399 protein-coding genes, 3 tRNA genes, 1 pseudogene and 2 riboswitches (2 of these 405 running past the window's edge) are annotated in these 456,085 nt (G+C 64.4%); of the genes and pseudogenes, 210 read left to right on the forward strand and 193 right to left on the reverse strand.

Annotated features, from left to right (window positions below; translation table 11 throughout):
* From treY to M2342_RS03400, 6 genes are all read right to left on the reverse strand, one after another.
* Positions 1–702: the 5' end (the start) of a malto-oligosyltrehalose synthase gene (treY, locus tag M2342_RS03375; RefSeq protein ID WP_264578032.1), read on the reverse strand. 1,575 nt of this gene lie to the left of the window's left edge; only the first 702 of its 2,277 coding nucleotides appear in the window; its start codon is at positions 700–702; the stop codon falls past the left edge of the window.
* Between the two features lie 2 nt (positions 703–704).
* Positions 705–2,435, reverse strand: a complete 1,731-nt coding sequence (gene treZ, locus M2342_RS03380; RefSeq protein WP_264578033.1) for a malto-oligosyltrehalose trehalohydrolase — start codon at positions 2,433–2,435, stop codon at positions 705–707.
* The gene (glgX, locus tag M2342_RS03385) at positions 2,432–4,582 is read right to left on the reverse strand and encodes a glycogen debranching protein GlgX (protein WP_264578034.1); all 2,151 of its coding nucleotides are present in this window, start codon (positions 4,580–4,582) and stop codon (positions 2,432–2,434) included. The genes treZ and glgX overlap by 4 nt, the downstream gene beginning before the upstream one ends.
* Entirely contained in the window at positions 4,579–5,817 is a 1,239-nt protein-coding gene (locus M2342_RS03390) for a glucose-1-phosphate adenylyltransferase family protein (RefSeq protein WP_264578035.1), read from the reverse strand. The genes glgX and M2342_RS03390 overlap by 4 nt, the downstream gene beginning before the upstream one ends.
* Positions 5,818–6,053: 236 nt before the next feature.
* On the reverse strand, positions 6,054–7,067 hold the full coding sequence (locus M2342_RS03395; RefSeq protein ID WP_181560695.1) for an inorganic phosphate transporter: 1,014 nt from the start codon (positions 7,065–7,067) through the stop codon (positions 6,054–6,056).
* Positions 7,068–7,079: 12 nt separating this feature from the next.
* The gene (locus M2342_RS03400; protein WP_264572309.1) at positions 7,080–8,204 is read right to left on the reverse strand and encodes a DUF47 family protein; all 1,125 of its coding nucleotides are present in this window, start codon (positions 8,202–8,204) and stop codon (positions 7,080–7,082) included.
* A 270-nt stretch (positions 8,205–8,474) separates the two neighbouring features.
* Here M2342_RS03400 and M2342_RS03405 point away from each other — a divergent pair, with 270 nt between their 5' ends.
* The 3 genes from M2342_RS03405 (at position 8,475) to M2342_RS03415 (ending at position 14,125) form a co-directional block, all read left to right on the forward strand.
* A complete protein-coding gene (locus tag M2342_RS03405; RefSeq protein ID WP_264578036.1) occupies positions 8,475–10,010 on the forward strand; it encodes a right-handed parallel beta-helix repeat-containing protein in 1,536 nt (511 codons plus the stop codon).
* A gap of 195 nt (positions 10,011–10,205) precedes the next feature.
* Complete coding sequence (locus M2342_RS03410; RefSeq protein ID WP_264578037.1) at positions 10,206–11,699, forward strand: ATPase domain-containing protein; 1,494 nt, start codon at positions 10,206–10,208, stop codon at positions 11,697–11,699.
* Entirely contained in the window at positions 11,699–14,125 is a 2,427-nt protein-coding gene (locus M2342_RS03415; protein WP_264578038.1) for a PAS domain-containing sensor histidine kinase, read from the forward strand. The genes M2342_RS03410 and M2342_RS03415 overlap by 1 nt, the downstream gene beginning before the upstream one ends.
* A gap of 23 nt (positions 14,126–14,148) precedes the next feature.
* On the opposite strand, the gene M2342_RS03420 is transcribed toward M2342_RS03415, so the two are convergent.
* Positions 14,149–16,317, reverse strand: coding sequence for a family 1 glycosylhydrolase (locus M2342_RS03420; protein ID WP_264578039.1), 2,169 nt, complete (start codon positions 16,315–16,317; stop codon positions 14,149–14,151).
* A gap of 256 nt (positions 16,318–16,573) precedes the next feature.
* Between M2342_RS03420 and glf the strand changes: the two genes are divergently transcribed.
* Complete coding sequence (glf, locus tag M2342_RS03425) at positions 16,574–18,772, forward strand: UDP-galactopyranose mutase (protein WP_264578040.1); 2,199 nt, start codon at positions 16,574–16,576, stop codon at positions 18,770–18,772.
* A 163-nt stretch (positions 18,773–18,935) separates the two neighbouring features.
* On the opposite strand, the gene M2342_RS03430 is transcribed toward glf, so the two are convergent.
* Positions 18,936–19,559, reverse strand: coding sequence for a class I SAM-dependent methyltransferase (locus M2342_RS03430; protein WP_264578041.1), 624 nt, complete (start codon positions 19,557–19,559; stop codon positions 18,936–18,938).
* 170 nt (positions 19,560–19,729) lie between these two features.
* On the opposite strand from M2342_RS03430, the gene M2342_RS03435 reads away from it, so the two are divergent.
* A complete protein-coding gene (locus M2342_RS03435; protein ID WP_264578042.1) occupies positions 19,730–20,737 on the forward strand; it encodes an alcohol dehydrogenase catalytic domain-containing protein in 1,008 nt (335 codons plus the stop codon).
* A 22-nt stretch (positions 20,738–20,759) separates the two neighbouring features.
* Here the strand turns inward: M2342_RS03435 and M2342_RS03440 are convergent, their stop codons facing one another.
* Together M2342_RS03440 and M2342_RS03445 are read right to left on the reverse strand one after the other, a co-directional pair.
* Positions 20,760–20,993 (reverse strand): hypothetical protein, encoded by a 234-nt coding sequence (locus M2342_RS03440; protein ID WP_264578043.1) that lies wholly within the window; start codon positions 20,991–20,993, stop codon positions 20,760–20,762.
* Positions 20,994–21,138: 145 nt separating this feature from the next.
* Entirely contained in the window at positions 21,139–22,044 is a 906-nt protein-coding gene (locus M2342_RS03445) for a LysR family transcriptional regulator (RefSeq protein ID WP_264578044.1), read from the reverse strand.
* Between the two features lie 87 nt (positions 22,045–22,131).
* Between M2342_RS03445 and M2342_RS03450 the strand changes: the two genes are divergently transcribed.
* The 3 genes from M2342_RS03450 (at position 22,132) to M2342_RS03460 (ending at position 24,947) form a co-directional block, all read left to right on the forward strand.
* Positions 22,132–23,166 carry an aldo/keto reductase gene (locus tag M2342_RS03450; RefSeq protein WP_264578045.1) on the forward strand — a complete coding sequence of 345 codons (1,035 nt, stop codon included), beginning with the start codon at positions 22,132–22,134 and terminating at the stop codon, positions 23,164–23,166.
* A 14-nt stretch (positions 23,167–23,180) separates the two neighbouring features.
* Positions 23,181–24,362 (forward strand): MFS transporter, encoded by a 1,182-nt coding sequence (locus M2342_RS03455; protein WP_264578046.1) that lies wholly within the window; start codon positions 23,181–23,183, stop codon positions 24,360–24,362.
* A 114-nt stretch (positions 24,363–24,476) separates the two neighbouring features.
* Positions 24,477–24,947, forward strand: coding sequence for a DUF2200 domain-containing protein (locus M2342_RS03460; protein WP_264578047.1), 471 nt, complete (start codon positions 24,477–24,479; stop codon positions 24,945–24,947).
* 57 nt (positions 24,948–25,004) lie between these two features.
* On the opposite strand, the gene M2342_RS03465 is transcribed toward M2342_RS03460, so the two are convergent.
* Positions 25,005–27,569, reverse strand: a complete 2,565-nt coding sequence (locus tag M2342_RS03465) for an EAL domain-containing protein (protein ID WP_264578048.1) — start codon at positions 27,567–27,569, stop codon at positions 25,005–25,007.
* A gap of 184 nt (positions 27,570–27,753) precedes the next feature.
* Here M2342_RS03465 and M2342_RS03470 point away from each other — a divergent pair, with 184 nt between their 5' ends.
* Positions 27,754–27,963, forward strand: coding sequence for a hypothetical protein (locus tag M2342_RS03470; protein ID WP_181560682.1), 210 nt, complete (start codon positions 27,754–27,756; stop codon positions 27,961–27,963).
* Between the two features lies 1 nt (position 27,964).
* Here M2342_RS03470 and M2342_RS03475 read toward each other — a convergent pair whose 3' ends face one another.
* Entirely contained in the window at positions 27,965–28,150 is a 186-nt protein-coding gene (locus tag M2342_RS03475; RefSeq protein ID WP_264578049.1) for a YbdD/YjiX family protein, read from the reverse strand.
* On the reverse strand, positions 28,147–30,195 hold the full coding sequence (locus tag M2342_RS03480) for a carbon starvation CstA family protein (RefSeq protein ID WP_264578050.1): 2,049 nt from the start codon (positions 30,193–30,195) through the stop codon (positions 28,147–28,149). The genes M2342_RS03475 and M2342_RS03480 overlap by 4 nt, the downstream gene beginning before the upstream one ends.
* Before the next feature lie 271 nt (positions 30,196–30,466).
* Between M2342_RS03480 and M2342_RS03485 the strand changes: the two genes are divergently transcribed.
* The gene (locus tag M2342_RS03485; RefSeq protein ID WP_264579977.1) at positions 30,467–31,447 is read left to right on the forward strand and encodes an MBL fold metallo-hydrolase; all 981 of its coding nucleotides are present in this window, start codon (positions 30,467–30,469) and stop codon (positions 31,445–31,447) included.
* Between the two features lie 265 nt (positions 31,448–31,712).
* Here the strand turns inward: M2342_RS03485 and M2342_RS03490 are convergent, their stop codons facing one another.
* The 6 genes from M2342_RS03490 to alr all read right to left on the reverse strand — a co-directional run bounded on the left by M2342_RS03490 (position 31,713) and on the right by alr (position 38,929).
* Complete coding sequence (locus tag M2342_RS03490) at positions 31,713–33,209, reverse strand: PepSY-associated TM helix domain-containing protein (protein ID WP_264578051.1); 1,497 nt, start codon at positions 33,207–33,209, stop codon at positions 31,713–31,715.
* Complete coding sequence (locus M2342_RS03495; protein ID WP_264578052.1) at positions 33,206–33,784, reverse strand: hypothetical protein; 579 nt, start codon at positions 33,782–33,784, stop codon at positions 33,206–33,208. The genes M2342_RS03490 and M2342_RS03495 overlap by 4 nt, the downstream gene beginning before the upstream one ends.
* Positions 33,781–36,045 (reverse strand): TonB-dependent receptor, encoded by a 2,265-nt coding sequence (locus M2342_RS03500; RefSeq protein ID WP_264578053.1) that lies wholly within the window; start codon positions 36,043–36,045, stop codon positions 33,781–33,783. Before M2342_RS03500 ends, M2342_RS03495 begins: the two co-directional genes overlap by 4 nt.
* Positions 36,046–36,151: 106 nt before the next feature.
* The gene (locus M2342_RS03505) at positions 36,152–36,499 is read right to left on the reverse strand and encodes a RidA family protein (RefSeq protein ID WP_264578054.1); all 348 of its coding nucleotides are present in this window, start codon (positions 36,497–36,499) and stop codon (positions 36,152–36,154) included.
* A 37-nt stretch (positions 36,500–36,536) separates the two neighbouring features.
* A complete protein-coding gene (locus M2342_RS03510; RefSeq protein ID WP_264578055.1) occupies positions 36,537–37,793 on the reverse strand; it encodes a D-amino acid dehydrogenase in 1,257 nt (418 codons plus the stop codon).
* Positions 37,790–38,929: an alanine racemase gene (gene alr / locus M2342_RS03515; protein WP_264578056.1), complete on the reverse strand. Its 1,140-nt coding sequence runs from the start codon at positions 38,927–38,929 to the stop codon at positions 37,790–37,792. The genes M2342_RS03510 and alr overlap by 4 nt, the downstream gene beginning before the upstream one ends.
* Before the next feature lie 137 nt (positions 38,930–39,066).
* Between alr and M2342_RS03520 the strand changes: the two genes are divergently transcribed.
* The 3 genes from M2342_RS03520 to M2342_RS03530 all read left to right on the forward strand — a co-directional run bounded on the left by M2342_RS03520 (position 39,067) and on the right by M2342_RS03530 (position 40,551).
* Positions 39,067–39,534, forward strand: coding sequence for an Lrp/AsnC family transcriptional regulator (locus M2342_RS03520; RefSeq protein WP_264578057.1), 468 nt, complete (start codon positions 39,067–39,069; stop codon positions 39,532–39,534).
* A 124-nt stretch (positions 39,535–39,658) separates the two neighbouring features.
* Positions 39,659–40,174 carry a hypothetical protein gene (locus M2342_RS03525; protein ID WP_264578058.1) on the forward strand — a complete coding sequence of 172 codons (516 nt, stop codon included), beginning with the start codon at positions 39,659–39,661 and terminating at the stop codon, positions 40,172–40,174.
* An 11-nt stretch (positions 40,175–40,185) separates the two neighbouring features.
* A complete protein-coding gene (locus M2342_RS03530; protein WP_264570983.1) occupies positions 40,186–40,551 on the forward strand; it encodes a c-type cytochrome in 366 nt (121 codons plus the stop codon).
* A gap of 80 nt (positions 40,552–40,631) precedes the next feature.
* On the opposite strand, the gene M2342_RS03535 is transcribed toward M2342_RS03530, so the two are convergent.
* A complete protein-coding gene (locus M2342_RS03535) occupies positions 40,632–42,038 on the reverse strand; it encodes an amino acid permease (protein WP_264570982.1) in 1,407 nt (468 codons plus the stop codon).
* A 47-nt stretch (positions 42,039–42,085) separates the two neighbouring features.
* Positions 42,086–44,056, reverse strand: a complete 1,971-nt coding sequence (locus M2342_RS03540) for an NAD(P)-binding protein (RefSeq protein WP_264578059.1) — start codon at positions 44,054–44,056, stop codon at positions 42,086–42,088.
* 683 nt (positions 44,057–44,739) lie between these two features.
* Here M2342_RS03540 and M2342_RS03545 point away from each other — a divergent pair.
* A complete protein-coding gene (locus M2342_RS03545) occupies positions 44,740–47,343 on the forward strand; it encodes a TonB-dependent receptor plug domain-containing protein (RefSeq protein WP_264578060.1) in 2,604 nt (867 codons plus the stop codon).
* 158 nt (positions 47,344–47,501) lie between these two features.
* Here the strand turns inward: M2342_RS03545 and M2342_RS03550 are convergent, their stop codons facing one another.
* On the reverse strand, positions 47,502–47,846 hold the full coding sequence (locus M2342_RS03550; RefSeq protein ID WP_264570979.1) for a tRNA-binding protein: 345 nt from the start codon (positions 47,844–47,846) through the stop codon (positions 47,502–47,504).
* A gap of 175 nt (positions 47,847–48,021) precedes the next feature.
* Here M2342_RS03550 and M2342_RS03555 point away from each other — a divergent pair, with 175 nt between their 5' ends.
* Together M2342_RS03555 and M2342_RS03560 are read left to right on the forward strand one after the other, a co-directional pair.
* Positions 48,022–49,506: an NAD-dependent succinate-semialdehyde dehydrogenase gene (locus M2342_RS03555; protein WP_264578061.1), complete on the forward strand. Its 1,485-nt coding sequence runs from the start codon at positions 48,022–48,024 to the stop codon at positions 49,504–49,506.
* Positions 49,507–49,535: 29 nt separating this feature from the next.
* Positions 49,536–50,606 (forward strand): tartrate dehydrogenase, encoded by a 1,071-nt coding sequence (locus M2342_RS03560; protein ID WP_264578062.1) that lies wholly within the window; start codon positions 49,536–49,538, stop codon positions 50,604–50,606.
* 46 nt (positions 50,607–50,652) lie between these two features.
* On the opposite strand, the gene M2342_RS03565 is transcribed toward M2342_RS03560, so the two are convergent.
* From M2342_RS03565 to M2342_RS03585, 5 genes are all read right to left on the reverse strand, one after another.
* Positions 50,653–51,147 (reverse strand): Lrp/AsnC family transcriptional regulator, encoded by a 495-nt coding sequence (locus tag M2342_RS03565; protein WP_264570976.1) that lies wholly within the window; start codon positions 51,145–51,147, stop codon positions 50,653–50,655.
* A 29-nt stretch (positions 51,148–51,176) separates the two neighbouring features.
* On the reverse strand, positions 51,177–51,902 hold the full coding sequence (locus tag M2342_RS03570) for a haloacid dehalogenase type II (protein ID WP_264575445.1): 726 nt from the start codon (positions 51,900–51,902) through the stop codon (positions 51,177–51,179).
* Positions 51,889–53,265, reverse strand: a complete 1,377-nt coding sequence (locus M2342_RS03575; protein ID WP_264575446.1) for an aminotransferase class III-fold pyridoxal phosphate-dependent enzyme — start codon at positions 53,263–53,265, stop codon at positions 51,889–51,891. The genes M2342_RS03570 and M2342_RS03575 overlap by 14 nt, the downstream gene beginning before the upstream one ends.
* A gap of 240 nt (positions 53,266–53,505) precedes the next feature.
* On the reverse strand, positions 53,506–54,390 hold the full coding sequence (locus tag M2342_RS03580) for an FAD:protein FMN transferase (RefSeq protein ID WP_264579978.1): 885 nt from the start codon (positions 54,388–54,390) through the stop codon (positions 53,506–53,508).
* A 104-nt stretch (positions 54,391–54,494) separates the two neighbouring features.
* Complete coding sequence (locus tag M2342_RS03585) at positions 54,495–54,695, reverse strand: DUF4198 domain-containing protein (RefSeq protein ID WP_264578063.1); 201 nt, start codon at positions 54,693–54,695, stop codon at positions 54,495–54,497.
* Positions 54,696–55,157: 462 nt separating this feature from the next.
* On the opposite strand from M2342_RS03585, the gene M2342_RS03590 reads away from it, so the two are divergent.
* Positions 55,158–57,209, forward strand: coding sequence for a TonB-dependent siderophore receptor (locus M2342_RS03590; RefSeq protein ID WP_413715157.1), 2,052 nt, complete (start codon positions 55,158–55,160; stop codon positions 57,207–57,209).
* Between the two features lie 586 nt (positions 57,210–57,795).
* Here M2342_RS03590 and M2342_RS03595 read toward each other — a convergent pair.
* From M2342_RS03595 to M2342_RS03605, 3 genes are read right to left on the reverse strand one after another with little or no spacing between them, the layout of a single operon-like run.
* Positions 57,796–58,092 (reverse strand): DUF3325 domain-containing protein, encoded by a 297-nt coding sequence (locus M2342_RS03595; protein WP_264578065.1) that lies wholly within the window; start codon positions 58,090–58,092, stop codon positions 57,796–57,798.
* On the reverse strand, positions 58,085–59,773 hold the full coding sequence (locus tag M2342_RS03600) for a PepSY-associated TM helix domain-containing protein (RefSeq protein WP_264578066.1): 1,689 nt from the start codon (positions 59,771–59,773) through the stop codon (positions 58,085–58,087). Before M2342_RS03600 ends, M2342_RS03595 begins: the two co-directional genes overlap by 8 nt.
* Positions 59,774–59,790: 17 nt before the next feature.
* Positions 59,791–60,126: a hypothetical protein gene (locus M2342_RS03605; RefSeq protein WP_220128483.1), complete on the reverse strand. Its 336-nt coding sequence runs from the start codon at positions 60,124–60,126 to the stop codon at positions 59,791–59,793.
* A gap of 379 nt (positions 60,127–60,505) precedes the next feature.
* Here M2342_RS03605 and M2342_RS03610 point away from each other — a divergent pair, with 379 nt between their 5' ends.
* Positions 60,506–62,635 (forward strand): TonB-dependent siderophore receptor, encoded by a 2,130-nt coding sequence (locus M2342_RS03610; RefSeq protein WP_264578067.1) that lies wholly within the window; start codon positions 60,506–60,508, stop codon positions 62,633–62,635.
* A gap of 109 nt (positions 62,636–62,744) precedes the next feature.
* Here the strand turns inward: M2342_RS03610 and cobA (M2342_RS03615) are convergent, their stop codons facing one another.
* The 10 genes from cobA (M2342_RS03615) to M2342_RS03660 all read right to left on the reverse strand — a co-directional run bounded on the left by cobA (M2342_RS03615) (position 62,745) and on the right by M2342_RS03660 (position 80,928).
* Positions 62,745–63,536 carry a uroporphyrinogen-III C-methyltransferase gene (cobA, locus tag M2342_RS03615; protein WP_264578068.1) on the reverse strand — a complete coding sequence of 264 codons (792 nt, stop codon included), beginning with the start codon at positions 63,534–63,536 and terminating at the stop codon, positions 62,745–62,747.
* Positions 63,529–66,135: a nitrate reductase gene (locus M2342_RS03620; protein WP_264578069.1), complete on the reverse strand. Its 2,607-nt coding sequence runs from the start codon at positions 66,133–66,135 to the stop codon at positions 63,529–63,531. Before M2342_RS03620 ends, cobA (M2342_RS03615) begins: the two co-directional genes overlap by 8 nt.
* A gap of 136 nt (positions 66,136–66,271) precedes the next feature.
* The gene (gene nirD / locus M2342_RS03625; RefSeq protein WP_264574324.1) at positions 66,272–66,610 is read right to left on the reverse strand and encodes a nitrite reductase small subunit NirD; all 339 of its coding nucleotides are present in this window, start codon (positions 66,608–66,610) and stop codon (positions 66,272–66,274) included.
* Positions 66,607–69,141 carry a nitrite reductase large subunit NirB gene (gene nirB / locus M2342_RS03630; RefSeq protein WP_264578070.1) on the reverse strand — a complete coding sequence of 845 codons (2,535 nt, stop codon included), beginning with the start codon at positions 69,139–69,141 and terminating at the stop codon, positions 66,607–66,609. Before nirB ends, nirD begins: the two co-directional genes overlap by 4 nt.
* Positions 69,142–69,347: 206 nt before the next feature.
* On the reverse strand, positions 69,348–70,538 hold the full coding sequence (locus M2342_RS03635) for an alginate export family protein (protein ID WP_264578071.1): 1,191 nt from the start codon (positions 70,536–70,538) through the stop codon (positions 69,348–69,350).
* Between the two features lie 56 nt (positions 70,539–70,594).
* Positions 70,595–71,845, reverse strand: a complete 1,251-nt coding sequence (locus M2342_RS03640; protein WP_264578072.1) for a nitrate/nitrite transporter — start codon at positions 71,843–71,845, stop codon at positions 70,595–70,597.
* A gap of 383 nt (positions 71,846–72,228) precedes the next feature.
* Entirely contained in the window at positions 72,229–73,437 is a 1,209-nt protein-coding gene (locus tag M2342_RS03645) for a CmpA/NrtA family ABC transporter substrate-binding protein (RefSeq protein WP_264578073.1), read from the reverse strand.
* Positions 73,434–74,015, reverse strand: a complete 582-nt coding sequence (locus tag M2342_RS03650) for an ANTAR domain-containing response regulator (protein ID WP_264578074.1) — start codon at positions 74,013–74,015, stop codon at positions 73,434–73,436. The genes M2342_RS03645 and M2342_RS03650 overlap by 4 nt, the downstream gene beginning before the upstream one ends.
* A gap of 520 nt (positions 74,016–74,535) precedes the next feature.
* Positions 74,536–77,931 carry an acyl-[ACP]--phospholipid O-acyltransferase gene (locus M2342_RS03655; RefSeq protein WP_264578075.1) on the reverse strand — a complete coding sequence of 1,132 codons (3,396 nt, stop codon included), beginning with the start codon at positions 77,929–77,931 and terminating at the stop codon, positions 74,536–74,538.
* 51 nt (positions 77,932–77,982) lie between these two features.
* Positions 77,983–80,928, reverse strand: a complete 2,946-nt coding sequence (locus tag M2342_RS03660) for a DUF2339 domain-containing protein (RefSeq protein ID WP_264578076.1) — start codon at positions 80,926–80,928, stop codon at positions 77,983–77,985.
* 100 nt (positions 80,929–81,028) lie between these two features.
* Here M2342_RS03660 and M2342_RS03665 point away from each other — a divergent pair, with 100 nt between their 5' ends.
* Both M2342_RS03665 and M2342_RS03670 read left to right on the forward strand, forming a co-directional pair.
* Positions 81,029–81,631, forward strand: coding sequence for a TetR/AcrR family transcriptional regulator (locus M2342_RS03665; RefSeq protein ID WP_264578077.1), 603 nt, complete (start codon positions 81,029–81,031; stop codon positions 81,629–81,631).
* A 263-nt stretch (positions 81,632–81,894) separates the two neighbouring features.
* Positions 81,895–84,870: an amidohydrolase family protein gene (locus M2342_RS03670; protein ID WP_264578078.1), complete on the forward strand. Its 2,976-nt coding sequence runs from the start codon at positions 81,895–81,897 to the stop codon at positions 84,868–84,870.
* 76 nt (positions 84,871–84,946) lie between these two features.
* On the opposite strand, the gene M2342_RS03675 is transcribed toward M2342_RS03670, so the two are convergent.
* Entirely contained in the window at positions 84,947–86,797 is a 1,851-nt protein-coding gene (locus tag M2342_RS03675; protein WP_264578079.1) for a gamma-glutamyltransferase family protein, read from the reverse strand.
* Between the two features lie 147 nt (positions 86,798–86,944).
* Positions 86,945–90,064 (reverse strand): TonB-dependent receptor domain-containing protein, encoded by a 3,120-nt coding sequence (locus tag M2342_RS03680; RefSeq protein ID WP_264578080.1) that lies wholly within the window; start codon positions 90,062–90,064, stop codon positions 86,945–86,947.
* 389 nt (positions 90,065–90,453) lie between these two features.
* Between M2342_RS03680 and M2342_RS03685 the strand changes: the two genes are divergently transcribed.
* The 7 genes from M2342_RS03685 to M2342_RS03715 all read left to right on the forward strand — a co-directional run bounded on the left by M2342_RS03685 (position 90,454) and on the right by M2342_RS03715 (position 98,342).
* Entirely contained in the window at positions 90,454–92,364 is a 1,911-nt protein-coding gene (locus M2342_RS03685) for a gamma-glutamyltransferase family protein (RefSeq protein ID WP_264578081.1), read from the forward strand.
* Positions 92,365–92,395: 31 nt separating this feature from the next.
* The gene (locus M2342_RS03690) at positions 92,396–93,808 is read left to right on the forward strand and encodes a M20/M25/M40 family metallo-hydrolase (RefSeq protein WP_264578082.1); all 1,413 of its coding nucleotides are present in this window, start codon (positions 92,396–92,398) and stop codon (positions 93,806–93,808) included.
* 246 nt (positions 93,809–94,054) lie between these two features.
* A complete protein-coding gene (locus M2342_RS03695; protein ID WP_264578083.1) occupies positions 94,055–94,366 on the forward strand; it encodes a UrcA family protein in 312 nt (103 codons plus the stop codon).
* 206 nt (positions 94,367–94,572) lie between these two features.
* Positions 94,573–94,854, forward strand: coding sequence for a hypothetical protein (locus M2342_RS03700; RefSeq protein ID WP_264578084.1), 282 nt, complete (start codon positions 94,573–94,575; stop codon positions 94,852–94,854).
* 911 nt (positions 94,855–95,765) lie between these two features.
* The gene (locus M2342_RS03705) at positions 95,766–96,287 is read left to right on the forward strand and encodes a DUF3489 domain-containing protein (protein WP_264578085.1); all 522 of its coding nucleotides are present in this window, start codon (positions 95,766–95,768) and stop codon (positions 96,285–96,287) included.
* On the forward strand, positions 96,284–96,682 hold the full coding sequence (locus tag M2342_RS03710) for a DUF2924 domain-containing protein (protein ID WP_264578086.1): 399 nt from the start codon (positions 96,284–96,286) through the stop codon (positions 96,680–96,682). The genes M2342_RS03705 and M2342_RS03710 overlap by 4 nt, the downstream gene beginning before the upstream one ends.
* Positions 96,675–98,342 (forward strand): recombinase family protein, encoded by a 1,668-nt coding sequence (locus tag M2342_RS03715; protein WP_264578087.1) that lies wholly within the window; start codon positions 96,675–96,677, stop codon positions 98,340–98,342. The genes M2342_RS03710 and M2342_RS03715 overlap by 8 nt, the downstream gene beginning before the upstream one ends.
* A gap of 256 nt (positions 98,343–98,598) precedes the next feature.
* Here M2342_RS03715 and M2342_RS03720 read toward each other — a convergent pair.
* Together M2342_RS03720 and M2342_RS03725 are read right to left on the reverse strand one after the other, a co-directional pair.
* Positions 98,599–98,685, reverse strand: a tRNA-Leu gene (locus tag M2342_RS03720).
* A gap of 153 nt (positions 98,686–98,838) precedes the next feature.
* Entirely contained in the window at positions 98,839–100,593 is a 1,755-nt protein-coding gene (locus M2342_RS03725; protein ID WP_264578088.1) for a PAS domain-containing protein, read from the reverse strand.
* A gap of 213 nt (positions 100,594–100,806) precedes the next feature.
* Here M2342_RS03725 and M2342_RS03730 point away from each other — a divergent pair, with 213 nt between their 5' ends.
* The gene (locus M2342_RS03730; RefSeq protein WP_264574361.1) at positions 100,807–102,372 is read left to right on the forward strand and encodes a carbon-nitrogen hydrolase family protein; all 1,566 of its coding nucleotides are present in this window, start codon (positions 100,807–100,809) and stop codon (positions 102,370–102,372) included.
* A gap of 26 nt (positions 102,373–102,398) precedes the next feature.
* On the opposite strand, the gene M2342_RS03735 is transcribed toward M2342_RS03730, so the two are convergent.
* The 5 genes from M2342_RS03735 to M2342_RS03755 all read right to left on the reverse strand — a co-directional run bounded on the left by M2342_RS03735 (position 102,399) and on the right by M2342_RS03755 (position 108,028).
* Complete coding sequence (locus tag M2342_RS03735; RefSeq protein ID WP_264578089.1) at positions 102,399–104,000, reverse strand: GMC family oxidoreductase; 1,602 nt, start codon at positions 103,998–104,000, stop codon at positions 102,399–102,401.
* A gap of 28 nt (positions 104,001–104,028) precedes the next feature.
* Complete coding sequence (locus tag M2342_RS03740; protein ID WP_264578090.1) at positions 104,029–104,541, reverse strand: nuclear transport factor 2 family protein; 513 nt, start codon at positions 104,539–104,541, stop codon at positions 104,029–104,031.
* A 3-nt stretch (positions 104,542–104,544) separates the two neighbouring features.
* Positions 104,545–105,015 (reverse strand): DUF3237 family protein, encoded by a 471-nt coding sequence (locus tag M2342_RS03745; RefSeq protein WP_264578091.1) that lies wholly within the window; start codon positions 105,013–105,015, stop codon positions 104,545–104,547.
* A 114-nt stretch (positions 105,016–105,129) separates the two neighbouring features.
* Entirely contained in the window at positions 105,130–106,734 is a 1,605-nt protein-coding gene (locus M2342_RS03750) for a ShlB/FhaC/HecB family hemolysin secretion/activation protein (RefSeq protein WP_264578092.1), read from the reverse strand.
* A gap of 109 nt (positions 106,735–106,843) precedes the next feature.
* On the reverse strand, positions 106,844–108,028 hold the full coding sequence (locus M2342_RS03755) for a hypothetical protein (protein ID WP_264578093.1): 1,185 nt from the start codon (positions 108,026–108,028) through the stop codon (positions 106,844–106,846).
* A gap of 139 nt (positions 108,029–108,167) precedes the next feature.
* A riboswitch (cyclic di-GMP riboswitch) is annotated at positions 108,168–108,245 on the reverse strand.
* A 171-nt stretch (positions 108,246–108,416) separates the two neighbouring features.
* Between M2342_RS03755 and M2342_RS03760 the strand changes: the two genes are divergently transcribed.
* The 6 genes from M2342_RS03760 (at position 108,417) to M2342_RS03785 (ending at position 117,085) form a co-directional block, all read left to right on the forward strand.
* On the forward strand, positions 108,417–109,019 hold the full coding sequence (locus M2342_RS03760; RefSeq protein ID WP_264574370.1) for a TetR/AcrR family transcriptional regulator: 603 nt from the start codon (positions 108,417–108,419) through the stop codon (positions 109,017–109,019).
* A 325-nt stretch (positions 109,020–109,344) separates the two neighbouring features.
* Positions 109,345–109,749 carry a hypothetical protein gene (locus M2342_RS03765; protein WP_181558624.1) on the forward strand — a complete coding sequence of 135 codons (405 nt, stop codon included), beginning with the start codon at positions 109,345–109,347 and terminating at the stop codon, positions 109,747–109,749.
* The gene (locus M2342_RS03770; protein ID WP_264578094.1) at positions 109,746–111,005 is read left to right on the forward strand and encodes an efflux RND transporter periplasmic adaptor subunit; all 1,260 of its coding nucleotides are present in this window, start codon (positions 109,746–109,748) and stop codon (positions 111,003–111,005) included. The genes M2342_RS03765 and M2342_RS03770 overlap by 4 nt, the downstream gene beginning before the upstream one ends.
* A 125-nt stretch (positions 111,006–111,130) precedes the next feature.
* Positions 111,131–114,307 carry an efflux RND transporter permease subunit gene (locus M2342_RS03775; protein ID WP_264578095.1) on the forward strand — a complete coding sequence of 1,059 codons (3,177 nt, stop codon included), beginning with the start codon at positions 111,131–111,133 and terminating at the stop codon, positions 114,305–114,307.
* 17 nt (positions 114,308–114,324) lie between these two features.
* Positions 114,325–115,731 (forward strand): efflux transporter outer membrane subunit, encoded by a 1,407-nt coding sequence (locus M2342_RS03780; RefSeq protein WP_264578096.1) that lies wholly within the window; start codon positions 114,325–114,327, stop codon positions 115,729–115,731.
* A gap of 115 nt (positions 115,732–115,846) precedes the next feature.
* Entirely contained in the window at positions 115,847–117,085 is a 1,239-nt protein-coding gene (locus M2342_RS03785) for a GGDEF domain-containing protein (protein WP_264578097.1), read from the forward strand.
* Between the two features lie 58 nt (positions 117,086–117,143).
* Here the strand turns inward: M2342_RS03785 and M2342_RS03790 are convergent, their stop codons facing one another.
* The gene (locus tag M2342_RS03790; protein ID WP_264578098.1) at positions 117,144–119,381 is read right to left on the reverse strand and encodes a TonB-dependent receptor; all 2,238 of its coding nucleotides are present in this window, start codon (positions 119,379–119,381) and stop codon (positions 117,144–117,146) included.
* A gap of 418 nt (positions 119,382–119,799) precedes the next feature.
* Between M2342_RS03790 and M2342_RS03795 the strand changes: the two genes are divergently transcribed.
* Positions 119,800–121,578, forward strand: coding sequence for a tannase/feruloyl esterase family alpha/beta hydrolase (locus M2342_RS03795; RefSeq protein WP_264578099.1), 1,779 nt, complete (start codon positions 119,800–119,802; stop codon positions 121,576–121,578).
* Positions 121,579–122,476: 898 nt separating this feature from the next.
* Here M2342_RS03795 and M2342_RS03800 read toward each other — a convergent pair.
* The 5 genes from M2342_RS03800 to M2342_RS03820 form a co-directional block, all read right to left on the reverse strand.
* The gene (locus tag M2342_RS03800) at positions 122,477–122,665 is read right to left on the reverse strand and encodes a hypothetical protein (RefSeq protein WP_264578100.1); all 189 of its coding nucleotides are present in this window, start codon (positions 122,663–122,665) and stop codon (positions 122,477–122,479) included.
* Positions 122,666–122,783: 118 nt separating this feature from the next.
* The gene (locus tag M2342_RS03805; RefSeq protein WP_264578101.1) at positions 122,784–123,254 is read right to left on the reverse strand and encodes a DUF4126 domain-containing protein; all 471 of its coding nucleotides are present in this window, start codon (positions 123,252–123,254) and stop codon (positions 122,784–122,786) included.
* A 108-nt stretch (positions 123,255–123,362) separates the two neighbouring features.
* Positions 123,363–124,181 carry a hypothetical protein gene (locus M2342_RS03810; protein ID WP_264578102.1) on the reverse strand — a complete coding sequence of 273 codons (819 nt, stop codon included), beginning with the start codon at positions 124,179–124,181 and terminating at the stop codon, positions 123,363–123,365.
* A complete protein-coding gene (locus M2342_RS03815) occupies positions 124,181–126,796 on the reverse strand; it encodes a TonB-dependent receptor (protein ID WP_264578103.1) in 2,616 nt (871 codons plus the stop codon). Before M2342_RS03815 ends, M2342_RS03810 begins: the two co-directional genes overlap by 1 nt.
* 155 nt (positions 126,797–126,951) lie before the next feature.
* Entirely contained in the window at positions 126,952–127,419 is a 468-nt protein-coding gene (locus M2342_RS03820) for an SRPBCC family protein (RefSeq protein ID WP_264578104.1), read from the reverse strand.
* 70 nt (positions 127,420–127,489) lie between these two features.
* Here M2342_RS03820 and M2342_RS03825 point away from each other — a divergent pair, with 70 nt between their 5' ends.
* The 11 genes from M2342_RS03825 (at position 127,490) to M2342_RS03875 (ending at position 137,261) form a co-directional block, all read left to right on the forward strand.
* Complete coding sequence (locus M2342_RS03825) at positions 127,490–127,831, forward strand: ArsR/SmtB family transcription factor (protein WP_264578105.1); 342 nt, start codon at positions 127,490–127,492, stop codon at positions 127,829–127,831.
* Between the two features lie 280 nt (positions 127,832–128,111).
* On the forward strand, positions 128,112–130,112 hold the full coding sequence (gene thrS, locus M2342_RS03830; RefSeq protein WP_264578106.1) for a threonine--tRNA ligase: 2,001 nt from the start codon (positions 128,112–128,114) through the stop codon (positions 130,110–130,112).
* A 51-nt stretch (positions 130,113–130,163) separates the two neighbouring features.
* A complete protein-coding gene (locus M2342_RS03835) occupies positions 130,164–130,607 on the forward strand; it encodes an acetyltransferase (RefSeq protein WP_264578107.1) in 444 nt (147 codons plus the stop codon).
* A 223-nt stretch (positions 130,608–130,830) separates the two neighbouring features.
* Positions 130,831–131,367 carry a translation initiation factor IF-3 gene (gene infC / locus M2342_RS03840; RefSeq protein WP_181558636.1) on the forward strand — a complete coding sequence of 179 codons (537 nt, stop codon included), beginning with the start codon at positions 130,831–130,833 and terminating at the stop codon, positions 131,365–131,367.
* Positions 131,368–131,491: 124 nt separating this feature from the next.
* Positions 131,492–132,967 carry a cysteine--tRNA ligase gene (gene cysS, locus M2342_RS03845; protein ID WP_264578108.1) on the forward strand — a complete coding sequence of 492 codons (1,476 nt, stop codon included), beginning with the start codon at positions 131,492–131,494 and terminating at the stop codon, positions 132,965–132,967.
* Positions 132,957–133,922: an NAD(P)-dependent oxidoreductase gene (locus M2342_RS03850; protein WP_264578109.1), complete on the forward strand. Its 966-nt coding sequence runs from the start codon at positions 132,957–132,959 to the stop codon at positions 133,920–133,922. Before cysS ends, M2342_RS03850 begins: the two co-directional genes overlap by 11 nt.
* A gap of 9 nt (positions 133,923–133,931) precedes the next feature.
* On the forward strand, positions 133,932–134,570 hold the full coding sequence (locus tag M2342_RS03855; RefSeq protein ID WP_264578110.1) for a YoaK family protein: 639 nt from the start codon (positions 133,932–133,934) through the stop codon (positions 134,568–134,570).
* A gap of 110 nt (positions 134,571–134,680) precedes the next feature.
* Positions 134,681–136,054, forward strand: a complete 1,374-nt coding sequence (locus M2342_RS03860; RefSeq protein ID WP_181558640.1) for a class II 3-deoxy-7-phosphoheptulonate synthase — start codon at positions 134,681–134,683, stop codon at positions 136,052–136,054.
* Between the two features lie 120 nt (positions 136,055–136,174).
* Positions 136,175–136,609 (forward strand): RrF2 family transcriptional regulator, encoded by a 435-nt coding sequence (locus M2342_RS03865; RefSeq protein ID WP_264578111.1) that lies wholly within the window; start codon positions 136,175–136,177, stop codon positions 136,607–136,609.
* Positions 136,610–136,641: 32 nt separating this feature from the next.
* Positions 136,642–136,992, forward strand: coding sequence for an arsenate reductase (locus M2342_RS03870; RefSeq protein ID WP_264578112.1), 351 nt, complete (start codon positions 136,642–136,644; stop codon positions 136,990–136,992).
* 80 nt (positions 136,993–137,072) lie between these two features.
* Entirely contained in the window at positions 137,073–137,261 is a 189-nt protein-coding gene (locus tag M2342_RS03875) for a YMGG-like glycine zipper-containing protein (protein WP_181558643.1), read from the forward strand.
* Positions 137,262–137,279: 18 nt separating this feature from the next.
* On the opposite strand, the gene M2342_RS03880 is transcribed toward M2342_RS03875, so the two are convergent.
* Positions 137,280–138,077: an inositol monophosphatase family protein gene (locus M2342_RS03880; protein ID WP_264578113.1), complete on the reverse strand. Its 798-nt coding sequence runs from the start codon at positions 138,075–138,077 to the stop codon at positions 137,280–137,282.
* Positions 138,078–138,191: 114 nt separating this feature from the next.
* On the opposite strand from M2342_RS03880, the gene M2342_RS03885 reads away from it, so the two are divergent.
* From M2342_RS03885 to M2342_RS03900, 4 genes are all read left to right on the forward strand, one after another.
* Positions 138,192–138,452, forward strand: a complete 261-nt coding sequence (locus M2342_RS03885) for a hypothetical protein (RefSeq protein ID WP_264576612.1) — start codon at positions 138,192–138,194, stop codon at positions 138,450–138,452.
* Positions 138,453–138,494: 42 nt separating this feature from the next.
* On the forward strand, positions 138,495–139,304 hold the full coding sequence (mutM, locus tag M2342_RS03890) for a bifunctional DNA-formamidopyrimidine glycosylase/DNA-(apurinic or apyrimidinic site) lyase (RefSeq protein WP_264578114.1): 810 nt from the start codon (positions 138,495–138,497) through the stop codon (positions 139,302–139,304).
* Positions 139,305–139,339: 35 nt separating this feature from the next.
* The gene (locus M2342_RS03895; protein ID WP_264578115.1) at positions 139,340–139,933 is read left to right on the forward strand and encodes a Pr6Pr family membrane protein; all 594 of its coding nucleotides are present in this window, start codon (positions 139,340–139,342) and stop codon (positions 139,931–139,933) included.
* Between the two features lie 197 nt (positions 139,934–140,130).
* Positions 140,131–141,636, forward strand: a complete 1,506-nt coding sequence (locus M2342_RS03900; RefSeq protein ID WP_264578116.1) for a PAS domain-containing protein — start codon at positions 140,131–140,133, stop codon at positions 141,634–141,636.
* 8 nt (positions 141,637–141,644) lie between these two features.
* Here the strand turns inward: M2342_RS03900 and M2342_RS03905 are convergent, their stop codons facing one another.
* Positions 141,645–143,435 carry an aminopeptidase P family protein gene (locus tag M2342_RS03905; protein WP_264578117.1) on the reverse strand — a complete coding sequence of 597 codons (1,791 nt, stop codon included), beginning with the start codon at positions 143,433–143,435 and terminating at the stop codon, positions 141,645–141,647.
* 168 nt (positions 143,436–143,603) lie between these two features.
* Here M2342_RS03905 and M2342_RS03910 point away from each other — a divergent pair, with 168 nt between their 5' ends.
* The 4 genes from M2342_RS03910 to M2342_RS03925 all read left to right on the forward strand — a co-directional run bounded on the left by M2342_RS03910 (position 143,604) and on the right by M2342_RS03925 (position 148,453).
* Positions 143,604–144,050, forward strand: coding sequence for a PAS domain-containing protein (locus M2342_RS03910; RefSeq protein ID WP_181558649.1), 447 nt, complete (start codon positions 143,604–143,606; stop codon positions 144,048–144,050).
* A gap of 90 nt (positions 144,051–144,140) precedes the next feature.
* Positions 144,141–145,913: an SLC13 family permease gene (locus tag M2342_RS03915; RefSeq protein WP_264578118.1), complete on the forward strand. Its 1,773-nt coding sequence runs from the start codon at positions 144,141–144,143 to the stop codon at positions 145,911–145,913.
* Positions 145,914–145,953: 40 nt separating this feature from the next.
* Positions 145,954–148,065 (forward strand): S9 family peptidase, encoded by a 2,112-nt coding sequence (locus tag M2342_RS03920; protein WP_264578119.1) that lies wholly within the window; start codon positions 145,954–145,956, stop codon positions 148,063–148,065.
* A complete protein-coding gene (locus M2342_RS03925) occupies positions 148,058–148,453 on the forward strand; it encodes an acyl-CoA thioesterase (RefSeq protein ID WP_264578120.1) in 396 nt (131 codons plus the stop codon). Before M2342_RS03920 ends, M2342_RS03925 begins: the two co-directional genes overlap by 8 nt.
* 15 nt (positions 148,454–148,468) lie before the next feature.
* Here the strand turns inward: M2342_RS03925 and M2342_RS03930 are convergent, their stop codons facing one another.
* From M2342_RS03930 to hemC, 3 genes are read right to left on the reverse strand one after another with little or no spacing between them, the layout of a single operon-like run.
* The gene (locus M2342_RS03930; protein ID WP_264578121.1) at positions 148,469–149,389 is read right to left on the reverse strand and encodes a hypothetical protein; all 921 of its coding nucleotides are present in this window, start codon (positions 149,387–149,389) and stop codon (positions 148,469–148,471) included.
* A gap of 17 nt (positions 149,390–149,406) precedes the next feature.
* Positions 149,407–150,090 (reverse strand): uroporphyrinogen-III synthase, encoded by a 684-nt coding sequence (locus M2342_RS03935; RefSeq protein WP_264578122.1) that lies wholly within the window; start codon positions 150,088–150,090, stop codon positions 149,407–149,409.
* Positions 150,087–151,025: a hydroxymethylbilane synthase gene (gene hemC / locus M2342_RS03940; protein ID WP_264579979.1), complete on the reverse strand. Its 939-nt coding sequence runs from the start codon at positions 151,023–151,025 to the stop codon at positions 150,087–150,089. Before hemC ends, M2342_RS03935 begins: the two co-directional genes overlap by 4 nt.
* Before the next feature lie 52 nt (positions 151,026–151,077).
* Between hemC and tsaD the strand changes: the two genes are divergently transcribed.
* The 3 genes from tsaD (at position 151,078) to M2342_RS03955 (ending at position 154,710) form a co-directional block, all read left to right on the forward strand.
* Entirely contained in the window at positions 151,078–152,115 is a 1,038-nt protein-coding gene (gene tsaD, locus M2342_RS03945; RefSeq protein WP_264578123.1) for a tRNA (adenosine(37)-N6)-threonylcarbamoyltransferase complex transferase subunit TsaD, read from the forward strand.
* The gene (locus M2342_RS03950; RefSeq protein ID WP_264576600.1) at positions 152,112–153,098 is read left to right on the forward strand and encodes an NAD(P)H-dependent glycerol-3-phosphate dehydrogenase; all 987 of its coding nucleotides are present in this window, start codon (positions 152,112–152,114) and stop codon (positions 153,096–153,098) included. The genes tsaD and M2342_RS03950 overlap by 4 nt, the downstream gene beginning before the upstream one ends.
* An 85-nt stretch (positions 153,099–153,183) precedes the next feature.
* On the forward strand, positions 153,184–154,710 hold the full coding sequence (locus tag M2342_RS03955) for a lipopolysaccharide biosynthesis protein (protein WP_264578124.1): 1,527 nt from the start codon (positions 153,184–153,186) through the stop codon (positions 154,708–154,710).
* Between the two features lie 67 nt (positions 154,711–154,777).
* On the opposite strand, the gene M2342_RS03960 is transcribed toward M2342_RS03955, so the two are convergent.
* The 4 genes from M2342_RS03960 to secB all read right to left on the reverse strand — a co-directional run bounded on the left by M2342_RS03960 (position 154,778) and on the right by secB (position 158,887).
* Positions 154,778–155,422, reverse strand: coding sequence for a DUF4136 domain-containing protein (locus M2342_RS03960; RefSeq protein ID WP_264578125.1), 645 nt, complete (start codon positions 155,420–155,422; stop codon positions 154,778–154,780).
* Positions 155,423–155,561: 139 nt separating this feature from the next.
* The gene (gene trpS / locus M2342_RS03965) at positions 155,562–156,566 is read right to left on the reverse strand and encodes a tryptophan--tRNA ligase (protein ID WP_264578126.1); all 1,005 of its coding nucleotides are present in this window, start codon (positions 156,564–156,566) and stop codon (positions 155,562–155,564) included.
* An 89-nt stretch (positions 156,567–156,655) separates the two neighbouring features.
* On the reverse strand, positions 156,656–158,236 hold the full coding sequence (murJ, locus tag M2342_RS03970; RefSeq protein WP_264578127.1) for a murein biosynthesis integral membrane protein MurJ: 1,581 nt from the start codon (positions 158,234–158,236) through the stop codon (positions 156,656–156,658).
* Between the two features lie 159 nt (positions 158,237–158,395).
* Positions 158,396–158,887, reverse strand: a complete 492-nt coding sequence (gene secB, locus M2342_RS03975; protein ID WP_181558661.1) for a protein-export chaperone SecB — start codon at positions 158,885–158,887, stop codon at positions 158,396–158,398.
* A gap of 355 nt (positions 158,888–159,242) precedes the next feature.
* Between secB and M2342_RS03980 the strand changes: the two genes are divergently transcribed.
* The 4 genes from M2342_RS03980 (at position 159,243) to M2342_RS03995 (ending at position 162,583) form a co-directional block, all read left to right on the forward strand.
* Entirely contained in the window at positions 159,243–159,893 is a 651-nt protein-coding gene (locus M2342_RS03980) for a Tim44/TimA family putative adaptor protein (protein ID WP_264574404.1), read from the forward strand.
* Between the two features lie 20 nt (positions 159,894–159,913).
* Entirely contained in the window at positions 159,914–161,173 is a 1,260-nt protein-coding gene (locus M2342_RS03985) for a murein transglycosylase A (protein ID WP_264578128.1), read from the forward strand.
* A 2-nt stretch (positions 161,174–161,175) separates the two neighbouring features.
* Positions 161,176–161,739, forward strand: coding sequence for a Smr/MutS family protein (locus M2342_RS03990; protein ID WP_264571981.1), 564 nt, complete (start codon positions 161,176–161,178; stop codon positions 161,737–161,739).
* Positions 161,740–161,944: 205 nt separating this feature from the next.
* Positions 161,945–162,583, forward strand: a complete 639-nt coding sequence (locus M2342_RS03995; protein ID WP_264571982.1) for a PEPxxWA-CTERM sorting domain-containing protein — start codon at positions 161,945–161,947, stop codon at positions 162,581–162,583.
* 133 nt (positions 162,584–162,716) lie between these two features.
* Here M2342_RS03995 and dapE read toward each other — a convergent pair whose 3' ends face one another.
* The gene (gene dapE / locus M2342_RS04000) at positions 162,717–163,871 is read right to left on the reverse strand and encodes a succinyl-diaminopimelate desuccinylase (protein WP_264578129.1); all 1,155 of its coding nucleotides are present in this window, start codon (positions 163,869–163,871) and stop codon (positions 162,717–162,719) included.
* Positions 163,872–163,990: 119 nt separating this feature from the next.
* On the opposite strand from dapE, the gene M2342_RS04005 reads away from it, so the two are divergent.
* Complete coding sequence (locus tag M2342_RS04005) at positions 163,991–164,455, forward strand: cupin domain-containing protein (RefSeq protein ID WP_264578130.1); 465 nt, start codon at positions 163,991–163,993, stop codon at positions 164,453–164,455.
* 124 nt (positions 164,456–164,579) lie between these two features.
* Here M2342_RS04005 and M2342_RS04010 read toward each other — a convergent pair whose 3' ends face one another.
* The 3 genes from M2342_RS04010 to M2342_RS04020 form a co-directional block, all read right to left on the reverse strand.
* Positions 164,580–164,969, reverse strand: coding sequence for a hypothetical protein (locus M2342_RS04010; RefSeq protein ID WP_264578131.1), 390 nt, complete (start codon positions 164,967–164,969; stop codon positions 164,580–164,582).
* Positions 164,970–165,112: 143 nt separating this feature from the next.
* Positions 165,113–165,781 (reverse strand): glutathione S-transferase family protein, encoded by a 669-nt coding sequence (locus M2342_RS04015; RefSeq protein WP_264579980.1) that lies wholly within the window; start codon positions 165,779–165,781, stop codon positions 165,113–165,115.
* Positions 165,782–165,800: 19 nt separating this feature from the next.
* Positions 165,801–167,033, reverse strand: a complete 1,233-nt coding sequence (locus M2342_RS04020; RefSeq protein WP_181558667.1) for a NupC/NupG family nucleoside CNT transporter — start codon at positions 167,031–167,033, stop codon at positions 165,801–165,803.
* A gap of 182 nt (positions 167,034–167,215) precedes the next feature.
* On the opposite strand from M2342_RS04020, the gene M2342_RS04025 reads away from it, so the two are divergent.
* From M2342_RS04025 to M2342_RS04055, 7 genes are all read left to right on the forward strand, one after another.
* Positions 167,216–167,899: a queuosine precursor transporter gene (locus M2342_RS04025; RefSeq protein ID WP_264578132.1), complete on the forward strand. Its 684-nt coding sequence runs from the start codon at positions 167,216–167,218 to the stop codon at positions 167,897–167,899.
* Between the two features lie 151 nt (positions 167,900–168,050).
* A complete protein-coding gene (gene argB / locus M2342_RS04030; protein ID WP_181558669.1) occupies positions 168,051–168,965 on the forward strand; it encodes an acetylglutamate kinase in 915 nt (304 codons plus the stop codon).
* 110 nt (positions 168,966–169,075) lie between these two features.
* On the forward strand, positions 169,076–169,369 hold the full coding sequence (locus tag M2342_RS04035) for a YggT family protein (RefSeq protein ID WP_181558670.1): 294 nt from the start codon (positions 169,076–169,078) through the stop codon (positions 169,367–169,369).
* 13 nt (positions 169,370–169,382) lie between these two features.
* Positions 169,383–169,706, forward strand: a complete 324-nt coding sequence (locus tag M2342_RS04040) for a DUF167 domain-containing protein (protein ID WP_264571987.1) — start codon at positions 169,383–169,385, stop codon at positions 169,704–169,706.
* Entirely contained in the window at positions 169,703–170,599 is an 897-nt protein-coding gene (folD, locus tag M2342_RS04045) for a bifunctional methylenetetrahydrofolate dehydrogenase/methenyltetrahydrofolate cyclohydrolase FolD (RefSeq protein WP_264578133.1), read from the forward strand. Before M2342_RS04040 ends, folD begins: the two co-directional genes overlap by 4 nt.
* The gene (locus tag M2342_RS04050) at positions 170,596–171,309 is read left to right on the forward strand and encodes a hypothetical protein (RefSeq protein WP_264578134.1); all 714 of its coding nucleotides are present in this window, start codon (positions 170,596–170,598) and stop codon (positions 171,307–171,309) included. The genes folD and M2342_RS04050 overlap by 4 nt, the downstream gene beginning before the upstream one ends.
* A complete protein-coding gene (locus M2342_RS04055) occupies positions 171,306–171,926 on the forward strand; it encodes a MarC family protein (protein WP_181558674.1) in 621 nt (206 codons plus the stop codon). The genes M2342_RS04050 and M2342_RS04055 overlap by 4 nt, the downstream gene beginning before the upstream one ends.
* Before the next feature lie 54 nt (positions 171,927–171,980).
* On the opposite strand, the gene M2342_RS04060 is transcribed toward M2342_RS04055, so the two are convergent.
* Positions 171,981–172,655 carry an OmpA family protein gene (locus tag M2342_RS04060; RefSeq protein ID WP_264578135.1) on the reverse strand — a complete coding sequence of 225 codons (675 nt, stop codon included), beginning with the start codon at positions 172,653–172,655 and terminating at the stop codon, positions 171,981–171,983.
* Positions 172,656–172,845: 190 nt separating this feature from the next.
* Between M2342_RS04060 and M2342_RS04065 the strand changes: the two genes are divergently transcribed.
* Positions 172,846–174,141: a hemolysin family protein gene (locus M2342_RS04065; RefSeq protein ID WP_181558676.1), complete on the forward strand. Its 1,296-nt coding sequence runs from the start codon at positions 172,846–172,848 to the stop codon at positions 174,139–174,141.
* Positions 174,142–174,164: 23 nt separating this feature from the next.
* On the opposite strand, the gene M2342_RS04070 is transcribed toward M2342_RS04065, so the two are convergent.
* Positions 174,165–174,782 (reverse strand): glutathione S-transferase family protein, encoded by a 618-nt coding sequence (locus M2342_RS04070; RefSeq protein ID WP_264578136.1) that lies wholly within the window; start codon positions 174,780–174,782, stop codon positions 174,165–174,167.
* An 89-nt stretch (positions 174,783–174,871) separates the two neighbouring features.
* Here M2342_RS04070 and M2342_RS04075 point away from each other — a divergent pair, with 89 nt between their 5' ends.
* A complete protein-coding gene (locus M2342_RS04075) occupies positions 174,872–175,408 on the forward strand; it encodes a TetR/AcrR family transcriptional regulator (protein WP_264578137.1) in 537 nt (178 codons plus the stop codon).
* Between the two features lie 10 nt (positions 175,409–175,418).
* On the opposite strand, the gene purD is transcribed toward M2342_RS04075, so the two are convergent.
* Entirely contained in the window at positions 175,419–176,702 is a 1,284-nt protein-coding gene (gene purD / locus M2342_RS04080) for a phosphoribosylamine--glycine ligase (protein ID WP_264578138.1), read from the reverse strand.
* Here purD and xseA point away from each other — a divergent pair.
* From xseA to M2342_RS04095, 3 genes are all read left to right on the forward strand, one after another.
* Positions 176,701–178,215, forward strand: coding sequence for an exodeoxyribonuclease VII large subunit (gene xseA / locus M2342_RS04085; protein WP_264578139.1), 1,515 nt, complete (start codon positions 176,701–176,703; stop codon positions 178,213–178,215). The genes purD and xseA overlap by 2 nt on opposite strands.
* A gap of 46 nt (positions 178,216–178,261) precedes the next feature.
* Complete coding sequence (locus tag M2342_RS04090) at positions 178,262–179,173, forward strand: M23 family metallopeptidase (RefSeq protein WP_264578140.1); 912 nt, start codon at positions 178,262–178,264, stop codon at positions 179,171–179,173.
* A 535-nt stretch (positions 179,174–179,708) separates the two neighbouring features.
* Positions 179,709–182,741: a TonB-dependent receptor plug domain-containing protein gene (locus M2342_RS04095; RefSeq protein WP_264578141.1), complete on the forward strand. Its 3,033-nt coding sequence runs from the start codon at positions 179,709–179,711 to the stop codon at positions 182,739–182,741.
* 81 nt (positions 182,742–182,822) lie between these two features.
* On the opposite strand, the gene clpB is transcribed toward M2342_RS04095, so the two are convergent.
* Positions 182,823–185,402: an ATP-dependent chaperone ClpB gene (gene clpB / locus M2342_RS04100; RefSeq protein ID WP_264578142.1), complete on the reverse strand. Its 2,580-nt coding sequence runs from the start codon at positions 185,400–185,402 to the stop codon at positions 182,823–182,825.
* Between the two features lie 276 nt (positions 185,403–185,678).
* On the opposite strand from clpB, the gene M2342_RS04105 reads away from it, so the two are divergent.
* Together M2342_RS04105 and M2342_RS04110 are read left to right on the forward strand one after the other, a co-directional pair.
* Positions 185,679–188,552 carry a M16 family metallopeptidase gene (locus M2342_RS04105; RefSeq protein WP_264578143.1) on the forward strand — a complete coding sequence of 958 codons (2,874 nt, stop codon included), beginning with the start codon at positions 185,679–185,681 and terminating at the stop codon, positions 188,550–188,552.
* A gap of 29 nt (positions 188,553–188,581) precedes the next feature.
* Positions 188,582–188,884, forward strand: a complete 303-nt coding sequence (locus M2342_RS04110; protein ID WP_181558682.1) for a hypothetical protein — start codon at positions 188,582–188,584, stop codon at positions 188,882–188,884.
* An 87-nt stretch (positions 188,885–188,971) separates the two neighbouring features.
* Here the strand turns inward: M2342_RS04110 and pal are convergent, their stop codons facing one another.
* The 9 genes from pal to ruvA all read right to left on the reverse strand — a co-directional run bounded on the left by pal (position 188,972) and on the right by ruvA (position 195,635).
* Positions 188,972–189,487, reverse strand: coding sequence for a peptidoglycan-associated lipoprotein Pal (gene pal / locus M2342_RS04115; RefSeq protein ID WP_181558683.1), 516 nt, complete (start codon positions 189,485–189,487; stop codon positions 188,972–188,974).
* 110 nt (positions 189,488–189,597) lie between these two features.
* Complete coding sequence (gene tolB, locus M2342_RS04120) at positions 189,598–190,941, reverse strand: Tol-Pal system beta propeller repeat protein TolB (RefSeq protein WP_181561302.1); 1,344 nt, start codon at positions 190,939–190,941, stop codon at positions 189,598–189,600.
* Between the two features lie 5 nt (positions 190,942–190,946).
* Positions 190,947–191,810 (reverse strand): TonB C-terminal domain-containing protein, encoded by an 864-nt coding sequence (locus M2342_RS04125; protein ID WP_264578144.1) that lies wholly within the window; start codon positions 191,808–191,810, stop codon positions 190,947–190,949.
* Between the two features lie 9 nt (positions 191,811–191,819).
* A complete protein-coding gene (locus M2342_RS04130) occupies positions 191,820–192,290 on the reverse strand; it encodes an ExbD/TolR family protein (protein ID WP_181558685.1) in 471 nt (156 codons plus the stop codon).
* Entirely contained in the window at positions 192,290–192,994 is a 705-nt protein-coding gene (gene tolQ / locus M2342_RS04135) for a protein TolQ (protein ID WP_264578145.1), read from the reverse strand. Before tolQ ends, M2342_RS04130 begins: the two co-directional genes overlap by 1 nt.
* A 20-nt stretch (positions 192,995–193,014) precedes the next feature.
* A complete protein-coding gene (gene ybgC / locus M2342_RS04140; protein ID WP_264578146.1) occupies positions 193,015–193,473 on the reverse strand; it encodes a tol-pal system-associated acyl-CoA thioesterase in 459 nt (152 codons plus the stop codon).
* Positions 193,474–193,589: 116 nt separating this feature from the next.
* The gene (gene ruvB, locus M2342_RS04145; RefSeq protein WP_264578147.1) at positions 193,590–194,612 is read right to left on the reverse strand and encodes a Holliday junction branch migration DNA helicase RuvB; all 1,023 of its coding nucleotides are present in this window, start codon (positions 194,610–194,612) and stop codon (positions 193,590–193,592) included.
* Positions 194,605–195,021 (reverse strand): NUDIX hydrolase, encoded by a 417-nt coding sequence (locus M2342_RS04150; protein WP_264578148.1) that lies wholly within the window; start codon positions 195,019–195,021, stop codon positions 194,605–194,607. The genes ruvB and M2342_RS04150 overlap by 8 nt, the downstream gene beginning before the upstream one ends.
* Positions 195,018–195,635 carry a Holliday junction branch migration protein RuvA gene (gene ruvA, locus M2342_RS04155; protein ID WP_264579981.1) on the reverse strand — a complete coding sequence of 206 codons (618 nt, stop codon included), beginning with the start codon at positions 195,633–195,635 and terminating at the stop codon, positions 195,018–195,020. The genes M2342_RS04150 and ruvA overlap by 4 nt, the downstream gene beginning before the upstream one ends.
* Positions 195,636–195,898: 263 nt before the next feature.
* Between ruvA and rpmH the strand changes: the two genes are divergently transcribed.
* The 7 genes from rpmH (at position 195,899) to M2342_RS04190 (ending at position 200,504) form a co-directional block, all read left to right on the forward strand.
* Positions 195,899–196,033, forward strand: a complete 135-nt coding sequence (rpmH, locus tag M2342_RS04160) for a 50S ribosomal protein L34 (RefSeq protein ID WP_014074358.1) — start codon at positions 195,899–195,901, stop codon at positions 196,031–196,033.
* 44 nt (positions 196,034–196,077) lie between these two features.
* Entirely contained in the window at positions 196,078–196,518 is a 441-nt protein-coding gene (gene rnpA, locus M2342_RS04165; protein ID WP_264579982.1) for a ribonuclease P protein component, read from the forward strand.
* A gap of 169 nt (positions 196,519–196,687) precedes the next feature.
* Positions 196,688–196,900 (forward strand): membrane protein insertion efficiency factor YidD, encoded by a 213-nt coding sequence (yidD, locus tag M2342_RS04170; RefSeq protein ID WP_264578149.1) that lies wholly within the window; start codon positions 196,688–196,690, stop codon positions 196,898–196,900.
* A 49-nt stretch (positions 196,901–196,949) separates the two neighbouring features.
* The gene (gene yidC, locus M2342_RS04175; protein WP_264578150.1) at positions 196,950–198,671 is read left to right on the forward strand and encodes a membrane protein insertase YidC; all 1,722 of its coding nucleotides are present in this window, start codon (positions 196,950–196,952) and stop codon (positions 198,669–198,671) included.
* Positions 198,672–198,725: 54 nt separating this feature from the next.
* Positions 198,726–199,379: a TrmH family RNA methyltransferase gene (locus M2342_RS04180; protein WP_264578151.1), complete on the forward strand. Its 654-nt coding sequence runs from the start codon at positions 198,726–198,728 to the stop codon at positions 199,377–199,379.
* 67 nt (positions 199,380–199,446) lie between these two features.
* Positions 199,447–200,109 (forward strand): ribosome biogenesis GTP-binding protein YihA/YsxC, encoded by a 663-nt coding sequence (yihA, locus tag M2342_RS04185; RefSeq protein ID WP_264578152.1) that lies wholly within the window; start codon positions 199,447–199,449, stop codon positions 200,107–200,109.
* Between the two features lie 32 nt (positions 200,110–200,141).
* Positions 200,142–200,504, forward strand: a complete 363-nt coding sequence (locus M2342_RS04190) for an energy transducer TonB (RefSeq protein WP_264578153.1) — start codon at positions 200,142–200,144, stop codon at positions 200,502–200,504.
* Here M2342_RS04190 and M2342_RS04195 read toward each other — a convergent pair.
* Both M2342_RS04195 and M2342_RS04200 read right to left on the reverse strand, forming a co-directional pair.
* Positions 200,501–200,917 carry a group II truncated hemoglobin gene (locus M2342_RS04195; protein WP_264578154.1) on the reverse strand — a complete coding sequence of 139 codons (417 nt, stop codon included), beginning with the start codon at positions 200,915–200,917 and terminating at the stop codon, positions 200,501–200,503. The genes M2342_RS04190 and M2342_RS04195 overlap by 4 nt on opposite strands.
* 78 nt (positions 200,918–200,995) lie before the next feature.
* Positions 200,996–201,454, reverse strand: coding sequence for a cupin domain-containing protein (locus tag M2342_RS04200; protein ID WP_264578155.1), 459 nt, complete (start codon positions 201,452–201,454; stop codon positions 200,996–200,998).
* A gap of 80 nt (positions 201,455–201,534) precedes the next feature.
* Between M2342_RS04200 and M2342_RS04205 the strand changes: the two genes are divergently transcribed.
* The 4 genes from M2342_RS04205 (at position 201,535) to M2342_RS04220 (ending at position 207,459) form a co-directional block, all read left to right on the forward strand.
* The gene (locus M2342_RS04205) at positions 201,535–202,140 is read left to right on the forward strand and encodes an SOS response-associated peptidase (protein ID WP_264578156.1); all 606 of its coding nucleotides are present in this window, start codon (positions 201,535–201,537) and stop codon (positions 202,138–202,140) included.
* Positions 202,141–202,370: 230 nt separating this feature from the next.
* Positions 202,371–203,627 carry a gallate dioxygenase gene (locus tag M2342_RS04210; RefSeq protein ID WP_264578157.1) on the forward strand — a complete coding sequence of 419 codons (1,257 nt, stop codon included), beginning with the start codon at positions 202,371–202,373 and terminating at the stop codon, positions 203,625–203,627.
* Positions 203,628–203,828: 201 nt separating this feature from the next.
* Positions 203,829–206,747, forward strand: a complete 2,919-nt coding sequence (locus M2342_RS04215) for a TonB-dependent receptor domain-containing protein (RefSeq protein WP_264578158.1) — start codon at positions 203,829–203,831, stop codon at positions 206,745–206,747.
* Positions 206,748–206,877: 130 nt separating this feature from the next.
* Entirely contained in the window at positions 206,878–207,459 is a 582-nt protein-coding gene (locus M2342_RS04220) for a MarR family winged helix-turn-helix transcriptional regulator (RefSeq protein ID WP_264576568.1), read from the forward strand.
* A gap of 19 nt (positions 207,460–207,478) precedes the next feature.
* On the opposite strand, the gene M2342_RS04225 is transcribed toward M2342_RS04220, so the two are convergent.
* On the reverse strand, positions 207,479–208,609 hold the full coding sequence (locus M2342_RS04225; protein ID WP_264578159.1) for a DUF1176 domain-containing protein: 1,131 nt from the start codon (positions 208,607–208,609) through the stop codon (positions 207,479–207,481).
* Between the two features lie 107 nt (positions 208,610–208,716).
* Between M2342_RS04225 and M2342_RS04230 the strand changes: the two genes are divergently transcribed.
* Entirely contained in the window at positions 208,717–209,586 is an 870-nt protein-coding gene (locus M2342_RS04230) for a 3-hydroxybutyryl-CoA dehydrogenase (protein WP_264578160.1), read from the forward strand.
* A gap of 90 nt (positions 209,587–209,676) precedes the next feature.
* Here M2342_RS04230 and M2342_RS04235 read toward each other — a convergent pair whose 3' ends face one another.
* Both M2342_RS04235 and M2342_RS04240 read right to left on the reverse strand, forming a co-directional pair.
* A complete protein-coding gene (locus M2342_RS04235; protein ID WP_264576565.1) occupies positions 209,677–210,369 on the reverse strand; it encodes a PEPxxWA-CTERM sorting domain-containing protein in 693 nt (230 codons plus the stop codon).
* A 425-nt stretch (positions 210,370–210,794) separates the two neighbouring features.
* The gene (locus tag M2342_RS04240) at positions 210,795–212,360 is read right to left on the reverse strand and encodes a hypothetical protein (protein WP_264578161.1); all 1,566 of its coding nucleotides are present in this window, start codon (positions 212,358–212,360) and stop codon (positions 210,795–210,797) included.
* A gap of 139 nt (positions 212,361–212,499) precedes the next feature.
* Here M2342_RS04240 and M2342_RS04245 point away from each other — a divergent pair, with 139 nt between their 5' ends.
* A complete protein-coding gene (locus M2342_RS04245) occupies positions 212,500–213,282 on the forward strand; it encodes a transglutaminase-like domain-containing protein (protein WP_264576563.1) in 783 nt (260 codons plus the stop codon).
* A gap of 15 nt (positions 213,283–213,297) precedes the next feature.
* Here M2342_RS04245 and M2342_RS04250 read toward each other — a convergent pair whose 3' ends face one another.
* Entirely contained in the window at positions 213,298–213,753 is a 456-nt protein-coding gene (locus M2342_RS04250) for a COG3650 family protein (protein WP_264572017.1), read from the reverse strand.
* Positions 213,754–213,912: 159 nt separating this feature from the next.
* On the opposite strand from M2342_RS04250, the gene M2342_RS04255 reads away from it, so the two are divergent.
* The 4 genes from M2342_RS04255 to M2342_RS04270 all read left to right on the forward strand — a co-directional run bounded on the left by M2342_RS04255 (position 213,913) and on the right by M2342_RS04270 (position 215,717).
* Entirely contained in the window at positions 213,913–214,653 is a 741-nt protein-coding gene (locus tag M2342_RS04255) for a DUF2726 domain-containing protein (RefSeq protein ID WP_264578162.1), read from the forward strand.
* 140 nt (positions 214,654–214,793) lie between these two features.
* On the forward strand, positions 214,794–215,048 hold the full coding sequence (locus M2342_RS04260; RefSeq protein ID WP_264578163.1) for a DUF2061 domain-containing protein: 255 nt from the start codon (positions 214,794–214,796) through the stop codon (positions 215,046–215,048).
* A gap of 104 nt (positions 215,049–215,152) precedes the next feature.
* Positions 215,153–215,287 (forward strand): hypothetical protein, encoded by a 135-nt coding sequence (locus M2342_RS04265; RefSeq protein WP_264572020.1) that lies wholly within the window; start codon positions 215,153–215,155, stop codon positions 215,285–215,287.
* Between the two features lie 13 nt (positions 215,288–215,300).
* A complete protein-coding gene (locus tag M2342_RS04270) occupies positions 215,301–215,717 on the forward strand; it encodes a DoxX family protein (RefSeq protein ID WP_264578164.1) in 417 nt (138 codons plus the stop codon).
* On the opposite strand, the gene M2342_RS04275 is transcribed toward M2342_RS04270, so the two are convergent.
* Together M2342_RS04275 and M2342_RS04280 are read right to left on the reverse strand one after the other, a co-directional pair.
* Positions 215,714–215,956: a hypothetical protein gene (locus M2342_RS04275; RefSeq protein ID WP_264578165.1), complete on the reverse strand. Its 243-nt coding sequence runs from the start codon at positions 215,954–215,956 to the stop codon at positions 215,714–215,716. The two genes, M2342_RS04270 and M2342_RS04275, sit on opposite strands and share 4 nt — an antisense overlap.
* Before the next feature lie 99 nt (positions 215,957–216,055).
* Positions 216,056–216,448, reverse strand: coding sequence for a nuclear transport factor 2 family protein (locus M2342_RS04280; RefSeq protein WP_264578166.1), 393 nt, complete (start codon positions 216,446–216,448; stop codon positions 216,056–216,058).
* A gap of 75 nt (positions 216,449–216,523) precedes the next feature.
* Here M2342_RS04280 and M2342_RS04285 point away from each other — a divergent pair, with 75 nt between their 5' ends.
* From M2342_RS04285 to M2342_RS04295, 3 genes are read left to right on the forward strand one after another with little or no spacing between them, the layout of a single operon-like run.
* On the forward strand, positions 216,524–216,742 hold the full coding sequence (locus M2342_RS04285; RefSeq protein WP_264578167.1) for a TraY domain-containing protein: 219 nt from the start codon (positions 216,524–216,526) through the stop codon (positions 216,740–216,742).
* Positions 216,726–216,992, forward strand: coding sequence for a type II toxin-antitoxin system RelE family toxin (locus M2342_RS04290; protein WP_264578168.1), 267 nt, complete (start codon positions 216,726–216,728; stop codon positions 216,990–216,992). Before M2342_RS04285 ends, M2342_RS04290 begins: the two co-directional genes overlap by 17 nt.
* Before the next feature lie 57 nt (positions 216,993–217,049).
* Positions 217,050–217,979, forward strand: coding sequence for a hypothetical protein (locus M2342_RS04295; RefSeq protein ID WP_264578169.1), 930 nt, complete (start codon positions 217,050–217,052; stop codon positions 217,977–217,979).
* A 15-nt stretch (positions 217,980–217,994) separates the two neighbouring features.
* Here the strand turns inward: M2342_RS04295 and M2342_RS04300 are convergent.
* The 5 genes from M2342_RS04300 to M2342_RS04320 form a co-directional block, all read right to left on the reverse strand.
* Positions 217,995–218,081 (reverse strand) — tRNA-Ile (locus M2342_RS04300).
* 83 nt (positions 218,082–218,164) lie between these two features.
* Positions 218,165–220,060, reverse strand: a complete 1,896-nt coding sequence (gene thiC, locus M2342_RS04305) for a phosphomethylpyrimidine synthase ThiC (RefSeq protein ID WP_264578170.1) — start codon at positions 220,058–220,060, stop codon at positions 218,165–218,167.
* 29 nt (positions 220,061–220,089) lie between these two features.
* Entirely contained in the window at positions 220,090–220,500 is a 411-nt protein-coding gene (locus M2342_RS04310; protein WP_264578171.1) for a DUF2065 domain-containing protein, read from the reverse strand.
* Between the two features lie 58 nt (positions 220,501–220,558).
* Positions 220,559–220,669, reverse strand: a riboswitch (TPP riboswitch).
* A 95-nt stretch (positions 220,670–220,764) separates the two neighbouring features.
* The gene (locus M2342_RS04315; RefSeq protein ID WP_264578172.1) at positions 220,765–221,595 is read right to left on the reverse strand and encodes a MipA/OmpV family protein; all 831 of its coding nucleotides are present in this window, start codon (positions 221,593–221,595) and stop codon (positions 220,765–220,767) included.
* A 199-nt stretch (positions 221,596–221,794) separates the two neighbouring features.
* The gene (locus tag M2342_RS04320; protein ID WP_264578173.1) at positions 221,795–222,187 is read right to left on the reverse strand and encodes a hypothetical protein; all 393 of its coding nucleotides are present in this window, start codon (positions 222,185–222,187) and stop codon (positions 221,795–221,797) included.
* Between the two features lie 1,016 nt (positions 222,188–223,203).
* Between M2342_RS04320 and tgt the strand changes: the two genes are divergently transcribed.
* From tgt to M2342_RS04360, 8 genes are all read left to right on the forward strand, one after another.
* A complete protein-coding gene (gene tgt / locus M2342_RS04325) occupies positions 223,204–224,391 on the forward strand; it encodes a tRNA guanosine(34) transglycosylase Tgt (RefSeq protein WP_264578174.1) in 1,188 nt (395 codons plus the stop codon).
* Positions 224,392–224,399: 8 nt separating this feature from the next.
* The gene (locus tag M2342_RS04330; protein ID WP_264578175.1) at positions 224,400–225,542 is read left to right on the forward strand and encodes a cupin domain-containing protein; all 1,143 of its coding nucleotides are present in this window, start codon (positions 224,400–224,402) and stop codon (positions 225,540–225,542) included.
* A gap of 7 nt (positions 225,543–225,549) precedes the next feature.
* The gene (locus M2342_RS04335; protein ID WP_264578176.1) at positions 225,550–226,104 is read left to right on the forward strand and encodes a pseudouridine synthase; all 555 of its coding nucleotides are present in this window, start codon (positions 225,550–225,552) and stop codon (positions 226,102–226,104) included.
* Positions 226,105–226,184: 80 nt separating this feature from the next.
* The gene (locus M2342_RS04340) at positions 226,185–226,454 is read left to right on the forward strand and encodes a type II toxin-antitoxin system ParD family antitoxin (RefSeq protein WP_264578177.1); all 270 of its coding nucleotides are present in this window, start codon (positions 226,185–226,187) and stop codon (positions 226,452–226,454) included.
* Between the two features lie 4 nt (positions 226,455–226,458).
* A complete protein-coding gene (locus M2342_RS04345; RefSeq protein WP_264578178.1) occupies positions 226,459–226,767 on the forward strand; it encodes a type II toxin-antitoxin system RelE/ParE family toxin in 309 nt (102 codons plus the stop codon).
* A 63-nt stretch (positions 226,768–226,830) separates the two neighbouring features.
* Positions 226,831–229,548, forward strand: coding sequence for a bifunctional [glutamine synthetase] adenylyltransferase/[glutamine synthetase]-adenylyl-L-tyrosine phosphorylase (locus M2342_RS04350; RefSeq protein ID WP_264578179.1), 2,718 nt, complete (start codon positions 226,831–226,833; stop codon positions 229,546–229,548).
* Positions 229,548–230,012, forward strand: a complete 465-nt coding sequence (gene bcp, locus M2342_RS04355) for a thioredoxin-dependent thiol peroxidase (RefSeq protein ID WP_264579983.1) — start codon at positions 229,548–229,550, stop codon at positions 230,010–230,012. The genes M2342_RS04350 and bcp overlap by 1 nt, the downstream gene beginning before the upstream one ends.
* Positions 230,013–230,742: 730 nt before the next feature.
* Positions 230,743–232,245 carry a replicative DNA helicase gene (locus tag M2342_RS04360; RefSeq protein WP_264576546.1) on the forward strand — a complete coding sequence of 501 codons (1,503 nt, stop codon included), beginning with the start codon at positions 230,743–230,745 and terminating at the stop codon, positions 232,243–232,245.
* Between the two features lie 235 nt (positions 232,246–232,480).
* Here the strand turns inward: M2342_RS04360 and M2342_RS04365 are convergent, their stop codons facing one another.
* The 6 genes from M2342_RS04365 to cobA (M2342_RS04390) all read right to left on the reverse strand — a co-directional run bounded on the left by M2342_RS04365 (position 232,481) and on the right by cobA (M2342_RS04390) (position 237,777).
* Complete coding sequence (locus M2342_RS04365) at positions 232,481–233,665, reverse strand: NAD(P)/FAD-dependent oxidoreductase (protein WP_264578180.1); 1,185 nt, start codon at positions 233,663–233,665, stop codon at positions 232,481–232,483.
* A 169-nt stretch (positions 233,666–233,834) separates the two neighbouring features.
* On the reverse strand, positions 233,835–234,614 hold the full coding sequence (locus M2342_RS04370; protein WP_264578181.1) for a phosphoadenylyl-sulfate reductase: 780 nt from the start codon (positions 234,612–234,614) through the stop codon (positions 233,835–233,837).
* Positions 234,607–235,047, reverse strand: a complete 441-nt coding sequence (locus M2342_RS04375; RefSeq protein ID WP_264572041.1) for a DUF934 domain-containing protein — start codon at positions 235,045–235,047, stop codon at positions 234,607–234,609. Before M2342_RS04375 ends, M2342_RS04370 begins: the two co-directional genes overlap by 8 nt.
* Positions 235,040–236,671, reverse strand: a complete 1,632-nt coding sequence (locus M2342_RS04380; RefSeq protein ID WP_264578182.1) for a nitrite/sulfite reductase — start codon at positions 236,669–236,671, stop codon at positions 235,040–235,042. The genes M2342_RS04375 and M2342_RS04380 overlap by 8 nt, the downstream gene beginning before the upstream one ends.
* 1 nt (position 236,672) lies before the next feature.
* Complete coding sequence (locus M2342_RS04385) at positions 236,673–236,972, reverse strand: DUF2849 domain-containing protein (RefSeq protein ID WP_181558725.1); 300 nt, start codon at positions 236,970–236,972, stop codon at positions 236,673–236,675.
* Between the two features lie 4 nt (positions 236,973–236,976).
* A complete protein-coding gene (cobA, locus tag M2342_RS04390; protein ID WP_264578183.1) occupies positions 236,977–237,777 on the reverse strand; it encodes a uroporphyrinogen-III C-methyltransferase in 801 nt (266 codons plus the stop codon).
* 523 nt (positions 237,778–238,300) lie between these two features.
* On the opposite strand from cobA (M2342_RS04390), the gene M2342_RS04395 reads away from it, so the two are divergent.
* The gene (locus M2342_RS04395; protein WP_264578184.1) at positions 238,301–238,708 is read left to right on the forward strand and encodes a DUF1489 family protein; all 408 of its coding nucleotides are present in this window, start codon (positions 238,301–238,303) and stop codon (positions 238,706–238,708) included.
* Positions 238,709–238,726: 18 nt separating this feature from the next.
* Here M2342_RS04395 and queA read toward each other — a convergent pair whose 3' ends face one another.
* The 5 genes from queA to M2342_RS04420 all read right to left on the reverse strand — a co-directional run bounded on the left by queA (position 238,727) and on the right by M2342_RS04420 (position 242,329).
* Positions 238,727–239,758: a tRNA preQ1(34) S-adenosylmethionine ribosyltransferase-isomerase QueA gene (gene queA, locus M2342_RS04400; protein WP_264578185.1), complete on the reverse strand. Its 1,032-nt coding sequence runs from the start codon at positions 239,756–239,758 to the stop codon at positions 238,727–238,729.
* A 92-nt stretch (positions 239,759–239,850) separates the two neighbouring features.
* Entirely contained in the window at positions 239,851–240,567 is a 717-nt protein-coding gene (locus tag M2342_RS04405; RefSeq protein ID WP_264578186.1) for a peptidylprolyl isomerase, read from the reverse strand.
* A 77-nt stretch (positions 240,568–240,644) separates the two neighbouring features.
* Complete coding sequence (coaD, locus tag M2342_RS04410) at positions 240,645–241,163, reverse strand: pantetheine-phosphate adenylyltransferase (RefSeq protein WP_264578187.1); 519 nt, start codon at positions 241,161–241,163, stop codon at positions 240,645–240,647.
* A gap of 10 nt (positions 241,164–241,173) precedes the next feature.
* Complete coding sequence (locus M2342_RS04415) at positions 241,174–242,076, reverse strand: polyprenyl synthetase family protein (RefSeq protein ID WP_264578188.1); 903 nt, start codon at positions 242,074–242,076, stop codon at positions 241,174–241,176.
* A gap of 7 nt (positions 242,077–242,083) precedes the next feature.
* Positions 242,084–242,329: an exodeoxyribonuclease VII small subunit gene (locus tag M2342_RS04420; RefSeq protein WP_264576537.1), complete on the reverse strand. Its 246-nt coding sequence runs from the start codon at positions 242,327–242,329 to the stop codon at positions 242,084–242,086.
* A 124-nt stretch (positions 242,330–242,453) separates the two neighbouring features.
* On the opposite strand from M2342_RS04420, the gene M2342_RS04425 reads away from it, so the two are divergent.
* Together M2342_RS04425 and purL are read left to right on the forward strand one after the other, a co-directional pair.
* On the forward strand, positions 242,454–242,831 hold the full coding sequence (locus tag M2342_RS04425) for a hypothetical protein (protein WP_264578189.1): 378 nt from the start codon (positions 242,454–242,456) through the stop codon (positions 242,829–242,831).
* A gap of 142 nt (positions 242,832–242,973) precedes the next feature.
* Positions 242,974–245,211 carry a phosphoribosylformylglycinamidine synthase subunit PurL gene (gene purL, locus M2342_RS04430; protein WP_264578190.1) on the forward strand — a complete coding sequence of 746 codons (2,238 nt, stop codon included), beginning with the start codon at positions 242,974–242,976 and terminating at the stop codon, positions 245,209–245,211.
* 42 nt (positions 245,212–245,253) lie between these two features.
* Here the strand turns inward: purL and M2342_RS04435 are convergent, their stop codons facing one another.
* The 3 genes from M2342_RS04435 to M2342_RS04445 form a co-directional block, all read right to left on the reverse strand.
* A complete protein-coding gene (locus M2342_RS04435; protein WP_264578191.1) occupies positions 245,254–246,297 on the reverse strand; it encodes a CAP domain-containing protein in 1,044 nt (347 codons plus the stop codon).
* A gap of 188 nt (positions 246,298–246,485) precedes the next feature.
* Positions 246,486–247,019 carry a GNAT family N-acetyltransferase gene (locus tag M2342_RS04440; RefSeq protein ID WP_264578192.1) on the reverse strand — a complete coding sequence of 178 codons (534 nt, stop codon included), beginning with the start codon at positions 247,017–247,019 and terminating at the stop codon, positions 246,486–246,488.
* Positions 247,012–247,818, reverse strand: coding sequence for a methyltransferase domain-containing protein (locus M2342_RS04445; protein WP_264578193.1), 807 nt, complete (start codon positions 247,816–247,818; stop codon positions 247,012–247,014). Before M2342_RS04445 ends, M2342_RS04440 begins: the two co-directional genes overlap by 8 nt.
* Before the next feature lie 84 nt (positions 247,819–247,902).
* Between M2342_RS04445 and M2342_RS04450 the strand changes: the two genes are divergently transcribed.
* From M2342_RS04450 to M2342_RS04475, 6 genes are all read left to right on the forward strand, one after another.
* Positions 247,903–249,126: a DUF418 domain-containing protein gene (locus tag M2342_RS04450; RefSeq protein WP_264578194.1), complete on the forward strand. Its 1,224-nt coding sequence runs from the start codon at positions 247,903–247,905 to the stop codon at positions 249,124–249,126.
* Positions 249,127–249,216: 90 nt separating this feature from the next.
* Positions 249,217–250,095 (forward strand): LysR substrate-binding domain-containing protein, encoded by an 879-nt coding sequence (locus M2342_RS04455; protein ID WP_181558738.1) that lies wholly within the window; start codon positions 249,217–249,219, stop codon positions 250,093–250,095.
* Positions 250,096–250,195: 100 nt separating this feature from the next.
* Positions 250,196–250,561: a response regulator gene (locus M2342_RS04460; protein ID WP_264578195.1), complete on the forward strand. Its 366-nt coding sequence runs from the start codon at positions 250,196–250,198 to the stop codon at positions 250,559–250,561.
* 127 nt (positions 250,562–250,688) lie between these two features.
* Positions 250,689–251,330, forward strand: coding sequence for a class I SAM-dependent methyltransferase (locus tag M2342_RS04465; RefSeq protein ID WP_264578196.1), 642 nt, complete (start codon positions 250,689–250,691; stop codon positions 251,328–251,330).
* A 90-nt stretch (positions 251,331–251,420) separates the two neighbouring features.
* Positions 251,421–252,626: an FAD-dependent monooxygenase gene (locus tag M2342_RS04470; RefSeq protein WP_264578197.1), complete on the forward strand. Its 1,206-nt coding sequence runs from the start codon at positions 251,421–251,423 to the stop codon at positions 252,624–252,626.
* A gap of 102 nt (positions 252,627–252,728) precedes the next feature.
* Entirely contained in the window at positions 252,729–253,886 is a 1,158-nt protein-coding gene (locus M2342_RS04475) for a sensor domain-containing diguanylate cyclase (protein WP_264578198.1), read from the forward strand.
* Between the two features lie 6 nt (positions 253,887–253,892).
* On the opposite strand, the gene M2342_RS04480 is transcribed toward M2342_RS04475, so the two are convergent.
* Positions 253,893–254,564, reverse strand: coding sequence for a glutathione S-transferase family protein (locus tag M2342_RS04480; protein ID WP_264578199.1), 672 nt, complete (start codon positions 254,562–254,564; stop codon positions 253,893–253,895).
* A gap of 143 nt (positions 254,565–254,707) precedes the next feature.
* Between M2342_RS04480 and M2342_RS04485 the strand changes: the two genes are divergently transcribed.
* Positions 254,708–255,184, forward strand: a complete 477-nt coding sequence (locus tag M2342_RS04485; protein WP_264578200.1) for a hypothetical protein — start codon at positions 254,708–254,710, stop codon at positions 255,182–255,184.
* Positions 255,185–255,273: 89 nt separating this feature from the next.
* On the opposite strand, the gene gltB is transcribed toward M2342_RS04485, so the two are convergent.
* The 5 genes from gltB to M2342_RS04510 form a co-directional block, all read right to left on the reverse strand.
* Positions 255,274–259,803: a glutamate synthase large subunit gene (gltB, locus tag M2342_RS04490; RefSeq protein ID WP_264578201.1), complete on the reverse strand. Its 4,530-nt coding sequence runs from the start codon at positions 259,801–259,803 to the stop codon at positions 255,274–255,276.
* Positions 259,804–259,823: 20 nt separating this feature from the next.
* On the reverse strand, positions 259,824–260,414 hold the full coding sequence (locus tag M2342_RS04495) for a DUF2059 domain-containing protein (RefSeq protein WP_264577538.1): 591 nt from the start codon (positions 260,412–260,414) through the stop codon (positions 259,824–259,826).
* The gene (locus tag M2342_RS04500) at positions 260,414–261,859 is read right to left on the reverse strand and encodes an NAD(P)-dependent oxidoreductase (RefSeq protein ID WP_264578202.1); all 1,446 of its coding nucleotides are present in this window, start codon (positions 261,857–261,859) and stop codon (positions 260,414–260,416) included. The genes M2342_RS04495 and M2342_RS04500 overlap by 1 nt, the downstream gene beginning before the upstream one ends.
* A gap of 161 nt (positions 261,860–262,020) precedes the next feature.
* Positions 262,021–262,824, reverse strand: coding sequence for an undecaprenyl-diphosphate phosphatase (locus tag M2342_RS04505; RefSeq protein ID WP_264578203.1), 804 nt, complete (start codon positions 262,822–262,824; stop codon positions 262,021–262,023).
* 87 nt (positions 262,825–262,911) lie between these two features.
* Positions 262,912–263,871: a complex I NDUFA9 subunit family protein gene (locus M2342_RS04510; RefSeq protein WP_264578204.1), complete on the reverse strand. Its 960-nt coding sequence runs from the start codon at positions 263,869–263,871 to the stop codon at positions 262,912–262,914.
* A 576-nt stretch (positions 263,872–264,447) separates the two neighbouring features.
* On the opposite strand from M2342_RS04510, the gene M2342_RS04515 reads away from it, so the two are divergent.
* Entirely contained in the window at positions 264,448–264,639 is a 192-nt protein-coding gene (locus M2342_RS04515) for a hypothetical protein (protein WP_264578205.1), read from the forward strand.
* 19 nt (positions 264,640–264,658) lie between these two features.
* The gene (locus tag M2342_RS04520; protein ID WP_264572066.1) at positions 264,659–264,967 is read left to right on the forward strand and encodes a UrcA family protein; all 309 of its coding nucleotides are present in this window, start codon (positions 264,659–264,661) and stop codon (positions 264,965–264,967) included.
* 111 nt (positions 264,968–265,078) lie between these two features.
* On the opposite strand, the gene M2342_RS04525 is transcribed toward M2342_RS04520, so the two are convergent.
* From M2342_RS04525 to M2342_RS04555, 7 genes are all read right to left on the reverse strand, one after another.
* Positions 265,079–268,201: an efflux RND transporter permease subunit gene (locus M2342_RS04525; protein WP_264578206.1), complete on the reverse strand. Its 3,123-nt coding sequence runs from the start codon at positions 268,199–268,201 to the stop codon at positions 265,079–265,081.
* Positions 268,198–269,265, reverse strand: coding sequence for an efflux RND transporter periplasmic adaptor subunit (locus M2342_RS04530; protein ID WP_264579984.1), 1,068 nt, complete (start codon positions 269,263–269,265; stop codon positions 268,198–268,200). Before M2342_RS04530 ends, M2342_RS04525 begins: the two co-directional genes overlap by 4 nt.
* A 116-nt stretch (positions 269,266–269,381) precedes the next feature.
* Positions 269,382–270,971, reverse strand: coding sequence for a flavin monoamine oxidase family protein (locus M2342_RS04535; protein ID WP_264576523.1), 1,590 nt, complete (start codon positions 270,969–270,971; stop codon positions 269,382–269,384).
* 38 nt (positions 270,972–271,009) lie between these two features.
* Complete coding sequence (locus tag M2342_RS04540; RefSeq protein ID WP_264572069.1) at positions 271,010–271,447, reverse strand: c-type cytochrome; 438 nt, start codon at positions 271,445–271,447, stop codon at positions 271,010–271,012.
* Between the two features lie 4 nt (positions 271,448–271,451).
* Positions 271,452–273,041 (reverse strand): flavin monoamine oxidase family protein, encoded by a 1,590-nt coding sequence (locus M2342_RS04545; protein WP_264578207.1) that lies wholly within the window; start codon positions 273,039–273,041, stop codon positions 271,452–271,454.
* A gap of 73 nt (positions 273,042–273,114) precedes the next feature.
* On the reverse strand, positions 273,115–273,615 hold the full coding sequence (locus tag M2342_RS04550) for a Rid family hydrolase (protein ID WP_264578208.1): 501 nt from the start codon (positions 273,613–273,615) through the stop codon (positions 273,115–273,117).
* Between the two features lie 47 nt (positions 273,616–273,662).
* Entirely contained in the window at positions 273,663–276,317 is a 2,655-nt protein-coding gene (locus tag M2342_RS04555) for a TonB-dependent receptor plug domain-containing protein (RefSeq protein WP_264574488.1), read from the reverse strand.
* A 242-nt stretch (positions 276,318–276,559) separates the two neighbouring features.
* Here M2342_RS04555 and M2342_RS04560 point away from each other — a divergent pair, with 242 nt between their 5' ends.
* Positions 276,560–277,183, forward strand: a complete 624-nt coding sequence (locus M2342_RS04560) for a RidA family protein (protein WP_264578209.1) — start codon at positions 276,560–276,562, stop codon at positions 277,181–277,183.
* On the opposite strand, the gene M2342_RS04565 is transcribed toward M2342_RS04560, so the two are convergent.
* The 8 genes from M2342_RS04565 to trpD form a co-directional block, all read right to left on the reverse strand.
* On the reverse strand, positions 277,142–278,071 hold the full coding sequence (locus tag M2342_RS04565) for a DNA-binding response regulator (RefSeq protein ID WP_181558759.1): 930 nt from the start codon (positions 278,069–278,071) through the stop codon (positions 277,142–277,144). The genes M2342_RS04560 and M2342_RS04565 overlap by 42 nt on opposite strands.
* Before the next feature lies 1 nt (position 278,072).
* Entirely contained in the window at positions 278,073–279,767 is a 1,695-nt protein-coding gene (locus M2342_RS04570; protein WP_264578210.1) for a hybrid sensor histidine kinase/response regulator, read from the reverse strand.
* A gap of 222 nt (positions 279,768–279,989) precedes the next feature.
* Positions 279,990–280,445: a c-type cytochrome gene (locus tag M2342_RS04575; RefSeq protein WP_264578211.1), complete on the reverse strand. Its 456-nt coding sequence runs from the start codon at positions 280,443–280,445 to the stop codon at positions 279,990–279,992.
* A gap of 3 nt (positions 280,446–280,448) precedes the next feature.
* Positions 280,449–281,714: an FAD-dependent oxidoreductase gene (locus tag M2342_RS04580; RefSeq protein WP_264578212.1), complete on the reverse strand. Its 1,266-nt coding sequence runs from the start codon at positions 281,712–281,714 to the stop codon at positions 280,449–280,451.
* An 85-nt stretch (positions 281,715–281,799) separates the two neighbouring features.
* On the reverse strand, positions 281,800–283,005 hold the full coding sequence (glp, locus tag M2342_RS04585) for a gephyrin-like molybdotransferase Glp (RefSeq protein WP_264578213.1): 1,206 nt from the start codon (positions 283,003–283,005) through the stop codon (positions 281,800–281,802).
* Between the two features lie 21 nt (positions 283,006–283,026).
* A complete protein-coding gene (gene moaC / locus M2342_RS04590; RefSeq protein ID WP_264578214.1) occupies positions 283,027–283,494 on the reverse strand; it encodes a cyclic pyranopterin monophosphate synthase MoaC in 468 nt (155 codons plus the stop codon).
* Positions 283,491–284,279: an indole-3-glycerol phosphate synthase TrpC gene (gene trpC / locus M2342_RS04595; RefSeq protein ID WP_264578215.1), complete on the reverse strand. Its 789-nt coding sequence runs from the start codon at positions 284,277–284,279 to the stop codon at positions 283,491–283,493. Before trpC ends, moaC begins: the two co-directional genes overlap by 4 nt.
* Entirely contained in the window at positions 284,276–285,268 is a 993-nt protein-coding gene (trpD, locus tag M2342_RS04600) for an anthranilate phosphoribosyltransferase (protein ID WP_264578216.1), read from the reverse strand. Before trpD ends, trpC begins: the two co-directional genes overlap by 4 nt.
* Positions 285,269–285,447: 179 nt before the next feature.
* On the opposite strand from trpD, the gene M2342_RS04605 reads away from it, so the two are divergent.
* The 6 genes from M2342_RS04605 to M2342_RS04630 all read left to right on the forward strand — a co-directional run bounded on the left by M2342_RS04605 (position 285,448) and on the right by M2342_RS04630 (position 291,130).
* A tRNA-Gly gene (locus M2342_RS04605) sits at positions 285,448–285,521 on the forward strand.
* 182 nt (positions 285,522–285,703) lie between these two features.
* Positions 285,704–287,758, forward strand: coding sequence for a BCCT family transporter (locus M2342_RS04610; RefSeq protein ID WP_264578217.1), 2,055 nt, complete (start codon positions 285,704–285,706; stop codon positions 287,756–287,758).
* A gap of 104 nt (positions 287,759–287,862) precedes the next feature.
* Positions 287,863–288,621 (forward strand): histidine phosphatase family protein, encoded by a 759-nt coding sequence (locus tag M2342_RS04615; protein WP_264578218.1) that lies wholly within the window; start codon positions 287,863–287,865, stop codon positions 288,619–288,621.
* Positions 288,618–289,511: an NAD(P)H-hydrate dehydratase gene (locus M2342_RS04620; protein WP_264578219.1), complete on the forward strand. Its 894-nt coding sequence runs from the start codon at positions 288,618–288,620 to the stop codon at positions 289,509–289,511. Before M2342_RS04615 ends, M2342_RS04620 begins: the two co-directional genes overlap by 4 nt.
* A 30-nt stretch (positions 289,512–289,541) precedes the next feature.
* A complete protein-coding gene (locus tag M2342_RS04625) occupies positions 289,542–290,186 on the forward strand; it encodes a hemerythrin domain-containing protein (RefSeq protein WP_264578220.1) in 645 nt (214 codons plus the stop codon).
* 2 nt (positions 290,187–290,188) lie between these two features.
* Entirely contained in the window at positions 290,189–291,130 is a 942-nt protein-coding gene (locus tag M2342_RS04630) for an NAD(P)/FAD-dependent oxidoreductase (RefSeq protein WP_264578221.1), read from the forward strand.
* Between the two features lie 24 nt (positions 291,131–291,154).
* Here M2342_RS04630 and M2342_RS04635 read toward each other — a convergent pair whose 3' ends face one another.
* Genes M2342_RS04635 through M2342_RS04655 form a run of 5 tightly spaced genes read right to left on the reverse strand, consistent with a single transcriptional unit; the run spans position 291,155 to position 297,366 of the window.
* The gene (locus tag M2342_RS04635; RefSeq protein ID WP_264578222.1) at positions 291,155–291,469 is read right to left on the reverse strand and encodes a cytochrome o ubiquinol/quinol oxidase subunit IV; all 315 of its coding nucleotides are present in this window, start codon (positions 291,467–291,469) and stop codon (positions 291,155–291,157) included.
* Entirely contained in the window at positions 291,466–292,092 is a 627-nt protein-coding gene (locus M2342_RS04640; RefSeq protein ID WP_264578223.1) for a cytochrome c oxidase subunit 3, read from the reverse strand. The genes M2342_RS04635 and M2342_RS04640 overlap by 4 nt, the downstream gene beginning before the upstream one ends.
* Entirely contained in the window at positions 292,089–294,158 is a 2,070-nt protein-coding gene (locus M2342_RS04645) for a cbb3-type cytochrome c oxidase subunit I (RefSeq protein ID WP_264579985.1), read from the reverse strand. The genes M2342_RS04640 and M2342_RS04645 overlap by 4 nt, the downstream gene beginning before the upstream one ends.
* Positions 294,159–294,169: 11 nt before the next feature.
* Positions 294,170–295,042, reverse strand: coding sequence for a cytochrome ubiquinol oxidase subunit II (locus tag M2342_RS04650; protein ID WP_264578224.1), 873 nt, complete (start codon positions 295,040–295,042; stop codon positions 294,170–294,172).
* Positions 295,039–297,366: an FdhF/YdeP family oxidoreductase gene (locus tag M2342_RS04655; RefSeq protein WP_264578225.1), complete on the reverse strand. Its 2,328-nt coding sequence runs from the start codon at positions 297,364–297,366 to the stop codon at positions 295,039–295,041. Before M2342_RS04655 ends, M2342_RS04650 begins: the two co-directional genes overlap by 4 nt.
* 243 nt (positions 297,367–297,609) lie before the next feature.
* Here M2342_RS04655 and M2342_RS04660 point away from each other — a divergent pair, with 243 nt between their 5' ends.
* The 3 genes from M2342_RS04660 (at position 297,610) to M2342_RS04670 (ending at position 301,115) form a co-directional block, all read left to right on the forward strand.
* Complete coding sequence (locus tag M2342_RS04660; RefSeq protein WP_264578226.1) at positions 297,610–298,686, forward strand: alpha/beta hydrolase; 1,077 nt, start codon at positions 297,610–297,612, stop codon at positions 298,684–298,686.
* Between the two features lie 90 nt (positions 298,687–298,776).
* Positions 298,777–300,126, forward strand: coding sequence for an MFS transporter (locus M2342_RS04665; protein WP_264578227.1), 1,350 nt, complete (start codon positions 298,777–298,779; stop codon positions 300,124–300,126).
* A gap of 128 nt (positions 300,127–300,254) precedes the next feature.
* On the forward strand, positions 300,255–301,115 hold the full coding sequence (locus M2342_RS04670) for an amidohydrolase family protein (protein ID WP_264578228.1): 861 nt from the start codon (positions 300,255–300,257) through the stop codon (positions 301,113–301,115).
* A 93-nt stretch (positions 301,116–301,208) separates the two neighbouring features.
* Here M2342_RS04670 and M2342_RS04675 read toward each other — a convergent pair whose 3' ends face one another.
* From M2342_RS04675 to M2342_RS04685, 3 genes are all read right to left on the reverse strand, one after another.
* On the reverse strand, positions 301,209–301,937 hold the full coding sequence (locus tag M2342_RS04675) for an SDR family oxidoreductase (protein ID WP_264578229.1): 729 nt from the start codon (positions 301,935–301,937) through the stop codon (positions 301,209–301,211).
* A gap of 28 nt (positions 301,938–301,965) precedes the next feature.
* The gene (locus tag M2342_RS04680) at positions 301,966–302,970 is read right to left on the reverse strand and encodes a Rieske 2Fe-2S domain-containing protein (protein WP_181558779.1); all 1,005 of its coding nucleotides are present in this window, start codon (positions 302,968–302,970) and stop codon (positions 301,966–301,968) included.
* A gap of 184 nt (positions 302,971–303,154) precedes the next feature.
* Positions 303,155–304,003 carry a TetR/AcrR family transcriptional regulator gene (locus M2342_RS04685; RefSeq protein ID WP_264578230.1) on the reverse strand — a complete coding sequence of 283 codons (849 nt, stop codon included), beginning with the start codon at positions 304,001–304,003 and terminating at the stop codon, positions 303,155–303,157.
* A gap of 164 nt (positions 304,004–304,167) precedes the next feature.
* Here M2342_RS04685 and M2342_RS04690 point away from each other — a divergent pair, with 164 nt between their 5' ends.
* The 3 genes from M2342_RS04690 to M2342_RS04700 are packed head-to-tail and all read left to right on the forward strand — an operon-like array spanning position 304,168 to position 307,007.
* Positions 304,168–305,826 (forward strand): CocE/NonD family hydrolase, encoded by a 1,659-nt coding sequence (locus M2342_RS04690; protein ID WP_264578231.1) that lies wholly within the window; start codon positions 304,168–304,170, stop codon positions 305,824–305,826.
* Positions 305,819–306,487, forward strand: a complete 669-nt coding sequence (gene ribB / locus M2342_RS04695) for a 3,4-dihydroxy-2-butanone-4-phosphate synthase (RefSeq protein ID WP_319801079.1) — start codon at positions 305,819–305,821, stop codon at positions 306,485–306,487. The genes M2342_RS04690 and ribB overlap by 8 nt, the downstream gene beginning before the upstream one ends.
* Positions 306,488–306,500: 13 nt before the next feature.
* Positions 306,501–307,007, forward strand: a complete 507-nt coding sequence (locus M2342_RS04700) for a flavin reductase family protein (RefSeq protein WP_264578232.1) — start codon at positions 306,501–306,503, stop codon at positions 307,005–307,007.
* A 177-nt stretch (positions 307,008–307,184) separates the two neighbouring features.
* On the opposite strand, the gene M2342_RS04705 is transcribed toward M2342_RS04700, so the two are convergent.
* Complete coding sequence (locus tag M2342_RS04705) at positions 307,185–309,968, reverse strand: TonB-dependent receptor domain-containing protein (RefSeq protein WP_264578233.1); 2,784 nt, start codon at positions 309,966–309,968, stop codon at positions 307,185–307,187.
* 481 nt (positions 309,969–310,449) lie between these two features.
* Here M2342_RS04705 and M2342_RS04710 point away from each other — a divergent pair, with 481 nt between their 5' ends.
* A complete protein-coding gene (locus M2342_RS04710; RefSeq protein ID WP_264578234.1) occupies positions 310,450–311,586 on the forward strand; it encodes an LLM class flavin-dependent oxidoreductase in 1,137 nt (378 codons plus the stop codon).
* 161 nt (positions 311,587–311,747) lie between these two features.
* Here the strand turns inward: M2342_RS04710 and M2342_RS04715 are convergent, their stop codons facing one another.
* Together M2342_RS04715 and M2342_RS04720 are read right to left on the reverse strand one after the other, a co-directional pair.
* Entirely contained in the window at positions 311,748–312,458 is a 711-nt protein-coding gene (locus tag M2342_RS04715; RefSeq protein WP_264578235.1) for an anti-sigma factor family protein, read from the reverse strand.
* A gap of 28 nt (positions 312,459–312,486) precedes the next feature.
* A complete protein-coding gene (locus M2342_RS04720) occupies positions 312,487–312,945 on the reverse strand; it encodes an RNA polymerase sigma factor (RefSeq protein WP_264579986.1) in 459 nt (152 codons plus the stop codon).
* Positions 312,946–313,060: 115 nt separating this feature from the next.
* Here M2342_RS04720 and M2342_RS04725 point away from each other — a divergent pair, with 115 nt between their 5' ends.
* A complete protein-coding gene (locus tag M2342_RS04725) occupies positions 313,061–314,365 on the forward strand; it encodes a S8 family serine peptidase (RefSeq protein WP_264578236.1) in 1,305 nt (434 codons plus the stop codon).
* Between the two features lie 96 nt (positions 314,366–314,461).
* On the forward strand, positions 314,462–315,163 hold the full coding sequence (locus M2342_RS04730; protein WP_264578237.1) for a hypothetical protein: 702 nt from the start codon (positions 314,462–314,464) through the stop codon (positions 315,161–315,163).
* Between the two features lie 108 nt (positions 315,164–315,271).
* On the opposite strand, the gene M2342_RS04735 is transcribed toward M2342_RS04730, so the two are convergent.
* From M2342_RS04735 to M2342_RS04755, 5 genes are all read right to left on the reverse strand, one after another.
* On the reverse strand, positions 315,272–316,504 hold the full coding sequence (locus tag M2342_RS04735) for a serine hydrolase domain-containing protein (RefSeq protein WP_264578238.1): 1,233 nt from the start codon (positions 316,502–316,504) through the stop codon (positions 315,272–315,274).
* Between the two features lie 140 nt (positions 316,505–316,644).
* Entirely contained in the window at positions 316,645–317,490 is an 846-nt protein-coding gene (locus M2342_RS04740; RefSeq protein ID WP_181558791.1) for a beta-etherase, read from the reverse strand.
* A 149-nt stretch (positions 317,491–317,639) separates the two neighbouring features.
* The gene (locus tag M2342_RS04745) at positions 317,640–318,449 is read right to left on the reverse strand and encodes a class I mannose-6-phosphate isomerase (protein ID WP_264578239.1); all 810 of its coding nucleotides are present in this window, start codon (positions 318,447–318,449) and stop codon (positions 317,640–317,642) included.
* A gap of 16 nt (positions 318,450–318,465) precedes the next feature.
* A complete protein-coding gene (locus M2342_RS04750; RefSeq protein ID WP_413715119.1) occupies positions 318,466–320,136 on the reverse strand; it encodes an amidohydrolase in 1,671 nt (556 codons plus the stop codon).
* A complete protein-coding gene (locus M2342_RS04755) occupies positions 320,133–321,002 on the reverse strand; it encodes an NAD(P)-dependent oxidoreductase (protein ID WP_264578240.1) in 870 nt (289 codons plus the stop codon). Before M2342_RS04755 ends, M2342_RS04750 begins: the two co-directional genes overlap by 4 nt.
* A 57-nt stretch (positions 321,003–321,059) precedes the next feature.
* Here M2342_RS04755 and M2342_RS04760 point away from each other — a divergent pair, with 57 nt between their 5' ends.
* Positions 321,060–322,319, forward strand: a complete 1,260-nt coding sequence (locus M2342_RS04760) for a threonine ammonia-lyase (RefSeq protein ID WP_181558795.1) — start codon at positions 321,060–321,062, stop codon at positions 322,317–322,319.
* Between the two features lie 35 nt (positions 322,320–322,354).
* On the opposite strand, the gene M2342_RS04765 is transcribed toward M2342_RS04760, so the two are convergent.
* From M2342_RS04765 to M2342_RS04775, 3 genes are all read right to left on the reverse strand, one after another.
* Positions 322,355–322,750, reverse strand: coding sequence for a response regulator (locus M2342_RS04765; RefSeq protein WP_181558796.1), 396 nt, complete (start codon positions 322,748–322,750; stop codon positions 322,355–322,357).
* Positions 322,747–324,243 carry a sensor histidine kinase gene (locus tag M2342_RS04770; protein ID WP_264578241.1) on the reverse strand — a complete coding sequence of 499 codons (1,497 nt, stop codon included), beginning with the start codon at positions 324,241–324,243 and terminating at the stop codon, positions 322,747–322,749. Before M2342_RS04770 ends, M2342_RS04765 begins: the two co-directional genes overlap by 4 nt.
* Positions 324,244–324,348: 105 nt before the next feature.
* Positions 324,349–324,738: a nuclear transport factor 2 family protein gene (locus tag M2342_RS04775; protein ID WP_264578242.1), complete on the reverse strand. Its 390-nt coding sequence runs from the start codon at positions 324,736–324,738 to the stop codon at positions 324,349–324,351.
* Between the two features lie 128 nt (positions 324,739–324,866).
* Between M2342_RS04775 and M2342_RS04780 the strand changes: the two genes are divergently transcribed.
* Both M2342_RS04780 and M2342_RS04785 read left to right on the forward strand, forming a co-directional pair.
* Entirely contained in the window at positions 324,867–326,492 is a 1,626-nt protein-coding gene (locus M2342_RS04780; protein WP_264578243.1) for a GMC family oxidoreductase, read from the forward strand.
* A gap of 64 nt (positions 326,493–326,556) precedes the next feature.
* A complete protein-coding gene (locus tag M2342_RS04785; RefSeq protein ID WP_264578244.1) occupies positions 326,557–327,858 on the forward strand; it encodes an MFS transporter in 1,302 nt (433 codons plus the stop codon).
* Here the strand turns inward: M2342_RS04785 and M2342_RS04790 are convergent.
* The 3 genes from M2342_RS04790 to otsB are packed head-to-tail and all read right to left on the reverse strand — an operon-like array spanning position 327,837 to position 331,764.
* Positions 327,837–329,297 carry an alpha,alpha-trehalose-phosphate synthase (UDP-forming) gene (locus tag M2342_RS04790; protein WP_264578245.1) on the reverse strand — a complete coding sequence of 487 codons (1,461 nt, stop codon included), beginning with the start codon at positions 329,295–329,297 and terminating at the stop codon, positions 327,837–327,839. The genes M2342_RS04785 and M2342_RS04790 overlap by 22 nt on opposite strands.
* Complete coding sequence (locus M2342_RS04795; RefSeq protein WP_264578246.1) at positions 329,294–331,090, reverse strand: glycoside hydrolase family 15 protein; 1,797 nt, start codon at positions 331,088–331,090, stop codon at positions 329,294–329,296. Before M2342_RS04795 ends, M2342_RS04790 begins: the two co-directional genes overlap by 4 nt.
* The gene (gene otsB, locus M2342_RS04800) at positions 331,090–331,764 is read right to left on the reverse strand and encodes a trehalose-phosphatase (protein ID WP_319801001.1); all 675 of its coding nucleotides are present in this window, start codon (positions 331,762–331,764) and stop codon (positions 331,090–331,092) included. The genes M2342_RS04795 and otsB overlap by 1 nt, the downstream gene beginning before the upstream one ends.
* Before the next feature lie 238 nt (positions 331,765–332,002).
* Here otsB and M2342_RS04805 point away from each other — a divergent pair, with 238 nt between their 5' ends.
* The gene (locus tag M2342_RS04805; protein ID WP_264578247.1) at positions 332,003–332,470 is read left to right on the forward strand and encodes a low molecular weight protein-tyrosine-phosphatase; all 468 of its coding nucleotides are present in this window, start codon (positions 332,003–332,005) and stop codon (positions 332,468–332,470) included.
* Here M2342_RS04805 and M2342_RS04810 read toward each other — a convergent pair.
* Positions 332,457–333,386: a 1-phosphofructokinase family hexose kinase gene (locus M2342_RS04810; RefSeq protein ID WP_264578248.1), complete on the reverse strand. Its 930-nt coding sequence runs from the start codon at positions 333,384–333,386 to the stop codon at positions 332,457–332,459. The genes M2342_RS04805 and M2342_RS04810 overlap by 14 nt on opposite strands.
* Positions 333,387–333,660: 274 nt before the next feature.
* Between M2342_RS04810 and M2342_RS04815 the strand changes: the two genes are divergently transcribed.
* From M2342_RS04815 to M2342_RS04830, 4 genes are all read left to right on the forward strand, one after another.
* On the forward strand, positions 333,661–335,631 hold the full coding sequence (locus M2342_RS04815) for an extracellular solute-binding protein (protein WP_264578249.1): 1,971 nt from the start codon (positions 333,661–333,663) through the stop codon (positions 335,629–335,631).
* Complete coding sequence (locus M2342_RS04820; protein WP_264578250.1) at positions 335,628–336,707, forward strand: microcin C ABC transporter permease YejB; 1,080 nt, start codon at positions 335,628–335,630, stop codon at positions 336,705–336,707. The genes M2342_RS04815 and M2342_RS04820 overlap by 4 nt, the downstream gene beginning before the upstream one ends.
* 65 nt (positions 336,708–336,772) lie before the next feature.
* Positions 336,773–337,792: an ABC transporter permease gene (locus M2342_RS04825; protein ID WP_413715158.1), complete on the forward strand. Its 1,020-nt coding sequence runs from the start codon at positions 336,773–336,775 to the stop codon at positions 337,790–337,792.
* Complete coding sequence (locus M2342_RS04830) at positions 337,789–339,414, forward strand: ABC transporter ATP-binding protein (RefSeq protein WP_264578252.1); 1,626 nt, start codon at positions 337,789–337,791, stop codon at positions 339,412–339,414. Before M2342_RS04825 ends, M2342_RS04830 begins: the two co-directional genes overlap by 4 nt.
* A 114-nt stretch (positions 339,415–339,528) precedes the next feature.
* Here the strand turns inward: M2342_RS04830 and M2342_RS04835 are convergent, their stop codons facing one another.
* Complete coding sequence (locus M2342_RS04835; protein ID WP_264578253.1) at positions 339,529–339,843, reverse strand: hypothetical protein; 315 nt, start codon at positions 339,841–339,843, stop codon at positions 339,529–339,531.
* 288 nt (positions 339,844–340,131) lie between these two features.
* On the opposite strand from M2342_RS04835, the gene M2342_RS04840 reads away from it, so the two are divergent.
* Positions 340,132–341,208, forward strand: coding sequence for an ABC transporter substrate-binding protein (locus tag M2342_RS04840; RefSeq protein WP_264578254.1), 1,077 nt, complete (start codon positions 340,132–340,134; stop codon positions 341,206–341,208).
* Positions 341,209–341,228: 20 nt separating this feature from the next.
* Here M2342_RS04840 and M2342_RS04845 read toward each other — a convergent pair whose 3' ends face one another.
* From M2342_RS04845 to gmk, 3 genes are all read right to left on the reverse strand, one after another.
* A complete protein-coding gene (locus M2342_RS04845; protein WP_264578255.1) occupies positions 341,229–341,681 on the reverse strand; it encodes a YaiI/YqxD family protein in 453 nt (150 codons plus the stop codon).
* The gene (locus tag M2342_RS04850) at positions 341,678–343,477 is read right to left on the reverse strand and encodes a DEAD/DEAH box helicase (RefSeq protein WP_264578256.1); all 1,800 of its coding nucleotides are present in this window, start codon (positions 343,475–343,477) and stop codon (positions 341,678–341,680) included. Before M2342_RS04850 ends, M2342_RS04845 begins: the two co-directional genes overlap by 4 nt.
* Positions 343,478–343,669: 192 nt before the next feature.
* Positions 343,670–344,350, reverse strand: coding sequence for a guanylate kinase (gene gmk / locus M2342_RS04855; protein WP_181558811.1), 681 nt, complete (start codon positions 344,348–344,350; stop codon positions 343,670–343,672).
* Between the two features lie 397 nt (positions 344,351–344,747).
* Between gmk and M2342_RS04860 the strand changes: the two genes are divergently transcribed.
* Both M2342_RS04860 and M2342_RS04865 read left to right on the forward strand, forming a co-directional pair.
* Complete coding sequence (locus M2342_RS04860; RefSeq protein WP_264578257.1) at positions 344,748–344,951, forward strand: Flp family type IVb pilin; 204 nt, start codon at positions 344,748–344,750, stop codon at positions 344,949–344,951.
* Between the two features lie 111 nt (positions 344,952–345,062).
* Positions 345,063–345,251, forward strand: coding sequence for a flagellar FlbD family protein (locus tag M2342_RS04865; RefSeq protein WP_181558812.1), 189 nt, complete (start codon positions 345,063–345,065; stop codon positions 345,249–345,251).
* Between the two features lie 19 nt (positions 345,252–345,270).
* Here the strand turns inward: M2342_RS04865 and M2342_RS04870 are convergent, their stop codons facing one another.
* The 4 genes from M2342_RS04870 to lepA form a co-directional block, all read right to left on the reverse strand.
* Positions 345,271–345,597, reverse strand: coding sequence for a hypothetical protein (locus tag M2342_RS04870; RefSeq protein WP_264578258.1), 327 nt, complete (start codon positions 345,595–345,597; stop codon positions 345,271–345,273).
* A gap of 190 nt (positions 345,598–345,787) precedes the next feature.
* Positions 345,788–345,982: a hypothetical protein gene (locus M2342_RS04875; protein ID WP_181558813.1), complete on the reverse strand. Its 195-nt coding sequence runs from the start codon at positions 345,980–345,982 to the stop codon at positions 345,788–345,790.
* A 40-nt stretch (positions 345,983–346,022) separates the two neighbouring features.
* Positions 346,023–346,337 carry an alkylphosphonate utilization protein gene (locus tag M2342_RS04880; RefSeq protein ID WP_181558814.1) on the reverse strand — a complete coding sequence of 105 codons (315 nt, stop codon included), beginning with the start codon at positions 346,335–346,337 and terminating at the stop codon, positions 346,023–346,025.
* A complete protein-coding gene (lepA, locus tag M2342_RS04885; RefSeq protein ID WP_264574541.1) occupies positions 346,334–348,154 on the reverse strand; it encodes a translation elongation factor 4 in 1,821 nt (606 codons plus the stop codon). The genes M2342_RS04880 and lepA overlap by 4 nt, the downstream gene beginning before the upstream one ends.
* Before the next feature lie 211 nt (positions 348,155–348,365).
* Here lepA and M2342_RS04890 point away from each other — a divergent pair, with 211 nt between their 5' ends.
* The gene (locus tag M2342_RS04890) at positions 348,366–349,127 is read left to right on the forward strand and encodes a CsgG/HfaB family protein (RefSeq protein WP_264574542.1); all 762 of its coding nucleotides are present in this window, start codon (positions 348,366–348,368) and stop codon (positions 349,125–349,127) included.
* A gap of 167 nt (positions 349,128–349,294) precedes the next feature.
* Complete coding sequence (locus tag M2342_RS04895; RefSeq protein ID WP_264578259.1) at positions 349,295–350,593, forward strand: FAD-dependent oxidoreductase; 1,299 nt, start codon at positions 349,295–349,297, stop codon at positions 350,591–350,593.
* 31 nt (positions 350,594–350,624) lie between these two features.
* Here the strand turns inward: M2342_RS04895 and dnaN are convergent, their stop codons facing one another.
* Complete coding sequence (gene dnaN / locus M2342_RS04900; protein ID WP_181558834.1) at positions 350,625–351,737, reverse strand: DNA polymerase III subunit beta; 1,113 nt, start codon at positions 351,735–351,737, stop codon at positions 350,625–350,627.
* A 172-nt stretch (positions 351,738–351,909) separates the two neighbouring features.
* On the opposite strand from dnaN, the gene M2342_RS04905 reads away from it, so the two are divergent.
* Complete coding sequence (locus M2342_RS04905; protein ID WP_264578260.1) at positions 351,910–352,425, forward strand: hypothetical protein; 516 nt, start codon at positions 351,910–351,912, stop codon at positions 352,423–352,425.
* A gap of 85 nt (positions 352,426–352,510) precedes the next feature.
* On the forward strand, positions 352,511–354,106 hold the full coding sequence (locus M2342_RS04910) for a M28 family metallopeptidase (RefSeq protein ID WP_264578261.1): 1,596 nt from the start codon (positions 352,511–352,513) through the stop codon (positions 354,104–354,106).
* 11 nt (positions 354,107–354,117) lie between these two features.
* Here the strand turns inward: M2342_RS04910 and M2342_RS04915 are convergent, their stop codons facing one another.
* The gene (locus M2342_RS04915) at positions 354,118–354,390 is read right to left on the reverse strand and encodes a PepSY domain-containing protein (RefSeq protein WP_264578262.1); all 273 of its coding nucleotides are present in this window, start codon (positions 354,388–354,390) and stop codon (positions 354,118–354,120) included.
* A 260-nt stretch (positions 354,391–354,650) separates the two neighbouring features.
* Here M2342_RS04915 and rlmN point away from each other — a divergent pair, with 260 nt between their 5' ends.
* Entirely contained in the window at positions 354,651–355,919 is a 1,269-nt protein-coding gene (gene rlmN, locus M2342_RS04920; RefSeq protein ID WP_264578263.1) for a 23S rRNA (adenine(2503)-C(2))-methyltransferase RlmN, read from the forward strand.
* Positions 355,920–355,928: 9 nt separating this feature from the next.
* On the opposite strand, the gene M2342_RS04925 is transcribed toward rlmN, so the two are convergent.
* Positions 355,929–356,552 (reverse strand): flavin reductase family protein, encoded by a 624-nt coding sequence (locus M2342_RS04925; protein ID WP_264578264.1) that lies wholly within the window; start codon positions 356,550–356,552, stop codon positions 355,929–355,931.
* A 118-nt stretch (positions 356,553–356,670) separates the two neighbouring features.
* On the opposite strand from M2342_RS04925, the gene M2342_RS04930 reads away from it, so the two are divergent.
* From M2342_RS04930 to M2342_RS04940, 3 genes are all read left to right on the forward strand, one after another.
* Complete coding sequence (locus M2342_RS04930; protein WP_264578265.1) at positions 356,671–357,906, forward strand: SAM-dependent methyltransferase; 1,236 nt, start codon at positions 356,671–356,673, stop codon at positions 357,904–357,906.
* 107 nt (positions 357,907–358,013) lie between these two features.
* Positions 358,014–360,245: a catalase/peroxidase HPI gene (gene katG / locus M2342_RS04935; RefSeq protein WP_264578266.1), complete on the forward strand. Its 2,232-nt coding sequence runs from the start codon at positions 358,014–358,016 to the stop codon at positions 360,243–360,245.
* Positions 360,246–360,655: 410 nt separating this feature from the next.
* Entirely contained in the window at positions 360,656–361,873 is a 1,218-nt protein-coding gene (locus tag M2342_RS04940; RefSeq protein ID WP_264578267.1) for an argininosuccinate synthase, read from the forward strand.
* A gap of 78 nt (positions 361,874–361,951) precedes the next feature.
* On the opposite strand, the gene M2342_RS04945 is transcribed toward M2342_RS04940, so the two are convergent.
* On the reverse strand, positions 361,952–362,095 hold the full coding sequence (locus M2342_RS04945) for a hypothetical protein (protein ID WP_181558843.1): 144 nt from the start codon (positions 362,093–362,095) through the stop codon (positions 361,952–361,954).
* A gap of 105 nt (positions 362,096–362,200) precedes the next feature.
* On the reverse strand, positions 362,201–363,688 hold the full coding sequence (amyA, locus tag M2342_RS04950; protein WP_264578268.1) for an alpha-amylase: 1,488 nt from the start codon (positions 363,686–363,688) through the stop codon (positions 362,201–362,203).
* Between the two features lie 229 nt (positions 363,689–363,917).
* Here amyA and M2342_RS17045 point away from each other — a divergent pair, with 229 nt between their 5' ends.
* Positions 363,918–364,280, forward strand: coding sequence for an RNA repair transcriptional activator RtcR family protein (locus M2342_RS17045; RefSeq protein WP_319801080.1), 363 nt, complete (start codon positions 363,918–363,920; stop codon positions 364,278–364,280).
* Between the two features lie 162 nt (positions 364,281–364,442).
* On the opposite strand, the gene M2342_RS04960 is transcribed toward M2342_RS17045, so the two are convergent.
* From M2342_RS04960 to M2342_RS04970, 3 genes are all read right to left on the reverse strand, one after another.
* Complete coding sequence (locus M2342_RS04960) at positions 364,443–364,586, reverse strand: hypothetical protein (protein WP_264578269.1); 144 nt, start codon at positions 364,584–364,586, stop codon at positions 364,443–364,445.
* Positions 364,587–364,727: 141 nt separating this feature from the next.
* Positions 364,728–365,702, reverse strand: coding sequence for a hypothetical protein (locus tag M2342_RS04965; RefSeq protein WP_264578270.1), 975 nt, complete (start codon positions 365,700–365,702; stop codon positions 364,728–364,730).
* Between the two features lie 96 nt (positions 365,703–365,798).
* On the reverse strand, positions 365,799–366,347 hold the full coding sequence (locus tag M2342_RS04970; RefSeq protein ID WP_264578271.1) for a TetR family transcriptional regulator: 549 nt from the start codon (positions 366,345–366,347) through the stop codon (positions 365,799–365,801).
* 181 nt (positions 366,348–366,528) lie between these two features.
* Between M2342_RS04970 and M2342_RS04975 the strand changes: the two genes are divergently transcribed.
* The 5 genes from M2342_RS04975 to M2342_RS04995 all read left to right on the forward strand — a co-directional run bounded on the left by M2342_RS04975 (position 366,529) and on the right by M2342_RS04995 (position 374,061).
* Complete coding sequence (locus M2342_RS04975) at positions 366,529–367,728, forward strand: hypothetical protein (RefSeq protein WP_264578272.1); 1,200 nt, start codon at positions 366,529–366,531, stop codon at positions 367,726–367,728.
* A 303-nt stretch (positions 367,729–368,031) separates the two neighbouring features.
* Positions 368,032–370,848: a TonB-dependent receptor plug domain-containing protein gene (locus M2342_RS04980; RefSeq protein WP_264579989.1), complete on the forward strand. Its 2,817-nt coding sequence runs from the start codon at positions 368,032–368,034 to the stop codon at positions 370,846–370,848.
* Positions 370,849–370,969: 121 nt separating this feature from the next.
* Entirely contained in the window at positions 370,970–371,824 is an 855-nt protein-coding gene (locus tag M2342_RS04985; protein WP_264578273.1) for a hypothetical protein, read from the forward strand.
* A 45-nt stretch (positions 371,825–371,869) separates the two neighbouring features.
* The gene (locus M2342_RS04990) at positions 371,870–373,600 is read left to right on the forward strand and encodes a MoaF N-terminal domain-containing protein (protein WP_264578274.1); all 1,731 of its coding nucleotides are present in this window, start codon (positions 371,870–371,872) and stop codon (positions 373,598–373,600) included.
* The gene (locus tag M2342_RS04995) at positions 373,597–374,061 is read left to right on the forward strand and encodes a hypothetical protein (protein ID WP_264578275.1); all 465 of its coding nucleotides are present in this window, start codon (positions 373,597–373,599) and stop codon (positions 374,059–374,061) included. The genes M2342_RS04990 and M2342_RS04995 overlap by 4 nt, the downstream gene beginning before the upstream one ends.
* A 61-nt stretch (positions 374,062–374,122) precedes the next feature.
* Here the strand turns inward: M2342_RS04995 and M2342_RS05000 are convergent, their stop codons facing one another.
* Entirely contained in the window at positions 374,123–374,998 is an 876-nt protein-coding gene (locus M2342_RS05000) for a hypothetical protein (protein WP_264578276.1), read from the reverse strand.
* A 103-nt stretch (positions 374,999–375,101) separates the two neighbouring features.
* Between M2342_RS05000 and M2342_RS05005 the strand changes: the two genes are divergently transcribed.
* From M2342_RS05005 to M2342_RS05040, 8 genes and pseudogenes are all read left to right on the forward strand, one after another.
* Positions 375,102–375,638 (forward strand): MarR family winged helix-turn-helix transcriptional regulator, encoded by a 537-nt coding sequence (locus M2342_RS05005; RefSeq protein ID WP_264578277.1) that lies wholly within the window; start codon positions 375,102–375,104, stop codon positions 375,636–375,638.
* Between the two features lie 55 nt (positions 375,639–375,693).
* Entirely contained in the window at positions 375,694–376,485 is a 792-nt protein-coding gene (locus M2342_RS05010; RefSeq protein ID WP_264578278.1) for a molybdenum cofactor biosynthesis F family protein, read from the forward strand.
* 584 nt (positions 376,486–377,069) lie between these two features.
* Positions 377,070–378,731, forward strand: coding sequence for a N,N-dimethylformamidase beta subunit family domain-containing protein (locus M2342_RS05015; RefSeq protein WP_264578279.1), 1,662 nt, complete (start codon positions 377,070–377,072; stop codon positions 378,729–378,731).
* 163 nt (positions 378,732–378,894) lie between these two features.
* Positions 378,895–379,503 (forward strand): nuclear transport factor 2 family protein, encoded by a 609-nt coding sequence (locus M2342_RS05020; protein ID WP_264578280.1) that lies wholly within the window; start codon positions 378,895–378,897, stop codon positions 379,501–379,503.
* Between the two features lie 24 nt (positions 379,504–379,527).
* A complete protein-coding gene (locus tag M2342_RS05025) occupies positions 379,528–380,637 on the forward strand; it encodes a hypothetical protein (RefSeq protein ID WP_264578281.1) in 1,110 nt (369 codons plus the stop codon).
* Positions 380,638–380,765: 128 nt separating this feature from the next.
* Positions 380,766–381,933: pseudogene (locus tag M2342_RS05030) on the forward strand (IS3 family transposase).
* Between the two features lie 101 nt (positions 381,934–382,034).
* Positions 382,035–382,343, forward strand: a complete 309-nt coding sequence (locus M2342_RS05035; RefSeq protein ID WP_264578282.1) for an SDR family NAD(P)-dependent oxidoreductase — start codon at positions 382,035–382,037, stop codon at positions 382,341–382,343.
* Between the two features lie 47 nt (positions 382,344–382,390).
* Positions 382,391–382,657, forward strand: a complete 267-nt coding sequence (locus M2342_RS05040) for a hypothetical protein (RefSeq protein ID WP_264578283.1) — start codon at positions 382,391–382,393, stop codon at positions 382,655–382,657.
* 262 nt (positions 382,658–382,919) lie between these two features.
* Here the strand turns inward: M2342_RS05040 and M2342_RS05045 are convergent, their stop codons facing one another.
* A complete protein-coding gene (locus M2342_RS05045; RefSeq protein ID WP_264578284.1) occupies positions 382,920–384,047 on the reverse strand; it encodes a pyridoxal phosphate-dependent aminotransferase in 1,128 nt (375 codons plus the stop codon).
* 410 nt (positions 384,048–384,457) lie between these two features.
* On the opposite strand from M2342_RS05045, the gene M2342_RS05050 reads away from it, so the two are divergent.
* On the forward strand, positions 384,458–385,624 hold the full coding sequence (locus M2342_RS05050; RefSeq protein ID WP_264578285.1) for a MalY/PatB family protein: 1,167 nt from the start codon (positions 384,458–384,460) through the stop codon (positions 385,622–385,624).
* Between the two features lie 28 nt (positions 385,625–385,652).
* Here M2342_RS05050 and M2342_RS05055 read toward each other — a convergent pair whose 3' ends face one another.
* Positions 385,653–386,585 (reverse strand): LysR family transcriptional regulator, encoded by a 933-nt coding sequence (locus M2342_RS05055; RefSeq protein ID WP_264578286.1) that lies wholly within the window; start codon positions 386,583–386,585, stop codon positions 385,653–385,655.
* 489 nt (positions 386,586–387,074) lie between these two features.
* Between M2342_RS05055 and M2342_RS05060 the strand changes: the two genes are divergently transcribed.
* Genes M2342_RS05060 through M2342_RS05070 form a run of 3 tightly spaced genes read left to right on the forward strand, consistent with a single transcriptional unit; the run spans position 387,075 to position 390,658 of the window.
* The gene (locus tag M2342_RS05060; RefSeq protein WP_264578287.1) at positions 387,075–388,325 is read left to right on the forward strand and encodes a spinster family MFS transporter; all 1,251 of its coding nucleotides are present in this window, start codon (positions 387,075–387,077) and stop codon (positions 388,323–388,325) included.
* Between the two features lie 10 nt (positions 388,326–388,335).
* Entirely contained in the window at positions 388,336–388,857 is a 522-nt protein-coding gene (locus tag M2342_RS05065) for a c-type cytochrome (RefSeq protein WP_264578288.1), read from the forward strand.
* A 37-nt stretch (positions 388,858–388,894) separates the two neighbouring features.
* Positions 388,895–390,658, forward strand: coding sequence for a pyrroloquinoline quinone-dependent dehydrogenase (locus tag M2342_RS05070; RefSeq protein WP_264578289.1), 1,764 nt, complete (start codon positions 388,895–388,897; stop codon positions 390,656–390,658).
* 18 nt (positions 390,659–390,676) lie between these two features.
* Here M2342_RS05070 and M2342_RS05075 read toward each other — a convergent pair whose 3' ends face one another.
* The 9 genes from M2342_RS05075 to ispH all read right to left on the reverse strand — a co-directional run bounded on the left by M2342_RS05075 (position 390,677) and on the right by ispH (position 400,197).
* Entirely contained in the window at positions 390,677–391,561 is an 885-nt protein-coding gene (locus M2342_RS05075) for an MBL fold metallo-hydrolase (protein WP_264578290.1), read from the reverse strand.
* Positions 391,562–391,624: 63 nt separating this feature from the next.
* Positions 391,625–392,374, reverse strand: coding sequence for a glutathione S-transferase family protein (locus M2342_RS05080; protein WP_264578291.1), 750 nt, complete (start codon positions 392,372–392,374; stop codon positions 391,625–391,627).
* Positions 392,375–392,441: 67 nt separating this feature from the next.
* Positions 392,442–393,299: a 3-mercaptopyruvate sulfurtransferase gene (gene sseA, locus M2342_RS05085; protein WP_264578292.1), complete on the reverse strand. Its 858-nt coding sequence runs from the start codon at positions 393,297–393,299 to the stop codon at positions 392,442–392,444.
* A gap of 117 nt (positions 393,300–393,416) precedes the next feature.
* Positions 393,417–395,738, reverse strand: a complete 2,322-nt coding sequence (locus M2342_RS05090) for a TonB-dependent receptor (protein ID WP_264578293.1) — start codon at positions 395,736–395,738, stop codon at positions 393,417–393,419.
* Between the two features lie 201 nt (positions 395,739–395,939).
* Entirely contained in the window at positions 395,940–396,830 is an 891-nt protein-coding gene (locus tag M2342_RS05095) for a TauD/TfdA dioxygenase family protein (protein ID WP_264578294.1), read from the reverse strand.
* 306 nt (positions 396,831–397,136) lie between these two features.
* Positions 397,137–397,598: a hypothetical protein gene (locus M2342_RS05100; RefSeq protein WP_264578295.1), complete on the reverse strand. Its 462-nt coding sequence runs from the start codon at positions 397,596–397,598 to the stop codon at positions 397,137–397,139.
* Positions 397,599–397,810: 212 nt separating this feature from the next.
* Positions 397,811–398,248 carry a ribonuclease HI gene (rnhA, locus tag M2342_RS05105; protein WP_181558845.1) on the reverse strand — a complete coding sequence of 146 codons (438 nt, stop codon included), beginning with the start codon at positions 398,246–398,248 and terminating at the stop codon, positions 397,811–397,813.
* Positions 398,245–399,228, reverse strand: a complete 984-nt coding sequence (thrB, locus tag M2342_RS05110; protein WP_264578296.1) for a homoserine kinase — start codon at positions 399,226–399,228, stop codon at positions 398,245–398,247. Before thrB ends, rnhA begins: the two co-directional genes overlap by 4 nt.
* 3 nt (positions 399,229–399,231) lie before the next feature.
* Positions 399,232–400,197, reverse strand: coding sequence for a 4-hydroxy-3-methylbut-2-enyl diphosphate reductase (gene ispH, locus M2342_RS05115; RefSeq protein ID WP_264578297.1), 966 nt, complete (start codon positions 400,195–400,197; stop codon positions 399,232–399,234).
* A 246-nt stretch (positions 400,198–400,443) separates the two neighbouring features.
* On the opposite strand from ispH, the gene M2342_RS05120 reads away from it, so the two are divergent.
* The 31 genes from M2342_RS05120 (at position 400,444) to M2342_RS05270 (ending at position 432,634) form a co-directional block, all read left to right on the forward strand.
* Complete coding sequence (locus M2342_RS05120; protein WP_413715120.1) at positions 400,444–401,097, forward strand: hypothetical protein; 654 nt, start codon at positions 400,444–400,446, stop codon at positions 401,095–401,097.
* Positions 401,098–401,168: 71 nt separating this feature from the next.
* Complete coding sequence (argS, locus tag M2342_RS05125) at positions 401,169–402,896, forward strand: arginine--tRNA ligase (protein ID WP_264578298.1); 1,728 nt, start codon at positions 401,169–401,171, stop codon at positions 402,894–402,896.
* Entirely contained in the window at positions 402,896–403,657 is a 762-nt protein-coding gene (locus M2342_RS05130) for an SPOR domain-containing protein (protein ID WP_264578299.1), read from the forward strand. Before argS ends, M2342_RS05130 begins: the two co-directional genes overlap by 1 nt.
* A 10-nt stretch (positions 403,658–403,667) precedes the next feature.
* Positions 403,668–404,684, forward strand: a complete 1,017-nt coding sequence (gene nagZ, locus M2342_RS05135; RefSeq protein ID WP_264578300.1) for a beta-N-acetylhexosaminidase — start codon at positions 403,668–403,670, stop codon at positions 404,682–404,684.
* Positions 404,685–404,746: 62 nt separating this feature from the next.
* Positions 404,747–405,502, forward strand: coding sequence for a segregation and condensation protein A (locus tag M2342_RS05140; protein WP_264572368.1), 756 nt, complete (start codon positions 404,747–404,749; stop codon positions 405,500–405,502).
* Complete coding sequence (scpB, locus tag M2342_RS05145) at positions 405,499–406,116, forward strand: SMC-Scp complex subunit ScpB (protein ID WP_264578301.1); 618 nt, start codon at positions 405,499–405,501, stop codon at positions 406,114–406,116. The genes M2342_RS05140 and scpB overlap by 4 nt, the downstream gene beginning before the upstream one ends.
* A 95-nt stretch (positions 406,117–406,211) precedes the next feature.
* Complete coding sequence (locus M2342_RS05150) at positions 406,212–406,454, forward strand: twin-arginine translocase TatA/TatE family subunit (protein WP_181558851.1); 243 nt, start codon at positions 406,212–406,214, stop codon at positions 406,452–406,454.
* Positions 406,455–406,483: 29 nt separating this feature from the next.
* Complete coding sequence (gene tatB / locus M2342_RS05155; protein WP_264578302.1) at positions 406,484–406,954, forward strand: Sec-independent protein translocase protein TatB; 471 nt, start codon at positions 406,484–406,486, stop codon at positions 406,952–406,954.
* Positions 406,951–407,739: a twin-arginine translocase subunit TatC gene (tatC, locus tag M2342_RS05160; protein WP_264578303.1), complete on the forward strand. Its 789-nt coding sequence runs from the start codon at positions 406,951–406,953 to the stop codon at positions 407,737–407,739. The genes tatB and tatC overlap by 4 nt, the downstream gene beginning before the upstream one ends.
* A gap of 95 nt (positions 407,740–407,834) precedes the next feature.
* On the forward strand, positions 407,835–408,821 hold the full coding sequence (locus M2342_RS05165) for a cysteine synthase A (RefSeq protein WP_264578304.1): 987 nt from the start codon (positions 407,835–407,837) through the stop codon (positions 408,819–408,821).
* Positions 408,822–408,832: 11 nt separating this feature from the next.
* Positions 408,833–409,261 carry a hypothetical protein gene (locus M2342_RS05170; RefSeq protein WP_264578305.1) on the forward strand — a complete coding sequence of 143 codons (429 nt, stop codon included), beginning with the start codon at positions 408,833–408,835 and terminating at the stop codon, positions 409,259–409,261.
* A 20-nt stretch (positions 409,262–409,281) separates the two neighbouring features.
* A complete protein-coding gene (locus tag M2342_RS05175; protein ID WP_264578306.1) occupies positions 409,282–410,673 on the forward strand; it encodes a GldG family protein in 1,392 nt (463 codons plus the stop codon).
* Positions 410,674–410,870: 197 nt separating this feature from the next.
* The gene (locus M2342_RS05180) at positions 410,871–411,350 is read left to right on the forward strand and encodes a division/cell wall cluster transcriptional repressor MraZ (RefSeq protein WP_220128503.1); all 480 of its coding nucleotides are present in this window, start codon (positions 410,871–410,873) and stop codon (positions 411,348–411,350) included.
* On the forward strand, positions 411,350–412,330 hold the full coding sequence (rsmH, locus tag M2342_RS05185; RefSeq protein WP_264572196.1) for a 16S rRNA (cytosine(1402)-N(4))-methyltransferase RsmH: 981 nt from the start codon (positions 411,350–411,352) through the stop codon (positions 412,328–412,330). The genes M2342_RS05180 and rsmH overlap by 1 nt, the downstream gene beginning before the upstream one ends.
* A complete protein-coding gene (locus M2342_RS05190; protein ID WP_264578307.1) occupies positions 412,327–412,956 on the forward strand; it encodes a colicin transporter in 630 nt (209 codons plus the stop codon). Before rsmH ends, M2342_RS05190 begins: the two co-directional genes overlap by 4 nt.
* Positions 412,956–414,710, forward strand: coding sequence for a peptidoglycan D,D-transpeptidase FtsI family protein (locus M2342_RS05195; RefSeq protein ID WP_264578308.1), 1,755 nt, complete (start codon positions 412,956–412,958; stop codon positions 414,708–414,710). The genes M2342_RS05190 and M2342_RS05195 overlap by 1 nt, the downstream gene beginning before the upstream one ends.
* Positions 414,710–416,137 carry a UDP-N-acetylmuramoyl-L-alanyl-D-glutamate--2,6-diaminopimelate ligase gene (locus M2342_RS05200; protein ID WP_264579991.1) on the forward strand — a complete coding sequence of 476 codons (1,428 nt, stop codon included), beginning with the start codon at positions 414,710–414,712 and terminating at the stop codon, positions 416,135–416,137. Before M2342_RS05195 ends, M2342_RS05200 begins: the two co-directional genes overlap by 1 nt.
* Positions 416,134–417,513 carry a UDP-N-acetylmuramoyl-tripeptide--D-alanyl-D-alanine ligase gene (locus tag M2342_RS05205; protein ID WP_264578309.1) on the forward strand — a complete coding sequence of 460 codons (1,380 nt, stop codon included), beginning with the start codon at positions 416,134–416,136 and terminating at the stop codon, positions 417,511–417,513. The genes M2342_RS05200 and M2342_RS05205 overlap by 4 nt, the downstream gene beginning before the upstream one ends.
* Positions 417,513–418,583: a phospho-N-acetylmuramoyl-pentapeptide-transferase gene (mraY, locus tag M2342_RS05210; protein WP_264576430.1), complete on the forward strand. Its 1,071-nt coding sequence runs from the start codon at positions 417,513–417,515 to the stop codon at positions 418,581–418,583. Before M2342_RS05205 ends, mraY begins: the two co-directional genes overlap by 1 nt.
* The gene (gene murD / locus M2342_RS05215; protein WP_264578310.1) at positions 418,580–419,914 is read left to right on the forward strand and encodes a UDP-N-acetylmuramoyl-L-alanine--D-glutamate ligase; all 1,335 of its coding nucleotides are present in this window, start codon (positions 418,580–418,582) and stop codon (positions 419,912–419,914) included. Before mraY ends, murD begins: the two co-directional genes overlap by 4 nt.
* A 113-nt stretch (positions 419,915–420,027) precedes the next feature.
* Complete coding sequence (gene ftsW / locus M2342_RS05220; protein ID WP_264572369.1) at positions 420,028–421,188, forward strand: putative lipid II flippase FtsW; 1,161 nt, start codon at positions 420,028–420,030, stop codon at positions 421,186–421,188.
* Positions 421,185–422,351, forward strand: coding sequence for an undecaprenyldiphospho-muramoylpentapeptide beta-N-acetylglucosaminyltransferase (murG, locus tag M2342_RS05225; protein ID WP_264578311.1), 1,167 nt, complete (start codon positions 421,185–421,187; stop codon positions 422,349–422,351). The genes ftsW and murG overlap by 4 nt, the downstream gene beginning before the upstream one ends.
* Complete coding sequence (gene murC, locus M2342_RS05230; protein WP_264578312.1) at positions 422,348–423,775, forward strand: UDP-N-acetylmuramate--L-alanine ligase; 1,428 nt, start codon at positions 422,348–422,350, stop codon at positions 423,773–423,775. The genes murG and murC overlap by 4 nt, the downstream gene beginning before the upstream one ends.
* Positions 423,775–424,008 (forward strand): hypothetical protein, encoded by a 234-nt coding sequence (locus M2342_RS05235; RefSeq protein ID WP_181558866.1) that lies wholly within the window; start codon positions 423,775–423,777, stop codon positions 424,006–424,008. Before murC ends, M2342_RS05235 begins: the two co-directional genes overlap by 1 nt.
* Positions 424,008–424,952, forward strand: a complete 945-nt coding sequence (gene murB / locus M2342_RS05240; protein WP_264578313.1) for a UDP-N-acetylmuramate dehydrogenase — start codon at positions 424,008–424,010, stop codon at positions 424,950–424,952. Before M2342_RS05235 ends, murB begins: the two co-directional genes overlap by 1 nt.
* Complete coding sequence (locus M2342_RS05245) at positions 424,949–425,911, forward strand: D-alanine--D-alanine ligase (RefSeq protein WP_264578314.1); 963 nt, start codon at positions 424,949–424,951, stop codon at positions 425,909–425,911. Before murB ends, M2342_RS05245 begins: the two co-directional genes overlap by 4 nt.
* Complete coding sequence (locus M2342_RS05250) at positions 425,908–426,870, forward strand: cell division protein FtsQ/DivIB (protein ID WP_264574587.1); 963 nt, start codon at positions 425,908–425,910, stop codon at positions 426,868–426,870. Before M2342_RS05245 ends, M2342_RS05250 begins: the two co-directional genes overlap by 4 nt.
* Before the next feature lie 2 nt (positions 426,871–426,872).
* Entirely contained in the window at positions 426,873–428,132 is a 1,260-nt protein-coding gene (gene ftsA, locus M2342_RS05255; protein WP_181558870.1) for a cell division protein FtsA, read from the forward strand.
* 116 nt (positions 428,133–428,248) lie between these two features.
* The gene (ftsZ, locus tag M2342_RS05260) at positions 428,249–429,751 is read left to right on the forward strand and encodes a cell division protein FtsZ (RefSeq protein WP_264576423.1); all 1,503 of its coding nucleotides are present in this window, start codon (positions 428,249–428,251) and stop codon (positions 429,749–429,751) included.
* Positions 429,752–429,803: 52 nt separating this feature from the next.
* On the forward strand, positions 429,804–431,483 hold the full coding sequence (locus M2342_RS05265) for an SPOR domain-containing protein (protein WP_264578315.1): 1,680 nt from the start codon (positions 429,804–429,806) through the stop codon (positions 431,481–431,483).
* A complete protein-coding gene (locus M2342_RS05270) occupies positions 431,480–432,634 on the forward strand; it encodes a deoxyguanosinetriphosphate triphosphohydrolase (RefSeq protein ID WP_264578316.1) in 1,155 nt (384 codons plus the stop codon). Before M2342_RS05265 ends, M2342_RS05270 begins: the two co-directional genes overlap by 4 nt.
* Positions 432,635–432,945: 311 nt before the next feature.
* On the opposite strand, the gene recF is transcribed toward M2342_RS05270, so the two are convergent.
* Positions 432,946–434,013, reverse strand: coding sequence for a DNA replication/repair protein RecF (gene recF, locus M2342_RS05275; protein ID WP_264578317.1), 1,068 nt, complete (start codon positions 434,011–434,013; stop codon positions 432,946–432,948).
* Between the two features lie 87 nt (positions 434,014–434,100).
* On the opposite strand from recF, the gene M2342_RS05280 reads away from it, so the two are divergent.
* The 3 genes from M2342_RS05280 (at position 434,101) to M2342_RS05290 (ending at position 436,255) form a co-directional block, all read left to right on the forward strand.
* Positions 434,101–434,664 carry a peroxiredoxin gene (locus M2342_RS05280; protein ID WP_264578318.1) on the forward strand — a complete coding sequence of 188 codons (564 nt, stop codon included), beginning with the start codon at positions 434,101–434,103 and terminating at the stop codon, positions 434,662–434,664.
* A 116-nt stretch (positions 434,665–434,780) separates the two neighbouring features.
* The gene (locus M2342_RS05285; RefSeq protein ID WP_264578319.1) at positions 434,781–435,245 is read left to right on the forward strand and encodes a thermonuclease family protein; all 465 of its coding nucleotides are present in this window, start codon (positions 434,781–434,783) and stop codon (positions 435,243–435,245) included.
* Between the two features lie 143 nt (positions 435,246–435,388).
* Positions 435,389–436,255 carry an SDR family NAD(P)-dependent oxidoreductase gene (locus tag M2342_RS05290; protein ID WP_264578320.1) on the forward strand — a complete coding sequence of 289 codons (867 nt, stop codon included), beginning with the start codon at positions 435,389–435,391 and terminating at the stop codon, positions 436,253–436,255.
* 61 nt (positions 436,256–436,316) lie between these two features.
* Here the strand turns inward: M2342_RS05290 and M2342_RS05295 are convergent, their stop codons facing one another.
* Both M2342_RS05295 and M2342_RS05300 read right to left on the reverse strand, forming a co-directional pair.
* On the reverse strand, positions 436,317–436,979 hold the full coding sequence (locus M2342_RS05295) for a hypothetical protein (RefSeq protein WP_264569603.1): 663 nt from the start codon (positions 436,977–436,979) through the stop codon (positions 436,317–436,319).
* A 185-nt stretch (positions 436,980–437,164) separates the two neighbouring features.
* On the reverse strand, positions 437,165–437,332 hold the full coding sequence (locus tag M2342_RS05300; RefSeq protein ID WP_264578321.1) for a hypothetical protein: 168 nt from the start codon (positions 437,330–437,332) through the stop codon (positions 437,165–437,167).
* 208 nt (positions 437,333–437,540) lie between these two features.
* On the opposite strand from M2342_RS05300, the gene M2342_RS05305 reads away from it, so the two are divergent.
* The gene (locus tag M2342_RS05305) at positions 437,541–437,675 is read left to right on the forward strand and encodes an entericidin A/B family lipoprotein (protein WP_264569605.1); all 135 of its coding nucleotides are present in this window, start codon (positions 437,541–437,543) and stop codon (positions 437,673–437,675) included.
* Between the two features lie 102 nt (positions 437,676–437,777).
* On the opposite strand, the gene M2342_RS05310 is transcribed toward M2342_RS05305, so the two are convergent.
* From M2342_RS05310 to M2342_RS05335, 6 genes are all read right to left on the reverse strand, one after another.
* Positions 437,778–438,350 (reverse strand): glycine zipper 2TM domain-containing protein, encoded by a 573-nt coding sequence (locus tag M2342_RS05310; protein ID WP_264578322.1) that lies wholly within the window; start codon positions 438,348–438,350, stop codon positions 437,778–437,780.
* Positions 438,351–438,463: 113 nt separating this feature from the next.
* Positions 438,464–439,414, reverse strand: coding sequence for a hypothetical protein (locus M2342_RS05315; protein WP_264578323.1), 951 nt, complete (start codon positions 439,412–439,414; stop codon positions 438,464–438,466).
* Between the two features lie 11 nt (positions 439,415–439,425).
* Complete coding sequence (locus tag M2342_RS05320) at positions 439,426–440,478, reverse strand: ribonucleotide-diphosphate reductase subunit beta (protein WP_181558882.1); 1,053 nt, start codon at positions 440,476–440,478, stop codon at positions 439,426–439,428.
* A gap of 164 nt (positions 440,479–440,642) precedes the next feature.
* Positions 440,643–440,831: a hypothetical protein gene (locus M2342_RS05325; protein WP_264578324.1), complete on the reverse strand. Its 189-nt coding sequence runs from the start codon at positions 440,829–440,831 to the stop codon at positions 440,643–440,645.
* Positions 440,828–441,268, reverse strand: coding sequence for a PepSY domain-containing protein (locus M2342_RS05330; protein ID WP_264578325.1), 441 nt, complete (start codon positions 441,266–441,268; stop codon positions 440,828–440,830). Before M2342_RS05330 ends, M2342_RS05325 begins: the two co-directional genes overlap by 4 nt.
* A gap of 56 nt (positions 441,269–441,324) precedes the next feature.
* Positions 441,325–441,651, reverse strand: coding sequence for a hypothetical protein (locus tag M2342_RS05335; protein WP_264579992.1), 327 nt, complete (start codon positions 441,649–441,651; stop codon positions 441,325–441,327).
* A 247-nt stretch (positions 441,652–441,898) separates the two neighbouring features.
* On the opposite strand from M2342_RS05335, the gene M2342_RS05340 reads away from it, so the two are divergent.
* Entirely contained in the window at positions 441,899–442,297 is a 399-nt protein-coding gene (locus tag M2342_RS05340) for a DUF2171 domain-containing protein (RefSeq protein ID WP_264578326.1), read from the forward strand.
* A 340-nt stretch (positions 442,298–442,637) separates the two neighbouring features.
* On the opposite strand, the gene M2342_RS05345 is transcribed toward M2342_RS05340, so the two are convergent.
* Positions 442,638–443,609 (reverse strand): alpha/beta fold hydrolase, encoded by a 972-nt coding sequence (locus M2342_RS05345; protein ID WP_264578327.1) that lies wholly within the window; start codon positions 443,607–443,609, stop codon positions 442,638–442,640.
* A gap of 475 nt (positions 443,610–444,084) precedes the next feature.
* Here M2342_RS05345 and M2342_RS05350 point away from each other — a divergent pair, with 475 nt between their 5' ends.
* Entirely contained in the window at positions 444,085–445,842 is a 1,758-nt protein-coding gene (locus M2342_RS05350; RefSeq protein ID WP_264578328.1) for an ATP-dependent nuclease, read from the forward strand.
* A gap of 4 nt (positions 445,843–445,846) precedes the next feature.
* Here M2342_RS05350 and uvrA read toward each other — a convergent pair whose 3' ends face one another.
* The gene (gene uvrA / locus M2342_RS05355; RefSeq protein WP_264578329.1) at positions 445,847–448,855 is read right to left on the reverse strand and encodes an excinuclease ABC subunit UvrA; all 3,009 of its coding nucleotides are present in this window, start codon (positions 448,853–448,855) and stop codon (positions 445,847–445,849) included.
* Positions 448,856–449,055: 200 nt separating this feature from the next.
* Between uvrA and M2342_RS05360 the strand changes: the two genes are divergently transcribed.
* Positions 449,056–449,418: a hypothetical protein gene (locus M2342_RS05360; protein WP_264569613.1), complete on the forward strand. Its 363-nt coding sequence runs from the start codon at positions 449,056–449,058 to the stop codon at positions 449,416–449,418.
* Positions 449,419–449,452: 34 nt separating this feature from the next.
* On the opposite strand, the gene M2342_RS05365 is transcribed toward M2342_RS05360, so the two are convergent.
* Positions 449,453–450,229, reverse strand: a complete 777-nt coding sequence (locus M2342_RS05365; protein ID WP_264578330.1) for a Crp/Fnr family transcriptional regulator — start codon at positions 450,227–450,229, stop codon at positions 449,453–449,455.
* A 153-nt stretch (positions 450,230–450,382) separates the two neighbouring features.
* Here M2342_RS05365 and M2342_RS05370 point away from each other — a divergent pair, with 153 nt between their 5' ends.
* The 3 genes from M2342_RS05370 (at position 450,383) to M2342_RS05380 (ending at position 452,727) form a co-directional block, all read left to right on the forward strand.
* On the forward strand, positions 450,383–450,757 hold the full coding sequence (locus M2342_RS05370) for a hypothetical protein (protein ID WP_264569615.1): 375 nt from the start codon (positions 450,383–450,385) through the stop codon (positions 450,755–450,757).
* A gap of 121 nt (positions 450,758–450,878) precedes the next feature.
* The gene (locus M2342_RS05375; protein ID WP_264578331.1) at positions 450,879–451,796 is read left to right on the forward strand and encodes a TauD/TfdA dioxygenase family protein; all 918 of its coding nucleotides are present in this window, start codon (positions 450,879–450,881) and stop codon (positions 451,794–451,796) included.
* A gap of 367 nt (positions 451,797–452,163) precedes the next feature.
* A complete protein-coding gene (locus tag M2342_RS05380) occupies positions 452,164–452,727 on the forward strand; it encodes a hypothetical protein (protein WP_413715159.1) in 564 nt (187 codons plus the stop codon).
* A gap of 220 nt (positions 452,728–452,947) precedes the next feature.
* Here M2342_RS05380 and smc read toward each other — a convergent pair whose 3' ends face one another.
* A protein-coding gene (gene smc / locus M2342_RS05385; RefSeq protein ID WP_264578332.1) for a chromosome segregation protein SMC crosses the window boundary here: on the reverse strand, positions 452,948–456,085 show its 3' portion. Its footprint extends 303 nt past the window's final position; the window shows 3,138 of its 3,441 coding nt (coding positions 304–3,441); the start codon falls outside the window, past its right edge; the stop codon is at positions 452,948–452,950.

Here is a 456,085-nt window from a genome sequence, read left to right on the forward strand (position 1 = left end):
CTCGAAGACCTCGGGGTCTTCCTGTCGCACCCCGATCAGATCGGTGACGTTGAAGAAGCGCCGGTGGACAATGTCGCCGCCATCATCCTGCCAATGGCCGATCTGCCAATGCTGTTCATCGAGCAGCTGCGCCAGCAGGCCTTCGTCCAAGCCTTCTCCGCCCGCCAGCCGCTCCGTCAGCGGTGTTGCGCGCAGGGGGTAATGCTTGTCGTAGACGCGCAGGGTCGGATCATTGCCGATGAGCGAGAAGGCCAGCTGCGCCGCGTCCAGAAGATCGGCCGGCGTCCCGTCCAGAACCGGGAATTGCAGCGGGCCACGGTCCCAGTCGATATCGAACAGGGGCGCAAAACGGCTCTCCTGCCCGTGCCGCATGATATCGGCGATGAAGGGATTTTCCGGCGTGAACGCCATATGGTTGGGCACGATGTCCAATATGATGCCGAGCCCGGCGGCCCGCGCCGCGTCGCTCAGCGCGCGAAAGGCCTCCTCACCGCCGAGCACCGGATCGACCCGATTGGGATCGGTCACGTCATAGCCATGGGTTGAGCCCGTCGCGGCGCTGAACAGCGGCGAGAGGTAGATATGGCTGATGCCCAGCGCCTGCAGCCAGGGAATGCGCGCGCGGACCGCCTCCAGATCGACGCCGTTCCGCAGCTGGATCCTGTACGTCGCGACGAGGCCGGGGGCGCTGGGATGGCGCATGGTCATTGGTCCTTTCGAACGGCGGCGGCGAAAGCGAAGCCGCTTCCTTGCGCAGCCTCCACGAAGAAGGGGTCGGTGGGCGTGGAAAAATCCTCGCCGCCAAGCAGCAAGCGGACGTGTAGGGCCGCCGTTTCAAACTCCCACCGCGCATCGAACGCCGTGCCCTCGCGCTGGACGATGGCCTTGGGCCGTTCCGTCTGCGCGAGGAGCGGCGTGATATGGAAGGCCCGCAGCGCAAGAAGATCGCGCACAAAGGCTTCATGCTCGCGCTGCGCATCGGTGCCCGCGTGCCCGATCATCGAGCGGGCGGCCGTCTGCGGGTCATTGGGGTCCGGCACCGTGCCGGCGAAGGATGTGAACTTCTCGAACTCCCGTGCCCGGCCGGTGCGCACCGCTTCAGCCAGATCGCCCGTGAAATCCGTGAAGAACAGGAACGGCGCTTCGGTCAGGAACTCATCCCCCATGAACAGCATCGGCGTGAAGGGCGTCAGCAGCGTCAGGGCCGTCACCACTCGCAGCGCGGCGCGATCCGCCACCAGATGGTGCAACCGCTCGCCCTGCGCGCGATTGCCGATCTGATCGTGATTGCCCAGAAAATTGATGAACGCCGTTCGGGGCAACAGGGCGGATGGCTCGCCGCGCAAATGCTCATGCGGGGGCCGTTTCTGCCCCTGCTCGACATATCCATCGCGCAGCGCCATCTCGATGTCCGCCAGCGGATCGACGGCGAAGGGGGCGTAATAGCTCTCGTCTTCCCCGGTCAGCAGGCAGTGGATCGCGTGGTGCCAGTCATCGTTCCAGCTGGCATTGAAGGGCGCGTCCGGCTCGAGATAGTCGACGAGGTTGCGCTCATCCTCGGTCACCAGGTGGATCGGGCGTCCCCAGTCTCTCGCGCGCACCGCCTTGCCCAGATCCGCCAGAAAGTCCTCGGTGGTCTGGTCGGCAATGGCGTGAACGGCGTCCAGGCGCAGCCCGTCCAGTTGATATTCCTCCAGCCAGAACATAGCATTGTCGAGGAAGAAGGCGCGAACGGCGGGCACGTCGAAGGCGATGCCGTCCCCCCAGGGCGTGCGGGCCGAGGCGTGGAAGAAGGACGGGCACCAGACGGGCAGATAATTCCCCGAGGGGCCGAAATGGTTGTAGACCACATCGAGCACCACCGCGATGCCGAGCTTATGCGCCGCATCCACGAACTGCTTGAGGCCGTCCGCACCGCCATAGCAAGGATGGGGCGCATAGAGCAGCACACCATCATATCCCCAGCCGCGCGCACCCTCGAACTGGGCGACCGGCATCAGCTCGACGACCGTCACGCCAAGGCTTTTCAGGCGCGGCAATGCCTTTTGCGCGGCGGCAAATGTGCCCTCGGGCGTGAACGTTCCGACATGAAGCTCATAGATGACCGCCTGATGCCAGGGGAGACCCGCCCAGTCGGCGGACCATTGGAAGGCGCGAGGGTCGACCAGGCGCGAGGGGCCGTGAACATCGCCCATCTGTGCCCGCGCTGCCGGATCGGGATAGAGCCTGTCCCCGATGCGAAAACCGTAGGAGGCGCCCGGTCGAGCCGCAGCGGTGCCGGAGAACCAGCCATCTTCGCCCTGCGCCAAGGCTGTCGATACGCCGTCGATCTCGACTGACACTGCTTCGCGATCCGGCGACCAGAGCGAGAAGCGCCATCGCCCGTCTTCTTCGGGCTCTGCGCCCCAGCCCTTGCGGAAATGGTGGCCGGTCATCGTGCGGTCGGCGCGTAGACGCACACGCTGTTGGCGGCGATAGCGAGGACATCGCCTTCGCACGGGTCTTCGCTGAAGGGGTCGGCGCTGGCGGTATCCAGGATGCGCGTCCAGTGCGCGATGCCGTTGGGGTGGGGCAGGGTGAAGTCGAGCGCGTCGCCTGCGTTCACGATGATGAAGAGCGCGCCGATATTCTCATCATCGAGGAAGGCCGCTCGCGCGGAATGGTCGATGAACAGACCGAGGACGCGCAACTCCGTTTCCGCCCACACCGCCTCGTCCATTTCGCGCCCGTCGGGCTGATACCAGGCGACTTCCGTCCGCCCGTCGTCCCCCGCATCGCCGAGCAGGAATGTCTCCTGCGCAAGGACCGGATGATCGAGGCGGAAGCGGACCATCCGCTGCACGAAATCGAGAAACGCATCGTCCCGCTCGGGCCATGAGATCCACGCGGTCTCATTGTCCTGACAATAGACGTTGTTATTGCCCTGCTGGCTGTTGCCGATTTCGTCCCCGCTCAGGATCATCGGCACGCCTTGGCTGAGCAGCATCGTTGCGATCATGTTCCGGCGGCGCTGGCTGCGCGCCGCGCAGATATGGGCGTCGTCGGTTGCGCCTTCGACGCCCATATTGGCGGACAGATTATGATCATGGCCGTCCGCGCCATTCTCGCCATTGGCCTCGTTATGTTTGTCGTTGAAGGACACGCAGTCCATCAGCGTGAAGCCATCATGAGCAGCGAGGAAATTCACCGAGGAGGTGGGGCTCCGGTCCGAATGGTTGAACTGTTCGGGTGAGCCCAGCAGGCTCCCCGCCAGATCGCCGACCAGCCCGCCATCCCCCCGCCAGAACCCGCGCACGGTATCGCGGAACTTGTCGTTCCATTCGCGGAACGGCGCAGGGAAGCCGCCGACCTGATAGCCGCCCTCGCCGACATCCCAGGGCTCGGCGATCAGCTTCACGCCCGCAAGGATGGGGTCCTGCCGGATCGCGCCGAAGAACGTCCCTTCCCGATCGAACCCGGCCGCCTGCCGTCCCAATGTCGAGGCGAGATCGAAGCGGAACCCGTCGACATGCATGACCTGCACCCAGTAGCGCAGTGAATCGAGCACCATTCGCAGCACCATGGGGTGCGCCACGGAGAGCGTGTTCCCCGTGCCGGTCTGGTCGAACGAGTAGCGCGGATGGTCCGGCGACAGGACATAATAAGCCGCATTGTCGAGGCCGCGGAAGCAGAGCGTCGGGCCGCGTTCCGATCCTTCGGCGGTGTGGTTGTAGACCACATCCATGATCACTTCGATGCCGACCCGGTGAAAGCGCTTCACCATCTCTTTGAACTGGCGAATGGCACCGGGGACGCCCTCGCCCTGCTGGAGGAAGCGAGTTTCCGGGGCGAAATAGCCGAGCGTCTGATAGCCCCAGTAATTGGAAAGCCCGCGCTCCAGCAGGCTGCGATCATCGAGGAAGAATTGGCAGGGCAGCAGCTCGATGGCGGAGACGCCGAGCTTGCGGAGATGGTCGAGGATCGGCTCGCACACCATGCCGGCGTACGTGCCGCGCAGTTCCTCCGGCACGTCGGGGTGCGTCATGGTGAGGCCGCGCACATGCGCTTCGTAGATGATCGTCTCGGTCCATGGGAGGCGCAGCGCCGCGTCTCCTTCCCAATCGAAATCGGGGTTCTGCACCACGCTCTTGACCATGAACGGAGCCGAATCCCGCGTGTCGAACGTCAGATCGTCGCCACTCAGGAGATCATAGCCCCACAGCGCATCATCCCATTTGAGCGTGCCGGACACCTCCCGCGCATAAGGGTCGAGCAGCAGCTTGTTGGGGTTGAAGCGATGGCCCTGCTCGGGCTCATAGGGGCCATGCGCGCGATAACCATAGAGTTGACCGGGCTTGAGGCCGGGGAGAAAGCCCGAATGGATCGAGCCTTCGCGTCGGGGTAGTTCGAGCCGCTGAACCTCGTCTTCCCCATCGTCCGAGAACAGCGACAGTTCAATGGCCTCGGCATTGTCGGAAAAGACCGCGAAATGAACGCCGTCGCCGGTATATTCGGCGCCCAGTTCATGGTGCAGCCTGTCCGGCTTTGCGAAGGCCAGAGGCCTCGCGTCTGGCTCCAGGCCGATATCGTCTGCCTGGGTCAAAGTCCGGGCGCCAGCATTCTCCGGCCGCTCTCATCTGACGAGGTATAAGCGGGATAGGGCTTGGCGGATCGCTTCGCGCCGGCGAGCCGGCTCATCGCCTGCGCGGACAGGAGGCGAATGCCGCCTTCCGAGACAAGGCAGCCGTCACCGCACTGCCTGAGCGCTTCGGAGAGATCGAAGCCGTCGGGAATGACGGCATCGCCGGTGACGATCGCATTGTCGATGCGCACATCCGAGCCGACGCGCGCGCCGGGCATCACCACGACGTTGCGAAGCTGGGCTCGCTCGCCGACGCTGGCACCCTGGCCGATCATATGGCCCGGCCAGGCCGGACGGTCGGAAACCGGGGCCGACCGCACCGGCAGGCCAATGGCGCGCCGCCCGGCAACCGGCCAAGAGGGATCGAGCGCGACCCGGCCGCTGGCGATATCGGCATGAATGCCATGATAGGCATCCACCGTGCCGAGATCGCGCCACAGGGGCGCGGCCTGCCCACGCCCGGGCAGCGCGTAGACATAGGCGCCTCGCTGGGCCACCAGCCGGGGCAGGACATGCTTGCCGAAATCCAGATCCTCATGGAGCGGGGCCAGTTCCGCCAGCACCTGCCGCAGCAGCTGCCAGGTGAAGACATAGATGCCCATCGATGCAAAGGCATGACCGGGACGGTCCGGCGCTTCCGCAGGCGAGGCCGGCTTCTCCGCGAAATCGGTGATCAGGCCATCCGCGCCAGCCGTCATGACGCCGAATTGGTCGGCGTCGGCCAGCGGGACGTGAACCGCGCCGACCGTCACTTTCGCGTTGCTCAGCATGTGGCGTTCGATGAACGGCCGGTAGTCCATCTGGTAAAGGTGATCGCCCGCGAGGACCACGACATGATCCGGCGCTTCCTGGTCGATCTGGTCGCTGATCTTGACGACCGCGTCCGCCGTTCCGTTGAAGGGGCCGCATTCATTGCCGTCGAGCACGTCTAGCTCGATGCCGCCAAAGCGCTGCCATGTCTGGTTCAAATGGCGATGCAGCGCGTCGGGCTCATATTGGGTGAGCACCAGTGCGCGGGGGATGCCGGAATTGGCGACGTTCGCCAGCGTGAAATCGATGAGCCTGCCCACATCGCCAACCGGCAGAGCAGGTTTGGCGAGCGCGCTGGTCAGATCATGAAGGCGACTGCCCCGACCGCCTGCCAGGACAAGAGCCAGCGCCGCAGAAGTCGCATGCCGGGCATTCGATTGGCTCATGTCTACCTCAGGTCAAAGGAAATCTTCGCCTGATTAACCAACGGCAACGCGCACTGTTCCCTGTCTTTACATATGTTAAGCGATTTTTGTTGCGCCCATCGGAGGGGCGCGCAGGGGCGCCGGAGCGTGCGGCGGACGAAGCCGCGCCGGTACCGGCAATAGAGGCGCCATCTCTGCCAGCCGCCAAGCCGGCCGCAGTGTCGGTGTTTGGCTAGCCCCTCACGAGGGCCGCAAGATCAGAACAGCCGGGCCAGAAAGTAAAAGGCTGCGCCGACGACCGCTGACGCCGGGATGGTGATGATCCAGGCGATCATGACGCTCTGCGCCACGCCCCAGCGCACCGCAGAGGCCCGTCGCGCGGTGCCTGCGCCGATTACGCAGCCGGTGATCGTGTGGGTGGTCGAAACGGGAATGCCCATCAGCGAGGCCGTGAACACCATGATTGAGCCGCCAAGCGAGGCGCTGAACCCCTGGTGCTGCGAGAGCTTGGTGATCCGCGAGCCCATCGTCTCGATGATCTTCCAGCCGCCCGTCAGCGTGCCCAGCGCAATCGCGATATAGCAGGCAATCGCGACCCAGTGCGGCACCGCGAATTCGCCGGTGAGATAGCCGGTCGAATAGAGCAGCACCGTGATGATGCCCATGGTCTTCTGCGCGTCATTGAGGCCGTGGCTGACCGAATAGGCGGCCGAGGACAACAGGTGCAGATATCGAAACGCATGCTCGGCGCCACGAGCGGTGGCCCGGCGGAACACCCAGCTCGTCGCCAGCATGATGAGCATGGAGAGCAGCATGCCCAGCGTGGGCGAGAGCACGATGGCGATCAGCGTCTTGTTGAGGCCGCTCCACTGGATGCCGGAGATGCCGGCATGGGCCATTCCCGCGCCAATGAGGCCGCCGATCAGGGCATGGCTGCTGGACGATGGAATGCCCTTGAGCCAAGTCACCACATTCCAGAACATGGCGCCGATCAGCGCGCCGAAGATGACGGCCGGCGTAATCAGATCCTGGCTGACGAGGCCGGCGCCGATCGTCTCGGCGACCTTGTGCAGGCTGGGGAAGGCCAGCATGAGAAAATAGGCCGCGAAATTGAAGAAGGCCGCGAAGACCACCGCCGCGACCGGGCCGAGCAGGCGCGTCGCCACCACGGTCGCAATCGAGTTGGCGGCATCGTGCAAGCCATTGAGATAATCGAATGCGAGCGCGATGACGATCAGGCCGACCAGCAGCGGAAAAGCGAGGTTGTGCATGACCCTGTGCGCTCAGCTATGGTCGATCACGATGCCGTCAATCGCATTCGCGACATCCTCGAGCGCGTCGACGATCCGCTCCAGATGCTTGTAGATCTCGCGCCGGACGATGAACGCCATGGGATCGGCCGTCCGGAACTTTCGATAGGCCTGCTTCAGCCCCTCGCTGTGGATGGCGTCGGCATGGCCTTCCATCCGCACCAGCCGCTCGGTCAGTTCATGCAGGCGCTTGCCGTTTTGTGCGACATTGCGCAGCAGCGGCATGGCTTCCGCCAGCACGCGCGTGCTGTCGACGATAATCGCCGCCATGTCCTTCATTTCCTGATCGAAGTCGTGCACGTCATAGATGTCGATGGCCGCCACTGCCGACTGCATCTCATCGATCGCATCGTCGGTCGAACTCACAAGGCTGATGATCGCGCTGCGGTCGAACGGCGTGAGGAACGTCTTGCGGACAAGGTGAAGCACCTCACGGATGATCTCGTCGGCATCGGTTTCCCGCTCGATCACCTCGCGAATATGGTCATCGCGGCTGTCCCCGTCATGCAGCAGCCGGGTCAGCGCGTCGGCGCCGGCGACCACGGTCTGGACATGCGCTTCGAACAGATCGAAGAAATTGCCCTGCTTGGGCAAAAGGCGCTGAAACCAACCAAACATCCTGCTTATCCCTGAAGTATGCGCAACGGTGTCCATCACCGATTGGCGCCGTGTCGCCGCCTTGAACTCGGATGCTGCGAAGGATCGGATCAGATCGCTCAGATCCGGCTCGTCGACGGCATCGGCTGCCTCGCTGAGGCTGAACCACCGCCGCTCGCGCTCGTGCTGCTCTTTCCAGTCTGTGAGTTCCCGATTGACCGCCAGCGGGAACACCTCGACGTCCACCATCAAGTTGGCGCCGTTACGCCGCCGTTTGCGGTAGCGATAGGTTCCCAATGGCGTCGGGCAAACGGCCCCGACGATGCCGGCTTCTTCCTCAGCCTCGGCAGCTGCTGCCTGGTGTGGGAGCTTGCCCGCCGATCCATTGCCCTTGGGAATCACCCAGCGCTTCGTCTCGCGCGAGGTGATGAGCAGAATCCGGATCGGTGCATCCAGCGCATCGCCTTCAGCCCGATAGGGTAGTGCCGCAATCTGTTTGATTGTTTGTCCCCTCAGCAGAGCGCGTCGCGCCCATTGTGACAGTTTTATGTCAGTTGCAACAGTCAACCGCGCGCGATGTCCCCTGAAGAGCACCGGGTCATTCGACATTCATGCCCTTGCCGCTAGAGCGAGGGCTGTTCGATCTTCAAGGCCCTCTGCCGCACTATGTTCAGCACGCTGCTTTCGACCCTCTACTCCGCCCACGTTCCCCGGCCTTCGCCAGACCTCAGCAATTCCGGCGCTGGCCTGCAAGGCCGGGCCCTGCGTTTCATGCGCCCGGGCAGAGGCCTCAAGCTCATCGCGGCGGCGCTCAGCCTCACCGCTGCCCATGCCAGAGCAGAGACCTATCATGTGAACGCGATCACGGGAGACGATCGTTTCGACGGGCGCGCTGCGACGCAGCCATTTCGCTCGCTGGCCCGCCTAGGCAGCGTGAAGCTCAAGCCGGGCGACAGGATTCTGCTCGCGGCGGGGTCGGTCTGGAAAGAACCGCTCACCATCACCCAATCGGGCAGCAGAGGGGCGCCCATTGTGGTCGGCCCAACCGGCTCGGGCGCGCGCCCCCGCATCGACGCGGGCGGCGTCTCGCCCCATGCGGTGGCGATCCTGAACGCAAGCTATGTGACGGTGAGCGGCCTTGAACTGACCAATGACGGCCCGCCTGCCGGCTCGCGCTATGGCGTGCTCGTGTCGGCCGAAAATGTGGGCGTCGTCCGCGGCATCCGCATCAGCGACATGTACATCCATGATGTGCGCGGCACGAATGATCGCAAGGACAATGGCGGCATCGTCTTTCAGGCGCTCGGCCCCCGCTTTCCAACCCGTTTCGATGACCTCGCGATCGAGCGCAACATCATCTGGCGGGTCGACCGCTCCGGCATTGCCGGGATCAGCGATCAGGTCACCGCCGCGCGCTGGTATCCAAGCTATGATATCGTGATCCGGGACAATTATCTGGAGGACATTGGCGGCGACGGCATCGTGCCGCGCGGCACCGACGGCGCGCTGATCGAGCACAATATCGTCCGCTATGCCGCCGGTCGAGCACCTGGATACAGCGCCGGGATCTGGCAGTGGAGCACGGATCACAGCCTCATCCAGCTCAATGAAGCTGCCTACACCCGCACGCGCTACGACGGTCAGGGCTTCGATTCCGACTTCAACTCGCGCCGGACCACCATCGCGTACAATTACAGTCACGATAATGCCGGGGGCTTCCTGCTGATCTGTTCGCCCAAGGCCAATGACAAGGACAATATCGGCAATCGTGGCACCGTGGTGCGTCACAATGTCAGCCAGAATGACGGGACGCGGATCTTCCAGTTGTCAGGCACGATTTCGGACGCCTTGATCGAGAAGAATGTGATCCACGTCGCCAAGGGCAAGGACGTCCAAATGGTGGTCGCCACCGAGTGGCAGGGCTGGGCGAGCGACGTGCGCTTCCGCAACAATCGCTTCGCGGTGGCGGGCACGGCGCGTTATGGCAGCGAGGTCGGCCGCCAGGGGCCGGATTATCTGATCTCGGCCGGCTTCTCGCCGGCTCAGTTCATTCGCTTCACGGGCAACGACTATCTCGGCGCTCATGTCGATCCGCCCCGCGACGAGGTCGGCCTGATGAAGGCTGACTATAAGGCTCCCTCGCTCGATTGGGCGGTGCCCACATTCGACCCGGCCAAGCCGGACGGCTTCGCGGATTATCTCGCGCGCCACCGCCAGTGGATGCTCGCCATGCTTGAGCGAGAACTGGGCGCGCCGGTAAAGCTGCTCACGCCCCGCCGCGCGTCGGTCTTCGAGGCGCGACGCTAGGGGTTCCAGCTTTCGGGTTCTTCGCGCATTCCCAGCGGGCAGGGCCAACATCGCAATTTCAAATTAAAGCGTTGCGCCCGCGCAATCCTGAGAGACGGAGGGATCGCAATCCTCTATCGTGGGTTTTCAGCTTGCTCTTTTCGGGAGCGGTGGACGTGCGGAGACGGTCCGGCGTTTGCGAAGGGAGATATGCGGATGGATCGGACGGCGAAGGCGTCGAGTGGGATTGAGGGGCTTGATGATGTAACGGCGGGCGGCTTTGCCTGCGGCAGGCTGTTCCTCGTCGAGGGCGATCCCGGTACCGGCAAGACGACCATCGCAAGCCAGTTTCTCATGAACGGCGCAGAGGCGGGGGAGCGGGGGCTGTATATCACCCTGTCCGAAACCGAGGAGGAACTGCGTGAGACCGCTGCCTCGCACGGCTGGGCGCTGAACGAGCATTTCCACATTTTCGAACTCGTACCGCCCGAGACGCTGCTGGACGAGAATCAGCAGCAGAGCCTGCTCTACTCCTCCGATCTCGAACTGGGCGAAACCACCAAGCGCATCCTGGAGGCAATCGAGCGGGTCAAGCCGCAGCGTGTGGTGATCGACAGTCTCTCGGAAATCCGGCTGCTCGCGCAAAGTTCGCTGCGCTACCGCCGCCAGATTCTGGCGCTGAAGCACTATTTCGCCAAGCATAATGCAACCGTGCTGATGCTCGACGATCTGACCTCCGACACCAATGACAAGACGGTGCACAGCGTCGCTCATGGCGTGCTGCGGCTTGAGGAGCTGGCACCGCTTTACGGTTCGGAACGCCGCCGGCTTCGGATGCTCAAATATCGCGGCCAGCGCTATCGCGGCGGCTATCATGATTTCGTGATCGATACCGGCGGTGTCCGGGTTTTTCCGCGACTGGTGTCGCTGGAGCACAAATCCGATTTCGTGCGGGCCACCGCGCCCACGGAAAGCGCTGAACTCAATGCCCTGCTCGGCGGGGGCTTTGACTCCGGCACCAGCACGCTGATCCTCGGCCCGACGGGAACGGGCAAATCCCTCCTGGCGCTCAATCTCGTGAAAGGGTGCATCGCGCGCGGAGAGACGGCGGCCATGTTCGTCTTCGATGAGGAACTCGGCCTGCTGGCCGATCGGGCCAAGGGGCTTGGCATCGATGTGTGGCGCCTCGTTTCAGACGGCAAGCTCATCATCGAGCAGGTCGATGCAGCCGAAATGTCGCCCGGCGAGTTTGCTCATCGGGTGCGCGCGACCGTCGAGGAGCATGGCATCCGCACCGTTGTGATCGACAGCCTCAATGGATATCGCGCGGCGATGCCCGAGGAGAGCGCGCTCGTCCTCCACATTCACGAGCTGCTGCAATATCTCAATCGGCGCGGCGCGAGCACGTTCCTCACCGTCACGCAGCATGGCGTGGTGGGAGACATGCAGGCGCCGGTGGACATCACCTATCTGGCCGATACGGTCGTGCTGCTGCGCTATTTCGAGGCGGTGGGCCATGTCCGGCGGGCCATCTCGATCGTCAAGAAGCGCTCGGGCACCCATGAGAATACGATCCGCGAATATCGTATCGACGCACAAGGCATCACCATCGGCGAGCCGCTGACGCATTTTCAGGGTGTGTTGCGTGGCATCCCCACGATGGTCGGTGCCGGCAATCTGATGGATCTCGGCCAGGACAAGCGCGGCTGATGAACCGCACTTTTTCGGAGCGTGCCGTCATCCTCGCCCCTCACGGTCGGGATGCAGAGATCGCCGCCGCCATCCTCAACCAGGCCGGCATCGAAACCGAGATTGTCCCGTCGCTCGATGCGCTGGTCGCGCGCCTCGCACAGGGTCTTGGGTTCGTGATGATGACCGATGAAGCGGTCAAGGCGGCCGATCTGAGGCCGCTGGTGGAGCTCATCGCCGCGCAGCAGGAATGGTCCGATCTGCCCTTCGTCCTGCTCACCCAGCGCGGCGGCGGCATCGAGCGCAATCCTGCCGCCGGCCGTCATCTCGAATTGCTCGGCAACGTGACCTTTCTCGAACGCCCCTTTCACCCGACCACATTGGTCAGCGTCGCGACGGCCGCCTTGCGGGCACGCCGACGGCAATATGAAGCGCGAACCCGGCTTGAGGATATTCGCGCAGTCGAGGAACGCTACCGCCTAGCGAGCAAGGCGACGAACGACGCCATCTGGGATTGGGATTTCGTCACTGACTATGTGACCTGGAACGACGCGCTCTCCATTGCTTATGGTCACCCGGCCGACCAGATCGAGAATAACGGGACATGGTGGATCGCGCAGATCCACCCGGACGACCGGGACGAGGTGGACAGGACCATCCACGCGGCGATCGACGGCTCGTCGGACAGCTGGAGCGGAGAATATCGGTTCAGGCGGGGCGACGGGAGCTACGCCCACGTCTTCGATCGCGGCCACATCATCCGGGATGCGCAGGGGCGGGCCCTGCGTATGATCGGGGCGATGCTCGATCTGTCCGAACGGATGCGCGTCCGGGCCGAGCTGGCGATCAGCGAGGAGCGGCTGCGGCTGGCGACGGATGCCGCCGAGGTCGGCTTCTGGGACGTCGACGTGGTCAACGATGTTCTGATCTGGCCACCCATCGTGAAAGGGGTGTTCGGCATCTCGCCCGATGTCGAAGTGTCGATGCAGGATTTTTACGAAGGCCTCCATCCCGACGATCGCGCGCATACCACCGAAGCCTATCTGGCGGCCGCAGACCCCAATGTCCGCGCGATCTATGATGTCGAATATCGGACGATCGGCAAGGAAGATGGACTGGTGCGCTGGGTGGCCGCCAAGGGACGCGGCGTCTTCGACGAGGCCGGGCGGTGTCTGCGCGTCGTTGGCACGGCGATTGACGTGACGGCGCGCAAGCGGGCCGAGGCGGAACTGCGGGAGCTCAACGAGCATCTCGAGCGTCGCGTGACCGAGGAGGTGGCCGTGCGCGAGCAAGCGCAGGCGGCCTTGCGTCAGGCACAGAAAATGGAAGCTGTCGGCCAGCTGACCGGCGGCATCGCGCATGATTTCAACAATATGCTGGCCGTGGTGATCGGCTCGCTCGACCTGTTGAGCCGGCGCGTCCTGCCGGATGACGAGCGCGCGAAACGCTATATCGATGCTGCGATCGACGGTGCGCAACGCGCTGCGACCCTGACCCATCGCCTCCTGGCATTTTCGCGCCAGCAGCCGCTCAATCCCGAGGTGCTCGATCCCAACAAGCTCGTCTCGGGCATGTCCGAGCTTCTGCTGCATTCGCTGGGCGGCGATGTCCGGCTGGAGACGGTTCTGGCGGCGGGGGTCTGGCGCACCCATGCCGACCGCAATCAGCTTGAAAACGCGATCGTCAATCTTGCGGTCAATGCCCGCGATGCCATGCCAGATGGCGGACACCTGACGATTGAAACGCAAAACACGCACGCCGATGATCGCTATGCCGCGGAGAATTTCGGTGTTCCGGCGGGCCAATATGTGATGATCGCCGTGACCGATACCGGCACGGGCATGCCGGACGACGTGATCGCCAAGGCGTTCGATCCCTTCTTCACCACCAAGGCCGTGGGCAAGGGCACCGGTCTGGGGCTGAGCCAGGTGTACGGATTTGTCCGGCAGTCGGGCGGGCATATCAAAATCTATTCCGAGCCGGGCGAAGGGACGACGATCAAGATCTACCTCCCGCGATTCTATGGCGAGGCCGCCGGAGAGATCGAACAGGTGCGGGCCGACCTGCCGAGGGGCGATGAGCAGGAGGTCATTCTGGTCGTCGAGGACGAGGCCGCCGTCCGCCGGTTCAGCGTCGATGCGCTGGTCGAACTGGGCTATCGCGTGCTGGAAGCGGATGGCGGACATGCGGCGCTCCGCGTGCTGGACGAGCATCCGGAGATCACGCTCTTGTTCACGGACATCATCATGCCGGACATCAACGGACGGAAACTCGCCGATGAAGCGTGCCGCCGCCGGCCGGACCTGAAGGTGCTCTATACCAGCGGCTATACGCGCAACGCCGTTGTCCACAACGGCGTTGTCGATCCCGGTGTGGAGCTTCTCGGCAAGCCCTTCACGGTCGAGCAGCTCGCGGCCAAGATCCGGGCGGTTCTCGAAAAGGCCTAGGCTGAGGCGACGAACCTGCGCCCTCAGCGGAGGTGCAGGGCAAAGCGGTCGATTGCCGAAGCCAGGCTGGGCATGATCAGGCCGCGCTCGCTGCTCATCGGCGCATGGCGGGGCCGCCGCGCCGGCCAGTTCATCGCGTCGATGGAGACCGTTTCGATCAGATCGGTCGGCAGCTCCATCCTTTCGCCCACGGCATGCGCAAACTGCGCCCAGGAGAAAGCGCCGTCGCTGGTGAGGTGCCAGATGCCGCACTCGTCGTCGATCACGAGGTCGAGCGTGGCGCGGACGAGATCGGGCACATAAGTGGGCGAGGTGATGCAGTCCCCCACGGCGTGAAATACGCGTTCGGTCCGCAGCGCCGCCACCAGATGCATGGCGAAATTGTGCGGATCATAGGGTGAGAAGAAGGATGCGGTCCTGATGACCAGCGCGCGCCCGCCAGCCGCCAGAACACCCGCCTCAGCGCGCGCCTTGCTCTCTCCGTAGACGTTGAGGGGCGCTGGCGCATCGCTCTCCACATAAGCGCGCCGGCCATGGCCATCGAAGACGAGGTCGCTGGAGAAGCAGCTATAATGGATGTCGCGTTGCGCGCAGGCGGCTGCAAGGGCAACGCAGCCTGTGAAATTGGTCGCAAGGCAGGCGGCGGCGCTGCCTTCGGCTTCGTCGACCCGCACCCAGCCCGCGCAGTTGATGACGGCCCAGGGCCGCAGCCGATCCAGCGAGTCGGCAATCGTGGCGGCATCGTGCAGGTCGATGACGTCTCGTCCGACCAGCCGATGATCAATATCACGGAGCGAACAGGCCCCCGCAAACGCCTGGCCCAAGGTGCCGGTCGCCCCGAGGATCAAGAGTGGGCGCGCCTCTGGAGCCGGCGGTATATCGATCGCGCGTGGCTCTGTCGCAGCCCCGGCGAGTCGTCCGGGTCGACGCCACCATCCCTGTCCATGGAGGACAGAGTGATCCGGCCTTGCGCCTCCTGCCAGTGCGCGCATCATCGGCGCCAAAGCGGTCTCTCGCGGTTCGGGGCCCCGCACGTCGAACACGCCGCTCTCATAATGGCCGGCCTTTTTGGTGAGCAGGCTGTCCCAGTCGAACGCGCCGAACAGGCTCCAGACTGTCACTGCCTCGATGCAGATGCCGTCCGCGCGGAGGGACGTGGCTGTCGTCCAGGCCTCATCGAGCCAGCGCATCTGCTCCTCGCGCGTGCAGCCATTGTGCACCTCGGTGAGCACGATGGGCACCTCATAGCGCTCCCAGGCAGCGCGAACGGCGCCTTCAAGGCCCGGCGGGTGAGCTATGGCTCTGACCGCTTCGACATCGGCAACCGGCCCGATGGCACAAGCGCCATGGCTGGCCGGGGGGTGGCGCTCCATTTGGTGGTCGAGGAAGCGGTCGCTGGTGAGGTAGTGATTGAGGCCGATGACGGCCGGCGGGCATGGCGCGGCGGCGATGTCGCGCAGACGATCCGACAGCCCCAGGCCGTCGAGATGATCCCAAAGCGCGTGCCCCGCTATCAGGCGGCCGGTCAGCAAGTCCCAGGTCGCCCAGCGGCGATGATTGTCGAAGCCTGCCTGAGCGGCCCGCTGCGGTGTCGCGTCCGTGTGCCCCAGATCCTCCGTTTGAACGAGGCGCGCCGCGGGAATGATCGTGCGGATCGCGTCCATCGCCCCGCGAATGGCATCAATCTGGTTGAGGAGGGCGGTCCAGAAAGCCGTCTCGTCGCGGCGATGGGGATACCAATGACCATAAAGGGCGGAAAAGCGCGCGGTGGTGAGAGGCTCGTTGACCGGCGTCCAATCCTGGACCCAGGGGAACCGCTCGGCCGCCTCCCGCGCGTGATCGGCAAGACCCGCCGCAAATGCCGGGTCCAGCAAGTGGGTGGGGGCGGGACCGCTGCCATGATGGATCAGGCCGACGATCGGGCGGATGCCAAGCGCGCGCAGGCGCCCCAGCCGGTCGGCGTGCCACGCCCAAAGCGCCTCGCGCTGGTCGCTTTGGGCAAAGCTCTCCCAAAGCAAAGGGTAACGCAGCGCCGTCACGCCCAGTCCGGCCAAGCGATCCAGATCTTCGGGTCGATCACTGTGCCCGCTCCGCGCCGACTGATCGAGATAATCATCCCCGACTCGATTGATCGTGCATTCGCACCCGCCCCACAGGGCGAGAGGGGCAAGCTGGGTCGGTACGGCGTCCAAGGGAACCTCATACGGCGATGGCCGTGCACCGAGCATATACCAACCCGGCCCCCCGTTCGCCTCCAATCAAAGTCGTGCTGGCACTATCGTATTGATATCGATCAATCGTGGTAAATAAGCGGGAGCAAGGACGCTGTGCGCGCATTGTTGCCCATACAGGTTCATTCCGCTCTAGCCTCGAAAGCCACCAATAATGACGCTGATGTGCTTCTCGCATCTGCGCTGGGACTTCGTGTTCCAGCGCCCGCAACATATTATGTCGCGTTTCGCATATCGTCAGCCGGTCACCTTCTGGGAGGAACCGCTCGTCAGCGGCGAGACCGCTGATGCCTGGCTGGAGCTGAGGACGCCCGCCCCGCACATCACGGTCGCGACACCGCACCTCCCGGAAGGCCTGACGGATGCGGAAAGCCAGGTCACCCTGCGGCACCTGCTCGACGCCCATCTGAGCGATCATGCCGAGCCGCTGGTGACATGGTACTATACGCCGATGATGCTGCCCTTCTCGCGGCATCTCCAAGCGGTCTGCACGATCTATGACTGTATGGATGAGCTGGCGAATTTCCGGTTTGCGCCCCCCCAGCTGGCGGAACTTGAAGCCGAGCTGTTCGAGAGAGCCGATCTGGTTTTCACTGGCGGCTACAGTCTCTACGAGGCGAAGCGCGCGCGCCACCCTGCGGTCCATGCTTTCCCTTCCAGCGTCGACGCCGCGCATTTTGCCGCGGCGCGCCTGCCGGGGGAGGATCCTTCCGACCAGGCCGCTCTCGCGCGGCCGCGGTTCGGCTTCTACGGCGTCATTGACGAACGGATGGACCTCGCCCTGCTCGCCGCCGTCGCCGATGCGCATCCCGATTGGTCGCTGGTGCTGGTTGGCCCCGTCGTCAAGATCGATCCCGCCGATCTGCCGCAGCGGCCCAACATCGCCTATCTGGGAAGCAAAGCCTATGGCGAGCTCCCGCACTATGCGCGGGGCTGGGACGTCGCGTTGATGCCCTTTGCCATCAATCCGTCCACGCAGTTCATTTCTCCCACCAAGACGCCGGAATATCTGGCAGCGGGCCTGCCGGTGGTCTCCACCCCGATCATCGATGTCGTGCGCCATTATGGCATGCTCGACGCGGTCGAGATCGCCGGCAATCCCGAGGCATTCGTGGCTGCGTGCGAGCGGGCGCTCTCTCGCGCCCGTGCGCCTGCCGATGCCCCGTGGCGGGCGAGCGCAGACGCGTGTCTCGCCGACCTCTCCTGGGACAAGGTGGTCGATGCCATGTCGACGCTCATCGAGGAGGTGATGACGCCGCGCCCCACCCGCCATTACGACTATCTGGTCGTCGGCGCGGGTTTTGCGGGCGCGGTGATGGCGGAACGCCTCGCGGCGGACGGCGGCAAGCGCGTCCTCGTCATCGATCGACGCGACCATATCGCCGGCAATGCCTATGACCATTATGACGAGGCCGGCATTCTGGTCCATCGCTACGGTCCCCATATTTTCCATACGAACAGTCAGGACATCGTCGACTATCTCTCACGCTTCACGCGCTGGCGCCCTTATGAGCATCGCGTTCTGGCGGACGTTGATGGGCAGCAGGTGCCGATGCCGATCAACCGCGACACATTGAACAGCCTCTACGGGCTGGCATTGGCGGACGAGGCAGAGGCGGAGGCCTTTCTTGAGAGCCAGGCGGAGCCGGTCGAGACGATCCGCACATCGGCCGACGTGGTCATCTCCAAGGTGGGGCGCCATCTCTATGAGACTTTCTTCCAAGGCTATACCCGCAAGCAATGGGGCATGGACCCGTCCGAACTCGACAAATCGGTGACGGCCCGCGTGCCGACGCGGACAAACACGGATGACCGCTATTTCACCGACAGCTTCCAGGCGATGCCGGCCGAGGGCTATACGGCGATGTTCGCGGCCATGCTCGACCATCCGCTGATTGACGTGGAGCTTGGCGTCACCTTCGAGGAGGTTGCTGCCCGCGTGCGGTATGACCGCCTCGTCTTTACCGGGCCGATCGATGAATATTTCGGCCATCGCTACGGAAAGCTGCCCTATCGCTCGCTTGAGTTTCGGCACGAGACCCGCGCCACCGAATGGCTGCAGCCGGTCGCCGTCATCAACTATCCGTCCGAAGCGGTGCCCTATACGCGGATTACCGAGTATAAGCATCTGACCGGCCAGAGTGCGGCCCGCACGAGCATCACTTACGAATATCCCAGTGCGGAGGGTGACCCCTATTACCCCATCCCGCGCCCGGAAAATGCCGCTCTGTTCAAACGCTATGAAGCGCTCGCTTTGGGCACGCCCGATGTCCTGTTCGTCGGACGGCTCGCCACCTACCGCTATTATAATATGGATCAGGTGGTCGGCCAGGCGCTCGCGACCTACCGGCGGCACATGATGCAACTGAGGACGGCAAAGCCGGCCCATGATATCGACGCGATCGCTGCTGAATAGGGCGTCCCGCGCAAGCGCGATCATGGAGTATCTGATGGCCCGCTGCGGGGCGATAGGACAGGGGACTTCAGTGAGACAGATGCTGCGGCCTTGGCCATTGCACAGCCAGACCCGAGCCTCTCACGCTGAGATCCAACAATTGTGGTGGGGAGCGACGCCCGGATCAGTCCACCCGGTTCGAAGGGCGAGATCGCTTCGGCTCTCGACACCAATAGAGATGATAAGGCGGCACGTTGAGCCAGCGCCGGCGCCGTTTCACTCGTGTGAAGACTTTGCGGAGTGAGGGTTCGATCGTCCGACGCACCTGATAAGCGAGGAACTCACCGTCATCGTTGAGAAGGCGCGCGGCATCGTCCACGATCCTCGCCCTGTCGGACTTCTCCAACGCGGAGAAGGGGAGGCCAGAGAGAATATAGTCTACCCGCGCGACCACGTCGTCCCCAAGGATGGCCCGAGCTTGGAGAGCCGATCCTGTATGGACGGTCAGACGAGGATCCTCGACGGTTTGGCGAAGATGGTCGGCAAGCCCGTCCTCGCTTTCGATCGCGATCAGCTGAGCGTCGCGTGGGAGGTGCGCAAGAATATAGCGGGTAAACTCACCTGTGCCGGGGCCATATTCGACGAACAGGCGCGTTTTGGCCCAGTCGACCCCTGCTAGCTGGCGCTCGATGGTGCCCGTCGAGGTTGCAATGGGCGATCCCACGGAAAGGGGCGCCTTGGCGAACTCCTTGAGGAATGTCGTCCAATGCGGTGAGCCATCATTCCCGCCCTGCGACGTGCTCGCCATGGCATATATCCTCCCGAGATCTTCAAGAACAATGTGATCAAGCGCTGTCCGTTCCGGGCTTAGCGTTTAATTGGATACGAGCAGTCGGTTAGGCCGTGTCAGCATTGAGGCGGATCAGGTAGAGATCTCCCTCGGGCACGGGCCTCGGCGAGAGACGAAAGGGCATATTTGTGAAAGCCGTTATTTTTCAGGCGCTCCACACGCCGCTGGCGTTCGAGGACATTCCTGATCCCACGCCGGGCGAGGGCGAACTGGTGGTCCAGGTCGGGCGCTGCGGGATTTGCGGCAGTGATCTGCATATGACCCAGGATGCCGCTTATGGATGCAAGCATGGCGACGTTCTGGGCCATGAGTTCGCCGGTGAAGTGGTGGCGCTGGGTCGGAACACGCAGGGGCGCAAGGTCGGCGAGCTCGTCTCGGTCATCCCGCTCAAAAGCTGCGGCGACTGCGAACATTGTCGCAAGGGCGAAGTGCAGTGGTGCGCGTCATTCGGTCTGCAGGGCGGCGGCTATGCCGATTATGCGGTCACCCGCCCCAACCAGTGCGTGCCCTTACCGGCGGGGCTGACGCTGGCGGACGGCGCCATTATCGAGCCGCTGGCCGTAGCCCTGCACGGCGTGAACCTGTCGGGCCTGAAAACTGGTGACAAAGTGCTGGTGTTGGGCGCAGGGCCGATCGGGCTTGCGGTGGCCTTCTGGGCCAAGCGGCTTGGGGCCGCCAGGGTGGCCGTGCAGGATATCTCCACCGCGCAGCAGCAGCGCGCGCACGATATGGGCGCGGACGTGTTCGTGGTGGACCCGCAGAACCCCGTTGAAAGTGCCGTGCAGGGTCTGGGCGGCATGGCCGACATCGTCTTCGAATGCGTCGGCGTGCCCGGCCTGATCGCGCAGGCCGTCGACCAAGTGCGCCCGCGCGGTACGATCTTGCTGCTGGGCCTGTGCACCAAGCCGGACACGTTCAACTCCTTCGCCATGCTGGGCAAGGAAGTGCGCCTCGTTACCTCAGCCTTCTTCACCGTGCAGGAATATGAGGCCGCCCTTGCTGCACTGGAACAGGGCGCCATCGCGCCCCGGCTGATGGTCACCAGCACCATTGCGCTCGCCGAGACGCCCACGGTCTTCGAGGCCCTCAAACAGCGCGGCGAGCAGTGCAAGGTGCTGATCGCGCCGGACGTCTAAGTCCTCCGCGCCCTACGCAGCGTCAACGGTCTGCCGTGATGATGGGGTGGTTCTGGCGCAGTTCATCGAGCAGGCTCTCGACCTTTGCGATATCGGAGGTCGAACCGGTCGCATCGACCATCCAGTTGCAATGGGGATGGGTCCGGAGATCGTAAATCCGGATCGGACCGACGACCTTGCGCCAGCGTTGGCGAGTGCCGCCATGGTCACGGACCAGTCGTGCAATAAGAATATCGGCCAGCTGAGATTGGGTCATGGCGCTGCCTATCTCTTGGGGCGCGGCCCGCGCAAGGGAGGAGTGAGCACCTGATCCGCAGCGCTGTCCCGCGTCATGGGCGTCATCGGCGACCAGCTTCCCCGGGCGGTGAGCGCGAGCCCAGCGGTCGTCTCGTCCACGACGGCTAACGCATGTGCTCGATCAGAAAGTCCACAAAGACCCGCACGCGGGCCGGAAGATTGGCGCCGCCGACGAACACCGCATTGATCTGCTCGACGTCACCGGGGTTATAATCCTCCAGCAGCGGCACAAGCGTGCCGTTGGCGATCTCCTGCGCGACGCTGAAGGCGCCAACCCGCGCGATGCCGACGCCCTGTGCGGCGAGTTGGCCGAGCGTTTCGCCATTATTCGCTTCAATGCTCCCCTTCATCGCCAGGGAGAACGCCTCCCCGTCGCGCATGAATGGCCAGACGGGCTCACTGCGGCGAAAGTTGAAGTTGAGGCAATTGTGCCCATGCAGATCCTCCGGCACGCGCGGGGTCCCGGCCCGCGCAAGATAGTCGGGTGAGGCGATGATAACGCGGCGGCTTTCGCCCAGTCTGCGCGCGGTCAGGGCGCTGTCGGCAAGCGGACCGAAACGGATCGCGACATCGGCCTGCCCCGCTGCGACATCGACCAGCGCATCGGTCAGCGCGATGTCGACCAGAATATGGGGATAAGCCTGCGCGAAGCGGCCGAGCAGCGGCACCACGCACAACCGCCCGTGCGACAGCGCTGCGCTGATCCGCAGGCGTCCGCGCGGCAGGCCCTGATCGGCGATCTGCTGCTCGCTATCGTCGAGATCGGCAAGGATGCGCCGTGCGGCCTGGAGATAGGCGAGGCCTTCCGCCGTCGGGGTCAGCGCCCGGGTCGAGCGGAGCAGGAGCCTGACGCCCAGTCGTGCTTCGATCCTGTCGACCGCGCGGCTCACCGCCGAGGGTGTCAAATCCACCGCGCGGCCGGCGGCGGAAAAACTGCCCCGATCGATCGCCGCGACGAATATCTCCATGGCGCGCGCGCGATCGCCACTCTCAATAACTTTTGCGTCCATAGCAAAGATCCTTGGCTCGAATGCGCACTACAACAGTGGGGCGCTGCGGTCCATTTATGACTGGAAATCGCAATCGAAGGATCGAGCATGGATTATCGGCAACTAGGGCGCTCGGGTTTGCGCGTGCCAGCTTTGAGCTTCGGCGCCGGGACGTTCGGCGGCAAGGGGCCGTTGTTCGGCGCCTGGGGACAGAGCGACGCTGCCGAAGCGCGGCGGCTGGTCGATATCTGTCTCGATGCGGGCGTGACCCTGTTCGACACCGCCGACGTCTATTCGAACGGCGCGTCGGAAGAGGTGCTGGGGTCCGCAATCAAGGGGCGGCGCGATGCCGTGATGATCTCCACCAAGACCGGCCTGCCGATGGGCGAAGGGCCGCAGGATTGGGGCGCTTCACGGGCAAGGCTGATCCGCGCGGTGGAGGATGCGTTGCGGCGCCTGGACACGGATTATATCGACTTCCTGCAACTCCATGCGCTCGATGCGTCCACCCCGGCGGAAGAGGTCATGGGCACGCTCGATATGCTGATTACGGCGGGCAAGCTGCGCTATGCCGGTGTCTCCAACTATCCTGGCTGGCAGGTGATGAAGGCGCAGGCCGCGGCGGACCGCCATAGCTGGCCGCGCCTTGTCGCCCATCAGGTCTATTATTCGCTGATCGGGCGCGCCTATGAGTGGGATCTGATGCCGCTCGCCGCCGACCAGGGCATCGGCGCGCTGGTGTGGAGCCCGCTCGGCTGGGGACGGCTGACCGGGAAGATCGGGCGCGGCCGACCGATCCCCCCGGGCAGTCGCCTGAATGAGACAGAGCAATTCGCGCCGCCGGTTGCGGAGGACCATCTCTATCGCGTGATCGACGCGCTGGAGGCGGTTGCAGCCGAAACCGGCAGATCCGTGCCGCAGGTCGCGATCAACTGGCTGCTGGGCCGACCGACCGTCTCCTCCGTCATCATCGGTGCCCGGAATGAGGCCCAGTTGCGTGAAAATCTGGGCGCGGTCGGCTGGGCTCTGACGCCCGAACAGATTGCCGCGCTGGATGCGGCCAGCACCGTCATGCCGCCCTATCCGCATACGCCCTACCGCCAGCAGGACGGCTTTGCCCTGCTCAATCCCCCCATGGTCTGAAGGGAGTGAACCCTTTGAAACTGAATCCCGGCATCATCGCACTGGCGATCGGCGCGTTCGGCATCGGTGTGACCGAGTTTGCACCCATGGGTCTGCTCCCGGTCATCGCCGGCGATCTTGGCGTGTCGATCCCGACCGCCGGCCTGCTCATCAGCGCCTATGCGTTCGGCGTGATGCTGGGCGCGCCATTGATGACCCTGACCACCGGCCGGGTACCGCGCCGCACGCTGCTCATTGCGCTGGCCGGCATCTTCACGCTCGGCAACCTGTTGGCTGCGATCTCGACCGGATACGGGATGCTGCTGGCGGCGCGGCTCGTCACCTCGCTCAACCACGGCGCGTTCTTCGGCGTCGGGGCGATCGTGGCCGCGAGCCTCGTGCCGCCCGAGCGCAAGGCTGGTGCGGTCGCGGCAATGTTCATGGGGCTGACCATCGCCAATGTCGTCGGCGTCCCGCTCGCGACCTGGGCGGGCGAGCATCTGGGTTGGCGGATGTCGTTCTGGGGGATCGCCGGACTGGGCGTTGCCACCATCGCCGCGCTGCGGCTGACCCTGCCGATTTTGCCTGCGCCCCAAGGCGGCAATGCCATTGCCGAGTTGCGGGTGCTGAAGCGCGGCCCGGTGCTCGCCGCCTTGGCGCTGACCGTGATCGGATCGAGCGCCATGTTCACCGTGTTCACCTATATCGCGCCCATCCTCCGTGCAGAAACGCATGCGTCGCTCGGCTTCGTGACGGCGATGCTGGTGACCTATGGCGTCGGACTCACGGTGGGCAACTGGCTGGGCGGCATCTTCGCGGATCGCTCGGTCGATCGCACATTGATGGTGACGCTCGCCGGGCTGGCGCTGGTGCTGGTTGCGTTCGCGGTCCTGATGCCCTTCGCTGCGCCAACCGCGATCCTGATCTGTCTTTGGGGCGTTGCAAGTTTCGCGCTCGTTCCGCCGCTTCAGGTCCGGGTGATGGCTGCCGCAGCGGATGCGCCCAATCTGGCGTCCGCTGTCAACATCGGCGCCTTCAACCTCGGCAACGCGATCGGTGCCGCCATCGGTGGCGCTGTCATCGCCGCGGGACTTGGCTATCGCGCTGTCGCCCTGGCAGGGGCCGGCGCCGCAGTCATCGGCCTGATCGCCGTCGTGGCCGCGGTGTGGACATCGCAGGCCTCTCAACGTCAGGAACCGAAAATTTGCGATGCTTGAACGGTGTTGAGACGCAACCACCTCTCTGCCGCGGAACGATCATTCCGGCAGAGCACTTGCTTATCGCCGGCCGTCTATTCATGCTTCGAGGACGATCATGTGATGGAGCGGCCGATGGCGGGGCATCGTATCTATTCAGTCAGCGTCGCGAGCGTCTACCCTCTTTATGTGGCCAAGGCAGCCAAGAAGGGGCGCACAAAGGAAGAGGTGGACGAGATCTTGCGCTGGCTGACGGGGCACAGCCAAGAGTCCCTAGATAGCGTGCTGGCCGCCGGCACCTCATTCGAGGACTTCTTTGCAACCGCCCCTTGCATGAACCCCGCGCGTTCCCTGATCACCGGCGTTGTCTGCGGAGTGCGCGTCGAGACGATCGAGGAGGGCACCATGCGCGAAATCCGCTATCTCGATAAACTGATCGACGAACTCGCAAAGGGCAGGGGGATGGAAAAAGATCCTGCGCGGATAGCACCTATTGCGACTGCGGCTGGGCCAGCAGTGCGCCGATATGGCCGCACTTCGCTTGGCCGACGCCAACCATCTCACAAGGCAAGCGCCCGTCCGAGCTGGATCGAGCGCCGGGCGTAAGAACTCTCGACACAATAGGTGGCCCGCGCCGACGCCGACCGCGATCGCAGAGAGAAGTTACGCCATTCTGAAAGCTTCGGTCTCGAAATCGGGACTGTGCGTCAGCATCTGGCGCAATGTGCGCGCACCGACTGGCTTGCTCAATAAATAGCCCTGCAGGTGCGTACAGCCGCTTTCAATCAGGAGACGCACTTGTTCTTCAGTCTCGATGCCCTCGGCCACGATGCCCATGTCCAGCGCACGGCCAAGGCCAACCACCGCCTGCACGATTGCCTTTGCCGCGCGGGACGTGGCGATCTCATCCACGAATGATTTATCGATCTTGACCTTGTCGAATGTGAAGCGCTGAAAGTAGCTGAGGGAAGAGTATCCCACTCCAAAATCGTCGATCAGGATTTGAATACCGAGTGCGCGCAGCTCCTCCAGCTGCTTGAAGGTTCGTTCAACGTCCCGGATGACGAGGCCTTCTGTGACTTCGAGCTGGACGCGGTCGGCACGAATGCGGGAATCTTCCATGGCGCGCCGCACTGTTTCGACAAGCCGCCCCGAAATAAACTGCATGGGGGAAAGGTTGATGGCGACACGCACATGTTCGGGCCAGTCTTGCGCGTCACGACAAGCGCGGCGCAGCAGTTGTTCGCCCAAGCGATCGATCAACCCACATTCCTCCGCGAGGGATATGAAGATGTCAGGGCGGATCGGCCCGCGCTCGGGATGTGTCCAGCGTGCCAGCGCTTCGGCACTGGTGATCTGGCCGGAGTTTGCGGAGAGGACGGGTTGATAGGCGAGTTCGATCCTGTCTTTCTCAATGGCTTCGCGTAATTCGGTCTCCAGCTTCCGGCGATCCTGCGCTGCGGCGTCCATCTCGGCATTGAAGAAGCAGGCTTTGCCCCTTCCCATCTGCTTCGCGCGGTAAAGCGCCAGATCGACATTCTCCCGAAGCTGCTCGGTTGTCAGACCATCTTCAGGCATGAGCACAATGCCGATGGAGGCGCCGACATGTGCGACCACACGATCGGTCAGGAACGGCTTGCAGATACTCATCAGAACAGCCGAAGCGACGTCGTCGGCACGTTCGCGCAATCGCGTGCCGGTAAGGACGGCGATGAATTCGTCTCCGCCGATACGCGCCACCCACCCTTGGGCGGGAACAGCGCTCCGCAGCCTGTCACCGACCTGTGAGAGAACCACGTCGCCTACCGGGTGCCCGAACTGGTCGTTGACCGCCTTGAACCGGTCAAGATCGATGCTGAGCATCGCAAAAGGCTCGCCTGCCCGGACGAGACGGTGAAGTTTGTCGGTGAAGCTCGCCCGATTGAGCAGTCCGGTGAGGGCGTCATAATGTGCCAGGCGGAGAACTTCCGCCTCCGCCAGTCGCGTTGCGGTCACGTCTTCAGATATACCAAGGAGATATTGCCCCGGCCGGTCCGGACCGTCGATCAGGGTGCGGGTCGTCCGCAAATGGACAGACTCGCCATCTTCGCGGACAAACTCGCTTTCGAAGATCGTGGCCGAAGGCGACGCGATCGACTCATTGTCGCGTCGCTCGTAATCTTCCCCATAATCGGGAAAAAGATCCTTGTCGGTTTGTCCGATGATGTCGCGGGCGGGACGACCGATAGCAACCTCACCGGCGCGATTGATCATCAGATATTGGCGCGTTTGCGTGTCCTTCACGAACAGCATCGCAGGCAGGTTCGTCACGACTGTATCCAGAAACGCCTGGGTCTGCTCGCGCTCCCGTTCCAAAACCTTGCGCGCGCTGATGTCTCGAATGATTGCCGCGAAGCCGCCCTCCGGCGGTCCTGCGCCCCAACGGGCTAAGGACAGTTCTACCGGGAACTCGCTGCCATCTGCCCGCCCGCCTACGAGCTCAACGAATGTTCCGACAATTCTGGTGGCACCGCCAGCGGCGGCCCGCGCGAAAATGTCCCGATGACCTTCTGCAAGGCGCTGCGGGATAATGATCTCGACATTCCTGCCGAGAGCCTCGTCGCGCGCATGACCAAACATGCGTTCGGCGGCCGGATTCCAGTAGACAATCGTTCCGTGGCGATCGGCCGCGAGCACCGCGTCCGAAGTCGCGTCAACCACCCTCGCGGCGATCTCTCCCATGTTCCGGAAGCGTCGGGATTCGATCAGGTCGGTCGCAAGCTTGGCTAAATCCCGGAGCACAGCTTCCTGCGGCGCGGTCAGCCCATCACGAGCGGTGGGATCGAACACACATAAAGTGCCGAGACAGTGCCCCGAATTCACAATCAGGGGGATGCCGGCATAAAAGCGTATTCCGCTCTCCTGCGTTACGAGCGGGTTAGAGCTGAACCGATCATCCTGCGTGGCATCTGGAACCACGAGGAGGCCGCGCGAAGCGACGGCGTGAGTGCAGAAAGCGATATTCCGGGGTGTTTCAGAAAATGGGATACCGTGCCGCGATTTGAACCATTGCCTCGCTTCGTCGATGAGGCTGATTGCGGAGCTCGCAACACCCAGCGCGGCGGCAGCCAGCCGGGTAATCTCGTCAAATTCGCGCTCGGGCGGGGTATCGAGAATCTCCAGTTTGTGGAGAGCAGACAGTCGGTCAACCTCGCTGAAAGCGGGAGGTGGCGTGTGGGAGCGGTCCATCGAACTGGTATGGCGAAATGGGTTTACAGAGTCGTAAATTACAGTTGTCGAGCCGACTGACGAAGGTGGCGGGCGTGATCGCAGCCAGTCACGGCAAGAGCGATGGAGAAAGCCGCACCGTTGAACACGTGCGCGGAACTGGCTCCTGCGGCCTCCGTTTCCAAAACAGAAACGGAGAAGACACATGGAAGAACCCAACCCTCGACAAAAGCCGGAACGGGATCGGTCTATGCCGGACGGCAGGCCCGAGCCGTCCAACCCCTCGGTCGTCCCGAACACCGATAAGCCACAAGGCCGCGAGCGCGATTATATTGAGGATGGCCAGCGAAAGGCCGAGCGCGACGAAAAGCAGATGCGGGATGCAGGTTTTGGCTCCGAGATAGGCGCCGAATAACCTAGCAGCACTTGCCTCCGCCAGCGCCTCCATAACGCGCCTGCTCACGGTTGCGGAAAAACTCGGTCCGCGTCATCGGTTTGGCCTGGGGATGGTGACGCGCCATATGGGCTATATAAGCCTCATAAGGCGGTTGCCCGACCATGAGGCGCGCGGTGGCGCGCAGCCGGTGCCACAGGCCGCTCATTCCGCGGGGACCATCTGGGCCGGGGCTTCATGCGCCGTCGGAGCGGGATTGCGCAGGCTCGCCAGGCATGTCCGGATGGTAAAGAAGAGCAGCGAGAGCACGACAGCGACGAACAGCGCGCAAAGGCCGGCATCGATCCGATCATTGAAGATAATCGCGTTCATCTCCGCCATGGATTTCGCCGGGGCCAGAACTTCGCCCCGCGCGGCGGCGTCCGAAAAGCGCCGGGCATGTGCGAGGAAGCCGACGGCCGGATCGCTCGACAGGAGCTTGAGCGCGCCGGCGCTCAGCGTGCAGACCAGCAGCCAGAGTGTGGGCACCACGGTCACCCAGGCGAACCGGTGCTGCTTCATCCGGAAGAGAACCACGGTAGAAAGCATCAGTGCGACGGCCGCGAGCATCTGGTTCGAGATGCCAAACACCGGCCAGAGCGTGTTCACGCCGCCAAGCGGATCGGTGACGCCTTGATAGAGGAAGAAGCCCCAGCTGGCCACGCACAGACCGGTCGCGATCACCCCCGGCAGCAGGGCGTTGCCCGCGCGGAATGAGGGGACGGCAAGGCCGATCAGATCCTGCAGCATGAAGCGGCCGGCGCGGGTTCCTGCATCGACGGCCGTCAGGATGAACAGCGCCTCGAACAGGATGGCGAAATGATACCAGAAGGCCTTCATCGCTGGCCCGCCGACGACATGGCTGAAAATCTCGGCCATGGCGACGGCGAGGGTCGGCGCGCCACCGGTTCGCGAGACGATGCTGTGCTCACCGACATCGCGGGCGGTCTGGGCCAATGTGTCGGCTGAGACCGGGAAGCCCATGGCGGTGACCGCGGCCGCTGCGCTCACGGGATCGCCGCCGGTGATCGCGGCCGGACTGTTCATCGCGAAATAGATGCCCGGATCGAGGATCGAGGCGCCGACCAGCGCCATGATCGCCACGAACGCTTCCATCAGCATCGCGCCATAGCCGATGAAAGGCGCATCGGTTTCTGCCGCGATGAGCTTGGGCGTCGTGCCGCTGGAGATGAGCGCATGGAAGCCCGAGACGGCGCCGCAGGCGATGGTGATGAACAGGAAGGGGAAGAGGCCACCCGACCAGACCGGACCGCCCCCGCCGACGAACTGGGTCAGCGCCGGCATCCGCAGCGGCGGGGCCATGACGACGATGCCGATCGCCAGCGCCGCGATCGCGCCGATCTTGAGAAAGGTCGACAGATAATCGCGCGGCGCCAGCAGCAGCCACACCGGCAGGATGGAGGCGACGGCGCCATAGCCGATGAGGATCCAGCAGAGCTGCGTGGGCGTGAAGGTGAAGATCGGCCCCCAGACGGGGGAAGCGGCGACCGATTGCCCGTACATGATGGCGAGCATCAGCCCCACGAAGCCAAGCAGCGAAACCTCGCCAATGCGGCCCGGGCGGATCCAGCGTGTGTAGATGCCCATCAAAAGGGCGAGGGGAATGGTGGCGGCGACGGTGAACATGCCCCAGGGGCTCTCAGCCAGTGCGCGCACGACGATGAGCGCGAGCACCGCGAGGATGATGACCATGATCAGGAAGGCGCCGGCGAGCGCGATCGTGCCGGCGACCGGCCCCATCTCCATGCGGACCAGTTCACCGAGCGATTTTCCGTCGCGCCGCATCGAGATGAACAGCACCATGAAATCCTGGACCGCGCCGGCCAGCACGACGCCGAAGATGATCCACAGCGTGCCGGGCAGATAGCCCATCTGCGCCGCGAGCACCGGGCCAACCAGCGGGCCGGCGCCGGCAATGGCCGCAAAATGATGGCCGAACAGGACGCGGCGATCGGTGGGCACATAATCCAGCCCGTCGCCCCGATACTGGGCCGGCGTGGCGCGAGCAGGATCGAGCCGCATGACGTGCCGGGCGATGTAGAGCGCATAATAACGATAGGCGACGAGGAAGATACTGACCGCGGCAATGACGATCCACAGCGCGTTGACCGCCTCGCCGCGTGCCGTGGCGACGATGCCGAGACAGACGGCGCCGATGATCGCGAGGATGATCCAGAAAATATGCTTCACCATGTCCGCCCCTAACATTCCATCCTGGATTCGCCGCAATGCCCAATGCGCGCATGAGCTGTCGTAGGCGTCACGTACACGCTTTCCAAGCCGGTCCCGCAAGCTTGCGCGAGGGTGACAGCGTAACAGCACCCATCAGGCAGGTGCCGTGCCGTCGCGTTCTCCGGAGGTTCCGAGTAAACGGCCTTCGGTGTGCCAGCCAGCCCAAGCCGGACTTGATCTGCCAGAGGCGAACGCCATTTGGGTGGCGCCGGATAGGGAGTCGGTGAACCACATGCCGAAGAACCGCTACTATAACGGCCCCGTCACCGATCATTTCGACGGTCTCCGCTTCCACAATTTGCGCGACGAACCAGAGACGGACCGTTCGCTGCGCGACGTCATGCGCTGGAAGCGCAACGTCCCCGACAATCCCTGGCCCAAGTCGGTCGCGGTGAAGCCTGTCGTGCCGGACGAAAGAGTTGATGGCCTACGTGTGACGATGGTTGGCCATGCCACCTTGTTGATCCAGATTGGTGGCTACAATCTCGTTACAGACCCCGTTTGGTCCGATCGCGCCAGCCCGCTCTCGTTCGCCGGGCCTCGACGCATCTGCGCGCCCGGCGTTGCGCTGGCGGACCTTCCACCACTCGACGCTGTGTTGCTCTCCCACAATCACTACGATCATCTCGACATCGGGACGCTCAAGGCGATCCACAATCGTCACCATCCGCTGATCGTCACGCCGCTGGGCAACGACCATATCGTCCGCAAGCACATTTCGGCTGCCCGCTTCGGCGTGGGAGATTGGGGCGACAGCATCGAGGTTGCGCCGGGCCTCAAGGTCCACATCGTGCCCGCACTCCACTGGTCGTCGCGCGGCTGGCGCGACCGGCGCATGGCCTTGTGGGCGGGCTTCGTGATCGAGGCGGCCGGCAGGCTCGTCTACTTCGCCGGCGATACCGGCTATGGCACCGGCGGCATCTTTCGGCGAATGCGCGACCGTTTCGGCCCTATGGACCTCGCGATCATTCCAATCGGCGCCTATGATCCGCGCTGGTTCATGGCTGCCCAGCACACCGATCCGGAGGAAGCGATCCAGATCATGCTGGACCTTGAGGCACGAGCCGCCATCGGCATGCACTGGGGTGCCTTCAAGCTCACCGACGAACCATGGGACGAACCCCGGACGCGCTTACAGGCCGGCCTGGTAGCGAGAGGGATCGATCCCGGCCGCTTTCCGGCGCTCTGGCCGGGAAATTCTCGGGACCTGTGACGGGGGCCTCTGCACCCTTTTGCTTGAAGTACCGATCGCGGGGCGTCGCTGCCAAAACGGACGTTCCGCAGCCCAAAGCTGAGCTTTGAAGCCGGCTCAGTCGTTAATGTGCATTTTCAGTTCGGCGCACGATGGCGCTACGACCATTGCCTCACCGGCGCCGCCACGAAGAACCGATAGGGTGTAATAAACTTCTTCACAATATTCCGGCCTCGGTAGGGTTCTATCCTGTGCAGTCGTTCTGATTGAGCCAGATGGTCCTCGGTCACGCTAGCGGCTTCACTGCCAGGGCGCCCCTGTGCCAATGGACTGATACCGCAAGCAACCCCAGCCCAATCAGGCCAAGGGTAGCATCGACAATCAGCGCCATGCTGTCATCGGTGCCGACCAGGACTGAGTGCCCCATTGCAAGACAGATCAGCAACGCGCCTGATCCTGCTTTGCCAATCCGCGACAGCTTGGGCGGCGAGAGGGTGGTTGCCGCGCCAAGCGCAGCGAGGCTGACCCCAGCCCAAGTCCAGATTGGCAGGGCGGCGGCTGCAGGAGTGAACAATGCTGTCGACGCCGCGCCGATCAGCGCCATTGGTTGTCCCCAGACGGTTGCAGCCCAGACACGCTCCCAGCCAGGCGCCGGTTTGCCCTTGTCGCGTCGTCGGGCGAGCCAGATGTTCACGCCACCGACTGCGAGATAGGTGAGGCCGAGCCCAAGCAACGCATAGGCAATCTTGACAATACCGCCGCCGAACCAGCCAAAATGCAGAGGACCAAGAGAACCTAGAATCTGCTGACCCACATTGTTCTGCGCTGCCCGCTGCACGTAGTAGAGCGCCCCGGCGCGATTAAATGCGTAAACATCGCCATTGGCGATGCGGGATGTGCCGCTCTCCACCTCGAACATGGCGGCGGCGCCCTGCTCGGTCGGGTGCTCGACAATTAGGTAGCTGATACGCGCGCCCGGCGCCTGTTGGTCCAATTTGGTGAACAGGGGGCGCAGGTCGATGGGCGGTGCAGGCCGGGTATCTTCGGCCGGTTGGGGGGGCGTGAAGATTGCATAGACCTTTGCGGTGTCGCCCTGAAACACCGCGAGACCGATTGCGCCGATGATGACGGTGCTGAGGCCAAGCAAGGCCCCGGTCAGTGAGACAGTGAGGTGGAAGGGCAGCGCCCACACGCCAATGCGGTTGTGTAGATCGGCCTCCTGCAGCCGCCGAGAGCCGCCAAGACGCAGATGGAAGGCGTCGCGAAAGATGCGCGGATGGGCGAGCAGTCCGGAGATCAGGGAGGAAAGCAGCGCCACGCCGCTCAGCCCGACAATGAAAATTCCCCAGCTTTGCGGTAGGTGCAGGTTGATGTGCAGGCGCGTCAGGAAATGCGTCCAGCTCTCGCGCAACTCGCCGGTGATGAGCCCTGCGCTGTCGGCGATCCAGGTTGTGCGGGTACCATCTTCGGCGTCGACCCGCAGCGTCGGCCATGGCCGGTCTTCGCTGGGCATCAGGATGAGAACGTGCTCGACAGCCCCCTTGGTGCGCGCCATTGCTTCGCGATAGGCTCGTTGAACGGCGTCGCCGGAAATGCTCTCCATGTGCTCGGCGCCTGGATTTTCCCAGCGATAGAACTCATTGGCAAAAACGGCGATCGCCCCAGTGAGACAGACCAGATAGAGCAGCCCCGCGAAGGCAAGGCCGAGGCCACTATGCCCCTTGAGCACGGCGCGCACGAGATCGGGCGACCAGAAGGCGGTCCGCTTGTTTGGCGTCGTCATGCCAGCCCCTTCAACGTGGCTGCGCCAAAGCCGACAATTGCCGTACCCACCAGCACGAAGGTAGCGCGCAGGATGCGGCTGTCGGCGAGGGTCCATGCCATCGCACTGCCCCAGGCCAGCGGCACGATCAGGCCACCGATCAGCAGCCGCGTCTGGATTTCCCCCGGGGCCCACACGGCATAGCTGATCCCCAGGCTCATCGCCGCGACCATGCCGATCGGGCCAGCGAGCGACCAGCGTAGCGTGGTGCGCCACGCGCTTGACGCGCGCTCTGCAGGCTCCGGGGCGAGTCCTTCCCGCGCGACGCGTCCAGCCTTGTGCGGACGAAACGTGTAGCTCGAAGCAACGACCCCGAGCGCAACGACCGACAGCAAGTTCACCGCCACGAACGGACCACGCGCTTCCCCAATGATCCACGCCGGCCACAGCAAGGTGACGCCAAGCAGGGCGAGTCCGATGCCGCGCCAGCTCGTCTTGCCTGCCTTGAGGCGCCATGCACGGCGCAAGGACCATGCGGCGGCAAAGCTGCCAGCGACGATGGCCGCGATGGCCGTCAGAAATCCCGCGTCACTCAAAAACCGGCCTCCAGCACCACGCCGACACTGCGTGGCGCGCCAATCACGACGAAATTGGTGAAGTCGTTGACATACTGGTCGTATTTCTCGTCGAGCAGATTGTTCGCAAAAAGCGACAGGCTCCAGTGATCGGTTTCGTATCCGAACCGCGCGTTTATAAGCGTGCGCGCGTCCACGCGGCCATCTGCCTGCGGGATCGATACGTCGGTCATCACCGCGCTGCGATAACTGGCGTTGAGATTGGCATTGAAGCCGCCAGCGAAGCGCAGATTCGCGCCGCCAGAGAGAGTCCATTTCGGCGCATAAGGGAACTCCAGGCCCGAAAGGTCGGTGATTGAGCCGACATCGGTCACGAACTTGTCGAATTTTGTGCGGGTATGCCCTATGCTCGCATACCAGTCGAAGGCCCAGGACACGCGATGCGCCACCTCGATCTCGAACCCATAGATATGCGACTTCCCGGCATTGACCGTGTGGGTGTCATAGGTTCCGTTGCCGAAATTGGCGGTGGTCTGCTGCTCGGTCCAGTCGATGTAGAAGGCATTGGCGTTCAGCGTCAGCCCCCCATCTAGCCAAGCCGAGCGCAAGGAGAGCTCATAGTTCCAGGTAAATTCCGGATCATAAGCGAACAGTTGGGATCGCGCTGTGTTGAAGCTGCTGCCGCCCGAGCGATAGCCGCGCTGCACGACGAAGGCCGTTGAAAGGTCGGTTGTCCAGGCCATCTCGACCCCGCCCTTGGGCAGGAACGCGTTGAATTTGCGGGTGCCGACCGGCGCAGCGCCATTGGCATCGTCGACCAGCCCCAACACAAAGCCGTTCAGGGCGGTGATCGCGCCACTGAGCGGCGCCGGGTAGAGCATTGCGTCCGGCAACGTCCCAACGAACGTCGCGATCGCCTCCCCGCCGATTCTGTTGCGCTCATGATCGTAGCGGAAGCCCCCAATCAGCGAGAGCCGGTCCGTCAGCCGATACCGCGCGTCGGCGAAGACAGCCATCGTTTCGACTTGCGTGGGAAAATCTGACGTATAATCCACGGGGATGTTGGGCAGCGCGGTGGTGTAGATTCCCGCAACCTGTTGCGCTGTCGCGGCGCCAAGGCTGGGCGTGAGCGCATTGATAATCGTGCTGGCGGGGGTAGGCACCAGGGTGACCTGATGTGACTGCCGATACTGATCGCGGTTATAGTAGAACAGACCGACAAGGCCGCTTAGTCGATCGCTCTCGTAGTTCAGCAGCAATTCCTGCGTGAAGGTTTCCGCACCGCCCGCAATATCACTGTAGGCGATGCTGGCGGCTGAGGAATCCCCGTCATATTTGCGAATAAAGTCGGTGTCGGTCCAGGTTCCCAGGGCGCTGAGAGACAGGCCGCCGCCAAGATCATAGCGTAAGTCCAGCGTCACCTGATCGTTATCCACGTCGCTGCTGTTGGGATAATCGGACGGGTTCGTTCGCGTGCTGAAATAGTCGCCGTTCGCGCGGTCGACATAGACAAACAGGTAGCCGCCCTGCGTCTCGAAATGATGGTAATTGAGCCGGGCTTCAAAGCCCGGGAGGGCCGATGGCATCCAGAACAGTTTGCCACGTATCGAAACCGAGTCTACCGGGTTTTCGGGGGCGTTGCGCGTTGGGTTATAAATATACCCATCGGAATCGCGCTTTTCGGCAGAGATCCGAAAGGCCAACTCGTTCGGCACCAGCGGTCCACCACCGGCGAGGGTGAACTGGGTCGTGTCGAAGGATGACACAAGCGCGCGGCCCTTCACGCTCCAGTCGAAGGTGGGGTCCTGGGTACGGATGTGCACGGCGCCAGCCAGCGCGTTCAGTCCCTGGATGGTCGATTGCGGGCCTCGGAATATCTCGACTTGCGCGACATCCCACATGTCGGTCGGGCCGTTGGAGAGGATATCCTGCTGAACGGGCGCGCTATCAACAAATACGGTGGCGGTCGCAGCATCGCCACCACCAGAAACACCGCGCTGGTCGATCCCGCGGATCGAGAAGCCGGAAGCGCCATAGGTCTCGGAGACGTTGGCGATACGCTGATAGATTTCCTGAATGGTGAGAACATTCTCGGCGGCAATGCGCGCAGCGGTCACGACGCCCACGGACGCCGTCGTTTCCTGCAAGCTGCGCGAGGCCTTTTCGCCCGTGACGATGATTTCGATCGGCTGATCGGCAGGCGCAACGTCCTGCGCGAGTACCTGCGTCGGAACAGCCAGCGCGACGAGCAGTGACGTGGACAGCAACCAATCCGTATTCATGCTTCCCCCTGTTTTCACAAGGGGGGTCTGTATTTTTCTCGCTAATGCGAGTCAAATGCAAAATTGGGCTGTCAGCCGGTCGCAAGCGATGGCCGAGGCGGCGCCTTCAGCCTCGGGCCGCGATGATAATGATCTCGACCTTGTAGTCGGGCGTGGCGAGTCTGGCTTCGCCGGTGGCGCGGGCTGGGGCGTCCCTGCCGCCGACCCAGCGATCCCAGACGGCATTCATCTCGGCGAAGTCGGCCATGTCGGCGAGCCAGATGGTGGCGCTCAGGATGCGCGACTTGTCGCTCCCAGCGCGGGCGAGCAGCGCCTCGATCTGCGCCAGCACGGCCTGCGTCTGCGCAGTGACACTCTCGCCCGGCGCACCGACCTGGCCGGCAAGGTAGATGGTGTCGCCATGGATGACGGCCTGGCTCATGCGTGGGCCCTGATCGAGACGTTCGATGCTCATGCTTACTCCTCGTCGATAAAAATGATCGCTTGCGGCGTCAGGCCGCATAGCGCGAAATGGCCAAGTCGACGGCCTCGATTTCCGTGGGTCGAGCCGAGATGATGTCCGCGACGACCTGCGCTGAGCCGCAGGCCATCGTCCAGCCCAGCGTGCCGTGCCCGGTATTGAGGAACAGATTATCGTAGCGCGTCTCGCCGATCACAGGCGTGCCGTCTGGCGTCATCGGGCGGAAGCCCGACCAGTAAGTTCCCGCGCCCATGTCCGCGACACCGGGGAACAGGGTGCCGACCGAGAGTTGGAGCGTCTCGCGCTGGGCGGGGCGCAGGCGGTTATCGAACCCGGCGATCTCCGCCATGCCGCCGACGCGGATGCGCGAACCCAGACGCGTGATCGCAATCTTGTAGGTCTCGTCGAGGATCGTCGAGACAGGCGCGCGGGCCTCGTCGACGATGGGCACCGTGATCGAATAGCCTTTCACCGGATACACCGGCAGGCGGATACCGAGCGGGCGCAGCAGGGCGGGCGAATAGCTGCCGAGGGCTACGACATAGGCATCGGCACGCATGAATCCCTTGCTGGTGCGCACGCCCGTCACCCTGTCCGCATCAACCTCGATCCCGTCGATTGCCGTGCCATAGTCGAAGTGCACGCCCAGCCTCTGCGCCAGCTCCGCAAGGGCGTTGGTGAACAGGAAGCAATCGCCGGTCTCGTCATTGGGCAGGCGCAGGCCGCCGACGAATGTTCCGCAAACATCGGCAAGCCCGGGCTCGGCGCGTATGCAGCCCTCCCGATCCAGCACCTCGAACGGTACGCCATCGGCCTGCAGCACAGCGACATCCTTGGCGATGCCGTCCATCTGCGCTTGCGTCCGGAAGAGCTGGAGCGTGCCCTGCATGCGCTCGTCATAGGCAAGGCCGGTGTCGGCCCGCAGGGCGATCAGCTTGTCACGGCTATATTCCGCGATCCGCACCATGCGCGCTTTGTTCATCGCATAGCGCGCGCCCGTGCAGTTGCGAAGCATCTGCGCCAGCCAGAGCAGTCGCGCCGGATCGAGACCGGGCCGCAGGATGAGCGGCGAATGCTTCGAGACCATCCATTTGAGCGCTTTGAAGGGAACGCCGGGCGCGGCCCAGGGCGAGGCGTAGCCGGGCGAGATTTCACCGGCATTGGCGAAGCTGGTTTCCAGCGCCGGGCCGGGCTGCCGGTCGACGACATGCACCTCGTGCCCGGCCTTGGCGAGATAATAAGCGGAGGTGACGCCAATCACGCCGCTGCCGAGGATCAGCACCTTCATGACATTGTCTCCAATATGGGGGTGGGGCAGGCGAGGGGGAGGACATGTCGGGCATAGCGGGCGCCGAGGTTCGTCAGGATCTCATAAGCGATGGTGCCGCCATCGCGCGCGACCTGTTCAAGGCGCTGGTGCGGGCCGATCAGCTCGACGAAATCGCCTTCCGTCAGCGCGCCGGGCGCGAGTGCCGTCACATCCACGGTCATGCTGTCCATCGACACGCGACCCGTGATCGGCAGGCGGACGCCGCCGGACCATGCCGCTCCGCGATTGGAGAGGGCGCGTGGCCAGCCATCGGCATAGCCTACCGATAACGTCGCAAGGCGCCGTTCCCCGCGCGCTTGCCAGTCGAGCCCATAGCCGACCCCAGCGCCGTCCGGCACAGTGCGGAGCTGGATCACTCTCGCATCGAGCCGCACCACGGGGGCGAAGGGCGCCTCCGCGCTATCGGTAGGGTCGGCCCCGTAAAGCGCGATGCCGGCGCGGGCGATGTCGCCATGAAACACGCTGTCGAGCAGGCAGCCGCCGGAATTGGCGAGTGATCGGGCGGCAGCGGGGAACAGCTCGGCCAGTTTCTCGAACTGCGTGCGCTGGCGATCGTTCGCAGCATTTTGCGGTTCGTCTGCACAGGCGAGATGGCTCATGATCGCGCGGAGCGGCACAGAGCGGCGGAACTGCGCGTCGCCGGCGAGTTGCCGGGCCTCCTCCGGGGAGAGGCCCAGGCGCGACATGCCGCTGTCGACTTGCAGAATGGCGGATAGTGGGCATTTGCGCTGGATGGCCAGATCGCGCCAGCGCCACGCCTGGCCCAGGCTGTTAAGCACCGGCACGATAGCATGGTCGGCGCATATCGCCTCGGCGCCGGGTGTCAGCCCGTTCAGCACATAGATGGTGCTGTTTGCCGACACGAGTGGGCGAATGGCGAGCGCCTCGGCCAGATGCGCGACGAAGAAATGGCTGCACCCGGCCGAGACGAGGGCGGGCACCACGATGCTCGCGCCCAAGCCATAGGCGTCCGCCTTCACCACGGCCGCCAGTTCGGCGGGTGCGACCCGGTTGCGCAGCCGGGCATAATTGGCGACCAGCGCGGACAGATCGATCGTCAGAATCGCGCCTTCGATACTGTCGGAATTGTCCATTGGTCACCCCGCGTCTGATGGGGGCAAGGGATATCAGCAGGCGCTTCGAATGTTCTGCCCAACAGATGCAGAAGTTGCCGTTTCAAGCAGGAATTCAGTAGAAAAGTGGCGCAGGTGCGCAATATGCTTCGACGATCATGGACAAGATCGACAGACATCTCATCCGGCTGCTGCGTACCGATGGCCGTATCTCCAACCAGAGCCTGGCGGAAGCGGTCGGCCTGTCTCCTTCCGCCTGCCTGCGCAGGGTTAGGATTCTCGAGAAATCAGGTGTGATCCGCGGCTATGTGGCCGTGGTGGGGCTGCCGGAAGAAGATGAGGCGACGGTGGCGATCGTGCGCATCACGCTGGAGAAACAGACCGAGGAATATCTCCGCCGGTTCGAGAGCGCGGTGCGGCGACATCCGGAGATACGGGAATGCTACCTCATGACGGGCGATGCGGACTATAGCATTCGCGTCGCGACGGGCAGCGCTGCGGCCTACGAGGACTTGCATACCAACGTCCTCTCGCGCCTGCCCGGCGTCGCCCGCATTCATTCGAGCATTGCCATGCGCAAGGTGCTGCCTGGCGGAGCGGTAACATCCCGCAATTCCACTCCCTGACGGGCTCCTCCCCGCAGAGACGCGCGCGCATCGCTGCGCAATCGGCAGAAAATGTCGCGGACCCCTGCGAATATTCCTTCCGATATTCTGCCGCCACTGAGCGGCCTTTAGCTGGAGGATTGGTATGAATTCCTGGATCAGAACCCTGCTCGCCGGAGCCATGATGGCAACCAGCCTCTCCGTATCGCCCGTTTCCGCGGCCGAACCCGGCCAGTCGCTCCGCGATGCGCGGGAGCAGGCGCCCGCGGGTATCATCGGCCTGTGGAAGGTCGATCTTGCTGCCTCCACCTACAAGGGCGCCAAGCCACAGGCCGCAATCCGCAGTTTCGCTTATACGGAGGATGGCAAGATCCTCGTATCATTCACGACGCTGACAGCGTCTGGCGCGCTTACCTCCGGCCATTGGGCGGCGCAGGTCGATGGCACGCCCGGCATCGAATATCACAGCACCGCCGGGGGCCTGGCCTATAATGTCGTCTCGCTGAGGAAAGTCGACGACGCGACGCTGAGCCTGACCGTGACCCGTCACGGAAAGGTCGACCTGCAGGCGACCTACAAGATTTCGCCGGACGGCAAGACGCTGACCTATAGCTACGATGGCAATATCCTGATCTATCGTCCCTGGAACCTGTTGAGTTGAGTGGAGACCAGATGCGTATCGCGACCTTTGTTCTGAGTGCAGTTCTCACCTTGTCATCCGCGCCCTTGCTCGCCCAGTCGGCGGACAAGGGCCGGGCGGCCTTTGCTCAATGCGCCGTGTGCCACGGCACGAAACCCGGCGAGAAGAAGCTGGCGCCGAGCCTTGCGGGCGTGGTCGGACGCAAGGCCGGCGTCGTGCCTGGCATGACCGCTCCCTCGCCGGCGCTCGCGAAGTGGGGCAGGACATGGTCGACCAAGGAACTCGATACATTCCTGACCGCGCCGGCCAAGCTTGTGCCCGGCACGCGGATGGCCATCAGCGTGCCGGACGATGGCAAACGCGCGGACATCATCGCCTATCTGAAAACGCTGAAATAGGCCGGTCCGCCTGAGCGGCGGCGAAATGCAAAAACCCGTGCTCCCGCGAAGGCAGGAGCACGGGTTTTTGGTCGTTGCCGTCAGGCGGCTGGCGCCTCGTCGGTGCGGCGGCCGATCCACTGATAGATCACCAGCCCGACGACGTTCCAGATGAGGAAGAAGAGTTTCGTCGTGCCGGGGAGGCTCCAGAACAGATAGAGGCAGCCAATGATCGCGAGCGGGCCGACCACCCAGGGCAGCGGCGTGGCGAAGATGCGCGCACGATCGGGTTCGCGGCGACGCATGATCAGCATGCAGGCGGCCACCGCGATGAAAGCCGCCAGCGTGCCGGCATTGGCCAGCGCTGCGATCGCATCGAGCGGAACGAGGCCGGCCAGCACCGACACGACTAGGGCGGTGACCATGGTCATGCGAATCGGCGTGCCGGTCCGGGCATTGACCCGGGCCAGTTTCGCCGGGAGCAGCCCGTCACGTGCCATGACGAAGAAGATGCGGCTCTGCCCGAAGAGGAATGCCAGGATCACGGTCGGCAGCGCGATGATCGCGGCCGCGCCGATGATCGCCGCGACTTTGCCCTGACCCAGCGAACGCAGGATAAGCGCCAGCGGCTCGGCGCTATTGGCATAGGTGGTGTAGGGCATGGAGCCGACCGCGACCGCCGCGACGCCCACATAAAGCGCTGTGCATATGAGCATGGAGCCGACGATGCCGATCGGTAGGTCGCGACCGGGGTTCTTGGTTTCCTCCGCAGCCGTCGAGATGGCATCGAACCCGTAGAAGGCGAAGAAGATGATCGCCGCTGCCGCCATCACGCCATGCTGCACGCCGTTCACGTCATGCGCGGCGAAGCCATAAGGCATGAAGGGGTGGAACTGGCCGGCGTCATAATGGGGCAGGGCCACGGCGATGAACAGGACCAGCGCCACGATCTTCACGACCACCAGGATGGCGTTGACGACCGCGCTCTCCCGCGTACCGAGCGCGAGCAGCCCGGCCACCGCGAAGACGATCAGCACCGCCGGCACATTCAGCAGGCCGCCCGCATGAGGGCCGGCGCTGATCGCCGCGGGCAAGGGGATGCCGAGCGAGGTGAGGAAACCGGCGGTATAACCCGACCAGCCGACCGCGACCGCGCTGACAACCAGCGAATATTCAAGGATGAGGCTCCAGCCTACGATCCAGGCGACAAGCTCGCCGATCACCGTATAGCTGTACGTATAGGCTGACCCCGATGCAGGGATCATCGTCGCCACTTCCGCATAGCAGAGCGCCGCGCAGGCACAGACCGCGCCCGCGATCGCGAAGGACAGGATGACTGCCGGACCGGCGAGGCCGGCACCGATGCCGACCAGCGTATAGATGCCTGTACCGACGATGGCACCAACGCCCAAGGCGATGAGGTGCCACCAACTCAGCGTCGGGCGCAGGCGATGCGCCGATGAAAGCGTGTCGAGCGCCATCGGCTTGCGGCGATTCCAGTTACGCATGTCTGCCCCTTTATCTGCCGGGCGATGTGTGATCGCCCGGCGTCGCGTCAAATCTGTTCGTAGAAGCCAATCTGGTTCTGCTCGAGTTCGCGCACGGCCCGGAACGCCTCGTCAATGGCGGTGCCGGCGGTGGAGACGCCACCCGCATCCGAATTGGCGATGGTGATCCGCCCGAACGGCGCACGCGCCGTCACGACAGGAGAGGTCTGGCCCAGCTTATCCGGCTCGAAGAGCGAATTGCGGCCGGTTGTGAAGCCATGCGCCCAGCGATTGACCGTGATAGCGAGGATGTCCCGCGCGGGATCGAAGCCGGTCCCGCTCAGCGCGGCGGCTGCCTGGCTCCGGATCGCGCGCTCGAAATGCTCGAACGGCGTCTGGAGCAGGCCCATCCGCGCCATGCGGAACTGGTCGTCGGCCGGTGTGCCGGGTTCGGGCGGCGATCCGCCCATGAGCTCGCCAAGCATGGTGCTGTTGGAGCAAATGCCCGAATTGGCACCGGTGCCGAAGCTCACGACAATGGGCTCAGACGGCGTGCGCGAAGGCACCAGGTCGCCCAAATAGCGCTGGGCGGCCAGGCTCATGCGCCCATAGAAGCTGTTCGGGAAGGTGACGGCGTTGGTCTTGAGCTTGGCGAAGGGCTCCCAATTACGGAACAACACGTTCGTTTCCTGGTTGACCGCGCGGACTGCTGCATGGAGCGCCGTCTTCTGCTCCTCCGGCAGCTCCGGCACCAGATAGGGCACGATATTGTTCATGCAGGCCAACACCACATTCGCGCCGCGAACCAGCTTCGCCTTGCCGCCGGACATATAGGTGATTTCGCATTCGCTGTTGTCCGGATCGAACAGGCGTCCGGCGGTGGCGGCATGCTTCACCCGGATGACCACGCTGGACAGGCGGATCCGTGTCGGTTGCTGTGCGCGGTCCAGTGCCGCATAGTTGACCCGCTTGGTTTCGACCGCCGCGAAATCGCCCGGGGCGAGGGCATCCGGAATGAGCGCGCGCACGATGAGGCGGGCAATGTCGCTGTTGCCGGCCGGCAGCGAAAAATCGTCCAGCCGATGCTCCTCGCTTTCGGGCGACAGCGCCGGCCGCTCAAGGCCGAGGCCCTGAAAGCCGGGCCGCATGCGGAAGAAGGCGAACCAGGCCGTGCCCATATCGGCACCCAGGCACCACATGCCCTGCATCAGCGGCACGACGTCGGGATGCACCTTCGCCACGTTCAGCAGATAGTCGCGATAGCTCATCGCCTGCAGCCGGGCGGTCTTCTCCGCTGGGGTAAGCCCACTCATATAGTCGATGCTGGCAGTGGTGATCCGCAGCAGATCGTCCTTCACCTGCTTGGGGAAGGGCGTCTGTGCCAGCCACTGCGCGGTCGGACTGGTGGGTGTGCCGCCGGGCACCAGCTTGTCCGCGCCATAGACCTGCTTGCGGAAGAAGGTGGCGGGCTGCATGCCGAGCGAGCGGTAGAGCTGGCCGTCCACCCGGTCGGTGGGGGTGCCCTTCTCGATGCCCAGCTCACGGATCAGCGAGATGGATTCATAGGTCCATTTGGATGGCGCCACCATATAGGACGAGCCGCCGTTCGCGATGAGCTGCTTGCTGTTGTACAGGAACTCGTTGCGCTTGGCGTGGCCGCCGAAATCGTCATGATTGTCGAGGATTAGGATGCGCGCATTGGGGCCGGCGCGCTTGCGGAAGAAATAGGCGGCTGCAAGGCCGCTCAGGCCGCCGCCGACCACCACCAGATCGTAGCTTTCCTTGGTATCCTCCGCGCCCGGAAAGCTCTCGCCGTCGCGCAGCGCATGCGCGCCCTCGAATGCGCCGGGATGCTGGCCGCGCATGCCGGTGCGCAGTGGCGGGTAGGTCTCCGGTGTGGCGGAGCCGTCAGCATTGGCGAAGGCGGCTGCGCGGGCTTTTGCGGCGATGGCCGGGCCGGCGCTGGCGGCCGCCATGGCGCCCCCCGCCGTGACCGCCACGCCTTGAATGAAATCGCGCCGCTGGATCGGGCGATCCATTCCAAGATTCTTGTCTCCAACGCTCATAGATGATTCCTTCGTGCAGCGGGAAGATAGCATCGCCTTCATGACGAACCCTTGTTCAGGATCGCCAGGCTGACCGCTGGTCCTTGCTGGATCCTGTGCGGAGCGCCCGATCCTCCCCCCGGGCCTGGAAAGCAAACGCTATCAGCGCGATTTTCGCGATGTTGCCGAAAGCGGGCCATGGCGAAGCATTTTATGCCGAAAAGGGACGTCTTCGTTCGCCGTTTCACGCAGAATCGCTCGTGGCGGGACCTTTGGCGCAAAGGTCTCCCGCCCGCCTGCGGGACAGGCGCGCAATCCTGCTCGCAGCCGGGCCACCGTCACCCCGCTTCCCTCGCGCGCGGGATTCTTTTGACTGGATGCAATATACCGAAACCCGCAGAAAATATCGGTTCTTGCGGATGTTCCAGAAGCGGGGTGGTGCTGCATCGTCCGACCATGCGGTCATATACGACGAAAGACGTATTTCAGATTGATCGCCCTGCTGCCGCTCGCTGCGATGGCATATTCTTCCAGCGATCCGTCAAAAAACGGCAACACTCGCTCATGGGCCCGACCTTACTATTCCCCTCATGGCGGCCGGCCTTTCGGGGCCTCATCCTCCACCGGACAACAGACGATCCGGGGCAAAGATAAGCAACGGTCAAAAAGGGGTTCTCATGAAGCATTTCGCGAAACGCTTGGGTCTCGCTTCCCCGTCTCTTCTAGCGCTCACGCTCGCAATGCCAGCGATCGCGCAGACCGAGACGGCTCCCGCAGACAATTCGGGAGAGGCGGACGTGGACATCGTCGTGACCGGCGTGCGCGGCACCCCGCGCACCGTTCAGGACTCGCCTGTTCCCATCGATCACTTCAACCAGGAGGATATCGAGAAGATCTCCAGCACCGACACCGTCGCGGTGATGCAGACGCTGGTTCCCTCCCTCAACGTTACGCGCCAGCCCAACTCCAGCACCGGCACCTTCGTCCGCCCGATCACGCTGCGCGGCCTGCCGGAAGACAAGACCCTGCTGCTGATGAACTCCAAGCGCCGCCATAAGTCGGCCAGCGTGGCCATTTCCGGCACCGGCGCGCAAGGAGCCGATTCTGCTGTCATCCCGTCGCTGGCGCTCAAATCGGTCGAGGTCCTCCGCGACGGCGCGGCCGCCCAATATGGGTCGGATGCGATTGCCGGGGTGATCAACTTCATGCTGAAGGACGACGATCATGGCGGTTCGCTGACCGCACAGGCCGGCCAATATTATGAGGGCGACGGCGACAGCCTGATGGTCGCGGGCAATGTCGGCATGAAGCTCACGGAAAACGGCTTCGTCAACGTCACGGCCCAATATAGCCGAGACGATTACACCACCCGGGCCAACCAATATACCAGCACCACCTTCGACGCTCGCGCTTATGCGGCAGCGAACCCGGCCTATGCCGCGCTGGTCGATCTGGACACCCCGCTGCAGAAATGGGGCCAGCCCAAGACCGAGGCGTTCCGCGCCGTCGTCAACTCGGGCATCGACATCAGTGACACTGCGCAGGTCTATGCCTTCGGCAACTTCTCGCGATCCAAGGGCTCGGCCTATGCCAATTATCGCTACCCGGCGAATAATCAGCCGGTGAACGGCGTGCCCGTCCGACTGCAGGACGGCAGCGTGTTTTCCTTCACAGACATCTTCCCCGCCGGCTTCAGCCCGGTCTTCTCCGGGGTTGTAACGGACTGGAGTGCGGTCGCCGGCATCAAGGGCACCACCGCCTCCGATGCGCTGAGCTATGACATCAGCGCGCGCTACGGTTGGGACAAGCTGGCCTATGAGATCGTTGACACGGTCAATGCCTCACTGGGCCCGAACTCGCCGCGCTCCTTCAAGCCCTCGACCTACATCGACAGCGAGCTCGCGCTGAACGCCGACCTTTCTTATTCGATCCCGGTCGCTGCGTTCGAGACGCCGCTCGTCGTCAGCTTCGGCGGTGAGTATCGCAACGAGGAATATACGATCCGGCCGGGCGAGCTCGACTCCTATCGCGGGGGACCGTTCGCGGCGACCGATCCGTTCGATTTCTGCAACGAGGCGACCCGGACATTGAACCCCGGCGCGCCAACCAACAAGGGCATCAACTGCGCCAATTACCAGGCCGGCACGGCCGATGGCTTTGCCGGCATTGACCCCGCCTATAATGTGTTGCCGGTGGGTTCGAACGGCGTGAACGGCGTGCCGCCCTCGGCCGCCGGTACTTGGGGTGTCAAAAGCGTCTCGGCCTATCTCGAACTGTCGACCGACCCCATCAAGGGGCTGTTCGTCGACCTTGCCGGCCGCTTTGAGCATTTCTCGAACTTCGGCAACACGGTGAACGGCAAGGCGGCCTTCCGCTACGAGCTCACGCCCGGCATCGCGATGCGCGGCTCGATCGGCACGGGCTTCCACGCGCCGTCCCCGGGCCTCATCAATACCACATCGGTTTCGATCCGAACGGTCAATGGCGTGTTTACGCAGGCCGGCCTCTTCCCGGCCACCAATCCCGTGTCCCAGTTCCTGGGCGCGAAGGAACTGGAGCCTGAGAAGTCCACCAACTACACGCTGGGCCTGACCCTGGCACCGATGCCGGGCCTCAGCCTCTCGCTCGACGGCTATATCATCAAGATCCGCGACGCCTTCTACTCCACGCGCAATGTCGCGGTGACGGACGCGCTCAAGGTGCAGATGATCGCGGCGGGCGTGGTCGGCGCGGATAGCATCGCCAGCGTCAACTTCTTCCAGAACGCCTTCGATTCCGACACGCGCGGTTTCGACGCGATCCTGACCTACGACCATCGTTGGGGCGGGGGCATGAAGACCAACTTCGCCGCCAGCTTCAACGCCAACTGGTACAAGATCGAGAGCCTCAAGATCCCGTCGCTGTTTACCGTCTATCAGGACTACAACTTCCGCAACGCGGCGCCACGCTGGCGCGGGACGCTGTCGGCGGTCCATAGCATGGGCGCGGTCTCGCTCATGGCGCGGGCCAACCTGTTCGGTCCCTATACGGCCATGGCCACGGCGCCGTCGGAGACGGTCGCCAATCCCACCCAGTCCTTCAAGACGCAGGCCCAGATCGATCTGGAGGCGAGCTACACGTTCGACGAGAGCTTCACCATCTCCGTCGGCGCGCGCAACATCCTCGATCACTATCCCGCGCCGGATCTGCTCCAGCCTACGGCTGGCCGGATCTACCGGACGGACTCGGTCGTCGATTGGCAGGGCGGCTTCTACTACGCTCGCCTCAACTTCAAATTCTGAGTTCGCCCCCCCGAGCGATGCGGGGCCCGGGAGACAACTCCCGGGCCCTTTGCGTTTGAGGAGGGGCCCCCGCACAATTGATCATCGTGCATTTAGCTCTTTACAACATCCGTTCGTGTGTCGACTTCGCTCGACCGAAAAGGGGCGCCAAGGCCCCTTTAAAACACCGTTTCCCCGATCGGCACGGCGCTGCGAGGCGTCAGCAAGATAACGTTGCCATCGGTGTCGCGCGCGCCGAGGATCAGGATCTCGGACTGGAAGCCGGCGATGTTGCGCGGGGCGAAGTTGACCACGCAGCAGACCTGCGTGCCGATCAGCGCTTCGGGTGCATAGCTGGTGATCTGCGCGCTCGACCAGCGCGTACCGAATGCGCCGAAGTCCACCTGGACCTTGTAGGAAGGATTGCGCGCCCGAGGAAAGGGCTGCACGTCGAGGATCGTCCCGACGCGGATGTCGAGCCGCTGCCAGTCGTCATAAGTCGCTTCATCCTTCGCTTCGGACATGATCTTCCTTTCCTGTGTCGTTCGTTCGGTCTGTGGCCTGTGTCACATCCGCCGCGCAATCTTGTTCCGAAGCAGACAGGATTTTCGGGCCGATCTGCCGCGTCCTGCGAGAATCGAACAGCCGGACCGTGCGCTGCCTCCCTAAAATCGGCCGACAGACAGGAGTTGTGTGCCGATGAATGCAGTTGTGGCCGGAAGGGGCATTGCGGGACTGGTCAGGACCGACTTGTTGATCGAGCGCGCGTTGATCGGCGGGGCGTGGATCGAGGCGGTGTCCGGTGGCCGGCTGAAGGTGACCGATCCCGTGGACGATGTGGCCATTGGCACGGTGCCGGCTTGCGACGACATTGATACGCATCGCGCCATCGAGGCGGCGGACGCGGCGCTGCCGGACTGGCGCGCGCGCACGGCCGGCGAGCGATGCGCGATCCTGGAGCGCTGGCACGCGCTGGTGATGGAGAATGTCGACGATCTGGCGCGCATCATGACCGCCGAGCAAGGCAAGCCACTGCCCGAGGCGGCGGGAGAAATCCGCTACGCCGCCACCTTCATCAAATGGTTCGCGGAGGAAGGCCGCCGCGTTTCGGGCCACGATGTGCCAGCCCCCACGCGCGACCGCCGCATCCTGGTGCGCAAGGAGCCGATCGGGGTCTGCACCGCGATCACGCCGTGGAACTTCCCCGCCGCGATGATCACCCGCAAGGTCGCCCCGGCGCTGGCCGCAGGCTGCACGATGATCGTGAAGCCCTCCGAGTTGACGCCGTTCACGGCTCTGGCAATCGCGGCGCTCGCGCAGGAGGCGGGGCTGCCGGCCGGGGTACTCAACGTCGTGACCGGCCTGCCCGAGAGCATTGGCGCAGCACTGACCGGTAGCCCGGTCGTGCGTAAATTGTCGTTCACCGGTTCGACCCGGGTGGGATCGCTGCTGATGCGGCAATGCGCCGACACAGTGAAGAAGCTGAGCCTCGAGCTGGGCGGCAATGCGCCGTTCATCGTGTTTGACGATGCCGATCTTGACCTAGCCGTCGAAGGTGCGATGGCGAGCAAGTTCCGCAATGCCGGCCAGACCTGCGTCTGCGCCAATCGCCTGCTCGTGCAATCGGGCATTCACGATGCCTTCGTCGCGCGGCTCGGGCAGGCCGTGGCGGCGTTGCGGGTCGGCTCCGGCACGGCAGAAGGCACCACCATTGGCCCGCTCATCAACGCCGCAGCCAAGGCGAAGGTCGCCGCGCACGTTGCGGACGCGCTTTCCCACGGCGCCAGCATTGCGGCGTCGGCCGAAGCTCCCGAAGGCTATACGCAACCGGTGGTTCTCACCGGTGCAACCGAGACGATGCTGCTCGCAAGCGAGGAGACGTTCGGTCCCGTCGCGCCCATCTTCCGCTTCGAGGATGAGGAGGAAGCGATCGCCTTGGCCAACGCCACGCCTTACGGTCTTGCGGCCTATTTCTACACCAATGATCTCCACCGCGCCTGGCGCGTGGGCGAGGCGCTCGATTTCGGTATGGTGGGCCTCAACACCGGCACGCTGGCGATGGAGATGGCGCCTTTTGGCGGGACCAAGCAATCCGGCCTCGGCCGCGAGGGCGGCGCGGAAGGCATTGAGGAATATCTCGAGATCAAGACGTTCCATTGGGCCGGCTTGAAACCGGCGGCTTGAAACCAGACCGAGAGGAGCAGCGCACGCACATGACGCGCCATTACAAGATCGCGGTGATTCCCGGGGACGGAATCGGCAAGGAAGTCGTGCCCGAGGGCATCCGGGTGCTGGAAGCCGCCGCCAAAGCCCATGGCTTCACCATCGAGCAGCAATGGCATGATTTCGCCTGTTGCGATTATTATGCCCAGCACGGCGCGATGATGCCGGACGACTGGAAGGCGCAGATCGGCGATGTCGACGCGATCTTTTTCGGGGCGGTCGGCTGGCCGGACACGGTGCCCGACCATGTCTCGCTCTGGGGCTCGCTCATCCAGTTCCGCCGGGAATATGACCAATATGTCAATCTGCGCCCAGTGCGGCTGATGCCCGGCGTGCCTTGCCCGTTGGCGGGTCGCGCGCCTGGCGACATCGACATGATGATCGTGCGCGAGAATACCGAAGGCGAATATAGCGCGATCGGCGGCATCTCCTTTCCCGGCACGGACCGTGAAGTCGTGATGCAGGAGACGGTGATGACCCGCTTCGGCACCGACCGCATCCTGCGCTATGCTTTCGACCTAGCGCTCAAGCGGCCTAAGCGGCATCTGACCTCGGCCACTAAATCCAATGGCATCGCCATCACCATGCCGTGGTGGGATGGTCGCGTCGAGGAGATGGCACGGGCCTTTCCAGAGGTGCGAACGGACAAATATCACATCGACATCCTGGCCGCGCAGTTCGTGATGAACCCGGATCGGTTTGACGTGGTGGTCGCCTCCAACTTGTTCGGCGATATCCTCTCGGACCTTGGCCCAGCCTGCACGGGCACGATCGGCATCGCGCCATGCGGCAACATCAATCCCGACCGCTCGGTGCCCTCGCTGTTCGAGCCGGTCCATGGCTCCGCGCCGGACATTGCGGGGCAGGGGATCGCCAATCCCATCGGCCAGATCTGGTGCGGCGCGCTGATGCTGGAGCATTTCGGCGAGCAGGCGGCTGCCGACGCAGTCCTGCGTGCCATCGAGGACGTGCTGGCGCAGGATGAATTGCGAACCCGCGACCTGGGCGGGAAGGCGGACACCGCCACATGCGGCAGGGCCGTAGCAGAGCGGTTGGCGTGAAAACCCCTCTCTTCGGAAGAGAGGCGATCAAGCTTTGCTGTCTCTGTCAGCGCATTGAAGGAACGTGCAGCTTGACCGGCGGCTGGCCGCGCACGACAGCGGACTTGATCACGATGTAGGAGAAATATTTGGAGACGCCGATATTGCTCTCCAATATCTCCTCCATCATCTCCTGATATTCCGCGATGCCACGCACGACGAATTTCAGCATATAGTCGAAGCCACCGCTCACGAGGTGGCACTCGACCAGTTCCTCGAACTGGGCGATCTTCTGCTCGAACTTGGCGAAGTCCGCGCGCCGATGATCGCCCAGCGTGACGGAGGTAAAAACGATCTGGCTGCCGCCGACCTTCGAGAGGTTGATGATCGCGCTGTAGCCGGAGATGTAGCCCGCCGTTTCCAGCCGCTTGACCCGCGAGAGGCAAGGGCTTGGTGACAGGCCCACCTTGTCGGCGAGCTGGGCGTTCGTGATCCGGCCGCTGCGTTGCAGCTCGGCCAGGATGTTGATGTCGATACGATCCAACTTCGGCGCGTTGATCATCGGCGTGAGCGACCTCCCTCGGGCGGGTGTTATCCGTTGCGGATTTCTTCCTGGTGAGCTTTCACCAAGTCGGCCATCGAATTGAAGCGGAAATCGATGTCGGGGGCCTTTTCCGGGGTCATGGTCGCCCCGAAACCTTCCTGCGCGTGGCGGCGGAAGATCCAGCAGCTCGCCAGGCCATGCCGATTGGCGGGGAGGTGATCGTGGAACAGGCTTTCCGCGGTGTGGAGCACATCGCCGGCCTCCAGCCCCAGATCGGCCAGATGCGCCTTCATATAGTCGAAGTTTGCGTCCGACGGCTTGTAAGCACCGACATCCTCGGCCGTATAAATGGCGTCGAAATCGACTTCGAGCCGGGCATTGCTGTAGCTGAAGGTGCGATTGTCCACGTTCGAGAGGATGATCAGCTTGTAATATTTCTTGAGATATTGAAGCGCGCCAGGGGAATCCACGAAAGCGGGCCAATCGCGCACCGACCGACCATATTCCTCGCACTCCTCGACCGTCACCGGCACGCCCCACTGCTCGGCGAGGCGCTTGTACACGATCGGCAGAAGATCGCGGTAGAGCTTGCCCGGCGTCTGGGCCTGCTGCTCGGACTCGTGGCGCGCGTGGGCCTGTAGGATCTCGTTGCGCGAGAGCTGCACGCCGGCGCGCGCGACGAGGCCGCTCAGCGCCTCGACCATGCCCGATTCCCAATCGATCAAGGTCCCGTAGCAATCGAAAGAAAGGGCCTTGAAATCAGTCAACCGCATCGCGGATCTCCTTGATGGTAAGCAGTTCGTCCAGGGTCTGGCGGAAGCGGTCAACCAGCAGGTCGACCTCGTCAACCGTGATGCAGATTGGCGGCGCGAACCCGATGATGCCATCGCCAAACGCCCGGAAAATCAGCCCGTTCTTATAGCCGATCCGCGCCATGCGATCGGGCAGGGCGAGTTCCTTGGCGGGGCGCGCCTTTGTCACCTTGTTGGTGACGAGCTCGACGCCGGCCAGCAGGCCGAGCGAACGCACGTCGCCCACCAGCGGATGATCGCGCAGTTCCTGAAGCCGTGTGCCGAAATGAGCGCCGGCCTTCTGGCCATTGGCGAGCAAGCCGCCTTCCTCGTACAGCCGCAGAACTTCAAGGCCGACCGCAGCGCTGACCGGGTGGCCGGAATAGGTCTGGCCATGGCCGATTGGGACGTCCGAGGGCGTGTTGTCGGCGATGGCTCGATAGATGCGATCGGACATGAACAGCGCCCCCATGGGCACGTAGCCGGCCGTCAGGCCCTTGGCGACTGTCATGAAGTCCGGCTCAACCCCCTCATGCTCGCAGGCGAACAGAGGGCCGGTGCGGCCGAATCCGGTGATCACTTCGTCGACAATGAACAGGATGTCGAGATCGCGGCAGGTCGCCTGCATGGCGGCGAGCCAGCCCCGCGGAGGTACGATGACACCGCCCGAACCGATCACCGGTTCGGCAAAGAAGGCAGCGACATTCTCCGCGCCCAGGGCCTCGACCTTCGCCCGCAGCTCCGCCACGCACAGCGCGATCAACTCGGCATCGTTCGCCGCATCCGACCGATACGCATAGGGTGGCGCGATATGATGCTGGGTCGGCCCCGGCACGTCGAAGTTGAGATGGAAGGAGGGCAGGCCGGTCAGGCCTGAGCCGGTGGTTGAGGAGCCATGATAGCCGCGGTCCAGCGCGATCATGTGCTTCTTCGACGGCCGGCCGGTCGCATTGTAATAATAGCGGATGAAGCGAATGACCCCGTCCACCGCGTCCGAACCGCCCAGCGTGAAATAGACGTGATCGAGATCGCCCGGCGCCCGTTCGGCGAGCTTCTGGGCAAGCAGGATGGCAGGCTCGCTGCCAAAGTGGAAATAGCCCGTCGCGTAGGGCAGGCGCCTCATCTGCTCGGTCGCGGCGGCAACGATGCTCTCCTGACCATAGCCGACATTGACGCACCAGAGCCCGGCGAACCCGTCGAGCAGCTCATGGCCTTCGATATCGGTCAGATAGGCGCCTTTGCCAGAGCGCAGGACCGTTACGCCGCGCTCCTCATGGTCACGCCATGGAGCGACAGGGTGTATCCAGTGCGCCCGATCTAACTCGATGAGCGAATTGAGGGACATTCACATCTCCTTTGAATGTCACCAACCTAATCTAACGACGCCCGGCCATATCCTGATTGCGTCGTGCCGTGCCGCCTAATCTTCCGTTTTTGCGGTTCGGCGGAGTGGAATCTGCTTCGTACTCATGAGAAGCCGCCAATCCACGTGGATTGGGGACACGGACCCGGCGCTCAAAAGTGCGGCGATGCTGAAGTTCGATCCCAATGAGATGGGGAAGTGAGCGCTAAATAGGGGGGCGGCTCAGTCGCCCAGCATCTCTGCCAGCGCAGGGCTGATCCACTCGCGGGTCGTCGCGCCGTCCTGGGCGAGCATGTGGACGGCCAGCCCTTCGCGGATCGCCAAGGCGGCGCCAGCGTGCAGTCCGAGCACGGTGAGCGCGCTGGCCCAGGCGTCGGCATTCATGGCACGGGCGTGGAGGACGCTGACCGAGGCCACGCCGTTCTCCACCCGCCGCCCGGTGCGCGGATCGAGCGTGTGGGCGCCGCGCACATAATTGCCGGATGTCGCCACGGCCAGTTGATGCAGGGCGATGCGGATCGGGCGGGCGCGCATGGACGGCGGAATTTCAAGGTCGACCCACCACGGGTCGCCATCCGGACGCATCCCGCGACCCACCAGTTCGCCGCCCACTTCAACGAGGCAATGCACCACGCCATGACCGGCCAGCAGGTCGGCCACCGCATCGACGGCATAGCCCTTGGCGATGCCGGAGAGGTCCAGCCACAGGCTGCCCGGCTGGCGCAGCCGCCGCGTCCCTGCCTCGAAAGCGAGGTGTCGCCAGCCCGATTGCGTCAGCGCCTGCGCAATCGCCTCGTCCGTCGGGTCGCTTTGCGCGGGGTTGGGACCAAGCCCGTAGAGGTCCGTCAATCGCCCGATGGCCGGATCGAACGCGCCGTCGGTGCGTTCCGCAAGAGCGAGGCCCGCCGCCATCACGGTGGCAAAATCGGCGGACAAGGTGGTCCACTGCCCAGCCGGCGCCGCGCCGAAGCGGCTGAGGGCGGAATCCGGCGCCCAATGGCTCATATCCGCCACGATGGCATCGAGCCGTGCCTGCACATCCTGCTTGAGCGCATCGGCATCCACGTTGCGCGGGGCGCAGAAGCGCGCCCGCCAGATGGTGCCCATGGTTTCACCGCCAATCTCCCGCACCGGCGCGCCCGGGTCGATCCCGGCGAGGGCGCCGGACTGGATCGGGGGCACGACGATGCGCGGGACGGCGCCGAACACGCTCAGGGTGCCATCACTTCCAGCGTGGCGGTGTAGCTCATCCGCCGCGCCGTGAAGCGCGGAGTAGCCGGCTTGTCGTCGCTCAGCGAGGCATTGAGCCAGATCATGCCCGCCATCGGCCAGTTCACCGTGGCCACGCCCTCGGCATCGGTTGTTGCCTCGAACACGCCTTCATTGTCGCGATAGCGCTTGCCGCCCGGCACCAGCCCACAAGGCAGGGAGACTATTGAATTTGTGGTCCCGGTCGAGTTCTTCCTGTCTCCCGGACTATCAACAGCCCCCGGCGCGCGGTAGAAATAAGGAAGAGCGAAGGCTCGCTGGCTGCGTACTTCTCGCGGCATCAAGAGATGCCGGAACTCACGCCGTGCCGCAGTCCGTCTCGACATCCGCTGCTTCGGCAGCCCGCATCGCCTGCTGGTGTGGTCAAACGAGGGACTTCAATGCCGACCCTCTTGATCCAAGAAGGGTCAAAGTGTGCCTCATGGGATCCGTAGCAGGTACAGTGTCGAGCGGCATTCATCCCGAGTTGCTGTTAAAACAGACGATATTCCCATCCATCACCCCTCGCTCCCGGATCAAAAACGCTATTGATAGGCAGTCGCATAAACTCTAGGGGCTTGCACGCAAGAAGCGCAGCGACAGTGAAGGGGCGTACAATGGCGAAGATGATTATGATGGTGGGACTGGCGGGCCTTTGCGCGAGCCAGGCGGCATGGGCCGACGAAGTCGCGCCAGCGGACGAGAATGGCGATGCGATTATCGTGACCGCCGCTAGAACCGGTACAAAGACCGATACAGCGCTCATCGAGCTGCCTCAGCCGATCAAGGTCATCACATCTGAGCAATATCTCGCGCAGGGCGCAATCAGCATCTCCGACACGGTAAAATATGCCGCAGGTGTCCTTGCCAATCCTTATGGCCGCGATACGCGCGTAGACGGCTTCAACGTGCGCGGGCTGGATGCGCTCCAGTTCCGCGACGGCATGCGCGACATCTTTTCTTATTATGCCAGCATCACCGCGGACCCGTACAACTTCTCCCGCGTGGAAATCGTCCGCGGCCCGGCGTCGGTGCTGTTTGGCCAGGGATCGATCGGCGGCCTGGTCAACCTCGTATCCAAGACGCCCGAGTTCCGGACGGGTGGCGAGTTGAGCCTCGTATATGGTAGCTACGACCGCAAGGAGGCGCTGGGCGATGTCAACATCGCGCTGGCCGACAATCTGGCGATCCGCGCCGTGGGCCGCGTCCGCGATGCCGACACCTATGTCGATCATGTTCCCGACGATCGCGTGATGTTCGCGCCTTCGATCCGCTGGCAGCCTACCCCTGACACGGATATCGTGCTGACAGGCCTCTATCAGGAGGACGATACCGGATCGACCTCCCAGTTTCTGCCGATCGTCGGCACGTTTCTGCCCAATGCTGCCAATCCCTCTGGCAAGCTGGATCGATATACATTTGTCGGTAAGGCCGGGTGGGACCGCTACGCCGGACGCTCCTTGCAAGGCGGCGGCTTCATCACGCACAACTTCTCTGACACTATCACGCTGAGCCTGAAGGCCCGCTATATCGATAGCAATCTTGAATATAAGACCCACTACGCCGACAGCTATAGCAATCCGACCGATCCATTCTCGGTCTACGGCACCGACGGGCGGACTATTGGACTCTATGCCGATGCCAGCGACGCGCGGATGAATGTCTTCTCCACCGACAATAACCTGCAATTCAACTTCAACACAGGCGCGAATATCGAGCATAAGCTGCTCGTTGGCATTGATTATAGCTGGAACGAGGTCGCCAAGCGCTATGCTGCCGGTGTGGAGGTCGTGGATCTCTACGACATCGACTATGATGCGCTCCTGACTTACGAGCCGTCCGGCCCGTTCACCGCGCAGTCGCAGAAGCAGCTGGGCATCTATGTCCAGGATCAGATCCGCTTTTATGATCGCGTCTCGGTTGTGCTGGGCGCTCGCCGTGACCGCGTCACGAACTCTGCGGGTCAGGAGGACAAGGCCACCACCTTCCGCGCTGGCATCATCGGCGAGATCGGCGCCGGCATCTCGCCCTTCTTCAGCTACACGGAAAGCTTCCTGCCTGTCGCGGGCTCCATCGACAATGGCGACGGCACGTTTGGCGCACCTTATCGCCCGCAGACCGGCACGCAATTTGAGGCCGGCGTGAAGTGGCAGCCGGCTCCCAGCACGCTGGTCACGGCCACGGTCTTCAAAATCAAGGAGCGCAACCGCGTTCTCTATCTCGCAGCAGGCGGCACGGCCCAGTCGGGTGAACTCAACACAGAGGGGTTCGAGATCGAGGCCAGCCACACCCTGCCCGGTAATTTCGAGCTGCTGGCCAATTATGGCTATTCCAAGCTCGAGTCCGAAACCAATACCGACCTCGACTATATGCCCCGTCATACCGCGTCACTGTGGTCCACCAAGACCTTCGGGCTAGCTGGTGAGGCGCAACTGCGCTTGGGTGGCGGCGTCGTCTATAGCGGCAAGAGTGTTTCAACCAGCACGGTCTGGTCGATCGTCACGCCGTCCCGGACCACCGTGGATGCGCTGGTGGAAATCAGCAAAAACAACTGGCGCATCGCCCTCAACGCGACCAACCTTCTCAACGAAAAATATTTCGCGTCCTGTCTGGCGCGCGGCGACTGCTTCGTCGGCGCACCGCGTAACGTCATGGCAACTCTGGGCGTGCGTTTCTGACAAGAGGGAGCGGCGCGGAGGCGCGTCGCTCATTGGAAAATCCGGGAAGGCTTTGGTCCTGTTGCGACGCTGCGTCGCTCCGACCCTGGCCTTCCCGGTCGTTTCATCCGTTGCGATGGCCGGCAAAGCGTCTCGTGCCACAGGATGTGACTGAAAAGCTCAGCGTGTGCGGGCCTTCGCTACCAAGCACTTGCCGGTCAGAGCGCGCTGCTCACGAGCAATGTTCCCCGTATTGAAGGCGGGAAAATAGTCTCTCAAACCATTCCCGGACTTGATCGGCGGTGCTGTCCGGCTCGGAGCGCGCCAGACGTGAACATGGGGCGTCCCTGACCTTGACCGTCGGGCAACTGAGCGGCTCATAGGGAGTCGCGAGGCGATGAGCGCAGGCTGCCTAGAGCGGCTTTGCGAATGCGGCGATCTTCCAGACCCACCCCCGATGCAACGCTCCGCAACTTCCACCGCTGCCAAACTGGCGGTGCTAAACAGCCTTGGGCGGCGCAAACCGAACGGGTGATGGCCGCGCCGTTGAACGACGGGCCAATGTCACCCGATGCCCGGAAGCGACCGGCCCGAAGCCGCTCTTCTTCTATCCGCGCTGAGAGCGCCCTTTGAACGTCAGGTACGCCGCAACGATGGCGGCGGCCACGCCGAGCAGCATCGGCCAGACCAGAAACGCCATCGAGATAGGGTCGGCCATTGCGCAAAACGCAAAGGAAATGCCGAGCAGCATCGTACCAGAAGCTTGGCAAAATGCGCGCGCGCCGGCTGACTGCGGGCGTTCGCGGAACAATTGTCGCCAGTGCGTGTCGTTCGCGGCCGCAAAGCCAGCCATGCCGATGATGGCAGCGAGCAGCGCGAGAGTGAGCAGAACGGCGTCAGACATGGGCTGGCTTCCCGATCGCCGATGGCATCCGCGCAAGCCGTTCAGCACGGGCGCTCAGGCGAACTGCCGTGTAGGCAGCGACACCTGCTGTCGCGAGAAGGACGAGGTCGACGCCCGCCACTGGCCAATATCCATTTGCGATCGTCGCGATAAGATGATCGCCGGTCGTCGCCCAGTTGGCAATGGCTGCACCCACAGCCAGCAGAGCCACCAGCCAGCATTGTTCGGCCCATGCTGGCGAGACGCCGATATGGGCCGACGCGCGGGACCGCAGAGCGGCATGGCCCAGCGTCGCGAGCCACGTCAGCCAGAAAATGCCCTCCTGCCAGGCGCCATGCCCCGGCAGGCTTGTGGGGAGCAATCGGTTCGCCACCATCATCGTGCCGGTCGCGATCAGCATGCCGGTCACGCTGGCGACGGCGAAGGCCTCCGCGATGCGCGCACCGGGAGCGCCGGTGGCCGCATGCTTCTTCTTGCGCTTCTCGACGAAGAACAAAAAGCCGGTCGCAATGCAGGCACAGCCTGCCAGACCGCCCGCGAATAACAGCCAGCGCAGCGGCCAGTGGCGGAACTGCTGGAAGTGCAGCCCGTAGAGGAATCCTTCCGTCGTGCGGATGCCGCTCGCTGGCGGATCCTCGTAAAGCAGCGCCCCGGTGCTTCCCTTGAAGTGAAGGGTCTCGCTCGTCGCAACACGATCGACATTGTCACGCGCGATCGAGACATAAGCATCGGCATCGCCATAATGGACGATCACCACCGATCCGACTTCGCCGGGCACACCCTTGGCCGTCCAGCGCGCCTTTGCAGCGTCCATCATCGCATCGACGGATGCGAGTTCACCGGGCCGGCCTGACGGGTCGACGGGCAGTCCGGTTCCGGACGCTTCCACCAGTTCCTGAGCCTTCGCCAGCGGGCGCATGAGGCTCGTGGGAGATGGCAGATACATATAGGCAAAGATGAGCAGGCCCGACAGCGTGATGACGAAGAGGAATGGCAACGCCAGAACGCCCGTCATGTTGTGAAGATCGAGCATCGAGCGCAGTCGCGCCTTTTCCGGGCGGAAGGTGAACAACTCGCGAAAGATCTTGCGATGCATCACCACGCCGGAGACGAGCAATGCCATCATGACCATGCCCGCCAGACCGACAATCCAGTAGCCGATCTCCATCCAGTCAAGGTGGAGCATATAATGCATGGGGAAGAAGAAGCCGGTGCCAAGATTGAGCCGATCCTGAACATCGGCAGGCAGACGTTCGCCTGTCTGTGGATCGACGGCCGCAAAGCCATACACATGGACATGATCCAGGTTGGCGTCGCGCGGCTTGTTGGGCACATCAAAGGCCACGTACATCCGCAAAATGGGATCGCGGTGATTGGTATAAACACCGACATCGCCGACCTTCATCGCATCGGCCGGAGGCAAGGCGCCGATGACCTCTGCGGCCGTGTGCTCGATGCTCTCGGCATCGGGCTTCACCGATGCGATGACGGGCAGCACGGACCGATCAAACGAGGGAAAGGGCGCTGCCTGTGCGCGCGTCTCCGGGACGCTCCACCGGTCGATCTCGCGGTCGAACACGGAAAGCGACCCAAAGAAGAAGACGGCCATCAGTACGAAGCCAACCACAAGGCCGAGCCAAGTGTGCAGATAGGCCATCGATAGCCGGAATGTCTCACGCATCGATTGTTCCTTCCCGCTCAGACTGTCAGACGCGAAAGCGCCCAGGCGGCCGATCCCATTGCTGCACCGCCACCTGCAAGGACGGCCCAGGCCGTTGCTGCGGTGCGCGGCACGAAACCCCACAGCATCGCACCCAGATAGACTAAGGCTCCAAGCATCCATGCGAGCACCTGTGCCTCCGAAAACGGGAGGCCCAGGCCAAAGCCAATGAACGTCGCCAGCGCAGTGAAACCATAAGCAAACAGATAGCCACCAAGGATTGCGGCTGCGAAACGGTTAGCTGTTCTAACCGCTTGGGCCCATGAGACCGAAGCCTTTGCTCCACCATTTCTCGCCATGACATTAGCACTCACGATCTAAGAATCCTGCTGTTTTGAGCCTCTCCGTCGGAGTAGCCGCGATCCCGCCTGCATCCTATCGCTTAATCGATAATGAGTTGCAATAGTTTGCAATTAGCAGGAACCGTTGGAATTGAGACTGGATGGGAGGTGATACTCCATGGCGGGGGCGCAGCACGCGCTGCACGTTGTCACTGACCGGGTTTTGTCCCGCCAGGGCGGTCATGTTCTGCCAGCAAGTAGGGGATCGTATAAGACGGCCGGTCGCAGGCCTGGTTGTACAGACATCCAATCCCGAAGGAGAGGAGAGAACCATCAGTATCACGCTTCGAAATAATGATATTGACTCGCAATATACATAATATTACGGCGCCTGCATCTGTAGGGGGTTCTAATGCCAAAGTTTATTGCGCCGATTTTCTCTCTGTCGCTGGTGCTGGTTTCTGTAATCGCGCCGCGCGCGCATGCCGCCGAGGCTGCGGCGCCGGATGAAGAAGCGGCGGAGGACGCGAGAAGAACGATATTCGTTACCGGTCATCGCTCTGACGAAGACCAGACTCGATCGGCCAGCAATGGCGCCTTGGGCGCGAAAACGCTGCTCGACACGCCTTATTCCATAACCCTTGTCGATCAGTCGGATATCGCCCGCCGTCAGGTCACGAGCATCGGGCAAGTCTTCCAGAACGATCCGTCGGTTTATTCCTCTGCGCCATCGGGAGCGGTCAACTGGTGGGGGACGCAAATCAGAGGATTAGGCGTTCGTAACTATTATATCGATGATGTTCCCCTCCTGCTCTACTGGGGCGGGGACTTTCCGCTGGAACCGATCGAAAGCGTCTCCGCGCTCAAGGGCCTCACCGGCTTCATGTACGGCATCGGCGCGCCAGGTGGCGTCATCGCCTATCGCACCAAGCGCCCTACGGCCGAAGCGATGCTGACCACGGAAGTCGGCTACCGCACCAATAGTGTCTTTTACGCAAAAGCCGATGCGGGTGGGCGGCTTACACAAGACGGCCGCCTTGGCTATCGCGTCAATCTGGCCGGAGAAAAGGGCACGGCCTACAATAAGGCAGGGGTCAATCGCTTTGTCGCATCTCTGGCGCTCGATTATGCGTTCAGCCCCGATCTCAAATGGTACGCCAGCGCCACCTATGAAGACAGCAATCTAGAGCACGAGCCATTCCAGTTTTACTGGGACGAGTATGTCGGGAACAAGCTCCCCCGGCCTACCTACGATTATGATAACTTGAATGTCGCCAACAGCTTCTACAAGGCGCGGACACTTGCGACGGCTACGGGTCTTGATTGGTCTTTCGCTCCCGGCTGGTCTGCGCGACTGACCTATGGATATACGAGCAAGCGGCATCATTCGAACAAGATGTTCGTGTACATGCAGAACGCGGACGGTGACTATAACGGCTACGCCTACAACTTCGCCGAGCTGGACAGGAATCACTTTGCCCAGTTTCTCGCGCAGGGCGATATTACGACAGGATCGATCCGCCACGAGATCGTCGCTGGGGCATCCTATCTCGCGACCGACAGCCTGTTCGGGTTCAACGACCGAAATTATTACTGGGGCAATGACTTCAACGGATCGGTCTACCAGGATCAGCCGTTTCTGGTAACGCGCGCTTTGTACTTTGATACCGAGGGTTGGCCTACGAAGGACCGTCAGCGCGGTCTGTTTCTCAGTGACACTGTGCATTTCGGCGAGCAGGTGCAGGCTGTAATCGGCGCGCGCTATACCCGGTACAAGCTGCTTGATGTGGATGGAAATCCGTCAGTGGATTCATCCTATCGCACGTCTGCAGTGACCCCCACTTTCGCGCTCATCTACAAGCCAGCACCTTATGTGTCGATCTACGGCAGCTACGCCGAGGCGATGGAGCCGGGCAGTCGTGTCGGCGGCGAATACGCCAACGCCGGCGAGGTGCTGAAGCCAACCCGCAGCCGCCAATATGAGCTCGGCGCGAAATATGAGCATGAAGGTCTGAGCATGTCGCTCGCAGGCTTCCGCATCGAACGGGCTGCCACCATCGACCAGATCCTTGACGGTGCTCGCCGCCTGACACAGGACGGCCTGACGCTCTACAAGGGCATTGAAGCTGTCGCGAACTATCGGTTCATGCCTAACCTTAAGCTGGGTCTCGGCGTTCTTCGGCTCGATCCGTCCATCCGCGATGTATCGGCGGGAAATGAAACGCTGCTGGGCAATACACCCGGCGGCGCGTCTAAATGGCAGGTAACTGGCAACGCGCAATATGATGTTCCCGGGGTTCCAGGCCTCAGCTTGCACGGCAATGTGCGGTACATTGGCAAGGCTCCGACAAACGACGCTAACAGTCTCGTCATTCCGTCTTACACTGTGGCCAATGCTGGGTTTCAGTATGAGACGCTGGTCGGTCGCCGCAAGGTGACGTTCCTGGGCAACGTCAACAACCTGTTCAATGAAAAATACTGGACCCAGACCAACATCGGCGAAGGCATCAATGGTGCGTTTGGTGTGCGGATTGGTTGGTGATGTTGACGATCGATCGCCAAAATGATCTGGGAATGCACTGCGCGTGAATTAATCGTGGGCTTTCGGTAAAATTCGAGTCGGCGTGAAGGGCGGCTATCTCAGCGATAGATCAATCCAGCGCAGCATACTCCCCGATCTGCGCCGGCGCCCCGGCCCGCTTGCGCTCACTCCCGGGGCAAAACAGCGCATCGCCAATCAGCAGCAGGGTGGGATCGTCGCGCCCGATGGTGCGCACGAGAAAGGCCAGCGCATCGAGCCGGCCGCGCAGCAGGCGCTCATCCGGGCGGGAGACATTGACGGCGACCATGACCGGTGTCTCCGGGGGCAGTCCGGCGGCAATCAGGTTGCGGGCAATTTCCGGCGCGGCGTCGCGGCCCATATAGATGGCGAGCGTCGCTTCGCCGGCAGCGAGGCGTGACCAATCCACATTGAGCGGCTCAGCTCCCCGCGCATGGGCGGTGAGGAAGGTGAGTTGCCGTGCCGCCCCGCGCAGCGTAAGCGAGACGAGGCCGCTGGCGGCCGCGGCGCTGGCCGCCGTGATGCCGGGGCAGATGTAGACAGGGATGCCATGCGCGGCACAGGCCGTCAGCTCCTCGGTCGAGCGGCCGAAGATCGAGGGATCGCCACCCTTCAGGCGCACCACTCGCCGTCCGGCCAGCGCTGCCGCGACGATCAGCTGGTCGATCGTCGCCTGATCCTTGCTGTGGCGGCCCGAGCGCTTGCCGACGCTGACATGCTCGGCCTGCGGGGCAAGATCGAGAATGTCTCGCCCGGCCAGCGCATCGTAGAACACCACATCGGCCTGTTCGAGCAGGCGCAGGGCCTTGCGGGTAAGCAGATCGGGATCGCCCGGCCCGGCACCGACGAGCCAGATAGTGCCGGGTGCAAATGCTTCAGCCATGAACGGCCTCCTTCGTTTCGGCAGCGATGAGCTGCGCAATGGCGGGGCGGCAGGAGCCGCAATTGGTGCCGGCGCCGAGCGCCGCGCCAATGGCGGCGACATCGACGCGATCCTGCGCGCGAATGGCCGCGACGATGGCGTGGAGACCCACGCCGAAGCAGGCGCAGATGATCGGGCCAACATCGACCTGCGCGCCCGGTGCGCGACCAGCGAGCACCTGCGGCCCCTGCGGCTGGGCAAGCTGGCCGATGAGCCAGTCGCGCGCCGGCAGGTCGCCGTCGCGGGTGACGAACAGCACGGCAGCGAGGCGCCCGTCCTGCAGGATCGCGGTGCGCCGCGTGCCGCGTGAGGAATCGCTCGCCTCGATGCGCTGACCGCGCGGCAGGGCTGCATCCAGCACGGCGGGATCGCCCTCCCCGGCCAGCTCATAGAGCGCGCCATTGGGCACGGCGATGCGCGTCGCCCAGAGGCAATCCGGTGCCTTGGGGGCGCCCAGTGCCGAGCCGTGGAGGATGAGGAAGCCTCGCCAGTCGACCGCGACCGGCTCGATGCGAGCGGGCGTCATCTTGAAGCCGGGCTGACCACTGTGCGGATCGACCAGCGGACGCGCAAGGAAGCCGGTGCGCCCGCCGGTGGACTGGCAATCGGTCCAGTGGATCGGCGTGAACACCTCGCCCCGGCGCTGGCCAGGCATATGTGCGACGCGGAACAGGCTCTCTCCCTGCGGCGTGATGACGCGGGCCAGCGCGCGATCCTCTAGCCCCAACCGCGCGGCATCGGCGGGATGCACCTCAACTTGCGGCTCCTCGCGATGGCGGGCGAGTTTGGGGCTGAGGCCCGTGCGCGTCATCGTGTGCCACTGGTCCCTATAGCGCCCGGTATTGAGCGTCATCGGCCAGTCGCGCAACTGCGCCTCGGCCTCGCGCTGGACGACCGGCACCAGCCGCGCCTTGCCGTCCGGCGTGGAGAAGCGCCCATCGGCAAAGGGCGTGCCGCCCCACTGGAAAGGCTCGAGCGCGTCGTAATCCGCATTGCCCAGCGCCACCTTGTCCCGCAGATCGAGCAGGCGGCCGCCCTCATTGCAATAGGTGGTCAAGCGGGCATGCTCGCGCCAGATTTCCGCCGGATGCGCATAGCCAAAGGCCGTGCGCCAGCCCATGCGGCGGCCGACTTCCTTGATGATCCACCAGTCCGGCTTCGCCTCGCCGGGCAGCGGCAGCACGGCGCGCTGGCGGCTGACGCGGCGCTCGCTGTTGGTGACGGTGCCATCCTTCTCGCCCCAGGCGGCGGCCGGCAGGCGGACATGGGCAAAGCGGGCGGTGTCGGTATCGGCCATCACGTCCGAGACGACGACGAACGGGCAAGTCTCCAGCGCCTCGCGCACGCGGGCGGCATCCGGCAGCGAGACGGCGGGATTGGTCGCCATCACCCACAGTGCCTTGATGCGCCCTTCCGCAATGGCGCGGAACATGTCCACTGCCTTGAGGCCCGGCTTGGTCGCCATGCGCTCGGCGGCCCAGAAGCGCCCCACCTCCGCCACGTCCTCCTCGCCAAAACCGCGATGCGCGGCCAGCGTCGTCGCCAGCCCGCCGACCTCGCGGCCGCCCATGGCATTGGGCTGACCGGTGATCGAGAAGGGCGCTGCGCCCGGCTTGCCGATGCGGCCGGTGGCGAGATGGACATTGAGGATCGCGTTGACCTGATCAGTGCCGCGGATCGACTGGTTGATGCCCTGGCTGAACAGGGTGACCGTGCGTGGGGTCGCGGCGAACAGATCGTAGAAGCGCTGGAGATCGGCTGGGGGCAGATCGCAGGTCTTCGCGATGCTCCACAGATCATGGTCGCGCTCAAGCGCTTCCCAGAAAGCCTCCGGCGCGGCGACGTGATCGGCGAGAAACGTTGCATCCACCAGCCCTTCGCGACGGCAGTGCGCGAGCAGCCCGTTCATCAGCGCCACATCCGTGCCGGGCTTGAGCGCAAGATGCAGGTCGGCATCCTCACACGTCTCGGTGCGGCGCGGATCGATGACGATGATTTTCGTGCCGCGCTCGGCCCTCGCAGCCATGATCCGCTGATAGACGATGGGGTGGCACCATGCGGTGTTCGAGCCGATGAGGACGATCAGGTCGGCCGCGTCGAGATCGTCATAGCTGGCGGGGACGATATCCTCGCCGAACGCGCGCTGATGGCCGGCAACCGCGCTGGACATGCACAGGCGCGAATTGGTGTCGATGTTCGCCGAGCCAATGAACCCTTTCATCAGTTTGTTGGCGACGTAATAATCCTCGGTCAGTAACTGGCCCGATACGTAGAAGGCGACGCTGTCCGGCCCGTGGCGCGCTATCGTTTCGCGGAGGCGGCGGGCCACGAGATCGAGCGCTTTGTCCCAGCCGGCCCGCTTGGCGCCGATCATCGGGTGGAGCAGACGGCCCTCCAGCCCGACCGTCTCGCCCAGATGCGTGCCCTTGGAGCACAGCCGCCCGCGATTGGCCGGGTGATCGGGATCGCCCTTGATCGCCATGCTGCGCGGGCCGGTGGGCATCGCGAGAATGCCGCAGCCGACGCCGCAATAAGCGCAGGTGGTGCGGATTGCAGTCATCTCCCCTCCTCTTCAGAGGAGGGGCAGGGGGTGGTGCTGGACAGTTCCGATGATGCGCTGAGCGCGCGATGCTGAAGCATCGCCACCACCCCAACCCCTCCTCTGAAGAGGAAGGGCTTCTGCTTGTGAGCCCCCATCACGCCGCCGCCTGCAGCGTGCCGGTGCGGCAGATCAGCACCCGACCGCCATCGACCTTCACGGGAATCGTCGGCGTGCAGCCCTTGTCCTCACCCTGCGCCTCTCCGGTCGCCAGCGCGATGTTCCAGTTGTGCAGCGGGCAGGCGACACTGTGGCCATGGACGATGCCCTGGCTCAGCGGGCCGCCCTTGTGCGGGCAGCGGTTGCGCAGGGCAAAGACCTTGTCGTCCCCGGTGCGGAACACGGCGATCTCCCCGGCGCCATCCACGGTGACGGTGCGGCTGCCGCGCACGGGAATCTCGTTCACCCAGCCGATGTCGAGCCAATCGCCGATCATGCCATTTCCTCCGCTTTGACGGGTTTGAACTGCGCCATATGTGCGTGCTGCTCGCGCTCTCCGCCTTCCGCGCGCGACGCCCAGGGGTCGTCCTGACTGAAGCTCTGCGAATAAAGGAAGCGGGCGCACAGGGCCTCGCGCCCCACTTCATCCTCGACGATGCGCTGCTTCACATAATCGATGCCGACCCGCTCGACCCAGGGGGCGGTGCGCTCCAGATAGCGGGCTTCTTCGCGGTAGAGCTGGATGTAAGCCGCGCAATAATCGAGCACCTGCTGCTCGGTGGAGACGCGGCAGAGGAGGTCCGTGGCGCGCACATGGATTCCGCCATTGCCCGCCACATGCAGCTCATAGCCCGAGTCCACGCAGACCACGCCGAAATCCTTGATCGTCGCTTCCGCGCAATTGCGGGGGCAGCCGGAGACAGCGATCTTGAACTTGTGGGGCATCCACGAGCCCCAGCTCATCTTCTCCAGCCGCACGCCAAGCCCGGTGGAATCCTGCGTGCCGAAGCGGCACCAATCGCTGCCCACGCAGGTCTTCACCGTGCGCAGCGCCTTGCCATAGGCATGGCCCGAGACCATGCCGGCGGCATTGAGATCCGCCCAGACGGCGGGCAGATCCTCCTTCTTGATGCCGAAGATGTCGAGCCGCTGGCCGCCGGTGACCTTGACCATCGGCGCCTCATATTTCTCGACCACATCGGCGATGGCGCGCAGCTCGCGCGGATTGGTGAGGCCGCCCCACATGCGCGGCACGACCGAATAAGTGCCGTCCTTCTGGATGTTGGCATGGAGGCGTTCGTTCACGAAGCGGCTCTGCTGGTCGTCCACATAGTCACCCGGCAGGGCGCAGAGCAGATAATAATTGAGCGCGGGACGGCAGGAGGCGCAGCCATCCGGCGTGGTCCAGTGCAGCTTCTGCATCACCTCGGGGATCGACCGCATGCCTTGCGCGAGGATCTCGCGGCGCACATCGTCATGGGTGAAGCTGGTGCATTTGCACATCGTCTTTGGGCCGGACTGGACATCATCGCCCAGCGTGATCGCCAGCAATGTCTCGACGAGGCCCGTGCAGGAGCCGCAGCTGGCCGAGGCTTTGCAGGTCGCGCGCACTGCATCCAGGCTGTGCGCGCCCTTGGCGATGCAGGAGACGACCTGCCCCTTGGAGACGCCGTTGCAGCCGCAAATCTCGGCATCGTCCGAGAGCGCCGCAACGGCCGCCTTAGGGTCCGCCTGCCCACCCCCCGAGGCGAAGGCCTGTCCGAAGATCAGCAGATCGCGCAGGTCCGCGATGCTCTCCCCCTTCTTGAGAAGATCGAAATACCAGCTGCCATCCGCCGTATCGCCATAAAGCACCGCGCCGACGATACGGTCATCCTGCAGCACGAGGCGCTTGTAGACGCCCCGGCTGGCATCGCGCAGCACGATGTCCTCGCAGCCCGCGCCGGCGCCGGAGAAATCGCCCGCCGAGAACACATCGATGCCCGAGACCTTGAGCTTGGTGGAGGTGACCGAACCGCGATAGGGGTTGACCTTGCCGGTGAGGCCGTCCGCCAGGCTGCGGCACATGTCCCACAAGGGCGCGACGAGGCCGTAGACCTGCCCGTCATGCTCGACGCACTCGCCGACCGCGAGAATCGCGGGGTCGGAGGTGACCATATGATCGTCGACCTTGATGCCGCGACCGACCTCGAGCCCCGCCTCGCGCGCCAACGCGACAGAAGGGCGGATGCCGACGGCCATGACGACGAGGCTGGCGGGGATCTCGCGGCCATCTTTCAGGCGCACGCCCTCGACCTTGCCCTGCCCAAAGACTTCAGCGGTATCGGCACCGGTGAGGATGGTCTGCCCGCGCGCCTCCAACGCCGTCTTGAGCAGCCAGCCCGCGGCTTCATCGAGCTGGCGCTCCATGAGCGTGCCGGGCAGGTGCAGCACCGTGACCTTCATGCCGCGCAAGGAAAGCCCGTGCGCGGCCTCCAGCCCGAGCAGACCGCCACCGATCACGATGGCCTCGCCGCCGGCATCGGCTGCGGCGACCATCGTGTCGACATCCTTCATGTCGCGGAAGCTGATGACGCCGGGCAAGTCATGCCCGGGCACGGGGATGATGAACGGGTCCGATCCGGTGGCGATGAGCAGGCGGTCATAAGCGACGATCCGGCCCGAACGGCTGGTGACGGCGCGCGCGGCACGATCGATAGCGATGACCGGATCGCTCACGATCAGATCGATGCCGTTCTCCCGATACCAGTCGGCCGTATTGATGACGATCTCGTCAAAGCTCTTTTCCCCGGCGAGCACAGGGGAGAGCATGATGCGGTTATAGTTCACATGCGGCTCGGCGCCGAAGATGGTGACGCGGTAGCGCCCGGCATCGCGCGCCAGCAGCTCCTCGACGGCGCGGCAACCGGCCATGCCATTGCCGATTACCACCAGATGTTCGCGGGGCGCGGCGCTGCCGCCCGATGCCCCTTCCGATGGTCCCGCCTCCGGTGCTGCCCCTCCGCCCCGATAATCCTGGAAGTCCATGTGCCTTGCTCCAAAACGAAAAAAAGCCGCCATCCGGGCTCCGGTGTTTGAACCGAAGCCTGGATGGCGGCTTTGCCATCACATCGCGCCTTGACGGCCCATCCGCGGGCCAGTCTCAGCTATGAAATCCGTCGGGCGTCCTTGCCCTTCGCACTGCAACATGACGCGATTCGCGAAACCGCGCAAGCGATTCCGGTGCGTCATCGTCACAGCGCCCAATCCAGTTGCAGCCACACCTTGCTCGTGTCGGTCCCGAAGCTGTCCGCCTCATAGCGTGCAAAACGCGCAGATACCGTGGCCTTATCACGCTTCACACTGGCGAGGAGATTGATCTCGTCGCCATAATGACGCGCCAGCCGGTCACTCTCGAATCGGTGATAGATGGCCTGCACCGTCACGCCCCGCTGGCCGTAGCTCGCGCCCGCGTAGAGATCGCGCAGGCCATCGGGCGGGGTGGTGAGGAACTTGTCCGCCCACCCCTGAAACTTGAAATTGGTGCCGAGCGGCGTCTGGAAGCTGGTGAACGCGGCGCCGCCGGACGCGCCGAGCACTTCATAACCGGCGTTGAGCTTGAGGGCCGTAACATCCAGCGTCACGTCCGCCAGCCAATAGTCCGCCGCATAATCATTGGGATTGCGGCGATAATCGCTCTGCCGCGCGTAGCTGAGCGCATAGCCGAGCTTCGTGGAGGCTGAGAGCTTGCGCGTCCCCGCGAGCCGGACGCCATAGGTCTGGCTCGACAGCCGATAGCCCTGCACCGCCGCCTCGTCCTGATCGATCAGATAGGCAAAGCCGGTAACGGTGCCGAGCGGCGTTTTGGCCGAGACGTTGGTCAGCACGCTATCGCCGTCGATGCTGCGCGGCCGGGCACCGGCGCCATCCACACCCCAGATGGTGCGTACCTGCCAGACAAAGGCGACATCCGCGCGAACGCCCGGAAGTCCGGTCCATTCCCCGCGCACGGCATCGAAGCTCTGGCCGTTCTGCCGGAAGCCGACCGCGCCGACGAAGCGCTCGTCATCCATCGTGATGCGCTGCCGCCCGGCGGTGAGCGCAAAGGACGGCGTGCGATAGGCAATCTGCGCACGGGACAGCGCCACATTTTGCGGGTCGGCGATGAGGGGGCGGTTGGCCGCGCCGTTCAACCCGTCAAAGGCATCCCCTGCGAGGCGGAGCGTGCCCTGCCCTTCCGCCAGCGCGGAGAGCGGGCCAAAGCTGGCTTGCGCGCCGGCGCGGAGCCGGGCCGTTGCCGCATCGGCTTGCGGCTGGGCCAGCCCGTCCTGATCGACGCTCTCATAGCGCAGGCGCAGTTCGGCGAGCGGCTTGACCGTCAGATCCTGGGCGCAAGCCGGCCCGGCGGCGACCAGCAGGGCCGCCGTCATAGACAAAAATTTCATGATTTTCCCCCTGATGAGAAGGGCGGAGCCACCGGCCCCGCCCCATCGTCACGTCATCAGATGCGCGCGCCGGTCGTCCAGGTCGCGCGCCACTTGCTCTTGACCGCCAGCATCCCCGCCAGCGCCAGAACCGCAAGGCCGGCGAAAATCAGGAAGCCCGAGGAGAAGCTGCCGGTGAGTTGTTTGGCAAAGCCGAGCGAGGAGGCGAGGTAGAAGCCGCCCACGCCGCCAGCCATGCCGACCAGCCCGGTCATGATGCCGATTTCCGCCTGGAAGCGCTGCGGCACGAGCTGGAACACCGCACCATTGCCCGTGCCCAGAGCCAGCATGGCCAGCACGAAAAGACCGAGAGCGGCGGGGAGCGTGGTCGCCATGCTCACCCCTGCAAGGGCCAGCGCGGCGACGAGGAACACCAGCATAAGCGTGTTGATGCCGCCGACGCGATCCGCCAGCGCCCCGCCCATGGGCCGCACCAAAGATCCGGCGAATACGCAGGCCGCCGTGCAATAACCGGCCATAATCGGGCTGAGCAGAAACTGATCGGTAAAGTAGATGCTGAGCGAGGCGGACAGTCCCGAGAAACCGCCGAACGTGACGGCATAAAAGCCCATCAGCCACCAGGCGTCCGCCGTTTGGAGCGGTTTGAAATATTCGAGGACCTTCTTGGGCGCGGGCTGATTCGGCGCGTCCTTGGCCATCACCATGTAGATCACGAAGACGAGCGCGAGCGGAATGCAGACGAGGCCCAGCACCGCGTTCCAGCCAAAGAGCTTGGCCAGCGTCGGCGCGAACAGCGCGGCGAGGACCGTGCCGGAATTGCCCATGCCGGCAAGACCCATCGCCTTGCCCTGATGCTCGGGCGGATACCAGCGGCTGGCCAGCGGCAGCGCTATGGCGAAGCTGGCGCCCGCAAAGCCGAGGATCACACCCAGCGCCAGCGTGCCGCCGAAGCTGTCCACGCCCATCATCCACGCCGTCATCAGTCCGACGATGACGATGACTTGGCTGATCGCGCCGGAGAGCTTGGGGCCGATCCGGTCGACCAGCAACCCGTTCACGACGCGCAAGATGGCGCCCATCAGCGTGGGGGTTGCGACCATCAGCCCCTTCTGCGCAGCCGACAGTCCCAGCGTGGCGGAGATGTCCGGCGCGAGTGGGCCGAGCATCACCCAGACCATGAAGGCGAGATCGAAATAGAGAAACGAGGCGATCAGCGTCGGCTTGTGGCCCACGCGCCAGAAATTGCTTTTCTCGGATGATGCCGGTGTGGCGCTCATGCCCTGTACGTCACGGATTATCGTTGCCATGTCACGTCCCCTTAGTGACGAAGCCCCTTGATGGGCGGTGAAACGAAAAAAGCCGCTCGGCAGACGATGCGCGCGAAAACGCACATGTCTGGCCAGCGGCTTTGCTGCAAAATTTGGGAGGACGCGGCCCGCTCCCTCAATGGAGCGCCTGTCCAAGCGGTCACGCCTCGTCGCGTAACGGAGATACTATCTCGCGATTCGGCTCATGTTGCAAGGCACAATTTTGGGCAGAGTTGGAGGCGGCAATCTCATGCCCGATGAGCCAAGCTCAAACCCTCTCCCCTTGAGGGCGAGGGATGCGCAGACTTGGCAGCATGCTGCCTAGTCGAAGCTGGGAGAGGGGTAGCGATCCGAAGGATCGCGGGGATCGATGATCCGCCCCCTCATCCCCGCTCGAACCCCGCGAGATAACCCTCGATCTGATCCGGATCGAACCTGCGACCATCGAAGAACCGGTCCGGCCCCAGCGTGATCGCGCCGCGCGGGGCGCCGATGGGGAGTGGGCTGGTGAGGGCGCCTTCCACCTTGCTGCTGGCGCCGGGCATCGGCGCGTCGCTGTCGGCCAGCGCGCGGCGGTAGATGTCCGGCCGGAAGACGGACGCGGCCTTGGCGCGGCTCGCCTCGCCGGGCTTCACCATGCGCCAGCGCACGAACTGGGAGTAAATCCACAGCGCCTGGCTCTGCCAGGGAAAGGGCGTCGCTTCGCGGGCGAAGAGCAGGAAGTCGGGCAGGTCGACCGGCGGCTCGCCCTGCCGCGCAACGATGCGCCCGGCCAGCCCACGCTCCACCAGCGCGATCGGCTGATCGAGATAGGCCGGGCCGGCCAGCAGGAAGGCCAGTTCCGCGCGATTGGCGGGATCGTCGCACCAGAGCGCTGCCTTGGCCATGGCGCGCAGCAGCGCATCGACGGCATCCGGATTGGCTTCCATCCAGTCGGTGCGGAAGGTGAGCACCTTTTCGACGCCGCGCTGCCAGAGACGCTCGCTCGCCGCAACGGCTTCGGCAAGCCCCGCCTCGATGGCCGCACTGCCCCATGGCTCTCCCGCCGTGAACCCGTCGATCTCGCCCGCGCGCATCGCCTCGACCATCAGGGAAGGCGGCAGGACGCGCATTACCACGTCGCGGTCCGGGTCGATCCCGGCACTGGCGAGGAAGTAGCGCAGCACGAGAGCATGGCTGGAAAAGCGATGGACGACGCCGATGATCGGCTTGCGATGATGGAGGCCGATGGCGGTGGCGAAATCATGCGCGGTAGCCAGCGGATCGTTGAGGCGCGCGGACGTGTCCGGCTCCAGCGCAGCGGAAAAGCCGGGCGCAATGACGATGAGGTTGCCATTGACGTTGAGCTTGTAGGGCGCGGAAAGCGCGCAAGGCTGCTGGCTCAAGCCCAGCGTCACCGCCACGGCGAGCGGGGCCAGCATGTGCGCGGCCTGCACCTGACCGTAGACGAGCCGGTCGCGCAGCGTCGCCCAACTGGTATCGCGCAGCAGATCGAGCGCGACGCCCTCGGCTTGCGCAAAGCCCTTTTCGCGCGCGGCGACCAGCACGGCGGCATCGGTCAGGCCCAAAAAAGCGATGCGGATCGGCGTCATGGCGTGCCTCCCAGCAGATCATGCGCGGTAATCAGGGCCGCGGCGATATCGACCATCTTCTTCCCCTGGTTCATCGCGCTGGAGCGGAGCAGCGCATAGGCCTCCGGCTCGCCGAGGCCGCGCTGGGCCATGAGGATGGCCTTGGCGCGGTCGATCGTCTTGCGGTCGGCCAGTTGCGTGCGGGCATCGTCCAACTCGGCCTGCATGCGGGCGAAGGCATTGAAGCGACGGATCGCCAGATCGAGGATCGGCTTGATCCGCTCCTTGCGCAGCCCGTCCACCACATAGGCAGAAATTCCGGCATCGATGGCGGCCTCGATCATGCTGTCATCCGACTGATCGACGAACATCGCGATCGGCTTGGCCAGCGCGCGGCTGACGGTGAGCATCTCCTCCAGCGTATCGCGGCTGGGGTTGCCGAGGTCCATCAGCACCACGTCCGGCGCCATGCGCTCGAGCCGCGCGACGAAGGCGCCGCGTGGGGGGACGACATGGATGTCGTCATAGCCGGCATCATGCAGCCCTTCCTCAAGGACCGTCGCGCGCGCGCCGCTATCATCGACGATGACGATTCTCATGAGATCTCTCTTCGCACCCGCAGCGCAAGTGCGCCAAGCGAAGGGCTGTAGTCAAACATAAAGCCGCGGCGCAAACCGTCGATGCCAGTACCCGAAGATGTTAGGATCAAGGTTATTGCAAATGGACTATTTCCGATGTGCACAGCACATAGCGAACGGCAGGTTCTAGGTCCGTCGCCTGCATTCGAAGGACGGCTATGTCGGCGCGTCACGCCGGACGAGCTGAAGTGACCGACTGACCGCTGCTGTCTGGACAGACGTTCATGTTGGCCGATCTCAACGACTGGCTCTGGTCGGTACAAGCCTCACCGTGCTCCATGGGTATGCGTTCTTCATCTGGCCAATTGGGCCACTGGAGAAGGAACATGGAGTGTCCCATGGCATGTCTCCGATGGCCGGGATGGCCGATCAGAGTTTAACTCGCTTGTGGCATTCAGGTGGGCGTCGACAATACCACCTTATCCAGCGGTGAAGGCAGCGAGGCAGCGAATGTCCACCAGTCCATCCGCTCCTCCCGACCTTATGTCGCTGCTAGCTCGCTCATCTTGACATAATCCAGCTTGCCTGTGCCCAGAACGGGCAGGGCATCCAGCACGCGGATATCACGGGGGAGAGAAAGCTCGGTCACGCCATTGGCGCGTCCCCAACTTTGCAGCGCTGGGAAACTGGCATCCTTCGCTGTCGTGAACATCACCAATTGTTCGCCCTTCTTCGGGTCTGGCCTGGTCACCACCGCGTGCTCGGCTTCCGGCCAGACCTTTGCGGCATAGGCCTCGACTGCCGGCAGAGAGATCATCTCGCCGCCAATCTTCGCGAAGCGCTTGGCGCGCCCGCGTATCGTAACGAAGCCTTCGTCATCGATGGTCACGATGTCGCCTGTATCGTGCCACCCGCCTTCCGGCGGTTGCAGGTCGCCCGGTGCATCAGCTTTCATGTAGCCGGCCATGATGTTGGGCCCGCGAATGGACAGGCGACCGCCTTCCTCAATCCCCGGTACATCGTCCAGACGCGCCTCGATCCCCGGGAGCAGCCGCCCCACGGTACCCGCGCGGAAGTGCATCGGCGTGTTCACGGCAATGACCGGCCCGGCCTCTGTCGCGCCATAGCCCTCCAGGATTCGCAGGCCAAATTTCTCGGCATAAGCCTTGCGCGTCTCGTCACGCACGCGCTCGGCGCCGGCGAAAATGTAGCGCAAGGAGTAGAAGTCATAGCCGTGCGCCATGCGCGCATAGCCGGACAGGAAGGTGTCGGTGCCAAAGAGGATCGTGGCGTTCGCATCATAGGCGAGCGCAGGCACGATCCGGTAATGCAGTGGACTGGGATAGAGCACGGTCTTCACGCCGTGTAGGATCGGCAGCAGCGTTCCGCCCGTGAGCCCAAAGCTGTGAAACACCGGGAGAGCATTCAGCACCACATCGCTCGCATTGAAATCAATGCGCGCTGCGAGTTGGCGGCAGTTAGAAAGCAGGTTGCGATGGGTGAGCACGACGCCCTTGGGCACCCCTTCCGATCCGCTGGTGAAGAGGATGACGGCGGGCGCATCCGGCGAAACACGCAGACGTCTGTGGCGGCTGAGCGCGGACCGGCTTGCGAGCTTGGCGCGCAGCTTGGCGCTGATGCCGATTTGTGCGCCGACATCCTCCAGCCAGATGAATGAGAGCCCGTCGGCTTCCAGTCCGGCAACCAGCTCCGTCAGCTTCGCCTGCGTCACAAAGGCGCGTGCGGTGATGACGGTGCGAACCTGTGCGGCTGTGCATGCCGCGCGAATATTGGCGAGGCCCGCTGTATAATTGAGCATGGCAGGAACGCGGCCGCCCGATTGCAGCGCAAAGAAGCTCGCAACCACGCCGGAGACATTGGGCATCAGGAGGCCGACAGCCTCCCCGCGGCGCGTCGTTTCGCTCAAGGGCTTGGCGAGCGCGAGCGAAGCGATGACCAGCCGATCGTAGCTCATCGGCTCGCGCTTCACATCCTCGACCACCTCGGCCTTTCCGCCGTGAATTTCGCGCGCTTCGAGCAGGGCCTCGAACAGAGTCGTGCGGGTCGACGATGTGTCGAAGATCATCCGGCTCATCTCGTCATAGAGACGGCGGCCGGCGATGGCGCGGCGCGTGCGCGCGGTATGATCCCCCTCGATGGAGAAGCGACGCGCTGGCAGGACCGTCAGGCGGATCTTGGGGAAGCGGCGCAGACGCACCTTGCCCCTGAGGCGCGAGAAGGGCGTAAACTGAGCACCATCGATGCGGACCGGGATGATCGGCGCGTCTGCCTTGTCGGCGACCATGCCTGGCCCGTCGAACACTTTCATGAGTGCACCGGTGACGGTGATGCGGCCTTCCGGGAAGATGACCAGCGTGCGCCCCTCGCGCACCGCCTTCACCATTGCCTTGGCGGACAGCGGATTGGTGGGATCGACCGAAAACGCATCGAAGAGTGGCAGGAAGGGCTTCAGCCACCACGCCCTGGCGATGCGCGTGTGGACAGCAAAGGTTGGCTTACCGGGCAGGAACGCGGCCAGCAGCAGGCCATCAAGAAAGGAGACATGATTGACGACGACCACTGCCGGCTCGCCTGCGCGGGGCATGTTCTCGGCCCCAAGCAGTTCGACACGGTAAAGGACCTTCAACGTGGTTCTGACGATCGCCTTGAAGAGCGTTTCGGGCAGCAGCCAGCAGGAGATGAGGGCAATAGAGAGCGTTGCAAAGCCGAGGGCGCCGATGACGCCCGGCACGGTGGTGCCCGTCGCCAAGAGGATTGTGGCAACGATCACGACAAGAACGGAAACGGCCGCGTTGACGATGTTGTTTGCCGCGATGGTGCGCGACCGTTCGCCGCTGGGCGAATGGGTTTGCAGGATCGTATACAAGGGCACGATGAACATGCCGCCTGCGACGGCAAGGCCGACAAGATCCACCAGGATCCGCCAGCTACCCGGCGTAGCGAGGAAAGCCGGGATGCCCGCATCCGGCACGACCGATCGAAAGGCGCTGGAGGAAAGCCACAGGTCGACCATGAAGGCGGACATCAGCAATGCTGAAATCGGCACATAGCGGGCGGACACCTCACCTTTGAGCAGCGCATTGACCAGCAACGACCCGATGGCGACGCTGATCGAGAAGACGACCAGAAAGAGGGTAGCGACGTCCTTGTTGGCCATGAGAACGCCAGAAACGAGCGGACCGAACTGCGAGAGCAGCACGGCACCCACGGCGAAGAACCAACTGATCCCGAGGATAGACAGCCATACCCCCCGGCCATGCCGCGCCGCCTTCAGGATGTTCCAAGTACTGGCGAAGATGTTCACATCGATCTTGAGTCCCGGCGCCGTGGCGGGCGCTGGAGGGACGGCCAGCGCTACAAGGAAGCCGACGACTGCAAGGCCGGTGGCGATCAGGCCGGCCTCCCAAGGCGGGATCTGCTGCGCCAGAAGTTGGCCGCCGAGAATGGCGAGGAAGGTGCCGGCTTCAATCAGGCCCACGCCCCCCACGACCTCATTCTCGCGCAAGTGCTGCGGAATGATCGAGTATTTGACGGGGCCGAACAGTGTCGAGTGCATTCCCATCAGGAAGAGCGCGACCAGCAGCACGGGAACGGATTCGAACCAGAAGCCGGCGAGGCCAATCCCCATGATGCCGATCTCGGCTGCCTTCACGAATCTGACCAGGGCAGCTTTGTCACGCGCGTCCGCAATCTGTCCGGCGAGCGCGGAGAACAGGAAATAAGGCGCGATGAAGATGCCGCTCGCGATGACCGAAAGCAGCCCAGCCTGGCTCGCGTCACCCTTGTAGAGAGAGAATGTTGCCAGGAAGAGCAGCGCGAACTTCAGCAGATTGTCGTTGAAGGCGCCGAGGAACTGCACCACGAAAATCGGTGCGAAACGGCGCTTTGTCAGCAGTGAAAATTCCGGAGCGGACATGCAGATCTCCCTTGAAGGCTGTCGCCTAGCAGCGAGTTGACTTTGGAACCGTTAATTGGAGTCGCTGCGCAGGAAGCGGCTGTAGAGCCAGCCAACTCCGATCAGGCTGAACCCCAGAGCAAGGAATGAGAGGATACGTAGCAGCCCTTCGAGCCCGGACGCGTCGATCAGGAAGACCTTCGCGATGGCAGCGAGCAGAAGGAGAAGCGAACCTGTGCGCCAGATTCGGTCCGCCTGCCGAATGCCCCAGCCGAGCCAGCCGATCGCCATGGCAATGGCCAGCACCGACCAGAGAATGCTCTCGCTCTGTCCGATTGGCACGCCGACCAGAATGGTGCCGGTGAAGAACCGACGCAAACTTGAGAAGGCAAAGATGAGGATCACCAGCATGTCCCATGGCACACGCGCGCGTGCGATGTGACCATCCAGATCCGGCCGAACCAATTGGACGATTCGTGGGGCTGCGAACGCGATGGCGTAGCACGGCAGTAGCAGGTTCAGCAGCGGCCAGGCGCCCACACTCTGTTCGCTCCAGAGCGGATTGTGCAGGAGCATCGAATAAACGAGATTATGCGCGAGGCCGGCGCCGATGAGAAGGGTGGCGGCGACATGCTGCTGCTTTCTCCAGCGCCACAAGGCCAAGCCGGTGCCGATCAACAGCATCTGCCAAATCGTCCGCTCCGCCAGGCCCAGGGCAATGAAGTGCTGGCTATCATTTATCGCAAAGATCAGCTTGTAGAGGCAGTGAGCCCCGATCAGTGTGGGGATGCCGAACAGCAGCCAGGGCAGACGGGCCGGGCTGAGTTCGGCCTTGTCCCGCAGCATCCAGAAGGCCGAAGCGAGGAGAAATGCGGGTCCGACGAGGCCGCGAAGGACAAGACCGAGAGGTGGCAGATCGCTCGAAAACACGGGGAAGCCGGCGAGCGAACCCATTCCCCGGATCAGCCACGCCCCCGACGGTGCGATCATCCACAGCATGACAATGGCGCTCAACGTCAGCATCGCCGCTGCAAGGTCCCCCGGAAAATGGCGGCGTGCGATCAAGGCAAGGCCCAGGATGCACGCGGCTGCGACAGTGGCAAGCCAGGGTGCCGGCACGATCTGGGCGAGGAAGCCATAAACGAGGACGGCGGTCGCCGCCGACAGGGCCCGGCCCAGACTTGTGCCGGCGTTGTGCCACGCGAAAGCTCCCCCGACGAGGGCAAGACATCCCCAACGGAGCAGTGCCTGGGCGCTGTGGAGAGGGTCGACGGACGCTGTCAGTCGTTCCACCTCGCCATTTGCCAAGCCAGTACCGATGAGCAGCAGCACAGCGCCGGCGAGATAGACGAGCGCGCCGTTAGATATCCGCCGATCCTGCGAGAAAAGGGCGATCAGCAGAAGGCCAGCGGATACCGCCGCGATCGCGACAGGCTGTAGCCAGATGCTCACGCTAAAAGTCGCTGACCAGATCAGGATGAATCCCGAGGCGAGCGCAAGGACGGGGAAGCGCCAGTCATCCTGCCGGTCGGACGCGCGCCATCCGAGCGCAGCTCCCAGCGCGGGCAGCGCCGCGAATCCAACGCCCAGCAGCGCGTTGCCTGTCTCGCTGGCGTCAAAGGGCTGGTGGAGCGTCACAAAATAGGCGCCGATGCCGATTCCAACGACTTGCCCGGCTTCAACAATGCCTCCCCCAGGCCGCCAGAGTCGCCACAAGGCTGGACCCCCGAAGATCAGGATGATGCCACCCATCACCGCAGTGAACAGGCCCAGGGGTGCCGCTGGCCAAAGATACGCCAGGAACAAGCTGATGCCGAGCGGCAGAACCGTCATCGTTCGCAAGGTCGGCATGCGCTCGGTTAGCCAGAAGAATGCGAGGGACAGCAGCCCATAAAGTCCCCAGCTCAATCCATCATAGCCGCCCTGCGAGACAAGCAGGCCCAGCTGCAAGGCCGCTGCGGCGGCTGCAACCGCGCGGAGCACGACGCTGCGGTCCTCGCGGCCCGTTACGACTGGCAAAGCGATGCCGAAGAGTAGAACGATAAGGCCGATCGAGAGCACCGAGAATTGGCTGAGCTCGCCCATGACGATCACGAGCGCAGACCAACTCATCCCCCCGGCGAGTGCCATTGCGCCCAGCCAGAACCAGCGCTTGCGGCGGGACAGCACAGTCAGGCTGCCGATGACCATTGCGAGATAGCCGCTCAATAAGGGAATGTTGGGCGCGCCACTCTGGATCAGGGCCGGTGTGGCTAGGCCGCCCAGCAGTGCGAGCACAGCGCACGGCGCGCCAAACCGCAACGCCAGACCGATGGCCGCTGCGGTGGTGGCAGTCAGTCCGGCGAATGCCATGCCGGGCGAGATGAGATGATAGAGATTGTTCGCTGACAATATGGCGACATACAGGCTGCTGACGCCTGCGCCCGCGAGCGATTGCGCGACACGATCGTCCCGAACGAACCGCTCCATCTTTCGGGCGAGTTCGGCTGCTGCGATCAGCGCTGATCCAAAGATAAGTCCGAGCATAACCCGGACCCATGGAGAGAGCAGGCCCGCGTCGATCGAATATTTGACGAGCAGAACAGCCGCTACAATCAGCGTGACGCCGCCCGCCCAGATCGGGAGACGGCGACCGAACAGGTCTTCAAACCCGCTGCTCTCATGGGCATGGGGGTCTTGCTCCGGCCCAACTGCATCCGGTTCGGCCGGTGTCGGCAGACTATTCTCCTCGACCTCACGCGGCGCAGGGTCGCTCGCGATGATGTCCCGCATGGTTGGCGGGGCTTGCAGTTCGATGTGAGCAGGCGGCGTCTCGGATGCAGCGACGCGTGCTGGGCCTCGATATGGTGTGGGGTGATCAAAGTCGGCGTGGAGGCCTGCTTCCGCCTCCGGCTGGCGGTCTACCGATGAGCCGGCAATACTCCCGCCCACCTCTTTTTCCAGCCGATCCAGGCGCTTGCGCGTATCGAGCAGCAGAGAGCCCAAGATCAGAATTGCGATGAACAACATCGTCGTCATGACGCTTTCCCCACTTCACTACACACAGCGCTAACCCAAAAATGAACAGTGTACAATTATAAAATTAGACGCCGTTCAATTAAATGTTTACGGGCGTCGCATGGGCAGACGATCAGATCATGGCCGAGAAGAACTGGAAGCCCTCATTCTCGAGGCCGCGCAGGGTTTGATGGAGGAAACTGGGTACAGCCGTTTTTCCGCGCGCGAAGTCGCAAAGCGGATCGGCTATTCGGTCGGAACGATCATGCACGTGTTCGGCAACGTCGATGGGCTGGTGCTGGCCGTCAACAGCCGAACTTTTGCGCGGTGGGCGCAATGGCTTGAGGATCGCCTGCAGCAAGTATCCGGCACTGCACGCATCCAATGCCTGGTGCAGGGGTATTTCGATTTTGCGGGCGCCCATCCCAATCTTTGGTCGGCCATTTATGAACATCGCCTGCCCGAAGGCATGGACATGCCCGACGCGCTGGCCGCGGAGCGTGCGCGGCTCACCACGATCATTGTCCGCGAGGTAGAGGCGGTACTGCCGAGCGAAGCGAAGAACAGCGCATCCCGCTTGGCGCGCTCACTAATCGCGACTGTTCATGGCCATTGCAGCTTCGCGCTGGGCGGCAGCTTCGCGTTGATGGAGGAAACCGATCCGCTGTCCTTGGCCGAAGCCAGGGTGATGGAAGCCCTCAGGGCTAACGGTGCCAGCTTGTGAAGCTTCGTGTTTCGCCCATATAGCGGATGTTCGAGCGCAGACGTGAGAGCCCTCAAAGCGACCCTCGGTTCAGCCTGACCAGGAGTTCCACCGATCGGCACGACATGGCTTGCTTGCCGGCGTGAACGCTTGAACCATCGCGCCTTCATGACACAAATCCGGCCAACCCCGCCCCTGGCATGGACAGCCTCCCCGTACGTAGTTTGAAGCATTCCCCTCAGCCTGCTCCCCACTTACGTTAGCCATCAAACGGGGGTTAGCGCATGGGCAGTCTTGTGGTTCGGCTTTGTCTTTCTTCTGTGGCGACAGCCCTGATCCTGGCCGCACCGGCGGCTGCGGAGACCACCCTTTCACCGCCGGGCACAGCGACGCCGATGAAGGTCGACGTGCATGAGGGCACGTCCATGTCTGTGGCTGTTTCTCCGGATGGGCAATCGCTTGCGGTGGATTTGCAGGGTAGCCTGTGGATCATTCCGGCCAAAGGTGGTGAGGCAAAGCGCATCACCGACTACTTCAACGATGCCCGTCAACCTGTCTGGGCGCCGGATGGCAAGACACTGGCCTTCTTCTCCTATCGTGACGGCAATTATGATCTTTATACGATCGAGCCGGATGGCTCCAACATGCGGCATGTCACGAACGGACTGGCAGACGACCGAGAGCCCGCCTGGTCACCGGATGGGAAGCAACTCGCATTCTCATCCGATCGGGCGGGGAGCGGTCCAGCCGGTTACAACATCTGGTCGGTGGACGTCGCGACCGGCGTCGTGCGTCAGCTCACCTCGGATGCTTATGAAGACCGGCTGCCAAGCTGGTCACCCGATGGGAAGGAGATCGCCTATTCCAGCCAGCGTGGGAGCGCGACCGGCATCTATGCCGTCTCAATCACAGACGGGCGCGAGCGAGCGGTAAAGGAGGGGCCGGGAACATTCACCGCCCCGTCATGGTCGCCGACCGGGCAACTCGCCTATGTGTCGTCGAGTTCGACGGCAAGCCGGCTTGAAGTTGATGGAACGGCCGTCTCAGGGGACGAGAATGTCTTCCCGTTTCGGACTTCCTGGCTGGCCGGTTCAGGCGCGTACTTTTATGTCTCAGACGGGAAAATCCGGCGACGCACGGGCAGGCGAGAGCAGACGATACCCTTTACCGCGACGTTGGAAGTCACGCGCCCAGCCTATGTGCGTGCCAAGCGCGACTGGGACTCCACCGCGCCACGCCGTGCCGTCGGCATTCTCAAGCCTACGCTCTCGCCCGATGGCAAAAACATCGCTTTTATCGCGCTTGGCGATCTCTATATCGCGCCCATTGCGGGCGGGAAGCCGGAGAATCTCACCAACGACCATGCGATGGATACGGACCCATCATGGTCACCTGATGGCAGCAAGATAGCCTATACCTCTGACAAATCGGGCGGGCTGGGCCAGATCTGGATCCGTGACCTGAAAACCGGCGAGGCCCGCCAGCTCACCAACATCGACACGCAACCGCTGGGTGCAGCCTGGTCCCCGGATGGCAAGCGCATCGCGTTCATCGACGTTGATGGGCGATGGGGCGTTGCAGGTCTGGCCATGATCGACATCGAGAGCGGCGCGCTAACCCGGCTGCAGAAATCTTTGCCTCAGCCAGGCGAGCCAAGCTGGTCGGCGGACGGGAAATATGTCGCGATCACGCTCTCAAAGCTTATGTCCCGCAGTTTCCGTGAAGGCACCAATCAGGTCTACATCGTGCCCACCGATGGCGTTGGCCAGCCGATGTGGAAGGAACCGGACCCGAATGTCTCGATCGACACGCGCGGCGGCGGCGGTCCCGCTTGGTCACCGGACGGCACGAAAATGGCGGCGATATATGAGGGCCTGCTCAAGATTTGGCCCGTGGCCGCCGACGGCACGCCGCTCGGCCCGCCGCGCAGTTACAATGACGAGATTTCACATTATCCCAGTTGGTCGGGCGATGCGAAGACCATCCTCTATCAAAATGCCGACAAGCTGAAGACCATCGACGTCGAGACCGGCGTGATCCGCGAGGTTCCGCTCGATCTGACCTACACGCTCGCCAAGCCGGCAGGGCGGACGATCATCCATGTCTCGGCCCTCGTCGATGCGGTGCGCGACGAGACGCAGCGGGACAAGGACATCGTCATCGAGGGCAACCGCATCGTCGAAATCCGCGATCACGATCCGGCAGTCCACGCCGATGCCCGCTATATCGATGGCACGGGATTGACCGCCATCCCGGGCCTCATCGAACATCACAGCCATTCGCAGAAGGACTTTGGCGCCGCGGGCCATCGCGCCTGGCTGGCCTATGGCATCACCACGGTGCGCGATCCGGGTAACCAGGTCTACAGCGGCGTCGAGGATCGCGAGGCGCAGGAAGCCGGCGTGCGGATCGGCCCGCGCATGTACGAGAATGGCCCGCTCCTGGAATGGCAGCGCGTCTACTACAAGATGGGCGTCGCGGTCGCCGGGCCAGCGCATCTGGAACGGGAGCTGGAGCGGGCGAAGCTGCTCAAATATGACGTGCTCAAAAGCTACGTCCGTATGCCCGACATCTATCAGCGCCGCATCGTCGAGGCAGCGCACGACATGGGCGTGCCGGTGACCGGCCACGAGATTTACCCCGCCGCCTATACCGGGGTGGATGCCACCGAACACACCGGCGCGACGAGCCGCCGCGGCTATTCACCCAAGCAGGCGCCGCTCGGCCGGGCCTATGACGATGTCGTAAAGCTCTTCGGCAAGAGCGGCCGCACGCTGACGCCGACCCTGTTCGGGTCGCTCGGCCCCTATCTGGCCCGAAACCCGGACTATCAGAGCGATCCTCGCGTGGCCCTTTATCCCAAATGGGCACAGCAGAGCGTCACCGGCACCGACCCGATGGCCGCCGCGCTCGGACCGGCGCTCAGAGGCTCCCTCAAGCTGGTCAAGGATGCCTTCGACGCAGGCGCCCTGATTACGGCGGGGACCGATACGCTGATTGCGACCAACCTTCATTCGGAGATCGCGGCCTATGTCGACGCCGGGCTCACGCCATTCCAGGCGCTACAGACGGCGACTGTGAACGCCGCGAAATCGCTGAACCTGGACGCCGGTACGCTGGAACCGGGCAAGCTGGCCGACATCGTCCTTATCGAGGGCGACCCGCGGGAGAACATCGCCGCGACGTTCAAGGTGCGCAGGGTTATCATCAACGGCGTTGCCTATGATGAAGCGGACCTGCTCAAGGCCCCAGCCGACTGAAGCGCGGCCTGATTGCCCCCGCCTCGTGCGAACCGGGTCAAGCCGGAGGGGCTGCCGTAGTCAGGCCGGGCGGGCTTCAATAACCCAGGGCATAGCCCATGCGCCGTGGATCTGCCCCGCCCATCACCGCCCCCGAGGCATCGACCAGCACGCCCTGAACGCTGCCAATGGCATAAGGACCGACAGCCTCCACCGCATGTCCCATCGCGGAAAGTGCCTGCCGGGTCGCCTCATCGAACCGCGATTCCATTTGCACGCGGATACGGGCGCCGGGTCTGTAGAAATTGGGCTCTGCATCGAGCGCGAAACGGGGGGACTCAATGGCTTGCTGGATCGACATGCCGCGATCCACGACGTTGACGAGAAACTGAAACTGGGTCTGGCCAATGGTCTCCCCTCCCGGCGATCCGAACGCAAGGTGCAGCCGCCCCTTGTCGAGCACGATGGTCGGCCCATTGCCGAGCAGCGCGATGCGGCCGGGCGCCACGTGATTGGGGTGGCCGGCATAGGGTGAGGTCGACCCGTGCCGCAGCCCGTTGTTGCACAGCAGGCCAGTATCTCCCATCACCACGAAGGTGCCGAAGCCGCCGCCAATCGTCGTGGTCACGCAAATGGCGTTGCCGTCACTGTCGATGGCGGTGAGGCTCGTGGTGTCGCCAGGCGTGGAGCGCTCACTGCGCGAGGCCAGCGTCTGAGACTCAGCGTTCCAGCCGGCCAGATCGGCGCCCTGCGGAAAGGTCATCGCGCGCGCGGGAGAGATCAGCCGGCGCCGGGCGGCCGCAAATGTCTTCGAGAGCAGGCGGTCGACCGGGACAGCCGCCGAGGCGGGATCGGCGGCGTAGCGATACACGTCCGCCTTGGCGATCTTGATTGCCTCGATCAGGAGGTGCGCGATGGCGGCATCGCCGCCGCCCATGCCGTCCAGCGTCCAGCCTTCCACGATGTTCAGCTGCTCGCAAAGCTCCAGTCCGGTGCGCGACGTGAGCGGACTGCAATAAACGTCCAGCCCGCGATAGGTCGTCGAGACAGGGTCTGCCCAGCGCGGTCCAAACGCGCGCATATCGTCCAGCCGCAGCCAGCCTCCAGTTTCCCGCATGAAACGGTCGAACGCCTGCGCCACGGGGCCGGTATAGAAATGGTCATGCGCGGCCAGCAACGCGCGGTCGCGGTCGGCCCCGCCCTTCAGTGCCCTGGCCTCGGCGTCGGCGAGCGCTTGAAAGGTCCGCGCCAGCGGCACATTTCTGAAGATCGAACGCGGGGCCGGTGGTTGCCCGCCGGGAAGAAAAATCGCCGCGCTTGTCGGATAGCGGGCCAGCGTCGCACGAGCGCGGGCGATCGTTGCGGCGATGCTGCTGTCGAGGGGGTGTCCGTCGCGGGCATAGCCGATGGCAGGCTCCAGGAGGGTTGCGAGCGGCAGACGACCATAGCGGCGCGCCAGAGCAATCCAGCCTCCAAAGGCGCCCGGTGTGGCGACCGCCTTCGGGCCGCGGGCCAGCTCGGCGGGGTCCACGGCTGGATCGAGCAGCGCGGGAGCGCCACCCGTAAAGGCAAGGGCAGAGACCTTGCCGGACTTCCGCTCGAAGCAGGTCGCAAAGCCATTGCCGGCTGCGCTCGATGCCCATGGTTCGACCACGTTGAGAACCGCCATGGCGGCGATCACGGCATCGGCTGCGCTTCCGCCCTGGAGCAGCATCCGCGTGCCGGCCATCGCCGCAAGCGGATGCCCGGCACTGATCCCGCCATGGGGCATGGGCACCTCGACGCGGTGCGCCGCTACGGACGCAGCGCCCGTGCGGGGCGCGTCGGGCGCCCGGTCTCCCGACTGCGCGAGGCTGCTGCGCGGCAGCGCGACGAGCGAGGCGCTTGCCGCTGCAGCCGCGAGCAGATCGCGTCGGTTCAACAAGGCGGACCGTGAGCGGCTGTTCATCTCTGGGCATCCCTTGCCATGCATGCCGGCCTTGATTCCGCGACCCGGCAAGCCAGACGCGCATGCAGACGGGGCCGGTGTCCCCAAAAAGGGCAGCCCCGGTCCGGAAAAGCCGGGGCTACCAAGGTTAGGTATCGCGTCAAATCATCAGAACGACTTGGACAGGCCGGTGTACCAGTATCGGCCCTGTGGCTGGTACAGGCTGGAAAGATAGCCGCTGGAGGCGAGCGGCGGGTCCTTGTCGAAGGCATTCCGCACGCCGATCTGGAAGGTGGTGTTCTTCAACCAGCGGCTGGTCTCGTCGAACTTGTACTTGGCGTAGAAGTTCCACGTCGTCTGGCTCTTGACGACCCATGGATTGTTCGCCGCATCGCGCACGGCATTTTCATACACATCGTCAATGAACTGCGTGAACGCGCCAAGCGTCAGGCCGCCCATCATCCAGTTGAACGTGGCGGATCGGCGCCAGCGGGGCTGGCCGTCGCGCCCGACGACGTCGCCACCTCCCTGAATCGGCACGCCCTGATTGATCGAACCCGCGGCGCGCGCATCGATGACGGCCTGCACATCGGCCGGCACGTCGACATAATAGCTGATCAGCTTTGAGGCGTTGACGCTGAAGGAAAAGCTGCCGATCGGCGTATCCCGCAGCCTGTAATCCAGCTGGAAGTCGACGCCCTGCACGGTGACGGGCAGCAGGTTCTCGAAATTGGCGACGACATAGAGCAATTGCCCCACCGGCTGCAGCCCCGTGCCCGCAACAGCGGCAATATCGTCCGCCGTCGGCGCGGCCCGCACGACATTGGGATTGCTGCTCCCTTCGACGCGCAGCAGATAATCGAGGTTCAGCCCGTTCTGATAGTCGAGCAGCCCCACGACATTTTCCTGACGAATGCGCCAACGGTCCACGGTGAACGTCACATGCCCCCATTCGCTGGGCAGGGGCGGCTCGATCACCGCGCCGAAGCTCCAGCTCGTCGACTCCTCGGGCTTGAGGTTCTTGTTCCCGCCGCTGCGGCGCAGCACCGAGATGTTGCGGGCACATTGGGAGAAGTTGCTGATGCGCCCGGCGCGCAAATCGGCCTCGCACAGCACATAGTCGATGCCGCCGTTCACACGATCGAGGCTCGACGTGTTGATGACCTCCAGGTTCGGCGCGCGGAACCCCTGCGACCAGGATGCGCGCGCCTTGACGCCTTCGAGAATCTCCCATGACCCCGCGATTTTCGGCTTCGCCACATCGCCGACGTCACTGTAGGATTCATAGCGGCCGGCCAGTTGCAGATCGAGCGCACGGACGAGCGGGATTCCCATGTCCCGGTTCACCAGGCCGACGCCGATCTCGGCATAGGCGGATTTCACGTTGCGTTCGCCATGCACGTCCGGGCTGGGGCTCGCACCCACCAGATCGGATCCGTAGAAAATACCGGTGACAGCGTCGGTGTAGGTATTGTCTACGCCCAGAATGCCGCCCTGATATTTGCTCCGGTCGTCATTATAGGTCTCCTTGCGAAATTCGATGCCCGCCGCGATACCAACCGTGTTGCCCGCCCAGAGCGTGAGCAGATTGGCATTGGAGATCTTGAAATCGGCGAGAAAGAGCGAGGTCCGCGTGGACCGCGTCGCCTTGATCTTGAAGCTATCGATCGTCGCCTGATTGTTGAGGGCAAGGTCGCCGATGGAAGGGTTCAGCGGATCGCCGCCATTGAACGGGTTGTAAGCGTCGGGCGTGGTCTTGTTAATCGCGGCCTGCAACAGCGTGCTGGATATGCCGTCAGACGTGTCCTGTGCCGTCGCCCAGCTGTAAAGCGCCGCCGATTCCCAGCGCCAGCTGCCGAGTTCGCCCTTCAGGCCGGCCAGGAAGCGATACTGGTAATTGATCACCTCCACGTTGCGCGGCCCGGCATCGACGTAATTGTGGGAGCTGATGGTGACGGGAAGCCCCGTCGTCGGGATGTTGAGGCCGGGCAGGCGATTGGGCGAACCGACCGGACCGAGCGGGTTCCAGTAGGCATTTGCCGCGACCGTAATCGGAATGTTGGTCAGACTGCCGCCTGATGACGTCGTCGCGTTGGTCTTGCCGTGGTAGAAGCCGGCCTCGCCGAAGAAACTGAGCGTATCGGTCAGCTCATAGTTGAGGAAGGTGAAGAGATTGAGGCGCTTGACCGAGGGCTGAGTGGTCAGGCCCGAGAATGTCTGCGGCGCGTTGAAGCGGAGGTTGGAATCGACCGAAGCCATTTCCGTCGTGCCCACGCCGTCATCGAAGCACACGCCCGGCGTGGAGGTGGCAGTGCGGCAACCGACCTGCGTACTCGGTTGGGTGTGGAATTGCCGGGAGGCATTGGTGAGCGGTACACCATTACTGGTGATGATACCCGAGCCGGAAGCGCGGAAGGTGCCCCACGGCGCGCTGGTGCTGGTACCATTGAACGCCGCAACATTGGCGAAGGACGTTCCGGCGACGTAGGAGCGGCGATCCGCGTTCGCCGTATAGTCCTGATCGCTCAAATACAGCTTTGTTTTCTGGGTGTATCCCGCAAAGATAGAGATGTTGCCGCGCCCACCGCCGAAGCTCGTCCCGAACAGCGCATTGGCCTGCCATTCCTTGAGATTGGTTCCTTCCGCAAAGCCATATTGGCTGTCGATCCGCAAACCCTTGAAATCATTTTGCAGCACGTTGTTGACCACGCCTGCGACAGCATCGGAGCCATAGAGCGCGGCGGCGCCGTCACGGAGTACTTCGACCCGCTCGATCCCGCCGACCGGGATGGCGTTGGCATTGTAGCCGAAGGTCGGCACCCCCGAGTCCACCACGCCCGTGATCGCCTGCGAGGTGGGGTGAAGGACGGTACGCCGCCCGTTGATGAGAATGAGGGTATTGCCCTGGCCCAGGCCACGCAGGCTGATCGTCGACACGTCGCCGCGCGCGGCATTGGCGCTGCCGCCGCTCAGAACCTGCTCATTGAAGGTGACCCCGCCCAATTGCGGAATGGACCGAAACAGGTCGGCGCCCGACACGGCTGCCACGGCTTGAATCTGCTCGGTGCCGACAACATTGACAGGCAGAGCACCGGTCACCCTGGCGCCGCGGATCTGCGTACCAAGAACGATGATTTCGCTGCCCTCTGCCGTGCCGGGCGCGTCCGCCGCCGGCGGGGCCGGTTCGGTCGTCTGGGCGATGAGTGGCGTGCCATAAGCCATCGCGATCGCCAGGCTGGCGACGCTGCTGTGAATCCATGTTCGCGTAACGTGCTTGAGTGTCGACATCGGCTGTTTCCCCCTGCTTTCGTGACCCTCCGGGCACAAGCTGCCGGAGGTCGCCCTTTCGATCAGGCAGTCGATGTCCGCTGGCTGGCGGGAGCGACCATCCCGAGGGGAGTTGGCGTTTTCACCTTCTTGCTGGGTGAACGATGGCGCGTGCGGATCCCCGTTTCGAGTTCCGACATCCCTCCTGACAGCGGCACCTGGTGCCGCTTTCGGCTGATCGGGGGATAGAGATTTCCGGATTTTCCCGTCGATCGCCGCGAAAAAAAATTTCAAGTTTCAAACTTATGGGGAAAAGAAGTCAAAGCCCTATAAGATGAATGACGTATTGTGACGCGGCGGCTGCCGTCGCCTTGTTGCGCCTCTTCGACACGCGGAAATGGGGGCGTTTCATGAGCGGTACGATCGATGGCGAGGGCCAGGACACGCACCTCAGCAGACGTGGCTTTGGCACCGTGCTGGGCGGATTTGGCGCGGCCGCTCTCTTGGGCAGCGGTGCCTCCGTGGCGCAGACGCCTGTCCCGCCCACCCCTGCCAGCCCGCCCATGCCAGCTGAACCCACACACTTGAAAAGCGCTGGGGAAACCCTGCGCCCCGAAATTGTCGGCAACTTCGGGATTGTCGCGGCTGGCCGACACTACAGCGTGGCGGCCGGTGTGCGGATGTTGCTGGCGGGTGGCAATGCCACCGATGCCGGGGTCGCTGCGGTCTTCGCTGCCTCCGTCTGCGAGATTTCCCACTTCGGGTTCGGCGGTGAGGCGCCCACGATCATCTTCGATGCCAAAAAGGGGGCCGTTTCGGTCATCAACGGCCAAGGCTATGCGCCGCGGCTCGCAACGCCGGCCTATTTTGCCCGCGAGGGGATCATTCCCGGCAACGGCCCGAATGGCGGCACCATCCCGGCGGTGGTCGATGCCATGGCCCATGCCCTCTGGCTCAACGGCACCAAGACGCTGCACGAGGTGATGCAGCCGGCCATCGAACTCGCCGACGGGTTCGTGATGTACAATTTTCTCGCCGAGGTGTTCGCCAGCCAGAAGAAGGCCACCTCGCGCTATGCCAGCGCTTACGAGACTTATTATCCGGGCGGGCACGTCCCGCGCACCGGCGAGATGTTTCGCCAGCCCAATCTGGCGCGGACGCTGCGCACGATCGCGCAGGCCGACAAGGCGGAATTCGAGCGCTCAGGCGATCGCATGGCTGCCATCCAGGCAGGACGGGACATCTTTTACAAGGGCGATATCGCGCGCCAGATCGCGGCAGCCGTCGAGAAGGATGGCGGTCTGATGCGCTATGAGGATCTTGCCGATTATCAGGGCAAGGTCGAGCCGCCGGCCACCGCGCGCGTGTTTGGCTTCGAGGTGTGCAAGGGCGGCTTCTGGAGCCAGGGGCCGGCCCTGCTGATGAGCCTCAACATCCTTGAGGCTGCGGGTATCGAAAAGATGGTCCCGGGCAGCGATCCCTATCTGCACACCGTCGCCGAGGCCTTTAAACTCGCCTTCGATGATCGCAACATGTACTTTGGCGATCCCGACTTCGCCACGGTTCCAGCGAAGGGACTGCTCTCAAAGGCCTACGCTGCCGAGCGGGCGAAGCTCATCGGCCCGCAGGCCTCGCTCGAACATCGTTATGGCGATCCTTGGAAGTTCGAAGGCCGCAAGCGGTCGACACCCCAGTTCATGCCGCACACGCTCAAGCCCAAAGGCGGGCTGAGCGCCGATACGACGGCCATCGAAGTTGTGGACAAGGATGGCAATCTGTTCAGTTGCACGCCCAGCTCCGGCTGGCTGCTGGGCGGGGCCTACATCGCGGGGGAAACCGGCATCCCGCTCAGCAATCGCATGACCATGTTCGATCTCGATGCGGAGAGCCCCAATGTGCTGGCACCCCGCAAGCGGCCCCGCACTACGCTTTCGCCGGCCATGGTGTTGAAGGACGGCAAGCCCTTTCTAGCGATCGGGACGCCCGGCGGCGACAATCAGGACCAGCAGATCGCCAATGTGCTGCTGCGGCTTCTAGCCTTTGGCGAGCCGCTCCAGGCGTCGATCGAGGCGCCGCGCATCAATTCCAATCACTTCCACGGCTCCTTCCAGCGCAAGGCGGACGAGCCGGGTGTGCTGGAGATCGAGGACCGCGTTCCGCAGGATGTGCGCGATGCCCTCGCCGCACGCGGCCACAAGCTTGAGGTCCTGGGTCCGTTCGGGGTCTCGACGGGCATCGTCGCAGCCGGCGTCGAGCCGACCACAGGATCGTTGCGAGGCGGGGCGGATGTCCGGCGGGAACGCTACGCTTTCGGCTGGTAAGCGCAGGGGTTCTGGTGATGGGATTTGGGGAATGAAACTCTTGCGGATGTTTTTGCTGGGCTCAGCGCTGGCGGCGTTTCCCATTCACCCAGCCGCGGCCCAGGAGCCGGGTGAGACCGCCTTCCGCGCGCTCTTTAAAGAAATGGTCGAGATCGATTCCAGCCCGGAAAGCGGCAGTTGCACGCCGGTCATCGAAGCGCTGGTCGCGCGGATGAAACAGACTGGATACCCGGCTGAAAACCTCCACGTCTTCATACCGCCGGAGGATCCCAGGGCCGCTGCCTTGGTGGCCATCTACCCCGGTCGCGAGCCGAAACTCCCCGCTGTGCTGCTGCTGGGCCACGTCGATGTCGTCAATGCGCGCCGCGCGGACTGGACGCGCGATCCCTACAAGCTCGTCGAGGAAGATGGCTATTTCTATGCGCGCGGCGTTGCGGACATGAAGGCGCAGAACGCCATCTGGGCCGACAGCCTGCTGCGCTATCATGCAGAGGCATATCGGCCACGACGCACGATCAAAATGGCGCTGACCTGCGGCGAAGAAGGCGGGGGCCTGCTCAACGGTGCGCGCTGGCTGGTCGAGAACCAGCGTGCACTGATCGATGCCGGTTTTGCGCTTAACGAAGGGGGCTATGGCGAGTTCGATGCCTCCGGGACGAAGCGGCTCAACCAGACCTTTCAAGCCGCGCAGAAGATTTCCATGAGTTTCACGCTGGCGGCGACCAATCCCGGGGGGCATTCCTCCGTTCCCCGGCCAGATAACGCGATCTACAGCCTTGCACGCGCACTCAATCGCCTTAGCGCTTATGAGTTCCCCGTCCGTTTAATCGACGCCAACAAGGGCTATTTCAGCCGCATGGCGCCTTTGATCGGCGGTGAAGTCGGCGCGGCGATGGCAGCCATTGTCGCCGATCCAGAAGATCAAGCGGCCAACGACATCCTCAATCGCTCGCCCACTTATCATACGATGCTGCGCACGACCTGCGTTGCGACGATGCTTTCAGGCGGGCACGCGGGTAACGCGTTGCCGCAGCGCGCAACAGCCAACATCAATTGTCGTGTAATGCCGGGAACAGGTGCAGAAGAGGTGCTGGCCACGCTGACCCGCGTGATCGCGGACCCAGAAATCGTCATTACCGCTGGGCGCAGCATGACCCCGGTGCCCCCCGCTCCCGTGACGGACAAACTCCTCGCGCCGGCTCAGCAAGTGTCATCCCGCATCTGGCCGGGCGTCCCAGTTGTCCCGCATCTCCAGCCGGGCGCATCGGACGCGGTAACGCTCAACGCCGCGGGGATCGCGACTTATGGTGTCTCGGGACTGTTCCGGGACCCTGACAACAACGGTGTCCATGGTCTCAACGAACGCATCCGCGTGCGCTCCGTTATGGAAGGGCGTCGGTTCTTGTATGAACTCGTGAAAGCGTATGCCGAGCAGGGCCAGTAGAGGCCGGCGCCAAGCTCGAATGCGTCCAGCCGGATCGGCGCAGACGACTCGCATAGAACGATAGCTTCCGGCCTGAAGGCGGATCGCGGTCAGCGCCACCGCGCAGGTGCAGCATCGAAAAACGGCTGTTTTCTGCGACGCAGCAACGAACTCAGCTTGCCTGCTAGTGCAACAGAGCATAAACGAGGCGCCATAAGAGGCGCGCGTGATCGCGCACGAACGAGTCTTAGGAATTGAGGAACTACAATGAAGAAAATTATCTTGGTGGCCGCCGCCGCCTTATTGTCCGCAGGCTCCGCGCTCGCCGGAGAAACCGCACCGGACTCTTCGACTGTGAAGGTGTCGACTGCCGGGCTTGATCTGAGCCAGGCTCGCGACCTCCAGAAGCTCCAGACCAGGATGGACAACGCAATCGCCGATGCCTGCACGCCCCATGGTAGCTACTTTGCGACGCTTGGCCCTGAGCGCGACTGCCGCGCGAAGCTTAACGCAAATGCCAATCAGGTTCTGGCCAGTCTGAAAAGCGGCGCTGCTGCAAGTCGACTAGCGGAATTCTGAGGACGCCAAAGGCTGCGCTGAGCCGCTGTCGTCCTGCTTTGCGCAGGCGTTTTTCGACCGGAGCCGCCGTTCGTGCGTTGGCACTATATGTTTCCACCAGGCATCGGGCGGATGCCGCCAGCCATTGACTTGCTCCTCGGGAAAGGTCACTTTGGACGCTATCGGCTGCAGCCGGGGTGCACGCCCGGCACAGGAAGGCGGATCCAATGCGGCATACCTTTGTTTCCTTTTGCCTTCTCGTTTCCATCACCGCGGTGCCGGCCATGGCTTGCGAAGCTGACGGTGTGGGCCATGTGTCGGAAGCCGATTTCCTTGAGAAGCTGGATCTCACCGGCCTGACCTATGCGCAACAGGTGGCGGTGCAGCAGGAAGCGCTGATCATATTCCGTCTCGAACAGCAGGCTCTGATCGATAAGGCCCGTGAAGAGTTCAAGGCTCGCTTCAAACCGCGTAAGGAATCGGCCGTATCTGCGTCGCGCCCGTCGTAGAAGGCTGGTCCCGGCCGATGGTGGTTTGATGCTAATTATGCGAGACTTGGTTTTACATCCTCGATGGTTCCGTTCCATCCTTGATGGTGCCGCAGGGCATTTTAATTCACCGCCTTGAGTTGACGATATGCGATCAGCCAGTCGCGGACATGTCTACGTGACTCTTTGAGCCCTTCTTTTGCGATTGCGGAACTGCCGTCCAGGCATACAACGGGCGAGCTTTTGAAGCCCAAGCCTGCGATGTCTAAGCGCATCTCCAACCAAAGGAGCAATGTGAGATATCGGATCACATGGCTGCATTGAACATTTCTGCACTGTACGGCAGCTATTCTCAATTCGTACCCTGAAACCTGCCGTTCCGGAACGTCCCCAATACCGGCCGGCGATTTTCGATCGTTGGCATCCGCGTCACCGATCCGCTGTGATAAACGGGTCGCTCTGTCGCAGTTCATCAAGCAAGCTTTCGACCTTCGCGATGTCGGAGCTTGAGCCGGTCGGGTCGATCATCCAGTTGCAATGCGGATGGGTCCTGAGATCGTATATGAGGATAGGACCGATGAGTTTGCGCCAGCGTTGACGGGTACCGCCATGATCACGGATTAGTCTGCGATCAGAAGGTCAGCCAACTGAGATCGGGTCATGGCGTGCCTATCTCTTGACGGCGCGAGACTAGCAAGCGGCGAGTGAGGGCGATGTCCGCGTCCCGGTGGTCCATCATCATTTCGGCATCATGTGCCGACCCTACGCGCATCTTCCTTGACGGCGCACATTCGACTGGACTTGTTCTACACACCGAGCATTGGTGCTGGTCGAGCCGCGGGACAGGACTGCGGATATGCCCTGCCGGCTTGGTCGACAGGGCTCTGGGTGGTGGGAGCAGCGAAGTGCTGCTTCGCAAGAGGAGACCGCCCATGACCAGGCTCAACGATCTGCAACTCGTCCTGCTGTCCGCTGCTGCCCAGCGCGATGATGGCAGCTTGCTGCCACCGCCCAATCATCTCGCCGATCAGGCAGGCCGGATCCGCAAGGTCATCCCGCCGCTGATCAAGCGGGGTTTGATCGAGGAAGCGGCGACGACCGACCTGCCGAAGGTCTGGCGGGAAGAGGGTGATGATCGCTTCGCGCTTGTCATTACGCAAGCGGGCCGTGCCGCGATCGGCCTGGACAGCGAGCAGAATGCTCTGGCTGAGACTGTTGCTACTGCGGCCGTCGTCACGCCACCGAACCGCACACGGTCAAAATCAGAGCAGGTGCTGGATCTGCTCCGCCGCGCGGAGGGCGCATCGCTTGATGAGCTGGTCAGCATGACCGGCTGGCTGCCGCACAGCACCCGTGCGGCGCTCACCGGCCTGCGCAAGAAGGGCCATGGGATCACGCTGGACAAGAGCGGTGAGCGCGCCTGCTATCGTCTGGTCGAAAGCGCCGAGGCATGAGCCTGGAGGCACGCCTTGATGCTCTGGCGGCGCTGTCGCTGGGCGAGCTGCGTGATCAATGGCGATCGTCGCTCAGAACAGAACCACCGCGCGTCAGCGCCGATCTGCTGCGCCGACTCTTCGGCTTTGCGCTGCAGGAGAAAGCCATGGGAGGGCTGTCGCCCTCCCATGGCCAGGCCCTTCGTCGCCTTGCTGCCGGCAAGGAGAGCGTCAAGCTCAAGAGCGGGATGCATCTCGTACGGCAGTGGAACGGGCGTAGCATCAGCGTCACCGTGGTTGAAGATGGCTATGTGTGGGAAGAGCGCAGCTATCGGTCGCTCTCGGCTATTGCCCGCGCGGTAACCGGAACATCCTGGTCAGGTCCCCGCTTCTTCGGGCTGCATGATCATGGCTAGGCGGCCCAAGGTGGCGGAAGGACCGCGCGGCGCGGTGCGTTGCGCCGTCTACACCCGCAAGTCCAGCGAGGAAGGGCTGGAGCAGGCATTCAACAGCCTCGATGCCCAGCGCGAAGCCTGCGAGGCGTACATCGTCAGCCAGCGCCATGAAGGCTGGACCCTGGTCAAGACCGCTTATGACGATGGCGGCTACTCCGGTGGGTCCATGGATCGTCCTGCGCTGGTCCGCCTGCTGGCAGATGTCGAAGCCGGAAAGATCGACGTAATCGTGGTCTACAAGGTCGATCGCCTGACCCGTGCGCTCTCCGACTTTGCCCGCATCGTCGAGATCCTCGATGCCCGAGGCGCCAGCTTCGTCTCGGTCACGCAGGCGTTCAACACCACCAGCAGCATGGGGCGGCTCACCCTCAATGTGCTGCTCTCCTTTGCCCAGTTCGAACGCGAGGTGACTGGTGAGCGCATCCGCGACAAGATCGCCGCCTCGAAAAAGAAGGGCATGTGGATGGGCGGTAATCCCCCGCTTGGCTATGATGTGAAGGACAGGGCGCTGGTCATCAACCCGGCCGAGGCACAACAGGTCCGGCACATCATGACCCGCTACCTTGCGCTGGGTTCCCTACAGGCTCTGGTCGAAGAGTTGTTGCGCGATGGCTATCGCACCAAGCAGCTTCATGGTCGGGGTGGTATCGCGTTCAGTCGCGGCGCGCTCTCTCATCTGCTGGGCAATGCCATCTATCGCGGCAAGGTCGTACACAAGGGCGCGGTCTATGACGGCCAGCACGACGCGATCATCAATGAGGCACTTTGGGATGCTGTGCAGCGGCAGCTGGAACTGGGACGCAACAACCCCTCGGCCAGGCGCTCTCCCAAGCGCAGCTTGCTCACCGGTCTGATCCACGATGGGGAAGGCCGAAAGATGTCACCCAGCCACACGGCCAAGGCCGGCAAGCGCTATCGCTATTATGTAACCCATCCCAACGCACTCATCGGCAGCAGCGAAAAACCATGGCGGGTCAGCGCGCCGGAGATCGAACGGATCGTCATCGAGCGCCTGAAGAGCTGGCTCATGGACCGTCGGGCGATCATCGACATTGCCGGGACTAGCCAAGCGATCAACGCACTTACCAAGGCAGCACAGGCTGCAGCCGATCTGGACAAAGCATCAAAGCGTACGGCCATATTGACCATGCTTCTCTCACGAATCGATATGGCTGATGAGGGCATAACCATCACTCTCGACCGTGACAAGCTGCTGGCCCTCCTGCGTCTCGATCAACTGGCGCATGATCATCCCGTGCAACTGACAAGCCGTGCGATCCGCATCCGACAAGGCAAGGATGTCCGCATGATCATCGGCGACGCGCAGGACCGTTCAGCCGATACGGTCAATACGCCGCTGGTCGCACTGATCGCTGAGGCCCGAGCGCTGCATCAGGCGCTGCTCGGCGCCCCGGAGCATAGCTTGGCATCACTTGCCGACGCGCAGGGCAAGTGCCGCAAGCGGTCCGCCCAGCTGATGCGGATCGCGACGCTTGCGCCTGACATTGTGGCGCAATGCATCGAGGGCACCCAGCCGGTTTCGCTCACGACCAAAGGACTGCTCAGCATCGATCTGCCGATCAGCTGGAGTGAGCAGCGGGCTTTGCTCGGCTGCAGGTAACTTCCTTCACCCATCTAGGGAAAGCGTCGGCCGGATGTCCTCCGGCCGCTTTCTGTTCGACGCCGCGCAGCGCAGACCTGTCATGAGGTCTGGAAAATGACCCCTGAGATAACATCGCATAAATGGCCGACGCCGCCTGCGAGCTCAGTCTGCACACCTCAACCGCCGAATTGACGGCGCCGAAACGGCGCAGTTCTGCGCGAGTTATGCCACGGCCCTACCACGGCTCACGAATCTCAGGGAATCACCGACTATCTGGTGCGGGCGGTCGGACTCGAACCGACAAATCCTTGCGGATGGCGGATTTTGAGTCCGCTGCGTCTACCAATTCCACCACGCCCGCACGGCGCGAACCCCTTGATGCAGCGCGCTGCGGGGATGGCTGGCGCGCCTATATCTCACCTTTTTAGGAAACGCCAGATGCTCGGTGGCCTTCATGGGCCGCGCGTGAGAATAGATCTCTCACGCCCGCGCCCTGGTCAGCCGGCCTGCGCGATCAGGCTTCGGCGTGGCCGTAATCGGAGCGGTGCCGGCAGGCGTCGCCGGCGGTGGCCCGGTTCTTGAGCGCCTGCTCGACCCTGTTGAGCAACTCGGCCGGGCGATAGGGCTTGCCGATCACATCTTGCGAGATGGTCTGCGGGCCATCGGAGACGAGCTGCTCATTATAGCCGGTGGTCATGAGGATCGCGATGCCGGGCGCCAGCTTCACGGCTTCCTCCGCCAGCAAAATGCCATTCAGGCTGCCGGGCATGACGAGATCGGTGAAGAGAAGATCGACCGGGTCGGCCTCCATCAGGGTCTTCAGCGCCTTGAGACCCTCATCGCCCGAAATGGCGGTCGAGACGCGATAGCCGGCGCTTTCGAGAATCTCGCGGGAAAGGGCCATCACTTCAGGGCTGTCTTCCACCACCAGAATATGGGCCTTGCCGGAGGGGCCATCGGCGGGCGCGGCCGCGGTGATGGGGGCGGGGTTGCCGGCGCGGTCATCCTCGTCATTCTGCACGGAGACCGGGAAGAGCAGGCGGATCGTGCTGCCGACGCCCTGTTCGCTCTCAATCTCCAGCCGGCCCCGCGATTGCTGCAGGAAGCCGCTGGCCATGGCGAGGCCGAGGCCCGTGCCCTGGCCGGTGGGTTTGGTGGTGAAGAAGGGCTCCGTCGCGCGCTGGGCGACATGGGCGGGCATGCCTTCCCCTTCGTCGGTGACTTCAAGGCTGATATAGTCGCCGGGCGGAAGCTGGCGGGCGGCGGCATCACCGTTGAGATGCAGCTTGCCGGTCGTGATGGTCACCAGCCCGCCGGCGCCGCGCATCGCGTCCTTGGCGTTCATCACGATGTTGAGCACCGCCATCTCGAACTGGTCGGGATCGACGTGGATGCGCGGCAGGCCCCGACGCAGGCTGAGGTGCAATTCGATATCGCTGCCGAGCGCGCTCTCCAGCACATGCACGAAGCTCTGCACGCAATCGCTCACGTCCACTGATCGGGGCGTGAGGCGCGTCTTGCGGGCGAAAGCGAGCAACTGGCCGGTCAGCTTTGCCCCGCGCGCGGCGGCGTGCTGGGCATTCTCGATATGCCGCCCGGCCCGCTCATCCTCGATGCGATTCGAGGCCAGTTCAAGGCTGCCGCCGATCACCTGCAGCAGATTGTTGAAGTCATGGGCAAGGCCAGCGGTCAGCTGCCCGATCGCTTCCATCTTCTGCGCCTGGCGCAGCACTTGCTCGGTTTCGCGCCGCTTGGTGACGTCCAGCTGGCTGGCAAAAAAGTAGAGCAGCTTGCCGGAGACGTCATAGACCGGGCCGATGAACACCGCATTCCAGAACGGCGTGCCGTCGCGCCGGTAGTTGAGGATTTCGAGCGCGATGGACTCATGCCGCGCCACGGCATCGCGCAGTTCGGCGATCCGCTCGCGGTCCGTCTCGGCACCTTGCAGAAACCGGCAGTTGCGCCCGATGATTTCGCTCTCTTCGTAAAGCGTGAGGTCCAGAAATGCCTTGTTGGCAAAGACGATGGGATTGTCCGGCAGATTGGGATCGGTGAGGATCATCGGCATCCGCGTCATTTCGATCGCGGCGAAAAATACGTTGCCCCGTTCGCTCAGGCCCGGCGCGGTGATGGTGCGCTCACGCCAGTGATCCTTGCCGCGCACGGTCACCCGGCCTTCGGCTGCTTCAGTGCCCTGATTGTCATCCGAAGCGGCGGTATCCCCGTTTTCAGCCGCGAAGTCGTTGTGATCGCCCGATTCAATCGCCAAGGTCGCATTCCCTGTGGTTGCCCGCTCCAGCCGTCCGCGACTTTGAAGCCAGCATAACAAACGCTTCAGGACCGAGTGGTTCCCGAAAACCGCCCAGACTGCCCTTGCGTACAGGGGGTGGCTAGTCGTCCGATTGCCGGGGTGCAAGACAATGTGGGGACAGCCGGACTGCACGAACATGGACGCTGGGCGCGATCGCGCTATATCGCCTGCATGGCTCATACACAGGCAAAGCTCATCGTCCGTCCCGCGCTCGCCAAGGATGCGCGCGCGATCGCCCGGCTCTCCACCAAGGTCTATGGCAAGGCCGAGGCCATGACCGCCGCGCAAATTCGCGGCCAGATCAATAACTTCCCCGAAGGGCAATTCGTCGCCGATTATGAGGGCACTATCGTCGGCCACTGCGCTACGCTCATCGTCTCGCAGGAGATTGCCTTCGCCCCGCACAGCTGGGGCGAAATCACCGGCGATGGCTTCGGCACGCGCCATGACCCGGAAGGGGACGTTTTGTACGGCATGGAAGTCTGCGTCGATCCCGATTTCCGGCGTCTGCGCATCGGCCAGCGCTTCTATCGCAAGCGGCAGGAACTGTGCCAATATTTCGAGCTGAAGGGCATCGCCTTTGGCGGTCGCCTGCCGGGCTATGCGCGCCGCCGGCGGGATTATCCCGATCCGCAGGCCTATCTCGATGCCGCGATCGAGCGCAAGCTGCGCGATCCGGTGATCAACTTTCAGCTGGGGCAGGGCTTCCAGGCCAAGGGCATCCTGCCGGATTATCTGCCGGGCGACCGGGACAGTGCCGGCAATGCGGTGCTGATGTTCTGGCCCAATCCGCTGGCGCCGGAGGAGGGGACGGGGCGCGCCCACCATGGCACCCTCAAGCTGCCGTCATCGGTGCGGGTTGCCACGGTGCAGTTCCAGATGCGCGGCATTACACGGATCGAGCAGTTCGAGGAGCAGGTGGAGTATTTCGTCGACGTCGCGGCGGATTACCGCGCCGACTTCGTGGTGTTTCCCGAGCTCTACACGCTGGAACTGCTCTCCATCTCCCGCGCGAAGCTCGCACCCAGCGAGGCCATCGGCAAGATCGCGGAATATACCGAGCGCTATTGCGCGTTCATGGAGAAGCTGGCGGTCAGCTACAATATCAACATCATCGGCGGCTCCCACCCCACGCGGGTGGAAAATGGCGATATCCGCAACATCAGCTATGTTTTCCTGCGGGATGGCGCGATGTACACGCAGGAGAAGCTGCACCCCACGCCATCCGAGCGGCGTTGGTGGAACATCAAGGGCGGCTTCGGCGCCGATGCCATTCCCACCGACTGCGGGCCGATCGGCGTGATGATCTGCTATGATTCCGAATTCCCGGAGCTGGCGCGGCATCTCGTCAATCAGGGCGCGCTGCTGCTGTTCGTGCCTTTCTGCACCGATGAGCGGCGCGGCTATCTGCGCGTGCGCTATTGCTGCCAAGCGCGGGCGGTGGAGAACCAGTGCTATGTCGTGACGTCCGGCGTTGTCGGCAATCTGCCGAACGTCGAGAATATGGACATTCACTATGCCGAAAGCGCGATCCTCACGCCCTCGGACTTCCCCTTCGCGCGCGATGGCGTGGCCGCCGACACCGCGCCCAATACCGAGACGATCGCCATTGCCGACCTCTCGCTCGACGATCTGCTGACCAGCCGGCAGAGCGGCGCCGTGCAGAACCTGCGCGACCGCCGCTTCGACCTCTACGGCGTGCAGTGGAAGGAGCCGCGCACCAAGCGGGCGCGCTGAGGCAAGTCGGGGACGGGGACCAGGCTCTAGCCCGCCTTCACCAGATCGGCGCCTTTCTCGCCGATCATGATCACGGTCGCATTGGTGTTGGCGCCGGGCACGGTCGGCATGACCGAGGCATCGATGACGCGGAGGCCGGTGACGCCCTTCACGCGCAGCGCGGGGTCGACCACGGCGTCCGGCCCGGTGCCCATGGTGCAGGAGCCGACAGCGTGCTGCCCGATCTCGACTACCTGGCGCACCCAGTCTTCCATCTCGTCATCGCTCTGCACCTGCTCGCCCGGCAGCAGCTCCGTGCCGGTAAGCGCGGCTTGCGGGGCGGTGCGGTAAATGCGCCGCGCCTCGCGAATGCCGCGGATCATCGTCTGCATGTCCCAGCGGTCGTCCATCAGGTTGAGGGTGATGGCGGGGCGGTCGTTCGGGTCGGTGGAGCGGAGCGTCATCCAACCGCGGCTGCGCTGGTTGAGCACCACTACGCCGCAGGCCAGCTTGTGCGGTGGTGCGGGACGGAAGGGCGGCATCCACAGCCGCGCGCCGAACGTCACCGGATTGCACATCAGCTGAATGTCCGGCTGCGCCAGCGCGGGGTCAGTGCGGATGATGACGTTGCAACTGTTGAGCTGCGTCGCGAACTTGCCGGTGCCGAGCATCAGCCACTGGACAAAATGGCGCGCGGCCCGGTCGAGCCGCAGTTCCTTGACGAAGGTGACCGGCCTGGTCGCCGCGAATTCCATCATGCAGCAGGGATGTTCGGAGATGTTGCGGCCGACGCCGGGCACATCGGCCTTCACCGCAATGCCCATCTCGGCAAGCTGTGCGGCTGGCCCCACGCCGGAGAGCAGAAGCAGCTGCGGGCTGTTATAAACGCCGCCGCTCAGAATGACCTCGCGGCGCGCGCGCACCTGGCGGGTCTGGCCGTCCACCGAATATTCGATGCCGACCGCCCGATTGCCGTCGAACAGGATGCGGTGGGCGAGCGCCTTCAGCCGCACATCCAGGTTCTGGCGGCCAAGGGCAGGGCGGATATAGGCTGCCGCAGCGCTGGCCCGTCGCCCGCGCTTGTCGATGGTGACCTCGCCCAGTGCGGGGCCTTCCGCATCCGCGCCATTGATGTCGTCGGTCGCCGGATAGCCGGCCGCCAGCGTCGCCTGCCGCAGCGGCTCGTGGAGCAGATGCCCGGTCTGGATCGGCGCGACGTGCAGCGGGCCGCCCACGCCATGATAGGCGCTTTCGCCCCGCCAGCTATCTTCCATGCGCCGGAAATAGGGCAGCACATCGTCATAGCTCCAGCCGCGCGCGCCCATTTGCGCCCAAGTGTCGAAATCATTGGGGTGGCCGCGCATGTAGAACATGCCGTTGATCGAAGAGGAGCCGCCGAGCACCTTGCCGCGCGGAATCCAGATCCGCCGGCCATTGAGATGCGGCTCTGGCTCGCCCATATCGCCCCAGCTCAATTTGGGGTCCGCGATGGTCTTGAGGAAGGCGAGCGGCATGGCGATGTCCAGCCGCTTGTCGCTGCCGCCTGCTTCCAGCAGCAGAACCGACGTGCCGGGGTCTTCGCTCAGCCGCGATGCGACGACGCATCCGGCCGATCCCGCGCCCACCACGATATAGTCGAATTCATCCATCTCGTTCGGTCCGCCTGCCTGAATTGCTTCAATTCTGTCTGTCGTACAGCAGCCCCTTGAGCGGGGGTGGCAGCGGCCGACCTTCCCGCGCGCCCGTCTGCCCCGCAAAGCCCGCGAGGATCGGGCCGGACCAGTCGCGGATCGTGCGTTGCGCCATGCGCCACACGCCATCCTCCTGCCGGAAGATGTCCTCATAATAGCCCATCACATGCAGGGCGTGCGGGCCGTCGCCCTGGCGCAGGGCCACGGCGCCATAGGAGATCGCCCGCGCGCCGCCCTCACAGGGCGTGACGATGATGTTGGTGACGTGATGCTGCCGCCCCGCCGAAGCGGGCTGATCGCGAATGAAGGTCGCGAAATGGCGGATGGCGTCGGCGCCCTGCCAGCGCAGCGGCGTCTCGAACGCATCCCAGATCAGCAGCCCGTCGCGGGTGAAGCAGCCCACGAAAGCCTCGACATTGCCGGTATCCAGTGCCCAGGCATAATGGGCGATGGCATCGCGGATGCCGAACTGATCGTCGGCGGAAAGGCGGGTGGTCATGCTTCAGGTCACCGCATAATAATCGAAGAAGGTCGAATTGCCCCGCCGTTCGGCAATGCCGACGAAGACAGTGCGGTTGAGCCAGGCGTGCCACCCGTCCGGCGCCTCGAAGCGCGGTGTGATGCGGCAATAATTGTCCTGGGGGTCGACCTGTTCGCCCGCCTCGATCCGCGCCGTCATCTCCGGATTGGCGTAGGCGATGCCGCGATTGTGGATGTAGATCATGGCGCCATCATCGGCTTCCAGCATGTAATGCGCCTCGAATTCGACAAGGCCGCTGGGCCAGAGCCGGGGCCAGTCCCCGCCCGAATAGGGCACGACATGGCCGGAAAGACGCGGGCCGCTCACCACCCCGCCGGCGAGCGCGACGAAGCCGCGCGTGTAGCTTTGCAAGGCCGGCTGGAACCGCGTGCGCGGCCCTTCGCCGAAATCGAGGCGAACGTGGAAAGCCAGGTCGAGCGCCGGAACGTGCACATCATCCTCCCCCGCGAGCGTTCATGCCGCTCGTCAGATTGATTTTGTCTGCACGCTTGTGCCGGAACCCGCCTGCGAATGCCAAGGCAAAAAAAGCGGGAGCGGCGCGTTCGCTTATCGCCGCAATTTCAGGAACCAGCCGATGTTGAAGCGCCAGCCGTCCCCGGCGTTGGGAAAGGGCGCCTCGATGACGCGCGCGGCTTCCAGCGAGAGCGAGGCGCGGGTGGTATAGTTGAGGCGCAGCCCACCGCCGGCCGAGGCCATGGAATAGCTGGCTGCCGGGAGGCCGGTGCGGGCGTTGAGACGCACGCGGGCACCATCGACAAAGCCGTAGACTTCCGACCCCTGCAGGCGCGTGGGCAGCTTGGGACGCAGGGCCAGTTCGAAAAGGCCGGCCATGCCCTTGTCGCCGCTCAGAAGGGCCGTCTCGAATGCCCGCCCAATCTCCGGCCCGCCCACCGAGAAGCGCTCGTTGCCGCCGAGCCGGTCGCCGCTATACTGGCCGCTCAGCCGCAGCCGTCCAACAAGGCGCTTGCCGATCATCCGATCATAATTGGCGCGCCCGGCAATCTTGGTGAAGTCGATATCGGTAAAGCCCGGCACCCCGCGCGCGCCGAGCATATCGAGGCCTCGGCTGCCGGTGATGGCAAGGCTCAAGGCGCTCTTGTCCGCCACGATCGAGTAGCCGGCGGCCGCGCGCACGGCCCGGATGCGGTCGGAGGAAATTACCGATCCGAGATAGGCCGCATCGCTGTTCAGCCCGTCAATGCCGGCGCTGAGGGTGAGGTTGCGTTTATATCCGCGAATGACCGGATAGGAGAGGCTGAGCCCAAGCGTCTGCGCCTCGCCGACGATCGCGGGCGCCTGCAGCCGCGTATCCAGCCAGGAGGTCGAGAGGCCGAGGGTGAGGCCGTCCGTGCCGAGCGGCGTCTGGTGGCTGAACCCGGCGTAGCGATAGCGCTTCAAATCGGCGGCGCCGAGCAGGGTCAGGTCACTGCGGTCGCCATCGCGTAGCAGGCTGTAGAATTTGGCCGATGCGCGCCACTGCCCGCTGCCAAGCCCGCTTTGCGTGCGGTTATCGAAGCCGAAGGAGAAGTCGCTATATTCCCGCTCCGGCGTAATCGCGAGGCGAACGCCGCCGGCCTGCGCGCCGCGCAACATATTGGCGTCGATCTTCGCCCCGGGAATGTCGCGCATCAGCGAGAGGCTGCGTTCCAGCGTGCGGCGGCTGAGCGGGTGCTCGCGCGCCAGCGGGGCAGCATAGGCCTGGATGAGCGGGGAGGCGCCCTTGGGATAAGCGATATCCTCGATGAACCCTTCGGCCAGCAGCACGCGGACATGGCCTTCAGCCAGATCCTGCTGCGGAATGGCGACCGTGTAGAGCGCGATGCCGGTCTTGGCATAGGCATCGGAAATCCTCTTGGCGAGGGCGCCCAGGGTCTCGCGCGTGGCCGGCTGGCCGATGAAGGTCCGGGCGGCCTCTGCAACGGGCGCCGGGGCATCGACGCCGGAAAAAGTTACGCTGCGGATCGGCGCGGCGGTGGCCTGGGCCTCGACGTCCACCCGGCCTGTCGGATCATCCGCAGGCGGCCGCTCCTGTGCGGGCAGCACCGGGGTGGGGCCGGGCTGGCTTTGATCGATGAGGGGCGGTGTCAGGCCGCTGCCCGTGGGCTGGGCGATGGCGATCAACGCAATGGCTGCAGGCAGGAGCGCGACCATATGGACCTTTCTGAATGGGAGCGGTGGGTGCGCGGCGGGTCTTGAGACCGCCCGCCGCGCACCGCAGGGAAGTTGCGCCGAGGTTGGCGACTTGAGGCGGGGTGGCTGTTTAGCGGCCCAGCCCCAGAGAAGTGCCGACCGTGTTGAGCGTGCCGGTTACCGGCGCCAGCAAGCCGCCATTGGTCGTGGTGCCGGCGCCTGCGCCTGCACCGGCTTCGACGCTGCCGCCAACGCCTAGCGCACCGCCGACCGAGCCGACCGTGGCACCGACCGTGCCAAGCACGCCGCCATTTACGTCGCCGCCCGTGGCCGTTCCGCCGCCAAGCACGCCGCCGCCTGAGACGTCACCGCCCACGCCCACGGCGCCACCGACAGACCCGACGGTCGAACTCACCGCGCCAAGCACGCCACCCACGGCCCCCGCGCCACCGCCGGGCAGGGACGCGCCGTTCGGCAGCACATTGGCGTTGACCAGCGCCGGATCGCCGCTCCCCAGCAGCTGATTGCCGCCGAGCGCGACATTCAGCAGATTGTCGGAAATGCCGCCGGTGGGCGCCGTAATGTTGGTCACGCGCACATCGGCGATGCCGTTCACGGTCGCCAGCGCGGTATTGCCTGCGTTCAGCACGCCAGCGGATGCGAGCGTGCCCGTCGGTTGGGTGTCGCCGAGCACGCCGACGCCGATCGCGCCTGCGGTGCCGTCAAGACCGTTGGTTACGGTGCGACCGCCAACGTCGATGGACACGACATCGCCGACCACGCCTTGCGCGCCTTGCAGCAGCAGCGTGCGGCCTTCGCCGGCATCGACCAGCACCGTGCCGGTGTCCTGCAGCACCCGCGTGATCGTGCCGGTTACGGGCTGCGTGACTGGCAAGGCAGCGGCGATGGGGGTGGTCACGCCTTGCTGGCCGTCCGCGACGCCGAGCACGGCGTTGCCGGCCGTCGCCAGAACCGGGGAGACCTGCGTGACGACGCCTCCAGCCAGACCGCCGCTGGTGCTGCCGCCGCCATCGGCCGATCCGCCGCCCCCGGTATTCCCGCCGCCGGTGTTCCCACCGCCCGTGTTCCCGCCGCCCGTGTCAGTGCCGCCGCCGCCATTGTTGCTGCCGCCATCGCTGCTGCCGCCCGACCCGGGCGCCGGCGAGCCGACATTGGCGTAGCGGGAATAACCGCTGGTCTCGCAGGCGCTCAGCAGCATGGCGAGCGCGGAGCAGGCGGCTATGGCGGGCATGGCCCGGCATAGTCGTGACGTTCTGTTGGATCGTAATGTCGTCGTGGAAAGAACCTGAGCCATTGCGTCATCTCCTGTCAGGCTTGCAGCCGGGCTGGAGACGGAGCTATCCGATGGCAGGCCCACGTAGCGCGGAGCGGTGTGGAGCGATCATAGCCAGAGCGAGGCGTAGACACGCACACACAGCTCCGACCTCGGCTCCTTCGGCAACCCCGCTACCTTGAACCCAAGGCCGGAAGCTTTGCGTCACGGCGTCACCACCGCTTTGCCATTATCGGGATCGGAGTGATCCTGCGCTTGAAATGTCAAGCTCTGGAAAAGGTTCATGGAAAAGAGTCTGAACTTAACTTTTATCATGCCTGGGAGAACGTGCCGCTCGAGCGGGACCGTCCTGGCTCCCTTCGTCGCACCGGACTCGACAACCCCGTCGAGGAATTCTATACCGTCCGATATGGAACAGACCGCCATCAGGGGTCGGCCCCGCGAATTTTGCTGCGAGCAGGCGCTTGCGGCCGCTTTGCGTGTGTTCTGGACAAAGGGTTATGAGGGCGCGTCGCTCAGCGAGCTGACGGACGCGATGGGGATCACCCGCCCGAGTCTCTATGCCGCGTTCGGCAACAAGGAGGCCTTGTTCCGGCAGGCGCTCGATCTCTACGAGCGGGAGAAGCTGGCCTATATCGGTCCGGCTTTGGATATGCCCACCGCGCGCGGCGTGGCGCAGCATCTGCTCGATGGCGCGCTCTCCACGATTGCCGGCAATGGCCAGCCCACCGGCTGCCTCAGCGTGATCAGCGTCACCGCCTGTGGCGCGGAAGCGCAATCGATCCGTGAGGAAGTGCTCAAGCGCGGCGAGACCGTGAAGCGGGCATTGGTGGCCCGGATGCAGCGCGCCATCGACGAGGGCGAGTTTGTCGGGCCCGCCGATGCGGAAGCGATCACGAAATATCTCATCGCCGTTTTGCAGGGCATGGCGGTTTTGGCTGGCTCCGGCACCACACGGGAGGAGCTGGAGCGCGTTGCCGAGACGACTATGGGGATGTGGCCTAGCCGCTGAAGCGCCTGGGGACCCAAGACCGATTTTGCGCGCTGCAAAATAAAATATCGGTCGGTACAAAAAACCGGGTTGACGCCTGAACATCCGATTAATATACCAGTCAGTACAGAAGGCATGGGGGTGCGTGCGGCTTGGCCGGGCGCGTTCTGCTTGCCCGACTTGATTTGACAGCAATTTCATAGGTTCTGGTTTCGGGACGGACGCGCCGGTCGCGCACCGTCTTTCCCGGATCGATCCCTGGCATCCGCGATGCGCGCGCCCGGCAGCACTGGCTGTCCGGGGCTGCCCCGTCGTGCCTGCCGGGGAAGCAGGAGGAGACACGGTGATGGCATATCTGGATCTGAGAGATGGCGGGGCACGGGCGATGGTCCCGGGTGTCACTGCATCGGAGGCTGCAAGCCTTCAGGTGCAGGATGGCCACCTCCTTCCGGTCGAGTGGACGATTGTCCGCCTGGCGCGGGAAGACGGGTTGTCTTCGCTGCGCGAGGAGAGCCGCCTGGGCCGCCTGCTGCGCCTCGTTTTCGGCTTCCGCCGGGCCATGCCGCTGGCGAGCGCGCGCCTCGAAGCGCTGCGACGCATCGCGGTGCTGAGCTGGCACCATGGCTACAACATCGCCCCGTCCGAGCTCGGTCGCTTTTACGAGGCCGGCTACACGACCCATCAATATGAGACGCTGCTCCGCCACATCGGGGCCCTGCGTCTGTCGATCAAGCGGAGGAACCGCGCATGAACATGCTCAAGAAACTCAGCCCGGCGGAAGCCACGCCCATCGAAGGTGGCACGACGCGGCGGCGCTCGCTGACCCGTGCCGCCTGGGTGGCGCTGCCGGTGCTCGCCATTGCCGGCGGTTACGCGCTGATGCGCCCGTCGCCCCCGGCGCAGGCCGCGATGGCGGCGCCCACCGTCACCGTCTCGGCGCCGCTCGCGCGCGAGATTATGCTGTGGGACGATTATGTCGGCCGGTTCGAGCCGAGCCGCGCGGTCGAGGTGCGTCCGCGCATTTCCGGCCAGATCACGGCCGTGCATTTCACGGACGGTCAGATGGTCCGCGCCGGCCAGCCGCTCTTCACCATTGATCCGCGCCCCTTCCAGGCCGCGCTGGCCGAGGCGCGTGCCGGTGTCGCCACGGCCCAGAGCGATCTCGCGCTGGCCCGCAGCGATCTTGAACGTGCCGAACGACTGGTGGCGGTGGAAGCGGTCTCCAAGAGCGAGGTCGACCGGCTCCGTGCCCGCGTCTCGGCGGCATCGGCTGCGCTGGCCGGTGCGCAGGCCCGTGCCCGCAGTCGCGCGCTGGACCTTGAGTTCACCACCGTGCGCGCGCCCATTGGCGGCCGCATCTCGGATCGGCGGATCGACCCCGGCAACCTCGCCTCATCGGGAGAGGGCGCATCCGGCACGTTGCTCACCACCATCAACGCGCTCGATCCGATCTACTTCACCTTCGAGGGGTCCGAAGCGCTGTTCCTCAAGACCAAGCGTGATGCCGATGCCGACGCTACGCCGGTCGAGATCAAGCTGCAGGATGAGAATGCCTATCGCTGGAAGGGCAAGCTCGATTTCACCGACAACGGCCTGGATCCGCGCTCGGGCACCATTCGCGCCCGCGCCGTGCTGCCCAATCCCGATCTGTTCCTGACGCCCGGCATGTTCGGCAATATGCGGCTCTCCACCGGCTCTGCCACTCGCGCGCTGTTGGTGCCGGACACCGCCGTGCAGACCGATCAGGCGCGCAAGACGCTGCTCGTCGTCGGCAAGGATGGCACCGTCGCCGCCAAGCCGATCGAGCTTGGGCCGGTTGTCGATGGCCTGCGCGTCGTGCGGGCCGGGCTGGATCCCGCGGATCAGGTGGTGATCGTTGGCACCCAGCTCGCCATGCCCGGCGGCAAGGTGCAGGTCCGCAAAGGCCGCATTGCGCCTGAGACGCAGCCGGCGACGCCTGCCGCCGCCACCGCGCTGATGTCCGGCCAGGCCACCTTTACGCGCTAGATCAGGATCGGCTTCGCCTGAAGCCGATCCTGATCCGGTCCCTTTTGCTTTCCGCATGTCCGAGCCGTCAGGTGAAGCCGCCTGACCCGGACATGCTCTGAGCGCTGCCCCGAGGAGAGCTCCTCATGCGTCTGTCCCGTTTCTTCATCGACCGGCCGATCTTCGCGGCGGTCATCGCCGTCATCATCACGATCATCGGCGCGATCAGCTATTTCTTCCTGCCTGTCTCGCAATATCCCGAGGTGGTGCCGCCGACGGTGACCGTCTCGGCCATGTATCCCGGCGCCTCTGCCGAGACCGTGGCGGAAACCGTTGCCAGCCCGATCGAGCAGGAGATCAACGGCGTCGAGAACATGCTCTATCTCTCGTCGCAATCGACGGGGGACGGGCGCGTGGTCGTTACCGTCACGTTCAAGCAGGGCACGGACCTCGATGAGGCGCAGGTTCTGGTGCAGAACCGCGTCGCCATTGCCGAGCCGCGCCTGCCGCAGGAGGTGCAGCGCCTCGGCATCGTTACCAAGAAGACCTCGCCGGACTTCCTGCTGGTGGTGAACCTCATTTCGCCTGATGGCTCGCTCAATCGCGAGTATATTTCCAATTACGCGCAGACCCGCATCAAGGACCGGCTGGCCCGCATCGAGGGCGTGGGCGACGTGCAGCTGTTCGGCTCGCGCGATCTCTCCATGCGCGTGTGGATCGATCCGCGCCGTGCGGCGGCGCTGGGTCTGACGGCCGGCGACATCGTCTCCGCGCTGCGCCAGCAGAATGTGCAGGTTGCGGCCGGCACGCTCGGCCAGCCCCCCTCGGGCGGATCGGCCTTCCAGCTCAATGTCGAGACGCAGGGTCGCTTCACCGATCCGCAGCAGTTCGCCAATGTCGTCATCCGCACCGACGATCAGGGCCGGCAGGTCCGCGTTTCCGATGTCGCCCGTGTCGAACTGGGCGCCGAGGATTACGGCACGTCGGCCTACCTCGGCGACAAGGACAGCGTGATCATCCCCGTCTTCCAGATGCCGGGATCGAACGCGCTGGCCGCAGCCGAGGCGATCAAGGCCGAGATGAACGTCCTGGCCAAGGACTTCCCGCAGGGCCTCGAATATCGCATCGTCTACAACCCCACCGAGTTCATCCAGAAGTCCATCGACGAGGTCGTGAAGACGCTGGTCGAGGCGGTGATCCTCGTCGTGCTCGTCATCATCGTCTTCCTGCAGAAGTGGCGGGCGGCGCTGATCCCGGTGCTGGCGATCCCGGTCTCGCTCATCGGCACCTTCGCGGTGCTCGCGGGCATGGGCTATTCGATCAACAACCTGTCGCTGTTCGGCCTCGTGCTCGCCATCGGCATCGTCGTCGATGACGCCATCGTGGTGGTCGAGAATGTCGAGCGCAATCTGGAGAACGGGATGACTCCGCTCCAGGCGGCGCGCACCTCCATGGATGAGGTGGGCGGGGCGCTGATTGCCATCGTGCTGGTGCTGTGCGCCGTGTTCGTGCCGACCTTGTTTATCGGCGGCATGTCCGGCGCCTTCTACCAGCAGTTCGCGATCACCATCTCGGCTGCGACGATCATCTCGCTGGTCCTCTCGCTCACCCTGTCGCCCGCCTTCGCGGCGCTGCTGCTGCGGCACCGCCATGCCCTGCCGGAGGGCGCGCCGCGCTGGCGCCAGCTCACCGAGCGGGCGGGCGATGCGTTCAATCGCGGGTTCGACCGGTTCAGTGCCCGCTATGCGACCCTGACCGCGCGGCTGGTCCGCCAGCCCAAGAAGATCATGGCGGCCTATGTCGGGCTGATCGCGGTGACCGTCGCTGCGCTGGTTTACACGCCGTCGGGCTTCATCCCGGCGCAGGACCAGGGCTATTTCTTCACGATCATCCAGCTGCCGCCCGGCTCCTCCACCGCGCGCACCGATGCGGCGATGAAGAAGGTCGCGGAGCGAATGCTGCCCATTCCGGGCATCACCAACGCTGTCATGCTCTCGGGCTTCGACGGCGCCTCGGAGACGCGCAACGCCAGCTCGTCGGCGGCGTATTGGGTGCTCGATGATTTCGACGAGCGGGCCGCCAAGGGCCAGACCATCGACAAGCTAATGGAGGAAGCCCGCAAGGCGACCGCCGACATCAGCGAGGCGCGCCTGATGATCGTCAAGCCACCGCTCATCCGCGGCATCGGCTCGGCGGGCGGCTTCCGCCTGATGGTGCAGGATCGCGAGGGCGCCGGCTACAAGGCGCTCGAGCAGGCGGCCTACAGCGTCATCGGCCCGGCCAACCAGACGCCCGGACTCTCGTTCGTCTACACCTTCTTCGACACTGCGACGCCGCGCATCTTCGCAGATATCGACCGCGAGAAGGCGCAGATGCTCGGCGTGCCTCCCGAGCGGGTGTTCGAGACGCTGCAGATCTATCTGGGCTCGGCCTTCGTCAATGACTTCAACCTGCTTGGCCGCACCTATCGGGTGACCGCGCAGGCGGACGAAGCCTTCCGGCGCACCACGGCGGATATCGCCAGCCTGCAGACGCGCTCGGACTATAACCAGATGGTGCCGATCGGCTCGATCGCCACCTTCCGGGATACGACCGGGCCGTATCGGGTGCAGCGCTACAATCTGGCGCCCGCTGTCGCCATCGATGGCGATACCGCGCCCGGCGCATCCTCGGGCCAGGCGCTGGATGCCATGGAGCAACTCGCCAATGCCAATCTGCCGCGTGGCTTCAGCCATGAGTGGACCGGCATCGCCTATCAGCAGAAGACGGCTGGCAATACTGCAGGCCTCGTCTTCGGCCTCGCCGTGCTGCTCGTCTTCCTGGTGCTGGCGGCGCAATATGAGAGCCTTGTCATGCCGCTCGCGATCATCCTGATCGTGCCGATGTCGGTGCTGGCGGCTCTGGTGGGAGTCAACCTGCGCGGCATGGACAACAACGTCCTGACGCAGATCGGCATGATCGTGCTCGTGGCGCTGGCTGCCAAGAATGCGATCCTCATCGTCGAGTTCGCCCGCCAGGGCGAGCAGAACGGCATGAGCACGCTGGATGCCGCCGTCCACGCCGCCGGGCAGCGCCTGCGGCCGATCCTGATGACCAGCTTTGCGTTCATCCTGGGTGCGGTGCCGCTGGTGCTGGCCACCGGAGCAGGCGCGGAACTGCGGCAGGCTCTGGGCACAGCGGTGTTCTTCGGCATGGCCGGCGTCACCATCTTCGGCCTCATCTTCACGCCCACTTTCTACGTCGTGAGCCGCGCGCTCGGCGACCGGATCGCACGCCTGCGCGGGCGGTCCGGCGGCGATGCCGTGCCGGCCCCCGCCGAGTGAGTGAGGAGGACCCTATCATGACTGCTCATCGCATCTTCGCACCTCTTGTTTCCGCGCTGGCGCTTTCAGCGTGCGCGGTGGGGCCGGACTACGTCGCCCCCACGCCCCCCTCGGCGTCCTCCGGCCCCTTTCTTTCCGCCGCGTCCCCGGCCTTTGCGCCGGCCCCGGTCCAGCCGGACTGGTGGCGGCTCTACAATGACCCCGTGCTGGACGGGCTGGTCACCGACGCGCTTGCTGCCAATACGGATGTGCGCATCGCGCTCGCCCGGCTGGAAAAGGCCCGCGCCGGACTGCGCGGTGCACGGGCGGATCGCCTGCCGCGCACCGATCTCTCGGCCAGTGGGGATTATGGCCGCCTGCCCGCAAGCCAGCGCGCGCCGGGAGCGCCGCGTGAGGATTGGGCGCTCGATGCCGGACTGTCGGTCTCCTATGAGGTCGATCTGTTCGGGCGGGTGAGCCGGGGCGTCGAAGCTGCGCGCGGCGATGCCGATGCGGCCGCCGCCGATGCCGACGCCGTGCGCGTCGCCGTCGTCGCCGATACCACGCGGGCTTATGCCGATGCCGCCTCTGGCGCGTCGCAACTGGCCGTCAATCGCGAGATCGTGGGACTGCTCGACCGGTTGCTGGACCTGACCGGCAAGCGGCGCGAGGCGGGCCTCGCGACCACGCTCGATGTCTCGCGGATCGCCGCCTTGCGCGACCAGCGCGCCGCCGACATTCCGCTCATCGAGGCGCAGCGTCAGGCCGCGCTCTTCCGCCTCGCCACGCTCACCGGCCGGACCCCGGACGCCTTGCCGGAGATTGCCGCCCAGCGCAGCATCGGGCTGGAAATCCGTCAGGCCATACCGGTCGGGGACGGGGCTACCTTGCTCGCCCGCCGCCCGGATGTGCGCGCGGCCGAGCGTCGTCTCGCTGCCGATACCGCGCGCATCGGTGTCGCCACGGCGGACCTTTATCCGCGCATCAGCCTTGGCGGTTCGGGTGGATCGACCGGCAATGATATCGGCGCGATGTTCGGCGGTGGCCCGCTGCGCTGGCTGCTGGGTGGCCTCATCAGCTGGTCTTTCCCCAATCAGGAGGCCGCCCGCGCGCGCATCGCCGGCGCACGGGCGGACAGCGATGCCGCGCTCGCCGCCTTCGACGGCGCGGTGCTCAACGCGCTGGAGGAAACCGAGACGGCGCTCTCGACCTACGGCCACGCGCTGGAGCGCCGCCAACGCCTGCAGGCCGCCCGCGATTCCGCCGGCGCCGCCGCGCGCATCACCCGTGCCCAGCAGCGCGAGGGCGCCATCGACTCCCTCCAGCTGCTCGACACCGAGCGCACCTTTGCGGAGGCAGAAGCCGCGCTCGCCGCACAGGATGCCGAGGTCGCGCGCTCGCAGATCGACGTGTTCCGGGCGCTGGGCGGGAGCTGGGCGAGCTGAGCGCGGCTCAGGTCCCCGGACTTGCGATGAGTCGCGCGACCGATGCTGGAATGCTAATGGCATCTTAACATCCGCACCATAGCCCGTGCGGCTGAGAAGCTGTTGTGAGTCAGCAATGGACGAAGGTCAGGTTTCCAGTGAGCGGATCGACGCAATCGAACGCGCATTGTTGCGGCCTGTTGGCCAGATCGCTCTGGAGCCGTCCCTCGAAACCGCCTATCTCGACCGCACTGACCTGAAAAGGCGCACAACCATTGCCAGCTGGCACATCGGGGCGCTGATTGCCAATCTGGCGTGCCTGCCTCTGGATTATATCGTCGGTCAGCTGCAGCTGGGGCTGGCATTGCGGTTGGGCATCACGACTCCGGCCTATCTGCTGGCCATGGTGATCGTGATCCGGGGCCCGAAGCGGTTGCAGAACGCCGCCATCATCCTGCCCATGGTGATCTTTGTCGCGACCGTGACCTATCTCGGGCTTCAGGTGGGGCAACCGCATAGCGACCGCTATTTGATGGCCGCGGCTCTGCTGCTGATCTTTAAAAATCTCGTAATCCCTACCTCGGTGCGGCAGGCGCTGGCGACCACGACGCTGTCGATCCTCTCCATGTTCGGTCTGGCCTTTCTACTGCGCGGCCCGAACATCGAATCCCTTACCCTCTGCGGATTCATTACCCTCGCGTCGTTCCTGCCGCTCGTTATGCGCTGTCAGGCAGAGCGCTCTTCGCGAAATGCGTTTCTCATCGAACTGAGGGACGAACTCAAATCCGCCCAGCTTGTTGCCTTGACCAAGGCGTTGGCGGAGCTTGCCGAGACGGACCCGCTGACCGGCATGCGCAACCGGCGGAGCCTTTCGGAGACGCTGAACGGCAAATGGGCGGCAGCAAGCGTGGACAACGCCTGGTTCGGTATCCTCATGATCGATATCGACCGCTTCAAGCTGTTTAATGATACCGCAGGGCATGATGCCGGCGATCGCTGCCTGGAGCGGGTGGCCTTGGCGTTGCAGAGCGAGGTTCACCGGCAGGGACATTATATCGCGCGCTTCGGCGGCGAAGAGTTCACCGCGATCACTTATGGCCTTGCGCCCGAACCGGCCCTCGCCTTTGCCGAGACGCTCCGGCGCGCGGTGCTCGATCTCGCCATTCCACATCCTGGCTGCGAGGATGTCGCGCCGGTCACGGTCAGCATCGGTGTGGCGGTGTTGCAGCCTTCGGCTGAGGACTCCGTGGAGGATGTCATCGGCGCGGCGGATGGCGCACTGTACAAGGCCAAGGCAAACGGACGGAACTGCGTTGTCGGCTCGGCGGGCATGTCCGGCTACATTGCGCGCACGCTCATGAAAGACGCTGGCTAGGGTCTGGCAGGAGAGGAGCGGGGCCGGCCACAGCGAGTGAACCAGCCCCATCTCTCAATCAGAAGTCGTACCGGACCCGCACGCCATATTCGCGCGGAGCGCCGTAGAACTCATTGTCGCCGAACTGGCCGGAGACATAGGTCTCGTCGGTCAGGTTAGTGCCATAGGCTTCGACCAGCAGATCACCCTTCTGCACGCCAAGCCGGGCGCCGAGCAGTCCCCGTGAGGGCAGCCGGTCGCTGATCGGCGAGTAGCCGATATATGTCCATTGCGGGCCGACATAGGCGTAGCTCACGCTTGGCGTGATCTTCACATCGCCCACCCACAGGTCGTAGCGCGCACCCAGATTATAGGTCCATTTGGGTGAGTAGAGATTGGAGCCGCCGCCCGTGGTGCGCAGAAACGGGGTATAGTCGATGCAGGTCGGCGGATTGGATGCCTGGCCTGTTGGGCACTGCACGGCCGGGGTTACGCCCGGGAATGCGCGGGCGTAAGCGCGCGTGTCCACGAAGGTCACGTCGCCCAGCTCGGAATCCACAAAGGCCACGCCCGCATCGAAGGTGAAGCCGGAGACCCGCGCCTGCACCTGCGCCTCGATGCCCTTCACCTTGGCATCGGTGAGGTTTGTCACCGCCGTCTGTCCGGTCGCCGGGTCGAGAGCGTCGAACTGGAAGGCATTATAGTCATAATAGAAGGCGCCAAGCTGGGTGCGCACTGCACCGCCCAGCATCGTCGCTTTCCAGCCGATTTCATAATCGATCACCGTTTCCGGATCGAACTCGGAGACCAGCGAGTTAGAACCGCCCGGCTTGTAACCACGCGCGACGAAGGCATAGAACAGGTTGTTCTCGTCCGGCGTCCAGTTGAGCGAGACCTTGCCGGTCATCCGCCCGTCCTTGTGGTCGCCGCTCAGATCCGCCACCTGCAAGCCGTTTGGCGGGAAGGTGGGGATGCCCCGACCGATCGAGACGCTGCCGCCGCCGGTCACCGAGAAGTGCGAGTAGCGCGCGCCCACGTCCAGCGCGAGTTGCGGCGTGATCTTGTACGTCACCTGGCCGAAGACGCCGGTGGTGGCCTTGTCATTGTCGATCAGAATGTCCGTCGGGAAGCCATTCGAGCGGTTCTCGATGATCACGTCGATCCGGTTGCGCTGATAATAGCCACCGACGATCCACGAAAGATCCTGATCGGTCGGCGAGATGATGTTGAACTCCTGCGTCCACACCCGCTCGCGCACGAACTGTTGCTGCGTCGAAACCGCGAGGCGCGTCGAATCCGCCAGGCTATAGCGCGCGGCATTGGTCGCATCGCTGTCGTAGAGGTTGAAGATGCGCTTGTTCTGGTAGCCGCTGAGCGAGCGCAAGGTGATGCCCGATCCCAGCTCGTAGCGCAGTTCCAGTGAGGCCTGGATTGCCTTCTCGTCATTCTGCGTCGGCGTATCATAGTCGATCAGGCGCGGGTCGCTGGTCCGATAGGCCGCATAGGCGGTGCCGGTAATGGGGCGGTAGGCATAGCCGCCAGTTTCCTTGTCCGCGGCTTCCAGCTTGAACAGCGCCTGGAAGCTCTCGGTCGGCTTCCACAACGCACCGAAGCGGCCGGATAGCTCATCGAGCCGACCGGCCGAGCTGCCGGCGGAGCCGATGTCGGTGTAGAAGGAATCGCGCGTGCGCCATTTGCCGGCGCCGCGAATGGCCAGCGTGCGCGAGAGCGGCAGGTTGAGCACCGCTTCCACGCTGCGCGCGTCATAATTGCCGATCGAGCCCTCGATGGAGCCTTCCACGCCCGCAAGATTGGGGTTGCGGGTGTTGATGAAGATCGCGCCGCCGGTCGAGTTGGAGCCGACGAAGGTGCCCTGCGGCCCGCGAAGCACTTCCACCGTGGCAATGTCGTAGAAGCTGGAGGTGGTGACGATGGGCGGCTGGAAGATGCCGTCCACATAGGTCGCCACGCCGTTTGCCACGGCGGGCGATCCGCTGGCGAGGCCGATGCCGCGAATGTTGACGTTCTGCGTCAGCCCGGCGTCGGTAACGGAGAGCGAGGGCACGACCGTCTGCAACTCGTCCACCCGGGTGACGCCCTTCTCCACCAGGCCCTGGCCTGAGAGCGCGGTAGCGGCGACGGCGACCTTCTGGAGATTTTCCTCGCGCCGTTGCGCGGTGACGATGATCTCTTCCAGACCCTCGCCTTGCTGCGGGTTTTGCTGCGCCAGTGCGGGTGCCATCGCAACGATGCATGTCGTTGACGAAAGCAACGTCAGCAGTGCGCGGACGGCATAAACCTGTCGATTGGCTTTCATAACCTCCCTCTCCCTTGTCTATTTCCCCGGCCTCCTTTGGCTATTGTGCCTTCAGGTGCGTGCGAGGCTTCTCATTTTCATTTTCAGTCCGCCGACTGTGCCTCTGCTTCATTCATTTTTGGCGGCTTCCATGAGCCTGGCAGAGGACCGCGACGTGCTGTGCTATTGGTCTATGAGGTTTCGTTTGTTTCGGCGAATCCTTTCATTTATATGAAAAAGAAAATAGTTTGTCTGTGGCGCGCGGTCCACAGTTGCCGCTGAGCGAGAATGGGGAGGGGCGTGCAATGGAATCATCATCGCGGCCACACCCCGACAGTTCCCGGACAGAGTCATTCTGCACGAAATTTGTAATCGATTGCTGATTCGCTGTCACGCGTTTACTGTGACGGCGCCTTGTGGAGAGGAGCGGAAGACCGTCATGACCATGCACCGCCTTATGTTTGCGCCGCTTGCGGCCATCCTCGCGCTTCTTCCTCATCAGCTCCGGGCGACCGAAGCCCCGCCGTCGGGCACGACCTCCGCAATGCCAGCCGCGACCATCGCAGATGCCACCGCCCGATGCGCCGCGCTCGGGGCAGGGATGGTGGGTCATTGGCCGGATGCCTCCACCCGGCTGCTCAGCGCGACCTTCAATCCTGCTGGCCCCGCGCCGGTGCCGCCCGGCCCTCCCGGCATGACACCGCCGCCAGTCGAGCTGCCGGCCCATTGCGCCATCGTCGGCGCGACGCGCGCGCATACCGGCGTCGATGGCCAGGCCTATGCGATCAGATTCCATCTGCGCCTGCCGGTGGCATGGAACGGGCGGTTCTTCTTTTCGGGCGGGGGCGGCACCAACGGCGAGCTGGGCGACGCTATTGGCCGGCTGACCGCCGCAGCGCCGGCCCTGGTTCAGGGCTATGCCGTGCTCTCGCAGGATAGCGGGCACGATAATGCTACCAATAGCGATCCCGCCCGAGGCGGCGCGAGCGCCTTCGGTTTCGATCCGCAGGCGCGCGCCGATTATGGCGGTACCTCGCTGCCGGTCGTCACCCATGCGGCCAAGGCGGCGATCCGCCAGTTCTACGGCAGCGATCCCCGCCAGAGCTATTTCGTCGGCTGTTCCAAGGGAGGGCAGGAGGGCATGATGCTCGCCCAGCGCTACCCGGATCTGTTCGACGGGATTGTCGCCGCCGCGCCGGGCTTCTCGCTGCCTAAGGCTGCGATTGCCGAGGCGTGGAATACGCAGGCCTTTGCCTCCGTCGTGCAGGCATCCGGCAAGCCGGTGACGCTTGCCAATCTGCGCGCAAGTTTCAGCATGGGCGATCTCGCGCTGGTCGGGCAGGCCGTGCGCACCGCCTGCGACGCGCTTGACGGCACGACCGATGGCCTGATCGGCGCGGTCGGCCAGTGCACCTCTGCCAGAGTGCTGCCGCAGTTGCACGCCAGCCTGTGCAAGGGCGACAAGGCCGAGGGCTGCCTCTCCCAGCCACAGCTCGACGCGCTGGTGCGCATTCACGAGGGCGCGCGGGACAGCAAGGGCGCGCAAATCTATCCCGGCTTCCCGTGGGATGCCGGCTGGGCGGACATGGGCTGGCGTATCTGGATGCTGGGCACGCCCGATGGCAGCGTGCCGCCGATCAATGTCGCCATGGGTCTGCCTTCGCTTGCCGCCGTCTTCATGACGCCGCCGACGCTGGCCGGCGCCACGCCCGACGAATTGCTGGCCTGGGCCATGCGCCTCGACATGGATCGCGCCCGCGCCGGCGTCGAGGCGGTGGTGCCGCCGTTCATGCGCTCGGCCTGGCAGGATATCGGCGCGCGCTCCAGCGACCTTGATGCGTTTCGCGCGCGGGGCGGCAAGCTCATCGTGCCGCATGGCATGTCGGACCCGGTTTTCTCGGTGAACGACACGCTGGCCTGGTGGGGCGAGGTCGATGCCCGGTACAAGGGCGCCGCGCGGGACTTTGTGCGCGTCTTCCCGGTGCCCGGCATGGGCCATTGCGCCGGTGGCCCGGCGACGGATCAATATGACGCCTTCGCTGCCCTCGTCGCGTGGGTGGAGCAGGGCAAGCGGCCCGATCAGTTGAGCGCAACCGCTGGGCCGATGTCCGGCCTCAACGGCATCCAGCGCCCTATCTGCGCGGCGCCCGCCATCGCCCGGCGGACGGGCGACACATCGGATCAGTCTGCGGCGCAGATCAGCTGCACGCAGCCATGAGCACCGACGGTCGCGCCGTCTCCCCCGTCCGGGCGCGGCCGTCGTTGCAAGGATAGGCGCGAAGTCCGTCTGCCAGACCGTCGCTGCGCTCGCCTGCCATGTGGGATGAGGGGCAGCGCTTCCCATCCCGCGTCGGTCGGCATTTTGAGGAAATGGCCCGCGGTCGTGTGGACAATTTTCATTTGTGACGGAACGTCCGCTAAGGAGCGGCACGGATCGCTCGGTCTACGCCGAGACGCGGTCGTTGCCGATTTTCCCCGTTCGTGCTGAGTAGGGTCTGAGGTGCGCCGCAGGCGCGTAACGAAGAGCCGTATCGAAGCATCGCAGCGCGCAAGCCGGTCCTTCGCTACGCCGCTTGGACAAGCTCAGCACCTACTCAGGACGAACGGAGGGAGCGCCGACAATGGCGTCGCGCCTGATCAGTCCGCATTCAACACCACGGTCGGACCACAGCCATAGCCGCTTTGAAGGGGTGAGGAAGGGTGGATGAGCGGCCAGTTTGGCGTGGCTAACGGACGTAGTATTTACGACAAGCGAGCCACACCAAAATGCTTCCCGCATATAATGCACCTAGAGCTGTCAAAACGAAAAAGGGTGACAGCCCGACACGGACCGGAACGAAAGGTATATTATACAGCCAGTTACGTACTAGCGTGAGAAACACGCCAAGAGCAGAAAGGGCGACCCAAGTTCGGATGGGCGCGTACTCCACTCTCAGTTGTGCTTGCGTTGGCGGGATCGGTTTCACATCGCCATTCTGGCCAATTAGTGGAACGTCCGCAATGTCGTCGTATCCGGAACGTCCGCTTTCACAGCCAAAGGTCGGATAACAGCCATGAGTGCTTTGGAGTGCTGAGGCAGTTCGGCGAACGGCGAGTTTGCTCGGAAGCAGACAACGCTAGCGGTTAGGAATTCCCAAGATCGCGTCCGCAGACGCAACGGCATCCTCGACAGCTATGTCGGTAAGGAGTTCGATCATCTTCCGGCGATCTTTTGATTTCGCCGCTTCATCGAAAGCATCGATAAGCCGGGAGACAAATAGCCGCTCGTTGATGGTCATGCCCGAGTATTGGCTTGGCTCGCTCATGGTGCCAGCATAGCGGGTGAGTGGTAAGCAGCAATGGTCTTGACCGGGAATTGCAGTTGATCAGCCGAAATATCAAACAACGGCCACCAAGCGCAGCAACTGACCTTTCCCGCGCCGCTTAGGTCGCTCGTTCAGCCCCGGCCACACTTGGGCTCGCAATCGCAAGGCCGCTGCCCAGCACGAGCGCGTCCTCGACAAAGCCGGTCGCGGTCTGTCCATAACGCCGCATCGCCGCGCAGCGCACGCGCCAGCCGATGTAGGATGAGGCCAGCGCCGTCCCGACCGCGACGGCCGCGCCCAGCCCACGGCGGCCGCGTGGCGCCAGGGCGGCGCCGGCATAGGCCGCTGTCACGCTGCGCACGGCGAGGCCGATCGGCACGATCCGGTCGGGCGCGCTCTTCATCTTGTCGCCGGCCATCTCCGCCGCCGCCAGCGACGCCGTGCCCGCCGCGATCAGCGGATTGCGCAACAGGCCCTGCAAAGGCAGCACCACCGGAATATCCCCCTTGCGCGTGCCCGTCGCCACTGCCGCCAAGGGCGTCATGCCACGCTGCCCGGCCACCAGGCCGATAAGGAAGGATCGGATCATGTCGCGTTCTCCGTAGATGGGTTCGTCTGGAGAACCGACGCGATGCGGGGATCGTTCCGGGGCGTGAATATTCTTGGGCGGCGTTGCGAGAGGGGCGCCGTCGCCGTCCTATTTCTGCAGCGGCGGCACGCGCATTTCCAGCATGGCGCGGGTCTTGCGGCTGATGCCCCACAGGATGCCCGGCCGGTTCTCGTCCCAATCGATCGCCTGGCCTTCCGCCTCCATGGGCACGGTGGCGATATGGTCCAGCGTGGCGCCACCCTTGGGCAATTGCGTGACATAGAGCTCGGGATTGTCATGGCCGGAGAGCCACAGCCGTCCGTCGGGGCCGAACCCGCCGCCAGAGATGCTCATCGGCGCGATCCGCTCGAGGATCGTGGCGGGCAGCGCCCAGCTTTGCGTGCGGCGCCAGTCCGTATCGAACTGGACGAGGGTGGTGTGGCGGTGGTCGCGCGGTGCCTCGCCGCCCTTGCCGTCATAATTGGCGAACAGCCCCCACCAGTGTCCGTCACGCCAGTCGACCCAAGTCAGCGAGCCCGTACCTAGACCGAGCGAGATAGTGCGCTTGTGGGCGAGGGTGACGGGATCGAAGATCTCGACCGAGCTGGCCTGCGGCACGGCGGGGAAGTTGGAGGCCGCGCACACCAGCTCCGCCTTGATCAGCGCGCAGCTGTTGATGTGCGGGTAACGCGCCGGCTCGCCGGACCAGATCGCCCGTCGTTCCCCGGTCTTGCGATCGTAGCGCGCGATGGTCCAGTTGGCGACGGCGTAGACGTCATCCCGACCGACCGCCACCCCCTGCCGCGCTTCCTCGGCGGGGATGCGGCGCAGCGTTTCGGCCGGCTGGCCTTGCGGCGGGGCGGCAGCGGGTGTCCCCGCCGCCGCCGCCGTGGCGGCACTGGCCGCCAGAGCGAGAAGCAGGCCCATCAGAAATTCGCCGCCACGCCGAACCAGAAGGTCCGGCCATATTCGGCGGATTCCTGCAGGTAGGTGCGCCCGGGCCCGACCAGCTCGCGCCGGCCCTGATTGTTGAGGTTCTGCCCCTCGGCATACAGCGTGATATTGGAGGTGACGCGATAGCTGATATTGGCATCCAGCGTGCCACGGCTCTTCCAATATTGGTCGGCATTGGGGATGGTGTCGTTGATCGTCTCCAGGAAGCCGCCGATATAGTTGTAAGACAGGCGCCCCTCGAACTTGCCCTTCTGATAATAGACCGAGGCGTTCCACACCGTATCCGGCTGGAGGAACAGGCCGGTCACGCGCGGACCGGCCGTGGTGAGGAAGGTGAAGCGCGTATCGAGGAAGGTCGCGTTGGCGCTCACGCCCAGCCCGTCGAACGGATCGGGCAGGAAGGTCAGCGCCTGCTGAAGGTTCAGCTCCAGGCCCTTGATGGTCGCCGTTTCGGCATTGCGCGGTTCAGAGACGAGTACGCTCTCCGGGCCCCGGCCGACATCGATCGTCTCCACATTGGAGAGGGTGAAGATCTCGTTCTTGATCTTCTTGTGGAACAAAGCGGCGGAGATCACGCCATCCTTCGGGTAGAACTCGAAGGAGAGATCGAAGCCCCGGCTCTCGCGCGGCTTGAGGCCCGGATTGCCACGGGACAGCGTTGGCTGGCTGCCATCGAAACTGAGCGTCTCGCTCGCCGCGATGGAGGAATAATCCGGCCGGCCGATGGTGTTGGTATAAGCGCCGCGCACCACGACGCGGTCGGTCACATCCCAGCGGATGTGCGCGCTGGGCAGCCAGTTGCCATAGCTGCCGTCCGTCGTGATCTGGGTGAGCGCGCTTCCGAGCGTGCGATAGGCATCCGAGGAGACTTCCGTGCGCTCATAGCGCAGGCCGCCGAGCAGCGTGACATTGCCGATCCGGGTGCTGCCCTGCACATAGCCGGCATAGACGTCCTCGTTGACCTTATAATCGCCCGCCTTCGAGGCGACGGTGGTGGTGAAGCGGCTCTGATTGGCCTGATAGAAGGCCGGAAAGGCCTGCGCATCGATGCGGATCGGAATGTAGAATTTGTCGCGGATCGCTTCGCTCGGCCCGGCGGTCACCACCTTGTCGAGCGTGTAGGTGAAGCCGCTGGCGGCCTTGTAGTCGGTCCGCTCGACTTCGTTCTTGCGGCTCGTGAGGCGCAGCACGGCACCGGTCTTGAGCTTGATGCCACCATCGATGCTGTCATCGCCATAAGTGAAGTTCAGGCGGAACTGGCCGCTCTTCTCCAGCGACTTTTCCAGATTGCTGCGCTGCTGCTGGAGATAGAAGTTCGCGGGGTTCACCGCGGCGGCGGCGTTGGTCGGCGTGAACACGGGGTAGAAGTCCGACGTGTCATAGCTGAAGGCATAGCGGGTCGCGTCGGCATCGCGGGTGCGGAACTCGATGCTCTCATTGGGCACGCGCATCCGCCCGAGCGAGAACACCGCGTCACCATCCAGCTTCCACTGCTCGCCGCCATCCCAGGCGAAGGCGGTGCGGCCGAGCGCAACGAGGCGCCGCGTAATCGGCTGGTTGAGCTGCACGATGATCCGCCCGCGCGCGAACTGGCCGCTGGTCTGCGTCTGGTTCGCGACGTTGCCGATCGGCTCCATGCGATATTCGATGCGTTCCTCATCGTCCTCGGTGCGGGCGACGACGCCGGAAAGCTCCCAGCGGAACGTGTCGGACGGGCGCCATTCCAGCTTCACATTGCCGCCGGTGCGCTGCTTGGTGTTGTTGTACCAGAAGAGGCGGTGCTGGGTCGGCACCTGGATGCCGTTGCCGGTCGCCGCGCCGCTGTCCACCGGGGCGCCGGCGGCGGTATATTCGCGCACGGAGGGGCTGGCGACCTCGATCTGCGGAATGTCGTAATCGAGCTGCTCCTGGCTCGCGCCGATCACGATGCCCCATTCGTCGTCCGCGCCGAAGGTGGTGCCGGCGGCAAAGGCCAGCCGGTAGGAGGGCTTGCTGTTGCGCACCTCGCCATGCTGCTCATAAATGCCATAAGAGGCGATGCCGTTGAAGAACGGCCGGCCGGCATCGAAGGCGCTGCGGGTGGTGATGTTGATGATGCCGCCGACGGCATTGGCGTCATTCTCCGGCGTCACCGTCTTGATGACCTCGATCCGCCCCGCCATCACGGAGGGCACGATGTCCAGCGGCACCGTGCGCCCGCCCGAATCCACGCCCGCCACCAGCGCGCCGTCCACCGTCGTGCGGTTGTAGGTGGATTGCAGGCCACGCAGCACCGGGAAGCGCGGCTCGCCCTGATCCTCCTGGACGGACAAGCCCGGAATGCGCCGCAGCGCCGCCGCAGTATTATGGTCCGGCAGCTTGCCGATATCGTCGGCGGAGATCGCATCCATCACCGCAAACGCCTCGCGCTTCTCCGCCGTCGCCTCATATTGCGCGCGTCGCTGGCCGGTGACGACAATCGTATCGCCGTCCGCACCAGCCTCGCTCTCGGCCTCCGGCACGGGCGCGGATTGCGCGAAGGCAGGCGTGGCAAGCAGAATGGCCGAGCACAGCAAAGCGGCCCGGAAAGTCGGGTAAAGCGGTTTCATTGTGGTGAGTCCCCAAAAGCAGGTTTTGTTCTGGGGGCGGCAGATAGGGAGGCGTTGCGTCAGGGAGGTGACGGAACGGCGTCACGCACATGAAGGGAGGATGACGGATTGGTGACGGGTGGGGTCTCGTCAGGTCAGTGGGCAGGCACAGCCCATCACTTATAAAAGCCGTCTCGCAGATTTACCCCATGCTCAAGCCACATGCGCATGGCGCAGAGCATGCCGGTCCAGCCTTCGCAATTGCCGTAGGACGCTTTGAGGCCCGCCGCATTGTCGCGCCAGCCCTCTTCGCTGATCTGCACATGGGTTCGTCCGTCGTCCAGCGCGGCGAAGGTCATTGTCACGGTGGTGAGCGCGCGGCCCTTCGCGTCCGGCGTCACGGCGTCGTCCGCGCCGGCCCAGCGCAACACGATGCAGGCATTCTGCTCCACCTCGATCACCTCGACGGGGAAGGCGCCGGGAAAGTCATGAAAGTCCCAGGTCACCGTTGCACCGGGTTCCAGTCGCCCCTGTGCCCCGCCCGTGGTGAAGAATTGGGAGAGGTGGGCCGGGTTCACCACGGCCTCAAACACCTCATGCACCGGCTTGGCGATCCGCCCGCCGACCGTGAACTTCAGTTCCATGCTCTATCCTCTCGCAAAGGAAGCACCACCGACTCTTGATAGGGCGACTCATATGTTATAAAAACATAACATGTCAACGCAGACTGAAATCGCAAAGCCCGAGACGGACAATGAGGATGCCGCCGACGCGCTGTTCAAGGCGCTGGGTCACCGCGCCCGCCGCCGGATGCTCGATGCGCTCAAGGGCGGCCCGCAAACCACCGGGATGCTGTGCGCGCTCCTGCCGGAGCTGGATCGCTGCACGGTCATGCAGCATCTTGGCGTGCTGGAGAGCGCCGGGCTGGTGATCGCCGAGAAGCGTGGGCGCGAGCGCTGGAATCACCTCGATGCACTGCCCATCCACGCGATCCACGAGCGCTGGATCGGCCCTTATGCGGCATATGCGGCGTCGATGCTTGCTCGGCTGCGCTGAATCGACGACGCTGTAAGGGATGCCCGCCAGCAGGTGACAAACCTCCGCGCTCCCCTTATGAAAGCCCCATGCCTCGTCTGCGCTTCACAGCCGCGACTACGCCCACCACCCGGACTAGCACCGGGGTCGTCGGCACGCGTCTCATCGATTGAAGCGCGCAGGACCGAAGGCCCCATCCCAGCAGCGGATCGGGGCGGTCATGCGCATCCGGCCCGTTCCGCCTCTTCCCAAGTCTTCCGCACTTGCCTAAGCGGCAAGCCGCACAGCAGGAACCAGACCGATGACGCAACAGGTGACAATCACGCTCCCCGATGGCTCGCAGCGCGAGGTTGCGCGCGGCACCACGCCGGCGGAGATCGCCGCCGCGATCGGCCCCGGCCTCGCCAAGGCGGCGCTGGCCGCGCGGGTGGATGGCGAGCTGGTCGACATCACCCGCCCGCTGGAGGCCGATGCGCAGCTTGCCCTCGTCACGGCCCGCGACGAGGCGGACGCGCTGGAGCTGGTCCGCCACGATTACGCGCATATCCTCGCCGAGGCGGTGCAGGCTTTGTTCCCCGGCACGCAGATCACCTTCGGCCCGTCCACGGACGATGGCTTCTATTATGACGTCGCGGCGCCGGCGGATCGCGGGCCGTTCACCGAAGAAGACCTGCCCGCCATCGAGGCGAAGATGCGCGAGATCATCGCTGCCGACAAGCCACTGCGCCGCGAGGTCTGGACGCGCGAGCAGCTCATCGCGCGCTGGACGGGGCAGGGCGAGCGCTTCAAGGCCGAATGGGCGGCGGAACTGCCCGGCGACGAGGATCTGACTGTCTACTGGTCCGGCAGCGACTGGCTGGACATGTGCCGCGGGCCGCATCTCGCCTCCACCGGCAAGGTCGATCCGCAGGCGTTCAAGCTCACCCGCGTCTCCGGCGCTTATTGGCGCGGCGACCAGAAGAACGCGATGCTCTCGCGCATCTACGGCACCGGCTGGCTCAACAAGAAGCAGCTCGATGCCCATCTGCTCCGGCTGGAGGAGGCTGCCAAGCGCGATCACCGCAAGATCGGGCAGGAGATGGACCTGTTCCACCTCCAGCAGGAAGCGCATGGCAGCGTGTTCTGGCATCCGCAGGGCTTCGTCATCTGGCGCCAGCTCGAGGCCTATATGCGCCGCGCCATCGATGACGCGGGCTACCACGAAGTGAAGACCCCGCAGGTGATGGACGCGCGCCAGTGGGAGCAGTCTGGCCACTGGGGCAAGTATCGCGAGAATATGTTCGTCATCCCGGACGAGGTGCCGAATGTCGAGGACGAAGGCCCGCTCGTGTCGAATGATGCGCAGTGGATGGCGCTCAAGCCGATGAACTGCCCGGCGCATGTCCTCATCTTCCGCCAGGGCATTAAGAGCTATCGCGATCTGCCGTTGCGCATCTACGAGAATGGCTGCTGCCACCGCAACGAGCCGCATGGCGCGCTGCACGGCCTGATGCGCGTGCGCCAGTTCACGCAGGACGATGCGCACATCTTCTGCCGCGAGGACCAGATCGTCGATGAAGTCCGCGCCTTCTGCGCGCTGGCCGACCGCATCTACAAGGACTTCGGCTTTACCTATTCGATCAAGCTCGCGCTGCGCCCGGAAAAGCGCTTCGGTTCGGACGAGATGTGGGATCTGGCCGAGACGGAATTGCGCAACGCTGTCATCGCGGCCGGCCTTGCGACGGACGAGTATGGCTGGGAGGAGCTGCCCGGCGAAGGCGCCTTCTATGCGCCCAAGCTGGAATGGCACCTCACCGACGCCATCGGCCGCACCTGGCAGGTCGGCACCATCCAGTCCGACCGCGTGCTGCCCGAGCGGCTGGACGCGAGCTATGTCGGCGAGGATGGCGCCCGCCACCGACCGGTGATGCTCCACCGCGCGATCTTCGGCAGCTATGAGCGCTTCATCGGCATCCTCATCGAGCATTATGCCGGCAAGTTCCCGCTGTGGCTGGCGCCGGTGCAGGCGGTGGTCGCGACCATCGTCTCGGATGCGGACGGCTATGCGACCGAGGTGGTCGAGAAGCTGCGCGCCGCCGGCATCCGTGCCGAGACCGATCTGCGCAACGAAAAGATCAACTACAAGGTGCGCGAGCACAGCCTCGGGCGCGTGCCCAATCTGCTGGTCGTCGGCCGTCGCGAGGCGGAAGAGGGCACCGTTGCCCTGCGCCGTCTCGGCAGTGACGAGCATCAGAAGGTGCTGAGCGTGGATGAAGTCATCGCGCAACTGGTAGCGGAAGCCACGCCGCCGGATTTGGCCTGAGTGGAACTCAGCCCCTCTTCTCCGGGGGAGGGGCTAGAAGAAGGGAAGCTGATGAGCATCCACATCCGCGAGGCGACTCCGGCCGATCTGCCGCGCGCGCTGGCGATCTGGCGGGCATCGGTTGACGCGACGCATGGCTTTCTCACGCCCGAGGACCGGGTTGAGATCGATCGGATAGTCGAACACGAGCATCTTCCCTCGGTCGACCTGTGGGTCGCGACGGATGCGGCCGGCACCGTCCAGGCCTTTCTCGGCATGGGGAAGGACGAGATCGATTCGCTTTTCGTCGATCCGGCCGTGCATGGTCAGGGCTATGGCAGCGCTCTTGTCGCGCACGCTCTCGCGCTGGTGCCCGGTGCAAAGGTGGATGCCAGCGAGCAGGCGCCTCAGGCCATCGCGTTTTACGAAGCGCGTGGGTTCGCGCGCACGGGGCGCTCGGAGACTGATCCGGCAGGGCGGCCCTATCCGCTCATTCATTTCCGCCATCCGGGCTGAGGGATGCCGCAAGGCCGCGCTCGTTCATCATCGGCCTCGCTGATGATGGCCCTTGCCGTGAGCGGCTTGCGATCCTAAATGCACGGTGCACGCAACTGTGGCCTTCGCGCCGCAGTTTGCCTCGTGTCGCGCTACGGCCTCTTTCCGTTCTCATGGAAAACCGGTAAGGTGCGCATCTCGCATATGTGAATTGGCAACAGGAGAAACTGCTATACGTCCCCCGATGATGCGCCGCCCGATGGCGCCACAGCCCGCGAACGGCCCCCGCTACAATGAATTCATCAGTGTGCCCAAGGTGCGCGTCATTGATGAAGAGGGCGAAAATCTGGGCGTGATGTTCACGCGCGAGGCGATCGAGCAGGCAGCGGACGTCGGTCTGGACCTGGTAGAGGTCTCTCCCAATGCAGACCCGCCGGTCTGCAAGTTCCTGGACATCGGCAAGTATAAGTACGAGGCCCAGAAAAAGGCGAATATCGCCCGCAAGACCCAGAAGACGCAGGAGATCAAGGAGATCAAGATGCGTCCGAACATCGACGATCATGATTATGATACGAAGATGAAAAAGGTCGTCGATTTCATCGGCGAGGGCGACAAGGTCAAGGTCACGCTGCGCTTCCGCGGCCGTGAAATGGCGCATCAGCAGCTCGGCATGCAGCTGCTCCAGCGCGTCGCCGAGAACACGGCCGAGATCGCCAAGGTCGAATCCTATCCGCGCCTCGAAGGCCGGCAGATGCTCATGGTGCTCGCGCCCAAGGGCTGAATTTTTCGGTCGGGGGGCGGTGCCTGCGCCGCCCTCTGCCATTGCTATGGCTTTCCCCGTCAGCGCATCACGGCCTTTCGTGCCCTGTTGACCCGCGCGCTGGCTGCGCTCACATGGGCGCGCCATGATCCAAGCCCCGTCTCTCAAGCTCTTCAACAGTCTTACGCGCCAGCTCGAGCCGTTCGATCCCGTTCACTCCGGCGAGGCGCGGGTCTATAGCTGTGGGCCGACGGTCTATAATTATCCGCACATCGGCAACATGCGCGCTTATGTGTTCGCGGATACGCTCGGGCGGACGCTGAGTTTTAAGGGCTACAAGCTCACTCACGTCATCAACATCACCGATGTCGGCCACCTGACCGACGATGGCGATGCCGGCGAGGACAAGATGGAGAAGATGGCCGCGCAGCAGGCGCAGTCGATCTGGGACATCGCGAAGCACTATACGCAAGCCTATTGGGCGGACGTGGCGGCGCTGAACATCCGCCAGCCCGCGCACTGGTCGATCGCGACCGATTTCGTCCCCCAAATGATCGAGTTCGCCAAAAGCATTGCCGACCAGCACTGCTATGAGCTGCCGACCGGCCTCTATTTCGATACCAGCACGGTCGCCGATTATGGCCGCCTTGCCCGCGCCGCGACGGACGAGGGCGAGAGCCGCATCGATCCGGTCGAGGGCAAGCGCCACGCTGCCGATTTCGCCATCTGGCGCAGGACGCCGCCGGGCGAGACGCGGCAGATGGAATGGGACTCGCCCTGGGGCAAGGGCGCGCCGGGCTGGCATCTGGAATGCTCAGTGATGAGCCGCGCGCTGCTGGGGCTGCCGTTCGACATCCACACCGGTGGCATCGATCATCGCGAGATCCATCACCCCAATGAAATCGCCCAAAATCAGGCGATCCAGGGCTATGATGCCGATCACGGCCATCTCGATTGCGCGGCCCATTCCGGCGCGCGGCTGTGGATGCACAATAATTTCCTGATCGACCGCACAGGCAAGATGAGCAAATCATCGGGCGAGTTCCTGCGGCTGCAATTGCTCATCGATCGAGGCTATCATCCGCTCGCTTACCGCATGATGTGCCTGCAGGCGCATTACCGCTCGGAGCTGGAGTTCAGCTGGGACAATCTCGGCGCGGCGCTGACCCGGCTCAAGCGCATGCTGATGAGCGCGGCACCCCTGCGCGATGTGGCGGCGGCTGACGCGGTGGCGCATCCCAAGCTGACGCCCTTGCTGGAGCGCTTCGATGCCGCGATCAGCGATGATCTCAACACGCCGGTCGCACTTACCGTGCTGGACGAGGCGCTGGCGATGAAGAAGGTGCCGGTCGAGGAGAAGCGCGCGCTGGTCGAGGCGATGGAGAGCGTGCTCGGCCTCGGGCTGTTCGCACTGGAGCGGGAAGCGCTGCGCCTGCGTCCGAAGACCGCGGCCATCGATGAAGGCGCCATCGCGGCGCTGATGGACCGGCGCAAGGCTGCACGGGCCGACAAGGACTTTGCGGCCTCAGATGCCCTGCGTGATGAACTGCTCGCCGCCGGGGTCGAGGTCATGGACGGCGATCCGCTCGGCTGGGAATGGAGGCTCGATCATGGCGCATAAACCGCTCATCGTTCTGCCGGAAGCGCAGCGGGAGAGGCTGGAAGCCATGCTGGGCGCCGAGCTCGCCGGGCGCGTCATATTGCGTGGCTTCTCCACGGCCGAAGAGGCGATGGCCCTGGCGCCGGAGGCGGAGATCGGCTGGTTCGACGAGTTCGCCGACAATGTCTACGCCAAGGGGCCGCGTGCGGCGGTGAACGCCAAATGGATTCACACGGTGATCGTGGGCTACGATGCGTTCCCGATCGAGGACATGCGCACGCGCGGCCAGATCTTCACCAACGGTGCCGGTCTGATGCCGGATGTCATCGCCGATTATGCCGTCATGGGCGCGCTGGTGCTGGCCAAGCGGCTGGATGAGGTCGTGCGCGCCCACGACCGGCAGAACTGGCTGACGCGGCCGCCAGGCAATTTCGAGCTGCTGGGCGCCCGGGCGCTGGTGATCGGCTATGGCGCCATCGGCCGGGAGATCGGCATCCGCCTGCGCGCCTTCGGCGTTCAGGTGACCGGCGTGCGTCGCTCGGCAGACAGTGCCAATGCGGTGATCGGTCCGGATGACTGGCGTCCGCGGCTCGGGGAGTTCGATTTCGTCATCATTGCCGCGCCCAACACCAGCGAGACACGGGCGATGATCGGCGCCCCGGAACTGGCCGCGATGAAGCCGGGCGCTCGCCTCATCAACATCGCGCGCGGCGATCTGATCGATCAGCCCGCGCTCATCGCCTCACTGGAGGCGGGGCATTTGGGCAGCGCGTTCCTCGATGTCGCGACGCCCGAGCCCTTGCCGCCCGAACACCCGCTGTGGCGCGCGCCGAATGCCCTCGTCACCATGCATCTGGCGGGGCCGAGCCAGACCAGCGCCTTCCAGCGCGGCGCCGAGCGGTTCGCGCGGAACATCCGCCACTATCTGGCCGGCGAGCCCTTGGAGCATGTCGCCGACCTCAACCGGGATTATTAGGCGAGAGCGATGCTCAGGTCCGACGCCCGCCTGCTCAACCTCGCCATCGCGCTCTCCGCGCTGGCCGGTTTCGTGGACGCACTGGGCTTTCTCACCGCTGGCGGCTTTTTCGTTTCGTTCATGAGCGGTAATTCGACGCGGTTGGCGGTGGGGATCAGCGAGGGCTCCAGCGCCGCGCTGACCGCCGCGGGCCTCATTGCCGGGTTCGTTACGGGCGTTGTGCTGGGCGGGCTGGTGGGCCATCGCGCGGGTCCACATCGCCGTCCGGCCGTGCTCGGTCTGGTGACGGCGCTGCTCCTGATGGCCGCGCTCGCCGCACCGATTTCGCCGACTTTTGCACTCGCCGCGATGGTCATGGCCATGGGCGCCGAAAATGCCGCGCTCGCCGATAATGGCGAGGTGAAGGTCGGGCTCACCTACATGACCGGCGCACTTGTCCGGCTGGGTCAGGCGCTCGCCAACCGCCTCACCGGCAAGGATGCAAGCCACTGGCGAGTCGATCTCGGCCTGTGGAGCGGGCTGATGACCGGCGCGATTGCAGGGGCTTTCGCTTATGCAAGGCTTGGCTCTTCAGCGCTGTGGATTGCGGCGGGGCTGGCGATGGTTCTCACGGTTTTGGCCGCGCGGTTCGTCCCGGCGCCGCGTTAGCGGCGCCGTGCCCATTCGCCTTGCCTCAAAGCCGTCAAACGCGTAGGGGCTTGCCCCTTGTCCGCCGCACCCCATGTTGTGGCGCGAACACGCTTGGAGTCTGGAATATCATGACGGCGAAATGGTCGCCCGCAAGCTGGCGGGATCATGAAGGGTTGCAAATGCCGATCTATCGCGATGCTGCGGCACTCGCGGCAGCCGAGGCGCAGCTTGGGACCTTTCCGCCGCTCGTCTTTGCAGGCGAGGCCCGCAACCTGACGGCCGATCTGGCCAAGGTCGCCAATGGCGAGGCGTTCCTGCTGCAGGGCGGGGACTGTGCCGAATCCTTCGCTGAGTTCCACCCGAATAACATCCGCGACACGTTCCGCGTGCTGCTGCAGATGGCGGTGGTGCTCACTTTCGCCAGCAAGCTGCCGGTGGTGAAGGTCGGTCGCATGGCCGGCCAGTTCGCCAAGCCGCGTTCGGCGGGAACCGAGACGATCGATGGCGTCGAGTTGCCGAGCTATCGCGGGGATAATGTGAACGACATCGCGTTCACGGCAGATGGCCGCGAGCCCGATCCGGCGCGCATGATCCGCTCCTACAACCAGTCGGCCGCCACGCTCAACCTGCTGCGCGCTTTCTCGACCGGTGGCTATGCCAGCCTCGACAAGGTGCATGGCTGGATGCTGGATTTCATGGGCCGCAGCCCCTGGGCCCAGAAGTTCAGCGAGATGGCCGATCGCATCGGCGAGGCGCTGGACTTCATGAAGGCCTGCGGTCTCTCACCGGACACGGTGCCCCAGCTTGGCGGCACCAGCTTCTACACCAGCCATGAGGCGCTGCTGCTGCCTTATGAGCAGGCCCTGACCCGTCAGGATTCGCTCACCGGCCAGTGGTACGACACCAGCGCGCACATGCTGTGGATCGGCGACCGGACGCGCTTCGAGGGCTCGGCCCATGTCGAGTATCTGCGCGGCATCGGCAATCCCATCGGCATGAAGGTCGGGCCGAGCCTGCAGCCCGATGTGCTGCTGCGCCTGCTCGATGCGCTGAATCCGCGCCGGGAGGCAGGGCGGATCACGCTCATCACGCGCTATGGCCATGACAAGATTGAGGGCGCGCTGCCCCCGCTCGTGCGGGCGGTGATGCGTGAAGGGCATCCGGTGGTGTGGTCGTGCGATCCGATGCACGGCAATGTCATCAAGGCGGCCAATGGCTACAAGACGCGCCCGTTCGAGCGCATCCTCGCCGAGGTGCGCGGCTTCTTCGCCGTGCACCGCGCCGAGGGCAGCTTCGGCGGCGGCATCCATGCCGAGATGACCGGCCAGAACGTCACCGAATGCACCGGCGGCGCGATCGACATCACCGAGCAGAGCCTCGCGGATCGCTACCACACGCATTGCGACCCGCGCCTCAACGCGGCGCAGAGCCTGGAGCTGGCTTTCCTGCTGGCCGAAATGCTCAACGACGAGCTGGCCGAGCGGCGCAAGCAGGCCGCTTAACAATCGGAAGGGCCGTGGCGCGCGTCACGGCCCGTTCCCGAGATTGAAAAAGAACCGCTATCGAGCGATTGCACGGGCTTGCCCCTTGCGCGGACAGCATTCTCTGCCAAATAGGTTGGTATGCTTTCGCAACGCACGCGATATTCCATCCGCGCTCTCCAGCACCTCGCGCGGCATTATGGTGAGGGGCCGATCCAGCTCACCGATATTGCGGTCGCGCAGAATATTCCCGCAAAATTTCTGACCGTGATCCTGTCCGAACTCAGCCGTGCGGGCCTCGTGGCGACGCGGCGCGGGCGGGAAGGCGGCTATTGGCTGGCATTACCGCCGATCGACATCCGCTATGGCGACATCTTCCGGCTCACCGATGGCGCGCTGGCCCTTGTGCCCTGTGCCAGCCGCTATGCACACCAGCCCTGCAAGAACTGCCTGCCGGAAGATGAGTGCGAGCTGCGGCGCATCATGCTCAAGGTCCGCGACGAGACCGCCGCCATCCTCGACCGCCTGACGCTGGCCGACAAATTCGACGATGCCGAAGTCGGCGCGCTGGCCTGATTGCGGCTGGTCTGTATTCCAAGGAGAGAGTTTTGTCCCTGACCCTGCACGGCATCCCCAATTGCGACACGGTGAAGAAGGCCCGCAAATGGCTGGATGATCAGGGCATCGCGCATGATTTCCGCGATTATAAAAAGACGCCGCCAACGTCGGCAGAGCTGGCCGATTGGTCAGAGCAGGCGGGATGGGACGTGCTGCTCAACCGCGCCGGTACGACGTTCCGCAAACTGCCGGATGACGCCAGGACCGGAATCGATGAGGCCAAGGCCATCGCGTTGATGATCGAGCATCCCTCGATGATCAAGCGCCCGGTGGTAACGGGAGCAAGCGCCTTGTTGGTCGGTTTCAAGCCCGATCAGTGGCAGGCGGTTCTCAAGACCTAGGCAGCGGCGCCGTAGCGATCGGGAACGACGCGGAGGCTTTGCGCATTTGTTCAGCAGGAATTTGCTGGAAGGAATGCATCATGAAACTCGTTCTGATCGGCCTCATCACGGCCAGTGCGTTGGCTGTCTCGGGTTGTTCGACCCTCAAAGGCGCCGGCATCGGCGCGGCGGCGGGCGCCGGTACGGCTGCCGTGACCGGCAATGACGTCGGCAAGGGCGCTGCTGTGGGCGGCGCGGCCGGCGCCGTGGTCGGGACGGTCGTCGACTAAAATCGCGGCCCTGGCCCGTCAGTCGTGATGATGGGACAGGGCGCCGATGACATCTTCGAGGCGGGCGGGATCGCCCATGGCGATGACGTCGCCGGCGCTCGCTTCATGGAGCGGCTCGCCTGACCAGTCGCACATGTGCCCGCCGGCACCCTCAACCACCGGGACGAGCGCTGCGAAGTCGTGGAGTTTGAGGCCGGTTTCGCAGACGATGTCGACATGCCCGCTCGCCAGCAGACCGTAATTATAGCAGTCGCCGCCATAGATCGGGCCCTGACCCAGTCGGTCGCCGGCAACGGCTGCGGCGAGCGCGAGATAATGTTCGCCATCATGCGCGCTGAACAAATGCGGGCTTGTGGTCGCCAATTGCGCCCCTTCCAGAGCCCGGCATCGACGGGTGCGCGCAGGCTTGCCGTTGAACAATGTCGGCTGGCCCATGGCGCCGACCCAGCGCTCTCCACTGATTGGTTGATCGATGATGCCGAGGATCGGCCAGCCGTCCTGCATCAAGGCGATCAGCGTCCCGAAGATCGGGCGGCCCGCGATAAAGCTGCGCGTGCCATCGATGGGGTCGAGCACCCACTGGCGTGACGCGCCTTCGCGAACGGTGCCGAATTCCTCGCCGATGATGCCATCCGCCGGACGCCGCGTCTCCAACAGGCCGCGCATCGCCAGTTCCGCCGCGCGATCGGCTTCCGTTACCGGCGAGGCGTCGGCCTTGGCTTCGATGTCATAAGGCGCGCGGAAAAACGGGCGGATCGCGGCGCCCGCTGCGTCGGCAAGGGCATTGGCGAGGGTGATGTCATCGGGAAGAGCCATGGCATTTCGCTACGGAGAAAGCCGCCGAAGAGCCAGCGGTTTTCGCGCACGTTCCTCGCTAAAGAGACGGCGCTTCGATCCGTTTTTTGAGGGCATGAGCAAAGAGCCCCGACCATGCGCCTGCTGATGTGGGTCCTGACCCTCGGCTTTGCCTTTGGCGCGATGGGGCTGTGGCTGGACGGCGCTTTTCTGGGGGCTCGGCTGGTAGCTCTGGGGCTGGGCGCGCTGGCTTTCCTCGCCTGCCCGTTCCTGTGGGCGCGGCCCGATGGGCTGGTGCCCGATGAACTGGCGGTGCCCGGCAAGGCGCGGCTGATGCTGGCGCTGGCGCTGCTCTTCTGCGCGCCCCTGCTGCTGCCCTGGCAACTTTGGCTCTGATGCCTGTTGGCGCAGGCCGCGCCTCGGCCTATGCCTGCAGGAATGCCTGAGCTTCCTGAAGTCGAAACCACCGTTGCCGGCCTGCGTCAGGTGCTCGACGGGGCGCAACTCACGCTGGTCGAGCCGCGCCGGGCGGACCTGCGCTTTCCCTTCCCGGTCGATCTGCGCCAGCGGCTCACCGGGGCGCGAATCACCGGGCTGGGCCGGCGCGCCAAATATGGCCTGATCGATACCGATCGCGGCGACACCATGATCTTTCACCTCGGCATGTCCGGACGCTGGCGGATCGACCCGAGCGAGGTGGGCAAGCACGATCATCTGCTGCTGGAGACGGCCACCCACCGCCTTGCCCTCAATGACCCGCGCCGGTTCGGGTTCGTGCACCTCACACCAACCGATGCGCTGGGCGCCTACCCGCCCTTCGCCGCCCTCGGCCCCGAGCCGCTGGGCGATGGGCTGACGGCCGACTATCTGGCGCAGGCGCTGGAGGGGCGGGCGGCACCGATCAAGGCGATGCTGCTGGACCAGCGGATCATCGCCGGGCTGGGCAATATCTATGTGTGCGAGGCGCTGAACATCGCCCGCATATCGCCCACGCGGGCGGCGGGGCGGATCTCGCGGGCGCGGCTCGCGCGGCTGGTCGAGGCCATTCGCGCGGTGCTGGTGGCCGCCATTGCCGCCGGCGGCTCCACCCTGCGCGATTATGCGCGGCCGGATGGCGAGCTCGGCTATTTCGCCAAGGACTGGCGCGTCTATGGGCGGGAAGGACTGGCCTGCCCCTGCGGGGGCACGGTGAAGCGCCGGGTCGATTCAGGCCGCTCCACCTTTTATTGCCCCACTTGCCAGAGCTAGGCCGAGAGATGCGCTCACCCACCAAGACGCTGTCCATGTCCGCGCGCATCGCGGCGCTGCTTGTCGGCCTCATCGCCTTTGCCGGACTTTCGATCCGCTTTGCCGTCTCTCTGGAGACGACGGGCTCACCCCAGGCCGCCGCGTGGACGATGCTGCGCTTCTTCACGGTGATCGGCAATCTGCTCAGCTGCGTGGTGCTGTTCGGCGTCGCGCTGGGCGCGAAGGCACCGAGTCATCCCCGCCGGCTCGCGGGCGTGATGCTGGCCATGGGGTTGATCGGCATCGTCTATGCAGTGCTGCTGCGCGCGACGGAAAGCCTCAGCGGCCCCGCCGAGACCTCGAACCTCCTGCTCCATTACATCGCCCCGCCTGCGGTGGCGCTCTACTGGCTCGTGTTCGTGCCCAAGGGACGGCTGGTCTATGCCGATACGCTGCGCTGGGCGCTGCTGCCATCGGCTTATCTGGCCTATGCCATCGGGCGGGCGCAGTTCGATGGGCGCTATCCCTATCCCTTCCTCGATGTCTCCCGCCATGGCTGGGGGCAGGTTGGCGTGACCGTGGGCCTCATCGCTTTGGGCTTCATGCTTGTCGGAGCCGTGGTGGTGTGGATCGACCGCCGGTTGGGATGAATCTGCGCCAGAGATCAAGAAACGACTGATTGAGAGACACTTCCTGCGACGAAATCCCGCAGATACGCAAAAGTCCGCATGGACTTCCGCCTTTGCGCTCCTACATGAGTGTCTCCCCATGACGATCTTGCTCCTCACATATTGGCCCTTTTCAAGCGCGCAGCCTTACGTCTGCCGAGGCCGGATTGTGAGCGCCCATGGCGAGCGCTGAGAGTAACCGCGACGCTGTTTCGCCCGAAGAGCGCATCACGCTCGAGGCCTATGAGATCGATGGGCTGTTCGGCGACGAGGAACTGACCCGCATCGTCGAGTTTGCCGGCCAGCTTTGCGACTGCCCCATCGCGCTGGTCAGCCTGGTCGAGGAGCATCGCCAGAGGTTCGTGGCGAAGACCGGGATCGACGCCACCGAGACGCCCAGGAGCATGTCTTTCTGCGCGCACGCGATGCTGGGCCATGATGTCATGGACGTAGGCGACGCGACGCAGGACGCTCGTTTTCAGGATAATCCGCTCGTCACCGGCGAACCGCATATTCGCTTTTATGCCGGGGCGCCGCTTGTATCCAAGACTGGCGAGGCGCTGGGGTCGCTTTGTGTCATCTCACCAGAGCCGCGCACTGGACTGACCGACATTCAACGTCAGGGCCTTACCGTCTTGGCGGAAGCCACGATGCGGCGGCTGGAGGCCCGACGGGTCATGCTTGCGCATCGGGCGTGGGAGAATGCCGCCGAAGCCGACCTGGCGGCGAGCGAGGAGCGCTTCCGGGTGCTGGCCGACGCGATGCCCCAGATGGTCTGGTCCACGCGGGCCGATGGCTATCATGATTATTACAATGCGCGTTGGTACGAATTTACCGGTGCGCAGCTCGGCCGGACCGATGGGACCGGCTGGAACGGCCAGTTCCATCCGGACGATCAGGCCAAGGCTTGGGAGGTGTGGAGCCATTCGCTGGCCACCGGCGATCCCTACGAAATCGAATATCGCCTGCGCCGGTTCGATGGCGAATATCGCTGGACGCTCGGGCGCGCATTGCCGATCAGGGATGATGCCGGCAACATCGTGCGCTGGTTCGGCACCTGCACGGATATTCACGATCAGCGCATCATGCGCGAGCAGAAGGAGCTTCTCTCGCGCGAGCTGGTCCATCGCATCAAGAACATCTTCACCGTCATCGGCTCGCTGCTCTACCTCTCCAGCCGGGGCGTCCCGGAGCTGAAGGGCTTCAGCTCGAAAATGAGCGACCAGATCGCGGCGCTGGGACGGGCCTATGATTATGTGCAGCCCCGCGAAGGGGCGCAGGCGCTGACGCTGCAGGGGCTGCTGGGCGAATTGTTCGCCGCCTATAATCTGGAGGGCATCGAGCGCATCCGCATTCGCGGCGACGATGTGCTGCTCGCCGAAACCTACATGACCCCCATCGCCCTCGTGTTTCACGAGCTGGCGACCAACGCCGTCAAATATGGTTCGCTGTCCTCGCCGGAAGGGTTTGTGGACCTGATGATCTCAGGATCTTCCGAACAGCTCAGGCTGGAGTGGCAGGAGAGCAAGGGCGACAGCGCGCCGCCCGGCGATCATCAGGGCTTCGGGTCCGATCTCATCCGGCTGAGCATCGAGCGCCAGTTGCGCGGAACCTTCGTGCGGGAATGGTTGCCGCGCGGCCTCAAGGTCACGACGACCATTCCCTATCGCCTGCAGGCGGCCTGACTCCCCTGTCAGTCCGCACTGAGTGGCGCGCAGGCAGCCTGCAGCCATGCCAGCTCCTCGCCATCCAGCTGCGGCCCGATGATTTCGAGTGTGCGTGCGTGATAGGCGTCCACCCAGGCCCGTTCGGCCGGGGTCAGCGCGTCGACGGCGATGAGGGCGCGGTCGATCGGCGTATGGCTCAGCGTCTCGAAGGCGTAGAAGGGCCGGTCGTTTTCGCCGGTGCCGCTGTCCACTACCAGCACCAGATTCTCGATGCGGATGCCATATTCGCCGGTCTTGTAATAGCCCGGCTCGTTGGAGAGGATCATGCCGGGTTGCAGCGGTTCGTCCCCGCCGCCGAACGTCGCGATGCGTTGCGGCCCTTCATGCACCGAGAGGAAGCTGCCGACGCCGTGTCCGGTGCCATGGGCATAATCCAGCCCTTCGGCCCACAGGAATTGCCGGGCGAGCACGTCGAGCTGGCTACCGCGCGTGCCGGCAGGAAAGCGCGCGCAGGCGAGCGCAATATGGCCCTTGAGCACCAGTGTGAAGCGGTGGCGCATCTCCTGCGTGGGCGTGCCGATGGCCATGGTGCGGGTGATATCGGTCGTCCCGTCGCGATATTGCCCGCCCGAATCGACCAGCAGTAGGGTGCCCCCTTCAACCGGCCGGTTCGTCGCCTCGCTCGCCTTGTAATGGACGATGGCGCCATTGGGGCCAGAGCCGGAAATCGTGTCGAAGCTGAGGTCCACGAGTGCGCCGGTTTCTTCACGGAACGCCTGCAACCGGTCCGACACGCTGATTTCGGTCTGCCCGCCCTTGGGGCCTTCGATGGACAGCCAGTGGAGGAACTTGGCCATGGCCGCGCCGTCCCGCGCCTGCGCGGACTTGTGGCCGGCAATCTCGGTCTGGTTCTTCACGGCCTTGGGCAGAACAGCGGGATCGCGCAGCGGCTTGATCAGGGCGCCGGCCTTGTCCAGCGCTTCGAAGATCGCGGAGACGGCGCGGTCGGGGTCGACAGCGACGGCCTTGCCGGCAAGCCCTGCCAGCGCATCGGTGAAGGCGACGCGATCCAAAACATCGACCGAATTGCCAAGATGTGCGCGCACGTCGGCATCGATCTTGGCGGGGTCGACGAAGAGCTGCGCCTTGCCGTCCGCATGGAGCAGGGCATAAGCCAGCGCGACCGGCGTGTGGGTCACGTCCGCGCCGCGAATGTTGAAGGTCCAGGCGATCGAATCGAGCGCGGTGAGGACGGTGGCGTCCACGTCCTGCGCTTTCATCCAGTCCGCCATATCGGCGCGCTTGGCGGCGCTGCTCTGCCCGGCATAGCGGTCTTCATGCGGCACGAGGCGGGCCTTGCTGGGATCGGGCCGATCATCCCACACGGCATCGACGGGATTATGGTCGACCGGCACGAGCGTGGCGCCCTTGCTGGCAAGCGCACGCGTCGCCTCCTCGACCCAGCGGCGGGTGTGAAGCCAAGGATCATAGCCAATCCGTCCGCCAGCCGGGGCATGGATCCCGAGCCAGGTGGCGACGCTCGTTTGCGGCACGCTCTCGAACTGCCAGTGCGCGCCATCCACCTGATCGCGCACCTGCAAGGTATAGCGCCCATCCGTGAAGATCGCGGCTTCCTCCGGCAGGACCACCGCGCTGCCCGCCGAGCCCAGAAAACCGGTGAGCCAGGCGAGCCGCTGCGCATAGCCGCCGACATATTCGGACAGATGCTCATCGGTGAGCGGCACGACGAATCCGTCGAGCGACTGGCGGGACAACTGAGCGCGCAGCGCGCGCAGGCGATCTTCATGCGTAGACATGGACAAGCGTTCCTGTTCGCGCCCGCATTCGTTCATTTTTAAGGGGCGCTCGTTAATCTCTGCCGGACAGCATAAGCGTTTCCAGACGGCTTGCCAGCATTTGCCGCCACTGCTGGCAAACAAGACCGGGAACGCTCATGCGATCAGGACCAGAGCAAAGATCACCCTATGACCACCGGGCAAACGCCTTTTCTCACGCATAGCTGGCCGGTTTACGAGGCAAGCTGGCGACTGCCGATCATGCCCATGGTGAACCGGGAGGAGAGCGCGCTGGACAATCAGGGCATTGGCCTGTGGAGCTGCCGGCTGACCGACGAAAGCCTGACATGGTCCAGAGCCGTCTACGATCTGTTCGGCATCCCCGTGGAAGAGAAGCTGACACGGTCACTGGCGACATCGATCTATCTGGCGGACTCGCGGGCGGCGATGGAGTCGCTGCGGGCCTATGCGATTCGCCATCGTCGCGGTTTCACCATGGATGCGCGGTTGCGCCGGCCGGATGGCGCCTTGCGCTGGATGCGGCTGACGGCCGTGCCGGTGCTGTGCGAACGGCGTGTCGTGCGGCTCACCGGCACCAAGCAGGATGTCACGGCGGAGTATGAGACGCAGATGTGACGGCGGCGGGCCGCTCGTCTCTATAGCCTGACATTGCCATAGCCGACGGGGCTGCTCGACGCGGTCCGACAGGGGCGTTAGGGGAGGGTGATGTTTGATTGGCTCTCTGCGATCATCGACGCCAACCAGGCCCTTGTCGGGCTCGTCATCCTTGTGGGACTTTTCGTGGCGTTCGTGCGGGAGCGCTATCCGGCGACGGTGATCGCCGTGCTGGGCGTCTGCGCCTTCCTCGTCACGGGCTTGCTGGACAGCGCATCGCTGCTGCGCGCCTTTGCCAATCCCGCGCCGATCACCATTGCCTCCATGTTCGTGCTCTCGGCCGCGTTGACCCGCACCGGCATTCTGGATGTGATCGGCAACTGGATCGTCGCCCGCGCCAAGGCGCATCCGATCCGTGCGATGATCGAACTGGTCGTTGGTTTGCTGGCGGCGGCTGCGTTCATGAACAACACGCCGGTCGTGGTCATCATGATCCCCATCGTGTTGCGGCTGGCCTCGGCGATCAACGTTTCCGCCAAGAAGCTGCTCATTCCTTTGTCCTACATCTCCATGCTGGCCGGAACCCTGACGCTGGTGGGCACGTCGACCAATCTTCTGGTCGATGGCGTCGCGCGCGATCTGGGCGTCGCGCCGTTCAGCGTCTTCGAGATCACGCCTGTGGGCATCATCGTTGCGGCCGCCGGCACGATCGCCCTTGCGGTGCTGGGGCGCTTTTTGCTCCCGGATGGTGACGGCGCGCCCTATCACAGCGACGCGGACCGGGTGTTCCTGAGCGAGATCCGGATCGTGCGGGATAGCGGCCTGATCGGCAAAAACCTTTCCGAAAGCGGTCTCCTCAAGCGGGTTCGACTGGTGAGCATCCAGCGGGGGAGCCAGCTGATCGAGGCCATGGACGAGCCCTTCATGGCGGGCGACCGCCTCGTGGTGCGCGCCAAGTTGGCCGATCTGATGACTCTGCGCACGAACAAGGACATCGAGCTTGGCATCGCGACGGTCGGCAACACCAAAGCCGACGCGCCGCTGGTGGTGGAGGCGATCATTTCACCCGGTCACCCGAGCATCGGTAACCGGATGGTGGAAATCCCGTTCCTCAACGTGCTGCCGGTGCGGCTGCTGGGGATTACCCGGCATCGCCATGACGCCGGGCCGACCCTGGCCGATAGCCGCGTGCGCGCTGCCGATACGGTGCTGGTCACCGGGTCAGAGGCGGCCATCAATGCGCTGCGCGAGAACCAGAACCTCATCGGGGTGGAAGAGACCGAAGGCGTGGCTTTCCGCCCGACCAAGGCCCCCATCGCGGTCGCGGCGCTGGCGGGCACCATCGTCTTTTCCGCCTTGGGTCTCGTCCCGATCATGGTCGCCGGGCTGATCGCCGTCGGCATCGTCCTCGCCGCGCGCTGCATCGATGGCGATGAAGCCTGGGGCTCGATTAATGGCGATGTGCTGGTGCTGATCTACGGCATGCTGTGCGTCGGCACGGCGCTCGATCAGGCGGGGAGCATTACCCTGCTGGTCAACGCGATGCGACCGCTGCTGGAGGGGGCCAGTCCCCTGGTGCTGCTCTTCATCGTCTATTTTGCGTCGAGCGCGCTGACCGAAGCCGTCAGCAACAACGCGGTGGCGGTGATCATGACGCCGATTGCCATCGGCTTGGCGACGACCCTCGGCACCGATCCGCGCCCTTTGTTGATCGCGGTGATGTTCGCGGCCTCGGCGAGTTTCGCGACGCCGATCAGCTATCAGACCAACACCATGGTCTATGCGGCCGGCAATTATCGGTTCGCCGATTTCCTGCGGATCGGCTTGCCGATGAACGTCGTGGTCGGGGTGACGACCTGCCTCGCACTGGCGGCGCTCTATTGACGGCATTGAGCGCGGCCCTTCGAGCGCCTATCTGGCGGGGATGACCGATACGCTCCAGCCGCCCCGCGCGGCGCAACGCCCCCACCGCACCGCCCACCACAATCGCACGCTGGACGACCCCTGGGCCTGGCTGCGCGATCCCGGTTATCCCGAGGTGACGGATCGCGACGTGCTCGACTATCTGACGGCCGAGAACACTTACTTCCAGGCGCATATGGCGGCGCGCAAGAGCCAGGTCGATGCGCTGTTCGCGGAGATGAAAGGCCGCATCAAGGAGGAGGATGGCTCCGTTCCGCAGAAGGATGGCGCCTATGTTTATTGGAGTACCTTCGAGGCGGGCGAGCAATATCGCCGCCACTGGCGCCGTAAGGTCGGCGCGGCGGAGGACGGATCGGCGGACGAACTGATCGTCGATGAGCCGGCGCTGGCGGAGGGGAAGGATTATTTCCGGCTCGGCAGCGTCGCGATTTCCAATGATGACCGCCTGCTGGCCTATGCGATCGATGACAACGGGTCGGAGCGCTACACGGTGCGCATCCGCAATCTGGAAACCGGCGAGATGCTCCCGGACGTCATTCCGGACGTGCTCTCGGCGCTGGTCTGGACCCGCGATGATCGCGCGCTCGTCTATGCCCCGGCCAACGCCCAGTGGCGCACGGATCGCGCGATGCTGCACCGCCTCAGCAGCGACGTGGCGCAGGATGTCATGCTCTATCACGAGGCGGACGAGGGATTCCGCGTCTCGGTTGGCCTCACCTGCGCGGAAAACTGGATCGTCATCGCGACCGGCGATCATGTGACGAGCGAGGTGCGGCTGGTCCCGGCCGGCGACCCGACCGCCGCGCCGATCCTCGTTTCCGCCCGCGTGCCCGAACGCGAATATGATGTGGATGAGCATGAGGGCTGGCTCTACATCCGCGCCAACGACACCCACCCCAATTTCCGCTTGGCCCGCGCGCGCATCGAGACGCCGGACCAGTGGGAAGAGGTGCTGCCGGCATCCGACGCATTTTACCTGACCGATTTCAGCCTGTTCAAGCGCTTCTACGTGACCGAAGGACGCGAGAATGGCCTCGATCAGGTCGAGATCCGCGATTACGCCACCAACACGCCCAAGCGCCTCGATTTCCCCGAGGCAAGCTATGTCGCCGGCCTGGATGACAATCCCGAATATGACGTCGATACGCTGCGGCTGAGCTATGAGTCGATGGTTACGCCCGAGACGATCTTCGACTATCGGCTGGCCGACGGACATCGCGAAACCCTCAAGGTGCGGGAAATTCCGTCGGGCTTCGATCCGGCGCTGTATGCCACGCAGCGCCTCACGATCACCGCACGGGACGGCACGCCAATCCCCGTCTCCGTGCTGCACCGGCGCGACCATCCGCTCGATGGCTCCCGGCCGCTCTACCTTTATGGCTATGGCGCTTATGGCATTGCCATCGAGCCGGGCTTCGGCACCACGCGGCTCAGCCTCGTCGACCGCGGCTTCGCCTTTGCCATCGCGCATATCCGCGGCGGCGACGACCTTGGCCAGCAATGGTACAAGGACGGCAAGCTGGAGAAGCGGACCAACACGTTCAACGATTTCGTCGATGTGGCGAAGGGGCTGATCGCCCTTGGCTACACCTCGGCGGGCAAGATTGCGACGTCCGGCGGCTCGGCGGGCGGCGAACTCATGGGTGCCATCGTCAATTCCGATCCCGATCTGTGGGGCGCCGTGGTCGCGCATGTGCCGTTCGTCGATGTGCTCAACACGATGCTCGATGAGACGCTGCCGCTGACGCCGGGCGAGTGGCCGGAATGGGGCAACCCCATCGAGGATGCCGCCGCCTACGACCTGATCGCCAGCTATTCGCCCTACGACAATGTGAAGGCGCAGGCCTATCCGCCGATGCTGGTGACGGCCGGCCTCAACGATCCGCGCGTGACCTATTGGGAGCCGGCGAAATGGGTCGCAAAGCTGCGCGAGCTCAAGACCGACGACAATGTGCTGCTGCTCAAGACCAATATGGAAGCCGGCCATGGCGGCAAGTCCGGTCGCTGGGAATCGCTCCGGGAAACGGCGGAGGAATTCGCCTTCATCCTGTGGCAGCTTGGCATGGAAGAAGCCGGGCAGGGCGCCGGCGGCCATGGGGGTGGCCATGGGTAAGGCATTCGAGCAGCCCTTCACGGCCGGCCCGGATGATATCGACATCATGGGCCATGTGAACAACGCCGTCTGGGTGCGGTGGATGGAGCAGCTTGCCACTGCCCATTGGGAATCGCTGGCGCCGCCCGACGCGCAGGCGCGCTATGTGTGGGTCGTGACGCGGCACGAGATCGATTATCGCGGCAATGTGACCGAAGGCGAGACGGTGCTCGCGCGGACCTGGATCGAGGAGCCGCCGCGCGGCGCCCGGTTCGATCGGCTGATCGCCTTCACCGGAGCCGATGGCACGCCCAAGGTGAATGCACGGACGACCTGGGCGATGATCGACAAGGAGACGGGCCGGCTGGCGCGGGTGCCCGCCGATCTCGCGACAATCTTTCTGGCTTAACGAAGCACTGCGCGGTCAGGGCTGCGGACTTGCTTCAGTCTCGGTGGGCAGCGGGGCGGGCGCTACGATGGGCGCGGCGCGCGGCTCCAGAATAGCGGCGGCTTCGATGACATCGAGCGCGCGCCGGGCTTCCTTGTAGCGGCGGGCTTGCTCCAGCCACAGCTCGGCCTCCGGCTGGGCCGGGAGCGCCGCGATTTCATCGATGGCGGCTTCCATCTGTCCGGATTCGGTGAACATGCGTGCGCGCGTGATGCGCTCGTCCAGCTCGGGGGAGGGATCGCCGACGTGGCGGATCACGGCCAGACCCCGCAACTCCCGCATCGCTGCCGACCACCAGCTCTGATTCGGGTCACCGCGCTGCGCGGTGCTGCGGACCTGCTCCAGCCCCTGGCGCAGCGTGGTGAGCGTTACCGGCTGCGCCGCGGCGTTGACGATGGTGGCGACGGCCTTGGGCTGCGCATCGCCGAACAATAGCCGGAGCTGGCCCTCGATATAGCCGAGCGGCTGGCCGGCATCGAGCGCGCGCCGGGCGGCGAAGGCGATCATCATCGCCTCGGCCCGGTTGGCATGGCCAGAGGCCGCAATCGCAGCAAGCGAGATGCGGTTGAGGCGCTGCTCCAGCGTCAGCACGCGATCTTCGGGGCGTTCGGTGACGTCGGAGAGACCGCGCGACCGCGCAGCGTCCGGCGCCTGCCCGTTCGCCCCGCTCTCGGCGCCGTTCTGCGCGGCGTTCATATCGTCTGTGAGTGCCGCCGGATCGCTGCCGGGGCCGAAGGACAGCCGATCCCAATTGGTCATGATCCAGGCCATCGCACCGAGGCCGAGCAGGAAGGCGATCAGCGAGCAGGCGACGATCAGCCGCAATCGGCTCCGGCGCGGCGGTTGCGCTCGGTCCGTCATCTCACCGACACCGTTTTCCGGTGCGTTGCCGTCCATCTGTTCTGCCCGATCCCTCAAGAGGCGCCTATACATAGCGAGGTTGCGAGGCGCAGCAAGGCGCTATCGTTCGGCTCCTGCGCGACGCTCACCCGGCGCCAGCCCGATCCGGTGGCGTTAGCCGCGGCCTGGCTGATCGCGATGAGGAAATGGTTGCGGCAGGCAGGCGGCATCAGCGCGTTGAGGCGACGCCCGGCGGCAGGCGAATGCACGGCGATGACCGAGGAGGGCATGGTCACCAGCATCTTGGTGTAGCGCCGCATGTCCCGCGCCTCCGTGCGGTAGCAGATGTGGCGCGTGATGCTGAGGTCGAGCGGGTCGAACGGGCGCGTCTCTTCCCCGCACGCATGCAGAATGCGCCGGTGGCCGGCCGCGACGATCATGGGGACGGTGGACGCCGCATCGCCGCCGCCGATGATGACATTGGGGTGGCCAGCCTCGCGCACGGCGTCCGCGCTGGCGTCGCCCACCACATACACCGGCAGGTCCGGGAAGCGCGCCAGCGCGTCACCGCCGTAGCGTGCGCCATTGGCGCTGGTGACGAGCAGGGCGTCGAACGGGCCTCGCGGGAGCGGTTCTTCCTGGACCGGTACCACCTCGAAGAAGGGCAACTGCACCACCTCTAGGCCGAGTGCGGTTGCCTTGGCGGCGGACGCATCATTGCCCGGCTGTGGGCGCAGGATGAGATAGGGGCGGTTCACGGCGTGAACAGGCTCCGCAGGGCCGGGGAGGCGCCCTCGAGCAATTGCGCTGCCAGCGCGGCGGCGCCGGCTGTATCGCCTGTGGGCAACATGATCTCGCCGGAGACCTGCTCGCTGCCGTCCTCCAGCAGAATCTGCCCGCGCAGATGCACGCCGGCGCCGGCCAGCTGCGCCAGCGCGCCGATGGGCGAGTGGCAACTGCCGCCTAGTGCGAGCAGCAGCGCGCGTTCGGCCAGAACACAGGTTTGCGTCGGCGCATCGCTGATCGCGGCGAGCAGGCGGCGCATCCGCTCGTCATCGGTGCGGCATTCGATGCCGACCGCGCCCTGCGCGACGGCGGGCAGCATCACCTCGGCAGGGACGGTGGCGCCGACATCTTCCATGCCGAGCCGGTTGAGGCCCGCCGCCGCGAGCAGCGTCGCGTCGATCTCGCCGGCCTCCACGCTGGCGAGGCGGCGCGCAACATTGCCGCGCAGCAGCGTCGTGCGCAGGTCTGGCCGGAGCGCGCGGAGCTGGGCGGCGCGGCGGGGCGAGGCGGTGCCGATGAGCGCGCCCTGCGGCAAGGCCTCGATGCTCGGTGCGCCGATCAGCCGGTCCTCCACCGCAGCGCGCGGCAGCATCGCGGCGATGTGGATGCTCTCCGGCCGGATCGTTTCCACATCCTTCATCGAATGCACCGCGCAGTCGATCTCGCCCGCCAGAAGCGCGCGATCCAGCTCCTTGGTCCACAGCGCCTTGCCGCCCAGTTCGGCCAGGGCGCGATCCTGAATACGGTCACCACTGGTGGTGACGACGACGATCTCCAGCGCCTCACGGGGCAGGCCGTGGGCGAGCGCAAGCGCGGCCAGCGTCATTTCGGCCTGGGCCAGGGCAAGGGGGGAGCCGCGTGTGCCGAGGCGCAGCGGGGCGGTGGGCGAGGGAAACTGCTCGGGCATGATGGCGAATGCCGATAGACCCTGCGCGCGCACGTCTCTAGAGGAAAGTGCCATGCCCATCATCCTCGGTCTGGAATCAAGCTGCGACGAAACGGCGGCTGCGCTGGTCGCCAGCGATCGCACAATCCTTGCCCACCGTCTCGCGGGGCAGGAAGCGGCGCACGGTCCCTATGGCGGTGTGGTGCCGGAAATCGCGGCGCGCGCGCATGTCGAGGCGCTGATCCCGCTGGTGGAAGCGGCGTTGGCCGATGCCAAGCTCAGCCTCGCCGATGTCGATGCCATTGCCGCAACGGCAGGGCCGGGGCTGATCGGCGGGGTGATGGTCGGCCTTGTCACCGGCAAGGCGCTGGCCCATGCGGCCGGCAAGCCGCTGATCGCCGTCAATCATCTGGAGGGCCACGCGCTCTCGTCGCGTCTAGCCGATCCGTCACTGGAATTCCCCTATCTGCTGCTGCTGGTCTCGGGCGGGCATTGCCAGTTGCTCGAAGTGCGCGGCGTGGGCGATTATCGCCGGCTTGCCACGACCATCGATGATGCCGCGGGCGAGGCGTTCGACAAGACCGCCAAGCTGCTCGGCCTCGGCATTCCCGGCGGACCGAAGGTCGAGGCGCTGGCGGCGCAGGGCGATCCGCGCGCGGTGCCGCTGCCGCGCCCGCTGGTGGGCAGCGGCGAGCCGCATTTCTCCTTCGCCGGCCTCAAGAGCGCGGTGATGCGCGCAGTCGAGAGCGGGCAGTGGGCGGATGCCGACATCGCGGCGAGCTTCCAGCAGGCGGTGATCGATTGTCTGGTCGACCGCACCAAGCGCGCTCTGAATGCCATGACGGGCCGGCCGACGGCGCTGGTCGTCGCTGGCGGTGTGGCCGCCAATACGGGCGTGCGCGGCGCACTGGAGGGGCTAGCCGCTCAGCACGAGTTGCGATTCGTCGCCCCGCCGCTCTGGCTGTGCACGGACAATGCCGCGATGATCGGCTGGGCGGGGGCGGAGCGGTTCGCGCTCGGCCTGGTGGACGATCTCGCCGTGGCGGCGCGCCCGCGCTGGCCGTTGGACCCGGGCGCCGAGACGGTGCGCGGCGCGGGGGTGAAGGCATGAACGCCGCCGGGCCGATCGGTGTGCTCGGCGGTGGTGCCTGGGGCACGGCGCTGGCGCAGGTGCTGGCGGAAGGCGGCAGCGATGTGCTGCTCTGGGCACGCAATGGCGCGGTGGTGGAGGCGATCAACACGCGCCGCCAGAATGAGACCTATCTACCCGGCCAACCCCTCTCGCCACGCATTCGGGCGACACAGGCGCCGGGCGATCTCGCCGGCGCCGGGGCGTTGCTGGTGGTGACGCCGTCCCAATCGATGCGCGCTGTCCTGTCCCAGTTCGCGCCGCAGGGTCAGTCGCTGATCCTCTGCTCGAAAGGCATCGAGGCCGGGTCGCACCTGCTGATGCACGAAGTCGCGCGCGAGGTGATGCCCGGCTCGCCGGTGGCGGTGCTCTCCGGCCCGACCTTCGCGCATGAGGTCGCCGCTGGTCTGCCGACGGCGGTGACGCTCGCTGCCGAAGAGGAAGCGCTGGCCCGGCTGCTGGCCGATGTGATCGCGCGGCCGACCTTCCGGCCCTATGTTTCGGATGATGTGGTGGGCGCCGAAATTGGCGGCGCGGTCAAGAACGTCCTCGCCATTGCCTGCGGCGTGGTCGAGGGCGCGGGACTGGGGCAGAATGCCCGTGCGGCCCTGATTGCGCGCGGTTTCGCGGAAATGACCCGTTTCGGCCTGGCTCGGGGCGGGCGGCCGGAGACGATGGCCGGCCTGTCGGGTCTCGGCGATCTGGTGCTGACCTGTTCCTCGACCCGGTCCCGCAATTATGCGCTGGGCTATGGGCTGGGGCAGGGGCAATCCCCCGATGCGCTGCTGGCCCATCGCCATACGGTGGCGGAAGGCGCCTCGACGGCACCGGTGCTGCACGAAGCGGCGCGCGCACAGGGCATCGACATGCCCGTGACCGAAGCCGTCTGTGCGCTTCTTTCCGGCGCGTCGCGCGTTGACGATGTGATCGCCGCGCTGCTGGCTCGGCCGTTACGCGCCGAATGAGGGACCAAGAGACTTTGCGCACATCGATCGCAACGCCTATGGCTGGCTGGCGCGGCGCAACGGCCCGCGCCGGGGAGCGCCTTGCATGACCATAGCGCGTGGGGAGGCCGAGCAGGCCGAACGCGATGACATCTCGGCGCTGGCGCGGGGCGGCAGGGCCAATGTGCTGGGCTTCGTTCTGCGGCTGGCGGCGCGCATTCCCTTCCTGTTCATTGCCGGGCGGCTCTATGGCCCGGCGACGCTCGGGCGCTTCGCTTATGCCGTGCTGGTCATCGAATTTGCGGCCCAACTCGCCACCATTGGGCTCAAGCGCGGCCTCGCAGAGCAATTGGCGAAGGACAGCCGCCCGCAGGCCCATGTCGTTGCCGATGCCATGTGGCTGTGCATCCTCGTCAGCGCTGTGGCGGCGGGCCTGCTCATCGTCTTTCCTGAGGCGATGTTCCCCAATAGCGGCCTCAACGGGCTGGACCGGCTGCTGCCGCTGATCGTCATCGCCATTGCGACGACCGAGGTGGCGCTGGCAGCCTGTGCCTATCAATACAACATCGCCGCGACGGTGCGCGCGCGCGCGATTGTCGAGCCGTGGACGATCAGCATCGCGGCGCTGGCGCTCTATTTCTATTCGCCGCGCGACGGGCTGATCCTGGCTTATGTCGCCTCGATGGCGGCCGCGATGCTGGCGGCATTCTGGCCGCTGATGCGCCATTATGGCCTGCCGCGCGGCTGGCGACCGCATCCCGGGCGGATCTGGCATCTGGCCATGCGCAATCTGCCTCTGGCCGGTGCGGACGCCATCGAATGGGGTACGCGGCGTCTCGATCTCGCGATTCTGGGCCTGTTCGCGTCCCCGGCGATCGTCGGCATCTATTATGTCGCGCAGCAGGTCGCCTCCCTGCCGCAGAAGCTGAAGACCAGCTTCGAGCCGATTCTTGGCCCGGTGATCACCCGCAACATCGCGCTCGGCAATCATGAGGCGATTGGGCGCCAGGTGAGCCAGGTCGGCTTCTGGATCGTCGCGGCGCAGCTTGGGGTCGCCGTGGCGCTGGCGATGCCGGGCGAGGCGGTGATGGGACTGGTCGGGCCGACCTTCGTGATCGGTGCCGCCGCGCTTGGCGGCCTGCTGGCGGCGGAAGTGCTCGCGAGCCCGGCGGTGGTGAGCGAGGCGGCGCTGGTCTATCTGGCTCGCCTGCGTAACCTCTATCTCTCGCTCGCCACCGTGGGTCTGCAGGCGATGCTTACCGTCGGCCTGCTCATCATGGCGCGCCGTTATGAGTTGGCGGATGGTTATGTCGCCGCGATGCCGGCGCTGGCGCTGGCGATTGCCCTTGGCTGCGGCGCCATCGCCAAATCCCGGTTGCTCGGCGGTCTGCTGGGGATGCGCCTGCCGATCTGGCGGTCGAGCCTTGTGCTCTGCGGTGTCGTGGCCGGGCTTGTCGGCTTCGGCTTCACCCTGCTCCCCCGCCAGCTCGAATGGATCGAGCTGGTGATCGGCCTGCCGCTCACGCTGGCTGTCTATTGCGTGCTGATGTGGAAGGTCGCGTTCGGCGAGGCCGACCGCACGCTGTTCCGCAAGCAGAAGCTCGGCGCCAGCGGGGACGACACGCCCGCCTGACGAGCCCCAAGAAAAAGGCCGGCGCCTATAGGGAGGGCACCGGCCTGTTCGATAATCTGCCGAAAGCTTACTTCTTCGGTTCGGGCGCCACGGTCACGCGGACCTCTTCGCCATTATGCCCCGGGAAGCCCGTGAACAGCGCGTCGATGAGGTTCGGCACCAGATAGGTCAGCTTGTTGCTGAGCGACTGGGCGCGGGCGGTGCCCTCGAACAGCGGCTCGCCGCCGACCCGGTTGATCCGCATGTGCAGATCGCTCTGGTAGACCATGTAGCTCTCGATATCCGTATAGCCCGGTCCCCACATGAAGGGATCGTTCCAGCCCATCACATAGCGACCGCGCCAGCCGCGATAGTAGCCGGGATAATAGAAGGGATCGTAGAAGGGCGAGCGGGCAAAGCCGGTCGAGCGGACGCGCTGCGTGCCGCGGTCGACGCCATAATCCAGCTCGACGACGAGCTGCGCGCTCGCCGGGTCCGCCGCGCGGGTATAGCCCTGATCGACCAGACGCTGGGCGACCAGATCCGCATAGTGCTGGAATTCGAGGCTGCCGGCGAGATCCTGTTCGCCGGGCATGATCGTGAAGCTCTGGCCCTGCGCGGGCGGAAGCTGCTGGAAGCGGGCCACATCCGCCTTGAAGGGCGAGGCGCAGCCTGCGAGGCCAAGCGCAAGGAGCGAGGCCGCTGCAGTGACGAGGAGACGCTTGCTGTTCATAAGACGGTTCCGTTTCTCGGGCGAACACACCCTGTAGGACGTAGTGTACCGCTTGATACCTTAGGTCAAATGAACTGGTGTTGAATGCGGTTCCTGCAATCGGTGTGTCGTGTGTCGAAACGGCGCAGCGGCCTTCGGCTCAGCGCATCAATCCCATCGCCTCATAGGCGCCGCGCAGGGTGGGCTCGGCTGCCTTGGCGGCCGCTGCGGCACCGTTTTCCAATATGGCATCGAGCGCGGCATGATCTTCCTGCAACGCAATGAACCGCTCCCGGATCGGCGCGAGGTGCGCCACCAGAAGATCGGCCAGCGCCGGCTTGAAGGCGCCGAAGCCCTGCCCGGCGAACTGCGCGCACACCGCATCGGGCGTGGTGCCCGAAAGGGTGGCGTAGATGCCGACCAGATTGAGCGCCTCGGCCCGCCCGGCCAGACCGGCCGCCTCGGCGGGCAGCGGCTCGGCATCCGTCTTGGCCTTGCGCACCTTCTGCACGATGGTGTCGCTGTCGTCTGTCAGGTTGATCCGGCTCATGTCGCTGGGGTCGGACTTGGACATCTTCGCCGTGCCATCGCGCAGGCTCATGATCCGCGCCGTCTCCTTGGGAATGATCGGATCGGGCAGGGTGAACAGCTCCACGCCGAAATCGGTGTTGAACTTGACCGCAATGTCGCGGGTCAGCTCCAGATGCTGCTTCTGGTCCTCGCCTACGGGCACGTGGGTGGCCTGATACAGCAGCACGTCGGCGGCCTGCAGAACCGGGTAGACGAACAGGCCGACGCTGGCGCCCTCGCGATTCTTGCCCGCCTTGTCCTTGAACTGGGTCATGCGGTTCAGCCAGCCGATCCGCGCCGTGCCGTTCAGCAACCAGCACAGCTCGGCATGAGCCGGCACCCGCGCCTGATTGAACAGCACCGAGCGATCCGGTTCGATGCCGCACGCGACGAGCGCAGCCGCCATGTCCCGCACATTGGCCAGCCGCTGCTCGCACGTCTCGTGGACGGTGATCGAGTGCATGTCGGCCAGAAAGAAGAAGCAGTGCGACTCCGCGTCCATCTCATCCTGCATCCGCACCCAGTTGCGGATCGCGCCCAGATAATTGCCCAGATGGAGATTACCGGTCGGCTGGATGCCGGAGAGCACGCGCATGAGGAAAGTCCTGCTTTATAAGAAGAGCCCCGCTCTGTCGTCCGTGAGGCTTGGCGTCAAGCCGGGCGAACAATCGGGAGGGGGCGCCATCAGCGTGGTCTGCGCCGCAACTGCGCCTTCAGTTCGGCAATGTGATAGGCGCCAAAGCCGATGGCGGCGATTGCGTAGACAAGCCCGCCGCCACCGCAGAGCAGGCCGAGCGCGATGAGGCGGCGCCAGAAGCCGGCGGCCATATGCGCGTCGAGAAGCTGGTTGCCCGCCCAGAGCGCGGCGCCCATCAGCGCGCCCGCTGCGACGATGCGCAGCGCCTTGGCGCGGAAGCGCGCGTCGAGCGTGAGATGCTCCTTGCGGCTGAGCGTCCAGTAGAGCAGCGCGACGTTCACCCAGGCCGAGAGAGCCGTGGAAGCCGCAATACCGGCGGCGCCGAACCGCCAGATCAGCGTGAGATTGCCGACCAGATTGACCAGCATGGCAATGAAGGCGATGCGCACGGGCGTTTTCGTGTCGGCGCGGGCGTAGAAACCGGGGGTCAGCACCTTGATGAGCACATAGGCCGGCACGCCCGGTGCGAAGGCGGCGAGCACGGCGGCTGCGCCCAGCGTATCTTCCGCCGTGAAGGCGCCATGCTGAAAGACGCCGCGGATGATCGGCACGGCCGAAACGAACAGGGCGATCGCGGCGGGCAAGGCGAGGAACAGCGCCAGTTCCAGCGCGCGGTTCTGCGTCTCATTGGCCGCGCGGGTGTCGCCGGCGCCGATCTGGCGGGAGATGAGCGGCAGCATCGCCGTGCCGACGCCGATGCCGATCAGGCCAAGCGGAAGCTGGTTCAACCGGTCGGCATAATAGATCCAGCTCACCGAGCCCTGCGGCAGGAAGCGCGCTGCAAGCGAGGTGGAAATGAGCAGGTTGATCTGGATGGCGCCCTGGCCGATGGCGGCGGGCGCGATCAGCAGCAGCATCGCCTTGACCTGTGGCGAGAGGCGCGGGGCCGACAGCTTCAGGGCGACGCCGATCCGGCGGCAGGACCAGATCAGCCAGAGCAATTGCATCGCGCCGGAAACGGTGACGGCAATCGCCTGGGTGACGGCCGTCTCGATCTCCGTGTCGCCCCGGAAGAACAGCAGCGCGCCGATCATGCACAGGTTGAGCAGGGTGGGCGCAGCGGCGTTGACCCAGAAGCGGTTGAAGCTGTTGAGGATGCCGCCGAGCAGCGAGGTGAGCGAGATCAGCCCGAGATAGGGGAAGGTAATGATGGTGAGATGGCGCGCGAGCGCGAACTTCTCAGGACCACCATCCGGGAAGCCGCCGGTCATCGCCCACACGACCGGTCCGGCGGCGAGCATCATGACGATGGTGAGCGCGACAAGGATGGGAAAGAGGACCGAGAGCACCTGACCGGCAAAGCGAATCGCCGCCGCGCGTCCGGCCTCCGGATTATCGGCGCCCTCCTTGCCCATGATACGGTTGAACATCGGCACGAAGGCGGCGGAGAAAGCGCCCTCGGCGAACAGTGCGCGGAACAGATTGGGCAGGCGCCAGGCGATCAGAAACGCGTCCGACGCGAAACCGGCGCCGACATAGCGCGCCATCAGCATGTCCCGCACCATGCCGAGGACGCGGCTGACGAGGGTGAGGGCGCCGATGGTGCCGGTGGAGCGCAGCAGGCTCATGGCTGTTCCGTCAGTATCGACGTCGACAATATTCGGGCCGGCAGAACCGGCACCGCCCGGCAGCGCTGGGGAGCGGCCGGGCGGCGAAGGGTTGCAGTCAGGCGAGGAAAGGCAAGGCGCATGGGCATGACCCTTCCTCTATGCCGGACTGGCGGATGATCAGGCGTGGCCGGCGGGCTCGCCCTGCGCAGCGGCCTCGATCTGGGCCTGCTGCTGGACGTAAAGGGCGCCGAAATCGATGGGATCGAGCATGAGCGGCGGGAAACCGCCATCCTGCACCGCATCGGCCAGCACGCGGCGGGCGAAGGGGAAGAGCAGGCGCGGCGCCTCGGCGTAGAGAAACGGGCGCATCTGGTCCTCGGGCACGTTGCGGATGCCGAAGAGACCGGCGAACACCAGTTCGACCGCGAAGGCGGTGCCCTGCTCGGCCACGGCCTTGGCGCTCACCTTCAGCGCGACTTCGTACACATCATCGGCAATCTGGTTGTTGCTGATGTTGAAGTTGATGTCGATCTGCGGCTGCTCCTGCCACTGGTAGACGGCCGGCGCGTTCGGGTTCTCGAACGAGAGATCCTTCACATATTGCGCGATCAGGCCGATCTGGGGCTGGGTGTCGGCGCCATTGGCGACGGTGTCGGTCGTGTCGGTCATGCGTGAATCCTGTTCCTCGATGGTCGCTGCCATGCCGCCGGCGCAGGACCGCCGCGACCTAGAAGCTGGAAATTCGTCGGACACCGAGCGTGCCGGGCGAAACCGCGCTCCTTGTCCATGGGCGCGCCGCTTAGCAGGCACGCAAGGCGGGGGCAATGGGGGTGGCGCTTCCCGGGTGCGCGGAACGCTCGCGTGGCCGACGAAAATCGGGGTGAGGAGGCCGGGCGGCTGCGTTGGGGGCTTTTTTACCGAATGTCGGTATCGTTCCGGCGGTCTGGCGCGTTGTCCGTTTGAAGTTTTGCGCGAACGTGCCTATGTCTTGCGGGTTATGTTTTGAAGGAAGGGTGTTGACCTCGTGACCGTCATCGTCGTGCTGGCCATGATCTTCGCACTGCTGGCGTTGCGGCTTTACTCTGTGCTCGGCAAGCGCACGGGTCATGAGCAGCGGCAGCTTCCCACGCCGGCCGACGATCGTCCGGCCGCGCCCATGCCGTCCTCCGGGCAGGTCGACAATCGCACGCCCGCGCAGCGCGCGGCCGACAATGCAGTGGCAGTGCCGGCCCAGCCCGGGCTGCGCGCGATCATCGCGACCGACCGCAACTTCGATGTCGCGCAGTTTCTGGGCGGCGCCAAGGCGGCCTATGGCATGATCCTCGAAGCCTATTGGAAGGGCGACCGCGAGACGCTGCGCACCTATTGCGCGGACGATGTGTATGAGGCGTTCAGCGCCGCCATCGACCAGCGCGAGGCCGATGGGCTGACCATGGACAACAAGCTCGTCCGCATCGAGGACGCGCGGATTGATGCTGCGCGTGTCGAGAGCGGCACCGCCTTCATCGCGATCCACTTCGAAGCCGATCTGTCCGCTGTCACGCGCGACCGGGACGGCAATGTTGTGGCCGGATCGCTGGACGATGCCATCTCCACGGCGGAAACCTGGACGTTCAGCCGCAATCTCTCCAGCCGCGATCCCAATTGGGAGCTGGTGGAGACGGACGAAGGCTGATCGCGCGCAGGCGGATCGCCATGCCGGCTCGTTTTCAGACTCGTTTCAAGCAGCTTTCCGCTCTGGCAAGCGCGCTGGCGCTTGCGGCGTGCGGGAGCATGATTCCGCCGGGTGGGCCTGGTCAGCGACCCGTCCCCTCCCGGCCTTCTTCGCCCGCCACGCCGCCGCAACCGGCAACCCCGCGTCCGCCGCTTACCCCTGCGCCCGATCAGGCTGAGCTGGCGCCCGCCGTGGCGGCCGGCCTGACGCCAGGGCCAGCGATCGACACGGTCCTGCCGACCGCATCCGAGCGGATGGGGCAAGCCTTGCGCGCCTTCCGCCTCTCCTGCTACTCGCTGCTGCGTCGCCGCGACCAGAGCGGCCTCACTGGCAATGCCGACTGGCAAACGGCCTGCGCGGCGGCGGCAAGCTGGAGCGAGGCAAACGCGCGCGAATTCTTCCGTCGCTATTTCGAAGCCGTGCAGGTCGGTGACGGCAAGGCGTTCGCGACCGGCTATTACGAGCCGGAAATCGCCGGCTGCCGCACGCGCGCCACGGGCTGCGAGACGCCGATCTATCGCAAACCGGACGATCTGATCGAGGTCGATCTCGGCCTGTTCAGCGAGAGCCTCAAGGGTCGGCGCATCAGAGGCAAGGTGCAGGGCTCCAGCTTCGTGCCCTATGATGACCGGGCGGCCATCACCGCAGGCGTGCTGGACGGGCGTGGTCTGGAACTGGCCTATGCCGTCGATCCGGTCGAGTTGTTCTTCCTCGAGGTGCAGGGCAGCGGGCGGTTGCGCCTGCCTGATGGCGGGATCATGCGCATCGGCTATGCCGGGCAGAATGGGCGCGATTATACCGGCATCGGCCGGCTGATGCGAGACCGGGGGCTGATCCAGATCGGCTCGATGCAGGACATCATGAGCTGGCTGCGCGCCAATCCGGCGCAGGGCCAGTCGATCATGAACGAGAATAAAAGCTACGTCTTCTTCCAAGAGCTGACCGGTCCCGGGCCGCTGGGTGCGCTGGGCGTGCCGGTGACGGCGGAGGTGAGCGTCGCGGCCGACCCCACCTTCGTGCCGCTTGGCGCGCCGGTGCTGCTGTCGCTCGACCGGGTCGAGCCCAACGGGCTCTGGATCGCACAGGATACCGGTGGGGCCATCAAGGGCAGCAATCGCTTCGATACCTTTTGGGGTGCCGGTGAGCGCGCTCGCGGCATCGCCGGCGGCATGTCGGCCCGTGGGAGCGCCCTGCTGCTGCTGCCGATCGGCACCTATGCCCGCCTGACCGCTGGCCGCTGAGCGTGGCCCGGCGGGTTCTCACGCCCGATGAGCGCGCGCTCTGGGGCAAGCTGACCCGTACGGTGACACCCCTGCGGCGGGTCCGTCCGCTTCCACCGGTGGAGCCGGTCTCGGCAGCGGCTTTTGCTGCGGCGCTGGATACGCCCAAGCCGGTGAAGGGCCGAATTCCACCGAGTCGTCCCGTGGCGCCGCCGCCATCCCCTCCGGCGCCCGTCGCCGTGCCCGTGCTGGACGGCAGCTGGGAGAAGCGCATTCGCTCCGGGCGGATTATTCCCGATCATGCCATCGATCTGCACGGCCTCAATCTGGCGGCAGCGCATATCCGGCTGGAACGGGCCATCGGCGATGCCCTCGCGCAGGGCTGGCGGGTGCTGCTGGTGGTGACCGGCAAGCCGCGGCCCGCCCCGGCGCCCGGCGAAACCCGGCGACGTGGCGCGATTCGCGCGGAAATCGGTGATTGGCTGGCGAGGAGCGCCCATGCCCACCGCATCGCCAGCGTTCGCCAGGCCCATCCCCGCCATGGCGGGGATGGCGCGCTCTACGTGATTTTGCGCCGCAGCAATTAGGCAGCGCCGCGTGGCCCGGGATAGCCATGCGCACGAGGATGTCCGCGCTGGCATGTCGCCCGCTGGCAGGCAGGAAACCGCCATTTGCGTTCGTTCATATTCGCGCTCCGAAATGAGACAGAAATTTACCGCGTTTCTGCGAAATCCCATTGGACGGAGGGTTAAGAATCGATTAACAATTGCCTCTCTTATGTGGGAGTTGAACATGAACATGAACCTCTTTGCCAAGGCGTCTGCGATCGCCCTCGGCCTTGCCGCGGTTACCCCGGCGCAGGCCGTGACCTTCCTGTACTTCCCCGGCACGTCCGCACCGACGGCAGGCTACAATGTGATCAACCAGTTCGACACGACGGCTGGCATCACCGGCTCGAACTTCCAGATCAACACGCCGCCGTCCAACTCGACCGGCGCGCCGCCGGCCTATGCGACGTTCGGTTCGTCTTCCTATCTGTCGGTTCTCGCCAACGGTTCCGCGACGATCAACTTCGGCGCTGCCAGCGCGGTGGAGTTCGACTGGGGTTCGATCGACGCCTACAACACGCTGACCGTTCTGCTGGACGGTGGCTCCAGCTTCGTGATCACGCCGGGCGGCAACTTCACCAATGACGCAGACGGCAACCAGATCCTGGCGAACACCAATGGCCTGTTCCAGATCTTCGCTGAGGGTAACGAGAAGATCGTTGGCCTGACGCTGGAATCGAGCCGCAACTCGTTCGAGATCGACAATCTCGCGACCGTTCCGGTTCCGGAGCCCGCCACCTGGGCGATGATGATCGCCGGCCTCGGCCTGGTCGGTGGCGTGATGCGTCGCCGCGCTGGCGCCACGAGCGTCACCTTCGCCTGATTTTCAATCAGTCGACAGATTTGGGAAGCGCCGTCGGTTGGGAGACCGGCGGCGTTTTCTTTTGGTTTTGGGATCGGCGGTTTAGCAGGTGAGGCGCAAGGTTGCCTGAGCGGTTCGCGACAGCGCCGCCGCATCAACCGAGCGTTGGGGCTGCGCTCAGGATCCGCTTGTAGATGCGCGTGAGGCTTTCGATGTCGGCCAGCGATACCGCCTCATCCAGCTTGTGCATCGTCGCATTCAGCAGACCGAACTCCACGACCGGGCAAAGCGCCGAGAGGAACCGAGCATCCGAGGTGCCGCCGCTGGTGGACAGTTCCGGTGTGAGGCCGGTTTCGGCGGCGATAGCCTCGCTGATTAGGCTGGAAAACGGACCCGGCTGGGTGAGGAACGACTCGCCGCTGATCATGGCGCGCAGCGTGCCGCCTTCGGCCTCCACCAAGGTGCGGATTCGGGCAACCAGATCCTCGCCGCGATGCAGATCGTTGAAGCGGATCGAGATGCGGGCCGTGGCCTTTGCGGGAATGACATTGGTTGCTGGATTGCCGACATGCAGGTCGGTGATCTCGATATTACTGGGCTGGAACCAGTCGGTGCCCTGATCCAGTTCGATCGCCTCAATGGCGGACAAGATGCGCACCAGCGGCGAAATCGGGTTTTTCGCCAGATGCGGATAGGCGACATGGCCCTGCATGCCCTCGACGCTGATCCACATGTTCACCGAGCCGCGCCGGCCGATCTTGATCATGTCGCCAAGGCGCTGGACCGAGGTCGGCTCGCCCACGAGGCAGACATCGGGCGTCACGCCGCGCTCGGCCATATGGCGCATTAGCGCGCGGGTGCCGTGGACGGCGTCGCCCTCCTCATCACCGGTGATGATCAGGCTGATCGTGCCGGGCAGCGGGGCGCCCTCGGCATCGGCCCGCGCGATGGCCGCGACGAACACCGCGATGGAACTCTTCATGTCCACAGCGCCGCGCCCGTAGAGCAGTTCGCCGCGCCGCTCGGGCCGGAAGGCGTCGCTCGTCCACCCCTCGCCGGGGGGCACGACGTCCAGATGGCCGGCAAAGGCGACATGCGGGCCATCGCCCGTGCGGCGGACCGCCAATAGATTTTCCACCGGCCCGTGCGGCGGCTCGCCATCGATGAAGCGCTCGACGGTGAAGCCGAGCGGGGTGAGCATGGCTTCCAGCGCATCGAACACCGCGCCGGTCGCCGGTGTGACGGACGGGCAGGCAATCAGCGCTTCGGCAAGCGCGACAGGATCGGTGAGGGACGGGGCGGTGCTCATGGCGCCTGCGTTAGCCAAGCTTGCGCGCCAAGGGAAGCGAGGTCCGCGCCCTGCGCTCCCTCTGGCGGTGATGGGCCCCCTGCGGTAGCGAGGAGGGGCGCAACATAGGAGGAGCCGACATGCCCAAGATCGAGATCGAGCAGGTGGAGCAGAGCAACAGCACGGGCTATCCGCCGCCGTTCAACGAGCCTGTGGCCGGGCGCTGGCACCGGCGGCTCGGGCGCCATGCCGGCCTGACGCATCTGGGCGCCAGCCATGTCGTGCTGGAGCCGGGCGCCTGGTCCTCACAGCGGCACTGGCATCTGGGCGAGGATGAGTTTCTGATCATGCTATCCGGGCAGGCGGTGCTGATCGAGGACGAAGGCGAGACCATCCTGCACCCCGGCGATTGCGTGGCCTGGGCCGCGGGCGTCGCCAATGGCCACCATCTCGTCAATCGCAGCGCTACGAATTGCACCTTCATCTGCCTGAGCGCGGGGGACCGCGATGCCGGTGGGCGCTATTCCGATATCGACATGATCTTCACGGCTGGCGGCTATCAGCATCGCGATGGCACGCCTTATGGGACCGAGCGGTTGCCGTGAATGTGGTGTGTGCACCGGCGATATGCCTGTGCAACACACGCATGGTTATCCCAGCGACAGCAGGGATCGCCAGCCTGCTAGACTAACTGCTCGAAGAGGTCCTCCCAGTCGACGTTTGGAGCGATCACGCCGCCCAAACATATCTCACAATGCTCATGAAAAAAGCGAATACGAAGGCATAGCTGAACTTATCCAATCGGATAAGATCCTGCCCCTTCTTCAGCCTCACCTGGCCCACAAGGGCCATCATTGCCCCCAGGATGACTGGTGTGATGAACAAGTTGATTGTGCGGAGTGAGGGGTCTTCAATAACGGAATGAGGCAGAATGAAGAGGCTTACGCCGCCCGCTATCGTGCCCCAGATCATAAAACCAATTGTGGATAAGATCGGATTTCGCGGCCGCCGCATCGTATCCGCCAGGCTGCGAAGTCCCAGTTCTGCCAGCAGCTCAAAAAAAGCCTGAAGTAAAAGTTCACCTAAGAACTGTAGAATGACTTCGAAAACAAATTCCATCAGCGTGGTCGGTCCGATTAATAGACGCACAAAGACGCAGTGGGCGGGAATTTATGGTCGCATCTCGGATTTCGGGGTCGCCCGGATATTAACGGCGGGATGGCGTGGATCCCGGAATCGTCGCTCGCTCTCCCCCGAAAACATCATCCCGCGCCCGCAGGCTCCAGCCGCGGAATGACCCAGCTTTCCCGCGCGGCATCATCCAGCCATTCGCGCATCCAAGGGTGGGCGAGGATGGCGTCCATATAGGCGCGCGCTGCCGGCGGCACTGCGATGGAATAGGTGACGAAGCGCGAGACGACTGGCGCAAACATGATGTCCACGGCGCCGAAGGGGCCGAAGAGATAATCGCCCTCTGCCCCGAACCGCGAGCGGGCCTGTTCCCACAGGCTTACGATGCGCCCGACGTTGGCGGCAACATCGGGGCCGAGATCGCGCGGGGGGAGGATGTGGCGGGTGTTCATGCCGCAGGTCTGGCGTAGCGGCTGGTAACCGGAATGCATTTCCGCTGCCATCGAGCGGGCAAGCGCCAGCGCTGCCTTGTCCTGCGGCCAGAAGCGGGCGCCGCCGGAGAGCGCATCGAGATAGTCGATGATGGCAAGACTATCCCACACAGCGATGTCGCCATCCCACAACGTCGGCACCTTGCCGCCGGATACGGCGAGGTCGCTCTGCGCCTTGCGGGCCTCCCACGCCTCGTCGAACAGCGGGACAAGCACTTCCTCGAAGGGCAGGCCGGATTGCTTTGCCGCCAGCCAGCCCCGCAGCGACCAGCTCGAATAGACCTTGTTGCCGATGATTAGCGTCAGCATCATATCGTCTCCCGGCTGGTCAGAGGCTCAGCATCAGCCCGGCCAGCGCCGCGCTCATCAGATTGGCGAGGCTACCGGCGATCAGCGCCTTGATGCCGAGCCGGGCGATCATCGGCCGCTGATTGGGCGCCAGGCTGCCGGTCACCGCCATCTGGATGGCGATGGACGAGAAATTGGCAAAGCCGCACAGCGCGAAGGTGGTGATCGCCACCGTGGCGGGCGATAGCGTGGCCTGCACCTGCCCCAGCTCGATGAAGGCGACGAACTCGTTGAGCACGACCTTGGTGCCGAACAGGCCGCCCGCGACCTGCGCCTCGTTCCACGGAATGTTGAGCAGGAGCATCACCGGCGCGAACAGCTTGCCGATCAGCATCTGGAAGCTGAGATCGGGATAGCCGAACCAGTTGCCGACCCCGCCGAGCAGGCCATTGGCCAGCGCGACCAGCGCCACGAAGGCAAGCACCATCGCGCCGACCGCGACGGCCAGCTTCACGCCGGTCTGCGCGCCTTGTGCGGCAGCCATGATGAGATTGGCCGGCTTCTCCTCCTCATGGGTGGCATCGGGCAGGATGACCGGCTCGATCTCGGCATCGTCGGGATTGTCCGGCATGATGATCTTGGCCATCAATATGCCGCCCGGCGCGGCCATGAAGGCGGCAGCGAGCAGATAGTCGATCTGGATGCCCATCGAGGCATAGGCCGCGAGGATCGTGCCTGCCACGCCAGCCATGCCGCTCGTCATCACGGTGAACAGCTGGGCGGGCGTCAGGCTGGCGAGATAGGGCCGGATGACCAACGGGCTTTCGCTCTGGCCCACGAACACATTGGCGGCGCAGCACAGGCTTTCTACGCGAGAGATGCCCGTCACCTTCTGGATGGCGCCGCCGACCCAGCGGATGACGAACTGCATGATACCAAGATAATAGAGGATCGAGACGAGGCTCGCGAAGAAGATGATGACGGGTAGGGCGGCGATGGCAAAGCTGGTGCCGCCGACCTCCGGCCGGGCGAGCGGCCCAAAGATGAAGTTCGTGCCGGCCTGCGCATAGCCGAGCAGATTGCCCACGCCATGCGACATGGCAGCGATCGCGGCCTTGCCGGCGGGTACGTAGAGAACCAGCAGGGCGATGCCGGCTTGCAAGGCGAAGGCGGCAGCGACGACGCGCAGGCGAATGGCGCGCCGGTTGCCGGAGAGCAGCACGGCGATGGCAAGAATCGCGACGATGCCAACGAGGCCGATGAGGATGGGCATGGAGTGGCGGCTGTCCCCTGTTCGCATGGCCCGCCAAAGGGCCATCAGCGCGAATCGCTTATACAGGCGCGCTGCAGCGCGGCAATCGGCTGCGCGGCGGCGGGTGTCGTTGCACGGCGGCGCGTGGCATGTCGCGCACAGGGTCTCTTCCCGCCTCGCTGCAAAGGCATTAAGCGACGGGGATGACCGCACCCGCTCAGGCCTCGTCGGCACCCATCGCCCGCTCTCTGTTCGTCCTGTCCGTCTTCTATGGGGGCATGGTGTGCATCGCCGGTGTTCTCGGCAACAAACAGGTTTCGCTCGGGCCGCTCGGCGCAATCGGCTCGGCGCTCGGTTTGGGGGACTTGGCGGTGGAAGCCGGCATCTTCGCCTTCCTCCTGCTGGTCGTCGTCTCGAGCGCAGTGGCGGAACTGCATGGCCGGGCCGTTGCCAACCGGCTGGTGTTGCTGGGCTTCGTCCCGCTGATCGTCTCGATCCTGCTCTCCGTGGTCGTGCTGGCCCTACCCGCCGCGCACGAAATGGCGCCGGAGCGGCAGGCAGCCTTTGCCATGATCATGTCCGGCACGCCGCGCATCTGGGCGGGCGGCATCGTCGCTTACGGTATTTCGCAGATCCTCAACGTCACCATCTTCGCTGCGCTCAAGGGGCAGGCGGGGAGCCGGCTGCTGTGGCTGCGCGCCGGTACGGCGAGCGTGCTCTCGCAGATCGTCGATACGCTGCTGTTCGTCACCATCGCCTTTTACGGCGTCTTTCCCATCGGGGCGCTGCTGGTGGGGCAGATGCTCGCCAAGGTTCTGCTCTCGGCGTTGCTGGTGCCGCCGGTCATCTATGCGTTTGTGGCATTGGGGCGCAGACTCGACCGGTGATGTAATCCGTTCGGGCTGAGCTTGTCGAAGCCTCGCTCTTCTTCTGTATGGAGGGAAAGAAGTAGCACGGCCCTTCGACAAGCTCAGGACGAACGGGGAGGTAAGGGATTCCAGACCCCCTCCTTTCTTGCAGCGCGGGCCGCAAAGCCTTATGCGCCCGCGCATGACCGATCACGCACCCGATCCCGCCCTGCTGGCCAAGGCCGAGACCCTTACCGAGGCGCTGCCCTATATGCAGCGTTATGCCGGCGAGACGTTCGTCGTGAAATATGGCGGCCATGCCATGGGCGACCCGGAGGCCGCGCGCGATTTCGCCGAGGATGTCGTGCTGATGAAGATGGTCGGCATCAATGTGGTGGTCGTCCACGGCGGCGGGCCGCAGATCGGCGCGATGCTCAAGAAGCTGGGCGTCGAGAGCAAGTTCGTGAACGGCCTGCGCGTGACCGACGAGGAAACCGCGAAGATCGCCGAGATGGTCCTCGCCGGATCGATCAACAAGGAGATCGTCGGCTGGATCGCCCAGGCAGGTGGCCGCGCGGTCGGTATTTCCGGCAAGGATGGCGGCCTGGTGCTGTGCGAGAAGGTCGGCGGCAAGCGCGAGCCGGACCCGAACAGCGGCATCGAGCGCAATGTCGATCTGGGTTTTGTCGGTGACCCCGTGAAGGTCGATCGGCGCATTCTCGACAGCCTCTCGCGCGACGGCATCATTCCCGTGGTCGCGCCGGTTGGCATTGGCGCCGACGGGCACACCTACAATGTAAACGCCGATACCATGGCGGGCGCAATCGCCGCTGAACTCGGCGCCAAGCGCTTCTTCCTGCTCACCGACGTGGCGGGCGTGCTGAACAAGGACAAGGATCTGCTGAGCGATCTGACCCCGGCGAAGATCGGCGGTCTGGTCGAGGATGGCACGATTTCCGGCGGCATGATTCCCAAGGTGGAAACCTGCGTGAAGGCTGTCGAGGGCGGCGTGGAAGCGGCGGTCATTCTCGATGGGCGCATTCCGCATGTCATGCTGCTGGAGGTGTTCACCCGCCAGGGCGCCGGCACGTTGGTGCATCTGTAACGCGCGGCGCGCGGGGGCTATGGCGGTAGAAAATCACCGCCCTCAAGCAACTTGCAGCCGCTAGGCCCGCTGGGCTAGACTCTTCTCAACCTTCCACCACAGGACGAACCATGGCCGTTGCCCTTATCCAGACCTTGGCGATCCTGCTGAATGTCGCCTGGTGGATCATCATCGTTCAGGCCATTTTGAGCTGGCTGATCGCGTTCAACGTGATCAACACCAGCAATGATATCGTGCGCAGCATCTGGGTCGCGCTGGACCGGCTGACCGAGCCGCTCTATCGGCCGATCCGCCGGATCATGCCGGACCTGGGCGCGCTCGATCTCTCGCCGATGGTCGTGCTCATCATCATCATCATCCTGCAGGGGCCGGGCCTGACCGCGCTGGCAAGCCTGCTGCTCTGAGCGGACGTGCGCCGTGCCGCTTCGTCGTGACGGCGCAGACCTGCTGCTGGCGATTCGCCTGACGCCCAAGGCTGCGCGTGCTCGCCTTGGCGGAACGTTCACGGATGCCGCCGGGCAGCGCTGGTTGCAGGCCAGCGTCACCGCGCCGCCGGACAAGGGCAAGGCCAATGCCGCCCTGCTGACGCTGCTCGCCCGACATCTGCGCGTGCCCGGATCGTCGATTTTGCTGGAGACAGGGGATACCAACCGGCTAAAGCGCCTGCGCATTGCGGGTGCTGATCCGCACACGGAACAGTCTTTGAGAGAGATCGCTGAGAAGGAGCGAAGCGCGACATGAGTTTGGGCAAGGAAATCGACGGCAAGGCATTCGCGGCGAAGCTGCGCGGGCGGATGGCTGAGGCAGTCCCCGCTTTCGTGGAGAAGACCGGGCGCAAGCCGGGCCTCGCGGTGGTGCTGGTCGGTGAAGACCCGGCGAGCAGCGTCTATGTCCGCTCCAAGGGCAAGGCGACGGTCGAAATCGGCATGAACAGCCTTGAGTTCAAGCGCCCCGCCACGATCAGCCAGGAAGAGCTGATCGAGCTGGTCGAAGAGCTGAATGCGGACGACAGCGTGGATGGCATTCTCGTCCAGCTGCCGCTGCCTGCCCATCTCGATGACAAGGCGGTGATCGCCACCATCGATCCCGCCAAGGATGTCGATGGCTTCCATGTCGTCAATGCCGGCAAGCTGGCGGTGGGCGATCCCACCGCTCTGGTGCCCTGCACGCCGCTTGGCTGCCTGATGCTGCTCAAGGACGAGCTGGGCGACCTTTCCGGCAAGGAAGCGGTTGTCATCGGCCGCTCGAACATCGTCGGCAAGCCGATGATGCAGCTGCTGCTGGCGGAAAGCTGCACCGTGACTGTGGCGCACAGCCGCACGCACGATCTGGCCGGCGTGGTCCACCGCGCGGACATCGTGGTTGCGGCGGTCGGCCGGCCGGAAATGGTCAAGGGCAGCTGGATCAAGCCGGGCGCCGTGGTCATCGACGTGGGAATCAATCGCGTGAAGGGCGATGAGGACGGCAAGACCAAGATCGTCGGTGACGTCGCCACCGCCGAGGCGATCAACCACGTCGCGGCGATCACGCCCGTGCCGGGTGGCGTCGGTCCGATGACCATCGCGGTGCTGTTGCGCAACACGCTGGTCGCCGCGCACGTTCGCGCGGGTCTGCCCGCACCCAAGGGCCTTTGATCCGCAGCGCTGCCTTTGCCTTGCTCGCCACGCTCTCTCTGGGCGTGGCGGCTGGTCCTGCGCACAGTCAGCGCCAGATGACGCCAAGCGTCGGCGTCGGCACGGCCAATCCCAGCGCCATCGTCGCCGCCGAACTGGGCATGGCCCGGCAGGCGCGCGAGGAGGGGCAATGGACGGCGCTGCGCAAGCTGGCCGACAAGGACGCCGTGATCTTCGCGCCCGGCCCGCTCAATGCCCAAGCCTGGCTTAAGCAGCAGACGGACCCCGCCCGGCCGCTGCGCTGGAACCCGCAGCAGATCTTCATCGCCTGCGATGGCAGCTATGCCGCCGCGACCGGGTCGCTGGAGCGCGTAAACGGACAAGCGGCGCGGTTCGTCACCCTTTGGCGGCAGCAGCGCAAGGGTGATTATAAATGGGTGATGACGGCCACCAGCGACACGCCATGGAGCGGCGAGGCGGACGGCATGATCAAGGCCTCCGTTGCCGATTGCGCGCGACGGGGTGAGCGGCCGGAGCGGCGCGATCGCGACCGCGACATTGTGCGCCTGCCGGACCCGCCGCCGGCCAGCGGGTCGGCGCAGTCCGAGGACGGGTCGCTGCGCTGGACATGGACGGTGAGCGGCGATGCGCGGACGCTGGAGGTCTTCCTGCGTCGCGGTGCCGGTGAGGAGCGGGCCATTCGGGAGACGGTGGCGGAGGGCCCGCGATGATGGAGCTGTTCCTCGCGGCGTTCATCACGCTGTTCGTCGTCATCGACCCGCCGGGCACGGCGCCGATCTTCAGCAGCCTCACCATTGGCGCGAGCGGCGCCCAGCGTCGCAGCATGGCGGTGCGGGCGGTGATCGTGGCGGCCTGTATCCTGCTCGCCTTCGCGCTGGCGGGGGAGGCGTTCCTGCGCACCCTCGGCATCACGCTGGAGGCATTCCGCATCGCGGGTGGCATCATGCTGTTCTTCATCGCCATGGACATGGTGTTCGAGACGCGGACGCGGCGGCGCGAAGACCGTGCGCAGAAGATCAAGGAAACGCCGGAAATCGAGGATGTCGCCATCTTCCCGATGGCGATGCCGATGATTGCCGGGCCGGGATCGATCGCGACGATCATGCTCTTAATGGCGCGGGCGACGGGTCCGCAGGAGACGGCGATCGTGCTCTTCGCGCTCGCGGCCAATCTGCTGCTGATGCTGGCAGCGCTCCTGGCGGTCGGCCCGATCATGCGGGTGTTCGGTGGTCAGGTGGAGGCGGTCATTACCCGTTTGCTGGGTGTGATTCTCGCGGCGCTTGCGGTGCAGTTCGTGATCGACGGATTGCGCCAGAGCATTCTCTGATTTGAGAGGGAAGGGCCGGAGAGACACGCTCCCCGACCCTTCCCATCATGCAGTTCAGCTCGCGACGGCGGGCACGATCTTGATTTCCACGCGGCGGTTCTGCGCCTTGCCGTCAGCGGTTTCGTTACTGGCGACCGGGCGCGTCTCGCCATAGCCCATCGTCGCCATGCGGATCGGATCGACGCCGCGACGCCCGAGATAATTGGCAACGGCCTGCGCGCGACGCTCAGACAGCGCCTGGTTGTAAGCCTCGCTGCCGTCGGAATCGGTGTGACCCAGCACGTCGATCATCGTCTTGGGATATTCCGCAAGGGTCGAGGCCACCTGATCCAGCGTGGACTGCGCCTGCAGCTGCACCGTGGCCTGATCGGTCGCGAAGGTGATGCCGGAGGGCATGCGGAGCAGCAATTCATCGCCCTGACGAACGACATCGACGCCGGTGCCGGCGGTCTGCTGGCGCAGCTTCCTCTCCTGCGCGTCCATATAAGCGCCGACGCCCGCGCCGGCCACGGCACCAATGCCCGCGCCGACGATCTTCTCCGTGCGGTCGTTGCGGCCGCCCAAAATGTCGCCGAGCAGATAGCCGCCGAGCGCGCCACCGACGCCGCCGATAGCGGCCTTCGAAATGGTCCGATTGCCGGTTTCGGGATCGGTCACACAGCCGGAGAGGGCCAGCGCCGCCAAAGCGGTACCGGCAAGGGCAAGGGGGGAATGGCTGCGAAGGCTCATGATTATCTCCTCAAGTCTGGCCTCCCGCGCTGTTACGCGGGAACCCAGCCATTAACGGCGCGGGAACCTGATTAGTTCCTGAACGAGGGAACTCTTGCCGGCCTGCGATGTTGCCCAGCGATGTTGTATAGTGGCTTTCCGTAGCGAAAGCCGCTAAGCTTTCAGCCAACAACCCCCTTTAGAAGAGACCATGCCGCCTTTTCCCTGGCTCGATGCCGCCATCGTCCTCGCGCTGATTGCGCTCAACGGCGTCTTTGCCATGTCGGAACTGGCCATTGTCTCGGCACGCCGGCCACGGCTGGAGGCCATGACCCGCAATGGCAAGCATGGGGCACGGGCGGCGCTGGGCCTCAGCGCTGAGCCGGGTCGCTTCCTGTCTACCGTCCAGATCGGCATCACGCTCATCGGCATTCTCGCCGGTGCCTATTCGGGCGATAAGCTCGGCGGCCCGCTGGGCGCGATCTTCGCCTATCTCGGCATGTCCGCCAATCTGGCCCAGAACACCGGTTTTGGCGTTGCGATCGTCGCGACGACCTATGTCTCGCTGATCATCGGCGAGCTGGTGCCCAAGCAGCTTGCGCTGCGCAATCCCGAGCCGCTGGCCTGCGTCGTCGCGCCCCTGATGATCATGCTCGCGCGGGTTGCTGCGCCGATCGTCTGGGTGCTGGATCAGTCCAGCGAGGTCATCTTCAAGCTGATGCGCCTCAAGCGCGAAGGCTCGGACCATGTGACGGCGGAGGAACTGCAGCTCATCGTGGCGGAAGCCAGCCGACACGGCGTGATCGAGGAAAGCGAGCGCGCGATCATTTCCGGCGTGGTGCGGCTGGCCGACCGGCCGGTGCGTGAAGTGATGACGCCGCGCCGCGATGTCGACTGGCTGGATGCCGATGCCAGCGCCGAGCAATTGCGCGAGAAGCTGCTCGCCACCCCGCACACCCGCCTGCCGGTGGCGCAGGGCAGCGTGGAGGACATTATCGGCGTCGTGCAGGCGCGTGACGTGATGGCCGCGCTGTTCCGGGGAGAAGCGCTGGACCTGCGGGTACTGATGCGCCCCGTTTCCATCGTGCCCGATCAGGTGGATGCCATGGACGCCCTCAACCGCCTGCGGGAGGCCGACGCCCCCATGGTGATGGTGCATGACGAATATGGCCATTTCGAAGGCATTGTGACCCCGGCAGACCTCATGTCCGCCATCGCTGGCGAGTTCGCGTCGGACAGCGATCTGTACACCCAGCCGATGGTCACGGAGCGGGAGGATGGCAGCCTGCTCGTCTCCGGCCAGATGGCCATCGACGCGCTGGCCGAGCGCATCGACCTCGATCTCTCCGAAGACCGCGACTACGCGACCGTTGCCGGCTTTGCGCTGGCCGTGCTGCGCCACCTGCCCGAAGAGGGCGAGCATTTCAGCGAGCAGGGCTGGCGGTTCGAGATCGTCGATATGGACGGGCGCAAGATCGACAAGCTGCTGGTCAGCGCGGAAGATTGATCCGTGCGCCTGCGCCGGTTTGGTCAGGCATAGGCATAAGGCCCGCCCGTCTCCAGCGCGCGCTGATAGGCGGGCCGTGACTGCACCCGGTCCAGCCAGGCGATTGTCGCGGGACGGCTCTCGTCCAGCCCACCCCGGCTGCGCGCGGCCTCAAGCGGAAAGCTCATCATCACATCGGCCCCACTGATCTGGTTGCCGGCAAACCACGGACGCCGGCTCAGCTCGGCTTCGACATAATCGAGATGGACGTCGATCATCGGCTGGATGCGCTTGACGGCGACCTTGCCGACCAGCGGAATGCGGGAGAGCACGAGCTTGAGCAGCAGCGGCGGCATCATCGAGCCTTCCGCATAATGCAGGAACATGCGGTATTGCAGCTTTCCGTCAGCGTCATCGGGCGGCCCGAACTGGCCGGATTTCTCGACCAGATATTCGACGATCGCGCCGCTCTCGATCAGCGTGCGGCCCTCGTCTTCCAGCACCGGCGACTTGCCGAGCGGATGCACCGCCTTGAGCGCAGCGGGCGCAAACATCGTTTCGGGATCGCGCTCATAACGGCGCAATTCATAGGGCACCCCCAACTCCTCCAGCATCCACAGGATGCGCTGCGAGCGGGAGTTGTTGAGATGGTGGACGATCATTGAGAGGCTCCATGGCAAATCGTGTTGCAAGGCGCGAAGGTATGCTTACAGTGTAAACATACTTCATCAAGCTTACGGTGTAAACAATCTTGAAAGACGCGTCCTTGAGGAATTGCCTCGTCAACGAAACAGTGGCGACGTTAGTTGCAGGCGAGCCGGAACCCAGTCTGCGCGATCTCGCGGCGCGCCTTGGCGTATCCGCCATGGCGCCTTATCGGCATTTCCCGAATAAGGCGGCACTGATGGAGGCCGTGTCCGAGCGCGGATTTGCTATGCTTGAGGCACAGCTCAAGGCTGCGGATGCCGCAAAGGCCGGCGCTCCTGCGCTGGTTGCGCAGGGCTTGGCCTACTTTGCATTTGCAATAACGCACCGACGTTTGTTCGATTTGATGTTCCGCGAAGGCACACGCGCCGGTGAAGAAAGTCCGGCGAGGCAGCGTGCCTTCGGCGTCCTGTACGATCGGGTCGTGGCTCTGGCGCCCGAGGACGCCGAGGCTGTTGCGCTCGCCTGCTGGGCGCTGGTTCATGGCCTTGCCGTTCTTCAATCCGCTCCGGGTGGGCCGGAGCAGGCGGCGCGCGTTCGTGATGTATTGACCCTTTTCGTAAACAGGATCGCGCGCGTCTGAACGGCGGCGCCTAGCCTGCCGCCGCGTCTTTCTCCCGCGCGATTTCCCGCCAGCCGAGGTCGCGCCGGCAGAAGCCGCCGGGGAAATCGACCTGATCGACCAGCGCATAAGCGGCGTCGCGCGCCTGCGTGACCGTTGCCCCCCGCGCGGTGACGTTCAGCACGCGGCCGCCGCTGGCCACGAGCTGCCCGTCCTTGAGCGTCGTGCCGGCGTGGAAGATCTTGGCACCATCGGGCGCCATCGGAAGCGCGATGGGCGCGCCTTTCTCGGGCGTGCCGGGATAGCCCTTCGCGGCCAGCACCACGGTCAGCGCCGGGTCGGGCGCAAAGCTTGGGCCGCTGGCCTCGTCGAGCGTCCCTTGCGCGACGGAGAGCAGCAGCGCGACGAGATCGCTGGTCAGCCGCATCATAAGCACCTGGCATTCAGGGTCGCCAAAGCGGCAATTATATTCGATGAGCTTGGGGCCGTCCGCGGTGAGCATCAGCCCGGCGAATAGCACACCGGAATAAGGCGTGCCGCGCGCGGCCAGCGTCGTCACCGTCGGGCGGATGATCTGATCCATCACGGCATCCTGCAGGGCAGGCGTGAGCACCGAGGCCGGACTATAGGCGCCCATGCCGCCGGTATTGGGGCCGGTGTCGCCTTCACCCGCCCGCTTGTGATCCTGCGCCGAGCCGAAGGCGACGACGTTGGTGCCATCGGTGAGGGCGAAGAAGCTGGCTTCCTCGCCTTCCATAAATTCTTCCAGCACCACTTCCGCGCCCGATGCGCCGAAGCTGCCGCCAAACATGTCGCGGATCGCCTCTTCGGCCTCTTCGCGCGTTTGCGCGATGATGACGCCCTTGCCGGCGGCGAGCCCATCGGCCTTCACCACCACCGGCAGGCTGAAGTCGCTCAGCGCCGCCAGCGCCATCTCGGCGCTGGTGCAGCGGACATAACCCGCCGTAGGAATGGCCGCATCGCGGCAGAGATCCTTGGTGAAGCCCTTGGACCCTTCAAGCTGGGCGGCAGCGGCGCTTGGTCCGAACACCGGGATGTCCACGGCGCGCAGGCTGTCGGCAATGCCGTCCACCAGCGGCGCTTCCGGGCCGACGACCACAAGGCCGACGCTGTTAGCGCGGCAAAAATCGATCACGGCGGCATGATCGGCAAGGTCGATATCGACCAGGCGCGCCGCCTCGGCTATGCCGGGATTGCCCGGTGCGGCGAACAGGCCGGTGCAGAGCGGCGATTGCGCCAGCTTCCAGGCGAGGGCATGTTCGCGCCCGCCACCGCCGAGCAAAAGGATATTCATGAGCGATTTTTCCGTCAGTGAGGATGCGTCCGGCCGCCTGTTAGCGCAGGAGCGCGCGGGGGACAATCTGACCGCGCTCAGCATTTCCGAACTCTCCGCCCAGCTCAAGCGCACGGTGGAGGATCGCTTTGGCTTCGTGCGCCTGCGCGGCGAAATTTCGGGCTTCAAGCGGGCCGCCTCCGGCCATGTCTATTGCTGCCTCAAGGACGATGCGGCGGTGATCGACGGGGTGATGTGGAAAGGCACGGCGGGCCGTCTCGCCTTCCGGCCCGAGGATGGGCTGGATGTGATCGTCACCGGCAAGGTCACGACCTACCCCGGGCGCTCCAAATATCAGATCGTCATCGAGAGCATGGAGCTGGCCGGCGAGGGCGCACTGATGCAGCTCTTCGAGCAGCTCAAGGCGCGCTTGTCCGCCGAGGGGCTGTTCGATCCCGCCAAGCGCCGGCCGATCCCGATGCTGCCCGATGTGATCGGCGTGGTGACCTCGCCCACCGGCGCAGTGATTCGCGACATTCTCCACCGGCTTGCCGATCGCTTTCCGAGCCGCGTGCTGCTCTGGCCCGTGCTGGTGCAGGGGGAGGGCGCGGCGGCCCAGGTGGCAGCGGCGGTGCGCGGCTTCGGCGCGTTGCCGGCCGATGGCCCGATCCCGCGCCCCGACGTGCTGATCGTGGCGCGCGGTGGCGGCTCGATTGAGGATTTGTGGTCGTTCAACGAGGAAGTCGTGGTGCGGGCGGTGGCGGAGTCACCGATTCCCGTCATTTCCGCCGTGGGCCATGAGACGGATACGACCTTGTGCGATTTCGCTGCCGATCTCCGCGCGCCGACGCCCACTGCTGCTGCGGAAATGGCCGTGCCGGTCCGCGCCGACCTCGCCGTGCAGGTCGCCGAGCTACGCGCACGGATGCAGCGCTGCGTGGCGCGCGGCTTGGACCGCAGCCGCGAGCGATTGGAAGCACAGCGGCGGCTGCTCCCGCGCCCGGACGTGCTGCTGGCGCAGGCTCGCCAGCGCGCGGACGATCTTGGCGACCGGCTGCGGCGCGGCCTTTCCCACCGGGTGAGCCGGGCGCGGCACGAGTTGGCGGACGCATCCGGCGCATTGCGACCCGCATTGCTGCAGAGCCACCTCGCGCGGGAACGGCAGAAGCTCGCCAACGTCCGGCTCTCACCGCTGGTGCTCGAGCGCCGACTGGGCGACGCGCGGAGGCAGCTGGATGGGCTGTGGCGGCTGGCCCAGTCGCTCAATCCCGATGCGCCGCTCAAGCGTGGCTTTGCGCGCGTGATGGCGCAAGGCCGGCTGGTGCGCTCTGCCGAGGAAGCGCGCGCGGCGGGGCGGGTAACGCTCAAGTTCGAGCATGATGAGGTGACCGCAATGACGCAGCCCGATGCGGCGGGTGGCGACTCTCCGGCGCCGGCCTTCCCGTCCTCCGCGCCGCCTCCGTCCGCGCCCCGGCCGGCGCGCAGGGCGGCCCCTTCCGCTACGCCAGCGCGGCAGACCGACCTGTTCGACTGACGGCGCGCCCTTGCATCGCGCCAGCCGCGCGGCCATGAGTGCGGGCATGACAGGTTTCCGCTTCCGCTCTCGTTCTGTTCTGGCGGGAGGTCTGCTCGCCGCATCGGCCGGCTGCTCGACGGTCCCGCCGCCGCCGCCGGAAGCCAGCGCGCTGCCCATCGAGGACGTGCCCGATCTCGCGCTGCCGCAAGGGCCGGCCACGTTGCAGGTTCGCGGTACCCCCCGGCAAGGGGCACTGCTGCGCGGTCTCGTCCCCGTCGGCACGCTGGGTCTTACGCTCGATGGCGTGCCGGTGGCCGTGGACGCCGAGGGAAACTTCATCATCGGGCTGGACCGCGATGCCCCCGCGACCATGACGCTGGAAGCGACTGGGCGTGATGGGCGCAAGCAACGGCGCGTGCTGACCATCGCGCGCGGCGACTGGAAGATCCAGAACGTCAATGCCTCGATCACCGGCAGCGCCACCAGCGAGGAGTTCCAGCAACGGCGGGCGGGCGAACTGGCGCGCATCGTTGCCGCCCGGGGTGATCCGCAGCTGAGCAATGGCTGGCGGCAGACATTCATCTGGCCGGTGAAAGCGCGCATTTCCGGCGTGTTCGGCTCGCAGCGCATCTATCGGGGCACGCCGGGCAGCTATCATAGCGGGCTCGATCTCGCCGGGGGGCAGGGCACGGTCTATGTCGCGCCGGCGGACGGCGTCGTCGTGCTCGCCAGCGAAGAGCCGTTCACGCTGGAAGGCAAGCTGCTCATCATCGATCATGGCATGGGCCTCAACAGCGCCTTCCTGCACAGCGATCGGCTGCTGGTGAAGGAAGGCGATGTGGTGCGCCAGGGCCAGCCGCTCGGCGAGATCGGCGCGACGGGCCGCGTGACCGGTCCGCATCTGCACTGGAGCATGAAGTGGAACGATGCGCGGATTGATCCGTTACCGCTGGTACAAGGCCAAGCGGCCCGCTGATCGACAATCAGGCTGGATGACGTAGCGTCCGGCAGTCGGCCTCTTTTGCTGCATTGCAACACGATGTGGGAAGGCAAAAGGGTCGGGTGGGGCGGTCTGAAAATGCCCCCTTTGAGCATCGGACGCTACGGAAAGCTACCCCGTGAGTCGCTCCGATTTCGTCACGAATTCCATAGTCATTGGACCCTGCGGCGTGAGAAGATTAACAAATAGTTTCTAGGAAAACTGCGGTCCGGGACGATTTGTGTCGTGCTGTGTAGATCGTGGCTAATATTGTTACAGCGGACCGCAGGGCGCGGAGACACCGGGGCCGACGATTTTGTTGCATGAATGTGACATGTACGGGAAAATAGCCCCTTCATGCTGCACCTGCGCTTTACACCTTTAACCAATCCGCACAGTTTCACGGCCATATAGCGCAGGGGCCACGCGTGTTGTCGTCGGGAGACCGAGAGGGCGACGCACGATCCCCGCGTTTCGTGCGACCGGATATTCCCGGCCGCAGTTCGCAAATTCCAGAGCAAGGGACTGGATCGTGAAGAAAACAACATCGCAAACATTGCTGAAGCTGGCAGCTGCACCTGCCGTCCTCGGCCTCGCCATGCTGAGCTCCGCCGCACATGCGCAGGAGCCGCAGAACGCGGACGGCGCTGAAGACGGGGAAGTCATCATCGTCACCGGTTCGCGCATTGCGCGGCCTGAGTTCTCGTTTCCGAATCCGGTGCAGGCCGTAACGGCGGCTCAAATCGAACAGCGCGGTAACGTTAATCTGACGGACTTTCTTGTCACCTCCCCGGCATTGCTGGGTTCGCGGTCGAACATCGACGTCGCGGGTTCCAACCTGCCCAACGCAGGCTTGGTGGGCGTCAACAACCTCGATCTGCGCAATCTTGGCCCTAATCGTACCCTGGTCCTCGTGGACGGCCGCCGCCATGTCGCGGGGTATCCGGGCACGGCTGCTGTCGATATCAACACCATTCCCACCGATCTCGTTGAGTCGGTCGACGTGCTGACCGGCGGCGCCTCGGCAATTTATGGTGCCGACGGCGTTTCCGGTGTGGTCAACTTCATCATGAAGAAGGACTTCGACGGTCTTCGGCTTCGCGCGCAGTCGGGTATTTCTCAGCGCGGCGATGCGGGTGACCGGTTTGTTGCTGCCACATTCGGCAAGAACTTTGCTGATAGCCGCGGCAACATCACGCTGTCCTACGAGTTCAACGAGACGGACCGCTTCAGCCAGCGCCAGCGCCTCAACTATGGTAAGACCGGCCCGAGCTGGGCGTTGGTTCGTAACCCTGCCGATGGGACACCGGGCACCTCCGCCGACGATCCCAACGTGCCTGATCGTATTCTGCTGACCGATCTGCGCTGGGCGGACAGCTCGATCGGCGGTGCGGTCGACGTGAACGGTGACTTTACTCCGGACTTCACGGGTGAAGGCGGTGTGTATGATCTGGGTAGCTATGTACCGGGCACCAGCTTCACCGTCGGCGGATCGAGCACGCCGCGCGAGAGCTATTATGGCGACTTTACGCCTTATAACCGTCGTCACATCGCCAATGCGATGGCACGTTTTGAGGTGAGCCCGGCCTTCGAGGTCTATCTGGAAGGCAAATATGTACGCTCGAAGGCGTACACGCTTTCGCAGCCGTCGTACGACTTCTACACAAAGCTTTACGAAGACAATCCGTACCTGCCAGCGGCGTGGGTGTCCGCGATCCAAGCTGCTAATGCGGCCGGCGATTGCGATGATGACGAAACGCCCGGTTTTGAAGAATGCAGCATCCGCATCAGCCGCGACAATTTCGACTTCGGTATTCGTCGTTACGAACTGGAGCGAGAGTTGTTCCGGACAGTGATTGGTGCCCGTGGCGATCTCGGGTCCAACCTGCGCTATGACATATCCTATGTGTTCGGTCAGTCGACCCAGACGGCGACAAACCGCAATGACCGCATTTCCGATCGCTATTACGCCGCGCTTGATGCGGTCTCGGACGGAAACGGCGGGGTCACCTGCCGTATCAACCTGCCGGGCCAGACCGAGATACAGTCCGACAGCTATAATAACACGGTTTATGCGGGTGTTCCGCTGACGTTCCAACCCGGACAGTGCGTTCCGATTAATCTGCTGGGCTATGGAACGCCGTCGCAGCAAGCTCTGGACTTCGTGACTGTCGACCATTCCACATGGTCACGTCTCCGTCAGCACGTAGTCACTGCAGCGCTCTCGGGCGATACAGGGGGCTTCTTCGAGCTGCCGGGCGGCCCGGTTGGGTTCGCAGTAGGCGCCGAGTACCGCAAGGAATCGAGCGTATTCATCCCTTCCGATTATCAGCTTAACGGTTATTTGATCGATTCCGGATTTGCACGGATCGACCGGGGCAGCTTTGACGTCAAGGAAGTGTTTGGCGAGGTCAACCTTCCGTTGCTATCGCGGGTGCCTGGCGCCTATGAGTTGTCGCTCGGCGGGGCCATTCGTTATTCGGATTATTCAACCATTGGGGGCACGACCACCTGGAACGTTAACGGCTCTTATTCGCCGGTTCGCGACGTCACCTTCCGTGGTACTTACTCGCAGGCTGTCCGCGCGCCTAACATCACCGAGTTGTTTGCTGGCGGAAGTGGTACGTACGAGTTCATCACGGACCCGTGCGGAATCGACCGGGTCGCCGAGGGCACCCAGTACCGCGCAGCAAACTGCGCCACCGCTCTTGCAGCGGTAGGGGTCAATCCCTCCACGTTCAATCCCGCAGACGATGCAACCTCTCCTCAGAACAGCAGCATTCTGGGCTTCCAGGGTGGCAATCCGACCCTTCAAGAAGAAACGGCAAAGACCTGGACTGCAGGCGTGGTATTCCGCCCGACCTTCGTGCCGGGCCTGACGATCACCGCCGACTGGTATAGCATCCGTCTGAAGCAGGCGATCAACTATGCTACCGCTCAGGACGTAGTTGACCTGTGCTACGATCAGCCGGATCTGGACAACATCTATTGCGACGTCATCGCCCGCAAGGCGTCCGGCGCCGGGCAAGGCTATATCAGCACCTTCACGGTTATCCCTGAGAACGTCGCGTCGTATGAGACGTCCGGTCTGGACTTCGTTGTCGACTATCGGTTCGTTCCTGAAGGTGACGTTGGCACTTTCAACTTCCGGGTTACTGGCAATGTTCTGAACAAGCTTCAGTTCGTGCCCAGCGCGGGCGCGGACCTGGAGAACGAACTGCATAATTGGGAATATCCTGCTCCAAAGTACACTGCCAACTTCGACCTTACCTGGCAAAAGGGCCCGTTCACGCTGAACTATGGTCTTGAGTGGTGGTCCAAGACGCGCCGGGTGACGCTCAAGCAAGAGCAGGCCAATCCCGATTACGCACCTGCCGAGTACATCTGGTACAACCGCAAGTGGGAGCACAACATCTACGCCAGCTACAATGTAGACGATCGGTTCGACATTTATGGTGGCATCAACAATCTTGGCGATCGCAAGCCGGATGATGGTGGTGTTGCGTACCCGATCAGCGCCGTTGGCCGGTCGTTCTATGTCGGTGTGAAGGCGAAGCTTTTCTAAGCGACGCCGGAACCCAGAGAAAAAGGCCGGGAGGAGCCATCCTCGCGGCCTTTTCTTTTGCCTTTCAAGTTCGGCCTTGCCTTACCCCACCGTCAACACCAGCGCCCCATCGCCCTCATCGACGCGCACGGTTGCGCCGTCGGGCACTTCACCGCGCAGGATGAGGTCGGCGAGCGGGTCTTGCAGATATTTCTGCACCGCGCGCTTCAAGGGGCGGGCGCCGTAGACCGGATCGTAGCCCACCCGGCCGAGCCAGGCGCGGGCGCCGTCGGTGAGGTCGAGTGTCACCTTGCGGTCCTTGAGTAGCTTGCCGACGCGGGCGACCTGGATGTCGACGATCGGCCCCATATGCTCCGCGCCCAGGCGGTGGAACAGGATGATCTCGTCCAGCCGATTGAGGAACTCGGGGCGGAAGTGCGCACGCACCACGTCCATCACCTGATCCTCGACCTTCTCCACCGGCTCATCGTCGCCAAGGCTGGTGAGGAACTGGCTGCCGAGGTTGCTGGTCAGCACGATGATCGTGTTGGTGAAGTCCACCGTGCGGCCCTGGCCATCGGTCAGGCGGCCATCATCGAGCACCTGGAGGAGCACGTTGAACACGTCGCCATGCGCCTTCTCCACCTCGTCGAATAGCACGACCTGATAGGGCCGGCGGCGGACGGCTTCGGTCAGCACGCCGCCTTCCTCATAGCCGACATAGCCGGGCGGTGCACCGATCAGCCGCGCGACGCTGTGCTTCTCCATGAACTCGCTCATGTCGATGCGCACCATCGCATTGCTGTCGTCGAACAGGAATTCGGCGAGCGCCTTGGTCAGTTCCGTCTTGCCGACGCCCGTTGGGCCGAGGAACAGGAAGCTGCCGAGCGGACGGTTGGGGTCCTGCAGACCGGCGCGTGAGCGGCGCACGGCGGTGGAGACGGCCTTCACCGCATCGGCCTGGCCGATCACCCGGCGACCCAGCTCCTCCTCCATGGCCAGCAGCTTCTCGCGCTCGCCTTCCAGCATCTTGTCGACGGGAATGCCGGTCCAGCGCGAAACGACGCTGGCGATGTCCTCGCTGGTCACTTCCTCACGCAGCATCGCGCCCTTGGAGGCGGACTGCGCCTCTTCGAGCTGCTTCTCCAACGTGGGGATGGTGCCATATTGCAGCTCGCCGGCCTTGGCATATTCGCCGGTGCGCTGCGCCTGCTCCAGCTGGATGCGCGCGGCATCGAGCTGTTCCTTGAGCTTGGCCTCGCCTGCGATCTTGTCCTTCTCGGCCTGCCAGCGGCCGGTGAGTTCGGCCGATTGCTGTTCCAGATTGGCGAGGTCGCCTTCCAGCGCCGCCAGCCGGTCTTTGCTCGCCTGATCGGTCTCCTTCTTCAGCGCCTCGCGCTCGATCTGCAACTGCATGATCCGCCGGTCGAGATTCTCGATCTCCTCGGGCTTGGACTCCACTTCCATGCGGATGCGGCTCGCGGCCTCGTCCATCAGGTCGATGGCCTTGTCCGGCAGGAAGCGGTCGGTGATGTAGCGGTTGGAGAGCGTCGCGGCGGAGACAATGGCGCCGTCCGCGATGCGCACGCCATGGTGCGTCTCGTACTTGTCCTTGATGCCGCGCAGGATGGAGATGGTGTCCTCCACCGTCGGCTCGCCCACGAACACGGGCTGGAACCGCCGCTGGAGGGCGGGGTCCTTCTCGACATATTTGCGATACTCATCGAGCGTGGTCGCGCCGATGCAGTGCAACTCGCCGCGCGCCAGAGCCGGCTTCAAGAGGTTGGAAGCATCCATCGCGCCTTCGGATTTGCCCGCGCCGATCAGCGTGTGCATCTCGTCGACGAAGAGGATGATCTGGCCGTCCGCGCCCTTCACCTCATCGAGCACGCCCTTGAGGCGCTCCTCGAACTCGCCGCGATACTTCGCGCCGGCGATGAGCGACCCCATGTCGAGCGCCATCAGCGTGCGGTCCTTGAGCGTATCGGGCACGTCGCCATTGGCGATGCGCAGCGCGAGGCCTTCGGCGATGGCGGTTTTGCCGACGCCGGGTTCGCCGATCAGCACCGGGTTGTTCTTGGTGCGCCGGGCGAGGATCTGGATGGTGCGGCGGATTTCCTCGTCGCGACCGATCACCGGATCGAGCTTGCCGTCGCGGGCGGCCTCGGTGAGATCGCGGGCGAATTTCTTGAGCGCGTCGTAGCGGTCCTCGGCAGAGGCCGTGTCCGCTGTCCGACCGCCGCGCAGGCTGTTGATTGCCCCATTGAGCGCCTCGGTCTTCACGCCGGCAGTGGCCAGCGCCTTGCCGGCGGCCGTCGTCGTCGCCAGCACCAGAGCGAGCAGCAGCCGCTCGACGGTGACATAGCTGTCGCCGGCTTTCTGCGCGACCTGCTCGGCAGAATCGAGCACGCGCACCGCGTCATTGTCGAGACCCGGGCTCTGCTGCGCGCCCGATCCGCTGACGGCAGGCACCTTGGCGAGCGCCGCGTCGGTCTCGCGCAGCGCGGTCGCGGCATCGCCCCCCGCCGCCTTGATGAGGCCGCTGGCCATGCCCTGCTCATCCTCGAGCAGCGCCTTGAGTAGATGCTCCGGGCTGATGCGCTGGTGGTTCATGCGGATCGCAACAGTCTGTGCGCTCTGCAGGAAGCCTTTGGCCCGGTCTGTGAACTTTTCGAGATTCATACTATCTCCCTTCGCCCGCCACAGATGGTGTTGCTATTTCGCAACACAAGAGGGCGGTGCGTTTTTCTCCGGCGCGATCCGGGCAGCATGATCGACCGCTGCCAATATGCCATGCCAGCTTCGATATGATCAACGCTCAAGCTCGCTGGCGGGTCCTCAATCCGGGGCCGGTTCGATCCGGCGCTAGGCTTGGCCGCCGCCTGCCGCTATGGTCCGGCCATGGTTCAGGCCGTCGCTGCTACGGGTGGCGACCTGTTGATATTCGTCGGAGACTCTATGCGTCTGACTGTTCGTCGTTCGACTGCCCTCATGTATCTGGGCGTTTGCAGCCTTGCCCTTACGGCATCCGTGCCGGCCTGGTCGCAAGCGCAGCCCGCCCCCCGTCCAGCAGCCACCGCGACGGCCAGCGCAGCCGTCAAGCCCGCGCCGCTCGCCGATCTCATCAAGCGAGTCGACATTCCCTACGAGACGTTCACGCTGCCCAATGGCCTGCGCGTGATCGTGCATACCGATCGCAAGGCGCCGGTCGTCGGCGTCACCGTCTACTACCGTATCGGCTCCAAGCATGAGCCGGAAGGCAAGACCGGCTTTGCGCATCTCTTCGAACATCTGATGTTCGGCGGGTCGGAGAATGTGCCCAATTTCGATGAGCCTTTGGTTTCGGCCGGTTCCACACCCACCAATGGATCGACCTGGTTCGACCGCACCAATTATGTCGAGACCGTGCCGACGGGCACGCTCGATCGCGCGCTGTTCATGGAGGCGGATCGCATGGGCCGCCTGCTCGGCGCGGTGACGCAAGGCAAGCTCGATGCCCAGCGCGCCGTGGTGCAGAACGAGAAGCGGCAGGGTGACAATCAGCCCTATGGCCTGGTGGAATATGTGCAGCTTGAGACGCTGCTGCCCAAGGGCCATCCCTATGGCCACTCGACCATCGGCTCGATGGCGGATTTGGACTCCGCCTCGCTGGAGGATGTGAAGGGCTGGTTCCGCGATCATTACGGGCCGAACAACGCGATCCTGGTGCTCGCCGGCGATATCGACGCCGCCACGGCCAAGGCGAAGGTCGAGAAATATTTCGGCGGCATCGCGGCGGGGCCGGCGGTCAAGCCGGTTGCGGCGCCGATCCCGACGCTGCCTGCACGCGTTGACAAGGTGATGAAGGACCGCGTGGCGACCACGCGCATCTATCGCATGTGGGTGACGCCGGGCCGCAATGACAAGGATGCGCCGTTGCTCTCCGTGGGCGGCGCGGTGCTCGGCGGCCTCGCCAGCTCGCGGCTGGACAACATCCTCGTCCGTGACGAGCAGATCGCGGTGAGCGTGACGGCGGGCGTGCAGCAGTTCGAGCAACTCGGTTTCTTCATGGCGACAGCCGATGTGAAGCCCGGCACCGATCCGGCGCTGGTCTCCCGCCGGCTCGATGAGATCATGGGCGATTTCATCAAGACTGGCCCGACCGCCGATGAAGTGACCCGCGTGGCCACGCGGCAGGTCGCGGGCGAGATTGCCGCGCTCGAAGTGGTCGGCGGCTTCAGCGGCAAGGCGTCGACCCTGGCTGAGGGACTGTTATATTCGGGTGACCCTGCCCAGTATAAGAAGGACCTGGCAGCCATCGCCGCCGCGACGCCCACGGCCGTGACGGCGGCGATGCAGCGCTGGCTCACCCGCCCCGTGTTTGCACTGACGGTCGAGCCCGGTGAGCGGGAAGCCTATGAGGATGCGAGCGTCGCAGCGCCGGGCGAGAATGCGCCGGCGGATGTCGCGGCGCCCAAGCCGACGCTGGCGATCCCGGACGTAACGCAGAACCCGGACCTCGATTTCCCCACGGTGGAGACGGCGACGCTCGGCAATGGCATCAAGCTGCACGTCGCGACCCGCTCGACCGTGCCGACGGTCAGCATCGCGGTCAATTTCGACGCTGGGCTTGCCAGTGACCGGCGGGACCGGATGGGGCTGGGCACGCTGATGCTCGACCTGCTGGAGGCCGGCACCACCAGCCGCTCGACCATCCAGATCGCCGAGGAGCAGGAGCGGCTCGGCGCCAGCATCTCGACCGGGCAGAGCATGGACCGCACGTCCATCTCCCTGTTCGCGCTCAAGCCCAATCTGGCGCCTTCGCTCGACCTGCTGCAGGATGTGATCCGCAACCCCGCCTTCGCCCCCAGCGAGATCGAGCGGCTGCGGACCATCCAGCTTGCCGGCATCGCGGCGGAAAAGACGCAGCCCAGCGGCCTTGCCAACCGGGCAATCTCGCCGCTGCTCTATGGCCCGCAGCATCCTTATGGCGTGGTCAGCGCGCGGGGTGAGGAGACCACGGTGAAGGCGATCACGCGCGACGACCTCGTGCGTTACCATGGCGGCTGGATCGTCCCCAGCAAGGCGGAGATCTTCGTCGCCGGCGACATCACCATGGCCGAGATCAAGCCCCTGCTGGAGGCGCGTTTCGGCAATTGGCCGCAGAACCGCATGGCCTCGCCGGTCAAGGATTTCTCGGTGGCGGTGCCGACGCCCAAGCCGGGCATCTACCTGATCGACCGGCCGCAGTCGCCGCAGTCCGTCATTCTGGGCGGGGTCGTCACCAAGGCGACGGGGCGCGATGATCTGGTCGCGTTCAACATGGCGAACACCGTGCTGGGCGATGATTTCCTCTCGCGGCTGAACGCGGACATTCGGGAGGCCAAGGGCTGGTCCTATGGCGTGCGCGGTGCGCTCAGCCGGCGGTTGGAGCGCAGCCCCTATCTGGTCAGCGCGCCGGTACAGGCGGACAAGACCGGTCCGGCCATCGCGGCGATGCGGGATCAGATCGTCAGCTTCCTTGGGCCAAAGGGCGTGACGCCGCAGGAATTCGCGCGCGTGGTTAATGGCGAGATCGCCGGCTTGCCGGGCAAGTTCGAGACCACCGGCGCGGTGCTCGGGCAGATGCAGGCGGATGCGCTGTTCGGCCGGCCGTTCGATTATGTCGAGACGCTGCGGGCGCGCTATCAGGCGCTCACCCCGGCCCAGCTCGACGCGGCGGCGAAGCAGCTGATCGATCCCGCACAGCTGAGCTGGGTGGTGGTTGGCGACAAGAGCCAGATTGCGGACCAGCTCAAGCCGCTGGGGTTGCCCGTGACGGAGATCACCCCCGACGCAGCCCCCGCACGCTGAAGAACGTTCATTCCGGAAGGAGAGATGAAATGGCCAAAGTAGACGGCGCTTATGATTGCACCACCAAGACCCCGATGGGGGATCAGGCGAGCGTGTTCACCGTCGTGACGGACGGAGACACGTTCAACGGCACCAACGCAGGGCCGCTCGGCTCGCTCGATGTGAAGAACGGCAAGGTGGACGGCAACCGGCTGACCTGGACCATGGAGATGACCATGCCCATGCCGATGACGCTCACCTGCGAGGCGATTGTGACCGACGGCAAGATCAGCGGCACCATCGATGCCGGCGCTTTCGGCACCATGGCGATGACGGGTACGCGGCGCGGCTGACGGCCCGCCCGCCAGAAGGGCAGATCATAGAAAAGGGCAGCCTCCCGCTTGGAAGGCTGCCCTTTCTGTTTGGCGTTCTGGCGCGTGTCAGTCGACCGTAACGGTGACTGCGCGACGGTTCTGGGCCCAGCTGGCTTCATCCGAGCCGAGTGCGACCGGGCGCTCCTTGCCGTAGCTGATCGTGTTGATGCGACCGGCATCGATGCCGAGCGAGGCCAGATAGTTCTTGGCGGCATTGGCGCGACGCTCACCGAGCGCGAGGTTGTATTCGCGGGTGCCGCGTTCGTCGGCATGGCCTTCGACGGTCACGCGCTTCTGCGGGTAGCGCATCAGCCATTCGGCCTGGCTGCGCAGCACGTTGCGATCTTCATCGTCGATGTCGCTCTCGTCCGTATTGAAGAAGATGCGGTCCGAGGAGACGCTGGCGACGAAGTCGGCCTGGCTGCCCGGGGTCGGGCCGCTCGGCGTGGGCGTCGGCGTGGTGGCCGGGGGCGGAGCCGTGTCAGCCGGGGCGGGGGGAAGAGTCTCCGGCGCCTTTTTGGCACAGGCCGAAAGGGCGAGCGCGGCACTGGAAACCAGCAGCAACAGGGGTGTGGTACGCATGGGGCTTCTCCTACTGTCCTGAACACAAACCGGTTCGTCGTATGGTTGGGGCGTTTTGGCGACAAGTCAACCTGAAGATATGAAAACAAAGATGAATTATTGGTTCCCCGTCACTGAAGCAGCGGCCCCCAGGCGGGGTCCGAGCCGTCCACCGGCGTCACGATCTTGCGCTCGTTCACGCCGGTCAGATCGACCTGCCAGATGGAGGAATTGCCCGAGCGACCGGCTGCGGTGCGGAAGAATTGCAGCACACGGCCATTGGGCGACCAGGTCGGCGCTTCATCCTGCCAGCCATTGGTCAACAGCCGCTCGTTGCTGCCGTTCACATCCATCACACCGACCCGGAAGTTGCCGGCGATTTTGGTGAAAGCGATGAGGTCACCGCGCGGGCTCCATTCCGGCGTGGCGTAGCGACCACCGCCGAAGCTGATGCGGCGCTGGCCCGAGCCATCCGCATTCATCACATAGATCTGCTGCCCGCCCGAGCGATCGCTCTCGAAGACGACCTTCGTCCCGTCCGGCGAGAAGGAGCCGCCGACATTGATGCCCGGCGTGTTGGTCAGCCGTGTCGGGCGACCGCCGGCGACGGGGATCTTGTAGATATCCGTATTGGCGCCGCTCGCCATCGAATAGAGCAAAGTGCGGCCGTCCGGTGACCAGCGCGGGGCGAAGATGGCGCCGCTGCCTTCCAGCAGCACGCGCTGGCGGCCCTGATCGACATCATAGATGTAGATGCGGACATTGCGGCCGACATAGCTCACATAGGCGATGGAGCGATAATCCGGCGACCAGCGCGGCGTGAGCGCGAGGCTTTGGCCGTTCGTGATGAAGCGGTGGTTGGCGCCGTCGCTGTCCATGATGGCGAGGCGCTTGACGCGATTGTCCTTGGGGCCGGTCTCGGCGATGTAGGCAATGCGGCTGTCGAAGAACGGGCTCTCGCCGGTCAGGCGCGAATAGACAAGGTCGGCGCAGCGGTGGGCGGCGCGGCGCCAGTCGCGGGGCGCGACGACATAACCCTGTCGGGCGAGCTCGGTGCCGAGCGACACGTCATAGAGATAGCAGCCCACCGTGATCTGCGAATCGCCGCCCGCCGAGCGGACGAAGCCCTGCACCAGCGCCTCGGCATTCATCGCGGACCAGCGCGCGAAGACGGGGCTGGTGACTTCCGCCATGGAGGGCGGCTGCACGCCATTGGGGCCGAGCGGGGTGAACAGGCCCGAGCCGCGCAGATCGTTGGCGATTACCTCGGCAATGCGCTGGCCGAGGGACTGGGTGGAGCCAGCCGGCGTTTCGACATTCTGCTGGGTCGGCATAGCCGGAACGGCGATCCGCAGATCGCTCTCGACCGGATTGGTGACGTCCACGCTGAGCTGCGCCGTGGCCGGCATCGCGATGAGCAGGGCCAGCAGGGCGCTGGCACCGCGCAGGGTTTTGCGTCGAAGGCTGAGCATCATCATGGTCACAGACTCGCATAAATGCGGAGCGGCCGGAGCCACTTCCACTGTTCATAAAATTCGGCGGGCAGGTTCTTGAACGGCGCGGCGCGCATCACGGCCTGCACGGCCCGCTCGGCATGGAGATCGGCCTGGGCGCGATTGCTGGCCGTCACGCCCTCCTGCCCGACGACCTCGACCCGGCCATCGATGCGCCCGTCCGGTGTCAGGTGGACACTGAGCAGCGTCACCAGCTTTTCGGCATCGGCGCCCGAGGGTGGGCGCCAGTGCGGCTTGATCTGGCGGGTGATCTCCGCATTGAGCGCACGGGCCGCGACCGGGCTGAGCTTGGCGTTGGAGCCGCTGGTGTTGGGCGTCGCGCGGCTGGAGGCCGTCTCGGCGTCGATGCCCTTGAGGAAATCGTCGCCCAGCCGGGACGCACGCTGACGCGGCGCCTCTTCACGCCCTGGGCGGGAGGGCGCGGGCTTGGCGGCCGGCGTCTCGCGCGTGCTGGCCCGCTGTTCGCGCGGCTTGGGCGCGGGCGGCGGGGGTGGCGCCGGCTTGGGCGTCGGTGCCTGCGCGCGGGGCGGGGGTGGCGGTGCAACCGGTTCGGGCTGCGCTGGCGGCGTGGGCGCCGCGGCGGCGGGCGGCGGCGGCGCAGCATCGGGCTCGACCTCGCCGATTTCCGGCGCGGTGGCGGTTTGCGGCACGTCCGGCGCATGCTCGCGGGTGAGGCTTTCGAGCGCGACAGCATCCGCAAAGGTCACGTCGATGGTCGACGGCGGTTTTAAATCGGCGCTCTTCTGAAACAGGCCAAGCGACAGCGCGCCGAGCAGAAGCACATGGCCCGCCGTGGAAATTCCCAGTCCTAGACGCTCGCGCTGGTCCATTCCCCGCCCTTATTCGCCCGTCACTGAACGCACGGTGGACGGATCCGATCCGCCCATGCCGATCCCGGTGGTGACGAGCGCCACCCGGTCCAGCCCGGCGCGATTGAGCTCACCCATCACGCGCATGACGCGGCCATAATCGAGTGCGGCATCTGCGCGCAGGAACACCTGCTCGTCCGGGCCCAGGCCGGCGCGCAAGGCATTGAGCCGGTCCGGCAGCGCATCGTCGCTCACCGGATCGTCATTGATGAAGACCGCGCCCTCCGGATCGACCGAGACGATGGCGGGCTTCTTGTCCTGATCCAGCGCGCTCGCGCGGCTCTCCGGCAGGCGCACGGGCACACCGGTCACCAGCAAGGGGGCAGTCACCATGAAGATGATGAGCAGCACCAGCATCACGTCGACCAGCGGCGTGACGTTAATGTCCGCCATGGGCGCGCGTCGCCCGCCCCGCCGGTTGGAAGGCAGGTTCATGCCCATCAGGATTCAAGCTCGCGGCTGAAGGTGGTGTAGAGTCCGTCCGAGAAGCGCTGGACCCGCGCTTCCAGTCGGTTCACGCCATGGCTCAGGCGATTGTAGCCGATCACCGCCGGAATAGCCGCGAACAGGCCGATGGCGGTCGCGAACAAAGCCTCGGCAATGCCGGGCGCCACGACCGCGAGGCTGGTGTTCTGCTCGCCGGCAATGGCGATGAACGCGCGCATGATGCCCCACACCGTGCCGAACAGGCCGACGAACGGCGCCACCGATCCCACGGTCGCGAGGATGTTCAGCCGGTCGGAAATCTTGTCGATGGTGCCAGCCAGAGCAGAGCCCATGGCCGTGGCGAGCCGGTCGCGCGTGCCATCCGGATTCATGCCGCGCTGGGCGGTGGAGCGGCGCCATTCGGCGATGCCGGCATTGAGCACCTGCGCGCTCGGCAGGTCTTCGCGGCCGCGCTCCTTGGCGAAGGCGTCCATGTCCTTGGCCTGCCAGAAGGCGCGCTCGAACTCGTCGCATCCCTTGCGCATCCGCCGGAGCCGTCCGGCGAAGCTGAAGATGATGCCCCAGGTCCAGACGCTGGCCAGCAGCAGGCCGACCATCACCGCCTTCACGACGAGATCCGCCTGGAGGAACATGTCCACCGGCGACAAAGTGAGCGCGTTGTCCGGCGCTGTGGCAGCAAGCATGAGGGTGAGAGTCATGGGCGGGGGTGTTTCTCCGGTCAGGAAGGAAGCGGCGCGAGCCGGCTGAAGCGATCGATCCAGTCAGCCGGCTGGCGGCGCGGGCGACCGGTGCTGTCGAGGAAGGCCACGGTGACGCTGCCCCGGGTCAGTTCCGTGTCCTCGCGCCAGACCGACTGGGCTATAACGCAGCGCGCCGCGCCGAGTTGCGTCAGCTGGCTGCGCACTGTGAGATCGTCGTCCAGACGGGCCGGCGCGCGGTAGCGCAGCGCGATGTCCGTCACCGCATACACGCCCTCGCCGGATTCCTGCGCCGCGCGCTGATCGATACCGAGCTGGCGCAGCATGTCGGAGCGGGCGCGCTCCATATAGCGCAGATAATTGGCGTGGTAGACGACGCCGGAAAGGTCCGTGTCCTCGAAATAGACGCGCACGGGGAAGCGGTGTTCTCCGTTCTCAAACTGTCCCGAAGCGGGATGAAGGGCGCTTTGCGAAGGCATGGGCGACCAGTCCTAACCGACGCGACTCGCGGCGGAAAGCCTTTTCAAGCGTCAGAACGCAGCAGATCTTCGTTCTATCGCACGGGGCCGGGCAGGATCGCTTGCCGCTTGTCGCCTCAGTCGAACAAACCGTCCTGGCTGCCCTCTGGCGGATTGAGGCCGAGATGCTTCCAGCCCGGCGCATTCAGGATGCGGCCACGGGCGGTCCGCGCGATGATGCCGAGTTGGAGCAGATAGGGCTCGATGACATCCTCGATGGTGTCGCGCGGTTCGGAGAGGCCCGCGGCCAGCGTTTCGGCACCGACCGGGCCGCCTTTATAAATGTCGGCAATCATCCGCAGGTAGCGGCGATCCATCAGGTCGAGGCCGAGCTGGTCAACCTCCAGCCGGGTCAGCGCGGCATCGGCGGCGGCGGCATCGACGACATCATGCCCGGCAGCATGGGCGAAATCGCGCACGCGCCGCAGCAGCCGTCCGGCAATGCGCGGCGTACCACGGGCTCGGCGGGCTATTTCGCTCGCGCCATCGGGGGCGATCGGCAGGTCGAGCAGCCGCGCGGCGCGGGTGATGACCTGCTCCAGCTCATCGACGGTATAGAAGTTGAGCCGCACGGGGATGCCGAACCGGTCACGCAGCGGCGTCGCCAGCATGCCCTGCCGCGTGGTCGCGCCGACCAGCGTGAAAGAGGGCAGATCGATCCGCACCGAGCGGGCCGAGGGGCCTTCCCCGATCATGATGTCGAGCGCGCGGTCCTCCATGGCCGGGTAGAGGATTTCCTCCACCGCCGGATTGAGCCGGTGAATCTCGTCGATGAACAGCACGTCGCCTTCATCGAGATTGGTAAGCAGCGCGGCGAGATCGCCCGCCTTGGCGATGACCGGACCGGACGTGGCGCGGAACCCCACGCCCATCTCCCGCGCGACGATCTGCGCCAGCGTCGTCTTGCCCAGGCCCGGCGGGCCGAAAAACAGCACATGATCGAGCGCTTCGCCGCGTGCGCGGGCGGCGTTGATGAAGATGCGCAGATTCTCGCGGGCACCCTTCTGGCCGACGAAATCGTCCAGCGTCTTTGGGCGCAGCGCAGCATCCATATCTTCAGGCGTGCGGCCGGCGGTGAGGAGGGGGCGCGCCTCAGGCATGGAACGAGCACGCCCTCATCATCGGCAGCACATGATCACGCGTGAGGGGGGCGAGTGGTAGATTTTCTGCGTCGTCCAGCCCGGCCCATCTGATCTCCTCGATTTCGGCTTTTGGCGCGACCGCGCCGGAGAACGGCAGTGCAAACAGCTCCGCCTGAACAAGACATCCCGGTTCATTTGCTGCCAAAGCTTCACGGTGGCCCAGATACTCCAAGGCGTCTGGTGCCACGACAAGCTCCAACTCTTCCCGCAGTTCACGTATCACGGTATTGATCGGCTCCTCATCTGCCTCAATTTTACCTCCCGCCTGCATAAAGGCGCGCGTGCCGACTTTGCGAACAAGGAGCAGTTCGCCAGCGTCATTGTAAATCACGGCACTTGCCAAGCGAATGACGCCGAAAGCGCTCACTTGGCAGCCTTTCGCAGCGCGAGGCGGACCAGAGCATCGAGTGAAGCGCTTTCGCCCAGCTCGTCCAGCGCGGCGCTGACGGCGATGCTCGCTTCGCCCGGCTTGAAGCCCAGCGAGGCGAGGGCGGAGAGGGCGTCGGCCTGCACGCCCGTCGCGGCCGGGATCGCCGCGCCGCTCGCATCCAGCCCGATGGCGAAGGATCCGGTGGCGATGGCGCCCACCTTGTCCTTGAGTTCGCGCACGATCCGTTCGGCGAGCTTGGGCCCCACGCCGTTCGCGCGGGCGACCATCGCCTTGTCCTGCGCGGCAATGGCGCGGTGGAGGTCGCTCGGCTCCAGCGCAGAGAGAATGGCCAGCGCCACGCGGGCGCCCACGCCCTGCACACCGGTCAGCAGGCGGAACCAGTCGCGCTCCGCCTCGCTGGCGAAGCCGACCAGCCGGATGAACTCCTCGCCCACCAGCATCTCGGTATGCACGGTGACGGCTCCGCCGACGCTGCCGAGCGCGGACAGGCTGCGCGAGGACATGCCGACCAGATAACCCACGCCACCGACATCGATGACGGCACTATCCAGTCCGGTGGAGACGAGCAGGCCTTTCAAATGCGCGATCATGAGGCGGGTGTAGCGATGTTCCCGCTTCGTTTCCACCGTTTCTGAATGAGGCGCGCGTGGCTATTCATTCCCTTGCAGGTCGGAGCGCGGCCCGCCTAAGAGAGCAGCGCAGGGCTGCGTCCTTTTCCGTCCCGCTGATTGACAAATAAGCCCGCTTTGCCTATCCGCGCGCCTTCGGACAGACGGCCGCTCCTCCCGGATCGGGGCGAGGCGGCCATTTTTGTCGAGTCTGCAGAACCTGATTCGATTTTGAGGAATGAACGATGAAGCGCACCTTTCAGCCGAGCAACCTTGTTCGCAAGCGCCGCCACGGTTTCCGCCTGCGCATGGCGACGGCAGCCGGCCGCAAGCTGCTGAACGCGCGCCGCGCCCGCGGCCGCAAGAAGCTGACCGCCTGATCGAGCCCGGCGCGGACGGCGCGCTGCGGCGCGTCGTGGGTCGCATGACCCGCCGCGCCGACTATCTGGCCGCCAATCGCGGCCAGCGCGCACCGATGCCAGGCTTCGTGCTGCTGGTGCGCGATCGGGGCGATGGTGATCCCACGGCCCGCCTCGGCATTACCGTCACCAAGAAAATCGGCGGCGCTGTCATCCGGAATCGGATGAAGCGCCGTTTTCGTGCGCTTGCGCGCGAGATCCTGCCTGCGCACGCCATAGCCGGCGCCGATCATGTGCTCATCGGCCGCGAGGGCGGCGTGGAGCGCGATTATGCCTCGCTGGCCGCCGAGCTTGAGAAAGCGCTGCGGCGCATCGCCAGCGGCAAGGGTGCCCCGCCGCGCGAAGGCGGACGGGGTCGGGGCGGTCGCGGCTCCGGTGGGAGCAAGAGGGTGACGCCCCCGGCGCCGCACAATGACCCTGCCCCGCGCAACGAGCCGCCCGCATGATGTCGATGAGGGATTGTCGCTCTGGCCCCGCACCATCCGTGCTCCTGCGAAGGCAGGAGTCCAGGGCGGCAAGGGCAGTCGGTTTGGCCCTGGGCTCCTGCCTTCGCAGGAGCACGATGGTCGAGGCTGGAAGACCATGGCGTCGCCGCACACTCGACCACTCCGCCCCATGATCGCGCGCCTTCTCATCCTCGTCGCGCGCTTCTGGCAGATCGGGCCGAGCCGGATTCTGCCGCCCTCCTGCCGCTATTCGCCGAGCTGCTCCCAATATGCCATCGAGGCCCTGCGGAAATATGGGGCGATAAGGGGTGGCTGGCTGGCGTTGAAGCGGCTATTGCGCTGCCACCCATGGGGCGGCTGCGGCCATGATACGGTGCCCTGACGCCGAATCCCCTGACATGAGCTGACAAAGAGACGGAAGCCAAAGAGACGTGGACGACAAGCGCAACATCCTTCTCGCCGTGGTGCTGACCATTGCTATTCTCTTTGGCTGGCCGGTCATCAGCAATTATTTCTTCCCGCCATCGGCCCAGCCGATCGAGCGAGCCGAGCAGCAGGCGAAGCAGAAGGGCGCAGCGCCCAATGTGCGCGGCGGACCGCTGGCCGAAGGCGCGCAGGCGATTCGCCCGATCGAGGCCGTGCTGGGCGAAAGCCAGCGCGTCGCTATCGAGACGCCCAAGCTGCGCGGCTCCATCAACCTGCGCGGCGCGCGCATCGACGATGTCGTGCTGCCGACGCACCGCCAGACCGTGGATGAAAAATCGCCGCCGGTCCGCCTGCTCGCGCCGAGCGGCACGGCGGACGCCTATTTCGCGAGCTTCGGCTGGAGCGGCGAAGGCGTGCGCGTGCCGGATGCCAACACGGTGTGGACGGCGGACGGCACCAAGCTGACCCCGCAGACGCCGGTGACGCTGCGCTGGAGCAACGGCGCGGGCCAGACCTTCCTCATCCGCCTGTCGATCGACGAGGATTATCTGCTCACCGTCGCGCAGACGGTCGAGAATGCGGGCGGCAATGCCATCGCCGTCCGCAACTATGGCCTGCTCTCGCGCACTGGCCACAGCAAGGACAAGTCGACCTGGACGATCCACACCGGCCCGATGGGCGTGTTCAACGGATCGGCCAATTATGACATCGGCTTCGACAAGCTGGACAAGGATGGCGACAAGCGCTTCTCCACCACCGGCGGCTGGCTGGGCTTTACCGATCTCTATTGGCATGCCGCGCTCATCCCGGCGCAGACGCTGCCGGTCGATGCGCAGTTCCGCAAGGGCGCGAGCGACCGCTATCAGGCCGACCTGACCTATGCGCCCGCCGTCGTCCAGCCCGGCACTTCGCTCAGCACGACGAGCCGGCTGTTCGTCGGCGCCAAGGAAACCCCGGTGCTCGACCGCTATATGGACCAGCAGGGCATCGCGCTGTTCGACCGCGCGATCGACTGGGGCTGGTTCCGCTGGTTCGAGAAACCGATCTTCTATCTGCTCGACTGGCTGTTCCGCCACATCGGCAATTTCGGCGTGGCGATCATCTGCCTCACCTTCATCGTGCGTGGCCTGATGTTCCCGGTCGCCCAGCGGCAGTTCGCCAGCATGGCGGCGATGCGCGCCATCCAGCCGAAGATGAAGGCGCTGCAGGAGCGCTACAAGAACGACAAGCCCAAGATGCAGCAGGAGATCATGGCGCTGTACAAGACGGAGAAGGTCAATCCGCTCGCGGGCTGCCTGCCGATCTTTCTGCAGATCCCCATCTTCTTCGCGCTCTACAAGGTGCTGATGCTGACGGTGGATATGCGCCACCAGCCTTTCTACCTGTGGATCAAGGATCTGTCCGCGCCCGATCCGGCGCACATCCTCAACCTGTTCGGCCTGCTGCCGTTCACGCCGCCCTCGTTCCTCGGCATCGGCGTGCTGGCGGTGATCCTTGGCATCACCATGTGGCTGCAGTTCAAGCTGAACCCGGCGCCAATGGACGATGTGCAGAAACAGATCTTCTCGCTGATGCCCTGGATGATGATGTTCATCATGGCGCCGTTCGCGGCCGGCCTGCTGATCTACTGGTGCACATCCAACATCCTCACCATCGCGCAGCAATGGTGGCTGTATCGCCAGCATCCCGTGCTCGGGCAGCCGGCAGCGGATCCGGCGAAGGGTTGAGGCGGGGGCAAACTTTGTTTGTGCGTGGCGGGCAGCTTGGTCGCTGGAGGGTTCATGGAAGAAAAACGCCCGTCGAAGCCAAATCTCCGTAAACGTGCGGATGAAATCAGATCGTTTCGCTGCAAGAACCTCATTGCGGTGATCGAGAACCCAAGTGATGTGAAGAACATCGGCACGGTCATTCGAAATGCGAATGGTCTGGGGGTCGAGAAGGTCTATGTGGTCGATCCTCGGCGCGCATTGCCTGACGACTGGCAAAACCTCCGAGAGAATAAGGCAATCTCTAAAACCTCGGTATCTGCCGTCAAATGGACGTTTGTGAAGCGCTTTGACAGTACGGCAGAATGTTTTGATCATCTTGAAGCAAACGGCTTCAAGTCAATCGTGACCTCGCCGCACGTGAAGGGCAAAACCTCGATTTTCCTCGATGAAGGCGATTACACGCTCCATCACAAGCTCGCTGTGTGGTTTGGGAGTGAAACGCTGGGAATCAGTGAGTTGGCTGTCGAGCGGAGCGAGATGTGTGTGAGCATTCCGATGTTCGGTATTATTGAAAGCCTGAACCTGGGGACCAGTTCGGGCATCGTTTTGTACGAAGTGGCGAAGCAGAGACGCGAATATCAGAGTCGCTTCAGGCTCCGGAAGCGGAGAGGCGAACGCTCCGAGCCGCTCCCCACTGTTATTGCGCCGCAGCGCGACCCAATGTGATCGAGTTATCGATCAGCTTTTCCGCCTTTCAGGTGACGCTTGCAGGTTAAGACGCTAGGGGAGCGGCATGGATCACAACCCGCACAGCGATATTGACGACGACACCGCCGCCCGCATCGAGGAGGCCCGCCGGATCTTTTCCGGGCCGATCAGCTTCCTCAAATCCGCGCCGGGGCTGAACTTCCTGCCGCCAGCGGATGTGCCGGAGGTCGCCTTTGCCGGGCGTTCCAATGTCGGCAAGTCCTCGCTCATCAATGCGCTGACCAACCGCAATGGCCTTGCGCGCACATCCAACACGCCGGGGCGCACGCAGGAGCTCAATTTCTTCGACGTGGGCGAGCCGCTGCGCTTCCGTCTCGTGGATATGCCCGGCTATGGCTATGCCAAGGCGCCCAAGGATGTGGTGAAGCAGTGGCGCTTCCTCGTGAACGATTTCCTGCGCGGGCGTGCCGTCCTCAAGCGCGCGCTGGTGCTGGTCGATGCCCGCCACGGCCTCAAGGATGTTGACCGCACGCTGCTCGACATGCTGGATGAAGCAGCGGTGAGCTACCGCATGGTGCTGACCAAGGCCGACAAGGTGAAGGCGACCGACCTCGCTGTCGTCACCGAGCAAACCGCGGCAGAAGTACGCAAGCGCCCGGCGGCCCATCCGCAGATCATCCCGACATCGAGCGAGAAGGGCATGGGCCTGCCGGAGTTGCGCGCGGCGGTGATTGAGGCACTCGACTGAGGGCTGCTCATCAGACCATGGGGACGAGGACGATGAAGCTCATGATCGCTCTGGCCTTGGCTGCCTCCCAGCCGGCCATTTCCCAAGCTGCCGATCCGGTCGTCGCCAAGCCTCCTCGGCCCGCGATGGGCGCAAGTTTCATGACGGATGATGACTATCCCGCAGACGCCCGTAAGGCTGGACTGGAAGGGACGACGAAGTTTTCGCTTCGCATCAGTAACAAGGGCAAAGTATTGGGCTGCCGTATCGTCCAAAGCAGTGGCGTCCCGAGCCTTGACGCTGCAACTTGCGAGATCATGAGCAAGATGCGGTTCACCGCAGCGCAGGACGCGAACGGAAACCGCATTGAGGCGGAGTATGCCCGGTCGCTAGACTGGCGCTTGCCCGGCCGCTAATCGCCCTGCATCGCTCGGCCCATGCGGGCGAAGGCGACGTTCATTTTCTCTGCCAGCGCTGTCTTTACGCCGGTGTCGATCAGCGCCTGCGTCATCGCTTGCGTCCATTGCTCGGTCTCCACCGCGCCAAAGCCGATCTGGCGATGCGCGGACATGATGCAGGCGCCGGGCTTTTGCGTGAACCAGTCACGCGGGCCGCCGAGCCAGGCGGTGAGGAATCCGGTCAGCGATTCCCGCATCGGCGCGAGATCGGGCGCGTGAATCGCGCGCAATTCGGCAAAGCGCGGGTCCTGCTCCATGAGATCGTAGAATCGCTCGACCAGCGCGCGCACGGCCGGCGTGCCGCCGATCTCGTCATAGGGTAGCGGCGCGGGATCGGGTGGGGATGCTTCGGCGGTGGTCGATTGGGTCATTCGGCATGGCTCATGGCGCAGGGCTCCTCATCATGAGGCTTGCATGTCAGGGCCGGCGCCGCGCCGCCTTGCGCTGGATCAAGCCGGGGAGGGATCGCCTGGTGCGCAACCCGGGGCCCAGCCGGGCGGTGCGAGCGTGAAACCGGCAAAGTCGAAACCCGGCGTGACGATGCAGGAGACAAGTGCCCAGCCTCGGTCGGCCTCGGCGGCCTGCCAGTGGTGCGGGGCGATGACATGCTGCGGGATCTCGCCCGCCAGCACATCGCCGCCGAGGCGCAGGGCTGTGACCGGGCCTTCGTCGCCCGGCGCGGTGGAGAGGCTGAGCGCGTGGCCGGCGTGCCAGAGCCAGGTCTCGCTCGCATCCACCTTGTGCCAGTGAGAGCGCTGACCAGCCTCGAGCAGGAAATAGATCGCCGTCGCCCCGGCGCGTTCGCCGGGCATGGCCTCAGCCCGCCAGGTCTCGCGATACCATCCGCCTTCCGGATGCGGCTGGAGAGCGAGGCGGTCGATGAGGGCGCGGGCTGTTGGGTCGGTCATGCGGCTTTGTCGCCCGATCACGATGCACCGCGCAAGAGCTTGACCGCGCGGTCCCGCGCCAGGAAGGGTGGGGCGCGACCATGACGTCCCTCTATCGCCTCGATGCCAGTGCCGCGCAGATCGGCGCGGCGCTCCATGCGGATGCCGGTGAGGACCCGTGGCCGGGAGGCTATATGACGCCGGGGCGCTATGGGCCGGTGATCGTGCATGGGCGCGATGGCGTGCGCCGGCTGGTGCCGCGGCTATGGGGCGTGCCGCCGCCGCCGGCCGCGGCTCTGACGGGCGGCGCGCCGGTCGCGCATGTGCGCAATGTCGAGAGTCCGTTCTGGGTCGGCACGCTGCGGCATACGGAGTTCCGCTGCCTGGTGCCGGTTACCAGCTTTCAGCTCTGGTCGCAGGCGCCTGATCCACGCACCGGCAAGCGCGTCGCGCATCGTTTCTCGCTGCCGGATGCGGCGATCTTCGCGTTCGCGGGCATCTGGCGGGACAGCGAGGTGGCGAGTTTTGCGCTGCTGACCTGCGAGCCGAACCGGCTGGTCGCCTCGGTCAACCCGCGCACCATGCCGGTGATCCTCCACGCTGAAGATCATGGCCGCTGGCTGCGCGCGGACTGGAAAGAGGCGCAGCGGCTGGTTGCGCCTTATCCCTCGCAGGCGATGACGATGGATGAGGCGGGGCCGCGCTAGACAGTCCCCTTCGTCATTCCCGCGAACGCGGGAATCCAGAAGCCAGCGGAACTGCCCATGCGCCCCTGGATTCCCGCGTTCGCGGGAATGACGAGAGAACGAGGTCGGACGCTCGCCAATGCCGCCCTTCGGCTACTTCGTTTGTGTTGCGTACAAATAGGGTGCAACCTACACTCCGCGCCACCGGCGACGAGTCCGTGCTTGCGCCGCAGAGACAAGAGGAGAGGCCCATGGCCAGGATCATCGGCGGTTTCGCCGTTTCGCACACCCCGACCATCGCGTTCGCCAAGGACGCGAACAAGCAGACCGATCCCGTCTGGGCGCCGATCTTCGAGGGATTCGAGCCGGTCAAGCAATGGCTGGCGGACGAGAAGCCCGATGTGATCCTGTATGTCTACAACGACCACATGACCTCCTTCTTCACCCATTACTCGCATTTCGCGCTGGGCATTGGCGAAGAGTATGAGCCGGCGGACGAAGGCGGCGGCAAGCGCGACCTGCCCGCAATCAAGGGCGATCCCGCGCTCGCCAAGCACATTGCCGAGTGCATGGTCGCCGACGAGTTCGACCTGGCCTACTGGCAGGGCATGGGGCTGGACCATGGCGCCTTCTCGCCGCTTTCGGTCCTGCTGCCTCACGAGAATGGCTGGCCCTGCCGCCTTGTGCCGCTGCAGTGTGGCGTGCTTCAGCATCCGATCCCCAAGGCGCGTCGCTTCTGGAAGTTCGGCCGCTCGCTGCGTCGCGCGATCCAGAGCTATCCCAAGGACATCAAGGTCGCGATTGCGGGTACCGGTGGCCTTTCCCATCAGGTCCATGGCGAGCGGTGCGGGTTCAACAATACCGCCTGGGACATGGAGTTCATGGAGAAGCTCACCAATGATCCGGAATCACTGCTCGACGCGACGGTGACCGATCTCGCGAAGCTCGGCGGCTGGGAAGGAGCCGAGGTGGTGATGTGGCTGCTGATGCGCGGCGCGCTTTCCGAACAGGTCGAGAAATTGCACCAGAGCTACTTCCTCCCGTCAATGACGGCCATCGCGACGATGCTGTTCAAGGATCTGGGCGATCCGGTGCCGCCAGCCGAAACCGACGAGCAACTGCGTGCCCGCGCGTCCCGCGAGCTGGCGGGCGTCGAGGCGATCGAGGGCACCTATCCCTTCACCATCGACCGGGCGGTCAAGGGCTTCCGCATCAACCATTTCCTCCACCGCCTGATCGAGCCGGAGTTCCGCAAGCGGTTTGTCGAGGATCAGGAAGGGCTGTTTGCCGAGGCGGATTTGAGCGAGGAAGAGAAGGAGCTGATCCGTAGCCGCAACTGGATCGGCATGATCCATTATGGCGTCATCTTCTTCATGCTGGAAAAGATGGCCGCCGTGCTCGGCATCGGCAATATCGACGTCTACGCCGCCTTCAAGGGCCTGAGCGTTCCCGATTTCCAGAAGACCCGCAATGCCGCGATCACCTATTCGGTGGCCGGCAAGCAATAAGCCGCGCGGCTCGGATTGCACGTGAGAGGGCGGCGGACCTTGGTTTACCGCCTTTCTCATGGGGCATCCCGCGACAGCCTGCCGCATTTGCGCCACACCATATCGACCTTCGCCCGGACGCCGACAAAGTAGATTGCAAACTAACAGAATCTGATGAATAGATAGCTCCCTAACAACGATAATTGTCTGGGAGACTTTGCAATGAAGAGACCTGCGCGCGTGCTGCGTCAGCACGCCTGTTTCGCGGCCCTCGCCACCGTCCTCGCTTTCCCTGCTTTCGCGCAGGACAGCGCCCCCCAAAGCGATAGAGCAGATGCAAGCGATGAGGCCATCGTGGTCACCGGATCGCGCATCGCCTCCGGTTTCGACCGGCCGACCCCCGTGGCGGTTCTGGGCGCGGAGCGACTGGAAACACGCGGCATCACCAATCTCGGCGATGCGCTGAACGAACTGCCTGCCTTCCGCGCGACCAACTCACCGGCCTCGACCGGTCTGGGCGCGGCGGGCGGCTATGTCGGCGGTCGCATCCTCGATCTTCGCGGTCTGGGCGCGGTGCGCACGCTGACCCTCGTCGACGGCAAGCGCTTCGTGCCGTCCACCACGCAGGCGACGGTCGATACCAACATGATCCCCTCGATCATGCTCCAGCGTGCCGAAGTCGTCACGGGCGGCGCCTCGGCCGTCTATGGTTCGGACGCCGTGTCGGGCGTCGTCAACCTGCTCATCGACAAGGCGTTCACGGGCTACAAGGCCAATGCCCAAGTCGGCTTTTCGCAATATGGCGACAATTTCACCACCCAGTTCGGCGCGGCCGGCGGTTGGCAGATCGGCGAGACGCTGCATCTGCTCGTGGGCGGCGAATATGAAAAGGCGGAGGGTGTGGAAAGCTGCCCCTCGCGCGACTGGTGCGCCAATGGCTTCATCAACATCAGCCGCAATCCCGGCGTGACGAGCCTGCCCGCCAACAACATCCTGGCGGGCGTCTACCCCTGGACGGCGCCCTATAACGGTATCACCACGCCGCCGAGCTCCGCTTATGCCGGCCGCCTCGTCCCGGCTCTCCGCGCGATCGACGGCATCGGCTTCCGCGCCGACGGCACGCCGTTCCGCACCACGCAGGGCACGCTGGCCAACAACCTCTATCAGCTTGGCGGCACCAATGATGGGCCGGGCGAGAACATCTATTTCGATTTCCCGATCGTCTCGCCGACCAAGCGCTATAACGCCATGGCGTTCGCCACGTGGGAAGCCACGCCGGCCCTGACGATGGAGTTCGGCTTCAACTACGGTCATGGCGAAGGGCGCCACCGCGCGGTGCCGTATCGCAATACGGCCATCACCATCCAGCGCGACAACCCGTTCATTCCGACCTCCGGCAATCCCGCGCTGGACCTGCGCACCATCATGGATGCTAATGGCCTCACCAGCTTCACGCTGGGCAAGGGCTTCAAGGATATTGGCCCGGGCCAGCTGGTCGTGAAGAACGATGTCTATCGCGCCGTCGCGTCCGCCAAATATGAGATTTCGCCCAACTGGTCGGCGGACATCTATTATCAGTTCGGCCGCAATGAGTTCCGCAGCGACATCACGGGTGGCACGATCACCTCGCGCATCCTCAAGGCGCTCGACGCGGTGGCCGGGCCCGGCGGTGCGCCGGTGTGCCGGGTGAATGCCGATGCCAGCACAACCAATAACGACCCTGCCTGCGTGGCCCTCAATCCCTTCGGCTCCGGCCAAGGCGCCACCTTCGCGGCGGCCAAGGCCTATGTCACGGCCGATGCCTTCCAGACCAACATCACCACCCAGCATGTCGTCGCTGCCAACGTCACCGGCTCGCTGTTCGATCTGCCCGCCGGGCCGCTCGGCGTCGCCGTGGGCGCGGAATATCGCAGCGACAGCGTCAGCGGCGATGCCGATGCCAATTCCAAGGCGCTGGCCTTCTTCACCGGCAACGGATCGGTCATCTCGGGCAAGATTCAGGTGGTTGAGGCTTATGGTGAGGCCGAAGTGCCGATCCTGCGCGACACGGCGTTCTTCCGCGAACTGAGCCTGAACGGCGCCGTCCGCCGGACCCACTACAAGCGGTCCAGCGACTTCTTCCCGAGCAGCACGGTCAATGTGACCACATGGAAGGTTGGCGGCGTCTGGGCGCCGGTCGATGCGGTCCGCTTCCGCGTGACCAAGTCGCGCGACATCCGCGCGCCCAACGTCTCGGAACTGTTCGGCCCGATCACCAGCGCGTCCGGCATTCTCAACGATCCGGCGCGTGGCGGTCAGCAGACGGTCGTGCCGATCACGCTGGGCTCCAACCCTAATCTGCGGCCGGAAAAGGCGGACACGTTCACCGCCGGCATCGTCCTGCAGCCAAGCGGTGGGATGCTCGGGCGTTTCCGGGCGTCGGTCGATTATTATGACATCAAGATCAAGGATGCGATCAGCACGCTCGGCCAGCAGAACATCGTGACGCGCTGCTCGCAGGGCGATACGCTGAGCTGCTCGCTGGTCACGCGCGATGGTGGTGCGGCCAATGGCGTCATCACCAATGTTCGCGACGTTGTGCAGAATGTGAACCAGCTCAACGCCCGCGGCATCGACATGGAGCTGAACTATCGCCAGCCGGTCGGCGCGGCTAGCGCGGTGAACCTGTCCGTCATGGCCAGCCATGTCATCGATCTGGTGACCGTGGACGCCGTTGGACCGGTCGAACGGGCCGGCCAGACCGGTCTGCGCGGCGGTACGCCTCCGGGCATTCCCGACTGGACGGTTGACGCAACCGTCGGCCTCGACCTGGGTGAGCTGTTCTCGCTCTCCACCCATGTTCGCTGGATCAACAAGGGCTTCTACAACGCGGCGTTCATCGGCGCCGAGCAGCCCGGCTATGTGATCACGGCCTCCAGCAGCTCCAGCACCAACGCCATGCCCTCGCGCACCTATGTCGACATGATGGGCACGGTGAAGGTACCGGTCGGCGGCGATAACAAGCTGAGCGTCTATTTCGGCGTGGACAATGTGTTCAATGTCGATCCGCCGAACTTCCCCGGTGCGAACGGCAGCGGCAACAACGTGCTCTTCAACCCGGTTGGGCGCATGTACAAGGCCGGCATCCGCACGTCCTTCTGATCCCCCTGCCGTGCCGGGCGCGTTTCGTCCGGCACGGCACCCTTTGGCGCACAGGCCGGCCGACGGATCGCTCTTGACGGAGCGGGTGCAGGTGCGGGAGGTCTGCTGGAACGGCACGTAAGGGAGAATGATGGTCGACAAGGCTCCGTCCGCACAGGGTTCCACCAGCGAAGAGGACGCGGCGACATCGCGCAGCCTTCCGCGATTTGGCGGTTTTCCCATTGAGGATGCCACGCGACATCTCTCCAATTTCTACGCCGGGGCCAAGCCCGACGAGCGGACCGTCACCTTTTTCCGGACCACGCGCGCGCTGGTCGTGGCGGCGCGGCGCTGGCGCAAGCTTGCCAATGACAAGGTCCGCAGTGTTGGGCAAAGCATGGCGCGGTGGGAGACAATGTATCTGCTCGCCTGCGCCCGCGATGATCTTTCCCAGCGCGAACTGGCCCAGCTGATCGGCGTCGAAGGGCCGACCATGGCCCATATGCTCAACACGCTGGAACGCGACGGCCTGATCGAACGCGCGCAGAGCCAGGTCGACCGGCGGGTGGTTCACAACCGGATCACCGAAAAAGGGCTGGCCGCCACGCGGGACATCATGGCGATTACCAATGATCTGCGCGCGGACATCCTGCGGGACATTCCACCCGAGAAGCTGGCCATTGCGCTTGAGGTGCTGGAACAGGTCCACGCGCGGCTGGACGATTACTGCTGAGGGGCAGGTATGCGGCCGGTTACGGCCGTCCCGTGGTCGCCTCTTCCTTCAGCGAGAACAGCACCGGCCATTCCCAGGCGCCCCGGCAGACCGGCATGGAGCGGGCTTCCGTCAGCCGGAAACGGGTGCCATCCCAGCGGTAGGTCTCCGCCGTGCCGCAGTCGCCAAGGCCGCGTCCCTTGGCGAAGCTGGAAAGCTCACCGCGCGAAGGATTCCAGCGGGCGTTCATGATCAGCGGCGGGGCGCTGGCATCGCCGGTGAAGCCGGGGAGATGATCGAACGGGGCGAAGGCGATTGTCCGGTTGCCGGGCTCGCCGCTCGCGATCAGCGGGACGGCGCTCACATTATATGCGCCCGCATCGCAGGGCAGCAGCAGCAGGACATGCCCCGCATCGAGCGTATGGAGATCGGGCTGGCGACTGCTCTCCAGCCCACTCTCGCACTGCGCCAGGCGCTGGGCGGTGGCTTGCTCTTGCGGCGTGAGCGCAGGCGTCGCGGTTTCGGCGAGGAGCGGGATCGTCTTGGGCAGCACGGGATCGGCCGGCAGCGGCCGCGCCATGTCGGCCGGGCCATCACCGATGGCGGCCAGCGCGCCACGGCTGCCGATGCGGCCCTGCTGCTCATCCATATAGCGCAGTGCCGCGGCGACGCCTTGCAGCGACGGGGCGCCGATGACCGTCCGGTTGCGATCGTGCAGCTCGAACACATAGCTGGAGCCCATGGACCGCACGACCTCCAGCGCGGTCTGGCCATCCAGCGCAATCGTGTCGCCATAGACTTTCTGCCGCACACGGCGCGTTCCATCGATCATGAAATCGACCCGGTCGCGCAGCCGGTCGGCCAGCAGTACGCGCAGGCTGGTGGCGCCTGCGGGGCCGCCGTCGCGATGGATGAGGACCAGCAGCCGGTTGGGCGTATCCACCCCTTCCGGATTCAGCGATACCGCACTGCAGGACAGGCGATTGTCGCAGCCCACGGCCCAGTTGTCGAAAACACGCAGACGACCCAGCACCGGTTCTGCCACAACGGGCGCGGTCGAGAGGACAGACCCCGACGTCTGCTCGCCGCGCGGCGGGGCAGCGGGCGCGACCGTTGCCAGGCCCGCGAGAGCCAGGGCGCTGACGCGCAGAAGCCGTGAAATCCTTGTCATTCCGCCAGTCATAATGCAGTTGAAGCCAATGGTGTAGCGCCAAGCTGCATGTGTTGCGACAGCCCGTGGTCACCAAGCCGGGCCAAGTGGATCGAAAGGACACAGATATGCGCAGAATCGCTGTGATCGGCGCCGGCCAGATGGGTGCGGGCATAGCGCAGGTAACCGCTCAGGCCGGCATGGATGTGCTGCTGCGCGATATCGATCTCGCGCGTGCGGACAAGGGCAAGGCCGGCATCGAGAAGCGACTCGCGCGCGCCGTGGAGAATGGCAAGCTGGAGCAGGCGGATGCGCAGGCGGCGCTGGCACGGATCACGCCCGTGGTGGCGCTCGATGAGGTCGCCCGGTGCGATCTGGTGATCGAGGCCGCGACCGAGCGGGAGGACATCAAGCGCGCCATCTTCGCGGAGGTGGGCGCGGTTCTGGCGCCGGATGCGATCCTCGCGACCAACACCTCGTCCATTCCGATCACGCGGCTCGCGCAGGCCGCGCCCGACGCGGCGCGGTTCATTGGCGTGCATTTCTTCAATCCCGTGCCGGTGATGGCGCTGGTGGAGGTCATTCGCGGCCTCGCCACCTCGCCGGAGACGGTGCAGGCGGTGGAGGCCTATGCGCAGGCGCTGGGCAAGGAGGTCGTCCATGCGTTCGACGCGCCGGGGTTCATCGTCAACCGCATTCTGCTGCCTATGCTCAATGAGGCAATCTTCGCGCTGGGCGAGGGCGTGGCCAGCGTGAGAGACATCGATAGCGCGATCAAACTGGGCCTCAACCACCCCATGGGTCCACTGACTTTGGCCGATTTCGTGGGCCTCGATACCTGTCTGGAGATCTGCAAGGTGCTGCAGGACACGACGGGCGATCCCAAATTCCGGCCCGCGCCGCTGCTCGTCAAATATGTCGAAGCCGGCTGGCTGGGGCGCAAGACGGGCAGGGGCTTCTACGATTACGCCGGTGATGAGCCCGTGCCGACGCGGTGAAAGGCCTATCGGGGCGCGCGCCTGTCGCACAGCAAGGAGCCCCGTGTCCGCAGACACGAGGCTCCCGCTCCCACATCGTAAAGGTTGTGCTTAGCTGAAGCTGATCGCCATATTGGGGCGGCGTGCGCGCAGCGTGCGGCCGATCGCAGCGAAACCGATGATCATCATCGCCCAGGTGGCCGGCTCCGGCACGGCGGGCTTGACGGTGTAGAACAGCAGGTCCTGCTTGCTGCTGTTGGTCGCGACCCAGAAATCCAGATTGCTGTTAATCGTGCCCTTGTTGGCAAGGTAGGAATTGGCGGTGTTGATCAGCGTGGACTCGCCTTGGCTCGCCCATTCGAGCTCGAAGTAACCGGCGCCCAGGTTCTTCGAGTTGCTCGTTTCGTAGCGAGTCTCCCAGAGCGCCAGTTGCAGGGCAGCGGACTGAGTCTTATCGCCACCGGCGTAGTTGCTGACCAGCGAGGCGACATCATTGTAGAGCGCGCCACCGAGATAGTTGCTCAGCGACACGACATTGAACGTGCCGGTGCTCGAGTTCTGGGTGACTTCGAGGCAGTAAGCCAGGAAGTTGACCGCCTTGCCGTCCCATGTGCCGGAGATATTCTGGGGCGAGAACGAGCCGTCGTATGAGGTGCTGCTCCAGCCCGAACCAATGCTCACCTCGCCGCTCGGGCTGCTATACTGCGTCGAGAGGCTGTTGATGACGAAGGTGCTCGCGTTCGCGGCAGTTGCGGAGGCGATAGCGGCTGCACCGGCAGCGAGAGCGATAAGCGTTTTCTTCACGGCGATGTTCCCTTCAAAAGTCCTGAAGCCGGTGTGAAGGAATAGATCTCGATACAAAATGGTATTAACTACGATTGGATGCTCGTTAACTTCGATTATCGCAAAATAATCAGGAAATTCTGAGGGCAAGTTTTAAGAGAATTAGTTAATGATCCAAATGGGGGCATTAACTACGATGAGCGTTTATACGACGCTACATTTGCGAGGGGCGTGACGCTGCGAATCGGGAAACAATGAAGGGGGCGGCGGCGCCGCTGCCGCATTTCCCGATCGTCACCCGGGCTTGACCCGGGGTCCAGCTGGCCTTCTTGCGAAGAAGGCGTGCCGCTTGAAACGTCCGAACACGGAAAGCCGCAATGTATTTGGCGATGCGCGCGAAAGAAAAGCTGGACCCCGGGTCAGGCCCGGGGGGACGGTGAGGGGGCTCAATTTCCCCTGATGTTCTCGCCGGCATCCTCGGCCTGCGCCGCTGCGAGGTCCTGCAGCAAGGCGTCCACGTCGAGCGGCTGACTGCGGTCATGCGCCTCGATGCGATCGCGCAGGCCCTGTGCCCACGTCGCGCTGGGGCCGCCGTGCGGATCGAAGGCCAGCGGGCCGAGGTTGATCAGCGCGTCATCATAGCGCTGGTCCCGCAGCAGCTGCATCACCAGCATCGTGCGGAGATTTTGGTCGAACGGCGCCAGCACCACGGCGCGTTCCAGCCCGGCCACCGCATTCTCCGTCGGGCGCCGGCCCTGTTCGAGGAAGCTGCGGTAGAAATATTGCAGGGGCAGGGGATGATTATTCTCGAACCTGTTGAGCTCGATGAACGGGCGGCGCGCTTCGGCATAGGCCGCGCTGGCGTCCGGGGCGGATTCCGCCTTGCGGAACAGCGCCTTTCCTTTCGCCAGATAGGCGCTCACCTGCCGGTCATCGAGCGCGAGGGCGGTGTTGGCAGCGGCGAGGGCGGCATCCTCATGACCCGCTTCCAGCTCGGCTTCGGCCAGCGTCGCGTGCAGCGCGGCATCTTTCGGATAGCGCGGCGCCAGAGCGCGCAAGTCCGCCACCAGCGTCTCCAGTTCCTCAGGCGAAGGGCGGTTCTTGAGCTCGATCCGAAGCGGCATGGCCGCCGCTTCGCCCTCGCTCAGCGTGCGGACCGAGACGGGGCCGGGCTTGAGCGTGGCAGCAGGCAGCTCAAGATAGGTCATCCGGCTCTGCCCCAGATATTTGTCCAGATCCCGCTGCAGGGCATTGAGATCGCCAAAGGCGCCTGTCGCCGCCTCCGTAAGGCTTTTGCCACTGCGCAGCAGGCGCAGATAGATCGCCAGTTGCCCGGGACGCTCCTTGCTGAACGTGAGGTAATGATAAAGCAGCCAGCTCCGCCCGTAGAAGGCCGCCCCCTGGGAGGCGGATTTCGGATAATGGCCCGAATTGAGGATTTGCGCGACCGGGATGACATCGCCGTAGATCAGGTCGCCGGCGCGGTGCCGCGCTGGCATCCCTAGGCCGACATTGCCGTTCTTGCGAAACTGGGCAGAGGCAAAGAACTCGGCGGCGCCCTCCGAGAACCAGAGCGGCATGCCGTAGCTACTGGTCGAGATCAGATAATGATGCGCATATTCGTGCAGCAGCGCGAGCATCGGCATATCGAGCGTGGTGTTGCTGGTCTTCACCCGGGGAACGATGGCGAAGGCGTCGCCCGCGCGCGGCACGTAGAACGCGTAGGTATATTTGCTGTCGCCGCCCTGTAGCCTGCGCACGTCCTTGTCGCTGCGCACGACATAGACGGTCACGCGGTTGGACGGGCTGGGCGGCTCCATCTCAACCGAGAGCACATAGCCCATGGCGTGGTGGAAGCGTTCGAGCTGGTCGGAGAATTGCTTGATCTCCTCCGGCTTCTGGTCGGCATAGATGACGAAATTCTCGCTGGAGGCTTCCAGCCAGGCCGCCTGCGCAGGCGGTGCCATGGTCGCAAAGAACAGTGCGGCCCATGCTAACAGTTTGATCGGCATTGCTATTCATCTCCCCCGCGGCCGGACGCTAGGCAGGCGCGCGAGGGACGACAAGGGTGAAATGAGGCTGTCCGCGATGCACGATGTCTTTTTTAGAGCGCCCCCCGCCACCAATATGCCGCCCGCACGTTGCGCGGGGATGAAACTGCGTATCCATGCCGCGATCGATTATGCGCTGCCCCAGCCGACCGATCTCATCCTCCATATCGAAGCGGCGCATCTGCCCGAGCAGACGGTGTCCGATGCCCGGCTGGACCTGAGCGTGCTCGATCATTTCGCCCGTGTCGCCGCGCATGACCATATCGGCGAGCGCGTGCTGATGCGCGCGCAGGGGCAGCTGAAGGCGGATTATCATGCGACGGTGGAGATCCACCGCCTGCTGGCCGATGTGAGCGGGCTGGAAGCGCTGCCGCCGCACATGCTGCCGGGCGAGGCCGTGCAGTATCTGCTCGATTCCCATTATTGCCCTGGCAGCCAGTTCATCAGCTTCGTTGGCGAGACGTTCGGCGACTTGCAGGGCGGACAGCGCATCGCCGCGATCCGGGATTATGTCAGCGGGCATTTCCATTATCTGCCCGGCGTGAGCACGCCGGAGACGACGGCGCTGCAGACCTTCGTGCGCCGGCAGGGCGTGTGTCGCGATTTCGCGCATATGGTGATCGCGCTCGCCCGCGCCTCCTGCATCCCCGCCCGCTTCGCCAGCGTTTATGCGCCCAATGTCACCCCGCAGGATTTCCACGCGGTCGCCGAGGTCTTCCTGGATGGCAGCTGGCATCTGGTCGATGCGACCGGCATGGCCACGGAAGGGGAGATGGCCAAGATCGGCATCGGCCGGGATGCGGCCGACGTGGCCTTCCTGACTTCCTTCGGCCCGGTCATCATGAACAGTCAGACGGTCGAGGTTGAGGTGGTCGAGCAATAAAGCCGGCGTCCCGGCTCAGGGCGCCGCATCGGCCTTGAAGGGATGCGCATCGGACCAGGCGCAGCCCGAGCGCAGTGCATCGCCGATCTGGAGCGTGGCCACGAACGGGTAGGTGCGGTCGGACATGCCGTCCGAACAATCGCCCGGCGTCAGCGTCATAGTGAAGGGCGCCGCGTTCAGCGTGCCGCTCCACGAGAGGCCGCCGCGCCCATCGAACCGCTCCACCGCGACCCGCTCGCCCTTGGGCGTCTCGGGCGTTTCATAGACCAGCGTCTTGCCGACGACCTGACCACCCCAGAACGGCTCAGTGCCGGTGAAGCGCACGGTCTCGTTCGCCGCAATCTCCGAATAAGGGCGGTTGTCGTCGCGATTCCCCGGCACATTGGGCTCATCGCCATGCGACTGGCAACCGGCGAGCAGCAGCGCCAGGGGCAGCGCCCGGACGATGTTGAGGGTGACGGCGTCGATCATGCCTCCCCTCTGCGCCCGCTATGCTTTGCGGGCAAGCGCTTTGCGATGCGAGCGGAGGTGGGAGCGTCGCCCACGTTCAAACACCCATTAACTTCATGCTGTTAGTGACAGGTCGAGTCGGGAGCGACTTGCGCTGACCGCACTTGCCGGGTGATGCTGATGCCAGAGGAAATTCTCGCACTGATCGACAAGCCGTGGCTGCTCTTCATGTTGCTGCTTGCCGGTGCGCTGTTCGGCATGGTGATCGAGCGGTCGCTCGAGAAAGCGAGCCGTGCCAAGCGCCGCGCATGGTGGGAAAAGCGCAATGCGCGGCGGGCCTATCATGCCGGCGTGGGGGTGCAGGATAGTCCCCGGGCGGGCCTGCGTGATGGACCGGACGCGGCCGACCAGCTCCGCACGGTGATGAACGCATCCTTCTTCCCCCGCGCCCTCCTCAACAAGCCGGAGCGCCGACTGCTCGCTCATATCGACCGGGCGCTGGCCGAGGATGCGCCGGGCTGGCGCGCGATGGGGCAGGTGTCGCTGGGCGAGATTCTGGGCAGCCGGGATCATGAGGCGTTCCGCGCCATCAATGCCAAGCGGGTCGATCTGCTGATTGTCGACCGGGATTGCCGGCCCCTTCACGCAGTGGAATTTCAGGGCACGGGCCACCATCAGGGCGCGGCTGCTGCGCGCGACGCGGTGAAAAAGGAAGCCCTGCGCCGCGCGGGCATCGGTTATGTGGAGGTGACGAGCGGGGACAGTCCTGCCGATGTGCGGGCGATCATCCGCAAGCTCTCTGCGCGGGACGGTCAAAAGCCGCGGAACGCCGCGGTGCCTGCGAATGGCCCGCAGCCCGATTCTTCTAGGACGTCGCCCACCGCCGCTGCTCAGACCCAGGAAGCCGTACGGTGCGGGTGATATTCGGGAGGAAAGGGGTGGAGCGCACGCCCGATCCATCACTGTAAGCGGATCAATCGATTGGAATTTGCGAACGGTTCTCAATAAATGATCAGCCACCCGCTGCCGTACCCGGCGCGCGGAATGAGATTGAGGACTGCATGCCCCGTGACCTGACCAAGACGCTGACCTATCTGGCCGTTCACCTGACCGTGGGGTTCACGGTGGCATATCTGCTCACCGGATCGCTGGCGATGGCTGGCGGCATCGCGCTCATCGAGCCGGCGGTGAATGCCGTGGCCTTTTTCTTCCATGAAAAGGCCTGGAAGGCGGCCGATGCCCGCGCGGCGGCGGCTCCAGCAGCGGTTCCGGGCGCGGCGTTCGATGCGCGCATGGCGGCGGTGCGCTGGGGGTGATCGTCCGACGGAAGGCGATCCGCGAATAAACGCGCTTTTGCAGGGCGACAGGCGTAGGATGTGCGCTGCGGGCTGATGCGCTCGTGACCCCGAGAGGAACGCCAATGGCCAAGGGCCAGAAAAAGTCGAACAAGGAAGTCCGCAAGCCGAAGGCGGAAAAGCCGCCCAAGCAGAATGCGTCCCAGCCCAGCCAGAAGACCGGCGTGGTCAAGGGGCTGGAGAATATGCGGAACAGCTAAGGTCAGGCGCGCGATGCCCACCTCCTGGCGACGACGCGCGGCACGGTGGGTGCTGGCGGCGGCCTATCTGGTCGCCGGGATGGCGCATCTGCGGACGCCGGCCGGCTTCATCGCCATCACGCCGGACTGGGTGCCCTGGCCCGCGCAGGTGGTGATGCTGACCGGCCTCGCCGAGATTGCCGGGGCGCTCGGCCTGATGATCCCGCCCTTGCGCCGCGCCGCGGGCATCGGCCTCGCACTCTATGCGCTGTGCGTCTGGCCGGCGAACCTCCACCATGCGCTGGGTGACATCGCCATCGGCGGCACGCATCTGGGCTGGTGGTATCATGCGCCCCGGCTGGCGCTTCAACCGGTGATCATCTGGTGGGCGTTGTGGGCGAGCGGCGTGACCGACTGGCCCTGGCGGACCGGCGCCGCGCGCAAGCCCTAGCGCGCGCTGCCCGCGCCGCCCTTCTTCGCGCCGGCAGATTTGGCGGGCGCCTTGGCACCGGCTGGCTTCCCCCCAACCTGTTTCCCACTGGCCTGCTTGGCCTTGTGCGCGGCAATGTCCGCATCGATCGCCGCGATCCGCTCCCGCTCGGGCGTGTCGCGTGGCAGACCTTTCAGGCGGCAGGTCGCCCACAGGGCCTTGCGCTCGGATTCCAGCGCCTTGAGATACAGATCGGCCATGCCGACTCCTATGGGTTGCGGGGGAGGGGAGCCATCCCCTAGCGCATGGCAGGCGAGGAGGACAGAGCCGTGCGCGGCGCACGGGCGGCGGATGCCGGCTCAGGCGAGTGTGACGAAAATCTCCGCCTCGATCACCCACTGCCCGGCGACCTCGCGCCACTTGGCGGTGTAGACGCCCGAGGCCGCCAGCGCGCCACTCTCGCGCGCCACACCCCGCCATTCCCCCTGCTCCAGCGCGATCGGCTCGACCGGCGAGACGGTGATGGCGGCGGGGATGCGCTCATAGACGAGCCGGCCGAGCGATGCGAACTCGCGCTGCCACACCCTCAGCTGAGCGGTCCGCCCGGCAATGACCGCGCTATCTGTGCCAGTGACCATCACGCAATCGCGGGCGAGAATGGGGCCGATGGCTTGGGCGTCACCATCGGCAATGGCGCGGTTGAAGGCCGCCCGGCGCGTGCGGATGGGGAGATCGATGGGGGTGGAGGTCATGACTTGGTCATTCCCCTGATTGAGCTGGATTGAAATCAAGGGTTGCGCTATACACGTATAGCACGGAGGTCCACAATGTTGGCTTTACGAATTGACGCCGAGACCGAGCAGCGGCTCGACGCGCTGGCCGCCCGGACGGGCCGCACCAAAAGCTTCTATGCGCGCGAGGCGATCGTGGCACATTTGGACGATCTTGAGGACTTTTATCTCGCGGAAGAGCGGATGAAGGATTTCCGGGCCGAAGAGGCAATCCCTCTTGCAGCGCTGAAGGCCGAGCTTGGCCTGGACGATTGAGTTCGTCCCCGAGGCGGCGAAGGAACTGAGAAAGCTGGGGAAGAGCGAGGCGGCGCGGATCATTCGCACGCTGGAAGAGCGCATTGCCATCCTCGATGACCCGCGCTCCCTCGGCGCGCCGCTTGCCGGCGAGCATGCGGGCTACTGGCGCTGGCGGATCGGTGACTATCGCGTGGTGGCACAGGTCGAGGATGCGCGGGTGCTGATTCTGGTGGTGCGAGTGGGGCACCGGCGGGAGGTTTATCGGTGAGGTGGCGGCGACCTTCTACTTTTCGATGCGAGCTACCCAAGTCAGATGGGGGGCAATGTGACAAACAGTGCGGATGATGAAGATGCGTGTGTGCACACCCACCCGATTCCTGCGGCCGAGATATCTCGTTATAGCCCGATCAGCGATCCTGACGCAGAGCAGGACATCATAAATTATGTCAATGGCCAAGCGCCTGACGAAAATATAGCCAATGTCAAAAGAATAAAAACGGAATACGTACTTGGTGATAAGTATGAAATATGGGACGTTACGACTGACGTAGGGCGGTGGTGGGTCATAACAAATTTGACCAATCTCTACTCACAGAATCATTTTCCAAGCTTGGATTATACCCTTTCGTTTCATATCGGGTTGATGATGCGTCTAAAGAGCCGATCGTCGCGGCCTGATAGCGAAGAACCCGATCCTTTTGATGAAGTATTTCGGCGGCGGGAGCAGGCAGACGATCGATATGAGCGAGCTGTAGAGGCCGAAGACTATCAGGCTGTCGGAATGCAGCTTCGAGAGTGCTTGATCTCACTAACGAGTGTTATGCAGCGGCGAATGGAGTTATCAGAGGCTGTCGAACGCCCAACAGCCGCTGACTTTAAGGCCTGGGCGGACATATTTGTCGGTGAATTTTGCCGAGGGCCATCGAATAAGGAGCTAAGAAGCTATCTAAAATCCTGCGCTGACAAGACATGGGACTTAGTAAACTGGCTAACACATGATCGTAACGCTAACGATACCGCCTGTTCGATCACTCTCCACGCGACCGACACCATAATCGGTCATCTAGTGCAACTCACAATGCGAAAATTGAGCGGGGATATTCAAATCTGCCCCCGTTGTCAGTCACGCAATATCAGATCACACTATGACATCGATATAGCTCCCGACGGCGCATATTATACCACTTGTGGCCTGTGCGGATGGAGCAGTCATCCAGGATACGATCTAGACCACAAAAAGAGTCCCGCCGATTGATCGACGGGGCTCTCAAATAGGGTGCGGGATTCGAACCCGCGGAAGAACAAAGCCTTCACGAGCTTATCAGGCCCGCGCATTAAACCACTCTGCCAACCCTCCATTGCGACCTTTCGGTCTGGCGGACTCGGTAAATGGGGGTGGCTGGATGACTTTCAAGAGAAGCTCCGCAGCTACCGCCGTCCTCAATCATGCTCCCTGCCACCAGCCCCCATATACAGCTCGCTCCCCGTTTCGCGGAACACCTTGCTCATCTCTTCCATCCCCTTGAGCGCCGCGGCCTTGCTCGCCGCCGCCGTCTCCGCACCGGTCGGGCCGGTGGCAATGAAGCCCTCAACCCCCTGATTCTGCTTGCCGGCGAAGTCGCGCACTTCCTGCGTGATCTTCATCGAGCAGAATTTCGGGCCGCACATGGAGCAGAAGTGCGCGGTCTTGGCGCCTTCTGCGGGCAGGGTCTGGTCGTGATATTGCTCGGCGGTTTCGGGATCGAGGCTGAGGTTGAACTGGTCGCGCCAGCGGAACTCGAAGCGGGCGCGGCTCAGTGCATCGTCGCGGACCTTGGCGGCCGGGTGACCCTTGGCGAGATCGGCGGCGTGAGCGGCGAGCTTGTAGGTTACCACGCCGACCTTCACATCGTCGCGGTCGGGCAGGCCGAGATGTTCCTTGGGCGTAACGTAGCAGAGCATCGCCGTGCCATACCAGCCGATCTGCGCGGCGCCGATGCCGCTGGTGATGTGGTCATAGCCCGGCGCGATGTCCGTGGTGAGGGGGCCGAGGGTATAGAAAGGCGCCTCGCCGCAGACCTGCAGCTGCTTTTCCATATTCTCCTTGATCTTGTGCATGGGCACATGGCCCGGCCCTTCGATCATCACCTGCACATCCTGCTTCCAGGCGCGGTGAGTCAGCTCGCCCAGCGTGTACAACTCGGAGAACTGCGCTTCGTCATTGGCATCGGCAATGGAGCCGGGGCGCAGGCCATCGCCAAGGCTGTAGGCGATGTCATAGGCCTTCATGATCTCTGTGATCTCGTCGAAATGCTCGTAGAGGAAGCTCTCCTTGTGGTGCGCGAGGCACCATTTCGCCATGATCGATCCGCCGCGCGAGACGATGCCGGTGACGCGCTTGGCGGTCATCGGAATATAGGCCAGGCGCACGCCGGCATGGATGGTGAAATAATCCACGCCCTGCTCGGCCTGCTCGATGAGCGTATCGCGGAAAATCTCCCAGGTCAGATCCTCGGCAATGCCGCCGACCTTCTCCAGCGCCTGATAGATGGGCACGGTGCCGATGGGGACGGGCGAGTTGCGGATGATCCACTCGCGCGTGTCGTGGATGTTGCGGCCGGTGGAGAGGTCCATCACCGTGTCCGCGCCCCAGCGGATCGACCAGACCATCTTGTCGACCTCATTGGCGACATCGGACGCGACGGCGCTGTTGCCGATGTTCGCATTGATCTTCACCAGGAAGTTGCGGCCGATCGCCATCGGCTCGCTCTCGGGGTGGTTGATGTTGTTGGGAATGATCGCGCGGCCGCGGGCCACTTCATCGCGCACGAACTCGGGCGTCACATAATCGGGGATGCTGGCGCCGAAGCTCTCGCCATCGCGGACATAGTTGGCGAGGCGGGCGCGGCCGAGATTCTCGCGCTCGGCGACATATTCCATCTCCGGCGTGATGATGCCGCGCCGGGCATAATGCATCTGGGAGACATTGGCGCCGGCCTTGGCGCGCAGCGGGCGCTTGACGACATTGGGGAAGGGGCGGACACCGCCGGAGCGATCCGGACCGAGCTGGCCGTTGTCCTCCGGCTTCACCGCGCGGCCATCATAGGCCTCGACATCGCCGCGCCCGAGGATCCAGTCGCGGCGCAGGGCGGGGAGGCCAGCCATGATGTCGATCCGCGCGTCCGGGTCCGTATAGGGGCCGGAGGTGTCATACACGCGCACCGGCGGCTCGCCGGAGCTGGGCTCGAGGTGAATCTCGCGCATCGCCACGCGGTGCGGGCCGACATGGATCTTGCGGCTGCCACGAATGGGTCCGGTGGTGACGCCGATCTCGGCCTTTGCGGGGATGTCAGCCATGGGGATGAGCCTTTCTGTGAACGGAGGAATCAGAGGAAACCGGCACGGCCGGTGAGCCCGGCGATGCCGAGCAGGAGACCAAGGAGGATCCCGGCGATCGCCCCGATGCGGGTGGCGGTCGCGGAGGAGACCGCGCGGCCGATGCGCAGCACTGGCCCCGGCACGGCGATCAGCAGCGCGCCCTTGATGAGCGCACCCCAGCCAAACAGCGTGACCAGGGTCGCGATCGGATCGGTCAGAATGCTGTGGGAGAGGACGAGGGCCGCGCCGATGGCAAAGGTCACCACGCCGGCCAGCAACACCAGCCCGGGCGCGCGGTCGAAATCATCCAGCAGCGCCCGCCAGCGTTGCGGCGCGGAGAGGCCGGCAAGGCCGATAAGAACGAGATAAAGCCCCAGCACCTGCGCCAGTTGCAGGGTGAGCACGCTGCCCGTCATCATCGCCGCCACCCTCCTCTCAAGGGCCGGCGCGCCTGTGGCTAAGGGAATGAGGGTGGCAAGACTGGCCACGCTCCGCTCCCTCCGCCGGTACGAGCCGGTTCAGGTTCAACGGGTCGGATGGCGCTACCCATCCCTCTCAGCCAGTCAGCAGGCTCCCCGGGGAAGGCAGGAGGATAGGCCCTCTGGAGCGAGAGTGCAATGGGGCCGTCAGCCGAAGAGGACTCGCCGCGCGGGCGCCGTAAGCAAGGCCCGCGCGGCGGTGGATCAGAAGGTGTAGGCCAGTCCCGCGCCGAACATCCACTGGTTGCGCGATCCGGCGAGGCGGACCACAGGGCTGTCGGCGATGTCGCCGAGCAGGCGGGTATAGGCGACGCCACCGACCAGCGAGAGGCCGCCCGACAGATCACCCGTCAGGGCGATGTTGCCGGCGGCGGCGAGCGTCCAGTCCTTCCAGCCGCTGCCGGCCGTGTAGACGGGCAGGGTGCTCGCGGCGCTCTGTGCGGGGGTGATCGAGAAATAAGTGCCGGCATAATCGCCATCGACATGATTGGCGCTAAAGGACACGACCGCGAGGCTCTTGGTGCTCAGCGGTGTCATGTAGCTGACCGACGGCGTGATGATCGTGCCGCCATGGGCGCCCGCGACGTCCTTGCGCGCGGTGACCGTCGCGGAGAGGCGGTCATAGTTGCTGGTAATGAGGCCCCAGCGGGCAATGCCGGCATAGCCGCCCAACTCGACCGAGGTGCCGACCTTGCCGAGCGCGCGGATGCGCTCGTCGTCGATCTTGTCGACATTCGTGCGGTTGAGGCCGATGGTGGCGACCGGACCGAGCTGGAAATCCCAGCGCGAGCCGCCATCGTTGATCAGATCGATGCTGGCGCGATTGCCGACATACAGGAAGTTGAGGCCGCCCAGCTTGCCGACCGCACCGGGCACCGGCGTGATGCTGGTGCCGTTGGCGCCCTCATATTCCGGGATCACTGCGGCGCCCAGGCCGATGGTCAGCCGGTCCCCCGCGCGGGCGCGGGCGGCTTCGCGCTGCTCGGCGGCTTCGCTTGCCGCCGTCGCGGTCTGGCCGAGGGCGGGTGCCGACAAAGCGGGTGCGACGGCCAGAATGGCGAGAAGACAAGGAGATAGGGAGGGGAAAGGGCGCAAGTTGAAACTCCGACAAGAGGCTGATCCGTGCAACGCCGCAGGAGGCAGAAGGCTCCCGCTGCGCCGATCACGCCCGTCTCACCGTCCACGATCCTGTCAGCCTGCGTCCTTCCGGCATCACGCAGCATGCCGCGCGCGGTCAGTTGAGCCGCATCAGTCCCGCCACGGTGAGGGCCAGCCCGCAGGCCAGCGTCAGCGCCACCCAGATGCGCTGCATGTTTGCCAGATTGCGCAGCCAGAAGTGGAAGTAGAGGTCCGAGAAGGCGAGCACGACCAGCGCCTCGATCATCATGATGCCGCCAATGGCCTTCATGATGCAGGTGAGTATATCCGCCGGAATCCATGGATTGGCGAGATAGACCGCGGCGCCGAGGATCAGCTCCACCAGCCCGCAGAGCAATTGCAGGGCAGGCGACTGCTCGATCTCCTTGACCATCGTCTGCCACAGGCCGGGCTTGCGCAGCGCGCCGATGGCGGCAGCCAGCGTAAAGGCCCCGAGCAGCATGGCCGCCCAGGCCGTTGCATCAATCATGTCGAACTCTGCCACTGATCTCTCCCGATGATGCCCCCCCCGGGCAGCATGGGGCAGGCGATTGGTCCGGGGCCTTGTGGGCTCCTCGGCTGGCGCGGACTTTAGCGCGGGTGCGCGGGCGGACCAGATGGAATTTTTGGGGAAGGTGGAGGGGTGATGTGGACCAGTTCGGAAATTAACGATGGTCCACTTTGTCCCAAGCCGTTTGGGATCGTGGGATGTCGGAAATGTCGTGGTAAGCGGACGAAGAGGTCTGGCGGCTAAAGTGAAATCTCAGCGGAGGCTTGGCAACTGCGCTTAATCTCGTATCGTCTGCGGCCATGCTATTACGAAACGTCCATAAATATATATTCGTTTTTGCGGCGCTAAAAGCGAGTGAAGCCTTCGCATGCTCGCTGCCATCGCACGATTTCAAGGCTCCTCGTCTCATTGACCAAGTGAAGCAGCATGTGCGGCAAGCTGACGCCATAGTGGATGGCGAAATCGTTCGTGTTAGTGGTTATGACCAGAAGAACAACAAGCAGATTCCTGCGATTCTTAAGGTGACAAGAATTCATAAAGGTCCACGGGCACGCACTTTCTTATTGAGTATCCCGGGGGGAGGCTGCGAGATTTGGTTCTGGCGAAAGGAAAAGGTCAGATTACTGTTAAGCGAAAATGGAGGAACCTGGGCTGCACGGGAAACTTTGAACATGCCATACCCCGTATATTCAAGGTCACCGAATACAGGTTCGATAGACAACCGACCTATTTACGCTCGGTTGATTGACAAACAGATCGGAGTGCCGCGTAGCCTAGATACCGCGATAGCTCCTGATGGACTTTGAAAAGTCATCTTGTATCGAAAGCATTCGATGTAATCTTGAAAGCTCCAGGCACGTCAGCTTTGTCGTCGTCTCCAGTCAGTCCGGTCGCGGGATTCTCAGCGCCTAAAGCAGGCGTGCAATTCATCGCCATAGCCCGGCGCTAGCGTGCGCGGGGGTGTCAATGCGGCCGCGGCGCGCTATGGCGCGGGCATGAGCGACAGCGCCCCGCATACTCCTCCGCCTTTCCGCGTGCCGGCCGATCCGCAGTCGGCGCGGTTCGCCTTCAGCGTTCAGGCCACGCAGGGCAAGGCCCGCACCGGCGAGATCGTCATGAAGCGCGGCATGATCCGCACGCCGGCCTTCATGCCGGTCGGCACGGCGGCGACCGTCAAGGCGATGCGTCCGGCGGAAGTGCGCGCGGCGGGTGCGGATATCATTCTGGGCAATACCTATCATCTGATGCTGCGACCCGGTGCGGAGCGGGTGGCGGCGCTGGGCGGGCTGCATGCGCTCTCCGGCTGGGAGCGGCCGATCCTCACCGATAGCGGCGGCTATCAGGTGATGAGCCTGTCTGCGCTCACCAAGGTCACCGAGCAGGGCGTCGCCTTTGCCAGCCATATCGATGGCTCGCGCCATATGCTCAGCCCCGAGCGATCGATGGAAATCCAGCGGCTGCTCGGCAGCGACATCGTGATGTGCTTTGACGAGTTGGTGCCCACGACCACCAGCCGCGATGCGCAGGCGCAGGCCATGGAGCGTTCGATGCGCTGGGCGGCGCGCTCGCGCGCGGGCTTCGACGCGGGCGGAGACCATGCCGCGCGGGCGGCGCTGTTCGGAATCCAGCAGGGCGCGCTCGATGAGGAACTGCGCAAGCAGTCGGCGCAGGCGCTCGTCGAGATCGGCTTCGATGGCTATGCCGTCGGCGGCCTTGCCGTGGGCGAGGGGCAGGAGGCGATGTTCGCCTGCCTCGACCATTGCGTGGGCCATCTGCCCGTGGAGAAGCCGCGCTATCTGATGGGCGTGGGCAAGCCGGACGATATTGTCGGCGCGGTGGAGCGCGGCATCGACATGTTCGACTGCGTGCTGCCGACCCGCTCCGGGCGGAACGGGCAGGCCTTCACCTGGGCCGGGCCGCTCAACATCCGCAATGCGCGCTTTGCCGAGGATCCGACCCCGCTCGATGCGCGCTGCACCTGCCCGGTCTGCGGCAGCGTCAGCCGTGCCTATCTGCATCATCTGGTCAAGGCCGGGGAGATGCTGGGCGCGATGCTGATGACGCAGCACAATCTCCATTTTTATCAGGCGCTGATGGCGGGGCTGAGGGATGCGATCGCCGCCGGGCGGCTTACCGAGTTCGCCGGCCGCTTCCGCGCCGATTATGCGAGCAAGGCGTTTTGAGCGCGGCGATGCGTCTCGCCGATTTCGACATCGACCTGTTTTTGCGCGATTATTGGCAGCGCAAGCCGCTGCTCATCCGCAATCCGTGGGCCGAGTGGGTCAATCCGCTGGAGCCCGATGATCTCGCCGGCCTGGCCTGCGAGGAGGAGGTGGAATCGCGCCTCATTACGCAGGCCGGCACCGACTGGGCCGTCGAGCACGGCCCGCTGCACGAGGCGCGCTTTGGCGAGCTGGGCGATGCGCCATGGACGCTGCTTGTGCAGGCGGTCGACCATTATGTCGCGGAGGTGGCCGCGCTCATGGCGCCATTCCGCTTCATCCCCAATTGGCGGATGGACGATGTGATGGTGAGCTATGCCACGGACGGCGGGGGCGTCGGGCCGCATTTCGACCAATATGACGTGTTCCTCATCCAGGGCGCGGGCAAAAGGCGCTGGCAGATCGGCGGGCTGTGCGACGCCTCGACCCCACTGCGCCCCCACGACGACCTGCGGTTGCTGGCGGACTTTGTGCCCACGCAGGAGTGGGTGCTGGAGCCGGGCGACATCCTCTATCTGCCACCGGGCATCGCCCATGATGGCGTGGCGGTCGGGCCGGACTGCATGACCTATTCCATCGGCTTTCGCGCGCCCTCCCAGCGCGACCTGATCGAGGACTGGAGCGCCCATGTCGCAGAAGGGCTGGCCGAGGATGATCGTTATGCCGACCCCGGCCTGCCGCTACAGACCAATCCTGGCGAGATCACAGCCGAGGCACTGGCGCGGCTGCACGATCTGGCGACGCAGGCACTGGCGGATCGCGCCGGATTCGCGCGCTGGTTCGGGCAAGCGAGCAGCACGCCCAAATATCCGCAGGCAGACTGGCGGCCTGAAGCGCCGGTGCTGGTGGAGGATGTGCAAGAGGCGCTGAACGACGGCTTGCCGGTGCGCCGCAATCCGGCCAGCCGCTTCGTGTTTGTCCGTGACGGGGCGGACGCGTTGACGCTGTTCGTGGACGGCGAGGCGTTTGCCTGCACGGGGGAGGCGGCGCGCTTCGCCGAGCGGCTCTGCGCTGGGGACGACGTGCCGGTGGAGACCCCGGATGCGGCGGTGCTGGCGCTGATCGCGGCGCTGGCCAGTCAGGGCAGCGTCACCCTCGATCCAGAGGATTAAGCGGACGATGGCGCGGCTCATCCTCTTCAATAAGCCCTATGGTGTGTTGCCGCAGTTCACCGATGCGCGCTCGCCGTCGCCGTCGCCGCGCCCGACGCTCTCGGCCTATATCGATGTGCCGGGCGTCTATCCTGCCGGTCGGCTGGACCGGGACAGCGAGGGGCTGCTGCTGCTCACCGATGACGGCCGCTTGCAGGCGCGCATCTCCGATCCCCGCTACAAGACGCCCAAGACTTATCTCGTGCAGGTGGAAGGGGAGCCGGACGAGCCGGCGCTCGAGCGCTTGCGGCGCGGCGTCATGCTCAATGACGGCATGACCCGCCCCGCGCAGGCCGACCGCATCGCACCGCCGGACCTTTGGGAGCGCGATCCCCCGATCCGCGTGCGCAAGAGCGTGCCCGATTGCTGGCTGCGCCTCACCATCAGCGAAGGCCGCAACCGCCAGGTGCGCCGGATGACCGCAGCGGTCAGCCACCCCACCTTGCGGCTGGTGCGCTGGCAAGTGGGGGACTGGACGCTGGACGGACTGTTACCGGGAGAATGGCGCGAGGTGGCGGTTTAGGCCTCCCGATCCTCACCGCGGGATTGAAATGCGCAATTGATAGGATTAAATCCTACTGGTTCGCCCCGCAGGAGTTTACCATGCGATCTACGCAGCAACTGAGCGTGACATTGCCCATCGATATGGCGGCGCAGGTCAAGGCGCGGGTCGCGTCGGGTGAATATGCCAGCGAAAGTGAAGTGATCCGGGATGGGCTCCGAGCTCTTCAGGCGCGAGAGCAGGCTGTGGAGGCCTGGCTGCGTGAAGACGTCGCGCGGACCTATGATGCGATGCAGGCTGACCCGCGCCGCGCGCGGTCTCCGGCGGACGTGAAGGCCGCGCTGGCCGTCGAACGCGCCGCCACGTCCTGATCGAATGCAAAGCGTGGTCAGTTTTGCGCCGGAAGCCGAAGCGCAACTGATCTCCTTGTTCCGCTATATTGCTCGCGAAGCGTCCGGCGATATCGCCAGTCGCTACGTCGGAGCCATTGTCGAGCATTGCGAGAAGCTCGCCGATTTCCCCCACCGCGGGACACCGCGCGACGACCTTCGCCCTGGTCTGCGCACGATCGCTTTCCGGAGGCGGGTGACGATTGCTTATTCGGCCATCGGCGTGAGCGTCACCGTTCTCGGTATTTTCTATGGCGGACAGGATTTCGCGGCCTTGCTTGCCGATGACGCTTGAGGTGGGCTCGCGTCACGCCCACCCACTCTTCCCGCCCAACCCTCCTGCCGCTAAGAGGCGGCAATGGAGAGCCTGGCCACCACCCCTATTACCGATGCCCTTGACCGCGCGCGGGCGCATTCGCCGTTTCTGGCGCGGCAGATCGATGTCTATCCCGAGCTGGTCGCGCTGCTGCTTCAGGGGCAGGCGGAGGCCGCATGGGCGGCCGGGCGGGCACTGGAGCCCGATGCGGCGGTGGATCGGCGTCTGCGGGTGCGGCGCAGCGCGCTCGCCCTGGTGGCAGCGATTGCCGATCTGGCCGGACTCTGGGATCTGGATATCGTCACCCGGCGGCTCTCCGACTTTGCCGACGAAGCCATCGAAACGGCGCTGAACGCGGCCTTTGCCGAGCGCTACCCGGATGAGGCGCCGCGCGGCATCGCGGTGATCGCGCTGGGCAAGCATGGCAGCCGGGAGCTCAATTACAGCTCGGACATCGACCCGATCCTGATCTTCGACCCTGAAACGATCTCGACGCGCGGTAAGGAAGAGCCGCAGGAAGCAGCGCTGCGGCTGGCGCGGCGGATGGTGGCGCTGCTCACCGAGCGGACCGGGGACGGCTATGTCTTCCGGGTCGACCTGCGGCTGCGCCCGTCGCCCGAGGTTTCGCCGATCATCCTGCCGGTCGAAGCGGCGATCAGCTATTATGAGAGCGCCGCGGTCGGTTGGGAGCAGGCGGCGTTCGTGCGCGCCCGCGCGGCGGCCGGCGACATCGCGCTGGGCGAGGAATTCCTCAGCACGATCCGGCCGTTCGTCTGGCGGCGCAGTCTGGATTTCGGTGCGATCCGGGCGATCAGCGATGTTTCGCGGCGTATCCGCGCGCACTACGCCAGTGGTCAGCGCTTCGGCCCCGGCTTCGACTTGAAGCGCGGGCGCGGCGGCATCCGCGAGGTGGAGTTCTTCGCGCAGGCGCACCAGCTCATTCAGGGCGGGCGCAATCCCGCGCTGCGGGCACCGGCCACGCGCGCGGCGCTGCGCGTGCTGGGCGAGGCGGGGTTGATCAAGCCTGACGAGCGCGCGCGGCTCGATGCGGCCTATGTGATGCTCCGCACGATCGAGCACCGCCTGCAGATGGTCGATGACCGGCAGACGCACATGCTCCCGGAAAGCCCGGCTGCGCTCGAGAATGTCGCGCAGCTGGCCGGCTATGCCGACGGCGCCGCGCTGCTCGCGGCATTGCGGCCGCATGTCGAGGCGACCGGCCTCACTTTCGATGGGCTGGTCGGCGAGGATGAGGAAGGCGATGACCGCCTGCCCGATGAGCCGCGCGCACTGGCGCAGCGTCTGGAGGACATCGGCATCGAGGAGACCGAGCCGTTCGTCGCGCGCATCACTCGCTGGCGGGACGGCAGCCTGCGCCCGCTGCGCAGCGCCCCGGCGCGCGAGGCGCTGGAGGAGTTGCTGCCCGGCCTGATGCGCCAGATCGCCCGTGCGCCGGCGCCGCTGACTGCGCTCAACAAGCTGGATCAGGTGATCGAAGGCCTGCCCACGGCGGTCAATCTGCTGCGCCTACTGGTCGCGCGCCCGGCACTGGCCGAGACGCTGGTGACGATCCTCTCGCACGCGCCCACGCTCGCCGATGCGCTGGGGCGCCGCGCGGCGCTGTTCGACGGGCTGATCGACCAGAGCGCGCTCGATCTGCCGCCCGATGTGCCGACGCTCATCGAGACGATGCGCACGCATGATGCCGGCGATGACTTCCAGCATCGGCTCGACCATGTCCGCCATGTCGTGGGGGAGCGGCGCTTTGCGCTGGGGGTGCAGATCGTCAGTCGCGAGGTCGATCCACTTGAGGTTGGCCGGGGCTATGCGCGGGTGGCAGAAGCGGCGGTGGACGTGCTCGCCGCAGCTGCCGTCGCGGAGTTCGAGCAGACCCATGGCCGGGTGCCGGGTAGCGAGCTGGCCATCCTGGCGCTCGGGCGTTTCGGTGGCGGATTGCTCACCCATGCCTCCGACCTCGATCTGATCTTCCTGTTCAGCGGCGATTTCAACGCGGAATCGGACGGGCGCCGGCCCTTGGGCGCGACGCTCTACTATAACCGCTTGTCCCAGCGAGTGATCAACGCGCTCTCCGTGCCCACCGCCGCCGGCGCGCTCTATGAGGTCGACACAAGATTGCGCCCGTCCGGCAATCAGGGGCCGCTGGCGGTCAGCTTCGAGAGCTTTGCGCGCTATCAGGCGGAGGCGGCGTGGACCTGGGAGCATCTGGCGCTCACCCGTGCCCGCCCGGTGTTCGGATCGGCCAGCGCCCGTGCCGCGCTGGACGAGATCGTCGGGCAGACGCTGATGGTTGAACGCGACCTCGCGCAACTGCTCGCGCAGGCGGTGAAGATGCGGCGCGACATCGCCACCCACAAGCCGCCGGCCGGGCCACTCGACGTGAAGCTGATGCCGGGCGGCCTCGTCGATCTGGAATTCCTCATCCATGTGACGCAGCTCACCCATCGCACCGGCTTCTCGCCCAGCCTCAACATCGCGCTGGAGAGACTGGTCGCCGCCGGGCTGCTGGACAGCGCGCTGCGCGAGGCGGCGGACCTGCTGACCCGCTATCTGGTCGTCGCCCGCCTCGTCGCGCCGCAATCGAGCGAGCCGGTGGAGGAAAGCCGCTGGCTGGTCGCACGAGCCTGCGGGGCCCGCGACTGGGGCGAGCTGCTTGCCCGAATCGATGCTGCGCGGCAGATCATCGCCACGAGCTGGAACGCGCTGGCCGGCCAGGCGGCGCCATCGGAAGGAACGACATGATGCTGAGCCAAGGCGATACCCTGCCCGACGTCACTCTCACCGGTGCGGACGAGGCGCCGATCCGGGTCGCGGATTTTCGTGGCAAGCCGCTGGTCGTCTATTTCTACCCCAAGGCCGATACGCCCGGCTGCACCACCGAGGCGATCGACTTCACCGGGCTGATCGATGCGTTCGGCGCGCTGGGCGTGCCGGTGATCGCGGTCTCCAAGGACGCGCCGGCCAAGCTCAAGCGCTTCGCCGACAAGCACAGCCTCGCCGTCACGCTGGCATCCGATGGCGATGGCAGCGTGTGCGAGGCCTTCGGCACCTGGGTCGAGAAGAGCCTTTATGGCCGCAAATATATGGGCATCGAGCGCGCGACCTTCCTGGCCGATGCGGAAGGCAAGATCGTGCGGGTGTGGCCCAAGGTGAAGGTGAAGGGCCATGCCGCCGAGGTTCTGGAGGCGGTGAAGGCGTTGGGGTGAACTGGCAAAGCCAGAGGTTGATCAGGTTCGCTTCGCAGCCACCGTTTAGCTTCGGCTTAACGGAAATGAGAAGGCGGCAGTAGCTAAACTCCCCGCCATTCGAGCCACAGTCTGGATATACTTCGGCTCGCTTTGACGGCTTGCCGTTATCGTCACAAATCATCAGATTATATGGGTTATTGTTCGTCCAACTATTTGGTCTATCGAACGAGCAAATAGATTCCCCTATGTCTGAATTCGCGGCAACATACCGCTTCACATCGGCTTCATGATAAGCCCCACACGCATTAGGGTTGTATACCCATGCATAAGCGTTGGCAGGCCAGTCCACACAAGCGCTGGAATAGCACAAATTACGAGAGCAGAAATCCAGAGCCACCGATTGCGCATTTTTCATCTCCATTAAGATGATGTGTCGAAACGACGAGTTCTGCAACACTGCCATATCCTGCTCTTCCCCTTACGGACGCTCCCCAAACCTTGACATGTCTCTCCTTCGGTTCCGTTCGTGCTAAGTAGGCGCTGAGTAGCGCCGCAGGCGCGTAGCGAAGCACTGTGGGTGCAGTCCTTCGATACGCCGCTTCGACAGGCTCAGCGGCTACTCAGGACGAACGGCGGCCAGTGATGCGGCGATTCGCAACATTCATCCCCATTGTTATCCCCAGGTTCCACAGGGCGCGTTTCCTCGGCTCTTGCGCCGCACCTCGGAAGAGAGGACAATGCCTCCCCCATGTCAGAAAACACGATCCGTCTTGCCCCGGTGCCCGATGTGCCCGGCTCTGAAGCCCGTATGCCGCGCAATGTGGAGGCGGAGGCTGCGCTGATCGGCGCGTTGATGATCGACAACCGGATCGTCGAGGACGTGCAGATGGAGCTGCGCGCCGAGCATTTCTTCGAGCCGCTGCACGGGCGCATCTATGAGGCGATCCTCAAGCTGGTCGATCGCAACATGGTCGCCAATCCGGTCACGCTGAAGCCGCTGCTGGAGAGCGATCCCGCGCTCAAGGAACTGGGCGGCCCGGCCTATCTCGCGCAGCTCACCGGCAGCGGCGCGGCGGTGATCGGCGCGCGCGATTTTGCCCGGCAGGTCTATGATCTGGCGCTGCTGCGCGAGCTGGTCGGCGTCGGGCGGGAGCTGGTCGACAAGGCGCTCGATACCTCCGATGCCATCGACCCCAAGGGGCAGATCGAGCAGGCGGAACTGGCGCTCTACGCGGTGGCCGAGCAGGGCGGTGACACCGGCAGCATGAAGACCTTCGCGCAGGCGACGCGGCTCGCGGTCGGCATGGCGGAGAAGGCGCTCAATTCCGGCGGCCATGTCTCGGGCATTACCTCGGGCCTCGATGGCCTGAACAACCGCACCGGTGGCCTGCACCCGTCGGACCTCATCATCGTTGCCGGGCGCCCGGGCATGGGCAAAAGCTCGCTGGCGACCAATATCGCCTATAATGCCGCCAGCCGCTGGATGCGCGACATGGCCGATGGCATCCCGCCGGAAAAGTCGATCGGCGCGCCGGTTGCCATTTTCAACCTGGAAATGTCCGCCGACCAGCTGGCGACGCGTATTCTCGCCGAGCAGTCGGGCATCAGCGGCGAGAAGCTGCGCATGGGGCGGATCAACCATAGCGAGTTCCAGAACCTCGTCCGCGCCTCGCGCGAGTTGCAGGATCTACCGCTGTTCATCGACGATACCGCTGGCCTCACCATCGCGGCGATGCGCACCCGTGCCCGCCGCCTCAAGCGCCGGCACAATATCGGCATGATCGTGGTCGACTATCTCCAGCTGCTGCAAGGCTCGGGCAAGGCCGGCGACAGCCGCGTCAACGAGATTTCCGAGATCAGCCGTGGCTTGAAGACGCTCGCCAAGGAGCTGATGGTGCCGGTGATCGCGCTCTCCCAGCTCAGCCGCGCGGTGGAAAGCCGCGAGGACAAGCGCCCGCAACTCTCGGACCTGCGCGAATCCGGCTCGATTGAGCAGGACGCCGACATGGTGTGGTTCCTCTATCGCGAGGACTATTACGAGATGAGCAAGGAGCCCAAGATCGAGGACGAGGGCGCTTATGCCGCCTGGCGCGAGAAGATGGACCGGATCACCGGCCATTCCGAGCTGATCGTCGCCAAGCAGCGCCACGGCGCCACCGGCAAGGTGCGGCTCTACTTCGATTCCAAGATCACGCGGTTCACCGATCTGGCGGACGATAGCTATGCCGGGGCGGATGATGGTTATGAGTGAGGTGAGGGGCTAGCCCCGAACCTTCAGGTGCCGCTCGTGTCGAGCGAAGTCGAGACACGGAGAGCGCTGTCCTTGGGTGTCTCGACTCCGCTCGACACGAACGGGGATGAGCGGCGGTTGTAGCTGATCTCGTGTTCCTGCGAAGGCAGGAACCCAGGGCGCAATCGACCGGCTTCTCCGCCCTGGGCTCCTGCCTTCGCAGGAGCACTTGGGGTGCGATGATGGTGCGGCGGACTTAAATAGCCTGGCCCGCCGCATGGGCGCTGGCCCACGCCCACTGGAAATTATAGCCGCCCAGCCACCCGGTGACATCCACCGCCTCCCCGATCACATAAAGCCCCGGCACGGCCTTGGCCTCCATCGTCTGCGAGGATAGGCCGGCGGTATCGACGCCGCCCGCTGTCACCTCCGCCTTGGCATAGCCCTCACTGCCATTGGGCATGAACGTCCAGTCCGCCAGACGCGCTTGTGCGGCGGCAAGGGCGCGGTCGGGCAGGTTGCCGAGCTCTGCATCCAGCGCAAGATCGGCTGCCAGCCGGTCCGCGAGCCGCTCGGCCAGAGCGGCGCGGAGCAGGCGGCGCAGGGTTGTGCGCGGGGCCTCCCGCTTGGCGGCAAGCAGCCAGTCGCGCGGATGATCGGGCAGAAAGTCGATGCCAACGCCCTCGCCATGGCGCCAGTAGGAGGAGATTTGCAGGATCGCCGGGCCGGAAAGCCCGCGATGCGTGAACAGTGCCGCCTCGCGAAATCGTGTTTTGCCGGTGCGGGCAACGACATCGGCCGAGACGCCGGACAGCTCCCGGAACAGCGCATCGTCGCCGCTGAGGGTCAGCGGCACCAGCGCCGGGCGGGGCTGCACGACCTTGAGGCCGAACTGGCGGGCGAGGTCATAGGCAAAGCCGGTCGCGCCCATCTTGGGAATGGACGGCCCGCCCGTGGCGATGACCAGCGCCGGCGCGGTCGCGATGCCACGCGGTGTGTTGACGTGGTACTGGCCATCGGCATGGGTGACCTCGCGGATGGGGCAGGCGCAGGCGATGTCGACAGCGCCCTTCGCGCACTCCTCCAGGAGCATGGCGACGATCTGCCGCGCGCTGCCGTCGCAGAAGAGTTGCCCCAACGTCTTCTCGTGCCAGGCGATGCCGTAGCGCTCGACCAGCGCGAGGAAATCCTGCGCGGTGTAGCGGCTGAGCGCCGATTTGGCGAAATGGCGATTGCTGGAGAGGTAGCGATCCGGCGCGGTGTGGAGATTGGTGAAGTTGCACCGCCCGCCACCGGAAATGAGGATTTTCTTGCCCGGCTCATCGGCATGATCGAGCAGCAGCACCTTGCGCCCCCGTTGCCCGGCCACCGCCGCGCACATCAGCCCCGCTGCGCCGGCGCCCAGGATGATGGCGTCATAGGGGGTGGGGGAGGTGGGCATGGGGGCTTTCGGCTGGGGGTGGAGACTGACGTCCTTCGCTAGAGGCTACACGCTGGGCGGGGAAGCACTGATCTTTGGAACCACAAAGACAATCTGAGCAACACCCAATTTCTCCCCTCCTCTGAAGAGGAGGGACTAAGGAGAGTTGCTTGCTCCGGTTATAAGTCCTTCAAAACGCCGGCTGGTTGGCCGGGTCTTCGGGGTCCGCCAGCGGCGTCGAGCTGGTGTGGATGCCGCATTCCACTTTGTCCCAGCCGCGCCAGCGACCGGCCCGCGGGTCTTCGCCCGGCATCACCTTGCTGGTGCAGGGTTCGCAGCCGATCGAGAGATAGCCCTGTGCCTCCAGCGGATGGCGGGGCAGGTCGTGGGCGGTGAAATAGGCTTCCAGCGCCGCCTTGTCCCAATCACCCAGCGGATTGATCTTCAGGCGCCCGTCCTCGATCTCGAAGCGCGGCAGGTTCTGGCGCGTCACGGACTGGAAGGCCTTGCGCCCGCTAATCCACGCATCGAGGCCTTGCTTGGCGCGCGCCAGCGGCTCGACCTTGCGGATCTCGCAGCAGCCATCGGGGTCGTAGGACCAGCGCAGACCCTTGTCGTCCTTCGCCGCCAGCACATCGGCCTTCGGCTCGACCACGCGGCTGTCGGTGAAGCCGAGCGTGCGGATCAGCGTATCGCGATAGTCCAGCGTTTCCGGGAACATCTTGAGCGTATCGACGAAGATCACCGGCACGCTCTTGTCCGCCTGCGCGATGAGGTGGAGCAGCACCGCGCTTTCCGTGCCGAAGGAAGAGACGACGGCGACCGTGCCGAGCGTGTCTTCAGCGAACAGCGCCTTGAGCATCGTGCCCGCATCCACGCTCGCGAAGCGCGCGTTGAGCGCGTCCGCATCCGCCTGCGTCCAGCGCGGGGCGGCATCGATCCGGTCGATCTGGCGAGCGGCTTCAGCCATTGCTTGCTCCGTGGCGCTGCGCCCAGATCGGCGCGCGCGGATCGACCGTCTTCTGATAGACGCCGGGGAAGCGGGTCAGCGCTGCCTCGACCAGCGCAGGGTCGAGCGGCTTGTCCGGCCGGAAGCTGTCGAACCCGCAGCGAACCATATGGCTGATCTGATCGACCGCGACATCGCCCACCGCGCGCAACTCGCCGGCATAGCCAGCCTCACGCAGGATGCGTGCCGCCGAATAGCCGCGTCCGTCGCCGAATACGGGGAAGTTCACTTCCACCAGCGCCACGCGGTCCAGATGCGGCAGCAACTCGCGGGCGTCCTCGCCCGGCTCGATGCGCACCGCGGCCGAATTGCTCTGGCCGGAAAAGGCCTCCAGCGTCACGGCGGGCAGTTCGGCTGCCTCGCCGCCTTCACGCAGGGACAGATATTCAAGCATAAAGTGCCTCCTTGAACGGGGCCATGCCGATCCGGCGGAAGGTGTCGACGAAGCGCTCGCCCTCCTGACGGTTGGCGAGATAGACGTTGGTGGCCTTCTCGACCGCATCGACAATGCCGTTCTCGTCGAAACCAGGACCAGTAATCTGACCGAGGCTGACATCGTCCGCGCCCGATCCGCCGAGCAGGAGCTGGTAATTCTCCACACCCTTCCGGTCGACGCCGAGAATGCCGATATTGCCGGCATGATGGTGGCCGCAGGCATTGATGCAGCCGCTGATCTTCAGCTTCAGTTCGCCCAGCTCCTTTTGTCGATCGAGATCGGAGAAGCGCTGCGCGATCTTCTGCGCGACCGGGATCGAGCGCGCATTGGCAAGGCTGCAATAATCCAGGCCCGGGCAGGCGATGATGTCGCTGATGAGATCGAGATTGGCGGTGCCGAGATCGGCTTCTTCCAGCGCCTTCCACAGCGCGTAGAGATCCGCCTTCTTGACATGCGCCAGCACGATGTTCTGGGCGTGGGTGACGCGCAGCTCATCGAAGCTGTATTTCTCGGCCAGGTCGGCCATCAGGTCGATCTGCGCGGAGGAGGCATCGCCCGGAATGCCGCCAATGGGCTTCAGGCTGATGTTGACGATGGCATAGCCCGGCACCTTGTGCGGCTTCACCTGCGTGCTCACCCAGGCCGCGAAATCCCGGTCGGAGAGGTCGATCTCGTCCGAAAGACCGGTCTCATAAGCGGGCGGCGCGAAGTGATCGGCAATGCGCGCCAGTTCGGCAAGCGGCGGATCGAGCCCCAGCGTCTTCATGTGCGCGAACTCTTCCTCGACCTGGCGGGTATATTCCTCCCGGCCCATTTCGTGGACGAGGATCTTGATCCGCGCCTTGTACTTGTTGTCGCGCCGGCCATGGCGATTGTAGACGCGCAGGCACGCCTCCAGATAGGAGACGATTTCGGCGAAGGGTACGAAGTCGCGGATTTCCGGCGCGACCATCGGCGTGCGGCCCATGCCGCCACCCACGAACACACGGGCGCCGATTTCACCGTCCTTCTTCACCAGCTCGATGCCGATGTCGTGCAGCCGCATGGCCGCGCGATCCTCTGCGCTGGCGATCACCGCGATCTTGAACTTGCGCGGCAGATAGGTGAACTCCGGGTGGAAGCTCGACCACTGGCGCAGCAGCTCCGCGAGTGGACGCGGATCGGCGACCTCATCGGCCGAGACGCCGGCATATTGGTCGGACGAGATATTGCGGATGCAATTGCCGCTGGTCTGGATGGCGTGCATCTCCACCGATGCGAGATCGGCGAGAATGTCCGGCGCGTCCGCGAGCTTAATCCAGTTATACTGGATGTTCTGGCGGGTGGTGAAATGGCCGTAATCGCGGTCATATTTGCGCGCGATGTGGGCGAGCATGTGCATCTGCTTGCCCGACAGCGTGCCATAGGGAATGGCGACGCGCAGCATATAGGCGTGCAGCTGGAGATACAGGCCGTTCATCAGGCGGAGCGGGCGGAACTGCGCCTCGCTCAGCTGCCCGTCGAGGCGACGCTGGGTCTGGTCGCGGAATTCGGCAACGCGGGCATCCACCATCGCCTGATCGTAAGTGTCATATTGGTACATGTCAGATCACCCAGTTGCCGGCATTGGGGTCGGCGGGTTTGAGGCTCAAGTCGAGGCGCACGGTCGGGCCGAGCGCGCGGATACGCTCCTTGATGTGGGCGGGGCGGATATTGCCCTCACCATCCTGCTCGCCGTCGATCACATAGGCTTCGTTCACGCGGCGCGCGGCGGCTTCGGCCTGGGCGATTTCCGCGCCCTTCTCGCCGACGTCCACGGCGTCGTTCACATGGATGGACCAGCCTTGGCCAGTCCACCAGATGACGTCGCCGGTGGCGAGATCATTGCCGGTCAGGATATTCATGTCGTCAGTGGCTCCCCGCACCTGTGCTGTGCTCAATGTGAAATGATCCAAGCGGCAGGCAGTCGAGCGCATCGGCATGCCGCACGACCTCGCCCACCACGATCAGCGCCGGACTCGCGACCGCCTCGCGCGCCACAAGATCGCCAAGATCGGCGAGCAGGCTGCGCAGCACGCGCTGATCGGGGCGCGTGGCTTTCTCGATCACCGCGACCGGCGTCGAGGGCGAGAGCCCGTCGCGCATCAGCTTCTCGGCAATATCCTGGCTGGTCGCGAGGCCCATATAGATGACGAGCGTGCGACCCGGCCCGGCAAGGCCGACCCAATTCTGCTCGGAAAGACCCTTGCACTGCCCCGCGACGAAGCTGACGATGCTGGCATCCTCGCGATGCGTGAGCGGCAGGCCGGCACTGGCGCCGCCGCCGACCGCCGCGCTGATGCCGGGCACGACTTCGCAGCGCACACCAGCCTCGCGGCAGGCCTCCAGCTCTTCGCCACCCCGCCCGAAAATGAAGGGATCGCCGCCCTTGAGGCGCACGACATCGCGGCCCGAAAGCGCCTCGCCGACGAGCAGCAAATTGATCGCCTCCTGCTTCATCGAATGGCGCGAGCGTTGCTTGGCGACTGAGATCAGCTCCGCCTCCGGCGAAGCCAGAGCGAGGATGGCGGCATCGACCAGACCGTCATGCACGATCAGGCTCGCCCGGCCGATCAAACGGGCAGCACGCACCGTCAGCAGATCGGGATCGCCCGGACCTGCGCCAACGAGATAGACCGTGCCGGCCGTAAAGGACTCAGACTGCGCCATGGGTGGTAGATGCGTTCGAGGACCCAAGCCCGCAACCGACGCTTGCTTTAGCAGGCCGAAGCGAAACTATTGTGGGGGCTTTGGGTGGTGGCAGAGGTGGTGCCAATAGCGGGTCAGGAGAGCGCTTCGGTGGCGTTCTGGCTGCTACGCGGCGACGAAAGCGTCCGAGCGAACAGGACGACATTGCTGCCAAGTCTTCAACCTTCTCCCCTTGAGGGAGAAGGATACGCAGCCTTGTCGCCAATAGGCGGCTAGGCGGAGTTGGATGAGGGGTGGCGGATCGTTGATCCGCGCGATCCAGCGGATCGCATACCCCTCTCCCAGCTTCGACTAGGCAGCACGCTGCCAAGTCTGCGCATCCCTCTCCCTCAGGGGGAGAGGGTAGAATACGCCCGCCCTCGATAACATAACTGGCTTCGGCGGCTGGTCGGGTGGCGGACGTACGGACCTAGCCACCAACCACCAAGCTTGCCCCGCCGCTTCCTGCCATTGCGAATTCGCCGCCACGCCCTAGATCGGCATCATGCCCCTTCATATGACCAAGATCGCCTTCCAGTCGGAGAGCGCCGCCACCTTGCGGGAGTGGCTGGAAAGCCATGCGGAGGCCGGAGAGGGTGGCGAGGCGCGGTTGACGACGCGCTATTTGCCCAAGCGGCATGAGGAGATGGCCGGCGGGTCGCTCTATTGGGTGCTGGCGCATCAGATCGTCGGGCGCAGTCCGCTGCTCGGGTTCGAGGCGCGGCCGGACGGGCGGCAGTGGATTCGCCTCGCGCCGAGGCTTATCCCGGTGGTGCCGCGACCCAAGCGCGCCCATCAGGGCTGGCGCTACCTGGCCCATGAGGATGCGCCGCCGGATATGGGGGATGGCGAGGGCGGCGATATGCTGCCCGATCAACTCGCTGCCGATCTGGGCCGGCTCGGGCTGATCTAGGCGCCCCGCTGCCCGCCCTCAGGGGAGCAGCAGACTCGCATCGCCATAGCTGTAGAAGCGATAACCCTGCGCGATCGCGTGAGCATAGGCCGCCTGCATCCGCTCGCGCCCCATCAGGGCGCTGACCAGCATAAATAGGGTCGAGCGCGGCAGGTGAAAATTGGTCATCAACCCGTCGATGGCGCGGAAGCGATAGCCTGGGGTGATGAAAATACGCGTTTCCTCCGCGAACGGTCGGATGATGCCATCTTCCCCGGTGGCGCTTTCGAGGAGGCGCAGGCTGGTCGTGCCCACCGCGATCAGGCGCCCGCCTTTGGCGCGGACCGCATTCAGCCGATCCGCCGTCGCCTGGTCGATCCGCCCCCATTCGGCATGCATGCGGTGTTCGTCGGTATCGTCGGCCTTGACCGGCAGGAAGGTGCCGGCACCGACATGCAGCGTGAGCGTCGCCTGGCCGATGCCGGCCTCGGCGAGCGCTGCGACGAGGCCGGGCGTGAAGTGCAGCGCTGCGGTGGGCGCTGCGACGGCACCGGCTTCCTGCGCGAACATCGTCTGATAGTCCTCGCGGTCCTGCTGGTCGGTGGGCCGCTTGCTGGCGATATAGGGGGGCAGGGGCATCTGGCCGGCGCGTTCGAGCAGCAGCTCCACCGGTTCGTCGCCGAGGAAGCTGAGCGTCATGCCGCCATCCGCATCGCGATCGCCGGCTTGTGCCTGCACGCCTTGCGCGAAGGCGATGATGTCGCCGGGCCGCACTCGCTTGGCGTTGCGGACGAAGACCTGCCAGTCGCGCGGGCCGAGGCGCTTGTGCAGCGTCACCCCGATCTTCGCCTCGCCGCGTTGCCCCTCCAGCTGGGCGGGGATGACGCGCGTATCGTTGAAGACGAGGCAGTCGCCGCCACGGAGCACGGTCGGCAGATCGCGCACACCCATATCGCGCAGGCCCCCGTCCTGGCCTTGGAGCACCAGCATCCGCGCGGCATCGCGTGGCGAGGCCGGACGCAGGGCAATCCGCTCGGGCGGCAGGTCGAAATCGAAAAGGTCAACGCGCATGGCTGGCGCCCTTAGCGCCTGCGCCGGACATTGAACAGGTGCCGGTCAGCGAGGTCCTGCTGGCCGGTAATCCCACGCGCGTATCGGCGCGCTCAGCCTGCCGTGTTGCTGCCGGCGGATGCTGCGGCCTGCTGATCGCTCTGGATATAGGCGCGCACGATGGTCGTCGGCTGGGCCGGCGGCTCGCCCTTGGCGATCTGGTCGACACCGGCCATGCCATCGATCACCCGGCCCACAACCGTATATTTGTGGTCGAGCTGCATGCGCGGCATCAGCATGATGAAGAACTGGCTGTTGGCGCTGTCATCGCTCTGCGCGCGGGCCATGGAGACGGTCCCCCGCATGTGCGGCAGCCAGCTGAACTCCTGCTTGAGGTCCGGCAACGGCGATCCGCCGGTGCCATCGCCCTTGGGGTCGCCGCCCTGGGCCATGAAGCCATCGATCACGCGGTGGAACTTGAGGCCGTTGTAGAAGCCTTCCCGCGTCAGCGTCTTGATCCGCTCGACATGGCCGGGGGCCACATCCGGGCGGAGCAGGATGCGCACGGTGGCGCCGTCCGAGAGGGTCAGCACCCAGGTGTTTTCGGGCGTGACCGGCGTCATCGCGACGAGCGGCTTGTCCGTGGACTTCTCGGCGTCTTCGCGCAGCGCATCAGCGTCCTTTTGCGCGCGGGCCGCCATTTCGGCCTTCGCCAGGGCATCCTGCGCGCCGCCGCCCGGCTGGGCCTGCGCGGAATTGGCGCTGGCCAGCATGAGGCCGCAGGCGGCGGCAAGCGCAATGCCGGAGCCAAACAGTCGGGTAACACGCATGTCGTCCATCCTCATTTCACGGCCGAACCGGGCCCGGCCGCCAACTAGCGTCGCATGGCTGAACCAATGATGACCCGTCAAGTCTCGTCTGCCCTGCCGGCGTCGACGCTCATGCCGAGCCGCGCCATCACGTCGGTGCGAACACCGGGCGAAACGAACTTGCCGATGTCGCCGCCCAGCCCTGCGATTTCCTTCACCAGACGCGAGGCGATCGGCTGCAGCGCGACGTCGGCCATCAGGAACACCGTCTCGATGCTGGCATCGAGATACTGGTTCATCCCCGCCATCTGATACTCATATTCGAAGTCCGCCACCGCGCGCAGGCCGCGCAGGATCAGCGAGGCGCCGACCGAGCGGGCATAATCGATCAGCAGCGAATCGAAGGGCCGCACGTCAATATCCGCATCGATTCCCGCACATTCCCGCCGGATCATCGCCAGCCGCTCGTCCAGCGTGAACAAAGGCGACTTGCTGGGATTGGTCGTCACGCCGATCACCAGCCTGTCGACCAGTTTCGATCCGCGCCGGATGATGTCCATATGGCCGAGCGTGATAGGGTCGAAGGTTCCCGGATAAAGGCCGATGCGGTGAACCATGTGCGCGTCCTTAATAGCTGCGGCTGATCGCGAAATCGGCAATGTCGCGCAGCAGATCGGCTTCCTCGCCAAAATCGCGCAGATGGTCCTTGGCCTGCGCCACCAGCAGGGATGCCTGCTGCCGGGCCTTCTCCACGCCCATCAATGAGGCGAAGGTTGCCTTGCCAGCAGCGGCGTCCTTGCCCACGGCCTTGCCGGTGACGGCGGCATCCCCTTCGATGTCCAGCAGATCGTCGGCGATCTGGAAAGCCAGGCCGACATCATGCGCATAGCCGCGCAGGCTGGTGCGTCGCTCCTCCGGAATCCGTGCGAAAATGGCGCCGGCTTCCAGGCAGAAGACAATCAGCGCGCCGGTCTTGAGCAATTGCAGTCGCGTGATGGCCGGAAGATCGAACGGCGTCGTTTCGGCGACAAGGTCCATCATCTGCCCGCCGGCCATGCCTGCCGGACCGCTGGCCTGGGCCAGGCTGGCGATCAGCTCGCAGCGCACGGCGGCATCAGCGTGCGTGCGCTCGTCCGCAAGCACGGCGAAGGCGAGATCGTGCAGGCAGTCGCCGGCGAGGATCGCCGTCGCCTCATCGAAGGCGCGATGGGCCGTCGGCTTGCCCCGCCGCATATCGTCATTGTCCATCGCGGGCAGATCGTCGTGGATCAGGGAATAGACATGGATGCACTCGACGGCGAGGCCGGCGCGCACCGCGCTTTCCCAGCCAATGTTGAAGAGGTCGCAGCTTGCCTTCACCAGCAGCGGGCGCAGGCGCTTGCCCCCGCCGACCGCGCTGTAGCGCATCGCCTCATAAAGCCGCGCGCGCTGGTCCTCCGGCACCGGCAGCAGCCGGTCGAACTGCACGTCGATCGCTTGCGCAATCTCCGTCAGGGCGGTTTCGAGCCGGGTGCCGGCATCCTCGCGCATCAGCGGATCATTCACTGGGATAAGGGGCGGTCCGCGCGGCGGACCCATCGGCGCTTGCCGTGATCTGCTCGATCCGGGCCTGCGCTGCATCGAGCCGCTTCTGGCATTGCAGCCGCAGATCCTCGCCCTCGCGATAGAGGGTGATGGACTGGTCCAGCGGCACGTCGCCGCGCTCCAGTTGCTGGACAATCGCCTCCAGGCGCTTGAGCGCGTCCTCGAAGCTGAGGGTGCCGTTCTCGGTCTCGTCTGCCATGCCCATGCATTGACCCGGCTCCCCCACAGGGTCAAGCGTGCTCTCAGCGCTCCCCCGAAAAATGGCGTATTGTCACGCAAATCAAGTTGACCTCGCGGGAGCGAATCGCAATAGCCGCGGGGCTATGAAAACCCTCACATACCCCTCAATCGCGCTTTGCGCGGCCGCGCTCGCCTTGTCTGCGTGCAAGTCCGAGCCTGAAACCTTCAACACTGGCACGAATGACCCAATGGCTGCGGAACTGGCTAATGCCGGTAACGTCGCCTTGCCCCCCATGCTTCGTGCCAGCACCACCTATCGCTGCAAGGACAACAGCCTGATCTTCGTCGACTTCATGACGGACGATGTGACGGCGAACCTGCGCACCGAAAAGGGCGGTCCGATCACCGGGCTCAAGGCACCGGAAGCCGGCCAGCCCTTTGTTTCTGCCGATGGCGCGACGAAGCTGGAAGGCGCCGGCGAGACGGTCACGTATAACGGTCAGGCCTGCAAGGCGGGCTGACCGGCCGACCATGGTTCAACCGCACGGTCCGCCCTGGCAGGCCGATGCTCAAAGAATGGCCGACCCGAGAGGGTCGGCCTTTTTCGTTACAAGGGCCGATCGGGCGGTTGTGCCCGCCCGCTGGCGGCGATAAAGGCCGCTCATGTCGACCAGCACCACCCCAAGCGCCTCAGGCATCACCCCCGAAATCGTCGCCGAACACGGTTTCACCCCCGAGGAATATGAGCGCGTTGTGAACGCCATCGGCCGCGAGCCGAATATCACGGAGCTCGGCATCTTCTCGGTGATGTGGAGTGAGCACTGCTCGTACAAGTCCAGCCGCATCCACCTGAAGAAGTTGCCGACCGAGGCGCCCTGGGTGATTTGCGGTCCCGGCGAGAATGCCGGTGTCATCGACATTGGCGATGGGCAGGCGGCGATCTTCAAGATGGAGAGCCATAACCACCCGAGCTACATCGAGCCCTATCAGGGCGCGGCGACCGGCGTCGGTGGCATCCTGCGCGACGTGTTCACCATGGGCGCGCGTCCGATCGCGAACATGAATGCGCTGCGCTTCGGCCGGCCCGATCATCCGCGCATGAAGCACCTCATCTCCGGCGTGGTGCGGGGGATTGGCGGTTACGGCAATTGCGTGGGCGTGCCGACGGTCGGTGGCGAGACCAATTTCCATGCCGCTTATGATGGCAACATCCTCGTCAATGCGATGACGGTGGGCGTCGCGGAGACGGACAAGATCTTTTATTCCGCAGCCTCCGGTGTGGGCAATCCGATCGTCTATGTCGGCTCCAAGACCGGGCGCGACGGCATCCATGGCGCGACCATGGCCTCAGCCGATTTCGGCGAGGATTCCGAAGAGAAGCGGCCCACCGTTCAGGTCGGCGATCCGTTCACCGAAAAGCTGCTGATCGAGGCGTGCCTTGAACTCATGGCGTCTGACGCCATTGTCGCGATTCAGGACATGGGTGCGGCAGGCTTGACCAGCTCGTCGGTGGAAATGGCGTCCAAGGGTGGCGTCGGCATCCGGCTGGACATGGACAAGGTGCCGCAGCGCGAAACCGGCATGACCGCCTATGAGATGATGCTGTCCGAGAGCCAGGAGCGGATGCTCATGGTGCTCAAGCCCGGCAAGGAGGCCTTTGCCGAGGCGATCTTCCACAAATGGGAGCTGGATTTCGCGGTCATCGGCGAAGTGACCGATACGGGCCGGATGGTGCTGGTCCACCATGGCGAGACGGTGTGCGACATCCCGCTCGGCCCGCTGGCCGACGACGCCCCGCTCTATGATCGCCCGCATGTGCCGACCCCGCCGCTCGCGCCGCTCGGCAGCACGCCGGACAGCAAGGATCCAGCCGCCGATCTGCTCGCGCTGATGGGCTCGCCTGATCTCGCGTCGCGCCGCTGGATCTGGGAGCAATATGACCACATGGTCGGCGCCGACACCGCGCAGGCGCCCGGTGGTGACGCTGCCGTCGTGCGCGTGCATGGTACCAAGAAGGCGCTGGCGATGAGCACCGACTGCACGCCGCGTTATTGCTACGCCGATCCGGTGCAGGGCGGTCGCCAGGCGGTGGTCGAGACGTGGCGGAACATCACGGCAGTGGGCGGCCAGCCGCTCGCCATCACCAACTGCCTCAACTTCGCCAATCCGCAGCGGCCGGAGATCATGGGCCAGATCGTTGGCTGTCTCGAGGGCATGAGCGAGGCCTGCCGGGCGCTCGATTATCCCATCGTGTCGGGCAACGTCTCGCTCTACAATGAGTCGAAGGCGACGGGCGGCGGCAGCGCGATCCTGCCCACGCCGGCGATCGGCGGGGTCGGCCTGCTCCCGGATGTCGAGCGGATGTGCACCATCGCGTTCAAGGACGTGGGCGACATCATCTTCCTCGTCGGTGAGCGCACCGGATCGCTCGGCCAGTCACTCTGGCTGCGGCAGGTCCATGGGCTGGAAGGCCGCGATGCGGGGCCGCCGCCGCCGGTCGATCTCGCCACCGAGCGCCGGACCGGCGATTTCGTGCGCGAGGCCATTCGCTGCGGCGCCATCACGGCCTGTCACGACGTGTCGGATGGCGGCGTCGCCGTCGCGGTGACGGAGATGGCGCTTGCCGGCGGCATCGGCGCGATCCTCGATCAGCCGCTGGCCGGCACGACGGCGGAAACCTATTTCGCCGAGGATCAGGGCCTGTATGTCGTGACTGTGCGGGATGCGGCGCTGGTCGAGATGCTCAGCCATGCCGAGGCGCGCGGCGTCACGGTCGCGCGGCTGGGTCGCACCATTGCCAATCGCATCATCTTCGAGCTGCCGGAGAGCGATCACTCGGTCGCGCTGGCCGATCTGCGCACCGCGCATGAAGGCTTCTTCCCGGCCCTGATGGACGCCTGACCGGCGCCCGTCGGTGCCGGGTCAGGGCACCATGCGGCCGGGTCAGGGCACCATGCGGAAAGTGTATTCGTAGCCGCTCTGCGGGGCGCCGGTGATGCCTACAATCTTGACGGTGTAGGTCGTGTTGGCCTGCAGGCCCGTCACGCGCCACTCGATGTTGTTCGGCACCCCATATCCGTCATTGTCATACTTCACGTTGGTGACAGGCAGGCTCGTGCCACCGCTGCTGACCGTGATGATGGCGCCGCTAAAGCCGACGTTTCCGTTGGCGCCATAGGCCCCGGTCTTGTTGGCGAGCACGGTGAACGAGAGAATGTCGCTCGCGCCGAAGTAACGCTGCGGATAATTGCCCTGCGGATAGGCGATGAAATCGGGCAGGCTGCTCGGGGCTGGTGCCGCGACGCTGGTGCTGAAACCAAAGACCTTCATCGTCGCGCCATCTGCGCGTTCGCCCGAAGGCAGCTGATACACGGACCGCCCGTAGGCGATCTGACCGAGGAACGGGTTCAGGATCCAGCGACGGTGGCCGATCGAGAGGCTATTGCGCTCCGTCATCCACCCCGCCAACAGATCGTCTTCGGTCCGCCATGGTAATGACCCCCATCCGCCGATGAGATTGCCCGAGGCCGCGGCGTCGCGACCTGCGGTCGTGTAGCATGTCCATGTGGGTGGAGGATTGTGGTCGAGCGTCCTGTTCGCGGCCATCATGAGCGAGGAATCGTCGATGCCCTGATTGGCAGACGCCGCGTAAACGACGGCGGGAAGCCCATGCAGCGCGCGCACCGCGTTCACCTTGGCCAGCATGTCCATCCGCACGCTGGTCTTGAGCACGCCGGTGTTGCACGAGGCGACATTCGGTTGCGTATCGTAGAGCGCGGCCGCCGCCGCCGTCCAACTTGTCGGCGTTGGGGTGGGGGTCGGCGTCGGCGTAGGACTTGGCGTGGGTGTGGGCGCCGGGGTTGGCGCCGGCGTGGGGGTTGGTGTCGGCGCGACCGTGATCGGCGTCGATCCGCCACCGCCACTGCCGCTGTCACTGCCACCGCAGCCGGCCAGCGAGAGCGCCAGCAGGCTTGAGGCGAGCCCCATCCATATCCGCTGTCCGCGCGGCACGTCCGACCTGTTGAGGATTTCTGCAGCCCGCATCTTGTCCGTCCGTTCCAAGCTTTGCCACGGCTTTTGGCACCGTGTCGTTCTGGCGCAGGCTAGGCGCCGAACTATGGCAAAACTCTAAACGGGGCTGCGGTTCGTCGGGCGGCAGAAACGCTGCATCGCTTTCAGTCGCGGCGCAGAATATATTCCTCGTCGCGGTGGTCACCGACATGGAACAGATAATCGCCGACCTTGTGGAAGCCGGCGGCGGAGTAGACCGCCTGCGCCCGGTCATTGCCGGACCAGACGCCGAGCCAGCTTGGCCCCGGATAGCGCTCTGCAAGCCAATCCAGCGCGCTTTTCAGCAAGGCGCCTCCCAACCCGTACCCTTGATGGCCGCGACGGACGTAGAGTTGATAGAGTTCGCCGGAGTGCGCGGTGACCTCGGGGTGCGGCAGCTTGCTCGGCCCGGCATGGGCGTAGGCGACCAGCTCTCCGGCAACCGTAGAGCACACCCAGCTGGCGTGGGTGGGGTCTGCCAGTTCGCGGGCGACGGCCTGCGCGCCATAGGCCTCGATTTCGAACCGGGCGAGGTCATCGGGCGGATAGGGGACCGCGAAGTCTTCCAGAAAGGTCTCGCGAAAGCAGGTGAGCTTCAGCCTCGCCAAGGCTTTGGCATCCTCGGCTACTGCCCTGCGCAGGGTCGGTCGATCAGTCATGCCACAGCCTGCCATAGATGATGTGGTAGTTTGAAGCCCCGCCATCCGCATCGAACCGCGCCATCACGCGGCGGAGCGAAGTGGGCGCGAGGCGGCGATAGCCGGGCTGGGGCACCCGCGCGCCGATGGCGTGGAAATGCCGGGCCAGCGCCAGCCCGCCGGGCGCGGGCAGCGGGATCAGCTCCTCGGCAAGATCGCACTGGCCCAAAGCCTGCGCCATCGCGGCCACCTCATCGCGGCTGGGATAGTCGCGCAGACCGCAGACCAGCCCTTCGCGCGCATGGGCTGCGCGCCAGTCACTGAAGCTCTCGGCGCCCATCGTGGCGAAGCACAGGCTCCCGCCCGGCGCCAAAAGGCCGTGCAGGCGGGCGAGGGCTGCCGGCAAATCCTCGAACCACTGGAAGGCGAGGCTGGAGAGAATGAGGTCGAAGCGCTCGGTGCCCAGATCCGGGCGTTCTCCATCCATCACCAGCAGCCGCGCCGGGCTGCCGGCCTCACGTATCGCCGCGATCATGCCGGGCGCGATGTCGGTGGCAGTGAGCGCCGCATTGGGCCAGCGCTCCACAATCAGCCGCGTCAGCAGGCCGGTGCCGCAGCCGATCTCCAGCACGGTTGCCGGATCGCGCGCACCGGTATCGGTGCCGCCCGTCGCAAAATCGAGCAGGCGCATGGCGACATGGCGGTGCACGCCGGCATCGCCCTCATAGCGGGGCGCCGCCGCGCCGAATGCGGCGCCGATGCGTGTCTTGCAGTCGCTGACCATCGCCGCGCGAATGCACCAGCTTGGGGTGGACGTCACGCCAAAAGGCGATAGAGCAACGACCAATCGAACAAGGCGCCGGCCCGCTCATGCGCCCGGCCCGCAACCGGGACAGCACAGCGCATGGCCGATGAGGGCTTTCGGATCGAGGGACTGGATTTTCTGAGGGGGTGCGCCGTGATGGGCATTCTGCTCGGCAATATCATGACCTTCGGGCTGCCCTCTGCAGCGGGTTTCAACCCGTTTACGGTGGGGACGCAGGGGCCGGCGGATCTGGCGACCTGGTTCGCGACCTTCCTGCTGATCGACGGCAAGATGCGCGCGATTTTCGCGATGCTGCTGGGCGCGTCCATCCTGCTGGTGATCGAGTCGGCGGAGATGAACGACCGGGATGGGCTGCAGGCGCATCGTCGGCGGATGTTGTGGCTGCTGCCCATCGGCATAGCGCATTATCTGCTGCTCTGGTCGGGCGATATCCTCGTCCAGCTGGCCCTGTGCGGCCTGATCGCCACCCTGTTCATCCGGTTCGAGACGCTCGGCCTCATCAAGCTCGCGCTGGCGCTGCTGCTGTTCCAGTGGGTGATCAATCTGGTGGCAGTATGGCCCGCCTTCTCGCTCCGCGCGGCAGCGCTGGCACCGGGAGCCGCACCAACCATCGTCGAGCATTGGCAGGCCTATGCGGACTCGGCCGGCATGGGCGCGAGCCGGGCGGTTGCCAATGAGATCGCGCTCTATACCGGTGGCTATGCCGGCATTTTTGCCGAGCGGATCGGCGCCGCGCCGCGGACGGCGCTCAATCAGATTCTCTATTCCTGGCCCGAATGTCTGGCCTTCATCGCGCTTGGCATGGCGATGCTCAAGGGCGGCTTCATGGCGGGCCAGTGGCCGGTCCCCCAATATCGCGCGACATGGCACCGGGCGATGCTGGTCGGCCTGGTGCCGATGGCGGGCCTTGGCATCTGGGTGCTGCTGTCGCGCGATCCGCTCGCGGCCCAGGCAGCCTTGTTCGGCTGGTCGGTGCCGCTGCGTCTGCCCCTGGCCGTCGCTCTGGCCGCGCTGGCGATGGGGTTGGCGGCGCAATATCCGCAGGCGCCGCTGGTTCGGGCCATTGCAACGATTGGCCGGCTGGCGCTCTCCAATTACCTGCTCACCAGCCTGCTGATGACCGGCCTGTTCTACGGCTATGGCGGAGGGCTGTTCGGGGGGCTGACGCGGACGCAGCTTTTGCTGGTCGTGCTGGCGATGTGGACCGTAATGCTCGCCTGGTCGGTCCTTTGGCGGCGATCGATGGGGCAGGGGCCTGTCGAACGGCTGTGGCGGCTGGCGGCGCGTCGCGGACAGCGTTGAGATAACAAAGGCTCAAAACGCGCTGGCGTCGGCTGAACGCTTGCGGCATAGTTGTGCAATGCAGCATAAACTTGGGTCCCGTTAACATCGATGCGCAGGCTTCCCCCTCTCACCGCCCTCGAGGCTTTTGTGCAGGTCGCGCGCACCGGCTCGGTAAAGGCCGCAGCGGAGGAACTGGCTCTGTCAGCCCCCGCGCTCAGCCGCCGCATCCAGGCGCTCGAGCGATTTCTGGGCTACAACCTCTTCGAGCGCAAACACCAGCAGCTGGAACTCAATCAGAACGGCCATGCCCTGATCAAGGAGATCGCGCCCGCCCTCGATGCGCTAGGTGCGGCTATCGAGAGTGCTACCGGCGGCGCGCGGACGATGCGGGTGCGGCTGGGCATGTTGCCCTTGTTCGCCAGCCAGCGCCTGTTCCCGCGGCTGGGCGAGCTACACAAGCAGCATCCCGATCTGCATCTGGACGTGGATACCAGCCCCAATGCCATCGCGCGGCTGGGTGAAGGGCTGGACGCCGCCATCGTGCTGGCGCGGGATGTCGATCCCTCGCTGTACGGCCGCGAACTGGATCGGGACCTTGTCTATCTCATCGGATCAAAAACCTTGCTGGAAGGCCCCCGGCCGGTCACGCGCCCTGAGGACATCGCCCGCCAGACCCTGCTGGTGCACCGCGACATGTCGGCGACGTTCGACGTGTGGAAGGAAGCGGTCGGCCTGCCCAATCTGACGCCGGCGTCCATCGACTATTATGATTCGGGTGCGCTGATGCTGGAGGCGGCGGCGCAGGGACTCGGCATCGCCGCGATGCATGGGCGCCATTTCAAGGAAGCGCATGACCCCCGGATCGTGCGGCTGTTCGATTATCATGTCGAAAGCCCCTATCGCTATTTCTTCGTCTGCCGCCCGAAAGCCATGGAAAAGCGCGCGGTGCGCATGTTCCACGACTGGGTGATCAACGCCGAGATCTGACCGGGCCGGGCCGTCGTCGGTCTGCGCTGTCGACGATTTGTAAACGCTGCCACCCTTATGGCGTGCCTTCGCTCGAACGGGCAGAAGGTCGCACAAGCACATGCCGAAGGTTCTGACAGTCGATGACAGCCGCAGCATGCGGGCGTTGCTGCGCATGACGCTGACCGGCGGCGGCTATGAGGTGGTCGAGGCCGAGGACGGCCAGGCCGCGCTCGACTGGCTGGAGGCCAATGAGGCCGATCTGGTCATCACGGACATCAACATGCCCCGGCTCGATGGCTTTGGCTTGATCGAGACGTTGCGGGCGCAGGGCAGGCGCCATGTCGACCGGCCGGTGCTGGTGCTGACCACTGAATATAGCGAGGAAAAGCGCGCCCGGGCGCGGGCAGTCGGCGCGACGGGCTGGCTGGTCAAGCCGTTCGATCCGGACCGCCTCCTCGCGGCCGTGCGGCATGTGACGCACTGACCAGCCGGTCCCTGTGCTTTTCAGGACGAGCGGCGCACAAAGCCGATCGATCACCCCCATCTTGCCTCTTCCCAGCGCCCCCACGGCGCACTAGTGAGACGGTTCCGTGACAAGCGAGCGAGGGGCGATGGCGAGCAAGAGTTCCGCACTGACCGATCGTCGGTCAAGCGCCGGGGATTATCTGAAATTCCTGCACGCCTGGCTGCGCAAACCGCGCCAGACGGCCTCCATCGTGCCGAGCAGCCCGCATCTTGGCCGGCTGATGGCCTCGCAGATCGACCCTCAAGGCGGTCTCGTCATGGAGTTCGGCGGCGGCACGGGTGCGCTCACCCGCCAGATTCTCGCGACCGGCCTGCCGCGCACGCATCTGGAAGTGGTTGAGATCAATCCCGGTTTTGCGCGCAACCTGCGGCGCGATTTTGCGGGCGTTTCGATCATCGAGGCGCCGGCTCAGGCCGTGCTCGGCCAATGCACGGGCGGCGAGGGTGCCTATCAGTGCGTGATCAGCGGCCTGCCGCTGCTGGCGATGAGCAAGACCCTGCAGAGCGCGATCGTCGGCGAGGCCTTCCGGCTGCTGCGCCCGGGCGGCGCGTTCATCCAGTTCACTTATTCGCCGCGCCCGCCGCTGGCCGAGTCGGTCGCCGATGCGCTCGATCTGGGCGTGGAGCGGATCGGCACCATCGTGCGCAACGTGCCGCCGGCCACGGTGTTCCGTTACCGTCGCGCCGCAGACATTGCGGCCATGGACAGCGCGCAACTCGCCTTCTGATGTGAGCGGAGACCAGCCCGGTCTTGGTGGGCGCGGGCTTTTCTCCAATGGGCAGTCGCCTTCGCCCTCCGGCCTCGCTAGAATGGACCGATGCAACGCTATGATGTCATCATTCTGGGCGGCGGTCTTGTTGGGCTGACGCTGGCCGTCGCACTCGAACGCCATGGCGTGCGCAGCGCCATTGTCGATCCGGCGGCGCCCGCGCGCGTACCGGCGCAAAGTTTCGATGGACGCACTTCCGCAATTTCCTCGGCAAGCTGGCGCCAGTTCGAGGCCATCGGCATCGCGCCGCGCCTCGCCGGCAAGACCTGCCCGATCGATCGGATCTGGGTGAGCGAGGGGTTGACCGGCGGCGCGCTCGATTTCGCGCCCGATTCCGATGATGGCGCCATGGGCTTCATGGTCGAGAATCGCGAGCTGCGGGCCGCGATCGAGGCCACGGCGGACGCGGCCAATATAGTGCGCTTCCAGCCCGACCGGGCCGTGGAGACAGTGCGGGATGCGCATGGCGTGCGCGTGCGGCTGGAGAGCGGCGCCGAGATCGGCGCGAGCCTGCTCGTCGGCGCGGAAGGCCGGGGCAGCCCGACGCGTGCGGCGGCTGGCATAACAGTGGCGAAATGGGATTATCCCCACACCGCGCTGGTCACGGCCATTGAGCATGATGATCCGCACGGCAACACCGCCTATGAAATCTTCTATCCGGGCGGGCCGTTTGCGCTGCTGCCGATGCTGCCGGGCAATCGCTCGGCCATCGTCTGGACGGTGCCGACAAAGCACGCGGCGGCCTATCTCAAGCTCGGCGAGCACGCCTGGCTGGGGGAGGCGGAAAAGCGGATGGGGAATTTCCTCGGCCGCATCCGCCTCGCGGCGCCCATGCAGAGCTATCCGCTTGGCTATCACCGCGCTGCCCGGATCATCGATGAGCGGCTGGCGCTGGTGGGTGACGCTGCCCACGGCATCCATCCGATCGCCGGCCAGGGGGTCAACCTTGGCTATCGTGACGTCGCGGCGCTCACCCAGGTGATCGTGGAAGGCATGCGCACCGGCATGGAGCCTGGCGATGCGCAACTGCTCGCCCGCTACCAGCGCTGGCGGGCGCTGGATGCGCTGAGCGTGACGATCATGATGGACGGCCTCGTCCGCCTGTTCGATGTGCCGGGCCGGCCGGTCTCGGCGATCCGTCGGCTGGGCTTGTCCGCCGTGCAGAAGCTCGGTCCGCTCAAGGATCGGTTCATGGCGGAAGCGCGCGGCGAAAGCGGCAGCCGGCCCAAATTGCTGCTGGGCGATCTGGTCTGACCGCCTGACAGCTTTTTGCATTTCAGTCGCAATTCAGCCCGTCACCTTCAAAGCTTTGTTTACCACAGCCGGCTAGAAGGGCCGCGTTGGAGGAGATCAGGCATGTCTGCCGCGCAAGTGCCGTCTGAGAGTTTTGGTGGGAAGCTGGCCCGGTTGGGCCGCATTCTGGGCATCACGGAAGGTGCGTCCGAAAACGCGCACGTCGTCGAAGGGGCTCGGCGCGAGGAGGGCAATGCGCATCTTCGTCGCGAGAGCGAGCGGCGCAAGATGATCTATGAAGAAGTCGGCAGCTTCCTCTTTGCCCATGATCTCGATCTGACGCCGCTCAACTTCGGGCTGGCGCTGGATTATATCACCGGCAACGACATCGCCGTGGAAAAGGCGGTCCGCGCGATCCTGATGGAGCGGGGGAAGCTTACCAATGGCGCGGTCGAGCAGATCATCGTCGACCAGCGGGCCGAGGAACTGACCCCTGATACGCTGGCCGACATGCTCAAGAAGGTCGAGTCCAATCTTGATCAGATCACCGGCATTGTCGATCAGTCCAGCACGTCCGCCAAGGATTTCGGCGTCGCCTTGCAGAAGCAGGCCGCCTCGCTGGAGCAGTCGGATGCCGGGGAAGCGCTGGGCAATCTCATTCTGCTCACCCGCAGCATGATCGAGAAGACGCGCGAAGTCGAAAGCAAGATGCGGGAGGGGCAGACGCAGACGCGGCTGCTGCAGAAGAACCTGGAGAGCGCCCGCAAGGCGGCCGAGCAGGATCATCTGACCGGCCTGCCGAACCGCCGCGCATTCGAAAACACGCTGCGCGAGGAAGCCGTCAAGGCGCGCGAAGACGGCGAATCCCTGTGCGTTGCCTTCTGCGATATCGATCATTTCAAGGTCATCAACGACACGCATGGCCATGATGCAGGCGACCGGGTGCTGAAGTTCGTTGCCGGCCTGCTCGCCAAGATTTCCGGGGATAAATGCCATGTCGCGCGCCACGGCGGCGAGGAATTCGTCATGCTCTTCCGGGGGTTGACCGTCGCGGAGGCCGCCAAGGTGGTGGACGATGCGCGCATCGATATGGCGCAGCGCAATCTGGTCGACCGCAAGACCGGCGAACGCATGGACCGCGTGACCTTCTCAGGTGGTGTGGCGGATGTCTTTGGCTATACCGAGCCGCGCGATGCGCTCAAAGCCGCGGATCGCGCCCTGTATCTGGCCAAGGAACATGGCCGCAACCGCGTCTATATCGCGGCTGAAACCGAGCACTGAGCCCGCTCAGAAATCCGGCTGATCGTAATATTTAGGCGGCGTCACGATCTCCATCCGCTCCGCCAGCAGCGGGCGGAAGGAAGGGCGTGATTTGATGCCGGCATACCAGCGCTTGGTCTGGCCATGGCCTTCCCAGTCGATGCCGCCGAGATAATCCGCGACGGAGATGTGCGCGGCGGCGGTGATGTCCGCCAGACTCATCGTTCCGCCGGCCAGCCAACTGCGATGGTCGAGCAGATAATCGAGATAATCCATATGCGTGTTGGCCCGCCGCATCGCCTCGCGCAGCGCCCCAGCATCGGGTGAGGTGCGGGAGACGACCCGCTTGATCATCCGCTCGTTGAGCAGCGGCGCCACGACATCGCGATAGACGATCTGGTCCAGCCAGGCGACCAACCGGCGGACTTCCGCACGATCCAACGCGGAGCCGGCGATGAGCGGGAACTTGTCCACCGTCTCTTCGAAATATTCGCAGATCGCCTGACTGTCCGCCAGTGTCGCATGGCCGTCATCGGCCACGATCACCGGTGTGGTGCCGGCGGGGTTCAGATCGAGGAATTCATCCCGACCTTCCCAGGGCGATTCGCGCACCGTTTCGTACACGATGCCCTTTTCCGCCATGAGAAAGCGGACCTTGCGCGAGAAGGGACAGAGCGGAAACTGATAGAGATGCCACATGCGCGGCTCTTAAATCGCCAGCGAGGCCGATCATAGCTGAAACTTGCACCGCTGGAACCAATGGCGGCGAGGGGACTTGTTCCAGTGACAGCATCCCCGACGGCGGAGTGCCCGAGAAGGCGAGATCTGATAGGGACAGGACCATGAACACCAGCGTACGCACATGGGGGTTTATCGGCGCCGTCTTGTTGGCGGGCGGAACCGGCGGCGTGGTGCTCGGCAATTTCGTCACGGCAAATGGGGCAGGCCGCCCTACCGGTGCAGACGAACTGGCTGCGTATTGGAGCGAGGCCGGCGCCGAGGAAACGTCCTCGTCCTTCGAGGATCGCGCCTATGCAAGCGCAGCGATGCGTGACGGCCCGTCCAGCTACCATTGTGAAGGATGCGATGCGGGCCTGAACCGCCACCGGGATTATCTGGAGCCGATGCCTGCGGATTATGCGCCGCTGCCGCCTTATGAGGCGGTCGACTTGCAGGAGTCTACGCGACCAGCCCTGGCGGACCGCGCTTCTGTCTCGCCGCCCTCAGCGCCCTTGCGCGTGCAGGAGCCGGCTCCGGCGAAGGTCGCCGCGCGTCTGGCCGCCGCGCCGGTCATCGCCGCGCCGCTTCTGCAGGAATGAGCAGAACCCACCGCTAAGGCGCGTCGCCGCACGTCTAACTCGCCATCCGTCGAGAAAAACCCCCGGCGTCACCACCGGGGGTCTTGTCTTCATTCCGCCGCGACAACCTCTTGCTTGTCGGACAGCGGCTGCTTGAGGCGGCTGAGCATTTCCTTCGGGCAGACTTGCCAGAAGTGATCGCGGTTGCGCTCCCAGCTGTGCAGGATGGACTTGGCCCAGTCGCTGTCCGTGCGCGCGACATGCTCCTCGACCAGATCCTTGAGCACGCTTTCCCAATGGGCGCTGTCCAGCCGCTGCCAGACGATGCTCTCGGCATTGGCATGGGCCGGGAAGGTGCGGCTTTCATCATAGATGAAGGCCATGCCGCCGGTCATGCCCGCGCCGAAATTGGCGCCGACCTTGCCGAGGATCACGGCGGTGCCGCCGGTCATATATTCGCAGCCATTGGCGCCGCAGCCTTCGACGACGACCTGCGCGCCGGAGTTGCGGACCGCGAAGCGCTCGCCGGCCTGACCGGCTGCGAACAGCTTCCCGGCGGTGGAGCCATAGAGCACCGTGTTGCCGATGATCGTGTTCTCCTGGCTCGCCAGGGGGCTGGAGACCATCGGCCGCACGGCAATGATGCCGCCCGAGAGGCCCTTGCCGACATAGTCGTTGGCATCGCCGAAAACTTCCAGCGTGATGCCCTTGCACAGGAAGGCGCCCAGCGACTGGCCGGCCGTGCCGCGCAGACGGACATGGACGTGCCCATCCTGCAGGGTGGACATGCCGAACTTCTTGGTGATCAGCGCCGAGAAGCGCGTGCCCACGGCGCGGTGCGTGTTGCGCACCGTGTAGGTGAGCTGCATCTTCTCGCCACGCTCGAACACCGCCTGCGCGTCCGCGATCATCTGCGCATCCAAGCTGTCCGGCACTTCGTTGCGCCACGTCGGCAGGTTGAAGCGGCGCTTGTCGTCGTCCGCATCCACCTTCGCGAGGATCGGGTTGAGGTCCAGATCGTCCAGATGCTCGGCGCCACGGCTGACCTGCTTGAGCAGTTCGGTGCGGCCGATCACCTCATCCAGGCTGCGATAGCCCAGACGCGCCAGGATCTCGCGCACTTCCTCGGCGATGAAGGTCATCAGGTTGATGACCTTTTCCGGCGTGCCGGTAAACTTGGCCCGCAGGCGCTCGTCCTGCACGCACACGCCCACCGGGCAGGTGTTCGAGTGGCACTGGCGGACCATGATGCAGCCCATGGCGACGAGGCTCAGCGTTCCGATGCCGAATTCCTCGGCGCCCAGGATCGCGGCGATCACGATGTCGCGGCCGGTCTTGAGGCCGCCATCCGTGCGCAGCTTCACCTTGTGGCGCAGGCCGTTGAGCGTGAGCACCTGATTGGTCTCGGCCAGCCCCATTTCCCACGGCAGACCGGCAAACTTGATGCTCGTCTGCGGCGAGGCACCGGTGCCACCGACATTGCCGGACACGAGGATGACGTCGGCATGCGCCTTGGCGACACCCGCCGCGACCGTGCCGATACCCGCCTGGCTCACCAGCTTCACGCAGACCCGCGCGCGCGGGTTGATCTGCTTGAGGTCGTAGATGAGCTGGGCCAGATCCTCGATCGAGTAGATGTCGTGGTGCGGCGGCGGCGAGATCAGCGTCACGCCGGGCGTCGAGTGGCGCAGCTTGGCGATGAACTCGGTCACCTTGAAGCCGGGCAACTGGCCGCCTTCGCCGGGCTTGGCGCCCTGCGCGACCTTGATCTCGATCTCTTCGCAGGCGCCCAGATATTCGGCGTGAACGCCAAAGCGGCCGGAGGCGATCTGCTTGATGCTCGAATTGGCGTTGTCGCCATTCTCATAGGGCTGGAAGCGCGAGCGATCCTCGCCGCCCTCGCCGGAGACGGCCTTGGCGCCGATCCGGTTCATGGCGATGGCCAGCGTCTCGTGCGCCTCGGGTGAGAGCGCGCCCAGCGACATGCCGGGAGTGACGAAGCGCTTGCGGATCTCGGTGATCGCCTCGACCTCGTCGATCGGCACGGCCTGATCGGGATAGTTGAACTCCAGCAGATCGCGCAGATAGACCGGCGGCAGCTCCGAGACGCCCCGCGAGAATTGCAGGTAGGTCGAGTAGCTGTCCGTGTTCACCGAGGTTTGCAGCAGGTGCATGAGCTGCGCCGAATAGGCATGGGCATCGCCGCCCGCCCGGTGACGGTAAAAACCGCCGATCGGCAGCGTGGCGACGGCCTTGCTGAACGCCGCCTCATGGCGGACGAGCGCGTTATACTGCAGCGAGGCATAGCCCTCGCCGGAGATCTTCGAGGGCATGTTCGGGAACAGATCGTTCACGATCGCCCGCGAAAGACCCACCGCCTCGAAATTATAACCGCCGCGATAGCTGGAGATCACCGCGATGCCCATCTTGCTCATGATCTTGAGCAGGCCCTCGTTGATCGCCGTACGGAAGTTCTCGAGGCACGCCTCCAGGCTGCGGTCGCCCAGCAGGCCGCGCGCATGGCGGTCGGCGATGCAGGCTTCGGCAAGATAGGCGTTCACGGCCGTGGCGCCCACGCCGATGAGGACCGCGAAATAATGCGTGTCCAGACATTCGGCGGTGCGCACGTTGATGGACGCGTAGGAGCGCAGGCCCTTGCGGACGAGATGGGTGTGAACCGCCGCCGCCGCGAGGATCATGGCGATGCCGACGCGGTCCGGCCCGATGGCTTCATCGGAGAGGAACAGCTCGGTCTGGCCAGCGCGCACGGCGATTTCCGCCTCGTCGCGAATGCGGTTGATGGCAGCGCGCAGGGCATCCGGCGGACCATCGGCGGGGAAGGTGCAGTCGATCTCCGCCACCGTCTTGCCGAAATAGCGCTTCAGCCGCGACCAGTCGTCGCACAGCAGCACCGGCGATTCCAGGATCATCACCTCGCTGTTCTGGCGGTCTTCCTCCAGAATGTTGGCAAGGTTCGAATAGCGCGTCTTCAGGCTCATCACATGCCGCTCACGCAGCGAGTCGATGGGCGGGTTGGTGACCTGGCTGAAGTTCTGGCGGAAGAAGTGGCTGATCGTGCGCGGCTTCTCGGTGATCACCGCGAGCGGCGCATCATCGCCCATCGAGCCGACCGCTTCCTTGCCATCCTCGGCCATGGGGCTGAGGATCAGCTCCATATCCTCCATGGTGAGGTTGGCGGCGACCTGACGGCGCGCCAGCTCGGCGCGGTCCCACTGCGGGCGCGCGTCGTTAGCAGCGGCGGGGAGGTCGTCCGCCGTGCGGAAGCCCTTCACATAATCTGCATAGGGCCGCTCGCCGGCAATCCGGTCCTTGATGGCGCGGTCGTCATAGACCTGGCCGGCATCGAGATCGACGGCGATCATCTGGCCGGGGCCGAGGCGACCCTTCTTGACCACGGTGGTCTCCGGCACCACGACCATGCCCGTCTCCGAGCCGACGATCAGCAGATTGTCGGAGGTGAGCGTGTAGCGAAGGGGACGCAGAGCATTGCGGTCCATGCCGGCCACGGCCCAGCGGCCGTCGGTCATGGCGAGCGCGGCCGGGCCATCCCACGGCTCCATCACGGAGGCGAGATAGTTGTACATGTTCTGGTGGGCCTGCGGCACATCGTCATTGTGCTGCCAGGCCTCGGGCACGAGCATGATCTTCGCGGTCGGCGCATCGCGGCCGGCGCGGCACAGCGTCTCGAACACGGCGTCGAGCGCGGCCGTGTCGGACGCACCCGCCGGGATCACCGGCTTGATGTCGCCGGACTGCTCGCCAAAGGCCAGCGCCGCCATCTTGATCTCGTGGCTCTTCATCCAGTTCTTGTTGCCGCGGATCGTGTTGATCTCGCCATTATGGGCCAGCGACCGGAAGGGCTGGGCAAGCCACCACTGCGGGAAGGTGTTGGTCGAATAGCGCTGGTGGAAGATCGCGACGCGGCTCTCGAAGCGCTCGTCGGTCAGGTCCGGATAGAAGACCGAGAGCGATTCCGCGAGGAACAGGCCCTTGTAGATGATCGACTGGCACGAGAGTGAGCAGACGTAGAAATCGTTGATCTGCGCCTCGATCACCTTCTTCTCGATGCGGCGACGCACGAGATAGAGATCGCGCTCGAACTCGGCGACGTCCTGCTCCTCGGGCATCGGGCCGGAGATGAGGATCTGCTCGATCTCGGGGCGGGTGCGCTGGGCCTTCTCACCGATGACGGAGACATCGACCGGCACCTGCCGCCAGCCATAGATGCGGTAGCCCGCCTGGATGATCTCGGCCTCGACCAGCGTGCGGCAGGTCTCCTGCGCGCCCAAATCCGTGCGCGGCAGGAAGATCATGCCGACGGCAAGGCGGTTGGGCAGCGGCTTGTGGCCGGAGGCGGAAATGGCATCGTCGAAAAAGCGCACCGGCAGATCGACATGGATGCCGGCACCGTCGCCGGTCTTGCCATCGGCATCGACAGCACCGCGGTGCCACACGGCCTTGAGTGCATCGATGGCGCTCTCGACCACGCGGCGCGAGGCCTTGCCATCCGTCGCCGCGACGAGGCCGACACCACAGGCGTCCCCCTCGAATTCGGGGCGATACATGCCCTCACGGGCGATCCGGTCGCGTTCAGTTTCAGGCAGGGTCTGGCTCTGCATGGGCTGGGTCCTGTTCTTCATCAATCTTTACCGGCGTCTTTGAAGTCGAGACCGTTGGCCTCGATGGTTTCCTTGAGACGCACGAAGAGGGTCGGCATTTTCTCAATCATCAGTCGCTGCGACATGGCGATGCACTCGCGCATGAGTTCGGGCTGCTTTGCAAGCAGCTTCTGACCCAGTGGTGAGGCGTAAAAGCCCTGAATTTCCCGCAATTCGCTTTCGGTGAAAGTCCGCGCGTAGATATCGAGCGTCTCGCTATAGACGCTGGGTTCCAACTCGGCGTTTAATCTTCGAACTTCCAGAGCTAGCGCTGATTGCAGGCCGGTCATGATCCGTTCAAATCGCTCCGGGTCCTTCTCGCGCGCTTCCTGTGCCTTCGGGTTGCTTTCAAGCAATTGCCTGAGAATGCTGGATTCCATTTGGCCAGCGGCAATCTCGTTTGCGCTCGCTAACTGTCCCTTTAGATCGACTGATAAGGCGAAGGCTTCTGCTGCCGCTCGGCGCGCCGGATCAATGCTGGTTGCCTGCGCAACCGTCTCATCCGCTGCCCAAGCCGGCGCGAGTGGCAGCAGCGCGCAGGCGCCAGCTAGCAGGAGTGAAGGCAGCCTCATCACGCAGCCACCGCCTGCTTCTTGGGCGTCCGCGCACGCAGATAGCTGTGCATATGGTCGGCCACGTCGCGGCCATCGCGGATGGCCCAGACGACGAGGCTGGCGCCGCGCACGATGTCGCCGGCGGCGAACACGCCATCGACGCTGGTCATCATGTTGCGATGGTCGACGCGCAGCGTGCCCCAGCGGGTGACGGCGAGGCCCGGCTCGCCGAATAGCACCGGCAGATCCTCGGGGTCATAGCCCAGCGCCTTGATGACGAGATCGGCGGGAATGCTGGTCTCGCTGCCCGGCTCCGGCTCCGGCGCGCGGCGGCCGGAAGCGTCCGGCTGGCCAAGGCGCATGCGCGTCATCTTCACGCCTGTGACCTTCTCCGTGCCCTCGAAGGCGACGGGCGCGGAGAGCCAGACGAACTCGACGCCTTCCTCCTCGGCATTCTGCACTTCGCGCTGCGAGCCGGGCATGTTCTCCCGGTCGCGGCGGTAGAGGCAGCGCACTGACTTGGCGCCCTGGCGGATCGAGGTGCGCACGCAGTCCATGGCGGTATCGCCGCCGCCGATCACCACGACATCCTTGCCGGTAGCGAGCAGCGAGCCATCCTCATGGGCGGGGACATGATCCCCAAAGCCGGCCTTGTTGGAGGCGGTGAGGAAATCGAGCGCCTTGACCACGCCGGTGGTCCCGACGCCGGGCGCCTTGATGTCGCGCGCCTTGTAGACGCCGGTTGCGATCAGGATCGCGTCATGCCGCTCGCGCAGCTCGGCCAGCGAGGCGTCCTTGCCGACCTCGAAGCCCATGTGGAACTGGATGCCGGCATCCTCCAGCCGCTTGACGCGGCGCATGACGACCTCTTTCTCCAGCTTGAAGCCGGGGATGCCATAGGTCAGCAGGCCGCCGGCGCGATCGTGCCGATCGTAGACATGCACCTCATGCCCCGCCGCGCGCAGATATTCCGCCGTGGTGAGGCCACCGGGGCCAGCGCCGATGATGCCGACCGAGAAGCCGGTTGCCTTGCCGACCTGCACCGGCTCGACCCAGCCTTCTTCCCAGGCGGTATCGGTGATGAACTTCTCGACCGAGCCGATGGTGACGGCGCCATGGCCGGAAAATTCGATGACGCAATTGCCCTCGCAAAGCCGGTCCTGCGGGCAGATGCGGCCGCAGATTTCGGGCATGGTGGAGGTCATGTTGGAGAGCTCATATGCCTCGCGCAGCCGACCTTCCGCGGTCAGGCGCAGCCAGTCCGGGATGTGGTTGTGCAGCGGGCAGTGGACCGAGCAATAGGGCACGCCGCACTGCGAGCAGCGCGCGGCCTGATCCTCGGCCTTGGGCGTTTCGAACCCGTCCGAAATCTCATGGAAGTCATGCGCGCGTTCGTTCGCGGACCGCTTCTCCGGATAGGATTGCGGGCGAATGACGAATTTGAGCATCGGATTCTCGGCCATGGGCGGGGTCCTTCCTTTCGGCGCCGCACATAGGGACGACAATCGCGGAAGTCACGCGTTTCTCAACATTAAGGACAGTATCGCTGACCTATAATGTGGCGCACGGCCATTTTTTAGGGCTTGAACAGGTTATCTAAACCCCTTATAGGTCCGATCCGGTCCTACCGCATCAAAAGGGCGATGAGTGCGATCGACCCGGCTATGATTCGGTACCAGGCAAAAGGCTTGAAACCGTAGCGGGTCACGACGGCGACAAAGCCCTTCACGACGAACAGCGCAGTGAGGAAGGCCATGCCGAAACCGATGGCGATCATCCCCAGATCGTCGGCGTTGAGCAGCGCGCGATCTTTCCAAAGTGCATAGACGGTCGCTGCGAGCATGGTGGGGACGGCGAGGAAGAAGCTGTATTCCGCCGCCGTCTTGCGGTCGACGCCCATGGTCAGCGCCCCCAAAATGGTCGCGCCGGACCGGCTTACGCCCGGTATCATCGCGATGCACTGCATCAGTCCGATGCCGAGCGCGGTGGTAAATGGCATGGTTTCTACGGACTTGACCCGCACGGTCTTCACCATCCGCTCCAGGATCAGCATCAGAATGCCGCCGATGATGAGGGCGACCGCCACGATCATCGGGGTCTGGATGGCGGCGCGCACCGCTTCATAAGCGAGAACCCCGATGACCAGCGCCGGCGCAAAGCCGAGGAACACGTTGCGGGTGAAGGCGATATCGTCCGGCCGGCCCTTCAGCAGGCCCGTGCCCACGCCCCAGAAGCGCTGCCAGTAGACAGCCATCACGGCGAGAATGGCACCGAACTGGATGGCGATCTTGAACGTCACCGACGATTCGCCGGTAAAGCCCAGCAACTCGCTCGCCAGAATGAGATGGCCGGTCGAGGAGACGGGCAGAAACTCGGTAAGCCCTTCCAATATGCCCAGCAGAATGGCGGTGAAGACGTTGCTATCCATGCGGGCGCAATCCTTGAAACGAGGCAGGTGTCTGGCGCGGGCGGGCAGGGGCGCGCTGCGAGCGCCAGTGCCCCCAACGGATGGTCGTCAGGCCCGTGCCGTGACGCCGAACCGCCCCTGCTTGCGATATTGCTCCAGCCAGGCCGGCGCAATCGCCGCCATCGGGGCTGGGGTGATGCCAAACCGCTCGAAGCCCGCCGCGCCCGGCGCAACGACATTGTCGCTCAGCAGCATCTCGAACTGGTCGCGCGTGATCGGCGCGCCCGGTGCCCAGCCGGTCAGCATGGCCAGTGCCTTGGCGACACCGTCGGGGATGGGCAGGAAGCTGCACGGGCGACCGATCTCGGCCGCGATCCAGTTGTTGATCTGGCGCAGGGAGAGCGTGTCCGGGCCGCCCAGCTCATAGGTCTGGCCGGCGTGATCCTCGGGTTGCGTCGCGGCCTGCGCGATGGCGCGGGCGACATCGACCACATGCACGGGCTGAAAGCGCGTTTCGCCGCGGATCACCGGGACGATCTGGCCGGGCAGGGTCGATCCCGAGGCGATCAGGCGGGCAAAGCGGTTGGTGAACTGGTCGTCCTGACCGAACAGGATCGAGGGCCGCACGATGGTCGCGCGTGGGAAGGCGCTGCGGACTGCCGCCTCGCCCTCGGCCTTGGTCCGCCCATAGGCAGATGAACTGGCAGCGTCTGCGCCGATGGCGGAGACGTGAACCAGCGCCTCAAGGCGCGCCGCCGCCGCCGCCTCGGATATGGTCTGTGCGCCCACCACATGCGCGGCGTGCATGTCGCCGGTCAGCAGGCCGACGAAGTTGATCGCCGCGGACGCGCCCGTGAGGGCTGCGGCGACCTGATCGGCGCGGGTGATGTCCACGGCCGCAAACTGGATCTGGCCCATGCCGCCCAGCGTGCGCAGCGCAAAGGCCTGGCGCGGATCGCGCTGGGCGATGCGCAGGCGATAGCCCTTCGCCAGCAGCTCCTGCGCCACGTGGCGGCCGACGAAACCACCACCCCCAAACAACACAATCGGCTTGTCCGTCGCTATCATGACTCTGTTCCGTCGTCCTTGCCCCAAGGGCCTGTCTGTCCGCGTTTGCGGTTCTCCTCTCCCTTGCATCAGGCCGCCATCCAAAACAACCGGGTGGATGCGCGACTCGACAAACGGCGGCGCAAAATCGCGAGCGACGAGCGCATCATCCGGGCGAATGACGCCATATGGGGTCGAATATGGCGTGGCCCGCAAAAATAATTTCGCCGGCTTATTTCGCCCATGCAGCGTAAGAAAAAGTTGCACATAAATGCACAACGCACCGGTGATCTCGGCTGTCCGCTGTCTAGTCCGGGCTGGCATCGTTGAGACCGCCGGTGGGCACGGCTAGGGTCAAGGCAACGCGACCGACTTTGCAGGGTTGCCCCTGCGACGGTCGACGATGGGCGTAAACATTTGAACACACGCCACAACGTGCGAAAATTTGACTTGATGGCGGATGATCGCACCGCGCGTGGTTGGAACGCGGCCGCGATTTTGCGCAGTCCATCGAACAACGCCGCCGGCGCGACTTCCCCGAGGTGAGCGCCGCGTGAAAACTTGTCTCCTGGCGTACTACGACCTTGCAAGGGGCGCATGGCTTTCCTGCCGTGCAACATCAAAAAATGGCTGATTTCTGCGGCGCAGCGACGATTTTGCCTTGTCCGTGAGCGCCCGCAGACCTATCTGGACGGCAAGCGCACTCAAGAACGCTGGACAGGTTCAGGACCGCTCCTTGTGAGCGTCACGAGCCTGACTTCATCAAGAGTTACCGAAAAGAAAAATTGAGTTTGCAGGAGTAACAGACATGAAAATCGTTGCCGCCGCCCTCGTCGCGGCTGGTCTGCTCGTCGGTTCGAGCGCCGGATTCGCCAAGCCCCGTGAAAATGTCGAAGTGCGCGTCTCCACGGACGGCGTGAACTTCGCCGACGCCGAGAGCGTCGATCAGTTCCGCGGTCGCGTCGCTCGTGAAATCGCCGCTGCCTGCAATCCGGGCAACCGCGTGAACGCCGATCTGGCGCCGGACTTCAAGTGCCGCAAGTCGATGAAGCAGGTCAGCGAGACCCGCATCGCGCAGCTGTCCAACAGCAACGCGCGCATGGCGACCATGGACTGATCCATCACGATCTCATCGTCGTTAGCGGCGCGCCCTCGGTCATCGAGTGGCGCGCCGTTTGCGTTTGGGGTGTTGCGCAGATCGCTGGCGTGGCCGGCTAGCGGGGCCCGATCATTCGGCCGGCTGAGCGGTCCCATTAGGCTTGCCGTTCTTGCCCATCAGCGCACGCAGGCGGCGGGTGACGGTCTGGGGGGAGGATGTGCCCCGCGCGAACCGGCTGTAGAGCAAAGGCACTACGAACAGGGTGATGGCCGTCGCGATGCTGACGCCGAACACGATCACCCAGCCGATGGACGAGCGGGCATGCGCGCCCGCACCCCCGCCGATCGCCAGCGGAATAGCGCCTGCGACCGTGGCGATGGAGGTCATCAGGATCGGCCGGAGGCGGCGGACGGACGCGTCGCTGATCGCCACCAGAAAATCCCGGCCCTCATCGCGCAACTGATTGGCATATTCGACGATCAGAATGCCGTTCTTCACCGCGAGGCCGACCAGCATGATCATGCCGATCTGGCTGAACAGGTTGATGCTCGTCCCCGTCACCGCCAGGCCGATAATGCCGCCCGCCGCGCCGAGCGGCACGGCGGAAATGATCACCAGCGGGTGGACGAAGCTCTCGAACTGGGCGGAGAGCAGCAGGTAGATCACCACCACGGTAAAGCCAAAGGCGATCCAGATCGAAGTGCCGGTCTGCATGAAGCTGCGGCTCTCGCCTTTATAACCCACCGCCGTCACTTCCGGCGACTGGCGCGCCTGCTCATTGAGGAAGTCGAGCGCGCGCCCGAGAGAATAGCCCTCGGCCAGGCCGCCGCTCAGCGTAATGGCGCGCATCTTGTTGAAGCGGCCCAGCTCGCGCGCCGTCGCCGCCTGCTTGACGATCAGCAGGTTGGAGAGCGGCACCAGTGCGCCGCCGGCGGCGCGGACATAGACTTTCGCCAGCGATGCCTCATCGTCGCGATTGAAGGATTCCGCCTGCAGGACGACATAATATTCCTCGCCGTCGCGCACATAAGTCGACGTGCGGCGCGACCCCATCATCGTCTGCAGCGCCTGGCTGATGTCATTGACGGAAATGCCGAGGTCACCGGCCCGCTGATGGTCGATCTCGATCAGCAGTTGCGGCTTGTTCTCGACATAATCGGCGTCGAGATTGACGATGCCGGGGTTGTCGCGCGCCGCATCCAATATGCGGTCGCGGGCGACGGCCAGATCCTCATAGCTGGTGCCGGCGATCACGAAGCTGATCGGCTGGCCGCCGCGCGATAGGCGGTTGGTGACGGTGGCGTTGCCGCGCACGGAGGGCAGGCCTGCCAGTCGCTTGTTGACCTCCTGCGCGACGCTCTGCGAGCTTTCCTTGCGCTCGTCCCAATGCTTCATGAACACCGAGAGGCTGCTGCTGTTGAAATCGTCGGTGCCGCCACCGAAACCGCCGATGCGGGCGTTCATGCCGCGCACCGGCCCATCTTCGGCGACCATGGGCAGGACCAGCGTTTCGGCCTGGCGCAGATATTTGTCGGCCTGCGCAAAGCCCGTCCCTTCCGGGCTGTTGAGGCGGACCTGGATCACGCCGGTGTCCTCCGCCGGGGCGAGTTCGGAATCCAGGCTGCGAAACAGCACCGCGCTGCCGGCAATCAGCAGTACGGACGCGACGATCACCGGCAGGGGACGGCGGAGCACCGAGCCGAGCGCGTTGCGATAGCCGTTTTCCGTCCGCTCCATCAACCGGTCGATCTTGGCGGTCAGGCGGCCGCGCTGGCTGCCCTTGAGCAGCTTGGAGCACATCATCGGCGTCAGCGTGAGGGCGAGGAATCCCGAGACGCCGACAGCGGCGATCATCGCCACCGCCAGTTCGCGGAACAGCGAGCCGGCCTGGCCGGAGAGGAACATCACCGGCACGAACACGGCGCACACCACCATGGTGGAGGCCACGACTGCAAAGCCGACCTGCCGCGCGCCGTAAAAGGCAGCAAAGAGCGGGTCTTCGCCTTCCTCAATACGATGATAGACATTCTCGAGGACGACGATGGCATCATCGACCACAAGGCCGATAGCCAACACCAGCGCCAGCAAGGTGAGCAGGTTGATCGAATAGCCGGCCAGCCACAGCACGCCGAAGGTCGTCAGCAGGCAGATCGGCACGGTGATCATCGGCACCAACGTCGCGCGCAGACTGCCGAGGAAGAAGAACACCACGATGGTGACGAGCAGCGCCGCCTCGAAGATGGTGTGCCACACGCCACGAATGGCCTCGTCGATGAACATGGTGCTGTCGCCGCCCATGCGGATCTCGACGCCCTCGGGCAGGTTCTTGCTCAGTTCCGCAACCGCAGCCTTGGCGGCTTGCGCTACCGCCAGCGTGTTGGCGCCTGACTGGCGAACGATGCCGAGGCCAACGCCTGTTTCGCCGTTGTAGCGGAAGATGGAATAGGGATTTTCCGGCCCTTCCTCGATACGCGCGACATCGCCCAGGCGCACCTGATAGCCATCGCTGCCACGGCCGATGACAAGCTGGGCAAAGTCCTGCGGGGTCGTGAAGTCGCGCTGGACGCGGAGCGATAGGTTTTGCGCCTCCGCCTCGATCCGTCCGGCGGGCAGCTCGACATTTTGCCGGCGCAGCGCGGCCTCGACATCGCCCGGCGTCAGCCGAAAGGCCGCCAGCCGATCGGCATTGAGCCACACGCGCATGGCGGGCTTGGCCATGCCGAGTTCGACGATCTGCGCCACACCATCGATGGTCGAGAGCCGGTCGACCACGACGCGCGAGACGAAATCGCCGAGCTTGGTGCGGTCCCAGCCCGGCGCCATCACGGCAAAGAAGATGATCGGCTGGGAATCGGAATCGACCTTGCGCACTTCCGGTGGCAGGGCGTCGTCCGGACGGTCCGCCGCGCCGCCGGCGACCCGGTCGCGCACGTCATTGGCGGCCGCATCGACATCGCGTCCAGCGCGGAACTCGATCACGATGCTGGAAGTGCCGTCGCGCGAGGTCGAGCTGATCGTCTCGATCCCCTCGATGCCGGCAAGCCGCTGCTCCAGCGGCTGGGTGATGCGGTTCTCGATCACGCTGGCATTGGCACCGGTATAGCGCGTCTCGACCGAGACGATGGGCGGGTCGGTGTCCGGATATTCGCGCACGGACAGGTTCATGAAGCCGACGAAGCCGATGATCGCGAGCAGCAGGGCCATCACGGCGGCGACCACTGGCCGCCGCACCGAAATATCCGAAAGGATCATGGCCGCGCTTCCGGCGTGGCGGCGCCCTTGGGCGCGATCTCTTCAGTCTGCGCGCTATTGCTGCTCTCGACCTCGGCCAGACGCACGGGCCGGCCTTCCGCCACCTTCACCACGCCTTCGGAGACGACCAGCGCATCCTGCGGCAGGCCGCTCACTTCCATCAGGCCATTGTCCCGCAGCCCGGTGCGCACGTCCATCCGCTTGGCCTTGCGGTCCTTGTCGAGCGTGTAGACATAGCGCCGGTCACCCTGGCTCAGCACTGCAGACTCCGGCACGGCGAGCGCGGTGCGCTGCCCGGTCTCGATGCGGACGGTCAGCAACATGCCGGGCTTGATCCGCGCGCCGGGATTAGGGAGCGTCGCCCGGACCATGACGGCGCGGCTTGCCGGATCGATGACCGGATCGATGGTGCTGATCGTGCCCTGCAGCACGTCATCGGGATAGGCCGAGGAGGAGGCCCGAATTGGCTGGCCGATGCGCAAGGCGCCCAGCTGCGTTTCCGGCACGGTGAAATCCAGCTTGATGCGCGAGAGATCGCTGATCGTCACCAGCGGCGTGCCGCTGTTGACGATGGCGCCCTCGGATATGGTGCGGAGCGAGAGATAGCCGGAGAAGGGCGCGCGGATCAGGCGGTCGCCAAGCTGGGCCTTGATGCCGTCCTGACTGGCCCGGGCCTCGCTCAGGGCGGCGCGCTGCTGATCGAGCAGCGCGCGCGTGGCGAAGCCCTGCTCATACAGGCTGTTGACGCGGTCGAGCTGCGAGGCGGCCTCGGTGGCGCTGGCGCGGGCACCAGCCAATGCTGCCTGTTCCTGCGCGTTGGAAAGCACCGCCAGCAACTGGCCGGACCGGACGAACATGCCGTCATCGAACATCAGCCGCTCGATCCGCTCGGTCACATTGGCGGCAAGCGTCACCTGCTCATTGGCGCGCGCGGTGCCGACAGCCTGGATCTCGTCCCGGAAGACGTGGGTGGCAGGTTTTGTCGCCGATACCAGGGGCGGCTGCCGCTTCTGCTCGGTCTCGCCCTTGCCGCATGCCGCGAGAAGCGCGAGCCCGATCAGCAGGGTGCCCTGCCGCCACGAGGAGAGAGGATGCCCGGCGGCGCCCGGCAGCCGGTTTAGAAGGTCCACGGCGTCATCCATATCGATAGTAGATTTTGTCTACTTTGCCCCAGTTTCGATCAGCCAGCCACTGCTTTTTTGTGCAGTCGCTCAATGGCGTCCAGCGAGGAGAGCAGAGCGCCCTCCATCCAGCAGCCATAATAAGACGCATGCTCGCCCGCGAGGACGATGCGGCCATCCATGGCGACCAGATTCTGGTAGTGCTGCGCGCGCGCCGCCTCCGACCAGGTGGCGCAGCATCCCATGATCCACGGCGTGCGGCTCCAGGCGAAGGAGACGCCGTTCATGAACTGCTTGCGATAGTCCTCGGGGTGGAACACCGATCCTTGCGCCAGCGCAGTTTCGATGCGCTGCTGCGGCGTCATGCCGGCCAGCGCATAGCCGCCGGCGCCGCCTGCAAAGGCCCCGAGCAGCACCGCCGGCTTGTCCGCGAAGAAGTCGAAGTTCGGGTAAGAGATCAGCGAAATCTGCTGGTCGGTGAAGCTGTGGCCACCATAGATCGCGTCCTTCTCCTCCCAGAAGCGGCTGCGCATCTCCAGGCCCATTTTCACCGAGTTGGAATAGGGCACGGCGGCGATGGCGGCCTTGAGCGGCGCGCTCGCCTGCAGCTCGAGCTGATTGAGCACACCTAGCGGAATTGTGCAGACGCAATAATCCGCTTTGGCCTCGTGCATGGCGCTGGAGGTCAGGTCCTGCCAGGAGACGGTGACGCCTTTCTCGCCCTGCGCGATCTTCGTCACCTTAGCATTGTAGGTGATCAGGTCGCCGACCTGCTTGGCAAAGCCCTTGCCGATCATGTCCATGCCGCCCTTGGGCTGGAACATGGTCGTCTGCATCACATTGGTGAAGAAGAAGCTCATCTGCTGCCACACGCCGGAATCCAGCACATCGCCCAGATCGTTGATCTTGGAGGGCGTCGGCGCGCCGTTGACGCCGCCGCCAGGCGCGCGATCATAGCCGCGCTGGCCGGAGGCACGCAGGCCGCTGGTATAGTTCAGGTCGCCATCGAGCAGCCCCCATTCCCGCAAGGCCTCGACCAGCTTCTCCTTGTCCTCCTTGGTGACCTTCTGATCGAGCGCGCCGGCATTCAGCGCCTTGCCGAGCAGTTCGGAGACATGGCCCTTATAATCGACGGCCAGCTCCTTGTAGCGCTGGGGCTTGCCGCCGAACGCCTTGCTGTTGTGGACCCAGGCATTGTGATTGAGCTGGATGAACGGCTCCAGCTCGACACCAAAGGCCTTGGTGTAGTGCAGCAGGGTGCGGTGATGGTGTGGGATGCGCCACGGGCCGGGGTTGAGGTAATTGCCCGGCTGGAATTCGCAGGTCTGCGTCGTGCCGCCGACCTCGACCACCTTGTCGCCGCCGCGGATCGAGTAGTTCCGCCCGCCGGGGCGGTTCTGATATTCGAGGATCTGCACGGCATAGCCGGCCTTGCGCAGTTCATAGGCGGCAAGCATGCCGGCAAGGCCTGCGCCGAGCACCAGCACCTTCGCCCCTTTGGGCGCGCCGGAGAGCTTGGGCGGGCCGGTGAACTGGGTTTCGGCGGCATGGCCAAAGGCGGTCATGGCCTGATACATGGCCATGGCGCCACCCGCCTTGCCAATCATCGCCAGCAGGTCACGCCGTGTCGGAGCCGTAAATTCGGTCATGCTCATGTCCCCCAAAAGTGCCGGGCCGTCCCCACGGCTCAGCACGTGCTGCAATCGCGCGTCGACGATCCGTTCGCGGCGATGACGCGCTTGACGTCGGCGGCCGTGACCGGATCGGGATAATTGTTGAAATGGCTGCGCGCGTAGGTCGCGACGGCGGCCATCTGCTCGGGCGTCAGCATGTCCGTGAACCAGGGCATGCCGCCGCGCCCCTTGACCAGGATCGTGGCGATGAAGTCCTTGTCCGCCAGGTTGGCGTTGCCCGCGATGGCCGGGATCGCCGCGCCGGCCCCGGCGCCGCCCTTGCCATCCGCCATGTGGCAGGCCTGGCAGATCATCTCATAGACTTCCTTGCCCTCATTGGAGATGTCCACGCTACTCGGCCCGCCGCCTGGCGCATCCTGCGCGCGGACGGCCACCGTGGCGGCGAGGAGAGCGCCCGCCAGAGCGAGCGCGGCGGCGGTTTTGAGGGTCATGGCGTCAGGCTCCGGTGGCGCGCTGGTGGATGCGGGTGATGGCGTCGAGCGCGGAGAGGAGCGAACCCTCCATCCAGCCGCCGTAATAAGAGGCATGTTCGCCCGCGAGGACGATGCGGCCATCCATCGCGACGAGGTTCTGGTAATGCGCGGCGCGGGCGTCGTCCGACCAGCGCGAGGTGCAGCCCAGAATCCAGGGCAGGCGGCTCCAGGCCACCGAGGTGCCGTTCATGAATTCCTTGCGATAGGCGGCCGGGTGGAACACCGAGCCCTGCGCCAGCGCCATCTCGATGCGCTGGGCCGGCGTCATGCCGGCAAGCTGGAACCCGCCAGCATCGCGGGCGAAGGCGCCGAGCAGCACGGCCGGGCCGTTGCCGAACATCCTGTTATTGGGGTAGGAGATCAGCCCAATCGTCTGATCGGTGAAGCTGTGCCCGCCATAGATGGCGTCATCTTCTTCCCAGAAGCGGCGGCGCATCTCCAGGCCGATCTTCACTTGCCCGCTATAGGGCACGGCGCGCATCGCGGCCTTGAGTGGCGCACCGACTTGCATGTCGAGCTGGCTGAGCACGGGCAGGGGGATGGTGTTCACGCACCAGTCCGCGCTGCTCTGGCCGGTCTTGCCGCTCGGGATATCCTGCCAATAGGCCGTCACGCCCTTGTCGTCCTGCGTGATGCGGGTGACCTTGGTGTTGAGCTGGACCACCGGACCGACGGCGCGGGCGAAGGCCTTGCCGATCATGTCCATGCCGCCCTTGGGCTGGAACATGGTGGTCTGCATCACATTGTTGAAGAAGAAGCTCATATGCGCCCAGATGTCGGACGAGAGTACGTCGGACAGGCTGTTGATCTTCGAGGGTGTGGGCGCGCCGTTGACGCCGCCGCCCGGCGCGCGATCATAGCCGCGCTGTCCGGAGACCCGCAGGCTGCTGGTGAAATTGAGGTCGCCGTCGAGCAGGCCAAAGTCGCGCAGGGAGTCGAGCAGCTTTTCCTGATCTTCCTTGGTCACCGCGTCATTCAGCGCGCCTGCGTTGAGCGCCTTGCCGAGCAGGTCCGACACATGGCCTTTGAAATCGACTGCCAGCTCCTTGTAGCGCTGGGGCTTGCCACCGAACGCCTTGCTGTTGTGGACGAACGCATTGTGATCGAGCTGGATGAACGGCTCCATCGCCACGCCCAGCGTCTTGCAATAATGCAAGAGCGAGCGGTGATGGTGCGGAATGCGCCACGGGCCGGGATTGAGGTAATTGCCGGGCTGGAAGGCGCAGGTCTGCGAGACGCCGCCGACTTCCACGACCTTGTCGCCACCGCGCACCGAGTAGTTCCGGCCGCCGGGGCGATCCTGATATTCGAGCATTTCGACGGCATAGCCCGCGCGCTGCAACTCATAGGCAGCGACGAGACCCGCAAGGCCGGCGCCGAGGATCAGCACCTTCTTGCCCTTGGGCGCGCCGGTGAGCTGGGGCGGGCCGGTGAATTGCGATTCCGCCGCATGGCCCAGCGCTGTCATCGCCTGATAGAGCGCGACCGTGCCGCCGACCTTGCCGATCATCGCCAGCATATCCCGCCGGGTCGGCCGCAGTGATGTCGTCATCCTTGCTTGTCCTTTGATGCCGGTGCCCGGTGGAAAAGGGAGGCGCGATCCCCCGATGCGCCTCCCTCGACCCTCACGGCATTTTCGCCGCGATGGCCTCGATCTCCACATACATGGTCGGGCGGCCCAGCGCGGCGACCTGGATTGTCGAGCGGGTGGGCTTGTTGGGTTGTTCCGCCGTGCCGAAGAAGGTGCGGAACACCTCATTCATCCCGGCTGAGTCCATGCGGCCCCCCGTCTCCGGGGTGCCGACCAGGAACACCGTCATCTTGACGATGTCGCCCATGGAAAAGCCCTTGGCTTCCAGCGATGCCTTCATCTTGGTGAGGATGCTGAGCGTCTGCGCTTTGGTATCGCCCAATTCTTCCGGCTTGGCCGGATCGACCGGCGAGGGTGTGGTGCCGGAGACGAACATCATGTTCGCGCCCGCCGGCACGAAGGCCAGCGAGGCGATGGGGGAGTTCGGCGCGCCATAGGTGCGCTCGACGGTCTGCGCGCCGGCGGCCGAGGGGAGCGCTGCAAGCAGCGCTCCTGACAACATGGCGGCGGTGATGCCGGTCTTCTTCAATGTCATTCTCCTCGTCCAGATACTGTTGATGTAAAGTGGCTCGTCTTGTTCGATCAGAACTTGAGCGTCAGGCGGGCGTAGTAATATCCGCCGTTCGACCCGTAGGGACCGAAGGTGTAGGGCGCGTTGAACGTGCCGCCGTTGTTGATGTAGGGCGAGACGCCGGTCGTCGGCCACGTCGCGGGATCGTAGTTTCCAACGAGTGCCGGCACTTCCGGCATCTTGTCGAACAGGTTGTTGGCACCGATCGCCAGGTTGGCGAACTTGGTGATCTCGTAGCTGAACTCCAGATCGACGATCGCGGCCGGCGCCACCTCGGCATTGTAGTAACGCTGGTTGTTCGACAGCAGGATCGGCGCGGGCAGGGCAGCGATGCCACGGCTCGCATTGCCGTTGGCCGATGTGCTGTTGGGCTGCACGAACTGATTGGTCTTGCTGTAGTAATTCACGCGGGCATTGGCGGTGAACTTGCCGCTGGTGAACAGGGCGCTGAAGTTGCCCTTGAAGGCCGGGCTGGCCTTCTCGATGATCTGCTCGGAGGTTGGGCCGAACAGGGTGCCCAGCTTGTTCTTCGTGACCTTGGTGAGGTTGTAGTTGCCGCCGATCGAGAAATCGATGTTACCGAAGGGCAGATCGACCGGATAACGCGCGGCGAGTTCCAGGCCCATCGTCCGGGTATCGATGCCGTTGGTGAAGGTCTGGATCGCGAGCGAACCGTTCGTCCGCACGGTCGGATCGAGCTGCTTGCCGCTGGCATTGATGGCGTTGATCACCAGGTCATAGGGCGTCAGGCCATTGATCAGCGCGGCCGGCGTGTCGATACCGACACGTTGCGGCGGCGACGTCAGGTTGACGAACTGCTGGCCGGTGATGCTGCCCGAGGACACGATGCGGTCCTTGATCTTGATGAGATAGCCATCCAGCGTGATCGTCAAGCGCGAGATCGGGCGGAGCACGATACCGGCAGAGAAGTTGACCGACTTTTCCGGACTGAGCGCGCCGAACCCGGCGCTGGCCGATCCCGGCGAACTGGGCGCAAGTTGCAGCGTGGCAGAGGTCGGCCCGACGTTCGTGGCCGAGTAGCCGGATTCCTGCAGCGAAGGTGCGCGGAAGCCCGTGCTGGCCGTCCCGCGGATCGCGAAGGCCGGCGAGAAGTCGTAGCGCGTCGTGATCTTGCCGATCGTCGTGTCGCCGAAGTCGCTGTAATGCTCGTAGCGGCCGGCGACATCCACGGTCCAGTCGGGCACCGGGTTGACGGCGACGTCGATATAGGCCGCCTTGGCGTTGCGCGAGAGTGTGCCGGCATCGCTGAGAGCATAGCCGGGGAAGGACTGGCCGCCCTCGACATAGCGCGACAGCGCGTCGCCGGCGCCAATGGCGTAGGTTTCCTTGCGATATTCCGCACCGATGGCGAAATTCAGCGGGTCCTCGAAGCCAACGTCGAACTCCTTGCGAAGATCGAGGGTGCCGACGAACTGGGTGAACTTGAAGCTGCCGTCATAGAAGTCGGACGGCGACTGGCCGGTCGCGACAAACAGCGACGCGTTGGCCGAATTGGTGGTGTAGACCTTCGCGACGTCTTCCGAATAGCTGCCGGCCAGATCCCAGTCCCAGCCGCTGATCTCGCCGCGCAGGCCGGTGGTGAACTGGAATTCGTCCTGCTTCACCTCGATATGCGGCACGAGGCCGGTCTGGGCGCTGGTGCCGAAGCAGTTGGTCGGGTCCGTGGTGGTCGCGGTGCCGGCGGTGGTGCGGCACAGGCGGGTCGGATGGCGATAGCCCTGCAGGGCGTCACCATGACGATAGGAGATATTGCCGAACGAGTAGAGCTCGACGCCACCGAAATCATAGCCGAAATTGTAGAAGCCGAGCGTCAGCTGGGATGCCGGCTGGCCGCCGTTGATCCCGGCGGTGCAGTTCTCGGCATTGCAGGCGTCGAGCAGCGGCTTGAAGGCTGCTGATACGTTGGTGACGGTGGTGCCGTCATAGTTCCGCACCGAGAACTGACCGTCGCCGACCGTTGTCCAGTCATTGCGACGATGGAAGAGCGACAGGTCAAGGAAGCCGCTCTCGCCGATCGGCATGCCGAAATTGCCGCTCGCGCTGTAGGTCGTGCCTTCGCCGTCATAATATTGGCCGGCGTTGAACTTCACCGCGCCGCCATAAGTGTCCGACTTGAGGATGATGTTGATGACGCCGGCAATGGCGTCCGAACCATATTGCGCGGCGGCGCCGTCCTGCAGCACCTCGATGCGCTGAACGATGTCCGGCGGAATCAGGTCGATGCTCGGCGCGGCGGAACCGCCGAAGGCGCCGTTGATGACCTGCAGGATGGAGTTGCCGTGGCGGCGCTTGCCGTTGACCAGCACCAGCGTGTGGTTGGGGCTGAGGCCGCGCAGGCGGGCCGAGAGCGAGAAGCTCGCCATATCGGTGCCCTGCGTCTGCGCCTGGAAGCTCGGCACGAGCTGGGTGAGGGCCTGGTTGAGGTTGGGCTGGCCCACCTTTTCCAGTGCGGAGGAGCTCAGCAACTGGATCGGCGCGGCGCTCTCTGCGGCCATCATGCCGGTGGAACGGGTGCCGGTAACGATGATCTCGCCGCCATCGGCCGGCGGCTCCTGCGGCGTTTCGGCCGTTTGCGCCACGGCTGCGGCGGGAATGGCTGCGCTCGTAAGGAGCAATAGGGCAGCAATATTTCTGCGCGTGATCATGAAGACGTCCCCCTTGTTCTCGTGGTGCGCTCTCCTTTTTGTCTGTCTTTTCGGCGGGTTATGGTTGTTGCGCCGAGCGTCCCGCGTCGCCCTGTGATATGCTGTTTTGCGCCTGGCTAGCTGATCGGACTGGTCGGGATTCGGACATACGCATTTTGTCGTATGGTGGCGGAGGGGGGGTATTCGTAGCTAACATCACTATGATTAGACGCGCTTATTCGGCTCGCCGCGACCTGGGTCGCATGTCTCTCAAGGCCATGTTGGCCAAGACCGTTCTGGCAGGTGCCGCCGCGCTGCTGATGACCGCCGCGCCCGCTCAGGCAGAGGTCACGCGGATCAAGGGCAATCCCAACGCAATCATTCTGGATGGCGTACGCGTCGGCGAAGGCATGGAGACCTTCTACCTCTCCGGCCAACTGCCGTCCCCGGTCGATCCCGCCAAGCCGATGAGCGAGGTCAAGACGCTGGAGGAGATGGGCGACACCAAGGCCCAGACGATCAGCACCCTCAACAAGATCAAGAGCCTGCTCGAGGCGCAGGGCTATAAGATGTCCGATCTGGTGAAGCTGTCGCTGTTCGTCGCGGCGGACCCGCGCACCGGCAAGATGGACTTCGCCGGCGTGAATGAGGGGTTCCGTCAGTTCTTCGGCACGCAGGCTAATCCCAACACCGTTGCGCGCTCCACTTTCCAGGTCGCCGCGCTTGTCGGCCCGCTCTACCTGATCGAGATCGAGGCCATCGCGGTGCGCAAGTCCAGCGGCGCGTCGCCGGAGGCCTCGTACATGCGGCCGCCGCGCCTTCCCCCCGCCCTGCGCAAGAAGTCGCTACTGGCCCAGCATGCGGATCGCGACAGCCGCCGCGGCTGAGCGGGTCTCCACCCCCAGCTTGTCGAAGATCCGCTCCAGATGCTTGGTGACGGTGCGCGGGCTGATCTCCAGCACATCGCTGATCACCCGGTTGGGCTTGCCATAGCTCACCCATAGCAGCACTTCCGCCTCGCGCCGGGTGAGCGGCAGGCGCTCCTGCAGGCGGTCGAGATCCTGCTCGGGATTGAGCTCGTTGAGGCGGATGAGCACTTCATCCTCCCGATAATGGGCGATGACCTGCATCTCCAGCTCGCCCTGGCCCTTGGTCTGTCGCACGCGCACGGCATTGCCGGCGACGCCCTCGTCCTTGGTCAGCAGCTTCTCGATCTGGTTGCGGATTTCTTCCGGCAGCGCGGATTCGCTCCGCAGCCAGCCGGGTGAGACGCGCGAGATGGCCTGTTCCGCACGCGGGGTGCACCACAAAAGGCTGCCGCGGGCATCGGTGGCGAGGATCAGCCGGTCGGTCGCATCGAGACTGGCGACGCTGGCATGGACGGCACGCCCCTGCGCCATATGCACGCGCACGCGCGCCAGCAGCTCCTGCAGGTCCACCGGCTTGCGGACATAATCCACGCCGCCGACCTCGAAGGCCTCGACGACATGCTCGCTCTCCGTCAGGCCGGTCATGAAGATGATCGGGATGCTGGCGAGCTGGGGATTGGCCTTGATCTTCTGCGTGGTTTCGAACCCGTCCATGCCGGGCATCACCGCATCCATCAGGATGAGGTCGGGCATGATGTTGCCCAGCTGGGCCAGCGCCACATGGCCTGAGGTCGCGACCAGTACGGAAATCTCGGCTGTCTCCAGCGCGGCGGTGAGCATCCGCAGCGTGTCCGGCTCGTCATCGACGATCAGGACGGTGTCCGAATGTCCGGGAATGCCAATCATGTCAGTAATCCTGTAAGAGGCGCGCCATGGCGGTCAGGTCGTATCGGTCGAGGTGCTGGTAAAGCTGGCGAACGAGCGGCTCGGCGGCGGGTGAGGCGCGCTCCAGCTGCTTGATCTCGGTTTCGATCCCGCGAATGTGCCCGATCCGCAGGCATTCCTGCATCCGGGCGATGTGCTTGCGGGCGGTGTCGTCGAGCGCAACCGGCGCCGGCTGCATGGCGGACGGGGCATCCGGTCCGGCGCTGCCGACATCCGGCGCATCGTCCTGCCAGCGCCAGGTCAGTTGCAGCAGATCACCAATCGCGCCGACGAGCGATTCAAATTCCACCGGCTTGACGAGAAAACGATCGTGCTGCGGACTGTCATGCTCCGGCCGGTGCAGTTCCTCGCTATTGGCCGAGAGCATGAGGATTTGCAGCCGGTCGCCGAACATCGCGCGCAACTCACAGCCGATCTCCCAGCCGGATAGCCCCGGCAGGCTGATGTCCAGAATGGCGAGGTCCGGCGGCGTCTCGCGCGCGGCAAGCAGCGCTTGTTCCCCATCGGGCCGCGCCTCAACCTGAAAGCCGAGCCCGCGCAGCAACTGCTCGAGGAAGTGGCGCTGGTCGGCATCGTCCTCGACCAGCAGGACATGGCGGGGCTTGCCCTCATAGCCGGTCAGCTTACGCATGGGCGCGGAGGAGAGGGCCTTGCCCGCCACCTCGCTCAGCATCATCACGATGCGGAAGCAACTGCCGCCTTCCGGCGTGCTGACCAGATCGAGCTGGCCGCCGAGAATCTCTACCAGCGTGCGCGAGATGGCGAGGCCGAGGCCGGCGCCGGACTCCCGTCCCTCGCCGCGCTCGAATGGCTCGAAGATGCGCTGCCGGTCGTCCGGCGCGATGCCCGGGCCGGTGTCCTTCACCTCAAAGGTGGCGATCTGCCCGGCATAACCCACTTTGAGCGTCACGCTGCCTTGCTGGGTGAACTTGATCGCGTTGGAGAGCAGGTTGATCAGCACCTGGCGCAGCCGGTTCTGGTCGAAGCGGGCGATCTCCGGCAGGCGGCCGGTCTTTTCCAGCGTGAACGTGAGGCCCTTGGCGTGGGCGGCGGGGCGCATCATCGAGACGATATGGTCGAGGAAGCTGTTGAGGCGCACCTCTTCGGTGCGCACGCGCAGCATCCCGAATTCGAGCTGCGAGATATCCAGCAAGCCTTCGACCAGATTGGTCAGATGCTCCGAGCAGCGCAGGATGACCCGCGCTGCCTCCTGCGCGTTGACGCCATCGCCCCGCTCGAACAGCTGCGCATAGCCATAGATGGCATTGAGCGGCGAGCGGATCTCGTGGCTGACGCTGGCAAGGTAGCGGCTTTTGGCGAGGTTCGCGCTGATCGCACTCTGCCGTGCCGTCTCCAGTTCGCTGACCAGATGCTGGGCGCGGATCGTGTAGGCCGCCGCTTCCCGCCAGCGGCGAATGCCGAGCAGCAGCAGGAAGCTGAGCGCCAGAAGATCGAGGATGGTGAGCGTTTCCAGCAGCAGCCGATCTTCATTGTCGGACACCATGTGCAGGCCGACGAAAATCCCCCCAAAGGCCAGCCCGAGAAGCCCGAGCTTGACGAGGTGGGCGAGCCGGGGCGGCGGCGTCTCCAGCACGCCGGCGGCATCGATCTTCTCGATGGGAGCGGTGTCCCTGCGATGAAGATCCTGCCGCGTCATGGTCAGCCGATCTGCCGGTGACGCGGGCGGTGGCGACGCAGCGTCCTGAAGCCGGGACAGTCCGACTCCATCGGCGATTGACCTTGGTTGACGCGCGCACGGTTCATTTGATGAATGGTGCATTGCAAAAAGGACAAACTCAAAGCCTCGCACGCGTGCAAGGCATTTTCCCGGAATCTGTGGCAAATTTGCTGCAGTGCGTCATAAGAAAAAGGGCTGTGCCTATTGTGTTCTGGGCACAGCCCTGGCGGTGAGCTCGAGATCTGCGGGCTGGACGGTGATCCGCGCGAGAGCGCCGGTCTCGCTGGGCAACGCAGCGCTTCCGGCTGGCAGACCATTGGCCTGCAGCAGGAAGGCGATGATGGTCGTCGTGTCGTCCGGCGTCAGCGAGCCGGGCGCGAATTGCGGCATGGCCCGGCCGACATAATCATGCAGACTGGAGAGCGGGGCATTGCTCCAATGGGCCATGAAACGATCGCCAAGGCCGGGAATCTCGAACATGCCTTCCAGCGCCCGGCCGTGGCACATGGCGCAACGCGTGGCGTAGAGGCGGGCGCCAGCCTCGGCCTGTGCAGCCGTATAGACGCCGTCTCGCGTGCTGGCTGTAGGTGGCGTGGCGGCGATCGCGGCGAGGGCGGTCAGGGCAGCGGCCAGGAGCGGAGCGGTGCGCAGCAGCATCGGTCAGCCCTGTGCCTGGAAGCCGGGCGCGAAGGCGGGCGCCATGATCTCCAGACCTTTCTCGATATCGGCGACATTGGGCAGTTCCATGCTGTCGCCCACGCCCAGCATCTCGCCCACATCTGGGTTATTGTTCATTACGACGATCCCGTCGCGCTTGGAGGTGAGCGAAACATTGCGATAGCGCACGCTGTAGAAGGCGTCGGGCTGCGGCACGAGCCAGCCGGTTTGGCCACGCACGGGGATGATGGTCTTGTCCTGCCACAGGTCCCGGGCCGCATAACCCGTGCAGTTGATCACGACCTTCTGCGGGAGCGCGGCATAGTCCGCCGGGCGAGCGAAGTCGCGCATCACGAACTGCCCGCCGCGCTCGAAAAACTCGCCGAGCATGACGTGGGCATAGCTGGCGAAGTTGAAGATCATCTGCGAGCTGCGCCGCACATGGGGTTGCGGGAAGGGGTTCTCCTCGGCGCTCAGCGGCTGGGCCTGCGGCACGATGTCCCGAATGCGCTCGCTATAATGGCCGAACTCGGAATTCTGCTGTGGCCGCCCACTCGTCGCGAAGTTCTGCGTGATTGCAGGGTCGGCTGGCCACTCCCGCCGAGTGATCGGCGTATCCGAAAGCTGGTAGGAATCGCCGAACTCCACCGGATGGCCCGGCAGACCGAGATAGGTGCGAAAGGCCTTCCACGAGAAGCGGGCCATGCGTTCCCACAGCTCGCCAAAGGCGGGGTCGGCGGGCTCGGCCAAGGCGATGCGGCTATCGGGCGTGAACGATCCGCTGGCGCGGAACGAGCGGGTCTGCTGGATGGACTCGCGTGCATAGAGCGTGACCTTGAGGCCGGCGCGCTGCGCCATCACCGCCGTCGTCAGCCCGATAATCCCGCACCCCACCACCGCAATCTCGCGCGGCAGCACGGAGAGTGCCTTGCCGACCGCGATGTCGGCCGAGCCCCAGGAGAGTGACCAGCCGCTGCCGCCATGGCCATAATTATGGATGACGAGCGCATCGCCGACCGTCTCCACGTCCAGATTCGGCCCGGCGGCGCGCAGCGGACGGATGCAGCATTTCACGTCGATCAATTGGTCGCGGCTGATGCGGATGGGAACGAGTGCGGTTCGGCGGCTTGGTGCACGCAAAGTCGCGGGACGGGAACCGGAGGCTGGCGCGCAGGCCTGCAGCCCCAGCATGGCTGCGGCGCCGATCGTTCCTGTGAGCATGGCCCGGCGTTCGACGCCTAGCTGCCCCTCTTGCCGAAATTCTGCCATGCGACCCCCATTTGAGACGCCGACTGTAGGGTGCGAGGGGAGGGCAGCAATTGCCCAGAATACGTATTGAGTGCGCTGGAAAGGCTCAGTCCGCGCCCAGGCCCAGCGCGGCCCAGTCGAGCAGGTCTGTTTCTTCCCCAGCGCGCGCGGCTGGCGCGCCTTCGGGCCGGACGATCAGCGCATTGGCCTGCGCGGCGGCATGCATCGCGCCGCTATCCTGGAAAGCCAGCGGCGTGGCCATGCCCGCGCCGTCGACCACCGCGCGCATGAACAGCCTGCGCTTGCCAACCGGGGGGAGGTCTGCGCCGAGCCGCACCGTGCGGCTCTTGGGCAGCACATCCGTTCCGCCGGCAAGACGCCGAATGAGCGGCAGCAGGAACAGCGCGCCGGTGACCATCGCCGAGACCGGGTTGCCGGGCAGGCCGAGCATGATCTGCCGCCCGATGCGCGCCACGATCAGCGGCTTGCCGGGCTGCATGGCGATCCGCCAGAAATCGATGCTGCCGCCTGCCGCCTCCAGCGCCGGGCGCACCAGATCGTGATCGCCCACGGACGCTCCGCCGGAGGTGACGATGACATCGGCGGTAGCCGCATCGCGCAGCGCGGCGGTGAGTGCGTCCAGATCGTCCCGCACGATCCGCTCGCTGGTCACCACGCCACCCGCACCGCAAACCATGGCGCGCAACATCGCGCCGTTGGAGGCCGGGAGCTTGCCGGGCGGGCAGGGCGCGCCGGGCGGGACGAGTTCGTCGCCGGTGGAGAGGATCGCGACCCTCGGCTGGCGATGCACCGTCAGCGTTTCGTGGCCCGCGAGCGCCGCCAGGCCGATTTGCGCCGGGCCGATCCGCAGGCCGGCGGGCAGCAACGTATCGCCCTGCGCAAAATCGCTGGCACGCGGGCGGACATGCCGCCCCGCACCACCCGGTCCGTCGCCGGTCAGGCGAATGGACAGGCCATCGGCGGCGGTATCTTCCTGCACCACCACCGTATCCGCGCCGGGCGGCAGGGGTGCGCCGGTGAAGATCCGCATCGTCTCGCCCGCGCCGATGGGTGCAGCCGCAGGGACGCTGCCTGCCGCACTCTCGCCCACCAGGCGCCAGGGGCCGGGAAGATCGGCGTGACGGATCGCATAGCCGTCCATCGCGGAAAGCGCCGTCCAGGGCTGGTCGCGCGCTGCGGTCAGCGGCGCGGCCAGCCATCGGCCGTTCGCCTCAGCCAATGAAACCGCCTCGGGCGCCAGCGGGGTGGCGAGGGCGAGCAGTCGCTGCTGTGCGTCATCGACAGAGATCATGGCCGCGCCCCCGCCATGATCTCAGGCGGTCCAGTCGCCGGACTTGCCGCCCGCCTTGGCCGTCACGTGAATGTCGCGCATCACCATGTGCTTATCCACGGCCTTGAGCATGTCGTAGAGTGTCAGCAGTGCGGCGGAGACGGCGGTCAGCGCTTCCATTTCCACGCCGGTTTTTCCGCTCGTGCGCACGCTTGCGGTGGCGGTGGCGCCGCCCGCATCCAGCGCAAGGTCCAGCGTCAGGCCGGTGAGCGGCAGGGGATGACAGAGCGGAATGATGTCGCTGGTACGCTTGGCGGCCATGATGCCGGCGATGCGCGCGGCGGCGAATACGTCGCCCTTGGCGGCAGTGCCGTCCGCAATCGCGGCGCGAGCTTCCGCGTTCATGTCGATGCGGCCCGTGGCGCTCGCCGTGCGGCTGGTGTCGGCCTTGGCCGTTACATCCACCATGCGCGCGGCGCCCGCCTCGTCGGTATGGCTGAGCCCGCTCATGCGCCGATCAGCGCGCGGGTCGCCGCCTCGACATCATCCTGCCGCATGAGCGATTCGCCGACCAGGAAGCAGCACACGCCATGCTCCGCCATGGCATCAAGGTCCGCCTTTGAGCCAAGACCGGACTCCGCGACGAAGGTGCAGCCCTCCGGCGCGCTGCCGACCAGCTCATAGGTGCGCGCGAAATCGACCGAGAAATCCTTGAGGTTGCGGTTGTTCACGCCAATCAGCCGCGAGCGCAGCGTCAGCGCCCGCTCCAGCTCGGCGGCATCATGCACCTCCACCAGCGCATCCATGCCGAGGCCAAGCGCGGCATCCTCAATCTCCTGCATCTGCGCATCGGAGAGGGCCGAGACGATGATCAGCACGGCATCGGCGCCGATCGCCCGGCTCTCCAGCACCTGCCAGGGATCGACCATGAAGTCCTTGCGGATCACCGGCAGCGAGACGGCGGCGCGCGCCGCGATGAGATAATCCTCATGGCCCTGAAAATAGGGCGCGTCGGTCAGCACCGAGAGGCAGGCCGCGCCGCCCGCCTGATAGGCGCGGGCATGGGCCGGCGGATCGAAGTCGGCGCGGATCAGCCCCTTGGATGGCGAGGCCTTCTTGACCTCGGCGATGAGGCCATAGCCCCCCGCTGCCACCTTGGCGTCGAGCGCTCGCCGGAAGCCGCGCGGCGGGGTTTGGGAAGCGGCCATCGCCTGCAGGTCGGCGAGCGAGGTCGCCTGCTTGCGGGCGGCGACCTCGTCCCGCTTGGTGGCGCAGATTTCATCGAGCTTGTTCATGCGTAGGCGATCCAGCAGTCGAGCAGGGTGTTGGCAAGGCCGCGGTCGAGGGCTTCGGTGGCTTCCTCGACCCCTTCGGCCAGCGTTTCGGCCTTGCCGGCGACGATCAACGCCGCAGCGGCATTGAAGAGCACGGCATCGCGATACGGGCCGGCCTCGCCCAGCAGCAGCGCCCGCAGTTTCGCGGCATTATAGGCCGGGTCGCCGCCCTTTATCGCGTCGATAGGGTGTGACGGCAGCCCGGCATCGGAAGCGCTGATCCGCCGCATTGCAACGATGCCGTCGCTTGTCACATCCGCCACGTCATTGCCGCCGGCGAGCGAGAGTTCGTCCAGCCCCTCATCGCCGGAGATGACCATCGCGCGTTCGGTGCCCAGCTCGGCCAGCGCCTGCGCATAGATCGGCACATAGGCCGGGCGCGCAATGCCGATGAGTTGGCGGGTCACGCCGGCCGGATTGGCGAGCGGCCCCATCAGGTTGAAGATGGTCCGACGGCCCAGCGCCTTGCGGATCGGCGCGATCCGCGCGAGCGAGGGATGATGCTTTTGCGCAAAGAGGAAGCAGATTCCGAGATCCGCCAGCGTGCGCTCGGCGGTGTCTGCCGCGCGGTCGAGGTCGAGCCCCAGCGCCTCGAGCGTGTCGGCGGCGCCGGCCTTGGAGGACGCAGCACGATTGCCATGCTTGGCCACCGGCGCGCCACAGGCGGCGACGACAAGGCTGACGGCGGTCGAGATGTTGAGCGTGTGATGGCCATCGCCACCGGTGCCGCACACGTCGATGGCGCCCGCAGGCGCCTGCACCGGAATGAGGCGCGCACGCATCTCCTGCGCGGCGGCGGCAATCTCGGTGGCCGTCTCGCCCCGGTCGGAGAGGGCGACCAGAAAGGCGGCGATTGCTTCGTCCTCCACCGTGCCATCCAGAATGGCGGCGAAGGCGCGGGCGGCGTCCTCCGGCGAGAGAGGGCTGGCAGGATCGGGCAAGCTGTTCATTGCCGATCCTTTGCAATCTGCGGCGCGCAAAGTCGAGGGTCGATCAATGCTCTGCCGCCAAAGGATCGCGATGCGAAGCTGTTGACGCTGCCGTGCCTGTCGTGGCAATGGCTCCAGCGCATCGCCACTGAGCGGTCGTCCCGGCCGAGTGCCGGTGAGGGTCGGCGAACGGTCGATGAGCGGGTATAGCTCAATGGTAGAGCACTAGCCTTCCAAGCTTGTGATGCGGGTTCGATCCCCGCTACCCGCTCCAGCCCTTTTTCATTCGTATCGCGATGTTGCAAGCCGGCTGCGCACGTGCGGTGATCTGGGCGATCATTCATAATCGGGCGGCATTCTTCGCTCTTGATTCCCTTTGTGAGCGGACAGGTGCAGAAGATACCGCGCGCTAAGGTCACGCTGCTGGCACGGACTGCTGGCGTTAGAATGAGCTATATGCAACCGACGGCGCCTCACCTCGTTCCCGTCCTGAACAGAGTTCCGGCTGCATGGGGGGAAGAGGTGAGCGAGCCATCGTTTGATGATGCGCCGGAAGGCACGACAAAGCGCCGGATTGAGATCAATCCTACCGTGTTCTTCGTCTCGGCCGGCCTCATTCTCGCCTTTGTGTTGTTTGGAGCAATCGCTCCTGATGTTGCCGGCCGGCTATTCGCCGCTGCGCAGGCGCTCATCGTGGCGGACTTCGGCTGGTTCTATATTGCATCGGTGGCCGGCTTTCTCGTGTTCGCCCTGTTTTTGATGTTCAGCCGTTATGGCGACGTCAAACTTGGGGCCGACGACAGTGAACCGGACTACAGCTATCCTTCATGGTTCGCGATGCTGTTCAGCGCGGGGATGGGTATCGGGCTGATCTTCTTCGGCGTCGCCGAGCCGATCCAGCATTACGCCTTGCCGCCGGTCGGCGAAGGTCGCACGATCGAATCCGCCCGTCAGGCGATGGTCCTTACCTTCTTTCACTGGGGGCTCCACGCTTGGGCGATCTACATCGTCGTCGGCCTGGCGCTTGCCTATTTCGCCTTTCGTCGCGGTCTGCCGCTCACCATCCGCTCGGCGCTCTACCCGCTGATCGGGGAGCGGATCTATGGTCCTATCGGCCACGCTGTCGACATCTTCGCCGTGCTGGGCACCATGTTCGGGGTGGCGACTTCGCTCGGTCTGGGCGTGCTGCAGGTGAATGCCGGCTTTAGCTATCTGTTCGGTCTGCCGAGCAATACGGTCATCCAGCTGGTCCTGATTGCCGCCATCACGGGGTTGGCGACGCTGTCGGTTGTCATGGGGCTGGACCGAGGCGTGAAGCGCCTGTCGGAACTGAACATCATTCTGGCCGCCCTATTGCTGGTCTTCGTGCTCGTGACAGGGTCGACGGTGTTTCTGCTTCAGGCCTTCGTCCAGAATGTGGGGACGTATCTCAGCGAGGTCGTGCAGCGCACCTTCCGCCTGTACGCCTATGAGCCTAATCCGTGGTTGGGTAGCTGGACGCTGTTCTACTGGGGCTGGTGGATCGCATGGTCGCCATTTGTCGGCATGTTCATCGCGCGCATCTCGCGCGGGCGGACAATCCGCCAGTTCGTCGGCGGCGTTCTGCTCGTCCCGGCATTGTTCACCTTCCTTTGGATGACGGTATTCGGGAACACAGCGATCGCGCTCGATCTGAGCGGCGCAGCCCACATCGCCGATACCGTCGCTAACAACCTCCCGGTCGCGTTGTTCGAGACGCTTGAGCAGCTCCCGCTTTCCACCATTGTTTCAGGCATCGCGACGCTTCTCATCATCACGTTCTTCGTAACGTCAGCGGATTCCGGTGCGTTGGTGATGGATATGATCACGTCCGGGGCCGCGAAAGACCCTCCCGTCTGGCAGCGCGTCTTCTGGGCGGTCTGCGCCGGCGGTGTCGCGGCGGTGTTGCTGGTCGCCGGCGGGCTTCAGGCGCTTCAGACCGCGGCGATCGCCAGCGCGTTGCCCTTCGCTGTGGTCATGGTGTTCATTTGCTACGGCCTGTTGCGCGCGCTTCAAACCGAGAGCCAGGAAGCGATGGACCTGTCTGCTGCGGGCGCGGCCACGGGCGCAGAAACCGCCCTCACATGGCAGCAGCGCCTCGCCACCATCACCCGGTTTCACGATCGAGACGAAGTCCTTACTTTTCTAGCCGACATAGCCCAGCCGGCCCTCGCGGCCGTGGCGGCGCAGATGCGAGACAGCGGCATTTCCGCGCGCCTCATGCAGGATGCCGATCATGTGGGACTCACCATCCCGCATGGCGAGCGCGGCGACTTCGATTATACCGTCCGTGCGCGCGGATTTCGTGTGGCGAGTTTTGTTTGGGCCGAACCGCGAAAGACCCAGGAGCGAGAGCGCCTTCATTACCGCGCCGTGGCGCACTCTTCCGACGGCGGGCAGCCTCATGACGTGACCGGCTATACCGACGAGCAACTGATCAACGATCTGCTCAATCGCTATTCTCGCTTCCGTCACAGCCGGCGGATGTCGTGATGCGATGAGCGGCGGCCAGCACGGGGGCAAAGGGGTCGAGCCAGTCTGACGTTGGGGATCGAATTAAGCGCCAGGAACGTTCCGCGATGATCAGCGGAGGCAGTATGCATTGGCCAGAACAGTTGATTATCGTGCGCCACGGGCAAAGCGCGGGGAATGTCGCCCGCGACGCTGCGCACGAGGCAGCGCATGACCGGATCGCGCTGACCTCGCGGGATGCCGACGTGCCGCTGAGCGACCTCGGTACGGCGCAGGCGCGCGCGTTGGGCCTGTGGTTCTGCGAGCAGCCGGCCGAGCATCGGCCACAGATTCTCTTATCTTCTCCCTATCTCCGTGCCTTTCAGACCGCAGAGCTTTTCCGCGAGGCGGGCGGGACCGACCGGCAGGAGCCAATCTGCTTTGACGAGCGCCTGCGTGAGAAGGAGTTCGGCATTCTTGACGGGCTCACCACGCCCGGCGTGGCGAACATCTTCCCTGATCAGGCCGAATTTCGGCGCCTGCTGGGGAAATTCTATCACCGCCCGCCCGGGGGCGAGAGCTGGTGCGATGTCATCCTGCGGTTGCGGTCGGTCCTCGATACCATCTCGCTTCATTACGCTGGGAAGCGGGTGATGATCTTCACGCATCAGGTGGTGGTCCTCTGCCTGCGCTACATTATCGAGAGCCTCGATGAACAACGCATCTTGGCGATCGACCGGGAAGGGGACGTGGCCAATTGCGCCATTACCGACTATCTGTTCGATCCGTCGGCGGGCCGGGATGGCGGGCTCAAGCTCCAGCGCTACAATGTGACAGCGCCGATGCAGAACCACGCGACCCCGGTCACCAGCGAACCTGACGCGATCACGGGGCGGCGCGGATGATGCCGACCCTCGACCGCGCCTGGCTCGAAGCCCATCCACTGCCGCCGATCGCGGCGCTGGGCGATAAGGACGCGCGGGGCCGGGTTCTCCTGGTCGGCGGCGCGGAGTTCGTGCCGGGCGCGCTCAGGCTCACCGGCGAGGCGGCACTGCGCGCGGGAGCCGGCAAGCTCCAGATGGCGACGGTGCGATCCGCCGCAATGGCGCTCGCCGTCCTGGTGCCCGAGGCGGCGATGATCGCCCTGCCCGCAGATGAGGATGGCGAGATCGCGCTCGAGGCGGTCGCGTTGCTGCAGGACCGCCTCGCGCGCTGTGACACGCTCATCCTCGGGCCGGGGATGTCCGCGGGGGATCGCACCGAGCAGTTTGTCGCCGCGCTGCTCGGCACGCCAAAGCCGGGCCAGACGATCATCCTCGATGCCGCTGCCCTCACTTGTGCCCGGAAGCTCGAGAAGCTGGTGGCGGCGCATGAGGGGCGGGTCATCCTGACGCCCCACCATCGGGAAATGAGCTTTCTGACCGGGCAGGATATCGACGTGATCCGCAAAGACCCGCGCGGCGCGGCGCTGCGTGTGGCGCGTGCCTTCAACGCGGTCGTCGTCCTGAAGAGCGCCCAAACCCTCATTGCATCGCCAAAGGAAGATGAGCCCTTGCTGTTCGAGGGCGGCAGCATCGGTCTTGCCACGGGCGGGTCGGGCGATGTGTTGGCTGGTCTGATCGGCGGCCTTGCCGCACGCGGCGCCGATCCTCTGCGAGCGGCGGCCTGGGGTGTCTTCGTCCATGGCGCGGCAGGCGCCCGCGTTGCCAGCCAGATTGCTCAAGTCGGATTTCTCGCGCGCGATCTCCTGCCGGTCATTCCCGGGCTGATCGCCAGCCTGGAACAGGAGCGATGAACGACGGTAATCGTATTGCCAAAGATTAATATGGGCGGCGCGGCGGGGTCCGCGGCGTCGTCCGGTGGTTGTTCTGCGAAGGGGCGCGCGCCTGCGCCCCCAGGATGGAGAAACGACATGGCCACGACCAAGACTGCCGCAAAGCCCAAAGCCAAGCCCGCATCGAAGAAGCCTGCATCGAAGAAGCCCGCATCGAAGACGGGGCGCAAGACCCAGCGGGCGGCGGCAAAGCCCGCCGACGCGATCAAATTGCTCAAGGACGATCACAAGGAGGTTAAGGGCTTTTTCGACCAATATGCTGATCTCGAAGACGATGCCGAGAAGCAGGCGCTGGCTGACAAGATCTGCCTCGCTCTGACGGTTCATGCGCAGATCGAAGAAGAGATTTTCTATCCCGCCGCGCGCGAGGCCATCGACGATGATGACCTACTCGACGAGGCCGAAGTGGAACATGCCAGCGCCAAGCAACTCATCGCTGAGATTCAGGCCATGAAGGCGGGTGACCGCCTGTTCGACGCCAAGGTGACGGTGCTCGGCGAATATGTTGAGCACCATGTCGAGGAAGAGGAGCAGGAGATGTTTGCTGAAAGCCGCGAGAGCGAACTCGACCTCAAGGCCCTGGGTGCCGAGCTGGCGGCCCGCAAGGCCGAGCTGATGGCGCAGGCCGGCAAATAAGCATGGCCGTCCAGGAGCCGGCCGACCCTTCGGCCGAACGGCTGGACTGCCTGATCGTCGGCGGCGGCCCTGCGGGGCTGACCGCCGCGATCTATCTCGCACGCTTTCATCTGACGGTCTGCGTCATAGACGGCGGACATAGCCGGGCTGCGCTGATCCCGCTCACCCGCAATCATGCCGGGTTTCCGGAGGGTATCTCCGGGGTTGATCTGCTTGCGCGCATGCGTCGACAGGCGACCTTCTATGGCGCGTACCTGAAGGACGGGATCGTCGAGAGCCTGGCGCATGATGGCAGCCAGTTCATCGCGCACGCGGACGGCCGAAGTCTCCCTGCGCGGACCGTCCTGCTCGCCACCGGGGTGGTCAATCGTCGTCCCACCATGATGGACGATCTATGCCACGATCGCGCGCTTGCGACCGGTCGGCTCCGCTATTGCCCGATCTGCGATGGCTATGAAGTCACGGACAAGGCGGTCGCGGTGCTCGGAACGGGCGAGCGCGGCTATAATGAAGCCACGTTCCTTCGCGGCTATTCCGCCGATATCACGCTGGTCGCGCCTGAAGGGGGACATAGTCTGGAACCGGCGCAATGCGCTGGGCTGAAAGCGGCGGGCATCGATATTGCCGGACAATGTACGTCCATCAGCTTGGTGGAAGACCAGATCGCGCTCGGCATCGAGAGCGAGACGCGCCGCTTCGACACGCTGTATCCGGCGCTGGGTTCTGACATCCGCTCGGAGCTTGCCGGGATGCTCGGCGCAAGTCGCACATCCGAGGGGTGTCTGATGGTCGACGCCCATCAGCGCACAGACATCCCCGGGCTTTATGCCGCTGGTGATGTCGTCCTCGGCCTCGACCAGATCAGCCACGCGATGGGGGAGGGCGGCGTCGCCGCGACCACGATCAGGAACGATCTGGCCAAGGTGGCGCCCATCCGTCGTTAGGTCGACGCCGCGACGACCGCCCGCTCACATCATCCGCATCCGCAGATTGAACAGGATCACCAGCGTGCCGCCGACCATGAGCGTGATGATCAGGGTCGAGAAGAGGATGAGCTGGAGATCGTCTCGGGTCGAGCGCTTGAGGCCGATATGGAGGAAGCAGCGAAACTGCACGACAATCTGGATGAGCGCCAAGGCCAGAACGAGCGCATAGGTGGTGGTGCTGGCAAGCACGGGCCAGCGCACGAGCGCAAAGGCGGCGGCGGTCAGCAGGAGCGCGGCGGCGTAGCCCAGCACATAACCGCGTGTCTCGCGGCGAGGGTCGTCTCGGCGCTCGCTCATGGGATCAGCCCCGGTAGATAGACGGTCGAGAAGATCGCGATCCAGATGACGTCCAGGAAGTGCCAGAACAGGCCCAGGCGCAGGAGGTTGATCTTTACGCGCGCATCAAGACCGATGATCCGCAGCTGCGCCATCATTACGACGATCCACAGGCTGCCGGCGAGCACATGCAGGCCGTGCAGGGGCAGCAGCGCGAAAAAGGCCGAGAGGAAGCCGCTGCGCATGGGCGTGGCGCCATGGGCGATCATGGTTGCAAAATCGTGCAGCTCCAGCCCGAGGAAGAGCAGCCCCAAGGCCAGTGTCAGCCCCAGCCAGGTCTGGATGCGCGCCTGCGCCGCCCCATGCTTCATCGCGATCGAGGCCAGGCCGTAGGTGAGGCTGCTGGTGAGCAGCACCAGCGTTTCAAGGAAGGTCGGGCCGATCTTATATTCGCTTGCCGGAGTTGGGCCGCCGGCGGTTGCGGGGAGCATGACGCCATAAGTGGCGAAGAGCAGCGCGAAGATCACCGCGTCGCTCATCAGGAACACCCAGAAGCCGAACAGGGCAGAGCCTGCCGCCTCATGGGCTTGCGCGTCGGTGCTGCCCAGATTGAGGCCAGGGTGATTCGTCTCGCCGGCGGTCATGGGTGCACCTCGGCCAGGCCCACATTCGCCGGGGTCGTCTCCACCTCGCGGGGGATGGGCCGCGCCCGCGCCACCGCGTCGAGCCAGGCCCGCTCCGTCCGTTCGACCGCGCTGGCCGGGATCAGCCGGTGCGTGTCGCGGGCGAAGCTGCGTGCGATCACGGTCGCTATGACCGCAAGCACGCCAAGGATCGCCAGCCACCACATATGCCAGACAAGGGCAAACCCGGCTGCCGCGCTGGCAATCCCGATGATTGGCGCGACGGCGCTGCTTTTCGGCATCTCGATGTTTTCGTAATGGGCTGGCCTGACATAAGGCGTACCGTTGCGCTTGGCGTCGAAGAACCAGTGGCGCTGGTCGACCTGCGGCAGCCGGGCAAAATTATACGCGGGCGGCGGCGCCGCGATCGACCATTCGAGCGCCCGCCCGTCCCAGGGATCGCCTGCGAAGACGCGGGTGGCGGCGCGGTTGCGCAGGCTCACCCAGAGCTGGACGAGGAGCGCCACGAAGCCGCAGAACAGCACCAGCGCGCCGACTTCCGCTGCATAGAGCCAGGGCCGGTAGGCGGTCTCCATCACCGCCGGGGTGCGGCGCGCCATGCCGGCCGCTCCCAGCACGTAAAGCGGCATGAAGGCGAGATAGAAGCCGATCACCCAGCAGGCGCAGGATATCTTGCCCCAACGCTCATCGAGCCGAAAGCCGAACGCCTTGGGGAACCAGAAGCTATAGGCGGCGAGCAGGCCGTAGAGCGTGCCCGGGATCAGCATATTGTGGAAATGCGCCACGAGGAACAGCGTGTTGTGCACGATGTAATCGAGCGGCGGGAAGGCGAGGATGATGCCGGTGAGCCCTCCGAGCACGAAGGTCATCATGAAGGCGAGCGCATAGCACATGGGCGTGGTGAAGCGCACTTCGCCGCGGAACATCGTCCAGATCCAGTTGTAGATCTTGACCCCCGTCGGCACGCCGATCGCCATCGTCGCGATGCCGAACACGGCGTTCAGGCTCGGGCTCTGCCCCATGGTGAAGAAATGATGCAGCCAGACGGTGAAGGAGAGCACCGCAATCGCCATCGTGGCGATCACCAGCGAGTTGTAGCCGTAGAGCTCCTTCGACGAGAAGGTGGAGACCACTTCGGAATAGATGCCGAAGGCCGGCAGGATGACGATGTAGACCTCGGGATGGCCGAACATCCAGAACAGGTTGGCATAGTGCATCATGTTGCCGCCAAGGGCGTTGGTGAAGAAGTGGAAGTCGAGATAGCGGTCGAGCGCCAGCAGCGCCGTCGCGACCGTCAGCGGCGGCATTGCGAAGATCATCAATATGGCGGTGCACAAGCTGGTCCAGGCGAACAGCGGCATCCGCATCAATGTCATCCCCGGGCAGCGCATCTTGTAGATGGTGACCGCGATGTTGATGCCAGCCAGGGTGGAGGCAATCGAGCCCAAAGTAACGGCCCAGATCCAGTAATCGGGCCCGACGCCGGGATTGAAGCCGATCTCCGTGAACGGCGGATAGCCGCTCCAGCCGCCGGTGGAGAAGCGGCCGATCACGAGCGAGGCCATCATCAGCCCCGCGCCGGCCGCAGTGAGCCAGAGGCCGATGGCGTTGAGCAGCGGATAGGCGACATCGCGCGCGCCGATCTGCAGCGGCACCAGATAGTTGATCAACCCGGTGAGGAAGGGCATCGCCATGAAGAAGATCATGATCGAGCCATGGGTGCTGAACAGCTCGGCAAAATGCTCGGGCGCAACCAGGCCGGGATCGCCGATTGCGACTGCCTGTTGCAGCCGCATGAGATTGGCCTCGATCAGCGCGCGCGCCAGCATGATCAAGGCGATCACGATGTACATGATCCCGATCTTCTTGTGATCGAGGCTGGTGAGCCATTCCGTCCACAGCCAGCGCCAGCGGCCGAGGCGGGTGATCAGCACGACCACGAAGAGCGCACCGGCCACCACCATGGCACCGGCTCCGGCGGCGATCAGTTCATTGGCGTTGGGGTTTTCCCAGGCACGCACAAAGGGCAGCGCATCCCAGCGGAACCGCCCCAGCAGCGCCGGCATAAGCGGCGCGCTCAATGGGCCTGCCCCTGTGTGCTCGCCATCATCATATGCTCGAACAGGCCTGGCGGGACGGATGAGAACAAGGCGGGTTGCGGGGCGATGGAGCGGGCGGTGATCGCCGCCAGCGCCTTGTCGTCGAGCGGCCTGCGGACGGCGCGCACCTGCCCCAGCCAGCGGCGATAGTCGGCCGGCGGCAGAGCCACCACGTCGAACTTCTGGTTCTGAAAGCCCTTGCCATTAAACTGCGTGTTCTGGCCACGGAAGACGCCGGCCCGACTGGCGGCCAGGTGCAGCTGCGTGCGCATGCCGGTCATGGCGTAGATTTGCCCGGCGAGTTGCGGGATGAGTAGCGATTGCATCACCGTCCCGCTGGTCAGGCTGAGATGGACCGGCCGGCCCACAGGGATGGCCAGCCGATTGACAGTCGCGATGCCCTCCTTGGGGTAGATCAAGAGCCATTTCCAATCGAGCGCCACCACCTGCACCTCCAGGGGCGGCTGGTTGGAGGCGAGCGGGCGGTAGGGATCGAGCCGGTGCGTCGCATTCCACAGGAGGACGCCGAGCCCGATCACGATGGCGGCCGGCGGGATCCAGATGAGCAGCTCGAGCGGCCAGGAAAATCCCCAATTGGGCCGATAGGCGTCATCCCGGTTGGACAGGCGATAGTGCCAAGCGAAGAGGGGGACGAGGATGAAAACGGGCCCCGCTACGAAGATGAGCACGAGGGCAAGCTGAAGAAAAAGATGCCACTGGTCCGCCGCCACAGGTCCAGCATGGTTGACCACGCCGAGCTTCAATGCCTCGCATCCGCCGAGCAGCAGCGGCAGGCCGAGCAGCGCGGCGCCCGGGCGAACCGCCCGAGCGCCTTCGCCACTGCGCTTCATCCCGCCTGTCCCCCTCCGGTGGCCGACTGCGCCACGATCCGCACCGGCACGCCCTTGGCGGCCGGTGTCTTGGAGGCTTTGTCATGATACCAGAGCGGGATGAGCGGGTTCATCTCCGGATAATAAGCGCCGACGCAGCCCTCCGGCAGGTCGAAGGGGGTGACGGTGAGCCCGCCCACCTGCCGGTCAATGCCATCGTCCGCATCGCTGGCGAGGCCCACGACCTGCCCGGGCTCAAGCCCGGCTGCCTCAATGTCGCGCGGGCACATCAGCAGCACATCACGCGTGCCCTCGATCCCGCGCAGGCGATCCGAAAAGCCATAGATCGTCGTGTTGAACTGATCGTTCGAGCGCATGGTGATGAGCCGGTAGCGGCCCGGCTTGTCCGGCACGCCCATGGCGGTGAGGCTCGTCGGCGTCGTGAACTCGGCCTTGCCGCTCTCCGTCTGCCAGATCCGCTCGCGGGCCTTGTTGCCCTTGAAGAAGCCGCCCGGCGTGAACAGGCGCTGGTTGAAGTCGGCGAATTTGTCCGGATAGGTCGCCTCGATGAGGTCGCGCACCTGACCATAATGGCCGACCCAGTCATCCCATTTGACGGCTCGCCGCGCAGGCAGCGTCGCCTTGGCCATGCCGGCCACGATGGCGAGTTCGGAGAGAAGATGCTCGCTCGCCGGCTTGCGCTTGCCGACCGAGCCGTGGATCATCGAGAGCGAATCCTCCATCGTCACGGTCTGCGGTCCGCCGGCCTGCATGTCCTCCTCCGAGCGGCCGAGGCAGGGCAGGAGATAGGCGACCTCGCCGTTGATCAGATGACTGCGATTGAGCTTGGTGGCGATCTGGACGGTGAGCCGCATGTTGGTCCACGCGGCCTCCATCTTCTCCCGCTCCGGGATCGCGCGGACGAAATTGCCGCCCAGGCCGATGAAGGCGCGAATGCTGCCATCGATGATGCCCTCGCAGGCTTCGACGGTGTTCACGCCCTTTTCGGTCGGCGGATCGAAGCCGAACAGCTCTTTCAGCCGATCAAGCGGCACGAGTTCGGGCTTCTCGGAAATGCCGACGGTCCGCTGGCCCTGTACGTTCGAATGGCCGCGCACCGGCGAGATGCCTGCGCCTTCGACGCCGATATGCCCGCGCAGCAGCAACAGGTTGACCAGCATGCCGATGGTCTGCGAGCCATGGACATGCTGGGTCACGCCCATGCCATAAATGCCGATGACTTTCTTGGCGTCGCAATAGATCTGCCCGGCCGTTTCGAGATGAAACCGGCTGAGGCCGGACTCCTGTTCGATCTCAGCCCAGGAGGTCGCGCGGACCTTCTCGACCATGGCTTCGAAGCCATGCGTGTGCTGTGCGATGAAGTCCGTATCCAGCAAATGCTGCTTTTGCTCGGCCCATTGGCGGTCTTCGTCCGCGAGGACATGCTTGATCATCCCCATGATCGCGGCGATGTCTCCGCCCGGCTTCACCTGATAATAGAGGCAGGAAATCTCGGTCCGCTTCTGCGTCACCATCTGCACGGGGTTCTGCGGATCGACGAACTCGATCAACCCCTTCTCGCGGACGGGATTGAAGGTCACGATCTTGCAGCCGCGCTCCACCGCAGACTTGAGCGTATGGAGAAAGCGCGGGCTGTTGGTGCCGGTATTCTGGCCGAAGAAGAAGATCGCGTCGCAATGGTCGAAGTCCTTGAGCTGACAGGTGCCGACCGGCGACCCCGTCACTTTCTTCAACCCGACCGAGGTCGTCTCGTGGCACATGTTGGAGCTGTCGGGCAGATTGTTGTGGCCATAGAGCCGCGCGAACAGGGCATAGAGATAAGAGGTTTCCAGGCTGGCGCGGCCTGAGGCGTAAAAGACGGTGGACTTGGGATCGAGCGCCTTGAGTTCAGCGCCGATGCCCGCGAAGGCCTCGTCCCAGCTGACCGGCACATAGCGATCGCTGGCCCGGTCATAGCGCATAGGGTGCGTGAGCCGGCCGGTCTGCTCAAGGTCATAGTCCTGCCAAGCCTGTAATTCGGTCACCGTGTGCTTGGCGAAGAAGTCCGGTGTGCAACTGCGCGTGGTCAGCTCCCACAGCGTCGCCTTGGCGCCATTTTCGCAGAATTCGGCGGGGTGGGGATGCTCCGGCTTGGTCCAGGCGCAGGAGACGCACATGAAGCCGCCGGGCTTGTTCTGGCGCCGCAATGTCTCCAGCGCCATGGGCGTCGCCCACTCCTTGCCGAAGATGCGCGCGACGCCGCTCAGCGAACCAAAGCCGCCGGAGGGGCCGCCGTAATGGACCGTGTCCTCATCCTGCGTCGTGGGGTCATCTTCATGCGCCATCGTGCCCGCTCCCGTGCCATTTCCAGCATAACGCTTCGGACCGGCGAGCGATCCGACCTGATCGGGGAAAGTCGGGAGGGCGCCGTATTCAGCGATGTGTGGGGCACGGCTGCTGCGCTGAAAGCGCACAAGCAGGTTTGCTTGCCATTATTTATAGAGTATTATAATATAAAGGTTGAGAGAGTGGCGTCTGTGCTGGAGCATGAAGCTCACCTTCCAGGTGTCAATTCTTTGGAGAGGTTGATGACTCGCAATCACATGTTTCCCGGTCAGGTCGCGCGGTGCCTCCTGTTCGCGGTACTCGTCATTACGGGACCATCCGCGTCGCTCGCGAGGGACGCGGGGCCGCCGCCGCTGATGATCGAGCGACAAGGCTCCTTCGCAGCCGGAGGAACACGGGTCGGGGACCCAGCCGTCAAGTCCACTGTCTGTGATCACGGCTATGTGGAGTACCAAATCCCGGCGAATGCGGGCCCTACTGGCCTCTTCTTTTGGCATAGCTCCAGCGTCGCCGCCTGGAAAAACCGGTGGGACGGCGGGGAAGGTTTCGACAGCATCTTTCTGCGACGGCATTTCCCGGTCTATCTCTGGGATGGCCCCCGCGTCGGCCGCGCGAATCTGCCCTGTGAAACGGTGGGGTCAGCCCCGCGCTTGGGATCTGACCAGGAGACCTTCACGGCCTGGAGGTTTGGCCCAAGCTATATGAAGTGGCACCCCGGCGTGCAGTTCCCGACTGCGGACGCCCGCGCGTGGGAGCAGGCCAGCCGGGCCCGTTATGCCGAATATGACACGATGGAGAACGTCGCCTTGCAGGCGCATGCCGCAGCCGCCGCACTGGAGCGGACCGGTCCGGTGGTCATGGTCACGAATTCGGCGGGCGGCCTCCGGGCTCTCCTCACGGCGATTGAGAGCGACCGCGTGAAGGCGATTGTCGCCTACGAAAATGTCGGCTTCGTTCTACCGGAGAGCGAGAATGACGGTTCGCCCCCAGGCCCCTACGGCCCGGTCTACGTGCCGCTCGAGACATTCAAAAAACTGGCAAAGATCCCCATGCAGTTTGTCTGGGGAGACAATCTGTCGCAACCGCGCGGTCCGCAACTCGCGCTGCCGCTGAACCGGCGGTTCGTAAAGCTCATCAATCAATATGGGGGCAAGGCGGAAATTCTCGAGCTTGCCAATGCGGGTCTCAAGGGCAACACGCACCTCCCCTTTGCCGATCTCAATAATGTGGCCGTGGCAGATTTGCTTCAAAATTTCCTGGCGAAGCACAAGCTCGCGACGCCAGCGGGCGAAGTATCGCGCAAACGACCAAATAATTAAATTTATATAGAATATATTGCCCGTGTCGATTTGTGATGTTAGCTGATTGGCGAGCGCTCTGCGATATGTGGAGGGCCGGAGGGGATCTGCATGGCTGTTCAGTCGATTGATACCATTCTCGAGCGCCCAACGATGGGTCGCTTCCGCTGGACCATCTATCTCCTGTGCGGCATCCTCATGGCCCTGGAAGGATATGACGCCTATATCGTTGCGAACCTCGCGGCCGTCATCGCCCGCGACCTCGATATACCCATTCCGTCCATGGCCTATGTGTTCTCGGCGCAGGCAGCCGGTATGGCCTTGGGCTTCTACACCATCCCCGTCCTGGCCGATCGCATCGGTCGCCGGAATATCATCCTGGTCGGTGCCACTTTCTTCGGACTGCTGACGCTCCTGTCGACCGCTGTCCAGACGCTTGAAATGTTCACCCTTGTGCGCTTTCTGGCCTTCGCAGCCATGGGTGGAACGATGCCGAACATTGTCGCGCTGGCGACCGAGTTCATGCCGGAGAACCGCCGCGGCAAGTTGCTCACCTGGCTTTACATCGGCCACGGCCTGGGCGCGTCTGTGGCCGGGCTTGTCGGCCCGAGTTTCGTTCATTTTCACTCGTGGCAGTCGGCCTTATGGGGCGGAGGCATCGCACTTCTCTTGCTGGTGCCCTACCTTTACGTTCGTTTGCCGGAGAGCTGCCGGTATCTGATGACGCGCAATCCCCGGGATCCGCGCGTCGCCCAGATCCTCGGAAAAATCGCTCCCGACCTGCAACTCGCGCCTGACACCATATTCGTGTCTAACGAGGAGCGTAATGAGGGCTCGCCGGTGATCGGCCTGTTCAGAAGCGGTCGCGCACCCATGACGTTGCTCCTCTGGGTCGCCATGGGGAGCACGCTGTGCGTGGTGGCAACACTGACCTCCTGGCTCCCGAGCTTCCTTCATCTTCTCGGGGGCGTAGAGACCGGGGCCGCCGCGCGGATGTCGTCAGTGTCTGCGTTCGGCGCTATCGCTGGGCCGATTCTGCTGACCCTGCTCATGCAGCGCCTTGGTCTTGCTCCGTCACTGGCGCTCATGTCGCTGCTGGGATTTGCCGCAATGACTTGCTTCTACTTCGTGAGTGGCTTCCATGCGCTGGGCTGGTTCCTGGGTTTCGCTTATGGCTTCTTCGTCATCGCCGTCCAGGCGGGCCTGAATTCCCTTGTTGCCTCAAGCTATCCCACCTCCATGCGGTCAACGGGTATCGGGTGGGCCGGGGGGATCGGGCGGGTAACCTCCATGATCGGTCCCGCCGTTGGCGGCGTGATGCTCGCGGCACAGGTCCCAGGCTTGTGGATCTATATGATCGTTGCTTCGCCGCTTCTGCTCACGGCCATTGCCATGATCCTTTTCCACGTCATCGTGTCGGGGCCGGCGTTGTCGGCTCGTACCGCAAAGGGTGTGCGATGAGCGCCCCCGGTCGCTCCGCCGTCCTCTCGCGCAGGGCGCTGCTGGGAGCCGTTCCGCCGCTCCTCGTCGCAGGGCCGGCGCTGGCACGAACGCGGCTGCAGCCATCGCAGCCCGATGCAACGGCGGGCATGATCGATGCCCATATCCACTTTTTCTCCGCTGACTTTGCGCACTATCCGGTCGACATGCGCAACGCCCGTGAGCCGGAAGAGGTGATGCGCGCACGCGTCCTCAATGCGCCTGTCACGCCGGAGAAGATGCTACCCCTCTGGGAAAAGATGGGCATCAGGGCCGGCATCGGGGTGCAGTATAGCGGCGCCTACAAGACCGATAACACCTATCTTCTCGACGTCGCGCAGGCCCATTGGGACCGCATCCGCACGGAGATCATCCTCAATCCTGCGCATGTGCAAAGTCGCAGCGTGCTTCAGGCGCTCCTGCCGACGAAGCGCGTTTCGGCTATTCGCCTGACCGGCTTTGTCGATGGGGACGGGGATCTGCCCTGGCTGAAGTCACCGGGCGCGCAGGCATTGTGGCAGATGGCACAGGCTGAAAAGCTCCCGCTCTGCATCACCTACCTGCGGATGGACCCACGGTCGGCGGCCCTCCGGACGGTGCGCGAGCTGGCCGACCGCTACCCGGACTGTCAGGTCGTCCTCGAACATTTGGGTTGGACTGGAGGCCCAGGCAGCCAGGACGGTCTGCTTCCTGACCACATGGCCCTGAAGGATCACGAGACGATCGCCTTCAAGTGGACCAGCCTGAATGTCGACGCGCTTGCGGGCGCAGGCATCGACACGGCGAATTTCCTTCGTACCGCAGTAGACGTGTTCGGGGCGTCGCGCCTCATGTGGGGGTCCGATTACGGAAACACCACGAGGCCTTATGCCGGCATTGTTGCCGATGGGATCGATGCGACGCGCCTTCTCAGCGCGGCGGAGCGAGCAGCAGTGCTTGGCGAAACCGCGCGGCGCGTCTTCAGGATTTAGGCCCCACTACCATTCTTATGCGCGATGCGACCCGGCGCGTGCCAGGTGAACGGGGCGGCACTTCGCCTCTTCGCGGTGTGGGGCAGCGCGCCATTACCATGGCACTGGACCACCCTCACCAAAAAAACCGCCGGTCGGCCCGTCTGCGTCCAGGAGAGCAAGGGAGATGGCGACTTTCGCCCCCGCCACCGGCGATTGGCCTTTGCCGCCAGAAAGCTCTGTGGCGCAAAGGCCCGGATTGGCCGCGTTGATCTTGATTGGCGTCCCGGCAAGTTCGTTCGCGAATTGCACGGTCACGGCATTGAGCGCCGTCTTGGAGCTGTTGTAGGCGAGGAGGCGACTGAACGCCATCGGCCCATCCGGCCCGCGGGTCAGCGCAAGGGAGCCAAGGCCCGTCGACATGTTGACGATGCGGCCACGGTCCGATTGGCGGAGGAGCGGCAGCATCGCTTGGATGACCGCCACCACGCCGAAGACATTGGTTTCGTACACCCTGCGCATTTCGTCGAGGTCGGCGGTGCTTGGCAGGCTGTGCTTGTCCAGGGAAATGCCGGCATTGTTGACCAGGACGTCGAGCCGCCTGAAGCGGTCTGCTAGCACCGCAGCCGCAGCCTGAACCGATGCGCGATCGGTCACGTCGATGATCACATAATGGGCATCCAGGCCCTGATCGCACAGGGCCTCGATAGCCTTCTGCCCGCTCGCAGGGTCGCGGGCGCCGATCACCACCCGCATGCCGTGCTCTGCCAGGCCTCTGGCAATCTCGAACCCGATGCCCCGGGTTGCCCCGGTCACAAGCGCAACCCGTCCAGCCTCAGTCATTCCTCATCCCTTTTTACGGATCGGTCCCTCAGACGTCGAAGGGCGCGGAGCGGGGATATTTCTCAAGATACTGGAGAAACTGGCCGAAATATTTGTCGGCCCTCAGGAGCGCGCTTTTGCCATAGCCCCGGAAACGGAGCTTGAAGAGGATCGGCTCATCCTCCGCATATAGCTTGTGCATATAGGCGATGCGGTTATCCAACTCTTCCTGCGCGGCCTGGTCGCCCATCTTCTCCGCATCGGACCGACGCATGGCGACGACGAAGAAGGCGTCGGACCAGCCGGGCGCAACCTGCGAACTCCCTGCCATGAACAAGCGCTCGCTGCCATTGGGAAACTGCATATGCGCGGTAAGCCAGGTCGCGCCCCACAGCTGCGTATCGGCGATCCGCGTCACGGATTCCTGCCGGACGGTAATGAGATAGTCCTCGAACACCACGCTGACCGGATTCGGATCAGGGATGCCGTGCACGGTGGACAGATGCTGGAAGTCCACCAGATTCGAAGAGCCAATCCAGCCTTCGATCTCTCGCTGCCCTCTGTGAAACGCACGGTAGACCAGCTCGTCTTCCCTAAGGTTCGGCATCTCGGGAAGGGGATAGAGCGGCTCTTCTCCGTTGAATGCCCAGATCATGCCCCAGCGCTCGGCAGCGGGATAATTGTAGATCCTCGCGGCGCCGGGAATAATCGTCTCGCCTGGAATTTCAGCGCATCGGCCATCGGCAGCGAACTTCCAGTGATGATAGGGGCAGCGCACCTTGCCATCGACTATTTCCCCGCCGGACAGGTCGGCGCCGACATGGGGGCAGTAGGCGCTCTGCACGACAGGCTCACCCTGCTCGTTGCGGTAGACGATGATGCGCGTCCCGAGAAAATCCTTCCCGACGATCTTTCCCTGCACCAGCTCGGAGGCCAGCATGATCGGATTCCAGTTCTTGAGATAGGTGCCGTCAGGGACCCGGCCATATTCCTGGCCGGCAAAAGGGCGCTGGCGTGAGGCGTTCACTTGCTCATCGACCGTCGTAACAGACATCACAATCCTCCTGGTTTTGGGCTCCCTATCACGCGCAAAATGAGAAGAAAAGTTTTTTATAGGATGCTATAAATATGTACCGCCTCGGCCGTCGTGCGGATGTTCATGCTCAGGACGAGCGGCATCGCTCGCTCCCACTGGTGGAACGTCGTCGAACACCGATGAAGCAATGCTGTCGCGAGGCTCAGCCCGTGCGGGCGGGCTCGAGCGCAATTCCACTCAGCATGAGCTGATAGACGAAGGCCTTATATTCTGCCGCCACGTCGGAATGAGGGGCGCCGCCTGCTGCCAAATTGCCTTGCTCGACGAAGCGGGATGCGTGCTGATATTGCTCGCACAGCCCCATGATCGCGAAAAATGTGAAGTAGGGATCGACCTTCCGCAACGACCCTTCCGCCACGCCCTTGTCGATAATGTCGCGATAGATATCGAGCGTCTTCCCCACCCACAAAGCGATCAGCTCAGCCGCGAGCGGATCGGTCTCGTCGGCGATAATCTCGGTCATGAGCCGATGATAGAAAGGATTGACGAAAAAGAAGTCGACCATCGTGTCGATTCTGATCTTTATCCGCTCGACGGCCGGCAGGGATCCCGCTTCGGTTTGGGCGAGGCCGTCGCCCAAAGAGACGGCCAGGGTTCGCGCGACGTCGACCAGCAGGCGGGTTCGGTCTGTGAAATAATATTTGAAGAGGGTGAGGTGCACCCCCGCATTGCGGGCCGCCATGGACAGGGACAGCTTTTCGGGCGGCACATGGCGCAGGAGTTCGACAGTCTTGTCGATCAACAGCTTCTTGCCGATACCACGCTGCCCGGATGGACGGCCGATCGAGCGCTTTTTGGCCGGTCGCGCGCCCTTCGTTTCGGCACCCTCGCTGCTGTTTTGGCTCTCCGCCTTCTTCCGGCCCATCTTAACCACCCTGGAAAGGGCGTCGGATTTATCCGACACCTTGAAAACTCTGCCTGCGCATAATCGGCTTGCACGCCAGCCAGTTAGTCCGGCCGACATCCCGCGATACGGGGCGTTCATAGCCATAGCCGGTCCCCTTGTCATTTTCTACGGACGCGCAGTTTACGCGAAAGGCCGGCAGGATGGGAACGGCGGCCTACATCACGCCCGGAATAAATTCTAATCATATTGAAATTAATCCCTGCCCCGGTTATGAGGTGCAAGCCAATTGGTCAGTGGAGAGCGAGAGGATGGGCGATTATCGGGAAAGACTGAGGCGGCCGCCCAATACACCGCAATTTCGTGGAGGGCGCCCCCGCCAGCACCAGCTTTCCTTCCGCGATCGCATCCGCATCGAGCGGGACATTGCGGTGCCGACCCGGGAAGGCAATCCGCTCTGGATCGACCTCTTTCTGCCAGCGGACCTGACGGGGCCTATCCCTGTTCTGGTCGCCTGGACCCCCTATGGCAAGCACGACCCGGCGCCGCTTGCGACGCTCTATCCGACATCCGGCGTGAAGGCGGAGTGGCAGTCGGACCTCACCATTTTCGAGGCCCCGGATCCCGTCTACTGGACCGGCCAGGGCTATGCGGTGATTACGGCCGATATCCCCGGAACTTGGTATGCGGAAACCACAGCAAGCTATTTCTCGCGCAAGGAAGGCGAAGCTCATTATGATCTCATCGAATGGGCTGGCACGCAGCCATGGAGCAACGGGCGCGTAGGCCTGTCAGGCGTATCCTACCTCTCCTCGTCGCAGTGGAACGTGGCAGCACTTAACCCGCCGCATCTGGCGGCTATCAATCCTTGGGAGGGCTGGTCGGACACCTTCAACGAGATCGTGCGCCACGGAGGCATCCCAGAGACGCATTTCTGGCCGCACATCCAGGTGCGTTGGGGCGCGTCGGATACCATGGTGGAGGATCTCTGGGCGTTGACCGCCGAGCATCCGTTCTTCGACGAGTACTGGAAATCGAAGGTGCCTGATTTCGGCCGGATCGACGTTGCGGCCTATGTGGTCGCGAGTTGGAGCGACCACGGCGTACACACGCGTGGCACCCTCGAAGGCTTCAAGAAAATCGCATCTCCGCGCAAGTGGCTCGAGGTTCATGGTAGCAAGAAATGGGGCTATTATTACGAACCCACTTCCATCGCGCGCCAGACAGCGTTCTTCGACCATGTCCTGAAGGGCGTATCGAACGACATGGGCACCTGGCCGCCGGTCAGACTGCACGTACGCGACAGGGCTGGCTCGGCAATCATGAAGCAGTCAGAGCAATGGCCCGTGGAGAACACCCAATACCGTCGGTTGTATCTGGACGCAGCGACCGGACACATGAGCGACAAGCCAGCCCCGGCCGAAGCAATCCGGAGCTATGATCCGCTCGATGACTCGGCAGAGGCGACGTTCGAATATCGGTTCGAGGAAGACTGCGCGCTCGTCGGGCATATGAAGCTCAAGCTCATGGTCTCCACCGAAGACGCCGATGACATGGACGTATTTGTCGCGGTCGAAAAGGTCGAAGATGGCGAGAAGGTAGGCTTCATTCACTGGGCTGTGTTTGAGGACGGCGCTGCCGCCTATGGCTGGTTGCGCCTCTCGCGGCGTGAATTGGACTCCGAATGCTCGACCGAATTTCAGCCCGTGCTCACCAACACCTCTGAGTGGAAGGTCACGCCGGGAGAGATTGTCGAAGCGCAGATCGAGATACTGCCCTCCGGCACGCTCTTCAGGGCCGGCGACGTGCTGCGGATCAGGATCAAGGGGCGGGACATTTACCAGTATCCCAAGCCGATGCTCTACATGCGGCACGAAGACACGGTCAATCGAGGGATGCACCACATCCACACCGGGGGCGAGCATGACTCCCACCTGCTGATCCCTGTCGTGGCCCTGCGCGATGCTTGAGGCAGAATATCCACGTCCGGTCGTGGACGGACCGCTGTCCCCGCTCTCGCCCATCCATGAACTGGTTGGCGCGCTTCGGGCGGGCAGGCCTATCATCCTCGTGGATTCGGAAGATCGAGAGAATGAAGGTGATCTCGTTATTGCGGCCGAATTCGCAACGGCTGCGGAAATCAACTTCATGGCCCGTTATGGCCGCGGCTTGATTTGCCTCGCCCTCACTGCGGCTCGCGCGGAGGATCTGGCTCTGCAGCCAATGGTCGCAACAAACAACGCGCCGCATGGCACGGCTTTCACGGTGTCGATCGAAGCTGCCGAGGGCGTGACAACCGGCATCTCGGCCCATGACCGCGCGCGGACCATCGCCGTGGCCATCGACGACAAGTGCGGGCCGGCCGACCTCGTCTCGCCAGGCCATATCTTCCCGCTCGTCGCGCAGCCCGGTGGCGTCCTCACGCGACCTGGTCACACAGAGGCAGCGGTCGACATGGCAAGGCTGGCCGGCCTGAAGCCCGCAGGCGTGATCTGCGAGACCCTCAACGATGATGGCACAATGGCGCGTCTGCCCGACCTCATCCGCTTCGCCGATCGGCACGGGCTCTGCATTGGCTCAATCGAAGACCTTATCATCCACCGCCGCCAGACAGAGCGTCAGGCAGCGTGACGGAGCAAATGACATGACCGAACTCTCCCCCGTGGCCATCAGCTTGCGCGAGGGGCTGCGGCGTCTCGCCAAAGCCGTCGTCGTGATCACCTGTCGCTATAATGGCGCGCGCTACGCGATGGCCGCGACCGCGGTGAGCGAACTCAGCATGGATCCCCCATCGCTGCTCATCTGCGTCAATCGCTCGGCGAGCTTGTACCTGCCGCTCTCTGAAGGCGCCGACTTCTGCGTGAATATTTTGCACAGCGACCATGCCGACATATCGGCAGCGTGCGCCGGCAAAGCGCGCGGAGAAGAAAGGTTCGCCACGGGCAAGTGGGGCACGGCTGCAGATGGCTGTCCCCGGTTGGAAGATGCGCAGGCGAGCTTTTTCTGTCGCTACGAGCAGGCTCTGGACTATGGCACGCATCACATTGTGATCGGCCGTGTCGAAGAAGTGTTCCTCACTGATGAGGTCAGCCCGCTGGTATACGCGAACGGTTCCTACGTCAGCCTGGGCGCCCCTATCGCTGCCGGATGATCGTTTTTACCGCGTGAGAGCAGGAGGTCTGGAAAGGCGGGTCCATGCACCGCTGAACCGGCCAACGGAACGGGTCGCCATGGCGGTGGCGAGCAGTTCGCCTCGTCAGGGCATTTGAAGCAGCAGAGACTTCCGTGGAACGGGCCAGCGCGCTCGCCGCACTGGCCCGCCCGATCGTCAGAAGCGAACCTTCGCCCCTACCTCGAACACGCGTCCGATCTTGTCGTAGAGCTGGCCGTTCACCGGCTGGCTCTGCGTCGCATAGGGACTGGATGGAGGATCCTTGTCGAGGAGATTGGAGACGCTGGCGGACAGCTCGAAATTGCCCGCTACGCGGATCGTCGAGAACAGATTGACGTAAGCGGCGGCCGGTATGTCGTTCTCATTGATGGTCAACGCAGGGATCGTGTCGAACTGGTTATCGTTCTTGCCCTTGCTGATGTACAAGAGCTGCGCTGACAGCGAGACCGCATCGGTGCTGAATGTCTGCGTGAGATTTCCCCGGAAGCGTGGCTGTGAGCCGAGGCTGCCCATCCCGTTCTCGCCCGACCGGTCGATGCCATTGATGTAGGACCGCAAGGCGTAGGTTCCGGTGAACCGCGTGCTCATGGACACGCCGCCGCCAAGACTGACCTGGTAAGAGAGTGCCATGTCCAGTCCGCTCGTCTTGAACTGCGAAATATTCTGGACAGGCGCGACGAGGCGCGTCGGCGTTGCGCCGCTGAAGGTGATGTAGCTGCACGCCTGGGCATCGCCCGCCGAGCAGGCATTGCCGATATTGGCGGCCGTGATCGAGTCGATCGCATCCTTCAGGTCGATGAGATAATAGTCGAGTGACATGCGCAGCCCGGGCAGGCTCGAGGGCTGTACGACAACGCCCAGCGTGAGCGTGTCGGCCTTCTCAGGCCTCAGATCGGGATTGCCCACCGTGCGGTTCTGCGGAATGACGGCCGTCACCCCGTTCACCGTCAAAGGCACGTTCACGAAAGAGCCGGGCGAGAACAGTTCGTAGATCGCCGCTGCACGGATGTCCTTCGAGCGTGTCACGCGAAAACGCAGCCCCTGGATGGGCTCGTATACGCCACCCACCTTCCAGGTCGTCTGGCCCCCGGCCGTGCTGTAATCGGCATAGCGAACGGCGCCATTGAAATCGAGATTGCGCGCGAAAGGCAGATCCCTGGCGAGCGGTACGATCGCCTCGACATAGCCTTCCTTGACATTGAACTTGCCGGAGAAGGGCGCGACATTGCCGATTGCAAACCGACCGGCTGTCGCGAGCGGACCGGCCGTCAGAACCTGCGACTCCTGGCGATACTCACCACCAAAGGCGACGGCGACGGGCGCAGCCCAGGTGGAAAACGGCTCGCCACGCATGTTGATGCTCGCGGCGTGCTGCTTGTAGATCACCTCGTGATAATCGGAGCGGTTCACATAAGCGAGCGCGGCCGGCGTTTGGGTGCTGACGGCATTCGGCCCGAAGATGTTGACTGGAACACAGCCAGCGGCGAGGGGATTGGCAGGCTGCCCGGCGAGGGTCGACCGGCAGACGATCCCGCCGCCTGGAGCCGCGACAGCATCCACCGCCAGATTCCAGAAGGCGGGCGAGAAGTTATTGCTGAAGTCGCTGCGGAACTGGTTTTCGCCATAGGAATAATGGGCATCATAGTGCCACGAATTGCCGAGGTCGCCCTCGACGCCAATCGTGCCGTGCGGCGTCTTGTTCTTTACCCGGAAATTAATGTTCCCGACATCATAGACACCCTTGGCGACGGTTATGCTGGTCAGCCCCTGCGCAGCCATGGCATTCTTGACCGCTTGCGGCAGGAAGGCATTGTCGTTGCGGATCGTAAAGGACGCAAAGTTCGGGAGGCCCCCGGTGAACAGGCCCAACGTCTCAGCATAGCCTCCCGACAGGGTGATATTGAGAGCAGGCGAGACTTCGAAACTGGTGAGGGCGTGAACGACAAAGCGCTCGATGCCGGGGATCAGGCTCGACCCCTTGGACCGGCTAAGACCCTCGCCGCCGATCTGATTGGTGCCATCGTCGACACTGCCGACCTGATAGGGCCGGATGGTGCCATCATCATTGAAGGTATAGTTGCGCAGGCTGAAATTGGCGGGGCCGATGATGCGGCCGCCGATGCTGTTGGAATTGCGCACGCCGTCGGCCACGATATTGGCGGGCAAGCCATTGGTCAGATAGGCTCTGTTGGTGACGATCATCTCTTCGCGGCGTCCCCAATCGCGGCGATAAATGTCCTGAATCTCGTCACTGCGGGCTTTCTCGACCGCCACGACGATGTTCCCTCGGCCGTCCCCGAACGACAAGCCTCCCACGGCGCCGAGCTTGTAGCGGAAATTGTCGCCTTGCTGTGAAATGCCGGTCTGGGCGGACAGTTCGATGCCGGTCATCTTCTTCTTGAGAAGAATGTTGACCACGCCTGCAACAGCATCCGATCCATATTGTGCGGACGCGCCGCCCGTGACGACTTCGACCCTTTCAATCATGTTCGTTGGAATGACGTTGAGGTCCGTCGCGACGGGTGATCCTGTCGTGACCGAAGATGCCTGGGGCACAACCCGTGACCCATCGACGAGCACGAGGGTCCGCTGCCCGCCAAGCCCCCGAAGATCCGCCGTCGCCTGCCCCGGGCTCGCAAAGTTGTTCGCGTTTCCGCCGACCGAGCGCGTGGCCTTGAAAGCCGGCTCCTGCTGCAGCACTTCAGCAATGCTGATCGGCGACTGCTGATCGACGATATCGGCGCCGATGACTGACACGGCCGATGGTGCAGAAAAACCGGCCGCGGCGGCGCGAGATCCGGTTACGATGATGTCGGTGCTACTGGCGCTTTCCGGCGCGCTGGCTTGTGTGCTGGCCTGAGGAAGAGCCGCCATGCCATCGGGCTGGCCACCTTCCGACGCATTCGCAGCGCTCGGTAGGCTCAGGACAATGCTGGTCACGAGTGCGGTGGTTGCCTTCCATGTTACGCGCGGCGGCGTGAAAACGGCAACTTTCCTGAGTGTTTTCATAATCCTCCCTCCAGTCAGCTTCGGCAGCATATGGCGCGCCGAGTTTTTTGGTCTCTTGACGTCGTCCAGCCCTGGTTGGGCTTGGCGAGAAACGCCATCCTCCTAACCGATCATTGGGGCCGAAACAACTTATTTATAGATATATATAAAAACCGATGTGAAGCTATGAGGGCTGGAGAAGGGTGCCGTTTTTGCGTCATCTGCCAACTTCCCTTCACTCGGAATATGACACGGAAAAGAGGATATATTAAGGCCTGTATCCCACGTACGATGAGCCGTTTTTCACGCGCTCGGTTCGTTCGCTGTCCGAGCGGTCAGGCTTCGCGAGTCTCACGAAATAATAATTTCTATTGTGTTTTAATTATTGCGTTGATAGTCGGGCCGTGACGATAAGATTTGCGGGAGAAAACCCATGTATGAGAGGCGCAACGTTCGTGCAGGCGTATTCCTGCCCCCACATCACGGCAACGATGAGGACGTAGCGCTCTGCATGCGTCGGGATTTCGAGCTTGTGGACTGGCTGGAGCATCTCGGTTTTGCGGAATTGTGGATGGGCGAGCATCATTCCGGGGGCATGCAAATATATGGCTCCCCGGAGCTGTTCATCGCGGCTGCGGCGGAACGGACCTCAAGGATCAAGCTCGGCGCCGGGGTGATCTCGGTGCCCTATCATCACCCCTACATGATTGCGGATCGCATCCTGCAGCTCGATCATCAGACACGCGGTCGGGCCATGTTCGGCTTTGGTCCCGGCATGCTGGTGTCCGATGCGCACATGTTGAATATCAAGCCGGAACAGCAGCGTGAGAGGCTGGTCGAAGGCTTGGATGTGGTTGTCCGGTTGCTGGATGGCGAAGTCGTCGATCACGATAGCGACTGGTTCTCGCTGCGGGAGGCGAGCCTCCAAATGGCGCCTTATAGCTTCCGTCGTCCCGAAATGGCGGTCGTGACCTCCAAGACGCCGATCGGATCGCGCCTGGCAGGCAAATACGGGCTGGGCATCCTCACTCATGGCGGCGGCGATGTTGCCGCGGCATGGAAGCTGGCGGAAGAAGCCGGCAGCGCCCACGGCAATCAACTCAATCGCGATAATCTTCGTGTCGTGGTTTCCTTCCACTTGGCCGAGAGCCGCGCGGATGCCGCTGCGGCCATGCGTTTCGGGCTCGAGCCGTGGCTGGCCTATCTGGAAGCACTCAACCCGAAAAGCTATGCGGATACGCGCGCCAAGGCTGGAGCCGATCCGGAACGCATCATCGCGGCGCGTGGCGGGTTGATCGGCACGCCAGACGATGCCGTCGAATATCTTGAAGCCCTGTGGGAAAAAACGGGTGGCTTCGGTTATGTTACGATGACCGGGACCAACTGGATGGATTTCGAAGCGACCAAGCGGTCTTATGAGCTCATGATGCGCTACGTCATGCCACGGTTTAATCGCGCCAATGCCCAACGGGAACGGTCCTTCAACTGGGTTTACGAGCGACGCGATGAATTCAGCGGCGCAAATCAGGCCGCTATCGCCAAGGCTGTTTCAGAAGGCGGGAAAAGCTGAGCCGGCAATATGGGGCAACTCGCGGGGTGGGCCGGTCGGTGAAAGGTGTGCGTCCCAGGTAAACTGGGACGGCGCCGCCCAAGAGTCAGGCCATCAATGGTGGCCCCTCGGGCCGATTGGCGCAGCAAGACCACCTTTTTAACCACCGGCCTGTATGGCAGTTATTTCTTCCACCCCTTCGCCATGGCCTGCTTTTCGGCCGTCGCGTCCAGCGGATCGCCGATGATCTGGGCGTCCACATAGGCCATGATGGCGGCATCGCCACTGGTCGCCATGCGATAGCTTCCCTCGGTCTGGCGGGGATGGCTGACCAGCGCGCGGACGGCCCAGCTGTCCTGGTCCCGACAGGCGACGCCGGCGGTGCTGGCGGTATCGAAGCTGCGGCAAATGTCGCCTTTGCCATCCTTGAAGGTGAGGCGCACCCTGACCGGCGCGGCGGCGCCATCGGCATCCCCGGCGCTGGCAAGCTGGGTGTCGAGTGCCTCGGTTAGCTCTGCGCTTGCGACCAGCCCGTCCTGAGCGGTCGCGCCGTCCTTTGGCAGCATCTGCGCCCCGACGAACCCCGCCACCAGTGCCGCCGCGACGGCCGCCCATTGCGGCAGGCCAAAGCCCGCACGGCTTGTGCGTCGCGCACGCGCTTCGGCCAGGCCTTGCGCAGCCCCCTCGCTCGTTGCGATTGCGGCCATGCCCGCCGGCACCGGGGCAGCGGCAACAGGATCGAACGCTGCGCGCAGGCCCGCCTGCAACCGGCGCTGGGCTTCCAGCTTCTCGCCCAGCGCGGGATTGGCGGCGACGAGTGCGGCGACGCGCTTGGCCTCGTCCTCGGGCAGTTCGCCATCGAGCCAGGCATAGAGCGTTTCGTCATCGATCATGGGGCCGATCCTTGGGTCCGTCATCTGCTCATCCTTCGCCCACAAGCGCCAGCAGCGCATTGCGTCCACGCACCAGCCGGCTCGACAGCGTGCCGACGGGTATCTCCAATATCTCCGCGGCCTCCCGATAGCCGCAGCCTTCGATCAGCACGAGCGCGACAGCCTCGCGCTGGTCGTCCGGCAGCCGGGTCATCGCTGCCATCATCCGGTCGAGGTCCAGCCGGGCTTCGAGGCCGGGCCGGGGGTCCTCGCCCACCTGCTCGCCGGCTTCCTCCGGCAGCAGGCGCGCGGCCTCACGGTTTCGTGCGCGCGCCGTATCGATCCAGGCGTTGCGCGTGATCCGGTAGAGCCAGGAATCGAGGCGTGTGCCGGCCTGCCACTGGTTACGGGACCGCAAGGCGCGCTCCACGGCGATCTGCGCCAGATCGTCCGCGTCGGCGGCGCTGTGCGACAGCCCATGTGCGAACCGGCGCAGGCGCGGCAACATGGCAGTGAGGCCTTCCTCGAACCCGTCCAAGCCAATTCCTTTCAGCTCTTGTGGATGAAACGACGCGGCACGCGCGTTTCATCCAAAGCTTGAGAAAAAATGATAAGGACCGACCATGGCGCGACAATCAACCGCAATTCTCCTGATCGCCGCTCTGCTCGGCGCAAGTGCGCAGGCGCAGCTTCTGCCGGGCAATCTTGGCCAGTTGCCAGGCCAGATCGCCGGGGGCGTGGTCGATCCGCTCTTGCGCGATGCGCCCGCGGCCATCGGCGGCGCGGTGGATACGCTCAGCATCCGCGCGGCCGATACGCTGGACCGGGTGTCCTTGCGCGATTTGCGCCGCGCCCGGCTCGATGCGCTGATCCGCGCCAACCGCGATGTGCTGGAGGCGGATGCCGACGGCCAGCCGGTGCGGCGGGGAGAGATCATCGCGCTTGATGCATCGCCGGATCTGCTCGCGCGCCTCAAGGCGGCGGGTTTCGAGACATTGCGGACGGAGACGATGGCGGAACTGGGCCTGCGCACCCATGTGCTCGGCGTGCCGCGCGGCGAGACGGCGCGCAAGGCACTGGAGCGCGCCCGCAAGCTCGCGCCGGAGGGGGTGTTCGATCTCAACCATGTCTTCGAACCAGCCGGCGGGGCGCTGGGCGGCGCGGACGGCGCAGCAGCGGCCGGCGAGAGCGGGGCCGCCAGCGATGCGCCCATCGGCATGATCGACGGGGGCATTGCGACCCATCCGGCGCTGGCCGGCGCGTCGATCCGCCAGCGCGGCTTCGCCGCTGGCGCGCCCAAGGGCAGCGGCCACGGCACGGCCATCGCCTCGCTGCTGGTCGGACGGGACGGCGCCTTCAAAGGGGCCGCCACGGGGCGGGTATTGCTGGCGGCGGATGTCTATGGCGGCAATCCCGCCGCCGGATCGGCAGAGTTGATTGCGCAGGCGCTGGGCTGGCTGGTCAAGAGCGGCGCGCCGGTCATCACTGTTTCGCTGGTTGGCCCGCCCAATCAGCTGCTGGCCCGCGCCGTGGCGCTCGCGCAGCAGCGCGGCGTGACGATCGTCGCGGCGGTCGGCAATGACGGGCCTGCCGCTCCGCCCATGTATCCGGCCTCCTATCCCGGTGTGATCGCGGTCACCGGGGTCGATGGCCGGGACCGGGCGCTGATCGAGGCGGGGCGCGCCAGGCATCTGGATTTTGCCGCGCCAGGCGCTGACATGGTCGCCGCACTGCCCGGCAAGGGCTATGGGAAAGTGCGCGGCACATCCTTTGCGGCACCGTTCGTGGCGGCACGACTGGCTGCCGCGCAGGGCTCTCCCGCGCGTCGCGTCAGCGCGGTGGCCGACGAAGCGGTGAAGGGCAAGGGCAATGTCGGGCGCGGCATCGTCTGCAAAGCCTGCCGCACGGTGCCGGCGAGCGCCCGCTGAAATTTTTTTGAGGGGGGCGGGATGAAGTCCCATCCGGCCATCGTTCTCCTTCCCGACGGGCCAGAAGAGAGGCCCGCATCTTGAAGGAGATGACATATGAACCGGACTTTGATCACCACGTTCGCCGCTGCCGCCATTTTCGCGATGCCCGCGCAGGCGCAGCTCCTTGGTAATGCCGGCGGGTCGCTGGGCGGCACGCTTGGTGGCACGCTGGGCGGTGCCGGCAATCTTGGCGGTAGGCTCGGCACGGTCGGCTCTGCCTCGCAGAGCGTCACTGGCACCCTGTCCGGCTCGGGTCGGGCCGACACCAGCCGCTCGGTCGATACGCGCTCGGGTTCGGCCAGCGCCAATGCGGGTCTGGCCGGCACGGTTGCCGGCACCGTTGAAGGGGCGACGTCCGCGACTGGCCCGGCTGGCTCCGTGACCGGTGGCGGTGCGCTCGGCACTAGCCAGAGCATTGACAAGAGCGTCGGCGTCTCGGCGCAGGGTGTCGGCACCGATGCGGTTCGCAGCACGGCCGGAGAGGTCGTCGGGACCGCCCGAGGCACCGTGCAGGGCACGGCCGAGACGGCGCGGGGCACCGCTCGCGGCACAGTGGAGACCGCGCGCGGCACGGCCCGCGGTGCGGCTCAAACGGCGCGCGGTACGGTTCGTGGAACTGCCAACGCTGCTCGCAACGCGGCCGGTCAGGTGCGCGATACCGCCGGCTCGGTGGATGCCAGCGGCGCCGTGAGCGGCTCTGCCCAGGGCTCGGCTTCGGGCGCAGCCGGTCAGTCTGCCAGCACCGGCGGCGAGTAAGCCTCCCTCGCACCGTCGCCGCAGAACGGCGCTGTGTGGGACAGACCGTTCGGAATGCCCCGGCTTCGACAAGAGGCCGGGGCATTTCTGATGCTCAAGGGATAACGCTCAGCGCGGTGTCCAGGCGGCGGCGGCCTTCAGGAATGCAGCCGTCTCTTCGTCCGCGCTCATATTGGCTGGCGGGAAGTAGCTGAGCTTCACCACCACCGTGCGGCTCGCCGGATCGACGAACACATATTGCCCCTGCAGGCCGATGGCGGAGTAGGAGCCGCCGCCCAGCGTCCACCACTGATAGCCATAGCCCATCGGCCCTGTTTCCTTGGGGTCGGTCGGCCGCGTCGATTCCGCGACCCAGGCGGCCGAGACGATCTGCTTGCCATTGGCCTTGCCGCCATCAAGCATCATCTGCCCCACGCGTGCCCAATCGCGCAGCGTGGCATTGTAGCCGGCGCCGTTGAACTCGCGGCCGACGCCCGGCGGGCCATCCATGATGAAGAAGCCGTCACGCTCGGCGCCCAGCGGCTCCCACAGATGCTTGGTCGCATAGCCGGCAATGGTGTCGCCGCCGCTCACCCGCTCGATCAGCCAGCCGAGCACGGCAGTGTCGATGGTCTTGTACTGGAACACAGTGCCCGGCGTGTGCAGCCGCTTCACCTGCCGCGCCATGTCGGCAAAGCGCGAGACATTCTTGACCAGCGCATTGATGTGATTGGTCGCGGCGATGCCGGGATTGGCGAAGTCGTAGCGCTCCTCATAGTCCACGCCCGAGCGCATCTGCAGGATGTGGCGGATCGACACGCCGTCATAGCCCGAACCCTTCAGCTCAGGCAGATAGGCGGTGATGGGATCGTCGAGCGACTTGATCCGCCCTTCCGCCAGCGCGCTGCCGATGAGAATAGATGTCAGCGACTTGGTCATCGACCAGCCCATGAAGCGGGTCTGCTCATTGCTGTTATTGCGATAGATCTCGGTGACGATCTTGCCGTCCTTCATCACCAGCAGCGCATTGGTGTAGGTGCGCTCCAGAAAATCGTCGGCCTTGTAGGTCGTGCCCTTATAGGCATAGCTGAAATCGAGCGGCTTGTCGTTGCGCGGGAGCTGCCAGATCGGCCCGGAGCGCGGCGCGGAGCGCGTGGTGAACAGCGTGTCCATGCTGCGGAAGGTCAGGGACGCGACGTCCGCATCATTCATGTGCCAACGCAGGATCTGCACGGCGGGCGCGACATCGGACTTCGCGCCACTGGCGAGCACGGGCGGCAGTTCCTGCTGGGCGAGGGCAGGGGCGGTACAGATGGCGATGGGAGCCAGGGCCAAGCCGACCCGGCGAGCAAGATTTTTCATGATTATGTCTCCTCTCCTACGCTGTGGGTAATCCGGGTGCGGGCGGACGGCAAGAGATCGCAAAAACGAACAGGCGGCACGCCGTGAAGCCTGCCGCCTGTCTGTCTTTTGTCGCCTCGAAAGGGCGATGTCGCGGGCGCTCAGGCGGCCGGCTGGGCCTCGCCCTTGAGCCGCGCGGTTTCCGCCGAGGTGGACTGCGGGCCGGTGTTGCGGCTGGAGAGGCCGTTCTTGGCATTGCCCTTCACGAACGGTTCCGGATCGCCCTCGCGCAGCTGCAGGCCGAAGATGGGCGAGAGGCCGGGGTGACGGCCAAGACCACCGTACAGATCGAACCCACGCTCGATCCAATCGCGCAGCGGATCGTCGTCGGTCAGCACGGGCGTATCTGCCACCGAGGCGGTGAACAGGAACACGGCGAGCAGGCGGTAATCGGCATAATTGGGCGTGTCGCCACCGAACCACTTATTCTCCGCCAGCACATTGCGCATGATCTGGAGGTTTGGCGGCACCTTGGGCAGGCGCTCTTCACGGCCCACGATGATATCCTCGATCTTGCGGCCGAACATCCGCTCGCGCGATTCGGTGACATATTGGTGATCCTGCGGCAGCGAGCGATCACGATATTCCTTGAGGAAGCAGGTCATCCACGGGCTGATCGCTTCTTTCCACAGCCAGGCTTCCATGCCCTGGGTGAGGGCGCGCACGCTGGGGTGCGGGATAAGCGTCGGCCGGTCCGGATAGGTCTCGTCCAGATATTCGGCAATCAACCAGCTATCCAGCACCCATTTGCCATCGTCGACAATCGCGGGCAGGCGCTCGGTTTTGCCGCCGGTGCGCTCGAGAATGCCGGTGAATCCGCCGGGCACCGTGTCGATCTCAAAGCCCTTGTGGGCGATCGCATATTTCGTCGCCCACACGAAGGGGCTGATCGTCGCGCCGCTCGCCAACGCCAGATCGTAAAATGTAATTTTGTTGTCTTTTGCCATTGCAGAGCCTCTTTCAGTCCTCGCCATTGTCGGGCGCTGAATAGGGCGTTGCAATCTCGAATGCCAGTATTTTTGCGGCTAAGCGCAAGGGGAATGAGCAGAGCTGCGCGGGCCGCGCGCACTCTCTCATTGACTAAGTCTGGCAGGTGTCAGCTTTGCGCGATGAGGCCCCGGGCCGGTTCGGTCACCGTGAGCGTGGCGGAATCCGTCACCAGCCAGCACTCGCCCGTTGCCCAAGCCAGTCCGTCGATCGTGCCCCGGCCGCTCAGCGGCACGAACCAGCACGGACCATTAGCGCAGTCCAGGCTGTGGCTGCCTGCGTGCCAGCGCTCCAGCGCCAGCGTGAAGGGCGCCTCGTCGCGGCGGAGAAGCGTGTCCGCATCCACCTCTGCTATGTTGACCGGCGCCCTCGTATAGGGCTCGGCCCGGCTCACGGCGACGCCGTCATCCAGATGCAGTTCGCGCGGCCGGCCATAATCGTAGAGCCGATAGGTCACATCGACATTCTGCTGCACCTCGACCAGCGTGACGCCAGCACCGATGGCGTGGACAGTCCCCGCGGGAATGTAGAAGAAGTCGCCGGCCTTCACCGGTTTCCAGTCCATCAGATGCTCGATGCTCCCATCGAGCGAGGCGGCGCGCAGTGTCTCGTCATCCAGCGGGCGGAGCGTCCCCATGCCGAGCGTCGCGCCGGGCTCGGCATCGAGGATGAGCCAGCACTCGCTCTTTCCCCCCGGCAGACCGCGCGCCTGGCCCTGCGGGTCATTGGGATGAACCTGGACGGACAGGCGCTCGCTGGTGAAGATATATTTGACGAGCAGCGGCGGATGCTGGCCGTCCGGCCCATCGAACCAGACCTCGCCAATCTGCCGGCCCTGTCCATCGGGATAGGCCGCTGGCAGATCGGTGCGGCCCCAGGGCTTCTCGACATATTTGGTGGCAAGGCGAATGGCGTTCACGATTCAGCGATCCTTCTCACCGATCTTTCAGGGCGACGCGCTTGCCGTCCATCCACAGTTCGAGGACCTGCGTCGCGGCAAGGTCGGTGGGGCTGGCCAGTTCGATGTCGCGGTCCAGAATGAGGAAATCGGCGCGCTGGCCGGGTGCGAGATTGCCGAAGCGCTCTTCGGCAAAAGCGGCATAAGCCGCGCCGCGGCCATAAGCGCGCAGTGCCTCGGCCAGCGTCAGACGTTGCGTCGGCAACCAGCCGCCGGCCGGCTCGTTGCGGGCATCGAGCCGCGTGGTCGCAGACTTGAGGCCGATGAAGGCATCCGCCGGCTCCACGGGGGCATCCGAGCCGAATGCCAGCGGCACCTTGTTGTCGAGCATCGTGCGCCAGGCATAAGCGCCGCCGAGCCGCTCCGGCCCGAGCCGCCGCGTCGCCATCGCCCAGTCGGAGGTGGCGTGCTGCGGCTGCATGGAAGCGATCGTGCCGCTGCGCGCGAAACGGGCGAGATCGGCCGGGTCGACGATCTGCGCATGTTCGATCCGCCAGCGCCGGTCGCCCTTATAGGTCTCGCTCAGCTCCTCGATGGCGTCGAGAGTCTCGGCATTGGCCTGATCGCCAATGGCGTGAACGGCAAGCTGGAAGCCGTCCATTGCTGCCCGGCTCATCTGGTTGCGCAACTGGGCTGAGGTCAGCAGGGCTAAGCCGCTCTCCTTGGGCGCATCGGCATAAGGCGCCTTGAGCCAGGCGCCGCGTGACCCGAGCGCACCATCCAGCACCAGCTTGACGCCGCCCAGCCGCAGCCGGTCGTTGTAGAGCCATGGCGTCGGCGCAGGCCCGGCGATCAGCGCGGCCTGCTCCATGCCGGCGGCATAGCCCAGGATGCGGATTCGCAGCGCCCCCCGGTCGCCAGCGCGGCGATAGGCTTGCCAATGCTCGATGCTGGTGCCCATGTCCGCGACAGTGGTGACGCCGCGCGCCAGCAGCGCATCCTGCGCGGCGGACAGTGCCGCGTCATAATCCTTGGGCTGGGGGCGGGGGAGGGCGGGCGTCATCAGCGCCATCGCCTTGTCCACGAGGATGCCGCTGGGACGCCCTGCGACCATCTCGATCCGCCCACCGACGGGCGCCTTGCTGGTCGGTGCGATCTTGGCGGCGGTCAGCGCGGCGGCATTGGCCCAGCCGGCATGACCATCGACGCGCTCCAGCCAGATCGGGCGCCCATCGCCCAGCCCATCGAGGTCGGCGGCAGTCGGGAAGCGGCCGAGGTTCCATTTCTCGTGATTCCAGCCGAAGCCGATGATCCACGGACGGCCGGGGTTGGCCGCAGCGAAGGCGGCGATCTTCTGCCGCGCCTCTTCGAGCGAATTGGTATCGCTCAGGTCCAGGTTGAGGCGCGAGAAGCCGAGATCGATGACATGGGCATGTGCATCGATGATGCCCGGCATCAGCGTGCGGCCTTTGCCGTCAAAGCGGAAGCTCGGCCGATCGGGGCGTTTCTCGCCGCGCGCCAGCCGCTTTTCCACCCGGCCATCGTCGCTGATGACAAGGCCGGTGAAATGCACGAGGTCGCCGGTCGCATCGACCGTGATGCCGTTCACATTATCGATCAGGCCCTGCGCGTCCGCGCGGGTCGCGCCCATGCCCAGTCCAAGCGCGAGCGCCGCCAGAACGGCGCTTGTCCTTCGTGCAAAACTCATGGCTTGCGCAGGCGCCTCACCAACGCGCTGGTATCTTGCCGCCCGCCGCCCATGGCGACGACCTCGGCATAATATTGATCGACCAGCGCCGTGACCGGCAATGTGGCGCCGAGCGTGCGCGCTTCATCGAGGGCGAGGCCCAGATCCTTGCGCATCCACTCTACTGCGAAGCCGAAATCGAAGCTGTCCTCGCTCATCGTCTTCCAGCGATTGTCCATCTGCCAGCTTTGCGCCGCGCCGCCGCCAATCGCTTCTTGGACCTTGCCGAGGTCGAGGCCTGCTGCCTGCGCAAAGCGCAGCGCCTCGGAGAGTCCCTCCAGCACGCCAGCGATGCAGATCTGGTTGACCATCTTGGTGGTCTGACCCGCGCCGGCCTCGCCACAATGCACGATGCGGGCGGCATAGCTTTGCATGACCAACCGCGCTGTCTCGACCGCCGCCTGCGTGCCGCCGCACATCACCGACAGCGTGCCGCCCTGAGCGCCGGACTGGCCGCCGGAAACCGGCGCATCGACGAAATGAAGCCCCCGGCTCTCCGCCTCGTCGGCGAGCTGCCGCGCGATCTTGGCGGAGACAGTGGTGTGGTCGATGAATAGCCCGCCGGGCCGCATCGTGCGGAACGCGCCGTCGCGCCCGATGGTCACCGCTTCGAGGTCGGCATCATTGCCGACGCAGCTGATGACCACCTCGGCCTCCGCCGCCGCTTGCGCGGGGCTGACTGCCGCCTCGCCACCATGCTGCTCGACCCAGGCCTGGGTCTTGCCCATCGACCGATTGAACACCGAGAGGTCGTGCCCGGCGGCGGCGAGATGCCCCGCCATTGGTCCGCCCATCACTCCCAGCCCGATAAACGCGATTTTTGCCATAAGCAGGGCATAGTGGCAGTTTGCAGGATGCGCCAGATGGGAGTAGGGGGCGGCGCCATGAACAGGATCGAACCGCTTGAGCCCCTGACGGCCAGTGCCGATGCGCTGCCCGTCTCCGTCGCCGATGTCCGCGCGGCGGCGGCGCGAATTTCGGGCTCGATCCTGCGCACGCCCACGGTGGTCAGCAAGACGCTCTCGCAGATGACGGGCGCGACCGTGTATCTCAAGTTCGAGAACCACCAGTTTACCGCCGCCTACAAGGAGCGCGGCGCGCTCAATCGCCTGTTGCTGCTGGACGACGCGTCGCGGTCCAAGGGTGTCATCGCGGCGTCGGCCGGCAACCACGCACAGGGCCTTGCCTATCACGGCGCCAAGCTGGGCGTGCCCGTCACCATCGTCATGCCCATGACGACGCCGCTGGTGAAGGTGATGCAGACCGAGGGTCACGGCGCGACCGTGGTGCTGGAAGGCGAGAAATTCGAGGACGCCTATAATCACGCGCGCAAGCTGGAAGCCGAGCGCGGGCTGACCTTCGTCCACCCGTTCGACGAGCCGGACATCATCGCCGGGCAAGGCACGGTGGCGCTGGAGATGCTGGAGGACGCGCCGGAGATCGACACGCTGGTCATCCCCATCGGCGGCGGCGGGCTCTTCTCTGGCATGGGCACCGCTGCGCGCGGCATCCGCCCGGATATCGAGCTGATCGGCGTTCAGGCTGAACTCTACCCCTCCATGTACGATGTGGTGAAGAGCGCCAACCTGCCATGCGATGGCGATACGCTGGCCGAAGGCATTGCGGTCAAGGAGCCGGGGCAGCTCACGCGCCGCTTCGTCACCGCGCTCGCCAATGATGTGGTGCTCGTGACCGAGCGCGCGCTGGAACAGGCGGTGAGCCTGCTGCTCCAGATCGAGAAGACTGTGGTCGAGGGCGCTGGGGCGGCCGGTCTCGCGGCACTGATCGAGCACAAGCCGCTGTTCGCCGGCAAGACGGTGGGCCTGGTGCTGTGCGGCGGCAACATCGATACGCGCCTGCTCGCCAATGTCCTGCTGCGCGATCTGGCACGTTCAGGCCGATTGGCCCGCCTGCGCATCATCATGCAGGATCGCCCCGGCGCGCTGTTCCATGTCGCTCGCATCTTCGATCAGGAGGCGGTGAACATCCTGGAACTCTCCCACCAGCGGATTTTCACCAATCTGCCCGCCAAGGGCCTGACGCTGGATGTGGAGTGCGAGACGCGCGACGAAGCCCATCTCCAGCGGTTGATGCAGGCGCTGGCTGTGGCGGGCTACGATACGACGCCGGTCGAGCTGGCCTGAAAACGCCGCCGCGCCGGTGACGCCGCTTTGACCGGTCAGGTTAGCGGCGTGTCGGGTTCCGGCTGGCTGGCAGAGCTAGATGCCAGCGCCGTCTGGAGCGCGTCATCCAACGCGGCCACGCTATAGGGCTTGGTCAGCGTCGTGACATTCGCGAACGCCTCGGGGTGCAGCGCGCCGCCATAGCCGGTCACGAAGATGCACGGCGTGCCCTTGTCTCGCAGCATTTGCGCCAGCGGATAGCTTTGCTGGCCATGGATGTTCACATCCAGAATGGCGAGGTCTAGCGCCTGTCGGCCGATCAGCTCTGCCGCACTGTCGAAGCTGTGCGCCAGAACGGGGTTCGCGCCGCGATCCAGCAGCTTGTCTTCGAGGACGAGCGCGATGATCGGCTCGTCCTCAACGATCAGGATGGTCAGGTCGTCCAGTCTCATGAAACAATCGATGCGTTGGTGAGCTTTGCCTTGATGGTGCACAGCAGGCCGGTCGGCCGAAAGTCTATGACCACGCCGCTGGCCCGTTCCGTCGAGAAGCCGTGCTCGATGAGGCGCGACCCGAAACCCCGATTTGCAGGTTGCTGGACGGGTGGGCCGCCGCGTTCTTCCCAACGCAGGTCGATCAATCGGTAATCCTCTTCTTCGTCCTCGATCGTCCAACTCAGGTCTATGTGACCTTCAGGCACCGACAAAGCCCCATATTTCACAGCATTGGTGCAGAGTTCGTGAATGATCATGGAGAGAGACACCGCCGTCTGCGGCGCGATGGTGAAATCCCGGCCATCGAGATGCACGCGCGCCAGATCCTCCCCGATGGAGGCTTCGGCCGCACTGCGCACGGTCTCGATGAAGCCGGCGGTTTTCCAGTTGCTGGTCGTCAGCAGATTATGGGCCGCCGCCAGCGCCGCGAGCCGCGCGTTGAAGGTCTGACGCGGAACCTCGGACCCAGGCATCTGGCGGAATGACTGCATCGCGAGGCCCTGGACGATCGCCAGCGTGTTCTTCACGCGGTGATTGAGCTCGTTCATCAGCAGGGCCTGCCGCTCTTCCGATTCCACCTGGTCGGTCACGTCATGGCCCTGGACGAACACCCCGGAAACAGTCCCGCCTTCGCCCACGGTGGGTTGATAGACGAAGTCGAGATAGCGCTCCTGCACCTCGGTTCCCTCGTCATTCTGCAGCAGCACCTTGAGGCGGCGCCCGATGAAGGGTTTGCCCGAGCGATAGACCTGGTCGAGCAGGTTCAGGAAGCGCTGTCCGCTCACTTCCGGCAGGGCGTCCTTCACCCGCTTGCCCAGCAGATCCCGGCCCCCAACCAGCTTGTGATACGCGGCATTCGCCATGCGGAACTCATGATCCGGCCCGTGCAGAATGGCCACGAAGCCCGGCGCCTGCTCGAACAGGGATTTGAACTGCCCGGCCTCTTCCGCGAGGTCCAGATTGCGCGCCTGCACGGCATTGGCGCGCTGGATCAGGCCCATTTCATCGCGCATGGCCCGCAGCGTCTGCAGTTCGGTGACGTCGACCGTGTGCTGCAGGATGTAGGCGACCTTGCGTGCCTCGTCCGAAAAGGGCGTGTGCGTCGCACTCCAGTAGCGCACGTCCATCCCGCCATCGGGCGTGGGAATGTCGTAGCGGATGAGCGCGATCTCGTCTTGCTTGCCGGAAGCGAAAACCCGCCGGAACGAGGATTCCAGTTGCCGGTGACTCTCCGAGTCCGGGTCGCTTGGAAAGGCATCGAACATGTTCTGGCCCAGTAGCTTATCGCGGGTGCGCATGGTCACCTGCAGATAGGCGTCGTTCATCCAGACGATCCGCAGATCGCTATCGAGCAACACATAGGGATTGGGAGAACGCGCCAGCAGGGCCTGAAAATCGATCGTCACGGAGCCCTCGGAAAAGACGGACGGCGGTAGAATCCAGCCCGACAATGCACGATCTTGCGCGTCGGTTGCACAGAGTCAATTTCATTCCACCTGCGCCGCCCCAAGCCCGATGATTTGGTCGCATGTGAACCGGCGGCGAATGCCCGCTGCTCAGAACATCCCGTTCGCGTTCGGCCCGCCGAGCTTCACGTCCTGCGCGACATCCCAATGCTCCACAATGAGGCCGTTCTCGATCCGGAAGATGTCAACCACCGCCCAGCCGCTATCGTCCGGCCAGCGGCGGACGTGATAGTGGACAATGACATGATCGCCATCGGCGAACATGCGCTTCACATCATGGACGCCCTGAGGGTGCACGGACCTGATATGGTCGAGAAACGCCTTGAATGGCGCGCGCCCCGTTTCGACCGAGGGGTTGTGCTGGATGTAGACGGGCGCGATGAACCGGTCCACGGCGCTCGAATCCAGGGGGTTGAGCACCTCGTCGAAAAGCCCGCGCACCAGCGCCAGATTGGCTTCCTCATCGGCGGTATATCGCATCTCATCGCTCTCCATCGCGGCAGGCGTGCGTTATCGCACTTGTGCTCGTGCATATGCACCGTAAGACCAGCAGGGCAAAGGCCGCAACGGTCTGGCAGAGACAGCATGGAGGGGAGGGCGACCGACCGATGGGTGAGGCGGACTTCGTCATCGTGGGGGCAGGCAGTGCGGGCTGCGTGCTGGCCAATCGGCTGAGCGCGCAGGCCGGAACCTCCGTCACGCTGCTGGAGGCGGGCGGCGAGTGCCGTCATCCGCTCATCGATATGCCGCTCACCTGGATGCAGGCCGCCGCGACCGAGCGCTTCATCTGGGGCAATGAGAGCGAGCCTGACCCGCAAATGGGCCATGGCACCCAGCCCATTCCGCGCGGCAAGGCGCTGGGCGGCAGCTCCTCGATCAACGGCACCATGTATATTCGTGGCCATGCGGCGGACTATGATCGCTGGCGCGAGATGGGCTTGCCCGGCTGGGGCTTCGACGACGTACTGCCCTATTTCCGCCGCTCGGAAACCAACTGGCGGGGCGCCGGCGCCGACCATGGCGGGACGGGCGAACTGCATGTCACGGCGATGAAGCCGGACCCGGTGCTGTTCCCGGCCTTCATGCGCACCGCGCGCAATCTGGGCTATGACGAGGAACCGGATTTCAACGTGCCGCGCCCGGAGGGGTTCGGCATTCCCGATTGCACGATCCGCGCAGGGCGGCGGCACAGCACGGTGCGGGCGTTCATCGACCCGGTGCGGGGTCGCCCCAATTTGCGGATCGAGACCCATGCGCTCGCCTCGCGCGTCATCATGGAGCATGGACGGGCGGTCGGGGTGGAGTATCGCAAGGGCGGGACCGTGCGTCAGGTGCGGGCGCGCCGCGAGGTGATCCTGTGCGGCGGCGCGATCAACTCGCCGCAACTGCTCATGCTCTCCGGCATCGGCCCGGCTGCGGATCTGGCCGATATGGGCGTGCCGGTGCTGCGCGATTTGCCGGGCGTGGGCGCCAATCTGCAGGATCATCCGATCGCGCTCAGCTTCTGGCAGGCCGCCGCGCCGGTGACCTTTGACGATCAGTTGCGGCTCGACCGGATCGCCTTGCACGCGGCGCGCTGGGCCCTGTTCGGCACGGGCAACATGGCGCAGAGCCCTATGTCGATACAGGGCTTCCTGCGCTCGGGGCCGTTGCAGGATCGGCCGGACCTGCAGTTCCAGATTGTCCACGCAAGCTACGCGGCGCGGCCCTGGTTCCCCGGCTGGCGGAAAGGCGCGGGGCATCAGTTCTCGGCCGGCACGCTGCTGCTCAACCCCGAGAGCCGGGGCAGCATCGCGCTGCGCTCCGCCGATCCAGAGGCGCTGCCGAAAATCCACCTCAACTTCCTGAGCGAACAGGGCGACCTTGATCGGCTCTTATGGTCGATGCACTTCATGCGCCGTTTCTTCGCGACCGCACCGGCGCGGGATCTGGTCGCCGCGGAAGTCGCGCCCGGCCCGGATGCGGCGGATGATGCTGCGCTGGAAGGCTGGCTGCGCGCGACGGCGCGGAGCGGGGGCCATCCCGCCTGCACCTGCGCCATGGGCACCGACGATGCCGCCGTGCTGGATGCGCAGTTGCGGGTGCGCGGGGTCGAGAGCCTGCGGGTGGTGGATGCCTCCTCCATGCCGGCGCTGATCCGGGGCAATACCAACGCCCCCGTAATCATGATTGCGGAAAAGGCGGCTGACCTCATTCTGGGCAAGACGGCGCCGGCCGGGCCAGCGCAGCGATGATGGACGAGCAGGAACGGCCAGACCGGATGAACCGGCGGCGACAGGGTGAGAGGATGGGACCGAGATGAGCCAGAGCAACGCAATTCTGTCGGCCGATGCACAAGCGGATCCGCCGGCGCCTGCCAAGGCGGCCAGCGGATTTCAGATCTACATCGTCGGCCTGCTGAGCTTCATAATCATGGTCATCGATGGCTATGACATCGGCTCGATGCCCGTCATCGTGCCGCATCTGGCGCAGCTTTGGGGGGAGTCACCGGCCCTGTTCGCGCCGGCCCTTTCCGCCGTGGTCATTGGCCTTGGTCTCGGCGCCTTTTTTCTCGGGCCGCTGGGCGACAAGGTCGGGCGGCGGACGACGACCGTTGTGGCGCTCGGCGTCATCAGCTTCGCGACGCTCGGCACGTCATGGTCGCAGACGGTCAGTCAGCTCTTCTGGTGGCGCTTGCTCACCGGCACGGCGCTGGGCGCCTGCCTGCCCAATGTGCTGGCGATCCTCGCGGAGGTGATGCCGGCCAAGCGGCGGGCGAGCGCGATGACCATTGTCGGGTGCGGCATTCCGGTCGGGGCAGCCGGCGCCGGTATCGTGGTGCCGTGGCTCACGACCGGGCGCGGGTGGGAAGCGGCGTTCACCGTCCCGGCGACCTTCATGTTCGTGATCACGATTCTTCTCGCGCTGTTTCTCACGCGCCTGCCGGCGGCTCCCATAGCGGCCAAACCGGCGCGCGAGCGGGCGTGGCACTGGACGGACATCCCCATCTTGGCGCCGCTGGGGCGTGGCTATCTGCTGCGGACCACGCTGTTTTCCGCGTTGTTCTGCTTCAACGCCTTGTCCATGTACATGCTGGCGAGCTGGCTGCCGACAGTGCTGCGCGGGGTGGGCTTCAGCTTCGAGACCTCGGCCCATATGGCTTCCATCGTGCAGATCGGCGGACTGGTCGGCGGCCTCATTCTGGCCACGCAGATCGACCGTCACCGCACGATCCCGGCGCTGTTGGCAGGCTATGCGCTGGTGTCGCTCGGCTTGGTGGCGCTGGCGGTGCTGGCGCCGGCATTCGCCACCTGGGGTCTGCTCATGCTGATTATCGGCATGGGCGTCGGCGGCGCCCATATCGCCCTGACGGCCGTGGCCGCGAGCATCTATCCGATCACGATGCTATCGGCCGCCATCGGTCTGGCGGTCGCTGTCGCGCGCGTGGGTGCCATGGCGGGGCCGCTTGTGGGCGGGGCGTTGATCGCTGCCAACATGTCCGCCGGCATGTTCTTTCTGGCGCTGCTGGTGCCGGTCGGCTGCTGCATCCTGTGCGTGCTCGCCTTCTCCAAGGCGCGGATCGCGACCGCGCCCTCCGCTCAGGAGGAGGCTGCAGCCTGAGCGGCCTCTTTCGTATCTGCGCTTTCTGAACTCTCAGAGGCCTCGGCAGTGCTCCCTCGCGGCGGGTGTTCGCTCGTCAGCAGATCGAGGAAGCGCTTGAGCCACCAGCGAATGTCCTGCGTTTCCACGCTGTCCATCATCGCGCGCCAGCGGCTCTTGCGCTCTTCAAGCGGCATGAGCAGCGCCTGGTGCAGCGCGTCGGCCAGTTCTTCCGGGCTGAACGGGTTGACCAGCAGGGCGTCCTGCAATTGCTCGGCGGCGCCGGCATAACGGGAGAGGATGAGGACGCCGGGATTTTCCGGGTCTTGCGCCGCGACATATTCCTTCGCGACAAGGTTCATCCCATCCCGCAATGGCGTGACCAGCGCAGCGCGCGCGGAGCGGTACATGCCGGAGAGGGCAAGCCGGTCATAGCCACGGTTCACATAGCGCAACGGCACCCAATGGGCGGTGGCGAACTCGCCGTTGATATGGCCCGAGAGCGCATCGAGTTCGCGGCGGATGTCCTGATAGCTGGAGACCTGCTCGCGCGATGGCGGCGCGATCTGGAGGAAGGTGACCTTTTCCTGAAACCCGGGATGGTCCTGCAGCAAGCGGCTGTACCCGTGAAAACGTTGCTCCATGCCCTTGGAATAGTCCAGCCGGTCGACCCCCATGATGAGGTCGCGGCCTTCGAGACTGCGCAGGATGCTTTCGCGCGCTTCATCGGCTTCCGGGGTGGTCGCGCTTTTGGCGAAGTCCCCCGCATCGATGCCGATCGGGCAGGCGACGACCCGCACGGTCCGGTCGCCGATGCGGATCACGCCGTCCGATATTTCCGCCTCGGGGAACTGGTCGTGGACATAATAGAGGAAGGAATCGAGCCAGGCCTGGCACTGGAAGCCCAGGAGATCATAGGCGAACAACGCATTCACCAGCTTGGCGTGGCTCGGCAGGGAGGTCAGCAGGCGCGCAACGGGCCAGGGCGTGTGAAGGAAGAAGCCGGTGCGGTTGGTAACATCGCGTTTGCGCAGTTCCGCGCCGAGCGGGATGAGGTGGTAATCATGAACCCAGATCAGGTCTTCGGGCGTGATGAGCGGCAGCAGGGTATCGGCGAAGCGCTCGTTCACCCGCGCATAACCACCCGCGAAGTTGCGCTCGAATTCTGCGAGGTCGGTCCGGTCGTGAAAGAGCGGCCAGAGCGTGCGATTGGCAAAGCCGTTATAATATTCGTCGATATCCTGCGGTTCGAGATCGACGGTGGCAGTGGTGACGCCATCGCTCTTGCTGAAATTCACATGACCGGTGAACGTCTCGGTTTCATTACCCGACCAGCCGAACCAGATGCCGTTTGTCTCGCGCAGCGCCGATGACAGCGCGACCGCAAGGCCGCCCTGATTGGCTTGTCCTTCCCCCGTCGGCGGGCTGACGCGGTTCGACACGATGACGAGGCGAGTCATCTGATGGTACTCCACGGCTTGCTGAGCAGAACGGCGCAGTTGATTAATCCAACCAACGAATAGGTTTGGGGATAGTTGCCCCACAGTTCACCCGTGGCTGGGTCGATATCCTCCGAGAGCAGTCCGGCGGCAGTGCGACGGCTGAGCATTTCCTCGAACAACACCCGCGCCTCATCGACGCGTCCGGTGGCGTGCAACGCCTCGATCAGCCAGAAGGTACAGACGTTGAAGGCGGTCGAGGGCAGGCCGAAATCGTCCTCGGTGGCATAACGGAGCATGTGGCTGCCGCGCCGCAGCCCCTGCTCGACGGCCTCCAGCGTGGTCTTGAATCGCGGATCGCCGGGCGAGAGAAAGCGCAGGTCCAGCAACTGGATGATGCTGGCATCGAGATCGTCGCCTCCGAATGTCGCGGACATCCGACCGGTATCCTCCCGCCAAGCCGCATCGATAATGGTCTGGCGCATGCTATCGGCCCGGCCCTGCCAGAAGGCGGCCCGTTCCGGCAGGTCGAGCGCGGCGGCGGCATTGGCCAGTCGGTCGCACGCCGCCCAGCACATGGCGGCGGAGTAGGTGTGGACATGGCTGCGGGTGCGCAGCTCCCACAGGCCGGCATCGGGCTTGTCGTAGACGTCCCACGCGCGCTCGCCGACCGCCTCAAGCGCGTGAAAATCGTCGGTGCCGCCCATGCGCAGCAGCCGCCGATCAAAGAAGCTCTGGGTGCTGGAGAGGACGATCTGGCCATAGGCATCGTGCTGGATCTGCTCGGCGGCCTGATTGCCAACGCGCACCGGCCCCATGCCGCGATAGCCGTCCAACCCCGGCGCGATCCATTCGGTCAGCGTGGCCTCGCCGCCCACGCCGTACAGGGGCTGAATATGGCCACCGCGTGCATTGTCGACGAGGTTGCGCAGATATTCAAGATAGCTCTCCAGAACATCGAGCGCCCCGAGCCGGTTGAGCGCCTGGACGGTGTAATAGGCATCGCGAATCCAGCAGTAGCGATAATCCCAGTTGCGCCCGCTATCGGCATGTTCGGGCAGCGATGTGGTCAGCGCCGCGACGATGGCGCCGGTTTCCTCATGCTGGCACAGCTTGAGCGTGATCGCGGCGCGAATGACCGCCTTCTGCCACTCCACGGGCGTGGCAAGACCCCGCACCCAGCCCTGCCATTCACGGATCGTCCGGTCGAGCATGGTGTCCAGCGTGATGCGCAGGTCGTCGGCAAAGCTCTCGTCTGGCCCGAGAAAGAAGTGCAGCGGCCGCTCGACACGGAACAGCCGCTCGTCCTCGATCCAGCCGACGGGCGCCGTCGTCGTCAGGCGCAGGGTCATGTCCGAGAGCATGTAGCGGATGTGATTGGTGCCGCGCGTGCGGTGCGGATCGCGCGCGCCCCAGTCGCGCGCCGGGCGCAGGCGGATGCGGATACGCGGACTGCCCGCCACCGGCTTGACGATGCGGGCATAAGCGACGGGACGGAACATGCGCCCGCTCCGGTGGAAACGCGGGCAGAAGTCGATGACCTCAATGGCATTGCCATGCTTGTCTTCATGCCGCGTCACCAGCACCGGCGTGTTGCGCACATAATGTTGCGTCGTCTCCACGCAGTCTTCCAGGTCGATTTCCCAGAAGCCGCGCGCGCCCTCAGCGGCGCGCGGGGCCGGGTCGAGCAGGGAGGAGAAGGCCGGGTCGCCATCCACCCGGGGCACGCAGCCCCAGACGAAGCGGCCGGCCCGGTCGATCAGGGCGGAGACCTGGCAATTGCCGATGGGCCAGAGGTCGAGTGTTGCGGTCATCAGAGCAGGTCCTCCAGCCAGGCATGTACGGCGCGCGGATTGGCAAGCTTGTATTGGGCTGCGGTCGGCCGCCGATCGCCCACGATCACCCCGATGCCGCCAAGCGCCTGCGCGGCGAGAAACGCGGCCTCGTCTGTCTCGTCATCGCCAAGGAACCAAGGCGAGGTGCCTGCCATGGGCGCGCGGCTCATCAGGGTACGCACGGCCTTGCCCTTGTCGCCGCCGGGCATCCGCAGTTCCGTCATCATCTTGCCGGGCTGGTAATGGAGACCGAGGTCTTCAGCGAGGCGGGTGGCAAGGGCGGTGGCTTCCGCCTCGATCTGCGGCGCCATGCGGAAATGCAGCGCGACGCCATAGCTCTTGTCCTCGACGATCACCCCCTCATGCCGGCCGGCGAAGGCGCGAAAGTCCGCGGCGGCTTCGTCCAGTCCCTTGGGCCGCACCGGATGCGCCGCGACGCCGCGCCAGCGATGCTCGCTGCCATGGCTGCCGGAAACCGCCAGATCCTGCGCGATAGGGCCGAGAATGGCGTCGATCTGCGCGATGGAGCGCCCACTCACGACGGCCAGACGCCCATCGAGCCGCGTCGACAGCCGGGTGAGCAGGCTACGCAGACGCTCGTCTGCGATTACCTCTTCAGGACGGTCGATCAGCTCGAAGAGCGTGCCGTCCAAATCCAGAAACAGGCTGAGATGGTCGAGGGTGTCGATTGAGGGCGCTGGAAGATCGAATGCGGACGGATGCGAAATGGTGAATCCCCTGTCATGGTTTGCGTCATGGTTGGGTCCGCCGTGATTGGGTTCGGCGTGGCTCTCGTTGCGAACGCCCGCACATGGGGGCGGGTTCCTGTCTCGCGGCCTGGCCGAAGCGCGGCCGGGTCGCGTTCGTCGTCCGCGCATGATAGCGAGGCGCATGCTCAAGCCAACCCCATCCGCCATTTTGTTCGTCTGTCTCGGCAATATCTGCCGGTCGCCCTTGGCTGAGGCGGCCTTCCGCCACGAGGCGTCGCTGGCCGGCCTCGATGTGACGGCGGACTCGGCGGGCACGGGCGACTGGCATGTCGGGCTGCCGCCCGATCCGCGCGCGCAGGCCACCGCGTTGCGCCATGGCATCGACATCTCGACCTACCGCGCGCGGCAGATCGCCCCGGCGGATTTCCAGCGTTTCGACATGATTTTTGCGCTGGATGGGGACAATCTCGCCAACATCCGGCACCTCGCGCCCGCAGGGCATCGCGCTCATGTCGGCCTGTTGCTGGACATGGTGCCGGGGCGGGAAGGGCAGGCCGTGGCCGATCCCTATTTTGGCGATGAAGCCGGGTTCGATGTGACCTGGCGGGACGTGCAGGCGGCGGCCCGCGCGCTGGTCAGCCGGTTTTGATCTGCGCGTAGAGGCGGTCGATGTCGGCCGGGCGGGCAAGGTCGGTGCCCGGCGTCAGCACCGCCGCAGTGCCACCGGCAATGCCATAGCGGAAGGCATCTTCCGCCGGCCAGTCGCTGGCCAGCGCATAGACCATCGCGGCGACGAAGCTGTCCCCCGCGCCGACCGCGCTTTTCGCGTCGATGGGGATGGCGGGGTGATAGAGGGTGTTCTCTGCCGTCGCCAGCACCGCGCCTTCATGGCCGAGAGTGACCGCGACATAGCGGGCGCGGCCCGATCGTACGATGTCCTGCGCTGCCGCCGCAATGGCATCCGGGCCTTTCAGGTCGCGCCCGACGAGCTGCTGCAATTCGCCCTGGCTCGGCTTGACCAGCAGCACGTGCTCGCCGCTCAGGCCACCGCGCAGGCCGGCGCCTGAACTGTCGAGCACGAAGCCGATGCCGCGCGGCGCCAGCGCGGCGGCAAGCTGCCCGTAGAAATCCTCCGGCACTCCGGGCGGCAGCGATCCGCTGGCCACGAAATAATCGCACGTCACCTGACTGAGCTGGTCGAGCGCCAGCCGCCATTCGGCTTCCTCCACCACCGGCCCCGGCGGCGTGAAGCGATATTCCTTGCCGCTGTCCTTCTCCAGCACCGAGGTCGCGACGCGGGTTTCGCCCTGGATCGGGATCTGCGCGCGCACCAGTTGATGCCGGTCGAGCAAGCCATCGAGCGCTACGCCCGTCGCCCCGCCGGACAGGTAATGCACCCGCGCATTGCCGCCCAGCCGCACGAACACGCGGGCGACATTGATGCCGCCGCCGCCGGGATTATGATATTCGCCAGCCGTCCGCATCTTGTGCGTGGCGAAGACCTTGTCGACCTCATAGGCCACATCGATGGTGGGATTGAGGGTGAGCGTGGCGATGTTCTTCATGCGCATGGGCTAGCAGGATGCGCGCGGCGATCAAAGCCGTGCCGCGCTGTGCGGCAGCCGGTTGCATTGGCGGAGCAGGCGCGGCACGATGACGAGCAGGACGTTTACGCGCCTGGCAGCGCGAATTATGACAAGATAAGTTCGATTCGAATTGTTAGTTAGATCAACTAAAGTTAGACATTGAACCAACGGAGCGGGTGAGGCGACATTCGGCGCAAGATCGAATGGGCATCACCGGTTTGCTGGACTCCATCTGGGGTTCGGAAGGGAGAGTATGGCTGGAGATGCTGCGGACGGCCCGAAAGACCATGGCCTGGATGATGGCGGCCCGCCACCATCTGCCGGGCCGGTGAGGCAGCGCCTCGGGATGCTTCGGCAACTCCTGCTGGCGCTTCTCTGCCTTCCGCTGCTGCTGACGATCAGTTCCGCCAGCGTTCAGGCCGTGCCGGGCGGCAATGAGTTGATCTCCAGTCACGCCTATGCGGTGTTCGGTACCCCCAAATACGGCCCCGGCTTCAAGCATTTCGACTATGCCGATCCCAAGGCGCCCAAGGGCGGCGCGCTGCGGGTGGCCTATATTGGCGGCTTCGACAGTCTCAATCTCATGGCCCTGCTCGGCACGCCGCCCATCGGCATGGTGCAGGTTTACGAGCCGCTGATGCGGCGCAGTTCGGACGAGCCGGCAATGCGCTACGCGCTGGTCGCCGAGTCGATCACCTATCCCAAAGATATTTCATGGATGGATTTCCATCTCGATCCCCGCGCCCGCTGGCATGATGGCGTGCCGATCACGCCCGAGGACATCATCTTCACCATCGATCAGGCCAAGGGCCTGGTGACGCCGTCGCTCAAACGGCTGGAGCAGGCCGTGACGCGTGCGGAAAAGCGCGGGCCGCACACGGTGCGCGTCTATTTCACCCAGCCCAATAATCCCACGCTGCCGACGGTGGTGATGGATATGTGGCTGCTTCCCCGCCATTATTACGCGAAGCACGCGCTTAACGCCGCCTCGCTCGACCGCCCCTTGGGCAGCGGCCCCTATAAGGTCGGCCGCTTCAGCCAGGGGCGCTGGATCGAATATGAGCGCGTGAAGGATTATTGGGCCAAGGATCTGGCGGTCAATAAGGGCCGCTACAATTTCGACATCATCCGGCACGATTATTACCGGGACCAGACGGTGGCCTATGAGGCCTTCCTCGCCGGCAATGTCGACTTCCGGCAGGAAACGAGCGCAGTGCGCTGGGCGAGCGAGAAGCAATTGCCGGCCTTCCGCGCCGGCCAGATCAAGCGGCAGGTCATCGATTACCGCAGCCCGTCCTTCTATTTGGGCATCGTCATGAACACGCGGCGGCCCGCGCTGGCGGATCGTCAATTGCGGCGCGCGCTGATGCTGGCCTATGATTTCGAGTGGGTGCGCCGGACCCTGCTCGCCGGGCATCATGGCCGCCTGCACAGCTTCTATACCAACAGCGAGTTTGCGGCCGAGGGACTGCCCCAGGGCCGGGAGCTGGAACTGCTCCAATCCGTGCGGGACGAGGTGCCGGGCGAGGTGTTCACCAAGGCGCCGGACTTGCCGGTCGGCGGGAACTGGCGCAATCGCCGGGCCAATCTCATCGAGGCGGTGCGGATCCTTCGGGCGGCGGGCTATCGCTATCAGGATGGCCGGCTGATCGACAAGACGACCGGTCGCCCCATGGCGCTTGAGCTGATCAGCTATTCCCCGCTGATGGACCGGCAGGTTTCGCTCTTTGTCGAGAATGCGCGGCAACTGGGCATCGCCATCAGTTTCCGCTCCTTCGACAGCGCGCAATTCCGGCATCGGCTGCGGCATTATGATTATGATCTGCTGCTCAACATCCCGATGTTTCCCGGCCACGAGACGCCGAGCATCGGCCAGACACTGATCTGGGGGTCGCACGCTGCGGATCAGCCGCAATCGCTGAACTATCCGGGCGTCAAGAATCCGGCCGTCGACAAGATGCTCGCGCAGATGATCACCGCGACGGACCGCGAGACCGTGGTCGGCGCGATGCGGGCGCTCGATCGCATCCTGCTGTGGAATTTCTACGCCATTCCCTTCCAGCATGATTACCCGGCGCCGGTGGGGCAAATGCCGATCACCTATTGGGACCGGTTCGGCATGCCGAAAAAGCAGCCCGCCTATAATTTCCCGATCATGACGCTGGATACGTGGTGGAGCGACCCCGGCAAGACGGCTGGGCACGCACAAGGACAGTCTTCATGACGGCGCTCTGGTCCTATGTCGCCCGCCGGCTCCTGCTGATGGTGCCGACGCTGATCGGCATCGTCACGATCACCTTCATCATCATCCAGTTCGTGCCCGGCGGCCCGATCGACCAGATCCAGGCGCGGTTCGCCGGCACCGCGATCGACGCGACGGCTACCATCGGCGGCAGTGTGGATACCGGCGCGAGCAGCGGCATCATGCCCACCGGCGAGTTGGACCCGGCGATGGTGAAGGAGCTTGAGAAGCTCTACGGTTTCGACAAGCCGGTGCTCTATCGCTACTTCAAGATGCTCGGCGATTTTGCGCGGTTCGAGTTCGGTAACAGCTATTACAAGGACCAGCCGGTGATCGATCTGATCATCGAGAAACTGCCGGTGTCGATCTCGCTGGGCCTCTGGACCACGCTCATCACCTATCTCGTCGCTATTCCGCTCGGCATCCGCAAGGCGGTGCGCGCGGGCACTGCGTTCGATGCCTGGTCGAGCTTCTTCGTCACCATCGGCTATGCCATTCCGGGCTTCCTGTTCGCGGTGCTGCTGGTCGTGCTGTTCGCTGGCGGCACGTTCTGGAGCATCTTCCCGGCGCGGGGGCTGGTCTCGGACAATTGGGAGGAGCTCTCGCTCATCGGCAAGGTGCTCGATTATCTCTGGCACATCACCCTGCCGGTGGCCGCGATGGTCATCGGCGCCTTCGCCAACCTCACCATGCTCACCAAGAATTCGATCCTGGATGAAGTGGGCAAGCAATATGTAACCACGGCGCGGGCCAAGGGCCTCTCCGAGAACGGCGTGCTCTATGGCCATGTCTTTCGCAACGCGATGCTCATCGTCATCGCCGGCTTCCCGGCCGCCTTCGTCAGCGTGCTGTTCACCTCCTCGCTGCTGATCGAGGTGATCTTCTCGCTGGATGGCCTTGGGCTGCTGGGCTTCGAGGCAACGATCAACCGGGATTATCCCGTGATGCTTGGCTCGCTGTTCATCTTCTCGCTGCTCGGCCTGCTGACCAATCTGCTCGGCGACGTCACCTATGTGCTGGTCGACCCCCGCATCGATTTCGAAAGGCGGGACGTCTGATGAACGCCGAAACGCCCGTCGCAGCCCCGGCCGTTCATCCCCGGCCTGTGCGCCCGATCAGCCGGATGAGCCCGCTCACGCGCCGGCGCTGGGCCAATTTCAAGGCCAACAAGCGCGGCTATTGGAGCCTGTGGATCTTCCTTGCGCTCTATGCGGTGACGCTATGCGCGGAGCTGATCGCCAACGATAAGCCCATCTTGCTGAGCTATCGCGGCGAGATTTATGCGCCAGTGCTGCGCGCCTATCCCGAGACGACATTCGGCGGCGTGTTCGAGACCGAGGCCAATTATCAGGACCCCGCCGTGCGGGCGATGATCGCCGAGGGCGACGGCTGGACCCTCTGGCCGATCATTCCCTACAGCTACCGGACGATCGACTATGATATCCCCGTCACCGCGCCGTCGCCGCCATCCGCGCGCCATTGGCTGGGCACAGACGACCAAGCGCGCGATGTGCTGGCGCGCATCATCTACGGCTTCCGCCTCTCGGTGACCTTCGGCCTGCTGCTCACCTTCTTCAGCTCCATCGTCGGCATCACCGCCGGCGCCATCCAGGGCTATTTCGGCGGGTGGACGGACCTCATTTTCCAGCGCTGCATCGAGGTCGTCCAGAGCCTGCCGATGCTCTACCTGCTCATCATCATGGCGAGCTTCCTCACGCCCAGCTTCTTCACGCTGCTCGGCGTGCTGCTGCTGGTGAGCTGGATGACGCTGGTGCATGTCGTGCGGGCCGAGTTCCTGCGCGCGCGCAATCTGGATTATGTCCGCGCCGCCCGGGCGCTTGGCCTTGGTAACCGCACGATCATGTTCCGGCACATCCTGCCCAATGCGATGGTGGCGACCATCACCTTCCTGCCGTTCATTGTCTCCTCGTCGATCACCATCCTCACGGCGCTGGATTTTCTCGGCTTCGGAATGCCGCGCGGATCGCCCTCGATCGGCGAACTGCTCAATCAGGCGAAGAACAACCTCTATGCGCCGTGGCTCGGCATTGCGGGGTTCGCCGTCATGGCCACCATGCTCTCGCTGCTCATCTTCATCGGCGAAGCGGCGCGGGATGCCTTCGATCCAAGGAAATCGACATGAGCGCCCCGGACAGGCCCCTGCTTGCGGTCGACAGGCTGTGCTGCTCGTTCCGCTCGGAAGGCCGCATCGTCGAGGCGGTCAAGGACGTCTCCTTCACGCTGGAGAAGGGCCAGACGCTGGCACTGGTTGGCGAGTCCGGCTCGGGCAAGTCCACCGCTGCCATGTCGATCCTGCAATTGCTGCCCTATCCCGTGGCGTTCCACCCATCGGGCTCGATCCGGCTGGACGGGCAGGAAATCGTTGGCGCCAGCGAGCGCACGATGCAGACCCTGCGCGGCGCGCGCATCGCGCTGATCCCGCAGGAGCCGCTCACCGCGCTCAACCCGCTCCACACCATCGACCGGCAGATCATCGAGGCGATGAAGCTGCACGATCCGGCAATCAGCCGGGCGGCGGCGGTGGCCAAGACCATCGATCTGCTCAAGCTGGTCGGGCTGCGCGATGCCGAGAACCGCCTCAAATCCTATCCGCACCAGCTCTCCGGGGGGCAGCGCCAGCGCATCATGATCGCCATGGCGCTGGCCAACGAGCCGGACCTGCTGATCGCCGACGAGCCGACCACCGCGCTCGACGTGACCGTGCAGGCGCAGGTGCTCGATCTGCTCAAGGATCTGCAGCAGCGCCTCGGCATGGCGATGCTGCTCATCACCCATGATCTGGGCGTGGTGCGCAAGATGGCCGAGCGCGTCTGCGTGATGACGCAGGGCGAGGTGGTGGAGGCCGGCGACACCAGCGCGGTGTTCGACAATCCCCAGCACGCCTACACCCGCAAACTGCTGGACGCGACGCCGCGCGGCGAGCCGCTGAAGATCGAGGGCGATCCCGCGCCGCTGGTGCGCACCGAGGATCTGAAGGTCCATTTCCCGATCAAGGGCTGGTTCGGCAAGCCGCGCGCCTTTGTGAAAGCCGTGGATGGCGTGACGCTCTCGATCCCGCGCGGGCATACGCTCGGCGTCGTCGGCGAGTCCGGCTCGGGCAAGAGCACGCTCGGCCTTGCGCTGCTGCGCATTAGCCGCTCGGAAGGGCCGATCTGGTTCGAGGACGAGCCGCTGCACGAGCGCAACTGGAAGCAGATGCGCCCCCTGCGCAAGCGGATGCAGATCGTCTTTCAGGATCCCTTTGCCAGCCTCAGCCCCAAGATGACCATCGGCCAGATCGTCGGCGAGGGGCTGCCGATCCATCGGCCCAACCTCACCCCCGCAGAGCGCTACGAGGCTGTCGCGACGATGATCGAGGAAGTCGGCCTCTCCACGGCGGTGCTAGATCGCTACCCGCACGAATTCTCCGGCGGCCAGCGCCAGCGCATCGCCATCGCCCGCGCGATCATCCTGCGGCCCGATCTCGTGATCCTGGACGAGCCCACCTCGGCGCTCGACATGTCCGTGCAGGCCCAGATCGTCGACCTGCTCCGCAACCTCCAGGCGAGCCATGGCCTGACCTATCTGTTCATCAGCCACGACCTCAAGGTCGTCCGCGCCCTCGCGCATGAAGTGGTGGTGATGCGCAACGGCAAGATCGTGGAACAGGGCTCTTCGCAACAAATCTTCAACGCGCCGCAGACGGACTATACGCGCGACCTCATCGCCGCCGCGCTGGAACTGCGGGCGCGGGCGGCGGCGTGATTTTTGAGGCAAGCCTGAACTAAGTGAATGTCGGCTTTGAAGTTCTGCGCTCACATGCGTGAAGGGCTGCTTTGGTGTGGAAAGCAGACTGGCACCTTTTCGAGGCACTCGCGCCTAAGTCTCGGCAGACGAGGCTAGTCCAGAAACGATCAACGCAAGACCGACAAGCGCAATGACGAGAGAAAATGTCTCCATCGGCATCGACATGAAACGGTTGGTCGCGGGATACCAAAGACGTTGACCAAGATGCTTCGGTTTAGTCCGCTCTATGCGTCGCTTATTCCAACGTGTTCCAGCAGCCCAGTTAATCGCCGCTGCCAAGATGAACGAGACGCCCCAATACCATGTGCGATCTTTGAGAAAGGGTGCGCCAGCTTGAAGAATAAAGCCAAAGACAATCATGGTCAGGAGGACGATGACCATCGTCATGTATCCTTTACCCGTCCACCATGCGATAAACATAACGCCTCCTCCTTCGGATATCTGAGGCGGAGCTTAATTCGCAGGTCCGCTTTCAAGCGACCTAGCATAGGGCCGAATATGGCAGCAATGTCATCGTATCCGGAACGGCTGCTTTCAGCCGATATCCTGCAAACCCTAGCCCCTCTCCTTCCACCCCCGCCACCCCAGGCAAGGATCAATGCCGTTCCGTGCATTGTTGGCGGCGCCACCGCTCGCTAGCCTCCCGCCGTCAAACGCGATGTGAGGGAGAAGAGGATGTCGGCATTCAATCGGGCGATGAGCCATGGCAGCGCGCGCCGGCGCGGTCGCGGCGTCCTGCTGGCCGGTCTCTCGCTTCTGCTCGCCAGCACCTCGGCCTGCACCCAGGCGGATACGTCCGTGGCCTCGGCGTCGGCAGCCTCTGCAACTGTCGCACAGGCGGGCCCGATCCGCGCGTTCGGCAATCTCACCGTGTTCGAGTTCGCGCCGCTCTTTATCGCCGCTGAATCCTATTATCCCGCTCCCGTCACCATCGGGCGCGGGAGCGTCGCCAATCTTGTCGGCGAGCCGGGAGCCACGCCGGATGACAGCAGTGCGCCGGCCGACATCGCGACCAATGCCGAGACGCAGGCGCTGCGCTACTCGCTGCGCAATCCGGACATGCGGATCGTCATGACCGTGACCGAGGGACTGTACCGCATCGTTGCGCGCAAATCGGCCGGCATCAATTCGCTGGCTGACCTCAAGGGCAAGCGGATCGCGACCATTTCCGTCACTTCATCCGGATTCTTCACCCAGAAGATGCTGAAAACCGTCGGCCTTTCCAGTGACGATGTCACCATGGTCGGCATGAAGCTGCCCGACATGCCGCAGGCACTGGCGGACCGAAAGGTCGATGCCGTGGCGATCTGGGAGCCGGAAGTCGAACGCGCCGCGCAGGCGATTGGCGACGATGCCATCGAGTTCAGCGGCAAGGGCGTCTATCGCGAGCTGTTCAATCTCAACACCACCGCCGGCGCACTGGCGAACCCGCAGATGCGGCGGAACATCGTCGTGATGGTCCGCGCGATCATCGATGCCACGCAGGAGGTCCGCCGCGACCCCACCCGCGCGCAGGAACTGGTGGCGCAGAACAGCGGCTATCCGCTCGAGCTGGTCGAGAAGAGCTGGTCCCACCACAATTGGCTGGCGGACTGGACCGGCGACCTGCTGGACGTGCTGGAGGAAGAGGAAGCCTGGCTCGCCAAACAGGACAAGCGCACGCCCCGCACCCGCGCACAGCTCGCGACGCTGATCGACACGAGCGTGCTGGAGGAAGCCAAGGCCCTGCCGCCGCTGCCCAAGCGGAAGTGACGTAACGCGGACCCTGGCCCTCAGCGCGACCGCTTCAGCCGCACGATCGTCTCATCCAGCGCCGAAAGAAAGCGTGAACGGTCGGCTTTGCTGAACGGCGCCGGGCCGCCGATGATGTCGCCGCCGGCGCGCAGATCGGCCATGATGGCGCGGGTCGCGATGGCGCTGCCGATGGAGGCGGTGGTGAAGGGCTTGCCGGTCGGGGCGATCACGCTTGCGCCGGCTTTCAAGCAGCGATCGGCAAGCAGAATGTCCGCGGTGACGCAGATCGTCGCCGGGCCGGCCTGTTCGGCGATCCAGTCATCGGCCGCGTCGAAGGCGTCGGACACGACCACCCGCTCGACCAGCGGATGATCGGGCACGCGGATGCGCTGGTTGCTGACGATCCTGACCGGCGTCTCATGCCGAAATGCCACCCGGTAGATTTCTTCCTTCACCGGGCAGGCATCGGCATCGACGAGGATCGCGATCATCTATCCTTGCCGGGCTTCTTCTGCGCGAAGGGCTTGGCGCCACCCTTCCACTTGTTCGGGCCCTTCTTCTTGCCGGCGCCATGCGGGCCGGGCTGGGCCTGGTCCGGGCGGCCGCCATGCGGTCCGCGCGCGGCGGGTGCGCGATAGGGCTTGGGTGCATGGACGGGGCGGGCATTGTCGCGGCGATTGCGACGCGCTTCCTCGCGGGGCTTGCCGTCGGTCGGCTGGATGTCGACCTCGTCATCCTCGCTGGCGGTGCGGCGCACGGCATCGAGGAAGCGGGCAGCGACGCCGCCCGCGACCTCGAACAGCGTTTCCTGCGCCGCGATGCGGATCGCGCCGATCTCTGTGCGGCTGATGTGGCCGCGCCGGCAGAGCAGCGGCAGGATCCAGCGCGGATCGGCATTCTGATTGCGGCCGACATTCAGGCGGAACCAGGCGCTCTGCTCGAAACCGGGGCGGGGACCGCGCGGCTCGGCGGGGGCATCGCTCCCCAGCAGATCTTCGGGCTCGGGCAGGCGCGCGCGATAGGCATGGGCCAGCATCGCGGCGACATCTTCCGGGCTGCGCTCGGCGAGCAACTGGCGGCCCAGCTCATGATCCTGCTCGCTCAGCTCGACCGGGGCGCGCAGCGTTTCAAGCAGGCGCTGGGTATCGGCGCGGCGAATGTCGTCGGCGGAAGGCGGCGAAATCCAGTCCGCCTGGATGCGCGCGCCGCGCAGCATCGATTCCACCCGGCGGCGGCGCGGATAGGGCACGATGAGCACGGCGGTGCCCTTCTTGCCCGCGCGCCCGGTACGGCCGGAGCGGTGCTGCAGCGTCTCGGCATCGCGCGGAATCTCGACATGGACGACGAGGCTCAGCGTCGGCAGGTCGATCCCGCGCGCGGCCACGTCGGTTGCGACGCACACGCGCGCCCGCCGGTCGCGCAAGGATTGCAGCGCCTGATTGCGCTCATTCTGGCTATGCTCGCCGGAAAGGGCAACGACCGCGAAGCCGCGCTCGACCAGCCCGGCATGGAGGTGGCGCACATTGTCGCGCGTGGCGCAGAACAGCATCGCCGTCTCGGCTTCGTGGAAGCGCAGCAGGTTCACCACGGCATGTTCGATGTCGGCCGGCGCCACAGCGATCGCCTGATAGCTGATGTCGCCATGGCCGCGCTCCTGCGTCACCGTCGAGATGCGCAGCGCGTCGCGCTGATAGCGCCGGGCAAGCGCCACGATGGGGGCCGGCATGGTCGCGGAGAAGAGCAGGGTGCGGCGCTCCTGCGGCGTGCCGTCGAGGATTTCTTCCAGATCCTCGCGGAAGCCCATGTCGAGCATCTCGTCGGCTTCGTCCAGCACCACCGCGCGCAGGGTGGAGAGGTTGAGGGCGCCGCGTTCCAGATGGTCGCGCAGGCGACCGGGCGTGCCGACCACGATCTGCGCGCCGTGCGAGAGCGCGCGGCGCTCCTTGCTCGCATCCATGCCGCCGACGCAGGTGGCGATGCGGGCGCCGGCCTTGCCATAGAGCCAGATCAGCTCGCGGCTGACCTGCAGCGCTAGTTCACGGGTCGGCGCGATGATCAGCGCCTGCGGCAGGCCGGGCGGCGCCATGCGCTCGCCATCTTCCAGCAGGTCGGTGGCAATGGCGAGGCCGAACGCCACGGTCTTTCCCGATCCGGTCTGCGCGGAGACAATGAGGTCGCGGCCATGCGCCTGCGCCTCCAGAACTTCGGCCTGAACGGGCGTGGGGTCGGCATAGCCGCGCTCGGCAAGGGCGTTGGCGAGAAGAGGGGGGAGTGTGGAAAAGGGCATGTATCTCGCTAATCAAAAAAGAGTGGAGCGGTGGACCATCGTCGCCGCAAAGCCTGTTTCAAAGGCCTCATCTGCGCGCGTCATCCTGTTTGGTGGTCCGCCTTATGCGCCCCCCATACAGATATGGAGGGCATCTGGCTTGCAAAGTTTTGCGTGGCCGGGCCGATGACCCCTGCGGGGCCGGGCTGAGGGCTAGATTTCCTCGCGATCGAGCTTGCGGATGAAGCCGATGATGCCGGTCTGCCGGTGGCGCTTGAGCCGTTCGGCCTGCAGGATCGTGAGCACCTTGGCGAAACAGGCTTCGGCATCGTCATTGACGAGCACATAATCATAGCCGTCCCAGTGCGCGATTTCGCTGTGTGCGCGCGCCATGCGTCGCTCGATCACGTCGTTGCTGTCGGTACCCCGTCCGCGCAGCCGCGCTTCCAGCTCGATCATCGAGGGGGGCAGGATGAACACGCGGACGACATCGCCGCCGGCCAGCTGGTGGAGCTGCTGGGCGCCCTGCCAGTCGATATCGAACAGCACGTCGTGCCCGGCTTCCAGCATCCCTTCCACCGGCGCGCGCGGCGTGCCGTAGCGATGATCGAACACATGCGCCCATTCGAGGAATTGATTGTCGGTCACCATGGCGCGGAACCGCTCGAGGTCGACGAAATGATAATCCTTGCCGTCGACTTCGCCGGGCCGCATCGGCCGGGTGGTGGCGGAGACGGACATGGTCAGGCCCGGATCATGCGCCAGCAGCTTGCGCGAGATGGTGGATTTGCCGGCCCCGGAAGGGGAGGACAGCACGAAAAGCATCCCCCGGCGCTTGAAGGATGCGGGCTGGGCAAGTGGATCGGCGGAAACGGGATCGGTCATGTCGGCCATGCTTGCTCCTGCCGTGAGTCTGCCGCCACGTCAATTGGCGGACTGAGACTTGGGCGGAGGAATCGCCTCCGCGCGGCCAGTCTGGAGGGCTTTTTGTGTGGATCGGTCGTCTTCCAACGGCTTCGTTAAGCGCACGTAAAGCCAGCCGGTGCTATGGGTTATGTCATTGGAGGATGACATGATTATGCGGATTCTCCGCACCGAGCGCGGAGCAAAGGCTTTGGAACTTGGGCTGGTAACCAGCCTCACCGGTATCGCGGCATTGATTGCCGTGGCTTCACTCGGTTTGGGCTGACGGGCCTTCCGCCCTCTCAGGCCAATGTCATCTGGCGCTTTCTCTTTACCACCTCTCCACCATTTGCGGCGACGTTGAACCGGCACATGTGAGGAGTGCCCCATGCCGCGTCAGACATCACCTGCTGTTGACCGTGACCTGACGCCCTTTGCTCGGCTGCGGGCAAATGAGCGCGGTGCGACGGCAGTGGAATATGGGTTGATCGCGGCGCTGGTGTCGCTGGCCTGCGTCATGGCGTTTCTGTCGCTCGGCATCAATCTCTCCGAGCTCTTCTTCGGCATCAGCAACAGCCTGTCGGGCCGATAAGGCGCGAGAAGCGGCAGCCCGCCGGATATTTTCCACCTTCGCGCGACGAGCAATTGCGTGACGCGAGAATGCGCTTAGGCTGTCCCCAATCATAAGCAGGAGAGCGTGCCCATGTTCGTCAAGTTTACCAGCCCGGACCGCGCCCCCGTCGCCGTCAATGCGACGCAGATTTCGTTCATCTCCAATGTCGGCGAGGGCACCCGCATTCGCTTTGGCGAAGGCCGCAGCGTGACGGTCGTCGAGCCGCTCGACGAAGTGATCGACCGGCTGAACCGGACCAACCAGCTACCCGAAAGCTAGGGACTAGCGCGCCGAGACTTCAGCTGCCCGCGTTGAGGTTGATCGGAGGAGCAAGCGGATTGGTCTCATCCGGGTTGGCTTGGTTTGCACCCGCACCGCTCGCTTCGCCCGACAAAGCGGCCGCGATCATCGCTTCCCAAATCTCTTCATTGCCTGCGCTGGCCATTGCCGCGTCCGGCTCGCGCATCGTGCGGAGCACTGCGCGCGCGTCCTCGAGGCAATCTTCCCATTCCAGGTCCACAGATCGGCTGGCGCTCGGCTCGGTGCCATCGGCATTCTCGCTCAGCCGCAGTCCGGCGAGCACGCGCGCAATGCGCTCTATCAGGGGCGTATGGGAAATGGGCATGGGGACATCCTCCAGCATGGTCTCGCACAGGGGCACGCGGCCGCCGCGGACGCGACATGCCCACAACAGCTTTGTGCCACTTCCATCTCGCTTGGGAGCTGGCCCTGATGAGACGCTTGTGCGCCCAGAAGGTTGCTGAACGCTCACTCGGATGGGCGCCATTTGCTGCTGGCAGGATTAGGGGCCGCGCCTAACGCAGTTTCGCGATCGTCAGCCCGTCCGCCTTGGCGCGGTCCTTCACCGATTCCTCGCTGCGGGTCAGTGCCTTGGCGATGGCTTTCAGCGCCATGCCCTTCTTCGCCAGCGTGTGCAGCTTGTCGATCTCGGCGGCGGTCCAGGGCTGGCGATGCCGCTCGAAGCGTCCGCCTGCGTCAGTCTTTGCCATCAGGCTGCACTCCTTTGCGATGGGCGGCCCGGTACCGCGCTCACCGCTTCTTCACGAACTCAGCGCGCAGCACCAGCCCCTTGATGCCCTCGTAGCGGCAGTCGATTTCCTGCGGGTCACCGGTGAGGCGGATCGACTTGATCAGCGTCCCGCGCTTGAGCGTCTGCCCCGCGCCCTTCACCGTCAGATCCTTGATCAGCGTGACCTGATCGCCATCGGCCAGCAGATTGCCGACTGCGTCGCGCACTTCCACCGCATCGGCCGCGCCCTGCTTGGCGGCCAGTTCGGAAGCCGGCAGCCACTCGCCGCTGGCTTCATCGAACACATAATCCTCGTCGCTAGTCTGCTCGCTCAACTGTCGTCCCCCATTTTGAGCGCGGCGATGAATGCTTCCTGCGGAATCTGCACGGAGCCATATTCGCGCATCCGCGCCTTGCCCTTCTTCTGCTTCTCCAGCAGCTTCTTCTTGCGGGTTATGTCGCCGCCATAGCATTTGGCGGTCACGTCCTTGCGCATCGCGGCGATGGTCTCGCGCGCGATCACCTTGCCGCCGATCGCCGCCTGAATGGGGATCTTGAAGAGGTGGCGGGGGATGAGGTCCTTCAGCCGCTCGCACATGTGGCGGCCGCGCTCCTCGGCGACGCCCCGATGGACGATCATGGAGAGCGCGTCGACCGGCTCGTTGTTGACGAGGATGCTCATCTTCACGAGGTCGCCCTCGCGCAGGCCAATCTGCTCATAGTCGAAGCTGGCATAGCCTCGGCTGATCGACTTCAGCCGGTCGTAGAAGTCGAACACCACTTCGTTGAGCGGCAGTTCGTAGCTCACCTGCGCGCGGCCGCCCACATAAGTGAGGCCGGTCTGGATGCCGCGCCGGTCCTGACAGAGCTTGAGGATGCTACCGAGATATTCGTCCGGCGTGTAGATCGTCGCCTTGATCCAGGGCTCGTCGATCTGCTCGATGCGGCTGGGGTCGGGATAGTCGGCCGGATTGTGCAGCAGGATCTCGCGCGCGTCCTCGGTCTTGGATTTGCGCAGCTGGATGCGATAGACCACCGACGGCGCGGTGGTGATGAGGTCGAGGTCATATTCGCGGGTCAGCCGCTCCTGGATGATCTCGAGGTGCAGCAGGCCGAGGAACCCGGCGCGGAAGCCGAAGCCCAGCGCCGCGCTGCTCTCCATCTCGAAGGAGAAGCTCGCGTCGTTGAGGCGCAGCTTGGCGATGCTCTCGCGCAGCTTCTCGAAGTCCGCCGCATCGACCGGGAAGAGCCCGCAGAACACCACTGGCTGCACTTCCTTGAAGCCGGGCAGGGGCGTGGTCGCGCCGTTCTTCACCGTGGTGATGGTGTCGCCCACGCGGGTCTGCGTGATTTCCTTGATCTGCGCGGTGATGAAGCCGATTTCGCCGGGGCCAAGCTCCGGCAGCGTCTCGATCTTGGGGCGGAAGCAGCCGACGCGGTCGACCAGATGCTCCGTGCCGCCGATCATGAACTTGATGTTCTGGCCCTTCTTGAGCACGCCGTTGATGACGCGCACAAGGATGACGACGCCGAGATAGGGGTCGTACCAGCTGTCGACCAGCATCGCTTCCAGCGGCTTGTCCCGGTCGCCATTGGGGGCGGGGATTTTCTTGACGATTGCTTCCAGAATCTCGTCAATGCCGATGCCGGCCTTGGCGGAGGCGAGCACCGCCTCGCTGGCGTCAATGCCGATCACGTCCTCGATCTCCGCCTTCACCTTCTCGGGCTCGGCGGCGGGCAGGTCGATCTTATTGATGACCGGCACGATCTCATGATCATGCTCGATGCTCTGGTACACATTGGCCAGCGTCTGCGCTTCCACGCCCTGCGCGGCATCCACGACCAGCAGCGCGCCTTCGCATGCGGCGAGGCTGCGCGAGACTTCATAGGCGAAGTCGACATGGCCCGGCGTGTCCATGAGGTTGAGCTCATAGGTCTTGCCGTCGCTCGCGGTGTAATCAAGGCGCACGGTCTGGGCCTTGATGGTGATGCCGCGTTCCTTCTCGATATCCATGTTATCGAGCACCTGCGCGGTCATCTCGCGATCCGAGAGTCCGCCGGTGCGCTGGATCAAGCGGTCGGCAAGGGTCGACTTGCCATGGTCGATATGCGCGATGATGGAAAAGTTACGGATGTGGGCGAGGTCAGTCATTGCGCGCCGATAGCAGGCGGAAGGGTTCCGGCAAAGCCTTCTGAAAGAGGGCCCGCCGCGACCATTTCATACAAGACATAAGAGGCGCCGCCTGTCATGCGCCGCCGCCGTGCAGTCGTTAACCTTGTGCCGGCATTTTGCTGTGATAAACAGCGGGCCTTGTGGTTCGGCAGGGGCGTCGACTGCATAATCCTTGTGGGTGAGGTAATACATGAAACTATCGATCAAACTGGCGCTGGCGCTGTCCGCGATCGGCCTGGTGGTGCAGCCGGCCATGGCGCAATCCTCGGGGCGCAAGGCGCAGGACAAAGGCACGCGCGAAATCCCGCGTTGCACCAAGAATCTGGGCACCGTCGCCATCGTCGAGCCGGACACGCAGTGGTGGCGCGAGCTGAGCCTCGGCAGCCCCGAAGCGATCCTGCGCATCTTCATCCAGCAGTCCGGCTGCTTCACGCTCGTTAACCGCGGGCGCTCGATGCAGAACCGCGCGATGGAGCGCGCCCTGGCCGACCAGGGTGAGCTGCAGGCCGGCAGCAACATCGGGCGCGGTCAGGTGAAGGCGGCGGACTATTTCCTCCAGCCGGACATCGTGACCTCCAACAAGAATAGCGGCGGCAACGCTCTTGGCGGCATGCTGGGCGGCTTCCTGGGCCGTAGCACGTTCGGCGCGCTGGCCGGCGGCATCAACATCAAGAAGAGCGAAGCCAATGTGACGCTCTCCATCGTGAACGCGCGCACCACGGTCGAGGAAGCGATGACCGAGGGCTATTCGCGCAAGTCGGATCTGAGCTTCGGTGCCGGCGGCGGCGCGGGCTGGTGGGGCGGTTTTGCCGGCGCGGCTGGCGGCGGCTACCAGAACACGGATATCGGCCAGGTCATCGTGCTGGCCTATCTGGATGCCTATACCAAGCTGGTGACCCAGCTCGGCGGTCTGCCCGCCAATGCCTCGGCAGCAGCGCCCGCTGCACGCTGAACGGCATCGGTAAATCGATCTGAAAGGGCGGGCCGAATGGTCCGCCCTTTTCGTTTGGGCGCGCCTATCGCTCCACGGGCGTCGCTCTCATGCGCACGGCCCTTGCCTCGCGCGCAGCCTCGGCTAGGCTGCCCCCCGCAAGACACATTTTCTGGAGAGGCCGTTCCATGCGTCATATCGCCATCATCGGGTCTGGCCCTGCCGGCTATTATACCGCGGAAGCCTGTCAGAAGCAGTTCGGCGAGGATGTGGCGATCGACATCATCGACCGGCTGCCTGTTCCCTTCGGCCTTGTTCGCACGGGTGTCGCGCCGGATCACCAGTCCATCAAGGCCGTATCCCGCCGCTATGAAGCCGTGGCCTTGACCGACACGGTGCGCTTCGTCGGCAATCTCGTCATCGGGCGCGACGTGTCGATCCCGGAACTTCAGGGCCTTTACGATGCCGTGATCCTCGCCACCGGCGCGCCGTCGGATCGCCCGCTGGGCGTGCCCGGCGACGATCTGCCCGGCGTCATCGGCAGCGCCGCTTTCGTCGGCTGGTATAATGGCCATCCCGATCATGCCGATCTCGCACCGCGGATCGACGAGCGGGATGTGGTCATCATCGGCAATGGCAATGTCGCGCTGGATTGCGCCCGCATCCTCGCCAAGACCGCGCGCGAGCTTGAGGAGAGCGATGTCGTCGCTCATGCCTATGACATTCTCAAAAAGGCGCAGCCCCGCTCGATCACCATCTTGGGTCGGCGCGGCCCGGCGCAGATTGCGATGACCCCCAAGGAGCTGGGCGAACTCGGCCGGCTGGAGCGCGCCTCCGTCCATGTCGACCCCGCCGATCTGCCGCCCACGTCGGTGGATGAGGCGCTGGAGCCGGGACAGCGCAAGTCGCTGGCGCTGCTCCGCCAGTTCGCCGAGCCATCGCCCGAGAAGGTGGTTGCGATCCGGTTCGATTTCTTCGTCGTTTCCGAGCGCGTGGAGGGGGAGGGGCGCGTCGAGCGGCTGGTGCTGGAGCGGACCCGGCTCGATGCGCAGCAGCAGAGCATCGGCACCGGCGAGCGTGTGACCATGCCCGCCGATCTCATCATCAGCTGCATCGGCTATCGCACGCCGCCCATTCCCGACGTGCCCTATGACGAGGCGCGCGGCCGCTTCGCCAATGAGGAGGGCCGCATTCGCCCGGGCCTCTATTGCGTCGGCTGGGCGCGGCGGGGGCCGAGCGGCACCATCGGCACCAACAAGCCCGACGGCTTCCTGATCGCCGAAGCCATCGCTGCCGACCAGCCCGCCGCCGCCGGCAAGCAGGGCCGGGCTGGCCTGGACGCGCTCATTGCCGAGCGCGATCTGGAGATCGTCACCTTCCGTGATTGGCAGAAGATCGACGAAGCCGAAATCGCCCAAGCCCGCCTCGGTGCCCCGCGCGAGAAGTTCGTGCGGATCGCGGATATGGTGAAGGCGAGCAGAGAGTAAAGCGGGTGCCTATCAGCGCCCGCCCTTATGGTTAGACCCGCATCGGCATCAGCACGTAAAGCGCCGGCGCCTTCTCATTCTCGCGGATGAGCGTCGGCGCGGCGGCGTCGGCGAGGTGGACTTCAACCGAGTCGCCTTCGACCTGTCCGAGAATGTCGAGCAGATAGCGGGCGTTGAAGCCGATCTCGATGGGCGCGGCGCTGTAGTCGCCGGGCACTTCCTCGGCGGCAGTGCCGTTTTCCGGGCTGGTGACGGAAAGGGTGATCTTGTCCTTCTCCAGTGCCATCTTCACGGCGCGGGTCTTCTCGGTGGCGATGGTCGCCACGCGGTCCACGCCTTCCTCGAAGCTGCGCGGATCGATCTTGAGCAGCTTGTCGTTGCCGGTCGGGATCACGCGGCTGTAATCCGGGAAGGTGCCGTCGATCAGCTTGCTGGTCAGCACCGCATTGCCAAGGTCGAAGCGGATCTTGGTGGGCGAGAGGTCGATGCGCACGCTGCCGTCCACTTCATCGAGCAGCTTGCGCAACTCGGCGATGCATTTGCGCGGAATGATGATGTCCGGCATGCCCTCGGCACCATCGGGGCGCACCACCGTCACGCGGGCGAGGCGGTGGCCATCGGTCGCGGCGGCCTTCAGCACCGGGGCGGGGTCTTCCGCGACGTGCAGGAAGATGCCGTTCAGATAATAGCGCGTCTCCTCGGTGGAGATGGCAAAGCGCGTCTTGTCGATGATCTGGATGAGCGAAGCGGCCGGCAGCTCGAAGCTGGTGGGCAGCGCGCCTTCCGCGATGATCGGAAAGTCGTCGCGCGGCAGGGTCTGCAGGTTGAAGCGCGCACGCCCGGCCTGCACGAGCATCTTGCCCTCGGCGGCTTCCAGGCGGACCTGGCTGCCCTCGGGCAGCTTGCGCGCGATGTCGAACAGGGTGTGGGCCGAGACGGTGGTGGCGCCCGGCGTTTCCACCTGCGCCTGCACATTCTCGACGATTTGCAGATCGAGGTCGGTGGCCATCAGCTTGATGGCGCCGTCGCCGGTCGCGTCGATCAGCACGTTCGAGAGAATCGGGATCGTGTTGCGCCGCTCCACGACCGACTGGACATGGCCGAGGCTCTTCAGGAGCGTCGCACGTTCGATGGTGGCCTTCATCCCTCTGGTGTCCGTTTCTTATCCGGTTGATGGAGTCGGAGCGAAGGAGTCCGCTCTTGGAGCCTCATTCCTTATCGAAATTGCCGCATGGGGCAAGTCGCCCCGAGAAAAAAGCGCGCGTCCACCCGGCGCCGTCTTGTGTTCGCGGGCGCGTTACGCTTTGTCCGGCGGCATGACGCTCACCTGCCCTGTCCGCGCGCTCGCTCTGCTGCTGATCGGCGCCGCGCTTGCCGCGGCCGGCAACGCGCGGGCGCGGGACGTGCTCGGCGTGTTCGAGGGCTGGGGCGCGTTCCGGGATCCGAACGCCCAGCGCTGCTTTGCTATGGCCCAGCCGATGGCCGGGGGCTGGGAAGCATCGCCCTGGCGCCCGTTCGCCGCCATTGGCTACTGGCCCCGCGCCGGGCTGCGCGGACAGGTGAATATTCGCCTCAGCCATCAACTGGCCAAGGATACGCACGCGGTTCTGTCCCTCGGCGGCAGGCAGTTCGCGCTGGTTGGGTCCGAGGCGGATGTCTGGGCGGCGGATGCGGCAAGCGATGCGGCGATCATCGCCGCGATGCGCACCAATCGGACGATGAGCATCTCCGGGCGGGCACGGGCAGGCGGGCGCTTTACCGATCGCTATGCCCTGGGCGGTGCCGCCACCGCCATCGACGCGGCGGCGTTGGCCTGCGCGCGGCGACGTTAAGCCCGCTTTCCCGGTCCCGCCATGCGTTGACAGCGCTCTTGTTGCATTGCAGCATACGACGCATCGTCCGGGGAGACCATGCTTCATGTTCTATCGCCACGCCCTAGGGGCAGTCATTGGCTGCCTGATCGCCGCCCCACTGGCTGCGCAACTGCCCGACCCATCCCCTGAGCGGATCAATGCCTGGTGGGGCCATGTCGAGGAACTTGCCAGCGATGCCAATGAAGGGCGCGGAGCCGGCACGCCGGGCTATGATCGTGCGGCCGATTATGTCGTCGAGGCCTTTCGCAAGCTTGGGGCGCAGGCGGCGGGAACGGACGGCTATTTTCAGCGTGTCGATCTGGTTGAGCAGCGCTTCGATCAGCCGGCGAGCACGGCGGTACTCAAGCGCGCGTCGGGCGATGTGGTTCTGGCGACCCCGCAGGATCTGTTCTTCCGTGGTAACACGCCCATGCCGGCCAGCATCGACGCGCCACTGGTCTTTGCCGGCTATGGCCTCTCCATAGCCGAGGCCGGTCATGATGATTTCGCGGGGATCGACGTCAAGGGCAAGGTGGTGGTCGTGCTGTCCGGCGGCCCAGCCGACATTTCGGGCGCGCTGAAGTCCGATGCGCGCTCGGCGCGCGCGAAGCTGCTCGCTGAGCGTGGTGCCCTGGGAATGATTGCGCTCACCACCCCCAAACAGGTCGAGATCCGGTGGGATCGGCAGGTCGGCAATGCGAGCCTTTCCTCCATGTATCTGGCCGATCCGGCGCTGCGCGATGTCTCGGTGCCCTTCATGATGGCCACCCTCTCGCCGGAAAAGGCCGGTCTGCTGTTCGAGGGCACGGGGCAGAGCTTCGAGGCGCTGTCCGCCCTGTCGGACGCATCGGCGTCGCTGCCCCTCTTCGATCTGCCGGGCCGCTTTGCCGCGACGATCAAGGCGACCCAAAAGCCGCTCAGCAGCAACAACATCATCGCGGTCCTGCCCGGATCGGACCCGGCACTGGCCTCGGAATATGTCGTCCTTTCGGCGCATCTGGACGGCTATGGCATCGGAGCGCCGGTCAATGGCGATGCCATCTATAACGGGGCGTTCGATAATGCCGTCGGCGTCGCCAGCATGATCGAGGCGGCCAGGGCGCTGGCGGCGGCGCCCCAAAAGACCCGCCGCTCGATCCTGTTCGCCATCGTTACCGCAGAAGAGAAGGGCCTGCTCGGCTCGCGCTATTTCGCCAGTCATCCGACGGTACGGGCCGGATCGATCGTGGCGAACATCAATCTGGACATGCCGCTGCCGATCTTTCCGCTGACCAGCATCACGCCCATCGGCTATGAGGAGAGCACGCTCGGCGCTCATGCGCAGGCGGTGAGCGAGGCGATGGGCCTGCCCATCGTCCCCGACCCCAAGCCGGATCGCAACGTGTTCATCCGGTCGGATCAATATAGTTTCATAAAGCAGGGCATCCCGGCGCTCTTTCCCAAATATGGTTTCAAGGTCGGCACGCCGGAGGAGGCGGTGGAGGCCGCGTGGCGCGCGAACATCTACCATTCTCCTCAGGATGATCTTCTGCAGCCGGTGATGAAGGCCGAGGGCGTCAAGCTGACCGACTATGTCATGGCGCTCACCCAGCGCGTCGCCAACGCGCCAGAGCGCCCGCGGTGGCTGGAGACGAGCTATTTCAAGCGCTTTGCGAACTAGTCAGCCCGCCGTCAGTCTCGTTCGCGGCGGACGATCGCGTAGGTTTTCGGGGCGAGATGGAGATCCCATTGCTGGTCCTGCGCATCGCGCGCGTCATCGACCTCCCAGCGGTTGTCGTCGATGTCGAACTCGATCTCGTCCCAGCTTTTGAAACCCGCGTCGTGCAGCACAGCCGTGATGGCCTTCGCCTCCTCCGGGGTCGGGGCACGGTCCGCGGCGAGGGCGGGTGTCGCGCAGCCGAGCGAGGCCAGGGCGGCGAGGGGGAGCGGGAACGCGAACTTCATGGATCAATCCTCCGATAGGCGCCGAAGGACTCCACGGCGAATGGCGTACGTGGAATGATGTGCTTCGGGCGCGGTGGGGCGTCCGACATCACGCTTGCCAGCAAGCGCCAGAGGGGCCCGGACGACCAGAGCGTAACGGCTCCTTGCTCGCCGGGTTCCCGCAACGACGGGAAATCCGGTTTCGTATGGGGATGGTCTGCCGGCATCGGGGTTGGTGAACGCCACTGGCGCAAGCTCCAACATGCGATTATATGCGCCCCATGCCCCACACTGCGACGCCCCTCATGCCGATCCCCGGCCATGTCGATCCTGTGCCGGTCCCCCGCGCCATCACGCCGCGCGAGGACGGGCGGGTCGATCTCGTTGGTCTCTCCCGCGCCCAGATCAAGGCTGAGCTGAGTGCGGCCGGTCTCGATGAGAAGCAGGCGAAGCTGCGCGCCAAGCAGCTGTTCCACTGGCTCTATCATCGCGGCGAGACCGATTTCGAGCGGATGACCGATCTGGCCAAGCCGATGCGTAGCTGGATGGCCGAGCGCTTCATTGTCGGGCGGCCCAATGTGGTGGAAGCGCAGATCAGCTCGGATGGCACGCGCAAATGGCTGCTGCGTTCCGACGACGCGCAGGATTATGAAATGGTCTTCATCCCCGATGCGGACCGGGGGACGCTGTGCGTCTCCAGCCAAGTCGGCTGCACGCTCAATTGTCGCTTCTGCCACACCGGCACGATGCGTCTGGTGCGCAATCTGACGCCCGGCGAGATCGTCGGGCAGGTGATGCTCGCGCGCGATGCCCTTGGCGAGTGGCCAAAGGGCAGCATGGCCGGCTTCGGCGAGGTCGAAGAGGAAGAAGACGACGACGCGCCGCAGTACAGCCCGGACGGGCGCCTGCTCACCAACATCGTGATGATGGGCATGGGCGAGCCGCTCTACAATTTCGAGCATGTCCGCGATGCGCTCAAGGTGGTGATGGATGGCGACGGGCTGGCGCTCTCCAAGCGTCGCATCACGCTCTCCACGAGCGGCGTGGTGCCGATGATGGCGCGCGCTGGCGAGGAAATCGGCGTCAATTTGGCCGTGTCGCTCCATGCCGTCACCAAGGAGGTGCGCGACGAGATCGTGCCGCTCAACCGCAAGTTCGGGCTGGAAGAGCTGCTCCAGGCCTGTGCCGACTATCCCGGTGCGAATAATGCCCGTCGCATCACGTTCGAATATGTGATGCTCAAGGACAAGAATGACAGCGATGAGGATGCGCGCGAACTGGTCCGTCTGCTCCGTCACTATCGTCTGCCGGCCAAGGTGAACCTCATTCCGTTCAACCCCTGGCCCGGCGCGCCTTATGAGTGCTCGACGCCCGAGCGCATCCGGCGCTTCTCGGACATCGTGTTCGAGGCGGGCATTTCCGCGCCGGTGCGCACGCCGCGCGGTCGCGACATCATGGCCGCCTGCGGGCAGCTCAAGTCCGCCAGCGAGAAGAAGAGCCGCGCCGAGCTGGATCGGCTCGCGGCCGAAAAGCAGGCCGCGCTCGGCTGAGCCGAGGGTTCAGCCGGGGCGCTTCATCAGGAACTGCGTGTCGGGCCGGATTTCGTAATAGTCGGCCGGACCTCCGCCCCGCGCCACCGGCACCGCATCGGTGGTGCGATAGATGCCCTCATGCAGGCAGGCCGGATCGATGTGGATGTGCACCACTTCGCCAAAGACCATGACATTGCCGCTTTGCGCGCCGGAAAGGCCACGCAGCGGCACGATGTCTGTCACCCGGCATTCGAACTGCACCGGACTGGCCGCGACGCGCGGTGCCGCGATCTCCACCGAGGCGAGCGGTTCAAGCCCAGCGAGCGCGAATTCGTCGACATCCGGCGCGACCTCTGCCGATGTGGCGTTCATCGCCTCGGCCAGGGAGCGGCCGACCAGGTTCCAGGTGAAGACGCCGGTCGCGCGGGCGTTGGTCATGCTGTCCTTCACGCCGCTTGATGAGAAGCCGATGATCGGCGGGCTGTAGGCGAAGAGATTGAAGAAGCTGTAGGGCGCGAGATTGGGCACACCGGTCGCGCTGACCGTCCCGATCCACCCGATCGGCCTCGGCGCGACGATGGCATTCAGCGGATTGTGCGCCAGCCCATGACCATCGGCCGGGCGGTAGCTGTGGAAGCTGGGGGTGGTCATGATCGTCTCATCTCCGACGGGCCGAGGCAGCGGAATAGCAGATGGACCGGTCAGGGAAAGCGCCCGCTCTTCGTGAAAGGGGGTGACCGAACGATCCGCCGCGCTATAAACGCGCGCCATGAGAATATTGGGTCGCCTGCTCGGCAAGATCATCAGTCAGGGCACATTGACCATCCGCTATGCGGATGGGTCTCAGGAAGTGTTGGGAACAGCCGTGAGGGGCTGGCCGGACGTCGCCATCCGCTTCACCGATGATGCCGCGGCGCGCGCCATCCTCACCAATCCGGCGCTCGGTGCGGCCGAGGGGTTCATGGATGGCAAGCTCATCATCGAGCAGGGCAGCATCTGGAACCTGATCATGCTCGTCGCGGCCAATTCGCCTTTGGAAAGCGGCAAGACGCTCGATGAGCCGAGCCTGCTCGGCTGGCTGGGGGAGCGGATCAAGCACTGGCGCGACAATTACAACAAGCGCAGTCGCTCCAAGGCCAATGTCGCGCATCACTATGATCTGTCGGATAAGCTCTACGCGCTGTTCCTCGACAAGGACCGGCAATATAGCTGCGCCTACTTTACCGACCCCGATGCAGTGAGCCTGGAGCAGGCGCAGATCGACAAGAAGGCGCATATCGCCGCCAAGCTCGATCTGAAGCCCGGTCAGCAGGTGCTGGATATCGGTTGCGGCTGGGGCGGCATGGCCCTTTATCTCAACCGCGTGGCGGATGTGGACGTGCTCGGCGTCACCCTGTCCGAGGAGCAGCTCAAGGTCGCGCGGCGCAGGGCGCAGGAGGCGGGCGTCGCCGATCGCGTCCGCTTCGAGCTGATCGATTATCGCGATGTGAACGGCACGTTCGATCGCATCGTCTCGGTCGGCATGTTCGAGCATGTCGGCGTGCGCCATTATCGCGAGTTTTTCCGCACCTGCCACAATCTGCTGAAGCCGGACGGGGTGATGCTGCTGCACACCATCGGCCGCCTCAATGGCCCGTCATCGACGGATGGCTTCATGCGCAAATATATCTTCCCCGGCGGCTATGCGCCGGCGCTGTCGGAGATCATGGAAGGCAGCGAGCCCAACCGCCTGCTGCTCACCGACATCGAAGTGCTGCGCATGCATTATTACTACACGCTCGAGCATTGGTATCAGCGCACGCTTGCGGCGAAGACGGAGATCGTCGCGCTGTATGACGAGCGCTTCTTCCGCATGTGGACCTTCTATCTGGCAGCGGCAGCGTCCGGCTTCCTCTACGGCAGCCAGACGATCTACCAGCTCCAGTTCGTCCGCAAACGCCACACTCTGCCGATCACGCGGGACTATATGGCGCAGGCCGAGGCACGCTATCGCGCCAAGGGCTGATCCTTGATCGAAAATCTAGCTTTCAATAACGAAGTTTAATCGCTGTTTCAGGCGGCCGCTGTTCGATAATCTCCCCTCAATGAATTTTGATCGGGAAGGATATTGAAATGGACGCGAAAACAAGTGGTTCGCCGTCGGGTTGCCCGATGAAGACGTCCGCAGCCATGCGCTCGCTGCTGGGCCGCACCAACCGGGACTGGTGGCCCAACCAGCTCTCGCTCGAAATTCTCCAGCGAAACGGTCTTTCCACCGACCCGATGGGGGACGATTTCGACTATGCCGCAGCGTTCAAGACGCTGGATTATGAGGCCGTCAAACGCGACCTCCATGCGTTGATGACGGACAGCCAGCCCTGGTGGCCGGCGGATTACGGCCATTATGGCCCGTTCTTCATTCGCATGGCGTGGCACTCGGCGGGCACCTACCGCACCGGTGACGGTCGCGGTGGCGCCAATAGCGGGCAGCAGCGTTTCGCCCCGCTCAACAGCTGGCCGGACAATGCCAATCTGGACAAGGCCCGCCGGCTGCTCTGGCCGATCAAGCAGAAATATGGCGCCAAGCTGAGCTGGGCGGACCTGATGATCCTCGCCGGCAATGTCGCGATCGAATCGATGGGCGGTCCGGTGTTTGGCTTCGGCGGCGGCCGGGCCGACGTGTTCGAGCCGGAGAAGGACATCTACTGGGGCACCGAGGAGCAGTGGGTGGGCCAGGAAGGCAATCTCACCCGCATCGACGAGGCCGAGGGCCGCGCGCTGGAGGATCCGCTCGCCGCGATCCAGATGGGCCTCATCTACGTCAATCCGGAAGGGCCGGGTGGCAATCCCGATCCGCTCCAGTCCGCACGGGACATTCGCGAGACGTTCAAGCGCATGGGCATGGACGATGAAGAGACAGCTGCCTTGACGGCCGGTGGCCACACCTTCGGCAAGGCGCACGGCGCGGGCGATGCCTCCAAGATCGGCGCCGAGCCGGAAGGCGCAGACATCGCGCAGCAGGGCCTGGGCTGGCAGTCGAGCCATGAGAGCGGCATCGGCGATCATACGATCACCAGCGGCATCGAAGGCGCGTGGACGCCGACGCCGATCAGCTGGGACATGAGCTATTTCGACATGTTGCTCGACCATGAGTATGAGTTGGTGCGCAGTCCCGCCGGCGCGAAACAGTGGCAACCGGTCGGCAATCCGCCCGAGACGCTGGCCCCGGCCGCGCACAATCCTGCCAAGCATGTGCCGACGATGATGACCACGGCGGACATGGCCTTCAAGATGGACCCCGCCTATCGGGTGATCATGGAGAAATTCCGCGCGAATCCGGACTATTTCGCGGACTGCTTCGCACGGGCCTGGTTCAAGCTGTGTCACCGCGACATGGGGCCGAAGGCGCGCTATCTCGGCCCGGAGGTGCCGGCCGAAGACCTGATCTGGCAGGACCCGATCCCCAAGGCCGACCATGGGCCGATCGACGCCGCCGATGTGGCAGCGCTCAAGGAGAAGATCGCGGCATCAGGCCTGTCCGTGGCCGAGCTTGTCACCACCGCCTGGGCCTCGGCCTCGACCTATCGCGGCTCGGACCATCGCGGCGGCGCCAATGGCGCGCGCATCCGCCTTGCGCCGCAGAAGGACTGGGAAGTCAATCAGCCCGCGCAACTGGCCCGCGTCCTGAATGTCTATGAGGGCATCAAGGCGGACTTCGATGCGGAGGCATCGGGCGGGAAGAAGGTGAGCATTGCCGATCTGATCGTGCTGGGCGGCAGCGTCGGCATCGAGCAGGCCGCCAGGGCAGCCGGGCACGCAGTGACCGTGCCGTTCATCCCCGGTCGCACCGACGCCGTGCAGGACTGGACCGATGCCGAGAGCTTCGCCGTGCTGGAGCCCAAGGCAGACGGCTTCCGCAATTATCTCCAGGTCCGCTTCAGCGTGCCGACCGAGGAGCTGATGATCGACCGCGCCCAGCTTCTGCGGCTGAGCGCGCCGGAGATGACGGTGCTGGTCGGCGGGCTGCGCGTGCTCGGTGCCAATCACAATGGTCGCAAGGAAGGCGTGCTGACGGATCGTCCCGGCCAGCTGACCAACGACTTCTTTGTGAATCTGCTCGACATGGGCACGGCGTGGAAGGAAGTCGATGATCGCGGGGACGAGGTGTTCGTCGGCACCTGCCGCAAGACGGACACGGAGAAGTGGACCGCGACCCGCACCGATCTGGTGTTCGGATCGAACTCCCAATTACGGGCGCTGTCGGAGGTCTATGCGTCGTCCGACGCTGCCGACAAGTTCGTGGCCGACTTCATCGCGGCCTGGGTGAAGGTGATGAACGCCGACCGGTTCGATCTCGCGGCATAATCCCTCTTCCATGACGGATGCTTCGCCGCCCGGCTCCAGACATGGGGCCGGGCGGTTTGATTGAGGCCAGCGCAAAACTGCCGTGGTCTGCCGGATGCTGGGGAATTTCGGGAGGCGATAGCTGCCCCGGCAGGAGGGGGGTGCCGGGGCAGCAGGTGCTCGCGCGGCCGTGGGGAACCGGCGAGCAATGGACGCAGGCTGCAGGCTGCGTTCCGAGGTTGACAATAATGCCACCCGTTCAAGAACGAAAATCGATTAAAGTCGTCTCAATGATCGATCTTACCGATGATTGGCGGCGGGCTGCCAGCGGATTGGCGCGCCCGGCGTCCCTCACAGGTTGCGCGTTTTGAGTGACGCTGATAGGCGACCGGCCTGATCCTCGACCTCCAGTTCGAAAGACCCCTGTCGCCATGTCCGACACCATCAAGCGCGTTGTTCTCGCCTATTCCGGTGGCCTCGATACCAGCGTCATCCTCAAGTGGTTGCAAATCCATTATGGCTGCGAGGTCGTGACCTTCACGGCCGATCTGGGACAGGGTGAGGAGCTGGAGCCGGCCCGACAGAAGGCGCTGAATGCCGGCGTGAAGCCCGAGCATATCTTCATCGACGATCTGCGCGAGGAATTCGTGCGGGATTATGTCTTCCCGATGATGCGCGCCAACGCCATGTATGAGGGGCTGTATCTGCTCGGCACCTCCATCGCGCGGCCGCTGATCGCCAAGCGCCAGATCGAGATTGCCAAGATGGTCAATGCCGACGCGGTGTCCCACGGTGCGACCGGCAAGGGCAACGATCAGGTGCGGTTTGAGCTGGGCTATTACGCGCTCCAGCCGGATATCAAGGTCATCGCCCCCTGGCGCGAATGGGATCTGACCTCGCGCACCAAGCTCATCGAGTGGGCCGAGCAGCACCAGATCATGGTGCCCAAAGACAAGCGCGGCGAGGCGCCCTTCTCCACCGACGCCAACATGCTGCACACCTCCTCGGAGGGCAAAGTGCTGGAAGATCCGTGGGAGGAGGTGCCGGACTATGTCTATTCGCGCACCGTCAATCCCGAGGATGCGCCGGACACGCCGGAATATATCACTGTCGATTTCGAGAAGGGCGACGGTACGGCCCTCAATGGTCAGGCGATGAGTCCGGCCACGCTGCTGGAAGCCCTCAACGAACTGGGTCGCAAGCACGGCATCGGCCGGCTCGATCTGGTCGAGAACCGCTTCGTCGGCATGAAGTCGCGCGGCATGTACGAGACGCCGGGCGGCACCATCTATGCGCTGGCGCATCGTGGCATCGAGCAGTTGACGCTGGATCGCGGCGCCGCCCATCTCAAGGACGAACTGGCGCCGCGCTATGCGGAACTGGTCTATAACGGCTTCTGGTTCTCACCCGAGCGCGAGATGCTGCAGGCAGCAATCGACCACAGCCAGCTGAAGGTCGCGGGCACGGTCCGCCTCAAGCTCTATAAGGGCAGCTGCATCGTCGTGGGCCGCAAGTCGCCCAACTCGCTCTACAGCGAGAAGGTCGTGACGTTCGAGGATGATGCGGGCGCCTATGATCAGCGGGATGCGGCTGGCTTCATCAAGCTCAACGCCCTGCGTCTGCGGTTGCTCGGGCGCCGCGACATTTAAGGAATGTGGGCCGGCCGCGTCCGGCCCCACTTTTCTGCGCGTAACGGGTCTTTGCGTAAAAGCGCATTCAGGCCGTCGTCAGCTCTGGGCCGAGCCCCAGAAAAGAACCACTGCCATCACAATCACCGCAAGCACGAGCGAGATGCTCAGCACATAACGGACGATGTGCGGCGTCTGGCCGGCACGGGCGTCTTCGGTGGTCTTGTGAACCTCATCTTCCATCTGAGAACTCCTTTCAATTGAGCCAACGCGCGATGTTGGAGGGTCGTTCCTGAGCATTGGTCGCCTCGGAGTTCCCAAAAGGGCAATGCGCTGGCGCTGAGCCCCTCAAAATGCGTCGCTGCGCACCCACACGCTCACGCTTCCGCCATTCACCCGCGCGGTCAGCCGTCCCTCGTCGTCCGACCAGATTTCTTCCTCGCAATGCCCGAGATAATCGCGGAAGCCCGCGCCGGCATGGTCCGGGCCGAGATCGAAGACCTTGGTGGCATCGCCCGCATTGGTGAGCAGCACGACGCAGCCCGGCGCATCCCCGGTGCCGTGGCGGATGAAGCCGATGGCATGGGGGTCGTCGAACAGGTCGGTCTGCGGGCCATGCGCGAAACGCTGCCGCGCTTCGATCAGCTTCTCGAGGCCGTCAATCGGCGGCATCTCGACCTCATGAGTCTCGCCATCGCCGCCCGTATCCTTGTACCGCGCGCCATAGAGATCGGGATAGAACACGCACGGCACCCCGGCGTCGCGCAGCAGGATCAGCGCATAAGCCAGCGGACGGAACCAGGTCTCGACGGGTGCTTCCATGGCCTGCAGCGCCTGGGTGTCGTGGTTTGCCACGATCGTCACCGCCCGGTCCGGGGCCACCGCCACCAGCGAGCCGTCGAAGATCGTCCGCATGTCGAACGCGTCGCCCGCGCACGAGGCCTCGTGAAAGCGGTGATGCAGGGCGACGTCGAACAGGGCGAGCTGATGATCGACCCGGTCGAGATAGGTTTGCAGGGCGGTCATGTCCGGGTGCCAATATTCGGCGACCACGAACAGATCGTCCGCCACGCTCTCCCGCATATGCCCTACCCAGTCGCGGAAGAACCAGGCCGGGATATGCTTGGCGGCATCGAGGCGGAAGCCATCGACCGGAAGCTGCTCGGCCAGCCAGCGGCCCCAATATTTCAGCTCTTCATAGACGGCGTTGTTGCGGAACTCGATGTCCGATCCCATCAGATAGTCGAAGTTGCCGAGTTCCTCGTCCACCTCGGCGTTCCACTCGCCATCGCCATAGTCGTTGACGAGCTTGAAGACGCCATTTTCATTGGGCTCGTCGAGATGGTCCACGCCGCTGAAGCAGCGGGCATCCCAGATGAACTTGGAATAGGCGCCATTGCGCCCCGGGAAGGTGAAGCGCGTATAGGCGCGCGCCTCGAAAGCTTCGTCCTCGATCTCGGTGCGGTTATCCGGATTGACCCGGCGCACGCGCACCTGCTCCGTCTCATCCCCGCCCATCTTGTGATTGAAGACAACGTCGTGGATCACCCGCAATCCGGCATCGCGCAGGGCAGCGCAGGCCCGTTCGAGCGCGGCGCGATCGCCATATTTGGTCGCCACCGTGCCCTTCTGGTCGAACTCGCCGAGGTCGAACAGGTCATAGGCATCGTACCCAACCGAATAGCCGCCCGCCGCCCCCTTGCCGGCCGGTGGCAGCCAGACATCGGTGATGCCGATGCCCGCCAGGCTGGCGCTCTTGTCAGCCACCTCATCCCAATGCAGCCCTCCATCCTGCGTGTACCAATGGAAGAACTGGATCAGGGTGCGTGGCGGCATAACAGTCCGATCTTTGGCTAACGAGCCCAGGATCGGCTCCACGCCGTAACGAAGGTTGGCGGCGGACGTTCCAGCCACAGTGAAAGCGCCCACGCCGGGCGCTGAGGCGAACATTCAACGCCACTTTGAATAAGACGGTTTAGGCCCTCGTCACCACGACAATGTGCATGGGGGCCGACGCTGGGGTAGGGCCAAAAGCTAAGCAACCAGTTGGCCGCTGCGCGTCCGGATGCGCGGTACCCGCGCCAGGCCGCTGAGGGCAGTGGGCCGTCTGTCCGCTGGGTCGGACATCCGTAACGGCGGGGTACGAAATGCGAAGGGCCTGCAAGTCGCCATTCCAGCGTTCGAGGCGAGCTACGATATCGTCGATGGTTGGCCCGTCGACCGGACTGCCATACAGGTAGCGAAACGTGCGCAGCTCGTCCTTCGGCACAGCAACGGCTTGCGACCCGGTTCATGTGCCGAAAGCCAAGGTCATGGCCGTCTTCTCCACATCACCACCGGCGCACACGTCGCGCAGATCTGCCTCTTCCTTCTGACCGAGGCGCGCTACCTGCCGGGGCGCCTGCTCCAGACCAGCAGAGCTGTCTAAAAGTGCTTACAGAGTCAGAATCTGTGACCCTAGCAGGGCGATGCAACGTCTAACTGCGGGTACTTTACAACGAGGCTTGTTCTCGCACGATAAATACTCTGGTCGCAGGCATGCTTGATCAAACCACGCGTGCCAAACGCCGCTGCGCCACACCGCATGAATTTATGCCACCACGACCGTGTGTCCGATTTCTGTGCGCCCCAATAAGATCTGCACGGCTCGCAGGTTGCCCGCCGCTTTTAAATGAGCGCTGCCTTGGTCCGCCGCATCGTAATGAGTGCCATAGGCGCGGCTATCAACATCCATGGTCGAGACCCACTTATCAACCAATCGGGCGTATTGGCGTATGCTCGGATGACCCAGATAATCAATCCGACTAGGAAAAGGAGATCACGCGTTGAGCCTCCAGATTATGCCGAGCCGATTTTTGGTTCCGCCTTTTAAGCCTTAGCGGACATCTTGGATATCATCAGACAACCCCTGCTCGTAGGTGCTCCATCCCGAGTTGATGCCATAGGGTGCACGGTGGAAAATCGCTTCGATCCGGCGGATCTGTCCATTTTCTATCCGGAAAAGCTCACCCAACTGCCACGTCCAGTTGAGCCGCTCATGATCGAAAAAGGCGAATGCGAACACGATCCCGCGTTCGCGATCAACCGCAACGAAGCGACGGTCGCGGACGCGCGAAACGATGTTCTTGAGCGCGGCTTCGAACTGATATTTGCACGTCATCCGCCCGCGCTTGCCGGTCGCCGGATCAAGCGCGTTGGCAAGCACATCCATGCCGTTTTCAAACCGGATGCAGTCATCCGTGAACGGGTAATAGCCCCTGCCGTCGTTACGCTGCAGCCCCGTGAAGTAGTAATTCGCGGTCCTGACTAATTCCTCGCGCGTTTGACGTTGAGCAACGGGGATCGGCGTTGTGAACAAGGGATGGGGCCGCCCCATCTTTTCAACGCCGACGCCCGTGGGAGGGATGTCGTTCCGACTGCTATTTGTGTCATCCGGGCGGGATGCGAGTTGCTCGATCTCGGTGATCCGATCGCCACGGATTTTCAAGCGCAGTGCAATGGCGACCACATCCTCCTTGCCATCGCGATTTTCGGCGCGAACCGTTCCCAGAAGCGCGACCTGCTGCGTTTCGATATCGGGGACGATGAATTTGTAAGTACCAAGCGCGCTCATCGAATGCCAAAGGCCCTCGTCGCCTAGCGGCAACTGAATGCCATTCTCGGTGAATTTTGCCTCCCGCGCGAAAAGCGTTGGGTCCACCTTGGCGTCACGCATAGCGACCAGATAGCGGTCTACCCACCCCTCTAAGCAAGTCCGATCGCAGGCGGGAGACGCGGGCTGCTGTGCGAATGTTGCCGTCCCGATCATCAGAACGCAGGCCCATACTACGGCTAATTTCATGCGATTCATCCAGCCTCTCCCACAAACCTATCACTGTTAGGTTTTGTTTATTCGGAGCGTGAGGAGGAGCGCAAGCAAAAGGTTTCGACAGGCAATGTCTCAGCTTTATGCGTCAGGATCCGGGAGGCCGCGAATAAGAGCTGACAGGCCGAAATGGAAAGCGTCGTCCGCCGCCGTGACTGCACGTCCGCGTTTTGCCGCGAGAGAAGCCTGCTCATCGATGGTCCAGCCAAGCGTGAAGCGATAGGCCGACATGCGAATGAATGTGGCCTGCGACGGGGTGAAGCCAACGTCAAACAGAGGTTGATATAATGTATGGATCAGTCGCTGCGAGCGTTCAGTACCGGTCGGACCTCCGCCAGCACACAGGATAGCACCATCCTGGCACGACAGCATGGCCTTCCTGGTGAGCGTGGAGATTGCCAATATCCAAGCGCGCCAACTTTCGCCTGGCAGGGGGGCTCGCCAACTGGGTGCAAGCAATTCCTCGGCGACATGGTCCAGCAGAACTCGTTTGCTCGCAAAATGATGGTAGAGCGTTGCCCCTTGGACATCGAGCCGTTTTGCGAGCGTACGCATACTCAGCCCATCCAGCCCGCTTTCGCGGAGCAGGTCGAAAGTCGCTGCGATAATTTGTTGTCTGTCGAGTGGCATCTCGCTGCTTTTCCTTACCAGTTAGGTCTTTGGCAAGCGGAGTTTCGTGGGTTGACATGCTCCCTATCACTGTTAGACTAACAGTGTTAGAATAATCAATATGCAGTATCGGGCGCTTAAGCCCTGCCAGTGGCATCGGGAGGGGTGAATGTCTCGACGAACGTGGGTCTGGCGAAGGGCGGTGGCCGCTTGGGCTTTGCAGTTGCCACCGCCGCCGCAGATCTTGAGGTCCGCCACACGGCGCGATCCCGATCATGGCAGTGAGCATGCCGATGAAGGTGTGGGGGTGAAGGTGAAGCAGGTAGTGCGCTCGGTGCCCAAACCGAAAACGCTATGTTCATTGCAATCAGGCCGTCATGCCGCGGGTGTTCTCCTGGCGAGGTCGGCACAGGCCGTCGGATTTCGCATTCCTGCTGCTCTCGCGGCTGTATGTCTGGCGGGCGCCGGTGCGGCGGCGACGGGCAATCCTGCATCTTATTCAGTTCCCGTCTCGTGCGATCGCGGTTGCCTCAAAGTGCTGCTCGATCAAACGCTCGACGCAATGGCAGCGAACGACATCAGCCAGCTCCCGCTCGCCAGCGATGTGAAGGCGACCGAGAATGGCGTGGAGCGCGCATTATGGGACGGGCTTTGGCGGACGGCCAACGCGCGCGGCCGCTATCGCATCACAGTCGTTGATGCTGAGGCCGGCCAGGCGGGCTTCGTAGGGACCATGATGGAGGACGGGCGGCCCGTTTATATCGCCCTCCGCATCGCCGTGCGCGAGCAGAAGATCGGCGAGATCGAAACAGTGGTCGCGCGCGGAGGAACGGCCGGTCCCTCTGTTACATCGCCTGGCGCGAAAATCGAGGAGATCGGCAGGCCTCGCCCGCAGTTCCAGCGCAATGTGGCGGAGCGTGAGCGCATGCCACGCGAAGAGCTCGTGCGTGTTGCAGATGCCTATTTTGCCAATCTCCAAGGAAGCACCGGTAAGACCAGTGCTCCTTTTGCAAAGGGCTGCGAGCGCATTGAGAATGGCGGACAGACCACAAATCTGAAGACGGTCAGGCCCGGCCGTGAGCGGTTTGATGCGCTGACATTGGGTTGCGAGGGTCAGCAGCTCAGTGGTTTCTATGCTTTTGTGACGGGCATCAGAAATCGACGCTATCCGATTGTGGATCGTGAGCGCCAGTTGGTGCTGAGTTTCTCTTATTGGGATCATACGGGTGCGGTGAAGGATCTGGTGCTGACCAATGGCCTCACCGTGCCCTCGCCCTTCCGCGCTCCTCTGACGTTTCAAGTGGCAGAGCTGTTTCAGATCGATGCGGGTAAGCATGATCAGATCGAGGCTGTCATCAACACGGTCCCTTACGGCATGCGTTCTGATGTCTGGGATAAATAACTTCACATCTTCCGGAGATCGTCCGCCGCAAGCCAGTTGACATAGTCATCAAATGATCGTCTCATATGGGACGGATACTGAATCATCGTATAGTGATTTTTGTGCGGATGAACCCGCGTTGCGAGGGTGACGAAAGCCCGCCCCGCCGTGAGCCATCCTCTAACTAAATTTGCGACATAAACATGGGACGGAGCGGGATGGCTCCAAAAAGGGGAGGTCTGAATGGCCATAGAATCACAGCGTTTGTTTCGTCACTCGATGTTGAGCTCTGCCGCGCTTTTCTCGACGGCGCTGGCCTGCGCCATGCCGTGCGCGGCCATTGCACAGGAAGCCACCGATCCCGCTGTTGGGGGCGGTAGCAATCCTGCCGTCGCTGGCGCATCGATCGAGGGCGGCAGTAATGACATCGTCGTCACGGGCTCGCGCGTGATCAGCGATGGCTTTTCCGCGCCCTCGCCGGTGACGGTCGTGGCGGCGCAGCAGCTCCTTACCAGCACACCCTCGACGATTGGCGAGGCTCTTAACAAGCTGCCGCAATTCGCCAACTCGGTGCGTCCGACGACCTCGCAATTTGCGCCTGAGAGCGGCGCGGCGACCCAGCTCAACCTGCGCTCGCTGGGCGCACAGCGCAGTCTGATCCTGCTGGACGGACGCCGTGTGACGCCGAGCACGTCCGATGGCATCGTCGACGTGTCGATCTTGCCGGAAGAGCTGGTGCAGCGCGTGGACATCGTCACTGGCGGTGCCTCTGCTGCTTACGGATCGGACGCGGTGGCCGGCGTCGTCAACTTCGTGCTCGATACGAGGTTCAAGGGTGTCAAGGCTGCGGCGCAGTCGGGCATCACGCAGCGCGGGGACAATGATACGAAAAAAATCTCGCTGACGGTTGGCACCAGTGTCGGCGAGCGGCTGCATGTTGTCGCGAGCGGCAGCTACTTCACGCAATCTGGCGTGAGCGACTATCGCGATCGCGACTGGTTCCAGTCCTGCGCGCCGCTGGTGCTCGCGGGGCAGACGCCGCTGCGCGTGCGCACCTGCAACCTCAAAACACCGCTCGAGGCGGATGGCGGCCTGATCGTGTCCGGCCCCTTGCGCGGCATCCAATTCGGTCCTGGCGGCGTACCGCAGCCATTCATCTTCGGAAACCCGCTCACGTCCAGCCAAATGGTCGGCGGCAGCGGCGAAGATCAGGGGCTCGACTTTACGCCGGTCGCAGCGATTGAACGAAAGACCGCCTATGGCCATGTGCTCTACGAAGCCAGCGATTCAATCGATCTCTATGCCGACGCGCTCTACGGCAACAGCCTCGCCAAGTTCGGCGGCACGTTGATGGGCTTTTACGGCAACACGGCGCTCACCATTTATCGCGACAATGCCTTCCTTCCGCCATCTGTCGCCGCGCAGATGGATGCGGCGGGCATCACCCAATTCACGCTGGGCCATACCATGCGCCAGACCGGCCTGTTGAGGAACCAGGGCGAGAGCGAAACGCTCCGCTTTTCCGCTGGCTTCAAGGCGAAGCTCGGTGGGGGCTGGAGCCTCGACGGTCATTATGGCTACGGCACCAACCTCCAGACAATCCGCGCGGAAGGCAATCTGACGATCGAACGCGTGTTTGATGCGGTCGATGCGGTTCGCGACCCGGTGACAGGCAACATCGTTTGCAATCGCTCGCTGACGGTGCCAGCCGTGCAGGGCTGCGTGCCGTTCAATGTGTTCGGCCCAGACGCTGCGTCGCAGGCCGCTATCGACTATATCCGATCCAGCCCTTATGGGGGCACCGGATCGCGGACCTTTGAGCGCACCAAACAGCATGTGGCTGAAATCGTCCTGAGCGGTGCGCCCTTTGCGACTTGGGCCGGCGACGTCGCGATCGCCGTTGGCGGCGGCTACCGAAAGGAGTCGGTCAATCGGACTGTTGACCCGGGGTCGAACGGGCTCAAATTCCCCAATGGCCAGCCGCGCGGCGTGGCGAATACGCGTTATGCCACCAGCACATTCGGCGCCTACTTTCTTTCAAACCAGCGCCCGATTGTTGGCGGATATGATTTGTGGGAAGTCTTCGGCGAAGCGCTCATCCCGCTCGCCGATGGCGTGCCTTTTGCGCAGAAGCTGGACCTAAATCTTGCCGGTCGCCACACGAGCTACAGCACCAGCGGCGGCGTCAACACCTGGAAGGTCGGACTCAACTGGCAGCCGATCGACGATATTCGCTTCCGCGCCACCCGGTCGCGCGATATCCGCGCGCCTAACTTGCGCGAGCTGTTTTCGACATCCGCGGCGGGTGCATCGGCCGCAGTCGATCCATTCCGCAACAATGAAACACCGGTGGTAGTTAGCCAGGCAAATGGGTCGACCGCGCTCAAGCCAGAAGTGGCAGACACGCTCACCGTCGGCGGTGTGTTTACGCCTTCTTTCATCCCCGGACTCAACATATCGGCTGATTATTATACGGTGCAGATTGAAGATGCGATTGGGCAGCTTGGCGTCCAGAACATCATCGATCAATGCTTTCGAGGCGCCACAGCATTGTGCCCAAGGCTTGAACGCGCGCCCAATGGCGTTCTGTTCAGGGTTGATAATGGCTTCCTCAACATCAATCGTCTAAAAACCCGGGGCCTGGATATTGAAGGCAGCTACCGCACTGATCTGGGGAACGGTTCGCTTGGTCTCCGTGCCATTGCATCGCGCGTATTTGAACTTTCGACGCTCATCCCGGGGTCGACGGTCGTGAACCGCGCGGGTCAGGTGGGTATCGACGGCGGTGTGCCGGACTGGACCTTCAACATAAATGCCACGCTTAAATTCGGCGGTTTCACCGCGAGTGTGGATGAGCGAATTATCGGCGCTGGCACATATGACGCGACGTTCGTCGAAGGGGTCACCATCGATAATAACCATGTTCCGGCAATCACCTACACGGACCTGAGCCTAATCCAGGATATCACAACCGAGAGTGGCCGGAAGTTTCAGATTTTCGGCACAGTGAACAACCTGCTCGACCAGGATCCTCCGGGTAACGCCGGCAATTTCTTCGTGTTCGCTACGCGGCCCACGAATACCTTCCTTTACGACCAAATCGGTCGTTCCTTCACCGTCGGTGTGCGGGTGCAAATGTAGGTCGTTTGATTTTCTCTCTGGCGAGCGCGCAATTCGCGCTCGCCGTTTTTTTCCAAAATGCAGCCTGCGCAGCGGCAACATTGTGAGCAGGATAGACATGCTAAATCATGGAAGGGATGGAATGCTCAGAAAGGTAGCCAGTCTGGCGCTCGGATCTTGTATTGCTCTAACCGCCATGCCTGTGATGGCGCAGCAAAGCTGCTCTCGCGCGGCGCTTGAAGAAGCAACCCAATCCTATGTGGCGGCGCAGCAGGCCGGCAATCCGAGCCTGATCAAGCTGACTCCCGATGCCAAAATTCAGGAGCAGATGGAGCCCATCACGCTTGCCGCCGCACTGCTCAACAAACCGCAGAACATAGATTTCCATCGGGCGATCCATGACACCCAAGGCTGCGAAAGCTTCGTGGAAGTGATCATCACCGATCCGGCACACCCCTATGTGCTCGGCACGCGGATCAAGCTCGCGGGCGACCGGGTCAGCGAAATGGAAACACTTGTCACCGATGCTGACGACTGGCTCTTCAAAGCATCCAACACGCTAGTTTATTCACGCGCGGAGAATTGGGGCATGATCCCCGCGGCGAAGCAGGACAGTCGCGAGACGATCATTGCCGCAGCCGATGCGTATCTCAACCTATTCAACGACCCCACGGTCAAAGTGCCATGGGGCAGCCCGTGCGCGCGACTGGAAGGTGGCATCTATACGGCGAAAGGCGCGCCTGGCGTGGTGAGTAAGGATGATAGCTGCGCCGTTGGCGTTCCCAAGAACACGCCACTTGTAGACCGTCGCTACCTCGTCGATCGCGACCTCGGTTCGGTGGTTGTGTTACTCCGCTTTGGCAACAGCAGCCTGCCCGATAGCCACCTGTTCCGTGTTGAAGACGGCATGCTCCGCTATGTGCATACCATCACGGTCTGCAAGACGCTCAACTGCGGTTTCCCCGTCAAGCCTATCCCCAACCCGCCGCGAGGCTGAACAAGGGTGGCGTCCAGATAACAGTGACTGCAAGGGAGAATTCGGATGACGGGCACACCCTATCCCAAGGAACAATATAACCGCATCCCGTGGACTAAGCTCAGCGATGCCCAGATCCTGTCGGCGCTGCGGCCGGCGGCTGAGGTGGGGCCGACCAGCCATACCAAGAGGCCAGATCTGCTCGCGGGCAAGCAGTTGCGCATCGTTACCGACAAGGGGCTCACGCTCAGTTATCGTTTTTCGGGCGCAGATCGTCTGACGGTTGCGGAGAACGGTGCCAAGGCAGTGCCTGCAGGCTATGGGGCACTCGCGCTCGACGAGATTGTTGTATTCACGCACCTGATCCCAAATAGTGAGCGCGGTTATGCGGTGGTCATCGACCAAGGCACCAATCTTGCGACGGTGTTTGAAGTCTGGTTCGGCGGGTTTGTCGACAAGCGCGAGGTGATGCGCGAAATCTATCATGGTTATGTTGACATGGCGGGCCGCAGCCCGCCAGCCGCTCGCCACACCGCAACCAATCGCGTGGAAGGCAAGGCCTATCACTGGACGCAGGACAGTGGCATCGAGACGCTCGAATTCTATCCAAGCGCCGCCTATTCTCACTTCGTGGAACTCACACGCACGGGCGGCGAACTCGGATTTTGCGGACCGTCCGATTATATCCGAATGTCTGAAGAGGCCTATATTTACACACGTACCGAGTGCGAGTTCTCGGGGATTTTCACTCTATATGTGATGGACGTGAACCGGATTGAGCAGATCGGATTTCGCCTAGGCTTCGACCAGCGCGACAAGCTGGAATATTATATGTTCCGCGGCCAGGGCGAATGGCTCGGTCAGCTAGCCCAGTTTGAGAAATTCGGCGATACCAAAGGCAATGTCGTGCCGCCGGATGAGCCCGGTAAAGGGGCGCGCCGCGTGTATCGTCCGTTGCGCACATGGAAGACGCTCACCAAGGCACAGGTCGATGAAGCGGCGAAGACCAAGCTGGTGTTCGACAAGCCGAGCCAGATGGCAAAAAACGGCAATCCCCCTACGGACAAGCTGACGGGCAAGGCGCTTACCATTCGCTACGACAATGGCCCATCCATTGATTACCGCTTCGACGAAGCCGATCGTTTGCGATGGCGCTATGTGGGGGACAGTAACTGGATCACTGCCCGCTACAATGCTTGGGAATCTGCGCCGGGGTTGTATATCTTCGGCCATTTACTGGAAGGCGCACCGAACCACGACTGCCATTCGACTGTGATCGATCTTGATGCTGGGTTGGCAACCTGTTTCAACGGCTATGTCAACACACCCTATATTGCCAATGAGGCTGCCGCGCGAACGCTGTTCGGCACGGTTGAAGGGGAGGAGATCCAGCCGCCCAAGTTCAGGCGTCATGAGCGGACTAATGAATTGCTCGGTCGAGCGTTGACGTGGAATTATGCGCCTGGGCTCACGTCGATGCATCTTTACTCGACACCGCGCACCGTGTCTTGGATCATCTTCACCGATGAAAACGCAGGCGGCATGGAATGGAGCGGATCGGGTGATTTCGTGAAGATCCGCGATCAGATCTACTTTGCCCATTGGTTGGAAGAAGCGTGCAACGGGTCAATGGGCACCTTCCTGATCAACATGCGCACCATGCATGATGCCGGTATCGGCTATCATTGCGACGAGAAGGGGCTGAGCCTTGGCCCCATCGGCGCGCATTCGCGTCACGCCGGCAAGTTGGATCTCGACCGGTTCTACGCGCAAAAGACTAAGAGGAGCGTCGCATGACGACCGACACCACTTCATCACGCCGCTCATTTCTGAAAAGCGGCGCGTTTATCGCCATGCCACTCATCAGCGTGCCAACTGCCGCGCTGGCCGACGAGGGCGCTGCTATGCGGCTGGCGCAATTGGAAGACGAGGCGGCGGTGCGCACCGTACATGAGCGCTGGCTGCGTGATAACGCGGGTGGGGTAACGCACCTTGACGGCGCGAGCGCCGTCACTCCTGATCACGGTGGCGATCCCCTCGCGATCGAGATTGCAGGCGATGGCCGCAGTGCGATCGCCCGCCAGCCCTGTATCGTGGAGACTGCGTCGGTGCTGGAAGCAGATTGTACATTTGCGCAGATGGCGCTGGCGCAGGGCAATAGCTGCATGCGTAACATCGAGCGCCGCGTGCTGATCACGAATTTGGCTAAAAGTGATGATGGATGGGTTGTCACGAAGGCTCAGTTGGCTCAGGCATAAGGGAACCGCAAGCGCCCGGGTCAAGCCTTTTCGCAAGGCAGTCGGTCGAGGGCTGGGGTGTTCACCAGCCCGATCTCATGCCGTAGGGCACCATATTGAGCACGACTTCTATTTGCGCGATCTTGTGGCGCGTTAGTTTGAACAGTTCAAAGATCTGCCAGGAATAGGGCTGTCGCACGCTGATTGGCACGGTGCGACCGTCGGTCAGCTTCGCTTCGTGCACGGTTCCTGCATGATCGAGGAAGGGCAGGCTGGCCACAATGCCGCGTTCTGTGTCGATAACCGGGAAGCGTCGATCGCGCACCTGCGTCACGAACACGAAATAGCCAAGAGCGAACTGTTCTGACGGGCCGAGGCCATAAAAGGGTGGCGAGCCCTCCTTGTCGAATTCTGGCGCCTGCGTGGCATAAACGCCATTGTCGAGCCGACGGCAGCCGCTCTCAAATGGCGCAATGAAACGCCCATCGTTGCGCTCAAGCGTGCGGAAATAGGAATCGGCCAGAGCGACGAGCTCCTCTCGCGACATGCGGTCCTGCTCCGGAAGGACTTCCTTCCAGAGTGGGAGGGGCTTGCGCATGGCGGCCAACTTTTCTGGTCCGTCCTTGTAGAACAGGATGTCGGTGCGCGAGATCACCATTTCCGCCTCGGCAATTCGATCGCCGCTTAATGCAAGGCGAATTCCAGCGATCACAGGTCGGTCGTTTTCAAGCAGCACCGCCGTCATCCCAATGCCGCCCGTTTCGCGATCCACAACAATATGCTGATAGCCACCGGCGCCATTCGCGGTGCCCCACAACCCGTCGCCCAGCTTCAGCTCCTGCCCATTTTCTGTGAGCCGGAATTCCGGATGAAGAGATAAGTCGCCCGGGTCACGTGCAACCAGCGCATCAAGGTATCGTATGCCGAGCTGTTCAAGATCATCGCGGTCATAGGTCATGAAGCATTCTCCTCCCGGTAAACACTGATCGTCCCAAACGGGACCGTCAAGTCGTGTCGTCGTTGACCCCCCCTATGCGCATCGGCTAGCCGGCTCCCTGAGCATGAATATACGTGTTGCGATTGTAATTGAGGGCCGAACGGACTTGGGGCGAAGGATATCCACTGGGGCAATCGACCGTATTCCCGCCGAGCTTCGCCAGCGCGTGCTGGGGGAGGGCGGGGATTGGTTTGGGCTTCGCATGATCCTCATCGGCAATTATTATTCAGTGGAGGCCTTTGCAGCGCTTGCCCAACGCCATGGCTTGCTTCGCGACGAGTTCACAATTCTTGGCTATTTGTCTGACTATGGGGAGATGACCGCTAATGTGATCTGCGCGATGAGTGGTCGGCCGAAGAACAGTATCAGTCGCGGCGTGATCAAACTAACGGCCAACAAGCTCATCACCGCCAGACCGAGCGAAGAGGATCGCCGGTATATGGTTCTCGATGTGACCGACGAGGGCCGTGCGTTATACGTGCAGTCGATGAAGCTGTTCCGGGAGCGCGAAGAGGAGGTATTCGGCTTTTTGTCACCAAGCGACTTGGCTAAGCTGGACGATCTGCTGATGAAAATCCTAGCGCACTGGCACGCGCGCTGAGTTGACATGATCTCATTTGGGACTATTCCTGCCCCGGCCGGGGAGAGGAATTGTCATGTACCAAGTAGCACCGATCGATCCGGTCCCGCCAATGGTGCGCGACATGGACCTGAGCAAAAACCGCCAAGAATCGACAACAATGCTGGTCGGGCAGGACATCCAACTCAACTATGACGATGGCGCCGCCCTGATCCTCCGGTTCGGGACTGACACGGTGGCATCGGAGATCAGAGGAGCGGCAGAGATGCCCTCTGGGGACTGCCCCTATGATGCGGTGGAGGCTCGCCCGGGCACCTTTTTCGTTCATGTCGTGGATATCGACCGCAAACTCGGCCTGACCCATGTGATTGACCGCGAGCAGGGGCGTGCAATCACGGTCTGGGATCAATGGGTGGATGGTGAACCCGCAATTCGCCGCATGCTCCGTCCGGCGCGCATCGCGGGCAGCTCTATCGATTATGTGCCGATAATGGAAAGCCGCGAGCTGATCGGCAGGCGCGCTTATTGCCAATATAGCGAAGAAGCCGCGCTGGAACATGTGTACGTGAATTCGCGGGCGATCCTTTGGCAATGGCTGATGTTGCCAAACGATCCGCGTTTCGAGGTGCTGAGGACGGAGGTGGGGATTGAGGCCGTGAGTATGCGCAAGGTCGGCGATGAACTTTTCCTGCTCGCGCTGCACGATGGGGGCTCCATCGAACTGACACTGCTGATGGATTTCGCCCGAGGGCGGAATGTTGGCCAGTTATTTGGCGTGACAGAGCGCGGGATTGTCAGTCGTCCGGTTGGCGCCAAAGTCGTTCCGCTCGGTAGGATCGATTATCCGCAGGGATTTGAGCCCGGCTGATCCTGCTGACCTGTCATTCGGAGAGAGCAATGAACGAACTGCCGATCACCGGATATCTGAACCGCCTTTCGGCGCGACCCGGTGATCGGCTGGAGGCCCGGATCAGCGTTCAGCGCGGCGGACCTTATCAGGTGAGGCTGGTCCGGGTCATCTCGGCTGATCCTAACCCTGCCGGTCCAGGCTTGCAGTTTGAGGATTTGTCGTCCCTCTACCGGACGAAGCAGGTGGGACATCGCCAGCCTATCGATCTTGGCTCCTTTGCCGAAGCGCCGGGGCCTAGCATCATCAAGGATGCCGCTTGCTGGACAGCGCTCGTCATGCCCTCAATGGCGCAACCTCAGCCGCGTGTCGTGCTCCATCATGCGGGTGAGGCGGCCACGCTGACATTAAGCATCGGCGATGGGAAGGTTGTGGCGCGGCTGGACTCAGGGCAGGGGGTCTGCGTCGCTGAGGCTACGGGGCGGTTAAGGCAGGATCGCTGGCACCGCGTCTGGGCCAGTCTTGACGTCGCGTCGGGTCGGCTGCTCGTTGGCTTTCATACGCCTGCCCATCTTTATGAGCCAGCCCAGTGCGGTCGCAGTGAGGTGAGCGCGGTTGACGCGTTGATGCCCAACCGCGGCATTGTGCGGCTCGCGGCCGCCAGACCCGGCGCCCAGGATGAGAATTTCAACGGTAAGGTCGAAGATCCGGCTATCCTCGCCTCGTTCCGCGCAGACTGGCCCCGGCCCCTCGAAACCCTTAGGGAACTCGGCAATCGCTTGATCTGTGGCTGGGACCTTGGGACCGCGATCGATACGCAGCAGATTGCGAGCGTCGGCGGGCAAGACTGCAACGGGACGCTCTTCAATCTGCCCATGCGCGGCGTGGTCGGTGCGCGCTGGACGGGCGCCGAACAGAGCTGGCGACATGCCCCTGCTCATTATGCCGCGATCAAGTTCCACGAAGATGATCTGGGCGATTGCGGCTGGGGGCCAAGCTTCGAATTTGCGGTTCCCGAGGGGCTGAAGAGCGGATCTTATGCGCTCCACCTCAGCTGCGAGGATGGTGAGGATTGGTTGCCCTTTTATGTGCTGGCACCGCGCAATGGCCCGCATGCGAAGGTGGCTTTTCTCGCGCCGACCTTCACCTATCAGGCCTATGGCAATCATGCGATTGGCTGGACCGATGATGTGCTGCGGGCCCGCATGGTAGAATGGGGGGCCTATCCTCATACGCCTGATGACTTTCCGATTTATGGCCGCTGCACTTACAATCATCACCCAGACGGATCAGGTATTGCCTACGCTTCAAGAGCGCGGCCGATGCTGACGATGCGGCCAGGTTTCCTCACTTTCACGGACAGGGCCGAGGGCGGATCAGGTGTCCGCCATTACGCCTCGGATTCGCACCTGCTCGGCTGGCTGGAGGCACGGCAGATTGAGTTTGACGTTATTACGGACGAAGATCTCCATGAGGAAGGAGCCGCGCTGCTCGCGCAATATCGAGTGGTATTGACGGGCGGTCACCCCGAATATCATACCGCCGAAACGCTCGATGCCTTGCAAGCGCATGTGCTGCGAGGCGGGCGTCTCTGTTATCTCGGTGGCAATGGCTTTTATTGGCGGATCGGCCGAAACCCAGCCCTGCCATGGGCCATCGAAGTGCGTCGTGCTGAAAATGGCGTGCGCGCATGGGCTGCCGAGCCTGGCGAATATTATCATGCGCTCGATGGGAAATTCGGTGGCTTGTGGAAGCGCAACCGGCGCGATCCCCAGCAACTCGTTTTGACCGGCTTCTCAACGCAGGGTCGGTATGAATCCGCATGGTTCCGCCGCACCGAAGAGTCTCAGTATCCTGCAGTTTCGTGGATATTCGAGGGCTTGGACGACCAACTTTTCGGAGATTACGGCCTAAATTCCGGGGGCGCCGCCGGTTACGAACTTGATCGCGCTGACATGCGGCTCGGCACGCCGGACGGTGCGGTCGTCATCGCTCGGTCTGAAGGACTGCAGGCGGGCTTCCTGCCGCTCATGGAAGATATGCGCTTTCCTCCTCAAGCTCTTACTGGCGAGGACGCCGGGACACTTGTGCGGGGTGACATGACTTATTTCGTTACCGAATGCGGTGGGGCCGTGTTCGCCGCCTCTTCGATCAGTTTCAACGGCAGCCTGTGGCATGATGGCGCGTTCGGTGGCCCTGTCAGTCGCATTCTCGAGAACGTCGTTCGCCGCTTTTTACGAGATCCTAACGAGCCGCTCGCGGAGTGAATGCTGTCGATTGCACCTTAAATCCCGCGTGCCATTGCGCTCTCCAACCTGACAACATTTCCGCTCTCTCATCGGCAAAAGTTTTGCAATCTGGTCCCAAATGAGACTATAGTTCCTTATGGTGTCGCGAAGGAACGAGGCATCAAACAAAAGGAGAGCAGGGATGTTTCGAGCGGGGCGGTCGAGCAATTTGATGATCGCAGTAGCGATGCTTGGCAGTGCGGTCCTTTCCAGTGGGGCTCTTGCAAGCCCTGTAGATGATCGCGCGGAGATCGAGGATCTTCATGGCCGCTACCTATTTGCATTCGATTGGCATGACGCCACAAGCTATGCGGCCACCTTCGCCGAAGACGGCATTCTCGATTATGGTGCGGGCGAGATCAAAGGTCGCAAAGCGATCGCGGCATTTATCGAAGAAGGCCGTAAACGGGCTGCTGAAGCGCACGCAAAGGCGCCTGCCGGGGGGCGTCAGCAGGGAGGACGCCACATCATTTCAAATATTGTCATCAAACTCGACGGGAACAAGGCGCACGGGCTGGCTTACTGGACCCATATGACGAGCGGACCGACAGGCTATGGCACGGTCGATTTCTGGGGCCACTACGAAGACGAACTCGTCAAGGTTGATGGCCAGTGGCTTTATGCGCGGCGCCGCATCTACAATCAGGCAATCCCAGAATGGTCGGCCCAGGACGCCAACCCGGTTGTTACGTCCAGCGCCCCGCCACGCCAGCGCGCGACTCCTGCACAGAGCACGACGGCCAATCGATAAAAACCTCTATCGGAAGACACGATCATGAAAAGGATCACGATCATGCGCGCACGATCACTGAATTTGCGTGGAAGACGGGCGTGCGCGGGTCTCGTTGCAGCCTTGCTCTGCACGAGTGTTGCGCCCGCAGCCACACCCGCAACAGCAGCTGCGCCGTGCGAGCGCGCGTGCCTGGAAGGCTTTGTCGGTCGCTATCTCGATGCCGTTGCGGCAAATCAGCCCAGCGCCGTACCGATCTCGCCGAATGTTCGCTTCACCGAAAACGGCCAGCGTCTGTTAGTCGGAGACGGCTTGTGGAACACAATGAAAGCGCGCGGAAACTATAAGCTGTTCGTCACGGACGTTGCGGCCGGACAAGTTACATTCTTCGGGACTATCCAGGAGGATCATCGCGACGCCGCAAAGTTCAACGGGTCGTTCATTGCGCTGCGTCTGCTCGTGCGCGATCAGCAAATCACGGAGGTGGAACAGATCGTGTTCCGTCATCCGACCGAGACCGACAATGCGAGCTATAACCGGCTGGATGGCATGGCGATCCATCCCAAACTCGTAGAGGCGATTCCCCGGGCCGCGCGACTTTCGCGGGCTGAGTTAGTTACGCAGGCCAATAAATATTTCACTGGTCTCCAGAAGAATGACGGAAAGGGGGATTATCCGTTCACGCCTGATTGTCTGCGTCATGAAAATGGCAAACAAGCGACGCTCGCGCCAACGCCCGCTGGGGAACAGCGTCCCGACCCCGCCACGGCAACCGGTTATTCGGGCCAGTGGAGTTGCACGGAGCAATTCAAATCGGGGTTGATGGCGTTCGTCAACCGGATTCGCGACCGTCGCTTCGTCGCCGTTGATCCGGAACGGGGTCTCGTATTTGCCTTCGCTTTCTTCGATCATTCCGGTGGCGCGACGCGTACGTTTACCACTGCGAACGGACGAACGGTTACCGCAGGGCCCGTCCAGCCCCACACGTGGCAGATCGCTGAGATCTTCAAGATTGAGAAGAGTGGTTTGATTTCGAAGATCGACGCTTTGCTCGAACGCGCGCCTTATGGGTTGAATTCGGGCTGGAGCACTTGGGAGCAGGGAATGTCTGACCACGCGCGCGATGTGACGTTCGAAGTGCCGACGGGCATCTGAGAATAAGAGGGACAGAGGCGTTCGCTCGTTGCAACGGCCTTATTTGTAAGTCTTATAGCGCCATTGACCTGCCACGGGTAATTTCCTCCAGTTGCGATTAGAGTCCGGCCTAGACGAGGACGGACGAGATGAAGCGCAAGAGGTTTACGGAAGAGCAGATCATCGGTGTGTTGAAGGAGGCAGAGGCCGGCGTGAAGACCGGCGATCTGGCCCGTCGGCACGGCATATCCGAGGCGACGATCTACAACTGGAAGGCCAAGTACGGCGGCATGGAAGTATGCGGCGAAGCGGCTGCGCTCGCTTGAGGACGAGAACGCGAAGCTCAAGCGCCTTCTGGCGGATGCCATGCTGGACAACGCGGCGTTGAAGGACCTTCTCACAAAAAAATGGTGACGCCCGTCGCACAGCGGGAAGCGGTTGCTCATCTCCGGGATCATCACGGGATGAGCGAGCGGCGGGCGTGCCGCGTCATCGATGTCGATCGCAAGAGCGTTCGCTACCAGTCCCGGCGGCCACCGGAGACGGAGTTGCGCGCCCGCTTGCGCGAGCTTGCCAACGAGCGCCGTCGGTTCGGCTATCGTCGGCTACACATCCTGCTGCGGCGGGAATGGAGAGCCTTCGGGGATCAACCGTGTCTACCGGCTCTATCGGGAAGAAGGGCTTGGCGTTCGCAAGCGTCGGGCACGGCGCAGGGCTGTCGGCACGCGGGCTCCGATCCTTGTCGAGGCTCGGCCGAATGCCCGTTGGAGTCTGGACTTCGTCCACGACCAGTTCGCCTGTGGCCGGCGGTTCCGGGTGCTCAACATCGTCGATGACGTGACCAGGGAGTGCCTTGCTGCGATCCCCGACACATCGATCTCGGGGCGCCGCGTCGCGCGCGAACTGACCGATATCATCGCTTGGCGTGGCAAGCCGGGGTTGATCGTCAGCGACAATGGGACCGAGTTCACCGCCAATGCGATCTTGGCCTGGTGCAAGGATCACGAGATCGAGTGGCACTACATCGCACCGGGCAAGCCGATGCAGAACGGCTACGTGGAATCCTTCAACGGACGGATGCGAGACGAGCTGTTGAACGAGACGCTGTTCCACGGCCTCGATCATGCCCGCGCCGTGATCCGCGAGTGGGCAGAGGATTACAACACCTGCCGTCCGCACTCCTCGATCGGATACCAGACCCCGGCCAACTACGCGGAAACGATTTTTGCAATGGGGGCAGGCATGCCTGCCCCCATTGCAAACAAGGAGCCGAAAGGCATACCCTCAACCGCCGCGGCTCTAATCAGAGCTGGATGAAAGTCCCGTGGCAGGTCACGTCACGTCAAAAACGTCGGGTGCTATAAAAATTATTATTAGATACGCTAAGGCAGCAGACGGGACGTGAGCCCCTAGGCGGCGTGGAGAAGGTCGGTGCGATCGACGTGCTCGTGAACAATGCCGGCTATGGCCATGAGGGTGTGCTGGAGGAATCGTCGATGGACGACCTCCAACGCCAGTTCGCCGCTAACGTCTTTGGACCGGTCGCAATGATCAAGGCGGTCCCTTCCGGAATGCGCGAGCGCCGTCGCGGCCATATCGTAAACGTCACATCGATGGGCGGCTTCATCACCATGCCGGGGATCACCTTCTACTGCGGCAGCAAGTTTGCGCTGGAGGGCATCTTCGAGGCACTTGGAAAGGAACGGCCGGGTTCGGCATCCGGGTGACGGCGCTGGCACCCGGGCAGTTTCGCACGGATTGGGCTGGCCGTTCGATGAATCGCAGGCCGCGCAGCATAGCCGACTATGACGCGGTGATGGACCCGATCCGCGCAGGGCGGCAGGCGAAGAGCGGCAATCAGCCGGGCGATCCCGCGAAGGCGACGCAGGCGCTGCTCGCCTTGGTGGAGGTCAAAAACCCACCTGTGCGGCTGTTCCTGGGCCCCGACGCGCTGGGGCTGGTCGAGCAGAAACTGGAAGCGATGAAGGCCGAGATGAGCGCCTGGGATACGCTCACGCGGTCAACCAGCTTCGTTGAGTGAACGGTCAGAGCGTCGGACACAAAGTCCATCGTACCAATCTCGTTTGTCTGACCTGCGTGCTGTCGAGGCCGAACGCAATGTGCTCGCTGGTCACTTTCACGTCTTTCTGCGAAACATTCAGCTTGCCCCGTTTCGATCTTCAAAAAACTCTATAATCAAAAAAACGTTTGCTACTGCACTATAAATGTCACTTCTTCATCATATTGAAATTAAATGAACAAATAAAATACAAAAGATACTAATTAAATAGCGGGTGAATCATTTAAAACATTAGTTCGATGATCTGCGGCAGCGCCTCGGCATAGCGTGAAACGTCGTGAAGATGACCGACGGAGACGCGGGAGTATTGCGCCCATTCGCCGAACGCGCCCCGGATGACGATGTTGCGTTCGCGCATGGCGCGGTCGAGGGCGTCGGCATCCGGGACTTTGACGAAGACGAAATTGGTCTGGCTGGGCAGGGCGGTCAAACCGGCGCGGGCGACGGCATCCAGGATCATTTCGCGCCCCTCGCGGATCGAGGCGAGGGATGCGGCGAGAAAAGCCTCGTCATTATAGCAGGCGATCGCGGCAGAGATGCCTGCGACGTTGCCGCCAAAACTTGTCATGTAGCTGCGGATGCGCGCGGCATTCTCTTCGCTGGTCAGCGCATAGCCGACGCGCAGCCCAGCCATGCCGTAGATTTTCGAGAAGGTCCGGGTGACGATCACATCTTCACCAGCGCGGACCAGATCGACCAGCGAGCTTTCCTCCGGCTGATCCGAGAGTTCGTTATAGGCTTCGTCCACCAGCAAGGTGGTGCCATTTTGAGAGACGGTGCGCGCGAAGGCGCGCAAGGCGGCGTTGTCCAGCGCCATGCCGGTCGGGTTGTTCGGGTTGACGAGGTGGACGAGCGAAACGTCTTCGCTGAGGTGGCCCGCCATGACCTCCAGGTCGAAATTCATGTCCGCCGCCAGCGGGACATAGATGCACGCGACGCCCTTGCGTTCCGCGAAGAGGATTGGCGCGTCCCAGAACAGGCTGGGGCAGATGATCGATCCCTTCTGCCCCCAGGCCAGTGCGGTTGCGCACAGGATTTCGGTCGATCCGGCGCCGAGCACGACCTGCGCGGGCGTCACGCCATGCCGCTCGGCGATCATCGAGGTGAGGTGGAAGACGCCCCGGTCGGCATAATAGCAGCCGGACCCGGCAGTTTCAGCGAGTGCCTTGAGCGCGCTGGGGGCGGGGCCGAACGGATTTTCATTCCCCACGAGCCGCGCCTGGCCGGGGAGCGGCCCAAACAGGCTGGCGACTGGCGCATCGCGATCGGTCTGCAGGAAAGGAACATTCACGGCCCCGCCTTGAACCAGGCCAGGTGCCCGGGCCGGCGCGCGCTTCTTGTCCTGCATCATCTCGATATCTCCTAAGGTCTTTATTGTGCGATGGGGGGCCGCTGATGGGGGCGGCCATCAGGCGCTAAGCTGGCGCAGAGGCGCGGCTGGGCGAAACCTGCCGCGCGCCCCTAAACAATGGCCTGAATTAGAAATTACGTTGATATTGAATGGTTTGATCGAAATCTTATTCGACGGGAATCTATGGCCCTGCCGGGGGACCGTCAAGAAAACGGCCATGAACCGGGCGCATAACCAATATCAGAATTCATCATTGGTGTTGGCCGAGGCAGCATCACAATTTGAGGTGGATTATACAGGCGATGGGCCGGCGTGATGTTTGCGCGGTTCATGCAAGCCTGCGCGCGTGTGACGGACGCTGAACGAAGCATCGTCATCCGCCGCGTACGGACAGTGGCTGAGGATGTACTGTGACTTTCATCGAAAAGACCGACCGCATTACCATTGACGATCTGCACCGCACCGGTGCGACGAAATGGGCGGTGCAGGACGATCTGATCGGCGCCTTTGTTGCGGAGATGGACTTCGGCATCGCGCCCGTGATCACCAAGGCGCTGCATGAGATCGTCGATCAGGGGGCCTTCGGATATCTGCCGACCCGGTTCACCGCCGAGTTGCGGGCAGCAACGGCGCAGATGCTTCAGTCGCGTCACGGCTGGACGGTCGAACCTGCCGATGTGCGCGTGGTGCCGGATGTCATCAAGGCGCTGGAGCTGTCGATCGAGCATCATTCGCGGGCCGGATCGAAAATCATCGTGCCGACCCCATCCTACATGCCCTTCCTCTCCATCCCGCCGATGATGGGACGCGAGGTCATCGAAGTGCCGATGCGGTGTGAAGACGGGCGCTATGCCCTGGACATGGCCGGCATCCAGGACGCGTTCGATCAGGGCGGCAACCTGCTGATCCTGTGCAACCCCTATAATCCCGTGGGCCGCGTGTTCAGCCGCGCGGAACTGGAAGCCGTTGCGGAGCTGGTCGAGCGCAATGGTGGCCGGGTGTTCTCCGATGAGATCTGGGCACCGCTGACCTATGCCGGCAACCGGCACTTGCCTTATGCCTCGGTCAACGAGGTTGCGGCGGGCCACACCATTACCGCGCTCTCCGCATCAAAGGCGTGGAACTTGCCGGGCCTGAAATGCGCGCAGGTGATCACGAGTAACGATGCGGATCGGGCGATCTGGAACAAGATCGGCTTTTTCGCGGCCCATGGCACGGCCAATCTGGGCGTCGTGGCCAATGCCGTGGCCTATCGGGAGGGCTTTCCCTGGCTGGAAGACGTAGTGGCCTATCTCGACCGGAACCGCAGGGCCATGGCGGACCTCGTCCACGATCTGCTGCCCGGCGTGCGCTACCATATACCAGAGGGCACCTATGTCGGCTGGCTGGACTTTCGCGGATCCGCTGTCGCCGAAAATCCAGGTGCCTTCTTCAAGGAGAAGGCCGGCGTTTACCTCACCGAGGGCGTGACGTGTGGCAAGGACTTCGCAGGGTTCGCCCGCTTCATTTTCGCCACGCCCCTACCCATCATGCAAGAGGCGATGGAACGGATGAGCAAGGCGATGAAGGCGCTGTGATTGCGGCCGCCGGGATGGGTCTTCAGCCTCACCCGCCCCGGTTCTTCGTCGCATCGTTGAACATGCCGAACATCGACTTGCGCAGCCATGAGACCAGCGGATCGTTGTTATAGCGGCGGTGCCAATATTGCAGCACCTCGATGGTGCCGGTGTCGAAATCCAGCTCCAATATCTTGATATCGTGGATCTTCTTCATGAAGGTGGCGAGCGATCTTGGGTAAAGCGCGATCAGCGTCTTGTCATTCGAGACGATGAAGGGCGTCGCGCTCGCATTGGGCGTGATGATCCGGGAGTTGCGGCGCAGGCCCCGACTGTCGAGCATATGATCAACCCGTGTCTTGGCGGCGGAGCGGATCTGATGGATGACATGATCGGCAGCGGCGTAATCCGCGATCGTCATCACGCCGTCATAGGGATAGTCGGTCGCGCAGATGACAACCATGTCGTCATCGTAGAGCTTCTGGCACATCAGATCGAGCGAGGGCGAGGCGATGAAGCCCACATAGAGATCGAGCTTGCCGTCCAGCAATTCCTGCTCGGCTTCATGGGCAAGGCTCATGACTGTCTGAATCTTGCAGCTCGGCGCCGTGTTGCGGACGAACTCGAGGAGCGTCGGCATCAGCATGATCTCGCCGACATCGCCGAGCGCAAGGTGCAGGGTCCGCTCGGCCAGTTCCGGCTGAAAGGATGCAGTCGAGAGCAGGATATTCCCTGCCGATTGAAGAATCTCGTTGATCGGCCCCGCCAGTTCCAGTGCTTTTGGGGTTGGCATCATGCGGTTGCGCGTCTTGACGAACAGCTCATCCCCCAGCAGGCGGCGCAACCGGGTGAGCGCGTGACTGGCCGAGCTTTGCGACATGGACAGCTCGTCGGCGGCGGCGCTGACGCTCTGATGCTCCAGTACAGCACCCAGCACGACCAGCAGGTTCAGATCGAAATTGCGAAGCTTGCCATATTCCATATCCGCTCCTTATTCCGTCGCAGTCGCTTGCGCGAGGCTTCAGCGTTATCGTCTTTGCCGGCAAAGGCCAGTGCCCACGATGCGACAGCCTCAGCCGCGCAAAGGGGATGTTCTTGTTTAGCCGATTGGACTGCTCATCGAAGGCCCGGTGCTATGCAGCAGGTCGATGACCAATATGGATCAGGCGCCATGGTGAGCGCCGCGGCGCCATGTTAGCCATCGGGAAAATATCATGCGGGCCAGCGCACATCCCACCCGATTGCCTTCGCCGTGCATGATCGACAATGAGGGGCTGCAGCCCGACCTGAGAGGATGACGACCGTATGAGCGGAGTTGGATTTAGCGGCGTATCTGCGCATCGCATCGCCCCCGTTCCATATCGAGTTTGAAGGCCGTTCTATGTCATCGATCCCTTCTTCAGCCGCAGCATCGGCCGCTCACGACGCTTCAGCATCGCGCGACGGCGGGTGGACCCCCCGGTCGATCTATATGCTCGCCTTGCTCACCCTGGCTTATGCGTTCAACTATTTCGACCGGCTGCTGATCTCGCTGCTCTTCCCGCTCATTCAGGCGGATCTCAAGCTGACCGACACCGAGCTGGGCCTGATCACCGGCGTCGCCTTCGTGCTGATCTATGCGGTGATGGGCATTCCCATTGCGCGACTGGCGGACCGGTGGAACCGCAAGATGATCATCGGCATCGGCTTCTCCTTCTGGAGCGTGATGACGCTGGCGACGGGCTTCGTCACCGATGTGGGGCAGATGGCGGCGGCGCGCTTTTTGATGGGCGCCGGCGAGGCTGCGGGCACGCCGCCCTCCACCTCGCTGCTCTCCGACATTTTCGACAAGAAGCATCGGCCGCTGGCCTTCTCCATCATGGCCTCCGGTACGGCGATATCCGGGCTGGTGTTCACGCCCATCGCGGGGTGGATGGGGCATCTCTATGGATGGCGCGTCGTCTATTGGGTGGCCGGTTGCGTGGGCTTGGGGCTGGGTCTGCTGATGATGCTGACGGTGCGCGAGCCGCAGCGTGGCCGCTTTGATGACAAGGCGCCGGATGGCGAGGCCGCCAAGCCGACATTCAAGAGTTCGCTGGCCTTCCTGCTCAAGCGCCGCACATATGTGTTCGCGACGCTCGGCGCCGCGTTGGTGACGATCTCCTTCTATGCGCACATCGTTTGGAGCACGACCTTCATGCTGCGCGTGCACGGCATGAGCGTGGCGGAGAGCGCCAGCCTGCTCGGCCCCATCCGCGGCATTTCCGGCCTTGTCGGCGCGATCGGTGGCGGCATCCTGCTCGCGCGCCTGCTGCGCTATGACGAGCGCTGGCGGATTTGGCTCCCGGCCCTGTGCTTCACCGCCGTGGGCCTTTCGCAATATGTCTTTCTCTTCTCGACGAATATCCTTTTCGTGGCGATCGGGGCGGCCATCGACAGCGTCGCCGCGAGCATGATGGTGCCATTGCTGTCCCTGTTGCTGATTCAGGTGATGCCGGTGCCGATCCGCTCCTTCGGCATGGCGCTCTACGTCCTCTCCATCGCCATTCTCGGCCAGATCATCGGCCCGCTGGGCGTCGGCATCCTCAACGACCAGCTGGCGACGATCTGGCAGGGTGAGGCGATCCGCTATTCCATGGCGATCACGGCGTTTGTGGGGGTGATTGCAGGCCCCATCATGCTGCGGGCCGGGCGCCATCTCTCCAGTGACACAGCCGAAGCGCGGACATGGGCCGGTGCGTGAGGGCAGAAACATGAGCCGAACAGATCTCGTCCTGATATCGGCTGTGTCCCTCGCGGCTGTGATTCTCGCAGCCTCCACGATTGCTGCCAGCGAACCGGCCGTGACCGTGTTCACGGCCGAGCAGGCGAGCGCGGGCGAGAAGGCCTATAACAGCCAGTGCGCGATGTGCCACGGCGCGGAACTGCGCGGTCCCAATGCGCCCGGCCTTGTCGGCACGGATGTGATGCAGAATTTCGACACGGTGGCAGGGCTATATACCTACATCAGCACAGCAATGCCGCCGCAGGCGCCCGGGCGACTTGCCGAGCAGGATTATCTGAACATCGTGGCCTATATCCTCAAGGCGAACGGCGCCCGCGCCGGCGCAGTGCCGCTGATGGCGGAACCGCACGCGATGAAGGGCATGTCCCTTGCAGCTATTGCCGGTGCGCATGGCAGCCCGGCGCCATCTGCATCCAGCGCCCTACACGAAGCGCCTGAGGCCGTGCCGCAAGCCTACACCTGGGGCAAGACACTGCCGAGCGTGAAGTGATCCTGCCGCACCCGGTTGCTCAGATATGGAGTTTATAATGAGCAAGCCTTCCCTTGCTGCAATGACCTGTGCCGCTTTTGCCTTGGCAGGCCTTTCAATGCCTTCCCACGCGCAAGGCGTGAGGGAGCGCTACGAGCCGGTCACCGACCAGATGCTGCGCGATCCGCCGGCAGGCGAGTGGCTCTCCTGGCGCCGCACGATCGACAATCAGGGATATAGCCCGCTCGCGCAGATCGACCGCGAGACGGTCGGCCAGTTGCAGCTCGTCTGGGCGTGGCCGATGGCTGATGTGGGCGTGCAGGAAACGGCGCCGCTGATGCACGATGGCATGCTCTTCCTGCAGACCAACAACAATATCGTGCAGGCGCTCGATGCCCGCACCGGCGACCTGATCTGGGAATATCGCCCGGCCCTCGCCAAGATTCCCGCCGACTGGAGCTATCAGGCCTATCAAAGCCGCCGCCAGAAGAACTCCATTGCGCTGTATGAGGACAGCGTGGTGCTCACCACGGTCGATGCGCGCATCATCATATTGGACGCGCGGACGGGCGAGGTCCGCCGCGAGGTGCAAGCTCTCGATTACCGCAAGGGCTATAGCTACACGGTCGGTCCGCTCGTCGTGAACGGCAAGATCATCTCGGCGATTTCGGGCTGCTCGACCGCCGGTTCGGCCGGCGCCTGCTACATCATGGCGCACGACTTCGAGACGCTCAAGGAGCTGTGGCGAGTCAACACCATCGATGATCCGGCCAATCCGGCGCAGGGCAAGAGCTGGGGCGAAGTGCCGCCGGCCAATCGCTGGGGCGGCACGCCCTGGGCAACCGGCTCCTACGATCCGCGGACGAACACGACCTTCTGGGGCACCGGCGGCCCCGGCCCTTATTCGGAGCTGATCCGCGGCACCGGCAAGGGCAACGTCCTCTACACCAATTCGACGCTGGCAATCGATGCCGATACCGGCAAGATCAAATGGTATTACCAGCATCTCCCCCGCGACAACTGGGATCTGGACAGCCCCTTCGAGCGCGTGCTGGTCGATGTGCCGGAGGGCGGCAAGCTGCGTCGCCTGATGATCTCCGTCGCGGGCAAGAACGGCATCTTCTTTGCGCTGGATCGAGATACGGGGAAATATCTTTGGTCGAAGGAGACGGTGTTCCAAAATGCCGTCTCGCGCATCGATCCGGACGGGACGGTTCATCCCAATGAGGCGATGATCATCAAGGCGCTGGGCGAGGAAGTGAATATCTGCACCTCGATTTCCGGCGGGAAATTGTGGCAGGCGGGCGCCTACAGCCCGCTGACCGGGCAGTTCTACGTGCCGCTGACCGAGGCGTGCAATACCATCTCGGCAACTCAGACCAAGTTCACGGCCGGCAACATCATCGCGTCCATGAAGTTTGGGCCGCGCACCTTGCCTGAAGGCGTGACGGATGCGGGACTGGTCGAGGCGATCAATGTCGGCGCGCGCAAACCGAGCGTCGAGGGCTGGAAGGCGCGGCAGCGCACCGTCCCGACATCCTCGCTGCTGGCGACCGGGGGCGGGCTGGTGATCGGCGGCGACGCGGGTCGCTTCGTCAAGGCGTGGGACCAGAAGACCGGCGCGGTGCTCTGGCAGCAGCGGCTCAATGCGCCGGTCGGCGGTTCGCCGATGACCTATGAGCTGGACGGCGAGCAATATCTCGTCGTCCCCGCTGGCTATAGTGTTTCGGCAAGCTCCATCGCGGCGGCGTTCCCGGAGACACCGCTGCCCTCCGGCGCGGGCAACTCGATCTTCGTGTTCAAGCTGCCGGCGAAGAAATGACCTGACTGAACGGCGCTGTCAAAAGGCGTCGATGGGAATCTTGAGGTAGCGCACGCCATTGCTTTCCGGCGCTGGCAGATGGCCACCCTGCATGTTCACCTGAATGGATGGCATCAGGAGCTGAGGCATGGCAAGCGACCTGTCGCGCGCCTCCCGCATCGCGACGAAACTGTCCTCATCGATGCCGTCCCGCACATGGACATTCGCCGCGCGCTGGGCGGCCACGGTCGTTTCCCAGCAAAAGCTGTCCCGGCCGGGTGCTTTATAATCATGGCAGAGGAACAGCCGCGTCTCGGCGGGCAGGGCGAGGAGGCGGCGGATCGAGCGGAACAGGGTGCGCGCATCCCCACCGGGGAAGTCCGCGCGGGCCGTGCCGTAATCCGGCATGAACAGCGTGTCGCCGACAAAGGCGGCGTCGCCGATGAGAAAGGCGAGATCAGCGGGGGTGTGCCCGGGCACATGGAGAACCTGGCAGTCGAGATTGCCCAAGGGCAGGCTGTCACCATCCTCGAGCAGCCGGTCGAACTGCGAGCCATCCCGCGCGAAATCGCTGCCGGCATTGAACAGCCGCCCGAACAGCGCCTGCACGGTGATGATCGCGCGGCTGACCGCCAACTGGCCGCCGAGCCTCGCCTGCAGATAGGGCGCTGCGGAGAGATGATCGGCATGGATATGGGTTTCCAGGTGCCAGGCGACGCTCAGTTCCGCCTCAAGCACGTGCGCCGTGATGGCATCGGCCGAGGTGAACGCGGTGCGCCCGGAGGCCGGATCGAAATCCAGCACGCTGTCGATGATCGCCGCCTGCCGGGAGGCCGGATCATGCACGACATAGCTGACGGTAAAGCTCGGCTCATGGAAAAAGGCGGCGATCCGGGGACCGCCGCGCGCTTGGCACATCGTCATGCTTGTTGGTCTCGAATGGGCGCGGACAGCCGGCGAACCGGCCGTACACGGACCGGGGCTTGTTCAGGCGGTCGGCATCTTCAGGCCGAAGATGGAATGCAGGCCGGGATGGCGACCGATGCCGCCGAACAGATCGCAGCCGCGCTCATACCAGTCGCGCAGGAAGTCATCCTCGGGGAGGGGCGGCGTCTTCGCGACGGAGGCGGCCCACAGGAAGATGGAGAGCGCGGAATAATCGGCAAAGTCCGGCGCCTCGCCGCCGAGCCATCTGCGCTCGCGCAGCACTTCGCGCAGCGGCTCGAGCTGCGGCACGACCAGCGGCAGGCGCTCTTCCCGTCCGGCCTGCGCGTCCTCCAGCGTGCGTCCGCCCAGAAAATCCCGCTCGCGGCTTTCGCGCACATAGGGGCGATCTTCCGGCAGGGAGAGATCGTGATAGTCGAGGATGTAGCATTGGAACCAAGGCTTGATCGCGGTGGCCCACAGCCAGGTATCCAGGAACTTCACATAATCATGATGGTCCGGATTGCGGAACAGCATCGGGCGGTCGGGGTAAGTGCGGTCGAGATAATCCGCGACGACGAAATCGCCGCTACGCAGGCTCTCGAACACCCATGTGTCGCCATCGCTGATGCCGGGATGAAAATCCGTGCGGCCGCCCGTGCGGCGCGAGAGCGAGGTAAATCCCCCCTCGCTCATCTCGGCCTCCAGCCCCTTGTGGGCCACGGCATATTTGGCCTGCCAGCAGAACGGGCTGATCGTCGCGCCGGTGACGAGATTGAGGTCGTAGATGCGAATGGGGTTGGTCTGGGTCATGGCACTCTCTTTCGCCGGCCGAGGGGCGTGGCGGGGTTTGTTCGAGGGGAAGTCTGCTGCCGTCCGCTCAGGCGGAAGCAGGTTTCGCGGGGCCTTTGGCCTTGGGCAGGGACGGGTCGGCACCCCATTCCGTCCAGCTTCCATCGTAAAGCGCGACATCCTCCTTGCCGATCCGCTCCAGCGCGAGGGCAAGCGCGCAAGCGACGACACCACCGCCGCAACTGGTGATGATCGGCTTTGAAAGGTCGACGCCCGCGTCGACGAACACGCTGTTGAGCGCTTCATCATTCTTGAATGTCCCGTCCGCCTCGAACAGATCCCAGAAGGGCACGTTGATCGAGCCGGGGATATGACCGGATGCAACGGCGGGATTGGGGTCCTCATCCGCGCCGCTGAAGTGGGCCGCGCCGCGCCCGTCGATATGCTGCGCGGTCTTGTCCCCGATGTTACGCAGAACGTCGGCCTTGTCGCGCAAGCGCGCCGCATCCAACGATGCAGTGAAGGTGCTTGGCGTCCGCGTCTCGATACCGGTGGCCAGGGGACGTCCCTCGGCCTTCCATTTCGCCAGGCCGCCATCGAGCACGGCGACGTTCGGCAGGCCGTACATGCGGAACATGAACCAGGCCCGCGCCGCCGTCTTCACCACGCTGTCATCGTAAATGACGATGCGTTGATCGGCAGAAACGCCCAGCTCGCGCATCCGGGCCGAAAACTGCTCCGCCTGCGGCATCGTATTATCGATGGGGGAGGCGGCATCGACCAGATGAAGCAGATCGAGAAACACCGCGCCCGGAATGTGCCCGGCTTCATATTCGGCGGCGGACTGCCGCTCCGGCTCGAAATGGTGCCGCGTCGCATCGACGATGCAGAGATCGGGAGCGCCAAGCTGCTCGGCGAGCCATTGAGTGGAAACGAGATTGTCCATAGCGGTCCTCATCGATGCCGGGCGACCCGTGTTTCGCGATGCGTCGCCATGCTGTTGTGCCGGTCAGGCAAAATCCGGGGCCTGTGACGGCCCCGGACCTGAACTTTCATTGTTTGCTCAGAACTCGTAGCGGGCAGTGACGGCCCACTCGCGCGGTCTGGACGGGGTGGCCTGGATGCCGGCCGTCGAGGTCGGGCCAATACCGGTATAATAGAAGGTATCGGTCAGGTTGCTGACCGACGCCGAGAGCGTCAGCCCGCTCGCATCCGGCTGCCAGCTCACCCGCGCCCCAAGCAGGCCATAGCCCGGCTGGGACTGGCTGAGCGTGTTGCGCAGATCGTACCAGATGCGGCTGCGCCAGTTCCAGTCGGCCCGCAGGCTCACATCGCCAGCGGAGCCGAGGTCGATGTCATACTGCGCCGCGACGGCATAGTTGAACGCCGGGGCGCCGACCGGCTCGCACGTCGCGCAGGGCCCATTGGGAACGGCGGCCGCTGCGCCGAGGTCGGTATACTCGAAGTCATTGTATCCCAACATGCCGTTCAGGGTCAGGCCCTGCGTGGGACGCACCGTCACCTCGGCTTCCACGCCGCGAATGCGGGCGGTGCCGGCATTGGTGCGCAGCGAGTTGGGAACGCCGTTGAGATCCGGCACGATGGCGGTGACCTGACGGTTGGTGAAGTCCGTCTGGAAGACCGCAAAATTGGCCTGTACGGCGCGATCCAGCAGGTTGAGCTTCGCGCCCAACTCGTAGGACGTCACCGTTTCCGGCAACACCGCAGTCACCTGCGCCGCGCTGAGCGGACGAGGATTGAAGCCACCCGAGCGGAAGCCGCTGGAAACCGAGCCGTAAAGGAACACGTCTTCGCTGGCCTTGAAGTCCAGACCGACGCGATAGTCGACGCGGTCATAGGCGACATCGGCCGTGGTGTAAGCGAAGGGCCGCGTGCCGGTCTCGTAATAGAGACGGTCGAACACATAGTCCTTCTTCTCGTTGCTGTAGCGCAGGCCACCGTTCAGCTTGAGCTGATCGGTGAGCGCAAAGCCGACATGCGCGAAGGCCGAGTAGTTCTTGCTCTTCGAGATATCCTTGGTGAACTGGGTCAGGTTGAGCGTGGCGAAGTAGACCCAGCTGTCATAATTGCCGGTCGCAGTATAATAATAGCCGCCCAGGGTCCAATCCAGCCGGTCATCCATCATCAGGCCGGACAGGCGGACTTCCTGGCTGAACTGGTGGTGGCCCAGAGTCTCCGCGCTGCCGCCCAGGTCCATCGGCGAGCCATCGCCATCGCGCCCGAAGAAGCCGTCATATTTCCGCCATGCCGTGATCGAGGTGAGGCTGATATTCTCGCCCAGCTTCCAGTCGATCTTCCCGGTGATGCCCCACTGATCGAGATTGCTCTCATTGGGCAGGGCCAGACCGTTGCGGCCGGGCTGATAGGCGGCATAGGTCGTGTAGGGCGAGTTGGTGATGAAGCGGCTGTCGTAGGGAATCCCGTACAGCGGCACGCCGATGGTGGCATTGTATGACGTCAGCGTCGGGCTGATGGTGAGCAGCTTGTAAGCGCTCTGCGCCGTATGATCGCGGGAATAATCGCCCGTCACGGTCACTTCGAGGTCATCGCTCACCAGCGCGCGCAGAGAGGCCCGCGCCGCCTTGGTGTTGATGTTGCCGAGCTTGCCGACCTCGCATCCGGATTCCGTCGTTCTCTGACGCAGCAGGTAGGACAGCGGCGCCGTGCCCGCGCCGGTGCTGCCGGGGTTGGCGCAGGCGAAGTCCAGCACGGACATATAGCCCTCGCGGCTCAGCGACGCGCCCGAAACACGCAGGAAGACGCGATCCTTGATGAGCGATGCATCGAACGCGCCGCGCACGTCCATGCGGTCGTAGCTGCCTGCGGTCGCCTCGACATAGCCGGTGTTGCTGCCGGTCGCCTGCTTGGAAACGAGCCGAAGCGCGCCGCCGAGCGAGTTCTTGCCGAACAGCGTGCCCTGCGGACCGCGAAGAACTTCCGCGCGTTCCAGATCGAGCAGGCCAAGCACGCCGCCGAACACCGTGCCGTGATACACGTCGTCAACATAGACGCCGATCGCAGGCTCGATGGTGAACTGATAATCGGACTCGCCGATGCCACGGATGGTCGACTGGAGCGACTTGCCAAAGGCGGCGCTGCCTTCCCGCAGATAGATGTTCGGCGTGGTGTTGGACAGCGCGGTTACGTCCCGCGCATCGCGCGCCACCAGTTCGTCGCCGGTGACGGCGGTGATGGCGATCGGCACGGTCTGCAGGCGTTCCTCGCGGAAGCGCGCCGTCACCACGATGTCACCGTCGGTTCTGGCCGTCTCGGCCGCATCCTGCGCGATGGCAGGCGCCGCGACGCACAGGCTTGCCAGCACGGCTGCCGATGCAGAACAACCAAAAATCGTCTTGAGCCCCATATCACTCTCCCTTGAAATCGCTGCTACTCTAAGCGCCGCTCTTTGGGCGGTAGCTTGGCTGGCGCGTGGGCCGCGGCTGACGAGCCGGCGGCGTGTCGATCCAACGATGGGCGGATATCATCGCTCATGAACAGCGGCCATGAGGGCGCGGCGATAACCGTTATTCAGCTTGTGCATATCGACCCCCCACGGCGGCGCTGATCAGGTCCGCCGCGCCTCGATGGCTGACATTTCGTTGCCATATTCACAAATGGTCGAGCGACGCAGATCGCGCTTCACGCCGAAATAATCGAACGGGCGGGCACGATGCAGGGTGCAGCGATTGTCCCAGATGAGCAGGTCGCCCTGCTTCCACTGATGGCGATAAATGAACTGTGGCTGGGATGCGAAGGCGACGAGGGAGTCCAGCAAGGCGCGGCCCTCGGCCTCATCCATGCCGATGATGTAATCCGCATGGGAGCCGATCACGAGGCACTTTCTCCCGGAGGCCGACATGCCGACGATGTCATGAGTGACTGCGGGATACATTTCCTTGAGCGCCAGCGTGCCTTCAAAGCCGATGCGCTGGCGCGAGATCCAGACATTATGTTCGGCAACGCGGCCCTCAATTCTTTGGCGCACATCCTCGGGCAGCGCGTCGTAGACGGCGCGGGTGTCGACAAGTTCCGTCTCACCGCCCTCGCTGGTGACGCTGTGGCCGAGCAGAAGGGACCATTTGGTGGGCATGGCGTGGAAGGAGCTATCCATGTGGAACAGCTCATTGCCCTTGTTGTTGGCGACGGCCTTGTCGTCCGGCGCCATGATCTCTCCGTCCAGCCGGAGATTGGAGGCATCGTACAGCAACGGGCTGATCCGCTTGCGGGGAGCGGCGGCGCCAGAGCGGGTGCCATGGGGCAATTCCAGCGGGCCGAACGCCCGGCTGAAGCGGATCTGGTCCGCATCATCGATGTGCGATTGTCCGCGAATGACGAGCACGGCATAGCGCGCCATCGCCTCTTCGACGAGGTCGATCAGCGCCTGATCCGGCTCGGTGGACAGGTCAGCGCCAATGAGTTCCGCTGCAAACAGCGGATGAAGCGGATTGATCTCCATGCATCGTCTCCCGATATTTTTATCGAGACTTATGGCGTGGCCTGACGAGGGCAACGGTGTGGTGGCGCATGGGGCTTATCGGCTCCGTGCATAACGCTTGGTCTCCAAATGCTTCTGGGATTCCGTGATAGCATCGCAAGAATTGATCAGCCCGACGCGAAAATAATTTCCGTGTAGTCGTATTTCTCGAACCACATAGTAATGTTAAATCTTTGTAAGTTCGAGCTCTACAACTAGCATGAATGCAATAATAATACTAAGACTGCCTGGTGCCAGCGTTGCCATGCTTCTTCCCCTCACTGGGCGTCAATCGCTGGAGCCGGCTTCATGGCGAACTCGCGCATGACGGCGGCCAGAATGTCGGGGGGTCGATTGTGTCGAGGTTCCCGGGCAGCTCGCGTGCCGCCAATCCATAAGGACGCCAGCCGGCAGATTGCGACAGACAGCGATGTGGGCCTGCTCGGCCCCGTCTCGGCGCTTTCGACCGTGCGGATGCGATTGGCTTCCGCTTCCGCATCCGACCTGCTCCGCTTCGCCATGACCGGTTGCACGGTCGCGGGCATTTTCGGCCTCCTCGGCGATCTGCTGCTTCTCGCGCTTGGCCATCTCGACCTTGTTGGTGTGCTCCTTGTCGACGGCCAGAACCCGGCACTCGAAAATTGCGTCGTCAGCCTTCTGGTGCAGAGGCTCGAAGGTCGGGGTTTGCAGGGCCCGCTCCAGTTCGGTGCTCGGTGCCAGATTGTTGAGACGCACCGAGCCGATCGCCAAGCCTAGATCCACCAGCGCGGGCTCGGCCGCCAGAAGAGTCTCGGGACGCTGGTGCAACGGCTCAATGCCCGCACCCAACAACTTGCGGACAATTGCGGCGGCGGGACAGTCGAGCGCACTAGTTCGAGCCCGATGAGGCCAGCCTCGATCCGATCGACAGGCTGACGGACGTGCAGTCCGTTCAGCAGGTCGATGATGAAGTTGATGACCGCCTAACCTCGCGCCCGCTCCGCTGCATCACTGGCGAGGCGGTCGGCGCGCTCGTTCTCCGGGTGGCCGGAGTGGCCCTTTACCCATTGCCAGTCGATCCGGTGGGGCGCGACGGCGGCGAGCAGTTCTTGCCAGAGGTCGGCATTCTTGACCGGTTTCTTGTCGGCGGTGCGCCAGCCATTGCGCTGCCAGCCGTGAATCCAGCGGGTGATGCCGTCCTTCACATAGTTGCTGTCCGTGGAGAGGATCACGTGACACGGCCCCTTGAGGGCGTTGAGGCCGGCGATTGCGGCCATCAGCTCCATGCGGTTGTTGGTGGTGTGCGCTTCCCCGCCGGAAAGCTCCTTCTCATGGCCGTTGAAGCGCAGCACCACGCCCCAGCCGCCCGGTCCGGGATTGCCCTTGCAGGCGCCGTCGGTGAATAGCTGGACGGTTTTCACGAGGCCGAGCCGAACAGCGCCGCTGCGTCCGTTTCGGCATAAAAGTCGAGGCGCCGCAGATAGGCCAGCGGGTCCTTGCGCGTCACCAGCGCATTGGCGGGCGTGTTGATCCAGTCATAGGCGCGGGTCAGCAGGAAGCGCAGCGCCGCGCCGCGTGCGAGGACAGGCAGCGCGGCATATTCCTCCGCGGTCAGTCCATGCGTCGCGCGATATCCCGCGATCAGCGCCAAAGCCACGGCGCTGTCGAAGTCCCGCCCGTCGGGGCCGAAGCACCAGGCGCCATGCATGATGGCGAGATCATAGGCGCGGATGTCCGTGCAGCTGAAGTAGAAGTCGATCAGTCCGCCGACCTCATCGCCGCGCATCAGCACATTGTCCGGAAACAGATCGGCATGGATGACGCCACGCGCCAGCGCACCCGGCCAACGCGCGTCGAGATAGGCGAGTTCGGCCCGCACGCGTTGTTCCAGCCCCGGCTGGATGGCATCCAGCGCGCCGCCGCACTCGTTGGCGAGGCGGTGCCATCCTTCCGGGCCAAGCGTGTTGGAGCGCTCGCCGGAGAAATCCTCGGCTGCGCGATGAAACTGCCCCAGCGCCGCACCGGCGGACCGGGCCTGCGGCGGGGTCGGATGCGTCACCGAGACGCCGTTCAGAAACTCGATGAGGGCTGCGGGCCGCTCGCACAGCGTCTGCAGTGCCTTGCCCTCGCGGTCATGGATGAAGCGCGGCACCGGGCAGCCACGCGCGCCGACATGGTCGAGCAGGCCCATGAAAAAGGGCAGGTCCGCCACATCCACGCGCTTTTCGTAGAGCGTCAGGATGAAGCGGGCGCCGTTGCCGTCCGCGCCGGTCGTGTCGACCAGATAATTGCTGTTCTCGACGCCCTCGGCGATGCCCTTGGCGGCGAGCAGGGTGCCGACATCGTAGCGTTCGAGGAAGAGCGCCAGCGTCTCGGCCGGCACCTGCGTATAGACAGCCATGGCTCAGGCCGCTTCCAGGCCGCGCGGCAGCTTGAAGGTGATCGATTCGGTGGTGGTGAGCACTTCCTCCTCGGTCAGATCAAACCGGGTGGCGAGCTTGTCGATCACGCTGCGCACCAGCACTTCGGGCGCGCTGGCGCCGGCGGTCACGCCCAGCGTCTCGACGCCGGCCAGCCAGTCGAAGTCGATTTCGTCGGCCGTTTCGATCAGGCGGGCGCGCGCGCCGCTGCGGTCGGCAACCTCGACCAGCCGCATGGAATTGGAGCTGTTCGGCGCGCCGATCACCATCACCGCCTGCGCACGACGGGCGATTTCCTTGGTCGCGGCCTGGCGGTTGGAGGTCGCATAGCAGATGTCCTCGCCCTTCGGCGCGGCAATGTCCGGAAAGCGCCGCTCCAGCGTCGCGACGATGTCCGCGGTATCGTCGACGGAGAGCGTGGTCTGGGTGAGGAAGGCCAGCGACACGCCGGGGGTGGGCTGGAAGGCCTCGGCCTCGGCCTGCGTCTCGATCAGCGTCATCGCGCCGTCCGGCACCTGGCCGAACGTGCCGATCACCTCGGGATGATTGGCGTGGCCGATGAACAGGATGTGGCGCCCGGCCTCCACCTGCCGCTCGGCCTGTCGATGGACCTTGGAGACCAGTGGGCAGGTCGCATCGAGATAATCGAGACCGCGCGCCTCGGCATTGGCCGGCACGACCTTGGGCACGCCATGGGCGGAAAAGACCACTGGCCGCCCATCGGGCACCTGGTCCAGCTCGTCCACGAAGATGGCGCCCTTGGCGCGCAGCCCATCGACGACGAAGCGGTTGTGGACGATCTCGTGCCGGACATAGACTGGCGCGCCGAACTTCTCGAGCGCCCGCTCCACGATCATGATCGCGCGGTCGACACCGGCGCAGAAGCCGCGCGGTGCGGCGACCAGAACGGTGAGGGCGGGGCGCTGGCGAGAGGCAGGCATGTCGGGCATGTGTGTCGATCCATCCATCCAGTCCCATTAGGGGCATGGCCGCCTGAGGGAAAGCCGGAAGAATGGGGGAGGGCGCAACGGCCGTCCGGTTCATCCTGCGGTCATCTGGCGCGGGCGAGGTCTTTGCAACCCGTCCGGGCGACGTGCCCTTTCGGTTGCGCGCCCGTGGGAGCGCGACTAAGAAGCGCGGACCCGATTGCGCGCGGGATATCCCGCGCGCGCCAGAATGAAGGAATTGGAGCCATCGTGCGGATCGCCGCTCTCTCGAAACCCGCCGTTCTGGCAGCTCTTGTCGCCCTGATGGCCGGCTGCGCGAAGCGCGGCGACATCGACTCCGCCGGACAGGGCATCATCCAGTTCCGCACCGCATGCCCGACGGTGGCCGTGGCCGCGCACACCGGCGACGTTACCCTGTTCGACCCGGCCGACAGCCGCGATGCACGCGCCATCGACGTGGTCGCGACGCTCACCGATGTGCGGCCGGCGTGCACCACGGGCGACACCGACATTTATTCGCAGGTCGGCTACAAGGTGGTCGCGGTGCGCCGCGATGCCGGCCCGGCGCGGACGGTCGATCTGCCCGTCTTCGCGGCAGTCGTGCGCGGCGCGACGGCGGTGACCGCCAAGCGCGTCACTATGGTGCGGCTGAATTTCGCCGAGGGCGCGCTGCGTGCCGAGGCGACGGGCACAACCTCTGCCTATATTGATCGCAGTGCGGCAACGCTGCCGCCCGAGATCGAGCGCATGATCACCCGCCCGCGCAAGACGGGCGACCAGGACGCGGCGCTCGATCCGCTGGCCCGCCCGGAAGTGCGCGAGGCGATCCAGCGAAGCAGCTTCGAGCTGCTCCTGGGTTTCAACCTGACCACCGACCAGCTCCGCTATAACGTGACCCGCTGACATTTTCCGGCGGCCGGACGACCGCAGCATCCTGCAGCCGCGCCGCCGATGCTGACAGGACCGCTGACCCGATGAATATCTTCGCTCGTATCGCCGCCGCGCTGGACGGCCTTCTGGACGACATGGTGCAGGCTGGCGAATTGCCCGCCGGCCTCAATTGCGCCGCCGTGACCGTCGAGCCGCCGCGCGACCCCTCGCATGGCGACATGGCGACCAATGCGGCGATGGTGCTGGCCAAGCCCGCCGGCACCAATCCCCGCGCCCTTGCCGAGCTGATCGCTGGCCGGCTGAGGACGCTCGCGGATGTCGACGGCGTGGAGATCGCCGGCCCCGGCTTCATCAACCTGCGTCTTGTCCGTACTGCCTGGGAAGACGAGCTGGCGGCCATTCATGCGGCTGGGTCCGATTATGGCCGCTCGACGATGGGCAAGGGCGTGCGCGTCAACATCGAATATGTCTCGGCCAATCCGACCGGGCCGATGCACATGGGCCATTGCCGGGGTGCCGTTGTCGGCGATGCGCTGGCGGCGCTGCTCGAATATGCCGGACACAGCGTTATCCGCGAATATTATATCAACGATGCCGGCGCGCAGGTGCAGACGCTCGGGCGCTCGGTGCATCTGCGCTATCGTGAGGCGCTGGGCGAGACCATCGCGATCCCCGAGGGCTTCTATCCGGGCGAATATCTGATCCCCATCGGTCAGGCGCTGGCGGCGGAGTTTGGTGACCGCTACGTCGGAGCCCCGGAAGCGGACTGGCTCGACCTGTTCCGCGAGCGTGCCGTCGCCGCGATGATGGACATGATCCGCGCCGATCTGGCGCTGCTCGGCATTCACCATGATGTCTTCGCCTCCGAGGCGGCCGTGCAGCAGGCCGGCCGCGTCGATGCGGCGCTGGCCCGGCTGGAGGCGGAGGGCCTCATCTATCAGGGCGTGCTGGAGCCGCCGAAGGGTGAACTGCCTGACGATTGGGAGCCGACCGAAATGACGCTCTTCCGGGCGACGCAGTTCGGTGACGATAGCGACCGGCCGGTGCGCAAGTCCGATGGCGGTCTGACCTATTTCGGCACCGACCTCGCATATCATGCCCAGAAGGCCGAGAATGCCGACCAGCTGATCGACATCTGGGGCGCCGACCATGCCGGCACCGTCAAGCGCATCAAGGCCGCCGTGGCGGCGCTGACCGGCGGCAAGGTCCAGTTCGACGTCAAGCTGGTCCAGATGGTGCGCCTGATGCGCAATGGCGAGCTGGTCCGCATGGGCAAGCGGCTCGGCAATTTCGTCACGCTGGCCGACGTCGTCGAGGAGGTCGGCAAGGATGTCGTCCGCTTCACCATGCTGACACGCAAGGCCGATGCGCAGATGGACTTCGACTTCGCCAAGGTGGTGGAAGCCAGCAAGGACAATCCGGTCTTCTACGTGCAATATGGCCATGCGCGGATTTCCTCGCTGGCGCGCCGGGTACAGGAGAGCTTCCCGGACGGTCTGCCCGCGGCGGACAGCGCGCTGTTCGGCCCGGAGGAGCTGGATCTGGTCAAACAGCTGGCCACTTTCCCCCGCGTGGTCGAAGCCGCCGCCAATGCGCGTGAGCCGCATCGCATCGCCTTCTATCTCTACGATCTTGCCGCCAGCTTCCATGGCTGGTGGAACCTCGGCAATGATCAGCCCGAGCGGCGCGTGATCGTCGCGGGCGATGCGGGCCTCACTGCGGCGCGACTGCACTTGAGCGCCGGAATCGGTCAGGTTATCAAGAACGGCCTGGCCCTGATGGGCGTCAGCGCGCTTGAGGAGATGAACTGATGTCAGCCGGGGAGCCGAACAACGGTCTCAATCTTGATGACGAGGACCGGCTGCCCTGGCTGGAGCCCGCAGGAATCGAGGAAGAGACCGAAAGGGTGTCCCCGATCCGCATCGTCGGTCTGACGGTGCTGGGCCTGGTTCTGCTCGGGGTGATTGTCGCCGGCGGCTATCTGTTCAGCAATCGCGATCGCAGCGGCAGCGATGGCTCGGCGCCGCTGATCGCGGCGGAGAACAAGGATTACAAGGTTCCGGCCAACGCGTCGGACGCGCGCACCTTCGATGGGGAAGGGGACGAAGCCTTTGCAGCCAGCGAGGGCCGGGAGGCTTCGGGCCGCATCGATGCGAGCCGCGTGCCGGAAGCACCGCGTGACGACTTGAAGCAGACCGGCCCGACCGCGCCGGCTCTGGCTGTCCCGGCGGAGCGTCCGGCGGCCAAGCCCACCGTCATCGCGCCGGTCAAGACGGCCTCCACGCCCAAGCCGGCGGCGCCGGCTCCGGCGAAGGTCGAGGATGTCGATACCTTGACCGGGCCGCGCGTTCAGCTCGGCGCCTTTGCCTCGCGCGCCATCGCCGAGGAGGTCTGGAAGAAGCAGTCCGGCCGATTCGATTATCTCTCGGCCCTCAAGCACAGCGTCGAGCCGGTCGAGACGGGCGGACGCACCCTGTATCGTCTGCGCGCCAGCGTCGCCTCCCCGGCGGATGCCACCGCCACCTGCGGGCGGCTTCGGGTGGCGGGCGAAAATTGCATCGTCGTCCGGTGATCTCCGCGCGATGAAGCCGGTCATCTTCGGCCTTGCCGGCGAGCGTGTCAGCGCGGAAGAGCGGGCGCTGTTCCGCGCCTGCGACCCCGCGGGCTACATCCTGTTCGGCCGCAACATCGCCGACCGCGCCCAATTGCGCGCGCTGACCGATGAGCTGCGCGAGATTGCCGGGCGGGACGATCTGTACATCATGATCGATCAGGAAGGGGGCCGCGTCGCCCGGATGCGCCCGCCGCACTGGCCCGAATGTCCGCCCGCCGCGCGCTTCGATGCCCTTTATGATCTCGCGCCCTCGAGCGCCATGGAGGCGGCGCGCTGCAATGCCCGGCTGCTGGGCACGATGCTCTCGGATGTCGGGATCACCGCCAATGCCGCCCCTGTGCTCGATCTGCGCTATCCCGGCGCGAGCGACATTGTTGGGGATCGGTCCTTCGGCGCTGAGCCGATGCGGGTCGCGGCGCTGGGCCGGGCGACGCTGGAGGGGCTGAGGGACGGCGGCGTCGCCGGCATCATCAAGCATATGCCGGGGCATGGTCGCGCGCTGGTCGACAGCCATCTCGCTTTGCCCACGGTCTCGGCCAGCGCCGACGAGATGGAGCGCGACCTCGCGCCATTCCGGGCGCTGCGTCACGCTCCGGCGGGCATGACCGCGCACATCGTCTACACCGCCTGGGACGCGGATCGACCGGCCAGCCTGTCGCCTTATGTGATTCGCGAGATCGTCCGGGGGGCTATCGGCTTTGACGGCCTGCTGATGTCCGACGATCTCGACATGAAGGCGCTGAACGGTCCCGCCGATGAACTGGCCGAGGCGGTGGTCGCGGCCGGTTGCGATCTCGCGCTCAACTGCTGGGGGCGGATGGACGAGATGACAGCCATCGCCGCGCGCTTGCCGGACATGTCCGACGCGGCGCGTGAGCGGCTGGACCGGGCGATGGCGAGCATCGCCGCCGGCGCCGATCCGGCCTGGCCGGGCGAGAAGGCGATGGCAACGCGCGACGCGCTCTTGGCCCTCGCGCCGGCATGAGCGCCAGCTCGCCCGTCCAGCCTGCCGATAAGGCGCCGACCGGGCTGTTCGATGGCGAGTGGATGGAGCCTGTCCGCCGCCTGCCGGGCGATGCCATCCTCACCGTCTCGGTGGAAAGCTGGGAGGGGCCGCTCGATCTGTTGCTGGCACTGGCGCGGACGCAGAAGGTGGACCTGCGCGAGATTTCCATCCTCGCCCTTGTCGAGCAATATCTGCGCTTCATCGAGGAAGCGGCGGAACTGCGGCTGGAATTGGCGGCCGATTATCTGGTGATGGCGGCGTGGCTCGCCTATCTCAAATCCGGGCTGCTGCTGCCCAAGGAAGCGCAGCCCGAGCCCTCGCCCGAGGAACTGGCGCTGCGCCTCCATCTGCGGCTGCAGCGGCTGGAGGCGATGCGCGAGGCGGGCGCCCGCCTGATGGCGCGGGATCGGCTGGGCCGGGATGTCTTCCCCCGCGCGGCGCCGGAAGGATTGCACCGGCCGCGCGCAATCGTGTGGCAGGCCAGCCTGTTCGACATCATTCAGGCTTATGGGCAGGTGAAGGCGCGGACGGCGCCGCGCATCCACATTGTCCATCGCCGGCCGGTGATGACGCTGGATGAAGCCATTGAGCGGGTGTCGCGCCTGATCGGCATGGAGCTGGACTGGGCCGAGCTGGGCCGGTTCCTCCCCGAAACCGCTGATCCGCAGCTGCGCCGCTCGGCGTTGGCCAGCAGTTTCGTCGCAGCGCTGGAACTGGCGCGGCTGGGACGCGTCGAACTGCGGCAGGAAGAGACGTTCGCGCCGCTGTATCTGCGCGCGCCGGCGGTGCCGTCATGAGCGCGCCGGCGTTCCATGCTGCGAGCGAGATGGAACGTCTCGTGGAAGCCGTGCTGTTCGCGGCCGAGGCGCCGCTGACGGTCGCCGAGATCCAGCGGCATAGCGGGCTGGACGGCGATATCCGGGGCTGCCTGTCGGCTTTGGCCGCGCATTATGCCGGTCGCGGGATTGAACTGGTCGAGCGGGGCGGGCGCTGGCATTTCCAGACGGCAGCCGATCTCAGTCATATCCTGCGCCGCGAGCGGGAGGAGCCGCGCAAGCTCAGCCGGGCCGCGGTCGAGACGCTGGCGATCATCGCTTATCACGAACCGGTCAGCCGCGCGGAGATCGAGGCGATTCGCGGCGTGCAGGTCGGCAAGGGGACGCTGGACGTGCTGATGGAGGCGGGCTGGGTGCGCCCGGCGGGGCGGCGAGAGGTGCCGGGACGGCCGCTCACTTATGCGACGACCCCTGATTTTCTCAGCCACTTCGGCCTCTCCAGTCGGCGCGATCTGCCCGGGATCGACGATCTGCGCGCTGCCGGCCTGCTCGATCCGGTCGATCTGGCGATGGAATCACTGGATTTGCAGGGGAGTCTTGAAAATGACCCACAAGATGAAGAAGATGAGGACTGATCGCCTTATTCGATGAGGCAAGGGCTGATGCCGGGATGGCCATTGCGCTATGGACCCGCAGGGCTTAGTTAGGGCGCATTCACAGGAGATTTCTGATGGGTTTCGGTTCCCCGATTCACTGGGTCGTACTGGTGCTGGTGATCGTGCTGCTGTTCGGCGGCGGACGCATCTCCAGCCTGATGGGCGATGTCGCCAAGGGTATTAAGAGCTTCAAGAAGGGCCTTGCGGATGATGACGGCGATACGGCGAGCGCGGCGAAGCCTGCGCAGCGCATCGATCGCCAGTCCGCAGCCGGCGAGAGCAGCGCGACGCGCGAAGAGCAGAAGCTCGAAAGCTGATCCGGGCGGTCTGATCAGGCCAACCTGGCATGTTTGACATTGCGTCCACAGAGCTGCTGCTGATCGCGGTGGTGGCGGTCCTCGTGATCGGCCCCAAGGATCTGCCGCGCGCGCTCTATAAATTCGGTCAGATCGTCGGCAAGGCGCGCGGCATGGCGCGCCATTTCCGCAGCGGCATCGACGCCATGGTGCGCGAAGCCGAGCTTGAGGAACTGCAGAAGCAGTGGGCCAAGCAGAACCAGAAGATCATGGACGAAACCCGCAATACGGAGTTCAGCGATCCGGCGAGCACACCCGCCCTGCAGGATCATAGCGCGCCGGAACTGCTGGGGGATCGTGACGACAAGGTCGCGACCGATGACGCGCCGTCCCATCCCGGTGAGATCGTCGAGGATGCCGGCCCGGCGCACAAGCCCGACGCGCCCGCCGGCGAAAGCATGGCGCAGTCCAGCCTGCCGCTTGGCACCTCCGACGAGCCGAACGGACCGCGTACCGCATGAAGGACATTGACGATACCAAGGCGCCGCTGCTCGATCATCTCATCGAGCTGAGAAAGCGCCTGTTGCGCTGCGTCGCCGCGCTCTTCATTTCCGGCGCGGTCTGCTATTATTTCGCGGGCGACATTCTCGGTTTTCTCGTCGAGCCGCTCAAGCAGGGCTTTGGCAACACGGTCGGAAAGCTCGTCTATACCAAGCTCTATGAGGCGTTCTTCGTGGAGCTGAAGGTCGCCATGTTCGGCGCCTTCTTCATCTCCTTCCCGATCACTGCCAACCAACTCTGGGCGTTCATCGCGCCGGGCCTCTATGCCAAGGAAAAGCGGGCGCTGCTGCCTTTTCTGCTGGCAACGCCCATCCTGTTCGTCGGCGGCGCGGCCTTCGCTTATTATCTGGTGATGCCGACCGCATTTCACTTCTTCCTGCGCTTTCAGGGCGATGCGGGGGGGATGCAGCTGGAAGCGCTGCCCAGCGTGGACAGCTATCTCAGCCTCGTCATGCAATTCATCCTGGCCTTCGGAATCAGCTTCCTGCTGCCGGTCCTGGTGATGCTGCTCAATCGGGCCGGCATCGTCTCGCGCGCGCAATTGGTGGGTGCGCGGCGCTATTTCATCGTCGGTGCGGTGGCGGTGGCGGCGGTTCTCACGCCACCCGATGTGGTCTCGCAGCTCATGCTCGCCATTCCGCTCATCATCCTCTACGAAATGACACTGATCTTCATCTGGTTTACGGATCGGCGCGCGGCCCGCGAACAGGGCGAAGACGATCAGGCGCTCGTCCGGTCCGAATAAGCGCGTTCCGGCGGCCTCGCGCGACAAGCTGGGCTTGCGGCGGCCATGCAATCTCCTGCCTTGCCCAGCGCGCTTCGTCGTCCTAGTCAGTCGCTATGACCGTCCATCCCAATACGATCTCCCTCATCGGTAATACGCCTCTCGTCCGGCTGGCCGGGCCGTCCGAGGCCAGCGGCGCCGAAATCTATGGCAAATGCGAGTTCATGAACCCGGGCGCCTCGGTCAAGGACCGCGCCGCCCTGTTCATCGTGGAAGATGCCGAGGAAAAGGGCTTGCTGCAGCCCGGCGGCACCATCGTCGAAGGGACGGCCGGCAACACCGGCATCGGCCTGGCGCTGGTCGCGAATGCCAAGGGCTATCGCACGATCATCGTCATGCCCGAGACGCAGAGCCGCGAGAAGATGGACACGTTGCGCGCGCTTGGTGCCGAGCTGGTGCTCGTCCCCGCCGCGCCTTATGCCAATCCCGGTCACTTCGTGCACACCTCGCGCCGTCTCGCCGAGGAAACGCCGAACGCGATCTGGGCCAATCAGTTCGACAATATTGCCAATCGCAGAGCTCACATCGTCGGCACGTCCGAGGAAATCTGGGCGCAGATGGAAGGGCGCATCGATGGCTTCACCTGCGCGGCCGGAACGGGCGGTACGCTTGCGGGCGTCGGCCTCGGCCTCAAGCAGAAGAGCGAGGCGATCACCATCGCGCTGACCGATCCCTATGGCGCGGCGCTTTACAATTATTACGCCCATGGCGAGTTGAAGGCGGAAGGCTCCTCCGTCGCCGAGGGCATCGGGCAAGGGCGCATCACCGCCAATCTGGAAGGCGCGCCGATCGACACGCAGTTCCGCATGTCTGACGAAGAAGGCATGATGTGGGTCGAGAAGCTGATGGGCGAGGGGCTGTGCGTTGGCCTTTCCACCGGCATCAATGTCGCAGGTGCCGTGGCGCTGGGGCGCAAGCTCGGGCCGGGCAGCCGGATCGTCACCATCTTGTGCGACACGGGCCTTCGCTATCTTTCCACGCTTTACAATCGGGACTGGCTGCTTTCCAAGGGATTGACGCCTTTCCCGTGGTTGGCGGACTAGGGAGCGCAAAAATGGCGGACAGTCGGCCCGAACGGGAAGCAGTGAGCCGCAAGAGCGACGTTCGCGCCCATCGTGAAGAGTTGCAGCGCGTGCAGATCGGCCTGGTCGGGTTGGCCGCGGTTCTGCTGGTCGTTACGCTGGCGAACCTGATCGTCGATGCCGTCCGTCAGGATGGGACGAGCGATACGGCGGCGATGTCGAGCGATGCGTCGTCCGCCGCCGCACAGACCGGGGCCGCCAATACGACTGGCACCCCGGCGCCGACCAACAACGAGCCGCTGGCGGATCTCGGCGTCACGCCGACCACATCGGACAGCGCCGCGCCCATCCTGCCGTCACCCGTCCCCGATCTGGAGCCCGATCCGCAATTGCGTCAGCGCATGGATCAGGACCGCGATCAGGCCCAATCGCAGCGCCCCGCCCAGCAGCAGACGCCCTGAGCGGTCGCCCGGTTGCCGCGATGCCCCGCACTGCCTTGCTGCTGGCGGCGACGCTTGCCCCTGCCATCCTGTCGCTCCTGCTCGGGCTGACCGGCACCAGCCTGCGCACCGGACGGCTCGATCCGCTCGATTGGCTGTGGCCGGGGGCTGCGGGGATCATTCTGGGCGCAATTCTGCTGACGCGCGCCGCCCGCGCCGGGCAGGGTGACCGCGCCGAGGCTGCTCCTGCAAGGTTGCGCTGGCCGACGGTTGCGGCTCTGTGGGCCGCCGTCTTGCTGCCACCGCTGTGCCTGATCGGGTTGGCGTCCGTCCGTCTGCCCTGGGCCGGCATGATCGCGCTCGCGGCGGGGCTGGCCATGGTCGGCAGTCTTTGGGCCTTGATTGCAGGACGTTCCCGCCGTGTAAGGCTGGGTTCCGCGCTGGCGCTGTGCGTAGGGGCAGTGCTTGTCGCGAATTGGGCCGTGCCAGCCATGCGCAATGCTTCCCAATCTGCCACGGCCGGGGATCGGCCCAGCGTCGCTTTGTTCTCGGCCTTGCCGTTGCATGATGTCGCCATGGGCGCCGTTCACGGATTGCCGGCGACGCAGTCGATCGGCCTGCGCTCGCCCTTGCTGCGCGCGCTGGACCTCCATGTCGCGCTGCACCCTCTCGATGCGCTCAATGACCATAGCCTGGCTGGGCACGCGGCGGTGCTGCTGGCGCAGCCGCGTGCGATGGCGCCCGAAGAACTGGTCGCGCTGGACCGCTGGGTGCGCGCGGGTGGACGCGCGGTGGTGCTGGCCGATCCGCTGTTGCTCTGGCCGGACCCGCGCCCGCTCGTCCATCCCGGGCGACCGCCGCTCACGAGTCTGCTCGATCCGCTGCTGGCCCATTGGGGCGTGCGGCTGGAGGCTGCGGAATTCAGCGCGCAATCCCATGGCGATGGCCATGGGGGCGAGGCGTCCGATCGGCGGAGCCTGGCGTCAGGCGCCTTGCTGCAGGTCGCGGGTGCCTCGCGCTTCGTGGTGCGCGAGCCGACGGCCGGCTGCACGCCCGCCGAGCAGGGATTCCTCGCGACCTGCCGATTGGGCAGGGGGCAGGCGTTGCTGGTGGCGGATGCGGACTGGATCGATGACCGCCTCTGGACGCTGGCCTCGCAGGATGGGGCCGACCGCGCGCTGCGCACCAGCGATGCGCCGGACGTTCTCGCCGCGTGGCTCCGCAACGAGCCAGTGTCCACGAGCGTGTTCACGAGTTGGGTGAAGGACGAGGCCGCTCTGGTACAGGGTCTCCGCTTCGCGCTGGCCGCTGCGCTTGTCCTTTCCCTCCTGCTGGCGCTGGTGGTGCGCAATCCCGGCTTTTCCCAGTCCATGTTTCGGACAAATACGGGCCATAATGAGAACATAAGAAAAACGGAGGACATTTCTCCCTAATCTCACCAAGATTTTCCCATCATTTCCCACTTTATCCAAGATTCTCCCTTTTCTCCCCGGGGGTGGGCTGCTAATACCGCAGGCCTAGGGGCACTCGTATCTTCGCGAGTCTATCAACCGGTCAGCTTGGTGCTTTCCGGAGCGGGAAGGCCTGTGCCCCGCGCAGGGAGTTCGTTGGGGTGTCATCGGCTTATTTCATGGGGAACGGGGCCAGTGCCCTGGACGGCAAGGGGCGCTTCGCGCTGCCGATGTCGTTCCGCTCCGTCCTGAATGAGCACAGCACCCAGCCCGGCACCATGCTTGTTCGGGCCGATCCCACCCGCAAATATGTGTCGCTTTTCGGCAGCAAACAGCTCGATTTCTTTCAGAACAAGTTCGACGAGGCCGCCCGCATCGCCATGACCCGTGGCGAGGATTTCGACGCGGAAATGGCGGACGCGAACTTCTGGAGCACCATCAAGACCGTTACCATCGACTCCGGCGGCAGGTTCACCCTGCCGCCGGCTTTTCGGCGGTTGTACGGCATCACCGACGCGCTCTTCATTGTGGGGGGCGGTCGCCTCGTCCAACTCTGGAGTCCCGAGCGCTTCCTCGCCGAGAATTCGGCGAACCTGCTTGCCATCGAGGAATGCGAAACCTTCCTCGATGAGCTCAAGGCCAAACGGGAGGAGCGCTGATGAGCGCGGCTTCCCTTGCGAACCCGCCGGCCGAGCCGCACCGCCCCGTGCTGCTCGACGAAGTGCTGGACGCGCTTGCCATTGCCCCTGGCGAGCGTCATGTCGACGGCACATTCGGTGCCGGCGGGTACAGCCGCGCAATGGCCGCGCGCGGTGCGCGGGTCTTCGCGATCGATCAGGATCCTGACGCCATTGCCGAAGGGCAGGCGGTCGTCGCAGCCAGTGAAGGCGCGATTACGCTGCTCGCCGGCAATTTCGCGCAGATGGAACGGCTGCTGGCTGAGGCCGGTGTCGATAGCGTGGATGGCGTGACGCTGGATATCGGCGTCTCCTCCATGCAGCTCGATCGCGAGCGGCGCGGCTTCTCGTTCCGCTTTCCGGACGCCCCTCTGGATATGCGGATGAGCCAGTCCGGCGAGACGGCGGCCGAATTTCTCAACCGCGTCGATGAGACCGAGCTGGCCGACATCCTCTATCATTATGGCGAGGAGCGGCAGTCGCGCCGTGTCGCGCGCGCCATCGTGGCGGCGCGCCCGCTGGCGACCATCGGCGATCTCGTCGGCGCGGTCCACAAGGCGCTCGGCAAGCGGCCCGGCGACAAGACCGATCCGGCGACGCGGACCTTCCAGGCGATCCGCATTCATCTCAATGGCGAGCTGGATGCGCTGGAGCGCGGTCTGGATGCCGCCGAGGCCGTGCTGCGCCCGGGCGGCCGGCTGGCGGTGGTGACCTTCCACAGCCTGGAAGACCGCATCGTGAAGAATTTTCTCCGTACGCGCAGCGGGCAGGAGGGTGCCGGCTCGCGCCACCGGCCGGAGGTCAAATCCGCCGTACGCCCGACCTTCCAGAAGCCCGCCCGCGCTGTTCGCCCCGGCGATGCCGAGCTCAAGTCCAACCCCCGTGCGCGCTCCGCAACGCTGCGTAGCGCCATCCGAACTGAAGCCCCTGCCATGCACCAATCTGTGGGAGCACGATCATGATCGCCATCAAGCGCTTGCAAAGCATCATGTGGATTCTCGTGGTCGCCATGGGGGCGCTCGCTGCCTATCTGATCAGCCTGCAGGTTGCGACGGAGCGGAACGCGGTGCGGCATACGATCGACCAGATCCGCTGGACCCGCGCCGACATCCGCTATCTTGAGGCGGAATTCGGCGCGCGGGCGACCATGCGTCAGCTCCATGCTTGGAACACCAGCGACCTGCGCCTGTATGTGCCGGCGCCTGCGCAATATCTGCCCAATGAGCGCGCGCTCGCCAATCTGGACCGCATGGCGCCGGTGACCGGCGGCTACAGCCCGCCGCCCGTCATGACCGCGATGGCCCAGAACACCCCGCCTGCGCCGGTCGCGGCAGCGCCCGACAAGCCGGCAGCGCGGAGCGGCGCCGATGTGGCCTCGGAATTCGCCTTCATTCGCACCGCCTCGGCTGCCGAGCCCCGGCCGCCCGTGGCGGAGGTTAAGGCGAAGCCGGCAACGCGCGCGCCGGCAGAGGCTGCGGCGCGCCGCACTGTCGAGCCCGATCCGGCCTCCCGCAAGGCAGCCCGGCTGGCCCTGCTCGACAAGAAGCTGCTCGGCGGCCCGGCTCTAAGTGAAGCCATGGTGCCCTGATGGCCACCATTTTGGCGCGGCCGGAGCCGCGTTCCGAGAATCGGAAGCCGACAGATTTGGTCACGGTGGCCCACGGCCGGATCATGCTCCTCCTGCTTATTTTCGCCGCGATCACAATGGTGATGGCGGCGAAAATGGTCTGGATGGGCATCGACGCCGGCACCCAGGCGGAGCGCATGGCGAGCCCGATCCCGATTCCGGGGCGCGCTGATATTGTCGACCGCAACGGCGTACCGCTGGCGCGCGATATCGACGGCTACGCCATTGCCGTGCGCCGCGACCGCCTGCTCGGCGATCCGCGCGATCTGGCCAAAAAGCTCCACGCGATCTTCCCCGACCAGTCCGAAGCGGATTTCTATGCCAAGCTGACCTCGGGCGGGCAGTGGAACTACCTCCGCACCCGCGCCGTGCCGCGCGACGTCGCCGCTGTGAATGCGCTGGGCGAGATCGGCATCGAGTTTCCGCGCGAGGCGGAGCGGCTGTATCCGCAGCGCACGCTGGCCGCGCACCTTATCGGTTTCGTCAATCGGGACGGGTTCGGTGCCATGGGCGTCGAGCGCGCGTTCGATGACCGGCTGACCGATGAAAAGACGCGCGGGCAGCCGCTGCAGCTTTCCATCGATAGCCGGGTTCAGGCCGCGCTGGAGGAAGAGCTGTCGCTCGGCATGGCGGAACAGAGCGCCAAGGGCGCGGTCGGCATCGTGCTGGATTCGCGCAATGGCGAAGTGATCGCGATGGCGTCTCTGCCCACATTCAATCCCAACCGCCTGGTGCCGGTCGAGGCGCCGATGGTGATGGGCCCGGACGGCCAAATGCGCCGGGGCCAGATCACCTGCGACATGTCGCCGCGCTGCAACCGCGTGGTTCAGGCGCGCTACGAGCTCGGCTCGACGTTCAAGCCGCTGTCTTTCGCCATCGCCATGGATGCGGGCGTCATCGTCAGCATGAGCAAGCGCTATGATGCCACGGCGCCGCTGCCGGTTGGGCGCTTCACCATCAAGGATGACCATCCTCTGGGCCGCTGGCTGACGGTGCCAGAGGCGCTGGTGCACTCCAGCAACATTGTCACGGCCCGCATCGCCGATGAAATGGGGCAGAAGCCGCTTGAGGCTGCCTATCGCTCGCTAGAGTTCGACCGTCCGGCCACCGTGGAGCTGCGCGAGCAGGCCGGCACGCTGTTCCCGTCGCGCTGGTATCGCACGACGATCATGACGACGGCCTATGGCCACGGCATCGCCGTGACGCCGATGCATCTGGCGAGTGCTTATGCAGCGCTGGTGAATGGCGGCATCTGGCACCCCACCACCGTTCTCAAGCGCAAGCCGAATGAACAAGTGGCCGCCCGCCGGGTGTTCTCCGAGCAGACCAGCGCGAAGATGCGCCAGTTGCTGCGGATGATCGTGCAGACCGGCACCGGGCGCAATGCGGATGCCGAAGGCTATCGCGTCGGCGGCAAGACCGGAACGGCCGAGAAGCCCAAGGACGGCGGCTATGCCCGCCGCTCGCTGGTCTCCACCTTCGCTGCGGCTTTCCCGATGGAAGCGCCGCGCTACGTCGTCATCGTCATGATGGACGAGCCGCAGGGCAGTGCGCGCTACCCGGGCATCCGCACGGCCGCTTATACGGCCGCCCCGGTGGTGAAGTCCTTCGTGTCGCGCGCCGCGCCGCTGCTGGGCGTCTATCCCGAGGCGTTCCGCGACGTCGACATTTCTGAGCTGACCCCGTTGGTCAAAGACGAAGAGGTGGCCGAATGATGCGCCTTTCCACGCTCGTGCCCGATTCGATTGATCCGGCCAAGGACGCCGAGGTGAGCGGCTTCGCGCTGGACCATCGCAAAGTGGCGCCCGGCGCCGTGTTCGGCGCGTTTCGCGGCGCGCGGGTGAACGGCGAGGACTTTATCGACGCGGCTATCGCTGCGGGCGCCGTGGCTGTCGTCGCGGCCCCGGACGCGCGGGTGACCGGCGTCCCCCACATCGCCGCCGAGGAACCGCGCCGCCTGTTCGCGAGCCTCGCGGCGCGCTATTATGCGCCTTATCCGCAGACGCTGGTCGCGGTCACCGGCACCAATGGCAAGACTTCGACGGTTGAACTGACCCGGCAGCTCTGGCGCATGATGGGCCATGGCGCCGCGTCCATCGGCACGCTGGGCGTGACGACCGCCGTGGATCAGGTTTCGACCGGCCTCACGACGCCGGACGTGGTGACCTTCCTCTCCAATCTCGCCGGGCTCGCCAAGGAAGGCGTCGATCATGTCGCCTATGAGGCGTCGAGCCATGGGCTGGCCCAATATCGCGCCGAGGGGCCGCGCGTCGCGGCGGGCGCCTTCACCAATCTGAGCCGCGATCATCTCGATTATCACGGCACGATGGATATGTATTTCGCGGCCAAGATGCGGCTGTTCGACGAGGTTGTCGCCGACGACGGCGTCGCTGTCATCTGGGCCGATGACGAACGCTCTGTAGAGGTGATCGAGCATGTTCGTCGCCGGGGCCTGCAGCTGATGACGGTCGGTTCGGCCGGCGAGACGCTGCGGCTGGTCACGCAAACGCCCACGCATCTTGGGCAGACGCTTATGATCGAGGCGGAGGGCGGCACGCACAAGGTCGATCTGCCGCTCATCGGCGCCTATCAGGCCGCCAATGCGCTGGTTTCCGCCGGACTGGTCCTCGCAACCGGCGGCGCGCTGAAGACGGTGCTGGGCTTGCTCTCGCGCGTGCAGCCGGTGCGCGGTCGGCTGGAACGCGCCGTCATCACCACTGCCGGTGCGCCGGTTTATGTCGATTACGCCCATACGCCCGACGGGCTGCGGGCGGCCATCGAAGCGCTGCGTCCGCATGTGCGCGGTCGGCTCATCACCGTGTTCGGCGCCGGTGGGGATCGCGATGCCGGCAAGCGCCCGCTGATGGGCGGCGTTGCCAGCGACCTGAGCGATGTCGTGATCGTCACCGATGACAATCCGCGCGGGGAAGACCCACAGGTGATCCGCGCCGCGATCATGGCCGGCGCGCCGGGCGCGCGGGAGATTGGCGGGCGACGGGCTGCCATTGCTGCCGCCATTGCGGAGGCGGGGCCGGACGATATCGTGCTGCTGGCCGGCAAGGGGCATGAGCAGGGTCAGATCATCGGCGATCGCGTGTTGCCGTTCGACGATGTTACCGTGGCGCGGGAATGCGCTGCATGAGCTTGTGGACCTCCGACGAGATCGTCGCAGCGACCGGCGGGGCAGCCTCCACGGCCTTCGCGGTGAGCGGCGTCGCGTTCGACAGCCGGGAGGTCGCGGCCGGCGATCTCTTCGTCGCGCTGCATGGCGAGAGCGCGGATGGTCACGCCTATATTCCTGGGGCGCTGGCGTCCGGCGCATCGGGGCTGCTGGTGGATCGGGCGGTCGAAGGCCCCTGCGTCCGCGTCGCCGACACCGCGAAGGGCCTCGATGACCTTGGCCGTGCCTCGCGCGAACGGACGTCGGCAAAGATCATCGGCGTCACCGGCTCCGTGGGCAAGACCGGCGTCAAGGAAGCGCTGTTCGCCGCCTTCGACCGGATGAGCCAGGGCGCCGCCCATCGTTCGCTCAAGAGCTATAACAATCATGTCGGTGTGCCGCTCTCGCTGGCGCGGATGCCGCGCGAGGCGCGTTATGGCGTGTTCGAGATGGGCATGAACCATGAGGGCGAACTGCGCGCGCTGACCGCGCTCGTCCGCCCACATGTCGCCATCGTCACGACGATTGCGCCCGCGCACATCGAATATTTCGGGACGGAAGAGAAGATCGCGCTGGCCAAGGCGGAGATCTTCGAAGGCCTTGTCGAGGGTGGCACAGCGGTCATCCCCGCCGACTCGCCCCATGCGCCGCTGCTGACAGACCACGCCCGTCGTCACGCCGGGCAAGTTGTCACCTTCGGGCGCGATGCCGGGGCGGATGTTCGACTAATCGACGAAATGTCCGTGGGCGCTGCCGGCACCCGCATCACCGTGCAGACCCGCGCGGCGCGCCTCAGTCTGGTGGTCGGAATGCCCGGTCGCCACTGGGTCAGCAATGCGCTGGGCGTGCTGGCCGTGGTCGAGGCCGCCGGTGGCGATCTGGCGCAGGCCGGGCTTGCGCTGGCGGAAATGACCGGGTTGCCGGGCCGGGGCGCGCGCCGTCCCAGCGCGACCGCGGACGGTGGCGAGGCCTTGATCATCGATGAAGCCTATAATGCCAATCCCGCCTCCATGGCCGCGACCTTGGCGCAGCTTGGCGAGGAGCGCGCGCAGCGGCGGATCGCGATATTGGGCGCGATGAAGGAACTCGGCGACCAGTCCGCGCCGCTTCATGCGGGGCTGGCGCAGGCCATTCGCGATGCGAAGGTGGATGTGGCGCTTCTGGTCGGCGAGGAAATGGCACCGCTCGCCGATGCTCTGGCCGGCGAAATTTCCGTTGAGCACGTCGCAAATGTCGATCAGGCCGTTGAATTCGCACGCTTAATGGTCAAAAGCGGCGATGTGGTGCTGGTCAAGGGGTCCAACAGTGTCGGACTTTCGCGACTTGTCGAACAGCTCGCAGCAAGCGAGGTGGCCTGATGCTTTATTGGCTCGCTGAACAACTGAATTTCCCAGGCATCTTCAACCTGGTCCGCTACCTCACATTCCGGGCCGGCGCCGCGATCATGACGGCGCTGATCATCGGGCTGGTGATCGGTCCCCGCTTCATCGGCTGGCTGCGTGTCCGCCAGGGCAAGGGGCAGCCGATCCGCGAGGATGGGCCGCAGACGCACTTCGTCAAGCGCGGCACGCCGACCATGGGCGGGTTGATGATCCTCACCGCCATGGCGAGCGCCGTGCTGCTGTGGATGAACGTCACCTCGGTCTATATCTGGGCCTGCCTCATCGTGACGCTGGGCTTTGGCGCCATCGGTTTCATGGACGATTATGACAAGGTGACCAAGGCGAGCCACAAGGGTCTTTCCGCCCGGGCGCGCCTGCTGGCGGAATTCGGCATCGCCGGTTTCGCCACCTGGTTGATCGTCAGCCAGAACGGCACCTTGCTGTATCTGCCCTTCTGGAGCGGCGGCGCGCTGGACCTCGGGCCGCTTTATTATCTGTTCGGCGCCTTCGTCATCGTCGCCTTCGGCAATGCCGTGAACCTCACCGACGGGCTGGACGGGCTGGCCTCCATGCCGGTGATCGTGGCGTCGATGGCCTTCATGCTGATCGTCTATCTCGTCGGCCGCGCCGACTATGCGGCCTATCTGGGCATCCCCCATGTGCCGGGCGCGGGCGATCTGGTGATCCTCTGCGGCGCGATTGTCGGCGCATGTCTTGCCTTCCTGTGGTTCAATGCGCCGCCGGCGGCGGTGTTCATGGGTGATACCGGCAGCCTCGCACTGGGCGGCACCATCGGCGTGATCGCCGTCGCGGCGCATCACGAGATCGTGCTGGCGGTCATCGGCGGCATCTTCGTGGTGGAAGCCATGTCGGTCGTCATTCAGGTGTTCTTCTACAAGCGCACCGGCAAAAGGGTGTTCCGCATGGCGCCCATCCATCATCATTTCGAGCAGCTTGGCTGGCCTGAATCCACGGTAGTGATCCGCTTCTGGATCGTCTCCTTCGTCCTCGCGCTCGCGGGTCTTGCGACGTTGAAGCTGCGATGATCGTCTCCCCCGCCTTTGCCGGCAAGCGCTATGCCGTTCTGGGGCTGGCCCGCTCCGGCCTCGCCACGGTCGATGCCCTGGCCGCCAGTGGTGCCCATGTCATCGCCTGGGACCAACGCGAGGATGCGCGGGCGCTGGTGGCCGACAAGGCCGAGCTGGGCGATCCGATGGAGATGGATCTGGCCGGGCTGGACGCGCTGGTCGTCTCGCCGGGCGTGCCGCTCAACCGTCACCCGGTGACATGCCGCGCGCGCGCCGCCGGCGTGCCGATCATCGGCGACATCGAGCTGTTCGCGCTGGCACGGTCGAGCCTGCCGGCGCATCGCGTGGTTGGCATCACCGGCACCAATGGCAAGTCGACCACGACGGCGCTGATCGATCACATCGTGCGTACGGCCGGTTTGCCCTCGCGCATGGGCGGGAACATCGGCCTGCCCATTCTCGCGCAGGCACCGCTGCCGGAGGGCGGCGTCTATGTGCTGGAGCTTTCCAGCTATCAGATCGATCTGACCTTCAGCCTCGATTGCGACGTGGCGGTGCTGCTCAACATCACGCCCGACCATCTCGACCGCTATGATGGCTTTGAGGGCTATGTCGCGTCCAAGCAGCGCCTCTTCGCCATGCAGTCGTCCGATCATCCGGCAATCATTGCGGTGGACGACGCGGTGACGCGGCGCATCGCCGATGCTCTGCCGCAGACCGTGCCCGTGACGGCCCAGTCGATTGCCGCCGAGGACCAGTCGCGCTGGCCGGCCTTGCAGGGGCCGCACAATGCGCAGAATGTCGCGGTCGCCAAGGCCGTGGCAAAGGCGCTGGGCATTGCACCCGAGACGACGGCGCAGGCGCTGGCGAGCTATGTCAGCCTGCCGCATCGCATGCAGCGCGTTGCCGAAATCGACGGCGTGCTGTTCGTCAACGACAGCAAGGCGACCAACGCCGCCTCGACCGCGCCGGCGCTCGCTGCCTGGCCACCGGTCGACGGACGGCCGCGCATCCACTGGATTCTCGGCGGTCTCGCCAAGTCGGATTCGCTCGATGAGTGCGCGGCGGGCTTCCCCAACATTGCGCGCGGCTACACCATCGGCGAGGCGGGGCCGCTGTTCGCCCGTCTGCTCGGCGAGGCTTCCGTGCCCGTCACCGAATGCGAGCTGATGGTAACGGCGGTGGCCGAGGCTGCCGCGCATGCGCAGCCGGGCGATATCGTTCTGCTTTCGCCGGCCTGCGCGTCGTTCGATCAGTTCCGGGATTTCGAGGCGCGGGGCGATGCCTTTGCGGCCGCCGTGGCCGCGCTTCGCGATAAAGCAGGGGCAGAAACGGGGGCAGGGGCATGAGCGAGCGCGGGGACGAAGGCGTAGTCATGGTCGAAGGCGAGGCGGCGAAGCCGGTTACCGCGCCGCCGCTCGATGTCGCCTTGTCTCCTTTGCGCGCCCGCCCCGGCAAGCCCATGCCGCGCGAGCGGACCGCGCTGGCGATCTGGTTCTGGGAGATCGACCGAGTGCTGCTCGGCCTCATCGTGGTGCTGATCGCGATCGGGCTGGTGGCGGTCGCGGCGGCCTCGCCCGTGGCGGCGGCCAAGCTGTCGACCCATTCGGCCTCGCTCTCGCCCCTCTATTTCTTCTATCGCCAGCTCATGTGGATCGGCCTTGGTCTGCCGCTGATGATCGTAATTTCCATGCTCCCGCGCACCCAGGCGCGCCGCTTGGCGGTCGGTCTGGCGGCGCTGTTCGCGGTGATGCTGGTGCTGGTGCCGATCATCGGGACGAGCGTGAACGGTGCCTCGCGTTGGCTGGGCAGCGGCGCCTTCCGCTTCCAGCCCTCGGAGTTTCTCAAGCCCTTCTTCGTTGTCGCCATTGCCTGGCTGCTGTCGCTGCGCGCGCGTGATCCCTCGCTGCCGGTGATCCCGCTGACGGGCATGTTGACCGGCATCGTCGCCCTCCTGCTCATGCGGCAGCCGGACTTCGGCCAGACGGTCATTTTCGTGGCCTGCTGGGGGGCGCTGCTGCTGGTGGGCGGCGCGTCGATCAAGCTCCTCTCGGGTTTTGCATGCGGCGGCCTCGGCCTATTCGTGCTGACCTATCTCTTCTACGACAATGGTCGTGAGCGCATCGATTCCTTCCTCAACCCGGTCGTCGATCCGGCGGCGGGGCCGGATCAGGTGCAGCTGGCCTATGCGACCATCACGCGCGGCGGCCTGACCGGCGTTGGCCCCGGTGGCGGCACCGCCAAGTTCAATCTGCCCGAGGCGCACACCGACTACATCTTCTCGGTGATCGGCGAGGAGTTCGGCTTGATCGCCTGCATCGCCATCGCGCTCGTCTATCTCGCCATCATCGTGCGGGTCCTGCTGCGGCTGCTGGATGAGGAAGATCCATTCATCGTCATGGCAACCTCCGGCCTTGTCTTTGTGATGGGCGTGCAGGCGGTCATCAACATGGGCGTGAACATCCACATCTTCCCCTCCAAGGGCATGACGCTGCCGTTCATCAGCTATGGCGGCTCGTCGATGATTGCCTTGTGCTCGGGCATCGGCCTGCTGCTGGCCTTCACTCGGCGGAACCCGTATATGTCGCGCTCCCCCTACGTCGTCACATGGAGCGGGCGATGAGCCTTTTTCGGCATTATGTTCTGGCTGCCGGTGGCACGGGTGGGCACATGGTCCCCGCCCACGCCATCGCGCAGGAGCTTATGGCGCGGGGCCACCGCGTCGCCCTGATTACCGACGAGCGCGGCGCAAAGATTCCGGGCCTGTTTGAGGATGTGCAGACGCATGTGCTGCCAGCGGGCCGCATGTCCGGCGGCATTTCCGGCTGGATCAGGGGCTTTAAGTCCATTCTCGAAGGGCGCGCCATGGCCCGGCAGCTCTACTCGACCTTCGAGCCGGCCGCCGTGGTGGGCTTCGGCGGCTATCCCGCGCTGCCGGCGATGCTTGGCGCCTTTGCGGAAGGCATACCGGCGATCGTGCATGAGCAGAACGCGGTGCTCGGCCGCGTCAACCGGCTGGTGGCCCGCAAGGTGGCTGCCATCGCGACCGCTTATCCCGATGTGAAGCGTCTCGCCAAACGCCACGCGGACAAGACCTATCTGATCGGCAATCCGGTGCGGGAGTCCGTCCTGGCCCTGCGCGACGAGCCGTTCCCGGTCTTCTCCGATGAGAGCGTGCTGCGCCTGCTGGTCACCGGCGGAAGCCAGGGCGCATCGATCCTCTCGCAAGTCGTGCCGGCCGGGCTGGGTATGTTGCCGATCAGCCTGCGGCGGCGGCTGCAGGTCACCCAGCAATGCCGGCCCGAGGACATCGAGCAGGTCCGCGCGCTCTATGCCGAGATGGAAATTCCCGCCGATCTGGCGACCTATATCGAGGACATGCCGACCAAGCTCGCCTGGTCGCACCTCGTGATCGGGCGCGCCGGCGCCTCGACCATTGCCGAACTTACCGCCGCGGGGCGCCCCGCCATCCTCATACCTTTGCCGAGTGCCATGGATAACCACCAAGCCTATAATGTCCTCGAGATGGTGAAGGCGGGCGGCGCCCGCGCGATCGACCAGAGCAAGTTCACGCCCGCCGAGCTGGCCCGCCAGATGCAGAAACTGGCGATGGAACCGGGTGCGCTTCAAAACGCTGCCAAGCGCGCGCATCGCTGCGGCCGCCCGGATGCGGTGAAGGACATGTGCGATCTCATCGAAAGCTTCGGCCCCGCGCCGCAGACCATCGACACCGTGCGGGCCGCAGAAGCGCCGCGCATGGCCGGCCTCGCGGGAGCGGGCGCATGAAGGGCGTCGGCACGGATATCGGCACGATCCACTTCATCGGCATCGGCGGCATCGGCATGTCCGGCATCGCCGAGGTGATGCACAATATGGGTTACAGCGTGCAGGGCAGCGACATGTCGGAAGGCTATGTCATCCAGCATCTGCGCGATCTCGGCATCAATGTGATGATCGGCCACAAGGCCGAGAATCTGGGCGATGCTGCCGTGGTGGTGACCTCCACCGCGATCAAGCGCGGCAATCCGGAGGTGGAGCTGGCGCTGGAGAATCGCGTGCCCGTCATCCGCCGCGCCGAGATGCTGGCCGAACTGATGCGGCTCAAATCCACCGTCGCGGTGGCCGGCACGCACGGCAAGACGACGACGACCTCGATGATCGCGGCGCTGCTCGATGCCGGCGGCATTGACCCCACCGTCATCAATGGCGGCATCATCAACAGCTACGGTTCCAACGCGCGCCTCGGCAACAGCGACTGGATGGTGGTCGAGGCCGATGAGAGTGATGGCAGCTTCCTGCGGCTGGACGGTACCTATGCCGTCGTCACCAACATCGATCCCGAGCATCTCGATCATTATGGCTCGTTCGATGCGGTGAAGGACGCGTTCGTCGAGTTTGTCGAGAATGTGCCCTTCTATGGCGCGGCCATGCTCTGCCTGGATCACCCGGAGGTGCAGGCGATCCTGCCGCGCGTGCAGGATCGGCGGATCGTGACCTATGGCTTTTCCGCACAGGCCGACCTGCGCGGCGAGAATGTCCGGCCCGTTCCCGGTGGCAATATGTTCGACGTGCAGATTCGCGAGCGTGATGGCTCGACGCGACGCATTGCCGACATCACCATGCCGATGCCGGGCCGGCACAATGTGCTGAATGCCATGGCCTCCATTGGCGTCGCCCTGCAGATGGGCATTGAGGATGCGACCATCCAGACCGGCTTCGCCAGCTTCGGCGGCGTCAAGCGGCGTTTCACCAAGGTGGGCGAGATCGAGACGGGCGCCGGCAAGGCGATCGTCATCGATGATTATGGCCACCATCCGGTCGAAATCCGCGCGGTTCTCGCGGCGGCCCGCGAGGGCGCGCAGGGCCGGGTGATCGCCGTGGTGCAGCCGCACCGCTTCACGCGGCTGCGCGATCTGATGGACGAGTTCCAGCAATCCTTCAACGATGCCGACATGGTCTATGTCTCGCCCGTCTATCCGGCCGGCGAGCAGCCGATCGAGGGCGTGGATGCCGATGCGCTGGTCGCCGGCCTCAAGCGTCGCGGCCATCGCGCGGCGCAGACCATCGGCGATGCCGATGCGCTCGCCGCGGCCCTCGCCGCGGATCTGAAGGCCGATGACATGATCGTCTGCCTCGGCGCGGGCGACATCACCAAATGGGCGGCTGGTCTGGCGCCGGCCATCGCGGCATCGGGCGAGGGGCGCGGCTGATGTGGGAGCTGATGCGCATTGGCCTGGAGATGCAGGAGCGCATGATCGAGGTGCATGGCAAGAGCCTCGACATGGCGCGTGAGATGATCGACGCCGTCGAGAGCCATGCCGCCATGGGGCCGAAGGGCATGGGGCAGGCCGCGCTCGACATGGGTGAAGCCATGAACCGTGCCGGCAAGGCCCAGGCCGATCTGATCGGGCGTTGGTCCAGCTGGTGGAGCGGTCGCTCCTGATGAATCCTGCCGCTTCCGTGAACGTCGATCGACACCTGAACCCCGACGGCATTGCCGTACGGGGCAAGCTGACGCGCGGTGCGCCGCTCGCGCCTCTGGTGTGGTTCAAGGCGGGCGGTGCGGCGGATTGGTTGTTCGAGCCGGCGGATGCGGATGACCTCGCGCTGTTTCTCTCGGAGTTGGATCTCTCGGTGCCGGTAATGGCGCTCGGCCTTGGGTCCAACATGATCGTTCGCGATGGCGGCGTGCCCGGCGTGGTGGTGCGGCTTGGCAAGGCGTTCGCGCGCGTCGAGCAGAGCGCGCCGCAGACGCTGCGGTGCGGCGGGGGCGCCTCCGGCATTCTGGTCTCCTCCACGGCACGCGACGCGGGTATTGGCGGGCTTGAGTTTCTCCGCTCCATTCCGGGCACGGTCGGCGGCTTCGTTCGGATGAATGGTGGCGCTTATGGCCGCGAGGTGAAGGACATTCTCATTGAGGCCGAGGTCATCCTGCGCTCCGGCGAGCGGGTCGTGCTGCCGCTGGATGCGCTCGGCTTCACCTATCGGCATTCGACTCTGCCCGAAGGCGCAGTGGTGATCGCGGCGACATTCCGCGGCGTGCCGGCTGAACCGGCAGCCATTCAGGCGGAAATGGACCGGATCGCGACCGCGCGGGAAGAATCGCAGCCGCTGCGCAGCAAGACGGGTGGATCGACCTTCAAGAACCCGCCGGGCGAAAAGGCCTGGGCGCTGGTCGACCGGGCCGGCTGCCGGGGCCTCAGCCTCGGTGGGGCGCAAGTGAGCGAGAAGCACACCAATTTCCTCATCAACATCGGCGGGGCGACCAGTGCGGACATCGAGTCCCTTGGCGAAGAGGTGCGCCGGCGCGTGCAGGCAGAAAGTGGCATAACCCTCGAATGGGAGATTCAGCGCGTGGGCCGTTCGGCGCAGGAGCAGGGGCAATGAGCATGAAGCGTCTCAAGGTCGCTGTCCTCATGGGTGGCTGGGCCGCCGAGCGGCATGTCTCGCTGTCGAGCGCGAAAGGCATCATCCAGGCGCTGGAAGATCGCGGCCATGAGGTCGTGCCCATCGATCTGGGCGCCACCCTGGCGGAGGGCCGTGATTTTCCGGCCAAGCTCATCTCGGCCAATCCCGACATCGTGTTCAATGCCCTGCATGGCGTGCCGGGCGAGGATGGCACCGTGCAGGGACTCATGGACATCATGGGGTTCGCCTACACGCATAGCGGTCTGGCAACCTCGGTCATCGCCATCGACAAGCAGCTCACCAAGCAGCATCTCGTGCCCCATGGCATCCCGATGCCCGGCGGCCATATCGTCGAGTGCGAGAGCCTGTTCGCCGGCGATCCCTTGCCGCGCCCCTATGTGCTCAAGCCGGTCAACGAAGGCTCGTCGGTCGGCGTCGCCATCGTCACGGAAGAGGGCAATTACGGCAATCCGATCGCGCGCGATGCGGTGGGGCCGTGGCAGGATTTCGACCAACTGCTGGCCGAGCCGTTCATTCGCGGCCGTGAGCTGACTGTGGCTGTGCTCGGCGATCGGGCGCTGGCGGTGACGGAGCTGCGCCCCAAGAGCGGCTTCTATGATTATGACGCGAAATATACCGACGGCCTGACCGACCATATCTGCCCGGCGCCCGTCCCGGCCGAGATGGCCGCTGCGATGATGGACATCGCGCTGCGGGCGCATCGTCTGCTGGGCTGCAAGGGCACGTCGCGCTCGGACTTCCGCTGGGATGACGAGCGCGGGCTCGATGGCCTGTATCTTCTGGAAGTGAATACGCAGCCCGGCATGACGGCGTTGAGCCTGGTGCCGGAGCAGGCGAAATATTTGGGCATGAGCTACGGCGAACTCGTAGAGAGTATCATCGCCGAGGCTCTGGCGGACCGTGGGGGGAAGCAATGAACAGCGCGACGATCAAGCGCGGCTCGGCGAGCGGCGCGCGCGGCGGCCGGGCCGGCCGCAAGCCGCGGCGGGCGAGGAGCAATCTGGACAAGCTGCTCGACTATGTTCCGCTCAGTCCGGCGCAGATCAATCGGTTGATGACCTGGGGGATCGGCCTGGTCCTTTTCATCCTGCTGTGGGTCACCGCCAGCTTCATGGGCTTGCCGGCGATGCTGCGCGCCGAGGTGAACGATCTCGCCGGGCGCGCGGGCTTTGCCGTCGCCAAGATCGAGGTGCGCGGGCTCGAGCGCATGGACGAGATGCAGGTCTCCGACATCGCGGTGAAATATGTCGAGCGCTCGATGCTGGCGGTCGATCTCGACAATCTGCGCAACGAGGTCATGCGGCTGGGCTGGGTGAAGGAGGCGCGGATTTCCCGCCGTCTGCCCGATGCGCTGATCGTCGATGTGGTAGAGCGGCAGCCGGCTGCGGTCTGGCAGAATGGCGGGCAATTGATGCTGGTGGACGCCGCAGGCGTCGCGCTCGGCCCGGTCGAGGCCAATGCCTTGCCCGATCTGCCGCTGGTGGTGGGGCCGGATGCCAACAAGCGGACCAAGGCGCTGGCCGAACTAATGAACGCCGCGCCGGCGCTCAAGCCGATGCTGGCCGGCGCGACCTGGGTTGGCGGGCGCCGCTGGGATCTGCGCTTTCAGTCCGGCGAGCAGCTCATGCTTCCGGAAGGCGATGCCGACGCGGCTGCTGCGCTGGTTAACTTCGCGCGCATGGATGGCGTGGACCGGCTGCTCGGGCGCGGCGTGCTGCGGTTCGACATGCGCGATCCCGCACGCTTCGTGCTGCGCCTGCCGCCGGGCAAGAAAGAGGATGAAGCGCCGGCGGTGACGTCGGCCAAGGATTCGGCGGTTGTGACGTCCGGGGAGAAGGATCGATCGACGACCTCTGCATCGGGTGGGGAGGGCTAAGCATGGCAGCGCGCAATGATGGGCTGATTACCGCGATCGACATCGGCACCTGGAAGGTGTCGGCGCTGATCGCGCGCAAGCAGGAGGATGGCACGCTGGCGGTGCTGGGCACCGGTCAGCGCGAGAGCCGGGGCGTGCGTCGGGGCTTCGTGGTCGACATGGAGCGCACCGAACTGGCCGTGCGCGAGACGGTCGAGCAGGCCGAGAAGGTCGCCGGCACCAACATCGAGAAGGTCATCCTGAGCTTCTCCGGCGGCAGCATCGAGAGCAAGGTCGAGCCGGTCGAGATCAATGTTGGTGGTCGGCGGATCGAGCAGGCCGATATCGAGAGCCTGTACGATCAGGCGCGCGAGCGGATCGATCCGGGTGGCCGGGTCATCCTGCAGGCGCAGCCGACGCTCTACACCATCGACGGCATGCGCGGCGTCGCGCGGCCGATGGGGCTTCATGCCGATCAGCTCGGCGTGGATATCCATGTGGTGCTGGCCGATGGTGCGCCACTGCGGAACCTGGAAACCAGCGTGCGCGGGGCGTATCTCGATGTGCAGAGCATCATCGCCGCGCCGGTCGCCACGGCTGCGGCCTGCCTCTCCGACGAAGAGCGCGATCTTGGCGTGGCGCTGGTCGAGCTCGGGGCGGGCGTCACCAATGTCTCGCTGCACATCGGCGGCATGCTGGTGGGCTTCAAATCCATTCCCATCGGCGCGGCCGACGTCACGGACGATATCGCCTCGGCCTTCGGCATTCGCCGCAGCCAGGCTGAGCGCATGAAGTGCTTTTACGGCTCGGCCATGCAGTCGCGCCGGGACTTTCGGGAGATCATCGAAATCGCGCCGGCCGCCAGCAGCGCCGAGCAGACCGAAGCGCGCCGCGTGACTCGCGCCGAACTGGTCGGGGTGATTTGCGAGCGGCTGAACCGGCTGATGGCGGAGGTCAACAAGGCGCTGGGCGAGATGGGCTTCCACTCGCCGGTCGGGCGCCAGGTCGTGCTGACCGGCGGCGGCGCGGAGCTCAAGGGCATGGCGGACTACGCCCAGACCGCGCTGGGTCGCGCCGTTCGGATCGGTCGCCCCAAGCTGCTCGATGCCATGCCAGAGGCGCATCGTGGCCCGGCTTTCGCGACGCTCGCCGGCCTCGCGCTCTATGCATCGAAGGAGCGGCAGGATCTGCTGCAACGGCCTTTGCGCGAGCAGCGTGTCCACACGACGCGCGGCGGAGCGGTCGTCCAGCGGCTGATCGCGGCGTTGCGCGCCGGCTATTAGGGTCAGGCCGCAACATATTGTGGATGAGCGGTTAAAAAGAACGTGAATTGGCGGCTCATCTGGTGCATGAATCCCGACAAGGTGACGGTGCGGTTTGCACCCGGAGGAGATAGTTGATGAGCATTGAAATCGGTCCGCCCCATGTGGACGAGCTGAAGCCGCGGATTACCGTTATTGGCGTCGGCGGGGCGGGCGGAAATGCGATTGCCAACATGATTGGCGCGTCCGTGGATGGGGTCGACTTCATTGTCGCCAACACGGATGCTCAAGCGCTCAATGCCTCTCCTGCAGAACGCCGCATCCAGCTCGGCCCGCGCATTACCGAGGGTCTCGGCGCCGGTTCGCGCCCCGATATCGGCCGCGCCGCCGCAGAAGAAACCATTGCGGAAGTGCAGGAGGCGCTTGAGGGCGTCCACATGTGCTTCATCGCTGCGGGCATGGGCGGCGGCACCGGCACCGGCGCGGCGCCGGTCATCGCCAAGGCTGCGCGTGAAAAGGGCATCCTCACGGTCGGCGTGGTCACCAAGCCGTTTACCTTTGAAGGCTCGCGCCGGATGCGCTCGGCAGACTCGGGCATCGAGGAGCTGCAGAAGCACGTCGATACGCTGATCGTCATTCCGAACCAGAATCTGTTCCTGATCGCCAACCCGAACACGACCTTCAAGGAAGCGTTCGAGATGGCTGACGAAGTGCTGCAGCAGGGCGTACGCGGCATCACCGATCTCATGGTCATGCCCGGCCTCATCAACCTCGACTTTGCCGACGTCCGTTCCGTGATGGAAGAGATGGGCAAGGCGATGATGGGCACCGGCGAGGCCGAAGGCGACGGGCGTGCGCTCGAAGCTGCCGAGAAGGCGATTGCCAATCCGCTGCTGGATGGCGTCTCGATGCGTGGCGCCAAAGGCGTCATCGTTTCCATCGTGGGTGGCGAGGACATGCGCCTGATGGAAGTCGACGAGGCCGCCAACCACATCCGCGAGCTGGTCGATCCCGATGCGAACATCATCTGGGGTTCGGCATTCAACGAGCAGTTGAACGGCAAGATCCGCGTCTCCGTCGTCGCGACGGGCATCGATAATGAAGCGAGCGCCGCGGCGCAGGCCCGCAGCCAGCCGTTCAAGCTGGGCGATGTGGGCGTCGCCGCCGCGCCGCGTCAGGCCGCACCTGCTGTGTCGGCGCCGGCCAATCTCGTCCGCCCGGAGGCTGCCCCCGCGCCGCGCTATGACGAAGGGCTGGACCTTGGTGGCGTCGCGCCGGCGCGCAACGAGTCGTTCACACCGGCCCCGACCAGCGAGGCGCCTGCCAGCTTCCAGGCGCCCAAGCCGGAAGAGCCCAAGCCGGCCCCGCGCTTTGCGGCATCGACCTTCGACGACATCACCGGCGAGGATGAGCTGGTGCTCGACAACAGCGTCTCGCCCGAGCCGCCGCTTCGGGTCGAGCCGCCGCAGCCCGCCGAGGAGCCGGCCAGCAAGGGTACGAGCGGCGGCACGCTGTTCGAGCGCATGTCGCAGCTGGCCCGTGGCCAGGCACGGCAGGGCAATGCCGAGGAAAGCGAGAGCGAGCGGGATCGCACCGAATTCGAGGTGCCACGCTTCCTCAATCGCCAGAACAACCAGTAAAACTGTGCACGGCGGGACGCGACCCGTCCCGCCGGACAGAAGAGGTGTATCCGTGAAGTCGACCAGCTGCATTCTGGCCCTCTCTCTGGCCATCGCAGCGCCTGTGTTCGCGCAAAGCGGCGGAATGGTTCAGGCCACGCCACCAGCCGAGGCGGTAGCCGCGCTCAACCGCCATCTCGCGTCGCTCTCCCGTAATCCTCAGGATGTGAATGCCCTGCTCGGGGCCGGCCAGGCCGCGCTCGATCTGGGGGACATTCAGGCGGCCAATGGCTTCTTCACGCGCGCCAATATGGTCGATGGGCGCAACGGCCGCGCGCGGCTGGGTCTGGCGGTCGTGCAGATCGCCTTGAAGCAGCCTGCCGATGCCGCCGCGAACTTCGATGCTGCCTCGGCCTTGGGTGTCAGCGCCCAGGCGCATCTGCCCGAGCGCGCGCTGGCTTATGATCTCACGGGGCAGCAGGCCAAAGCGCAGCAGGATTATCGCGCCGTCCTGCAGGCCAATCCCAATGATAACACCGCGCGGCTTAATTATGCGGTGTCGCTGGGCGTCTCCGGCAATCTCGCGGAAGCCGAGCAGCAGCTGAAGCCCGCCCTGACCAGCGGCGACCGTGAAGCGTGGCGCATCCGGGCCTTCGTTCTCGCGATGAACGGCCAGATGGCCGAGGCGCGCTCCATTGCGCAGACGACCCTGCCGAAGGGGCTTGCCGACGCGCTCGAGCCCTATCTGCAGCGCCTGCCGCTGCTGACCGCGAGCCAGAAGGTCTCCGCGGTCCATTATGGCGAGTATCCGGCGGATGTCCTCCGGCTGGCTGCACCGGAACCGGCGCGGAACCGCGATACGCAGGTCGCAGCTACCACCGAGCGCGAGCGGGGCGGCCGGCGTCAGACGGCGGCAGAACGACGGGCCGCCCAGCAGGCCGCGCGCCGCGCGTCACAGGCTCAGGCTCAGCAAACAGCATCCGCTGCGGCAGAGGCCCAGCCGCTTCCACCGCCGCCACCGCCTGCTCCGGCAGCATCCCCACCGCCGCAACAGCCGGTGCAGACCGCCGCGCGCGCCCCTGCGCCGCAGCCGGCCCGCCCGGCTCCATCATCCGCTCCCGCCACACAGCCGGCCAGTCGCGTAACCAATCCTGCGCCGACGACCGTCGCTGCCGTGGCGCCGGCGGCACCCAGCACGCCGGCCCCGGTGGCGTCTGCGCCGACACCGGCACCCGCACCTGCGCCCGTGCCGCAGCCGGTGCGGTCCCTTGGCGACACGCTGCAGGCGCTCGAAGTGCCGGAAGGCGAGCGCCGGCAGGTCGCCGTCGCGGATCTGAGCGCCGTCGCGCGGATTCAGGAGCAGCGCCGGCTCGCGGCAGCCGCGCAGCAGGCCAAGGCCAAGGCGGATGCCGAGGCCCGCGCCAAGGCGGAAGCCGAACGCAAGGCCGAAGCCGAGCGCAAGGCCAAGCTGGCGGCCAATCCCTCGCGCAACTGGGTGCAATTGGCGGCAGGTCGTGACCCGGCTGCGCTGGCTTTCGATCTGCGCCGTTTGCGCCGGACCTATGGCGATACGATTGCCGGGCAGGATGGCTGGACGGCCAGTTGGGGTGAGACGCGCCGCTTGTTGATCGGCCCGTTCCGTCGTCCCGAAGATGCGCGGGCGGTGGTCACCGAATTGCGCAAGGCGGGAGGCGACGCGTTCTTCTGGCAGAGCGAGGCCGGCGAGGAAGTCAGCAAGATCGGCACGCAGTGAGCGTGCTCGCCCCCTATGCCTGTGACCCGGCGCGCAGCCGGGGTCGTCAACATGCCGAGCCAGGTGGCGAGGCGCGTGGTCCGCGCGACATTTTCCAGCGCGACCGCGACCGGATCATTCACTCGATCAGCTTTCGTCGCCTGCGCCACAAGGCGCAGGTGTTCGTCGCTCCCGATGGCGACCATTATCGCGTCCGCCTGACGCACAGCCTGGAGGTTGCGCAGATCGGGCGGACGATCGCCCGGGTGCTGGGGCTCAATGAAGATCTGACCGAGGCACTGTGCCTCGCCCATGATATCGGCCATCCCCCGTTCGGCCATGCCGGGGAAGATGCGCTGGAGGAGGCGCTGGCCGGGCAGGGCGGCTTCGATCATAATGCCCATTGCCTGCGCACGCTCGCCTTGCTGGAAAATGCCTATCCCCGCTTCCCCGGCCTCAATCTGAGCTGGGAGATGATGGAAGGGCTGGCCAAGCACAACGGCCCGGTGCTGGCGCCGAACTGGGCGATGCAGCAGATCGATGCCGCTTTTCCGCTGGAGCTGGAAAGCTGGCCGTCGCTGGAAGCGCAGGTCGCGGCCCTTGCCGACGATATCGCCTATGACAATCATGATATCGACGATGGCCTGCGCGCCGGCATTCTGACGCTTGAGCAACTTCTGGAAGCGCCGTTCGTCCGCCGCTGCTGGGAGCAGGTCACCGCGCGCTATCCCGATCTGCCGGCCGAGCAGCTGTTGCGCGAACTGATCCGCGACCAGATTGGCATCATGGTCAACGATCTCATCATGACCACGCGCGAAAACCTGCGCCTGCATGGGCTGGAGCAAGCTGACGTCACAGCCGTGCGGGGCGCGGGACAGGCCACGGTCGCCTTCTCGGATGCGATGCGGGAGGACGAGCGCCAGCTCAAGCGCTTCATGTATGCCAATCTCTATCATCATCCGACCCAGCTTGCCGCTGCCGGGCGAGCACGGGTGATCGTCACCGATCTATTCCGCGCCTATCAGGCCGATCCTGCGCTGATGGGGACCGCCTGGGATGCCAGTTGCGGCGCCGCCGAGCCCGAGCGCAGCCGCCATATCGCGGACTATATCGCAGGCATGACCGACCGGTTCGCCGAGCGCGCGCATCAGGAGATTTTTGGGGTCTCCTAAGCGAGGACAGAGTTCGCGAGGGCGGTGTCCACTATCGATTTGCTCAGAGCGCGCGACCAACGGCTCATGTGGGGGGCGCCGACTACGCCACCCTCCACCGTTCGTGCTGAGTAGGGTCTGAGTAGGGCCGCAGGCGCGTGGCGAAGACCCGTATCGAAGCATCTCAGTCATGGACTGCACCTTCGATACGCCGCTTCGACAGGCTCAGCAGCTACTCAGGACGAACGGAGGGCGGTCAGCAATGATGCCGTGTCTGAAAAGTCCGCTTGCGGGAAAAGGCGTAATAGCCGCGCTTCGCCCACACCGCTTGATTACCCCGGAATGACCTGCCCCGCGTCCACCCGCAAATAGGTCGCCTGCTCCAGCCCGTTGAACAGATCGGCCTCGGTCCCCGTCATCCACACCTGCCCCCCGCTGGCGCGCAACCGCTCGAACAGGGCATGGCGGCGCGTCGGATCGAGATGGGCGGCCACCTCGTCCAGCAGGATGATGAGCGGTCGCCCGCTCTGTGTACCGACCAGCTGGGCGTGGGCCAGCATGATGCTGAGCAGCAGCGCCTTTTGCTCCCCTGTCGAGCACAGCGCCGCATCCTGCAGCTTGGCTTCGTGCGTGACCAGCAGATCGGCGCGATGCGGGCCGACAAGCGTCCGGCCCGCCGCCCGGTCTCCCGTCCGCGCCGAGCGCAGTCGAGCGGCAAGGGTGCCTTCCTCAAATGGCTCGCCGGTCAGCCTCAAGGTCGGCCGCGCAAAGAGATGCTGCGCGCTGCGGGCGATCTCTTCTTCCAGTTCGGCAATCAGCGCCCGGCGCTCGGCGTCGATCGCAGCGCCATGTTCCGCCATACGGGCTTCCAGCGCGGCGAGCCAGTCCGGGTCTGCCGGCCCGTCTTCTCCGAGCAGGGCATTGCGCGCGCGCATCGCGGCCTCATAGCGCGCGCTGTGATGGGCGTGCGACGGCGCCTGGGCCAGCACCAGCCGATCCAGGAACCGGCGGCGTCCACCGGGGCTGTCCAGAAACAGGCGGTCCATCGCCGGTGTCAGCCAGCTCAGCGACACGCGCGCCGAGAGCGCATTGGCCGGGGAGGCGCGCCCGTCGATCCGCACTTGGCGCTTGTCCGGCGCATCAGGGTCGGTGCCGGTCCCCAAGGCGGCATCGCCCAGTCGCGCCGCGACCGCAAATCCACCCGGTCCGCTCTGCCGCGCCATGTCGCGCAGGGCTGCACCGCGCAGGCCGCGCCCCGGCGCCAGCAGCGAAATCGCTTCGAGGATGTTGGTCTTCCCCGCGCCATTCTCGCCGGTCAGGACGATCATCGGCGCGTCAGGCACAATCAGGGCGTCGGCATGATTGCGGAAATTGGTGAGGGCAAGGCGGTCGATCGCCATGGCTGCTCGTAACCGGTGAGGGCTGGCACGCCAAGGGCTTCTATGGCAGATTGTGCGGATCGTGAGTCAGCAGACAGGAATGGGCATATGTTCGGCAAAGCATCGAAGACAATCATGGTTGCGATGCTGGGCAGCGCCTTGCTCGGCGGCGGCGCGCAGGCGGCCCTGCCGGTCGGTGCCAAGGCGCCGGATTTCGAGACGCGCGGCGCGCTCGCCGGCAAGGTGTTCAGCGTCAAGCTTTCTGATGCGCTGAAGAAAGGGCCAGTCGTGCTCTACTTCTTCCCCGCAGCCTTCACCAAGGGCTGTACGGCGGAAACCAAGGAATTTGCCGATCAGGCGGATGCGTTCAAGAAGGCCGGCGCCACGGTGATCGGCATGTCCGCCGACCCGGTCGACGTTCTGCAGCGTTTCTCCACCGAGGCATGCGGCAGCAAGTTCGCGGTCGCCTCGGCCGGGCCGCGTCTCATCACCAATTACGACGTGGCGCTCAAGGCGGACAATCCGGCCTTTGCGGGCAAGACGGACCGCACCTCCTATGTCATCAGCCCGGCGGGCCGGATCGTCTATGTGCATAGCGCGCTCGACTATCGCGACCATGTGAAGAACACGCTGGCCGCCGTGCAGTCCATGGCTGGCGACCACAAGCACTGATCATCCGCACCAGACCTGCCGGACGGCGCAGGGGTTTCCAGGGATCAGCCGGTAGGCCGCGCCGACGATGGCTGGCGCGGCTCGGTTCGCTGGCTCTTCTGGCGTTTCTGCTGATCGTGCTGGCCCTGCTCCGTGCGCCGCCCGAACGGATCGAGGCCGCCGACGGCGCGCGCGTGCACGTGATGGATGGCGACAGCCTGCGGATCGGCCCGCGGATCGTGCGCATCGCCGACATTGACGCGGTCGAACTGAACCAGCGTTGCCAGGATGCGGCCGGCCAGCCCTGGGACTGCGGCACGCAGGCGCGCGACGCCCTGCTGGCGCTGGTGCGCCGCGGTGGGCTCATCTGCGAGTCCCGGACGACGGACCAATATGGCCGCGCCGTGGCGACCTGCACCACCGCCCGGATCGCGGATGTCGGCGCGACCATGGTGGCGGAGGGCTGGGCGATCAGCGACCTCGGGCGCGGCCCCGGCGCGTATCGGCAGGAAGAGGAGGCTGCCCGTTCCGCCCGGCGGGGCATCTGGCGTGGCACGTTCGAGACGCCCTCGGTCTGGCGCGCCGCGCATCCGCGATCCTGACTGGCCAGCGACCCCACACGCGACAGCCGCTGTTGACTCTGTCCGGATTTGCTGGATGAGATTGGAGGAGCGGCCGGGAGCGGCATCGGCCGATGGATCAGTTTGAGCAAGCCGGCGAGGCGCCGGGTTTGGAGAGGAAAGTCATGGAGATTGCGGGCACGACGGCGTTCATCACGGGCGGGGCGAGCGGGATCGGCTTCGGCATTGCCCAGCAGCTGCTCGCCAATGGCGCCAAGCTGGTGCTGGCCGATATCCGCCAAGACCATCTCGATGAAGCCAAGGCGTTTTTCGAGGAGCGCCAGCAGGGCCGCAATGTCCACACCATGCGGCTCGACGTGTCCGACCGCGACCAGATGCGCGAGGCCGCCAAGGAATGCGAGGCCGTGATGGGCGGGCCGGAAATCCTGATCAACAATGCCGGCATCGATCCGTCCGGCCCGTTCGATCAGGCCACCTATGCCGATTGGGACTATGGCATTGGCGTCAATCTCATGGGGCCGATCAACGGCATCATGGAATTTGCGCCGGGCATGCGCCGGCGGGGCAAGGGCGGCCACATCGTCAACACCGCGTCGCTGGCCGGGCTGACGCCGATGCCGAGCTTCATGGCCATTTATGCGGTCGCGAAGGCGGGGGTCATCACCCTGTCTGAATCGATCCGCGACAGCATGGCGCAGGACAATATCGGCGTGACGGTGCTGATGCCCGGCCCGATCAAGAGCCGCATCCATGAATCCGGCCAAAACCGGCCGGAGCGTTTCCGCTCGGGCAGCGGCCTCGCGCAGACGGAGGATCAGCTCGCCAAGCGCGTCGTGTCCGACACTTGGATGGAACCGACGGAAGTGGGCGACATGATCGTCGACGCGATCCGCAACAACACGCTGTACGTCGCGACGCACGGCAACTGGAAAGACAATGTGGAAGAGCGCTTCAAGGCGCTGATGGCTGCGATGCCGGAGGCCAAGCCGTTCGATTTCGGCGCGACCCTGGCCGTGCCGGACGAAGACTGAGGATTGATCCGGACCCGGAGCGCGCCCGCTTCTTACGCTGGGCGCGCGTCCCGGGCGCCGCTTAGCGCTGCGTGGTCGTCTGGCTGGTCGTCGCCTGGACGGTCTGCACCAGACCCGGCGTGCTGTTTGCGGCCGCAGCCCGCGCGAGCGATCCGTCCGGATCGGGCAGGCTGGCGGCCTTGTTCAGCTCCCACAGCAGGAACGTCGCCTTTTCGCTGAACGCGATGGGGGTCTGGTTCGCGACCTCGGCGAGCTGCGCCTTGGCCTTGGCGCAGAACTTGTCGCGCGACTGGGTATTGGAATAGCGGTTGTAGAGCTTGGTCATATGGTCGTCATGGGCATCCTGCCACTTGCGACCGCCTTTGGCCTTGAACAGATCGACCTGCATCTGCGCGGCTTCCGAGAGCAGGCCCTTATGGACCGAGAGCATACGGTTGTAGTCGGAGACCATCGCGGCATTGTCCGGCCCCTGGCAGAGCAGCACGGCGACATTCAGGCCCGAGCGCAGGTGCCACATGTCTTGCCCCTTATTCTCACCGATCAGGATCGGCGGTGGCGGCGGCACTTCGATCAGCGGGACATTCTGGGGAATGGGAACGGGAATGTTCTGCAGCGGCGCTTCGGCAACCTGCTTGGCGGTGCATCCGGCCAAGGCCAGCAGCGGCAGAGCGGACAGTGCGACTGCGGCCTTGATCCGCCGGCCCCCGATCATGCTCAGTGCCATAACATTCTTCCTCCCGAGGGGGCGCCATGGGTGGCGGCCCTGTTCCCATCAAGAGGCGCTTATCCTCCTCTGATTCCACCAAGGCAAGACCCTTATGGACTCGATTCGTCGCACCGGTGGGAACCCGCGACTCGCCGAGATTCAGAGCTTTGCGGCGATGGGGTTCATTGCCGCTGAAAGTGGAATCAGTGTCGGGTGCCGGGGTGGGCGCGGGGTGCCTGTGCGCCAACCATATGCTGCAGCACGATCACGCGCTGCCGCTCACGGTGCCAGTCGCGCGACGGGTTGGCCTGAATTTGCGCAAGCAGGCTCTGCAGCTCCTGGCGGCGATGCTCGATGGTGACCGGGTCCATGCGGAAATCTCCTTCGATTGTACCGCTAGGAATACGTGCGCGCTCGCGACCGGTTCCCGCTCGCAAGCCATTCCAGCCGCAATGCATCGCACAGGTGCGCCTTCTCATCCGGGCCGGGATCACCAGCGGGCGGATTGCGCCGGATCGCATTTTTTCGGATAGTCGAGGGCGTTGGAAAACATCCGATAGTCGGAAAGGGATCGAGGAGATGAAAACAAGACGGTCGGCGTTGCTTCTCGCGGTCGTGAGCGCATCCCTGCTCCTGTCTGCTTGCGCGACGGTGAAGGGCCTTGGCCGGGACATCGAGTCCGTGGGGCAGGCAGGTCAGGACGCGATTAACTGATCCTTGGCAACTGATCCCTGGCAACTGACCCTTGGCTGACAAAAGCCCGGCCCGCTGAGGTCAGCGCGCCGGGCTCATGCTACAGATCTGTGTCGGCCGGGCTTAGCGGCAGACGACATCGCCCCGATCGATCGACCGTCCGATCATCGCCCCGGCACCCGCGCCCAGCACGGCCCCCAGGATCGAGGAACGGCCGCGATCGAGCTGATCGCCAAGCAAGCCGCCCAGCGCCGCACCGACGATCAGGCCGGTGGTGCCGTCCGACCGGCGGCAATAATAGCGATCGTCATAGCCCCGATACACGCGGGTATCGCGGTAGACGCGCACCGGCGCATAGCCGCCGCGATAGTAACGGTCCGCATAATAGCCGCGATAGCGCGGGTCCGGCCGGTTATAGTCATAGGCGTAGACCACGCGCGGGGCAGGGCGGACGACAGGGCGGCGGTCGATCACCACGACCCGGTCACGGCCCCGGCGGTCGTCCCGATCCCAACGGCGATTGTCATGGCGATAATCGCGCCGATCGTCCCTGTCCCAGTTCCTGTCTCGGGCCCCCTGCCAATGCCGGTCATGCCCGCGACCCGGGTCGGCAAAAGCGGGGGTGGCGGCAAGACCGCCCACGGTCACGGCACCAAGCGCCAGCGCCGCGATGCTGTTCTTCAGAGCCTTGTACATCTGTCTCACTCCGATCCTTATTCTGTCTCTCCCGGCAGCGGGAGATCGGATCGGACTGTACCGCGAGTCGCCTGAACCGGTGGCGACGGGCGGTTCATTTGGGGGAAAGGGGCTCAGGCGTCGGTACGATTGTAGGAAATTGCTGGCAACTTGTATGCAGCGAGCGCCTGATTTGCTGTAGCGCCCGTGATTGCGTTCTTCCCAACTTGGGAACGTATGTATTGAGTTAGCTTGCCGCCGCGAACGTAATCTTCCCGGAGCCATCTCCTGAATTCACCCATGGCCCCTTCGGGATAGCACCAAGGTGTCTGCGGATTAGACGCGGCTTGGGGGAAATAGGCTGGATAGTTGTGTTCGTATTCAAGTCGCTCTCCGAACTTGGCGGCTAGCTTCTCTTTTCGCCAATGATCGCTCCAGCAGCGGCCGATGCTAATATCGGGAATTATTCCCTGATTACTGAAAATTCCACCCTGTCCCAGCGTGACAGTGACCTCGGCGCTCTCCTTGAAAATACTGAAATATCCGTCAGGAGCGCTATCGTAAGCTAGCGAGATCCGATCATGAAACGGCTGCCAAGCCACATCAATTGCAGGCGCTGGACGATAATTTACAGACTCGTATATTGCATCACGGAATCCCTTCCGCGCCAAGATCCGATAGTTGTCCTTCGCTTCCTCTTGAGAAAACTGGCCTGCTTCGAACGCGTAATATTCGATTACGGCGAGCGAAATCTCCTCTCGATAAGCGTAAAACACCCTACCGCCTACCCTGATGGCGACGTGAGCTTGTTCAAGATTGTGCCCATTGCGTCTTAGTATGTCTCGAATCTTGTTGATCCGAGGCTTCGGTATCTCGTCGCGCCATTGTGAGCTGATTGTTCCGATGTGAGCATTTTCGACACCACAAATTAGCGCAAGGCCTCTTTGTGTTAGGAAAGGCGTGCCGTCACTTAAAACCCCCATGCCCAACGGGTTTACTCGTGAACCGTCAAGGTCTTCTAGCTCGAGTTCGGGCTGTGATGTGTCGGATTTTATGCTTGAAGGAAGACGAAATACCGAAACCATCGTTTCTGCTCCTACTCCGCCGCCACTCCGGCCCGCGAGAACATGTCCTCGCCGCTGTCGCTTTCGGCCTCGCCGTCATTGGCGCGCATTTTCTTGCGGCGGTCGAAGCTGTCCCACACTTCGTTCCAGTTGCCGCGCGTGGCGCCCTTGGAATATTCGGTGGCGCGCGTTTCGAAGAAGTTGGCGTGCTCCACGCCGTTGAGCAGCGGGGTGAGCCAGGGCAGCGGGTGCTCCTCGATCATGTAGATCGGCTGGAAGCCGAGCTGGCCCAGCCGCCAGTCGGCGATGTAGCGGATGTAGCGCTTGATCTCCTTGGCGGTCATGCCGGGCACCGGGCCTTGCTCGAAGGCGAGGTCGATGAAGGCATCCTCCAGCCGCACGGTCTTCTGGCAGCAATCGATAATGTCTTCCTTCACCGCCTTGGTCAGGCAGTCGCGCTCCTTCACGAACTCGTGGAACAGGCGCACGATGCCCTCGCAGTGCAGGCTCTCGTCGCGCACCGACCAGGTGACGATCTGGCCCATGCCCTTCATCTTGTTGAAGCGCGGGAAGTTCATCAGCATCGCGAAGCTGGCGAAGAGCTGCATGCCCTCGGTAAAGCCGCCGAACATGGCGAGGGTGCGGGCGATGTCCTCATCGCTGTCCACGCCGAACTGCTGCATGTAATCATGCTTGGCGCGCATCTCGTCATATTCGAGGAACATCGAATATTCGCTCTCGGGCATGCCGATGGTGTCGAGCAGGTGCGAATAGGCCGCGATGTGGATCGTCTCCATGTTGCTGAACGCGGTCAGCATCATCTTGATCTCGGTCGGCTTGAACACGCGGCCATATTTGTCGTGGTAGCAATCCTGCACTTCCACGTCCGCCTGGGTGAAGAAGCGGAAGATCTGCGTCAGCAGGTTGCGCTCATGGTCGGAGAGCTTCTGCGCCCAGTCGCGGCAATCCTCGCCCAGAGGCACTTCCTCGGGCATCCAGTGGACCTGCTGCTGGCGCTTCCAATAGTCATAGGCCCAGGGATATTCGAAGGGCTTGTAGACCTTGGAGGCTTGGAGAAGCGACATTTTTCCGGGCTCCGCAATTGGGATGGCTGTAGGGCGCAAATAACTAGATGAAGGGGGATGCTAGTCCAATCCACCACAATGTCTAGCGGTGTTGTGGCGTTCATCCACAGTAAATTTTGTGTCCCCGGCCTTGACTTTCGCCGGCGCCGCAGGCGGCCGTCGGTTCAGCCGGCCATGCGCTCCAGCCCCCAGGCGAACAGGGCGAGGATGAGCGCGAAAGAGAGCGCCATGGTGCCGGCGATGCGCTTGCCATAGGCCCCCTGCGGCGTCCGCGCCTTGCGCGCGAGGATGAGCGCACCGCAGAGCGCCGCAGTGCCCGAGACGCCGGCCATGATGAGCGCCGGGAGGGTCATTTCCAGAAGATGTCGCGCCGTCCCCGGCTGAGGCGGTTGCGGAACATCTGCACATACATCCACATGCCGGAAATCGCGAAGAAGACGAGCGCGAAGCCGGAGAGGAGGGAGATGATCACGCCGACCGGGCCGAAAAACTCGCCGGAATGGAGATGATGGAACAGGCCAACCAGCTTGCGGGCGGGATTCGGCGCGGCCTGTGTGGCTGGCTGGGCGGCTTGCTGGGCGGCGGGCGGCGCGCCGGGCGCACCCGCAGACGGGCCGGCCTTCTGCGTCGCAACCGGCGCCTGCGCGGCTGGCGGAGCCCCGCGCTCTTCGGTCTCGAACACGCTCCCCCGCGCGACCATCGCGGCGAAATGGCTGCCCAAGCCAGTCAGGGCGATGAACAACATGAACAGGCCGATGAAGACGGTGGTCCAGCGATGCCATTTGCGCATGGGTGCATCCTTTCTTGCGGAAGGCAGGTGTAGCGTGGGGAGAACGGGGCTCGCCATCACCGGCCGCGCCAGCGATCGACATAGACGGTCACCGTCTTGGTCTTGCGCGCGCCCACGCCGAAGACGACGACGCCGAGGAAATAGCCGAAATCATACCATCCGCCATTATTGGGCACGGCATAGACCGCGACATCATCCGCGATCAGCGACAGCGCCCAGGCGAAGGGGAAGATGAAGCCGTGCCACAGGCCGAGCAGGAAGCCGGGCGTATCCGGCGCGCTGCTCACCGCCGCGGCGCTCTGCCGGGCGCATCCGCCAAGGATCAGCAGCAGGCCCGCCGGCAAGGCGAGCGCGGCGCCGGTGCCGGCAGAGGGGCGGGGCATGGGGTGCGTGGTCATCGCGTCGGTCATCCGCTGCTGTGTGACCGCTCCGGCGGCCGGACGCATTGACCCCTATCAAAAGCGGCGCGCGCCGTCTCGCGCCGGATTGCGCTCGGCGCCGGCCGTGAACAGCCCAGTCGTGGCTGCGATGCGCTGGATGGGGCGGGGCTTTCGGAACGCTCCGCCGCCTCGGCCGTTCTGTCTTCAGTACCATCTAGTTCATTGTATCTGCAGAGAAAAGGAGTGAGCCATGTTCGAGAAGTGGCGCATCAAGGAGCATATGGAAGTCGCGGACGCGAGCGGCCGCCATGTCGGCACCGTCGACAAGGTGGACGGCGATCTGCTGGTCCTCACCCGCTCGGATTCGGCGGACAGCCGCCATCACCAGATCAACCTCGATTATGTCGACAGCATCCATGACGATCGTGTCACGCTCAAACCCGATACGCCTATGCCCGAGGGCCTGACGATTGGCGGCGGCTATGCCGATGGCACGCGCCCCGGCGTCCAGTCCGGCGGCGTGAAGACGGACAGCTATGCCGGCAGCGCGGCGACCACCAGCACGACCGGCACCAACGAGAATTCGCAGATCTTCGGCACCAGCGGCCTTGGCACCGGCATGGGCGGCTCCGGCACGCCCTCGACCTGAGGCAGGTCCGCCCGAACACCCGGTGGCCAGGTCCCTCCCGCCCGGCCACCAACCTTGGCTGCGACGAAAGAGCGCCTGCATACGTCCGTCCGATGCAGCGGGACGGCCCAACGTGCGTCAGGCGCGATTGATCGCGCAGCCCTTGTTCCCTGGCCTGTCGACCCTATCTGATAGGGAACAGGTTCAGTGAATGCTGCACCCAAAGGGGTAGAAAGTCGCTTCGGCGGTGATCTCCCACACACAGCCGAGCGGCTGAAAAGGGTCCGGTCTCCCATCCCCCCACCCCCCGGGAGGCCGGACTTCTTTTCCGCTCACATCTGCCGAAAAATTGGTCCCAAGGTCAGTCGCGCAGGAAGGCCTGCAGCGCCGCGAGTGTCGCCTGCGGGTCGCTCTCCTGCAGATTGTGCGTGGCATTGGGCAGCGCATGGCCGCGCACGTCCGTCGCCTCCGCCTGCCACACGCCCAATATGTCATCGAACAGGCGCGGATAGAGCCCCTTGCCGGCCCAGATGGCGAGCAGCGGGCAGGTGATCTTCTTGCCCGCCGCCAGATCGGCATGGTCCAGATCCAGATCGACCGAGGCCGAGGCACGATAATCCTCGCACATCGCATGGAGCATGGCCGGGTCGAGCCGGTGGCGATCATATTCCCGTTCGATCTCGCTGGACGCCTCGCCCGCCCGCGCCTGGTAGCGCGCCAGCGTCTCCTCCTCCGGAATGGGCGCGGGGCGCAGGAAGCTGAACCAGTGATAATAGCCGCGCACGAAGCCGAGCGTGACATGGCTGTAAAGATAATGCTCCGGCAAGATGTCCAGCACGGCGAGCTTGCGGACCTTCTCGGGATGATCCAGCGCCATCCGCCGCCCGACCCGCGCGCCCCGATCATGCCCGACGAGCAGGAAGCGCTCATGGCCCAGTTGCGCCATCACCTCCACGCCATCCTGCGCCATCGCCCGCTTGGAATAAGCCGAATGATCCGCGCCGCCCTCCGGCTTGCTGCTATCCCCATAACCGCGCAGATCGGCCAGGACGACGGTGTAATCCCGCGCCAGCGCCGGGGCGACAAGATGCCAGGTGACGAGCGACTCCGGCGCGCCATGGAGCATGAGCAACGGCGGCCCCGATCCGCCCGTGACAACATTGATCTCCGCGCCACTGGTCTTGATCCGCAGGTTGCGAAAGCCGGGGTAGAGCTTCTGCCAGAGCGGCGGGGTGGGGGTTTGCGCCTGCGCGGCGGCGGGCGCGATGCTGGGGGCGAGGCTCGCGGCGCCGACGGCGGCGGTTTGCTTGATGAAATCGCGTCGGCTGTTCATTGGCGGCCTCTCCGGTTTGGCGGTTGTGTGGGGCGCACCGTGAGGGGCTGGGGGGATTGGGTCAAGTTTGCCTTTATGGCTGGAAAGTGGCTCAGGCGCAGTCGGTCAACGCCTCAAGAAAGGCGCGCTGGCGCTGAGGCGTCCAGCCATCCAGACGCCGGCGGATGGGAACGAGCGCATTCTAGGGAACAGTCTTGCGCGCCGCCCGCTGCGCCGAGCGGCAGATGGGGAGGGATGCAGCGGTCGCGCCCCTGATGGATTTGCTGGTGGTGGCTCTGGTCGGCGCTTTGGGGGAAATGCGGCTCTGCCTGGCCATGGTCGTCCTCCGGGGAGGGGGGACGGGCCATACATAATATAGGGGGGCTGTAGGACAGGCTTTGCTACTACTGGACCCTGCGGCAGTATGAAGGTTACGCATCATCTTGACGACTGATGAATGGATTGTAAGTTTCGTTCCCTGTATAGGGGATGGGCAATGAGAATAATAGATAAGATTGAAATTTATTATTTTAGATCTGTATACTCAGTATCTCTCGCCAAGTGCAAAGATGTTAATGTACTGGTTGGTTCAAATGATGCTGGGAAGTCAAATATAATTAAGTCTTTGAATCTTTTTTTTAATAATGAAACTGAGCCTCATTCTGAATTTGACTTCTTTCGTGATCTAAGCCGAAGTAGAGAAGAGGAAGCCCGCGCTGCAAAAGGTCGCATGAGCGTCTGGATCAAGGTGCATTTCAATAATTTTCTGAGGTGGAAATCCCTTCCGGAACAATTTTGGGTTAAGAGGTCATGGAACAGATACGAATCTAGGCCAACAGATTCATTTTCAGATGAAATTGCTCCAACAACGCTTTACAGGTTTCTGAACAAAATCAGATTTCATTATATTCCTGCTGTTAGAGGCAGAGATATATTCGCAGACCTTCTCGCAGATTTGCATGATACTCTTTTACAGGACGAAAGCCTTGGCCTGAAAGGTTCATCGCAAGCTCTAGTCAGCGATCTTCATAAGATTACTCGTGAGATGAGTGACAGTATAAAGAGCAGACTTAAAATTGATTCGACCATTGAGATTCCGGAAAGTTTGAAAGATCTATTTCGCGCTCTAGATTTTTCGACAAAGTACGGTCGATTTAGTATCCCGCTAAATCTTCGCGGAGACGGGATTCAGAGCCGGCATCTTCCATTCATTCTTGATTACATTGCATCTAAATCTTCAACTTATCACATCTGGGGATACGAGGAGCCTGAAAACTCACTTGAGCTTTCTCGATCGTTTGAAATGTCACGAGATTTTGTTGAAAATTTTTCACGCGACAACCAAATATTTCTGACTACGCACTCACCAGCTTTCTACGATATTTCTAGTTCGAATGCTTCAAAATGGTATGTAGAAAACAAAGATGATCCTGAGCAAGATTATAGTTATACTGATGTTACCCCAATAAATTCTACCTCGGATATCGACAAGTCTATGGGTTTGCTGACCGTCATTGCTCCGAGAATGCGTGCGGCTAATCAAGAACTTCTTGAATTAAGATCTGATATTCGGCGCATGTCAGAGGAAATGTCCGCTAATAATAAGCCCGCGATATATGTGGAAGGGGAAACGGACGCCATTATACTCAGGAGGGCGGCAGAAGTATTTGGTTATGACGCGGATGGGTTAAGCTTTTTTAGTGCTGACGGAGCTTCAAATATAACACAATTTATCAAAGTAATGTCTAGAACAAAATCTGACCAAAGAGTACTCGTCGGCCTATTTGACGGAGACTCGACAGGGCGAAGCGAATTTGATAGGTTCAATGCTTATCATATGTTCGCCGGAACTGATATGAGGGTTGTTAGCCGGCCTAATCGCATATATGTCGGTGCCTTAAATGTCCCACTTCATCTTAAGGGCATGGCCGAACAATTCTCACAGCTGAAGCTTCAGCTTCCTCTTTGTATCGAGTATATGTTTCGGGGTGAAACAATTGCCCGTGCTCAGCAGGAAGGAGTTTTAGTTTTAGAAAAGCGGCGGTCGAAGTTATCTTTAAATGAGCTTCCACTTGAAATAAATGTTGAGGATGCTTTCAGAGGTAAGATACCTGATGATTACATCTATTTTGCTAGAAAGGTATCCGATCAGCGTAAGATGTCGTTCGCACAGTGGATTGTTAAGGAAGCAGATGACGAATTTGAAGTATTCGAGGATTTGATGAACAATTTAGGTAAGATATTGCAGAAGTAGCTTTTTACTCCGCTGCTTCACTCACCGCCTTCTTCCCCAACAACGGCGCCAGATACCGCCCGGTATAACTCCGCTTCTCCTTCACCACCTGCTCGGGCGTGCCGGTCGCGACGATCTCGCCGCCTTTCACGCCGCCTTCCGGCCCCAGGTCGATGATCCAGTCGGCGGTCTTGATGACATCGAGATTATGCTCGATCACCACCACACTGTTGCCCTGTTCGACCAGCGCGTGGAGGACTTCGAGCAGTTTGCGCACGTCCTCGAAATGGAGGCCGGTGGTGGGCTCATCGAGAATGTAGAGGGTGTTGCCGGTGGCGCGGCGGCTCAGCTCCTTGGCGAGCTTCACGCGCTGGGCCTCGCCGCCTGAGAGGGTCGTCGCCTGCTGGCCGACCTTCACATAGCCCAGGCCCACTTCCGCGAGCATGGCCATGCGGTCGCGGATCGGCGGCACGGCCTTGAAGAACTCGACGGCGTCTTCCACCGTCATGTCCAGCACGTCAGCGATGCTGTGGCCCTTGAACTTCACCTCCAGCGTCTCGCGATTGTAGCGCTTGCCGTGGCATTCCTCGCAGGTGACGTAGACATCCGGCAGGAAGTGCATCTCGATCTTGATGACGCCATCGCCCTGGCAGGCCTCGCAGCGGCCGCCCTTCACGTTGAAGGAGAAGCGGCCGGGCTTGTAGCCGCGCGCCTGGCTTTCCGGCAGGCCGGCGAACCAGTCGCGGATGTTGGTGAAAGCGCCGGTATAGGTCGCCGGGTTGGAGCGCGGGGTGCGGCCGATGGGCGACTGATCGATGTCGATCACCTTGTCGAGATGCTCCAGCCCCTCGATCTTGTCATGCGCGCCGGCGATGACGCGGGCGCCATTCAGCGCGCGGGCGCTGGCGGCATAGAGCGTATCGATGGTGAAGCTGGACTTGCCCGAGCCGGAGACGCCGGTGATGCAGGTGAAGGTACCGAGCGGGATGGACGCGCTGACGCCCTTGAGATTGTTGGCACGGGCATTTTTGACGGTCAGCTTCTTGCCGCTGCCCTTGCGGCGCTTGGCGGCGACGGGGATTTCGCGCGTGCCGTTGAGATAATCGGCGGTGAGCGAGCCCTGCGTCGCCAGCACATCGGCCAGCGTGCCCTGCGCGACGATCTCGCCGCCATGCACGCCGGCGCCCGGCCCCATGTCGACGATATGGTCGGCCGCGCGGATCGCGTCCTCATCATGCTCCACGACGATGACGGTGTTGCCGAGATCGCGCAGGCGCCTGAGCGTCACCAGCAGCATGTCGTTGTCGCGCTGGTGGAGGCCGATGCTCGGCTCGTCCAGCACATAGAGCACGCCGGAGAGGCCCGAGCCGATCTGGCTGGCGAGGCGAATGCGCTGGCTCTCGCCGCCCGAGAGCGTGCCGCTGGTGCGATCCAGATTAAGATAATCGAGGCCGACATTGTTGAGGAAGCCGAGCCGCTCGATAATCTCCTTGAGAATGGCCTTGGCGATCTGGTTCTGCTGATCGGTCAGATGCCGGGGCAGGGCGGTGAACCAGGCCAGCGCATCCACCACGCTCATGCGGGTGGGAGTGGCGATGTCCTGCATCGCGACCTTCACGGCCAGCGCCTCGGGCTTGAGGCGCGCGCCGCCGCAGGTCTCGCAGGGCTGCGCGGTCTGGAACTTGCCCAATTCCTCGCGCATCCAGGCGCTGTCCGTCTGCAGCATCCGGCGGTTGAGATTGCCGATCACGCCCTCGAACGGCTTGGAGACGCTGTAGCTCTTGCGCCCATCCTGGAAGGTGAGGGTGACCGGCTTGCCGCCCGTGCCGTGCAGGATGATGAGGCGCACCTCGCCCGGCAGTTCGCTCCACGGCGTCTCCAGGCTGAAGCCGAAGGCCTTGGCGAGGGAGGCGAGCACCTGCATGTAATAAGGGCTCGGCGGATTGGACTTGGCCCAGGGCACGATCGCGCCCTTTTTGAGGGTCAGCGCCTCATTGGGGACGACGAGTTGCTCGTCAAACTCCAGCTTCTCGCCCAGGCCATCGCAGGCCGGGCAAGCACCCTGCGGCGCGTTGAACGAGAACAGGCGCGGCTCGATCTCCTGAATGGTGAAGCCGCTGACCGGGCAGGCGAATTTTTCGGAGAAGATGATGCGGTTGGCCGGAATGCCGGCGTTTTTCATGCCGGTCTTGCCTTTGGCACTGCCTCCGTTCGCATCGAGCGAAGTCGAGATGCCAGCAGCGTTCTCCTCTTGTGTCTCGACTTCGCTCGACACGAACGGGGAGGGCGTGCTGCCCAGTTCCGCCACTGTCCCCTCAGCCAAATCCACATAAGCCAGCCCCTCAGCCAGCTTGAGCGCCGTCTCGAAGCTCTCCGCCAGCCGCTGCGCCATATCCTCGCGGACGACCACGCGGTCCACCACCACCTCAATGTCGTGCTTATACTTCTTGTCGAGCGCGGGGGCTTCCTCGATGGGGTAGAACTCGCCATCGATGCGCACGCGGGTGAAGCCGGCGCGCTGCCACTCGGCCAGTTCCTTGCGATACTCGCCCTTGCGGCCCCGCACGACCGGGGCGAGCAGATAGACCCGCGTCCCCTCCGGAAGCGCCAGCACGCGGTCGACCATCTGGCTCACCGTCTGCGCGCTGATCGGCAGGCCGGTGGCGGGGGAGTAAGGCACGCCCACGCGCGCCCACAGCAGGCGCATATAGTCGTAGATCTCGGTCACGGTCGCGACCGTGGAGCGCGGGTTGCGGCTGGTCGTCTTCTGCTCGATCGAGATGGCCGGCGAGAGGCCGTCGATATGCTCGACATCCGGCTTCTGCATCATTTCCAGGAACTGGCGCGCATAAGCGGAGAGGGACTCCACATAGCGCCGCTGCCCTTCGGCATAGATGGTGTCGAAGGCGAGGCTCGACTTGCCGCTGCCGGAGAGGCCCGTGATGACGACCAGCGCATCGCGCGGCAGATCCACGTCAATGCCCTTGAGATTGTGCTCGCGCGCGCCGCGCACCGAAATATGGGTAAGGCTCATGGGCGGTGTTCTATCTCTGTTCCTGAAGGGAATCCAGCGGCAAGGTTCAGCCAGAGGCACAGATAGGATCGCCCGAGGCCAGATGCGAGATGGCCCGACGGACATTCGCGCGATTGCACGTGCATCGAGTCTTGATCTTAATCATTGTACCAGCAGGCCGCTGCGTGGAATGCCCGGCCCGACAGACGACGGAGAACGACATGACCCTGGCACGTTACGCACGACTGGCGACCCTTGCAGGCACCATGATGGTTTCAGCCACCGTCGCGCTGGCGCAGGACACGCCGCAGGAGCAGGAAGAGCGGCGTGTGCTCCATGCCGAGCAGGCAAAGCTGGCTGCGCAGCAGATGAGCGATTTCGAAGCGCAGAAGAAAGCCATTGCCGACGAGCAGGCCGCGCGCGAACAGACCTATCGCGACGCGCTGGCGGCGCGGGATGCGAAGATCGCCGCCGAACAGGCGCAGGCCGCCGAGGCGCGGGCGAAGTGGGAAGCAGATGTCGCGGCCTGTCTGGCTGGCGACAAGACCAAATGCGCGCCGCTCCCGCCCAAGACCAGAAAGTAGGAGGCCGTCCCTGCGCGTCACCTCCTGGCAAACGCTAGGGGCTGACGTCGTGGACCAGATGCTCAAGCTCGGCGGGGTCCGGATAGACGCCCGCCAGCACGTGATCGAAATGGGTGCGCACCATGTCGTTGCATGAACAGGCGCGCTGACGCAGCCGATCCGCATCCAGCACGACGAGCGAGCCGCGCCGGGTCTGGACGAGCCCGTCGGTCTTGAAGCTCTTGATCAGGCGGCTGGCATAGCTGCGCGCAATGCCGAGAAGGGACCCGAATTCCTCCTGCGTCATCATCACCTGATTGTTGCCGGTGCGATCGACAGCGGCCGTCAGCCATTTGGCCGCCCGCATCTCCAGGCTGTGGACGGCGTTACACGCGACCGACTGGAAAATCTGGGCGAGCAGACAGTCCGCATAGCGGCTGAGCAGATCGCGAATGGCGGGAGAACTCGCTTTCAGCGTCTCCAGCGTCGCAGAATCGAACCGGGCGAAATAGCCGCCATGCATCACGCATGACCGGGAGTAAGCCGCCAGCCGCCCGCTGCTGACGATGCCGCCCACAGCGCCCTCACGGCCGACCATCGCGATCTCGACCGACGAGCCGTCGTCCATCAGCACGTGGAAAGTCGCGACCGCATCGCCAAGGGGGAAATAGGCGGCGACCACGGTATCGCCGGGGTCATACAGGGTCGCGCCCGTCGGCAGCCGCACGACGCGCGCTACCTTGGCCATCAGGGCCATATCGGCAGGGTTCAGCGCTGCCACCAGATTATTATGATCGATGCCGGGCGAGACGATGTCGTGCATGCGATGCATAACGATCAGCCCCCGCAGCAGTTCCCGTCTATGTTCAAAAGTGAACAGACATCCATCAACTCACCGCGCATAGAGGCACCGCAGAGCCGCGTTCATGATAGTAAACGGGCCGCAAAGGGTCAGTAACAGGGGCAGGCCGGCGCCTCTCGTTGAATGTTCGAGGAACCGGGGATGCTGAATGTTCTTTTGCTTGAAGATGAAATGCTTATCGCGCTCGACCTTGAGTTGACGTTGCGCGAATTGGGGGCGGATGAAGTCTATCCCGTCGCCACAGTGAGCCAGGCGATTACAGCTCTGGAAAGCGGCAATATCACCGGTGCGATCGTCGATTATAATCTGGGCGGCGAAACCTCGGAGCCGGTTTTGATGGAACTGGAGGCGCGCAAAATCCCGTTCGTGGTGATGAGCGGCTATCCGGACAGCAGCTATCTGGGCGATGGCACCAGGGATTGGCCAATGCTTCCCAAGCCGGCGGGGCTGAGCGCCCTGCGCGAGGTTCTTGCCAGCATGAAAGCCTCGAAAAGCTAGGCGGAACGCGCTACCACCGTGACGCGAGGCTCGCGAAGCAGGGCGCATTCCGAGCGTGGCGAATACTTGACCATGCTAATGATTGTGCTACTATCGGCCTCCTCAGGAGCAGGATAGACTGATGACGATCACGGCCACACCCATCACCCCCCGTTTCGGCGCCGAAATTTCCGGCGTGGACATCAGCAAGCCGCTGGATGCGGATACGGTCGCCGAGCTGATCGCTCAGCAGGATCGCTGGGGCGTGACCGTCTACCGGAACACCGGGCTGGACGATGAGGGGCAGATCGCCTTCGCGCGCAATTTCGGCCATCTGGAGAGCCTGCCGCCCCGCGAGGGCCGCCCGCGCATCTTCCTGTTCAACGCCGGCAATCTGAATGCGCAGGGCGAGATCAACTGGGATCCGGGCGCCACGACCTATCGCAAGGGTGACCAGATCTGGCACACGGACAGCAGCTTCATGGATCTGCGCACGTCCTATTCCATGCTCCGCGCCGTCGAAGTGCCGCCGTCCGGCGGGCCGACCTGGTTTGCCGATGCACGCTCGGCCTATGACGACCTGCCGCAGGATGTGAAGGACAAGATCGAAAATCTGGAATGCGAGCACAGCCTCTGGTGGTCGCGCAAGCAGGGCGGCGCCGAGATCAGCCGCGAGGATATCGAGGCGCGTCACCGCCCGGTCCATAAGCTGGTGCATGTCCACAAGGGTTCGGGCCGCAAGATGATCTACGCCGGCGCGCACTGCTATCGCGTGGTTGGCTGGGGCTGGGACGAGAGCCGCGAGCTGATCGATTATCTCAACAATTTCGCGACGCAGGACCAATATGCGATCAGCGTCGACTATGCCGTCGGCGACATGGTGATCTGGGACAATCTCGCCGTGTTCCATAAGGGCGGCCAGTTCGACTGGAACGAGCGTCGCGACATGCGCCGCGCCACCGTGCGTGAAGCGCCGGCACCCGAGGTCGAGGACGATCCGTTCGGCGAGCTGTTCCGGACTGCCCCCACGATTTCTCCCAAGGGCGCCGCGGCGGCCTGATCCTCACTTTGCGGGCTTTCCCGCAACCGTGGGCATTTGTCGCACGCACCGGTCTGCTTGCCTTGTGGCGCCAAGCGGCTACTATCGGGGGAACGAGGGCAAAGAAACATAGGCCGGTGGCTGGCGGGGGCCGCGACCGGACTCCAGCTTCTTCGTTTCATGTTGCGATGCAGCATGATTTTCTTGGCAATACTCCACAAGATAGTCCAAGAATTACAATGGCTTTCCGAATTTTTCGGCAAACTGAATGCCGCTCAGGAAAATTCCTGTTGCGTCGCACAAGATAATCTGATTCCATGTGAACGTTGCACAACGGAGGCTTAAGCTGCCGGTAACCAGGCAGGGCATAGTCTCCGAAACGTAGATGATGGAGGCAGCATTGGGTCAGCATTCCAAGCCGACTGACGGGGCCGTAACCCTCGCGGAACTGCGCGAGTTCGCCTCCTTCCCGGCTGCAACGCAGCGTTACATCCGCCGCTCTCTTGATGTCGCTTTCCATCGTGGCGCGCCCATGGAAACCTGGGGCCGCGACGTTGTCGAGGCAGCGAGTATCAAGGCGCAGAGCCGGCTCTATGGCCGGCTGGACGAGATCAAGGCGCGGGTGCCCGATGATAGCGGGCTGGATCAGGTCGAGCCGTTCATGGCGCCGCTGGTCACCGTCTCCGCCTTCGACCTTGGCCAGAACCGGTTGAACAGCTTCTCGGCCTATCGCTTCCTCTACGAGCGTCTCATCGGGGCAGGGTCGCGCCCCTGGCTGCCCGGCGCCTTCTGCGCCGCCGCCAGCCTGCCGCACCTCCACCCCGAACGTCGGCGGGCCCTGCTCCAGTCGATCAGCGAAGCCGCCGCCACGGCTGCGGGCTGGTCGAGCCGCGAGCCGAGCTTCTACCCGGAATGGGTGGAAAAGGTGGACGTGAGCAAGGAGCCGCATTGAGGGCGAGGGTGCCGCTGGTTCAGGCGAACTGACGGGCCATTAAGCACTTCGTCACCCCGGACCTGATCCGGGGTCCCGCTACCTTCTGCACTTAAGGGCGCAAACCCGTTCCGGCAGTCCCCAATCCGACGCATCACAAGGAACTGGACCCCGGATCAAGTCCGGGGTGACGAAGCGGGATAGGGCGGCCTTCTTCTTCACCGACGTGGGCAGTGCCCTCTCACTCCGCCGCCAGCAAATCCTCCGCCGCCTGCAGGTCCACCGACACCAGCCGGCTCACACCCTGCTCGATCATCGTCACCCCGAACAGCCGGTGCATCCGGCTCATGGTAACGGCATTGTGCGTCACGATGAGATAGCGGGTCGCGGTATCCTGCACCATCCGCTCCAACAGCCCGCAGAAACGCTCGATATTGGCGTCATCCAGCGGCGCATCGACCTCGTCCAGCACGCAAATCGGTGCCGGATTGGTTAGAAAGAGCCCGAAAATAAGCGCGACTGCGGTGAGAGCCTGCTCACCACCCGAAAGCAGGGTAAGCGTCGTCAGCCGCTTGCCCGGCGGCTGGGCGAGGATTTCAAGGCCAGCCTCCAGCGGATCATCGCTTTCGATCAATTCCAGATGCGCGCTGCCGCCTTGGAAGAGCGTGCTGAACAGGCGCTGGAAATGGCCGTTCACGGCCTCGAAGGCTGCGAGCAGCCGTTGCCGCCCTTCTCGATTGAGATGGCCGATGGAGCCGCGCAGCTGGTTGATCGCGGTAGTGAGTTCCTCGCTTTCGGCGCGACTTCTGGTCTGCGTCTCCTCCAGCTCGGCCAGTTCCGAGGCGGCGACGAGATTGACCGGGCCGATCCGCTCGCGGTCCAGCACCAGCTTGTCATAGCGGGCCTGCTCTTCGGATGCGGCGACGACCTCCTCGCTCGCGAAGCCGAGCTTGCTCGGGAGCACGGGCGGCGGGCAGGAGAAGCGCTCGCCGCAGGCCTGGCCGATTTCCCGGCGGCGCGCGACGGCATGTTCGGCGCGCGCCTGCGCTCCGGCCCGCGCCTCACGGGCGGTGGAGAGAGCTTCATTGGCATTGGCGAGCGCCTTCTCGGCGGCGGTCAATGTCGCCTCGGCCGCGGCTTCCTCGCTGCGGCTGCGGTCGACGGCGGCCTGATGGTCGCGAGCGGCCTGCGTCAGGGCGTCGAGTTCCGTCGTCAGCGCTGCGGGCCGATCGCGCAGCCCGTCCAGTTCGCTGGCCTGCGCTTCGGCGCGCGTCTTCATCTCGGCCACGCGACGCACGGCATCGCCGGCGCGCGCCTTCCAGCCCGCCACGTCGCTGCGGATCGCCTTCACGCGCTCCTCATCGGCGGCCAGCGCCCGCTCGGCCATGGCCCGCTCGGCCTGCACCTGGCCGATCGCGGCCCGGCACCGTTCCGCGCCGGACTTGAGCAGATCGACGCGTGCGGCGGTGTCGTCACCGGCCGGGAGCGCATCATGGGTAGCCTGCGCGCTCTCCAACTCGCGCTCGGCGGTGGTGAGATCGGCAGAGGCTTCCTGATGGCGCCGGTCGAGGTCCGCCCGCTGTCCGGCAAGGCGTTCCAGTGCGGTCGCCACTTCGCCGAGCGTGCGCTCCGCCCCGCGCAGGGCCGTGTCGGCAGCGCTCATCGCCTCGCGGGCAGCGCGCTCGTCGGAGCCGGCCGCGCGCAGCGATGTTTCGGCGGCGTCCAAGGCCTGCTCGGCCGCGCTGACCGTGGCGGCGACGGCAGGCCGCTCCTGCTCGATGGCCGCAAGGCGGTTGATGCGGATCAGCCGCTCGGCCGCCGCGCCACCGCCCTCCTGCGCCACAAAGCCGTCCCAGCGCCGCAATTGCCCGTCGCGCGTGACAAGGCGCTGGCCCACCGCAAGCGGCTGGCCCTCATCCTGCTCGACTACGGCGATCTGGGCGAGACGGCGCGCCAGCGCCTCGGGCGCGCGCACATGGGAGGCGAGGGCGTCGCATCCATCCGGTAGAGCAGGGTCGCGCGCATCGATAGCGGCGCCGCTCCAGCGAGCCAGACCTTGCGCCCCGAGCGCGGCCTGCAGATCATCGCCCAGCGCGGCGGCGAGCGCGTGCTCATAGCCGGGGTCGACGCGCAGCGCATCGATGGCGCGATCGCTGCTGCCCTGCGTCTCCAGCCCGCGGGCCAGCGCCTTGGCTTCGCTATCCAGCGCGGCGACGGTGGCGCGGGCGGCGGCCAGCGCGCGCTGTTGCTCGGCTACCGCCTGCGTATGCGTCTCGCGCGCCTGCGCAGCGGCGGCGATGCGCGCCTCGGCATCGGTGCGCCCGGTGAGGGCATCGGCCTTGGCTTGCTCGGCCGCGCGCTGGCGGGTGGCGAGCGGCGCGGCATCGGGCAGGGCGGTGAGGGCCGAGGCGATCCGCTCGGCCTCGCTGCGGGCGCGGGCGAGCTTCTGCCGCGCGGCATTCAATCCAGCCTCGGCGACCCGCCGCTCGGCCTGCTCGCCGGCCAGTCGCGCCATGGCTTGCGCCAGCGCAACCTCGGCATCGCGGCTGGCCGTCTCGGCCTCCGCGAGGCGCGTGACGAAGGCTGGCAGCGTCGTCTTCGCCGCCTTGATCCGCTCGGCGAGCGTCGCATCCTCGGCCTGCAGCGCCTCGATGGCATTGGCGGCATCGGCGGCAAGCGCGCCCTCGCGCTGCTGGTCTTCGCTCACGCGCGCGAGCTGGCTTTCCAGCTCGGCGATCCGGCGCAGCAGGGTATCGCGCTCGCCAGTCAGCCGCTCCAGCGCGAAGCGGGCCTCCGTTGCCGCCTCTCGGGCCTCATTGGCGGCCGTGCGTGCGCGCGCCAGTGTCTCGATGGCGGCCTGCTGATGAGCGGCGGCGCCCAGCTGCGCCTCCTGCGCCACCCGCACCAGAGCCTCGGCCTTCTCGGCATCCTGCGCGGCGCGGTCGGCTTCGGTCGCGGCCTCGCGATGGCGGGCGAAGAACACGCGGCCCTCGGCCAGCACGATCTTTTCGCTCAGTTCCGTGTAGCGCTCGGCGGCCCGCGCTTGTCGACGGAGCGCATTGGCGCGCACGTCCATCTCGGCAAGGATTTCATCCAACCGGGCGAGATTGGCCGCGCTCGCGCGCAATTTCTGCTCGGCATCCTTGCGTCGCACATGCAGGCCGGCGATGCCCGCCGCTTCTTCCAGCATCGCGCGGCGTTCGGCTGGCTTGGCGGCGATGACCGCGGCGATCTTGCCCTGGCTGACCAGCGCGGGACTGTGCGGCCCGGTGGCGGCATCGGCGAAGAGCAGCGCGACATCCTTGGCGCGCACGTCCCGCCCATTGGCGCGATAGGCGCTGCCCGCGCCGCGCTCGATGCGCCGCATGACTTCCAGCTC

The sequence above is a fragment of the Sphingobium sp. B8D3A genome, from assembly GCF_025961995.1.
GTDB lineage: Bacteria > Pseudomonadota > Alphaproteobacteria > Sphingomonadales > Sphingomonadaceae > Sphingobium.

What these genes read in the sequence shown, in the direction of transcription:
- M2342_RS04845 (WP_264578255.1), bottom strand. Translation starts at nt 341,681, where the DNA reads ATGATCGCGATCCTCGTCGATGCCGATGCCTGCCCGGTGAAGGAAGAA.
- M2342_RS03925 (WP_264578120.1), top strand. Translation starts at nt 148,058, where the DNA reads ATGGGTAAGGCATTCGAGCAGCCCTTCACGGCCGGCCCGGATGATATC.
- folD (WP_264578133.1), top strand. Translation starts at nt 169,703, where the DNA reads ATGAGTTTGGGCAAGGAAATCGACGGCAAGGCATTCGCGGCGAAGCTG.
- M2342_RS04565 (WP_181558759.1), bottom strand. Translation starts at nt 278,071, where the DNA reads ATGATTGGCATTCCCGGACATTCGGACACCGTCCTGATCGTCGATGAC.
- M2342_RS05190 (WP_264578307.1), top strand. Translation starts at nt 412,327, where the DNA reads ATGATCGCCATCAAGCGCTTGCAAAGCATCATGTGGATTCTCGTGGTC.
- M2342_RS03715 (WP_264578087.1), top strand. Translation starts at nt 96,675, where the DNA reads ATGGCTAGGCGGCCCAAGGTGGCGGAAGGACCGCGCGGCGCGGTGCGT.
- M2342_RS05280 (WP_264578318.1), top strand. Translation starts at nt 434,101, where the DNA reads ATGTTCGGCAAAGCATCGAAGACAATCATGGTTGCGATGCTGGGCAGC.
- M2342_RS04970 (WP_264578271.1), bottom strand. Translation starts at nt 366,347, where the DNA reads ATGCCACTCGACAGACAACAAATTATCGCAGCGACTTTCGACCTGCTC.
- M2342_RS03985 (WP_264578128.1), top strand. Translation starts at nt 159,914, where the DNA reads ATGCCGGCTCGTTTTCAGACTCGTTTCAAGCAGCTTTCCGCTCTGGCA.
- M2342_RS04205 (WP_264578156.1), top strand. Translation starts at nt 201,535, where the DNA reads ATGACGTCCCTCTATCGCCTCGATGCCAGTGCCGCGCAGATCGGCGCG.
- M2342_RS03800 (WP_264578100.1), bottom strand. Translation starts at nt 122,665, where the DNA reads ATGAGCGAGCCAAGCCAATACTCGGGCATGACCATCAACGAGCGGCTA.
- nirD (WP_264574324.1), bottom strand. Translation starts at nt 66,610, where the DNA reads ATGATCGGCGATTGGCTCGACATCGGCTGGGTGAACGAGATTCCCGTG.
- M2342_RS03865 (WP_264578111.1), top strand. Translation starts at nt 136,175, where the DNA reads ATGCTTTCGCAACGCACGCGATATTCCATCCGCGCTCTCCAGCACCTC.
- M2342_RS03475 (WP_264578049.1), bottom strand. Translation starts at nt 28,150, where the DNA reads ATGAGCGGCCTGTGGCACCGGCTGCGCGCCACCGCGCGCCTCATGGTC.
- M2342_RS04375 (WP_264572041.1), bottom strand. Translation starts at nt 235,047, where the DNA reads ATGCTTGAATATCTGTCCCTGCGTGAAGGCGGCGAGGCAGCCGAACTG.
- M2342_RS03775 (WP_264578095.1), top strand. Translation starts at nt 111,131, where the DNA reads ATGCGTCTGTCCCGTTTCTTCATCGACCGGCCGATCTTCGCGGCGGTC.
- M2342_RS04350 (WP_264578179.1), top strand. Translation starts at nt 226,831, where the DNA reads ATGGAGAGCCTGGCCACCACCCCTATTACCGATGCCCTTGACCGCGCG.
- M2342_RS03510 (WP_264578055.1), bottom strand. Translation starts at nt 37,793, where the DNA reads ATGAAGGTGCTGATCCTCGGCAGCGGCGTGATTGGCGTCACCTCCGCT.
- M2342_RS04065 (WP_181558676.1), top strand. Translation starts at nt 172,846, where the DNA reads ATGCCGCCTTTTCCCTGGCTCGATGCCGCCATCGTCCTCGCGCTGATT.
- nirB (WP_264578070.1), bottom strand. Translation starts at nt 69,141, where the DNA reads ATGGACTTCCAGGATTATCGGGGCGGAGGGGCAGCACCGGAGGCGGGA.
- M2342_RS04765 (WP_181558796.1), bottom strand. Translation starts at nt 322,750, where the DNA reads ATGAGACTGGACGACCTGACCATCCTGATCGTTGAGGACGAGCCGATC.
- M2342_RS04895 (WP_264578259.1), top strand. Translation starts at nt 349,295, where the DNA reads ATGCGTCATATCGCCATCATCGGGTCTGGCCCTGCCGGCTATTATACC.
- M2342_RS03795 (WP_264578099.1), top strand. Translation starts at nt 119,800, where the DNA reads ATGACCATGCACCGCCTTATGTTTGCGCCGCTTGCGGCCATCCTCGCG.
- M2342_RS03520 (WP_264578057.1), top strand. Translation starts at nt 39,067, where the DNA reads ATGGACAAGATCGACAGACATCTCATCCGGCTGCTGCGTACCGATGGC.
- M2342_RS03595 (WP_264578065.1), bottom strand. Translation starts at nt 58,092, where the DNA reads ATGTCTGACGCCGTTCTGCTCACTCTCGCGCTGCTCGCTGCCATCATC.
- M2342_RS04210 (WP_264578157.1), top strand. Translation starts at nt 202,371, where the DNA reads ATGGCCAGGATCATCGGCGGTTTCGCCGTTTCGCACACCCCGACCATC.
- M2342_RS04775 (WP_264578242.1), bottom strand. Translation starts at nt 324,738, where the DNA reads ATGCGATATACCGCCGATGAGGAAGCCAATCTGGCGCTGGTGCGCGGG.
- M2342_RS04310 (WP_264578171.1), bottom strand. Translation starts at nt 220,500, where the DNA reads ATGATGACGGGCAGCGTGCTCACCCTGCAACTGGCGCAGGTGCTGGGG.
- M2342_RS04340 (WP_264578177.1), top strand. Translation starts at nt 226,185, where the DNA reads ATGCGATCTACGCAGCAACTGAGCGTGACATTGCCCATCGATATGGCG.
- M2342_RS03690 (WP_264578082.1), top strand. Translation starts at nt 92,396, where the DNA reads ATGAAACTCTTGCGGATGTTTTTGCTGGGCTCAGCGCTGGCGGCGTTT.
- M2342_RS04870 (WP_264578258.1), bottom strand. Translation starts at nt 345,597, where the DNA reads ATGCCCATTTCCCATACGCCCCTGATAGAGCGCATTGCGCGCGTGCTC.
- thrS (WP_264578106.1), top strand. Translation starts at nt 128,112, where the DNA reads ATGACGCAACAGGTGACAATCACGCTCCCCGATGGCTCGCAGCGCGAG.
- treZ (WP_264578033.1), bottom strand. Translation starts at nt 2,435, where the DNA reads ATGACCGGCCACCATTTCCGCAAGGGCTGGGGCGCAGAGCCCGAAGAA.
- M2342_RS04790 (WP_264578245.1), bottom strand. Translation starts at nt 329,297, where the DNA reads ATGACTCGCCTCGTCATCGTGTCGAACCGCGTCAGCCCGCCGACGGGG.
- M2342_RS03600 (WP_264578066.1), bottom strand. Translation starts at nt 59,773, where the DNA reads ATGCGTGAGACATTCCGGCTATCGATGGCCTATCTGCACACTTGGCTC.
- M2342_RS04805 (WP_264578247.1), top strand. Translation starts at nt 332,003, where the DNA reads ATGCTCAAGCCAACCCCATCCGCCATTTTGTTCGTCTGTCTCGGCAAT.
- tsaD (WP_264578123.1), top strand. Translation starts at nt 151,078, where the DNA reads ATGCCCATCATCCTCGGTCTGGAATCAAGCTGCGACGAAACGGCGGCT.
- M2342_RS03765 (WP_181558624.1), top strand. Translation starts at nt 109,345, where the DNA reads ATGGCATATCTGGATCTGAGAGATGGCGGGGCACGGGCGATGGTCCCG.
- M2342_RS04570 (WP_264578210.1), bottom strand. Translation starts at nt 279,767, where the DNA reads ATGACGCGGCAGGATCTTCATCGCAGGGACACCGCTCCCATCGAGAAG.
- murG (WP_264578311.1), top strand. Translation starts at nt 421,185, where the DNA reads ATGAGCCTTTTTCGGCATTATGTTCTGGCTGCCGGTGGCACGGGTGGG.
- purL (WP_264578190.1), top strand. Translation starts at nt 242,974, where the DNA reads ATGTCGACCAGCACCACCCCAAGCGCCTCAGGCATCACCCCCGAAATC.
- M2342_RS03810 (WP_264578102.1), bottom strand. Translation starts at nt 124,181, where the DNA reads ATGGGCCTGCTTCTCGCTCTGGCGGCCAGTGCCGCCACGGCGGCGGCG.
- M2342_RS04450 (WP_264578194.1), top strand. Translation starts at nt 247,903, where the DNA reads ATGGCCGATGAGGGCTTTCGGATCGAGGGACTGGATTTTCTGAGGGGG.
- M2342_RS04335 (WP_264578176.1), top strand. Translation starts at nt 225,550, where the DNA reads ATGGCGCGGCTCATCCTCTTCAATAAGCCCTATGGTGTGTTGCCGCAG.
- M2342_RS04630 (WP_264578221.1), top strand. Translation starts at nt 290,189, where the DNA reads ATGGCCGTCCAGGAGCCGGCCGACCCTTCGGCCGAACGGCTGGACTGC.
- M2342_RS03525 (WP_264578058.1), top strand. Translation starts at nt 39,659, where the DNA reads ATGAATTCCTGGATCAGAACCCTGCTCGCCGGAGCCATGATGGCAACC.
- M2342_RS03880 (WP_264578113.1), bottom strand. Translation starts at nt 138,077, where the DNA reads ATGGCTCTTCCCGATGACATCACCCTCGCCAATGCCCTTGCCGACGCA.
- M2342_RS03750 (WP_264578092.1), bottom strand. Translation starts at nt 106,734, where the DNA reads ATGGTCGCGCTCCTGCCTGCAGCCATTGCGTTGATCGCCATCGCCCAG.
- M2342_RS04575 (WP_264578211.1), bottom strand. Translation starts at nt 280,445, where the DNA reads ATGCTGCTGCGCACCGCTCCGCTCCTGGCCGCTGCCCTGACCGCCCTC.
- M2342_RS04715 (WP_264578235.1), bottom strand. Translation starts at nt 312,458, where the DNA reads ATGATCGATGACGAAACGCTCTATGCCTGGCTCGATGGCGAACTGCCC.
- M2342_RS04905 (WP_264578260.1), top strand. Translation starts at nt 351,910, where the DNA reads ATGACGCTCACCTGCCCTGTCCGCGCGCTCGCTCTGCTGCTGATCGGC.
- M2342_RS04190 (WP_264578153.1), top strand. Translation starts at nt 200,142, where the DNA reads ATGAAGCTCATGATCGCTCTGGCCTTGGCTGCCTCCCAGCCGGCCATT.
- M2342_RS04795 (WP_264578246.1), bottom strand. Translation starts at nt 331,090, where the DNA reads ATGACCGCAACACTCGACCTCTGGCCCATCGGCAATTGCCAGGTCTCC.
- trpS (WP_264578126.1), bottom strand. Translation starts at nt 156,566, where the DNA reads ATGCGCGTGCTCTCCGGCATCCAGCCGACCGGTAATCTCCATCTGGGC.
- M2342_RS05330 (WP_264578325.1), bottom strand. Translation starts at nt 441,268, where the DNA reads ATGCGCAAATGGCATCGCTGGACCACCGTCTTCATCGGCCTGTTCATG.
- M2342_RS04365 (WP_264578180.1), bottom strand. Translation starts at nt 233,665, where the DNA reads ATGCCCACCTCCCCCACCCCCTATGACGCCATCATCCTGGGCGCCGGC.
- M2342_RS17045 (WP_319801080.1), top strand. Translation starts at nt 363,918, where the DNA reads ATGCGCGGTACCCGCGCCAGGCCGCTGAGGGCAGTGGGCCGTCTGTCC.
- M2342_RS04725 (WP_264578236.1), top strand. Translation starts at nt 313,061, where the DNA reads ATGGCGCGACAATCAACCGCAATTCTCCTGATCGCCGCTCTGCTCGGC.
- M2342_RS05370 (WP_264569615.1), top strand. Translation starts at nt 450,383, where the DNA reads ATGTTCGAGGAACCGGGGATGCTGAATGTTCTTTTGCTTGAAGATGAA.
- M2342_RS03665 (WP_264578077.1), top strand. Translation starts at nt 81,029, where the DNA reads ATGGGCAGACGATCAGATCATGGCCGAGAAGAACTGGAAGCCCTCATT.
- M2342_RS05040 (WP_264578283.1), top strand. Translation starts at nt 382,391, where the DNA reads ATGAATCGCAGGCCGCGCAGCATAGCCGACTATGACGCGGTGATGGAC.
- M2342_RS04230 (WP_264578160.1), top strand. Translation starts at nt 208,717, where the DNA reads ATGCGCAGAATCGCTGTGATCGGCGCCGGCCAGATGGGTGCGGGCATA.
- M2342_RS04010 (WP_264578131.1), bottom strand. Translation starts at nt 164,969, where the DNA reads ATGGAATTTGTTTTCGAAGTCATTCTACAGTTCTTAGGTGAACTTTTA.
- M2342_RS04245 (WP_264576563.1), top strand. Translation starts at nt 212,500, where the DNA reads ATGAAACTGCGTATCCATGCCGCGATCGATTATGCGCTGCCCCAGCCG.
- M2342_RS04240 (WP_264578161.1), bottom strand. Translation starts at nt 212,360, where the DNA reads ATGCCGATCAAACTGTTAGCATGGGCCGCACTGTTCTTTGCGACCATG.
- M2342_RS03470 (WP_181560682.1), top strand. Translation starts at nt 27,754, where the DNA reads ATGGAAGAACCCAACCCTCGACAAAAGCCGGAACGGGATCGGTCTATG.
- M2342_RS04260 (WP_264578163.1), top strand. Translation starts at nt 214,794, where the DNA reads ATGCCCCGTGACCTGACCAAGACGCTGACCTATCTGGCCGTTCACCTG.
- M2342_RS04710 (WP_264578234.1), top strand. Translation starts at nt 310,450, where the DNA reads ATGTATGAGAGGCGCAACGTTCGTGCAGGCGTATTCCTGCCCCCACAT.
- M2342_RS03640 (WP_264578072.1), bottom strand. Translation starts at nt 71,845, where the DNA reads ATGGCAACGATAATCCGTGACGTACAGGGCATGAGCGCCACACCGGCA.
- sseA (WP_264578292.1), bottom strand. Translation starts at nt 393,299, where the DNA reads ATGGACAATCTCGTTTCCACTCAATGGCTCGCCGAGCAGCTTGGCGCT.
- M2342_RS04440 (WP_264578192.1), bottom strand. Translation starts at nt 247,019, where the DNA reads ATGACTGATCGACCGACCCTGCGCAGGGCAGTAGCCGAGGATGCCAAA.
- dapE (WP_264578129.1), bottom strand. Translation starts at nt 163,871, where the DNA reads ATGAGCACCGCCCCGTCCCTCACCGATCCTGTCGCGCTTGCCGAAGCG.
- murB (WP_264578313.1), top strand. Translation starts at nt 424,008, where the DNA reads ATGAATCCTGCCGCTTCCGTGAACGTCGATCGACACCTGAACCCCGAC.
- M2342_RS05310 (WP_264578322.1), bottom strand. Translation starts at nt 438,350, where the DNA reads ATGTACAAGGCTCTGAAGAACAGCATCGCGGCGCTGGCGCTTGGTGCC.
- M2342_RS04650 (WP_264578224.1), bottom strand. Translation starts at nt 295,042, where the DNA reads ATGAAGCGCAGTGGCGAAGGCGCTCGGGCGGTTCGCCCGGGCGCCGCG.
- yihA (WP_264578152.1), top strand. Translation starts at nt 199,447, where the DNA reads ATGGATCACAACCCGCACAGCGATATTGACGACGACACCGCCGCCCGC.
- cobA (WP_264578068.1), bottom strand. Translation starts at nt 63,536, where the DNA reads ATGGCTGAAGCATTTGCACCCGGCACTATCTGGCTCGTCGGTGCCGGG.
- M2342_RS04015 (WP_264579980.1), bottom strand. Translation starts at nt 165,781, where the DNA reads ATGCTGACGCTAATCATCGGCAACAAGGTCTATTCGAGCTGGTCGCTG.
- M2342_RS05350 (WP_264578328.1), top strand. Translation starts at nt 444,085, where the DNA reads ATGAGAATAATAGATAAGATTGAAATTTATTATTTTAGATCTGTATAC.
- M2342_RS04830 (WP_264578252.1), top strand. Translation starts at nt 337,789, where the DNA reads ATGAGCGCCCCGGACAGGCCCCTGCTTGCGGTCGACAGGCTGTGCTGC.
- moaC (WP_264578214.1), bottom strand. Translation starts at nt 283,494, where the DNA reads ATGAGCGGGCTCAGCCATACCGACGAGGCGGGCGCCGCGCGCATGGTG.
- M2342_RS04580 (WP_264578212.1), bottom strand. Translation starts at nt 281,714, where the DNA reads ATGGCAGAATTTCGGCAAGAGGGGCAGCTAGGCGTCGAACGCCGGGCC.
- M2342_RS03805 (WP_264578101.1), bottom strand. Translation starts at nt 123,254, where the DNA reads ATGATCCGATCCTTCCTTATCGGCCTGGTGGCCGGGCAGCGTGGCATG.
- M2342_RS05020 (WP_264578280.1), top strand. Translation starts at nt 378,895, where the DNA reads ATGTTTCGAGCGGGGCGGTCGAGCAATTTGATGATCGCAGTAGCGATG.
- M2342_RS05170 (WP_264578305.1), top strand. Translation starts at nt 408,833, where the DNA reads ATGGCGGACAGTCGGCCCGAACGGGAAGCAGTGAGCCGCAAGAGCGAC.
- M2342_RS04495 (WP_264577538.1), bottom strand. Translation starts at nt 260,414, where the DNA reads ATGAGGCTGCCTTCACTCCTGCTAGCTGGCGCCTGCGCGCTGCTGCCA.
- M2342_RS04640 (WP_264578223.1), bottom strand. Translation starts at nt 292,092, where the DNA reads ATGACCGCCGGCGAGACGAATCACCCTGGCCTCAATCTGGGCAGCACC.
- M2342_RS04475 (WP_264578198.1), top strand. Translation starts at nt 252,729, where the DNA reads ATGTCTGCCGCGCAAGTGCCGTCTGAGAGTTTTGGTGGGAAGCTGGCC.
- M2342_RS04055 (WP_181558674.1), top strand. Translation starts at nt 171,306, where the DNA reads ATGATGGAGCTGTTCCTCGCGGCGTTCATCACGCTGTTCGTCGTCATC.
- M2342_RS03885 (WP_264576612.1), top strand. Translation starts at nt 138,192, where the DNA reads ATGCGCCTGCTGATGTGGGTCCTGACCCTCGGCTTTGCCTTTGGCGCG.
- M2342_RS03770 (WP_264578094.1), top strand. Translation starts at nt 109,746, where the DNA reads ATGAACATGCTCAAGAAACTCAGCCCGGCGGAAGCCACGCCCATCGAA.
- M2342_RS03390 (WP_264578035.1), bottom strand. Translation starts at nt 5,817, where the DNA reads ATGAGCCAATCGAATGCCCGGCATGCGACTTCTGCGGCGCTGGCTCTT.
- rpmH (WP_014074358.1), top strand. Translation starts at nt 195,899, where the DNA reads ATGAAGCGCACCTTTCAGCCGAGCAACCTTGTTCGCAAGCGCCGCCAC.
- M2342_RS04215 (WP_264578158.1), top strand. Translation starts at nt 203,829, where the DNA reads ATGAAGAGACCTGCGCGCGTGCTGCGTCAGCACGCCTGTTTCGCGGCC.
- M2342_RS03575 (WP_264575446.1), bottom strand. Translation starts at nt 53,265, where the DNA reads ATGTCCCTCAATTCGCTCATCGAGTTAGATCGGGCGCACTGGATACAC.
- M2342_RS04110 (WP_181558682.1), top strand. Translation starts at nt 188,582, where the DNA reads ATGGCCAAAGTAGACGGCGCTTATGATTGCACCACCAAGACCCCGATG.
- M2342_RS03445 (WP_264578044.1), bottom strand. Translation starts at nt 22,044, where the DNA reads ATGGACGCAAAAGTTATTGAGAGTGGCGATCGCGCGCGCGCCATGGAG.
- M2342_RS03655 (WP_264578075.1), bottom strand. Translation starts at nt 77,931, where the DNA reads ATGTCCGCTCCGGAATTTTCACTGCTGACAAAGCGCCGTTTCGCACCG.
- M2342_RS04610 (WP_264578217.1), top strand. Translation starts at nt 285,704, where the DNA reads ATGCAACCGACGGCGCCTCACCTCGTTCCCGTCCTGAACAGAGTTCCG.
- M2342_RS04275 (WP_264578165.1), bottom strand. Translation starts at nt 215,956, where the DNA reads ATGGCCGATCTGTATCTCAAGGCGCTGGAATCCGAGCGCAAGGCCCTG.
- ftsA (WP_181558870.1), top strand. Translation starts at nt 426,873, where the DNA reads ATGGCAGCGCGCAATGATGGGCTGATTACCGCGATCGACATCGGCACC.
- M2342_RS05290 (WP_264578320.1), top strand. Translation starts at nt 435,389, where the DNA reads ATGGAGATTGCGGGCACGACGGCGTTCATCACGGGCGGGGCGAGCGGG.
- thrB (WP_264578296.1), bottom strand. Translation starts at nt 399,228, where the DNA reads ATGGCTGTCTATACGCAGGTGCCGGCCGAGACGCTGGCGCTCTTCCTC.
- cysS (WP_264578108.1), top strand. Translation starts at nt 131,492, where the DNA reads ATGATCCAAGCCCCGTCTCTCAAGCTCTTCAACAGTCTTACGCGCCAG.
- M2342_RS05075 (WP_264578290.1), bottom strand. Translation starts at nt 391,561, where the DNA reads ATGACGATGTGCCAAGCGCGCGGCGGTCCCCGGATCGCCGCCTTTTTC.
- ftsZ (WP_264576423.1), top strand. Translation starts at nt 428,249, where the DNA reads ATGAGCATTGAAATCGGTCCGCCCCATGTGGACGAGCTGAAGCCGCGG.
- M2342_RS04560 (WP_264578209.1), top strand. Translation starts at nt 276,560, where the DNA reads ATGTCTCTCAAGGCCATGTTGGCCAAGACCGTTCTGGCAGGTGCCGCC.
- trpC (WP_264578215.1), bottom strand. Translation starts at nt 284,279, where the DNA reads ATGAACAAGCTCGATGAAATCTGCGCCACCAAGCGGGACGAGGTCGCC.
- M2342_RS03565 (WP_264570976.1), bottom strand. Translation starts at nt 51,147, where the DNA reads ATGATCAACGCGCCGAAGTTGGATCGTATCGACATCAACATCCTGGCC.
- M2342_RS03670 (WP_264578078.1), top strand. Translation starts at nt 81,895, where the DNA reads ATGGGCAGTCTTGTGGTTCGGCTTTGTCTTTCTTCTGTGGCGACAGCC.
- M2342_RS03480 (WP_264578050.1), bottom strand. Translation starts at nt 30,195, where the DNA reads ATGGTGAAGCATATTTTCTGGATCATCCTCGCGATCATCGGCGCCGTC.
- M2342_RS04755 (WP_264578240.1), bottom strand. Translation starts at nt 321,002, where the DNA reads ATGGCAAAAATCGCGTTTATCGGGCTGGGAGTGATGGGCGGACCAATG.
- M2342_RS04875 (WP_181558813.1), bottom strand. Translation starts at nt 345,982, where the DNA reads ATGGCAAAGACTGACGCAGGCGGACGCTTCGAGCGGCATCGCCAGCCC.
- M2342_RS04060 (WP_264578135.1), bottom strand. Translation starts at nt 172,655, where the DNA reads ATGAGCCTTCGCAGCCATTCCCCCCTTGCCCTTGCCGGTACCGCTTTG.
- M2342_RS04665 (WP_264578227.1), top strand. Translation starts at nt 298,777, where the DNA reads ATGGCTGTTCAGTCGATTGATACCATTCTCGAGCGCCCAACGATGGGT.
- M2342_RS05140 (WP_264572368.1), top strand. Translation starts at nt 404,747, where the DNA reads ATGGAGCCTGTCCGCCGCCTGCCGGGCGATGCCATCCTCACCGTCTCG.
- M2342_RS03705 (WP_264578085.1), top strand. Translation starts at nt 95,766, where the DNA reads ATGACCAGGCTCAACGATCTGCAACTCGTCCTGCTGTCCGCTGCTGCC.
- lepA (WP_264574541.1), bottom strand. Translation starts at nt 348,154, where the DNA reads ATGACTGACCTCGCCCACATCCGTAACTTTTCCATCATCGCGCATATC.
- glf (WP_264578040.1), top strand. Translation starts at nt 16,574, where the DNA reads ATGTCGCGTTTCGCATATCGTCAGCCGGTCACCTTCTGGGAGGAACCG.
- M2342_RS04720 (WP_264579986.1), bottom strand. Translation starts at nt 312,945, where the DNA reads ATGTTGCCGCGCCTGCGCCGGTTCGCACATGGGCTGTCGCACAGCGCC.
- M2342_RS03465 (WP_264578048.1), bottom strand. Translation starts at nt 27,569, where the DNA reads ATGGACCGCTCCCACACGCCACCTCCCGCTTTCAGCGAGGTTGACCGA.
- M2342_RS04500 (WP_264578202.1), bottom strand. Translation starts at nt 261,859, where the DNA reads ATGGCCGAGAATCCGATGCTCAAATTCGTCATTCGCCCGCAATCCTAT.
- M2342_RS04760 (WP_181558795.1), top strand. Translation starts at nt 321,060, where the DNA reads ATGAACAGGATCGAACCGCTTGAGCCCCTGACGGCCAGTGCCGATGCG.
- M2342_RS03920 (WP_264578119.1), top strand. Translation starts at nt 145,954, where the DNA reads ATGACCGATACGCTCCAGCCGCCCCGCGCGGCGCAACGCCCCCACCGC.
- M2342_RS05235 (WP_181558866.1), top strand. Translation starts at nt 423,775, where the DNA reads ATGTGGGAGCTGATGCGCATTGGCCTGGAGATGCAGGAGCGCATGATC.
- tgt (WP_264578174.1), top strand. Translation starts at nt 223,204, where the DNA reads ATGAGCGACAGCGCCCCGCATACTCCTCCGCCTTTCCGCGTGCCGGCC.
- M2342_RS03755 (WP_264578093.1), bottom strand. Translation starts at nt 108,028, where the DNA reads ATGGCTCAGGTTCTTTCCACGACGACATTACGATCCAACAGAACGTCA.
- M2342_RS05005 (WP_264578277.1), top strand. Translation starts at nt 375,102, where the DNA reads ATGAATATACGTGTTGCGATTGTAATTGAGGGCCGAACGGACTTGGGG.
- M2342_RS04940 (WP_264578267.1), top strand. Translation starts at nt 360,656, where the DNA reads ATGTCCGACACCATCAAGCGCGTTGTTCTCGCCTATTCCGGTGGCCTC.
- M2342_RS03645 (WP_264578073.1), bottom strand. Translation starts at nt 73,437, where the DNA reads ATGACGCCGATCCGCATCGCTTTTTTGGGCCTGACCGATGCCGCCGTG.
- M2342_RS04265 (WP_264572020.1), top strand. Translation starts at nt 215,153, where the DNA reads ATGGCCAAGGGCCAGAAAAAGTCGAACAAGGAAGTCCGCAAGCCGAAG.
- M2342_RS04330 (WP_264578175.1), top strand. Translation starts at nt 224,400, where the DNA reads ATGCGTCTCGCCGATTTCGACATCGACCTGTTTTTGCGCGATTATTGG.
- tatB (WP_264578302.1), top strand. Translation starts at nt 406,484, where the DNA reads ATGTTTGACATTGCGTCCACAGAGCTGCTGCTGATCGCGGTGGTGGCG.
- M2342_RS04525 (WP_264578206.1), bottom strand. Translation starts at nt 268,201, where the DNA reads ATGATCCTTTCGGATATTTCGGTGCGGCGGCCAGTGGTCGCCGCCGTG.
- M2342_RS04285 (WP_264578167.1), top strand. Translation starts at nt 216,524, where the DNA reads ATGTTGGCTTTACGAATTGACGCCGAGACCGAGCAGCGGCTCGACGCG.
- M2342_RS04515 (WP_264578205.1), top strand. Translation starts at nt 264,448, where the DNA reads ATGGCTTTCCTGCCGTGCAACATCAAAAAATGGCTGATTTCTGCGGCG.
- M2342_RS05165 (WP_264578304.1), top strand. Translation starts at nt 407,835, where the DNA reads ATGACCGTCCATCCCAATACGATCTCCCTCATCGGTAATACGCCTCTC.
- M2342_RS04385 (WP_181558725.1), bottom strand. Translation starts at nt 236,972, where the DNA reads ATGAATATCCTGACCGGCAATGATCTCGCCACCGGCGACGTCATCTGG.
- M2342_RS03560 (WP_264578062.1), top strand. Translation starts at nt 49,536, where the DNA reads ATGACGCGCCATTACAAGATCGCGGTGATTCCCGGGGACGGAATCGGC.
- M2342_RS03685 (WP_264578081.1), top strand. Translation starts at nt 90,454, where the DNA reads ATGAGCGGTACGATCGATGGCGAGGGCCAGGACACGCACCTCAGCAGA.
- argS (WP_264578298.1), top strand. Translation starts at nt 401,169, where the DNA reads ATGAATATCTTCGCTCGTATCGCCGCCGCGCTGGACGGCCTTCTGGAC.
- M2342_RS04635 (WP_264578222.1), bottom strand. Translation starts at nt 291,469, where the DNA reads ATGAGCGAGCGCCGAGACGACCCTCGCCGCGAGACACGCGGTTATGTG.
- M2342_RS03620 (WP_264578069.1), bottom strand. Translation starts at nt 66,135, where the DNA reads ATGACTGCAATCCGCACCACCTGCGCTTATTGCGGCGTCGGCTGCGGC.
- M2342_RS03545 (WP_264578060.1), top strand. Translation starts at nt 44,740, where the DNA reads ATGAAGCATTTCGCGAAACGCTTGGGTCTCGCTTCCCCGTCTCTTCTA.
- M2342_RS03860 (WP_181558640.1), top strand. Translation starts at nt 134,681, where the DNA reads ATGACGGCGAAATGGTCGCCCGCAAGCTGGCGGGATCATGAAGGGTTG.
- M2342_RS03695 (WP_264578083.1), top strand. Translation starts at nt 94,055, where the DNA reads ATGAAGAAAATTATCTTGGTGGCCGCCGCCGCCTTATTGTCCGCAGGC.
- argB (WP_181558669.1), top strand. Translation starts at nt 168,051, where the DNA reads ATGCGCCCGCGCATGACCGATCACGCACCCGATCCCGCCCTGCTGGCC.
- M2342_RS04815 (WP_264578249.1), top strand. Translation starts at nt 333,661, where the DNA reads ATGGCTGGAGATGCTGCGGACGGCCCGAAAGACCATGGCCTGGATGAT.
- M2342_RS05090 (WP_264578293.1), bottom strand. Translation starts at nt 395,738, where the DNA reads ATGGGGCTCAAGACGATTTTTGGTTGTTCTGCATCGGCAGCCGTGCTG.
- M2342_RS05010 (WP_264578278.1), top strand. Translation starts at nt 375,694, where the DNA reads ATGTACCAAGTAGCACCGATCGATCCGGTCCCGCCAATGGTGCGCGAC.
- hemC (WP_264579979.1), bottom strand. Translation starts at nt 151,025, where the DNA reads ATGCCCGAGCAGTTTCCCTCGCCCACCGCCCCGCTGCGCCTCGGCACA.
- M2342_RS04925 (WP_264578264.1), bottom strand. Translation starts at nt 356,552, where the DNA reads ATGACCACCCCCAGCTTCCACAGCTACCGCCCGGCCGATGGTCATGGG.
- M2342_RS03490 (WP_264578051.1), bottom strand. Translation starts at nt 33,209, where the DNA reads ATGACGACGCCAAACAAGCGGACCGCCTTCTGGTCGCCCGATCTCGTG.
- M2342_RS05305 (WP_264569605.1), top strand. Translation starts at nt 437,541, where the DNA reads ATGAAAACAAGACGGTCGGCGTTGCTTCTCGCGGTCGTGAGCGCATCC.
- M2342_RS05130 (WP_264578299.1), top strand. Translation starts at nt 402,896, where the DNA reads ATGTCAGCCGGGGAGCCGAACAACGGTCTCAATCTTGATGACGAGGAC.
- M2342_RS04785 (WP_264578244.1), top strand. Translation starts at nt 326,557, where the DNA reads ATGAGCCAGAGCAACGCAATTCTGTCGGCCGATGCACAAGCGGATCCG.
- M2342_RS04840 (WP_264578254.1), top strand. Translation starts at nt 340,132, where the DNA reads ATGTCGGCATTCAATCGGGCGATGAGCCATGGCAGCGCGCGCCGGCGC.
- M2342_RS04555 (WP_264574488.1), bottom strand. Translation starts at nt 276,317, where the DNA reads ATGATCACGCGCAGAAATATTGCTGCCCTATTGCTCCTTACGAGCGCA.
- M2342_RS03660 (WP_264578076.1), bottom strand. Translation starts at nt 80,928, where the DNA reads ATGACGACGATGTTGTTCATCGCAATTCTGATCTTGGGCTCTCTGCTG.
- M2342_RS04090 (WP_264578140.1), top strand. Translation starts at nt 178,262, where the DNA reads ATGACAGGTTTCCGCTTCCGCTCTCGTTCTGTTCTGGCGGGAGGTCTG.
- M2342_RS03910 (WP_181558649.1), top strand. Translation starts at nt 143,604, where the DNA reads ATGACCACCGGGCAAACGCCTTTTCTCACGCATAGCTGGCCGGTTTAC.
- M2342_RS04225 (WP_264578159.1), bottom strand. Translation starts at nt 208,609, where the DNA reads ATGACAAGGATTTCACGGCTTCTGCGCGTCAGCGCCCTGGCTCTCGCG.
- xseA (WP_264578139.1), top strand. Translation starts at nt 176,701, where the DNA reads ATGAGCGATTTTTCCGTCAGTGAGGATGCGTCCGGCCGCCTGTTAGCG.
- M2342_RS04220 (WP_264576568.1), top strand. Translation starts at nt 206,878, where the DNA reads ATGGTCGACAAGGCTCCGTCCGCACAGGGTTCCACCAGCGAAGAGGAC.
- M2342_RS03610 (WP_264578067.1), top strand. Translation starts at nt 60,506, where the DNA reads ATGCCAAAGTTTATTGCGCCGATTTTCTCTCTGTCGCTGGTGCTGGTT.
- murD (WP_264578310.1), top strand. Translation starts at nt 418,580, where the DNA reads ATGATCGTCTCCCCCGCCTTTGCCGGCAAGCGCTATGCCGTTCTGGGG.
- M2342_RS04455 (WP_181558738.1), top strand. Translation starts at nt 249,217, where the DNA reads ATGCGCAGGCTTCCCCCTCTCACCGCCCTCGAGGCTTTTGTGCAGGTC.
- M2342_RS04280 (WP_264578166.1), bottom strand. Translation starts at nt 216,448, where the DNA reads ATGACCTCCACCCCCATCGATCTCCCCATCCGCACGCGCCGGGCGGCC.
- M2342_RS05175 (WP_264578306.1), top strand. Translation starts at nt 409,282, where the DNA reads ATGCCCCGCACTGCCTTGCTGCTGGCGGCGACGCTTGCCCCTGCCATC.
- secB (WP_181558661.1), bottom strand. Translation starts at nt 158,887, where the DNA reads ATGACCGACACGACCGACACCGTCGCCAATGGCGCCGACACCCAGCCC.
- queA (WP_264578185.1), bottom strand. Translation starts at nt 239,758, where the DNA reads ATGCGCGTTGACCTTTTCGATTTCGACCTGCCGCCCGAGCGGATTGCC.
- bcp (WP_264579983.1), top strand. Translation starts at nt 229,548, where the DNA reads ATGCTGAGCCAAGGCGATACCCTGCCCGACGTCACTCTCACCGGTGCG.
- M2342_RS04690 (WP_264578231.1), top strand. Translation starts at nt 304,168, where the DNA reads ATGGGCGATTATCGGGAAAGACTGAGGCGGCCGCCCAATACACCGCAA.
- M2342_RS03740 (WP_264578090.1), bottom strand. Translation starts at nt 104,541, where the DNA reads ATGACCACCCGCCTTTCCGCCGACGATCAGTTCGGCATCCGCGATGCC.
- M2342_RS03405 (WP_264578036.1), top strand. Translation starts at nt 8,475, where the DNA reads ATGCGCCCGGGCAGAGGCCTCAAGCTCATCGCGGCGGCGCTCAGCCTC.
- M2342_RS03410 (WP_264578037.1), top strand. Translation starts at nt 10,206, where the DNA reads ATGGATCGGACGGCGAAGGCGTCGAGTGGGATTGAGGGGCTTGATGAT.
- M2342_RS04615 (WP_264578218.1), top strand. Translation starts at nt 287,863, where the DNA reads ATGCATTGGCCAGAACAGTTGATTATCGTGCGCCACGGGCAAAGCGCG.
- M2342_RS04655 (WP_264578225.1), bottom strand. Translation starts at nt 297,366, where the DNA reads ATGGCGCATGAAGATGACCCCACGACGCAGGATGAGGACACGGTCCAT.
- M2342_RS05180 (WP_220128503.1), top strand. Translation starts at nt 410,871, where the DNA reads ATGGGGAACGGGGCCAGTGCCCTGGACGGCAAGGGGCGCTTCGCGCTG.
- M2342_RS03875 (WP_181558643.1), top strand. Translation starts at nt 137,073, where the DNA reads ATGAAACTCGTTCTGATCGGCCTCATCACGGCCAGTGCGTTGGCTGTC.
- M2342_RS04645 (WP_264579985.1), bottom strand. Translation starts at nt 294,158, where the DNA reads ATGCCGGCGCTGCTGGGGCGGTTCCGCTGGGATGCGCTGCCCTTTGTG.
- ybgC (WP_264578146.1), bottom strand. Translation starts at nt 193,473, where the DNA reads ATGCCTTCGCAAAGCGCCCTTCATCCCGCTTCGGGACAGTTTGAGAAC.
- M2342_RS03650 (WP_264578074.1), bottom strand. Translation starts at nt 74,015, where the DNA reads ATGAGAATCGTCATCGTCGATGATAGCGGCGCGCGCGCGACGGTCCTT.
- M2342_RS03570 (WP_264575445.1), bottom strand. Translation starts at nt 51,902, where the DNA reads ATGCGGTTGACTGATTTCAAGGCCCTTTCTTTCGATTGCTACGGGACC.
- M2342_RS03430 (WP_264578041.1), bottom strand. Translation starts at nt 19,559, where the DNA reads ATGGCGAGCACGTCGCAGGGCGGGAATGATGGCTCACCGCATTGGACG.
- ispH (WP_264578297.1), bottom strand. Translation starts at nt 400,197, where the DNA reads ATGCCCGACATGCCTGCCTCTCGCCAGCGCCCCGCCCTCACCGTTCTG.
- M2342_RS05000 (WP_264578276.1), bottom strand. Translation starts at nt 374,998, where the DNA reads ATGACCTATGACCGCGATGATCTTGAACAGCTCGGCATACGATACCTT.
- M2342_RS04550 (WP_264578208.1), bottom strand. Translation starts at nt 273,615, where the DNA reads ATGACATTGAAGAAGACCGGCATCACCGCCGCCATGTTGTCAGGAGCG.
- M2342_RS05295 (WP_264569603.1), bottom strand. Translation starts at nt 436,979, where the DNA reads ATGGCACTGAGCATGATCGGGGGCCGGCGGATCAAGGCCGCAGTCGCA.
- M2342_RS03955 (WP_264578124.1), top strand. Translation starts at nt 153,184, where the DNA reads ATGACCATAGCGCGTGGGGAGGCCGAGCAGGCCGAACGCGATGACATC.
- M2342_RS04105 (WP_264578143.1), top strand. Translation starts at nt 185,679, where the DNA reads ATGCGTCTGACTGTTCGTCGTTCGACTGCCCTCATGTATCTGGGCGTT.
- M2342_RS04425 (WP_264578189.1), top strand. Translation starts at nt 242,454, where the DNA reads ATGAAAACCCTCACATACCCCTCAATCGCGCTTTGCGCGGCCGCGCTC.
- M2342_RS05245 (WP_264578314.1), top strand. Translation starts at nt 424,949, where the DNA reads ATGAGCATGAAGCGTCTCAAGGTCGCTGTCCTCATGGGTGGCTGGGCC.
- alr (WP_264578056.1), bottom strand. Translation starts at nt 38,929, where the DNA reads ATGGACAATTCCGACAGTATCGAAGGCGCGATTCTGACGATCGATCTG.
- M2342_RS04860 (WP_264578257.1), top strand. Translation starts at nt 344,748, where the DNA reads ATGCCGCGTCAGACATCACCTGCTGTTGACCGTGACCTGACGCCCTTT.
- M2342_RS04730 (WP_264578237.1), top strand. Translation starts at nt 314,462, where the DNA reads ATGAACCGGACTTTGATCACCACGTTCGCCGCTGCCGCCATTTTCGCG.
- M2342_RS05335 (WP_264579992.1), bottom strand. Translation starts at nt 441,651, where the DNA reads ATGCCCCGCCCCTCTGCCGGCACCGGCGCCGCGCTCGCCTTGCCGGCG.
- thiC (WP_264578170.1), bottom strand. Translation starts at nt 220,060, where the DNA reads ATGGCTGACATCCCCGCAAAGGCCGAGATCGGCGTCACCACCGGACCC.
- M2342_RS03995 (WP_264571982.1), top strand. Translation starts at nt 161,945, where the DNA reads ATGAACATGAACCTCTTTGCCAAGGCGTCTGCGATCGCCCTCGGCCTT.
- M2342_RS04025 (WP_264578132.1), top strand. Translation starts at nt 167,216, where the DNA reads ATGACCGCACCCGCTCAGGCCTCGTCGGCACCCATCGCCCGCTCTCTG.
- M2342_RS04360 (WP_264576546.1), top strand. Translation starts at nt 230,743, where the DNA reads ATGTCAGAAAACACGATCCGTCTTGCCCCGGTGCCCGATGTGCCCGGC.
- M2342_RS03460 (WP_264578047.1), top strand. Translation starts at nt 24,477, where the DNA reads ATGGCGGGGCATCGTATCTATTCAGTCAGCGTCGCGAGCGTCTACCCT.
- M2342_RS03855 (WP_264578110.1), top strand. Translation starts at nt 133,932, where the DNA reads ATGCTCAGGTCCGACGCCCGCCTGCTCAACCTCGCCATCGCGCTCTCC.
- M2342_RS04250 (WP_264572017.1), bottom strand. Translation starts at nt 213,753, where the DNA reads ATGATCGACGCCGTCACCCTCAACATCGTCCGGGCGCTGCCCCTGGCG.
- M2342_RS05045 (WP_264578284.1), bottom strand. Translation starts at nt 384,047, where the DNA reads ATGATGCAGGACAAGAAGCGCGCGCCGGCCCGGGCACCTGGCCTGGTT.
- M2342_RS04910 (WP_264578261.1), top strand. Translation starts at nt 352,511, where the DNA reads ATGTTCTATCGCCACGCCCTAGGGGCAGTCATTGGCTGCCTGATCGCC.
- M2342_RS05365 (WP_264578330.1), bottom strand. Translation starts at nt 450,229, where the DNA reads ATGCATCGCATGCACGACATCGTCTCGCCCGGCATCGATCATAATAAT.
- M2342_RS04545 (WP_264578207.1), bottom strand. Translation starts at nt 273,041, where the DNA reads ATGACGACATCACTGCGGCCGACCCGGCGGGATATGCTGGCGATGATC.
- M2342_RS03535 (WP_264570982.1), bottom strand. Translation starts at nt 42,038, where the DNA reads ATGCGTAACTGGAATCGCCGCAAGCCGATGGCGCTCGACACGCTTTCA.
- M2342_RS04750 (WP_413715119.1), bottom strand. Translation starts at nt 320,136, where the DNA reads ATGAGTTTTGCACGAAGGACAAGCGCCGTTCTGGCGGCGCTCGCGCTT.
- M2342_RS03540 (WP_264578059.1), bottom strand. Translation starts at nt 44,056, where the DNA reads ATGGATCGCCCGATCCAGCGGCGCGATTTCATTCAAGGCGTGGCGGTC.
- M2342_RS05325 (WP_264578324.1), bottom strand. Translation starts at nt 440,831, where the DNA reads ATGACCCTCCCGGCGCTCATCATGGCCGGCGTCTCGGGCACTGCGGCG.
- M2342_RS05195 (WP_264578308.1), top strand. Translation starts at nt 412,956, where the DNA reads ATGGCCACCATTTTGGCGCGGCCGGAGCCGCGTTCCGAGAATCGGAAG.
- M2342_RS03915 (WP_264578118.1), top strand. Translation starts at nt 144,141, where the DNA reads ATGTTTGATTGGCTCTCTGCGATCATCGACGCCAACCAGGCCCTTGTC.
- M2342_RS03905 (WP_264578117.1), bottom strand. Translation starts at nt 143,435, where the DNA reads ATGTCTACGCATGAAGATCGCCTGCGCGCGCTGCGCGCTCAGTTGTCC.
- M2342_RS04470 (WP_264578197.1), top strand. Translation starts at nt 251,421, where the DNA reads ATGCAACGCTATGATGTCATCATTCTGGGCGGCGGTCTTGTTGGGCTG.
- M2342_RS03590 (WP_413715157.1), top strand. Translation starts at nt 55,158, where the DNA reads ATGATTATGATGGTGGGACTGGCGGGCCTTTGCGCGAGCCAGGCGGCA.
- M2342_RS04675 (WP_264578229.1), bottom strand. Translation starts at nt 301,937, where the DNA reads ATGACTGAGGCTGGACGGGTTGCGCTTGTGACCGGGGCAACCCGGGGC.
- recF (WP_264578317.1), bottom strand. Translation starts at nt 434,013, where the DNA reads ATGGCGATCGACCGCCTTGCCCTCACCAATTTCCGCAATCATGCCGAC.
- M2342_RS04130 (WP_181558685.1), bottom strand. Translation starts at nt 192,290, where the DNA reads ATGGGCATGAACCTGCCTTCCAACCGGCGGGGCGGGCGACGCGCGCCC.
- M2342_RS03450 (WP_264578045.1), top strand. Translation starts at nt 22,132, where the DNA reads ATGGATTATCGGCAACTAGGGCGCTCGGGTTTGCGCGTGCCAGCTTTG.
- M2342_RS03820 (WP_264578104.1), bottom strand. Translation starts at nt 127,419, where the DNA reads ATGGAACTGAAGTTCACGGTCGGCGGGCGGATCGCCAAGCCGGTGCAT.
- rlmN (WP_264578263.1), top strand. Translation starts at nt 354,651, where the DNA reads ATGCCCCACACTGCGACGCCCCTCATGCCGATCCCCGGCCATGTCGAT.
- M2342_RS04405 (WP_264578186.1), bottom strand. Translation starts at nt 240,567, where the DNA reads ATGCGTGTTACCCGACTGTTTGGCTCCGGCATTGCGCTTGCCGCCGCC.
- M2342_RS05360 (WP_264569613.1), top strand. Translation starts at nt 449,056, where the DNA reads ATGACCCTGGCACGTTACGCACGACTGGCGACCCTTGCAGGCACCATG.
- M2342_RS04680 (WP_181558779.1), bottom strand. Translation starts at nt 302,970, where the DNA reads ATGTCTGTTACGACGGTCGATGAGCAAGTGAACGCCTCACGCCAGCGC.
- M2342_RS04460 (WP_264578195.1), top strand. Translation starts at nt 250,196, where the DNA reads ATGCCGAAGGTTCTGACAGTCGATGACAGCCGCAGCATGCGGGCGTTG.
- M2342_RS04980 (WP_264579989.1), top strand. Translation starts at nt 368,032, where the DNA reads ATGCCGTGCGCGGCCATTGCACAGGAAGCCACCGATCCCGCTGTTGGG.
- M2342_RS03790 (WP_264578098.1), bottom strand. Translation starts at nt 119,381, where the DNA reads ATGAAAGCCAATCGACAGGTTTATGCCGTCCGCGCACTGCTGACGTTG.
- gmk (WP_181558811.1), bottom strand. Translation starts at nt 344,350, where the DNA reads ATGGCCGACATGACCGATCCCGTTTCCGCCGATCCACTTGCCCAGCCC.
- M2342_RS05095 (WP_264578294.1), bottom strand. Translation starts at nt 396,830, where the DNA reads ATGGAGATCAATCCGCTTCATCCGCTGTTTGCAGCGGAACTCATTGGC.
- cobA (WP_264578183.1), bottom strand. Translation starts at nt 237,777, where the DNA reads ATGGCGCAGTCTGAGTCCTTTACGGCCGGCACGGTCTATCTCGTTGGC.
- M2342_RS03710 (WP_264578086.1), top strand. Translation starts at nt 96,284, where the DNA reads ATGAGCCTGGAGGCACGCCTTGATGCTCTGGCGGCGCTGTCGCTGGGC.
- M2342_RS04735 (WP_264578238.1), bottom strand. Translation starts at nt 316,504, where the DNA reads ATGAAAAATCTTGCTCGCCGGGTCGGCTTGGCCCTGGCTCCCATCGCC.
- M2342_RS05320 (WP_181558882.1), bottom strand. Translation starts at nt 440,478, where the DNA reads ATGTCGCTTCTCCAAGCCTCCAAGGTCTACAAGCCCTTCGAATATCCC.
- dnaN (WP_181558834.1), bottom strand. Translation starts at nt 351,737, where the DNA reads ATGAAGGCCACCATCGAACGTGCGACGCTCCTGAAGAGCCTCGGCCAT.
- M2342_RS05065 (WP_264578288.1), top strand. Translation starts at nt 388,336, where the DNA reads ATGAGCCGAACAGATCTCGTCCTGATATCGGCTGTGTCCCTCGCGGCT.
- M2342_RS05375 (WP_264578331.1), top strand. Translation starts at nt 450,879, where the DNA reads ATGACGATCACGGCCACACCCATCACCCCCCGTTTCGGCGCCGAAATT.
- M2342_RS03760 (WP_264574370.1), top strand. Translation starts at nt 108,417, where the DNA reads ATGGAACAGACCGCCATCAGGGGTCGGCCCCGCGAATTTTGCTGCGAG.
- M2342_RS04270 (WP_264578164.1), top strand. Translation starts at nt 215,301, where the DNA reads ATGCCCACCTCCTGGCGACGACGCGCGGCACGGTGGGTGCTGGCGGCG.
- M2342_RS04740 (WP_181558791.1), bottom strand. Translation starts at nt 317,490, where the DNA reads ATGGCAAAAGACAACAAAATTACATTTTACGATCTGGCGTTGGCGAGC.
- M2342_RS05300 (WP_264578321.1), bottom strand. Translation starts at nt 437,332, where the DNA reads ATGGACCCGGTCACCATCGAGCATCGCCGCCAGGAGCTGCAGAGCCTG.
- ribB (WP_319801079.1), top strand. Translation starts at nt 305,819, where the DNA reads ATGCTTGAGGCAGAATATCCACGTCCGGTCGTGGACGGACCGCTGTCC.
- M2342_RS03700 (WP_264578084.1), top strand. Translation starts at nt 94,573, where the DNA reads ATGCGGCATACCTTTGTTTCCTTTTGCCTTCTCGTTTCCATCACCGCG.
- M2342_RS04850 (WP_264578256.1), bottom strand. Translation starts at nt 343,477, where the DNA reads ATGCCCTTTTCCACACTCCCCCCTCTTCTCGCCAACGCCCTTGCCGAG.
- M2342_RS04200 (WP_264578155.1), bottom strand. Translation starts at nt 201,454, where the DNA reads ATGACCGACCCAACAGCCCGCGCCCTCATCGACCGCCTCGCTCTCCAG.
- M2342_RS05380 (WP_413715159.1), top strand. Translation starts at nt 452,164, where the DNA reads ATGGAGGCAGCATTGGGTCAGCATTCCAAGCCGACTGACGGGGCCGTA.
- M2342_RS04415 (WP_264578188.1), bottom strand. Translation starts at nt 242,076, where the DNA reads ATGCGCGAGGATGCCGGCACCCGGCTCGAAACCGCCCTGACGGAGATT.
- M2342_RS03785 (WP_264578097.1), top strand. Translation starts at nt 115,847, where the DNA reads ATGGACGAAGGTCAGGTTTCCAGTGAGCGGATCGACGCAATCGAACGC.
- clpB (WP_264578142.1), bottom strand. Translation starts at nt 185,402, where the DNA reads ATGAATCTCGAAAAGTTCACAGACCGGGCCAAAGGCTTCCTGCAGAGC.
- M2342_RS04465 (WP_264578196.1), top strand. Translation starts at nt 250,689, where the DNA reads ATGGCGAGCAAGAGTTCCGCACTGACCGATCGTCGGTCAAGCGCCGGG.
- M2342_RS04780 (WP_264578243.1), top strand. Translation starts at nt 324,867, where the DNA reads ATGGGTGAGGCGGACTTCGTCATCGTGGGGGCAGGCAGTGCGGGCTGC.
- M2342_RS04505 (WP_264578203.1), bottom strand. Translation starts at nt 262,824, where the DNA reads ATGGATAGCAACGTCTTCACCGCCATTCTGCTGGGCATATTGGAAGGG.
- M2342_RS04320 (WP_264578173.1), bottom strand. Translation starts at nt 222,187, where the DNA reads ATGATTGATGCAACGGCCTGGGCGGCCATGCTGCTCGGGGCCTTTACG.
- M2342_RS04520 (WP_264572066.1), top strand. Translation starts at nt 264,659, where the DNA reads ATGAAAATCGTTGCCGCCGCCCTCGTCGCGGCTGGTCTGCTCGTCGGT.
- M2342_RS03930 (WP_264578121.1), bottom strand. Translation starts at nt 149,389, where the DNA reads ATGGACGGCAACGCACCGGAAAACGGTGTCGGTGAGATGACGGACCGA.
- M2342_RS04510 (WP_264578204.1), bottom strand. Translation starts at nt 263,871, where the DNA reads ATGATAGCGACGGACAAGCCGATTGTGTTGTTTGGGGGTGGTGGTTTC.
- M2342_RS04995 (WP_264578275.1), top strand. Translation starts at nt 373,597, where the DNA reads ATGACGACCGACACCACTTCATCACGCCGCTCATTTCTGAAAAGCGGC.
- M2342_RS04370 (WP_264578181.1), bottom strand. Translation starts at nt 234,614, where the DNA reads ATGGCTGAAGCCGCTCGCCAGATCGACCGGATCGATGCCGCCCCGCGC.
- coaD (WP_264578187.1), bottom strand. Translation starts at nt 241,163, where the DNA reads ATGGTTCACCGCATCGGCCTTTATCCGGGAACCTTCGACCCTATCACG.
- M2342_RS03550 (WP_264570979.1), bottom strand. Translation starts at nt 47,846, where the DNA reads ATGTCCGAAGCGAAGGATGAAGCGACTTATGACGACTGGCAGCGGCTC.
- M2342_RS04620 (WP_264578219.1), top strand. Translation starts at nt 288,618, where the DNA reads ATGATGCCGACCCTCGACCGCGCCTGGCTCGAAGCCCATCCACTGCCG.
- M2342_RS04345 (WP_264578178.1), top strand. Translation starts at nt 226,459, where the DNA reads ATGCAAAGCGTGGTCAGTTTTGCGCCGGAAGCCGAAGCGCAACTGATC.
- nagZ (WP_264578300.1), top strand. Translation starts at nt 403,668, where the DNA reads ATGAAGCCGGTCATCTTCGGCCTTGCCGGCGAGCGTGTCAGCGCGGAA.
- M2342_RS04670 (WP_264578228.1), top strand. Translation starts at nt 300,255, where the DNA reads ATGATCGATGCCCATATCCACTTTTTCTCCGCTGACTTTGCGCACTAT.
- M2342_RS05345 (WP_264578327.1), bottom strand. Translation starts at nt 443,609, where the DNA reads ATGAACAGCCGACGCGATTTCATCAAGCAAACCGCCGCCGTCGGCGCC.
- M2342_RS04915 (WP_264578262.1), bottom strand. Translation starts at nt 354,390, where the DNA reads ATGAAGTTCGCGTTCCCGCTCCCCCTCGCCGCCCTGGCCTCGCTCGGC.
- M2342_RS05070 (WP_264578289.1), top strand. Translation starts at nt 388,895, where the DNA reads ATGAGCAAGCCTTCCCTTGCTGCAATGACCTGTGCCGCTTTTGCCTTG.
- M2342_RS04480 (WP_264578199.1), bottom strand. Translation starts at nt 254,564, where the DNA reads ATGTGGCATCTCTATCAGTTTCCGCTCTGTCCCTTCTCGCGCAAGGTC.
- M2342_RS04990 (WP_264578274.1), top strand. Translation starts at nt 371,870, where the DNA reads ATGACGGGCACACCCTATCCCAAGGAACAATATAACCGCATCCCGTGG.
- M2342_RS04125 (WP_264578144.1), bottom strand. Translation starts at nt 191,810, where the DNA reads ATGGACCAGCGCGAGCGTCTAGGACTGGGAATTTCCACGGCGGGCCAT.
- M2342_RS03635 (WP_264578071.1), bottom strand. Translation starts at nt 70,538, where the DNA reads ATGAAATTTTTGTCTATGACGGCGGCCCTGCTGGTCGCCGCCGGGCCG.
- M2342_RS03415 (WP_264578038.1), top strand. Translation starts at nt 11,699, where the DNA reads ATGAACCGCACTTTTTCGGAGCGTGCCGTCATCCTCGCCCCTCACGGT.
- ruvB (WP_264578147.1), bottom strand. Translation starts at nt 194,612, where the DNA reads ATGCCTGAGGCGCGCCCCCTCCTCACCGCCGGCCGCACGCCTGAAGAT.
- M2342_RS04180 (WP_264578151.1), top strand. Translation starts at nt 198,726, where the DNA reads ATGGAAGAAAAACGCCCGTCGAAGCCAAATCTCCGTAAACGTGCGGAT.
- M2342_RS04005 (WP_264578130.1), top strand. Translation starts at nt 163,991, where the DNA reads ATGCCCAAGATCGAGATCGAGCAGGTGGAGCAGAGCAACAGCACGGGC.
- M2342_RS05080 (WP_264578291.1), bottom strand. Translation starts at nt 392,374, where the DNA reads ATGACCCAGACCAACCCCATTCGCATCTACGACCTCAATCTCGTCACC.
- tatC (WP_264578303.1), top strand. Translation starts at nt 406,951, where the DNA reads ATGAAGGACATTGACGATACCAAGGCGCCGCTGCTCGATCATCTCATC.
- pal (WP_181558683.1), bottom strand. Translation starts at nt 189,487, where the DNA reads ATGCGTACCACACCCCTGTTGCTGCTGGTTTCCAGTGCCGCGCTCGCC.
- M2342_RS04810 (WP_264578248.1), bottom strand. Translation starts at nt 333,386, where the DNA reads ATGAAGAACATCGCCACGCTCACCCTCAATCCCACCATCGATGTGGCC.
- rnpA (WP_264579982.1), top strand. Translation starts at nt 196,078, where the DNA reads ATGACCCGCCGCGCCGACTATCTGGCCGCCAATCGCGGCCAGCGCGCA.
- rsmH (WP_264572196.1), top strand. Translation starts at nt 411,350, where the DNA reads ATGAGCGCGGCTTCCCTTGCGAACCCGCCGGCCGAGCCGCACCGCCCC.
- M2342_RS04865 (WP_181558812.1), top strand. Translation starts at nt 345,063, where the DNA reads ATGTTCGTCAAGTTTACCAGCCCGGACCGCGCCCCCGTCGCCGTCAAT.
- M2342_RS03485 (WP_264579977.1), top strand. Translation starts at nt 30,467, where the DNA reads ATGCCGAAGAACCGCTACTATAACGGCCCCGTCACCGATCATTTCGAC.
- M2342_RS03850 (WP_264578109.1), top strand. Translation starts at nt 132,957, where the DNA reads ATGGCGCATAAACCGCTCATCGTTCTGCCGGAAGCGCAGCGGGAGAGG.
- uvrA (WP_264578329.1), bottom strand. Translation starts at nt 448,855, where the DNA reads ATGAGCCTTACCCATATTTCGGTGCGCGGCGCGCGCGAGCACAATCTC.
- M2342_RS05205 (WP_264578309.1), top strand. Translation starts at nt 416,134, where the DNA reads ATGAGCTTGTGGACCTCCGACGAGATCGTCGCAGCGACCGGCGGGGCA.
- M2342_RS04960 (WP_264578269.1), bottom strand. Translation starts at nt 364,586, where the DNA reads ATGGATGTTGATAGCCGCGCCTATGGCACTCATTACGATGCGGCGGAC.
- M2342_RS04540 (WP_264572069.1), bottom strand. Translation starts at nt 271,447, where the DNA reads ATGACCCTCAAAACCGCCGCCGCGCTCGCTCTGGCGGGCGCTCTCCTC.
- M2342_RS04965 (WP_264578270.1), bottom strand. Translation starts at nt 365,702, where the DNA reads ATGAATCGCATGAAATTAGCCGTAGTATGGGCCTGCGTTCTGATGATC.
- M2342_RS04420 (WP_264576537.1), bottom strand. Translation starts at nt 242,329, where the DNA reads ATGGCAGACGAGACCGAGAACGGCACCCTCAGCTTCGAGGACGCGCTC.
- ruvA (WP_264579981.1), bottom strand. Translation starts at nt 195,635, where the DNA reads ATGATCGCGCATTTGAAAGGCCTGCTCGTCTCCACCGGACTGGATAGT.
- M2342_RS03825 (WP_264578105.1), top strand. Translation starts at nt 127,490, where the DNA reads ATGTCAACGCAGACTGAAATCGCAAAGCCCGAGACGGACAATGAGGAT.
- M2342_RS03440 (WP_264578043.1), bottom strand. Translation starts at nt 20,993, where the DNA reads ATGACCCAATCTCAGCTGGCCGATATTCTTATTGCACGACTGGTCCGT.
- M2342_RS05200 (WP_264579991.1), top strand. Translation starts at nt 414,710, where the DNA reads ATGCGCCTTTCCACGCTCGTGCCCGATTCGATTGATCCGGCCAAGGAC.
- M2342_RS03555 (WP_264578061.1), top strand. Translation starts at nt 48,022, where the DNA reads ATGAATGCAGTTGTGGCCGGAAGGGGCATTGCGGGACTGGTCAGGACC.
- M2342_RS05250 (WP_264574587.1), top strand. Translation starts at nt 425,908, where the DNA reads ATGAACAGCGCGACGATCAAGCGCGGCTCGGCGAGCGGCGCGCGCGGC.
- M2342_RS04660 (WP_264578226.1), top strand. Translation starts at nt 297,610, where the DNA reads ATGACTCGCAATCACATGTTTCCCGGTCAGGTCGCGCGGTGCCTCCTG.
- gltB (WP_264578201.1), bottom strand. Translation starts at nt 259,803, where the DNA reads ATGCAGAGCCAGACCCTGCCTGAAACTGAACGCGACCGGATCGCCCGT.
- M2342_RS04890 (WP_264574542.1), top strand. Translation starts at nt 348,366, where the DNA reads ATGAAACTATCGATCAAACTGGCGCTGGCGCTGTCCGCGATCGGCCTG.
- M2342_RS03395 (WP_181560695.1), bottom strand. Translation starts at nt 7,067, where the DNA reads ATGCACAACCTCGCTTTTCCGCTGCTGGTCGGCCTGATCGTCATCGCG.
- M2342_RS03895 (WP_264578115.1), top strand. Translation starts at nt 139,340, where the DNA reads ATGTCCGCGCGCATCGCGGCGCTGCTTGTCGGCCTCATCGCCTTTGCC.
- M2342_RS03950 (WP_264576600.1), top strand. Translation starts at nt 152,112, where the DNA reads ATGAACGCCGCCGGGCCGATCGGTGTGCTCGGCGGTGGTGCCTGGGGC.
- M2342_RS03960 (WP_264578125.1), bottom strand. Translation starts at nt 155,422, where the DNA reads ATGAACAGCAAGCGTCTCCTCGTCACTGCAGCGGCCTCGCTCCTTGCG.
- M2342_RS04070 (WP_264578136.1), bottom strand. Translation starts at nt 174,782, where the DNA reads ATGATCGTCCACCATCTCAACAACTCCCGCTCGCAGCGCATCCTGTGG.
- M2342_RS04380 (WP_264578182.1), bottom strand. Translation starts at nt 236,671, where the DNA reads ATGTACCAATATGACACTTACGATCAGGCGATGGTGGATGCCCGCGTT.
- scpB (WP_264578301.1), top strand. Translation starts at nt 405,499, where the DNA reads ATGAGCGCGCCGGCGTTCCATGCTGCGAGCGAGATGGAACGTCTCGTG.
- M2342_RS03580 (WP_264579978.1), bottom strand. Translation starts at nt 54,390, where the DNA reads ATGGGCACCATCTGGCGGGCGCGCTTCTGCGCCCCGCGCAACGTGGAT.
- M2342_RS04625 (WP_264578220.1), top strand. Translation starts at nt 289,542, where the DNA reads ATGGGCGGCGCGGCGGGGTCCGCGGCGTCGTCCGGTGGTTGTTCTGCG.
- M2342_RS04035 (WP_181558670.1), top strand. Translation starts at nt 169,076, where the DNA reads ATGGCCGTTGCCCTTATCCAGACCTTGGCGATCCTGCTGAATGTCGCC.
- ftsW (WP_264572369.1), top strand. Translation starts at nt 420,028, where the DNA reads ATGCCGCGCGAGCGGACCGCGCTGGCGATCTGGTTCTGGGAGATCGAC.
- tolB (WP_181561302.1), bottom strand. Translation starts at nt 190,941, where the DNA reads ATGATGCTCAGCCTTCGACGCAAAACCCTGCGCGGTGCCAGCGCCCTG.
- M2342_RS04930 (WP_264578265.1), top strand. Translation starts at nt 356,671, where the DNA reads ATGAGAATATTGGGTCGCCTGCTCGGCAAGATCATCAGTCAGGGCACA.
- M2342_RS03500 (WP_264578053.1), bottom strand. Translation starts at nt 36,045, where the DNA reads ATGAATACGGATTGGTTGCTGTCCACGTCACTGCTCGTCGCGCTGGCT.
- M2342_RS05315 (WP_264578323.1), bottom strand. Translation starts at nt 439,414, where the DNA reads ATGGTTTCGGTATTTCGTCTTCCTTCAAGCATAAAATCCGACACATCA.
- M2342_RS05055 (WP_264578286.1), bottom strand. Translation starts at nt 386,585, where the DNA reads ATGGAATATGGCAAGCTTCGCAATTTCGATCTGAACCTGCTGGTCGTG.
- M2342_RS05340 (WP_264578326.1), top strand. Translation starts at nt 441,899, where the DNA reads ATGTTCGAGAAGTGGCGCATCAAGGAGCATATGGAAGTCGCGGACGCG.
- murJ (WP_264578127.1), bottom strand. Translation starts at nt 158,236, where the DNA reads ATGAGCCTGCTGCGCTCCACCGGCACCATCGGCGCCCTCACCCTCGTC.
- M2342_RS04485 (WP_264578200.1), top strand. Translation starts at nt 254,708, where the DNA reads ATGAACACCAGCGTACGCACATGGGGGTTTATCGGCGCCGTCTTGTTG.
- murC (WP_264578312.1), top strand. Translation starts at nt 422,348, where the DNA reads ATGAAGGGCGTCGGCACGGATATCGGCACGATCCACTTCATCGGCATC.
- amyA (WP_264578268.1), bottom strand. Translation starts at nt 363,688, where the DNA reads ATGCCGCCACGCACCCTGATCCAGTTCTTCCATTGGTACACGCAGGAT.
- M2342_RS04825 (WP_413715158.1), top strand. Translation starts at nt 336,773, where the DNA reads ATGAGCCCGCTCACGCGCCGGCGCTGGGCCAATTTCAAGGCCAACAAG.
- glp (WP_264578213.1), bottom strand. Translation starts at nt 283,005, where the DNA reads ATGATCTCTGTCGATGACGCACAGCAGCGACTGCTCGCCCTCGCCACC.
- M2342_RS05060 (WP_264578287.1), top strand. Translation starts at nt 387,075, where the DNA reads ATGCTCGCCTTGCTCACCCTGGCTTATGCGTTCAACTATTTCGACCGG.
- M2342_RS03900 (WP_264578116.1), top strand. Translation starts at nt 140,131, where the DNA reads ATGGCGAGCGCTGAGAGTAACCGCGACGCTGTTTCGCCCGAAGAGCGC.
- mutM (WP_264578114.1), top strand. Translation starts at nt 138,495, where the DNA reads ATGCCTGAGCTTCCTGAAGTCGAAACCACCGTTGCCGGCCTGCGTCAG.
- M2342_RS04020 (WP_181558667.1), bottom strand. Translation starts at nt 167,033, where the DNA reads ATGCCCATCCTCATCGGCCTCGTTGGCATCGTCGCGATTCTTGCCATC.
- M2342_RS03730 (WP_264574361.1), top strand. Translation starts at nt 100,807, where the DNA reads ATGGCTCATACACAGGCAAAGCTCATCGTCCGTCCCGCGCTCGCCAAG.
- M2342_RS05025 (WP_264578281.1), top strand. Translation starts at nt 379,528, where the DNA reads ATGAAAAGGATCACGATCATGCGCGCACGATCACTGAATTTGCGTGGA.
- M2342_RS03530 (WP_264570983.1), top strand. Translation starts at nt 40,186, where the DNA reads ATGCGTATCGCGACCTTTGTTCTGAGTGCAGTTCTCACCTTGTCATCC.
- M2342_RS04395 (WP_264578184.1), top strand. Translation starts at nt 238,301, where the DNA reads ATGCCCCTTCATATGACCAAGATCGCCTTCCAGTCGGAGAGCGCCGCC.
- M2342_RS03735 (WP_264578089.1), bottom strand. Translation starts at nt 104,000, where the DNA reads ATGGATGAATTCGACTATATCGTGGTGGGCGCGGGATCGGCCGGATGC.
- infC (WP_181558636.1), top strand. Translation starts at nt 130,831, where the DNA reads ATGATGCGCCGCCCGATGGCGCCACAGCCCGCGAACGGCCCCCGCTAC.
- M2342_RS03835 (WP_264578107.1), top strand. Translation starts at nt 130,164, where the DNA reads ATGAGCATCCACATCCGCGAGGCGACTCCGGCCGATCTGCCGCGCGCG.
- katG (WP_264578266.1), top strand. Translation starts at nt 358,014, where the DNA reads ATGGACGCGAAAACAAGTGGTTCGCCGTCGGGTTGCCCGATGAAGACG.
- purD (WP_264578138.1), bottom strand. Translation starts at nt 176,702, where the DNA reads ATGAATATCCTTTTGCTCGGCGGTGGCGGGCGCGAACATGCCCTCGCC.
- M2342_RS04435 (WP_264578191.1), bottom strand. Translation starts at nt 246,297, where the DNA reads ATGGGGCTCGCCTCAAGCCTGCTGGCGCTCTCGCTGGCCGGCTGCGGT.
- M2342_RS04195 (WP_264578154.1), bottom strand. Translation starts at nt 200,917, where the DNA reads ATGACCCAATCGACCACCGCCGAAGCATCCCCACCCGATCCCGCGCCG.
- M2342_RS04255 (WP_264578162.1), top strand. Translation starts at nt 213,913, where the DNA reads ATGCCAGAGGAAATTCTCGCACTGATCGACAAGCCGTGGCTGCTCTTC.
- M2342_RS03680 (WP_264578080.1), bottom strand. Translation starts at nt 90,064, where the DNA reads ATGTCGACACTCAAGCACGTTACGCGAACATGGATTCACAGCAGCGTC.
- M2342_RS03675 (WP_264578079.1), bottom strand. Translation starts at nt 86,797, where the DNA reads ATGAACAGCCGCTCACGGTCCGCCTTGTTGAACCGACGCGATCTGCTC.
- M2342_RS04820 (WP_264578250.1), top strand. Translation starts at nt 335,628, where the DNA reads ATGACGGCGCTCTGGTCCTATGTCGCCCGCCGGCTCCTGCTGATGGTG.
- M2342_RS03780 (WP_264578096.1), top strand. Translation starts at nt 114,325, where the DNA reads ATGACTGCTCATCGCATCTTCGCACCTCTTGTTTCCGCGCTGGCGCTT.
- M2342_RS05150 (WP_181558851.1), top strand. Translation starts at nt 406,212, where the DNA reads ATGGGTTTCGGTTCCCCGATTCACTGGGTCGTACTGGTGCTGGTGATC.
- M2342_RS04700 (WP_264578232.1), top strand. Translation starts at nt 306,501, where the DNA reads ATGACCGAACTCTCCCCCGTGGCCATCAGCTTGCGCGAGGGGCTGCGG.
- tolQ (WP_264578145.1), bottom strand. Translation starts at nt 192,994, where the DNA reads ATGACTCTCACCCTCATGCTTGCTGCCACAGCGCCGGACAACGCGCTC.
- M2342_RS04945 (WP_181558843.1), bottom strand. Translation starts at nt 362,095, where the DNA reads ATGGAAGATGAGGTTCACAAGACCACCGAAGACGCCCGTGCCGGCCAG.
- M2342_RS04535 (WP_264576523.1), bottom strand. Translation starts at nt 270,971, where the DNA reads ATGACCGAATTTACGGCTCCGACACGGCGTGACCTGCTGGCGATGATT.
- mraY (WP_264576430.1), top strand. Translation starts at nt 417,513, where the DNA reads ATGCTTTATTGGCTCGCTGAACAACTGAATTTCCCAGGCATCTTCAAC.
- M2342_RS03505 (WP_264578054.1), bottom strand. Translation starts at nt 36,499, where the DNA reads ATGAGCATCGAACGTCTCGATCAGGGCCCACGCATGAGCCAGGCCGTC.
- M2342_RS04835 (WP_264578253.1), bottom strand. Translation starts at nt 339,843, where the DNA reads ATGACGATGGTCATCGTCCTCCTGACCATGATTGTCTTTGGCTTTATT.
- yidD (WP_264578149.1), top strand. Translation starts at nt 196,688, where the DNA reads ATGATCGCGCGCCTTCTCATCCTCGTCGCGCGCTTCTGGCAGATCGGG.
- M2342_RS03815 (WP_264578103.1), bottom strand. Translation starts at nt 126,796, where the DNA reads ATGAAACCGCTTTACCCGACTTTCCGGGCCGCTTTGCTGTGCTCGGCC.
- trpD (WP_264578216.1), bottom strand. Translation starts at nt 285,268, where the DNA reads ATGAACAGCTTGCCCGATCCTGCCAGCCCTCTCTCGCCGGAGGACGCC.
- M2342_RS04985 (WP_264578273.1), top strand. Translation starts at nt 370,970, where the DNA reads ATGCTCAGAAAGGTAGCCAGTCTGGCGCTCGGATCTTGTATTGCTCTA.
- M2342_RS04685 (WP_264578230.1), bottom strand. Translation starts at nt 304,003, where the DNA reads ATGGCTATGAACGCCCCGTATCGCGGGATGTCGGCCGGACTAACTGGC.